This is a genomic window from Rhizobium sp. ERR 1071 (assembly GCF_007828675.1).
GTDB lineage: Bacteria > Pseudomonadota > Alphaproteobacteria > Rhizobiales > Rhizobiaceae > Rhizobium > Rhizobium dioscoreae.
The window spans coordinates 1-457001 of sequence record NZ_VITM01000001.1; the positions used below are offsets into that span (position 1 = coordinate 1).

The following is a 457001-nucleotide window of genomic DNA, read 5'->3' on the forward strand; positions in this document are numbered from 1 at the left end:
CATCCCCATTCCGCGCTCAAGATGGCTTCCCCACGGCAGTTCATCAGGGCTAAATCAAACTAGCCGACATGTCCGGTGAAACGGGGAGCACTCCATATGCCAAACAAGAAATTAAGCCGGACGATTGGGGTGATGAAAACGATGAATACGGTGAGGCAATTTCATGACCAGTGCGGAATGGCAAAGTTTGGCACCTGAGATATGTGCTCTGTTAGAAAAACATCAGCAGTCCATACCAGTTAAGCTGGGTGAATTGGCACATGACTTAGGACTTACCGTAAAAGCTGCAACGCTGGACGTTGGAATTTCAGGTGAGATAGCTCCCGATCCCGATGTCGCTGGTGCTTTCAAAATTCGTATAAACAGGCATGAGGTGAAGACGAGGCAAAGATTTACGCTAGCTCATGAGATCGCTCATTTTTTGCTCCACAGGGATCGCATAGGTAATGGAATAATGGACAACATTCTCTATCGCTCGACGCTTTCGGATAAGTATGAGGCAGAGGCAAATAGGCTTGCTGCTGATATTTTAATGCCGGAGGCGGTCATCTCAGAATGGCGAAGGGAAAAAAAAGGTCTGGCAAAGCGAGAATGGGTTCATCCTTTAGCGGAGCTCTTCGGCGTTTCCGAAGATGCGATGTCGATTAGGCTCGGGCTTAAATAGATGCTGATAAGTCCTGGGGAACTAACGTATGTTCCTATTTTAACGGTGCGCCCCGCCGAGATGGTAGCTTTACGTGAGCTTCCTGACTTGGCCAAAGATCGTATCCTTCCACACATTATTCTGCGGCCGTGGCTTAATTCAAATGAGCTTAAAAAATCTATTGACAAGATCCGGCACGCGTACAGCAAGCGGCCTTGGATAATCGAGCTAGATGATGACATTGACCATGCGAGCGAAAGTCCCGCTTGGCAAGAGATGCGATCGCTTCAGGACCCAAGTAAAGGATTCGCGAACTGGATAAGGTTTGTTTCGCGAATAGATGACGTTGCTATTCCCGCCTTACAGGTAAGCGGAGACAGCACAGCAGTCGAAAAACAGATAGTAGCGGTGAAAGAGCTCGGTCGAGGTGCCGTGGTTCGGTTTCCGGTGCATGCATTTCACGCAATACCTATGTTTGTCGACTTTCTTTATCAATCAAATTACGATGAAGTGCTGTTTATCCTTGATTTCGGCCAAACGGACAGTAGAATACTAACGCAATACATAACGGCCAAAGCTCAATGCGATGCTATAACTGCTCGTTTTCCAGAAGCATCAATTGTAATTTCAGCAACAACCTTTCCATTTGAATTTGCTGAGGTGAACAAGCAAGCTATTTTTGAGCGTGAATTTTTTTCTGAGATGGTCAGGCAGAATCCTTCGGCAAAGCTAATTTATAGTGATCGCGGAAGCGCTCGCGCCGAGAGGCTTGGTGGCGGCGGAACTCCGATGCCGAGGATTGATCTCCCTAGTTCGACTGCTTGGAGTTTCTTCCGCGAAGAGGTGGGGCAAATTGTTTTTGGTAAGCGTAAAGTAACGGCCGAACAAAGGGAAGCTGGTTATCAATCAGCGGCGGAGCGAGCAATTGCTGATGCAGTTTGGGACCCAAAACTCAATATTTGGGGTACACAACTAATTAAGTTAACTCAGATCGGCGCAAGCTATGCAATAAATGCACCTGTCAGAGCAACGGCAGCTAGGATAAATATTCATTTATTTCGCCAAGCTTTTTTTGGTTATGATGGCGATATCAATAAACTGACAGAGGATGATTGGTCTGACGACTTGTGACATCTTTCGCAAAAAGATTCCATTTATTTTCTCTTAGTTCCGACAGCCTTCTTTTTTCTGCTCTATCTACAAAATGCGGGTTCAAAAGAAGTAATTCATTGCGTTCTATTTTTTTTCTCTCGAAAATTTTTCTCGTAAGATCATAGTTGCCATGATATCTACGGTCTATAATTTCATTTAGTATATTTCTTGCATTTTCTTTGATGTTGTCTGTATTCAAGCTTGAAGGAATCATGTTGTTTTTAATAAAATTATTGGATATGCGTATGGTTTTTCCTTTTATTATAGTTGTAATTCTGTTTTCTTTGTAACGAAGCAACGTTGCTTGATTGGCTTCGCAAATTTCTATTGCATTGTTGATGTGTATCTCGTCTGCAACAATAATCACATGATCGAAGTACTTTTTGTATATTTCTATTTGTTTGCCTATTCGACGAAGTGAATCGCGAGCACTTTTAATTTCGAAGGCATACAACAGGTTGTTGCTACGTAGCGCTATATCTGCACGAGCCCCGCATTTTCCATTGCTAAACTCATGTATAAGGATTGTATCGGCTAAAAGGCGATGCCTTCTCGTAATGTAATTTATGGTTGAGGTTTTGAGCTCAGATTCAACCGATGCCATCTCATTTATCTCTGTAGAATCGATGTTATGCTGGGGGATTATCCTTGCAGTCTCTTATCAGCAAATAAAAATCCGCTTACATTCCCGATAAGCGCGCTTCCCCCTTCTGGTCATGTGTGCGCGGATTCTTATCTACAATATTCTTAGAGAACGCGATATCGGCTTTACCCCGAAATAGGTCGTTCAGTAACTTAGGCGGTCAACTTTCCGCATCGCTAACGGTGCTCTTGCCGAGGATAACATTTTATCCGAAGCTTACTTGTCCGCCAGCGTAAACACCGTGCAAAGTTCGGCAATCCCGCGTAATTCATAGTCTCCCAAGGCCAGCAGCGGCATCGTCGTCTCGGCTGCGACCGACCCCGAAACGAGGATATTGTGTCCGAGCGGCTTGCAGAGGCCCTCCAGCCGGCTGACGAGGTTGACGGCGGGGCCGATCGCGGTGAAGTCCAGCCGGTCGGCGGCGCCGATGTTGCCCCAGAGCATGTCGCCGAAATGCAGCGCGACACCAAACGGAAGTGGCGGCAGGCCCTGGCTCGCCCGCGTCGCGTCGAGATGGGCCATGCCGGCGCGTATGGCGGTGGCGGCGCGCAAGGCCGCTTCACAGGCTTCCTTCGGGGTCCCGCTCACGGGGAAGATCGCCAGTACGCCATCGCCCATGAATTTCAGCACTTCGCCGCCGAAGGCATGCACGGCGCCGGCGACGCGGTCGAACCAGGCATCGAGTGCCGCGATCATGACGCTCGGTTCCGTCGCTTCGGAAAGGGCGGTGAAATCCCGCAGATCGGCGCAGAGCAGGGCGGCTCGGATGGTCTCGCCGCTATTGCGGCTGAGTGCACCGGCCTGCACCCGCGCCGCACTTCGGCGGCCAAGATAGGCTTCGAGCAGGGTCGATAAAGTGGCGCGAGCGGCCAACCCCGCCAAGGGGGCAGCGGCAAAGCGGGCGATCTCGCGCAGGTTTTCCGCCTCGAAGGCGGTGAAGGGCCGGGTGCCGGCCCAGGCAAGCACAGAATTGCCGGGCGCAATCCCGATCGTTTCCTCGCATATCGGGCCGAGATCGCCCAGCCAATCGCGGCCGGCCTGTCCGAGCGTCGTGCCAGCGAAGCCGAGAGCTTCAGTCACCGCGCCGGTTTCGGCGCGCCAGAGCCATGTATGCTGCGTGATGATCGGATGTGGTGCGGCAAGCGTCAGGGCACTGCCGGCAAGCGGGAGACCGGCAGCCAACAGGTGTCCACCCAGATCGGCCAGGAAGCGTTCGGGGCTGGGCGAGGTGCCGGCTTCGTCGACCAGCCAGGCAAGGGAGGCGGGCAAATCCATGCGGCGATCATGCCATGGCGCTTGTCGGCTGTCATCCGTGCCGGTGCGGCTATGCCGATCGCGTTGAAAAGCAAAACGACACAGGCGATCGCTGTCGCCGGTCGGTGATATTGCTGCCATCGAGCATCTAGCCCGATGACGCCGCGTCCAAAGTCGCGTCAGCTCCTGCCATCATGACCGCGCATGACATCGGGGCCGGGATCGCGCCCTGCGGCTACCGTGGCCATGCGGTCAAGATAATGCGCCCAACCCTTTGCGTGCGCTTCGCATTGTTCAACCGTTGGCAGGCCGGTATGGGTGAGACGCACCAGCGTTCCATCCGGCTGCTCTATCAGGTCGATCTCCACGAGGGTCGATTCGGGAGGCACTTCCTCGCTGCCTTCCCAGCCGAAGCTATAGGCGAGGCGGTGCACCGGCACGACCTCGCGGAAGGAGCCGCGCGCGACGCGGGCGCCGGTGACGTTGACGAGATAGATGCCGCCGGGCTGCGGCTCCGTCCGCGCTTCCGTGCCCATCCAGCGCAGGATCTTTTCGGGATCGGTCAGCAATGCGAATATGGCTGCAGGCGGCGCCGAGACATGGGTCTCGCGACGGACGATCAAAGGCTCGGACATCAGTCTTTCTCCCCAGGTTTGCTATCGCTTCCCACCGGCCCGATATGCGCTCAAGCGCCTTCCGTCTCCCCCGTGGGCCTCTTCAGATGATGGCATGTAGCGGCCGCGGCCTCGTCAGCAAGGCATTGCCATGTTCGCAGGCCTCTCAGCCTTCGCAAATCGGCAGCGTCGGGCGCAGATATCCGATAATCTAGGTCGCTTTATCGCCCCGGTCGCCCCGTCTTGCCTTTTGTCCGTCCTTTGCGCTGCTTCTCGTCCACCCGATCCTCATAGGAGCCGACCCCCGGCTTTGCCCGGGTGATCGGCTTGTCCGGTACCTTGCCCGTGACGGGCTTTTCGGTGCGGCCGACGGTCATTTCGTCCAGCGTATTCTTGCGGAAGAGCGGCGTGCCGGCATCGCCGCCCGGACCCATTTCGTCGAGGTTAGGCTTGGCGAAGTAGGATCGGGAATCCGGCGCTGGCGCACGCTTGCCCGTTGCGGAACCGCGGCTTTCGAGGCTCTTCGCCTCCTCGCGGGCCAGCGGATCGTCCATGGCGGCGAGCTCGACGGCTTTGAGGCGCTTGATCTCGTCGCGCAGCCTTGCCGCCTTTTCGAAGTCCAGGTCGGCGGCGGCATCGCGCATGGATTTTTCCAGCGCGTTGAGATGGGCCTGCAGATTGTTGCCGACGAGATGGCCGCCATCGGCAAAGCCCTTGCCGGAGGCACCGCCGATATCGGCGCGGACATGGTCCTTCTCGTAGACGCTGTCGAGGATGTCGGAAATCTTCGCCTTGACCGATTCCGGCGTGATGCCGTGTTCCTTGTTGTAGGCCATCTGCTTTTCGCGCCGGCGATTGGTCTCGTCCATCGCCCGCTGCATCGAGCCGGTAATGTTGTCGGCGTAAAGGATGACCTTGCCGTCGACGTTACGCGCGGCGCGGCCGATCGTTTGAATCAGCGACGTCTCCGAGCGAAGGAAGCCTTCCTTGTCGGCATCGAGAATGGCGACGAAGCCGCATTCGGGAATATCCAGACCCTCGCGCAGCAGGTTGATGCCGACGAGCACGTCGAAGGCGCCGAGGCGAAGATCGCGGATGATCTCGATGCGCTCCAGCGTGTCGATGTCGGAGTGCATGTAGCGCACACGCACGCCCTGTTCGTGCAGATATTCCGTCAGATCCTCGGCCATGCGCTTGGTTAGCACGGTGCAGAGCGTGCGATAGCCCTTGGCAGCCGTTTCGCGGATTTCGCCAAGCACGTCGTCAACCTGCGTGCGGGCCGAACGGACCTCGACAGGCGGGTCGATGAGGCCGGTCGGGCGGATGACCTGTTCGGCGAAGACACCGCCGGATTGCTCCATCTCCCACCCGCCAGGTGTTGCCGATACCGCGATCGTGTCCGGGCGCATGGCGTCCCATTCCTCGAAGCGCAGCGGACGGTTATCCATGCAAGAGGGCAGGCGGAAGCCGTATTCGGCCAGCGTCGCCTTGCGGCGGAAGTCGCCTCGGTACATGCCGCCGATCTGCGGCACAGTGACGTGGCTTTCATCGATGAAGATGATGGCGTTGTCGGGAATGTATTCGAACAGCGTCGGCGGCGGCTCGCCGGGATTGCGACCGGTAAGGTAACGTGAATAGTTTTCGATGCCCTGGCAGGAGCCGGTGGCCTCCAGCATCTCGACGTCATAGCGGGTACGCTGCTCCAGGCGCTGTGCTTCCAGCAGGCGGCCAGCCTTTTCCAGCTCGGCAAGGCGCAGTTTCAGCTCTTCCTTGATCGCCTTGATGGCGCCGTTCAGCGTCGGGCGCGGTGTTACATAGTGCGAATTGGCGTAGATCTTCACCGATTTCAGGTCACCGGTCTTTTGGCCGGTGAGGGGGTCGAATTCGGTGATGGCGTCGATCTCGTCGCCGAACATGGAAATGCGCCAGGCGGCATCCTCCAGGTGGGCCGGAAAGATTTCGATCGTGTCGCCGCGTACACGGAAGGAGCCGCGCGTGAAGTCGATATCGCGGCGCTTGTATTGCTGCGCCACGAGGTCGGCCAGCAGCTGCCGCTGATCGAGCCGGTCGCCGACATTCATCTGGAAGGTCATGGCGGTGTAGGTCTCGACCGAGCCGATACCGTAGATGCACGAGACCGAGGCGACGATGATACAGTCGTCACGTTCCAGAAGTGAACGCGTCGCCGAGTGGCGCATGCGGTCGATCTGCTCGTTGATCGAGCTCTCCTTCTCGATATAGGTGTCCGAGCGCGGCACATAGGCTTCCGGCTGGTAGTAATCGTAGTAGGAGACGAAATACTCGACCGCGTTGTCCGGGAAGAAGTTCTTGAATTCGGAATAAAGCTGGGCCGCCAGCGTCTTGTTCGGCGCGAGGATGACGGCCGGGCGCTGCGTCGCCTCGATCACCTTGGCCATGGTGAAGGTCTTGCCGGAGCCGGTGACGCCGAGCAGCACCTGATTTCGGTCGCCGTTTTGCAGCCCTTCGACGAGATCGCGGATCGCCGTCGGCTGGTCGCCAGCCGGCTGGTATTCCGAGGCCATGCGGATCTCGATGCCGCCTTCGGATTTTTCCGGGCGGGCAGGGCGGTGCGGAGTCCAGATCTTGCCGTTCTTATGCAGCGGGTTGCCGCTCTCGATCAGCTTGGAAAGGGCTTCTACCGTCGCCGTTACGCCGCTCGTCGAAATCTTGTCGGCATCTTCGAGCGCGATATCGAGGCCGGAGACTGGATTGAGGCCTGCGGCGGCGCGCGTTTTGGGGTCGGTCGACCCACCCATGGAGACGCCACGCGCGGTCTTGCCGGCGGTGATCTCCACCTTCTTGCGGTGCTTGCCGGCTTTCGAGGCAATCTCGCGCTGGGTTTCGACGCTCGATGCTTCCGCATCGGCTTCGAGCTGCTTCACCCAGTCGGCAACGCTGCCGCTGAGCGGCGCGCCTTCAAACGGTGCCTGCGGCGCCTCTTCGAAACCGGTCGGGGCGGGGGATTTTTTCGATGATTTGGCCATGGGGCGAATATGGCGACAGATCGCGCGGATGTGAAGGGGTAAAGAGTACAAAAGGGAAACAAAATAGCGGATTTTTCCATTCGCCGGCGATGTCAAATATGTTACAACCCAAGGGCGGCCGATGCGTTATCGCTGATCCAAAGTCCGCATAGCGCGATCCTCGCAGGCGCCAAGGGAGGAGCCAGCCGCAACGTCGACATGCCCGGCCAGTGCCGGGTTCCCCCAGCTTCGACGGCATCCGGTATTGCCCGCCTCGCCGCCGCCATCCGGTCGGAGGATCATGATGACCGCATTGGATAGCTTACGTTCCTTGTCCCCCCAGCAACGAAACACCGTGATCGCGGCCTATCTGGGCTGGACATTGGACGCTTTCGATTTCTTCATTTTGGTTTTCGTTCTCAAGCATATAGCCGAGGAATTTCACACGGATGTCCCCGCGGTTGCCGTGGCGATCTTCCTCACCCTAGCCATGCGGCCGGTGGGCGCCCTGATCTTCGGGCTCGCAGCGGACCGCTTCGGGCGGCGCACGACCCTGATGGTCGACGTGCTGCTTTATTCCGTCTTCGAATTCCTGACCGGCTTTTCGACCGGCTTGACGATGTTCCTCGTGCTGCGCGCGCTCTTCGGCGTCGCCATGGGCGGGGAGTGGGGTGTGGGTGCGTCGCTCGTGATGGAAACCATACCCGAGGACTCGCGCGGCCTTGTGTCCGGTATCCTGCAGGCTGGTTATCCCTCGGGCTATCTGCTCGCCTCGATCGTCTTCTTTCTGCTGTTCCCGATCATCGGCTGGCGCGGCATGTTCTTCGTCGGCGCGGTGCCGGCGCTGCTGGTGCTCTATATCAGGCGCAATGTGGAGGAATCTCCGGCTTTCCTTCAGCGGCAGGCCAAGCCGCAACGGCCGTTCCTCACCGTCCTGCGTGAGAATATTCCGCTGTTCATCTGGGCAGTGCTTTTGATGACTGCGTTCAATTTCTTCAGTCACGGCACCCAGGACCTCTATCCGACCTTCCTGGAAACCCAGCGGCAATATGATTCCTATACGGTCGGCGCCATCGCCATCGTCTACAATATCGGTGCGATTGTCGGCGGCCTGACCTTCGGTTCCCTGTCGCAGCGTTGGGGCAGGCGGCGGACGATCGTTATCGCGGCATTGCTGGCCATACCCGTCGCTCCGCTCTGGGTCTGGGGTCAGGGGCCGGTCATGCTCGCAATCGGCGCCTTCCTGATGCAGCTGTTCGTCCAGGGCGCCTGGGGCATCATTCCCGTGCATCTCAACGAATTGTCGCCGGATGAGGTGCGCGGCACCTTCCCCGGATTTGCCTATCAGCTCGGCAATCTGCTGGCTTCGGGCAATGCCTCGATCCAGGCGGGGCTGGCCAAGCAATGGAACGGCGACTATGCGCTGGCGCTGTTGATCGTGGCCTGCATCGTCGCCGTGGTCGTTGCTGTTTTCGCCGGCTTTGGCTTCGAGAAGAAGGGTATTCGGTTCGGCGGGAAGGATGAAGGCCAAGCGGATAGCGCCATAAGGGCCTGAACAGACTCGCCATCAAGGTCGCGAGGGCCGGCTGATATCGCCGGCCCTTTCGTTTATTTTCCGCAAATTTCCGAGATCTTGGCCTGGGCGAAGCCGCGGGCGAGCTCCTGCAGCCCGCCGACCGAGGATATCAGTTCGCCGATCGGGCCGTTGATGCCGAGATGCAGGTCGGTGATGTGGCATGCGCCGACATCGACCGTCATGGAGGCATCGAGTTCACCCTTGATCGTCGTCTTCAATACGCCATGCGATTTGCAGGCCATCTCGGCATGAGCATTGATCTGCACGCCACCGTTCGGGCCGTCGCAGACATCGAGCGACTTCACCTCGAACTTGTCCTTGTGATCGACGCCGGGCAGTTTCTTGCAGGGATCGGCCTCGTTCACCGACTTCTCGATCTGCGGCCCAAATTTGCTCTGCAGCAGCGACCAGCACGAGCCTGGCGCGGCCTCTGCCGGTGTCGCCGCTATCGGAAGCGGAGAGAGCGGCAACACGACCGCCGAGGCCAGCAAAACCATGCGAAGTGGCGGCAGAAGCGAAAAGGAGGGCATGAGATATTTCAGGTTCACGGCGATCTATCCTCTGAAAAGAAGAAGCAGCAAATCAGGCCTGGCGCGGCGACAGTCTTCCATCTCTTCGTCCGTCAAGGCAATCCCCCCGATTTTGATGGTTACGCCTTGATGACGATGGTGTCACAGAAGCGGTCGTAGAAAGTCTGGCCGCGCCACACGATGAATGGGAAGGCCCACCAGATGAGCGCGAATACGAACAGAAGCGGCGCCAACGCTCCCGTCAAGGCGAAGAAGCCGATGGCACTGAGAAGGTTGGTATCGCGCGCCTGCTGAATTAGCTGATCGATCGGAGGCTGATATGAGGGCAGCAGAAACAGGCCGACCAGATTGACTGTGGCGACCAGCATCAATGGCAGAAACTTGAATATTTCCCGTTTGGCGGCAAGCCCGAAGGGCAGGGTGTCGCCTTCCACCGTTGTCACGCGCAGCGAGGTCAATCGCTTGCCTGGCGTCCGCTTGCCGCCGATGGAGCAAAGGGCGAAGGCGAAGGGAAGGAACAGCAGAACGACGCTCGAGGTCGGCCTTGCGGCGATATTCGGATCGACCGGATTGCCGTTGCCGTCGACGGGTATGGAAAAGGCGCGCTTCAATGTGGCCGATCCCTGCTGCGATGCGACGATTGAAAGGAAGACCGTGTATCCATTGCTGCCCAGCCAGGAGATGCGGCAAAGCTGGTTGCTCCTCACTTCGCCTGGCTGCAGCGGCCATTCGGCCTCCACTTTCGCAACGAGAGGCGCCGAAGTTGCTTCTTCGCATTGTTGCTTCTGAAGAAGCGGCAAGGTCAAGTCCCACGGCGTGGCCGCCGACAGCACGAGAAACAGCAGGGTAAAAGCGACCTGGAAAATGACGATATCGACCGTGTAGGCGCCGAGCCGCCGCCAAAAATGGCGACGCGGCAGAGAGCTTATTTGATGATCGGAAGCAGCAAAACTCATAGTTCCCCCCGGCTTAGCGCGTGTCACGACGCCCACCACGTCGCATCACTCACTTCAAGTTGAGCGCATTAGCATGTTTTGCTGCGATTCGCTGGGAGCGAAGGCAGGCGACGGATAGGCCCCAGCGATACCGATCGTCCATCGCATTCATTCATATCGGAATGGTTTGCTCGCCGGATGGCTCATCCTGTTCGCCGTCCGCGTTGCCGTCATAGCCCAGGCGCTTTGCCTTGCGGAACCATTCGGCCGCCTTGCCCGCATCCGCAGCGACGCCATCGCCGTCACGGTACATCATGGCTAGATTGTAGGCGGCATCGGCATAGCGATGTTCGGCTGCCCGCTCGAACCAGTAGATCGCCTTCGGACCGTTCTTGGTGACGCCTTCACCATCGCGGAACATGACGCCGAGATTGTATTCGGCTTCGACATCATTCTGCGCCGCTGCTTTCAGAAACCATACGATTGCTTGAGCATCATCCTGCCTGATCCCGTCGCCATCGGCATACATTGCACCGATATTGAACTGCGCGCTCGCATCGCCCTGTTCGGCGGCCTTCTTGAACCAGGAGAAGGCCGCAGCGCCATCCTTGGCGACGCCTTCGCCGTCGCGATACATGATGCCCAGATTGTATTGCGCCTCGACTTTTCCCTGCTCGGCCGCCTTGCGATACCAGGTGACGGCCTTGCTCTTGTCCTTGTCCGTGCCTTCGCCCTGGTCGTACATGGTGCCGACATTGAACTGCGCATCGGCATCGCCCTGTTCGGCGGCCTTGCTGTACCAGGCAAAGGCCTGCGGCTTATCCTGCGCTACGCCTTGGCCCGTGTCGTAGACGACACCGAGATTATATTGTGCATTGAGGTATCCCTGTGCCGCAGCCTTCTTGTACCAGACAATGGCTTGGCTCTTGTCGGCGGTGACGCCTTCGCCCTGGTCGTACATGGTGCCGACGTTGAACTGCGCTTCGGCATTGCCCTGATCGGCGGCCTTCTTGTACCAGCTGAAGGCGAGCGTAAGATTCTTTTCGACGCCGTTGCCGTCCTCGTACATTTGTCCGAGCTTCAGCTGTGCGGCAACGTTGCCCTTGTTTGCCAGGGGGCGCCAGTAATCCAAGCCCGATTTGATATCGCCGCGATCGTAGCTGTTTCGTCCGACATCGGCTTGTGCCGTTCCCATGGACGCCAGTGCGAAGAGCAAACCTGCTGCCCCCTTCTTCCAATTCACGACTTACCCCTCAATCGAAATTCGTTGAATAAGATGCCGAGCTCTAAGGCACGAGCACCATCAGCAAATGAAACAAGAGCCAGCCCGTGCTGACGCCCGAGCCCTTTTTGCCGGCGGCCCCTTGTCCAAGCGGTCCAAGATCCTTGATCGGACCGTCGCCATTGGCTTCCATGTAGCTGAGTCCATGCTGCGCTTCCGGCAATCCCTTAGCCGCCGCCTTGTTGAACCAGTCCGCACCAATCTTGGAGTCCTTAGGCACGCCATAGCCGTTATAATACAGATATCCAAGACCGTATTCCGCCCGGGCGTCGCCGTGATCGGCTGCTTTGCGAAAGAGAGCGACCGTTTGGCCATAGTCCTTGGGAACGCCGGCGCCCTGATAATAGAGGTAGGCGAGGGCATATTCGCCCTGTGAATTGTTCTGGTCGGCCGCCTTGCGGTACCAGCTTGCGGCGGCCGATTTGTCAGCTGTCGTCCCCTGACCGTTTTCATACATGTAGCCAAGTGCGTATTGGGCGTCAGCATGACCCTGGCTGGCGGCTTTCTGGAACCAGTCAAAGGCCTTGCCATAGTCCCTGCCAATGCCGCGGCCGGCCGCATACATGTAGGCGAGGGCATATTGACCCTGTGCGTCGCCTTGTTCGGCGGCCTTGCGATACCATCTCGCCGCGCTGTCATCGTCGGTCTTCACGCCCTGGCCGTTGGCATAGAGGTAGCCGATGGCATATTGGGCGTCGGGGCGGCCCTGATCGGCAGCTTTGCGATACCATTGCAGTGCCTGCCTGTAGTCCCTGGCGACGCCTATCCCGTTTGCAAGACTGTAGCCGACGGCGTATTGCGCGTCAGCGCGTCCTTTTATCGCTGCCTTCATATACCAGGAATAGGCTTCGGCATCGTTCCGTTCGACACCCTTGCCATTGGCATAGGCATAGCCGACCGCATACAGGCCTTGCGCGCTTCCTTGGTCGCCGGCCTTTTTATACCAGGCGACGGCCTGCTCCTGGTTTTCTTCCGTGCCTTGGCCGTTATCGTACATATAGCCGATGGCGTACTGGGCATCGGGCCGGCCTTGGTCGGCCGCTTTGCGATACCAGCCGAGTGCGATCGCCTCGTCCTGATGCACGCCGAGGCCATTGGCATACATGTAGCCGAGCGCATATTGCGCCTGCGCCTGTCCCTGAGCGGCGGATTTCTGGTACCAGGTGACGGCGTTTTCATTACTGACAGCCATACCGCGGCCATTGGCATAGGAATAGCCGATGGCATATTGAGCATCGGCATTGCCGTTTTGCGCCGCCTTCAAATACCAGTCATTTGCCTGTTTCAGATCGGTGTCGACGCCCCGGCCGCTGGCATACATGTAGGCCAATGCATATTGGGCCTGCGCATTGCCTTGGTCCGCCGATTTTCGATACCAATCGACGGCCTCAGCATCATCCTGCTCTACGCCCTCACCATTGGCGTAGCGATAGCCGAGACCATATTGGGCCGCCGCGTTGCCCTGTTTTGCGAATTCCACCCAGTATTTCAGGTCGATCTTCGTATTGGCGGGGCCAGGGGCGGGATCCTCGGCGTGAGCAAGCCAGGGTAGCGAAAGAGCGAGCGCCAACCCCAATGCGTAGCTCTTTGTCTTCAAGGCTTCAGTCTCCCACCTGCGTCCCAGACCGTAATCGATCTGAACAATATGGCGATGTCTTGGTCAAGGGATCGCAGGAACCCAAATAGCAGTGGATTTAATGCCCCCGGACGATGGGATCGCTATACCGGAAGCACGTCGTAGAGGCGGAAGATCCATGTGATCTGATAGATCAGCCCGACGATCACGAATGCCGCCTGGAAGCGCCGGTTGGCGGTGATCGAGGCAATGATGCACAGGATGACATAAACGACATTGCGTATTGGATATTCCCAGCCGAGAGAACGAAAATAGGCCTCTCCCTTCAGCAATGTGTCGATGAGATCGACGGCGTAGGTGACGGCGAGCAGGCCGAAGAACCAATGGCGGCGGGAGATGAAATATTCCTCGAAGCCGCCATAGTCCTCGACCGAGGGCGGATTGAGCAATACGCAGAGGAAATAGAAGAGGCAGCAGAAGCAGATGAGAAAGAGGTAGACGCCGAAATTGATCTGCGCGACGGATTGCAGCCGATACTCCCACCACCAGAAATGGATGATGAAGAGGAACATGGACAATACCCAGCCGATATGGACGAGATAGATCTTGTTCTTGCCCGGCGCCTGCACGAATCCGGCAAGCCGGGTCAGAAGCTGGGCGAGCGAAAGGCCGATCACCATGCTCATGACCGTCCTGATATAGACATAGACTTCCGGTGTGTGCGCGGAATCCATCGCGTCAGCTCTCCTCTGGTACAGCCTTCGGCAAGCCGCTTTCATCGAGCGCGACCATGATAAAGGTCGCAGCCGTGACTTTCTCCAGGCTGTTATAACGGGCGCGGTGTGCCCATGCTTCGACGCTCAGCGTGATCGAGGTACGGCCGACGCGTTCGATATCGGTGAAGACGCTCAACGTATCGCCGATCTTGACCGGCAGTTCGAAGGCCATCTCCTTGACCGCTGCCGTGACCACGCGTCCACGCGCCCGCTCGGCTGCGCGGATGCCGCTTGCCAAGTCCATCTGCGCCATGACCCAGCCGCCGAAAATATCGCCGGCAGGATTGGCGTCGGCGGGCATGGCGAGCGTGCGCAATGTCAGCTCGCCTCTCGGTTTGACGCTGTCATTCATTCTTCTGCTCCTGTTCACGGTCGATTCCGACAATCAGCCTATGCAATCCTGCCGCGATGGAAAAGCCATGTTGGCACTTCCATGGAGGACTCCTGTGGGTCACGCGCTTTGCTTCAGGCGATTCCATGCTCACGCGGTACCGTTGTAAAACAGCGGGACCCCTACGGTAAGCTTTCGTTCACCCTTCCCATTTAGGATTTGTAATCGTTACCGACCGTGGCTGGGGCAGCGGATCAGGACTATGGCCATTTTACCCATTCTACGGCGGGTCGCGCTGCCATTGCTGTTGTCGTCGGCGCTGGTCGCCTGTACGGCAGATAGCCTCGTGCCGCCTTCTGGCATCGACAGCTCCTCGCGCGTCGGCTCGATCAAGCCGCATCGCAGCGTGCCGCAAAGGCAATTCGCCTACCAAGGGGTACAGGATCCCGTCGTTTCCGCGTCGAGCAATTACAAAAGCGGCGGTCCCGTTCGTTCCAGCGGAACGGGTGAGGCGGTGACCACGACGGATGTCGAAGCCGGCTTAGCGCAGCAGTCGGATATTCCCTCCCAGGGCGTCCACATGGACGCCGAGCTTGGCGTCGGTCCAAGTGAGGAGGCGCAATCCGCCTCGGTGGTCGGATTGGCGCAGGAGGAGCAGCAGAACATTGCCGAAGGTCAGTCCGACCAGCCCATGGTCGACGGCATCGGCACCGATGGGCCGGTACAGACCAACCGTTCGGTCGTGCAGCGCCCGGCCGCGCAGGCCGAGCTCAATCAGTCGCGGATACCGAGGCAGTTGCCGGGAACGCAGGTTGCGATGCTGCCCCGTGTCGAAAATCCGATACCGCGTCTCGATCAGCAGTTCGAAGCGCCGCAATCAACGCCGGGGATGATGCCGCCTTCGGAAATCGCCTGCCGCCAGGAATTGCAGCGCATGGGCGTCGTCTATACCGACAAGCCGGCGATCTCGAACGGTCCTGCATGTCAGGTTCCCTATCCGGTTTCGCTGAGCGGCCTTTCCGGCAATATCGCCGTCCGACCGGCGGTGACTTTGAATTGCCAGGTGACGCTTGCCTTCGCCAAATGGGTGAAGAACGAACTCGCTCCAGCCGCACGCACGCGCTACTGGACCGGCATCGGCACGATCGTACCGCTCGGCGGCTATTCCTGCCGGCGGATGAACAATAGCCGGCAACGCTATAATCCGATGTCGGAACATGCGCATGGCAATGCGATCGATGTCGGCACCTTCATCCTGAAGAATGGCCATGTGATCGACGTGCGGAAGAAGGGTTTGTTTTCCTTCCGGGAAGGGCGGTTGCTCAAGGCGGTACGCAGCGACAGCTGCCGCTATTTCGATACCGTGCTTGGTCCGGGCAGCAATCCGGAGCACTGGAACCACTTTCATTTCGACCTCAGGGACCGAAAGGGCGGCCGGCGCTATTGCAGCCTTTGATTGGCCCTTTGCCGGAACAGCATCTACACTTGTCAAACGGGAAAGCTGATTTACCTTTCGACGGAATCGCGCTCAATTGCGCGCATTGAGTGCCAGAGAGGGGTCCATGGAAGACGTACCAAGACGAAAGAAAAGCCTGGGAAGGGCGCTCCTTGCTGCACTGATTGCCATCATTATCGTTATCGGCGGCCGCTGGTACGCTTATGTCGCCTATGCCGACGATCCGTTCGATGAAGTCGGCATCGGTCTCAACTCCATGATGCCCGGACCCATTCGCGACAAGGGTTGTGCGATGCTGAAAGCACGCTTCGAGCACAAGACGCTGCCGCCGGCGGGCTGCGGCGTCAATGGCAACTGGTAGCGGTCGTTTTCCAGATCGTAAGCTGGCAAAAAGAAAAAAGCCGGCTGAGCCGGCTTGAGCGGAGCATGGCAACGACGGGGAATCCTCGCCGGCTCCAGAAAAGAACTTCATGTTGCAATGATGATGCACGCAATATGAATGCGAAGGCAATAAATCGGCCAATACAACAGGCGCTGACGGTGTCGCCAAGAGGCGTTGGGCGGAGTTGCGACAAACGTTGCTCACCTAAGGAGCTATATGCCCGACGAAGGTCACGATTTGATGACAGCTTATTCCGCTTAGACGAACGCTGTGTTTCACTACCGTGGGGTGGTAAAAGCCCAAGACCGGCTATATAGCGGGCAAACGCCGCGAAATTCATCACAAAAGCCGGACTTTGCCTGACTATGGCTGCGATCATTTCCATACGCAATCTTACGAAAACCTATGCCAACGGATTCCAGGCGCTGAAGGGCATTGATCTCGATATCGAGCGGGGCGAAATCCTGGCGCTGCTGGGGCCGAATGGCGCGGGCAAGACGACGCTGATTTCCATCGTCTGCGGGATTGCCAATCCAAGCGGTGGGTCTGTGACCGTGGGCGGTTATGACGTCGTGCGCGATTTCCGCGCCACGCGCAGCCTCATCGGTCTCGTGCCGCAGGAGTTGACCACCGATCAGTTCGAAACCGTCTGGAATACGGTAAGTTTCTCGCGCGGGCTTCATGGCAAGAAGCCGAACCCCGAATATATCGAGAGGATCTTGCGCGATCTCTCGCTCTGGGAGAAGAAAGACAACATGCTTCGCCAGCTTTCCGGCGGCATGAAGCGGCGCGTGCTCATCGCCAAGGCGCTGTCGCATGAGCCGGAGATCCTCTTCCTCGACGAGCCGACGGCCGGTGTCGACGTGACGTTGCGCAAGGACATGTGGCATGTAGTCGAGCGCCTGCGCGCATCCGGCGTGACCATCATTTTGACGACGCATTACATCGAAGAGGCCGAGGAGGCTGCCGATCGCGTCGGCGTCATCAATGGCGGCGAGCTGCTGCTTGTGGAGAAGAAGAAGGCACTGATGGCCAAGCTGGGCCGCAAGCAGCTCATTCTCGATCTGAACGAGCCGCTCCACGCCGTACCGCAGTCCCTCGACGGCAACGGGCTTTCGCTAGGGCCGAACGGCCTGACGCTCATTTATGATTTCGATGCACAGCACGAGCAGTCGAGCATCGCGGCTCTGCTGTCGAAACTCGCTGCCGAGGGAATTCACTTCAAGGATCTTTCGACGCGCCAGAGTTCGCTCGAGGATATTTTCGTATCGCTGGTGGAGACAGGCAAATGAACTTCGAAGCGATCAAGTCTATCTATTCGTTCGAAATGGCCCGCACGCGCCGCACTCTGCTGCAGAGCGTCGTCTCACCAGTCATTTCCACATCGCTCTATTTCATCGTCTTCGGTGCCGCGATCGGTTCGCGCATCAATCTGGTCGAGGGCGTTTCCTATGGGGCGTTCATCACGCCCGGCCTGATCATGCTGACCTTGCTTGGGCAGTGCATCAGCAACGGTTCCTTCGGCATCTACTTCCCGAAGTTCACCGGTACCATCTACGAGGTGCTATCGGCGCCTGTCGCCATGACCGAGATCGTGCTCGGTTATGTGGGCGCGGCGGCGACCAAGGGGATGCTGATTGGCCTGATCATTCTCGCCACGGCAAGTTTCTTCGTCGAGATCAGGATTGAGCATCCGTTCATGATGATCCTGTTCTTCGTGCTGACGGCAGTCACCTTCAGCCTGTTCGGCTTCATGATCGGCATCTGGGCCGGAAATTTCGAGCAGCTGAACCTCATCCCGATGCTGGTCGTGCCGCCGCTGACCTTCCTCGGCGGCAGCTTCTATTCGATCAATATGCTGCCGCCCTTCTGGCAGGCGGTCAGCCATCTCAATCCGGTCCTATATCTGGTCAGTGGTTTCCGCTGGAGCTTCTACGGCATCGCAGATGTCAATCCTGGCTTGAGCCTTGCCATGATCACGCTTTTCCTCGTCGTCTGTCTGGTCATCCTGGGATGGATTTTCCGCACAGGATATCGTTTGAGAAATTGATGGCGGTGCTAGCCTGGCGAGCTTAAGAAGGCCCGTGGCTTTTGCAGCCGCAACAAAATGGTCCAGGAAAGCATCCAATGTCGCAGGCTCATCTCAATCCCTCGCTGCCCCAAGCACTCTCCCGGCTCGACCAGCTGACCAACTGGGAGCGCAAGCCGCGCGGGGAGATGCGGGTCGGTCTTGAGCCGATGCTCGACCTCATGCGGCGCCTGGGCAATCCGCATCGCAGCTTTCGCGCCATCCACGTTGCCGGCACCAAGGGCAAGGGATCGGTTTCAGCGCTCCTCGAAGCGGGATTACTGCGGGCCGGCTGGCGCGTCGGTCGCTACGCATCACCGCATGTCGACCGGGTGAACGAGCGTGTCAGTATTCTTGGCCAGGAAGTCGAGGATGATGCGCTGGCGACGGCGATCATGCAGGTTCTGGATGGCTACGAGGGCGCAAAGCAGGCCGCGACGGCGGGTGAAGATGCGACCTGGTTCGATGTGATTACGGCCGCTGCATTCCTCGTGTTCAAAGAGGTCGGCTTGGACTGGGCCGTCATCGAGGTCGGCCTTGGCGGCAGGTTGGATTCCACCAATGTCGTCTTCGGCAAAGTTGCCATCGTCACGAATATCGGGCTGGAGCACACGGAAATTCTTGGGGTCACGCGCGAGGTGATCGCGGGTGAGAAGGTCGGCATATTGAAGTCCGGCGCGACGCTTGCCACCACGCTTGCTATCGACGATGCCGCGGGAAAGGTCTTGCAGCAGCGTGCCGATGAGCTTGGCTGCCAGGTCCTGCGAACCGATCTTCCCGAAGATGCGACGATTGCTGAGACGAATATCTCGCTGGCCGGCCTTGTGTTCGATCATCTGGGACGACAAGGCGAGAGCGTGCAGACAGCGAGCAAAAAAGGGCAGCCGGTCGGCGCGTGGCTGCTCGAACCGGCCGTTATCGACAAGGCGCGGCTGCCGGGACGGATGGAGCGCTTCAACCTTGCCCTACCACCCACGCTTCGAAGCGGGCGACAGAGCTTGCCCGTCATCATGGATGGCGCGCATGTGCCATTCAATATCGAAGCAGTCCTGAGCGATATCACGCGCTCGTCCAGCGTCAGCGGCGATTGCATCGCGGTTGTCGCACTCGCATCCGACAAGGATGCTGCCGGCTTCTTGAATGTGCTCTCGCGATATGTGGCCCATGCGGTCTTTACAGAAGCGTCCGGATCGGGGCGCGCCCATGCGGCGAGCGAGCTGGAGGCATTGGCGATCTCGATGGGTATGGCCTGCGAAGCCGAGCCCAACCCGCAGAAAGCGCTTCATCATGCCGTCGCGAAAGCTGCGGAGGCGGGCGGCTGGATTCTGGTGACGGGCTCGCTCTATCTTGTCGGCGCTCTGCGCGGCACTGTCCGGGGGAGTGCAGGGTGACGATGGAAATTACGATCAGGCCTGCTCTTGCCAATGATGTCGCCGAGATGGCGAGGCTGCATCGCGCGATCTGGTGCGACACCTATCGCGACCTAGTGTCTGCTGAGATTTATCAGGCTCTCGACGAGGATTTCCGCCGTGTGCGGTGGGCGGATATACTCGCAAATCCCCGTAGGGATCAGCGCGTGCTTTTGGCCGAGCAGGGCGGGCGACTTGTCGGTATCGGTGCGATCAACGCGCCGTCCGATGCCATATTCGAGGGGCGAGGCGAGATTAAGTCGCTCTATATCGATGCTTCCATCAAACGCCAGGGACTTGGCCGTCGTCTGATGCGAGAATTGGCGCGGGAACTTTTATCCATGGGCTATTCGGGTGCGGCGCTAGGTGTGGTCGTCGGCAATGAATCGGCGATTGCCTTTTATCGTGCGCTCGGAGGGCAATTGATCGGTCGGTACACGGATCCGGGTCCGGTCTGGCGTTCCGACAATTTCATTTTTGCATGGGACGACTTGTCCGTTCTGATCTGATTGTCCCATGCAAGCCGATGAACGGGGATTTCACCCGGCTGCGATCCACTTGCGTGGGGCGATGCTCATGGCCATGACGCCAGCCACGACACAGACAATACCTATGGCTGCGGTCGGAGACAGAGGTTCTCCAAGGAAGACGACGCCGATGGTGACGCCGATCGGGACGCGCAGATAGGCTTGTGCCGTCGTGCCGACCGAGCCGAGGGTCTGGATAAGCCGGAAATAGATGCTGAAGGCAAGCGCGGTGGAGACGACCGACAGGCCGAGCAGGGCCAGGATTGAGGCTGTCGACGGCGCAATCTGCCAGGGATGTTCGACAATCAGGCTCGCCGGGATCAGGAGAGCGGCACCGCAAAGCAGAGAGCCGGCTGCCGGCATCATCGGGTCCAGCCCCTTGAAATTTCGGCCGAACAGTGCGGCACAGGCATAGCAGATCGATGCCGCGACGACGGCAAGCTGTGGCAGCAGCTGGCGGCCCATTCCATGCAGCGCATCGAGGCCGATGATCAGGCAGATACCGGCCATGCCAGTAATCACGCCGAAAAGCTTGCGGCCCGTCAACGGTTCGCTGCGCAACAGGAAGGCGGCAATCAGAAAGGCGAAAATCGGCGTCGTGGAATTCAATATGGTCGCAAGGCCGGCATCGACAGTCTGTTCCGCCCAGGCGATCAGCGTGAAAGGGATGGCGCTGTTGAGGCAGGATTGAATGAGGAAGCGCTTCCAGGTGGCGGCGTCGCGCGGCAGGTTCAGACCACGCCAGCGAATGATCGCAAGCAGAACAAGGCCGGCGATCAAGGTGCGGGCGGCGATCAGCGTGACCGGCGGGATGGTTGCTACGCCGATGCGGATGAAGGTGTAGGAGGCACCCCAGCAGGTGGCGAGGGCGAGGAGGAGAAGCAGTTCGGTCGTCAGGTTAGGTCTTGCCGGCGTCATAGGGGGCACTCTTGTAAGATTTGGACATGCCGTCTTATAGAGCGAAGAGATCGGCGAATGCTTCGCTCCCAATCGAACTATCGCGTTCGGTTCATCAATCACGCAGCCGAAGCTCGTCGGTTTGCATCTGCATCGACCCCAGGGTTTCGAGAAAGCTCATCCCGAGCAGGCTCTGATCGAGCTTGCCCGCTTCCGCCACGCTCGCCTCGACATCCCTGCGCTTGATCGGGCCGATTGCCACGGAGCCAAGTTCCACGGGAGCCGCCCTGGCGCGGCCGTTGGCGGTCAACACTGTCTGCGAATAGGTGAGGTTTTCCGGAATGATGCCGACGCGCTCGGCGTCCTCTTGCGATAAGGCGATGGTGCTGGCGCCGGTGTCGATCAGCATGTCGACCGGCTGGCCATTGATCGTGACCCGTGCTTCGAAATGCCCGTTCGAGCGCTTGTGAAGGATGACTTCCTGACCGCCTTCGCTCGTCGTGACGACAACGGCATGGCCGGGCATAAGGCCGGCGAAGACGCGATTGCCGACCTGTTGGGCATCGTAGCGATAGATATAAGCGGTCGCGAGCGCCATGATGATGACGAACCAGATCAGCAGATTGCGGATCGACTGGCTGACCGTATGCCGGCTCGCCCACACCGCGGCGCTCATCATCAGAGCGATCGGCAGGAGATAGACGACACGCGCGAAGTCGTCGTTGCGCATGCCGAAGGTGGAGCCGGTGTTATTGTTGAAGATGAGCAGTGCGAGGCCGATGCCGAGAATGGCGAGAACGATGTTCAGGCGGTTCATACGGCGCTGCGCTCCCGTGCCATCCTTTGGCGGCGCGTCTCCCGGCGCGGCTTGCGCTCGACCTTGGTCAGGCGCTCCGGAAGCACTTCCATGATCTGACGGCGCTCGTCGTCGCTATAGCTCATCCACGCGCCGATTTCGGCCGATGTGCGGCCGCAGCCGAAGCAATAGCCGGTATTCTGGTCGATGGAACAGACGAGGATGCAAGGTGTCAGCATAGGATCATATATCGATGCTTCAAATGCACATGGCAAGGGTACAGAGGGAAGCGATCTCGCAAATCTGCTGAGTCGCGCCGATCGTATCGCCCGTATGGCCGGTCACTTTCTGACGGACATATCTTGTGGCAAGAAATGTCGCGACGCTCGTCGTGAGAAGGCAGCCAACTAACGCCGGAACGCCCACGGTGGGACCGACGAGCAGTATCGCGAGGCCCAATGTCGCAATCAGCGCCAGCTGCATGGCATCGCCATCCGGCTTGCCTGCCGATGCCGCGATCCCATCCGGTTTCGCGGATGGCAGGGCGTACCAGTGCCAGACCATGGCACCGCGGCTCAAGGTGGCCGCGGCGAGAATTGCGACAGCGGCGTCCTCAGGCGGCAGATGCCGGGCGATGGCTGCAAGTGCCGCCGCCCGCAATCCGAACGACAGTATCAACGCTGCCGCCCCATAAGTGCCGATGCGGCTATCCTTCATGATTTCGAGCGCGCGCTCGCGATCCTTGCCGCCGCCCAATCCGTCCGCCGTGTCGCTGAGCCCGTCTTCATGGAGGGCGCCGGTCAGGATCGTCTGCACGGCAAGCGCCAGCAATGCGGCCATCAACGGATCGGCGCTGAGGGCGAGTAGCACGCTGAACGTCAGCGCCGAGGGCAGGGCGATCAGCAGGCCAGCAACGGGAAAAGCGCGTGAAACGCGCGAGAGCTTGCCGTCATGGCCTTCGAAGAAGGACGACGGCACGGGAACGCGGCTCAAGAAAGCGACGGCGCGCGCGATGTCACGCATATATTCCCGCATTTCTTCCTCTCCCCGCCATACGCGCGACAGCATCGGGCGCTTTTGGAGTTGTTCACGCCGATTCCCAGGACTAATAGAGTCGCACGCAAAGAACCCGATTTGAGACCAAAAGACAAGGAACGCATTCATGAGCGTCAGCGGCCTCCCATTCGACGATTTCCGCGCATTGCTGCGCGACCTTCCAGGCCCGGATGCCCGGGCGCTCGTGGCCGCGCGCGAACGTGATGCGCAGCTCACCAAGCCGCCGGGCGCGCTTGGAAGGCTGGAGGAGATCGCTTTCTGGCTGGCCGCCTGGACCGGTCGTGCGCCGGCCGTAACCCGGCCGCTGGTGGCGATCTTTGCCGGCAATCACGGCGTCACCAAGCAGGGAATTACGCCGTTTCCGCCTTCCGTAACCCAGCAGATGGTGGAAAACTTCGCAGCCGGCGGAGCCGCGATCAACCAGATCTGCGTTGCCTACGATCTCGGCCTCAAGGTCTTCGACCTCGCCCTCGATTTCCCGACGGGCGATATCACCGAAGAACCGGCATTGAGCGAGCGCGACTGTGCCGCGACCATGGCCTTTGGCATGGAGGCGATTGCCGGCGGTACCGACCTGCTCTGCATCGGCGAAATGGGCATCGGCAACACCACGATCGCCGCGGCCATTCATTACGCGCTCTATGGCGGCAAGGCCGAAGACTGGGTTGGCCCAGGCACCGGCTCGGAAGGTGAGATGCTGAAGCGCAAGATCGCTGCCGTCGAGAAGGCGGTGGCGCTGCATCGCGATCATCTCAACGATCCGCTGGAAATCCTGCGCCGCCTCGGCGGCCGCGAGATCGCGGCGATGGCCGGCGCCATTCTCGCCGCACGCATGGAACGGATCCCTGTTATCATCGACGGTTATGTCGCGACGGCTGCCGCTTCCATTCTCAAGGCCGCCAATCCCTCTGCGCTCGACCATTGCCTGATCGGGCACGTCTCCGCCGAGCCGGGTCATCTCCGCTCCATCGAGAAGCTTGGAAAGACACCGCTTCTGGCGCTCGGCATGCGGCTTGGCGAAGGTACGGGGGCTGCACTGGCGGCCGGCATCGTCAAGGCTGCGGCAGCCTGCCATTCGGGCATGGCGACGTTCGAAAGCGCCGGGGTTACGAACAAGCACTGAAAACTTGGCGGCGAGACGTTGAAATAAGCGTTTCGCCGCCTCAATTTCCTGTAGATGATCGGTTTCTCGTCATAAATCTGCAATGAATTTTGAAGGCGGCGAGCGGCGTCGCCTTGCTTCGCCCACGGCGAGGCGGTATTCGCAAGGCATCCAGATTGCAACCGGGACACTACGGGCGGAGCGCGAATGGCTGAGTTTTCAAAATCTGCGGTCAACAAGGAGACTGGAATTCGGCATTTTTTCGCCGCTGCAGGCTACTCCTGGGGCGGATTTCAGCGGCTGCTGCAGGAATCGGCCTTTCGCCAGGAACTGCTTTTCGCCGGGGTGGGACTGATCCTGTTGATTGCGGTCGGTGCGACCATCGGCGAGATCGTCATCGCGATGGTGCTGTTCCTCGCCGTCTTCGCAGTTGAGGCCATGAATACGGCGGTGGAAGAGGTGATCGACCGGATCTCGCCGGAGATTTCCAACGTCGGCAAACATGCCAAGGACCTCGGCTCGTTTGCCGTTCTCTGCATGCTGGTCGCGTCCGGCATCTACCTTCTTTATGTCATCGGCAGCCATCTGCTGTTTCGCTAAAGCAATTCCAGGAAAAGTGCGTAGCGGTCTTCCGTCCGGAATTGCGAGACAACAAAGAGATAGTGCGGTTCAGAGATTCCGTGAAAAGCTGGCGCGTCTAGCGATCATCACCCGAGCTGAGTTTAAGCGAAGCTCTTCTTGCGCCGTTCGGCGAGCGGCGCGTCCTCGACCGCCGGCAGACTTTGCAGCACGCGCTTGGGCGGCAATATGGCAATGACCTCCGTGCCTTCCCGCAGCTTTGATTTCAGCATGAACTGACCGTCATGCTTGGCAAGAATGGCCTGTACGATCGGCAGACCGAGGCCAGTGCCTTGTTCGGCGCTCTTGATGGCGATGGAGCCCTGACCAAAGGCGGACAGGACGATCGGGATCTCCTCTTCGGGAATGCCCGGACCGTTATCCTTGATCGCGACATATTCGCCGCCGCCGGCGGTCCAGCCGACCTTGACGCTGATCTCGCCGCCCTGCGGCGTGAATTTCACCGCATTCGACAGGAGATTAAGGATCACCTGGCGCATCGATTTCTCATCGGCCCAGACCGAGGGCAGCTGCGCTTCGAATTGCGATGAGATCGAAATGTTTTTCGCGCGGGCGCGCAGCTGCACCATGCCGATGCAATCCTCAGCAATATCGAGGAGGGAAATCGCTTCCTCGTTCAGCTCGTATTTGCCGGCCTCGATGCGCGAGAGATCGAGGATTTCGTTGATCAGGTTGAGCAGGTGCTGGCCGGATCGATGAATATCACTGGTGTATTCGCGATAGGTCGGATTGTTGAGCGGCCCCATGACCTCCGCCGACATGACCTCGGAAAAGCCGAGGATCGCATTCAGCGGCGTTCTAAGCTCATGCGACATGGAAGCAAGAAAGCGCGATTTGGCAAGGTTTGCTTCCTCGGCACGCCGGCGCGCTTCATCCGACATCGACTTCGCGACTTCCAGCTCGGCAATCAGATCGTCCTTCTCCGATTGGAAGGAGAGGATCTTCAGGTTCGATTGATACATGCGGTTGGTGATGAAGCTGAAGAATATCACGGCAACCGAAATGGCCGCAGTGAGGGCGATATCGGAGGGTCTTCGCGTGAGGATCGCGGCCACGGCCAGTGCGACGGTCGCCGGTGCGAAGGAAAATGGAACAGCCCGCGGCAACATGAAGCTGGACATGGCCGTGATGCAGATCGCCGCAAGCAGCGTCGTCCCTTTGTAGAAGGCGAAACTGTCGCCACCGCAGGTCGCACAATTTTGCATCGTGAAGAGCGCCCAGCAGAAGCCGACGAGCAATTGCCCCAGCAAGAGCAGCTGTCGCCACTTTCTGGCGCTTTCGGCCGACATTTCCTGCTTCTTGGCGCGCCGTCCGATCAGCATGTTGATGGCATGGGCCGTCAGGATCGGAATGGTCCAGAAGAGAATGCCGGCATCATGTGTGAGGTAGACGCCGAGAACGGCGACCACGATAACGAAGATCGGCACGACGGCAGCACTCTGCCGTAAGGTGTCGATGTGCATCATCATCAGTTCGCGGTCGAAATTGCGGCTATGGCCGCTTTGCAGGCGTTCGCGCGTTTGCCGCACGGCCTTCGACACAGCCCGGTTACGGTGACTGCGCGATCGGTCGACAATGTTTTTATCTGTCGATGTGCTGACGCCGGTGCTCATGGTTACATTGAAACTTGGCCTGCCTGAGGCTACACACTAGCCTTCAAATCTTAAGAAGATGCTGCGCCGAAATGATTTGTTTGCCATCTTCGCCAAGGATTTGTTCTTAAAGGAGGCAACAACGTGATGCGGTCGCGCCGCCTGTTTCGTGACGGCGTGGTCACTTTCGCGCTGCTTGTCATTCTTGCATTATTCGCGTTGAAGATGAACAATCGACCGGAAATCGTTCAAGACGGCAAGTTTTATGTCGTCGATGGCGACACGCTTTCCGCCAACGGCGAACGCTTGAGGCTGAAAGGCATCGATGCTCCCGAATATCGGCAGCACTGCCAGCGCAGTGGCGCGGATTGGGCCTGCGGCGAAGAAGCACGCAAGGCGCTTGCCACAATGATTAAGACCGGAGCGCCCGAATGCCGGGGATGGGAGAGGGATCGCTATGGTCGCCTGCTGGTGACATGCGTCACCGGCGATCTCGATATCAACGCCGCGATGGTTCGCAGCGGCATGGCGGTTTCCTATGGTGCCTATGCGAGCGAGGAACGGAGCGCACGGCAGGCGAAAGCCGGGCTTTGGGCCAGTGATTTCGAGAGGCCGAGCGACTATCGGCGCGAGGAGCGTATGGCTGGTGACAACGATCCGATTGCCGGATTGTTCGGCTATTTACGCCAGCTTGTCGGATGGAGCAGCCCATGAAGCAGGAGAGCAAATTGCAGATCCTGCGTTCCGCGATTGCGGCCTGTCGTCTCTGTCGGGACACACCGGCGAAAGGCGAGGCGGATCGCCTGCCACATGAGCCACGTCCGGTTGCGACACTATCGTCGACTGCGCGGATACTCATCGCAGGGCAGGCGCCGGGATTGCGCGTTCACGAGAGCGGCCTGCCATTCAACGATGCCTCGGGTGACCGTTTGCGTCAGTGGCTCGCCGTGGATCGCGAGAGTTTCTACAATCCGGACCATTTCGCCATAATGGGCATGGGCTTCTGCTTTCCGGGCTATGACAAGGCGGGAAGCGATCTGCCGCCGCGCAAGGAGTGTGCGCCGTTGTGGCGGCAGCGGGCAATGGATGCGATGCCGCAGATCGAATTGATCCTGACGATCGGTCAATATGCTCAGGCTTGGCATCTTGGGGCGGAGCGCATGGGGTCGATGACCGAGACGGTCGCGCAGTGGCGGCGTTACCTTCTAACCAACCGGTCGCCGTCCGTCCTGCCATTGCCGCATCCAAGTTGGCGCAACAGCGGCTGGCTGAAACGAAGCCCATGGTTCGAGGCCGAGTTGCTTCCCGTTTTGCAACAACGTGTGAAAAGCCTGCTTCCTTGAGAAAAAGTTTCTTTTCTATCGCTAAAAATAAGCTATAGAGAGAATATAATTCGAAGGGATGCTTAAATGGACCGTCTTGACCGCAAAATCCTGCGCCTTTTGCAGGAGGATTCCACTCTGGCCGTAGCCGATCTTGCCAAGAAGGTCGGTCTCTCGACGACGCCCTGCTGGCGCCGCATCCAGAAGATGGAAGAGGATGGCGTCATTCGCCGTCGCGTGGCCTTGCTCGATCCGGAAAAGGTCAACACGAAGGTCACGGTTTTCGTGTCCATCCGCACCAACAGCCACTCCATCGAATGGCTGAAGCGCTTTTCGGAAGTGATCGCTGATTTCCCGGAAGTGGTGGAATTCTATCGCATGAGCGGCGATGTCGACTATCTTCTGCGCGTCGTCGTTCCGGATATCGCTGCCTATGACGCTTTCTACAAGCGCATGATCGCCAAGATCGAAATCCGAGACGTCTCCTCGGCTTTCGCGATGGAGCAGATCAAGTACTCGACGGAACTGCCGCTCGATTACATGCTGCTGGAAAATGCCAAGTCCAACGAGGACTGACATGAACTGAGCGCCGTTTTGAAGAGGCGCTCAGCAGAAGTCGCTGATTTCGCGGCGGCCCTTTACTTCCTGTCCAGGCGCGCGAGCAGCGAGGAGGTATCCCAGCGATTGCCTCCCATCGCCTGGACGTCGCCGTAGAACTGATCGACGAGGGCCGTGAGCGGCAGCTTGGCTTTGTTGCGGCGGGCTTCCTCGAGCACGATGCTGAGATCCTTGCGCATCCAGTCCACTGCGAAGCCGAAATCATATTTGCCTGAAATCATGGTCTTGTGTCGGTTCTCCATCTGCCAGGAGCCGGCTGCACCCTTGGAAATGACCTCAACGACCTTCTCGATATCGAGGCCGGCCTGCTTGCCGAAGTGAATGCCTTCTGCCAGACCCTGAACGATGCCTGCGATGCAGATCTGGTTAATCATCTTGGTCAGTTGTCCCGCGCCGACAGGTCCCATCAGGCCGACCATGCGCGCATAGGCGTCGATGACGGGGCGGGCCTTTTCGAACACGGCTTCATCACCGCCGCACATGACGGTCAGCACGCCGTTTTCCGCGCCTGCCTGTCCGCCGGAAACCGGGGCGTCGATGAAATCGACACCTTTTTCCTTGGCGGCTGCGTAGAGTTCGCGGGCGACTTCGGCGCTTGCGGTGGTGTTGTCGATGAGAATCGAACCCGCCTTCATGGTTGAAAGGACGCCGTTCTCGCCTGTCGTCACCGAGCGCAGGTCGTCGTCATTGCCGACGCAGGTGAAGACGAAATCGGCACCTTCAGCGGCCTGAGCTGGGGTAGGGGCAAACTTGCCGTCATATTGTTTGGCCCATGCCTCGGCCTTGGCGGTGGTGCGGTTATAGACGGTGACGTCATGCCCACCCTTGACCTTCAAATGTCCGGCCATGGGATAGCCCATGACGCCCATGCCGATGAATGAGACCTTTGCCATTTCATAACTCCGTGACCGAATTTGTTTCGAAGGCTTAGCCGAAAGGCCAGAGAGACTAAAGACCGATTTGTCGGGCAACTTGTCACCATGGCATATGATTTGAAATCTCATTTCCAATTTTTTCATTTATTGGAATGAAATTTCGCTCTCATTGCGAATTTTCATAATTTCCTTTGTCGATATAATCTATGGATTTGCGATCTTAAGCCATCGACAACGAGCCGATGGCCGCGGAAGCGCCGAGGCCTCATGAAAAGGGATCTTCGATGATTTCGCGCAGACAGACACTCGGCCTTCTCGGTGCGACGGCGGCAGCTTTCGCTTTACCTTCCGTTCGACAGTCACGTGCGGCCGCAGCCACGACGCTTCGGATCGGCTGGCAGAAGAACAGCGTATTGGCATTGGCGAAGCGCGAAGGGGCGCTGGAAAAGCGACTTTCCGATCGCGGCATATCCGTGGAATGGTCGGAATTCACATCCGGTCCGCCGCTACTTGAAGCTCTCGGCGCCGGTGCTCTCGATTTCGGTGCCACGGGCGATGTGCCGCCGCTGTTTGCGCAGGCTGCCAATGGTAATCTGCTCTATGTCGGCATTTACACCGGCAGCCCCGAAAGCTCCGCCATTCTCGTGCGCAAGGATTCGCCGATCCAGACGCTTGCCGATCTCAAGGGAAAGAAGCTTGCCTTCAAGCGCGGCTCTAGCGCCCACAACGTCGCCGTTAAGGCGCTTCGCAAAGGTGGGCTTGGTATCAACGATGTCCAGCCGCTCGATCTCGCGCCGCCGGATGCGTCCGCTGCGTTCAAGACGGGCGCGATCGACGCCTGGTCGATCTGGGATCCCTATCTCGCCATTGCAGAGGCTGATCCGGATACACGCATCCTCGCGACTGCGCGGGGCATCGTCGATTCCTTCAGCTATTTCCTGGCGAACGGCGATTTCACCAAGGATAATCCGCAGGTGATTATCGACGTCATCGACGAACTGGCCAAGGTGGGGGCGGCGGCGCAATCGGATTTGGACAACACCGTTAAGGCCATGTCCGAAATCACCGGCGTGCCGGCCGAGGTGACGCGGGTGGTGCTGACGCGTCCGGGTGCGAATCTTGGCGGCGTCTCAACCATTACAGATGCGGCGATCGCCTATCAGCAGGGGCTGGCTGACGAGTTCTACAATCTTGGCATCGTTCCGAAGAAGCTCAACGTCACGGACATCGTCTGGCGGCCGAAGGCGAGCTGAGGCTGACAAGATACGCGGATATCGCCTGCGCCCCAAACACTACGGGCGTAGGCTTTATCAGCAAAAATATTTCGTCAGATACAGGCGATTAGAAAATCCATATTGTCGATATAATCCCTGGTCTATGCCACTATCCGGATCGAACATCGGGAGGTGGCTCCCGACCACGCGCATCCAGAAAGCAGGAAAGCTTCATGACCGCGACCGCAAAACCCATCGATTTCCTCTGGTTCATTCCGACCTCCGGTGACGGCACCTATCTGGGCACGGCCGATCTCAACCGCGGCCCGGAGATCGGCTATCTCCAGCAGATCGCGCAGGCGGTCGACCGGCTGGGCTATACGGGCGTACTTTTGCCGACTGGTGTTTCCTGCGAAGAATCTTTCGTTACCGCTGCAGCTCTTTCGGCACATACGCAAAAGCTGAAGTTTCTGGTCGCGATCCGCCCGGGTACGGCGTCGCCCGCCTATTATGCCCGTCTCGCCTCGACGCTCGATCGTGTCTCGAATGGCCGAGTGCTGCTCAACATCGTCGTAGGCGGCAGCCCGGCGGAGCTGGCCGGTGACGGCATTCATCTGGAACACGATGAGCGCTACGCCCATGCCGATGAGTTCTTCCATGTCTGGGAAGAGCTTCTGGAGACGGGCTCGTCCACTTTCGAGGGCAAGTATATCAAGGCCACCAATGCAAGGCTCGGCCTACCGCCGGTGCAGACGCCGCGCCCGCCGCTCTATTTCGGCGGTTCTTCCGATGCCGGCATCGAATTCTCAGTCGGTCGCGTCGACAAGTATCTGACCTGGGGCGAGCCGCCGGCACAGGTCGCCGAGAAAATTGCAAAGGTGCGGGCGGCCGCTGCCAAGCGGGGACGCGAAGTCAGCTTCGGCATCCGTCTGCATTTCATCGTTCGCGAGACGGACGAAGAAGCATGGGCTGCGGCCGACAAGCTGATTTCCAAGCTTGACGACGAGACGATCCGCGAAGCGCAGGAGCAATTCGTCAACCAGTCCGATTCCGTTGGCCAGAAGCGCATGGCCGCGCTGCATGGCGGCCGTCGCGACAAGCTCGAAGTGTCGCCCAACCTCTGGGCCGGCGTCGGGCTGGTTCGCGCCGGTGCGGGTACGGCGCTTGTGGGCTCGCCGAAGACGGTTGCCGCGAGGCTGCGGGAATATCAGGAGCTCGGTATCGAAACCGTGATCGGCTCGGGTTATCCGCATCTGGAGGAAGCCTATCGTGTTGCAGAGCTTCTCTTCCCTGAACTGGGATTGAAGCGTGACGAGCAGCGTGCCGGGTTCCGCAACGAATTCGGCGCCAAGCAGATTTTCGCCGGCGGCAGCCATGGCGGCAATCTCAAGGTCGTTTCCGGCTCGTAACGCCAGCTCAAAAGGGAGATTCCCATGTCGGCATTCGACACGTCCTTCGTCCGCGTGGCCTCGGAACGGCGCGCGCGCCAGGCCAGGGTCGCGCGGCAAGGCATCTCGTTCCAGAGATTTCTGCCGTTCCTGCTGCCGATCGTCGTCATCGCGGGATGGCAGCTGGGCTCGTCGCTTGGATGGATCTCCACCCGTATCATGCCGTCGCCGGCGGCGGTTGTGATCGCCTTCTGGCAAACCACGATCTCCGGGCAGCTGCCGAACAATATCCTCGTCAGCGCCGGCCGCGCTTTCGCCGGCCTGCTGGTCGGCGGCTCGATAGGCTTTCTGCTCGGTATCGCCAATGGTGTCTCGCGGCTGTCTGAACAGCTGACCGATACGACGCTGCAGATGCTGCGCACCATTCCGCACCTTGCCATGGTGCCGCTCGTCATCCTCTGGTTCGGGATCGGCGAAGAATCCAAGCTCTTCCTGACGGCGCTCGGCGTGCTGTTCCCGATCTACCTCAACACCTATCACGGCGTGCGCAATGTCGATCGCGGGCTGATCGAGATGGGCCGGGTCTATGGCATGAGCAGCTGGACGTTGTTCCGGAAGGTCATCTTTCCCGGCGCGCTTCCGTCCATTCTCGTCGGCTTGCGTTTCGCCCTCGGCATCATGTGGCTGACGCTGATTGTGGCTGAATCGATCGCGGCATCATCGGGCATCGGCTACATGGCCAACAATGCCCGCGAGTTTGGCATGACAGATGTCGTGGTGCTGACGCTGGTCATCTACGCCATCCTCGGCAAGCTCGCCGATGTCGTCGCCCGGACGATCGAGCGCAGGGCCTTGCGCTGGAACCCGGCCTACCAGAATTGAGGAGCTTCCCATGAGCGTCAACACACTCGATCGCCCGCGGGCGGAAGCCAAAAATGTCGCCTCCCAAGTTACGGGCGCCGCAGCCATCCATATCAAGGGTCTGGAGAAGAGTTTCGGCAACAACCGCGTCCTGCGTGGCATCGATCTCGATATTCCCGCCGGCCAGTTCGTCGCCGTCATCGGCAAGAGCGGCTGCGGCAAGAGCACGCTGCTGCGCATCCTTATGGGGCTGGAAGAGCCGAGTGCGGGCCATTTGCGCTTTGAGGCAGCCGACCGCAGTGACGCGCAACCGAATACGCGCATCGTGTTTCAGGAGCCGCGTTTGCTGCCTTGGCTTTCTGTCGCCGACAATGTTGCGGTAGGTCTGGGCGAGGGCGTCCCGCAGGATATTTCACGCAAGGAAACGGCCGCCGTTCTTTCCGAGGTGCAGCTGGCCGAGAAGGCCGGCGAATGGCCGTCCAGCCTTTCCGGCGGACAGAAGCAGCGCGTGGCGCTGGCCCGTGCGCTTGTCAGCAAGCCCGGTATCCTCGCGCTCGATGAACCGCTCGGTGCGCTGGATGCTTTGACCCGCATCAGCATGCAGGAATTGCTGAACCGCGTCTGGCGTGAATTGGGCTTTACCGCCGTGCTTGTTACCCACGACGTCAGCGAAGCCGTGCATCTGGCCGATCGCGTCGTGGTGCTGGACGAGGGCAGGATCGTGCTCGATCTTGCCATTCCCTATCCGCATCCGCGCCGCCATGGCAATCCGGCGCTGGCAGAGCTCGAAGGGCAGCTGCTGGCGGCGATCCTTGGTGACGCACGGGGTTAATTCGGCCTGCTATCGTTCCCCTCGACGTAGAGCCTGAGATTGTCAAAGCCGATTTCCGTGCCCATGAGGCGCGAGCCATTGTCGCTATAGCCGTCGAGGAAAACGACCTGCTCGACGAAGGTCATTTTCGTGCCGCCGGGTTCTGAGGCAAAATTGACAGTTGCGAGCGACACGGAAATCCTGACGTCGTCGAGCATCATGTCAAAGGCATAGATGAAGCGCTCGTTCTGGACGACGTCGATATAGTGCGCCTGATAGGCATGCACGACGCCATCGGTGGAGGCAGTACGGTTGCTTTCGCTGCCGCCGGTGCGGAAATCGAGCTGGAAATCCAGCTGCTTCCATTCGCCATGACAGGCAAACCATCGCTGCTTCTGTTCGGGGATTGCCCAGGCATTGAAAACCTTCGGCAGGGGCGCCTTGAAATAACGCTCTATGGTGATGGTCGTATGGTCTGTCGATCTGATGCTCATTCGTCCGTCGTCTCCGTCGATGTATCAGCGAGAAAGAGGTCAAGCCGGTCGAAGGTCCTGTTCCAGGACGCCTTGCGCTCGGCAATCCAGCGCTCGACAGCTGCCAGCGCTTCCTTGCGCAGGTGATAGGTGCGCACCCGACCGGTCTTTTCAGATAGTACCAGTCCGCTCGTCTCCAGCACCTGCAGATGTTTCATCACGGTTGGCAGCGCCATGTCGAGCGGCTGTGCCAGTTCCGTGACCGAGGCCGGTCCACGTCCGAGCCTGTCGATCATGCCGCGCCGGCTCTGGTCGGACAGGGCTTGGAACATCCGGTCGAGTGCCTGTGTTTCCTCAAGCATTCGGCTTTTCCGGCCGGAACTGCGCCGGCAGCTTGTCACTATAGGGGTACATGTGGAAATAAGGCATTGCTTCCTGCAGCACGCGGGCGAAAGACGGGCGCTCGATAAGGCGTTGATAATATGCTCTCAGCCGACCATGCTCTTTGGCGAAGGGAACGAGCGTTTCGGCGTAGAACAGGGCTGGCGCGGCGGCGCAATCCGCCACGGTCACATTGTCTCCGGTGATCCAGGTTTTTCCGTCCAACTGCTTTTCGATCATGCCGTAGGCGGTGCGCAGTAAGGTCTCGGCGTCGGCGACGCTTTGCGGGCTGCGATTCTCGTCTGTGCGGCGGACGTCCGCGACGATCGCTTGCATCGGCTCCTGCACATAGAGATCGAAGAAGCGATCCCAGAGCCTGACGCACAGGGCATCCGAAAGTTCGGTCGGCAACAGCTGCGTTGCGCCGGGATAATGCCGGTCGAGATATTCGATGATGATACTGGTCTCCGGAACGGTGCTGTCGAGTGCTTCATCGCGCAGGACTGGAAACTTGGCGAGAGGCCAGAGGCGCACCAGCGAGGCACGCGATTCCGCATTGCCGAGATCGATGATGCGGCTTTCGAAGGGTGTTCCGTTCTCATAAAGCGCCATCAAGACCTTGTGGCAGAACGAGGCGAGCGGATGCTGATAGAGAATAAGGGACATGCGACAACCTTCCGAGCTGATACTTATCTGAATGGCTAAGTATCAGGTTGCTGGTCGCCGCGCAAGGAAATAGTTATCCAAATGGATAACTATTTTCGGCGTGATGTATTTCGCTTCAATCGGCGAGACGACGGGCAATGACCAGATGGCCGGGCGTTGGCTGGCCATCTTCCATGCGGACGTTGATGTCGGTGATTTCGACGAGTTCGAAACCCGTCGCAGTCAGCCGCTCGCGTACATAGGCTTCCGAATGGGCGAAGCGCTGATGCGGGCCGACCATATAGGGACGTCCAGCCATGGTCGCCTCAGGCAGGGTCTCCGAAGAGAAGATGAAGAGGCCGCCTGGCGTCATGTTTTCGGCTGCGCCAAAAAAGAGCGGTTCCAGGGCGCCGAGATAGGGTAGGACATCCGTCGCGGTGATGAGATCGAAGGCATCCTCATCGTTGTCGTCAAGGAAATCCTCGACCTCAGCGACGAAGAGCGTCTCGTAGATGTCCTTCTCATGGGCGACTTCGACCATGTTCTCGGAAATGTCGATGCCGGTGATATCCTCGACGATATCGCGCAACGTGCCACCCGTCAGGCCCGTGCCGCAGCCGAGATCGAGCATGCGCTTGAAGGGGCCGAGACCAAGCGCCTGCAGGCGCTGGCGCACGAGAACCGGGACGTGGTAGCCGAGCTGCTCCACCAGCACATCCTCGAAAACCTCAGCATGCTGATCGAAGAGCGTCTCGACATAGGCATCAGGCGCCTTGACCGGCGTTTCGCCGCGTCCCATCGAGGCGATGCGCACGGCTGCGCCGCCATGATCCTCCGGGTCGAGAGCCAGAACATGCTCGTAGGCCTGCACCGCAGCGTCGATATCGCCGGCCTTCTCCAGCGCCAATGCCCGGTTATAGGCTTCCGCCAGAGCGTCTTCGTCGATCTTCTTCTTTGCCATGGTTACAGGCCCTTCCTTTTGTCACGCAGGCATTAAGATGCCTGATCGGCTTTTGCAATGCCTGCCGTGCAGGCGCAGAATATGACCTTCGGCATAGGCGGCTTGGGGAGGGCGCTATCCGGACAAAAATAAGGGAGGAACCACCATGGACAATGAACTCACCGCACCGAACCCGACAAGCGGCCCGGCGGAGCGCGGCCGCCCCTCCTTGCCGTCGACGTCGGCTGAAGTCACCAATACGCTGACCCATTATTATCGGGGTGAATTGGGGAGGATGACGAGTTGGCGCGATCGCATCGACCGGACATCGAACTGGGCGATCACGGTGGTTGCGGCTCTACTGTCCGTGTCGCTGTCGACACCGACATCGCATCACGGTGTTTTGCTATTCGGCATGATGCTGATCACCCTGCTGCTGATGATCGAGGCGCGGCGATATCGCTTCTTCGATGTCTACCGCTCGCGGGTGCGGCAATTGGAGCGGCACTATTTCGCCCAGATTCTGGCGCCGCAGGCCGAACTCAGTTCCGATTGGGCGCTGCCGATCGCGGCCAGCCTTCGGTCTCCGCGGCTTTTACTCAGCTATGCAGAGGCGGCGCAGCGGCGGTTAAGGCGCAATTACTGCTGGATGTATGGAATCCTGCTCCTTGCTTGGATATTGAAGATTTCAACACCGAGACTCCAGACGAATGGTGGCGTGCAAGAGATGCCGCACTCGTGGAGCTATATTATCGAGAATGCGGCACTCGAACCGATGCCCGGCGAAGTGGTCATCATCCTCGTCGCGGTATTCTATGCCTTCGTCCTCTACGGTGCGGTCCGTCGCGGGCCGGACGACGGGGATTTCATCCATGGCGAGGCGCATGTCTGACGGCGGCACAGCCGATCGCGACGTCGTCCAGGCGATCCGGCTGCTTAGTGCAGGATGAATTCTCCTTTTAGCGCCCGCCATTCGGTTGCTGAAATCAGCTTGCGATGGACATAGCGCACGGAATGCAGCGGGCCATCCAGCGTTTCCTGCCAGAATTTCAGGAAGCCGCGCATTTCCGGGAAGTTCGGGGCGAGATCATAGTCCTGCCAGATATAGGTCTGCAGGAATTGCGGATGATCGGGCAGGCGGTAGAAGATCTGCGCCGTGGTCAACCCATAACCCTGCAACTGCTTTTGCATGTCGTTATGCATGAGCTTTCTCTTTCCGTTCCCATTTTTTCGTGACTCATGGTCACTCAAATATGGAAACAGCAGATGGTAAACTCAAGCTTTACAAAAATGTCATGAACTAAATTTATTCACAGAAATCAATGTGTTAGCAGCATCTATGTGGGAGTGCTGCCAAGGTTGCGCCTGGGCGCAGCCTTGGCGAGATCAGCGCTTGAGATGCCGCGTCAGCCGGCCTTCCATCCGTGCCCAGCCATTCCGCATGAGTTCGACGATCACGAGGTAGAAAATCGCTGCCCAGAGATAGATCTGGTAATCATAGGTGCGTGAGAAGGCATAGCGGGTCTCGCCCATCAGGTCGTAGACGGTGATGATGGAGACGGTGGCCGAGCTCTTGATCAGCAGGATGATCTCATTGCCGTAAGGGCGGAGCGCCACGATGAGCGCCTGGGGAATGATAATCTTGCGGAAGGCGATCCAGGTATGGATACCAAGCGCGCTGGCGGCTTCCCGCTGGCCCCTCGGCACGCTCTGAATGGCGCCTCGGACGATTTCCGTCTGATAGGCGGCCGTGTTCAGTGTCATGGCGAAGACGCCGCAATAGAAGGGATCCTTGAAGAACCACCAGAGACCCATGTCCTCGAGCAACCAGCGGAAGCTCGGGAAACCGTAGTAGACCATGAAAATCTGGGCCAGCAGCGGCGTGCCGCGAAACAGATAGACATAGCAATAGGTCAGCGTGCTCAGAAATTTATTGCTCGACATACGGGCGAAAGCGAGCGGTATCGAGAGGATGGCGCCGAGGATGAAGGATGTGGCGACCAGTTTGATCGTAATGCCCAGGCCATGCAGAAGCCTCGGGCCGTAGGTTTCGAGCTTGTCGACGTCCCAGCCGAGGACGATCATCGCCAGCAGCGAAATACCGAGAATGGCCCAGAGGGTCAAAAAGAAATAACCGGCAATGCGCGCTTTGGACAGTTTCCTGACCGTCTCCGGCGGTGCCGGTCGCGCGGCGATCAGAACTTCGGCATGGCTCATCGATGGACCTCCGCGCGTTTAGCCCATCGATCGAGATAGAAGAGGCCGACGGAAGAGATGACGGCCAGTGTCAGATAAAACAGGCAAGCGATGGAATAGAAGGTGAAAGGTGCCTTGGTGGCACGAACGGCAATCCCCGTCTGCCTGATGATGTCGGCAAGGCCGATGATGGACACGTAAGACGTATCCTTCAGCAGGTTCATCCAGAGGTTCCCGAGATTTGGCAAGGAAATACGTACGAGTTGCGGCACGATGATAAGCCGCATGGTTCGCGCCCGATGAAATCCAAGGGCATCACCTGCCTCATACTGACCTTTGGGAATGGCTTTGAAGGCAGAGAGGAGGACTTCCGAGCAATAGGCGGAAAAGACGATCGCCAGTGCTACCATGCCGGCCGCGAATGCATTGATCTCGACGGGGCCATTGTAGCCGAACTTGGCGAGTAGCGATTGCAGAAGGATCTGCATGCCGTAGTAGATGATGAAAAGCGTCAACAGTTCCGGCAGGCCACGGAAAATCGTCGTGAAGACACCTGCCGCAAGCCGCAACGGCCTTTCCTCGGATTGCTGCGCGAGCGCGACGAAGAAGCCGATGATGACGCCAAGCGGCAGCGTCAGGACCGAGACGGCTATGGTTATCTTCAATCCGCCGGCCAGTTCGTCGCCCCAGCCCGTATCGCCGCAAGCGAGCATGGTATCCGGTCGGAACATGCTGAACACGGTGAACAGTCCCGCAGGACCGCACAATGGATCAAAAATCGTACTCAACCAGGTCCACAAGGAACCAAGGGCGGAAAACAATCCGCTCATGCTATATTTCCCCTAGCGGCTTTTGCCGCGTTTCTGCTTATATTCTTCTCGTTGTCAAACAAAAACGGCGGAAGGGCAAGCTTCCGCCGTCGTCTTTTCCCAGGGAATCGACGGGCGATCAGTCGCCGTAGACGTCGAAATCGAAATATTTGTCCTGGATTTTCTTATAGGTGCCGTCAGCGCGGATCGCAGCGATCGCGGCGTTCAGCTTGTCCTTGAGAGCCGTATCGCCCTTGCGGACGGCGATGCCTGCACCCGCACCGTTGATGACCGGATCGATTTTCAGCGTGCCGAGCATCTTGCAGCAATTGCCTGCATCGGACTTTACCCATTCCGACAGCACGACCACGTCGTCGATGGCGGCGTCGATGCGGCCATTGCTGAGGTCGAGCTTGTATTCGTCGGCCGACGGATAAAGCTTCAGCTCGGCATCCTTCAGGTGCGCCGAGGCGTAGTTCGCATGCGTCGTGGACGACTGCGCACCAATCGTCTTGCCCTTCAGGGCTTCGTCGGTGGCTTCCTTGAGGGTGGAGTCCTTCGGAACGGCGATCGCCGGCGGCGTGTTGTAGTACTTGTTGGTGAAGTCGACGATCTTCTCACGTTCGGGCGTGATCGACATCGAGGAAACGATCGCGTCGAACTTCTTGGCCTGCAGAGCCGGAATGATGCCGTCGAAATCCTGGTTCACGAAGGTGCACTTGACCTTCATCTGATCGCAAAGCGCATTGGCTATATCGATGTCAAAGCCGACGAACTTGCCACCTGCATCGAGTGATTCGAACGGCGGATAGGTCGCGTCGGTGCCGATGACGAGCGTGTCGCCGTCGGCAAGCGCCGCGCCGGCGACAAGCGACATCGCGGCAAAGGACGCGGCGGCAAGAAGACGAGTGGAGATGCGCATATTGACCCTCTCTGTTGGTGGCCGGCAGCCCATTATTGTTTTTGGCAGACGGCTCGAGTGGAGCGGGCCGGTAGCCCGCCTTGCGGCGATATTCGTACTTTTTTTCTGGAAAATGCAACTGGAATTACGAAGGCAACCTGCCTTTGCGCAATGCAAGCCCGCCAAAGGGAAATCTGAACGAAACCCATCCGCTGCGTTCAGCCAGGGTTAATTGCGGCAACCTAATAGTGCGGGAACTTATAGCGGCTTGCCGCGATTCAGCCTCACGAGAACCGAAAATTGGCCGGGATCTTGAGGCAATCGCCTTGCCGCTGAGATTCGCAATTCGGCGGACAAAGATCATAAGAGGAGACCCCTATGGGAAAGCGATCCAGACTATTTGCCAGCGCCGCGTTTCCGCTGCTTTCGCTATCGCTCGCCTTCGAGCCGGCAGCAGCGGCGGCACTTCGTGAACAGCCCATAGCACCGCTGAACAATGGCATCGGTGATGTGGCCGCGATGGCCCCCGACACCAGTTTCGAGGTGGCGCAGCAGGAAGCGCCGGCAGCTCAGCCCGATGAGGAGCAGCTCAAGCACAAGAAGCCTGCCGAAGGCGGAGAGGGTCAGAAGCATCAGGGTGGCGGCGAGCAGCAGCACCAGATGAAGCAGGCTGAGCCTGAGGGCGAGCCGCAGCAGAAGGCGCCGAAGCAGCAGCAGCCGGAAGCCCAGCTGCCGAAGGCCGAACATCAGCAGCCTGCGGAGCAGGAGCAGCCGAAGCCGCAGAAGCAGCAGCCGGCCGCGGAGGCTCCACCCGAGCCGAAGAAGCAGCGCCAGCAGCCGGTTGAAGAGCAGCCTCAGGCACAGCCCGAAGCCAAACCGCAGCCCAAGGCTGTCGCTCCCGAGGCAGAGCCACAAGCCCCGCAGCCGAAGCAGAAGGCCAAGCAGCCGGAAGCGAAACAGCCTGCGGAGCAAGAGCAACCGAAGCCGCAAAAGCAGCAGCCGGCCGAAGCGCCGCAGCCGAAGGTAGAGCAGCAGCCTGCTACGGAAGCGCAGCCGGAAGCCCAGCCGCCGAAGGCCAAGCCTGGTGCGAAGGCACAGCAGCCAGCGCCGGCGGAGAAGCAGGCTCCTGCCGCCAGCGAACAGCCGAATCAGGAGGCTCAGCCTGGAAAGCAGGCGCAGCCCGAACAGAACGCCCATCCCAAGCCGCAAGGTCAGACCGAGGCTCCGGCAAAGCAGCCCGCGGAGCAACAGCCGGCACCGGCCGGCGAGCCTGCCCAGGGACATAAGGCACAGCCGGGAACGCAGGCTCAGCCCCAGACGCAGGCGCAGCCCGAGGCCCAGCCCGGGACACCAGCGACACCTGGCGCCCAGCAGGGCCAGAAGCAGGGTAGCGATAAAACTCACGGCAAGCAGCCGCAGAACCAGCAGCAGGGCGAGCAGCCCGCAGCCAATCCGCAGCAGCCGGCCCAGCAGGGCATGCCGCAAGGACAACCCGCTCAGGCTGGCAACCCGGCGACGCCGCAGCCCGCCAATGGCGCCGCGACGCCGGCCCAAGGTAGTGCAACGGCTCCCGCCGCAAACGGCAATGGCCAGCAGGCTGGCGAAATCCAGGTGCCTCCGGCCGAGCAGGTCTCGCCGCAGGAACTGGAGCGCCGCAAGAAGATCGCGGAGAACCCAGCCTCTGCCAATGGTCCCGTCATCCTGCCGGTCGAAAACGGAAGCGCGGTTCTGGACAGCCAGAAGGATGCGGTTCGTCGAGGCGAGCATCGGAACAACGGACAGAACCCCGCTGCTCCGGGCGCCCAGGGTGGTGGTGGACAGGCGGGTCAGGCTCAGCAGAGCGGACAGGCTCAGAATGCTCCGGCCCAGCAGCCGCCACCGGCCTACACCAAGCCGCCGACCTCCGATGCCGAGGCGCAGCGCGCGGCAGCCGGCGCCCAGCCGCAACCGCCGGTCAAGATGGAAGCCGTGACCAGCGAGCAGGGCCGCCGCATCGATCGCCGGCCGGACTTTGCCCCGCCGCAGGGAACGACGGTCCAGACCATCATCAATCAGGACAACCGGACCATCGTGAATGTCGACAACACCTATGTCGTTCGTCACGACGACAGCGAGCGCTTCATCCGGGGCGGCGAGCGGCCGGTCTACGAACAATTGCCGCGCGACCGCTATCGTGAAACGATCGATCAGCCCGATGGCGATCGCGTCGTGACGATCCGCAACCGCTATGGCGACATCATCCAGCGCTCGCGCATCGACGCCAGCGGCCGTGAATATGTGCTGTTCTATTCGCCGGAACTGGAAGATCGTCCAGACAATGACGACTACTTCCGCGATCCGGGCGACAGCCTGCCGCCGATGCGACTGCTCATTCCGCTGAGCCAGTACATCATCGACACGGCATCGAACCGCAACGCCGACTATTACGACTTCCTGCGTGAGCCTCCGGTCGAGCCGGTCGAGCGCATCTATTCGGTCAACGAAGTCCGCTATTCGGCTCGTATCCGAGACAAGATCCGCCGCATCGACCTCGACACGATCACCTTCGCAACGGGCAGCGCCGAGATTCCGATGTCGCAGGCGAGCACCCTTCGCGGTGTCGCCGATGGCATGTTGAAGATCATCAAGCGCGATCCGACAGAAACCTTCCTGATCGAGGGCCATACGGATGCGGTGGGTTCGGCCCAGAGCAATCTGATCCTGTCGGATCAACGTGCGGAATCGGTTGCCAACGTACTGACGGATGTCTACGGCATTCCTGCCGAAAACCTGGTTACTCAGGGCTATGGCGAGCAGTATCTCAAGGTGAATACGCTCGGTCCGTCGCAGGAAAACCGCCGCGTCACCATCCGCCGCATTACGCCGCTGGTGCGCCCGGTCGCATCGAACCGGTAAGGATCAGCTTACAGCTGAACGGCAAGGCCGCCGGGAAACCGGCGGCCCTTCTATTTCGTCGGGTTGCCGAGGCCCACTTTTGCAGCGATGAAATCGGCGATGGCGATCGTGTCGTCGAGGTCGAAAACGACGAGCGAACCGGCGTCTTCAACCGGATGATCCGCGGCGATGGCCACGATGTGAGGGTCTTGCGGGGCGAGCGGTTCGCGCTTTGCCGCTTCCAGCCGGCGCGCCTCGATCTTCGGAATCGGTTCGCGCTTGTAACCTTCGATCAAAACGAGGTCGCAGGGGGCGAGACGCGCCAGTATTTCTTCGAAGCTCGGTTCGGGCGCGCCGCGCAATTCGTGCATGATGGCATAGCGCGTGCCTGAAACGATGGTGACTTCATGCGCGCCAGCCTCGCGATGACGAAAACTATCGGCGCCGACCTTGTCGATATCGAAATCATGATGCGCATGCTTGATGGTCGAGATGTGATAGCCACGCCGGGTGAACTCGGTGACCAGCCGTACGGCGAGCCCCGTCTTGCCGGAATTCTTCCAGCCGGCGATGCCGAAGATTTTGGGCCGAGATTTCGTCATGACGTGCGTTCCAAAGCTACCAGCCACGTCTCCGCTTCGGCGAGATCGGCTGGCGTGTTGATATTGAAGAAGGGGTCGAGGGCGCCGATTGCCGTTTGGATCGCCGGAAACTCCACCCGCCGCACTTTATGCCGGGCGAGGAAATCTCTCACGCGCCGTTTGTCATCCGAGACGATCCATCGCTCCAGATCGTCGGCGGCGGATACGGGCCAGAGACCGAAAACAGGATGATCCTGACCAAGGGATGCGGCAATGGCAATCTCGTCAGAGCCTTGAATGACCTCGGCGAGCCGGGCGATAAGATCGGCTGGAAAAAAGGGGCTGTCTATGGGGAGGGTGGCGATATGCGAGGCCTCTAGGTAACGCGACCGCGCGTCCTGCAACGCAGCGAGCACACCTGTGAGCGGCCCCAATTTACCGGGAATTGTGTCCGGTATGAGCAGCATCCCCATAGCGTCCGGCCAATCGGCATCCGCATTCAGTGCGGTAGGCTTGTGTTGCCGTTGCCCAATCTTGTAGACGATGCGAGCTAGCAGGCTTTCGCCGGCGAGCGGTGCGAAGGCCTTGTTTGCGCCCATGCGGCTGGAACGGCCGCCCGCAAGCAGAACGACGGGAATATCTTCGGGATTGGCGATGAAGTCGGACATGGTTGCGACCTCAGGCGGGAACGCGGGGTTCTGATTCCTGCGCGACGACCTCGGCCGCCCGCCGTTTGCTTTCGCGATAGAAAGTATAGATGCCGGAGGCGATGACAACGGCAGCGCCGAAAACAGACCATCCGTCCGGCACCTCGCCAAAGGCGATCAGGCCGAGCAGGGCCGACCAGATGAGACTGAGATAACGGAACGGCGCGACGAAAGAGATTTCGCCCGTGCGCATGGCCAAGATGACGCTCTGGTAGCCGATCAGCACCAGCACGGAGGCCAGCAGGATCTGCAGGAGCGATGTCGTGCTCACTGGCTGCCAGCCGCCGAAGGGGACGATGCACAATGCTCCGAAGATCGATATGGAAATTGCAGTGCAGAGCGTGACCATTAGCGACGGCACGGACTTGTCGATGCAGCGTGTTGCCAGATCGCGGGCGGCGGTCGCAAACATGCAGGCGATGGCAAGGAGGGCTGCTGTTGTGAACCCGTCTCGGCCGGGCCTGATGATGATCAGCACGCCGACGAAGCCGACGACAATGGCCGTCCATCGCCTCCATCCCACAGGCTCCTTCAGGAAAATCATCGCGCCAAGCGTCACGGCAAGCGGTACTGCCTGTTGGATGGCGGAGGCATTGGCGATCGGCATCATCCCAAGAGCGGTGATATAGGTTGCTGCCGCTAGAGCTTCGCAGGCGATGCGCAGCGCAATCATCGGCTGCAGGATGACGCGCCAATTGCGCAGGGCGCCCATTCTGCGGGCGAGCAGATAGACGAAAAAACTCGTGAACAGGCCGCGGATGAAGATGATTTCGCCAGCATTCATCGTGGCGATGACCGTCTTGGACAGCGCATCGCTGCAGGAGAAGCCGGCCATGGCAGCCGCCATGAAGAGCGCACCCTGCGTATTCTTGGTCAGTCGCATAAGAGATGAGTCCCCGATATACCCATCTGGATTAGCGCCGTTTTCGGCAAATTGGAATCGGCTGTGCTTTGGGTGCAGTTGAATTCGATTGTGCAGTGCGGCGAAATTGCTGCGAAAGAAAGGTTGTTTTTCGCGTAATGGTCGCGAAATGATACGGCGGTTGTAATTTTTTTGCCAATGCGAAGAGTTTCGGGCAGGCGATTAATCCTTATTCAATCTTATTTCCCGAGGCTCACAGCGGTTTTGCATGAGGCAGAAGCACCTACCGCAGCGCAGCAGGAATGACGATCCCGCCTCCGCTGGAGATTTTTAATAATCCAGTTGAGGCGCCGCATGTTTTTCATTGATCGTCTTTTGCAAGGTCGCAGGATTGTCACCAAGGTTCTAATTTTCGTGGTGCCGCTGGTGGTTCTCATCGCCGGTGTCGGCCTCGTCGGTTATCACACCGCCAATATTCTGAATGGTCACATGACCGTGACGCGCGCCACGATCGAAAATATCAGCGATTTCGAGAACCTGCAGGCCGCCCTGCAGGAATTCACCGGATCGCCTTCGGAAGAGACGCGCCAGGCACTGGCCGACAAGATCGATGCGCAGGAACAGGGTGTCCGTCGATTGAGCGGGCTGCTCAGCGACGATCAGCGCGCCAAAATCGTTCCGGTCACCGAGCTCGCCGCCAAGATGCGCACGCAGGAAGCCACGCTCTGGTCTATCAAACAGAAGCAGGACAGCGACGTCGAAGCCATCCGGAAGGCGGTGCAAAATGTCGAGGCGACCGCCAAGGCGGCCGGCAAGCAAATCGACATCATCCGCAAGGATTTCAGCGACAAGGAGACCTTTGCCAAGGAACTGCTTTACGATGCTGCGGCCTATAAGGGCCTTTCGGAGAAGATGAGCAATCTGCGCATTCAAGTCCAAATGGCAGCCGACTCCACGGAAGAAATTTCAGATGCACGCACCTACGCCGATGCCATCTTGAAGCAGGTGACGGTTTCAAAGGCGCTGGTTTCAAAGCGCGGTGCGGGCCTGGTCGCGAATGCCTCCGATGCTGCCGACAAGCTCGACGCGGTACTGAAGGGTTCCGGCACGCCCGATCAGAAGGTCGAGGCCATGGGGCCGATCCTGCAGAGCTTCGTGAAGATCGAAGGCGAGATGACGCTGCAATCGGCCAAGAACAGCGATACCGCCGCCGATCGTTTCGTCAGCCTCGACAAGATCATCGATGGCCAGAAAGAGCTTCTGGATCACGTGGATCAGGCACTCGGTCTCGTCGATCGCCTGACCCTGCATGCCTCGCGTATGGAAAATGTCCGCGATGCTGCATCGCGCGAGCCAGTACTTGCGGACCTGAAGGATTTGCAAAGCGTTGCTGCCAGGATTTCGGAACTTGGCCAGACCAACGCCACCATGCGTGATTTTTCCACTCACATGAAGCCGCTGATCGACGGCCTGACCAGTGGATCGGCCGATCTGCTTCAGACGGCTGCCGACTGGAAGACGACGCGCGTTCAGTCCAATACCCTGCTGGCCGATGCGATGACCTCGCTGCGTGGCTTTGTCGCCCAGGCGCAGGAACTCGGCAAGGAAGACAGCGAGCGCTCGGCCAATGTCTCGGTCATCGCCATGATCGTCGGCACGCTGCTTGCCATCATCGGCGGCCTCATGCTGGTGGAAACCCTGCGTGGACCGCTGAAGCGCGTCACCGACGTCATGACACGCCTTGCAAGCGGTGACCTGGAAGTCGCAATCGATGGCCGCAATCGCGGCGACGAGATCGGCGACATGGTGCGCTCCGTCAGCGTCTTCCGCGATGCCGCGCTCGAAAATGTCCGACTGGAGCGCGAGGCCGAAAACGCCCGTGCGCTCTCCGCCGAAGAGGCTGCCCGCCGCGCCGCCGAGCGCGCCCGCATCGAAGCCGAGCAGAAGCAGGCGCTCAATGCACTGGCCGATGTTCTCGCCAAGCTCGCCGACGGCAATCTGGAGGAGGGCATGCGCGAGGATCTTTCCGCCGATTTCGTGGAAATGGCCTTCACCTATAATCATGCGGTCGAAGCTCTGCGCGAAACCCTGACGGACGTTCGCTATACGGCCGAGGAAATCAAGGGCGGCACTGGCAATCTTGCCATGTCAGCCGATGATCTCGCCCGGCGCACCGAGCAGCAGGCTGCGGCTCTTGAGGAAAGCTCGCGGGCGCTGCATCGCCTCAGCGACGTCGTGCGTTCGACCGCCGATCGTGCACGGCAGACCGCAAGCTCCGTCAATGAGACGCAGGCTTATGCGACGCAATCGGGCGAAGTGGTTGCCAAGGCTGTGGGCGCCATGAGCGAGATCAACCGTTCTTCCGAGAAAATCGCCACGATCATCGGCGTCATCGACGAGATCGCCTTCCAGACCAACCTCTTAGCGCTAAATGCAGGGGTCGAGGCAGCCCGTGCCGGCGAAGCGGGCCGCGGCTTTGCCGTCGTCGCCCAGGAGGTGCGTGAACTGGCGCAGCGCTGTGCCAATGCGGCGAAGGAGATCAAGGGCCTGATTTCGGCAAGTTCTGCCCAAGTGCAGAATGGCGTACATCTGGTCGAGCAGACCGGCGCGGCACTGGCTGAGATCATCAACCATGTCACCGGCGTCCAGAGGCTGGTTGCCGATATTTCGTCTGCCACCACCGAGCAGTCGACCGGTATTGAGGAAGTGACCCGCGCCGTCTCTGAAGTCGAGCTGATCACGCAGCGCAATGCGGCCATGGTCGAGGAGAACAATGCAGAGATCCACGGCCTTCGCCAACGGGTCGACATGCTGTCGGAAAAGATTGATCGCTTCCGCACCGGCGATGGCGAGGTGGAATATGCGAGCTACAGCACTCCGGATGCGCGGTATCGCGCCGCATAAAGCAGTGCTTTAGATAAGGCTAATAACCGATTGATACGCCGGGCTAATGGTCCGGCGCATTTTGGTTGAAGTTTACTCTCGCGATCACGGCGCCGTGGACGAATTACTGGCCGAGATTCAGCGTTTCACCATCGGCGGGGATTAACAGGTGTGACGGATCGAGACCAGCTGCCTCTGCGGTTTGGCGAAGATCCTGGCGTGTGACGGTCGCGTGATCGAGTGCTTCCATATGGGTTGCGACGATAGTCGCTTGCGGAGCGAGGCGGCTGACTTCGAGCGTCTGTTTGTCGTCCATGACGATCAGGTCGCCGTCCCAACGGGCGCCGCAGGAATGGGTGACGATAATATCGGGCGAGAATTCACGGATCGTTTCGGCGACTGGAGGGTAAAGCACGGTATCGCCAGCCCAATAGACGGTGGGTTCGCCATCGGCCTCCAGCGTGAATCCGATGACCGGACCCATTTTTTCCACTACTGGCCCGACACCGTGGCTGCCCTGCCGGGGTGTGATTGTCAGCCCTTGCCAAGTGACCGATTGCGCGAGCGGAATGACATTTGTGAAGCCGGCGTCGCGGATACGTCCTTCGTCACCGGGTTGGCAAAGGATCGGCAATGTTTTCGGCACGCGCTCCTTGGCCACAGCATCGAAATGATCGGTATGCAGATGCGATACAATCACCAGCTCGACGCCCTGGAGAATGTCGTCGATCGAACGTGGCAGTTCCGTCATCGGATTGGGAGAGCGGCCAGTGAAGGACGGAAGACTATGGCGCGGTGCAAAGTAAGGGTCGATCAGCAGCACATGGCCGCCATAGCTGATCTTCAGCGTCGCGTTGCGAATAAGCTCAAGCTGCATGTAGATTGTCTCGATTAATTTAGCCGCCGGTAACGCTCATATGGCGAGCAACCGCCGGGCGGTTGTGCGTGCGGTCGATGATGAAGTCATGACCTTTGGGCTTGCGGGTAATGGCTTCATCGATTGCGGCGTGGAGCAGGGCGTCATCCTCGCTTGCGCGCAGCGCTGTGCGCAGGTCGGCCGCATCGTTCTGCCCCAGGCACATGTAAAGCGTGCCCGTGCAGGTGAGCCGCACGCGATTGCAGCTCTCGCAGAAATTATGAGTCATCGGCGTGATGAAGCCGAGGCGGCCGCCGGTCTCTGTAACTTGGACATAGCGGGCAGGACCACCCGTCTGGTAGGGGATATCAGTCAGCGTGAACTGACGTTCGAGATCGGTGCGCAATTGGGAGAGCGGCAGATATTGGTCGGTGCGATCCTCGTCGATCTCGCCCATGGGCATGGTCTCGATGATAGTCAGATCCATGCTACGGCCGTGCGCGAACCGCAGCAGATCGGGAATTTCGGTATCGTTGAAGCCTTTGAGCGCGACGGCATTCAGCTTGATCTTCAAGCCGGCCTTCTGCGCTGCGTCGATGCCTTCCATCACCTTGGAGAAATCTCCCCATCGGGTGATCGTGCGGAATTTATCGGGATCCAGAGTATCGAGCGACACGTTGATGCGCCGCACGCCGCTATCGTAAAGTTCTTCGGCGTGGCGCGTGAGCTGAGAACCGTTGGTCGTCAGGGTCAATTCGTCGAGTGCGCCATTTTTCACGCTCTCGCCGAGTTTGCGGACCAGAAACATGATATTCTTGCGCACCAGAGGTTCGCCGCCAGTGAGCCTGATCTTGCGCACGCCCTTGGCGATGAAGGCGGAACAGAGGCGGTCGAGTTCTTCGAGCGTCAGCAGATCCTTCTTGGGCAGGAAGGTCATGTGTTCGGCCATGCAGTAGGTGCAGCGGAAATCGCAGCGATCGGTGACTGAAACGCGCAAATAGGTCACCGCGCGCCCGAAAGGGTCAATCATCGGGCTTCTATCCGCTGCCAGCGGCGAGGCGCCGCCTATCGTACCGACAATGCTGTTCACTCAAATCTCCATCACGCTGCTAATGTGTGCATAGGCGATTGTTGCGTCAAGGAAAATGACTTTCAATTATACTTGCGCGTGGAGCTGTGGCGGCATAATTCTCGAAAACACACTGAAAGGCATGGGAAAATCGATGAGTGACGTTTGGCCGACCGAATTGCGGGTTTCGAAGGATCGCCGTCACCTCATGGTGACGTTCGATAACGGCGCGAGCTTCGACTTGCCGGCCGAGATGCTGCGGGTGCTGTCCCCCTCCGCCGAGGTCCAGGGACATGGGCCGGGGCAGAAGGTTACCGTCCCGGGCAAGCGCAATGTCGGGATCATGTCGATGACGCCAACCGGCAACTATGCTGTTCGCATCGGGTTCGACGACATGCACGATACCGGCATTTTCACATGGTCCTATCTGCGCGAGCTTGGAGAAAAGGGTCAGGAGCTTTTCGCGGCCTACGAGGCTGAGCTGAAGGAAAAGGGTCTGAGCCGGGACCCGGTTGGAAAGCCGCACTAGAAAATCTCCAGTAACGGACAGGGGACGCAAGCATGATCCTTGGGGGTAGGGAAAACTGGCTTCGCGCCAAGGGCAGCAAGAACGAGAGCAAGGTTTCATTCGTCGAGCTGTTTTTCGATCTGGTCTTCGTTTTCTCGATCTCGCAGCTTGCGCATGCGCTGGCCGAGCATTTCACCCCACTGGGGGCGCTCGAAGCCATCATGCTGATCTTTGCCGTATGGTGGGTCTGGGTTTTCACCGCGTGGGTGACGAACTGGCTCGATCCCGACCGTATGCCGGTGCGTATCATGCTGTTTACGCTGATGTTTGCGGGACTTATCCTCTCCGCCGCCATACCCGAGGCTTTTGGCGAGAAAGCGATTTTCTTTGGCGGCGCCTACGTCTTCATGCAGGTCGGGCGCTCGCTGTTTACCGTCTATGCCCTCAAGAATGCCAGCGCGGCTAACCATCGCAATTTCCTGCGGATCACCTGCTGGCTCGTCCTGTCCGGCATTTTCTGGATTTTGGGCGCGCTGATCGAAGGCGAGGCCCGTATTGTGCTTTGGCTGATCGCTCTCGTCATCGAATATTCGGCCCCTGCGCTCGGCTTCCGGGTGCCTGGGCTTGGCAAATCGACGCCGGCGGACTGGAACGTATCGGGCGCCCATCTGGCCGAACGTTGCGCGCTGTTCATCATCATTTGTCTCGGCGAGGCCGTTCTGCAGGCGGGCAAGACCTTTGCAGAGCAGCCGGTCACGCCGTTGATCGTGGCGGTGTTCATCACCGCCTTCGTCGGCACGGTTGCGCTGTGGTGGATTTACTTTCAGTTTGGTCATGAAAGGGCGGCCCATCGCATCGAGCATGACGACACGCCCGGCAGCCTCGCGCGGCAGGCATTCACCTACGCGCATATTCCGATCTTAGCCGGTATTATACTGAGCGTCGTCGGAGACGAATTTCTCTTTGCTCATCCCCATGATGCAGCCGACATGCATGCCGCAGCTGCGCTACTCGGCGGACCGGCGGTCTTCCTGCTTGGAAATCTCTGGTTCAAAGGAGTAACCACCGGCAGGCCGCCGCTATCGCATATGGCGGGGCTTGTTGGCTTGGCGCTGTTGCTGCTTACTTTGCCGATGGTCGTGGTCTATCAGCTCGGCATTCTCGCCACGGCCGTGCTCGTCGTCGTCGCGATCTGGGAATTCGCCTCGTTGAACCGGGTTGTTCCTTCGGCGCGCTCGGCTGGCGATCATTGATCGCCAGCGAGCTCCAGCGGTTCACGCTCTTCCTGTAGCAGGAGGCTGACGACGCGCTCCATATGCAGGGTGATCGATTCGCACTCTTCGATCGGCGCATCCGAGAGCATCCGGTCGATGAGCGCGGTCTGGATGGTCATGGCTTCCTCAGTTACACGGCGCCCTTCCTCCGTCAGGTAGAGGCGGAGTACCCGCTTGTCGAGACGGTCGCCACGGCGTTCGATCAGCCCGCGCTTTTCCATCTGCGGCAACAGCATGCTCATGTTGGAACGGCCGACCAATAGCTTGCGGGCGAGTTCCTGCTGGGAAATGCCTTCAAAGCGAAACAGGTTGACGAGAATGTCGAGGTGCGGCGGCTTGATGTCGAGATGCGCCAATGCTCGTCCGAGTGATTGTTGCATCAGCTGGCAGGCGCGCGCCACGGCGATCCAGCTTCGAAAACGCGGATGGTCCCAGGGGAGGGATTGATTTTTGTTCATCGTTGTACTTTATTGTTCATAGTTGAACATTTTCGGATTCCCACTATGCCATCCTTTGCGCTCAAGGTCACCCGGTCGGGTCTCGCCGGTCTCGAAAGGCTGTCTCCGCGGCTGGCCGGCAAGGCGGCTTTCCGGCTTTTCTGTCTGACGCCATCGCGTCGTCCCCGCGGCTCGAAGGCCAAGGCGGCGTATATGGAGGGCAGGCGGCGTCTTCTTGCGGCAGAGCAGGTGATGCTGTCGTTTCCTGGCGGCCGTGCCATGGCTTACCGCTTCAACGGCGGAGCCAAAGGGCCGCGTAAGCGCTATCTCGTAGTCCATGGCTGGGGTTCCAGCAGTGAATACATGTCCGAACTGGCTGCATCCCTCGCCGACGACGGAGCAGAAGTGATCTCGCTCGATCTTCCCGGCCATGGGCGATCGGCCGGTCGATTCCTCAATGTGCGTTTGGCCGTCTCCGCTATCGCGGCAGCGTCGGCCCGTTTCGGAGCCTTTGATGCCGCCATCGGACACTCCTTCGGCGGTGCATCTCTCGCACTGGCGTCCGCGGGTTTTCTGCCTGATATCGAGCCGCTTCGGTCGGGCAGGCTGGTGCTGATCGGTGCGCCGAGTGCCATGGGCTGGCTCTTCAAAGATTTCGGCCGTCTAATGCGGCTTGGGCCGGCAACTCAGGCGGCCCTCGAAGACGAGGTTCGTCTGGTAACGGGCAGGACGCTTGCTTCTTATGACCAAAAGCGCGGCCGACTCGATCCGAGCCGGCCGGTCCTCGTCATCCATGCCGAGGACGACAAGGAAGTGAGCGCCGATCACGCGCGCGGCTATGCCGCTGAGGGCGCGCATGTCCGCCTCTTCTGGGCCAACGGTTTCGGGCACCGGCGCATTGTGAGTGCAGCACCCGTGCTTGACGCAATCAAGAACTTCCTTGCCGAAGACCTCGAAGAGGAAAATCCGCTCGAAAATCGTGACGGGACGGTGCTATCGTTTTACCGAACCCCACTGCGTCGCTCGTCATAGCACTACCAGCGCCGCGCAGGCTTCGGGGTCGATCGCCACAAGGAGACGCGAGCAGCATGCGTATTGTTACCTCGGTCGAGGAACTGGAAGAGCTCTATGGTGATGTCGGCGAGGCGTCGATCACCAAAGTAACGAGCGTTCTGACACCGCTCTATCGCCGGATGATTGAAGCATCGCCCTTCATGGCATTGGCAACCGTCGGGCCTGAAGGGCTCGATTGCTCACCGCGTGGTGATCTGGGCGGCGTGGTGCGGGTGGAAGATGAGAAGACCCTGCATCTGCCGGATTGGCGCGGCAACAACCGCGTCGACTCGCTTGCGAATATCGTGCGCGATCCGCGCATAGCGCTGATGTTTCTCATCCCGGGATCGAATACGACTATGCGGCTCAATGGACGGGCGGTCGTCTCGATCGAGCCGGCTTTGCTCGACAGTTTCGAGATGGACGGGAAGCATCCGCGCTGCGTTGTCGTCATCACGATCGAGGAAGTCTATTTCCAGTGCGCACGGGCGGTGATGCGGGCCGAGCTGTGGAATGCGGAACGGTTCGTCGATCCGGCAAGCCTGCCGTCGCCGGGTATGATGCTCAAGGCGGCGAAGCCCGATTTCGATCAGGAGACCTATGACCGCGAGGCGCCGGCGCGGGCCGCCAAGACGCTTTGGTAAACAAGCCGCCGGCATGCCTGGGAAAGCAGCGCCGGCGGTTGGTTGGCTTCGCTTCTAATTCTTGTAGATGAGCCAACTTTTGGTGAAATCCTTCTGCATGCCGTCCTGATAGACGCTGCTGCAATTGCGGCCGGCATTCTTGGCGCAGTAAAGCGCAAGATCGGCCTTGTTATACAGCTCTCCCGAATCGGCTGCTTCCGAAGCCATGCAGATGCCGAGGGAGAGGGTGATCGGACCATAATCGACCCTGGTGCGCGAATTCTTGAACGGCGTCGCTTCCAAGGTGCGACGTACCCGTTCGCAGACCGTCGTAACATCTTCGATGCTGGTGGCTTCCAGAATGAGAGCGAATTCCTCGCCGCCGACGCGGGCGACAAAAACATCGCGCCGGACATTGGTGCGGATGATGGAGGCGACGGTGGCGAGAATCTTGTCGCCGACCGGATGGCCGAAAGTGTCGTTGATCCGCTTGAAATGATCGATATCGGCAAGCACCAGAGCGGTCGTCGGCCTGGTCAGCTGATTGTCGAAGATCGAGACCAGCCGGTCTTCGAAGGCGCGACGATTGGAAAGCCGGGTCAGTGCGTCGGTATTGGCGATGCGCTTATATTCGTCCAGTTCCTTGCGAACCAGCTCCATTTCCTGGCTCCGCTGGACGACGTTCTCGACCGTCTTTTCACCATGAGCCATGGTGTCGCCTGTCGCTGCGGCGAGCATGTCGATGGCGCCGCGCAGCAGTTCGGCGCTGTTGTGGCTCCTCGAACTTATGCTCTCACAGGTCTCGCCAAGCAGGCGATTGTAGCTTTGGAGCGTCGTCTGTTCCTGGCGCAGGGCGCGCAGGACGACATCGAGTTCGGTGGTCAGACGGGTATGCGCATCGTCGAAGACACGACCCGCGTGATGCGGAAAATATTTGGCTCCGATGTCGTCCAGCTCTTCCTGGGTGGCGCTCTTGCCGAGGGCTGCCAGTTCACGGGTGAGAGCGAGATTGGAGCCTATATAAGCTTCATAGAAAAGTTCGTAATTGCGCGGAATAGGTGCGATCCCCATGGATCGCATGGCGTATGTAATCTGCCCTGCCACGTCGGGAATTTGCGCCTTGGGCGCAATCGCCGTACTCATCGTGAGCTCCGTAACATGTATTGGTTAAATCCCTTCTTTATCTATGCAAAGATTCTTTGAGAAAATATTAAGGACGTGATTGTGAAAAATCCTCGGTGATTACGGTTTTATTCGGAAATAATTACAATTGAAGGATGGTTTTACAGAAGGAGCGCTGATGCGCCCCTTTCGATATGTTCGATCGCAAGTGGTTTTTTCTATCCGAGATTGAGTTCCTGGAAGAAATCGTTGCCCTTGTCGTCAATGACAATGAAGGCAGGAAAATCCTCTACTTCGATCTTCCAGACGGCTTCCATGCCGAGTTCCGGATATTCGAGAACCTCTACCTTCTTGATGCAATCCTGAGCAAGGCGCGCTGCCGGACCGCCGATGGAGCCCAAGTAGAAGCCGCCGTATGTCTTGCAGGCTTCGCGCACGGCGCGTGAACGATTGCCCTTGGCAAGCATGATCATGGAGCCGCCGAATGACTGGAACTGGTCGACATAGCTGTCCATGCGGCCCGCGGTTGTCGGGCCGAAGGAACCGGAAGCATAGCCGGCCGGTGTCTTTGCCGGGCCGGCGTAATAAACCGGATGGTTTTTCAGGTATTCCGGCATGCCTTCGCCTTTTTCCAGGCGTTCGCGGATTTTGGCATGCGCCAGGTCGCGTGCCACGATGATCGTGCCGGTGAGCGACAGCCGTGTCTTGACGGGATGTGCGGATAGTTCTGCCAGGATATCCGCCATCGGCCGGTTGAGATCGATGCGGACCATGGATTCCGAGAGCTTGGCTTCATCGATCTCGGGCATGTACTTGGACGGATCGGTTTCGAGCTGCTCGATGAAGATGCCGTCGCGCGTGATCTTGCCCTTGGCCTGGCGATCGGCAGAACAGGAGACGCCCAGGCCGATCGGCAGCGATGCGCCATGACGGGGCAGGCGGATGACGCGGACATCATGGCAGAAATACTTGCCGCCGAACTGGGCACCGACGCCGAGGCTCTGCGTGAGCTTGTGGATTTCCTTCTCCATTTCGATATCCCGGAAGGCATGTCCGCTTTCGGAGCCTTCCGTGGGAAGACAGTCGAGATACCGTGTCGAGGCGAGCTTGACCGTCTTTAAGTTCATCTCGGCAGACGTGCCGCCGATGACGATGGCGAGATGATAAGGCGGGCAGGCGGCCGTACCGAGCGTCAGGATTTTCTCCTTCAGAAAATCCAGCATGCGGTCATGCGTCAGAAGCGACGGAGTGCCCTGATAGAGGAAGGTCTTATTGGCCGAGCCGCCGCCCTTGGCGACAAAGAGGAATTCATAGGCGTCGGTGCCTTCCTCATAGATATCGATCTGGGCGGGCAGATTGTTTTTGGTGTTCTTTTCCTCGAACATCTTGATCGGTGCGAGCTGCGAGTAGCGCAGGTTCTTCTTCTCATAGGCGTCGAGTACGCCCTTTGCCAGCGCGCTGCTGTCGCCGCCCTCGGTCCAGACGCGGCGGCCTTTCTTGGCCATGATAATGGCGGTGCCGGTGTCCTGGCACATGGGAAGCACGCCGCCAGCGGCGATATTGGCATTCTTCAGCAGATCGTAGGCGACGAAGCGGTCGTTATCGGTGGCTTCCGGGTCTTCCAGGATCGAGGCGAGCTGCTTCAGGTGGCCGGGGCGCAGCAGGTGGTTGATATCGGCGAAAGCCGTCTCGGCGAGCAGGCGGATGCCCTCGGGTTCGACGGTCAGGATTTCCTGGCCCTTGAAGGTGTCGACGGAGATGTAATCGCCCGAAATCTTGCGGTAGGGGGTCGTGTCGTCGCCGAGAGGAAACAGATCGTCAGCCATTTGGGAAACCTTTCAAGCCGGATGGCGGGGAAGATGTTTGGAAACGATCTAAATCCGGCTTGAGGCAAAAGCAATTGTTTGGCTGTCGGTCGACATTTCAAAATGGGAGATTGTCGACGGGTATGCGCAGGACGGGGTGAGTCTTTTTTGATGCTGAGGCCCTGTGCCCGGCCCCTCACCCTAACCCTCTCCCGCTTGCGAGGAGAGGGACTTGTTCCGCATTTGCAGCACCGACTGAAGCTGCTGATCTTGCACGATAAACTCGCTCTCCCCGCAGGAGCGGGGAGAGGAGCCATGCACACGGCTTTGGCATTGGAGGACTATGCCTGGCAATCGCTGAAGGAGGAACTTACTTCGGACCGATCATCGTTTCCGGCCGGACGATGGCATCGTATTCTTCCGATGATACCAATCCACTCGCCAGAGCTTCTTCCTTCAGGGTCGTGCCGTTCTTGTGAGCGGTCTTGGCGATCTTGGCGGCATTGTCGTAGCCGATCTTCGGCGCGAGTGCCGTCACCAGCATCAGCGAACGTTCGAGGCCGGCCTTGATATTGTCCTCGCGGGCTTCGATGCCGACGATGCAGTTGTCGGTGAAGGAGACGGCGGCGTCGCCGAGCAACTGCACCGACTGCAGGAAGTTGTAGGCCATCATCGGATTGTAGACGTTGAGCTCGAAATGGCCCTGGCTGCCGGCAAAGGTGAGGGCGGCATTGTTGCCGAAGATGTGAATGCAGACCTGCGTCAGCGCTTCGCATTGTGTCGGATTGACCTTGCCCGGCATGATCGACGAGCCCGGCTCGTTTTCCGGCAGTGCCAGTTCGCCGAGACCGGATCGCGGGCCGGAGCCGAGCAGGCGGATGTCGTTGGCGATCTTGAAGAGTGCGGCTGCCGCGGCATTGATGGCGCCATGGCTGAAGACCATCGAATCATGGGCGGCCAGCGCCTCAAACTTGTTCGGCGCGGTAACAAAGGGCAGGCCGGTGATCTTGGCGATCTCGTCAGCGACCTTCTCTGCAAAGCCGATCGGCGCATTGAGGCCGGTTCCGACCGCGGTGCCACCCTGGGCGAGTTCGCAAAGGCCCGGCAGGGTCAGCTCGATGCGTTTGATCGACGAGGCGACCTGGGCGGCATAGCCTGAGAATTCCTGGCCGAGCGTCAGTGGCGTTGCATCCTGCGTGTGAGTGCGGCCGATCTTGATGATATGGGCGAAGTCGGCGACCTTCTTTTCCAGGGCCGCATGCAGGTGCCTGAGCGCCGGCAGCAAGTGATGGACGATCTGCTCGGCGCAGGCGATGTGCATGGCAGTCGGATAGGTATCGTTCGACGACTGGCTCATGTTAACGTGGTCGTTCGGATGCACGGGCTTTTTCGAACCCATAACGCCGCCGAGCATCTCGATTGCGCGATTGGAGATCACTTCGTTGGCATTCATGTTCGACTGCGTGCCCGAGCCGGTCTGCCAGACGACAAGCGGGAAATGATCGTTAAGCTTGCCATCTATGACTTCCTGTGACGCATCGACGATTGCCTTGCCGAGCGCCGGATCCAACTGGCCGAGCTCCATATTGGCGCGCGCAGCCGCCTGTTTGACGATGCCGAGGGCGCGGACGACCGAGAGCGGCTGCTTTTCCCAGCCGATCTTGAAATTGCCGAGCGAGCGCTGCGCCTGCGCGCCCCAATAGCGGTCGCTGGCGACTTCGATCGGGCCGAAGGTATCGGTTTCGGTGCGGGTGGACGTCATCTTCGTGGTCCTGCTTTCCATTGAGACAGATAGCAGCCATATAGGTGCGAACCGTGCTCATGAAAACATCAAAGCGCCATTCATGATTATAAAAATCATGTTTTCAATGCGGTCGTCGGGCGTGCCCTTTTTAACACGCCTGGCATATATTCGCGGAGGCGCATTTTACGCCCCTCAAAAAGCCAGGGAAATTTCAATAAAAGATTAACCAATAATTTCATAATTCGGTGTGGACTAAGCGCGGAAGACGCCACTGCTTCGTCACGTGAAGTTGAGGCATTGAACGAAAGGCGGGGTCTCGTCGTTTTCAGTGTAGTGGGTGTATGATGTCTGAGACATCGCGGCCGAGTTGAAAACAGCACCGTCGAGCTCGAAGTTACCGTACGATACAGGGACTGATTAGAGAATGAAACTTGCCATCAAAGCCACAGCATCCGTCCTGGCTCTTTCCTGCTGCCTTTCCTCGATTGGCGCAACCTCCGCAAGTGCTATGACCCTCATGGATTTTATCCGTGGCGGTCAGGGCCGTCAGCAGAGCACGCAGGTTTCGGCTCCGGTTCCCGTCAACCCGGCGCAGACGCTGAACTCCGTTGAGCCTCCGCGGGCAAAGCAGCCGCTGCCGACCGTCGATGCGCCGAAATACTATACTTACAAGGCCGACCAGATGCGGCTGGTGTCGACAGTGCATTTCGCCGATCCGGTTGTGACCGGCGCCGTTGCAGATGCCTCTCCCACGCCGGTTGCTATTGATGCCGAAGTCTCGCAGCGCCGCTATCTGGCGGATGCCCGTGTCATGGCGACCAACGATATCGCCAAGGCGATCGAAACCTATTATGCCGATCAGAGCAAGCCGCTTCTCTGGGTTGCAGATCATGCCGTCAGCGACAAGGCGAAGGCCGCGATGGCGGTCCTTGCCGATGCTGGTTCCGTCGGCCTCGATCCTGCCGACTATGCGGTAACACTGCCCGGCGACAATGCCGCAAATGCCGACCCCGTGCTGCGTGATCGGGCTCTCATGCAATTTGAGCTCACGCTCTCCAGCAAGGTGCTGATGTTCGTCCAGGATACGGTTCGCGGTCGTCTCGACCCGAACAAGATCTCCGGCTATCACGACTTCAAGCGCAAGGACGTCAATCTGACGGCTATGCTCGATGTATTGCGCGCCAGCCCCGATGCTGCCGCCTATCTCAACAGCCGCAGCCCGTCCAACCCGCAATTCATGGAATTGAAGGCGGAGCTTGCGAAGCTGCGTTCCGAGGCCGGAACGGACGGCAGTCACATTTCCATTTCGCTCGCCGGTACGCTGAAGCCGGGTGATAGCTCGCCGGAAATGGCCAATATCGTCAAGGCGATAGAGCATCGCGGCTCGAATGCACTGAAAACGGCTCACGCCGATCTTTTCTCCGCTTATCTGGGCACGCCGAGCTACACGCCCGAGCTCGTGTCGCTGGTCGAGGACTTTCAGCGCGAAAAGGGTCTGACGGCCGACGGCGTGATCGGCCCGTCCTCCGTTCGCGCGATGGTCGGCGAGAACAACGATGTGAAGATCCAGAAGCTGGTCATCGCCATGGAGCAGCTGCGCTGGCTGCCGGACGAACTAGGCCCGCGTTACGTCTTCATCAATCAGCCGGCCTTCATGGTCTATTACTACAATAACAATCAGGAGCAGCTGTCGATGCGCGTCGTCGTCGGCAGCAAGCAGCACCAGACCTTCTTCTTCGAAAATCAGGTGCAGACGGTCGAATTCAACCCATTCTGGGGCGTTCCGCAGTCGATCATCATCAACGAGATGCTGCCGAAGCTGCGTTCCGATCCGAACTATCTCGATCGCATGGGCTATCAGGTCGAAGTGGGCGGCCGCGCCGTCGCTTCGTCCAGCGTCGACTGGTATGGCTCGACGAAGAGCATTTCGGTTCGCCAGCCGCCGAGCAGCGACAACGCACTCGGTGAACTGAAGATCCTCTTCCCGAACTCGCACGCCATCTACATGCACGACACGCCGCAGAAGAGCTTCTTCAAGAAGGATATGCGCGCACTCAGCCACGGCTGTGTCCGTCTTGCCGATCCGCGCGCGATGGCCGCCGCCGTACTGAACACCACGGTTGATGACGTCGCCAAGCAGATCGCTACCGGCCAGAACAAGGCTGTGGCCGTGCCGCAGAAGTTCCCGATCTACATCGCCTATTTCACCGCCTGGCCGAACAAGGACGGCGTAATCCAGTATTTCAACGATGTCTACGATCGCGATGCTGCCACACAGAAGGCGCTCGATGCGACCTCAAAGGCGCGGACTGCTCAGATCTAAAGTCTGTTCAGTGGCGAAAACAAAAATGGCGGCCATGTGCCGCCGTTTTTTGTTGCCTGTCGTATGAGAATATCACGCAGCGTCAGCGGGCGTTTCAGTTCAATTCTTCGCCTCGATCCGCCATTCCCTGCTGCCGAAGGTAACGTCGAAGCGGGAGAGGAAGGAACGACCGAGTAGTCCGTCGACTTCGGCGCCAAGTGCCGCGGTGTCGTCGAGAACCACGGCCGTGATATCGCTAGCTTGGACATGACCGACCTTCACGGTGGTCGCCGTTGTGCGTGTGGCTTGAGAAACGCCGTTTGCCGTTTGAAGAGATATTCCGTTGTTGCCGTCGACCGGCAGCTTGGCTCGTGCGGCGAAAGCTTTGCTCACCGCGACGAAGCTTGCACCGGTGTCGACGATGAACACGCCGTCTGTGCCATTGATCGAGACCTTGGCAAGGATGACGTTCTTGCCCTGCGTCGGAAATCGATCGCTGCCTGTCGCGTAAGTCGAGGCGCATTTGCCCATTGTTTCATAGAGTTTAATGATCCCACGCACGACCGCTGTGTCGTTTCTATCGGGGTTAGTTGAAACCCAGAGTTGCAGCGGTCCGATCGCCTCGCAATATTCACCAAGCTCGCGGTAGCTGGCGGAGATTCCCTCAAATACGGCACTATTCAGTATCGCGATATTGTCGGTAAGGCCGATGACCGAATAGTAGTCGTCAATGGCGTCCCGATATTTCTTGGCATTTTGGCGAATTCGCGCTCGCTGGAAATAGAAATCGGGCATCCCCGGGGACATTGCTATCACTTGGTTAGAGACTTTCAGCGCTTCGTCGAAGTCGCTGAGATCGTCAAGAATTTGTGCCACTGAGCTCAAGGCGATGTTCGACGGCTTGCACTTGTCGGAGAAGGCAATGAAGACTTTGGCCGCTTCGCGGCGATAGCCCTGCTTCGTTAGCTCATCTGCGAATTTGTAGACCGCGTTCCAATCACAATGCTCTCGCCGTAACATATCGAGATCGGCTGCCATCGCGGGTCTGCCTGCAACAATATTCGGCAAAGGTGCGATGTCGAAATGCTTATAGACCGCGGTCAGAGCGGCATCGGGTTTGGCTCCAGCTCCGGTTTCCGTCTCGACGTACCCTATAATGCGGTCGCCGTAGATGTAGAACCAAATACCTGCGCATAGTGCACCACAGATAATCGATGTTCGGACAATAGGAGCAAACCACCCCCTGCGGCTTGGCAATCTACCGGCGTTACGGTCTTCAGGATCTGCTACGAGGAAGGGGGAGCGCTCCGCTATCGAGTGATCGTCCCACCTCGGCAACATCGCGCAGCGGGCCTTTCGCTTGCGCGGTTATGACGCTGATAGCAGAACGTCGATAAGTTGTGGCTGAAGCGCGTGAATCGCGCAAGACCCGTTACAACCGCGCCGTTCGAACCAACAGGGATTTTAGTATTCTCAGGCCGCCAGCAGTCCCTCGACCAGTTCAGGCGTCAGCTCGTCATAGTGATAGATGATGCGGTTCGGTCCAAGCGTTTCGATGCCGACATCGGAGTAGCCGAAGGGGACCGCGATGGAGGGGACGCCGGCATTGCGGGCGACAAGGATGTCGTTGATGCTGTCACCGATCATGATCGTCCGGGCGATGTCGCCGCCCGCGCGCTCGATGGTGCCGATCAGGTGTTCGGCATTCGGCTTGCGGACAGTGAAGGTGTCGCCGCCGGTAATGGCCTCGAAATATTGGGTCAGTTCGAGCCGGTCGAGAAGTGTGCGCGCGAGCGATTCCATCTTGTTGGTGCAGACGGCCAGCTTGTAGCCTTTGTTCCGCAGTGTTGTAAGCGCGGCCAGGAGCCCGGGGTAGGGCTGCGTGACGCCGGGCATCGTCTCGGAATAATGGGTTATGAAGCGCTGTAGCAGAGCCGGTAATTCTTCCGATGTCAGCGTATAGCCATGCAGCTTGCAGGCCCGCTCGATCATCACCTGCGCGCCGTTGCCAACGAGATGCGTCACGTCGTCGTAAGTGACCGGCGGAAGCTTGAGTGCGGCGATCGTATGGTTCAGGCTGACGATCAGGTCCGCATGCGTGTCCAGCAGCGTGCCGTCGAGATCGAATACGACAAGGGGAGATTTCACGAGGAATCGGCCTTTGCATAGAAAAGAGTGCGTCTTCCGGAGTTAAAAGATCGCGCGGGCAATTGCAACCGAAGCGCCGGAAAGCCTAGGCGGGAAGGCCTCGGGGATTTCTATATCATGCCGTTATTTTGGCTTTCGTTTGGCTGGAGAGCCGTGTAAACAGCAGACCAACGTAACAATGGGAGCAGGTGGCGCATGGACGCCCGCCAGATGAAAATCGAGGCTGCGAGAGCCGCGCTCGCTCACGTCGAAAGCGGCATGCGGCTCGGGATCGGCACCGGCAGCACGGCGGAGGAATTCGTTCGCCTGCTCGCCGAAAAGGTCGCCGCCGGCCTCTCGATTGAGGGCGTTCCCACATCTGAAAGAACGGCCAAGCTCTGCAACGAACTCGGCGTGCCGTTGAAGTCGCTCGACGATCTTCCGGAACTTGACCTGACCATCGACGGAGCCGACGAGCTGGATGGTGCGCTGACGTTGATCAAGGGCGGCGGCGGCGCGCTGCTGCGCGAGAAGATCGTTGCTGCTTCCTCAGCCCGCATGATCGTGATCGCGGATCAGAGCAAGGTCGTTGAGACCCTCGGAGCCTTTCCGCTACCGATCGAGGTCAATCCCTTCGGTCTCGTTTCCACTCGCATCCTCATCGAGAAGGCGGCCTCGCGTCTTGGGCTTTCCGGCGCGCTCAACATGCGCCGCGCGGGCGACAGCCTCTTTGTCACCGATGGGGGGCATTATATCGTCGATGCATCTTTCGGCCGTATTCCTGATGCAGAGGCGCTGTCGAGCGAGCTCTATTCGATTCCCGGCGTTGTCGAACACGGGCTCTTTATCCATATGGCGACACAAGCGATCATTGCCGGCCCCGCCGGTGCGCGCACGTTGCAGGCGAACAATACATAGGAGCACTCATCTCATGATCAAATTTGCGGGTCTTGGCCGTCTTGCCGCTGCAACCATCCTTCTTTCCGGCATTGCTTTCGGTTCCGTAAGCGCTCAAGAGGTTTCCGAGGATCAGATCAAGGCTGCCCGCGCCGCGATCAATGCTCTCGGCATCACCAACCAGTTCGACAACATCTTGCCGAACCTCGCCGAGCAGCTGAAGAGCACGATGATCCAGGCAAACCCGAATTTCGGCGATGCGATCAACTCGACCGTCGACGCCACCGCGCTCGCGCTCGCACCGCGCCGTGCCGATCTGGAGCGTGAAGCGGCCATCACCTATGCCAAGGCCTTCTCTGCCGACGAACTGAAGGCGATTGCAGATTTCTACAATTCGGCGGCAGGCAAGAAGCTTCTCAAGGACGGTCCGCTCGCCACCCGCGAACTCTACAAGGCGGCCGATATCTGGAGCCAGGGCATTTCGCGCGATCTCGCAAAGCAGAGCAACGATGCCCTGCAGAAGGTCGTCAAGCAGCCGGTCGTTACGCCGGATGCCGGTGCGGCCGCTCAGCCGGCGCCGAAGCAGTAATCAACGGTTCGCCGCCGCAGCGGTTTCGACAGCTAGGTTTGTAGTTTTCGGTATCTGCGGCAAGCAGTTACAAATTCGAAGCCCGGATCGATTCCGGGCTTTTCTTTTTGGGTCTCGGCTCCCTATATGAGTGCCGACCCCCAATGGCGCTTCGCGCGCAACTTGATGTCTACAGGAGCGATCCATGCCTTCGTTTGATTTCGACCTTTTCGTGATTGGCGGCGGCTCGGGCGGTGTGCGCAGCGCGCGCGTGGCCGCATCGCTTGGCAAGAAGGTCGGGATCGCCGAGGAATATCGCTATGGCGGCACCTGCGTCATTCGCGGCTGCGTGCCGAAAAAATTGTTCGTCTACGCTTCGCAATATAGCGAGCATTTCGAGGATGCGGCCGGTTTCGGCTGGACGGTCGGCGACAGCAGCTTCGACTGGAAGAAACTGATCGAGGCGAAAGACAAGGAAATCGCCCGACTGGAGGGCCTCTATCGCAAGGGGCTCGACAATGCCAAGGCGGAGATCTTCGATACCCGCGCCGAGCTGGTCGATGCCCACACGATCAAGCTGCTGAAGACCGGCCAGACCGTGACCGCCGAGACCATCGTCGTTGCGACTGGCAGTCGGCCGAATCTGCACACGGCACTGCCGGGTCACGAGCTTTGCATCTCCTCGAACGAAGCGTTCCATCTGAAGGAACTGCCGAAATCGATCCTCATTGCCGGCGGCGGCTACATCGCCGTCGAGTTCGCCAACATCTTTCATGGTCTGGGCGTCGAGACGACGCTGATCTATCGCGGCGCCGAGATACTCTCGCGCTTCGATCAGGACCTGCGCAAAGGCCTTCACGAGGCCATGGAGGAGAAGGGCATCCGTATTCTCTGCCATGACATCATTGAGAATGTCGAGAAGGTAGAGGGCAGGCTCAGTGTTCGGACGAAGAACGATAAGCTCCTGACGGTCGATACCGTCATGCTGGCGCTCGGCCGTACGCCGAATACCGAAAATCTCGGGCTTGAGGCTGCCGGCGTCGCAATCAACGACCAGGGCGCTATTATCGTCGACGAATATTCGCGCACTTCCGTTGCGAACATCTACGCACTCGGCGACGTCACCGACCGGGTACAGCTGACACCGGTGGCGATCCACGAGGCCATGTGTTTCATCGAGACGGTCTACAAGGACAATCCGACCCGGCCGGATCACGAACTCATCCCGACGGCCGTTTTCTCGCAGCCGGAGATCGGTACGGTCGGCCTGACCGAGGAAGACGCTGCCAAGCGTTATCCGGAGCTCGAAGTTTACCGGGCGCAGTTCCGGCCGATGAAGGCGACGCTTTCGGGTCGAGCCGAGAAGATGATCATGAAGCTGATCGTCAACGCCGCGGACCGCAAGGTCATCGGCGCGCATATTCTCGGCCACGATGCCGGCGAGATGGCGCAGCTTCTCGGCATCACACTGAAGGCCGGTTGCACCAAGGACGATTTCGACCGCACCATGGCGGTGCATCCGACGGCGGCGGAAGAATTGGTAACGATGTATTCGCCGAGCTATCGCATTCGCAACGGCGAGCGCGTGTAACGCGCTCGTTTTGGCTCTGAGATCGACTGCACCATAAAAGATTCGCACAGTAGTTTGCCCGCCTTTGCAAGCGGGCGGCAAAGGTTTATAAGCGCGCGTTATTTACGACGACGGGCCGCCCGACCGAGATCGGGCGTACAAGCAGGTGAGTGAGATGGCACAGAATTGGACCCCGAGCAGTTGGCGGCAGAAACCGATCCAACAGGTGCCGGATTTTCCGGACAAGGTAGCGCTGGCAGAGACCGAAGCGCAGCTTGCAAGCTATCCGCCACTCGTTTTTGCCGGTGAAGCCCGTCGCCTGAAGGCGCATCTCGCCAATGTCGCAGAGGGCAACGGTTTCCTGCTTCAGGGCGGCGATTGCGCCGAAAGCTTTGCAGAACACGGTGCCGATACGATCCGTGACTTCTTCCGCGCCTTCCTGCAGATGGCGGTCGTGCTGACCTTCGGTGCGCAGCTGCCGGTCGTCAAGGTTGGCCGCATTGCTGGTCAGTTCGCCAAGCCGCGCTCGTCGAACATCGAAACGCAGAATGGCATCTCGCTGCCGAGCTATCGCGGCGACATCATCAACGGTATCGAGTTTACCGAGGAAGCACGCATTCCCAATCCCGACCGTCAGATGATGGCCTACCGTCAGTCTGCCGCGACGCTGAACCTGCTGCGCGCCTTCGCCATGGGCGGCTATGCCAACCTGGAAAACGTCCAGAAGTGGATGCTCGGCTTCGTCAAGGACAGCCCGCAGGGCGAGCGCTACCGCAAGCTTGCCGATCGTATCGGCGAGACCATGGATTTCATGCGTGCGATCGGCATCACCGCCGAGAGCAACGCAAGCCTGCGCGAAACCGATTTCTTCACCAGCCACGAAGCGCTGCTGCTTGGCTATGAAGAAGCCTTTACCCGCGTCGATTCCACGACCGGCGACTGGTACGCCACCTCCGGCCACATGCTCTGGATCGGCGACCGTACGCGCCAGGCCGACCACGCCCATGTCGAATATTTCCGCGGCATCAAGAACCCGATTGGTCTGAAGTGCGGTCCTTCGCTGCAGGCGGACGATCTGCTTAATCTGATCGACATCCTGAACCCGCAGAACGAAGCTGGCCGCCTGACGCTGATCTGTCGTTTCGGTCACGACAAGGTTGCCGACAACCTGCCGCGCCTCATTCGCGCCGTTGAGAAGGAAGGCCGCAAGGTCGTCTGGTCTTGCGACCCGATGCACGGCAATACGATCACGCTCAACAATTACAAGACGCGTCCGTTCGAACGCATCCTGTCGGAAGTGGAAAGCTTCTTCCAGATCCATCGCGCCGAGGGCACGCATCCGGGCGGCATCCATATCGAGATGACCGGCAAGGATGTGACCGAATGCACGGGCGGCGCCCGCGCGGTCGGCGCCGAGGATCTCCAGGATCGCTATCACACACATTGCGACCCGCGTCTCAATGCCGACCAGGCGCTGGAACTTGCCTTCCTGCTCGCTGAGCGGATGAAGGGCGGTCGGGACGAGAAGCGTATGCGCGCACACGGCTGAGCGAAGCCGCATTCATGATCTCTCGAACGGGCCGGCGAAAACCGGCCCGTTCGCTTTTGGGCTAGGAGCGATCAGCTTGGCTGAAAGACGCTTCAGTTCTTTGAAATTGACCCAACTTCCGTTCTCGGCAAGGCTGCCTCAAAATAAGGGGAGCGATGATGAGCCACGAACACACGGGAGCCTGCCTCTGCGGCAGTGTAAGTTTCAGGACGCACGGAAAACTGCGCGAAGTGGTCGCCTGCCATTGTTCGCAGTGCCGCAAACAGACCGGGCTCTATTATGCCGCGACCAATGTCGCACGCGAAAATCTTGTCATCGAGGGAGAAGAGGCGATCACCTGGTATCGTGCCAGCACATTCGCTCACCGCGGCTTTTGCAGGATCTGCGGCTCGGCTCTGTTTTGGGTGGCCGATGGCGCCGATGAAATATCGATTATGGCCGGTCTGTTCGATCAGCCGAGCGGCCTTGAGATGGGCTATCATATCTATTGCGCCGACAAGGGCGATTATTACGAGATCAGCGACGGACTGCCGCAATATCGGCAGGGGCGACCGGGGCTGTTGACGGCCGGCCCCTCCGATTGACCCTCAGATACTGCCTTTTTCGGTAACGAGCTTGCTCAGTTTGGCGAGTTCTTCACGCACCACCGCAAGCTCGGTCAACACCTGCATATCGATCTTCTGATGCAGGGACAGCACTTCCAGCTCGGACTTGAGATTGACTTCATAATCCTTGGCTGCCTCGAAACGATCCCGCTCGGCCTGCCGGTTCTGTGACATCATGATGATCGGCGCCTGAATCGCGGCGAGCATGGAGAGAACGAGATTCAGGAAGATGAAGGGGTAGGGGTCGAAGGCGTTCGTGGTGAGGAGGATCGTGTTGATGACGCACCAGAAGGCCAGAAACAGCAGGAAGGCGATAATGAAGGACCATGAGCCGCCGACACGGGCGATGCTGTCTGCGAGACGCCGCCCCCGGGAGGATTCCGCCGAGATGGCGGCGTTGATATCGGTGGAGATGATTTTCCGCTCGTGCGCCTTTTTAAGAACGCGCTTTTCGATATCGCCGAGCTGATCGGCTGTCTTGTCAAAATGCAGATGAACGAAGTTGGGAAGATTATGCATTGGGAGGGCTCCAAGGTCCTTGTGGCATTGAATGCAACTATTCGACCAATGGGGAAAAATGCAACGAGGGAAGGGTTTCAAACTCGATTGCGCATGGAGCTGCTGCGCGTACTGTTATCGCAAAAAAACACCCGCACTAACTCTTGTTTATAATGGGCTAGCTGTCTTCCTGGCCCATTAGCTCCGCATGAGACGGGAAGAAGCGCTCCAAACCATATTGGTGGCCGAACATCATGTCGTGCTGCAGATAACGATAGTCACGCACGGTCGGGTCAAGCTCCGGCTCCTTGCGGCCCCAATCGGGGAAGGTCTGGCTGTCGCGGGTTGCCAGCTGATAGCGGTCGACGATGTTGTATTTCTTCTGCACGCGGCCGAGAAAGCCCGTATAGAAAGGATGCTCATAGCCTGCCGTTTTCAGCAGGTGATAAGGCAGCTGCGAGGGGCTGATGGTACCGATGTCCTTGCGAACGCCCTTCTTGCTCGACCAGACGACGAGCGGCGTTTCGTGCTCCTTCTTCATGACGTCGAGCGGCGCCTTGCGGGTTGCCACCTGCTGCGGCATGTAGCCGGTGTTCGGATAGACGCTGCCGAGCGGCGGCAGATGATCGCCCCAGAGGACGATAATGGTTTCCCGGTCGCGCTTTTCGGCCCAATCCGTCAGCATCTTCAGGCTGTCATCGGCTTCGCGAACGCCCTGTGCATAGGTAGCGAGCGCCGCACGGTCATCGTCGTTCAAATTGCCCGCGATATCGACGGTATTCTCAGAATAGCGGTCGGCTTCGTAAGGCCCATGTCCCTGAAGAGTGACCGCGAAGAAGAAGAAGGGACGCTCGGCGGCGTCTCCTTCGCTCATGATTTCCTTCATAAGGGAGTCGTCGGCTGCGAACATGCCGCGTTTATCCATGGGCGGCAAAGTCTCCTGGGTATGAAATTCTTCGAAGCCGAAAGCCCTGTAGACCTCGTTACGGTTCCAGAACCAGCCGCTGAAGGGATGCAGTGCGCGCGCCGTATAGCCTTCGCCGCGGAAGAAAGTGGCAAGCGACGGCAGCGGGCGGCGCACATATTGCTGATAGGGAATGCTGCCATAAGGGAGAAAGGCGTTGGAAAAGCCCGTCAGTGCCTCGAACTCGACATTGGCGGTCATGCCGCCGAATTCCGGCGAGAAGACATTGCCCGATTGTCTGGCGCGGATCGTCGGCATCGGATCCGGTGTGAAGGCGATGCTGGAAAGCCGCGTCGGATCCCAGAGGGATTCGCTCATCAGCATGATAATGTCGGGCTTTTGGCGCGGACCGGAGAGATAGCCATAATTTCTTGCGGGCATGGCGTCGATGGCGCCAGGGCCGTATCCGGCCGGTGACTTGATGTCGGCCATGGGCAGGTTCAGCGCGAAGGCGACGATGAAGCCGTTGTGGTTGTAATTTTCCGTCTGGTCCCAGACGATCGGTATGATCCCCAGCTTCTCGCGAACATAGGAATATTGTGTGGGGTCCATCTGTGAGGCGAAAAGTGCTGCCAGCGGCAGGCAGATCGAAAGCCGGGCAAGGCGCTCGTTTCGCGAAAGTGCGAACGTGTGGCTCCGGATATAGCGCCAGAACAGGATCATGGCGCCGGTGCCGGCGATGATGCCGATTGCCAGGGCAATCGCCGTCCAAGGGCGATCACGTACCATGACCGGCATCAGCTCCATGATCTGCCGCCCAAACAGGAAGTCCGAAGGGTAGAGCGGATCGGAGAGAAAATTCTGCTTCTGGCTGGAAATGAAGGCCGGTATGAGCAGCACTGGAGCGACGATCAAAGCGGATAGATGCGCGCGACCGATCAAGGCATCCAGCGTCAGCATGGTCAGCATGACAACGCCGATGGTGGCAAAGCCCGGACGGGACGGGGAAAGGAGATAGGTCCAAGCGGAGGCGAATTCGCCGCGTGCAACCCATTCGACCGTCATAACGATGGACAGGGAGAAAAGGAGGGTCAGCGTGAGGCTCAGAAGCAGGCGCAGAGCGGCAGACTTCTGTTTTGCCGCGCCGATCTTCTGGAAAAGGGCAAGCTTGCCCGCCAAGGCGGACTCGATGACCGATGCGACCAATGCTTTCTCCAAAAGCTACAAAATATTCATATAAGTGTCACGCTTCTGTCATGAATTCTTCATGAACCGCAAGGCTGGCCTGGTATTTTTTGGGGCAAAAATACCTCCTCTGCGCGTAGTGCGATCTTTGATGCGTGTGCGGGAAGGAAGGCGGTTGCGGAAGAAAGATGGCATCGCTAAATGTATGGCATGACAGAGCAAAGCCAGATTACCCACACCATCCGCATCGCCGTCGCGCAGCTCAATCCGACGGTCGGCGACGTCTCCGGCAATCTCGCCAAAGCGCGTGAGGCCCGCGCCGAAGCAGCGCGCGAAGGCGCGCAGCTCCTACTGCTGACGGAGTTGTTCATTTCCGGCTATCCGCCGGAAGATCTCGTGCTGAAGCCGGCCTTCATTCGCGCTTGCTGGAAAGCAGTGGAAGCTCTGGCTGCCGATACGGCCGATGGCGGCCCTGGTGTGATCATCGGCTTTCCCCGGCAGGACGAGACGGGCCGCTACAATTCGATTGCCGTGCTCGATGGCGGCAAGGTGATTGCGGTCCGTGACAAGGTAGACCTACCGAACTACGGCGAGTTCGACGAGAAGCGCGTGTTCGATCAGGGCGCCATGCCCGGTCCGGTCAATTTCCGCGGCGTGCGACTGGGTATCCCGATCTGCGAGGACATCTGGGGTGAGCTCGGCGTCTGCGAGACGCTGGCTGAGAGCGGTGCGGAAATCCTTCTGTCGCCGAACGGTTCGCCCTATTATCGCGGCAAGGTCGACGTGCGCCATCAGGTCGTGCTGAAGCAGGTCATCGAGACAGGGCTGCCGATGATCTATGCCGCCCAGCTCGGCGGCCAGGACGAACTGGTTTTCGATGGCGCCAGCTTCGGTTTCAATGCAGACAAGACCCTGGCCTTCCAGATGAGCCAGTTCGAGACCGCGCTTGCAGTGACGACCTGGAAGAAGAACGGCGACGGCTGGCACTGCGCTGAAGGTCCGATGGCTTACATTCCGGAAGGCGAGGAGGCAGATTATCGCGCCTGCCTGCTGGGCTTCCGCGACTATGTCAACAAGAATGGCTTCAAGTCGGTCGTGCTTGGCCTGTCCGGCGGTATCGACTCTGCGATCTGCGCGGCGATTGCCGTCGATGCGCTTGGCGAAGAGCGTGTGCGCACCGTCATGCTGCCCTATCGCTATACCTCGCAGGATTCGCTGAAGGATGCGGCCGATTGCGCCAAGGCGCTCGGATGCCGCTACGATATCGTGCCGATTGAGGATCCCGTTACCGGCTTCAGTTCGGCTCTGTCCGATCTTTTCGAAGGCACGGAAAGCGGCATCACCGAGGAAAACCTGCAGAGCCGCGCCCGCGGCACCATCCTGATGGCGATCTCCAACAAGTTCGGTTCGATGGTGGTGACGACGGGCAACAAGTCGGAAATGTCTGTCGGATACGCCACGCTTTATGGCGACATGAACGGCGGCTTCAACCCGATCAAGGATCTCTACAAGATGCAGGTCTATGCGCTGTCGCGCTGGCGCAACCTGCACGTGCCGCCGGGCGCGCTCGGCCCTTCGGGCGAGGTCATTCCCCATAATATCATCGACAAGGCGCCTTCGGCGGAACTAAGGCCGAACCAGACGGACCAGGATTCGCTGCCGCCCTATCCGGTGCTCGACGATATCCTTGAATGCCTGGTGGAAAAGGAAATGTCGGTCGAGGAGATCGTGGCCCGAGGCCATGATGTTGCGACCGTGCATCGCGTTGAACATCTGCTCTATCTTGCCGAGTACAAGCGCCGCCAGTCGGCGCCGGGTGTGAAGATCACTAAGAAGAATTTCGGTCGCGATCGCCGCTATCCGATCACCAACCGGTTCCGCGATCGTTGATCGCAGCATCCAACGGCGAGGGAGAGGAAGAATGCGCAGCTCGGTCGAGATCTATAATATCCGCACGGGTGCAAACCGGATCGTCTGGCAAACGGACCAGCTGATCGAGGCGCCGAACTATTCGCCTGACGGCCGCTATCTGCTGCTGAATGGCGACGGGCTGCTCTATCGGCTGCCGCTGGATGGCAGTGGGATCGTCCAGATCGATACCGGCTTTGCGACCCTGTGCAACAACGATCACGGCATCTCGCCGGACGGTTCACTGATTGCCATTTCCGACAAGACGCAGCATGGCAAATCCTGCATCTATGTTCTGCCGGCAGAGGGCGGCACGCCAAGGCAGGTGACGACCAATCTGCCCTCTTACTGGCATGGCTGGTCGCCGGACGGAAAGCGCTTCTCCTACTGCGGCATCCGCAACGACGTTTTCGATATCTATACGATCTCGATCGATGGCGGCGAAGAGACCCGCCTGACGCATGGCGAGGGCCGCAATGACGGACCTGACTATTCGGCCGACGGGCAATGGATCTATTTCAATTCGAGCCGCACCGGCCTTATGCAGATCTGGCGCATCCATCCTGACGGCACTGGCCTCGAGCAACTGACCGACGACAATTACGGCAATTGGTTCGCGCATCCATCTCCGAAGAACGACAAGGTGGTCCTGATCTCCTATGATCCTGACGTCTTTGATCATCCGCGCGATCTCAATGTGCGGATGCGGCTGATGGATATGGATGGCGGCAACCTGACGACGCTGTTCGAGCTCTTTGGCGGGCAGGGATCGATCAATGTGCCGAACTGGTCACCGGATGGGGACGAGTTCGCCTATGTCCGCTATGAGCCTGCCTGAGCTCTGGACAGAGCGCAACCGGCGCGATAGATCTGGATGCGTTCTCAGGGCGCATCCGATCCGCGGGAAGGGCTAGGCCCACCTGATGCATTTAAAGTGAGACTGCCACACCTCTTTTCAGTCTGTGGGCGCGGATACCGGACGTAAATGGAAGGAGGTCTACCGTGACCACGCGCTCTTTGGCTGTCGACGCCACTCTCGATTCCCTGAAAAAGCAAGCCAAATCTTTCCTCAAGGCCGTTCAAGCCGGCGATACTTCGGCGCGCAGCCGCGTTGCGCCCTATTTTGCCGATATCGACAGCGTTGGACTGCAGGACATTCAGCTCGTTCTTGCCCGCGAATTTGGCTTCTCCAGCTGGACGAAGCTTAAGGCACATCTGGAAAGCGGCGATCGCAAGCATATCCCACAGGATCAGCTCGCCAACCGTTTCCTGTCGCTGGCGACGGTTTCGTATTTTGCCAATATTCCCGCCGATCCCGCGCGCTTCGATGAGGCGCTAATGCTGCTGAAGGCCAATCCGGAGATTGCCGACGAAAGCATCCATGTCGCCGCCGCGCTTGGCGACGCCGACCGGGTAGGTCGCTGGCTTGATCGACAGCCACAGCTTCTCGATCGCAGGGGCGGGCCGCATGAACTAACTCCGCTGATGTACGCAGCCTATGCTCGCGTGCCGGGTCGTTCCAGCCTGCCGGCAGCCCGTGAGCTGGTTCGGCGCGGGGCCGATGTCAACGCCTTCTTTCTCGATGCCGGTCAGTATCGCTTCACCGTTTTGACCGGCGTCTTCGGGCAAGGCGAGGCGGGAAAGGATCGTCAGCCGCCGCATCCGGAATGCGAGGCATTCGCGCGGCTGCTGCTCGATGCGGGCGCTGAAGCCAATGATAGTCAGGCGCTCTACAACCGCATGTTCGAACGGGACGATACATGCCTGAAATTGCTGATCGAATATGGCTTGTCCGCTAGGGATAAGAACAATTGGCTCGTGCGCGAAGACGGGAAGTTTGTCGAGAACACGCAGACTGTGTTCGACTATCAGCTTGCCTGGGCGCTGGAACATCGCATGGGCGAGCGAGTGCGCCTGCTGGTGGAGCATGGGGCGGATGTTCACAAGGTCGTCAATGGCAGAACGCCGTATGAGTGGGCGCGGTTAGGGAACGACAAGGATCTGGCGTTGTATCTCGTTCAGCAGGGAGCAGTGGCGGTTCGCCTTAAGCCCGAGGATTCGGTCTATATCCAGATTCAGCAAGGGGCCAGGAATGAGGCAGCGGGTCCGGCAATAGTCGTCGAACACATAAAGAGAATTGCGAGGGAATTCGATATTCCTGAGGCGATGCGCCAGGCTCATCCCGACATGCTGCACGAGGCTGTTGGCGAAAATGATCTGCGCGCCGTGGGTCTCATGTTGGCGCTGGATTTTGACGTCAATGCCATGACAAGCCGAACACCGCTGCATGAAGCCGCGCTGCATGGCCATATGGAGATGGCGAAGCTGCTGATCGAGCATGGAGCGGACACCACCGTTCGTGATCCCAATTTTCATGCGCCGCCGATCGGTTGGGCCGAATATAACGGCAAGGATGAGATGGTCGAGTTTCTGAAGGCCTATCCGCTCGATATTTTCGCGGCGGCCACTTTCGGTCAGGTCGATCAGCTGGCTGCTATTCTCGATAGGCATCCGGAACAGGTGAATATCCGCTTCGGAGACTTCCGCCCTCATGGGCAGGCCACCGATCGCGATTGGATGACGCCGCTTGGCTTTGCCATTGTCAATCGCTGCGGCGAGGCGGTGCGCATCCTGCTGGCGAAGGGTGCGGATCGCTCGGTCAGGGATGTTTCCGGACAGTCCTATCGCGATCTCGCGAGAGAGACGGGCGATGAGGCCATCATCTCCTTGTTGCGCCAGCCTTGAACGACATGAAATCAACGCAGTCGGCGGATGGGCGACATCCCCCTACGCATTATTGCGTCGGCTGCGGCCCGGCCTCTTTCGGATGTTTGAGGTCGATGCTGCCCTGGTCGGTCGCGAGAAATTGCGGGCCGACCTGGCGAACCTTATGGGCCGAGGGATCATAGGGGCGATCCGGCGGAAATTGCTGCGGCTGCGCCTGTGTTACCTTGGGCGCCGCCGTCGGTGGTGCCTGCTTTTGTTCGAGGCTGGAATTCTTCTGGAGCCTTGGCGTCTCGATAACGGTAATGGAGCTTTCGGGCTTGGCCAGGGACTGCCCCTGCGGCGCATAGGCATCCATTTTCGTATGGGTATCGATGACAATATCCGGCGTTGCCGAAGCCGGCAGGCTGCAGCCGTTGCGCTGCATCGTGTCCAGCAACTGCCGGCGCTGCATGGCAACGGCATCGACGCGGCCAACGCTCTGCTCGCGCTGATCCATCAGCAGGGAGAGATCGTGCCGCATCTGATCGATCGATTGCCGCATGTCGTCGCAGACGCCTTGATTGTCCTGCCCGCTAAATACGCCATCGTCGCCTTCGACGCAGCCCTGGTTGCGCAGATCGCTCATCGTCCGGCGGATCATCAGGTTCTGCTGCACGATGGCGCGCGAGAGCTGGCGTGTTTCCTGGCTGGCGCCGATCACTTCGCTGATGTCGACATAGCGGCCGCGCAGTTCGTCGCAGAGATCGACCTGTGCGAGGGCCGCCGATGTGGCCGTCAGCAGGGAAAAGAAGGCAATGGAAGCTTGTTTTATGCCGCGGTTCACGGTTCTGCTCTCGAAAGCGGTTTTAAGTCGCTGAAGATTACACGCAGCAGCTTAACAACGTATCCATGAAAAAGCACGGATTTCGAGAGGATTTTCGTGAAATTGCAGGTCGCAGCCGCCGATAGCCAGGGGATAGGCGACACCGCGAATGCATGAAACGCGGTGTCATTCTGGCTGTGGCTGCTAGACGTGATATCAGGCGATCTGCGAGGCTTCGACGACGGCGAGCGCCGCCATGTTGACCACGCCGCGCGAAGTGACAGACGGCGAGAGAATGTGGGCCGGGAGCGCCGTCCCGAGCAGAATCGGGCCGACATGCAGACCATCGGTCATGGTCTTGACCACGCCGAGCGTGATATTGGCCGCATCGAGATTGGGGAAGACCAGTAGATTGGCTTCGCCGGAGAGCGCGCTGTCCGGCATTACGTGCCGGCGCAGGCTCTCGGAAATGGCACTGTCGCCATGCATTTCGCCGTCGACCTCCAGATCCGGCGCTGCCTCGCGAATGAGAGCCAGCGCTTCGCGCATCTTGGTAGCGCTTTCCGACTCCCGTGAGCCGAAGTTGGAATGGGAGACGAGAGCGGCGCGGGGCTCGATACCGAAGCGCTTGATCTCCTCGGCTGCCAGCCAGGTGGATTCCGCGATTTCCTCGGCGGACGGATTAAACGTCACATAGGTATCGGTATAGAAGGTGGCGCCGCGCTGCGAAATGAGCAGGCTCAATGCCGAGAAATCCCGAACATCAGGCCGCTTGCCGATGACCTGGCGGACGATGCGCAAATGACGCTCATAACGGCCTTCGAGACCGCAGATGAGCGCATCAGCTTCGCCGCGCTTGAGGGCAAGCGCGCCGATAACGGTTGTGTTGGTACGGACGATCGTGCGGGCTGCTTCTGGGATAACACCCGCGCGGCCGACCAGCGAGAAATAAAGTTCGACATACTCGCGGAAGCGCGGATCGTCTTCGGGATTGATGACAGCGAAATCCGTATGAGGGCGAATCTTCAGGCCGTAGCGCTTGAGGCGCGTCTCGATGACGGAAGGACGACCGATTAGGATCGGGACGGCGGTGCCTTCCTCGAGCAGGACCTGGGCGGCGCGCAGCACGCGCTCATCTTCGCCTTCGGAGAAGACGACGCGTTTGCGCTCGGCAATCTTCGCAGCCGCAAAGATCGGCTTCATCACGAAGCCCGAACGGAAGACGAAGCGGTTAAGCTCGTCCATATAGGCATCGAAATCCTTGATCGGGCGCAGAGCGACGCCGCTTTCCGCAGCTGCCTTCGCCACAGCCGGCGCAATGCGCAGGATCAGGCGCGGGTCGAAGGGCGAGGGGATCAGGTAATTGGGCCCGAAGACCGGCGTTTCGCCTGTATAGGCGCGGGCGGCGACGTCGGAAGGTTCCTCGCGGGCAAGCGCGGCAATGGCGCGCACCGCAGCCATCTTCATCTCTTCGTTGATCGTCTTGGCGCCGCAATCGAGCGCTCCGCGGAAAATATAGGGGAAGCAGAGGACGTTGTTGACCTGGTTCGGGAAGTCCGAGCGGCCAGTGCAGATCATTGCATCGGGACGGGCGGCACGGGCGAGATCCGGCATGATTTCCGGCGTTGGGTTGGCGAGCGCCATGATCAGCGGCTTTTCGGCCATCTGCGCCAGCAATTCGGGTTTCAGCACGCCGGCAGCCGACAGGCCGAGGAAGACGTCGGCGCCCGGAATGGATTCGGCGAGCACGCGCTTGTCGCTATCTTGAGCGTAGACGGATTTCCACTCGTCCATGAGGACGTTGCGATCCTTGTAGACCAGACCCTCGATATCGTGGACCCAGATGTTCTCGCGCCTGGCGCCGAGGATGACGAGCAGGTTGAGGCAGGCCAGCGCCGCCGCACCGGCGCCGGAGGCAACGATCTTGACGTCTTCAATCTTTTTGCCGGCCAGTTCCAGTCCGTTGAGGATGGCGGCGGCGACGATGATGGCGGTGCCGTGCTGATCGTCGTGAAAGACCGGAATTTCCATTTTCTCGCGCAGGCGGCGCTCGACGTCAAAGCATTCCGGCGCCTTGATGTCTTCGAGATTGATACCGCCGAAGGTCGGCTCGAGCGCGGAGACGGTGTTAACCATCTCATCGACCGTCGGTGCTGCGATTTCGATGTCGAAGACGTCGATGCCGGCGAATTTCTTGAAGAGAACGGCCTTGCCTTCCATGACGGGTTTCGAGGCCAGCGGGCCGATATTGCCGAGCCCGAGCACGGCGGAACCGTTGGAAATCACCGCTACGAGATTGGCGCGGGACGTATAGTCAGCTGCCGTTTCCGGGTTGTCGCGGATGGCGATGCAGGGGGCAGCGACGCCGGGGGAATAGGCAAGTGCCAGATCGCGCTGATTGCCCAGCGGCTTGGTCGCTTGAATTTCGAGCTTGCCGGGACGGGGATAACGATGGAAATAAAGCGCCTGCTCGTCGAAATTTCCGCTCGCCATGTTCTTGGCTGCTTTCGAAGTGTCGTTCGTATCCAACTTGCGTCTCCATTCCTGCCTGCGCTTTGAGTCTTCTGCATACATCAATCGCTTCGCCTTCACAGTATGGAATTGAGGTCACGAGGCGTTTTTGTCGTGGCAAAACTGAATTGCCTTTTCCGCAATGATCGCAGATCGCGCGATGTCCTTTCCGCAAGTCGAAGGCTGCGAACGCGTCATCTTGGAAAGAATGGCGTGAAAGTGCACAGATGGGCGGCTCATCCAAGCGAGGCGGCGCGGGCCATGTTTCGCCTTGGTATCGCCAGCTTTACAAGCAATCGTCCTGACCTCGCAGTTGCCGCGAAACTTGGTTGAACGCCGCCGCTGGGCCGCCAAGCACAGGGTTTGTCATCTTCCTGAAACACGAGTCTGGTTTTGGAATAGCCAACGTAGGATAGGGCACGGACATAAAGTTCGTGAATGAAAACATGGACCCCCGGCATTTCCGAACGCTATTCATTTCTGACGTGCATCTCGGCTCGAAGGCCGCCAAGGCGGATTACCTGCTCGATTTTCTCCGTTATCACGAGGCCGATACCATCTTCCTGGTTGGAGACATCGTTGATGGCTGGAGACTGAAGCGAAACTGGTACTGGCCCCAGGATTGCAACGACGTCGTACAGAAGCTTCTGCGCAAGGCGCGCAAGGGCACGCGCATCGTTTATATCCCCGGCAATCACGACGAATTCCTGCGTGACTTCCCCGGAATGCACTTCGGCGGTATCGAGGTGGCGCAGCGCGCCATGCATGAAACGGCCGACGGGAAGAAATATCTCATCCTGCACGGCGACGAATTCGATGTCGTTGTCCGCAATGCCCGCCTGCTCGCCTATCTCGGGGACTGGGCTTACGACATGGCCATCTTGATCAATATCGGACTTGCGGCGGTGCGCCGACGCCTGAACATGCCCTATTGGTCCTTTTCGGCCTGGGCAAAGCTGCAGGTGAAGCACGCCGTCAATTTCATCGGCGAGTTTCAGCGTGTCGTGGCCGAAGAGGCCAAGCGCAATGATGCAGATGGCGTCATCTGCGGTCATATCCACCATGCCGTGATCGAGGATCTCGATGGGATCCGTTACATCAACACGGGCGACTGGGTGGAAAGCTGCACGGCGATTGCCGAACACGAAGACGGCACGTTCGAGCTGATCACGTGGCAGAATATTCTCGAAACGCAGCCAGTCGGCTCGCAGGTTGGAGAAATACCGCAGGCCCTCGGCGCACAGGCGGCCTGATTTCTGGCTCTTCACAGGCTTGATAATGGCTTGTCATAATTATTGATCGCCGCCAGACAGCCCTGGCTTCGGATTTTTCCGAAACGTTACGGTTTTGGCTATTTCTCGCCATAGTCGTATTCTCGATAGCATGATAGGGACAAGTAAGTTCCCCTTCAGGTCTGTCATGATTCCCGCGATCAAGTCCTTCCAGGGCGAGGGTGCGCCTCCATATTTCCGCTTGCGCGCCGCCTTGTCCTATTGCGCTCCGTTGTTCGTCAACGGCATTGCCGTACCCTTCTTTCCCGTCTGGTTGGCGGGGCTGAATTTCAACGATCACGAGATTGGCCTGGTGATCGCCATTCCCATGGTCGTGCGCGTCCTCGTGACACCCATCATCGCGGTACTCGCCGATCACATGAGAGAGCGGGCCGATGTATTGTTGTGGTCGGGTGCCTTGTCGCTGCTGACGGCAATCGCGCTTTACTGGACCAGCAACTTCTGGCCGGTGCTTCTGGTCTACGGCATTCAGGGCGCTACTTATGCGCCTTACGTACCGGTGGTCGAATCGATTGCCATGTCGGGTGTGCGCCGCTGGGGCTTCGATTACGGTTCCATGCGGGTCTGGGGATCGATCACCTTTATCCTGTCGACCCTTCTCGGCGGCCAGCTGATCGGCATGTGGGGCGGCACGACAGTATTGCCCGTGATGGTGGCGGGGTTCATTCTGACGACGATGATGGGCTTTTTCGCGCCACGTATCGGGCCGACGCGCCGGCGCAACCAACCGATCAATCTGCAATCGCCGACCGGAAATCTGCGCTCGCCGCAATTGCTTATAACCATGATCGGCGTATCGATACAGCAATCGAGCCATGCGATGCTCTATACATTTGCGTCGATCTACTGGCATAAGCTCGGCTTTTCCGGCGCCGAGATAGCCGTGCTGTGGAGCATTGGCGTCACGGCCGAGGTGATGGTGTTTTTCCTGTCGAGAAAACTGAGCAGGAGGTTCAGCGCCTGGACGCTCATCTTCTTCGGTTCGACCATGTGCATTCTGCGCTGGGTCCTGTTTCCGAGCAATTTCGGCTTCATCGGCTATTTTGTGCTGCAATGTTTTCATTCATGCACCTATGCCTGCGTCCATACCGGCGTTCAGCGTCGTATCGTGGCGTCCGTCCATGAGACGCAGGAATCATCGGCTCAGGGCGCCTATTATTTCTACAATGGCATGTTCCTGGGATTGATGACGCTTGCATCCGGCTATCTCTACGCCTGGCTCGACCTGACGAGTTACTATGTCATGGCCGGCATCGCCGCCTTTGGGCTCGCCATGGTCGTTTTTGCCTATGGGCTGCAGGCGAGAAAGCCGGCAATCGGCGGAGGCGCTCACGGCGTATCCTGACGCGGTGCAACAAATTCATTTGGATATCAAAAAGCCGTGACATATGTTGGCGCCGGCGCGAGATGGAAATTCCATGCATAGTCGGTGTATTAAGCACTGACCATGCGGACTCACCGAGTCGGCGTATGTTGTGCCAGATTTGAAAGACGCATGAGTTTGAAAGCAGCCGAGCAAAGGTCCGATGCACCGAAGATCGATGATGCGCCCGAGGGCGCAGGCCATCGCTATCGGCTGCAAGGCAATTGGCGCAGCGCCAATGTGCACGGTGTGCTGCGGCAGATCGAGCAGCTGTCCAAGCGCAGTTCCGGCGGCGACGTGGTGATCGATCTTTCCGGTCTTTCGGATGTGGATACGGCGGGTGCGCTGCTGATCCGCCGACTGAAGGAAAGTCAGGAAGCGCACAAGGCCCATGTCACGATCGAGGGTTCCAATCCGCATATCGATGAATTGCTGACCGCGTTCGATGCGCATCCGGACGATGAGGCGGCGGCTGCAAAGCCGAGGACATCATTGGCGGAGCGCATATTGGCGCCCATCGGCAAAACCGTCTACGAGATCTGGGGCAATCTCGTTGCCGCCATGTACATTCTGGGTTCCGCCGTGCGCGGCGCGCAGCTCAAATTCGGCCGCGGCAGTGGCGTTTCGCCGGCCTCGATCATCAATCAGATCGACCACATGGCAGTGCGCGCCGTTCCAATCATCCTGCTGATGTCGTCGCTGATCGGTGCGATCATCGCTCAGCAGGGCGCTTTCCAGCTGCGCTATTTCGGCGCGGAAATCTTTGTGGTCGATCTCGTCGGAATCCTGCAATTGCGCGAAATCGGCGTGCTTCTGACCGCGATCATGATCGCCGGCCGTTCCGGCAGCGCAATTACGGCCGAAATCGGCTCCATGAAAATGCGCGAGGAAGTGGATGCGCTGAAGGTCATGGGTCTCAATCCCATTGGTGTTTTGATTTTCCCACGGCTGGTGGCGCTGACGGTTGCTCTGCCGCTGCTGACCGTCATTGCCAACTTCGCTGCGCTTTTTGGTGCCGCTCTGGTGTCCTGGGCATATTCCGGCATTACCTTTGCAACCTTCATCTCGCGACTGCATGAGGCCGTCAGCCTTTCGACGGTCATTTCGGGCATGATCAAGGCGCCGTTCATGGCGCTCGTTATCGGCATCGTCGCGGCGGTCGAGGGATTGAAGGTGGGAGGCAGTGCCGAGTCTCTTGGTCAGCACGTGACGTCATCGGTGGTGAAGTCGATCTTCGTCGTTATCCTCATGGACGGGCTCTTCGCCATGTTCTACGCAGCAATCGATTTCTGAGGGACGATAACGATGAGCGCGCTTCACTCGGAAATCCCGTTGGAAAAGGATGAGCAGGGCAGGGACATCGTGCTGTCGGCACGGGATGTCACCGTTGGCTTCGGATCGAAAATCGTCCTCGACAAACTGAACCTCAACATCTATCGCGGCGAGATTCTCGGTTTCGTCGGCGCTTCCGGGGCGGGTAAGTCCGTGCTGCTGCGAACGGTGCTGCGGCTATTGCCGCGCCGCTCGGGCAAGATTGAGATTCTCGGCGAAGATTACGACAAGCTCGACGAGCAGGACCGCAACCGCCTCGACATGCGGCTCGGCGTTCTCTTCCAGCAAGGCGCACTGTTTTCCTCACTGACGGTCAAGGAAAACATCCAGGTGCCGATGCGGGAATATCTGGACCTGCCCAAGGAGATGATGGACGAGTTGGCGCTGATGAAGATCCGCATGGTGGGTCTGGCCGCTGATGCCGCCGACAAATATCCTTCCGAACTTTCCGGCGGCATGATCAAGCGCGCGGCGCTTGCCAGAGCCCTGGCGCTCGACCCTGATCTCGTTTTCCTCGATGAGCCGACATCGGGTCTCGATCCGATTGGTGCGTCGGAATTCGATGAACTGATCGCCAAGCTGCGCGACACGCTCGGCCTGACCGTTTATATGGTGACTCACGACCTCGACAGCCTGTTTTCCGTCTGTGACCGTATTGCTGTCCTCGGACAGAAGCGGGTATTGGTGGAAGGTACGGTTGAGGACATGCTCGCCTGTGATGATCCCTGGGTGCAATCCTACTTCAGGGGCAAACGCGCACGTTCGATCGTGCCGCGCGAGGACATCAAGGGGCACAACGACGACAAAGGCGCAAGCGCCCACAGCCGCGAGAAGTGACTGGAGACTATGGAAACCAAAGCCAATTATACGATCGTTGGGTTCTTCACGCTGCTCGTCATCGCGGCCGCCTTCGGTTTCGTCTACTGGATGGCCGAGTATGGCCGCGGCGGCCCGATGGTCGAGCTCGTCGTGCGCATTCCCGGTTCGGCAAATGGTTTGAGCGTCGGCTCGCCGGTTCGCTTCAACGGTATTCAGGTGGGCTCGGTGCAGGGACTGTCGATCGATGCCGACGATCCGAACTATTCGCTTGCCTTCACGCAGGTGCGTGCAGATGCGCCCGTCTATACCTCGACCAAGGCCATTCTTGAGATCCAGGGTCTGACGGGCGCCGCCTATATCGAGCTTTCGGGCGGACGCAATGGCGACGAGAATATTTTGAAGCGTTCGATCGATACGGGTAAGCGGGCGGTGTTGCTTGCGGATCAATCGAGCGTCACCAATCTCTTGACGACGGCCGATAAGATCCTGAACCGCGCCAATGATACGATTGGCGACATTCAGGGCTTCGTCTCGGATTCGCGTGGGCCGTTGACGGATACCGTGCGCAATGCGCAGAAATTCTCGAAGGCCATCGCCGACAATTCCGACAATATTGACAAGTTCCTGGCGAGCGTCGGGCAGCTTTCCGATACCTTCAAGACGGTTTCGGTCCGCGTGGATTCGACATTGGATGCGATCGAGAAGCTGGTGCGTGCAGTGGATGCCCAGAAGGTCAACGACGTCATCGCCAATGCCGACAAGATCACGGCCAATGTTGCCGACGCGACGACTGACTTGAAGGCGACGATTGCGAGCTTCAAGCAGACGGCCGACACCTATACGACGTTCGGTCAGAATGCACAAAAGACGCTGGACCGGGTCGATGCGATCGTCGCACAGATCGATCCGGCCAAGATCAAGGGATCGGTTGACGATATTGCCGACGTGACGAAACAGGCGCGCACGGCGGTCGCATCGATCCGCGACGTCGCCAATTCCGTTGCCGCGCATCAGCAGGATATCGACCAGACAATCGCCAATGCCCGCGACATCTCCACCAAACTCAACGCGGCGTCCGGCAAGGTCGACGGTATCCTGACCAAAGTCAATTCCCTGCTCGGCGACGACAGTACGAAATCGCTGTTCGCAGAAGCCAAGGACACGCTCGAATCCTTCAAGAAGATGGCGGACAATCTCAATTCCCGCATCGGCCCGATCGCCGACAATCTGCAGAAATTTTCGAGCGGCGGCTTGCGCGATGCCCAGACCCTCATCAACGACATGCGGGGCACGGTTGACAACCTGAATAGTACAATCACTAATTTCGACCGCAATCCGCAGCGACTGATTTTCGGCGGGGATACGGTCAAGACTTATGACGGCCGCGCGCGGCATTGATGAAGAGCGATATCTGGTCTCCAGGGGATAAGCGAAATATGGTCGGTTGCGTGTCGAGTGAGCGTCATCAGGTGTGGAAAGCTGTGATCGCGTTGCCGTTGCTTGCAGCTTTGCTGGGGGGCTGTGGAACTTCCTCCAACAACGATACCTACGATCTTTCCGCGTCGGCGAAGGCGAATGGACCTTCGGTCAAAAGCCGCCAGATCCTCATCCCGCCGCCAACCGCGCTCCAGGCGCTGGACAGCAATCAGATCGTCATTCGCGTCTCGCCCTCGGAAATTCAATACCTCGGCAAATCGCAATGGAGCGACAAGCTGAGCAAGATGGTGCAATCGAAACTGGTCGAGGCCTTCGAAAACACCGGCAAGCTCGGCGGCGTCGGCGTGCCAGGGCAGGGGCTTGCGATCGACTATCAGATCGTCACCGATATCCGCTCCTTCGAAATCAATGCGTCTGGCGGCCAGAAGACGGCAATCGTCGAGATCTCCGAAAAGATCCTGAACGATCGCACCGGCACGGTGAAGGCCCAGAACGTGTTCCGGAAGGTCGTGCCGGTCAGTGGTGGCAGCAATCCCGATTTCGTCCGCGCGCTCGACGCTGCATTTGCCGGCGTGACCGGCGAACTCGTCGACTGGACATTGCGCTCGCTGTAAGGGCGATCAGCGCTCCATCAACTCTTTGAGTGTCTTCAGATCGCGCATGACATGCGCGGCATCGGCTGCGAATTGTGCTTCCTCCATGCCTGGTAGCTGGAGCACGGTGAACATGATCTCGCAGCCGTCGCCGTTCGGTACGACGCGCAAGGCATTGTAGACCTGCAAATCGGACTCCAGCGTTACCCAATGATCGATGACGCCGAAGTCATTGCGAGGCGCGAAGCGCACGCGTGCAGTCCCGAGCATGCCTTCGGCGATCCAGTCGTCCCCATCCTGCGTCAGCCCTGATGCCAGGCCAGAGGCCCAGAAAGGCATGTTTTCCGGGCGGCTGGCGTAGTCGTAGACCTCCCTCCAGTCGCGAGCGATGGAGATATGTACGATCTTCGCGCTCATGGTCGACATGATGGTTTCCTCCTCTATATCACCCTCATAGGACTGCGATCGGCAGAAAAAACGTTAGTTCGGAAACGGATGAATCGCGAATTCCGCAACATTGTTGCACAGTCCTGCAAAGAGAACGATTCACGGCTTTCGAAGACTTGCCGTTTTCCGTCCGGAGTGCAACAACAGCCCCAACGCAGGGCTGTCGCCGGTCGCGTCGAGCGTCGGTGGCATTGCGTCATATCGGATGTTGCTGTGTCTTCCGGGTCTTCAGGGTAGGGCCGGGCGCAGTCAACGGCTCATTGGAGGATTGTCGTGGAAAAGGCAGAAATCGGGCTGATCGGTCTTGCTGTGATGGGATCGAATCTGGCGCTCAACATCGCCGAGAAAGGCAACAAGATCGCGGTGTTCAACCGTACACCTCAGGTAACGGATGAATTCTATGCGAATGCGGGCGCACTCAAGGACAAGATCATTCCCTGCAAGACGATCGAGGAATTCGTCGAGGCGATCCGCCCGCCACGGCCGATCATCATCATGATCAAGGCTGGTGAGCCGGTCGACCAGCAGATGGCGGCGCTGCAGCCCTATCTCGACAAGGGCGACATCATGATCGATGCCGGCAATGCCAATTTCCGCGATACGATCGCTCGCTTCGATCGTCTGAAAGATACCGGCCTGACCTTCATCGGCATGGGCGTATCCGGTGGCGAGGAAGGGGCGCGTCATGGTCCGTCGATCATGGTCGGCGGCACGGAAGAGTCCTACAAGCGCGTCGAGAAGGTGCTGACCTCGATCGCTGCGAAATACAACAACGATCCATGCGTTGCCTGGCTCGGCAATGATGGCGCCGGTCACTTCGTCAAGACCATCCACAACGGCATCGAATATGCCGATATGCAGATGATCGCCGAAATCTACGGCATCCTGCGTGACGGTCTCGGCAAGAGCGCGGCCGAGATCAGCTCGATCTTCGGCGACTGGAACAAGGGTCGCCTCAACTCCTACCTCATCGAGATCACCGAGAAGGTTCTGGCTGCGAAGGACCCGGCAACCGGCAGCGCCATGCCCGATGTCATCCTCGACAAGGCCGGCCAAAAGGGTACCGGCAAGTGGTCTGCTATCGAAGCCCAGAACATGGGCATTCCCGCGACGGCGATCGAGGCTGCCGTTGCCGCCCGCAGCCTCTCGGCGATCAAGAGCCAGCGCGAAGCAGCCGAGAAGATTTTTGGCACGCCCGACTACAAGTTCCCGATCGCCTTCGGTCCCGACTTACTGAAGGACCTGGAGCTGGCACTCTTCGCTGCCAAGATCGGCGCCTATGCCCAGGGCTTTGCCGTCATGGCCGAGGCCTCGAAGGAGTTCAACTGGTCGCTGCCGATGCCTGTCATCGCTAAGATCTGGCGTGCCGGCTGCATCATCCGTTCGCAGTTCCTCGACGAGATCACCAGCGCTTTCACCAAGACCCCGGATGCGGCGAACCTGATCGTCACCCCGGCCTTTGCCGAGATGGTCAAGGAATCGATCCCGTCGCTGCGTCGCATCGTTTCGGCTGCGACCGCATCCGGCCTGCCGGTTCCAGCCCTTGCTTCGGCGCTGACCTATTTCGATGCCTATCGCCAGGCGCGCGGCACCGCCAACCTGATCCAGGCCCAGCGTGACTTTTTCGGCGCACACGGCTTCGACCGCGTCGACGGCAAGGACATTCACCACGGCCCATGGGGCAGCGGGGCTCAGGGCTGAGAAAACAGTCGGATGGGATTATGAAAGAGCCCGCCGGAGGAATCCGGCGGGCTTTTCGCTGTCAGCTCGTCGGCCAGACGGGTGGGCTGATGCTTTGCAGCAGTTCCGGTTCTACACCGTCGATACGGGCGATGACCGCCTTGGCAAGTTCGCGGCCGGCATGGCGGAAATCCTCCGATACCGTAATGATCTCGGGCCTGATCCAGCTCAGCACGTCTGTCGATTGTTTGGCGACCATGTCGATATCGCGGCCCAGGCGGAAGCCGGCCGCCTCGATGCCGGCATTGACGGCAATCGCACCGCCGCTGCTGGAGCAGACGATCCCGTCAGGCGCATGCGGTGAGCGCATCAGCGCCTCGACCGTGTCCTTGATATCGGCCAGCGCGTTGTCGGTCGTAATCCTCAAGGGGATTTCTTCGGCGCCATATTGATGCAAGCCCGTCTGGAAGCCGATGCGGGTGTGCGAATAATAGGTCAGCTTGCTGGAGGGCTGCAGCAAGGCCAGGCGGCGCCGACCTCTTGCGACCAGTGCCCGCACGGCCTCATGCGCGAAGGCCTCGTTGTCGAAGTCATGGAAGGGGTGGATGATGCCCATATCCGTCCGCCCATGCGTCGAGAAAGGCATGCCGCGCTCATGCATGAGCTCGACGCGCGGATCATCCGGCTCCGTACGCGATATGATGACGCCATCGGCCGAGCCGGTGTCGAGAATGTAGCGCACCGGCACCAGTGGATCCTTGCTGTGCGAATGCGGCGTGATGACCAAGTGATATTGCGTGCCGGCGAGAACTTCGGAAATGCCGAAGACGATGTGGCTGGTGAAGCCCATGATTTCTTCATCGATGCTCAGCACCAGGGCAATCACATTGGTCTTGCCGGTTCTCAGGCGCACGCCCGCGCGGTTCGGTTGATAACCCAATTGTCGGGCGACCATGCGCACCCGCTCCTTGGTCTCTGCTCCGATATCAGGGGCATCCTTCAATGCGCGAGAAACGGTGGTGATCCCTAACCCCGTCATGAAGGCGATTGTTTTCAATGTCGGCCGTTCGGGAGTGGCTGGCGCGCCGCTCCCTGACATTTTTTTATTGTCCATTTCGCTCACGCTTGCCTCCCGGCCGCCTCCCGCAGCCAATCCGCTTATATTGCCCACATGGCCACCGCAAGCATAGACGCCATACGGCTTCGCCAATGCAATGAGAAAAACTGTAACGATACAGTTGAAAAGTCGAGCCTTATTTTTACGCCGATTTTCATGCCTATTCTCATGGTTGTATTCGTGACTCCTGTCTCGAAAATTGAGCGGGCCAGGATTATGCAAGAGGGCCGCATGAATGCGTCCCTGAAATAAAATATTTAATATCAGCTATTTGTAGAGAGTTTTCAGATTTTTTGGCGACCAATATCACGATGGAATGAAGTTATCTTCCACAGGTAAAATGTAATCAATGATTGTATATTCACGCAGTCATGAAAAATTTATGGTCAGGCGGTTGCGCGTTGAAAATGATTCGAATACGTTTTTCCGGCAACGTTTCAGTGAGGGAGGAGAACTCATGAATATTCGTTTGATGGCTGCCGCTTTGCTTGCATCTGTCGCGATTCCCGCTTTCTCAGCAAATGCGACCGATCTTGAGGTAACGCATTGGTGGACATCGGGCGGCGAAGCAGCTGCCGTGAAGGTTCTGGCTGAGCAATACAACGCCTTGGGCGACAATCACTGGGTCGACGGCGCGATCGCCGGATCCGGTTCGACCGCAACGCCTCTTATCGTCAGCCGTATCCTGGGCGGCAATCCCATGGGTGCAACGCAGCTCAACACGGGCCGCGACGCCGAAGAGTTGGTTAAGGCCGGCCTGATGACCGATCTGACCGACCTTGCCGAGAAGGAACACTGGAAGGACATCATTCGTCCGGCCAGCCTGCTCAACTCCTGCACCTATGAGGGCCGTGTCTATTGCGTGCCGCTCAACATCCACTCCTGGCAGTGGATGTGGGTCAACCGTCACGTCTTCGAAGACAACGGCATGAAGGTCCCGGCCAACTGGGATGAATTCGTTGCCGACGCGCCGAAGCTGCGCGAGAAGGGCATCACCCCACTTGCGACCGGCGCCCCGTGGCAGGTTGACGGCATGCGCAGCGTCATGCAGATCGGCATCGGCGGCAAGGAGACCTATCTGGCGATCTACCAGAAGAAAGACGCAGACGCTGTGAAGAGCCCCGAAAACCGCAAGGTCTGGGATGCTTTCGCGCAGGCGCGCGATCTGGTTGATGAGAGCTATTCCGGCCGCGACTGGAATGTCGCCACCAACATGGTCATCACAGGCAAGGCCGCCGCACAGATCATGGGCGACTGGGCGCAGGGCGAGTTTGGCGTTGCCAAGCAGGTTGCCGGCAAGGACTATGATTGCCTTCCGGGTCTAGGCTTCCATGGCCTGCTCGATACCGGCGGTGATAGCTTCTACTTCCCGAAGAACAGCAATCCTGACATTACCAAGGCGCAGCTCGAGCTTGCCAGCATGCTGGTTTCCAAGGAAACCCAGGTCAAGTTCAACCTCGCCAAGGGCTCCCTGCCGGTGCGTGGCGATATCGATCTGAGCGCGGCCAGCAGCTGCATGAAGAAGGGTCTGGAAATCCTCAAGAATCCGGACAACGTGGTGCCGGGTGTCACTCAGCTGATCGACCCGGATACGCGCGGTCAGATGACCGATCTCGGACTGCAATTCTTCTCGTCGAAGATGACCGTGGACGAGGCGATCGAAAAGCAGGCCGCCATCTTCAAGCAGGCGCAATAAGCAAGACGACCATCTATCAATCGCGATGGCCGGCATCGGGGCGGGCGAGGGATCTCGCCTGTCCTGAGGCAGGTCACCAACGGAGGTATCGATGGCTAACGCTGTCCGGCCACTGGGTCTGTTCCGTAACCTGAATGCGAAGATCGCCGCCATTCCTATGGTGCTGACGGTGATCGTCGTCTTCGTCGGTTGCACGCTCTGGACCGTCATCTATTCGTTCACAGATTCAAGGCTGCTGCCGAGCTCCAATTTTGTCGGTCTGGCGCAATATCAGCGTCTATGGGGTACCGATCGCTGGAACATCTCGATCGGCAATCTTGCGACATACGGCATTCTCAGCCTGGTTTTCGCTTTCGTCGTCGGCTTCTTTCTGGCCGTGCTGATGGATCAGAAAATCCGCTTCGAGAATACGTTCCGAACCATTTTCCTTTATCCTTTCGCTCTGTCCTTCATTGTGACCGGCCTCGTCTGGCAGTGGATCCTCGATCCTGCGCTCGGGCTGCCGAAGCTGATGCAGGATATGGGCTTTACAAGTTTCAACTTCGCTCTGCTCGGCAATCAGAAGACCGTGCTTTATGCGCTCGTCATTGCCGGTCTCTGGCAGGGCACCGGCCTTGTCATGGTGCTGATGCTGGCGGGCCTGAGGGGGATTGACGGCGAGATCTGGAAGGCGTCGCGCGTTGACGGCATTCCAGCCTGGCGGACCTATATCTTCGTCGTCATTCCAATGATGCGAGGCGTCTTCGTCACCACGCTCGTCATCGTCGCTTCAGGCATCGTGCGTGTCTATGATCTCGTCGTCGCCATGACATCAGGCGGGCCGGGCTTCGCGTCCGAAATGCCGGCTAAATATGTCTACGACTTCATGTTCCAGCGCTCCAATCTCGGTCAGGCGCTTTCCGCCTCCACCGTCATGCTGGTGACCGTGTTCATCTTCGTCGTGCCGTGGGCTCTCATCGAGTTCCGCCAGAAGCGCCGGTAAGGGAGGAAACCATGGCACTTGCCGCTACCATCGAACCTTCGGGCACCAAGCCCAGGCGCCGCTTTGCCCCGCGCACGATCATGCTCTATGGCATACTCGGGCTGGCCGCGCTCTACTATCTCCTGCCGCTCTATGTGATGGTCGTCACTTCGCTCAAGGGCATGCCGGAAATCCGCATGGGCAATATCTTTGCTCCGCCCATGGAGATTACTTTCGAGCCCTGGGTGAAAGCCTGGTCGCAAGCCTGCACCGGCCTTTACTGCCACGGCATCCAGGTCGGCTTTTGGAATTCGGTGAAGATCCTCGTTCCGAGCGTCATCGTCTCGATCGCCATTGCGTCGGTCAACGGCTATGCGCTCGCCAACTGGCGATTCAAGGGATCGGAAATCTTCTTCACCATCCTGCTGTTCGGCGCCTTCATTCCCTATCAGGTCATGCTTTATCCGCTCGTCATGGTGCTGCGCGAACTTGGGCTGTTTTCGACGCTCGGCGGCATCGTCCTCGTGCACACCATCTTCGGCATGCCGATCAACACGCTGTTGTTCCGCAACTACTTCGCCTCGCTTCCGCCTGAACTCTTCAAGGCGGCACGCGTCGACGGTGCGGGCTTCTGGCAGATCTTCCTGCGCATCATGCTGCCCATGTCGCTGCCGATCTTCGTCGTCGGCATGATCATCCAGATCACCGGCATCTGGAACGACTTCCTGTTCGGCGTCATTTTCGCCGGCACGCAAAACTATCCGATGACCGTGCAGCTGAACAACGTCGTCAACGCCGTGCAGGGTGTCAAGGAATACAACGTTAACATGGCCGCAACGCTGCTGACGGGCGCGGTGCCGCTTATCGTCTATTTCGTGTCCGGGCGGCTCTTCGTCCGCGGCATCGCCGCCGGCGCAGTGAAGGGGTAATTCATGAACAGTAGCGTTTCCATCAAAGACCTTTCGCTGAATTTCGGTGCGGTCAACGTTCTGAAAAATCTCAATCTCGAGATCAATGACGGCGAGTTCCTGGTGCTTCTCGGCTCATCGGGATGCGGCAAGTCGACCTTGCTCAACTGCATCGCCGGCCTGCTCGATATCAGCGAGGGACAGATCTTCATCAAGGGCAAGAATGTCACCTGGGAAGAGCCCAAGGATCGCGGCATCGGCATGGTGTTCCAGTCCTATGCGCTCTATCCGCAGATGTCGGTCGAGAAGAACCTCTCCTTCGGCCTGCGCGTTGCCAAGGTGCCGCAGGACGAGATCAACAAGCGCATTGCGCGCGCTGCCGAAATCCTGCAGATCGAGCCGCTGCTGAAGCGCAAGCCGGCCGAGCTTTCGGGCGGTCAGCGCCAGCGCGTCGCGATCGGCCGTGCCCTGGTGCGTGATGTCGACGTTTTCCTTTTCGATGAGCCGCTATCGAACCTCGACGCCAAGCTGCGTTCGGAGCTGCGCGTGGAAATCAAGCGGCTGCACCAGTCGCTGAAGAACACGATGATCTACGTCACCCATGATCAGATCGAGGCGCTGACGCTCGCCGACCGCATCGCGATCATGAAGAACGGCGTCATCATGCAGCTCGATGACCCGACGACGATCTATAACGCGCCGCGCAATCTCTTCGTCGCCGGCTTCATCGGATCGCCCTCGATGAACTTCCTCAAGGGCGAGCTGGTCAACCGCGAAGGCAAGGTCGTGTTCGCGACCAACGACGTGCTGTTTTCGCTCGATGGCTACAAGGCTGGCGAGGCTCTTCAAGGGGGGCGCAAGGTCGTGCTCGGTGTTCGCCCGGAGCACATCAAGGTCAATGAAGCGACCGCTCTCGGTGCGGAGGTTCACGATGCCACGGTGGATATCGAGGAGCCGATGGGTGCCGATAACTTGCTGTGGCTGAAGCATGCCGGACATACGATGTCGGTTCGCGTCAACGGTGCCCGGCGCTTTGGCCCCGGTTCAGCCGTAAAGCTTAGCTTTGATATGTCGCTCGCATCGCTCTTTGATGCGCAGACAGAACTCAGAATATAATCCCATGCCCGGAGGCGGTCTGACCGCCTCCTTCTCTACAGCGGTCCGGGGAGGTCCGATGTCGTCTTCGATCAATGATAATCTTGCCATCGATCTCGTCGGTTCGTGGAGGCTGACCTCTCCCGACAGCGATCATTCCCTCTCCATGTCGCTGCCCGGTGATATTCATTCCGCGCTACATGCGGAAGGGCTTATTCCCGATCCCTATTTCGCGCGCAACGAAGAAGTCGTGCAGTGGGTTGCCCAGCAGGATTGGGAGCTGACACGCAGCTTCACGCTCGATGATGCCGGCGGCGACTGGTATCTCGATATCGACTATCTCGACACCGTCGCCAGCGTCTATGTCAACGATACGCTCGTGCTGGAGGCCAACAACTGCTTCCAGCGGTATCGCCCCGATGTCTCGAAGGCGCTGAAGGCGGGCGAAAATACCATTCGCATCGTCCTGCATTCGAGCATTTCCGCTGGTGCTGCCCTTCAGGCGAAACAGCCTTTCTATATCCCCTACAGCACTGGCAATTCGCCGATCCCGAATGGCAACATGCTGCGCAAGCCGCAATGCCATTTCGGTTGGGATTGGAACATTGCGATCGCGCCGCTCGGTCTCTATGGCACCATCGCGCTGAAGAAGCTCGAGATCGCCCGTATCGAGAATGTCGTCACCCAGCAGGTTCACAATGATGACGGTTCGGTCGACCTCAAGGTGACGGTGGCGCTGTTTGCCAAGGGAACGGGGATTGCGCAGCTCTATTTCTCGCTCGACGACGAGCGCGTGCGCCTCGATGTCGGCGTCAATGCCGGCGAAACGTCGATCACCCACTTCTTCCATATCGACAAGCCCAGGCTCTGGTGGCCGGCCGGCAATGGCGAGCAGGCGCTCTATGCGCTTTCGGTGGAGACCAATTTCGAAACTGTCACGCGGCAGATCGGCTTGCGCACGGTCGAGTTGATCACCACCGAGGATGAAGCTGGCAGCCGTTTTGCCTTGAAGGTCAATGGCCGCGAGATCTTTGCCCGTGGCGCGAACTGGATTCCGGCCGACGCGCTGTTTTCACGTTCCAATCCGGCCGCGACCGAGGATCTGCTGCAATCGGCCGTCGATGCCAATATGAATGCGATCCGCGTCTGGGGCGGTGGCTTTTACGAGCATGACTGGTTCTATGTCACTTGCGACCGCTTGGGGTTGATGGTGTGGCAGGACTTCATGTTCGCCTGCAATCTCTATCCCTCGACGGGTGATTTCCTCGAGAATGTCGAGGAGGAGGTTGGCTATCAGGTTCGCCGGCTTGCGACGCATCCCTCCATCGTTCTCTGGTGTGGTGATAATGAGCTGGTGGGCGCGCTTACCTGGTTCGAGGAGTCCCGCAAAGATCGGGATCGCTATCTCGTCTCCTATGACCGCCTGAACAGGACGATCGAGACGGCGATGAAGAAGGCTCTGCCGGATGCGATCTGGTGGCCCTCGAGCCCGGCTTCGGGCTATCTCAACTTCGGCGACGCTTGGCATGCCGATGGTTCCGGCGACATGCATTACTGGTCGGTGTGGCATGAGAACAAGTCTTTCGACAATTACCGCTCCGTCCGCCCGCGCTTCTGCTCGGAATTCGGCTTCCAGTCCTATACCTCGCTGCCCGTCATCAAGACCTATGCCGAGGCGAAGGATATGAATATCGCCTCTCCAGTCATGGAGCTGCACCAGAAGAATGCCGGCGGCAACGAGCGCATCGCCGGCACGATGTTCCGCTATTTCCGCTTCCCGAAGGATTTCCCGAATTTCGTCTATCTGAGCCAGGTCCAGCAGGGTCTCGCCATCAAGACGGCGGTGGAATATTGGCGGTCGCTGAAGCCGCATTGCATGGGTACGATCTATTGGCAGCTCAACGACACCTGGCCGGTGGCCTCGTGGTCGAGCCTGGATTACGGCGGCCGGTGGAAAGTGATGCATTATCTGGTGCGGCGCTTCTTCCAGCCCGTATCGGTTGCGGCCATTCCCTCCGAAGACAACAAGACGATCCGCTTCTCCCTGGTCAACGATACCAATGCCGACATCATGGCCGATATTTCGGTATCGCTGCTGAAGCTCGACGGTGAGCGCGTGCCGCTGACGACGGCGCACGCCGTCTGCACGCCGGATGCGGCCGTAACGGCATTGTCGATCGACGCGGATCAGGTGCCGGCCGATTGCCTGCTGGCGTGGCGCTTCACCGCATCGAACGGCATGGGCGGCGAGGGGCATTATGTTCACGGCACCTACAAGGCGCTCGAGCTTCAGCCCGCCGGCCTGACGGTGTTGAGGGAGGAGAAAGAGGAAGATGGGACGATCGAACTCGTCGTCACCGCAAAGGGACTTGCGCTGTTCGTGATGATCGAGAGCGAGACGGACGGACGCTATTCCGACAACGCCTTCGATCTCGCTGCCGGTGAGAGCCGCCGCATCGTCTTCACGCCGGCCAAGCCGCTCACAAGCGGCGTGCCCGAATTCCGCATCTATGATCTGCAATCCAGCCAGTCGGTGCACAGCTAGCCGGTGGCCAGCAACCGACGGATTGAGCTATCGCGCCGTTAAGGCGGCGCTTTCGGGGCCACAAGCCCAAGACAGACGGCCGGGAGGCCATTGGAGGACTATCGATGACGAAACTTGGATTTCAGCTTTATAGCGCCCGCAATTTCCAGCCCTATTCAGAGATCTTCGCCAAGCTCGGCAAGGCCGGCTATGCCGAAGTCGAGGGCTTTGGCGGCATCTATGCCGATCTCGACGAGACCTGCCTCAAGAACCTGCGCGCCGAACTCGACAAGAACGGCCTGCGGATGGCAAGCGGCCATTTCAGCCCGGATTTCCTAGATGGCGAAGTGCAGAAGTCGCTCACCATTGCCAAGACCCTCGGCATGGATTCGATTTATGCGCCGCATATCGGCGCCGACCAGCGCCCGAAGGATGCGGCCGGCTGGCGTGCCTTCGGCAAGCGCCTGCATGAGATGAGCAAGCCCTACAAGGATGCAGGCTTCGAATTCGGCTGGCACAACCACGACTTCGAATTCGTCAAGCAGGCCGACGGCTCGCTGCCGATCGAGCAGATCTTCGAAGGCGCTCCGGATATTTCCTGGGAAGCCGATATCGCCTGGGTCATCCGCGGCGGCGGCGATCCCTTTGCCTGGATCGAAAAGCTCGGTCCGCGCATCACGGCCGTTCACGTCAAGGACATCGCGCCGGCTGGCGAGAACAAGAATGAAGACGGCTGGGCCGATGTCGGTCATGGCACGGTTCCGTGGGCAAAGCTGCTCAAGGCGCTCGCCGGCACCAAGGCCAAGCACTTCGTCGTCGAACACGACAATCCGAGCGATGTCGATCGCCTGATCACCCGCTCCATCGCATCCTTCAAGAGCTTTTGAGGCATTTCCACATGGCTAAGGAACTTGGCGTCGGCATCATCGGATGCGGCAACATCTCAACCACCTATTTCTCGCTCGCGCCGCTCTTCAAAGGCCTGAAGGTGCTGGCCTGCGCAGATATCAACATGGAAGCGGCGCGGGCGCGCGCCGAAGAATACAAGGTCAAGGCCCAGACCATCGACGAACTGCTCGCCAATGACGAGCTCGATGTCATCGTCAACCTGACCATCCCGGACGCGCATTTCCCGGTTTCGAAGCGCATCCTCGAAGCCGGCAAGCACGTCTATTCCGAAAAGCCGCTGGTATTGACGCTGGAGCAGGGCGAAGAGCTGCGTCGCATCGCCAAGGAAAAGGGGTTGGCCGTCGGCTGCGCTCCGGACACCTTCCTCGGCGGCGCCCACCAGCTTGCCCGCAAATTCATCGATGACGGCGGTATCGGCCGCGTCACTTCGGGTGCATGCTATGTCATGAGCCCGGGCATGGAAATGTGGCATCCGAACCCGGACTTCTTCTTCCTGCCCGGCGGCGGCCCGATCCTCGATCTCGGCCCCTATTATGTCGCCAACCTCATCAACCTGATCGGTCCCGTGAAGCGTGTCGGTGCGATGACCTCGATGGCATCGCCGACCCGCACGATCACCAGCCAGCCGCGCAACGGCGAGATCATCCCGGTGAAGACGCCGACGACCATCCAGGCGCTGCTCGAATTCGTCAGCGGCGCGCGGATCACGCTGACGGCAAGCTGGGATGTCTGGTCACACCGCCATGCCAATATGGAGCTTTACGGCACCGAGGGCTCGCTCTATGTGCCCGATCCGAACTTCTTCGGCGGCACCGTCGAGGCGAGCGGCCGCGACAAGGACATCAAGCCGCTGGAAAACTGGGCGCATCCTTTCGGTATCGTCAATCAGGAAAGCCCGAACGGCTCCCGGGCCAACTATCGCACGGCCGGGCTTGCCGACATGGCGGCCTCACTGATCGACGGCCGCGATGCACGTTGCTCGCTCGACCGCACGCTGCATGGCGTCGACGTCATGACTTCGATCCTGAAGTCTGGCGAGGAAGGCCGCTTCATCGATCTGACGACAACCTGCACGCAGCCGGCAGCCCTCGGCATCGAAGAGGCACAAGCGCTCTTGAAGTAAGCGCCGGAAGAGCTAGTTTGCGCGCGGGTGACTAACCCGCGCGCTTTTCATCTCGAAGGAATTCCATCATGGCCTGGCAACCGGCATCCGATCGCTATTCAAAAATGAAATACAACACGACCGGCCGTTCCGGTCTCAAGCTGCCGGCGGTCTCGCTGGGGCTCTGGCACAATTTCGGCGGCGATACGCCGCATGACCGCAAGGTCGACATGTGCCGCACGGCCTTCGACCTCGGCATTACCCATTTCGATCTCGCCAACAATTACGGACCGCCTCCCGGCAGCGCGGAAACCGCGTTCGGCGAGATCCTGCGTACCGATTTCGCCGGCTTGCGCGACGAGCTTATTATCTCCTCCAAGGCGGGCTACGACATGTGGCCGGGTCCCTATGGCGAATGGGGCAGCCGCAAGTATCTGATCGCCTCCTGCGACCAGAGCCTGAAGCGCATGGGCCTCGACTATGTCGACATCTTCTATTCGCACCGCTTCGACCCGGACACGCCGCTCGAGGAGACCTGCGGCGCGCTCGACCATATCGTCCGCTCGGGCAGGGCGCTCTATGTCGGCATTTCCTCCTATAACTCGCAGCGCACGCGCGAGGCTGCGGCCATCCTTAGGGAACTCGGCACGCCATGCCTGATCCATCAGCCGAGCTACTCCATGCTCAACCGCTGGATCGAGGACGACGGTCTGGTGGATACGCTTGAAGATCTCGGCATCGGCTCGATCGTCTTCTCGCCGTTGGCTCAGGGCATGCTCTCGACCAAGTATCTCGGCGGTATTCCGGAAGACAGCCGTGCCGCGCAAAACCACTTCCTGAAGCGCGACTTCATCCGTCCGTCGATCATCGACAATATCAGAAAGCTCAACGAGATCGCCGAGAAGCGCGGCCAGACGCTGGCGCAGATGGCGATCGCCTGGGTTCTGCGCGGCGGCCGTATCACCTCTGCCCTGATCGGCGCGAGCCGTTCGTCGCAGATCGTCGATTGTGTCAAGGCGCTCGATAATCTCGACTTCACCGCCGAAGAGCTGAAGCAGATCGATGTCTATGCCAAGGAAGCTGACATCAATCTCTGGGCCAAATCGGCCGAACGCGATTGAACGTTCTGAAACGCCCGGAACTGGTTTCCGGGCGTTTTACCTTTACCGCTTGCCATGGTCTCCGGAGGAGAGAGTTCATGATCCGCAATCCGATCCTGCCGGGGTTCAATCCGGATCCGTCCATCTGCCGCGTCGGCGAGGACTACTACATCGCGACCTCGACATTCGAATGGTATCCGGGCGTGCAGATCCATCATTCGCGCGACCTCGTGAACTGGACCCTGGTGAGGCGGCCGTTGGAGCGTGCGTCGCAGCTCGACATGCGCGGCGAACCCGACAGCTGCGGCATCTGGGCACCTTGCCTCTCCTATGCGGATGGTCTGTTCTGGCTCGTCTATACCGACGTCAAGCGCTATGACGGCAACTTCAAGGATGCCCATAACTACATCGTGACCTCGCCGACGATTGAAGGCGAATGGTCCGAGCCGGTCTATGTCAACTCCTCCGGTTTTGATCCGTCTCTGTTCCATGACGATGACGGACGCAAGTGGTTCGTCAACATGCAATGGAACCACCGCACGGAGAGCTATGGCGGCTCGCCGAAGACGCCGGCCTTCGACGGTATTCTGCTGCAGGAATGGGATCCAGCGACGAAATCCTTGAAAGGGCCGATCAGGAACATCTTTGCCGGCACGGAGCTGGGACTGGTCGAGGGGCCGCATCTCTTCAAGCGCAACGGCTGGTATTATCTGACCACGGCAGAAGGCGGCACTGGTTACGATCATGCCGTGACCATGGCGCGCTCCCGCGACATTGCCGGGCCGTACGAACTACATCCCAACAAATACCTGATCACCTCGAAGGATCATCCGGAAGCGGCATTACAGCGGGCCGGCCACGGACAATATGTCGAGACGCATGACGGACAGTTCTATCATACGCATCTTTGCGGGCGGCCTCTGCCGCCGCATCGCCGCTGCACGCTCGGCCGCGAGACCGCTCTGCAGAAATGCGTCTGGAAAGAGGATGGCTGGCTCTATCTCGAAAACGGCACCAGCGTTCCCGATGTCAATGTGGCCGGCCTGAACGGTGCGGTGCCGATCGAGAGGCCGCGCCGTAGCGGTTACAATTTCGATCAGGCCAGACTGCCAACGGATTTTCAGTGGCTGCGCACGCCGCAGCCGGAACGCATTTTTAGCCTGACGGACCGCCCCGGCCATTTGCGGCTTTTCGCACGCGAAAGCATCGGTTCCTGGTTCGAGCAGGCGCTCGTCGCCCGTCGCCAGGAGCATCACAGTTTCCGCGCCGAAACGGTCGTCGATTTCCAGCCCGACACCTACCAGCAGGCTGCCGGCCTGACCCATTACTACAATCGCTTCAAACTGCATGCCATCGCCGTGACCCTACATGAGAAGCTCGGCCGCTGCGTTACCATCATGACCTGCGCCGGAGACTATCCGAACGGCCGCCTGAGTTTTCCGATCGACGGTGGCGTCGCAGTGCCCGATGGGCGGATCCAGCTTGCCATGGAGGTGCGGGACAACGATCTGCAGTTCTTCTGGCAGGCCGAGGGCATGGGCGCATGGCAGGCGATCGGGCCTGTGCTGGATGCTGGCGTCATCTCGGATGAGGGCGGGCGCGGCGAGCATGGCTCCTTCACCGGTGCTTTCGTGGGCATGTTTGCTTTTGACACGTCCGGCCGGGCAAAGACGGCGGATTTCGACTGGTTCAACTATGATGAGCTATGAGACTCCAGTGGAGCAGGCGCCTGGCCGAACCAATCGCGCCCATTACGGAATTGTAATTCGACTGTCAGACTCGTTTCATGTCTGTCACGATAAGTTCGCGTGCAGATTCTGAAATGAGGAAACAACCAATGAGAAAAATCTTCACTGTTCTTCTTGCGGCGTCCATCGTCGGAATGCCGCTGGCTGCGACTGCGCAAGTCAAGGCTGCGCCCGCTGGCAAGCAGGCCGTCGTCCAGAAGGAAGTGGTGAAGAAGAAGGTCGTCATCCGCAAGGGCGGTTGGGTCAAGGGACGCCGCCTATCGGTCTCCGACCGCCGCCGCGCAACGGAAATCGACTATCGCGCCTACCAGCTTTCCATGCCTCCGCGCGGCTATCACTGGGTTCGCCTGAAGAACAACTTTCTCCTCGTCGGCATTACCAGCGGTTTGATTTCGAAGGTGCACGAGGCCCGGTAAACCCGGACGGGGCTACTGCCAAGCAAAGCAAGGGCGGGCGAGAACCGCCCTTTTCCGTGCCCTGAAACTTTGGAGCAGCCTGAAACAGAAATCCCCGGCATCTCTGCCGGGGATCGCTTATTCGTTCTTTGTCTATCTCAGCTCAGGCGACCCGCTGCGTGGGCCAGCATGGTGTAGACCTTGCCGGTATCCGATGTGAGATAGGATTGCGTTATTGTCTTGTCGCGATCGGTGCGAGCAACGTCGGTGAGCAGCTTTTCGAAATCGGCGATGTAGCGATCGACTGCGGTGCGGAATTCCGGCTCGCGGTCGTATTTGCGCTTGATCTCATCAAAGGTCTGCTGGCCCTTGAGCGTATAGAGGCGGCGTGTAAACACGTCGCGTTCGCCACGCTGGTAACGGCGCCACAGATCGACCGAGGCGTCATGATCGATCGCGCGGGCGATATCGACCGAAAGCGAGTTCAGCGATTCCACGACATGGCGCGGGTTGCGTGCAGCAGGAGCAGGAGGCTGTTCAGCCGGCGCTTTCGGTGCCGGTTGACGGGCTGGCTGGAGACCGGCGTTTTCATCGCGCGATGCGCCACGCAGCAGATCGCTGATCCAGCCGCCGCCGGCTGCTTCCTGACGGACAGGAGCTGCTGTTTCCGCCGGACGCTGCGGCTGTGCCGCCGGGCGCTCGGCCGGGATCGACCCGCGCAAGCCGAGTGACTCGATCGAGGGCGGCTGCGGCTGCGGTGCCGGGCGCTGTGCGGGCTGCTGGGCGACCGGCGGCGGTTGCACCGGTTGCTGCGGAGCAGGTTGTTGCTGCCGCGGAGCTGCAGCTGCCGGGGCAGGTGCGGCGGGCTGCGGCCGTGGAGCAGGCTGTGCTTCGGCCAGCGCGCGAGCGGTCGGCTCGGAAATCTCCAGCTGCTGCGTCGAGCGGCCAACAATTTGCGAGATGTCCTGCAGGGCCTTGATCTGTTCAGCAACGGCGCGACGCATGGCGGCGGCGCTCTCCTTCGCTTCTTCCGGAAGGTCGAAGGCACCCCGCTTCAGTTCGCTGCGGGTGAGGTCAAGCTCGCGGCGAATATCACCGGCCGAGCGGCGGATCTCATCCGTCGCACCGGCGAAGCGGCCGATTGCGTCATCGACCGCAACGCGCAGGGTTTCGCGCAGCTGCTGGGCGGCCGTCTCGGAGGTCTTGCCGGCGTCGGCGAGCATTTGCTCGACCTCTGACAGCGAGGCCGTGAGACCGCCGCGCAGGCGATTGGTGAGATCGCTGGAGCGGCGCTCGGCATTGGCGAATGTGTTTTCGACAGCCTGGTTCGCTTCCTCGCCGGCCTTCTGCAAGGCGGCGCGCATGTTGTCCGCCGCATCTTCGGCGCGTTTCTCGGCGTCGGAAAGAACGCGGCCGATATCGCCGAAGGAAGACTGCACGTTCTGGCGAAGGTTGCCGGTCACCTGGTTCGACCGCTGCTCCGCCCGATCGAAAGCTGTTTCGACCATCGAGCCGAGGGCGCGCATGGTGTTTTCGATCTCCTCCGAGCGCTGAACGAGGCCGACGGCCAGATTCTGCAGTGCCGTTTCGCGCTCTTCCAGCGTCGATACGAGGTTTGACTGGGCGGCGCCCAGGAGCTGGGATGCCTGCGTCAGCACCTTGGAGTGATCGTCGAAACGACCGACGATGCTGCCGACCTGCGACAGGGTCTGGCCGGTTATCTCCGACAGCTTGTCGACCTTGCCTTCGAGGAGACGGCTGGAGGCGGAAACCATCTCGCCGGCCTTCGCGGCAGATTCGGCGAAGCGCGACGAGGTTGCGGTGAGGCGATCGTCGACGTTTGCGAATTCGGTGGCCGCATTGGACAACAGGCCGGCAATCGCCGAGTTGTTGTCCGCCAAGCGCGCAATGATGCCGTTGACGCTTGCAAGCAGGTTGTTTTCGAGCGCGCTGACCGTGTTGACCGCATGCTCTGTGCGCGATGAGATCGCGTTGATGAGAGCGGCGTTTTCAGCGCGCAGGCGCTCCGTGCTTTCCTGAGCTGCTGCAGAGATAAGAGCTGCAGCTTCCTGACCCGTTGCCGCGTAGCGATCAACGATCGGGCGAGCCTTTTCGTCGATGAGGCGCGACAGCTCGGTAGAACGTCCGGCAAGCATCGAATTCAGCTCGCGGGTACGCTCGTCAAGCGAGGTGCGGATGGATGTGCCACGGGCTTCCAGCGCCTTGTCGACATCGGCAAGCGTCGAGCCGATTTCACGGGCTCGCTCTTCCAGAGAGCTGCGGATCGCGGTGCTGCGCTCGTCGAGTGCGCGCTCGACCTGGGCCATGGAGGCAGCAATCTGCTCGCTGCCGCCGGCAAGCGTGTTGCGAATAGCTGCGCCGCGGGCTTCCAGCGATTGTTCCGCGGAAGACAGGGCCTGGGAGATCGTATTGACCTGATTGCTGACGAGCCCCTCGGCTTCGGCGACCTTGTTGACGATCGCATTACCGGCTTCCGAGAAGGTCTGGGCGACGGCCGCAGCCTGGCTTGCCAACCGGTTCTGCGTTTCCGAGACACGGTTGACGAGGTCGTTGGAGCGCTCGGTCATGGCGCGGGCGAAGGCATCACTGTGGTTGCCGAGGTTTTCGGCGAATTGCTGGCCGGTGTTGGCGAGCAGCTCGGCCGTGCGCGTCGCCTCCGTGTCCATGCCTTGCGCGGCGTCGGCGACGGCCGTGCGCAGCGTGGTGGCCAGATTGGCGGCCTTGCCTTCGATCGTGCGATTGACGGCTTCGAGGCCGACATTGAGGGCACGGTCCATGGTTGAGAGGCGCTCTTCGATGCGGGCGGATGCCTGGCTGCCGCTGTCGTCGATCTTCGCCGCGCCACTCGCCAGCGTATCGGAGAGGCGGTTGCCGGCAGCGTCGACCTGAGCGGCAACGCCTGTAACACCTTCATTGATGCGGTTTTCAAGAGCTGACAGGCTAGCCTCGACCCGCGAGCCGGTCTCGGCAAAGCGGTTCGTCATGCCGTCGATCGACTGGTTGAGGTTGGACGAGAAGGTTTCGGCCGAGCGCGCGATGTCGCCTGCGGCCTGCTGGATACGGCCGGCAATGTCGCCCGCGCCGCTATTCAGCCGCTCTTCCAACATCCTTGCGCTCGCGTCGATGGTCTGACGCAGAGAAGCCTCGCGATCTTCCAGCGACATTTCCAGCATGCTGGCGCTGGTAGCGATCGAGGTGCCGATAGCAGTCGTCTGCTCCATCAGCGTATTGTCGATCTGCGCATGGGCGTCACGCAGGGCGAGATTGATCGCATTGCTGCGATCTTCCAGCGTGGAGCGCATACGCTCGTAGGCCGAGGCCAGGTTCTGATCCATCTGCGACAGACCGGCACCGAGGGTGTTTTCGAGCTGACGGGTGGTGGTGCCGAGAACGGTCTCGACGCGATCGCTGTTGCTGCCAAGCATTTCGGAGAGGGCGCTCGTATGGGCAGCGAGCGAGCGGTCCAGGCGATCCTGGTTTTCGCTATAGGCGGCACGAATGGCATCCGCCTTGTCGCCAAAGGCGCCGGCGACGCGGGACTCTGCGCCGGAGACGCTGTCCAGGAGTGCGTTGGCGCGGTCTTCCAGGGCGCTTTCGAAACGGTTCTGGTTTTCGGCGAGCGAGATCGCGAAGGCCATGCTCTTGTCATCGAGCGTGTTGGTCAGTGCCTCATGACCGCTGGTGACGGTATGGGCAATGGCCTTGGCGCTGTTGGAAAGAGTGTCTTCGAGCTTCGCGTGGCCTTCCGAAAGGGCGATAGCCAGGGCCATCGTCCGGTCGTCGAGGCTGTTGACGATCCTGTCGTGAGTGCCGGCAACCGTTTCGGAAAGGGCGTCGAGACGGCTCGATACCGCATCCTCGAGGCGTGACTGGGTGTCGGAGAGCGAAATGGCAAGCGCCATCGCCTTGTCGTCCAGTGCGTCGGCCAGCGCGTTGTGGTTGCTGCTGAATGCGTTGGTGATCGCCTCGGCGCGGTTGGCAAGCGTTGCTTCAAGGCGCGACTGGCCGGAGGTCAGCGCATCGGAGAGTGCCCGTGTCTTGCCTTCGAGCGTATCGGCAACGCGTTCGGCGTGGCCTGAGACGGTGTCTTCGAGACGGGCCTGAGCCTCCGACAGCGCGATGGCGAGTGCCATCGTCTTGTCGTCCAGCGTGGCGCCGACGCTTTCCGCATGGCCGGAAACGGCGTTTTCAAGGCGGGCCTGGCTTTCGGAGAGGGCAACGGCCAATGCTATCGTCTTGTCATCCAAAGTGCTTGCAACGCTTTCCGCGTGTCCGGCTATGGTGCTTTCCAGGCGGGATTGGCTTTCACTCAGCGCGATGGCGAGCGCCATCGTTCTGTCGTCCAGCGCCTCGGTCAAAGCATTGTGGTTGCCTGCAAATGCCTTGATGATCGCCTCGGCGCGGTTGGCGAGGGTTTCTTCGAGACGAGATTGGCCGGAGGTCAGAGCGGCCGCGAGCGCACTGGTCTTGCCTTCGAACGTGTCGGCGACGCGATCGGCGTGACCGGCAACGGTTTCCTCCAGCCGGGCCTGGCTCTCGGAAAGCGCGATAGCGAGCGCCATCGTCCTGTCGTCGAGGGCATTGGTGACGCTTTCGGCGTGACCGGAGACCGTGCTTTCGAGACGAGCCTGACCCTCGGCGAGCGCACGCGCAAGGTCCTTGGTCTTCGCATCCAGGGTACCGGCAACGTGTTCCGCATGACCGGAAACGGTGTCTTCCAGGCGGGATTGGCCCTCGGAAAGCGCAATAGCAAGCGCCATCGTCTTGTCGTCGAGCGTGTCGGCCAGCTTGCTATGGGTGTCGGCCATGGCACTGTTGATGGCATCGGCGCGGCTCGCCAGCGTGTTTTCGAGGCGCAACTGGCTTTCGGCCAGCGAAATGGCCAGCATCGAGGTGCGTTCGTCGAGCGCGGCGGTCAGATGCTCGTGGGAACCGCTGACGGCATTGGTGATCGCTTCCGAACGTTCGGCAAGCGTCTGTTCGAAACGAGACTGGTTGTCTGCCAGGGCGCCGAAAAGCGCGTTGCTGCGAGCGGCCATCACGGCGTCGACGCGCTCATGGGCGGAACTCAAAGCCTGCGTGATCTCGCTGGTGCGGGCAGAGAGGGTATTGTTGATGTCATTGGCGCGACCGGTGAAGGCCGAGGTCAGTTCTTCCGTGCCACTTTGTAGAGCGGCGGAGACGTCGCGCGTAACACCCTGCACGGCGGAGGTGAAGGCGCCGGCATGCGACGCGAGCGTGGTGTTGAGTTCGCTCGTGCCCGAGGTGAGGGCCGAGGAAATGCCCGTCGTGGCGTTCTGCAACGCCGACGTGATCTCGTTCGCCTTGGAACCGATGGCGCTTTCGAGCACTTCCTGTCCGGTTGCCAGCGTCGTTGCCAGTGCGAGGGACTGATCGGTGAGATGCGAACCCAGGCGCTCGATGCTGGAGGTCAGGATGCCTTCCAGCGCATCGGAATTGCTGCCGAGCGACTGATTGATGCGGGCGAGGCTTTCCGTGAGCTTGGTGTCCAGGGTGCCGGCGCGCTTGTCGAAGGCCGAGGTGAATTCCGATACACGCTCGTCGAACGCCGTCGAAAGCTGCGCGATGGTCGACTGGAAGCGCTCGTCGAAGAAGCCGGAGCGCAGATCGATGTCCATGATGGCATCATCTGCGGTCGACTGCAGGCTTTGACGGAAGCTCGCGCCCTTTTCGTCGAGGGCCGTGTTGAGGCGGGACAGAACAGTGTCGAGCGTGTCGGTAATGGAGCGCTCGCCCCCGGTGAGGCTCTCGCTGATTTCCCGGGTGCGGGCAACCAGCGTCTCGTTGAGCTGGCGCGCACGTTCGTTCAGTGCAGAGTTCAGCTTTTCGGTGTTGGCATCGAGCGTCGACGCGCGCGTTTCGAACTGGCCGAGCAGCGCGTTGCCGCGTTCGGCAAGGGTCGAGGACAGAGATTCCAGGCGGGTGTCGAATTCGTGGCTGAGAGCGAGGCCCGAAGCGTTGAGGTTCTGAAGCAGGCTGTCTGTCTTGGCGGAAAGCAGGGTACCGAGGGCCTGGACGGCGGAATCCGACTTCTCCATCAGCGCGGCGGCGCGCGTATCGATCATCGATGCGAAGGCTTCGCCCGAAGTCGAGAGACGCACGGCGATTTCCTCGGTCGCCAGCGACAGGTCTTCCTTGATCTGATCGTGCACGCCAGAGATTGACGAGCGGATCCGCTCGGCGTGATTGACGATGGCGTCACGCTCGGTACCCAGCTCGTGGACCAGGCTGCGCACGCGCAATTCGTTGTCGGCGTAGCTGCGCTCCAGCGCATTGACCTCGGTATGGACGAGGGTTTCGAGCTCCGTGGCGCGCGCAATGGTGCGTTCGATGCCTTCGTTCATGGCCGAGACTTCGCGGCGCACGGCCTGACCGACCGTCATGATACGCTCGGATGCAACGGTTTCCGGCTCGACGAGACGCAGAGCGACTTCCGCCATGGAGCGGGCGGCATTGCGCATGTCGTGCGCACGCGAAATCATCATGCCGAAAGCATAGAAGAGCAGCACCGGAACGATGATGCCGACTATGCAGGCGATGACGCCTGGAAGGGCTGCGAGATCCGCGATCGAATGGATGTTTCGGATCTGCGTGCCATAGAGCATGAAGGCGAGGCCGGCGCCGCCGATGATCCAGAACAGCGAGAAGATCGTGGCGTTTCGCACCGCGTGGCTCTGCGAGGCTCCGTCGAGCGCTCTCAATATGCTAGCGGAACTCGCCCGGCTGCCGTCATTGGCGGCTGCAAGGTTCGGGTTCTTCGGCGCCTCGGCGGGGCGGGGCGGGGTAGAAGGGGCGGCGGTGCTGCGTGCGCCGCCATTCTTGCGGGCGGCATCATCCCTGGTCTGCTTTATCGGCTGTTTCGGCGGCTCAGACACATTTCGCTCCGGGACATCGGGCGTAGTGCCGCTGCGGGACTCCAAGCTCTCGTCACTGAAATCGATCTGCAGCGCTTCGTCCAATGCCTGAAAGGCCTTGTCCTCGACCGACTCGATGTACTTTTTGTTCGCCATGCGGTTACGCCTCGTTACAACTCACTCGGGCTTGCCGTGTCTTTTCCGGTAATTCCGCCGCGTCCGGAAAAGACGAACCCTGCCTCCCGCGGGTCTTCCGCCTTCGATCAACATCGAATTTGGATTTCCCATTACATTCAGAGTGGATAACTGGTTTTTCAAACGGGTGTTATGAAAACATTACCATCATCCACTTCCGGGGCAAAGGCATGTGCCATCTACCCAATTTACTAGTATCGTAGTGACACATTCCCCCAGTCATGACAATTAATTCCACCTTAAAGCCAGTGGATCGTTAAGGTGACATTAACCTTGTTTATCTGTTCAATGCCATGAAAACCCAAGATTTTGAGCATGTTTAACGCACGTTAACCATGTCTGGAGTTTTCGGCCCTCAATGTGCCAAAATTTAACTGGATGGCCATGCCCGAGCCGCAACTATGCGGCAGGTCCCTAAAACAGTCATAGATAAATGACGGGAGCATTGGCACATGGCAGCTTTGAACATCGCATTTGAATCTCCTGATAATTCGCGGGGCGCGGCTCCGTCGCGGGAGCGGGCGATCGATCTCGTCCATCTCGGCAAGCAGACGATGGGCGACAAGGCACTTGAGGTCGAGGTGCTGCAGATGTTTGCAAGGCAGGCCCGTTCCTGTCTGCAGGAGATCGGCAGCGGCGATCCCAAGCGAGTGGAGGCCGCATCGCACAAGCTGAAGGGCGCTGCCAGCGCCGTCGGTGCCTTCCGCGTGGCGGATGCGGCTGGAGCGCTCGAAAGCAATGTCGGCGACGCCGCTCACATGGCAGCGGTCACAACCAGCGTCATCGAGGCCGAAAACTTCATTTTGAAGCTTTCGCGCTGAGCCGATCCGCTTGCCGATCAATGATGTGCACCCTTGCGCCGCCGGACGGGACAAACCGTTTCGGCGGCGCAAATGTTGACTGCCCCATCGATTTGTTGGAAGTAAAATTCCGATCACCCTTCATTCACGAAATATCGGAATTCACCCACATGACCAAATTGACCATCGTCGCCTTCGACGGGACGCGCTTTGACCTCAATGTCGACGAGGGCTCCACCGTGATGGAAAATGCCGTACGCAACTCCGTTCCAGGCATCGAAGCGGAATGCGGCGGTGCGTGCGCTTGTGCCACCTGTCATGTCTATGTCGATGAGGAATGGACCGAGAAGGTCGGCGGCCCGGAAGCCATGGAAGAAGACATGCTCGACTTCGCCTTCGACGTTCGTCCAAACTCGCGGCTCTCCTGTCAGATCAAGATGAAGAGTGCGCTGGACGGCCTTGTCGTCCACGTGCCGGAGCGGCAGGCCTAACACCTGACCTCTGGCACGTCCCGCTCGATCGGTTGCGATAATCCTGCTGAGGGTCGAATGCCCAAAAAAGATGCCCCGCTCAGCTGGTGCAGCGAGCGAGGCGAGGCGGGCGCATCACCGCAGGCAAGGGAGGAAACACCTGCGGCTTCAGGACGCGCCAGGAGAACACTTAGCGCATGCTTTAAGAAACAAACCCGACTGCGCCGAAGAGCGAAGAAACCCGCCAACGCAGGTACTCAAAATCGATCCTTTTGCGACATCCGCCCGGTCTTCTTCGAATCAACCAGTGCGTTTGTCTCTGTAATTGATAGGAAAAACCTATTTCAGATTCTCGTAAAGTTCAAAGAGCGACGAGATCACACGATTCACAGGATATAGTGACTGATTTCCCACAGTTGGCGCTTCTGATCGCCTTTTGCACCGAAGGTAGTTTTTGAAAGGCTACTGCCGGGCACCTTGGCGGCTGCGATAGTGGAGCAGCCTCTGCATCCGGCTCGTAAAATTGATCGCTTCGATGCGGTCGAAGCGCGCCTGATCGGCATCGTGCCGGTCGGTTTCCCGCGACGTCACCTCATTCGCCTTTTCCTGAAGCGCATCACAATTGCCGGCTGACGGCAGAGATAGGATCTGCCTTTCCATCTGCCGCGCATGTTGACGGGCGATTTCGACATGCCGGTCCTCATGGCGCCGGATATCGGCGGCCAATGTATCCCAGATCATGGAAAGCTGCTTGGAGGCATGCCGCCGGTCACGCCAGCGCGGCAGAATGATTTCCGTATCGACCGTAACCTTGACGCCGGAAATATAGCAGCGGCCGTTTGCTTCGCTGTAGGTCGCATTGCCGCCGAAGCGGATTCTCGTCGCACCGGGATGGTGACTGCTGGAGCCGATCGCCAGCGGTCCGCGTTGGTTCAGAGCGGCATCGAGCTCGTCGGCGGTGCTGCCCATGATGTCGAAATAGGAAATGGATTTGCGGGCGATGACTTCCGCGCCGGCTACATTGGGTATGCAGAACGCGAGCAGCAAAGCACACGAAAGACTGAACTTATGGGATGCAAGCGGCATTCGTGTCGCTACCATGTTGAACTTCGGCGAACCTTGCGGCATAGCCACTGTGAGCGCAATATCAAGCGCGAGGTTTTTTCCTTTTCAATGGGATGGACGGTTCGTGACGGAGCTTCGCAGCCAAACCTGGCATGTCGCGCATGGCCGCAGTATCGATGTCGGCGGACAAAGCGTCATCATGGCTATCGTCAATGTGACGCCGGATTCCTTTTCCGACGGCGGGCATTATGAGGCCGTCGATGCGGCCGTTGCCCATGCGCTGGCCTGTGTCGAGGACGGGGCCGGCATCATCGATATCGGCGGCGAATCGACCAAACCGGGTGCCGCCGCCGTCAATGCCAGCGAGGAGCAGGGGCGGGTACTGCCCGTCATCGAAGCCTTGCGCGGCAGGACCGATGCGCTGATTTCCGTCGATACGTATCGCGCCGATACGGCGCGATTGGCGATCGGCGCCGGCGCGCATATCGTCAACGATGTGTTCGGTCTGCAGCGCGAGCCAGATATTGCTACCGTGGCGGCGCAAACGGGTGCTGGTCTCTGCATTATGCATACGGGGCGTGAGCGGCAGAAGCTGCCTGATGTGATCGATGACCAGCTTTTCTTTCTCAATCGCTCGCTGGAGATTGCCGCTGCGGCCGGCGTCGACAGGCAGACGATCGTGCTCGATCCGGGCTTTGGCTTCGCCAAGGAGGATGCCGAGGAAAATCTCGAGCTGATGACGCGTTTCAATGCTCTGCTGCGCTTCGAGCTGCCCCTGTTGGTCGGCACCTCGCGCAAGCGGTTCGTCGGCACTATAACGGGTCGCGACGCAGCCGATCGGGACGTCGGCACTGCCGCAACCAGCGCGATCCTGCGGTTGCAGGGGGCTGCGATATTCCGCGTGCACAATGTCGCAATCAACAGGGACGCGCTGGCGGTTGCGGATGCTATTCTCAGGACGCGCGCGAGACTTAAAGCATAATGCTCGAATGCAGGGAGCGGTTTTCGGACCCGATCGCGCCTGTTCGAAACGGAGAGACGCCATGAGCGCTGTGACATACACCATTACTTTGCAGAATTGCGCCTTCTTTGCCCGGCACGGCGTCCATGATGAGGAGGAATTCCTTGGCCAGCGCTTCTTCGTCGATGCCGAACTCGATGTCGAAGCCGGCGATGCGCTGGAGCGTGATTCGATCGATGACACTGTCAATTACGGCATCGCATTCAGCGTCATCGAGGAAATCGTGACCGGGCGCCGACGCTATCTGATCGAGGCGCTGGCGCTCGATGTGGCGAAGGAACTATGCCGTCGTTTTCCGGGTATCCGCCGCGCCAAAATCACGGTACGCAAGCCCAATGCCCCGGTTCCGGGCGTTCTCGATTATGTGCAGGTGAGCATTGAGCATTTTGCCTGAAGGTGTAGCCGTGCGGACGACGCTCGGTTTGGGTGGCAATCTGGACAACCCGGTCCGCGCCATGGCGCTCGCCTTGCGCATCCTGGATGCGCGTGCCGATTGTCAGGTGATTTCGGTGTCGCGGCTTTATCGTACGCCGCCCTGGGGCAAGACGGACCAATCCTTCTTCTACAATTCCTGTGCTGCGGTCGATACGACCCTCACGCCGGAAGCCTTGCTGGACGTGTGCCTCGACATAGAGCGGCAGATGAAGCGGGTGCGGATCGAGCGCTGGGGGCCGCGAACGATCGATATCGATGTGCTGACCTATGGAGATCTGGAACAGGTCGAGCCGCTGCTCACCATTCCGCATCCGCGAATGGTCGAGCGCGGTTTCGTGCTGATGCCGCTTGCCGATTTCGCCGCGGATCTTGTGGTCAATGGGAGGGCAATCGCCGATTGGCTGCGGGATGTTGATGTCGAAGGTATCGAGGTCGCGGACGAAAACCGTGACTGGTGGCGAACGGCCTGAGCTGGACCATATGACTATAAAGAGAAAGGCCGGCAAAATTGCCGGCCTTTCTCTTTGTGAGTTGTTGTCGGACGCTTACTGGATCGATCCAACCGCGATCTGGTCGACGTCGGCGCGCTTCAGCGTGACGCCGATGACTGGCACCATCTGTTCGCCGACCTTCACCGAAATGGTGACGTTCATCGACTTGCTGTCCGGAACGCGGGCGATCATGGCACCGTTCAGCTTCTGACGGTTCAGTCCGAGAACGACGGTATTGTCGTTGACTGTGCCGGAGGTGACATCGAGGCCCTTGCCGGCCGCACCATCCAGGAATTTTCCGCTATAGGAGCCGCCGCTCTGCGTGATCTCGGCCGACATCGGCTGCTGGAAGACGCCGACGCGGCAGGTGCCGTCGAGCTTGACGCCGGCGCTGCTGCCATCGGATGGCTTGCCCGTGAGATTGCAGGTGAACTTCGTGCCTTTGTACTTGCCGGCAACGATCTCGCCGGGGCCGCTCCATGTGCCCGAGATCGACTGGAAGAACGCCTTGTCGCGGGGAGCCGCTTCGGCTGATTGCGTCCAGACGCCGGTGGAGATGGCTGCGGCGGCAAGGCTGCTTACAAGAAGAAATCGACGCGAAAACATGGACATTCCCTAGCGAGGCGAAACCGTGAAACTGGTTGTCACTTTTGCCCGAGAATGGTTAATGCTTGGTTTCCGAAGGTGCTGAAGTCCCTAATTTGCAGGTCATCACGCCGGGTTGCGGCCGGTGACATTCGGCGTGAGGTCGCCGGCGAAATCGGTAATGCCCGGACGTTTGAGCGCCTTGAAGGGAAGCGGTCGGCAAAGGTCCATGGCGGCGATGCCGATTCTCGCGGTCATCATGCCATTGACGACGCCCTCGCCGAGGCGTGCGGAGAGTTTCGACGCCAAGCCATGACCGATCAGTTGCTGGACAATGCTGTCGCCGACAGCGATGGAGCCGGTGACGGCGAGGTGGGCAATCACATCGCGCATCAGCCTGACCATGCCGAGCGTTCCGGGTCTGCCGCCGTAGAGTTCGGCCATGGCGCGGACCAGTTTGGCCGCTTCATAGAGAACGTAGAGAATATCGACGAGGGCACGCGGGCTGACGGCTGTTACCACCGACACGCGTTTCGACGCGCCGAGAATCAGCGCCCGGGCGCGGCGGTCGAGTGGGCCGAGCAGCTCGCGTTCGGCAAGATCAATGAGCTGAGGCGCATCGATGATGTCGTCTTCTGCCGCCTTCAGGGTCGCGCGGCCTCTCGCCGTGTCTGGATTGGCTTCGAGTAGAGTGCAGAGTCGCTTGACCAATGCTTTGGCGCGCGCCGGTCGGGTTTCGACGATGGCAGCTTCCGCCTCCGCCTTGATGGTCTGCACGGCGGCGAGCCGCATCACTCCGATAGTTTCGCGGATGACGATGGCGAACACGGCCAGAATGCCGATGGCGACGACCGCAAGGGCGGTATAGCCGAGCCAGTCGGCCCGGCTGAACAGGTCGCGGATGAGCTGATCCGTCCAGAGCCCGAAGGCGAGTGACACCAGAATGCCGAGCGCACCGAGTGCCACCTTGCCGAAGGAGAATCCCTTGCGGCGGGGCTTGGCGATGGCAGTCGCATCCGAATCGGCGCCGAGGGCCGGATTGATGAACGGATCTTCCGCGTCGGGCGTCAGCACGATGTCGGTATCGAAGCTTTGCGGCTTGCGAACCGCTGGTGGTGTCGCTTCTGTTCTGGAGGTTTCAGGTTCCACCGTGAAAGCGCCGGGACGACGATTGCCGTTCGGCTCGTTTTCGGTCGATTTCGTCATGCGAGACGGTCTCCGAACAGGAACTGCATGGCGCGGTCGAGGCGGATATGCGGCACCGAAAGCTTGATGCCTTCACCGGTTTCATCGAGCTCCGGCGGGCGAAACCGGACAACGTTCACCTCGGGCAGATGGACCTTCGCCCCATCCGATTCAAGGGCTTGGAACAGCCAGCGCGGATTTTCCGGCAGATCGCCAGGGAAGATCGCCGTCTTGCGATTGCCGTCGAAAGCCTCGCCAGCGATAGTTTCCTTGTCCATCGGCGTGCCGACGATGACGGGAAGCGTCTGGCCGTCGCGGGTCACGGTTGCCTCGCGGGTTGCGCGCACCGAGGCTATGGCCATGACCTCTATGCCGGCACCCGCCATGCCGATGCGGTCGATCGCCCGCTCGACGAGCCGGCGGGTGAGAGCCTCCAGACGGTCGTGGCTTTCATGATGGAGGTGGTCGGCTTTGGTCGCGGCCACTAGCACACGGTCAATCCGACGGCCGAGCAGCGAGGAAATGAGCGAATTCGTGCCGGGTCGGAAGCAGGCCAGTACGTCCGTCAGCGCCCGTTCCAGATCCTGCACGGCTTCCGGGCCGCGATTGATGGCCTGCAGGGCATCGACAAGGACGATCTGCCGGTCGAGGCGTGCGAAATGTTCGCGAAAGAAGGGTTTGACGACAACGGACTTATAAGCCTCGTAGCGGCGTTCCATCATCGCCCAGAGTGAGCCCTTCGGCGCGCTACCTTCGGGGGGCAGTTTCAGCGGCGCGAAGGTGAGGGCCGGCGAGCCGTCAAGATCGCCAGGCAGCAGGAAACGGCCGGGCGGCAATGTCGAGAGTGAGCGCTCATCGGATTTGCAGGCTTTGAGATAGTCCGCAAAGGCGGTGGCGAGGTCGCGTGCTTTCATTTCATCCGCCGATGCTGCGATGTCTGCCGCCTCCGTCAGGGCAAGCCAATGACGTGAAAGCTCGGCGCGAATGCCGGTGTTTGCCAGAGCCAGCGTTTCCTCGCTGAAGGTACGGAAATCCTTGGCGAGCAGCGGCAGGTCGAGCAACCATTCGCCGGGATAGTCGACGATATCGATGGAGAGGCGACCGGGGGAGAACAGGCGGTTCCAGCCGCTGGCGCTTTGATAATCCAGCGTGATACGCAGCTCGGAGATGGCACGCGTCGAATCCGGCCAGATGCGGTCTTTGACCAGGGCACGGATGTGGTCCTCGTATTGAAAGCGCGGCACGGCATCGTCCGGCTGCGGCTCGAGGCGGACGGCGGAGACGCGACCGGATTGCACCGGCTCGAACAGCGGCAGACGTCCGCCATTCAGGAGATTATGCACCAATGAGGAGATGAAAACGGTCTTGCCCGAACGGGAGAGGCCTGTAACACCCAGACGGATCGTCGGATTGACGAGGCCGGCGGCGCGATCGGCCAGATTGTCAAAGGCAATGAGGGCGTCGTCGGTAAAAGAGGTCAGGCTTGGGGGCAAGGCGGGATCCCTGGATGACAGCGTGGCCGTGAATATAGGGATCGAAACTCGCGCCGAAAAGGTGAGCAGATATGGCCCTGCAATCACTCGCGAGCGGGATTGCGGCTCATATTGGTAAGTCCCTACTCGGTGACAAAATCCGTCAGAGTCCAGCCTGACGATGTCGCATCGATTACAGCAAGGCCGGCTGTCGGAAAACCACGTGGGAGGGCATCGGCGAAGGCCTCATGTCCGATCAGCGCGGCGAGCGTCAGCTCGATGATCGGATTGTGCGCGACCAGCATGACGGATTCCTGGTCGGTCTGCGCCGAAATGAGCGACAGATAAATATCCGGCGTGCCGTTATAGAGCGCATCGACAAAGCGGAATTCCGTTGAGGGCGTGACGGCGCGGCGCATGGCTGCGGCCGTCTGGCGACAGCGCAGGGCGGTGGAGGAAATGACGAGGTCCGGCTTATAGCCTTTGCCGACCGCTTTCTCCGCGACGATCTCGGCCGCCGCATAGCCATTGTCGCTCAAGGGGCGATCGAAATCCTTCTGTCCGGGCGTAGCCTGCCGGGCCTCGGCATGGCGTAGAAGATAGATCCTGGACGGCGGCGGCGAAATTCTGGTCATGGCGAAATTCCGGGGCTCGATTTCCCCAATGAGGTAGCGTCTGTTCGCATGCGCCGTCAACTGCGAGGCGATCCGCGAGAGGGCGAAATGCCTCGTCTTCACGGGAAGGTTACGAGCGCGGAGAATCGGGGCTGGCGAGAAGAAGTGATGAAAAAATAGACCCTTAGCCGAATTTTATGACAAATTTAAAAATCAGTTGACAGCATCTATTTGGCTTGAATCGGTACTATTGGTTGGGATATACACCCCAGCCATATGAGATGTTCTTCAGGAGAATCGCGTTGAGTGAGAAGATCGATCTTAGCAACTATGTGCCCTCGGAAGACGAGGAGTTCATGAATCTGAACCAGCGAGCTTATTTTCGAGCGAAGCTGATAGCATGGAAAAACGACATCCTCAGAGAAGCGCGCGAAACCCTGGATCATCTTGCAGAAGAAAGCGCAAATCATCCCGATCTTGCTGATCGGGCTTCCTCGGAAACCGACAGGGCCATCGAACTTCGGGCTCGCGACCGCCAGCGCAAACTCATTTCCAAGATCGATGCCGCCTTGCAGCGTATCGAAGATGGTACTTACGGCTATTGCGAAGAAACCGGCGAGCCGATCGGCTTGAAGCGTCTGGACGCTCGTCCCATTGCCACCTTGTCGATCGAAGCACAGGAACGCCACGAGCGCCGCGAAAAGGTTTATCGCGACGAGTGAATGACGCTTCGGTTTCGACCGGGCTTATGGAACAAAGGCACGACGGGGATATCCGTCGTGCCTTTTTCCATCCCGGCGGTTGAGAGGACGCGGCCTATTTGTCGCGGCTGACGCTCATTTCCCCGAAGATGCGAGCGACTTCTTTCTGAAGGGCGCTGTCGGCTCCGGTCAGCGGTGCAAGTTCGGGTTCGACGCGTTTTGCGGGGCTTGAGACGGGGGATGGCGCGGCATTTGGCTGCTGCTGCACCTGCCGTGGTGCCGGCGCGTTCGGAATGATCCGTTCGGCGGTCAAGTTCTTCGACATTTCCGCTTCGAGGATGCGCTGGAAATCGTTGCCGGGCTCGGCAGCAGGCGTCGGCGCCGATGCGACGGTGGGTTCGACTGCCGCCTGGCGCGCGGGAGCAGGCTGCTGCTGCGGCAGGACAACGTGGCGAGCGGCATCCAGTATGTCGGCTGCCTCAGCCTCGCTGATTGCCGGAGCGGGTTGTTGGGCGGGTTGCGGCGGCTTGACAGGGGCGGCTTGTGGGTGCTCGGCAACCTGCGGCACTGAAGCGGGTTCCGTTGCAGGCGCAAGGCGGGGTTCGTTGCGCAAATAGGCTTCGATCTTGTCTTCGGCGGATTGCTGGCGCTGCGGAAGCGCTGCGGGAGGAGCTTCCACCGCAGTCGCCTTCTGCAGCTGCGACTGCCTCTCTTCAAATGCCATGGGAATCTCGACCGGCGTCGCGGCGGTTCCAGCCCGGGTGGCATCGGAAATGCCCGATTCGATGACGATGTCCGTTGGGCCGCCGATCATGATCAGATGTTCGATCCCATCGCGTCGCACGAGCACGAGACGGCGGCGGGCATCGACGGCGGCGGCATCCAGCACCTGCAGGCGAGGCTGACGGTTCTTGCCGCCGCGCACGAAGGGAGAAGGCGCTCGGTTGCGCATGATCCACAGAATGCCAATGAGTACGAGCAGGGCAATGCCAACTCCACCGGCTGCGAGAAAGAAGCGGCTGCCATAGGCTCCGGCGATATCGTCCAACATATCGAGATACTCCGTAATTGTCCCCGATGTCGCGGTTTACAGCGCAGCGCGCCAGATGTGACGCGCAAAGGTCGCTGTAGTACTTTAAATCCACTGCATAATTTTACCCTTAAATCGAATCCTATTTAAGGAATTATGCAGTAGGCGCAACTGTTGCGGGTAATGCTTTGACCGTGACCCTTCTATATCGCGATCATATGAACAGGATTGCGCCGGAGACAAGATGCGATTGCAGGCTGTTGTATTCTATTGCTTGTGAATTCAAGTCTTTCTGGTCCGGCAAAGCTTTTTGCGGATGACGCAAATTGATAAAGAAGATTCGAAAGGTCCGGCTCCGGCGACCCCAAGGTGTATGACATGTCGCGAGGAGAACGGCCGGTACGAGGGGTTTATGACGAAGCAGCGTCCGTCCGACGAGTATAGCGTGCCGCTGGTGGATCGCGGAGTTCGTTCTGGAACCGTGCTGCGCATCATCCTGCTCGCGCTCGTTCTCGTGGCCGCCGCGGCGGCCTTTGTCGTCTTCAAGAACCAGCTCGACAATGAAGCGGTTCTCGGCGGTCTCGGCATTCTTGCCATGGTCGGCATCTTCTTCCTGGTCTCCTCGATCATCGGTTTCGTCGAGGTCATGCCGCAGCCGCAGTCCGACAGTTTGGCGCGGTCCTTCCTCAATAGCCATCCCGACGGGACACTGATCACCGACGAGAAGGGCCGCATCGTCTACGCGAATGCCGCCTACGGCCGCCTGACCGGTGCGACGAAGGCGACGGAAGTGCAGTCGCTGGAAATGCTGCTGTCGCGAAATCGCGAATCCAACGAGGCTCTCTATCGTCTTGCTAATGGCCTGCGCGATGGCAATGAGGGATCGGAAGAGTTTCGCCTGCTGAAGCCGCTCGGCCCGGTTGACGGAAGCGGCAATAGTGCACATTGGTACCGGCTGAAAGCGCGGGTGCTGCCGCCGGAGCAGGGCAGCAGCAAGGTACTGCATATCTGGCAGGTCACCGACATCACCTCCGAGCGTGACGACCAGGAACGTTTCTTCAAGGAATTGCAGAACGCGATCGACTATCTCGATCACGCGCCGGCCGGCTTTTTCTCCGCCGGACGCAAGGGTGAAATCTTCTATCTCAATGCAACGCTCGCCGAATGGCTGGGCTTCGATCTGACCAAGTTCGTACCGGGCTCGATGACCATAGGCGATCTCGTCGCCGGCGAGGGGCTGGCGCTGATCCAATCGGTGCAGGCGGAACCGGGTCTCAAGAAGACGGTGACGCTCGATCTCGATCTGCGCCGGTCTAATGGCCAGAGCCTGCCCGTACAGATCGTCCACAGTGTCACGTCGATGCGCGACGGCGCGCCCGGTGAGAGCCGCACCATCGTCCTGACTCGCCAGAACGGTGGGGATACCGAGCAATCGGCCTCCGCCGCCGCGATGCGCTTCAGCCGCTTCTTCAACAATACGCCGATGGCGATCGCGTCCGTCGATGGCAACGGCCGCATTCTGCGAACGAATGCGCCTTTCCTGAAGCTCTTCTCGGATCTGGTCTCGCGCGATGATATCGAGCGCGGTGCCGCCCTTGAGAGCGTCGTCAACGAAAGTGATCGGCCGCAGCTGCAGCAGGCGCTGGCGGCCGCCAAAGACCGGCAGGGCGATATTCCGCCGATCGACTCCCGCAATCCGAAAGACGAGACGCGGCATTTCCGCTTCTACGTGAATGCCGTCATCGACCAGACCGACGAGGCGCCCGAAGAGGCTGCCATCGTCTATGCGGTCGAGGTGACCGAGCAGAAGGCGCTCGAAACACAGATGGCGCAGACGCAAAAGCTCAATGCCGTCGGCACGCTTGCAGGCGGCATCGCGCATGACTTCAACAACGTTCTAACGGCGATCCTGCTTTCATCAGACCATCTGCTGCTTCAGGCGCGACCCTCCGATGCCAGCTTTGCGGATCTGATGGAAATCAAGCGCAATGCCAATCGCGCGGCCGTGCTGGTTCGGCAGCTGCTCGCCTTCTCGCGCAAGCAGACGATGCGGCCAACGGTTCTCAATCTGACCGATGTGATCGGCGATCTCCGCATGCTGGTGGACCGGCTGCTGTCGGGTACGCATGTCAAGCTCGACGTGGATTACGGCCGCGATCTCTGGCCCGTCAAAACCGACCTGTCGCAGTTCGAGCAGGTGCTGATCAACCTCTGCGTCAATGCCCGCGATGCCATGCCGGGCGGCGGCACGCTGACGCTGCGCACCCGTAATCTGCTTGCGGCCGATGTCAGCGCCTTCAACTATCCCTATCTTCCGCATGAGGACATGGTGCTCGTCGAGGTCAGCGATACCGGCACCGGCATCGCGCCCGAAATCATGGACAAGATCTTCGAGCCCTTCTTCACGACCAAGGAAGTCGGGAAGGGCACCGGCCTCGGCCTTGCGATGGTCTATGGCATCATCAAGCAGTCCGGCGGCTATATCCAGCCGGAATCGGAAGTGGGCAAGGGAACGACCTTCCGCATCTTCCTGCCGCGGCACATCGTCGAAATGCCCGCGGTGACCGAGACGAAAGTGTCGGAAAGCCGCGATGTCGCGGCCATGGACCAGAGTGTCGGTATAGCCACCTCTGCAGAAGAGCCGGCCGATCTCACCGGCAAGTCCGCAGTCGTTCTGCTTGTCGAGGACGAGGAGGCGGTGCGTCGCGGCGGCAAGCGTATGCTCGAGACGCGCGGCTATACCGTCCACGAGGCCGGGTCCGGCGTCGAGGCGCTGGATATCATGGACGAGCTCGACGGTCAGGTCGATGTCGTTGTCTCCGATGTCGTCATGCCCGAGATGGACGGGCCGTCGCTCCTGCGCGAACTGCGCAAGAAGTATCCGGACCTGAAATTCATCTTCGTTTCGGGCTACGCCGAGGATGCCTTTGCCCGCAATCTGCCAGCGGATGCGCAATTCGGCTTCCTGCCGAAGCCGTTCTCGCTGAAGCAGCTTGCCGTCGTCGTGCGCGAGACGCTGGACAAGAACTAACTGAGGGGCGTTCGCGCCTCTCTATGTTGCCGATTGCGGTGCAACGGTGTAATCAACCGCCCATGATCGACCTTGCCAAGCCCATTTGCCAAATGTGGTGGCGCTCCTTCTAGGAGCGGCAGTCGTCATGTCTTGAAATCGACCCTGCCGCCGTGATCCGGCAGGCATGGTCCATTCCGTTTTTCCTTCCCGATTGCGGCGGCTCCTTTTGCGGAGCAACGAAATGCAATCTCTTATCAATACCCGTCCCGTCATTCTGACAGGCGACCGAACAACAGGTCCACTCCATCTCGGCCATTATGTCGGGTCGCTGAACAGCCGCGTTGCGCTTCAGCAAAGCCACGAGCAATTCCTGCTGCTGGCGGATACGCAGGCGTTGACAGACAATGCCCATGATCCCGAAAAGGTCCGGCGCAACGTTCTCGAGGTCGCAACCGATTATCTTGCCGTCGGCATCGATCCGGCGCTGACGACGATCTGCGTGCAATCCGCCTTGCCGGCGCTGGCGGAGCTGACACTGCTCTATCTGAATTTCGTCACGGTCAGCCGCCTGGAGAGAAATCCGACGATCAAGACGGAGATCCAGCTGCGCGGTTTCGAACGCGATGTCCCGGCCGGCTTTCTCTGCTATCCGGTCGCCCAAGCCGCCGATATCACGGCCTTCAAGTCGACGGTCGTTCCCGTCGGCGAAGATCAGGCGCCATTGATCGAGCAGACAAACGAGATCGTTCGCCGTCTCAATCGGCAGATCGGGCGAGACATTCTCGTCGAGGCTGCAGCCATGGTGCCAAAAGTCGGGCGCCTTCCGGGTGTCGACGGCAGGGCGAAGATGAGCAAATCGCAGGGCAATGCGATCCCGCTCTCGGCATCGCCGGATGAAATAAGCGATGCGGTGCGACGCATGTACACCGATCCGGATCACCTGCGTGTCAGCGATCCCGGCAAGATCGAAGGAAATGTCGTCTTCACCTATCTCGATGCCTTCTGCGAGGATCGGCAACTGGTCGAAGAGCTGAAGGTGCATTATCGCCGCGGCGGGCTTGGCGACATCACCTTGAAGAGACATCTTGAGGGTGTCCTGCAAGCGCTGCTCGCGCCGATCCGCGAACGGCGCGCGCGTTTCGCCGCCGAGCCGGGCTATGTCCTTGATATAGTGCGCGAGGGAACGCGAAAGGCGAGGGAGAGGACGGAGGCGACGCTTGCCGAATTGCGCGACGCCTTGGGCCTGTTCACGCTTACCTGAAACAAAGGGCCGGGCGATCTTCTGACGCGCCCGGCCGCTCTCGTAGCTGCTGTCTGATTATTCTGCGAGCGCGACGGCGATCTCGGCGGCCAGGCGCGCATTGTTTTCGACAAGCGCGATGTTGGTCTTGAGGCTGCGGCCTTCGGTAATGTCGAAGATCGTGCTCAGCAGATAGGGCGTAACCGCCTTGCCGCTGATCTCATCCCGTTCCGCGCTGTCGAGGGCGCGCTCGATGTAGATTTCCATCTCCTCACGCGGGATCTCGTCGGCTTCCGGAACCGGATTGGCGATCAGCATGCCGCCATCGATACCGAGCTGTTCGCGTGTCGTCTGGAAGTTGGCGATCGCAGCAGGGCTATTCAGCGTCAGCGGGCTCGTCAGGCCAGACGAGCGCGACCAGAAGGCCGGAAATTCCGTGCTGTCGTAGGTGACGACCGGAACACCGCGGGTTTCCAGCACTTCGAGCGTTTTCGGAATATCGAGGATCGCCTTGGCGCCGGCGCAAACGACGATGACGCCGGTGCGGGAAAGCTCTTCAAGATCGGCCGAAATATCGAAGCTCTCTTCCGCACCGCGATGCACGCCGCCGATACCGCCGGTGGCGAAAACCTTGATGCCGGCGCGGGCGGCGGCGATCATCGTGGCGGCAACAGTGGTCGCGCCGGTGCGGCGCTCAGCGATCGCAAAGGCGATGTCGGCGCGCGAAACCTTCATCGCACCTTCCGTCTTCGCCAATGCTTCCAGCTCTTCCGGCTCAAGACCGATATGCAGCGTACCGTGAATGACGGCGATAGTCGCCGGAACAGCGCCTTCCTGCCGGATGATCGCCTCAACGCTGCGGGCCATCTCGATATTGCCCGGATAGGGCATGCCGTGGGTGATGATCGTCGATTCCAGGGCGACGATCGGTGCACCGCGCAGCTTGGCGGCAGCGACTTCCTTCGAATAGGAGATCGGAAGCAGGGGCGAGATAGGCTGGGTCATTGTCGTTTCCAATTCACTGAAACAGTATACGCGTCTTGAGCAGGCTTCATGACAGAATTTCGGCCTCGGGAACAAGGGCCAAAGCTGCCTTTAGCAGCTCTGGAGAGAGATTTTCTGCCGTCGCATAGGGGGACTGGACGGTGATTGCCGCCGCCGCTGCCCCATGACGGACGGCTTCTGCGAGATCGTGGCCGGCCAGCAATGCCGAAAGAACGCCTGACGCCAGCGAATCTCCCGCTCCGGTGACATCGGCAACATCCTCGACAATGGGCGGCTGCAGGCTGACGATGGCATCACGCGAGAATGCGATCAGGGGGCGTTTCCCGCGGGTGACCACGCCATTGCGCAGGCCGAGCGCACGCAAAGCATTTACCCATTCGCGCGGATCCTCCGGACGGATTTCGGTCAGCGCCGCGGCTTCGGCCTCGTTGAGGAACAGGTGATCGATGCCGGCAAGGCTCGGTTTCAGCCGCACGACTTTGGCCGGCGAGATGGCGATAGCAGCGACCGGCTTGCCGCAAAAGACGGCCCTTGCCGCAATTGCGCCTAAGGTTTCCTCAGGCAGATTGGCATCGCAGAGAATGAGGTCGGTTTCTTCGAAGGCGTCTCGAACGGCGCGAATCGCCAGGCGTCTTGGCACGAAGAGCTTGTAGAGCTCCATGTCGGCAAGCGCGATGACGAGATTGCCATCATTCTCAAGGATCGCCGTATAGCTCGGCGTCTTGCGATCGAGGAAAACGAAGGGCTTGTCGTCGATGCCGGCATGGCTTGCGGCTTCCGCCACCATTTCACCGGAGGGATCGCCGCCGCGCGGCGAGATCAGCTTTACGTCGAAGCCGAGGCGGGCAAGATTTCGCGCCGCATTGAAGCCGCCGCCGCCGGGCTCCTCGAACCATGCGCCGGGATTGCTGGCGCCGGGCGCCGTCTCCCCGAAGATGCGGCCGCGCCGGTCGATATGGGCACCGCCAAGAACGAGAATCTTTTTCGCCATAGGGTTATCCTCAGCAGTCGAAAAGGCGAATCGAGCGAGCCGCAAACATCTCGCAATTCACCGTTTCTGGCATGTAAGTGCCTGGGAAGAAAGAAGAAAACAAAAATAGAACGAAATTCATTTTACCTTTTTCTTTCAATCGCTTGTTGTGCCCTTGCGATATGAGAACAAATCGAGTACACAATTCTCATCGGCGGCGACATTGCTAGAGCGGCTTCAATAACCTAAAGGTGGATCGAATGTCTCAGAATTCTTTGCGGCTTGTAGAGGACAAATCGGTGGATAAAAGCAAGGCACTTGAAGCGGCACTTTCTCAAATTGAGCGGTCGTTCGGCAAGGGCTCGATCATGAAACTCGGCTCGAACGAGAACGCGGTCGAAATCGAAACGGTTTCCACCGGCTCTCTGAGCCTCGATATCGCTCTCGGCATTGGCGGCTTGCCGAAGGGGCGCATCATCGAAATCTATGGGCCGGAAAGCTCGGGTAAGACGACGCTGGCGCTGCAGACCATCGCAGAGGCCCAGAAGAAGGGCGGCATTTGCGCCTTTGTGGACGCGGAACATGCGCTCGATCCGGTCTATGCCCGCAAGCTCGGCGTCGACCTGCAAAACCTTCTGATTTCGCAGCCCGATACCGGCGAACAGGCGCTTGAAATCACCGATACGCTGGTGCGCTCCGGGGCCATCGACGTTCTCGTCGTCGACTCCGTTGCGGCATTGACGCCGCGCGCCGAAATCGAAGGCGAGATGGGCGACAGCCTGCCGGGCCTGCAGGCTCGTCTGATGAGCCAGGCGCTGCGCAAGCTCACGGCTTCGATCTCCAAGTCCAACTGCATGGTGATCTTCATCAACCAGATCCGTATGAAGATCGGCGTCATGTTCGGTTCGCCGGAAACGACGACGGGCGGCAACGCGCTGAAGTTCTACGCCTCGGTTCGCCTCGATATTCGCCGTATCGGTGCCGTCAAGGAGCGCGAAGAGGTGATCGGCAACCAGACCCGAGTCAAGGTCGTCAAGAACAAGATGGCGCCGCCCTTCAAGCAGGTCGAGTTCGACATCATGTATGGCGAAGGTGTTTCCAAGACCGGCGAACTGGTCGATCTCGGCGTCAAGGCCGGTATCGTCGAAAAGTCCGGCGCCTGGTTCTCCTATAATAGCCAGCGCCTCGGCCAGGGCCGCGAAAACGCGAAACTCTTCCTGCGCGACAACCCGGATCTCGCCCGTGAAATCGAGTTGTCGCTCCGCCAGAATGCCGGTCTCATCGCCGATCGCTTCCTGCAGAATGGCGGTCCCGATGCCGATGATGGCGACGCCTCCGGCGAATAAGGATTTTCGGGAGCAGTTCCCGACCAGAGACCGAGATTAAGAATTGGAACCGGCCGCATTGTCCAAGGGATGTGCGGCCGGTTTTGTTCGTGCGGCTGGACAGCGCCCGGAGCGGACGATAAAAGCCACTGACTTTGATGCAAGTTGCTGAGCGCAGGACTGAAGGGCCTCATATGAGCGGTGTGAATGAAATCCGGTCGACCTTCCTCGACTATTTTAAGAAAAACGGCCACGAGATCGTGCCGTCGAGCCCGCTGGTGCCGCGCAACGATCCGACATTGATGTTTACCAATGCCGGCATGGTGCAGTTCAAGAACGTGTTCACCGGTCTGGAGCAGCGTCCCTATACGACGGCTTCGACGGCGCAGAAATGCGTTCGCGCCGGCGGCAAGCACAACGACCTCGATAATGTCGGCTATACCGCGCGCCATCACACCTTCTTCGAGATGCTCGGCAACTTCTCCTTTGGCGACTATTTCAAGGAACGCGCCATCGAGCTTGCCTGGAACCTGATCACCAAGGAATTCGGCCTCGATGCCAAGCGCTTGCTTGTCACGGTCTATCATACCGATGACGACGCCTTTAACCTGTGGAAGAAGATCGCCGGCCTTTCCGACGACCGGATCATCCGCATCGCCACCAGCGACAATTTCTGGGCAATGGGCGATACCGGTCCTTGCGGTCCCTGTTCGGAAATCTTCTACGATCATGGCGATCATATCTGGGGCGGCCCTCCTGGCTCTCCGGAAGAAGACGGCGACCGCTTCATCGAGATCTGGAACCTCGTCTTCATGCAGTTCGAGCAGATCACCAAGGAGCAGCGCGTCGACTTGCCACGCCCGTCGATCGACACCGGCATGGGTCTCGAGCGCGTTGCCGCCGTGCTGCAGGGTAAGCATGACAATTACGACATCGACCTGTTCCGCGCGCTGATCGAAGCCTCGGAAGAGGCAACGGGCGTCAAGGCTGAAGGCGAGCATCGCGCCAGCCATCGCGTCATCGCCGATCATCTGCGTTCCTCCGCCTTCCTGATTGCCGATGGCGTGCTGCCGTCGAACGAAGGCCGCGGCTACGTGCTTCGCCGCATCATGCGCCGCGCCATGCGCCACGCGCAGCTGCTGGGTGCCAAGGAGCCGCTGATGTGGAAGCTGCTGCCGGCGCTGATCCAACAGATGGGCCGCGCCTATCCCGAGCTGGTTCGCGCCGAGGCGCTCACCTCCGAGACGCTGAAGCTCGAAGAAACCCGTTTCCGCAAGACGCTGGAACGTGGCCTGTCGCTGCTCAACGATGCCACTTCGGACCTGCATAAGGGCGACAGCCTGGACGGCGAGACTGCCTTCAAGCTCTACGACACCTATGGCTTCCCGCTCGACCTGACGCAGGACGCGCTGCGTGCCCGCGGCATCGGCGTCGATATTTCCAGCTTCACGGATGCGATGGAGCGCCAGAAGGCTGAAGCGCGCTCGCATTGGGCAGGCTCCGGCGACAAGGCGACCGAGACCATCTGGTTCGAGCTCAAGGAAAAGAATGGTGCCACTGAATTCCTGGGTTACGATACGGAATCTGCTGAAGGCGTGATCCAGGCGATCGTCAAGGGCGGTGTTGCAGTCGATAGCGCCTCTGCCGGCGACAAGGTGCAGATCGTCGTCAACCAGACGCCATTCTATGGCGAATCCGGCGGCCAGATGGGCGATACCGGCGTGATATCAAGCGACCACGGCAAGCTCGCCGTCAACGACACCCAGAAGAAGGGCGAGGGCCTTTTCGTTCACAGTTCGGAAGTGTCGGAAGGCAAGATCAAGGTCGGCGATGCCGTCGTCCTGACGGTCGATCATAACAGGCGCTCGCGCCTGCGCGCCAATCACTCTGCCACCCATTTGCTGCACGAAGCACTTCGCGAAGTGCTCGGCACCCACGTGGCGCAGAGGGGCTCGCTGGTCGCGCCAGAGCGTCTGCGTTTCGACGTTTCGCATCCCAAGCCGATGTCGGCTGAGGAGTTGAAGGTCGTCGAGGATATGGCCAACGAGATCGTTCTGCAGAACTCGCCGGTTACGACCCGCCTGATGAGCGTCGACGATGCGATCGCGGAAGGTGCGATGGCATTGTTCGGCGAGAAGTATGGCGACGAGGTGCGCGTCGTATCGATGGGGCAGGGCGTGCGTGGGGCCAAGGCCGGCAAGCCCTACTCGGTCGAGCTTTGCGGCGGTACGCATGTCTCGGCCACCGGCCAGATCGGTCTCGTGCGTATTCTCGGCGAAAGCGCAGTTGGTGCCGGCGTACGCCGCATTGAAGCCGTCACCGGTGAATCCGCGCGCGATTATCTCGCCGAGCAGGACGATCGCATGAAGATCCTCGCCTCGGCGCTGAAGGTCCAGCCGGCCGATGTCGTTTCTCGCGTCGAAGCCCTGATGGACGAACGCCGCAAGCTGGAACGCGAATTGGCCGATGCCAAGCGCAAGCTTGCCATGGGCGGCGGCCAGGGCGGTTCGGCCGATGCGGTACGGGACGTCAACGGTGTCAAGTTCCTGGGCAAGCCGGTTTCCGGCGTCGACCCCAAGGATCTCAAGGGCCTGGCGGATGAAGCCAAGGCAGGTCTCGGTTCTGGCGTCGTTGCGCTGATCGGCGTTTCGGATGACGGCAAGGCCAGCGCCGTCGTCGCTGTCACTGAAGATCTGGTCGGTCGCTTCAGCGCCGTCGATCTCGTACGCGTCGCTTCGGCTGCGCTCGGCGGCAAGGGCGGTGGCGGCCGTCCCGACATGGCGCAGGCCGGCGGCCCAGATGGCGCCAAAGCTGATGAAGCTGTTGAGGCGATTGCGGCGGCGCTTGCCGGCTAAGACGCTAATCTCCGATGGATAAACAAGGATGGCGGATGCTTAGGTGTCCGCCATTTTTCTTTGTCCGGACAACTCCGCAGGATTTGTCAAATCGGGTTATGCTCTTGTCGGGCCGATCGAATTTGCAAGAGGTTTGATATGAGTGGCGGCACGGCGTGGACGCTTTACGAGACCCGGCTGCGGCGGGTTTCGGCCTATATACATGAGCATCTGGATGATGAGCTCGATATGGAAAAGCTCGCCGAGATCGCCTGCATGTCCAGCTATCACTGGCACAGGATCTATCGGGCGATCTATGGCGAGACGGCAGCAGCGACCGTCAAGCGGCTGCGGCTGCATCGCGCCGCCGGCGATCTCGTCAACACCCGTCTATCCGTCAGCGATATTGCAAAGCGGTCGGGCTATCCCAACCTCCAATCGTTCAACCGCATCTTCAGATCCGTCTACGGCATGCCGCCGGCGCGATATCGGAATGAGGGAAGCCATACGATCTTCGAACCCAGTACCCAAGGAAGGATCACGGTTATGTTCGACGTTACGCTTCGCACGATTTCCCGGATGTCACTGATCGGTGTCGCCCATCGCGGCTCCTATATGCAGATCGGTCAGGCATTCGAAACACTCTTCGGCACCATCTTTGCTCGCGGCCTTGCCGCGCCTGACATGCGCATGGTCGGCATCTATCTCGATGATCCCGATGCCGTGGAGGCAGAGAAGCTGCGGTCGTACGCCTGTGTCACCGCCGGTGAAAGCGTAACAGTCGAGGCGCCGCTGGAGCGCCGCTCTCTCGATGGTGGCGAATATGCCGTGCTGCGCCACAAAGGGCCTTACGCAAACATGCATAGGGCATATCAGTGGCTCTATGCACAATGGCTGCCGGCCTCCGGGCGACAGCTGCGCGATACCGTCATGTTTGAAGAATATATCAACAATCCGCGCGACGTGCCGTCGACGGAGCTTCTGACCGATATCTATATGCCGCTACAATAGCGGCTATGACTTCGATCGAAGATTTCCTCTTAATGCCTTGTATTGTCAGGCATTGGCCGGCTTCGGCATAGCAGCATTGTCGATATCGTTGCCTCGGCGGTAGGCGTCGCGATCGCTGACCCTGGCCCAATAATCGATGAAGGCTTGGCGCTTCTCAATGGTGCCGAAATTGAGACCCCAGCCGACATGCGAACCGACATAGACGTCGGCGGCCGTAAAGCGGTCGCCGGCTATGAAGGGCGAGGCTGTGACCGCCTGTTCCAATGTATCGACAACATGGTCCAGACTGCCGCAGCCCGCCATGCGCAGGCGTTCCGTCGGAATTTCAAAGCCGAGGGCGCGGTTGGTCACCGCCATCTCCATCGGGCCGGCGGCAAAGAACATCCAGCGGAAGTAGCGGCCGCGCTCGGCTGCTGTCGGGGCAAGACCTGCCTGCGGGAAGGTTTCCGCCAGATAGGCACAGATGGCCGCACCCTCGGTGACGACCGTATCGCCATGCTTGATGGCGGGAACCTTTCCCATGGGATTTACGGCCAGATACTCAGGGGCCTTCATCGTCGTGCCAAAGTCGAGATATTCGGTGCGATAGGGCTGGCCGATCTCCTCGAGCATCCAGCGGGCGATGCGTCCGCGCGACATCGGGTTGGTATAGAAAACGAGTTCTTCGGCCATCTGCCTCTCCCTTTTGCTGCAAGCATTTTTGTCACCGGTTCGCCCGGGCGGCAAGGTTCAGGGCAAAAGAAAACCCGGCGTTGGGCCGGGTTCCCGTATCTGCTTTGTCGGTGAGGCTTAGGCAGCCATGGCCTTCTTGAGGTTCTCGTCGATCTTGTCGAGGAAAGCGGTGGTCGAAAGCCAAGGCTGGTCGGGACCGATCAGCAGTGCCAGGTCCTTGGTCATGTAGCCGGCTTCAACCGTGTCGACGCAAACCTTTTCGAGCGTGGAAGCGAATTTCGCGAGTTCGGCATTGTCGTCGAGCTTGGCGCGATGAGCGAGGCCGCGGGTCCAGGCGAAGATCGAGGCGATCGAGTTCGTCGAGGTTTCCTGGCCCTTCTGATGCTGGCGGTAGTGACGTGTCACCGTGCCGTGTGCGGCTTCGGCTTCGACCGTCTTGCCATCGGGCGTCAGCAGGACCGAGGTCATCAGGCCGAGCGAACCGAAGCCCTGGGCAACGGTGTCGGACTGGACGTCGCCGTCATAGTTCTTGCAGGCCCAGACGTAGCCGCCGGACCACTTCAGAGCGGAGGCAACCATGTCGTCGATCAGGCGGTGTTCGTAGGTGATGCCGGCTTCGTCGAACTGAGCCTTGAACTCGTTCTGGTAGACTTCTTCGAAGATGTCCTTGAAGCGGCCGTCATAGGCCTTGAGGATGGTATTCTTGGTCGAGAGGTAGACCGGCCACTTGCGCATCAGGCCGTACATCATCGAGGCGCGGGCGAATTCGCGGATCGACTCGTCGAGGTTGTACATGGCCATGGCAACGCCGGCGCCGGGAGCGTTGAAGACTTCCTTCTCGATGACCGTGCCGTCTTCGCCGACGAACTTGATGGTCAGCTTGCCCTTGCCGGGGAACTTGAAGTCGGTGGCGCGATACTGGTCGCCGAAAGCGTGACGGCCAACGACGATCGGCTGCGTCCAGCCCGGAACCAGGCGCGGAACGTTCTTGCAGATGATCGGCTCGCGGAAGATGACGCCGCCGAGAATGTTGCGGATCGTGCCGTTCGGGCTCTTCCACATTTCCTTGAGGTTGAATTCCTTCACGCGGGCTTCGTCCGGCGTGATCGTGGCGCACTTGATGCCGACGCCATACTTCTTGATGGCGTTGGCTGCGTCGACGGTCACCTGGTCGTTGGTGGCGTCGCGGTTTTCGACCGAGAGGTCGTAATAATCGATATCGATGTCGAGGTAGGGGAAGATCAGTTTTTCTTTGATGAGCTGCCAGATGATGCGAGTCATTTCGTCGCCATCGAGATCGGCAACGGGATTTGCGACCTTGATCTTCTTCATACTTCTGCCTCGTTTAAGCTGATGGGACCCGATGGTCCTGTGGGTAATAGGAAATCCCGAGGGCTATAGCACCGCAAGTGCAGAACGCAAAGCCGATAGAGCCTTCGGCATCGCGTTTTTGATCATTCGTGACATCACCCGCTTTTTGCAGTCCGGCCATTGCCAAAGCGATCCATGGGTCTAATGTCGCGCATGTTTTGCCTGCTGCCACGAATCAAATCATGCAGAAATTTGCCGCCTCCGCACTCGCCTTCACGCTTTTTCAGTTCTCGCTTGGCGCGCATATGGCGCTTGCGGCCGATGCGACGACGCCGGTCAAGGCCATCATGGACGCGACCGTCTCCAACTGGGCGGGCGGCGACAGCGATTGGCAGGATATTTTCGGCGAGGACAAACTCAAGGATATCTATAGCAAGGATTTTGGAGCGAAATACCAGGCGGCGGCGCAATTTCCCGCCGCCGACGAGGATGGTATCTCGCCATTCGACTACGATGTCATCGTCAATGCGCAGGATGCGTGCCCGCTGGAGGACGTGAAGATTGCCACGCAGCCGCCGAAGAACAATGTGACGGAGGTGCTGGCGACCTTCAAGAAATCGACCTGTATGGGCTCCGACGCCGATTATCAGAAGGTGACCACGGTTCGTTTCGAGGTCATCGAAGAGGGTGGCAGGCCCATGGTGGACGATATTGTCACCAACGACGACAACGGCAATCCGAGCTCGCTCAAGAGCGTGATGGTGGATCTTGTCAAACAGCAGCAGCAACAGCCGGCAGACCAGACGCAGCAGCCGTCGGATCAGAAGAAGCCCGTCAATCCGGAATAATCGGGCGGGATTCGTTCTGCCATTCAAGCGCAAAAACCTTGCCGATCGGCTGGCGTCTCGCTATTGCGACACCGGAATCAGGACATTGAGCATGATGTCGCCCGAAAACCGCTGACACTTTTCGGCATCATGCTCGAATTAGCGCGATTGGTTTCGCGCGCGGAGATTTAGGCATCATGGCAGGCACGAACAGCGAGCGTCAACTTCTGGCCGAAGGGCCGGCCATTATTCTGGTCGAGCCGCAGATGGGCGAAAATATCGGTATGGTGGCGCGCGCCATGGCGAATTTCGGCCTTGCCGAGTTGCGCCTCGTCAATCCTCGCGACGGGTGGCCGAACGAGAGGGCACAGGCGACTGCCTCCAAGGCGGATCATATTATCGAGGCGACAAAGGTCTACGAGACGCTGGAGCAGGCGATCGCTGATCTCAATTTCGTCTATGCGACAACCGCGCGGGAGCGGGACGGTTACAAGCCGGTGCGCTCGCCTGTCATTGCGGCCGAAACGCTCCGTACCAAATTCAAGGCGGGCGAGGGGACGGGCATTCTTTTCGGCAGGGAGCGCTGGGGCCTGACGAACGAGGAAGTGGCGCTGGCCGACGAGATCGTGACCTTTCCCGTCAATCCCGCCTTCGCTTCTTTGAACATCGCGCAGGCCGTGCTGTTGATGTCCTATGAATGGATGAAATCGGGCATGGATGATCTCGGCGATGTGCCTTTCCAGGCTATCGAACAGCGGCCTTCGACGAAGGAGCAGCTTTTCGGTCTGTTCGACCAGCTCGAAGAAGCGCTGGATGCGCGCAATTATTTCCATCCTGCCGGGAAAAAGCCGAAAATGGTCGACAATCTCCGGGCCGTCCTCTCGCGCCGGGCCTTCACTGAACAGGAAATCAGCGTCTTGCGCGGGGTGATCTCGTCTCTCGACCGCTTCTCGCGGAAGTCTCCGCGCGGCAGTGGCTCGCATCCCCGATCCTCGAAAGCACCGAAGGAAGCCCCAAGCGATGACAGCAGCGGCGAATGAGCTGAAACCGGTACTCGTTTTCGATTCAGGGATTGGCGGTTTGACGGTGCTGCGCGAAGCACGCGTGCTGATGCCGGAGCGGGGTTTCATCTATATCGCCGACGATGCCGCATTTCCCTATGGCAGTTGGGAAGAAGCGGCACTGAAGGAGCGCATTGTCGGTCTCTTCGCAAAGCTGCTTGCGCAATATGATCCGGAAGTCTGCATCATCGCCTGCAACACGGCGTTCACGCTGGCCGGTGCCGCTCTTCGTGCCGCCTTCCCGCAGATGACCTTCGTCGGTACCGTGCCGGCGATCAAGCCAGCTGCAGAGCGCACACGTTCAGGCCTCGTTTCGGTGCTGGCGACACCGGGCACCGTCAAGCGCGCCTATACACGCGACCTGATCCAGTCTTTCGCCACGCAATGTCATGTCCGGCTTGTCGGATCGGAAAATCTGGCACGCCTGGCGGAAGCCTATATTCGTGGCGATGTCGTCAGCGACGAGGCCGTCATGGCAGAGATCGAGCAGTGCTTCGTCGAAATGGATGACCGCAAGACCGATATCGTGGTGCTTGCCTGCACGCATTATCCTTTCATGGCGAATATTTTCCGTCGCCTTGCGCCCTGGCCGGTCGATTGGCTCGATCCGGCTGAAGCTATCGCAAGGCGTACCCGCAGCCTAGTGCCGCAGGTGGCCGATGCTGTGCATCCCGACAATTTCGACTTCGCGGTGTTTACCTCTGGGGCACCCGATTTCCCCACCCGCCGGCTTATGCAGGGCTTTGGACTCAAGGCTTGATGATGAAAGACAAGGTTTCGCTGCGAAAACTCGATCTCGCGGATATGCCGACGGCTGCCGCTGTCCATCGCGCTTCCTTCAACGAAAGGCTGCCGACGCTTGCGGGGCTTCATACGCCCGAAGAAGATGTTGGCTTCTGGAGTGCTGTCGTTTTCAAAGATTGCCAAATCTGGGGTGCGGAAGAGGGCGGTCGTCTCGTCGGCGTCATCGCCTTCCTCGAGGATTGGATCGACCAACTCTACGTGTTGCCTGAGGCGCAAGGGCGCGGCATCGGCAGCCGGCTTCTCGATATCGCCAAGTCGGCCTATCCGCAGCTCTCGCTCTGGACGTTCCAGAGAAATGAGCCGGCGCGCCGCTTTTACGAGAAGCACGGCTTCTTCGTGGTTGACGAGTCGGATGGGGCAGGCAATGAGGAAAAGGAGCCGGATGTGCTTTGCAAGTGGGAGGCACGCTTGCACCGGTTGTAATACAGGATTGGGCTGAGTGGCGGAATATTGGGAGGGCGATATTTGATGTCTTTTGAGATTGATTGCAGTGTTGTCGGGGCAAGCTATGCGTCTGCGTGAGTGCCATAACTTCCATGATTTTCGCCTTCTCGCGAAGAAGCGTCTTCCCGGTCCGATCTTCAACTATATCGATGGTGCTGCCGACGACGAAGTGACGCTCCGGCGGAACACGACGAGCTTCGAAAGCTGCGATCTCGTGCCCAACGTTCTCCGCGGGGTCAGCGAGATCGACATGTCTGTCACCGTCATGGGACAAAAGCTTGCGACGCCCTTCTATTGCTCTCCGACGGCGCTGCAGCGGCTCTTCCATCATCAGGGCGAGAATGCGGTTGCAGCCGCCGCCTCTTCGCTCGGCACCATGTTCGGCGTCTCCTCGCTCGGCACCGTCAGTCTTGAGGAAATCCGCAAGAAGCATGCGGGACCGCAGGTCTACCAGTTCTATTTCCACAGAGATCGTGGCCTGAATCGGGCAATGATGGAGCGGGCGAAGGAAGCCGGCGTCAACGTGATGATGCTGACTGTCGACAGCATTACCGGCGGCAATCGCGAGCGCGATCTTCGCACTGGGTTTTCCATTCCTTTCAAGCTCAATCTGGCCGGGATCACCCAATTCGCCATCAAGCCCGCTTGGGCGCTGAACTACGTCACCCACGAGAAGTTCCGCCTGCCGCAACTCGACGAGCATGTCGATATGAGCGGCGGCGCCATGTCTATCGGCAAGTATTTCACCGAGATGCTCGATCCGTCGATGAACTGGAACGACGTCGCTGAGATGGTGATGCATTGGAACGGACAGTTCTGCCTGAAGGGCATCATGTCGGTCGAGGACGCCAAGCGTGCGGTCGATATCGGATGTACCGGCATCGTGCTGTCGAACCATGGCGGCCGGCAGCTGGATGGCTCGCGCTCGGCATTCGACCAGCTGGCGGAGATCGTCGATGCCGTCGGCCATCGCATCGATGTGATGATGGATGGCGGCGTGCAGCGCGGCACGCATGTGCTGAAGGCTCTGTCGCTCGGCGCCAAGGCCGTTGGCCTCGGCCGCTTCTATCTCTATCCGCTGGCCGCTGCCGGTCAGGCGGGCGTGGAGCGGGCGCTCAGGCATCTGCGCACGGAAGTCGAGCGCGACATGAAGCTGATGGGCTGCACGTCGGTCAGCCAGCTTTCGCGCGCGAACCTGCGCTTCAGGTAGGTCTCGCAATCGCCTGTGGGTTTTTTCAATCCACTGGCGCGAAGCCTGGAAATCTTTGCTAGACGGAGGCGCGTCCTTTCAGAAAGATGGGACGCATCCACATTTGATTCTTGCTCATAGGGGAAGTGCATTGCAGGTCGGCATCGACATGGGAACGGCGTCCGGCGGGACCAGCGCCCAGCTCGATATCGAGGAGCTGCTGGCGACGCGTCTTCTGGTGCAGGGCAATTCCGGCTCCGGAAAATCGCACCTGTTGCGGCGGCTGCTGGAGCAATCCGCACAATGGGTGCAGCAGGTCATCATCGATCCCGAGGGTGATTTCGTCACGCTGGCCGATAAATTCGGCCATGTCGTCGTCGATGGAGAGCGTACGGAAGCCGAACTTGCCGGTATCGCCAACCGCATCCGCCAGCATCGCGTTTCCTGCGTTTTGACGCTGGAGGGGCTCGATATCGAGCAGCAGATGCGCGCTGCCGCAGCCTTCCTGAATGGCATGTTCGATGCCGATCGCGAATTCTGGTATCCGGTGCTTGTTGTGGTCGACGAAGCCCAGATGTTTGCGCCTTCGGTCGGCGGCGATGTTTCGGAAGATGCGCGCAAGATGTCGCTCGGCGCCATGACCAATCTGATGTGCCGCGGCCGAAAGCGCGGCCTTGCCGGCGTCATCGCGACGCAGCGGCTTGCGAAGCTTGCCAAGAACGTTGCAGCGGAAGCCTCCAACTTCCTGATGGGCCGTACTTTCCTCGATATCGACATGGCTCGCGCGGCCGACCTTCTCGGCATGGATCGCAGGCAAGCGGAAATGTTCCGCGACCTTAAGCGCGGCAATTTCGTCGCCCTCGGACCGGCACTTTCCCGTCGGCCGCTGCCGATCACCATCGGCGCGGTGGAAACCTCGGCACGTTCTTCCAGCCCCAAGCTGATGCCGCTGCCGGATGCACCGCAGGATGTCGAAGATCTGATCTTCACGCCGGATCCGGAAGAGTTCACTCGCCCCGTTGTCCGCCGTACCACACCGGCACCGCGTCCAACGACCGATATTCTGGCAGAGCTTTCCCGCTCCGTGCCGGCGGCAAGCCCGGCGCCTTCCGAGCCGAAGATCAGCCAGCCGGAACTATCGAGCGAGGATCGCGAGGCGAGGGTGAGCGCCGTACTCTCCGAAATCCTCGACGACCCTGCCTCCGGCTTCCGCACGGATTCGGTGCTCTATCAGGAGTTTCTCGTTCGTTTGCGCATGCGCCGCGTTCCCGGCGCGCCGATGAGCCTGTCGGAGTTCCGTCGGCGCGTGGCGATCGTCCGTTCCGGTGCGGACGAAGAGGTCATGGCGACGGACCAATGGGCGACCGCGCTCTCGCTCTCCTCCAGCGTCACCGATGACTTGCAGGGCGTGTTCCTGATGCTAGCGAAAGCCGCCATCAGCGGCGAGCCATGCCCGTCCGACGCCCGCATCGCCCGCGCCTACGGCACCCATTCTGCACGGCGTGCACGGCGACTGCTGAGCTATTTCGAAGAACAGGGCAGCGTCGTCGTCCATACGGATTTCTCGGGCAAGCGTATCGTCGCCTTTCCGGACATGGGCTCGCAGACCGCGCCGGGCGATGCCAATGCGCCCGATCTGGACGGTGGCGAGCAGGCGGCGGCGGAATAGCTACCGGGTTACGCGTTGCTGCTGATGATATGGAGTGCGGCTTTGCCGTCTTTAACGGCTGAAGTCGATAGGCGCCGGTCGAGCGTTGCCAGTTGGCCTCCATGGAATTTCGCCAATGCCAACAGATAAGTGTCGGTGATCTGTCCAGGAGTCAGAATGCGCGTCGAATCCACCAAAGTATCGTCCAGCAGACTGATATCGTCGGCCCAGAACTGGTGACCGGGCAAACGGCGAAGCTGGGCAACAAGAAGCGCGGCCGTCGACGGTGGACCGGGCGAGTTGGGATAGCTTGGCTGACTGAGAATTCGGACAACGCCATTTTCCGTTAACGGGCACGTTGCCCAACTGTCGCCGCCTAGGGAGTGAAACCACTCATGGGCGACATCATGCGATACATGGCTCGGATCGAATAAAGCGATCAGAACATTGACGTCCAACAGAAATGTCACGGAAGCTCGTCACGAAGTTTGTTGACAAGATCGAGCGTAACAGGGGGATTGCCTGTCTTGGGCGTGAGCAACGGAATACCATTCCGCTCCTTTGCCGGCTGTGAGCGGTTTAGCGATCGGCGAGCAAGGTCGGAAATGACATCACCGATGCTGCGGTGCTGCTGCTCTGCCATCGCCTTTGCCGCGGCAAGTACGTCGTCATCAATTGCAAGGGTTGTTCGCATCATTGCACCTTGATCGAGCATCAGTCATCACGCATCAAATATAGCATTTGTTGCTTCATTCTCAACAGCAACCGCGCGGGCTGTTGACATTTTCATGACGACCCCTTACAGACCGCGCCAACGCCGGGCAGAAATGTCCGGTGTTTCATTTGACATGTCCCGTGGCCTCGTCCGTTCGCTAACGTGAGAGGCCTGTCAGAGCTCGAAAACGGAGTTCAGAGGAGGGCGTGTTTCCTTCGCGGTTCGGCAACGGGCCGCCATAACACTTGAAAGGAAATGCGATGAGCAAGCGCGAATCGTCCAAGTATAAAATTGACCGCCGTATGGGCGAGAACATCTGGGGCCGTCCGAAGTCCCCGGTAAACCGCCGCGAATACGGCCCGGGCCAGCACGGCCAGCGCCGCAAGGGCAAGCTTTCGGACTTCGGCGTGCAGCTGCGCGCCAAGCAGAAGCTGAAGGGCTACTACGGCGACCTGCGTGAAAAGCAGTTCCGTGCCATCTTCGACGAAGCCAACCGCCGCAAGGGCGACACTTCGGAAAACCTGATCGGCCTGCTCGAATCGCGCCTGGACGCGATCGTCTACCGCGCCAAGTTCGTTCCGACAGTCTTTGCTGCCCGTCAGTTCGTCAACCACGGCCACGTCACCGTTAACGGCGTTCGCGTCAACATCGGTTCCTACCGCTGCAAGGCCGGCGACGTTATCGAAGTTCGCGAAAAGTCCAAGCAGCTCGTAACCGTTCTCGAATCGGTTGCTCTGGCTGAGCGCGACGTTCCAGACTACATCGAAGTCGATCACAACAAGATGGTTGCGACCTTTGCTCGCGTTCCGGCTCTCGGCGACGTACCGTACGCCGTCGTCATGGAACCGCATCTGGTCGTCGAATTCTATTCGCGTTAATAAGCGGATAACTTTCTTGATGAATGAAAAGCCGCTCGGTTCGAGCGGCTTTTTTGTCTTTGGAGCGCCTCATGACGGATTTGCAGGCCATTCTCGACGGCATTCATGCGGAGCTTTCGCCGCGCATCGGCGAAGGCAAGGTCGCCGATTACATTCCCGAGCTGGCAAAGGTCGACCCGAAGCAGTTCGGGATGGCAATCGCGACGGTCGACGGCAAAGTCTACAGCATCGGTGATGCCGGCGTTCCTTTCTCCATCCAGAGTATCTCCAAGGTCTTTATGCTGACCCTGGCGCTGGGCAAGGTCGGCGAGAGCTTGTGGAATCGGGTAGGGCGCGAACCGTCCGGCACGGCTTTCAACTCTATCGTCCAGCTGGAGCGGGAAGAGGGTATTCCCCGCAATCCCTTCGTCAATGCGGGGGCCATCGCCGTCAGCGATGTCGTGCTGGCCGGCCACGAACCGCGCGAGGCCATCGGCGAGCTGCTGCGCTTCGTCCGCTATGTGGCTGACGACGAGACGATCAGCATCGATGACAAGGTCGCGCGTTCGGAAACCCAGACTGGGTATCGCAATTTTGCTCTTGCCAATTTCATGCGGGCCTACGGCAATATACACCATCCGGTCGAGCATGTGCTCGGCGTCTATTTCCATCAATGCGCGCTGTCGATGAGCTGCCAGCAGCTTGCCAAGGCGGGGCTCTATCTCGCCGCGCGCGGCAGCAATCCGATCACCCGGCATTCCGTCGTTTCGCCGAAGCGGGCGCGGCGTATCAATGCGCTGATGCTGACCTGCGGCCATTATGACGGTTCCGGCGATTTTGCCTATCATGTCGGCCTGCCGGGCAAGAGCGGCGTCGGCGGCGGCATTCTGGCGGTCGCGCCGGGTATCGGCTCGATCGCTGTCTGGTCGCCGGGCCTGAACAAGGTCGGCAATTCACAGCTTGGCGCCGTGGCATTGGAAATGCTGGCGGTGCGCACCGGCTGGTCGGTGTTCGGCGATTGATACGGTGTCTTCTCGTTCCGCTTTCTGCTATCAGCGTGGCGAGCCGCAAGGAATGACGGAATGAATATCGCAACCACGGTGAAAGACGACATCGATATCGAGGCTGAAGATGGCGGCTCTGCCGTTCATCCGATGTTTTTCGAGGCGCCGCGTTCGGTCTCTTTCAACAAGCTTCGCAAGCGCCTGTTGCGGCAGGTGCGCCAGGCTATGGAAGATTTCCAGATGCTGAAGGGCCAGAAGCGCTGGCTGGTTGGCCTTTCCGGCGGCAAGGATTCCTACGGTTTGCTGGCGCTGCTCCTTGATCTGAAATGGCGAGGCTTGCTGCCGGTGGAGCTCATTGCCTGTAATCTCGACCAGGGCCAGCCGAATTTCCCGAAGCATGTGCTGCCGGAATATCTGACGAAGATCGGCGTTGCGCATCGCATTGAATATCGCGACACTTATTCCATCGTGAAGGAGAAGGTGCCGGAGGGGGCAACCTATTGCTCGCTCTGTTCCCGCCTGCGCCGCGGCAATCTTTATCGCATCGCCCGCGAGGAAGGTTGCGATGCGCTGGTGCTTGGCCATCACCGCGAGGATATTCTCGAGACCTTCTTCATGAACTTCTTCCATGGCGGTCGCTTGGCTTCGATGCCGGCAAAGCTGCTCAACGACGAAGGCGACCTCATGCTGCTGCGCCCGCTCGCCTATGCGGCAGAGGACGATCTCGCCAAGTTTGCTGCGGCCATGCAATTTCCGATCATTCCCTGCGATCTCTGCGGCTCGCAGGACGGGCTGCAGCGCAATGCCATGAAGGACATGCTCGCGGATATCGAGCGGCGGATGCCGGGCCGCAAGGACACGATGCTGCGCGCTCTGGCCCATGTGAACCCGTCGCACCTGCTCGATCCCAAGCTGTTCGATTTTGCAGGGTTGATGACGCAGGGCTCTTCGAGCGATCCGGCGTAAATTCGGCGCTTTTGCCACACCGATGTCATCGAATCGGGCATAAGAGGAAGCCCTTTCAAAACAGAGGCTTCCGATGACCTTCTCCGATACGGATTTCGACTATGTGATGACGACCGTTGCCGCAGCGGCGGCAAAGGAGATCATGCCGCGCTTCCGCAATCTAGATGCCGGCGACATATCGGAGAAAACCTCGGCTATCGATCTTGTAACCGAGGCCGACCTTCTGGCCGAACGCCATATTACCACGGCGCTGAAGGCAAGGTTTCCAAGCGCTTTGATCGTTGGCGAAGAGGCCTATGAGGCGGATAAGTCCGTCGTGCCGGCGCTGGCGCATGCGGAATTGGCTTTTACAATCGATCCGGTGGATGGCACCTTCAATTTCGCGGCCGGACTGCCGGTCTTCGGAACGATCGTCGCCGTCATTGCCAATGGCGAGACGATCGGCAGCATTATCCACGATCCCGTGCTGGGTGACACCGTGACTGCCATGAAGGGCGGCGGCACTTTCCTGCGCCGGCAAACCGGGGAGGCGAGGCGGCTCACCGTTGCCGCACCTGCCCCTTTGAGTGCTATGACCGGCGCTATATCCTGGGGGCATATGGATGAGCCCGACCGGTCGCGGATCAGCGCCAATCTATCGAAGACCCGCATGGCTTTCTCAGTGAATTGCTCAGCTTACGAATATTGGATGGTGGCGTCTGGCAAGTGGCATTTCATCGGCCATTCCAAATTGATGCCCTGGGATCATCTGGCCGGCGTGCTGGCGCATCAGGAGGCGGGCGGCTATACCGCCAAATTCGATGGTACGCCCTACAGGCCCGGCGAAACGATCGGCGGCATCATTTCTGCGCCTGACGAGGAAAGCTGGCGGATGATCCGCCGCGAGATCATCGGCGCCTGACGCGAAAGGAAAAAGCATGACATCGCTCGTTGACGTTACCACGCTCGCTCATGTGCTGCGCCGCGCGGCGCAGACGGAGATACTGCCGCGCTTTCGCAGGCTCGGCAGCGATGATGTCCGCGCCAAGAGCGAGGCGACGGATCTGGTGACGGAAGCCGACGAACGGGCTGAGCGCATGATCAAGGCAGAAGTTGCCCGGCTCTGGCCCGAAGCTTTGTTCATCGGCGAGGAATCGGTTGCGGCCGACCCGTCGCTACTGAAGAAGCTGCAGGATGCCGATCTCGCAATCATTGTCGATCCCGTCGATGGCACGTTCAATTTTGCCGCCGGCATTCCGGCTTTCGGCGTCATGGCCTCGGTCGTGTCGAAGGGCGAGACCGTTGCCGGTATCATCTTCGATCCGATGGGTGATGACTGGGTGCTTGCGGAGCGCGGCAGCGGCGCATGGCTACGCCGTCCGGATGGCGAGACGCTGCGTCTCAACGTTGCTCCTTCCGTCCCGCTGGAAGAGCTGGTCGGCATGGCGGCTACCGGCTTCCTGCCGAAGGAAAAGCGCGCCGAAATCATGGGCAATCTTGCCAAGGTGCGCTACACGACCTGCTATCGCTGTGCTGCGCATGAGTACCGCACGCTCGCTGGCGGCTATGTGCACTATCTCATGTACAACAAGCTGATGCCTTGGGATCATCTGGCGGGATCGCTGATCTCGGCCGAATCCGGCGCATATGTCCGCCGTTTCGATGGTTCGCCCTATCTGCCGCATCACCTCGATGGCGGGCTGCTGGTCGCGGCGGACAAGGATACCTGGGAACTGCTGCGGCGCGAGGTCTTCACTCTTTAAGGTGAGTCACGCGCGAGGATAGTCCGCGAGGCCCTTGGAAAGTCATTGCGGCGGGGCTATCTTTGCTTCAACAGGCAAGAGCCTTGGTCGGCGCTTGCCGCGGGGATGAGACAGATGTCCGAGACGAGCCGCAAGCTGACCACCATTTTCTGCGCCGACGTGCAGGATTATACGCGCCTCATGGGGAAGGATGAGGAGGGGACGTTATCCACTCTTCGTCGTTACCGCGATGCGATGAAACGGCTGATCGAAGCGCATGGCGGCCGGGTCATCAATACCTGGGGCGATGGCGTCTTTGCCGAGTTTCCAAGTGTCGTCGAAGCCGTGCGCGCTGCAATCGATACGCAAAACGAACTTGCCGGTTACAATGCTGTGGCCGACCCCGACAAGCAGATGCTGTTCCGCATCGGGCTCAATCTCGGCGATGTGATCGCCGATGGTGATGACCTTTATGGCGACGGCGTCAATATTGCCGCCCGGCTGCAGTCGCGCGCCGCTCCGGGTGGAATAGTCATTTCCAATACGGTTTACGATCAGGTCCGCAACAAGGTGGCGGTCGGTTTCGATTTTCTTGGGCAGCTCGAGGTCAAGAACATCGAAGGCGGCGTACCGAGTTATGCTGTGCGCATCGGCGGCGTGCGGGTCGTCGATACCACGTCCGATTATCAATCGGTTCCGGAGCCCACTCCCGCGCGGGCACCCGAGCCGGCGATGCGGGAACCCCTTCCGCAAGACTGGCGGCGGAGTTATGGTGGCGTCGTCATCATCTGCGTCGCTCTCGCCATCATCAATGGGCTGACCTGGCAGGGCGAATTCTGGGCGAAATGGCCCATACTCGCGATTCTATGGGGTGCGGCGTTCCGCTACGTCCGCAGCAACAGACAGATCGATATGGCGATTGCCAGCCTTGTGATTACCGGCATCGGGATCGTTGCCATCAACCTTTTCACCTGGCATGGAACACCTTGGGCGATGTGGCCGCTTTTCGGGCTTGCGATCGCCGCTGCGTTGCGCTGGGTCAGTCGGCCGCGCAGCGGCGCCTAGGGAAGGGAGGCACGTCGCGCTCAAACGTGCCCCATGCCCGGTTCCAGCGCCGGCGCATCGCCGGGATGGGTGAAGAGCTTGCCGCGTTCCGCCCATAGCGTCGCGACGATCGACAGCGCGCCAAACACCGTGAAGCCGGCAAGCAGCGGCTGTGCCGTGCCGTCGAACATCTGGCCGACGATGCCGCCGAGCAGGACGCCGACCGTCGTGGAGATCGAGCTGGTGATGGCGGCCGCCGTACCCGCCAGGTGTCCCATCGGCTCGAGGCTTATCGCCATGCAATTGGTGGTGATCACTGCAAACATCATTAGCATCACCGAGATCAGTACATAGATGAAGGTGAAGCTCGGCTGGCCGAACATGCCGACGATGTAGCCGATGGCGCCTAAAACGGTGAAAAGGATCATGGCAGCGTGGGAAATGCGGCGCATGCCGAAGCTGCGGACGAAATAGCCATTAGCGAACTGTGCGACGGCGGTGCCGGCTGCCGTTGCCGCAAAGGCGATTGGAAACGTGTCTCCAAGCCCGTAAACTTCGCCGAAGACCTGCTGCACCGAAACGACGTAGGCGCATATGATGCCGGTGTAGAGCGTCAGGCCGATCATGTAGCCGCAGGTGATGCGGTTGGTCAGCACTGTCTTGAAACCGGACAGTACGGAGGTGACCGAGAGCGGCAGGCGCTCTTCAGCGGGCAGCGTCTCCTTCATGCGGAAGAAGGCAACCAAGAAAAGGCCGGCGCTGACGATGCCGAGCAGAATGAAAATCCACTGCCAGTTCGAATAGGCGACAATCATCTGGCCGACGAAGGGCGCAACCATCGGCATAATCATGAAGACGATCATGATATAGGACATCACGCGGGCCATTTCGCGACCGCCGAAGCAATCGCGGACGATGGCAAGCGTGGTGATGCGCACGGCCGCGGCGCCGACGCCCTGCGCAAAACGCATTGCCAGCAAGGCAAACAGGCTGCCACTCCAGGCTGCGGCAAACAGGGTCACCGTATAGAAGGCCAGACCGCCGAGCAGGATGTACCGCCGGCCATAGGTGTCCGACAGGCTGCCGAAGAAAAGCTGACAGATGCCGAAACCGAGGAAATAGACGCCGATAACGAGCTGGGTGTCATTCGGGTTGGCGACATGAAGCGACTGGCCGATATTCGGCAGTGCCGGCAGCATGCTGTCGATGCCCATCGAAATGCTGGCCGTCATCAGGGCGATCGTGAGGATGAATTCCACGATGCCGAGGCCGATGCGGCTGGAGCCGGACTGGGCCGGCTGCTGAGACTGAGGCGGGGTTGTCATTCGAATATGCCTGTCAATGTAAAGCGAGAGACTGGTCGGCCGGAGGCGGCGCATTGTGCGGGCGGAACAGCTTTCCCTTTTCGGCAATCAGCACGAAGACGACGCCGATGAGGGAAACGGTGAAATAGCCAATGACCATCGGTGTCGCCGTGCCGTTATAGAACTGCCCGATGCAGGCGCCGATCGATGCGCCGCCGACCGTGCTCATAAAGCCGAGAACGGAGGATGCCGTGCCGGCGACGTGGCCGAGGGGTTCCATCGCCAGAGAGTTGAAGTTGGAACCGATCCAGCCGAATTGGAACATGGCCAGTGCGAAAAAGACCATGAACAGAGGGAACGGCATCGGTGATGGCCCGTAAAGCTGCACCAGCAGCCAACAGAAGGTGATGGCGACAAAGCCGAGCAAGGCCGTGTGCGACAGCCGGCGCATGCCGAACCGGCCGACGAACTGGGAGTTGACGAAAGACGACAGGGCCATGAACGCCGCCACGCCGCCGAATGCCAGCGGCGTATAGACGCCAAGGCCGTAGATGTTGTTGTAGATCTGCTGGGCGGAATTGATGAAGCCGAACAGCGCGCCGAACAGGAACGTGCTCGCCAAGGTGTAACAGAGTGCTACCCGGTCCGTCAGAACGATCTTGAAGCCGGCGGCAACCGATCTGACGGTCAGGGGGCGGATATTTTCAGGCTTAAGCGTCTCCGGAAGCCGGAAATACATCCAGAGACCGACGAGGGTTGCCATGGCGCCGATGAAGACGAAGATCATGTGCCAGGTGCTGACCAGCAGGATGATCTGGCCGCTTCCCGGCGCGATGACCGGAACGATCATGAAAACCATCATGATGAGCGACATCACCTCGGCCATCAGGCGGCCGCCGAACACGTCGCGGACGATGGAGACGGTGATGACGCGGGTGGCTGCCGAGCCGAGGCCCTGAATGAAGCGGAGCGCCAGCAGACCGGCGAAAGACGGGATGAGGGCGATGCCGAACGCCGAAATCACGTAGATGGTGATGCCGATCAAGAGTGGCATGCGGCGGCCGAAGCGATCCGACAAGGGGCCATAGATAAGCTGGGCCGAGCCGAAGCCGATCAAATAGGCTGTTACCACATATTGCCGATGGTTTTCGTTCATCACGCCGAGGCTGGAACCGATCTGCTGCAGCGCGGGAAGCATGATGTCGATTGCGAGTGAGTTAATCGCCATCAGGAAGGCCGCGAGTGCGATGAACTCACGTTTGCCCATGGGCAGTTGCCCATGGGACATGGCCTGGGATGAAGTCGTCACGGTTTTATTCCCATAAACATATCAAGGGCGCCGCCCGGCGGCAGCGCCTTATCGATCAAATTGAACTATGGAAACCGGACGGGGAGCCCGGTGCCCGGTCAGGCGGCGCCGCGAACGCTGATGCCGTGTTCCTGAAGGTGGTGCTGCAATTCGCCCGCCTGGAACATTTCGCGCACGATGTCACAACCGCCGATGAATTCGCCCTTTACGTAAAGCTGCGGAATGGTTGGCCAGTTGGAATAGTCCTTGATGCCCTGACGGATTTCAGCGTCGGCTAGGACATTGATGCCCTTATAATCGACGCCGATATAGTCGAGAATCTGGACCACCTGGCCGGAGAAACCACACTGCGGGAACTGGGGGGTGCCTTTCATGAAGAGAACGACGTCGTTGTTCTTAACTTCGTTGGCGATGAATTCCTGAATGCCGCTCATTGTCCAGTTCCTTTCACATGCGGGGTCAAGGTCCGCAGCGTTACATCTGTCCCTTAAATAGCAAGCGCCCGGCTTGATTTCCAGCGGCAAAACGTAGGTGCCGTCTTTTTCATCGCATGAATAGATTTCCGGCATCAGTCGTTAACAGGAACGTTCAAAAGGTGTCGATTGACTGCCTTTTTTGAACAGTGCGTTTTGAAATCACCCCTTCAACTCCAGCCCTGAACAACACACATGAATTTGAAATCAAGGGACGATGAATATTAGTATGCTACCTAATTTACAAACCATCGGTATGTTTGTTAGAGTTTGCCGATTGATGCGATTTGGCGCGTATCGGTCCCTGTCGGCATTGCATTCGCATATTTCTTGAGGGAGCGGACTCCATGAGCCACCATCACTATTCCGAAGGGCAGGTTGGTGAAGAGCGAGAATTTTATAGCTCTGAAGATACGAGCGAAGGCGAGCGGGAATATTACGAGCATGTGCGCACACCACGAGCATCGATTCTGAACAGTACCGTGACCGTCAGTGCCATCGTGCTCATTCTGAGCATCGCTTTCGGTTACCGGGCCTCGACCGCACCGACGCCGCAATCGACCACGCCGCCGGTCGCCGAGAAAGTAATAACTGCGCCGTCGCTGGACTCCTGTGCCGATATCTCTCCATATCCGCGCCGGGAATGCTGATATGCCGGAATTCGGATTTTACCCTCGGCATGGCGAAAAAGCCGGCTGAGGACGATTGTGCATCCGTCATGCGGGCTGACGCGATTATAAGCGTTTGACCCTATCTTTTTGTTTTTGGACGATTTGTTGCGGTCTGCCATGAAAAAGCCAGCAGGCCATGGTCTTGGCTGATTTTCAGATTTCATCAGTGCTACTGGCGCCCCGGGGACAGACTACAATATGAATTCTATCAGGAAGAGGGTGGTTCTCCACTTCCCTGGCTTCGAGCCGCTGAATGCTGCCGCACATCGGGCTCGTTATGAGCGTTCCGCCCGGCAGAGCGCCGCCACCTGGGATTTTTCCGCCTCGGTGGGAGAATTGAAGAATTTTGGCAGGGCACCGTATTTTGATGTCACGGCGACGGCTGCGGATTGGCATACCCAAAGCCGCATTCATATCGTCGATCATAACGATCTGGTTGCCGTCCTGAACGGCAGGCCGTTCTTTACGCGGCTCATCCAGGGCTATCTCGCTGCCGCAAGGGTTGCCATTTTGGGCGGCATGGCCGGCTATTTCCGTCATGCATGGCGCTTCGGCCTGTTCTTCATCTTTCCCTTTCTGCTGATGCTCGCAGGCCTTGTTCTCAGCCTGTCGATTGCGTTTACGCCAATCCTGTTCGGACTGCCGGCCTGGAGCCATATCGGCAGTATCGCGCTCGCGGTCGCCTTCTTCGTCTATGTCTTCCTGCCGCAGGCCGAGAAGTTGCATACTCTGCATCTTTTCTCCGACTGGGAAATGGCAGTCGCGATGGCGGGGCTGAACGGCATAGGCGCAGAACAATGGCTGGAAGCGAGCGCCGTCAGCGTCCGGCAAGCCTTGGATGAGCCCGACGTCGAAGAATTCGTCATCTCCTCGCATAGCATGGGCTCGTCCGTGGCAGCTCACGTGGTCGGCCTGTTGCTTGAGCGCGAGCCGGAGCTGCTGCTGGGCAAGCGCGTGGTATTTGCGACGCTTGGCAGTGCCATCCTGCAATGCGCCCTCATGCGGCCGGCAAAGGTGCTGCGCTCACGCGTGGGATTGATCGCACGCTGCAAGGACATCTTCTGGCTCGACGTTCACTGTCTGACCGATGCGATCCATTTTTATAAGACAAAGGTTGCCGCCGTTTGCGGGCACGAGGATGCCCGGCAGGCTTCGATCCTGTTCATACGTTTCAAGCAGATGCTGTCGGAGACGCATTACAAGAAGATCAAGCGCGATTTCCTGCGGGTTCACCGGCAATATGTGCTCGGCCCCGATGTGAGGGCGTTTTTCGATTTCACGCTGATGACGGCCGGTCCGCTGCCGGCCTCGGATTTCGCTGAATTCTCACCGAAGAGATTGCCGGAGCTGAGCTTCAACTCCGGCGAAGAGGCGCAAGCGCTCTCAGTCGGGCGCTGACGTCTGCAGCGCAAGGGCGTGCAGCACGCCGCCCATATTGCCTTTCAGGGCATCATAGACCATCTGGTGCTGCTGCACGCGGCTCTTGCCGCGGAAGGCTTCCGCGACAACTTCCGCAGCATAGTGATCGCCATCCCCGGCCAGGTCGCGAATCGTCACCTTGGCGCCGGGAATGCCGGCCTTGATCATGTCTTCGATATCGCCGGGGTTCATGGGCATGAGTGGTACCTCGATTTATTCCGCGGCAGCGAGCGCGCTGCCGTCCATGAAAGCAGGAAACCACGATTCATGCGCCTCGCGCAACTGTTCAACCGGAAGCGTTAACAGGCCATCGACGACGAGTGCGTCACCGCCAACCGTACCAAGGCGACGGAAGGGTACGCCGGCGCTTTCCGCGTTGATGCAGACGAAATCGGCGACATCGGCCGGAACGGCGATGACGTAACGGGCCTGATCTTCCCCAAAAAGTGCTGCATGCGGCAGCGTCCGGACTTCGCCGAGATCGATCCGCAGGCCCTTGCCGGATGCCATCGCCATTTCCGCCAGAGCGAGCGCCAGACCGCCGGACGAGATGTCGTGACAGGCGGTGACCTGACCGTTGCGGATGGCGGAGCGCACAAAATCGCCGTTGCGGCGTTCGGCAAAGAGATCGACTTCCGGAGCAGGACCATCCGTCGAGCCGACGATATCGCGAAGATAGATCGACGAGCCGAGATGGCTGCCGTCGAGGCCGATCATCAGCACGCGGTCGCCTTCGGAGGCTGAGCCGATGCGGGCCATCGCTTTCCAGTCCGGAAGGAGACCGACGCCGGCGATGGTCGGGGTCGGCAGGATCGCGACGCCATTGGTTTCGTTGTAAAGCGAGACATTGCCGGAGACGATCGGGAAATCCAGCGCGCGGCAGGCTTCGCCGATGCCTTTGATGGCGCCGACGAACTGGCCCATGATCTCAGGCTTTTCCGGATTGCCGAAGTTCAGGTTGTCGGTCGCAGCCAGCGGCTCGGCGCCGGTTGCCGTAATGTTGCGCCAGCATTCGGCGACGGCCTGCTTGCCGCCTTCGAACGGATCGGCTTCGACATAACGCGGTGTGACGTCGGACGAGAAAGCGAGAGCCTTGGTCGGATGGCCTTCGACGCGGACGACGCCGGCGTCGCCGCCGGGAAGCTGCAGAGAGTTACCCTGGATCAGCGTATCGTACTGCTCGTAGACCCAGCGGCGGCTGGACTGGTTGGCGGAGCCAACGAGTTTCAGCAGAGCCTGCGCGTAGTCTTCCGGCGCGGCAACGAGGTCGGCCGGTAGGGCGGCGCGCTTGTCTGACTCGCGCCACGGCCGATCATATTCCGGGGCCTGGTCGCCGAGATCCTTGATCGGCAGGTTGGCGACTTCCTCGCCCTGATGGATGACCCGGAAGCGCAGGTCGTCCGTCGTCTTGCCGACGATCGCGAAATCCAGGCCCCACTTGACGAAGATCGCCTTGGCGATGGCTTCCTTTTCCGGCTGCAGCACCATGAGCATGCGCTCCTGGCTTTCCGACAGCATCATTTCATAGGCCGTCATCCGCTCTTCGCGCACCGGCACCTTGTCGAGATCGAGCTCGATGCCAAGGTCGCCCTTGGCGCCCATTTCGACGGCGGAGCAGGTGAGGCCGGCGGCACCCATGTCCTGGATGGCGATGACGGCGCCCGTCTGCATCAGTTCCAGGCAGGCTTCCAGCAGGCACTTTTCGGTGAAGGGATCGCCGACCTGAACGGTCGGACGCTTTTCTTCGATCGATTCGTCGAATTCAGCCGACGCCATGGTCGCGCCGCCGACGCCATCGCGACCGGTCTTGGCGCCGAGATAGACGACCGGCAGGCCGACGCCCTTGGCTTCAGACAGGAAGATGGCATTCGACTTGGCGAGGCCCGCCGCGAAGGCGTTGACCAGGATATTGCCGTTATAGCGCGCATCGAACTCGACTTCGCCGCCGACAGTGGGAACACCAAAGGAATTACCGTAGCCGCCAACGCCGGCAACGACGCCGGAGACGAGGTGGCGGGTCTTCGGATGATCCGGCTCGCCGAAGCGCAGGGCGTTCATGGCAGCAACCGGCCGGGCGCCCATGGTGAAGACGTCGCGCAGAATGCCGCCGACGCCGGTCGCAGCGCCCTGATACGGCTCGATGTAGGAGGGGTGATTGTGGCTCTCCATCTTGAAGACGACGCAATCGCCATCGTCGATGTCGACCACGCCGGCATTCTCGCCCGGGCCCTGGATGACGCGCGGTCCCTTGGTCGGCAGGGTACGGAGCCACTTCTTGGAGGATTTGTACGAGCAGTGCTCGTTCCACATGGCCGAAAAAATGCCGAGCTCGGTGAACGTGGGCTCGCGGCCGATCAGATCCAGAATGCGCTGATATTCATCCGGCTTGAGGCCGTGGGCGGCAATCAGTTCGGGGGTGATCTGGATCGAATTGGAAATGGTCATGGGCGCTCGAGTGTCCTTGCCTGTAAAGGATTTGAAGACCGGTCAGGGATCGGGGTCTCTTTAGCGCAAGTCTCCCTGTCGTGCGACAGGAAAATCACCGGCGTTCACAACACGCCGGCGTAGATGCAACGAAAATCAAGCGCGCGGCCATAGGAGACCGCCTCGCGCGGTTAGAATTTATAGCCAACCATGATACCGGCGCGCGTCATGCCGCCATTAGGCCCATCGCAAAGATTGGCATGCGAGGAGTGCGCGATCTGCGCCATTACGTTCCAATGGCTGTCGAAATTATAACCGAGGCCGGCATATTCGTGGAAGAGCAGACGGCAGCCGAGCATCGGACCATGCTCTCGCCAGTCGTCCAGGTTACCCGTGTGCACCGTGCCGCCGAAGCCGAGTTCGGTGAAGATGCCGTTGCTATGGGTTAGCGTCCAGGAAAGGCCACCATAGACCTGCGTCGCGGAGCCTGACGTGCCGATCGATGTGCCTACGTGGATACGCGGATGCGTCAGCTGATCCTTCCAATCTGCTGTCGGATTATAGCCGAACGGATTGAAAAGTACCTGGACATCCGGGAAGACACCGCTTTCATGCTCGTTGCCGTTCTGGATGGAGCCGCTCGCGCCGAAACGCAATTCGTCGAAAATCTTGACTGGAGCGGCGGGAGTAGCTGCCACCGTATCTGCAGCGGTTGCGGCCGATTGACCTGCAACAAATACCGAACTGATTACCAGAAAACTCGAAACTAAACGCTTGCTGAAAAAGCTTGCAATAGCCATGCACTCCCCCTGGTGTGGCGGGCGAATCCTCATTTTTCATTGATAGAATGGTAGCGTGCTAAGAGTCGAGACGGCGAAATCGCATTTGCGCAAGATGTACGTCGATAAATTGATAAGGCTTGCTTAAATGTGACTATCGTATCCCGATGAGCCGTTTTCCAACAACCTGCGTAATGTCATGAAGCCGGCCGCAACATCTTCTCGCTGTGGGGGCGACGAAAAGGCGACACGGACCCTGTGGAAAACCCGTTCGATTCGCGCCGCCTTGAACTCGTCTTCGTCATCTATCAACACACCCTCGGTCAGGGCGGCGTTCTTGAAGGTGCCTGACAGCCAGGGTTCGGGCAGCTTCAGCCACAGGAAGGGCAGATGCGGATGCGAATTGAATTCAAAGCCCGCCAATGCCACGCGCGCCAGCTGTTCGCGGGCCTTGATTTCTTCGACCGCCTTGCGACGCAATTCCAATGCGTGACCACCAAGGACGAGCCGCGCGCAGGTTTCGGCAAGAATGAAGGGCAGGCCGCCGGTCGTCATCTTATGGGTGACTTTGATGCGTTGGGCGAAATGCGGCGGGCAGGCGACCCAGCCACCGCGCACGCCAGCGGTCACCGATTTCGAAAGGCTGCTGACGACAAAAGTTCGCTCCGGCGCAATGGTGGCCATAAGCGGGTTCTGGTCGCCGGTCATGCCGCCATAGAGATCGTCCTCGATCAGCCAGACACTATGTCGGCGCGCAATGGCGGCAATCGCGCGGCGTCTTGCCTCGGGCATTGTCACCAGGGTGGGATTATGGGCTGTCGGCATCAGGAAGGCGAGGCGAGGATGCTGCTGCTGACACAGGCGCTCGAAATCCTCGGGGATCATGCCATGCTCGTCCGAATCCACCAGGATCGTGCGGCGTCCGAGCAGGCGTGCGGCGCGGCTGATCTGCGTATAGGTGAGATTCTCGAAGACGATCTTGTCCCCCGGGGAGGTAACGGCCGAAATGACGGCAATGGCGCCGGCATGGGCGCCGAGCGTCGGCACGATTGTCTCGATTGCCGGCTGCCAGCCGTTGCGGGCAAGCCAGATCTGTCCTGCCTCAAACCAGCTCGCCGGGAAGTTCCTTGAATAGGAGGAGATCTCCGTCTGGTGCTCACTGCTGATGTCGGCGAAGAGCTTGCCGATGATTACACCCTGGCCGATATCGGGAGCGGCGGTGGTATCGAAGCGGATCTTGGCATCCGGCGTGTTCAGACCGCGCGTGCCGGCAAGCGCCTGCGTGATCGGATCCACGAGTTCGATCTGCTTGCCGTTCGAGCGCTCCAGCACATAGGTGCCACGGCCGACTTCGCCGGCGACCAGACCGCGTTCATGCACAAGGGCATAGGCCCTGCTCACAGTGCCGATGGTCACGCCGATATCATAGGCGAGATTGCGCTGCGGCGGCAGCTTGGTGCCGGGCGGCAAGACGCCATGGGTAATCGCGTGTTCGATGGCGTCGGCGACGCGGATATAGACCGGGCCGGTTCCGCTGGAAATGTCAGGAAGCCAATTTGTCATAATGACAATTTCTTAGATTGTCCCTGTCGTCGAGTCAAGAGTATGAGTCAATTTGCATCGTTTGGCTCGATGCATCGAAATTGTCACCATCATGTGGAAATGAAGATGAGTACAATGGCTACAATCTGTTCGACCGAAGCGGGAGCCCCCTGCGCGGCGGGCGTGGGAATTAGAGCGGCGCAGCCAAGGCCGCATATGTTGCGCCGGCTCTGGACGTCCTATTGGGATTGGCTGGAGAAGCGCGAGGGACGGCGGGTTTTAAGAGATCTGACCGATGATCAGTTATACGACATCGGCCTGACGCGTCGCGAGGCGGCAAAGGAAGTCAGTAAGTCATTCTTCTGGGATTGAGTGGGCTGAGCCGCATATCAGGCCAATGTGCCTGTTATTCGGCCCATTTCCAATCCTTGACATCGACTAGCTTGTGAACGAGTTTGCAGTGGCTGCGCGACTGGCGGATTGTGATGGAGAACCATCGTGGAACGCAGCCCTGAATGCCGACCGCCTGGGCCCTATAAGGAAACGCAATGGGGGCTCATATGCGCTTGGATATCGATCGAATCGAAACTGCTGCCACAACCATACACTGGGTCTTTCGGCATACACCGCAATACGTCTGCGAAAGTTTGAGCCGGGCGCTGGGCTGCCGGATTGTCCTCAAGGTCGAAACGATGAATCCTGTGCGCTGCTTCAAGGGGCGTGGCACCGAGATGGTTTTGGCTAGGCTCCAGTCACAAGGCGATACGAAATCCGTCGTCTGCGCTAGCGCGGGCAATCTGGGCCAGGCACTCGCCTATGGCGGCCGACTGAGAAGCTTTGACGTCACGGTAACGGCGTCCGTCGCCGCCAATGCCCTCAAAGTGGAAAAGATGCGGCTATTCGGAGCAAATGTGGTGTTGGTCGAAGGGGAGATCGAAGCCGCGCTCCAAGCAGCCTCCGATCTCGCCGAGGAAACGGGTGCCTTCCTCGTGGAGGACAGCAAGAACCTCGATACTTGTGAAGGTGCCGCGACCATCGGGCTCGAGCTTTCCGAATTTCCTCAAGCGCTGGATGCCGTCTTGGTTTCTCTGGGCGCCGGGGCGATGGCTACCGGTATCGGCTATGTCCTGAAGTGCCGACAGCCAAGTGTGGAGATCATCACAGTCCAGCCCCGAAATGCACCGGCTATGACTCTTTCCTTCAAGGCCAAGCGGATCGTGGACGCGGGCGCCCCGAACACCATCGCCGATGGCGTGGCCGGGCGCTATGTGATCCCGGAAGTTCTCGATGATCTATTGGCCGTCGCTGACGACGCTCTTTTGGTCAGCGAGGACAGCATCAAGGAGGGAATGCGACTCCTATACCTGCATTCCGGACTTATCGTGGAGCCCGCCGCCGCGCTGGGTGTTGCCGCCATTCTTGAGAATCCACAGCGTTTCGCCAGAAAGACCGTGGCAACCGTTCTCTGCGGCGGCAATGTGGAACCCAAAGCGTTCGAAGCGTGGATTGGAAAGCCGTAAAGGTGAGCTTGTTTCGCGCCGAGCGCTACCCTATTCGCTGGCAACAGAAAGGCGGCGGCGGAACCGTTATTGGCAGCCCTTCGCGCCCCCAGCCCAACGGTTGACGTCGCCCGTGATGCGGCCGCCTGACGCACCTGACATCATCGGACCGAAGGCCTGCAATTGCGCGGGATTGCCTTCCGCTTGCACAACGAGCGATGGCCGGCCGGTCGGATGCTTCTTGTCGACCACGAGGATGCGTGGGCGACCGGTGAAGGAGTTGAGCTCCGGAGCGAGCTGATAACTCGCGAAAGCCGGGTCCGAAGACTTGAACCAGCAGGTATTGGCATTGAGCATGATGCGCTCCATCGTCGACAGGGCGCTGTGATCGGTCGCAGTGATGCTCGGCGGACGCGGGCCGCAAGAGGTGACCAACAGCCCAAGCATCGCAATGGCAGCGGCGGAATAAAGTCCTGTCAGGAGGCGAGGGCGCATCAATCTCTTTCCAATGAAGCGGTTAGGGCTGGTCTGCTAATGTGTACCGGGCCGCTTTCCGGCGCCCTGCTGTTCTATGCAAAGACGCCGATTTTATGGTTCCGATAGTGGATCGGCCGTTATCAGGCTGCGACCACCCCAAGCGCGGAGGCGAAGAGGCCGCGGCCATCGCTGCCGCCATGGGCTGCCTCGATCAGGTTCTCCGGATGTGGCATCATACCGAGCACATTGGCCTTGGCGTTCATGACGCCGGCAATGTCATTGACGGAGCCGTTGGGGTTCGTGCCTTCGGCGTAGCGGAAGACCACCTGGCCGTTGTCCTCGATCGCCTTCAGCGTCTCAGCATCGGCGAAATAATTGCCGTCGTGATGTGCGACCGGGCTGCGGATGACCTGGCCCTTGGCATAGGCGGCGGTGAAGTCCGTCTCGGCATTGACGACTTCCAGCTTTACTTCGCGGCAGACGAATTTCAGCGAAGCGTTGCGCATCAGCGCGCCCGGCAGCATGCCGGCTTCGAGCAGGATCTGGAAACCATTGCAGACCCCCAAGACCTTGACGCCCTTGTCGGCCTTGTCCTTGATCGCTTGCATGATCGGCATGCGGGCGGCGATCGCGCCGCAGCGCAGATAATCGCCGTAAGAGAAGCCGCCGGGAATGACGATCAGGTCGACATCCGGAATCTCGGTCTCCGTCTGCCAGACCGTTACGGGCGCATGGCCGGAAATCTTGGTCAGCGCCGCGATCATGTCGCGATCGCGATTGAGGCCTGGAAGTTGGACGACTGCTGATTTCATGATGCTGGTCCCGCAATAGGCAAAGGGATAATCGCTGGAAGTGCTTCGTGAGCCATACTCCATTGCCTCAGACAAAGGAAGAATGGCTCGCGAAAGAGGACAATCAGTCGATCGAAATGCTGAAGTTCTCGATGACCGTATTGGCGAGAAGCTTTTCGCACATGGCCTTGAGATCGGCTTCCGCCTTGTTCTTGTCGGTGCCTTCAAGCTCGAGATCGAAGACCTTGCCCTGGCGGACCTGATGGACGCCGTCAAAGCCGAGTGCGCCGAGCGCGCCTTCGATTGCCTTGCCCTGCGGATCGAGAACGCCGTTCTTCAGCGTGACGGTTACACGAGCCTTGATCACGATTGTCCTTTCTGAACTTACTTGACGAGAACCGGGCCCGTGCCGCGCACGGGTTCGTTTTCATTGATGATGCCGAGGCGGCGAGCCACTTCGGAATAGGCTTCGAGCAGGCCGCCCATGTCGCGACGGAAGCGATCCTTGTCCATCTTTTCTCGGGTTTCGATATCCCAGAGACGGCAAGAGTCCGGCGAGATTTCGTCGGCGAGGATGATGCGCATCATGTCGCCTTCGAACAGGCGGCCGCATTCGATCTTGAAATCGACGAGCTGGATGCCGACGCCGAGGAAAAGACCGGTCATGAAGTCGTTGACGCGGATGGCAAGCGCCATGATGTCATCCAGCTCGGCCGGGTTGGCCCAGCCGAAGGCGGTGATGTGCTCTTCGGAAACCATAGGGTCTTCGAGCGCGTCGGACTTATAGTAGAACTCGATGATCGAACGCGGCAGAACCACGCCTTCCTCGATGCCGAGGCGCTTGGCGAGCGAGCCGGCGGCAACGTTGCGCACGACGATCTCGAGCGGAATCATCTCCACTTCCTTGATCAGCTGCTCGCGCATGTTGAGGCGGCGGATGAAATGGGTGGGAATGCCGATCTTGTTCAGATGGCTGAAGATATACTCGCAGATGCGATTGTTCAGTACGCCCTTGCCATCGATGACTTCATGCTTCTTTTTGTTGAAGGCGGTGGCGTCGTCCTTGAAGAACTGGATCAGCGTGCCCGGCTCAGGCCCCTCGTAAAGGATCTTGGCCTTGCCCTCGTAAATACGGCGGCGACGGTTCATTGGTATTGTTCTCTGTCTTTGGCGCTCATGGGACAGCGCAAGTGGATCGTATGTGGGCGTCCCCATAACGGATAAGAAGCGAATTCACAATCCGCCTGCGCCTCCTTCCTCGGAATTCCGGCCTTGGCGGGGTGCCAACGCAAGATTCGGGGTCCAGTCATGGCCTGTTTTACAGGCTTTTATCTGTCGATGGAATGAAAGTGCCAGGTACTTCACAGGCTAGTGAGGCGAGGCACGCCTCCATCCATCATCGTTTATGAATAATACTACGGCTTCAGCTGGCTGAGAAACTTCGAAAAGACCATAGTGCCCTCCGGCCAGGGCCCATGACCGGATTCGGTATTGATATGGCCGGATTCGCCGGCATCGATCAGCAGCGAGCCCCAGCTGTTGGCAATATCATCCGCATGTTCGTAGCTGCCGAAGGGATCATTGCGGCTTGCGATCGTGATCGACGGAAATGGTAGGGGGTCTCGCGGATAGGGGCCGAACGTCATCAGATGTTTCGGCCGGATGGCCGGATTGGCGACATCGGGCGGCGCGACGAAGAAGGCGCCAGCGACCTTGTTGCGGAAATGCGGGATCGCATGGATCACCGAGGGAACACCGAGCGAATGCGCGACGAGGACGACGGGCTTGTCCGAGGCATTCACTTCCTCGGCAATGCGGGCCACCCAATCGTCGCGCACGGGCTTCGACCATTCCGCCTGTTCCACGCGCCGTGCGGTCGAGAGCTTCTGCTCCCAGCGCGTCTGCCAGTGGTCGGGGCCGGAATTCGTATAGCCGGGGATGATGAGGATGTTTGCGTCGGAGGCTTTCATGATTTCGCCGATGTGGAAAAGGGGAGGCCAACTGTCAAGGGAAAAAGGCGACAATTGCGGCAAAATTTGCTAGGATTGCCGCTGCCGGTAGCGAATGACGATGTCGGCGCCCCGTTTGCCGCCATCTTGAACCGCCAGCCGAGTACCACGGTTGAGGAGGAGAGCATTATGACGGCCTTTCACGTCATGGCTGGAGCAGACCACACTTTTACGCGCCCCGCCATCCGTAAGATCGGTGTCGCCGATCTCGTCGACGCCCTGAAGATGGGGCTGGACGATTTCAGCGAGAAGCCATCGCATTATGTTTTTCTGTGCCTGATGTATCCGATTGCCGGCATTGCGCTGGCGATCTGGAGCACCGACCAGAATCTGCTGCCATTGCTGTTTCCGCTGATGTCCGGTTTCGCTCTGCTCGGGCCGCTGGCCGCAATCGGCCTCTACGAGATCAGCAGGCGGCGGGAAAAGGGGCTGGATACGTCATGGAGCCATGCGTTCGACGTGCGCTTCTCATCGGCCTTGCCGTCGATCATCGTTGCCGGCCTCATGCTGTTCGGTCTGTTCATCGTCTGGCTCTTCGTGGCGCAGAGCATCTACTTCATCTACTTCGGCGACGGTGTTCCTCCGACGCTTTCATCCTTCGTGTCGAGCGTGCTGACGACGCGCGAGGGCATGGCGATGATGCTTTGGGGCGATCTGATCGGCTTCCTCTTTGCTCTCGTCGCGCTGGTGACAACGGTCGTGACGTTCCAACTGCTGCTGGATCGCGACGTCGGTGTCGTCGCCGCGGTGGATGCGAGCATCCGGGCGACGCTGACCAATCCGGTACCGATCGCGGTCTGGGGCTTGATCGTGACGGCGCTGCTCGTCATCGGCACCATCCCGATCTTTGCCGGGCTGGCGGTCGTCATGCCTGTTCTCGGTCACGCATCCTGGCATCTCTATCGCAAGCTGATTGTGACCGGGAACTAGACGAGGCCGGCATTGGCCGAAGCCGTCATCATTGGAACCGCGGGGCGGTTTCTTACGTTGATCCGCATCATCAGGAGATGCGGATCATGACGCGACTTACGCATATTTTCACTCGGTTCGCGGTTGTCGTTTCGGAATGGACCGGCAAACCGGCCATCTTCGTGCTTGCCCTGTTCTCCGTCGTTCTCTGGGGCGCGACCGGGCCGATCTTCGGCTACTCGGACACATGGCAGCTGGTCATCAATACCAGCACAACGATCGTCACCTTCCTGATGGTTTTTCTGCTCCAGAATGCGCAGACGCGCGATACGCGGGCCATCCAGGCCAAGCTCAACGAACTCATCCTGACGAGCGCGGCCGAGAACCGCTTTGTCGGGATCGAGAATCTTGACGAAGAGGATCTGAAGCACCTCGACCGGCTGGTCGAAAAGGCGGCAAAGCGCGAACCTGGACAAAGTCAGGGCAAGGCTGGCGAGAGCATCGAGTATGACCGCGCTATCGCGGCCAAATCCGCCGACAAAGGAAAGAGGCGGCGCGTCAGCCGCACCGCCTCAAGCAAAGCGCAATCGAAAGCGGGAAATTCTAGCCGAAAACCCGCTTGAAGATCGTGTCGACATGCTTGGTGTGATAGCCGAGGTCGAACTTTTCGCGGATATCTGCTTCCGAAAGGGCGGCGCGCACTTCCTGGTCGGCCAGCAGTTCCTCGAGGAAGTCCTTGCCTTCTTCCCAGACCTTCATGGCATTGCGCTGGACGAGGCGATAGGAATCCTCGCGGGATACGCCGGCCTGGGTCAGCGCCAGCAGCACGCGCTGCGAATGAACAAGCCCGCGGAACTTGTTCAAGTTCTTCATCATATTGTCCGGGTAGACCAGAAGCTTGTCGACGACGCTGGTGATGCGGGCCAGCGCGAAATCGAGCGTGACGGTCGCGTCAGGGCCGATCATGCGTTCGACGGAGGAGTGCGAGATATCGCGCTCGTGCCATAGAGCGACGTTCTCCATGGCCGGGATGGAATAGGAGCGGACCATGCGGGCGAGGCCCGTCAGATTTTCCGTCAGCACCGGATTGCGCTTATGCGGCATAGCGGAAGAACCCTTCTGGCCCGGCGAGAAATATTCCTCGGCTTCCAGAACTTCGGTGCGCTGCAGATGGCGGATTTCGGTGGCGAGACGCTCGATCGAGGAGGCGACGACGCCGAGCGTGGCGAAGAACATCGCATGGCGGTCGCGCGGGATGACCTGGGTGGAGACCGGCTCCGGCTTCAGGCCGAGGGCGGCGGCGACATGTTCCTCGACGCGCGGATCGATGTTGGCAAAGGTGCCGACGGCGCCGGAGATGGCGCAGGTGGCGACTTCCTCGCGAGCCGCGATCAGGCGCTGCTTGCAGCGCTCGAATTCGGCATAGGCGAGCGCCAGTTTCACGCCGAAGGTGGTGGGCTCGGCATGGATGCCATGCGAACGGCCGATGGTGACGGTGTCCTTGTGCTCGAAAGCGCGACGCTTCAGGGCCTCCAGCAGCTTGTTGATATCGGCGATGAGCAGGTCGCTGGCGCGCACGAGCTGGACATTGAAGCAGGTGTCGAGCACGTCCGAGGAGGTCATGCCCTGATGCACGAAGCGGGCGTCGGGACCGACGATTTCGGCCAAGTGCGTCAGGAAGGCGATGACGTCGTGCTTGGTGACGGCTTCGATCTCGTCGATGCGGGCGACGTCGAACGTGGCCTTGCCGCCCTTTTCCCAGATCGTATCCGCTGCCGACTTTGGAATGACGCCGAGCGCGGCCAGCGCGTCACAGGCATGGGCCTCGATCTCGAACCAGATGCGGAACTTGGTTTCGGGAGACCAGATGGCGACCATTTCCGGTCGGGAGTAGCGCGGGATCATAGGCTCAAAGCTTTCTTGGCTAACGGGACAAGGAGAACTCGGCGCCCCCATAACAAAGACGGGCGGCAATCACAATGTTTCATGGGCACAATGTTTAGCGGGACTTCAACGCGCCCGTCGCGCAAGATAGGCCGAAACAGCTGTCAGGCATAGCAGGCCGAATGGCAGAAACAGGGTGAGGCCGAGGACGGCGAACTGGTAGACGGCACTGGCGCCGGTGAACAGGAACTGGAAGATCCAGATAAGCGAGCCGAATGGCGCATGCCAGCGCGAATAGAACCAGCGGTAGTCCATGGCGAAGAGGAAGGCCGTTATGGCCGCGGTGCCGATGGAGAGGGCCAGAAAGAAGGCGGCAAAGCGTGCGCCGGTCGGCCGCCGACGGGCAAAACGTTGGGTGAGCGGCACGAGGATGAGCCAGGAGAGGGCGCCGCCGAAGAAATAGACGAGGGTAAGGGCGGCAATGTGGCTGGTCAGCAATCCGTTGCGCAAATAGAGCGCCGTAATCGCCGAGGTGGACATGGCCGCACCCCAGCAGAGAGCACCACCCAGAACTTCCAGGCAATGCGAGGCGACGGTCCGTACTCGGCCCGTCGCGATAAAGACATCGGTCGGATTAATTTGATCCAACGCGGCCTCGTTCGGCGGCAGCCCGGAGATCGCCGACCGTCTGACGATAGGCGTCGACCGATTCGCCCTTGAAGATCGCCGAACCGGCAACGAGGACATTGGCGCCGGAAGCGGTGATCAGAGGGGCTGTTTCAACGGAGACGCCGCCATCGACTTCCAGTTCAATCGGACGGTCGCCGATCAGGGACTTGGCATTGCGGATTTTATCAGCCATGGCCGGAATGAACTTCTGGCCACCGAAGCCCGGATTGACCGACATGATCAAAATCAGGTCGATATCATCGAGCACGTTTTCCAGCACGGAAAGGGGCGTTGCCGGGTTGAGGGTGACGCCGACCTTCTTGCCGAGATGGCGGATCGTCTGCAGCGAACGATGCAGATGCACGCCGGCTTCGGCATGAACCGTGATGCGGTCGCAGCCGGCCTTGGCGAAGGCTTCCAGATAGGGATCGGCCGGCGAAATCATCAAGTGGCAATCGAAGGTCGCGGTCGTATAGGGGCGCAGTGCCTTGATGACATCGGCGCCGAAGGAGATGTTCGGCACAAAATGGCCGTCCATGACGTCGAGATGGATCCAGTCGGCACCGGCTTCGGTCACATCCTTGACTTCCTGCCCGAGCTTGGCGAAGTCGGCGGCGAGAATGGAGGGGGCAATACGGATCGGTAAGGTCATGGGTAGCTGAGCTCCAACTGATTATTTCGCGCCTGGATTAGCACCGCTATCGCGGGCAAACAACCGCCAGAACTGCTTACCATCAGTTCGATGGCGTCACCGGCACGAAGGTATTGCCCCGCCACTCCAGCAGGCGATAGGGATTTTCGGTCAATTCGTGGTTCTGCCCGAAGGAGATCGGACCGATCGCTGTTTGGAAAACTGTTCCCACGAGCTTTTCGGCGATGGGTTTATTGTCCGCCTTGGCGCTGTCCGCTGCCTGGCTGGCAATCTGAGCCGCTGCCGCGGCCGGCAGAGCATAGCCGTCAGGTTCGGTACCGGCCGCACGCATTGCCTGTACCGTGGGCTGAGCTGCCGGCAGGCTGGCATAGTCGGGCAGAGCGATTGCCTGCACACCCTCCAGCAAGGGAAGAGGCTGATCTGCGGCACGCATGGCATCGCCGCCCATCAGGGCCAGCGGAATATTCTCGCTCTTAGCGTCGCGTGCGATCACGGCAACATCGCTGCGGTCGCCGCCGATGAAGACGCGTGTCGCACCCGCCTTTTTCAGTCGTCGCACGAGGGCGATCTGTTGATCCTGACCGGGGCGATAGGTATCGGTGAAGACCGTTTTTAGCCCCTTTTCCTCGAGCGCGTTGCGGATCGCGCCGACCAGTTCGCGACCGTGTATCGTACCGTCATCGATCAGCGCCATCGGTTCCGCGGCCCAATTTTTCAAAATGGTGTCGATCGCCACGGCCGCCTCGGCGCTATCGACCGGCGCGAGGCGAAAGAGCGGCCAGCCATTCTTCAGCGCGTCTTCCATGAGAATGTGCGAGCGTACGGAAACGGTGATGACAGGAATGCCGGCATCCTTGAGGCGCGGCAGTGCGCCTTCCAAGGTCTCCGTGCACAGAAAGCCGATCGCGACTTGTGCTTTGGCGGCTACCAGCGCTTCAGCTGCGGCTCGGCCGCCATCCTCCGTGCAGGGCTCGTTGACAACGGTTGCCGTATCCTTTTGGGCCTGGATCGTGAAATTTGCGCCAGCGGTTATCTCTGCCCCGAGCGTTGCGAAATTACCGTCCTGCGGTGCCACGACGCCGATATGAATTCCTGCGGCATAGCTGCTGCCGGCCGCCAAAAGCAGCGCAAGCAGGAGCGGAAGGCGACGCAGAACGTTCATCGATGGAGTATCCCGGACAATTTTCCTGCCCTATTTATCCGTCTGCAGGGCATCGTCAAAGAAAAAGCAGCAAAATCGCTCTGTTTTCAATAATGCTATTGTAGAAAAGCTAACACCTGACCGTCATATTGAATGTTAGGCAAGCACGACTCAACAAAGGAGACGGTGGTGCTAGACAGGCAACGTATGGACCCGGCGCTTTATCGCGATGCCATGAGCCGCTATGCCGGCCATGTGCAACTGGTGACGACGGCGCTCGGTGCTGAGCGGCGCGGCGTGACGATCACGGCGGCCTGCTCGGTATCGGACAGCCCGGCGACGGTTCTGATCTGCCTCAACAACAGCAACGCCAAGAACGAGATCTTCTTCAAAAGCGGCATTTTCGCCCTAAACTCGCTCGGCGCAGATCATCAAGCCTTGGCCGACGCCTTTTCCGGCAAGACGCAACTGACCGTCGATGAGCGCTTCGCTGCCGGCAAATTCGAGACGCTGGTGACGGGTGCGCCAGTGCTTGCCGATGCTCTTGCCGCCTTCGATTGCCGCGTGATCGAGATCAAGCAGGCCTCCACACACAATATCATCTTAGGCGAGGTGATGGCTCTACGCTATAGCGAACCAAAGCCGGCACTCCTCTATATGAACCGGGGCTATCACGCGCTATAACCCCTGCAAGGGAGTTATCATGGCGGATCAGACAATACTTTCGCTGCCGAGTTCCATCGATGAGACGATGGCGTTGCTCGGTGCCCATGACTATCTGGCCGGTCGCGCGCTCGGCACCGTTTTGTTTCTCGCATTGAAGATGAAGCGGCCGCTCTTTCTGGAGGGCGAAGCCGGTGTCGGCAAGACGGAGATTGCCAAGGTCTTGGCGAAGGCGCTTGACCGGCCGTTGATCCGCCTCCAATGCTATGAAGGTCTGGATGTTTCCTCGGCCGTCTACGAATGGAACTATCCGGCGCAGATGCTGGAAATCCGCCTCGCGGAAGCATCCGGCCTCACCGACCGCGACCGCATCGAGGCCGATATTTTTTCCGAGCGCTATCTGATCCGCCGGCCGGTATTGCAGGCACTGTCCGGTGTCGGCGGGCGTGCACCTGTTTTCCTGATCGACGAGCTTGATCGCACCGACGAGGCTTTCGAGGCATTCCTGCTGGAAGTGCTGTCGGATTTTCAGGTGACTGTGCCGGAACTCGGGACGATCCGGGCAGCAGAGCCGCCTGTCGTCATCATCACCACCAACCGGACGCGCGAAGTGCATGACGCCTTGAAACGACGCTGTCTCTATCATTGGGTCGATTATCCTGAGGCCGAACAGGAGCTTGAGATCATCCGCCGCAAGGTGCCTGGCTGCAATGAAGTGCTCTCGCGCCAGATCGTCGCTTACGTCCAGAAGCTGCGTACGCTCGATCTCTTCAAGAATCCGGGAGTCGCCGAGACGATCGACTGGGCGACCGCTTTAACGGAGCTCGATCGGCTGGCTCTCGATCCGGAGACCGTTTCGGATACGCTCGGCACCTTGCTGAAATATCAGGACGATATCGCCCGCATTCAGGGCGCCGAAGGCAAGCGTGTGTTGGACGAAGTCAAATCCGAACTGCTGGCGGCGGGATGAGCCATGGAGCCGAGTGCAGACGATGGCATCATCGTTGCGCCGTCACCGCCCGGTGACGGGCGCCTCGCTGACAATATCGTGCTATTTGGCCGGGTGCTCCGCAGGGCCGGCCTGAAGATCGGTCCTGGGGCGATTGCCGACGCCATAGAAGCGGTCGAGGCCATCGGCATCGGTTCCCGCGAGGAGTTTCATGCTGCCCTCTGTTCCGTTTTCGTCAAGCGGCATGAAGATCTGGTCGTCTTCGACGAGGCGTTCCGGCTGTTCTGGCGCTCGCGCGATCTCGTTGCGAAAATGATCGCAATGATGTCGCCGGTCGCACCTGACCATCGCGAGAGGGAGAAGCCGAAACCGGGCGAGAGTCGGGCAAGCGATGCATTATTGAGCGATCGGAGCGACCGGAGCCCGCAGCGCGAGACGCCCGATATCAAGATAGATGCGCGATTTACAAGCTCCGGCAGCGAGGTACTGCGCCATCTGGATTTCGCGCAGATGTCAGCGGCAGAGATTGTTGTTGCCAAGAAGGAGCTGGAGAAGCTGCAGCTGCCGCTGGATCGTGTGCGCACGCGCCGTTTCGCACCATCTCGCACAGCGGCCAAGGTCGATCCGCGCGCGACAATGCGGTCCGCGTTGCGCACCGGAGGAGCGCTGATCCTGCCGCGCTTCCGGAAGCCGAAGGAAATCCAGCCGCCACTTGTGGTACTTGCGGATATCTCAGGCTCGATGAGCCAATATACGCGCATCTTCCTGCATTTCCTGCATGTGCTGACCGAACGGCGGCGACGCGTGCATACGTTTCTGTTTGGAACGCGCCTGACCAATGTCACCAGAGCGATGCGCCACAAGGACCCGGATCAGGCGCTGGACGAATGCGCGGCAGCTGTGCGCGACTGGTCGGGCGGAACGCGGATCGGCGAGACGCTGAAGGAGTTCAACAGATTATGGGCGCGCCGCGTGCTGGGGCAGGGCGCAATCGTGCTCTTGATCACCGACGGGCTGGAGCGCGAGGGCGTGGAATTGCTTAGCGTGGAAATGGATCGGCTGCATCGCTCCTGCCGGCGGCTCATCTGGCTCAATCCGCTCTTGCGCTTTGCGGGTTTCGAGGCCCGAGCGCGCGGTGTAAAAGCAATGCTGCCGCATGTTGACGAATTCCGTCCCGTTCACAATCTATTATCTCTAGCCGATCTCGTATCGGCGCTCACCGCCGGCCGCGCGGATACCTATGCTCCGCGACGGTTTCTCGGCAAGCAATGAGGCTCCGATGTCAGATATATCCGAAAGTCTGGATCCGCTCGTGATTGCGGAGGAATGGGTGTCGGCGGGACGCAGCGTGGCCATGGCGACCGTTGTCGATACCTGGGGTTCCGCGCCGCGCCCGTCGGGCAGTCATCTCGTGATCGATGGCGAGGGTAATTTTCACGGATCGGTTTCCGGCGGTTGCGTCGAAGGTGCCGTCATTACCGAGGCACTGGACGTCATCGAAACGGGCAAGTCGCGCATGCTGGAATTCGGTGTCGCCGATGAAACGGCCTGGCGCGTGGGTCTCTCCTGCGGCGGCCGCATCCGCGTCTATGTCGAAAGGCTCGCCTGATGGATCGGCAGATACTGGCGCGGCTGAATGAGATGCGGCGCAGGCGACAGGCGGCGATCCTCGTCACCGATCTCTCAGGAGGACCGGAACGGCTCATCGTCGAAGGCGATGCGCTGGAAGGCGCGCTCAGCGATGCCGCTGCAGCGGCGTTCCGTTCGGGGAAGTCCGCAGCCCTTGATATCGACGGGCAGAGCCTGTTCTTCAACGTGCATCTGCCACCGCCGCGCCTTGTTATCATCGGCGCCGTGCACATCAGCCAAATTCTCGCGCGAATGGCGGCCCTAGCGGATTTCGATGTGACGATCATCGATCCGCGCACCGCCTTTGCAACGCCGGAGCGCTTCGAAGGCATAGACCTGATCGCCGACTGGCCCGTGGATGCGCTGAAAGAGCGGCCGCTCGACAGCTATATGGCGCTGGTCGCCGTGACCCATGATCCCAAGATCGACGACGAGCCGATCATTCAGGCGTTGAAGACGGGCTGTTTTTATGTCGGCGCGCTCGGCAGCCGCAAGACGCATGCCAGCCGGCTGGAACGCTTGAAGCGGGAAGGCGTGGGCGAAGCCGAGCTTGGCCGCATCCATGCGCCGATCGGGCTCCCTATCGGTGCTGCAAGTCCGGCCGAGATCGCCGTCGCCATCCTGGCTGAAATCATCGGCTCGCTTCGCGGGCGGGATGTCTCGTCGCCAAAAGGCGGCCATCCATGATCTTCGGCGAATTTTTGACAATGGAGGCGGAGGGGGCGGTTCTCGCGCATTCCGTTCGGCTGGCGGACGGCGGCTTTTCCAAGGGGCATAAGCTCACCGGCGGAGACATCGAGCGGCTCGCTGCGGCCGGAATTGACCGCGTTATCGCCGCGCGCATCGAACCGGGCGACCTCATGGAAGACGAGGCGGCTGAGCAGCTGGCGCGGGCAGTTGCCCCCGATCATCTGACTTTTTCTGAAGCCGCAACGGGACGGGTGAATGTCCATAGCACCGTCGACGGCCTGTTTGTTGTAAATCGTATAGCGGTCGATCGCGTCAACAATCTCGATCCGGCGATCACTCTTGCCTGCCTTGCAGACCATGTACCTGTTCGAGCAGGCGACATGGTGGCGACCTTCAAGATCATTCCGCTCGCCGTTTCCGGAGTCAAAATCGCTTCAGGTGTCGAAATTTTGCGGCGGATGCCGGTTTTCGAGGTCAAGCCCTTCATGCCGCACGCCATATCGCTTGTCGCCACGGAGCTGCCGTCGCTGAAGGCTTCGGTGATGGACAAGACGGCGCGGATATTATCGCAGCGACTGCAGCCTTCGGGCAGTGTGTTGCAGCGGGAAGAGCGGGTTGCCCATAGAGCAGCCGATGTTGCCGGCGCGATCCGTCGCGCTCTTGCTGCGCAGGACCGGCTGGCGAAACTGGTGATCGTTTTCGGAGCGTCGGCTGTCATCGATGCCGGTGATGTCATTCCGGAGGCGATCCGGCTTGCCGGCGGCGAGGTCATTCAGGTCGGCATGCCGGTCGATCCGGGTAATCTGCTGGTGCTTGGCAGGGTGGACGACATTTATGTCGTCGGGGCGCCGGGATGCGCGCGCAGTCCGAAGGAGAATGGCTTCGACTGGGTGCTGGATCGCATATTAGCCGGCGAACGACCGACTCCGGAGGATATCAGTGCCATGGGCGTTGGAGGGCTGCTCATGGAAATTCAATCACGCCCGCGGCCGCGCGACATAGTCAACAAACCGCCGTCGGAGATCTCGGTTGCCATCGTCCTGCTGGCTGCGGGAAAGGCGAGCCGCATGGGCGAGGGGGGCTCGCACAAGCTTTTGGCGGAATTCGATGGCGTGCCGCTGGTACGCCGGTCGACATCTATCGCCATTGCAAGCGGCATATCGGATATCGTCGTCGTCACGGGGCACCGGCGCAATGAGATCGAAACCGCACTCAATGGTCTCACCGTCGAGGCGGTATTCAATCCGGATTATGGCTCGGGCATGGCCAGTTCGCTGGTTGCAGGTGTCGGCACACGGGCAGCACGTAGGGCCGATGGTGTTCTTGTTATGCTGGCCGATATGCCCGGCGTCACCAGCGATGATCTGAAAGCCCTGATGGCCGCCTTCCGGGAGGCGAACGGCAAGGCGATCGTGCGGGCGGTATCGAGCGGCAAGCGCGGCAATCCCGTCATCCTGCCGCGCTCGGTCTTGAACGCCGTGATGCGGCTGGAGGGCGATGTGGGCGCCCGGCATATCATCGAAACATCGGGGCTTCCGGTCATTGATGTCGAGATCGGCGAGGCGGCACATCTCGATGTCGATACGCCTGAGGCCGTTGTTGCGGCCGGTGGGACTTTGAAGGGGTAGAGTAGGGAATGGACAATATCGATATCGAGGAGATGTTTCAGTCGCTCGGGCCGATCACCATCAAACGGATGTTCGGCGGGAAGGGAATTTATCATATGGGGCGAATATTGGCACTCGAGGTCGATGACGAGATTCTCCTGAAAGCGGACGATGCCAGTGCCTCCCAATTTGAGGCCGCCGGCGCGCGACGCTGGGCCTACGAAGGCAAGAAAGGCAAGGCCGTCAACATGCCCTATTGGTCGATACCCGACGACGCGTTCGACGATCCGGATGAAATGGCGCGTTGGGTGCGGCTGGCGTATGAGGCTGCGCTTCGCTCGGATAAATAGGCGTCAGCGGAAATCTGCTTCGCTCAAATGGGCGATCGTTGCCTTGGCGAACTCGGAAAGCTGAGCCGGCAGCTCGCCGCGGCCGAACCAGCCGAAATCGGAGAGCTTGTCCGGCTCCATCAGGCGCGGTTCGCCGGAAAAATCCTTGCAGACGTAGATCAGCGAGATCCAGTGCTGCCGCTCGGCCTCGATGATGACTTCTTGCGTGCAAAGATAGTCGATCCTGCCGATGGAGAGGCCGCTTTCCTCTTCCGCTTCGCGAATTGCGGCCTTGGTGGCAGGCTCCATATGATCGACCTTACCGCCGACGATGCTCCAGCATCCGGCTTCCGGTGCCTTGAGGCGGCGATAGAGCAAAAGCTTGCCGTCCTGCAAGATTGCGAGACCGGTTCCCAGTCCTGGGAAATCGATGCCCGGCTTGCCCAATATTCAAATCCCGAGATTGGACGCAACATCCGGCAAGCCGATCTGCTGCGTGTCTGAGCGGAATCTATCAGGCCTTGGCGTTTGCCACGATGAGCATGAAAGCCGGGATATCATCGCCGAAGCCGACTGGCGTCGGACCGTCATCCTGATCGCGATAACGGTTGCGGCGCTCGCGGTGATCGTCATTGGCAGCAGGAAAGGGCCGGTGGTTGTTGCGAGAACCGTTATGGGATCTGTTATTGTTGTTCTCAGACTTGCGCTCGTTCTTCACGCTTTCGGCCTTTGCTGGTGCTGCTTCGATCGCTACGACGTCATTATCCTCGACGTCGATATCAGATTTATGACTCGAGGCGTTGCGGCCTCCACGGCTGCGATCTCGATCGCGGCCCTTGCCCTTCTGGTCACGGCGGCGAGACGAACGGTTGTCGTCGCTGCTCTCGTCTGCCGGTGGCAGAGCCGAAAGATCGCCGTTCAGCCACTGAACGTCTTCACCAATGAGCTTCTCGATGGCGTCGACATGCTTGGTGTCGCGCTTCGTGACGATGGTGAAGGCGGCGCCGGAGCGGCCGGCGCGACCGGTGCGGCCGATGCGGTGAACGTAGTCTTCCGAATGGATCGGAACATCGAAATTGAAGACGTGGCTGACATCGGGGATGTCGAGGCCGCGAGCAGCAACGTCGGAGGCGACGAGCAGCTGCAGATTCCCGTCCTTGAAATTCTGAAGCATGGTCATGCGCGAGCGCTGGTCCATGTCACCATGCAGTGCGCCGGCGGAAAAGCCGTGGCGGTCCAGGGAGCGGAAGAGGTCAGAAACGTCCTTCTTGCGATTGCAAAAGATGATCGCGTTCTTCAAATCCGTCTGGGCGCGGATGAGATCGCGCAGCGTAGCGCGCTTCTCGTAATCCTTGCCATGCGAGGCAACGAAGCGCTGCGTCACGGTCTTGGCGGTCGATGCCGGCTTTGCGACTTCAACGCGTTCCGGGTTCTGCAGGAAGCGATCGGCTAGCTTCTGGATTTCCGGCGGCATCGTTGCCGAGAAGAACAGCGTCTGGCGCGTAAAGGGGATAAGCTTGGCAATGCGCTCGATATCCGGGATGAAGCCCATGTCGAGCATACGGTCGGCTTCGTCGATGACGAAGATCTCGACGGCGCTCATCAGCAGCTTGCCGCGTTCGAAATGGTCCAGCAGGCGGCCGGGCGTGCAGATCAGCACATCGGCGCCACGCTCAAGCTTGCGATCCTGCTCTTCGAAGGAAACGCCGCCGATCAGAAGGGCAATGTTCAGGCGATGGTTCTTGCCGTATTTTTCGAAGTTTTCGGCGACCTGCGCTGCGAGTTCGCGCGTCGGCTCCAGAATAAGCGTCCGCGGCATGCGAGCGCGGGCGCGACCCTTTTCCAGCAGCGTCAGCATCGGCAGCACGAAGGAGGCCGTCTTGCCGGTTCCGGTTTGGGCAATGCCGCAGATGTCACGGCGCTGAAGCGCAAAGGGGATTGCACCGGCCTGGATCGGAGTCGGTGTGGTGTAGCCCGCGTCAGTTACCGCGGAAAGGACTTTTTGGCTCAGGCCAAGGTCAGCAAATGTTGTCAAAGGGAAATCTAATTCCGTCTTGGTTCAGTCGAACACCATGAGTCGACACGCAGGAGCGTGCCGCAATGCAGCGCGACATAGAACCAAATACCCGGGAAGTCAAGGAAAGCAGGCGCTTCAACAGCCTCGAAGTTCATTCATAACGCAATTTTTGGATTAGTGCCATCTTTGTTGCGCGTTTGTCACAATTCCGGCAGCTAAATTGCGCCCAATCCGCTGATGTAACTTGCTAGTTTCGTGCCGGCGCCGATGAAATACATCGGGTCTGTGGGATGTCCGTTCTCGCGCACTTCATAATGCAGATGTGTTCCTGTCGAGCGCCCCGTACTGCCGGCAAGACCGATCGCATCGCCGGCGCCGACCTTGTCGCCGACTTTGACGAGCACCTGTTCCATATGCCCATAGCGAGTGGAGATGCCGTCGCCGTGGTCGATCTCCACCATGTTGCCGTAGCCGCCGGTCCATCCAGCCGAAACCACCTTGCCAGGGGCGGTCGCTTTGATCTTTTCACCAGGGCTGAAATGGAAATCCGTGCCGGTGTGAAGTGCCAGCGTGCCGAAGAAGGGATCCTTGCGATTGCCAAAAGGGCTGGTGACGAGCTTGCCCGGTGCAGGATTGCGGAAGGGCAGTCTTTCGGCCGCCCCCCGAACGGTTTCCAGATGTGTCAGGGCGGTGTCGAGTTCCGCCATGGATCGTTCGAACTGGTCGACATTTTCCGGAGGTGCGTATGGACCGCCCACACCGTCATCCGCATCGTCACGCGCAATGCCGGCGACCTCGTTCGGCACCTTAATGCCGACATTCTGCATGATCGATTGGATCGAAGTGGCAGTTTCCGACGCATCGGCGGTGAGATTGTGGATGCGGGACAACTGATCCTGCTCGATATGCTTCAGCGACAGCGTCACTTTGGAGAAGACCCGATCGGCACGGTCGGCCACGGTTTCGGGGGCAGGGACGTAGGCAAGCGTTGAGTTGTCGGGTGTGGCGTCGGCCGGCTTGCCGCTCATGAGAAGCTTTTCGATTGCCTTGGGCGACGTCAGCTGGGCATGTTCGTTCTTTGGCGCGGCAGCGTCGGCGTCGGAATGCGCGCCCTTGCCGGTCAGGCCGGAGTTCTCTGCCCGGTCGAGCAGGGTGCTGAGCTTACCGTTGCGTGATGAGAGTTGCTGCTGCTGTTCGATCAGCTTGTCGACCTTTTCCTCCACCACCTGCTGATCCAGAAGCTGGCGAGAGGTGACGCGATCGACCTGGGCGCGCAGGGCGGCGATACGGTCTTCATAGTCATATTGCATGCGCGCCTGGCGGGCCATCGTCGCGCCGATCAGATCGTCACGCAGAACAAGATAGGACGTAGCAAGGAGATAGCCGATCGAAAAAATTCCGACCATGCAGACGGCAATAGCCGCCATCCATGGGCGCACGGTCATGTGGCGCACCGTATCGCCGCTGGCGAGGATGATAGTGTGATGTCGCCTTTGCTTGCCGAAAACCCGGTTCTGAGGCTTTGCTGTCACCGAGACTCTCCCAATCGGTGCCCTTTGGCACCCGATGGAAGTACACGGCATTATGGTTAATGAATGCTTTCTATGGCAGTATTAAATACCGGAAAAAGCCATTTTACGTTAGTATATCAAGCATTGCTTGTAGATGTCAGTGAACGGTAGAAAGAGGGTGTCAGTCCGGCTTCCGCCCGGGCGATATCGTTGAACGGTGCCTTCAGCGAGCCCCGAAAATTAGCGCGCACCAGCTCCTGGAAGGTTCGGGCCGGATCGCGCTTTTCCCGCGCGCACAGGAAGCGAAACCATTTCGCACCGACGGCAACATGGCCCTTCTCGTCATTATAGATGACGTCGAGTATGGCGGCGCTTTCGAGATCGCCGGTTTCGCGCATCTTTGCCTGAAGGGCCGGCGTCACGTCCAAACCTCTCGCTTCGAGGATCAGAGGCACGACTGCCAGGCGCGCGGTCAGATCGGTGCGGGTCGCATGGGCCGCCTGCCACAGCCCGTCGTGGGCCGGCAGATCGCCATAATCGGCACCCAACTCGCGCAGGCGCGCCCGCACCATGCGAAAATGCTTGGCTTCCTCGAAGGCAACCTGCATCCAGCCATCAAAGAAGGAATTGGGGACCGGTCCCGTCGCAAAACGCGCGACAATGTCCAATGCGAGATCGACGGCATTCAGCTCAATATGGGCGATGGCATGCAGGAGCGCGATGCGGCCTTTCAGCGTATGCAGCGAGCGCTTCTCCATGTTTTTCGGTGGCACAAGCTCCGGCTTTTCGGGCCGACCGGGCCGATCGGCGAGCGGCGGGTCGAGCGGCGAACGCAGCGACAGGGTGCGGGCAAACCAACGTGTCGCCGATTCCTGGGCGAGCTCGGTCTTTATATCGAGATCGGCCGAACGGATGGCGGCGATGGCGCCGCCGCGCAGCGACGTGATGGTTTCGGGACTGCCGGACATGCCTTCAAAGTTCCTTGGCCGCAGCCAGAACGGCTTCGGCGTGTCCGGCGACCTTGACCTTGTCCCATATTGCAGCGATGCGCCCATCGGCGCCGATCAGGAAGGTCGAGCGCACCACACCCATATAGGTGCGGCCATACATGCTTTTTTCCCGCCAGACGCCATAGGCCATCGCCATGGTCTTTTCCTCGTCGGAGGCGAGCGGAACGGAAAGCGCGTGCTTCTTGACGAATTTGTCATGGCTTTTCACAGAATCCGGAGAGACGCCGAGGAGGGCGACACCGAGCTTTGCGAAATCGGCTGACAGTGCCGTGAAGGTAATCGATTCCGTCGTGCAGGCGGTGGTGTCATCCTTGGGATAGAAATAGATCACCAACGGCTTGCCGGCAAAATCGGCAAGGTGAACGCGATCGCCGCCATCGCGCGGAAGATCGAAATCCGGCGCCTTGTCACCGATGTTCAGTTGAATCGGAAAAACTTCCGCCACGGGAAAACCTTTCTTTTGCCGGTTTTTTAGATGACACTTGAGGTAAGGCATATATACTGCTCGCGTGTGCCGTCCAATGGGACGCAGCGTCACCAACAAAATTGTATAAGTGAAAGGCACGCGCAGGAGTGATCCGAGGCGAAAAGGTAACATTCCGCAAAAAGGATCTCGTGTCGCTCGACCATCTGCCGTCCGCTCAGGTCGAAGATCCGTTGATCGTGCACGTGCCGGAGCGCCGTCGACGCAGGCGATCGCATGTTTGGCATGTCTGCCGCATAACGCTGGTTTTCTTTGCGTTTCTCGCCATCATTCTCGGTGCCGTCATCGCGACCATCGAAGGCGGTATCTTCGATGCGCCGCTGTCACAGAAAGCGCAGACGGCTCTCGATCAGGCCATCGGCCCGCGTTACAAGGCAGAGGTCGGCGCGACCGTGATCCGATTTACCTCCGACCTGCGCCTGGCACTGGAGGCACGCGACGTCAATGTCGTCGATCAGGAGAGCGGCAAGCATCTGTCGACGATGTCAGCCGTCAACATGGAGCTGGACCCCTTGGCCCTCATCGAGGGCAGGGTGGAAGTGGCAAGTGTAGCGGCAGAGGGGATCGCGCTCGATACCTCACTGCTGCCGCAAGGCGACCCGGTGGATTTGACCGCCTTGCGCGTCGATGCCTTGCCCAAGGCCTTGAATGCGGCCTTCGACAATCTCGATTTTCTCGAACACTTCGTCCAGCGCGGCGGCACGAATTCCGTGCGCATTTCCGGCTTCTCGATGAAGCTGGCGCGACAGGAGGGGGATCCGATCTCCCTCGTCGTCGACAACCTCACATTTGAGCGGGCGGCACCGAATTCTCTGCATTTATATGGCCAAGTCGCGCTCAACGGGTCCGTGGCGCTTCTGGATGTGAGGGCGGATCAAAACGAGACCGGTCACAGCTCGTCGCTGGCGGCGAGGATATCGAATCTCGATCTCAAGCCACTCACGATGACCTATGACCCGAACGGGACGCCGCGACAGGGTTTGACGACCTTCGGGGACATCACGCTTTCGGCCGTCAAGGGCGAGGCAGGCATCGATCCGAAGCTGAGCGCCACCATCAATGTCCAGCCCGGCGTCCTCTATATGGACCATGATATGCAGGAGTTGACGCAGGCCAATATCAACCTCGCCTACAACTTCGATCACCAGACTTTGGAGATTGCGCCGTCAAAAGCGCAGTTCCTTCGGACGATCGCGCCCTTTTCCGGCGCGGTCATCGATCTCGATCGTGTCGACGCCAGTGCAGGCAAGGGTTTCGGCATCGATTTCGTGATCAAGGACGGTGTTGCCGCTTCGTCCCTCTCGGGGGAAAAGCCTATCAGCTTCGATGGCCGCGCCACAGGGCGGTTTTTTTCCGCAACGAAGGAATTCCAGTTCGACAATCTCGGCATATCGACGCCGCAAGGCGCCCTTTTCGGCTCTCTGCATATGAAACTCGGCGACAGCTCGCCGGAAATCAGTTTCGGCGGCCGGGCGGACAAACTCGACACAACTGTTGTCAAGCAGCTTTGGCCTTTCTGGATGGCTTCGAAACCCCGGGTCTGGGTCGAGGGCAATCTTTTCGGTGGCTCGGTGACCAATGCCGCCATATCGGTCTTCATTCCGGCCGGACGACTGCGAGAGGCATCGCAGACCGGCAAGCTGCAGCTTGGCAAAAACGAGCTGCATATCGCCTTCGACATAGATGGCGCACGGATGAACGTTCCCGGCGAAATTCCGCCGTTGCGCGATACCAAGGCCCATTTCGATCTGACCGGTCCGAATATGGTCGTCGATATCGCCACGGCCACCTCCTATTTTCCAACGGGGCGTACGATCACGCTGAGTGACAGCAGCTTCTCGATCCCGGCGACCTACGACAAGCCGCTGATGGCCGATCTTGATTTGACGATTTCAGGCTCCGGCGATGCGATCGGCGAACTTCTGACCTACAAACCTCTGGAGGTGCTGCAGCGGACCGAGTTCAAGCCGGAGGATTTCAACGGCAAGATCGTCGCCAAGGTCGATGCCAGGATAGGGCTCATCAAGGATCAGCAGCCGCCCCCGCCGGAGTGGCAGGCGAAGCTCAATCTCGACAATGTCGACCTGCTGAAGCCGATGAACAATCGCAAGATCGACAATCTGACCGGGGTGATCTCGGCCGATCCGCAATCCGTGCATCTGCAAGCCCAGGCCCAGATCGACAGTATTCCGGCCCAGATCGACATGGTGGAGCCGACCGACAGCAAATCGCCGGTCAAGCGCGCCCGCGTGATCACAGCAACGCTGACCGATGCGCAGCGCAACACCGTTCTACCCGGACTTCGGGATATAGTTGATGGGTCCGTCAAAGTGGAGTTGACGCGCATCGACGACGACCGCCAGGGTGTCAAGGTCGATCTCGGCAAAGCGGCTCTGACCGTGCCGTGGGTCGGCTGGTCGAAGGGCAGCGGCATTGCGGCGACCGCGCAGTTCGAGGCTTCCGGTCCGGACAGCCAGACGACGCTCAAGAATTTCACGCTCAAGGGCGATGGGTTCGGCGCCAGCGGCGATCTTCTGATCAGCAAGGGGAGCCTCACCTCGGCAAGCTTCGACAGCGTGAAGCTCTCGGCGCTCGATGATTTTGCCCTCTCGCTGAAGCGGGGCAAGGGTGGCGGCTACGACGTGGCGATATCGGGCAATTCCGCCGACATACGTCCGATCCTCGCGCGCCTGAAGGCGTCCACATCGGGCGGTCAGCAGAGTTCGGACGGAGACGCTTCGGCGAGCGCGACCGTTCGCGCCAATCTCGACAAGGTCATCGGCTTCAACGATGAGACCATCGGCAATGTCAAGGGCGTCTATTCGATCGCCGGCGGCAAGACGACGGCTGCGGACTTTTCCGGCGTGACCCGTAGCGGCGAAGCGCTCGTTACCCAGATGAGCAAAGGCGCCAACGGCGTCATCCGTATCACGAGCGGCGATGCCGGTGCCGTTGCGCGTTTCACCGATCTCTACAGGCATCTGCAAGGTGGATTGCTCAATCTGTCGCTGCGCTCGATCGGGCAGGATGACTGGGACGGTTCGCTCGACATCCGCAACTTCTCCATCATCGACGACAAGAAACTCTCGACCATCGTATCGACGCCGAGCGGAAAGAACGGCAAGAGCCTGAATTCGGCCGTGAAGCAGAATATCGATACGCGTTCGCAGAATTTCGAGCGCGGCTTTGCGCGGCTGGTGATGCGCGATGGGGTGCTCTCCGTCGAAAACGGCGTGGTGCGCGGCGTACAGGTCGGGGCGACGTTCCAGGGCGTGCTGAAGGACGCCGATGGCAAGATGGACATGACGGGAACCTTCATGCCCGCCTATGGCCTGAACCGGCTGTTCGCGGAAGTTCCGATCGTCGGCTTCATCCTGGGCAATGGCAGCGATCGCGGCCTGATCGGCATTACCTTCAGATTGACCGGTACGATCGAGAAATCGAACCTGCAGATCAACCCTCTCTCGATCATCGCGCCAGGTGTTTTCAGGCAGATATTTGAGTACTGAAGCGGCGCGAAGCTGAGGCTGCCGCCTTTCGATAGCAGAGGCAGGGCAGATTATTTCTCTTCCGCCAGTCGCTCTCGTATGCGTTCCGGCCCGCCGTTCATGCGCCGTGCGAATGGTCGATCGGGGTCCACGATGCGCCAAAACGGAGCCGTGCCGTTTTGACTGATCTGCACCAAATGTCGCTGAACGGTGACAGGGCAGCAGGCATCGGCACCATATTGCCTGGCAAGCGCCTGTCTTACTCCCGCAATATCGGACAACCGACCCGGTGGCGCTGCCCAGAGGGCGCGGGCGAGCATCTCCTCGCTCGGAATCAACATGCTTTGCGTAAGGTTTCGGCCTTTGCGCCTCGTTTTGATCACCGGCACTTCATCCATAAGTCACCTCCGAGCGTGCGATCTGGACTGAGGACGAATAGGCGGGCCGTAATCCGACATCGGGATGAAAAAATCATCCGGCCAGCGGTGATAATGTTCTGCATCTGCACCGGCACAAATGATAAAGCCGGCGCGAGGGCGCCGGCTCTGTTTGTTCTCTTTCTATTCGGACGCTCAAGCGGCCGGACGGATCAGGATGTGCTTCTTCTTGCCCAGAGAGAGCTTGATGACACCATCGGCTGTGACTTCGCCGGTGCCAATCACCTTGCGCTCGTCGCTGATGGCCTGATCGTTGATGCGTACTGCGCCGCCCTGAACATGGCGGCGAGCTTCGCCATTCGAACTGGCAAGACCGGCGCGCACGATCAGAGCCAGCAGGCCGATGCCAGCTTCGAGTTCGGAGGAGGGAACATCGATCGACGGAAGGTTTTCGGACAGGCCACCTTCCTCGAAGGTCTTGCGTGCAGTTTCTGCTGCCTGCTCGGCTGCCGCGCGGCCGTGAAGGATCGCCGTGACTTCGGTCGCGAGGATCTTCTTGACTTCGTTGATCTCTGAACCGGCAAGCGCGGAGAGGCGAGCGATTTCATCCATCGGCAGCGTCGTATAGAGCTTCAGGAAGCGGAAAACGTCCGCATCCTCGGTATTGCGCCAGTATTGCCAGAAATCATAGGCCGACAGCAGGTCAGCGTTCAGCCAGACTGCGCCGGTAGCAGACTTGCCCATCTTGGCGCCGGACGCCGTGGTCAGCAGCGGTGAGGTCAAGGCAAAGAGCTGCTTGGTCCCCATGCGGTGACCGAGATCGATGCCGTTGACGATATTGCCCCACTGATCCGAGCCGCCCATCTGCAGGCGGCAATCATAACGCTTGGCCAGTTCGACGAAGTCGTAGGCTTGCAGGATCATGTAGTTGAATTCGAGGAACGACAGCGACTGTTCGCGGTCAAGTCTCGTCTTCACGCTATCGAAGGACAGCATGCGGTTGACCGAGAAATGGCGGCCGACATCGCGCAGGAATTCCAGATAATTCAGCGAGCGCAGCCACTCGGCGTTGTTGATCATCAACGCGTCCTTCGGGCCTTCACCATAGGTGAGGTAGTTCGAGAAGCAGCGCTTGATCGAAGCGATATTGTCCTCGATCATGTCGATGGTCATCAATTTGCGGGCTTCCTCCTTGAAGGAGGGATCGCCGACCATGCCGGTGCCGCCGCCCATCAGCGAAATGGGCCGATGGCCGGTCGCCTGCATCCAGTACAGCATCATGATCTGGATCAACGAGCCCGCATGCAGGCTCGATGCCGTCGGATCGAAGCCGATATAGGCCGTCACGGTTTCCTTGGCGAAGAGGTCGTCGAGGCCGGCTTCATCGGAAATCTGATGAATGAAGCCGCGCTCTTGCAGGGTTCGCAGGAAATCGGATTTGAACTCAGCCATGATCTTGGTCTCTCGATGCCGCAACTCTGGAAGGCGCGGCGAAGTCGCTATTGTTTGATGTCGCGGGGCGCGTTTATCACCGATTTACCGGCGCGTCACCATTTTGGTGGGGAGGACGACAAGTTTCGGCGCCAGCGGGATGTGTAAACGAGCGTTTCCGAACGTCAATAGATCGTAACATCGCCGCGAAGCCGCCGGGAATAAGTCGCGCATTCGCCCGAATCAAATCCTAATGATTTCCTGTTGATCCCGTACGCACCTCATGTTTCGTGAAAGAAACCGGTATGTCGCCTCTGCTTTCGAAGATGGGATTGTCATCCAAAAAGACGATCTGGGCTTTTTTTGCCATGATGTTGGTTTTGGCCGGTATCGCTGCTGCGAATCCGGCCGAAGCTCAAGGTTCCCCTGAAAAGAGAATAGCGCTTGTCGTGGGTAACGCCGCCTACACGGTGGGTGCGCTTCCGACGCCGGCCAACGATGCCGGCCTGATCGCGCAGACGCTGCAGGCTGCGGGCTTCGATGTGATCGGCGCGCGCGACCTCGACCAGAACGGGTTGCGCGACGCGATGCGCGACTTTCTGACGAAAGCCAACGCGTCAGGTCCCAATACCGTCGTCTTCGTCTACCTGGCAGGCTATGGTGTGCAATATCAGGGCGACAATTATTTCGTGCCTGTCGATGCACAGATCGCCAATGCCACGGATGTCCCCGTCCAGGCAGTCCGCGTAAGCGACTTCACCAAATCGCTGTCCGCCATTAACAATCGTGGCAGCATCGTCGTGCTGGATGCGGCGAGGGCCAATCCGTTCGTGCAGTCCAATCAGCCGCTGGCCGGCGGTCTGGCGCTGGTCGATCCCGACGTCAACCAGCTGATTGCCTTCAATGCGGCGCCTGGCACGGTCGCACCGCAGGAGGCCGGTCCGTATGGTTCCTATGCGCATGCGCTGGCGGAGATGATCCGTGTTGGCGGCCTTTCGCTTGATGACGTCTTCGATCGCACACGGTTGCGGGTCGGCGACTTGACCAAGGGCGCCGAGATTTCCTGGGACGCCTCCAGGTTCAAGAACGCCTTTACCTTCTTCGATCGCGGTCCGAATGCACCGGCTGCTGCAGTGTCGAGCACCGAGGATGTGGCAAATCGGACGAAGCCCATTCGCGATTTCGACGAGCGTGATGCCTATTTCGCCGCGCTCGATCGCGACACGCTGCAGGGCTATGAGGATTTTCTGGCCGCCTATCCGAACGACTCCATGGCAAGGCGTGTCCGCGCCATTGTCGCCGCCCGCCGCGAGGCTATCACCTGGCGCGAGACCTGGATTGCCGATACGCCTGAGGCCTATTGGTCTTATCTGAGGCGTTATCCGCGCGGTCCCCATGTGTGGGATGCCCGCCGCCGTCTCGAGCATTTCGAGGCAGCACTCGAGCCGCCGCCATCCTTCACCGTCATCGAGTATGATGTGCCGCCACCGCCACCGCCGGAAGTGGTCTATGTCGACCGTCCCGTGCTTTATTTTGATGATGCCGATTTCGGTTATGCCCCGCCGCCGCCCGTCGTTTTCCTTGCGCCACCGCCGCCGGATTTCGTCGTGCTGCCGCCGCCGCAGCCCGCGGTCGATCTCTACGTGTTGCCGGCGCCGGTCTTCGTTCCGGTCCCTCAATGGGTCGAACCGCCACGCGATATCGCGCCGCCGGAAAACAACATCATCTTCAACAACATCCACAATACCGTCGTGAACAATACGACGGTCATCAACAACAATACCACCGTTAACGAGAATGGCGCTGCATCTGCCCCCCCTGGGCTGACAGCGGGCCAGAAACTCGCCGGTGCGGCCGTCATCGCCGGAGCAGGGGCTGCAGCACTGCATGTTGCCCTGCCGCCATCGGTACAGAAGAAGGCGGCAGTTCTGCAAAAGCAGAATCCTGCCGCGGCTGCCAAGACGGTGCCTGGAGCCGCTCCGGCGGTCACGCCTTCAGCCCAGCCACAAGGCGGAAATGCTGCTGCCCATGTGCTTCCCGGCACCAATGGCCAGCCGCTGCCGGCTGGCGGCAAGCTGCCTGTCAATCCGGGAGCCGCTCAGACGAAGCCGGGGCAATCGCCACAAGCTGCGCCGAATGCGGTGCATAATCCGGCTGTTGCGACTCAACCTGCCCAGCAGGGCACAAATGCCAATGCGCACGCGCTTCCCGGCGCGAATGGTCAGCCTTTGCCAGCCACGGGCAAGCCAGCCAACCCTGGCGCGGCTCAGACGAAACAGGCTCAACAGCCTCAGGCCATGCCGAACGCTAACGCCCATGCGCTTCCCGGCGCGAAGGGACAACCGCTGCCGGCGGTTGGCAATGCACTTGCCGTGAAGGGGCAAAACCAGATTGCCAAGACCCCGGCGCCTCAAGCAGCGCCGAGCGGCAAACCAAATCCGGTTGCCGCTGCACCGAAGCCCAATGCGCATGCCCCGGCAGCGCCGGCCGTCGCCGCCAGAACGCCGGCGAAGCCCAAGGCGGTCCCCAGCAACCAAGCTCGGGTCAACAGTCAGCCTCATGTCGCTGCCGCCCCGCCCCGGCAAGCCAATCCGGCTCCTGCACAGCCCAAACCCGCGCCCCATGTGGTGGCACAGGCACCCAAGCCACAGGCTCAACCGAAGCCGCAACCGCAGCCGAAGGTCGTGCAGCAGCAGGTGAAGAGACCACCTCCGCCTCCGCCGCAGAAGCCTCCGGAAAAGAAGAAGTGCGGCGCACCCGGCCTGCCGGCATGTCGCTGATCGATAATACCAAGCGGTAATCTGGAGGCCCGCTTCGGCGGGCCTTCGCATGCAATATCGTCGCTTGACCGGCTTGTTGAAATCAGGCCGAGCGGTTAGCACTGAGCCGCCGGTTGTCAATCGGCGCTGGCATGCACGTTATGGCAGGCTGCAGATCCATCACGAAAACAGGCAGGCAGATGAGTGACACCATCATACTCGAAACCCCGCGCCTCGTTCTGACGATGTGGGACAAGGGTGATGCCGAAGTGATTCGGCAATTGCATTCGACCATCGAGACCACGCGCTATCTCTCGGGTGCGGCGCCTTGGACGCTGGAAAAGGCCGAGGAACGGATGAAAAGCTGGTTCGATGAACAAGCGCGAGATGGCACGACCAAATACAAGATGCTGCGGCGTGAAGACGGCCGCTTTATCGGCCGCGCCGGCTTCTCACGTTTTTATCGGGAAAGCGGTAGGGGCGAGTTCGAGCTCGGCTATTCCATTCAGAAGGATGCCTGGGGCAACGGCTATGCGACGGAAATTGCCGGCGCATTGGCGCAATGGTTCTTCAAGCGTGGTTTTGCCCGGCAATTCATCGCTTTCACGCATCCGCAGAACGTCGCATCGCAGCGTGTTTTGCGGAAGATCGGCATGCAGGAGCACCCGTCGATGACGATCGACGGGATCGCTTGCCCGACGTTCAGAATGGCTCGACAAGGGCCGCGTCTTTATCGGATACGCTTGGCGGCCGGTTCCGGCACCAATTCGCCGTTCAGGCGACGATCGAGATAGTCCTCGCATTCGCCGAGCAGCGTTTCGACCTGGCCGTTGAAGAAGTGGTTGGCGCCCGGCACGACCTTGTGCGTGATCAGGATGCCCTTCTGTGTCTTCAGCTTCTCGACGAGGCCGTTGACGTCCTTTTCCGGGGCAACCTTGTCCGCATCGCCGTTGATGATCAGGCCGGACGACGGGCAGGGTGCGAGGAAGGAGAAATCGTAGATATTCGGCTGCGGCGCGATCGACATGAAACCTTCTATCTCGGGGCGACGCATCAGCAACTGCATGCCGATCCACGCACCGAATGAGTAACCGGCAACCCAACAGCTCTTCGAATCGGGATGGAGGCTCTGCACCCAGTCGAGTGCAGAGGCTGCATCGGAAAGCTCACCGGCGCCGTGGTCGAATTCGCCCTGGCTGCGGCCGATACCGCGGAAATTGAAGCGGAGCGTGGTGAAGCCGCGCTTCTGGAACATATAGAAGAGCTGGTAGACCACCTGATTGTTCATCGTGCCGCCGAACTGCGGATGGGGATGAAGGATAATCGCGATCGGGGCGCTCTTTTCCTTGGAGGGCTGATAGCGGCCTTCAAGGCGACCAGCGGGGCCGTTGAAAATTACTTCGGGCATCGATACTCCGGCTCTTCTTTTTCTGCGTTCAAACCTTACGGCACGCAGCAAGTTGACTTGACGAATGCGCTCATCTTTTCTAGAACGCAGTTTAGAACAATTCGAAACTTGATGCGGTGGTCCGCGCGTTGTTTGCGCAACGGTTTGTGGAACGTGTCATAAGGCATGCCCGGCTGAAATTTCAAGGAAAATGAACCGGGCGCAGCAAAGCAAAGTCGCGCAGGAAGAAGATTATGGCGGCAACACGCCTCTATCTCGACTGGAATGCTACCGCACCGCTCCATCCGGCGGCGCGCGATGCGATGTTGCGTGCGATGGATATTCAAGGCAACCCCAATTCCGTTCACGGTGAAGGTAGGGCAGCTCGTGCAGCTGTCGAGACTGCACGTCGCCAGGTTGCAAGATTGACCGGCGCCGAATCCGCCCATGTCGTTTTTACGAGCGGCGCCACCGAGGCGGCCAATATGGTGCTGACGCCGGAATTCCGCATGGGGCGCACGCCGCTTCTCGTCAGCCATCTTTATATATCGGCCGTCGAGCATCCAGCCGTGCGCGAAGGCGGACGATTTACCAGGGATAATGTCAGCGAAATACCGGTAACGTCGGACGGTACGGTCGATCTTTTCGCGCTGGAGGCCATGCTCGCTGCCCACGACAAGGCCAGCGGCTTGCCGATGGTTGCCATCATGCTCGCGAATAACGAGACCGGGATTCTCCAGCCTGTCGGCGAAGCGGCAAGGCTCGTTCAGGCCGCGGGCGGCCTCTTCGTGGTGGATGCCGTTCAGGCAGCCGGCCGGGTGCCGCTCGATATCAATGCGATCGGCGCGGATTTCCTGATCGTCTCCTCGCACAAGATCGGCGGCCCCAAGGGTGCCGGCGCGCTCGTCTCTCGCGGCGAGGTGCTGATGCCGAAGCCGTTGATCCATGGCGGCGGACAGGAAAAGGGCCATCGCTCGGGTACGGAAAACACGCTTGCCATCATCGGCTTCGGTGCTGCTGCCGAGGCTGCTGCTGCAGACTTCGAGGTTCGCAATGCCGCGATCGGTTCCTTGCGCGACCGGCTGGAAGCGGGCATGGAACTGGCGGCACCCGATGTCATCATTCATGGCAAAGGCGGTGCGCGCGTTCCGAACACCAGCTTCTTCACACTGCCGGGACTGAAATCCGAAACCGGCCAGATCGCCTTCGACCTCGAAGGTGTGGCGATTTCTGCCGGGTCCGCTTGTTCGTCCGGCAAGGTCGGTGAGAGCCATGTGCTCGTGGCGATGGGATGCGATCCCAAGCTCGGCGCGCTCCGTATTTCGCTGGGTCCGACCACGACCGAAGCGGATATCGATCGCGCTATCGCCGCGTTTGCCCGCATCGCGGGAAGGCGGAAGCTGGCAGGTGCGGCGGCCTAACGGCCACAATTTTGCGGAAACCGAAATTTCCGCTTGCCAAGCGGGGTGAAAAGTCCCTTTTGGCCGACTACATAGAGGGCAGACATAAGTCTGCCGCAACGTTGACAAGCTGCCGGACCTTGGATCCGGCGAGATTGGAGAACGAAATGCCTGCAGTCCAGGAAACGGTCGATCAGGTTCGCCAGATCGACGTGGACCAGTATAAGTATGGTTTCGAGACCACGATCGAGGTGGAAAAGGCTCCCAAGGGTCTTTCCGAGGATATTATCCGCTTCATCTCCGCCAAGAAGCAAGAGCCGGATTGGATGCTCGAATGGCGCCTCGAGGCCTATCGCCGCTGGTTGACCCTTGAAGAGCCCACATGGGCCCGTGTCGACTACCCGAAGATCGACTTCAACGACATTCATTATTATGCCGCCCCGAAGAAATTCGCCGGTCCGAAGTCGCTCGATGATGTCGACCCGGAACTGTTGAAGACTTATGAGAAGCTCGGCATTCCGCTGCGCGAGCAGGAGATTCTTGCCGGCGTCGAGAAGTCGAAGATTGCCGTTGACGCGGTGTTCGATTCCGTCTCGGTCGTCACCACCTTCAAGGAAGAGCTGAAGAAGGCCGGCGTGATCTTCATGTCGATTTCGGAAGCTATCCGAGAGCATCCGGATCTGGTGCGCAAGTACCTTGGCTCCGTCGTGCCGACCTCGGACAATTTCTATGCGACGTTGAATTCCGCGGTCTTTACTGACGGCTCGTTCGTCTTCGTGCCGAAGGGCGTTCGTTGCCCGATGGAACTGTCGACCTACTTCCGCATCAACGAGAAGAACACCGGCCAGTTCGAGCGCACGCTGATCATCGCCGAAGAGGGAGCCTATGTCTCCTATCTCGAAGGCTGCACGGCGCCGCAGCGCGATGAAAACCAGCTGCACGCTGCCGTCGTCGAACTAGTTGCGCTCGATGACGCTGAAATCAAATATTCGACGGTGCAGAACTGGTATCCGGGCGACAAGCACGGCAAGGGCGGCATCTACAATTTCGTCACCAAGCGTGGAGATTGCCGCGGCCATCGCTCCAAGATCTCCTGGACGCAGGTCGAAACCGGCTCCGCGATCACCTGGAAATATCCGTCCTGCATCCTGCGCGGCGACGACAGCCGTGGCGAGTTCTATTCGATCGCGGTTTCGAACGGCCATCAGCAGGTCGACAGCGGCACCAAGATGATCCATCTCGGCAAGAACACGTCGAGCCGCATCATCTCGAAGGGTATTGCCGCCGGCGTCTCGCAGAATACCTATCGCGGCCAGGTTTCGGCGCATCGCCGCGCGACCAATGCCCGAAACTTCACGCAGTGCGACTCGCTGCTGATCGGCGACAAGTGCGGCGCGCACACTGTGCCCTACATCGAGGCGAAGAACTCGTCCGCGCAGTTCGAGCATGAAGCCACAACCTCGAAGATTTCCGAAGATCAGCTGTTCTACTGCCTGCAGCGTGGCATTCCCGAGGAAGCGGCGATCGCACTGATCGTCAACGGCTTCGTCAAGGAAGTGCTGCAGGAACTGCCGATGGAATTTGCCGTCGAAGCGCAGAAGCTGATCGGCATTTCGCTCGAGGGCAGCGTCGGCTGACGCACACGAAACAGAATTAGCTTTGGCGCGCCGCGCGCGCCGCACCTTCATTCCTGCGATAGGATACTCAAATGCTTGAAATCAAGAACCTGCACGCCCGTATCGCCGAAGACGGCACCGAGATCATCCGTGGCCTGAACCTGACCGTGAAGGCCGGTGAAGTCGCCGCCATCATGGGCCCGAACGGCTCCGGCAAGTCGACGCTTTCCTATATCCTCGCCGGTCGCGAGGACTATGAAGTCACCGAGGGTGACATCCTTTATAACGGCGAGAGCATTCTGGAGCTCGATGCCGCCGAGCGTGCCGCCAAGGGCATCTTCCTGGCGTTCCAGTATCCGGTCGAAATCCCCGGCGTTGCCACCATGCAGTTCCTCAAGGTTGCCCTGAACGAACAGCGCAAGGCACGCGGCGAAGACGAGCTGACGACGCCGGATTTCCTGCGCCGCGTTAAGGATGCTGCGGCCAAGCTGCAGATCAACATGGACATGCTGAAGCGCCCGCTGAACGTCGGCTTCTCCGGCGGTGAAAAGAAGCGTGCCGAAATCCTGCAGATGGCGCTCCTGGAGCCGCAGCTTTGCGTGCTCGACGAAACCGATTCCGGCCTCGATATCGACGCGCTGAAGATCGTCGCCGACGGCGTCAACGCGCTGCGTTCTCCGGATCGCGCCGTGATCGTCATCACCCACTATCAGCGCCTGCTCGACTATATCGTTCCGGACACCGTTCACGTCCTCTACAAGGGCCAAGTGATCAAGTCCGGCGACAAGACGCTGGCGCATGAGCTGGAAGCCAACGGCTACGCCGACATCATCGGAGCTGCAGCCTGATCGAGGCGGAAAGGACACGTCGATGAACATTCAGACGACGAACCGCCTCACCGCCGCGGAGACGGCGCTGATCGAGGCGTATAACGACCAGATGGGCGATCTGCCTGGCGATGGCGAAGTTTTCGCCGTCCGCGATCGCCTTCTGGACGAGCTCAAGACCGCCGGTCTGCCAACGCGCAGGATCGAGGCATGGCACTATACCGATTTCAAGAACCTGCTGCGCCTGGTTCCGAGCGATATCGGCAAGGGCCTCGTCGAGGCGCTGCCGCCGACGGTCGAAGGATCGCCTGTCATTACCGTCCTTCAGGGCAAGGCAAGCGAGAAGGCATCGGTCAAGAACCTGACCGTTGCGCGCTACGCCGATAGCCTGATCAACGGCACGGCTGCTGCCGGTCTCGAAGCGCTCGGCAGGGATGACGCCATCGGGCGTATCAATGCGAGCTTCGTGCGCGATGGCTATGTCATCGATTTCCCCGATGGCGCAGAACTCGATGCGCCGCTCGAAGTGCAGTTCATCCATGCTGGCGGCCAGATCCACAGCCGTCTGCCGGTTACTTTCGGTGCCGACGTCAAGGCGACCTTTATCGAGCGTCATCAGGCGGTCGAAGGCGCTGCCGCGCTGGTTTCTTCGGTCAGCGAAGTCAGGATCGGCAAGGGATCTGAGATCACCTGGATCATCCTGCAGGAGCAGGGTAGCGAAGACACCCATCTCGGCCAGCTTCGCATCGAGCTCGGAGAAGATGCCAAGCTGAAGCTGTTTGTCATCAACGCTGGCGGCAAGCTGGTGCGTCAGGAACTGTATATCAAGGTCGTGGGCGAGGGCGCCGATCTGACGCTGCGCGGCATCAACCTGCTCGGCGGCGATACGCATACCGATGTGACGATGGTGCTTGGCCATGACGTTCCGAACACAGGTTCCACGGAAGTTATCCGTAATGTGGTGTTCGACCGCGCCCGCGGCGTCTTCCAGGGCATGATCCGGGTCGCACCGGATGCGCAGAAGACCGACGCCAAGATGGCCTGCAACACGCTGCTGATGTCCGACGATGCCGAGTTCTCGGTGAAGCCGGAGCTTGAAATCTTCGCCGATGACGTACAGTGCGGCCATGGTGCCACTGTCGCCGATATCGACGGCAACCATCTCTATTACCTGATGGCGCGCGGCATCCCGGAGAAGAAGGCACGGGCCATGCTGGTCAACGCCTTCGTGGCCGAGATCGTCGAGGAACTGGAAGACGAAGCCCTGGTCGAGGCGCTGGAAGGCGTCATCTCCGGCTGGCTGGAAAAGCACGCCTGATTGGAGGCAAAGCTCGTGGACAAGATCGTGCCGGCAACGGCCTATGACGTCGAAGCCATTCGCCGGGATTTCCCGATCCTGACGAAGACGGTGCATGGCAAGCCGCTGGTCTATCTCGACAACGGCGCTTCCGCGCAGAAGCCGCAGGTCGTCATCGATGCCATCTCGCATGCCTATTCGAATGAGTATGCGAATGTGCATCGTGGCCTGCACTTCCTGTCCAACGCTGCAACGGAAGCCTATGAAGCGGCTCGCGAAAAGGTGCGCCGCTTCCTGAATGCGCCATCGGTCGACGACATCGTCTTTACCAAGAACTCGACGGAAGCGATCAACACGGTCGCCTACGGTTGGGGCATGCCTGAGATCGGCGAGGGCGACGAGATCGTCGTTTCCATCATGGAGCATCATTCCAACATCGTTCCCTGGCATTTCATTCGCGAGCGTCAGGGCGCCAAACTCGTTTGGGTACCTGTCGATGACGAGGGCGCGTTCCATATCGAGGATTTCGAAAAGAGCCTCACGGAACGCACGAAGCTCGTCGCCATCACCCATATGTCGAACGCGCTTGGAACCGTCGTTCCGGTGAAGGAAGTGTGCCGCATCGCGCATGAGCGTGGCATTCCGGTTCTGATCGACGGCTCGCAGGGTGCCGTGCACATGCCAGTCGACGTCCAGGATATCGATTGCGACTGGTATGTCATGACCGGTCACAAGCTTTACGGTCCGTCGGGCATCGGCGTTCTCTACGGCAAGAAGGAGCGGCTCGCCGAGATGCGGCCATTCCAGGGTGGCGGCGAGATGATCTTCGATGTCACCGAGGAAAACGTCACCTACAACGATCCGCCGCATCGTTTCGAAGCGGGAACGCCGCCGATCGTGCAGGCGATCGGCCTTGGCTATGCGCTCGACTATATGGACAGCATCGGCCGGGAAGCGATTGCGCGCCACGAAGCCGATCTTGCCGCCTATGCGGCGGAAAGGCTGCGCGATATCAATTCGCTGCGTGTCATCGGTACGGCGCCAGGCAAGGGCGGCATCTTCTCCTTCGAGCTGGCGGGTATCCATTCCCACGACGTCTCGATGGTGATTGACCGGCAGGGTGTTGCCGTTCGTGCCGGCACGCATTGCGCCCAGCCGCTCTTGAAACGCTTCGGCGTCACCTCCACATGCCGTGCATCGTTCGGCATGTACAATACCCGCGCCGAGGTGGACGCCTTGGCCGATGCACTGGAATATGCACGGAAATTCTTTGCCTGAGGAGGCAAGCGATGTCACTCGACGAAAGCGAACAGAAGATCGACGCGCGCGAAGGGATCGTGCATTCCAGCATCCCCGCAGATGAGCTGGCGCGCCTCAGCGACGATATTATTTCCGCGCTGAAAACGGTCTACGATCCTGAAATTCCCGCCGATATATTCGAGCTCGGTCTGGTTTATAAAATCGATATCGAAGACGATCGCATGGTGAAGATCGTCATGACGCTGACGGCGCCTGGTTGTCCGGTTGCCGGTGAAATGCCGGGCTGGGTGGAAAATGCCGTCGGCGCCGTTGAGGGCGTTTCCGGCGTCGACGTCTCGATGACGTTCGATCCCCCTTGGACGCCGGATCGCATGTCCGAAGAAGCGCAGGTTGCCGTGGGCTGGTATTGAAGCTTTAAGCCGCCGGCTTTACATTAAGACTCGAAGCACCGGATCTTGACCCCGGATGTGGAAGGAGAATGAGCCCATGGGCTTTGCAGTCATGAGCATGACGGATGCGGCAGCAGCTCGCGTCAAGGCGATCGTCGAGAATTCCGGCCCTGATGCCAAGGGCGTTCGCGTCGGCATCAAAAAGGGCGGCTGCGCCGGCATGGAATATACCATCGACCTAGTAACCGAGCCGAACGCGAAGGACGATCTGATCGAGCGCGATGGCGCCAAGGTCTGGGTCGAGCCGTCTGCCGTGCTTTATCTGCTTGGTACGGAAATGGGCTTCGAGACGACGACACTGCGTTCGGGTTTCATCTTCACCAATCCGAACCAAACGTCGGCTTGCGGCTGCGGCGAGTCCGTCGAGCTAAAGCCCGCCGATCTCGCTGCGCTGGCGGCTCAGCGACAGGTCGCGGGCGCGATATGAGGGATCGACGATATTCGCTACTTCGGACTGTCGGATGATCACACGACGCGCCGTACTGATTCTGCCAGTAGGTCTTTTGGTGTCGGCACAGAATCGCATCGAAATCTCTGTTCCTTCTGCTGATGATTTTCCCGTACCTCTCGCTTTCAGAGTTGCTCTCCAACCTCACGGCTCGGATACTGAAACACTCATACTGATGGCTACCTACGGCAGCGGTGAGGATGAAACGAAGTTTATCGTTGAAATTCAAGGGCCGGATAATACGGAGGGTGGCTCCGACCGAGGCGCTGACGTCGGTGGTCCGATAAGTTTTTCGCGTGGCGCCTTCCATCATGTTCCCGGTTCTCGCCCGACACGATTTTTTCAGCAATTGGCCAAAGCCTTGACGGCAAAAGTAAGCAGCTTTTCAAACGCCAAGCTCGAAACGCTGCCATTCGGCATAACATTTCTCGGAGCAGCGACTAGACGCCTTCCCGAGGGCGGCTTCGGCGGCGGTCCGGGAGACTGGTACGCCACAAAGCTCTTCCTCGGAGAGGAGGCGGCCGAAGTCTATTTTAATTTCAATCTGAAGTCAGGTGACGCGGAATTCAGCATGAAGGACTCGGATTACGGCAATCCGGTTATTTCCGAATTGTCTAAAGTGATCTGGTGATTGTCGGTAGCCGCGTTACCGGGTAGTCCAGGGTAAATATCGCCATATTTCCCGTCGCAGCATTTCATGTTTTGATCGATGCATGCCGTCTTTGCCGTCTCCTTGGCTAAACCGCTGAGCCGGATAAGGTCGATATGGCGAGCAACGGGAGAACTTCATGGCGGCTGCAGCGTGGCTTACACACTGATTCCGGCGGCTGTCGCCATTGCGGGTGCCGCCGTCGCCGTCAATACACGGCCAAGCCCAGCGGTGACGGCCATGTTCTTTGCGGGCTTTCTGATGCTGCTTCTGCTCGAAGAAGCGATCGGTTAGCGACGCTCGGCCTAGAATTGGCAATCTTTGGTAAGCGCCGGAACCGGCGTTAACTTGAGGCCGAGCGCCCTGACGACCTTCAGGATCGTCGCGAATTCCGGATTGCCGTCGCCGCTCAGCGCACGATAGAGTGCCGAGCGGTTCATGCCGACATCCTTGGCGAGCTTGCTCATGTTGCGTGTGCGGGCAACTTCGCCCAAAGCCTTGGCGATCGAAGCAGGATCGTCCGTGGCGAATGCGGCGGCGATGTAGTTGTCGGGATTGTCCACGTCGAATCGTTCCGGCATAAAACTGAATTCCAAGGCCCCACTGTGGCGTCATCAAAAACGCCGCGCATCCTTTCGGACACGCGGCGTTTTCATAGACAAGTTTCACGATAGATTTATGTCTATTTCCAGCGAAGCGACTGAACCGCTTCGCTTTTTTGCAAAAAATCCTATTCTGCGGCCTCCGCGTAGGATTCCAGCGGCGGGCAGGTGCAGATCAGGTTGCGATCGCCATAGACGTTGTCGATGCGATTGACCGGAGACCAGTATTTGTCCACGCGGAAGGCACCGGGCGGGAAGCAGGCCTGTTCGCGGGAATAGGGGCGATCCCACTCGCCGACCAAGTCTTCCACCGTGTGCGGTGCATTCTTCAGCGGATTGTTGGTCTTGTCCATCCGGCCATCTTCGATGGCGCGGGCTTCCTCGCGGATGGCCAACATCGCCTCGCAGAATCGGTCGAGCTCGGCCTTCGTTTCCGATTCGGTCGGCTCGATCATCAGCGTGCCGGCCACCGGCCAGCTCATAGTCGGCGCATGGAAGCCGCAATCGATCAGACGCTTGGCGACATCGTCGACCGTCACGCCGGCGCTTGCGGCCAATGGGCGGGTGTCGATGATGCATTCATGCGCCACGCGTCCGGCCTTGGACTTGTAGAGCACGTCATAGGCACCCTTGAGGCGGGCAGCGATGTAGTTGGCGTTGAGGATCGCCACCTTGGTCGCCTGGGTCAGGCCTTCGCCGCCCATCATCAGGCAATAGCTCCAGGAGATCGGCAGGATCGAGGCCGAACCGAAGGCTGCTGCCGAAACCGCACCGCTGCGGCCATCTGTTTCCGGATGGCCGGGCAGGTGAGGCGCCAGATGCGCCTTTACGCCGATCGGGCCCATGCCGGGACCGCCGCCGCCATGCGGGATGCAGAAGGTCTTGTGCAGGTTCAAGTGGCTGACATCGGAGCCGATATCGCCGGGACGCGAGAGGCCGACCATGGCGTTCATATTGGCGCCATCGAGATAGACCTGACCGCCATGCTTGTGCACGAGATCGCAAATCTCCTTCACCGTCTCCTCGAACACGCCGTGCGTCGAAGGGTAGGTGATCATGCAGCAGGAGAGATTGTCGGCATATTGCTCGGTCTTGGCGCGGAAATCGGCCATGTCGATATCGCCATCGTCGCTGACCTTGACAACCACGACCTTCATGCCCGCCATCTGCGCCGAGGCGGGGTTGGTGCCGTGGGCGGAGGTCGGAATGAGGCAGATATCGCGATGACCCTGACCATTGGCAATGTGGTAGTTGCGGATGGTCAGTAGGCCGGCATATTCGCCCTGCGCGCCGGAATTCGGCTGCATGGAGAAGGCGTCATAGCCTGTTACGGCGCAGAGCTTTTCCGTCAGGTCGTCGATCATCTCGCGGTAGCCGAGTGCCTGATCGGCCGGGACGAACGGATGGATATCCGAAAATTCCGGCCAGGTGATCGGCAGCATTTCCGCAGTCGCGTTCAGCTTCATGGTGCAGGAGCCGAGCGGGATCATCGAGCGGTCGAGCGCCAAATCGCGGTCGGAGAGACGGCGGATGTAGCGCGTCATCTCGCTTTCGGCGCGGTTCATGTGGAAGATCGGATGCGAGAGGTATTCGCTGGTGCGCAGCAGGGTCTTCGGCAGACGATAGGACGGCTCGAAATCGGCGATGCGGAAATCGCCGCCGAATGCGCGCCAGACGGCTTCCACCGTTGCCGGACGCGTACGCTCGTCCAGGCTGATGCCAATCTTGGTTTCACCGACCTTGCGCAGGTTGACGCCCTCGGCGACGGCTGCGCGCAGGATGAGGCCTTGCATGTGGCCGACTTCGACAGTGATCGTATCGAAGAAGGTCTCCGGCTCGACTGAGTAGCCTAGCTTTTCCAGCCCCTTGGCCATCAGCACGGCCTTCTGGTGGACCTGTTGTGCAATCGCTTTCAGGCCCTGCGGACCGTGGAAGACCGCATACATGGAGGCCATGACGGCGAGCAGCACCTGCGCGGTGCAGATGTTCGACGTCGCTTTTTCGCGGCGAATGTGCTGTTCGCGGGTCTGCAGCGACAGGCGATAGGCGCGATTGCCGCGCGCATCGATGGAAACGCCGACGAGACGGCCCGGCATAGAGCGCTTGTAATCGTCCTTCACGGCCATAAATGCGGCGTGCGGCCCGCCATAGCCGACGGGAACGCCGAAGCGCTGCGAAGAGCCGATGGCGATATCTGCGCCCATTTCACCCGGGGATTTCAGCAGGGTCAATGCCAGAAGATCGGTCGCCATGATAGCGATAGCGCCGGTCTGATGCAGGCGAGCAATCAGGCCGGAGAAATCGTTGATGTGGCCGTGCGTGCCCGGATACTGGAAAATCGCGCCGAAAACATCGACCGGATCGAGGTCGGTGAAGGGATTACCGACGATAACGGTCCAGCCGAGTGGCTCGGCGCGCGTCCTGATCAGCGCGATGGTCTGGGGATGGCATTCGGCATCGACGAAGAAGGCTTTTGCCTTCGATTTTGCGACGCGTTCCGCCATCGCCATGCCTTCGGCCGCGGCCGTCGCTTCATCGAGCAGCGAGGCGTTGGCGACATCAAGACCGGTGAGATCGCTGATCATCGTCTGGTAGTTCAGCAGCGCCTCAAGGCGGCCCTGGCTAATCTCGGGCTGATAGGGCGTGTAGGCCGTGTACCAGGCAGGGTTTTCCAGAATGTTGCGCTGGATGACCGGTGGCGTGATCGTGCCGTAATAGCCCTGACCGATAAGCGAGACGAGAACCTTGTTCTTGTTGGCGGTCTCGCGCAGCCTGTCGAGCGCCTCGCGCTCCGTCATGGCCGCACCCCAGGCGAGCGGCGCCTTCTGGCGGATGGTCGGTGGCAACGTCGCGTCGATCAGACCGTCGAGGCTCTTATAGCCGATCACCTTGAGCATATCGGCCATCTCAGAGGGAGACGGGCCGATATGGCGGCGATTGGCGAAATCGTATGGCTGGTAATCGGTGAAGGTGAACTCAGTCGGCGTCGTCATTATCCGATCAGCTCCTTGTAACCGGATTCATCAAGAAGACCATCGAGATCGCCGACGTTCTTCAGCTTCAGCTTGAAGAACCAGCCGGCACCCATCGGATCGGAGTTGACGAGGGCCGGATCGGCAGTGATGGCTTCGTTGATTTCGGTGATTTCTCCGTCGAGCGGACAATAGACTTCGGAAGCCGCCTTGACGGATTCGACGGTTGCCGCGTCGGCTCCCTTCGAGAAGCTGGCGCCGACCTCGGGCAACTCAACGAAAACGAGATCGCCGAGCTGCTCGGCGGCATGGGCCGTAATGCCCACGATTGCGACATCGCCTTCGACCTTCAGCCACTCATGTTCTTCGGTGAATTTCAGCATGGATAATCCTCTCTGGAAAAGACGTTCAACGTTTGTAGGTAGGTTTGATGAAAGGCAGTGTGCTGACGGCAACTGGCAGATATTTGCCGCGCACTTCAGCGTATATGGTGGTGCCGGGAGCGGTGAATTCTGTCGGCACATAGCCCATAGCAACCGGGGATTCGACGCTCGGACCAAAACCACCCGAGGTGACTTCGCCGATCTCCGTCTTGCCCTCGGCGTCGGCGTAAAGTTTGGAGTGGCCGCGTACCGGCGCCTTGCCCTCCGGCTTCAGGCCGACGCGGCGGCGCGAGGTGCCGTGATCGAGTTCACCGAGAATGCGGGATGCTCCCGGAAAGCCGCCGGTGCGGGCGCCGCCGGTCTTGCGGGCCTTCTGGATAGCCCATTCGAGTGCGCCTTCAACCGGCGTTGTCGTCTGGTCGATATCGTTGCCGTAGAGGCAGAGGCCCGCCTCGAGACGCAGGGAGTCACGGGCGCCAAGGCCGATCGGCTGGACGTCCGGATGCTCCAGCAGCCGCTTGGCGATATCCTCGGCCTTGTCGGCCGGAACCGAGATTTCGAAACCGTCTTCGCCGCTATACCCGGAGCGCGATACGAGGCAGGAGACATCGTGGAGGCGACAATGGCGCACATCCATGAATTTCATATGGGCGATGTCGGCCCAGAGCTCGGCAAGCACGTCGACCGCGCGCGGTCCCTGCAGAGCAATGAGGGCGCGATCGAGTAATGTAACTTCGCAGCTATCGCCGATATGATCTTGAAGATGCTTGAAATCTTGCTCTTTGCAGGCAGCGTTGACGACGACGAAAAGATAGTCGTCCATATGGGTGATCATCAGATCATCGAGGATGCCGCCCTTGTCGTCGGTGAAGAAACCATAGCGCTGGCGATTTTCAGCAAGGCCGAGAATATCGACCGGCACCAGGCTTTCCAATGCCAATGCCGCATCCTCATATTTGCCGGAACGGGCGCGGATCGTCACCTGACCCATATGCGACACATCGAACAGGCCAGCGGAGGATCGAGTCCAAAGATGTTCCTTCAGCACGCCGGGCGCATATTGTACGGGCATATCGTAGCCTGCAAATGGCACCATGCGGGCACCGAGGGACACATGCAGGGCATGAAGTGGGGTGGTCTTGAGGGCAGCGGTCTCGTCCAAATGACGCCTCCGGGTTTTGCGCTCGTTTAGAAGCGCAGAGCTCACACTTTCGGCGCGGTAGCGCCTGACGATGAGCCCCCTCTGTCTGTTTGCCTGAGATTGTTATCCCTTCGGCGAACGCTTGCGCGCTTCTCTCCAGAGTTCCGTCTGCCCCTTGCTGGTCCTTTGGCCTGAGAGTTTCCGGGGCGGTTGCTCCTTCGGCACCGGCTTGCGCCGGATTCTCCCAACAGGGTTGAAAGCCATTATCCGGTCCCGGACAGAGATGGCAAGGGGCAAATGTCGCCGCTGAACAAATTTTTGTCGCGCCGATCAATCCTGCGTTTCGCAATGATTACGGGCCTTTGCAACAGGGATGGGAGAGGCTATCCCTTTTTATCGATTGAGGAGCCGGGCAGGAGACAGAGATGAATCGCAACCACGCCGTCGCATTGCTGATTTCGATTGGCACATTTTCGCTTCCCCTCGGTGGAGCGATGGCCGAGGATAGCGGTGCGATGAAATCCATGGCCGGGATGCACATGGATGCAGGTGCAGCGCCTTCCGGCTCGGCGACTGCCAAGCTTGGCGATCTCGATATCAGTGGCGGTTATGTTCGCGCCATGCTTCCCGGCCAGCCGGTCGGTGGCGGCTATATTACCATCCACAATACCGGCAAGACCGACGACAAGCTCACCTCCGTGACCTCTTCATCCGCCGGCAAGGTGGAGCTTCACGAGATGAAGATGGAAGGCGAGATCATGAAGATGCGCGAGGTGAAAGGCGGCATCGCCATTCCCGCCGGCGCGACCGTGACGCTCGCGCCGAATACGATGCACATGATGTTCAAGCAGGTAAAGACGCCGTTCAAGCAGGGCGGCACGGTGCCCGTGATGCTGATGTTCGACAAAGCAGGCATGGTCAACATCAATCTGCCGGTCGTCTCGGCTAAGGGAAGCTGAGCCAGAAAATTATCCTGCCATATAATTCCGGTTTCCACTTTTCCTCGAAATGCTCTAAAGCCACGTCAAAAGGCCGGAAATCTCCGGCTGCGGGGCTGATCGTCCCGTTGTTTGAATTTGCATGATCCCGCCGAACGCGGTTTGGCAATGTCCGGAACATGCTGCGTTTTTGAAAGAAGAAGAATGGCCGGGATTGAGCATATTAAGGTCGAGCCTGACGAGGCCGGCATGCGCCTCGACCGCTGGTTCAAGGTGCATTTTCCAGGGCTCGGCTTCGGGCAATTGCAGAAACTGATGCGCTCCGGCCAGGTGCGCGTCGATGGCGGCCGCGTCAAGACAGATGCCCGCGTGCAGCCGGGGCAGATGGTGCGGGTGCCGCCGCTCGACGTCGATGCCAAGGCTACGAAGAGCGGCCCGATCGCCGGCAAGGAATTGAAGCATTCCGGCGATGCCGAGCTCTTGGCACGCATGCTGTTGCACGAAGACGACAAGGTCTATGTGTTGAACAAGCCGGCGGGTCTGGCTGTGCAGGGTGGCTCCGGCGTCAGCCGCCACATCGACAAGATGCTGGAGGCGTGGACGAACCAGAAGGGCGAAAAACCGCGCCTGGTGCACCGCCTCGATCGCGATACATCAGGCGTTCTCGTCATCGCCCGCACGCGCGGCGCGGCGCAGAAGCTGACGGCAGCCTTCCGCGAGCGCGACACCAAGAAGACCTATTGGTCGCTGGTGAAAGGCGTGCCACGTAAGCATGAAGACAAGATATCCACCTGGCTGGTGAAGGAAGCGACGCCGGATGGCGATCGCATGCGCATCGCCAAGCATGGAGAGGAAGGCGCCGATCACGCCGTGTCCTACTATCGCGTCGTCGAAACGGCAGCCCAGCGGCTCGCTTGGCTTGAAATGGAACCCTACACCGGGCGTACTCACCAGCTGCGCGTCCATGCGCTGCATATCGGCCATCCGATCATCGGCGATCCCAAATATTTCGAGGACGATCCGAACTGGGATTTTCCGGGGGGTGTCCAGAAGCGCCTGCATCTGCACGCGCGCCACATCGATATCCCGCATCCGAGCGGCGGACGCCTGCGCATCACCGCTCCTCTGCCGCCGCATATGGTGCAGACATGGAATCTCCTCGGTTTCGACGAGGCATCGGCAGGGGAGCCGGACGACGAATGAAGCTGGTACTTTTCGATTGCGACGGCACGCTGGTCGACAGCGCGCGGCTGATCCATGAGGTCATGGCGCGCACCTTCGTGGCCTTCGGCTATAAGCGGCCCGATGTTTCCGCGACGAAATCGATCATCGGTCTGACGCTCGATATCGCCATCGCCCGCCTGCAGGGCAAGCCCCATGTCGACGACGAAGCGATTGCCATGACGGCGCATTATAAGTCGATCTTTCCGGAGGTGCGAGACGAGGCGGACATGCAGACACCGCTTTTCGACGGCATCAAGCCGCTCATCGAGACGCTTGCCGCCCGCGACGAACTGCTGATCGGCGCGGTGACGGGTAAATCCCGCCGCGGTTTGACCCATATTCTTGAGGTCAACGAGTTCACGCCCTATTTCATAGTCTCGCGCACTGCTGATGATTGCCCGTCGAAGCCGCATCCGGCGATGGTGACGGAGTGCTGTGACGAGACTGGCATGGATCCCCACGACACGATCGTGATCGGCGATGCCATCTACGACATGCAGATGGCGAAGGCGGCAGGTGCGACTGCCATCGGCGTTTCATGGGGCTACGCCTCCGTTGAGGAATTGCTGGCGGCTGGGGCAGATGCCATAGCCCACCATCCGAACGACTTGTTGAGCCATATTCTCTGAGGTGACGCCATGCGCGACCTGTTGAACGATCTTTCCGAAGGTCTCAGCCATGCCGATCCGATCCGCCGTGCGCAGATCCAGATGAAGAAGCCGTTGCCGAAACGCTTCTACAAGGATGTGACAATCAGCAAGGATGAGAGCGGACACGCCATCGCCCTCGATGGCAAGGTGGTGAAGACGCCGGCGCGGCACTCCCTGGCCCTGCCGACGGAAGCGCTTGCCAGACTGGTGGCTGCCGAATGGGCACGCCAAGTCGATGTGATCGATCCCGCCACCATGCCGGTAACGCGTCTCGTCAACACGGCCATCGATGGCGTTGCGACGGAAAGCAAGGCTGTATTCGACGAAATTGTCCGTTTCTCCGGCAGCGATCTGCTCTGCTATCGCGCCGAGGGGCCGGAACGGCTCGTCGAGCGCCAGTCGGAACGCTGGAATCCGGTGATCGAATGGGCAGCGCGCGATCTCGGCGCCCGCTTCATTCTGGCGGAAGGCGTCATGCATCAGGATCAGCCTGTCGAAGCCATCGCGGCCTTCTCCGCCGCTTTGCGCAAGTTCGACACACCGATGGAGCTTGCGAGTCTGCACACGATCACGACGCTGACCGGTTCGGCAATCCTTGCGCTGGCCTTCGCCAAAGGTTCCCTGCCGCTCGCCGATGTCTGGTCGCTCGCTCATCTCGACGAGGATTGGACGATCGAGCACTGGGGCAGCGATGAAGAAGCCGAACAGCGTCGTGCACAACGTTTTGAAGAGTTTCGGGCCGCAACTGACGTTTTTTCTGCGCTGCGCAGTTGAATATTGTTGATTTCCAGTCCTTTATATTGATCTGCATATCTTGCAAATTCGAAGGTCGGGGCAGGGATCATGTTGTTGTTGAGGACGAGAGCCGTACCGGCGCTCGTGGGATGTCTGGCACTGGCCGCATGTTCGAGCTGGTCCGTCGATCCTCCGCCTCCAACCTATGCGGTGCGCAGCGCAACCGTTATAGCCGATCAGGCTTTGCCACCGGTGTCGCCAGCGCTGGTTGCAGCCGTCAATGATCGCGTCAACGCCGCGATTGCTGCAACAAGCTTCAGCCCGCAATTGCCACAGGTTGCCATCACCGTCCGACTGAGCGACGTCCGCAAAGCGCGCGGCTTCAATCGGGACCGCAGCAGCGCCAAGATCAATATCGATGCCGCGGCGGCCGATGGTGGCTCTGTGGTTGCCATGGCATCGTTCGAGATCAGAACAGTCGCACCTGATCCTGCCACCGCAGATGAGCTGATGGCGGAAGATATTGCCGCGCGGGTTCGTTCCATCTTTTCGCTGAACACGCCACGGCTCGCAAACTGAGCCAACCAGCTTCAAACAAGGCTCGCGCCATGCTAAGCCCGAGCGATGAGGGAGAGAGGGCCGCATGAAGGAAATCCTGCAGGAGCTGGAACGCCGTCGTGAGATCGCGAGGCTTGGCGGTGGGCAGGTGCGCATCGACGCGCAGCATGCCCGCGGCAAGCTGACGGCGCGTGAGCGTATCGATATCTTCCTTGACGAGGGCTCCTTCGAAGAGTTCGACATGTTCGTCGAGCATCGCTCGACCGATTTCGGCATGGACAAGAGCAAGATTGCCGGCGATGGCGTGGTGACCGGCTGGGGCACGGTCAACGGCCGCACCGTCTTCATTTTTGCCAAGGATTTCACAGTCTTCGGTGGGTCTCTTTCAGAAGCACATGCAGAAAAGATCACCAAAGTACAGGATATGGCGCTGAAGAACCGGGCGCCGATCATCGGGATCTATGACGCCGGCGGCGCCCGCATTCAGGAAGGCGTAGCCGCGCTTGGCGGTTATGCCGAGGTATTCCAGCGCAATGTGCTGGCCTCCGGCGTCATCCCGCAAATCTCGATTATCATGGGGCCTTGTGCCGGCGGCGATGTCTATTCTCCGGCCATGACCGATTTCATCTTCATGGTGCGGGACACCTCCTACATGTTCGTCACCGGGCCGGATGTGGTGAAGACCGTCACCAACGAGACGGTGACCTCGGAACAGCTCGGCGGCGCTTCGGTGCACACGACGAAATCCTCGATCGCCGACGCAGCCTACGACAATGATGTCGATACGCTCTTGCAGGTGCGCCGTCTCATCGATTTCCTGCCGCAGTCTAATACCGCTGACGTGCCCGAGATCGAGTGCTATCAGTCGGTGACCGAGCCGGATAACTCGCTCGATACGCTGATTCCGGCCAACGCCAACAAGCCCTACGACATCAAGGAGCTGATCCTGAAGGTAGCGGACGAGGGCGACTTCTTCGAAATCCAGGAGAGCTTCGCCAAGAACATCGTCTGTGGTTTCGGCCGCATCGAGGGTGCCACCGTCGGCTTCGTCGCCAATCAGCCGATGGTGCTTGCCGGCGTTCTTGACAGCGACGCCTCACGCAAGGCGGCGCGCTTCGTGCGCTTCTGTGATTGCTTCAATATCCCGATCGTCACCTTCGTCGACGTGCCGGGCTTCCTGCCGGGTACAGCCCAAGAATATGGCGGGCTGATCAAGCACGGCGCCAAGCTGCTCTTTGCTTATGCCGAAGCGACTGTGCCGAAACTGACGGTCATCACCCGCAAGGCTTTCGGCGGCGCCTATGACGTCATGGCCTCCAAGCACCTGCGTGGCGATCTCAACTATGCCTGGCCGACGGCGCAGATTGCCGTCATGGGCGCCAAGGGCGCTGTCGAGATCATCTTCCGCAAGGATATCGCCGATCCTGAGAAGATCGCGGCTCACACCAAGATGTATGAGGACCGCTTTCTGTCGCCCTTCGTTGCAGCAGAGCGCGGCTACATCGACGAAGTGATCATGCCGCGCTCGACCCGGCGCCGGCTGGCACAGGGGCTTAGGATGTTGCGCAACAAGGATCTGACCAATCCCTGGAAGAAGCACGACAACATCCCGTTGTGAGCATGTGACAACAAGTCACGGATTTCACACGGAAAATTGATTGAGCGTCAGAATCCGTGTTTTCACGTTCGCGCCCGTGCGCTCTATTGCTTCCTCGTGGGGGAGTTAAAACTGGAGTTTAACATGGCGCTTTCCGATCGGCTGAATCAATATCAGCCCTATGCTCTTACCGTGCTGCGTATCGTCACCGGTGTCTTGTTCATCGAACATGGTCTGCAGAAGCTTGTTGGCTTTCCGGCCGGCGGTCAATTTCCAAGCCCGCTGCCGACCCTGCTTCTGGTTCAGGGCATCATCGAAATCGTTGGCGGATTGGCGACGATCGTCGGCTTCTTTACCCGTCCGGTCGCGTTCATTCTGTGCGGCAACATGGCTGTCGCCTATTTCATGGCGCATTATCCGAAGAATTTCTTCCCGGCCAACAACGGCGGTGACGCAGCGATTCTCTATTGCTTCATCTTCCTGTTCCTGATCTTCGCAGGTCCGGGCCTGCTGGCCATCGACAACAGCAAGAAGTAACCAGCCTTTTCGTCGGGCTCGGCTGATCGTCGGGTCCGGCGAATAAATTCGTCTCTCGCGTGTTCATTCCGTTGTCAGCGAAGCGAGAGCACTTTTGACGGGATCTCCTTCGCATCCCCTATCGAACGGAGATCCTCATGTCATTTCCCGAGCGCTTGTTGCGCTATCAGCCTGCTGCCCTTGCTATTTTGCGAATCGTGACCGCGTTGCTGTTCATCGAGCACGGCACGCAAAAGGTCTTCGGCTTTCCGCCGGCGCCTTACGAGATCACGACGCTGTTCTTCGTGGCTGGGATCATAGAGCTCATAGGCAGTGCCTTGATCCTGCTCGGGCTTTTCACCCGACCGATCGCCTTTCTCCTGAGCGGCGAAATGGCAATCGCCTATTTCATGGTCCACATGCCGATCGATTTCTTTCCGGCCAACAATCAGGGAGACGGAGCGATCCTGTTCTGCTTCATTTTCCTGTTTCTGGTGTTTGCCGGACCGGGAAGCTGGGCGCTGGACAATCGCCAGCGCCGATGACCGCCGCGATCTCAAGCAGCAAGCTTCAGGCCGGCTATACCAGCCACGATGAGGCCAATGCAGAATAGCCGAATCAAGGTCGCGGGATCACCGAGCAGCCATATGCCGAGCAGAACCGTACCGACGGTGCCGATGCCGGTCCAAACCGCATAGGCCGTACCCATCGGCAAGGTTTTTACAGCCAGACCAAGCAGCACGACGCTGATGACCATGGAGATGACGGTGAGAACTGTCGGCATCGGCCGCGTGAACCCATCGGTATATTTCAGCCCGACGGCCCAGCCAATTTCGAACAAGCCTGCGAGGAAAAGCAGGAACCAAGCCATTTTACGCTCCTTTGTTAAGAGCGAGGCCGTCCCCGCGATGTCTACGGCCGGTTTGGTTGCCGGCCGCCGCAGTCGTCTGCGCATTTCCTATATGCATTTGTCGGCTGCTTATTTCAAGGCGATGGTACTACCTTTACTTCTTCAGCCGTTCGGCATGCCACTTCAGGTGATCGTCCATGAAGGTTGAGATAAAGTAGTAGGAGTGGTCGTAACGCTCGTGCATGCGCAGGGTTAGGCCGATGCCGGTTCCCTTGATCGCATCTTCGAACAGCCAGGGGCGCAGTCCGTTTTCGAGGAAGCTGTCGGCCTTGCCTTGATCAATCAGGAATTCGGGGAAGCGGGCGCCGTCTTCGACGAGCGCGCAGGCGTCATAGCGGCGCCATGCAGCCTGATCGCTTCCCAAATATTTTTCCAGTGCAGGTGCGGACCAATCGGCCGTCGACGGCTGCACGATCGGCGCGAAGGCGGAGCAGCTCTTGAAGCGCTCCGGATTCTTCAATGCGATCGTCATGGCGCCGTGGCCGCCCATGGAATGGCCGAAGATGCCCTGGCGGCTCATATCGGCGCGGAATTGCTTCGATATGATCGCAGGCAGTTCCTCGGTGATGTAGCTGTACATCTGATAGTTTTCGGCCCAGGGCGTCTCGGTGGCATCGAGATAGAAGCCGGCGCCTTTGCCCATCTGCCAATTGGTCAATTCGTCCGGCACGTCGTTGCCGCGCGGGCTGGTGTCCGGGCAGACGATGATCAGGCCGAGCTCGGCGGCCATGCGGCGATATTCGCCCTTTTCCATGACATTGGCATGAGTGCAGGTGAGGCCGGAAAGATACCAGAGGACCGGGCGTGGCTCCTTGATCGCCTGCGGCGGCACGAAGACGGCAAAGGTCATGTCGCATTTGCAGGCGTCCGACTCGTGCGAAAAGACACCCTGCATGCCGCCGAAGGCCGTGTTCTGGGAAATGATGTTCAAGACTGGTCTCCAGGCGATGATTGATGTGCTTTGGCACGCCGGCAAAGCCGGTCGAAGGTTTCGAGGAAGGCGGAGCGGTCGCGCGGCGAGAAGGCGGCATTATAGCCCTTGCTTTCCCCGGTTTCGCGAAGATGTGCGCCGAGATCGCGCATGGCCGTTGCCATGCCGATATTGGTCTTGTCGAAGATGCGGCCGGTCGGTCCCGTCACGAGTGCTCCGGTCGCAACGCAGCGGCCGGCAAGCGGTACATCCGCAGTGACGACGATATCGCCGGCGCCAGCATGCTCAGCGATCCAATTGTCGGCCGCGTCAAAGGCGTTGGAGACGATGACGTTGTGCACCATCGGGTCCCGCGACGGCCGCAATCCCGAATTGGCGACAAAGGTCACCTCCATGCCGTGGCGTTCGGCAACCTTCAGGATCTCCGGCTTGACCGGACAAGCGTCGGCATCGACATAAATCATGATATCAAATCTTTTCAACTCTATGCGGCGCTTTTCTCATGCGCCGCATACGTTCAGTCGAGTGGCTTTCTGCCTCAGTAGAGCACGACGCTGCGGATGCTTTCACCCGAATGCATGAGTTCAAAACCCTTGTTGATGTCGTCGAGCGGCATGGTGTGGGTGATCATCGGATCGATCTCGATCTTGCCCTCCATGTACCAGTCGACGATCTTCGGCACATCGGTGCGGCCACGCGCGCCGCCGAAGGCCGTGCCCATCCACGAGCGGCCCGTCACCAGCTGGAACGGACGCGTCGAGATCTCCTGGCCGGCGCCGGCCACGCCGATGACGACGGACTTGCCCCAGCCGCGATGGCTTGCTTCCAGCGCCTGGCGCATGACCTTGGTGTTGCCGGTGCAGTCGAAGGTATAGTCGGCCCCGCCGATCTGGTCGGCCCCGCGCTTCGTCATGTTGACGAGGTAGGGCACGATGTCGTCGCCGACCTCCTTCGGATTGACGAAATGCGTCATGCCGAAGCGCTCGCCCCAGGCCTTCTTGTCGTTGTTGAGATCGACGCCGATGATCATGTCGGCACCGGCTAGCCGTAAGCCCTGAATGACATTGAGGCCGATGCCGCCGAGACCGAAGACGATGGCCGTTGCACCCATCTCCACCTTGGCGGTGTTGATGACCGCACCGATGCCGGTCGTCACACCGCAGCCGATATAGCAGATCTTGTCGAAGGGAGCGTCGGGATTGACCTTGGCGACGGCAATCTCCGGCAGCACGGTATAATTGGCAAAGGTCGAGCAGCCCATATAGTGATGGATCTTGTCCTTGCCGATCGAGAAGCGCGAGGTGCCGTCCGGCATTAGGCCCTGGCCCTGGGTCGAGCGGATCGCGGTGCAGAGATTGGTCTTGCGCGAGAGGCACGACGGGCATTCGCGGCATTCGGGCGTATAGAGCGGAATGACGTGATCGCCCTTCTTCACCGAAGTCACTCCCGGGCCGACATCGACGACGATGCCGGCACCCTCATGGCCGAGGATTGCCGGAAACAGGCCTTCCGGATCGGCACCGGACAGGGTGAAATCATCGGTATGGCAGATGCCGGTCGCCTTGACCTCGATCAGCACTTCGCCGGCCTTCGGCCCCTCAAGCTGAACCGTCATCACCTCAAGCGGCTTGCCAGCCGCAACAGCGACTGCTGCTCTTACGTCCATGATCTCATCCCTTCCTGCTTATGATTTGGTCCGCGCGACATTGGCATGGGCGCACGGGGCGGCTCAAGCCAAAATCAGACACTTAGCGTCGCAATTATCATGTTTTGGCCGAGCAATCGCCACGCAAGCTTTTCCATATGGCCGCGATGGCGAAGCTTCTCGATCAGGCGAATTCCATGATCACGGCGTCAACGGCGAGGCTTTCGCCCGGCTTGGCGTTGATCTTGCCGATGACCAGATCGCGTTCAGCGCGCAGGACATTTTCCATCTTCATTGCTTCGACGATGGCCAGCGTTTCGCCCGCCTTAACTTCCTGTCCCTCGGCAACGGCAATCGCCACGACCAGGCCCGGCATGGGGCAGAGCAGCAGCTTCGACGTATCCGGCGGCAATTTGACGGGCATCAGTTTGTTGAGCTCGGCCTGGCGCGGCGTGAACACCCTGGCCCGGACGGAAATACCTTGCCAATCGATGCGCAGACCGTTGAGGACGGTGCGGATCTGGGCCGTCAGCTTGCGGCCGTCGATGGTGCCGACCCATACCGAGTCGCCGGGACGCCAGTCGGTTGCGACAGTTACGGTTTGGGCGCCGATCTGCATGTCCATCTCGAAGGGAATGGTCACCACGCCTTCAAGCAATGTCACAGGCAGATAGTCGGCACCGAGCTTGACGACCCAGCTCTCCCGCAGCGGCGCGGCGGTCGGACGCAGCCGGTCGCCATAGCGTTCACGGCGGTTGGATTCGATGAGGCTGCAGGAAAGGGCGATTGCCGACAGCAAAGCGGTTTGGTCCTCGTCCGGCGTCGCCGGCGCGAAGCCATCGGGATATTCCTCGGCAATGAAGCCCGTGGAGAGGCGGCCTTCGCGCCAACGCGGATGTTTCATCAATGCGGATAGGAACGGCATATTGTGCTCGATGCCATCGACGACAAACCCATCCAGGGCTTCACCCATCGCTTCGATCGCCTCCAGCCGCGTCGGAGCCCAGGTGCAGAGCTTGGCGATCATCGGATCGTAATACATGGAGATTTCGGCGCCTTCGAAGACGCCGGTATCGTTGCGCACGACCGATTTCTCCGTCTTACCCTCGCGCGGCGGACGATAGCGCGTCAGACGGCCGATCGAGGGCAGGAAGTTACGATAAGGATCTTCCGCATACAAGCGGCTTTCGATCGCCCAGCCGTTGAGCTTGATATCCGATTGCTTGAACGGCAATTTTTCGCCGGCCGCAACGCGGATCATCTGCTCGACGAGATCGACGCCGGTTACCAGCTCCGTTACCGGATGCTCTACCTGCAGGCGGGTATTCATTTCGAGGAAATAGAAGTTCCTGTCGCGATCGACGATGAATTCGACCGTGCCCGCGCTTTGATAATCGACGGCCTTGGCAAGCGCCACGGATTGCTCGCCCATGGCCTTGCGTGTTGCTTCATCAAGGAACGGCGAGGGTGCTTCTTCGACGACCTTCTGGTTTCGGCGCTGGATGGAGCATTCGCGCTCGCCAAGATAAACAACGTTGCCATGGGCATCGGCCAGCACCTGGATCTCGATGTGCCGGGGGTCGACCACGAATTTCTCGATGAAGACGCGGTCGTCGCCGAACGAGCTTTTCGCCTCCGAACGGGCGCGCTCGAAACCATCGCGCACCTCGTCCTTGCTCCAGGCGATGCGCATGCCCTTACCGCCGCCGCCGGCGGACGCCTTGATCATCACGGGATAGCCGATCTCGGCAGCGATCCTTTCTGCGTGATCGGCATCATCAATGATGCCGAGATAGCCCGGAACCGTGGAGACCTTGGCGGCATTGGCGAATTTCTTCGATTCGATCTTGTCGCCCATGGCTTCGATCGCCTTTGGCTTCGGGCCGATGAAGACGATGCCTTCCTTCTCCAGCGCCGCGCAGAAGGAGGCGCGCTCGGAGAGAAAACCGTAGCCTGGATGAACCGCTTCCGCGCCTGTCTGCTTGCAGGCAGCAATGATCTTCTCAGCGATGAGATAGCTTTCGGCTGCGGGAGCTGGGCCGATATGCACGGATTCATCGGCCATTTCGACATGCAATGCGTCCCGATCGGCATCCGAATAGACGGCGACCGTGAGGATGCCCATTCGTCGCGCGGTCTTGATGACGCGGCAGGCAATCTCGCCGCGATTGGCGATCAGGATTTTCTTGAACATGCAATCTCCGCCCAAATACCCTATTCAGTCAGTGTTTTAGCCATAAATTGCGCGCCCGGTCCATGCGCAAGATGTCTGCGCTCACGCGGTTTTTTCCAATCTCGATTGAACGCGTTCCCGCCAGATGATGAAAAGGCCGGAGCTGACGATGATTGATATGCCGATCCATTTGGAAAGATTGGGGAAATCGTCGAAGATCGCGTAGCCGAGGACGGTGGCGGAGATGATCTCGAAATATTGAAATGGAGCGAGTAGGGACAAGGGCGCCAGCCGGAAGGCTCTGACGACAAGCATATGCGCGTAGCCCGATATCGACCCGAGAATCAGCAGGAGCGCCAGTCCAAGCGTCGAGCCGGGCAGGGACGGCTCAAAATCTGCAATACCGGCTGAGGAGCCGGCAAGCAGAGCCAGGGCCATGAAGACGGTGCCGCCGAGACCCGCCATGATCTGCATCGTCAGCGGCGAATCCGCCTCACCGACGGCACGGTTCATGAAGAGATACAGCGCATAGAGAAAAGCGCAGGCGACCGGCAGCAGCGCCTTCAGTCCAAAGATCGCAAAACTCGGCTGAATCACGATCATTGCGCCGCCGAAGCCGATAACGATCGCCAGCCATCGCCGCCAGCCGACCTTATCGCCAAGAAACAGAGCAGAAAGCGCCGTCAGTATAAAAGGCTCGACGAAATAGATCGCGAAGACATCGGCAAGCGGCATGTATTTGACCGCGGCGAAGAAGAGCAGGCTCGCAGCGCCATGGAGCGCGCCGCGCAGCAGATTCATCCAGGGGCGTTTTGCCGAAAAGGCTGACCGTCCGGTTGCGGTCGCGAGCAGCGGCAGCATGCACACAAGCTGAAAGAAGAAGCGATAGAAGGTCACCTGGCCCGGCGACATGCCTTCGAAGCTCGCCATGTATTTGGCGATCGCATCCATCGTCGGCAACAGGATCATGGCGCTTGCCATGATCGCCATGCCTCTAAGCGGATTTTGCTGCGTGGAAACGGCGGGAGAGATGGACATGCACGAACATCAAACACAGGAAAAGCATGCAATCAAGGCGCGATCAGGAGCGAGCTGCAAGTCTCGCGGACAGCCAGCGAAAAGTGTCAGACTTTTCCAATTGGGACAGATCGCCATGGCGAGATGACGCCCTTAGACCTATCTGGAGCTTTGGAAACAGCTAAAACATGAATGCGCGGCACAAAACTGCCGGCGCAACCAGGAAAGGGATCGCACCGATGTTCAAACCAGAACAAGAGACGACCGTTTTTTCGGATGAAGGCGGTGATACGCTTGGAGGGCGCTTGTCCATGGCGCGGGATGCGGCGGGAATCAGTCTCAAGACGCTCGCTGGGCAGCTTGGCGTCAGCGAGGAGACGATGCTTGCCTGGGAATCCGATCGGGCTGAACCCAATCCCTCCGCTCTGGCGAAGATGTCGGCGCTTTTCGATGTTTCTCCGGCATGGTTGATGACGGGATCTGGTGATGGGCCGGGAGAAGACAGCGACGAACGCGCGCTGGAAGCTGTCAGGAACGAGCTTTCGCGGCTTCGGACGGCCTATCAGGAGATCGGCCGGCTGATCGAGGCGACGACAAACCAGCTTGAACGCCTCGACCATCAGATCAGGCTACGCAATCTCAGCAAGGATGTGGCGCATTGAGCGTGGCGACCTTTAACATTCATGGCGCTGCGCTGAACTTCTCTTGAGAGGCTCAGCTTTTCATGGAATCCCCGAACCGCTCTATCTTTTTGTTTTCTTTCAATTCGGGACGGAAAAACGCTACGCACTTTTCCTGGAATTGCTCTAACTGAGACGGGCAATCGTATCGTCGAGATTATCGATCGCGAGCTGTTCGCGGGCGATCATGCCGTCGAGATCGATATCCTGGCCAGCCCCTTTGGTATTTGCGCCCTGCATCTTCATCGCCAGCAGTTCGTTGCGATGGGCGATCTTTTCGCCTCTGATTTTAATAAGCTTCAAGCGAAAATCATCATTCATCTCCAATCCCTCCGTTGGAATGAGTTATCCGCTGTTTCGAGCTGTCATTCGTTCTCCGGGCTCGTATCCCTCAATCTCAGTCGTGTCCGCGGCCGCGATAAGTGGTTGGAACGCCGGCTTTCTCATGGCATTGCGCTAGAGTTTCCAGCCATTCCGCCAACCCTTCCGGGACTTTGGCATTTCCAGCTTCCAGCGCCTCCACCCATGACAGGTCGCATTGCAGAGCGCTCGCCAGATTGATGGGCGTCCAGCGTATATGCAAAAGGCATTCTGAAAAGCGTTCCGGCGTCATTCATCTTCCCCATATCTGAAGAAGTTCACGGTGCCAGAGAGGAGCCCGAAGTCAAGTGACCATGGAAATACGACGGCTGTTCCGGCCCATCAGAGTAGGTGAATTACCTCTTGGCATAAATTTCGTGAGCAATTTGTTTGGGTAACGGGGCGGCACCGCAATATCCCCGACGCTTTGATCGGTTCGCGTGTCGTCCGCGGGCGGACGATGGCATGTCAGATAATGTCACGCTGAAACAAGAGCTGGCTAGGTATTGTTTCAAAAACAAAAAACCCGGCCAAAGCCGGGTTCTTGGTGCGGTCGAGAAGACTCGAACTTCCACGGGTTGCCCCACAGCGACCTCAACGCTGCGCGTCTACCAATTCCGCCACGACCGCATCGTGGTAGGCCAGATTGCTCCGGCGCGGCTGCATGTAGCAAAAGCATTCGGGGGGCACAAGAGCGATATGTCAGTTTTTTTAAATTCCTTCACAGCTCGCCCGATCGAGCTGGTCCGGATGCGGCGGAAACGCCTTACATGTTTGAATTCCCGCCCGAATAGCGCCATATGTGGACAACCCGTCGGCACGCAAGTTTTCCACATATGCGGCCGGCGCGGCGCGCAAAGGACTGCCATATGCTTCGCACCGAACTTTCTCACCAAATGTTTCCCGTTCAAGGCACGCCGCCCGTCCGCTGGCGGATCAGCGACGGCCTCGTGCCATATGAGGAGGCCGTAGCCACGATGGAGGCGGAAGTGGCCGCGATTGCCGAGGGACGGGCGCCGGAGCTCGTTTGGCTGGTCGAGCATCCGCCACTCTATACCGCAGGCACCAGCGCCAATGCCGCCGATCTGATCGAACCGGATCGTTTCCCGGTCTTTGCGACCGGACGCGGCGGAGAATATACCTATCACGGGCCAGGTCAGCGAGTGGCCTATGTCATGCTGGACCTGAAGTGTCGGCGGCAGGATATCCGCGCCTTCGTCGGCGCGCTCGAGGAGGTCATCATTCGCACGCTTGATTCGATGAATGTACGTGGCGAGCGGCGAGAAGATCGGGTCGGCGTATGGGTCAGGCGCCCGGAGAAGCCGATTCTTGCAGACGGTACCTTGGCGGAGGACAAAATTGCAGCCCTCGGTATCCGTGTGCGCAAATGGGTGACATTTCACGGCCTTTCGCTGAACGTCGACCCCGATCTCGGGCACTTCACTGGCATCATTCCTTGCGGAATCTCGGCTTATGGCGTCACCAGCCTCGTCGATCTTGGCCTGCCGGTCATGATGGCGGATGTCGATATCCGTCTCCGCGAGGCGTTTGAACAAGTCTTCGGCGAAACGATCAATGACGCGTGAAGCCAATCGGTGATCGCCGGAAGGCGATCCAGGATGCTGCGCGGAATTCCAGCGCTAAGCAGGACAGGTCAAACGACCTGTCCGATCTACTGCGAAAAAGCCGCCATACCTCACAAGGAAAGCTGTTCGGCATCCTCTGGCACGGGCACTTCCCATTCATCCAAAGCGCGCCGTTTCGATTTTTCCAAAAGATCTATTTTGTCTTCTGCCCTGAGAAGATCATGCAGTTTCTGATCGCTCAAGATATTGTCGTGATTATCATGCGAGGTCATGCGGGTAACTCCTTGACCTCTGCAGGCGAGAGCGCGTCGTCTCTCTCAGCCGATGGCGCCTACGGGTTCGGTAGCCAACGGTGGGGACAGCTTACGCCCATTTGGGAGCCGTTGCGAATCATTTGGTGCGATGGTCCGTTTTCACCGCATGCCCGGCTCGACAAGAAAAGTGCCACAAAAGAAAAATGCCCTGGAAGGGAGAGCATCCAGGGCACAGAGAGGGGAACTGCACTAATGAAATTAGGGCGATGCGTCTGCACTTCAAGGTCCAAGTTTCAGGATAGGTTGTATCCCTCCCACAATCGCTCCTATTCTTCGCGAAACCGTGATCGCCGTCAGCCTTTGATAGGGTCCTAACGACTTTTTCCCTCCGCGCGGTGGTGATATCGTCGGCAAGGGGTCGGACGTAAGCCACAGGGGTTTTCCCAACCATTGTGCCGAGACGCGGCACCGGCGACGTTCCGTTCATCTCATGGCTGAAAATTGCGGGCAGAAAGGTTTAGCAACAGACGGAGAAACGGAAGAAACATTCCGAAATTAGAGTTCATTCCCAAACAAAACTGCAGAATGGAGTAAGGACAATGAGAGCCGTTTTTGGCGTGACCCGTTATTGGAAGACAGGCTTCAAGGCGCTACTCCTCCTTACCGTGTCCGTCTTGCCGGTCATGGCGCAGACCGCCGGCGGTAACCAGAATGCCCAGAATTCGGCTTCAAGCTTCAGCTATCGGCGCGCGGATCTTGGCAGCGGCTATTCCACCTCGAGCATTCTGAAGATGCCGAACAATTCATCCTATTTCGTAACGTGCAATTGCGACGACCGGACATTGCAGGACATGACGTGCCCGACCCAATCTTACGCATGCACCTGCGTTCCGCACGCTTATCTGATGTGCCAGTAGGAAAGGTGGGCGCGAGATATGGCCAAATCGTCGTCAAGGCTATTGCTTGCCATCTTCGGTGTGCTCTGCCTTCCATTGATGGCGTGGGGTCAGCAGAATAACTCGCCGCCGCAAAGCGCAGCTTCGACCTATTCCTTCAGCGTCGGGTCTCGTCCGGCCGATATCGGCACCGGCTTTTCGATCTACAGCGCGACATCCGCAACGGCAGATCAACAGTTTCACGTCCAATGCAATTGCCAGGATTTCAGCCTCGCGACCGCAACCTGCCCGGCTCCCCGTTATGAGTGCTATTGCAGCCCAAGCGCATCGCTGACCTGCGAATAGCAGAATCATGCCGATCAATGTGCCAGATCGGGGTTGCGGTCTCTTTCTACCTCCAGCTGCACTCAGCGCGCCGGCGAACCGCCATCAAGGATTGTCAGCCCAGCCAAGCCACTCTTTTCGATGGCTATTTTTGTACAGTTTGCGTTCATGTTCGTCCGCATATGGTGTCTTCCGTCGCCCCCAGATCGCGCGTCGATTGACAATCGATATGGACGATACGATTAATAGTTTCGACATTCGTCATAGAGCGGAGGATATGCCAATGACAAGTCGTGCCATCCTGTTGATGTCTCTTGCGTCTCTCACAGTTGTAGGCTCGATGGGCCTCGCTTCTTCGGCTTCTGCGCTAACCATGAAAGAGTGCAGCGCCAAATACCAGGCGGCCAAGACCGCTGGTACCTTGAATGGCCAGAAGTGGAATGACTTCCGCGCAACGCAGTGCAGTGCGGACGCCAGCGCCACTACGACTACCGCTCCCGCAGCCACCGCACCAGCGGCTACGACGCCTGCCAAGCCGGCGAAGACCACTGCGGCTGCCAAGGTCGATGCCAGCGAGCCCGACGCGACGAAGCCGCCGGCAGCCGAACCGGCAAAGCCGACGACGGCTGCGCCAGCTGGCGTAACCTTCCCGGCAAAGGTCGACCCCAAATATGCTACCGAGACGCCCGGCAAAGCCCGCTTCCACACCTGCGTCGATGCATACAACGCCGCCAAGACCAGCAATTCGCTCGGCGGTCTGAAGTGGATTCAGAAGGGCGGCGGCTACTACAGCCTCTGCAATTCCAAGCTCAAGGGCTGATTGCGAAGCCAAGCGATTACGGAGCGGGCGCCTTTGGGCGCCCGTTTCCTTTTATGGACATCAAGCCCGCATCTTTTCCCATTTTTTGACAAGCCGATCGCGCTTGAGCTTGGAAAGCCGCTGCAGCCAGAAAATGCCGTCCAGCTGGTCGATCTCGTGCTGGATGCAAATAGCCAGAAAGTCGTCCGCCTCCGCTTCATGGGCCTCGCCGGCGACATCCCGATAGCGAAAGCGGATCGATTTCGCCCTGACGATCTCTTCCGTCACTCCGGGCATGGAAACGCTGCCCTCCGTATGCCGCATGGTTTCCGGCGACGACCATAGGATTTCCGGATTGATATAGGTGCGCACGCCATCCTCGCGGCTGAGTTCAATCACGACGACTCGCTTGAGGACGCCGATATGCGGGCCGGTGATGCCAACGCCGGGCGCAGCCCGCATCGTATCCAGCAGGTCGGTGACGAGCGCTTGCAGATCGTCGTCGAAGGCGGTGACAGCAGCGCAGGCGGTTCGTAGTAGCGGATCGGGAAAGCGGATGATGGGGCGAGGCGACATGGTGCTCTCTACGGATGGAAGACATAGGTAGGAGGCTGCCAGAATAAGGGGAAGGTGGTTGCAATGCCACCGTCCCGATGGCTGCGCTTTCCCTATGAGCTTTTTCCATCATCCACTTGTTTTACATCGATTTCAATCGAGCCGGAGGCCTTCTAGCCGAATGACGTCTGCCATTGCTGAAGATGCAATCACCGCATTCCGCCATTCGAACCTCCATCGCATGATTCGTGCATCGAATGGCTGAGGCGTCCTCTGCTTTTATGACCGTTCCCATCGAATTTACGAGGAATTTTGCCCTCTCGGGGCTTGCGAGCCTGTGGTTTTGGGCGGCACTGGTGGGTCGGGAGCTGACTGCAACCCGCGAAAATTGACTATTACGTAAAAGTCAATATTATCATGGACAGCAGATAGGGGCGGATTCTTGGTCGACGGATACTATAGCATAACGGAGCTTACTCGGGAATTCGGGGTTTCGACTCGGACCTTGAGGTTCTATGAGGACGAGGGTCTCATCCACCCTGAGCGCAGGGGCCGTACGCGCCTGTTCCGTCCGGCTGACCGGCGTCTGATCATGGAAATCCTGCGCGGCCGCCGCATCGGCTTCACCATTGCCGAGATTCGCGAGATCATTCAGGTCTATAAAGAGCCTCCGGGTGAAATCGGTCAGCTCAAGCTGCTGATGAAGCGCGTCGATGAGAAGCGCGATGAGCTGCGCCAGAAGCGCAAGGATATCGACGATACGCTGAGCGAACTCGACAATGTCGAAGAAGCTTGCCTTGGACGTCTCGCCGAAATTGGCGTCGGGACGTGATCGCGACCAGGCCTTCAGCTTGTCAAAGCCAGCGGCGCGTCCGCTTGCAATAGAATTCGAACTCACAGCCGAATCGCGAGAGGAGATGCATCTCTTCGCAACGGATGACGAGTAATGTCGTCAAGGCAGCCGCCACGGCTGCCATCGCCAGGAACCAGAGATTGCCGATCAGCAGGCCGAGGCCCGCGGTCAGCAAGGTATAGCCGAGATAGGTCGGGTTGCGGGTGAAGCGAAAGGGGCCAGTCGTCACCAGATGCGCCGTACAGCGCTGCGTCAGAACGGTCGTGCGGCGCTCTAGGAGCGTCTTGACGGCCCAGACGTTCAGCGTCACGGCGAAGGCGGTCAGAAGCGCGCCAAACATCCAAGAAACAAGCGCCCAGACAAAGGGCAACGGCAAGGGATACACCCGCTGCAGATACAGCGCTGCCATGACGGCGAGGCTATAGAGCAGCGGCGGCCACGGAAAACTCAGCGACTTCGAACGATAGGCATTCATAGAATAACCCTGTCATTGCGCTTCATCCGTACATTGTATCGCGATTCGGCTTACACGTTCATCGCTATCTGCTTTGATCGCGCCGGATTCCAATGGTTTGAAAAGATTCTGGGCTTGTAATTTATCGAGTGTGCATTGGCAGAAGCTGCGGCACATGGATTCGCTGCCCGACCGGGTGCAGGAGGCCACGCATTGCCTGATATAGCCGACGGTCGCGTCCTGAGGCGGAGCCGGTGCGACCAGTGACAAAAGGTAGACGAGGCCGAACAGCACCGGCTGGTGCAGCAGATAGAAGATCAGACTGTGCCGACCGGCCCGGGCAATGAGATTGCGGCCGGGGCCGAATTTTGCCAACCATTTAAGCCAGCCAAGAGATGTCGCCAATTGCGCCACGCCGACGCCGAACAGGAATGGCGTCAGCCATGGGAAAAGCGGCACATAGTCATTCGAGCGCCGGATGTTTTCCGAAAGCCCCACCCACCAGAGCCAGGGCACGTCGAAAAATGTCGAATGCAGCGATAGAGGCGCAATGACATTGTCGACGACAATACCGACGGCAAGCACGATTGCGACGAGAAGCGTGGCAAGTGCCGGCAGACGCAAGAATAGGAGCCCAATGAGACTTGCCGCCGCGATGCTGTGCAGGATGCCGAAGAATATCCACTCCTCGCGCATGCCGATTAAGGTGACGAGAGAGATCGCAGCGGCCGCCGCGACAATCATGCCCAGCCGCCGCCAATAAGACCGCCAGCGAATCTCCGGCGTATTCGCAAGCACGAGGCTGAATCCTGCCAGAAACAGGAAGGTGCTGGCGATCGCGCGGGCATAAAGCTTCAGCCAGCCTGTTTCCGCCGTGCCGGAATCGAGATAGCCGAAGAACTCGAAATCCCAGGTGCAGTGATAGCTTGCCATGGCCAGGAGTGCGACGCCGCGCGCCGTGTCCAGAATGCCGATGCGGGGCGTCTTTTGCGGTGCATCGGCACTCTCGGCGATAGCGACCATTGGCGGGTCCTTCCAGGCATGAACTCAGATCACGAGCGCCGCTTGAGACGGCGCGAGCATGTCATGGCACATCGCTATCCATAATGGCCAGACGGGCATCGGAAAAAAACTGCCGGCGGACCAGCACGATGATGATGAACATGGTCGTGACCATGAAAACGTAAGGGCTCAGAAACCAGCCGAGATAGCCAATCGACAGGAAAATGGCTCGCAGGCCCGAGTTGAAATTCCGGGCCGCGATGATGTTCATGCGGATGACCCGCTCGGCGGCGCGTTCGGCATGCACGGGATCACGAATGGCATCTTCCAGCATCGGCAGGGAGCCGAAGAGAATGGTGCAGTAATTGAATAGGCGATAGGCCCAGCCGAACTTGAAAAAGGCATAGCCAAAGAGACAAGCAAGCCCGGCCACCTTGATTTCGAAAGCTGTCCGGCCGCCGTTGAAGATGAAGGGCATGTCGGAGAAGAAGGCATTGATCTTGTCGGTGGCGCCGAGCAACGCAAAGCAGCTGCCGATGGCGAAGATCGAGGTGGAGGCGAAGAAGCCGGTGCCGTTCTGCAGGCCTGAGAGGATCTGCGTGTCGATCATCTTCAGGTCGCGACGAAGGGAGTTGTAGATCCATTCGCGGCGACGCTCGTTCATCGCCAGCGTCAGGCTTGTACGATTGAAGAAGCTGGCGCTGCTGACGATCCAGTTCAGCGCGACCCAGAGAAGGATGAAGAGGGCGAGGGCGACATAGTCGGCAGTCGTCATAAAGGGAGATTCTCCAGATCAATCCGATGTGGACTGTAGCGCAGCGCGGGCCGCGTGCAATGGCCTTCTGTTTGCTTCCCCGAATGCCTATATGTAATGTCGCTGCCATGAAATCCGATGTCGGCCAATCGCCGTGCAAGCTTGCCCCGATAGCGTAGCCTTGCCGAAAATCGATTTGCCTGGAGGCACCAAAGGTCCATGTTTCTCTCAGTTTTCGATGTGTTCAAGATCGGTGTGGGACCGTCCAGCTCGCACACGATGGGGCCGATGTCGGCCGCGAATCGCTTCCTCGACCTCGTTCTTTCGAACGAATGGCCGCGTCCGTCTTCGAATGTGCATGTCGAGTCGATCAAGGTCAGCCTGCATGGCTCGCTCGCCCACACGGGCATTGGCCACGGCACGGGCAGGGCGGTTATTCTCGGCCTGATGGGCGAGAAGCCTGATAGCGTCGATCCCGATCATATGGATGCCATTATCGACGAAGTGGAGCGCAGCGGGCGCATCACGCCGCCAGGCCATCCGGCCTATCGATTCCAGCCCAAGACAGATCTCATCTTCGACAAGAAGATGCCGCTGCCCGGTCATGCCAACGGCATGAGCTTCTCCGCCTTCGACAAGGACGAGCGCCTACTGGTCAAGCGCATTTATTATTCCGTCGGCGGCGGCTTCGTCGTCACCGATACAGAATTGGAGCAGATGAAGGCCGACCGGAAAAAGCCTGCCCCAGCCGGCGAGCGTGTTCCGTTCCCCTTCGCCAGTGCCAAGCAGATGCTCGAAATGTCCGAGCGTTCCGGCCTTTCGATTGCGCAGATGAAGCGCGCCAATGAAGAGACGCATATGAGCGCCGAAGAGCTGGATGCCGGCCTCGACCGCATCTGGGCGGCCATGAGCAGCTGCATCGATCGTGGCCTCAAGGTCGATGGCATCATGCCTGGTGGCCTGAAGGTGCGCCGGCGTGCGCGTGCCATCCATGATAAATTGCAGGAAGAATGGCGCAGCAACCGCATCAATCCGCTGCTCGCCAATGACTGGCTCAGCGTCTACGCCATGGCCGTCAATGAAGAGAATGCGGCCGGCGGCCGCGTGGTCACCGCGCCGACCAACGGAGCGGCCGGCGTCATTCCGGCAACGATCCGCTATTATCAGCATTTCCACGAGGATTGGGATCAGGACGGCATTCGCAACTATCTTCTGACCGCCGCCGCCGTCGGCGGCATCATCAAGCACAACGCCTCGATCTCAGGCGCCGAAGTCGGCTGTCAGGGCGAGGTGGGCTCGGCGGCCGCGATGGCGGCTGCGGGACTTGCCGCTGTCATGGGGGCGACGCCGGAGCAGATCGAGAATGCCGCGGAAATCGCGCTCGAACACCATCTCGGCATGACCTGCGACCCAATCGCCGGCCTGGTGCAGGTGCCTTGCATCGAGCGTAACGCGCTTGGTGCGGTCAAGGCGGTCACTGCCGCTTCACTTGCGATCAAGGGAGACGGCCAGCATTTCGTACCACTCGACGCCTGCATCGAAACCATGCGCCAGACGGGTCACGACATGAGCGAGAAATACAAGGAAACTTCGACTGGCGGCCTCGCCGTCAATGTCGTGGAATGCTGATGTGGCCCAAGGTCGAAGCGCGATCTTGGGAGCAGATCATTTGCTTATAGGCGTGGTGAGTGGGATGCCGGCCACGCGGCTTCCCAAAAGCATGGTTTGCAATTGCTCGATTTGAGCGCTGCTCGGCCCATTATTGGTGTCGCTTACTCTGTGAACCAGGACCGTCGCTAAGTCCGGAAACACCATGAGATATTGGTTTCCCATGCCGGATGCCCAGTAGAATGGCTTGTCTTTGACAACTTCGCCGTCGGATGCGGTTAGCGGCTGCAATGCGTATCGCCCGATCCACCAGCTATAGCCGAAACCTGCACCTCGCCCGAGATCCGTATAAGGCGCGATGCTTCTGCTGATCCATTCCGCCGGAATGATTTGCGCACCACGCCATTGGCCCTTATTCGCCAGAAGCACGCCCAGCCGTGCCAGGTCACGCGCGGACATTCTGATCTTATAAGCAGGATGTATCGATTGAGGAATCGTCTTGAAATAGAAGTGTTCCGGCCGCAAATCCTGCATCTGAAGCGGGATCGCAATACGACGGAAAAAATCCTCGGCAATCGGAACGCCACTCAGTTGCTGGAGGATGACGCCCAGGACATTGAAGCTCCAATTATTGTAAAACCATTGCTCTCCGACAGCATGGATACCTCGGGCAGGCAAAAGGGCCGGGTCCTGATCGGCGGCAGCATGATAAACACCCGACCTCGACATCAGAAGATCAGCGATCGTCGCCTGCTTCTCTTTCGGTGTCAGCGCTGGTTCGCAATCATCGATATCCAGTTCGGCCAGAGTCATTGCCAAATCGATCGTGCCCTCGATCTCATGCGTGCCAATCAATACACTCAACAGGCTTTTGCGCATGGAGGCGATGCCGGTCACGTCGGCAATCTTACCCCACGAGCTCATAATCAAGCCATCTTGCACGATCATGATCGCGGACGATCCGATCGACTGCGCATAACGGTAGGCGTTCGCGAGCGCAGTACTGGACCAGCCGAACTGGCCTGGATCATCCACTGTTGTCCACTCATTGGCCGGGTAATCCGATGCACCGCCCATAATCGCCTCCGAGAATCACCTCTTGCGCTTTCAGGTGATGTTACCCACTCTGTGGATGTCCGCAGTGAAAAGCTTGACGCTGCCGGTCAAAAGGACTTCAACGGCATTATGGCTTTGCATCTCATTAAATTGTGCGTGGGCGCGGATTCGCTGGATGATCTGCGCGAATGGGTTTCCGAGCGGGCAATGAACGCCATTGCTGCTGGGCTCGAGCCGCATACAACCCACACGACGCGTATGGTGCCGAAACGGGTAGACGAGCTGTTGGACGGCGGTTCGCTTTATTGGGTGATCAAAGGGCAGGTGCAGGCGCGGCAGAAATTGCTTGGCATCGAGACCTTCACCGACGCGGACGGCATTCAGCGCTGCCGGCTTATTCTCGACCCGAGCGTTGTCGAGACGACAGGGCAGCCGAAGCGGCCATTTCAGGGCTGGCGGTATCTGCCGCAGGACGACGTGCCGCGCGATCTCGACAGTCTCGGCGCGGCAGCCGAATTGCCCGCCGATCTGCGGCGGGAACTTTCCGAACTCGGATTGCTTTAACGCAGTCGCATCATGATCGGCGCACGGCCGGTCGGGGCGGTGATGTGCAGATGAATATGCGCTTTCGGCTGCGAATAACGCCAGGCGCGTGCGCCATGGCAAAGCAGGATGCCGATCAGGTCTTTCGTCTTGTTGCGCGAAGGCGAACGGCTGAGACCTAGGTCCGCTAGCCGCATCGCCGCCTCATGCAGCGGATGAAGAGCAAAGCCCTTCGGTTTCATCTTGCCCCCGCCGTCGAGCGAGAAACCGGGAAAGTTCTCGTTCATTGCCATTTCAAAACCCCGTACACGTTACAAACTCAGGGCCGGCCCGTTTGACATTCGGAACCGGAAGATCGGGCGCAACAGAAGGCCCGACCAATCTTCAGATCATGCGGCGCGAAAACACCGGCCACATTCCTATTCCGTGCTCGCCCAGCACTTGACGCCGGCTCGCTTGAGCGCCTTGCAGGCATTCACCGCTTCGCTCTGATCTTCGAAACCACCAAAACGGGCGCGGTAACCGCCATCGAAGGCGACTGTATAGGGCTTTGCCGAACGCAACGCCTTGCCACCCTTGGTCTTAGCCGTATCAAGCAGGTCGGTTGCGCCATCCTTACTGGAGGAAATGCCGATCTGCACGACCCAGCCAGTCGGCCCGCGCTCGCCTTTGGCTGCTTTTCCAACCTTCTCTGTCTTTTCGGTCCGCTGCAGCTTCGCGAGATTCGTATCGCTCTTGGAGGTTGATGCGGTCGTTACGGTATCGATCTCATCCTCATCGGCATCGTCCGACGATCCGGCGGAGGCCGTTTCGTCATAGGCTGGCCGCTTCACGGGCTCCGGTTTCGCCGAAAGCAGTGGATTGGAGGAGGAAGACTGCGGCGTTACCGCCGCGAAGGCCGCCGCACTGGAAGGGTTGGAATCGGCGACTTCGGTCGTTCCGCCATTCTTGATCTTTGCGCGGCTGATATCCGCCATGCGTGCGCTGGCTGCCTGCACATTGGGCGTTGCGGCCGGGACCTGTGCGATTACATTGGAATCAATATGCTTTGTCGATGCTTTAGGCAGATAGTCAGCGATCAGCTTGCGCATCTGGTTGTCACGAGCCGGCGTCGAAGCGCCGCCAAGGACGACACCAACGATGGAGCGACCATCGACTTTCACGGAGGTTGCGAGATTATAGCCGGCGGCACGCGTGTAACCAGTCTTGATGCCGTCGACGCCGCGCACGGAGCCAACCAGGCGATTGTGACCGAGGATCGTGCGATTACCCAGCCGGAAGCTCGTTTCGGAGAAGAAACCGTAATATTCCGGGAAATGCTCGCGCAGGGCGATGCCAAGGCGGGCCTGATCGCGCGCCGTCGTCATCTGCGCCGTGTTCGGCAGGCCGTTCGGGTTGCGATAGGTCGTGCGCGTCATGCCGAGCGCCCGCGCCTTATCGTTCATCATCCGGGCAAAGCCTTCCTCCGAACCGCCAAGCATTTCGCCAAGCGCCATTGCGGCATCATTGGCAGATTTGGTGACGATGCCGAGGATCGCCTCGCGAACAGTCACGGAGCGGCCGGCTCCAATACCGAGCTTGGTCGGCGCCTGTGCTGCAGCGTTCTTCGAAAACACGACGGGGGTATCGAGGGTGATGCGGCCGGCTTCGAGCGCTTCGAAGGTTAGATAGACCGTCATCATCTTGGTCAGCGAGGCCGGGTAGTGCAGCGTGTCGGCGTTTTCACTGTAGAGAACGTTGCCGGTATTGGCATCGATGACGATACCGGCATATTTCGGACCGGCCGCGCTCGCGTCAATGACAGTCACCATGACTGTCGCCGTTGCGATCGAAAAACCAAGAAGCGCTCTCGCCAGAATCTTACCGGTTTGAGACGACGAAACGGAAAGAATGGATCTGGACACTAAATCACTCTCTGCTTGCATTTACATTCTCGATTATCCGGCCGCCGCCTCCATGAACGGCCATTCCATTCGACAGTAGAGGCTTAGCGTTACCAATCGGTTTATGATGAACAGTTGGTTTCAGGTTTCTGCGCCATTTTAGCGGCCGCCCACAGCTGTCGTCGCAGGTACGGCATTATCCACAAGACGCGTTTTGACGAAGTTCCGGACAGCGGCATCCATGGCGCGCCAGTCACCCAGCTGATTGCTGGAAAAGCGGTAGAGAACGCTCAAATCCTTACCGACCTTGATGTCTCTCTGGCAATCGCCGCTGGTTGCCAGCGTGGGCGAGGCGGGCAGGAGACAGCGCACGACATAATCGGTCTCGTCAGGCCGCGGCGCCGTCAGAAGGATTTCGTCGTTGTAGCCGGCATCCGCACGAAGCCGATGTGCGGTCAGGCCGAAGGGGCCGGCATAGGCCGCCCCATCCATCAGTTGCGAATAGATCGGACCGAGCCGGCCGGACATGTCATGGGACATCGTGCTCTGGCTGATTTGCAGGAAGATCAGTGAGGACGATTGCGAGATATCGTCGAAACGCATGCGATCGGCTTCGCTATAGCCCTGCATCTGCGGCCAGGTCAGATAGAGATCGACACGTTCGGCCATACCGTCCGAACGCTCGCTCGGAAAGCGAATGGTGTTTGCAGCCAGACGCATTGTGTCGTCGCCGATCGTGACAGAGATGGGCTTGGTATCCGTCGTATGCCCTGCCAGCGAAATTTTCTCACCAAGCCAGTGTCCACCAACGGATATGGCTACGGTCAAGGCTGCCAGAACGGCGACACCGGCCGTGAGCCCATAGACAAAGCCGCTCGATATCAGCGGTCTTTCTTCGATCATTGCGGCGGATGACAGAGGAGGAGCCATACTCTTGCCTTCATTTCCTTCCGCTCAGGTCGCCATCATCGACGGCAAAGCCTCGCGGCGCCTGACTTTTTTGAGTCTCGTTGGAAATGATGATTGGCGCCACGATGGTTAACCGACGGTTAAATATGTGTCGCAAGCCATGCTAATGGCGCACTTAAATTCTTCGGGTATTTTCAGCCTTAGCTTTAGGCCCACTCATTAAACGAAAAAGAGCCGTTCCCTGGGACAGTGGGAACGGCTCAGAGGCACCGGCCTGGACAGAAATCAGGGGACGAGACCGGGCCTCTGACTTTGACCATCGACGCTAGGTCGCCGATGATCCTGTGAAGAACGCTTATTTCAAGCTGCCGACTGCGACGGCGCGGCCATCCTGGATCTTGACCCAGCGAGCCGGGTGGTCGGCGGACTGGCGCTTGAGGAAGGTATACTCGGTTTCGGACCAGAGCTTCACCTTGTTGCGCATGTTATCGAGAATGAAATCGCCGCGATCCGTGCGGACGGTTAAAACGGCATGGCCTTCACCGTTCGGCTGCAGCACGACGGTCATGAGCAGATCGGAAGGCGAGAAGCCGGCATCGATGAGCTGCTTGCGCTTCAGGAGCGCGAAATCCTCGCAGTCACCGGCGGTGGTCGGGATCGCCCACTTTTCCTCAACGCCGTAAAGCTCCATATCGGTCATCGGCTTGATGGTGGTATTGACCGTGTAATTGACCTTCAGGATCGTCTTCCAGCTATCCTCATTGAGGATCATCGGCCCTGCATCGCCACCGGAATAGGTGCATTCCCGCGGATTTTCCTTGCAGAATTCGTAATGGCCGATCGGAGGAGCAGCGTCGCCTGTTATCGTCATGTTGGCGGGTGCCGCCTGGGCCGCACCGAAGAAGCCAAGAGCGGAAAGCGCCAGAGCGGCAAGGCCGCGAAGTGCGATTTGAAAGTTCATGTCCCTGTCCCTGTTTTATTGGGATCAGAATGACACGCGTGATTTTATCTGACGCAAAATTGCGCAGTTAAATTAATGGCTTAGTTGAATCAAATCTGGAGAAAATTCTCATAAAACACGCAGAAAACTTGATTCAAGTTTGCGGCAAATTCGATTAAAATTTGAGGAATTTTGGTATGAAGTGCAGCAAAGCGAGAGTTTGATATCCGGCTGTTTCGGAACGGTTTTCAACAATGAGGATCGTTAACGTCCGGGTGCAGATTTGGGCAGCAACCGTGTTGTATTGATACAGAGCCCACCTCGCGATAGGCCTGCCGAGTGCCGGAAATGACCGCAAGAACCTCGATCTGTCCCATTTTGGGAAAGCCGGCTCAAAAAATATTTTTGATTTTTATTGTCGGCCGTTGGGGCGAAGCCCGTCGGTTGTGCGAATGATCGCGGCAGCCATCTCCGCGACGGCCGGCGAGTGGGCCGCGTTCGCAACGATCACCAGTTCCGCCTCTGGCCATGCTTGCGACAATTCCCAGGCGGTTACCAGCGGCGCCTCGAGATCCATACGGCCCTGAATCATCGTGCAGGGGATACCGGCGAGCCGATGGATGTCGCGCAGGATCTGCCGTTCCTCGAGCCAGCCCAGATGGTGGAAGTAGTGGGTGATGATCCGGGCACGGGCCGTCAGATAGCGAGCATCGGACCACCGAGATGGGAGGGTCTCGCGTGGATCGATCAGGATCGAGGCGCCCTCCCATTCGTGCCAGTCTCTTGCAGCTCTCACGTGGATTGCGGGATCTGGGTTAAGCAGGAGGCGATAATAGGCAGCGACGAGATCACCGTCGCGATCCTCTTCGGGCACGGCAGCGCGAAAGCGTGCCCATTGCTCCGGAAAGAACCGGCCAAGACCTTGATAGAGCCAATCGATTTCCGATTGTCTCGTCATGGTAATGCCGACGAGGAGCAAGCTTTCCACCCGTTGCGCATGGGTTTCGGCATAGACGAGCGCAAGCGTGCAGCCCCAGGAATTGCCGAATAGGATCCAGCTTTCAACGCCGAGACGCAACCGCAATTGCTCGATATCGGCAATCGTATGCCATGTCGTGTTGGCCGAGAGATCGATCGCCGGTTCCGACGCATGCGGAAGGCTGTCACCGCAGCCGCGCTGGTCGAACTGAATGATTCGATAGTAATGCGGGTCAAAATAACGTCGCGTTCCGGCCGAACTTCCTGAACCCGGACCGCCGTGCAGGATAAGGACAGGCCTTCCTTGCCGGTTGCCTGATTGCGTCCAATGAATCCGCTGGCCGTCACCGACCTCAAGCAGGCCTTCGTCAAAAGGAATTGTATCCGGGTAAAGCATTTGCCGTCACGCGTTGAGAAGAAGACAGGCATCGCTGTTTCGCGACGCCGCGTGACAGGAGGATGACAATATCAGAGAAATTCGCGCAAGGTCTCGCGCGACTGCAGCGAAAGGAATTCGATCGCCACGCCCTCCATGAAATGGCGAACGACGCGGCCACGCATATTGCCGAGGCGCACCGGCGTCCCGATCGTGGGGCGTATCTCGACATCGACCGCGGCACCCGAGAGCGAGAGGTCCATGATGCGGCAGACATATTGAGTACCGTCGTCGAGCGTAAGCTCGCAGCGGGTGTTGCGCGGCGTCAGGCGATCATGGCGGCGATCTTCCGGCAGGCCAAGTTCGTGCTTGTTGGCAAGCCAGGTCAATTGGGCGGCAAGCTTTTCGCGTTTCCGCTCGGTCGCATTGATCGACATGGTGAAACCGCGGCCATCGACGGCAACGACATTGCCTTCAACGCGGCCAAGGTGATCGATATAGGCGACAACGCGCTCGTCGGCGCGCGGACGTCCCAGGCAGGTGACATGAAGGTCGCCCGGCGACATCTCGGTGACCAGGCACTCGAACTCCTCGTAATTAGCCAGCATCAGGCGACCCTGCATATTGATCGGAACCCGTTGAAAGGTCCGCTGATCATTGCGAACAGCATTGCCTGTCATTTGGTTGGGCCGCGTCGCATGGGCCGGTTGGAATGAGTGCATGAAGCGTCTTGAACCCTATTGCGTCTCTTCCAACTATTAGCCGCAACTCCTTAAAGTAAGGTTGTCTTTCCCAAGGCATGGCTTAGAGATGATCGTCGATTTTGTTCCGAGCTGGGTCAATTCCAGCTCTCTCGCGCCCATTTTTTGCTTGAATTAACTTTCGGCGCATCCATTCGCCCAGGCTGGTGCTTCGCTGATGCGGCAGAAGATCTGTCGGATCGGGATGCGGCGGCGCATTCACGAGCCGGACGGGGCGGTCGCGAAGCAGGCGGCTGCGGTCCAGCGCCAGAAATTCCAGGCGCTCATTGCCGAGCCATGTCGTGTAAACGGTGGGCGTGAGGCAGCCGAGCAGTCTGTCGCAAGTGTCGCTCGATGTTCGAACCGGCAGCAATATCAGCTCGAAGGTCATGCTGCGGCCACTGATGCAATATCCCGTTGCATGGATCGATGCGGGAACCACGTGCCTCATCACGCCGGCGGCGATGTGCACCGGATCGTCCTGCTGGCTGCCAGCCCAGAGCGCCGCGAAATTCTCGCCGCGAATCTCGCGCCCCATGAGGTTGCAGATCGCCGTACCGGCCAGACGGAAGCGGGGATTGTCGTCGGCGGTGTTTTCCAGGATGAACAGCTCGGGAAGAATATGTCCGATCGCCGATGGCTGTATCAAATTGCGCAAGGGGGCATCAGCGTTGCCGCGTATATGCTCCCAATAGGTAAATATATCGATGCTCGTCTTCTGGCGCATAATGCGTCCGTGTCCCATTTCATTTCAAATACAAAGGCATTCATTGCCCTCGACTCCACCGTTGCGAATTCCATGCCAGAACCGGGCCATTAGGGTTAACAAGGGGTTTCGCTTGCTCCGCCCGATGGTCGGTGTAAGGCTTTGTTCATCACTTCACCAAGTGACCTTCAGCACGAATTTCCCGGGCGCCGGACGGACCAGCGTGGTCCAATCCGGAGAGGAGCATCCCGGCGCGCCGCCCCATACTGCGGGCGGCTTTTTTTTTGATTTTTGCTGCGGTATGTGTCGAAGACCTCTATTGATAAGCCGAGCAAGACATGGACAATGAACAGCTGCCGCGCCCAGAGCCGGAAAATCCGCGGCCGCAGCAGCATGTGCCCGCCTTCAATCTGCCTCCCGCGATTCTGGCGAGTCTTGCTGTTCTGATCGTCATCTTCGCGGTCATGAACCTGCCCTCGTGGTCGGACGATACGTTGAACTGGATTTATTTCGCATTCAGCTTCATCCCGGCCCGCTATGCCTTTCCCTTGTCGCAGCAGGGGCTGGAATGGCTTTGGACGCCGGTCACCTATTCGCTGCTGCATGGCGGGATCGAGCATATCGTCTTCAACAGTCTCTGGCTGATGGTCTTTGCTGCGCCCGTGGCGCGACGCATCGGCGCGCTGCGCTATGTGATTTTCTGGATTTTTTCGTCCGCCGCTTCCGCCTTCCTGCATGCAGCGCTTTATTGGGGAGACCAGACGCTTTTGATCGGTGCATCCGGAGTCGTCTCGGCGCTGATGGGGGCAGCTTGCCGCTTTGCGTTTCCGGCCATGGACGGTCGCAGAGTTTCCATGCGGCAGGCGCATCTCAATCCGCGCCTCAGCATCTTGGAGTCGCTTCGAAGCCGTACCGTCGTCGCCTATACCGTCATGTGGGTCGCCGGTAATGCACTCGTCGCCTTTGGCATCAATCTTGCGGGCGACAGTTCGCAGCCGGTGGCCTGGGATGCTCACATTGGCGGATTTCTGTTCGGATTCCTGCTTTTTGCACCCTTCGACCGGCAGCCGCCCGTGGAAGCTCAGGAAGCTTTACCACTCGATGAATGAGCTGTTGCTTTCTTACTGACACAGGCGCACCATTGCTATCCGTCGGTCGTGGGATGAGGAGATCGACCGACCGACGGGCGAGGCGCCGGTTTGAGCTCCGGGGGTAATTTCGGAACATATCGGACGCTTCAGGTGTTCATCATGCTTTCGAGATGGGAGGATCGAATGTCAGTTTCCGTAAAGGCCATACTTGAAGCCAAGGGCCGCGACGTCGTGACGACGGGCGGTAATACGACCGTTGCCGAGGCCGCGAAGATTCTCAATGAGAATCGCATCGGCGCCATCGTGGTCGTCGGACCGGGCGGCAAGATTTCCGGCATCTTCACCGAGCGGGATGTGGTCAATGCTGTTGCCAAGCAGGGGCAGGAATGCCTCGACAAGCCGATCGCATCGATGATGACGCCCAAGGTGCATCGCTGCAAGGAAGATACGACGACCGACGAATTGATGGAACTGATGACGATGCGCCGCTTCCGTCACGTTCCCGTTGAGGAGAAAGGCAAGCTTTCCGGCATCATCTCCATAGGCGACGTCGTCAAATGGCGCATCCGTGAGATCGAACTCGAGGCCGAGCAGATCAAGGCCTATATTGCCGGGTAAGAAGCGGTTCGGCGTGACCGAGGCAATCGGCGCGGTGGATCGCCTGCAGTAAGCAACGGCCTGAATTCCCAGCAAAGCGCCGATTGCGCAGCGTTAGCGGAGCGTCTCCCCGGCGGAGAGATTTACTGCGTTTTTCAAGGCTTAACGCGCGTAGGCTTCCTGCATGCGCCGGATTTCGGTCAATCTTGCCGATGCTTCCTCATAGCCGCGTTCTATTGCTTCGCCAGCACGATGAAATTCCGAAAGGCCGATATCGCTGAGGCGCGGATGCAACGCCAGATCGGGCGGATCACCGGCAAGGCGCGCACGCGCAATTCTGTCCTGTATTATGTTGAAAGCCTGCACCATGACACCCGTCATGCCAAGTTTCATGGCGGGCGCATCCTCGCGGCGCAGCAGATCGCCGTTGGGCGAGCCGACATTGTGCTTGACCACTGCGGACCGACCATAGAGATCATAGTGAAGGTTTACCGCAACCACCAACGTCTGTTCATAAGTTCGGCAGACCGAAACCGGCACCGGATTGACCAGGGCGCCATCGACCAGCGTGCGACCGTTGGAGCGCACCGGCTCGAAGATGCCGGGCAGGGCATATGATGCTCTGAGTGCAGTGATGAGAGAGCCGTTGGCAATCCAAACTTCATGGCCTGTGTTCAACTCCGACGCGACGGCGACGAAGGGACGGTCGAGATCTTCGATAGAAAATCCTTCCAGATGTTCCTGCATGCGCTTGGTGAGCCGCATGCCGCCGAACAATCCGCTTCCGCCGATGGTGAGGTCGAGCAGGCTGGCGATGCGCCGCATGGTCAGCGAACGCGCGAAGGCCTCAAGTTCGTCAAGCTTGCCCGCAAGATAACAGCCACCGACGAGGGCGCCGATCGATGTGCCGGCAATCATGCCGACTGCAATGCCGGCTTCGTCGAGTGCACGCAAAACACCGATATGCGCCCAGCCACGCGCAGCACCACCGCCAAGCGCCAAGGCAATCTTTACTTTTTTTGGAGGGGCGGGAGGGAGAAGCGGGGTAGACGTATCCTGCGTAAGGCCTGAACCGGTCGAGCTCTGTCCGCCGATGTGACGATTCAACCCCCAATTCAGCATTTTTACGCCTCCTCCGAGGCTCCGTTTGCCTCGGCTAAAATACTGTCCCTTTTTCGTTTCCAAATCGTATACTGGTTGTGGCTTGTTGAAACACCATCACCGATAGGTCTACTGCTTGTAGACTTCTTCCGGATTGAAATGCAGGTGATCGTCGACCACGCTCAGCACCGGCTTCCCATCTTCGAGCTCAACTGTTCGGTAGAAGCAGGAACGGCGGCCAGTATGGCACGTCGCATCATGTCCGGCGACCTCCACTTTCAGCCAGATTGCATCCTGATCGCAATCCGTTCGGATTTCCTTCACCGTCTGAAGGTTTCCGGAGGTTTCACCTTTTTTCCAGATCTTACCGCGCGAGCGGCTGAAATAATGCGCCGTGCCGGTCTTGATCGTCAGCGCGAGCGCCTCGGCATTCATGTGCGCGACCATCAGCAATTCGCCATCATGCGCATCCGTCACGATCGCGGTGATCAGGCCGCGATCGTCGAAACGGGGCGTGAAATCGCCTGCATCCTCCAACTCGGATTTATCTTCGGAAGGAGCATTGAAAATCAGGTTCATTTCCGGCTCTTTCGTTGAAGCCCGGTCAGCGACCCCGGACCAAGGACATGAAACGAGCCTGCTCGGCCGGATCGGCCTTGAAGGCACCCGTGAAGGTCATCGTCAGCGTCGAGGAACCCTGCTTCTTTATGCCGCGCATGGACATGCACATATGTTCGGCGTCGATCATCACGGCGACGCCGCGCGGACGCAGGGACTCGTCGATCGCATTGGCGATCTGGGCCGTCATGGCTTCCTGCGTCTGCAGGCGACGCGCAAAAATATCGACGACACGGGCGATTTTCGACAGGCCGAGGACACGACCGCTCGGCAGATAGGCGACGTGCGCCTTGCCGATGATCGGCACCATATGATGTTCGCAATGCGAATAGAACGGGATGTCCCGCTCAAGAACGATATCGTCGTAGCCCGAGACTTCTTCAAAAGTGCGGCCGAGCACATCCTCGGGATTCAGCTCGTAGCCGCCGAACAGCTCGCGATAGGCCTTGGCAACGCGCGCAGGCGTATCGAGCAGGCCTTCGCGACGCGGATCATCACCGGCCCAGCGAAGGAGAACGCGGATTGCGTCTTCAGCTTCCTGCTGCGACGGGCGTTCGGAATCAGTGACTTGCGGAAAATTCTTTACAATGGCGTCCATTACCTGTGGTTCTCCTGATCCGCTGTGCGGATATCATCTTGTCGGACTCGCCACTGGCATTCCCCGAGGTACGGAGATTTTGTACCTTTGGCGGGCTCCGGGGCGTTCTGGCTGGCGGACAAGCCTGCCGTCCTGCACGGTTTCCCATCAAACTTACAGAAGACCATTGCATTTCGATGGTCTTCGAACGACATACATATAGTATGGCATTGTCCCTGTGAAAGTGTCCTAAACGGACACGCTGTGTTTTTTGTTACGAAACACGAACAGGTGCATCGGAGCAAAATCTGTGATGGACGACATCTACAACAGCAAAATCCTAGAGTTTGCCGGCAATATCGGCCGCATCGGCAGTCTTCCTGACGCCGATGCCAGTGCCCAGGCCCATTCCAGACTGTGCGGTTCTCGCGTAAAAATCTGGCTGAAAATGGACGGCGATGTGGTGACCGATTTTGCCCATGACGTCAAGGCCTGTGCGCTCGGCCAGGCGTCATCTTCGATCATGGCGCGCCATGTGGTCGGCGCTACTGTAGATGAAGTACGCAAGGCCCGCGAGGATATGCTCGCCATGCTCAAGGCCGACGGCGAAGGGCCTGAGGGGCGTTTCGAAGACATGCGCTATCTAAAGCCGGTCAGGGATTACAAGGCCCGTCACGCTTCGACCATGCTGACATTCGATGCCGTTGTGGACGCGATCGGGCAGATCGAGGCGGCGCGTCAAGGCGGAAATGCCAAAACGGCTGAAGCCGTCTGAGCGGGCGCTGACCATGTGCCAATTCTGTCTCATGCAGGACGACGATGAAGACGAGGGCGGTGCTGCACCCTCCAAGCGCGCGCGGCGCGATGCATCACTAGGCGGCGAGATGGCGATGAAGTCGCGCAATTATGCCGGACCTTTCCGCAAAACACCGGACCGGCTCCTCGGCATGGGCCTCATTCGCCTTTATCAACTGACGCTTTCCGGCTTCATTGGCAACTCCTGCCGCCACATCCCGACCTGCTCGGAATATGGCTATGAGGCGGTAGCGCGCCACGGACTTTGGGCTGGCGGCTGGATGACGTTGTTTCGCGTCTCCCGCTGCGGACCGGGTGGGACGAGCGGGCTCGATCCGGTGCCCGGCGAGCTGGAGCGCCGCTATCATTGGTGGACGCCCTGGCGCTATTTCCGCCTTGGGCAAAAGGCTGCCTGACCGTTGGCAGTCTATGTCGCGCTGCTCTACAGCATAGTCCTTGGCCCAGGCCGCAGAGTTATCATGTCCGATCTCAAGGCCATGGCGGAGAGTTTGGGCTTTCGCAATGCCCGAACGCTTGTTGCGACCGGCAATCTTGTTTTCGAAGCCGAGCCGCAGCCAATCGCATCGGTCGAGGCACAGCTTGAGGCAGGTTTTGCTACGGCTTTCGGCAAGCATGTCGATATCATCGTCCGCGATGCCGATAGATGGCTGAGGCTCGCCGACGGCAATCCCTTTCTCGACGGGATCGGCAGCGAGGTCATCGTTCGGGTGATGCGGCAGCCACTCGAACCCGAAATTCTCGATGTGCTTGCGAAATACCGGCAGGACGAACCCATGGCCGTTGTCGATGGCGATTTATGGATCGATTTCGGCCTCAAGGCCAGCGAGACGAAAATGCTACCGGCTTTGACGACAAAACGGCTCGGCATCGGAACGATGCGAAACTGGAACACCGTGCGCGGTTTGGCCGAGATGATCCGGGCCTAGCGCCGCTTTTCCTTTACTAGATCGCGAAATACAGCTATCAGGCGCGCGGACTTAAGTTACGCATTTACTTGGTCCCTATCTTTCGAAACCACCCGCATTCGTTGGCGGGACTGGACAAGGAGAATATCGATGTCCCAATCCGTTTCCCTGACATTTCCCGATGGTTCCGTGCGCAGCTTCGCTGCCGGCACGACCGGTCGCGATGTCGCCGAATCTATTTCCAAGTCGCTTGCCAAGAAAGCTGTCGCCATCGCGCTTGACGGTACCGTCCGCGATCTTTCCGATCCGGTGACCGACGGCAAGATCGAGATCATCACCCGCTCGGATGATCGCGCGTTGGAGCTCATCCGCCACGACACCGCGCACGTGCTTGCCGAAGCCGTACAGGAGCTTTGGCCGGGAACGCAAGTGACCATCGGTCCGGTCATCGAAAACGGCTTTTACTACGATTTCGCCAAGAACGAGCCCTTCACACCCGATGATCTTCCTGTCATCGAGAAGCGGATGCGCGAGATCATCCAGCGCAACAAGCCGTTCACCAAGGAGATCTGGTCACGCGAGAAGGCGAGGGAAGTCTTTGCCGCCAAGGGCGAGCGCTACAAGGTGGAACTGGTCGATGCCATTCCGGAAGGTCAGGATCTGAAGATCTATTACCAGGGTGACTGGTTCGACCTGTGCCGCGGTCCGCACATGGCTTCGACGGGCCAGATCGGCAATGCCTTCAAGCTGATGAAGGTCGCCGGCGCCTATTGGCGTGGGGACAGCAACAACCCGATGCTGACCCGCATCTATGGCACGGCATTCGCTGAACAGGCGGATCTCGACAACTATCTGCACATCCTCGCCGAAGCCGAAAAACGCGATCACCGCCGTCTCGGCCGCGAAATGGACCTGTTCCATTTCCAGGAAGAAGGCCCCGGCGTCGTCTTCTGGCACGGCAAGGGCTGGCGCATGTTCCAGACGCTGGTGTCCTATATGCGCCGGCGGCTGCAGGGCGATTATCAGGAAGTCAACGCGCCGCAGGTGCTCGACAAGTCGCTTTGGGAGACCTCGGGTCACTGGGGCTGGTATCGCGACAACATGTTCAAGGTCACCGTTGCCGGCGACGACACCGATGATGACCGCGTCTTTGCGCTGAAGCCGATGAACTGCCCCGGCCACATCCAGATCTTCAAGCATGGCTTGAAGTCTTATCGCGAACTGCCGATCCGCCTTGCGGAATTCGGGGCCGTGCATCGCTACGAGCCTTCGGGCGCGCTCCATGGTTTGATGCGCGTGCGCGGCTTCACGCAGGACGATGCACACATCTTCTGCACCGACGAGCAGATGGCGGCTGAGTGCCTGAAGATCAACGATCTTATCCTGTCGGTCTATGAGGACTTCGGCTTCAAGGAGATCGTCGTCAAGCTTTCGACTCGCCCCGACAAGCGCGTCGGTTCGGACGAGCTCTGGGATCGCGCCGAGAGCGTGATGATGGACGTGCTGAAAACGATCGAGGCGCAGTCCGAAGGCCGCATCAAGACCGGCATTCTGCCGGGCGAGGGCGCTTTCTACGGCCCGAAGTTCGAATATACGCTCAAGGATGCCATCGGCCGTGAATGGCAATGCGGCACGACGCAGGTCGACTTCAACCTGCCGGAGCGCTTCGGCGCGTTCTACATCGACCAGCACTCCGAAAAGACGCAGCCGGTGATGATCCACCGCGCCATCTGCGGCTCGATGGAGCGCTTCCTCGGCATCCTGATCGAGAACTTTGCCGGCCATATGCCGCTCTGGGTCTCGCCGCTGCAGGTCGTCGTGGCGACGATTACCTCGGAAGCCGATGCCTACGGCGAAGAAGTAGCGGAAGCGCTGCGCGACGCCGGCCTCGATGTCGAGACCGACTTCCGCAACGAGAAGATCAATTACAAGATCCGCGAGCATTCGGTGACGAAGGTTCCGGTGATCATCGTCTGCGGCAAGAAGGAAGCCGAAGAGCGTTCGGTCAACATCCGCCGCCTCGGCAGCCAGTCGCAGACCTCGATGTCGCTGGACGAAGCGATCGCATCGCTTTCGCTGGAAGCAACGCCGCCGGACATTCTGCGCAAGCGCGAAGCAAGGCGGGCCAAGGCCGCCTGACGGCCGACCGATATCTGGCGGCACCTTCAGGGTGCCGTCAGAGAACTGACATACGACTTTCATATAATTGATGAATCAACGCGTTGCTGTGGCTGCAACATGTGACGCAACTGAGACCATAGGAGCGGGGCAGCCCCGTCGCGCACTTGGAATTCAAAGAATTATCCTACGCAAACGAACGGGACACGCGGATCAAGCGCTGGTTCATCCGCTCCATCGAAGGCCTTTCCGGCCGAGACCGTTATGCCCGGCTCTACGATATCTGGCGCACCGATATCGTCGGCAAGAGCGAGCGGGTTTTCGGCAAGATGCTTGATCTCATCGATGTGCGCCTGCTCATCAAAGGCGAGTGGCCGCCGAACCAGATCCCCGAGGCGCCGATCGTCATTGTGGCCAATCACCCCTATGGCATCGGCGACGGCATTGCGGTGCTGGCGCTTGCCGAGCAACTGGGGCGGCCCTTCAAGGTTCTGATCAATAACGAATTGCTGAAGGTGCCTGAGATGCACGACTATTCGCTGCCGGTCTCCTTCGAGGAGACCAAGGAAGCGATGGCGATCAATATGAAGACCCGGCATGAGGCTGTTCGCCTCTTAAAGGAAGGCACAACGATCATCGTCTTTCCTGCCGGTGGCGTTGCAACCGCCAAGAAGGGTTTCGGCCGGGCAGAGGATCTGCCTTGGAAGATATTCCCGGCAAAACTCATCCAGGCCGCGCGTGCGAGCGTCATTCCCATCTATTTCGAAGGACAGAACGGCAGGCTGTTCCATCTGGCGAGCCGCATCTCGATGACTTTGCGCATCTCGCTGCTGATCCGTGAATTCCGGCGTCTCTCCGGCAGCACCATAACAGCGCATATCGGTGCTCCCAGGAGCTGGGAGGCCCTCAGCGAGGGCAGTGACCGCAAGGACCTGCTGACGAAGCTCTATGGAGCGGTCTTCTCCATGGCACCCCCTAGAAAGATGCTGCGGCGTAAGGCCGGGTGAGCGGAAAGGGTTTCGAGCTTCTCATCACCGAGCGATGACTGCATTGATAGCGCCAGCCGGTGATTAAACGCGGGGCTCCGCTGTCAATCCATGCTATCGCCGTCGTCGCCACCAGCGGCAGGCGCCAATTGTTCATAGGTGGGCAGCGGTTGCTGGTTGGTCGTGGCCGGCGGCGTCTGGCTCTGGCGCATCGGCGGCATCTGGATCGGCAGCTGCCGGGCCGACTGTTCGGTATCGGCATCCTGCGGCTGCTGCTGCTTCATCAGCACTTCCACATCCGTATTCATACCGGCGGCGACCGTGAAATCGCGCTGATAGATCTTGTCCTTGTTGCGGGCAACGGCGGTGTAGCGGCCTTCCGCAAGCACCATGGTCGGAAATGCACTGACGCTTTCGCCAACGATATCGCCCGCTGCCGTCAGGATCGACCAGGCCGTATCGGCGATCGCCTCGCCGCCGGCATCCGAGACCAGCTTGAACGTGAGCTTTGCCGCCCTGTGTTGAATGGTCGCCTCGGTCACCTTGCCGGCTTCCACCTGGATATCGGCGCGGATGACGGCATTGACCTCGCCATATTCGGAAACGACGTGATAGGTGCCGGCACTGAGGCCAACCAGCGTGTTCGGCTTGACGTCGTCCATGACGAGGCCGCGTTCGCCGTCCTCCTTGGTTTCGCTCGAATAGATCGAGAAGCTCAGTTCGTTCGGAGGAATACGGACATCGGGGCCGGATACGGCATTCAAGACCATGCCGCCGGCGTCGAGAACCATCGTCTGCTTCTGGGCCTCGCCGCTTTCAGGCACGCTCAACCGCTTGGTGACACCGGCGCGGCCGAAGGAGACATTGACGAAGTAATCGCCCGGCAAAAGGTGAAAGGAAGCCGAGCCTCCGCGCGAGCTGGCAACCAGCGGCAGTTTGCCGTCTGCTCCCGCTATCGGGCTGAAAACGTACCAGGCAAGGCCCTGCTGCTGGGGGCCGCTCTGGGGCGTGAGTTTGGCTTCGAGGGAAACGTCGCGCAATGTGCGCGCAGGCGAATTCTCGCCATTCGGGGCCACGAAAGCATTGAGCTTCGGCATCTTGACGCTGCCGTCGAGCTGCTTGAATTCCTTGAAGGCATCCTGTGCCGAGGCGGCGGCACTCATGCTCGCAAGCATTGCGAAAGCCGCGCTCAATCGGCGAGCGGATGAAATGCCTGACATGGATACCAACCGATTGACTTCCGATAAAACACACGCCACTTCAAAACCAATGCGGTGGCAAATTCAAGACCTCATCATACCACAAGCCAAAATGAAGGCAGTTCCTCAATGAAAACCGATATCAAGCTGGTCGACTATCTCGCGGTGCGCCGATCCATCCCTGCGTTCCAGATGTCGGAGCCGGGACCGGACAAGCCTGAGATCGAGGAGATTCTCCGGTTGGCCTCGCGTGTGCCGGACCACGGCAAGCTCGCACCGTGGCGCTTTATCGTCTATCGCGGCGAGGAACGCGCTCGCATCGGTGAAGAGCTATTGAAGCTTGCACTGGAAGCTAAGCCTGACCTATCGGAGGAGATGATTCAGGTCGAACGCACTCGTTTCACCCGTGCCCCTGTGGTCATCGCGGTCGTCAGCAAGGCGGCGCCGCATTTTAAGATCCCGGAATGGGAACAGCTGATGTCGGCCGGCGCGCTTTGCATGAACCTGCTGATTGCGGCCAATGCCCATGGCTGGGTCTCCAACTGGCTGACCGAATGGTTTGCCTTTGACGAGCGCGCCTATCCGTTGCTCGGTGTCCAGCCTGGCGAAAAGGTCGCCGGCTTCATCCATATCGGTTCGACAAGCTTTCCGCCGGTCGAACGCCCACGCCCGGAATTATCGGAAACGGTAACATGGGTCGGCGGCGAGGACGCGTGATGTTTTATACGACGGATACCAATCGTCATGGGCTGGCGCATGATCCGTTCAAGGCGATCGTGGCGCCGCGGCCGATCGGCTGGATCGGCAGCAAGGGCAGGGATGGTTCGCTGAACCTCTCGCCCTATTCCTTCTTCAACGCCGTCAGCGATCGGCCGAAGTTGGTGATGTTTTCTTCCGCCGGTCGAAAGGACAGCGTGCGCAATGTCGAGGAAACCGGCGTCTTTACGGCCAACCTCGTCAGTCGCCATATCGTGGAGAAGATGAACCATTCTTCCGTTGCCGTTCCCTATGGCGTCAATGAATTCGAACTTGCCGGACTAACCGCAAAACCTGGCGAGCTGATCGATGCCCCCTATGTTGCCGAGGCCTTTGCCGTGCTCGAATGCCGGGTAACTGAAACCCTGCAGCCCAAGGGTCTCAATGGCGAGGTATCGGAAAATATCATGGTCATCGGCCAGGTCGTCGGTATCCATATCGACGAGACGATCATTCGCGACGGCAGGCTGGACATGGCGCTGGTGCGTCCCATCGCGCGCATGGGCTACATGGATTATAGCGAGGGCAGTGACGTCTTCGAGATGATCAGGCCAAAGGCGCCCTGATGGGCGCCACTCGTGCTGGTAGGCGAAAGGTTAATAAGCAAGGTAAACGTCCCGTAAACCTTTGCCCGATAACGTGAAGCATATGAATTTGCGGGGCAAGAATCGCCCCGTTGATATCGGGGCGTTACGTGATCATAGAAGCATTCCTTCGCTGGGCTGAGACCGCCAAGGCAGAAAGCAGGACGCGGGCGGCCAATGCACTCGGCAGGGCCTATCTGCAGTCGGAGATGCCGAAGGACGAGCGCGCGGCTGCCGAGATGGCAATGACCTATCTGCTCGACGACCCGTCTCCCCGCGTGCGGCTGGCGCTTGCTGAGGCGGTCGCGCATTCGGCCACCGCCCCGCGGAACGTCATCCTGTCTTTAGCCGAGGATCAGCCTGAAATCGCCGGGCAGATCATCCTATTTTCGCCCGTGTTCACCGATGCCGACCTCGTCGATCTCGCATTGCGGGGTAGCGATGTGACGCGGGTGTTGATCGCGTCTCGCGGCGAGGTGCCACGTGCGGTCTGCGCTGCACTTGCCGAGATCGGCGGCGAGGCTGAAATTCTGTGTCTGCTCGAGAATGATGGTGCCTTGCTTTCGCAGGCCTCGCTCAAACGCATCGCCGAGCGCATGGGTGACTGCGCCGACATACGCGGACTGCTGCTTTCACGAGACATCTTGTCCTCAGATATCAGGCACCTGCTGATGCGCCAGGTCAGCAACGCGCTTTTGGAATCGGCGCTCGTCCAGAGCTTCGTCGGCAGCTCCAGGCTGCAACAGGTAACGCGTGAAGCGACCGAATCCGCAACTGTCACGATCGCGGGAACGGCACAGCACGAGCAATTGCCCGATTTGGTCGAGCATCTCAGGCAGGGCGGCTGGCTGACGCCGGCGTTCCTGATGCATGCGCTATGTTCCGGCAAGGTCGATTTCTTTGCCTGCGCGATCACCAATCTTTCCGGATGCGATGAACGGCGCGTGCGCTCGATCGTTTCCAGGGGGCGCGCCCATGCCCTGCGGGCGCTTTACGAAAGCGCCGGACTGCCTCGGGATATCAGCACGATCTTCGTCGAAGCGACGATGATATGGCGCGAATCCTCCCGCAAGAACGGCAGTGCGATGCTGGAAGATGTGTCTTCGCGATTGATGCGCAAGTTCCACCTTGCGGAGCCAGCCCCCGCCGCGGCAACGCAGTTGCTCGACATGGTCGAGAAGCTTGCCAATGCCGAGAAACGGCAAACTGCGCGGAGCTTTGCCGCACTGGCGACGCTCGCCGCCGCGTGATATCCAGCGGGCATTCTATCCCTCAGAGGTTCATCTTGTCACTGACGATTGCTATCGAATCCCCGCGTCAGGAGGGGGTTATCCGCCTTCTCGACATGTCGAGCGCCTATGCGGAATCGCTCTATCCGGCGGAGAGCAACCATATGCTCGATCTGTCTTCGCTGGAGAAGGCCGAGGTGACCTTCTGGGTTGCCAGGGTAGAGGGCGCGATCGTCGGATGTTGCGCCTTGGTGGAAGCCGGCGACGGTACAGCGGAGATCAAGCGCATGTTCGTCGATCCGATCGCCAGAGGCCGCAGTGTCGCGCGCAAGCTCATGGAGACGCTCGAAGCGGCAGCGCTCGAAAAAGGCCTTTCCGCGGTGCGGCTTGAAACTGGCATATATCAGCCGGAAGCGATCGGCTTATACCGGAAATTCGGATATCTCGAAATTCCCGCATTCGGCAGCTATCAGCCCGACCCGCTCAGCCTGTTCATGGAAAAACGGCTGGAACAAACCAGCTGAGCAATCAGCCTTCGGCAGCGTCCCGAACATGCAGCTGCAGTTCGGGTTCCTGCGCGTGCTGTTCCTCGGTCAATTCGGCTTCGCGAATCCACTCGCGCCAGATGGCAACGATGATGGCCATCAGCACCGGACCGATGAAGAGCCCGAGGAAGCCCATGGTCTTTACGCCTCCCACCAGACCGAAGAAGGTGGGGAGGAACGGCAGCTTGATCGGACCGCCGACAAGCTTGGGACGAAGCGTTTTATCGACAATGAAAAGCTCGATCGTGCCCCAGAGAAAGAGGGCGATACCCGCCCAAAGCGAGCCGCTGGCCACGAGATAGATCGAAACGAGCGACATCGAGAGTGGAGCACCGCCCGGTACCAAAGCCATGACGCCCGTCAGTACGCCCAGCGTGATGGCCGAAGGAGCGCCGGCAATCCAATAAGCCACACCGAGAACGATACCTTCGCCGATGGCGATCAGCGTCATGCCCATCACGGTCGAGCTGATCGTCGCCGGCACGACTCGGGAGATCCGTTCCCAGCGATTGGGAAGAATACGTTCGCCGAGAAGATCGACCTGACGAACGAAGGTCGCACCGTCGCGATAGATGAAGAATAATGCAATCAGCATGAAGAGCAAGGTCAAGACGACGTGGAAGGCGCCACCGCCTGCTGCGAGCACTGCCCTGTAGATATTGCCGATATGGGCGCCGCTGACGAGCTGCGCCAGCTCACCGAGCGAGCCCGGGCTGCCAACATATTGCGTCCATTGCTCGCCGAGCCACGCACCGACGACCGGCAAAGCCAGAATCCATTGCGGTGGCGGCGCACCGTCACGGTTTACATGGATTGCCCAGCCGAACCAGTCGCGTACTTCTCCAGCCATATAGAGGGCGGAAAGAACGATCGGGAGAACCAGAAAGGTCACGATGAATGCAATAGCGATGGTGGCGGCAACTGTCGTATTCCCGCCCGTTCGCCGCACGATATCGCTATAGAGCGGCCAAGTGGCGAAGCCGATCACCGCTGCGGCCAGAACCGGAACGAGAAAGCCATAAAAGAAATAAATGCCGGCAATGGCAATCAGAATCAGCAACCAGCGTGCCGCGGAAATGGATGGGATCAAAGGCATGCGCGCATGCGCGCTCGGCCCTAGCCACCGGTGTTCCTTTGGCTTATGACGTTCAAATACACCCACCGGTCTTACTTCGCCCCTATTTACTAGATCATCCGGTTATGGGGTATGATCTAGGCCGTTTCAAGAGCAACGGCTTCAAGCTTCTTATTCAGCCGTCATGACAATAGCACGACTGTTCTACACGCCGTAAGTAAGGCCACGGAGCATCTTGAACGCAAAACACCGAGTTTTCTGCGTCGAATTGAAACCGTTATCGGTGGGCAGATCAACAAATCCGCTCTGCGGTTGGTTCACCGTCAGATATCGAGATCCTCGGCGAAGGCGGCCCGCTCCTGAATGAAGCGGAAGCGAGCATCGGCCTTGGTTCCCATCAGATTGTCGACGGCGTCGCGCGTTCCCTCGAAATCGACTTCATCGATCTCGACGCGCAGCAGCGTGCGCTTGGCCGGATCCATCGTGGTCTCCTTGAGTTGGGCCGGCAACATTTCGCCCAGACCTTTGAAGCGGCTGATCTCAACCTTGCCTTTGCCCTTGAACTCCGTCGCCATCAGCTCCTGCCGGTGGGCGTCGTCGCGGGCATAAATGGATTTCGAGCCCTGCGTGATCTTGTAGAGCGGCGGGACGGCCAGGAAGAGGTGGCCCTGACGGATCAGCTCCGGCATCTCCTGATAGAAGAAGGTGATGAGCAACGAAGCTATGTGAGCGCCGTCGACGTCGGCATCGGTCATCACGACGATGCGCTGATAGCGAAGGTCTTCCTCGCGATATTTCGTGCGGGTGCCGCAGCCGAGCGCCTGGACGAGATCGGTGATCTGCTGGTTGGCCGACAGTTTCTCCCGGCCGGCGCTGGCGACGTTCAGAATCTTGCCGCGTAGCGGCAGGATTGCCTGGTTGGTGCGGTTTCGTGCCTGCTTGGCCGAGCCGCCTGCCGAATCGCCCTCCACGAGGAAAAGTTCGGCACCTTCCGCTGCGCTCTGCGAGCAATCCGCCAGCTTGCCCGGAAGGCGCAGCTTGCGCACGGCCGTCTTGCGGTTGACTTCCTTTTCCTTGCGCCGCCGCAGGCGCTCCTCGGAGCGCTCGATCACCCATTCCAGCAGCTTTTCAGCTTCGGCCGGATTGTCGGCAAGATAGTGATCGAAAGGGTCGCGCAGTGCGTTTTCGACGATGCGCTGGGCTTCGACCGTCGCGAGCTTGTCCTTCGTCTGGCCGACGAATTCCGGCTCGCGGATGAAGATCGACAGCATGCCGACGCCGGAAATCATCACGTCATCCGTCGTGATATTGGCCGCACGCTTGTTTTGGGTGAGATCGGCGTAGCTCTTCAGGCCCTTGGTCAAGGCGATGCGGAGGCCCGCCTCGTGCGTGCCGCCTTCAGGAGTCGGAATCGTATTGCAATAGGAATGGATCTGCGGGTCGCCGCCATACCATGTGATCGCCCATTCGAGCGAGCCGTGGCCGCTTTCCTTTTCCGACTTGCCGGCAAAGATCTCGCGGGTGACAGTGAACTCGTTGCCCATCGTCGCCTTAAGATAATCCTTAAGACCGCCCGGGAAATGGAAGACCGCCTTTTCCGGAACATCGGCGTCTTCCGGCGCAAGCTCGGGATCGCAGCCCCAGCGGATTTCGACGCCGCCGAACAGATAGGCCTTGGAACGGGCCATGCGGAAAACGCGGGCCGGATCGAAGCGGGCGTGATCGCCGAAGATCTGCGGATCGGGATGGAAGCGGACGCGCGTGCCGCGGCGATTATGCACGTCACCCAGTTCTTCCAAACCGCCAATCGGCAGGCCGCGCGAGAAGCGCTGGCGATAGAGCTTGCGGTTGCGGGCGACTTCGACTTCCAGATCATCCGACAGCGCATTGACGACGGACACGCCGACGCCATGCAGACCGCCCGAGGTCTCATAGGCCTTGCCGTCGAATTTGCCGCCGGCATGCAGCTTGGTCATGATGACTTCGAGCGTCGACTTGCCAGGCACCTGCGGATGGTTTTCCACGGGGATACCACGCCCGTTATCCGTGACGGTCAGATAACCTTCCCGATCGAGATAGACCTCGATGAAATTGGCGTGGCCGGCCACCGCCTCGTCCATGGAATTGTCGATGACTTCGGCGAAAAGGTGGTGCAATGCCTTCTCGTCCGTGCCGCCGATATACATGCCGGGACGCATGCGGACGGGCTCGAGCCCCTCGAGAACACGGATTGAGCTTGCGCCATATTCCTCTGACGACGAAGTCGTCGGAGCCGGGCGCTGTGCTGGCGCGGCGGCTGGTTTTTCCGGCTTTGCGGCCGGCTTTTCCGCTGCTTCCGGTTTCGGCGAGCGGGGGAGGCCGGAGAAGAGATCGTTGCTGTTATCCATAGAACTTCGAGCTACTAGATTTGTCCTGGAGGGGCCAAACCCCTTTAATATCGCATTTGTCGCCGCTATTCGCGAATCATCGTGATTCTGCCAGAAACGGCGCACAAGAGCGATGGCGCCCCGTGACGGGGAAGATTCATGAATGAGATTTGCGTTGCCGAGTGACGAATGGCAACCCCGATGGCTGATTTGAGGAAGTATCCGCATGCGAATGTCCACAGCTCATTTGCCTATCCTGCCCGCAATCTCGGCCATTTTGCTTCTGGCGACGGGGCAGACCGCCTCTGCAGATATGTTGAAGCCGTTCAAGGACGAGCTGTTTTCCAATCAGACGGTCATCGAAAGCCACGACAACGGCGCGTTCCAGACGATCGATTACCAGGAAATGCGAGATATCAACGGCCGCGACCAGATTCCGGAAAAGCGCGTCAAGCCGGCCTATGTCGATACCGGCGTGCGCTGGAAAGCCCAGGAAGACGAGACGCTTGAGATCGGCGACCGCAAGGTTGATGTCACCCGCATAGGTCCGGCATCGCAACAGGCATTTACCGTGATCTTTATCCATGGCCGCGGCGGCGACCGCCGGCTCGGCTCCAACGACTATACGTTCGGCGGCAATTTCAACCGGCTGAAGAACCTGGCCTATCGCAACGGCGGCACGTATTACGCACCGAGCGTCAGAGGTTTCGACAGCAACGGAGTTGCCGATATCGCCGCGCTCATCCGCTACTCTTACCAGCAATCCGCCGGCAAGCCCGTCATCCTCACCTGCGCTTCCATGGGCAGCTTCATTTGCTGGGGCATTACCCGCGATGCCGAGAGCGTCAAGCGCCTGAAGGGCATGGCGATCCTGAGCGGCGTTACCGATCCGGATTTCACCAAGAGCGCCTTCTACAAGGCAAAGCTGCCGCTCTGGTTCACGCATGGCAGCAAGGATCCGGTCTATGCGGCTGCGGATCAGCAGGCCCTGTTTGAGAAGCTTTTCAAAGCGCATTATCCGACACGCTTCACGCTTTTCGAGACCGGCAATCATGGGACGCCCGTCCGCATGACCGATTGGCGCAAAGTTCTCAACTGGATCGTTGATCCGCAAGCGTCATAAACGCTCGCGCAATCCGACTTATTTTCCGGGTAAGCATTTTTCAAACGATTTGAGCTGGTTTCGACAGCATTCGATAACTTTCCTTTCCCTTTCCTTTTTGTTAGTCCGAAGCTGGATCAAGGGGGAGAATATCGGAATGACGAAGACCATACGGCCGCTTCTAGCCGGAAACTGGAAGATGAACGGCACACGCGCGAGCCTGGATCAGATCAAGGCGATCGCGGATGGCGTCAAGGCGCCGCTGTCGGAGAAGATCGATACGCTGCTCTGCCCCCCGGCCACCTTGCTCTATGTCGCGACCGCGCTTTGCGACGACAGCCCGCTCGCCATCGGCGCCCAGGATTGCCACCAGCAGGTCAGCGGCGCGCATACCGGCGATATCTCAGCCGAAATGATCGCCGACTGCTTCGGGACCCACGTCATCGTCGGCCATTCAGAGCGCCGCAGGAATCATGCCGAAAGCGACATGCTGGTGCGCGCAAAGGCGCAGGCAGCGCATGATGCCGGGCTGATCGCCATCATCTGCATCGGCGAAACGGCTTACGAGCGCAATAGTGGCCAAACGCTCGAGGTGCTGAAGCGGGAGCTCGTGGGCTCCATTCCGGATGGCTCCACGGCACAGACGACCGTGATCGCTTACGAGCCAGTCTGGGCGATCGGCACCGGCGTGGTTCCAACCCAGGAAAACGTCGAGGAGGCACATGCCTTCATCCGCGCCGAACTCATCGAGCGCTTCGGCAAGGAGGGGGCGAATATGCGAATCCTCTATGGCGGATCGGTCAGCGGCTCCAATGCGCGCGACCTTCTGGATGTTCCGCATGTCAACGGTGTGCTTGTCGGCGGACAGAGCTTGAAAGCGGTCGACTTCCTCGCCATTTATGCCGCATTCGAACGGCAGTTCGCCTGAAGCAACCACTTGCCCGGAATTCCAGCCTTAAAAGGGCTTGGAATAGGCGAGAGCCTCATGTAAAGAGCCGCGAGCTTTTATTTTTGATGCCCGCACCGGGCAGGACTGGATCTATGCAAACCGTACTGCTTGTCATCTATCTCATGGTTGTCGTCGCCCTTATCGGCGTGGTGCTGATTCAGCGCTCCGAAGGTGGCGGCCTTGGCATCGGGGGCGGCTCGGGCTTCATGTCTGCGCGCGGTACGGCCAATGCGCTGACGCGCACAACGGCCATTCTGGCAACGCTGTTCTTCGCGCTTGCCCTCGGCATGAACGTGCTGTCCCGCTTCGAGGCTCGCCCGACCGACATTCTCAACCGCATTCCGAGCACGGCGGGTCAGGGCAACGGCATTCTCGATTCGCTTGGCGGCCAGAAGGGTGCTGCTCCGGCAAACACCCAGCCGAAGCCCGCCGATAATAGCGGTGTTCCGAACAGCGGCGCCGTCGCTCCGCAGTCGCAGGCAACACCGCCTGCCACGACGAATCAGGCAGCTCCTGCCCAGCAGGCTCCGGCCGCGACCGGTCAACAGACCGCGCCGGCGACGACCACTCCCGCGCCAGCCGACAACGGCGGCGTACCGACCGGTAAGTAATTCCGGTCGTCGAAGATCATCCCCGGCAGGTCCTCGGATCTGCCGGTTTTGTTTTGTCCATATTCCGCGTTCTGTAGCCAAAATTCCGGAAACGAATTTTAGGGCTAGCGGAATCATTTGTGAAAAGGTATCCGGTGACTCCCATGGCGCGATATGTATTCATCACTGGCGGCGTGGTTTCTTCCCTCGGAAAAGGAATTGCGGCTGCGGCTCTCGGAGCGTTGTTGCAGGCTCGTGGTTATCGAGTCCGCCTGCGCAAACTCGACCCCTATCTGAACGTGGATCCGGGCACTATGAGCCCGACCCAGCACGGCGAGGTCTTCGTCACCGACGACGGTGCGGAAACCGACCTCGATCTCGGCCACTATGAGCGCTTCACCGGCCGCTCGGCCACCAAGACCGATAACATCACCACCGGTCGCATCTACAAGAACATCATCGACAAGGAACGCCGCGGCGACTATCTCGGCGCGACCGTTCAGGTCATTCCGCACGTTACCAACGAGATCAAGGATTTCGTCACCGAAGGCAATGACGACTATGATTTCGTCATCTGCGAGATCGGCGGCACGGTCGGCGATATCGAAGCCATGCCTTTCATGGAAGCGATCCGCCAGCTCGGCAACGATCTGCCGCGCGGTACGGCTGTTTACGTCCATCTGACGCTGATGCCCTATATCCCCGCTGCCGGCGAGCTGAAGACCAAGCCGACGCAGCATTCGGTCAAGGAACTGCAGGCACTCGGCATTCATCCTGACATTCTGCTGGTTCGTGCCGATCGGGAAATCCCCGAAGCCGAGCGTCGGAAGCTTTCGCTGTTCTGCAACGTGCGGGAATCTGCCGTCATTCAGGCGCTCGATGTCGCCAACATCTATGACGTGCCGATGGCCTACCACAAGGAAGGCCTCGACAATGAGGTTCTCGCTGCTTTCGGTATCGAGCCGGCTCCGAAGCCGCGCCTGGAGCAGTGGGAAGAGGTCTGCAATCGCATCCGCACGCCGGAAGGCGAGGTGACGATTGCCATCGTCGGCAAATACACCGGGCTCAAGGATGCGTATAAGTCGCTAATCGAGGCACTGCATCATGGCGGCATCGCCAACCGGGTCAAGGTCAAGCTCGAATGGATCGAATCCGAGGTCTTCGAAAAGGAAGATCCGGCGCCGTATCTTGAGAAAGTTCACGGCATTCTCGTTCCCGGCGGCTTTGGCGAGCGCGGTTCGGAGGGCAAGATCCTGGCAGCCCGCTTCGCACGCGAACGCAAGGTTCCGTATTTCGGCATCTGCTTCGGCATGCAGATGGCCGTCATCGAAGCGGCCCGCAATCTGGCCGGTGTCGAACATGCCTCGTCGACCGAGTTCGGCCCGACCAAGGAACCTGTCGTTGGCCTGATGACCGAATGGCTGAAGGGCAATGAGCTGCAGAAGCGCACGGCATCCGGCGATCTCGGCGGCACGATGCGCCTCGGCGCCTACAAGGCGGCCCTGAAGAAGGGCACGAAGATTTCCGAGATCTACGGCTCCACAGATATTTCGGAGCGTCATCGCCATCGCTACGAGGTCAATGTCGACTACAAGGACAGGCTGGAAGATTGCGGCTTGACCTTCTCCGGCATGTCACCGGACGGCGTTCTGCCTGAAACGATCGAATATGCGGATCATCCGTGGTTCATCGGCGTCCAGTATCATCCGGAACTGAAGTCCCGTCCGCTGGAGCCGCATCCGCTGTTCTCGAGCTTTATCGAAGCGGCGACGGAACAGAGCCGGCTGGTTTAAGATTTGCAAATCGCTTGCGGTAGTCGCTCGGGCTCACCGCAAGCCTCTCCCGAAAATGATGGCGCATGGTGGCGAGCGATCCAAACCCGCTCGCCGCGGCTACATCGTCCAATGAAATGGCCGTTTGCTTTTCAAGCAGATCGCGGGCGCGCCGCAGCCGCTCGCTGAGCAGCCATTCCCCCGGCGTCATGCCGGTGGTCGCCTCGAAACGGCGCTGGAAGGTCCGCACACTCATGCCGGCCCGCGCTGCAAGTGCCGCAATGGGCTGATCTTCCTGCAAACGCTCGCGCATCCATTCAAGCAGCGGGCCTAAACGAGCTCCCTCACGCTGTCTCAAAACCGGCGTTTCGATATATTGCGCCTGGCCGCCCTCGCGATGGGGTGGAACCACAAGACGGCGGGCGACGCTGTTGGCAATATCCGGTCCGTAATCGCGGCGCACGACATGCAGACAGAGATCGATGGCGGCGGCACTGCCGGCGGCGGTCAGCACCTTGTCTTCATCGACATAGAGAACATCGGCATCGACTAATATATCCGGATAGCGCGTAGCAATGGAATCGACGTAGCGCCAATGTGTGGTCGCCCTGCGGCCGGCGAGTAGACTGGCCGCGGCAAGGACTGCGACGCCAGAGCAGAGGGACATGATGCGGACACCACGGCGGCTGGCCGCTTGGAGTTCGGCAATCAGCAGGGCAGGGACCGGCGTTCCGATACCGCGCCAGCCGGGCACGATGATGAGGTCGGCATCGGCAAGGACTTCAAGACCGTGGTCGACCTGTACCGTCAACCCGCCCGCGGCGCGCAGAGGGCCATCCTCGATCGCGCAGGCGGAAAAGCGATACCAGTCCTTGCCCATTTCCGGGCGCGACAGGCCAAAGATCTCATAGGCGACGCCGAATTCGAAGGTGCACAGCCCGTCATAGACGAGGGTGACGACATGGGGGCCGCGGAGATTGGGGTGATCTAAGTTTGGCATGATTTTGACGCTATATGGCATTTCGGCCAATTTCAACCATGGGATCGCTCAGGCATGAATGCACCGAACCAAATAAGGAGCGTTCCATGTCCCTCGTCAGTGAAATTCCTGCTGCAGATCCCAGTCTCGTCGCTGAGCACTATGCCAAGAGACTTGGCTTCGAAACCGATTGCTCCGACGTCTACCAATCCATGACATCGGGCAATGTCGATTTCGTCTTGTTCGATGTCCGCGGCCCGGCCATGTTCCAGGAGAAGCATATCCCGGGTGCGATCAACCTGCCGCATGGCAAGATGACCGCGAGGAAGATGGCGGAATGGCCAGACGATACACTCTTCGTCGTCTATTGCGCCGGACCGCATTGCAACGGCACCGACAAGGCGGCCTGGCGTCTGGGCACACTCGGTAAGCGCGTGAAGGTCATGATCGGCGGCATGACCGGCTGGGCCGATGAGGGGTATCCGTTCGAGAAGGACTGAGCGCCAGGGGCAGAACCGGCATAGACGGGTCTGCCCATTTTTACGACACTGCGAAAAACTTCGGCATCTACGTCATTCGACTGTCGCGCTGCTTTCGTTTCCGTGACATTGTGCGAGTAAGCATAACGGGAACAAAAGTATGATTCTCAATCCATTTGATGATCGCGCGGAAAGGCCGCGGGCGAAGATCGCCTTCACCTTCGCGCTGCTGATCGTTTTCAATATTGCCGCCTGGATCTGGGCTTGGGTCGCTTTTGCAGACCGTCCGTCTTTGCTTGGTATTGCCCTTCTTGCCTATATGTTCGGCCTGCGCCACGCCTTCGATGCCGATCACATCGCCGCGATCGACAATGTCGTGCGCAAGCTCATTCAGGAAAAGAAGCAGCCTTATGCCGTCGGCTTCTTCTTCTCGCTCGGTCATTCCTCGATCGTCGTGATCGCCTCGATCCTGATTGCCGCAACGGCGGCTGCCATGCAGAGCCAGCTCGATTCCTTCCACGATATCGGCGGCGTCATAGGTACGACGGTTTCGGCGGTCTTTCTGCTGCTGATCGGCGTTGCCAATCTCTTCGTCCTTAAAGGCGTCTGGTCCGCTTTCAGAAGGGCGCAGAGGGGTGAGCGGATCGCAGAGGAAGACCTCGACACGCTGCTTGCCGGCGGCGGTTTTCTGGCACGCATCTTCCGTCCGATGTTCAAGGTCGTCACCCGCTCCTGGCACATGTATCCGATCGGCTTCCTTTTCGGCCTCGGCTTCGATACCGCAACGGAGATCGGGCTTCTCGGCATTTCGGCCGCTCAAGCCGCACAGGGCATGTCCTTCTGGACCATCCTCGTCTTCCCGGCGCTGTTCACCGCCGGCATGTCGCTGATGGATACGCTGGATAGTACGCTGATGACGGGAGCGTATGGCTGGGCCTTCGTCAAGCCGGTGCGCAAGCTCTGGTACAATCTGACCATCACTGCGGCTTCAGTTGTCGTCGCCGTCTTCATCGGTGGTATCGAGGCTTTGGGGCTCATCGCCGACAAACTCGGCCTCGAAGGCAGCTTCTGGAGCTTCGTCGGCGAACTCAACGACAACCTTGCCAATTTCGGCTTCGCCGTCGTCGGCATCTTCTTGCTGAGCTGGCTGGTTTCGACCGTGCTCTACAAAGCCAGAGGCTACGACAACTTGCAGATCAATCGCTCATGACGCATCATCGCCCCAGGGATCGGGCATACCGTGACTGGAGATCGCCGTCCGCGGCTCCAGTCGCATGCGATGAGGGGCCACAATCATGATCCACGCAAGCAATGTTCGCAGCCTAGTGCTGGCAGCAGGCAGTCTATGCATCGTCAGCGCCGGCACGGCTTCTGCACAAGCCGTCGCAAATTGCCCATTGCAGCCTGCCGTCAGCACGACGCGCCAGGTCTTGAATTGCGAAGCTGGGCTTAGCGTCACCGTCGAGCGTGGCGCTCACTACCGGTTTGCAGACCGAAACCATGATGGTCGGACGGATGCTGTCGTACTCGACAGCAAGGCAGCACTGGTTGATGTCGATCGCAACCGTGTTAAGGGCGGATTCGAAGTGGTGACGCCGCAGGCGATCGCCGCCGTGCGCGGCACGCGCTGGGCCGTCGACGTGAAACGGGGCTATACCTCCGTGCTTGTCCTGCGCGGCCGGGTCGCGGTCAATAAGGTATCGACCGGGCAGGGGGTTACGCTAGGCCAAGGACAAGGCGTCGACGCCGACCGGGGGCGCGCCGCATTGCGTGTCACCCAATGGGGACAGCCGCGCATAAATGCTTTGATGGCGCGCCTCGGCCAGTGAGATTCCGACATCATGCGCAGACCGCCGCTGCAGACGCTGATTGCGCTTTTCTTGACTGCCGTCTGGGGGATGGGCCTGGGCGTCGCGCATCTGCGCGGTGACATTCCCTTTGTCGACGGCGCCGAAGCGACGCTCACGAACCTCCGCAATACGCTCGGCGGCAGCTTCCAGCCACCCGATCTCGTCACGATCATTGCCATAGACGATGAGACGTCGCGTATGGCGGGACACTATCCTTTGCCGCGCGCCACGCTCGCCAAAGTGATCGATGTCATCGCCGCATTGGGGCCGAAAGCCGTCGCGCTCGATCTGCTTCTGGTCGATGCCGGCGACGAGGCCAACGATGCAGCATTGGAACAATCGCTCAAACGGACCAAGGTTGTGCTGGCCGCAGCCGGCATCTTTCCCGAAAGCCGCCAGCGCGTCACAGAAGATAGCAAGGAACCTCTCGCTCGCGTGCCCAGTGCGCTGCAATTCCTCGAACCGCAGCAGCGGTTCGCCGACGTCGCAAGCTATGGTATCGTCAATGTGCAGACCGACAAGGCGGGCACGCCGCGTTTCGTGCCTTTGCTGTTTCGCAGCGGCGAGCGGATCGAACCATCCTTTTCGCTGCGTGTCGTTTCCACCGCAACCAACGAGCAGACAACCGTCATCTCCGATCATATCAAGATCGGTGACAGGTCCATCCAGACCGATACCGGCTATCTCATGCCGCTCTCGTTCTACGGTCCGCGCGGAACGATCCGCACCGTCAGCGCCGGTGCTGCGCTCAACGGGCACTTGCCGGAGGCTGCGATCAGGGATCATATCGTCGTTATCGGCGCGACCGTTACCGGCGGCGGCGATGTCTTTCCAACACCCTTCGATCCCGTTCTACCTGGGGTCGAGGTTATCGCGACCTCGATCACGCATCTGATTGCCGGAGACGGGCTGGTACGCGACCGCAACGTCCGTTTTATCGACCTTTATTTCGCCGTCGGCCTGCCGCTGCTCGTCATTGCCCTTCTCTCCTGGCGGCGCAGTGCCATCGGCCCGATAACAATACTCGGCGTCATGCTTGTCTGGTTCGCAGTCAACGTCAGCGCATTCAAGCATGGAATATGGCTGAGCGCAGCACTGCCGATTGCTGCGACCGTACCACCAATGCTGCTATTTGGCGCTGCGCAGCTTTGGCTCGACCGCAGGCGAGCGACGCGATTTGCCGAGCAAAGCGAGCTCCTGCAGCGCATCGAGGCGCCCGGTCTTGCCGAGCATCTTGCGCGCGATCCCGATTTTCTCGCAAGCCCTGTGCAACAGGAAGCGGCCGTCGTCTTCATCGACATCAACGGCTTCACAGGTCTTAGCGAGGCCATTGGCCCAGCAGCTGTTCGGGAACTGCTGAACGGCTTCTACAATCTCGTCGATGAAGAGGTAACCGCATCCGGCGGCGCCATCACCAGCTTCATGGGTGACGGAGCTATGATCCTTTTCGGCCTGCCGCAGCCGAAGCCGAGCGATCCCGCCAATGCGGCGCGCTGCTGCATTCGTCTCGCCGCGCGGATGAAGGGCTGGCTCTCAGCACTGCCGGAGACAGTCGCTTCCCGCATCGGTTTCAAGATCGGTGCGCATTGCGGCACCATCGTCGCCTCCCGGCTGGGTGGTGAAGGACGACAGCAGATCACCGCAACCGGCGACACCGTTAACGTCGCAAGCCGGCTGATGGAGGTCGCCGCCAGCAATCGCGCCGAAATCGCCATCAGCCATGAGCTTTTGCTTTCCGCCGGTCAGGACAGCGCGCCTTTCAATGAGGGCAGCCTCGATGGCCCGATCGAAACAGGCTTGCGTGGTCGCGCCGGGACCTTGACCATATGGCTTTGGCGCAGCCGGCCGTGATCAAACCAGCCTCCATCTGCCTGGTTTCATTCTCCCCACATCGGAATGATTGAAATCACCAGGAGGCACGCAAGAGAGATATTGACCGCGCGCCACTGCCATGCCGCTTTCAGCAGACGTCCGAGCATCTGCCCGAGAAGGCACCATACGGCGAGCGAGAAGGCTGCGATAAGGCAGAAAGTCACACCGAGCAATATACCAAGTCTGACGGGACTTTCTGCCAACGCAGCGAAAGAAGCAGCAGCCCCCATCGTCATGGCCCAGCCCTTGGGATTGTGCCAGAGCATCCATACGCCGGCGAGGAAGCCTGTCGGTCTCGCCATCTGCCCCACCTCGCGCGGCTGGCCGCTTCTGCCGATCCGAACGGCGAGCCAGAGCAGATAGAGGGACCCCAGCGTCTTCATGGCGATCTGCAGCATCGGCAGGGCCATCAACACGCTGCCGAGCCCCGCAGCCGCAGCGCAGGCCATGGAGCCCAAGCCGAAGGCAAAACCGCCCATGACGGGTATGGAGCGACGGAAGCCGAAATGCGCGCCGGACGCAGTCGCGAGCGTGGTCGCACCGCCCGGCGTTATGGTGGAAACCAATGCGAAGAGTATCAGCGGCAGCAGAGGTTCGATTGTCATATCCAGCCCTTCTCTAATTGAAAAAGGCATAGGCGCAGCTCTGGCATCATGAAATCGAATATTGAAGGATCAAGGCATTAGTAATTATAATGCTTAGATGATCCGAAACTTCGATATTACCCTCATCAGAACCTTCGCCACCGTTGCCGACCAGGGCAGCATGACAATTGCCGCCAATATGCTGCATATGACCCAGGGCGCCGTCAGCCAGCAGATCAAGCGGCTGGAGGATATGCTCGGCTGCGCTCTGTTCGAACGGGACAGGCGCGGATTGCGGCTGACGGAGGCCGGTGAACGCCTGCGCGGCAATGCCCGCCGCCTATTGGCGTTGAATGACGAGATCTGGGACGACATGACGGAAAGCACTGTTCGCGGTGGCGTCCGCCTCGGCGTTCCCTATGATCTTGTCGGAGCGACGCTGGCGCCCGTGCTGAAATCCTATGCCCAGCGCCATCCTCAGGTGGAGATTTCTCTGATCTGCGCATCGTCTCCGGAGCTGCTGGATGAGTTGGGGAAGGGAACCGTCGACCTCTGTGTGGCGGAGGAACCATACGGCACGTCGCAGGGCGAATGCCTTGCTGTGGAGCGGCTCGTCTGGGTTGGAGCGAAGGCAGGCAATGCCCATCGCAAGGTACCGCTGCCGATTTCGATGGTTGCCGATACCTGTGCCTTCCGATCATCGGTCTTTGCCGCACTCAGCAAGGATGGGTTGCGCTGGCGGACGGTCTTTGAGAATGGCAATATCGAAGCGACCACGGCGACGGTGCGCACGGATCTGGCTATCACCGCCTGGCTCGCTTCGACCGTTCCAACCGATCTCGATATCCTCACCGGCGAGCAGGGTCTGCCCGAGCTGCCGGTCTTCTCAATCAACCTGCATTTGCCGAAGGGCGGCGCAACACCGCAGGCGCTGGAGCTTGCCCGCCATATCCGCGAGGGCATGACGCGGCCGCCTAAATTCCGTCTCCTTGATAAAACCGCCTATGCCGCCTTCGGCAGCGGACCGACATAGCGCGACTGCGGCCGGATCAGACGCCCATCGAGCGTCTGCTCGCGGGCATGGGCGATCCAGCCGACCGTGCGGCCGATCGCGAAGACGCCGGTAAACGAACTGCGAGGAAAGCCGAGAGCATCGAGCAGCAGGGCGGTGTAGTATTCGACGTTGACGTCCAAGGGCCGATCCGGTTTGCGCTCCTTCAGCAACGCCAGCGCCGCCGCCTCAATGGCTTCCGCCAGCGCGATACGTCCAGCATCTGCCTGGCCGCTCGCAAAGATCGGCTTTAATGCAGTCTTCAGCGCATCGGCGCGCGGATCGCGGACGCGATAGATGCGGTGACCGAAACCCATCAGCCGCTCGCCACGATCGAGCGCGTCAGACAACCATGCCCGGGCATTTTCCGGTTTGCCGACGCCGTCAAACATGTCGAGGACAGGGCCGGGGGCGCCGCCATGCAACGGACCTTTAAGGGCGCTGATTGCGGCGAGCACAGAGGAGGTCAGACCGGCATGAGTCGAGGCGATGACGCGGGAGGCGAATGTGGACGCATTCAAGCCGTGATCGGAAATCGTCACCAGATAGGCATCGAGGCCTGCGGTCTGCTCTGCGGTCGGGCTTCGACCCGTCAGCATGCGCAGGATATCACCGGATTGGGACAAGGATGCATCCGGCTTTATCGGTGCTTCGCCTTTCTGCAATCGCAAGATGGCCGGCAGGAAAACGGCCGGTGCCGCCATCAGGCGGATCGCGGTGGCGAAATCCTCACCGTCGGCCACGCGCGCCAGCAAGGCCCGCACAGCATCCACGGGTGGTAGCGCGAGCAGAGCGGCATCGGCGGCCTTCACATGCGTGAAAAGCGCAACGCGTGCCGCGCCGAGCTGAGTTCGGAGGGAAGCTGCGTCGATATGTTCGTCAAACAGGCCATCCAGCAGCAGCGCCGCAACATCCTCGAAGCGGCTGGTTGCCACCAGATCATCAAGCGACACGCCGCGGATGATCAAGCGACCGGCAGCGCCGTCGACGTCGGACAGCTTGGTTTCTGCGGCAATGACATCTTCAAGACCACTTTTCATTACGGTTCTCCTTTGACTATCCGATTAGATCGGATCTATTCCTATTGACGTCAATCTTGACGCAATTGATCAATATGAGGACCGATGAGCTGGCTGACGGCAGAGCAGGCGCTGAACCTGCTGGGAACGAAATCACAGACGCTCTACGCCAATGTCAGCCGCGGGCGCATTCGTGCGAAAGCCGATCCCACGGATACGCGGCGCAGCCTCTATTTTGCCGATGACGTCAAGCGATTGGCCACCCGCCACGCCGGACGGCGCAAGACCGAGACGGTGGCCGCCGAGGCCATTCAATGGGGCGATCCGGTATTGCCATCGGCACTGTCGACGGTTTCGAACGGAAGGCTTTTCTATCGCGGCAAGGACGTGGCGATGCTTGCCGAAAGCGCAAGCCTCGAAGATATCGCGCGGCTGCTTTGGGACATGAAGCGGCCGTTGCGATTCGATCCAAGCGAGGCGTGGCGGAAGCCGCCTTCCTTGGATAGTGCTTTCTCCGCGCTTGCCGAGCGCATAACAAGCGATCTGCCATCACTCGGGCGTTCGCTTCCGGCACTGCAAAATGAAGCCGAAAGCGTGTTTGGTACGGTGGCTGAGGCCCTGGCCCCGGGCGCGTGGGATCAACCACTGCATCGCCGTCTCACGACTGCCTGGGACCGCCCTGATGCCGCCGATATGATCCGCCGCAGTTTCGTCTTGCTTGCCGATCACGAGCTGAACGCTTCGACCTTCACCGCAAGGATCACGGCATCCGCAGGCGCCACGCTATCCGCCGCCACTCTATCCGGCCTCTCCACACTGACAGGTCCGCTGCATGGCGGTGCATGGCAGAGCGTGCGTACGCTGATCGCGCGGGCAGCCACGACGGGGGTGGATGAGGCGGTCCGCAGCTATCTCGCGGAAGGACGGCCATTGCCGGCTTTTGGCCATCAGCTTTATCCTGATGCCGATATCCGGGGAGAGGCGTTGCTTGGCTGCTTCACGCTGCCGCCGCTCTTCGCCAGAGTTCGCGATGTCGGCGAGCAGCTGGTCGGAGAACGCGTCAATGTTGACTTCGCCCTGACGGCGATGACCCACGCCTATCATCTCCCGGAGAATGCGCCGCTAATCATCTTCGCGCTGGCACGGACGGTCGGATGGCTTGCGCATGCCATGGAGCAGGCGACCAGCGGTAGGCTCATTCGGCCGCGCGCGCGTTATGTCGGTCTGCCGGTACCATGATCTCATCCTTACCGGACGTAGGGCGCTTTTTGCTCAACTCACCGGCAGGTGACAAACAGCTTCGATATTGTGGCCATCAGGATCGAGAATGAAAGCGCCATAGTAGTTCGGATGATAATGAGGGCGCAGACCTGGGGCACCGTTATCGGTGCCGCCGGCGATTATCCCGACCCGATGGAAGTCATCGACGAGCTCCCTGTTTGGGGCGGCAAAGGCGATATGGGTGCCTGTTTGCAAAGCATCGCGCTGACCGATCCAGAAGAAAGCCTTCTGGCCAATGCCGTAACCCGCAAATCTTTCGCCTTCGGCATAAAGGCGTTCTATGCCTATGGAGCGCAGTAGTGTGTCGTAGAAGATCTTCGATCGCTCGATATCGCGAACCCCGATCGTCACATGATCAAGCACATCACCCTCCAAAAGTGCGATTGAACTCTATTAACGCTGACCAACGGCGCCAACGTCGCGGTCGGCAAGCTCGACCCAACCAATGACAAGTTTGCGGTTGGCAATCAGCCAGATCGTTGCCAGCGCGACCAAACCGACGACGATATTGGCAGCGACGAAGAGAATGGGAGCAAGTTGCGTCACTGGACCGACATCGCCACGTTCGACAAGGCGCATGGGGGCGGTTGCCAGTGCGGTCGCGCCGAAGGTGAAGGCCCAATAAGCGGGGCTGAAGCCTTCTTTCATGATCCAGGGCAGGAGGCGCAACATGATCAGGGCCTGCAGCAAGCCGTAGCCGATCATTGCGTGGACGAGCATGTCGGGAGGGCTTTGTGTGGCGCTGATATAGGCTAACGCACCGACAGCCGGCGGAGCCAGTTGAATTCCGAGGGTTGGTCGCAGCGGCGCGGCCAACGCCGGCCCCGTCAGCAGGCGATGCAGCAGGGCGGATTCGATAGCAAGCCAGGCGAAGAAGCCGGCGCCGAAGAAAAGCTGCGCCCATTGCGGAAAGCCGAGTGCGGCGCCGACAATAGCAGTCACGAAACTGCCGGCGACGTTTGGCAGATAGAGCACGGCTGTCGTCGTGGCAATATCGCGTTCGCCCTGCCAGAGCCCTCCGGTTCGCCAGACGGAGAACGCCAGGGTATAGACGGCGCCGATCAGGAATATTGTTTCGGCGCCGATACGCGAATAGGGCAGCAGGCCACCGGCCACCAGCATGGTTGCGACACCGACAAGGCCGATAAAGCAGCATTGGACAGGGTGCGCCACTTCCTTGAATGCCTCCTCGCGCGCCACCATCCACTTCAAAGCGTAGAGCACGATCAGCACCAGCCAGACGGCCAGCGCAATAAAGGTCAGAAATTCACCGATCAGTACTGGCAGATGCTAGATGCGGGCACCCACGCGCCAGGCATTGGCTAGACCGGAAAGCCCAAGAACCATGCCGAAAAACGAAGCTGGAACCAGCGGTAGTTTCAAAGACGCAGCCATATGCCCCCTTTGACGCTCTATGTGAGCGCCACCCTAAAGAGAATGATGCAAAGAACCCGAGATCGATGCTAAATCCATCAACATGAATGAAGCGCAAAATACAGCTTTCCTCGAAACCGGCAAAGCGCGATCATGGCGAAAAGCGGGAGGTCAGACCAGGCGACATCACAGATGCGTGAACGGGCGAATTTTCCTTCGCTGACCGGCTTATGCATAGCTCGCCCGTCATTTGTTCATTGGAAAATGCTGCGAAATGTCTCTATTGAACATTCAAACGATTAAAACCGTCCTAGGAGACTGACATATGCAAATCGGAATGATTGGCCTTGGCCGTATGGGCAACAACATGGTGCAGCGCCTGATGAGAGGCGGTCACAGTGCGGTTGTTTTCGATGCGCGTCCGGAAAGCATCGCCGGGCTTGAGCAGCTCGGCGCCACCGGCAGCAAGTCTCTCGCGGATTTCGTATCGAAGCTCGCTAAGCCGCGCGTTGTCTGGCTGATGTTGCCGGCGGCAATCGTCGATCAGGAATTGGCGGCGATCGTCCCGCTGCTGGAAGAGGGCGACATCGTCATCGATGGCGGCAATTCCTATTATCACGACGATATCCGCCGTGCCGAAGAGCTGAAGCCGAAGGGCATCCATTACGTCGACGTCGGCACCAGCGGTGGCGTTTTCGGTCTGGAGCGCGGCTATTGCCTGATGATCGGCGGCGAAAAGGAAACCGTCCAGCATCTATCGCCGATCTTCGCGACACTTGCCCCCGGTGTCGGTGACGTCGCTCCGTCGGCAATGCGCTCGGAAGAGGCTGCCAAGAACAGCACGGCGGAGCAGGGCTATCTGCATTGCGGCCCATCCGGCGCCGGCCATTTCGTCAAGATGGTCCATAACGGCATCGAATATGGCCTGATGGCTGCCTATGCCGAAGGCTTCAACGTTCTGCGCCATGCCAATATCGGCAAGCAAGACGCGGAGAAGGACGCCGAAACCGCGCCGCTCTCCCACCCGCAGTATTACCAGTATGATCTCGACATCGCCGAAATCTCGGAAGTCTGGCGCCGCGGCAGCGTGATCACCTCTTGGCTGCTCGACCTCACGGCCGATGCCCTGCACGGCGATGCAGCGCTTTCGCAATATGCCGGCCGCGTTTCCGACTCCGGCGAAGGCCGCTGGACGATCTCGGCCGCGATCGACGAAGGCGTTCCAACGCCGGTGCTGAGCGCTGCGCTTTACGGCCGTTTCGCTTCGCGCGGCAATGACGACTACGCCAACAAGGTTCTCTCTGCCATGCGCGCCGGCTTCGGCGGCCACCATGAGAAGCCGGCGAAGTAATTGGTTGGTCTATCGATCTGATGATAGCGAGCCGGGTGGGTCAAACCTCCCGGCTTTTTCTTGTCCGCTTTTATTATCCCGATACGTCGAGCCGGAAACCGCCTTGCACTTTTCCTGGGGGACCTTCAGCCCAGCAGATCGGGCCGCAGGAATATGACCGGAGTGGGCGAACCGACTTCCAGCTGCGAGGCATGTGGCGGGCGGACGACCAGGCAATCGGCACGCGAAAAGACTTTCATCATCGACGAATCCTGCTTCGAGAAGGGCTCGGCGAGCCAGCCGCCGTCGGCAGCTTTCGTCAGCGTTGCGCGGACGTAATCCTGTCGCTGATCGTTCGCCGCAAAGGACATGGCGGCGCGTGCAAAGCCTTCGCGCTTTATCGGCGGCAGGGATGCGAGCTTTCTTATCAATGGCTCGAGAAAGAGCAGGCCGCAGACAAGGCTGGAGACGGGATTGCCGGGGAGGCCGAGGACATGCATGTCGCCGAGGCTGCCGACCATCAGCGGCTTGCCGGGGCGCATGGCAATGCGCCAGAAATCCAGCTTCATTCCTGCAGCCACCATTGTCGCCTGCACCAGATCGTGATCACCGACAGAAGCGCCGCCGAGCGTGACGATGATGTCGGCCTTGGCCACCTGCGCACGGCCGATGGCGGCGGTGATATCGTCGCTGTCGTCGGCGACGATGCCGAGATCAAGCACATGCGCGCCTGCATTGCGGGCCAGTGCAGCGATGCCGAACGTGTTGGACGCGATGATCTGCGAGGGACCCGGTTCATTGCCGGGAGCCACGAGTTCATCGCCGGTCGCGAGAATCGCCACCAGCGGCCTCCGGTAGACATCCAAGGCCGGATGGTTCATGGCCGCGGCGACGGTGAGCCGCGAAAAATCCATCACCGTGCCGGCGGGAAGCACCGATTCGCCTTCCAGGAAATCCTGTCCGCGCGGGCGAATATGCTGCCCCTTGCGCAAGGGATAGGTCGTACGGATGCGATCTCCCTCCAGGCGCTCGGCGTCCTCCTGCAAAAGTACCGAATCGGCACCGGCCGGAACCGGCGCACCGGTGAAAATGCGAACCGCTTCGCCCTTGCTGACGGTTCCGTCGAAAGCATGGCCGGCAGCCGAGGCGCCGATGACCTGCAGCTCAGAACCCGGCAGTGCCGCATCATCGAAGCGCAGCGCGTAACCGTCCATCGCCGAGGCATCGAAAGGCGGTTGGGTCAGGCGGGCGGCAAGATCCTTGGCCAGAACCCTGCCTTCGGCCATATCGAGCGGAACGCTTTCAACACGGTGGATCGGCGCGGCACTGTCCAACAAGCGCGCTTGCGCTTCGACAACGGGTAGCAGGCTCATATATCAGGCCCTCGGATGGCGGAAATCCCCCGATTTGCCGCCGGATTTCTCCAATAGAGTGATTCCGCCGATTTCCATGCCGCGATCGGCGGCCTTGGCCATGTCGTAGATCGTCAGGCAGGCGACGGAAACCGCCGTCAGCGCTTCCATCTCGACGCCGGTGCGGCCGGTCAGCTTTGTCGTCGCGGTGACCCGGAGACCGGGTAGGGCGGCATCCTCTGCGATATCGACGGAAACCTTCGTCAACATGAGGGGATGGCAGAGCGGGATGAGATTGCTGGTCTGCTTCGCTGCCATGATGCCGGCAAGCCGCGCCGTGCCGATCACATCGCCCTTCTTAGCGTTGCCGTCGCGAATCAGCGCCAAAGTCTCGGGTTTCATCTTGACGTAACCGGCCGCGGTGGCGCTGCGGGCCGTCTCGGCCTTATCGCCGACATCGACCATGTTGGCTTCGCCCGAAGCGTCGATATGCGTGAGAGCAGCCTTCTCGGTGCTCATCTCACTCGGCCGCCAGAATGCCGGTTTCGCCGTTCAGCAGCAGTTTGGTTGCCGCCGTCACATCGTCCTTGCGCATGAGGCTTTCGCCGACGAGGAAGGTGCTGATACCGACGGCCTCGAGACGCTTGCAGTCGGCGTGTGTGAAGACGCCGCTTTCGCCGACCAGCAGCCGGTCCTTCGGTACCATGGGCGCCAGCTTCTCGCTGACCGTCAAGCTTACTTCGAACGTGCGCAGATTGCGGTTGTTGATGCCGACCAGCGGCGAGGACAGTTTTAGTGCACGATCCATCTCTTCGGCGTCGTGGACCTCCACCAGCACATCCATGCCGAGGCCGAAGGCCTCGTCCTGAAGACGCTCGGCGTCATCGTCCGAAAGCGATGCCATGATCAGCAAGATGCAGTCTGCACCCCAGGCACGGGCTTCCTGGACCTGGTACGTGTCGAACATGAAATCCTTGCGCAGTGCCGGCAGCGAGCAGGCCGCGCGGGCAGCCGTCAGGAATTCCGGAGCACCCTGGAAACTCGGTGTATCCGTCAGCACCGAAAGGCAAGCCGCACCGCCGGCCTCGTAGGCCTTGGCGAGGGCAGGCGGGTCGAAATCGGGGCGTATCAGGCCCTTGGACGGGCTTGCCTTCTTGATTTCGGCAATCAGGCCGAACACACCGGATTCCTGCCTGGCAAGCAGCGCCTTGTGAAAGCCGCGCGGTGCGGACTGGTCAGCCTGCATGGCCTTGAGATCGGAAAGGGAAAGCTTGGCCTTGGCAGCGGCGATTTCCTCGCGCTTGTAGGCCTCGATCTTTCTAAGGATATCGCTCATGATGTCCTAGTCCTGTCCTTCTTCATTGGAAACGGCAATGAGCTTTTCCAGTGCAACGGCGGTGGCGCCGCTATCGAGCGAATGAGCCGCGAGCTTCATGCCATCATGCAGCGTTTCCGCCTTGCCGGCAATGACCAGCGAGGCCGCCGCATTGGCAAGGGCGATGTCGCGATAGGCGTTCTTTTCGCCGGCGAGCACTGCGCGAAGGGCTGCGGCGTTCGCAACGCCGTCACCACCCTTGAGATCGGCAAGGTCAGCATGTTGCAGGCCGAAATCGGCCGGTGTCAGTTCGAAGCTACGAATCCTGCCGTTTTCCAGGGCCGCTACGGAGGTCTTGCCCGTCGTGGTGATCTCGTCCAAGCCGTCGCCGTGCACGACCCAGACGCTCTCTGCGTTGAGATCCCTCAGCACCTCGGCCAGCGGCAATACCCATTGTGGCGCGAAGACGCCCAGCAGCTGACGACGAGCGCCGGCAGGATTGGACAACGGACCAAGGAGATTGAAAATCGTGCGCGTGCCGAGTTCGACACGCGAGGGGCCGACATGGCGCATGGAAGAATGATGCAGCTGCGCGAACATGAAGCCGATACCGGCTTCCCGAATGCAGCGAGCAATCGTCTCAGGTCCGATATCGAGCTTGATACCCAATACGGATTGCGTGTCGGCGGTGCCGGCCTTGGAGCTTTGGGCACGATTGCCGTGCTTGGCGACGGGCACACCCGCGCCGGCGACGATGAATGCCGCCAGCGTCGAGATATTGTATGTGCCAAAGCCATCGCCGCCGGTGCCGACGATATCGATCGCATCGGCAGGCGCTTCCACCGGCAGCATCTTGGCGCGCATGGTCGTCACGGCGCCGACGATTTCATCCACCGTCTCGCCGCGAACGCGCAGCGCCATGAGAAATGCACCGATCTGCGACGGCGTGGCCTCGCCCGACATCAGGATTTCGAATGCCTGCCGGGCTTCGTCCCGCGTCAGCGCCTCACGATTGGCCACCTTGGCGAGGAAAGGCTTCAATTCTGTCATTGATGATCCATCCTCCCGTATGGGTCTAGCGGGACATCGCCTGTTCGGCGAGGCTCTGGTTGACCGTTACGGCGTATTTGGACTGCAGCTGGCCGACTATCTGGTCGAGGATGTCGTCGCCGGCAGCATTGGCGATCTGGGCCACCTGCTGATCGTCGTTGCTCAGCGCATCGGTCGTCGGATTGTCGTTGACATCGGTGACTTTGAGCAGGATCTGCGTCGTGTCATCGGCGCCGACAGCGTTGGCGGCCGTATCGACCGGACCGGAGAAGGCGGCAGCGATACCGCCGCGACCCAGAACCGGATCATCCGTCGAGCGCGTGATGCCGGTCTTGCTTTCAACAGCGATGCCAAGCGGCGCGGCGATATCGGCGAGCGACTTGCCTTTCTGCGCTTCCTGCTTCAGCTCGGCGGCCTTGGCGGCAAGCGCGACCTTCTGCTGCTCGGCGGTCCAGTCGGCAACTGCCTTTTCACGGACTTCGGAAAGCGGGCGATCATGATCGGGCGTGACGTTCATGACATCATACCAGATGTAGCCATCATTGCCGACCGTCAGGGGAGCAGGGTTGCCACCCTGATCGGCCTTGAAGACCTCCGAGATCAGCTGCTGGCGGGCCGGCAGATCCTTGATCTCATTGCCATTCTGATCGAGGCCGGTCTGGTCGATCGCATCGATGGTAACGAGCTTCAGCTTGAGTTGCGATGCCGCATCCTGCAGCGATGCGCCGGAGCCGCGCAGGTCTTCGAACTTGTCGTGGACGCTGGTGATTTCATTGGCAGCGTTGCCGAGCGCAATCTGCTTGCGGATATCTTCCTTGACGTCGTCGAAATTCTTGGCCGTTTCGTTCTTCACATTGGTTACACGCAGGATGACCGGACCGAATGAACCGTCCACGACGGGCGTGGTGCCACCTTCCTTGGAGACGGCAAACGCCGCTTCGGCAACGGTCTTGTCCGGAACCTGATCCTTGGTGAAGGTGCCGAGCAGCACGTCGGACGGCTTCTTGCCCTGATCGGAGACGAGCTGATCGAAGGTGGTTCCCGTCTTCAGCGCATCGGCTGCGGCATTGGCGAGATCCTTGTTGGCGAAGGTCAGCTGCTCGATGGTGCGCGTTGCCGGCGTGGTGAAGCTGTCCTTGCGCTTGTCGAACTGCGCCCGCACTTCGTCATCCGTGACACTTGCCACATCGGCAATATCCTCGGCCTGCAACTTCACATAGGCGAACTTGCGGTATTCAGGCGCACGATATTTCGACTTCACGCCATCGAACCATTTCTGCAACACGTCGTCGGCCGGCGCCTTGACGGGATCGATATTGGCATTGGTCAGCAACAGATAATCGATGCTGCGGGTCTCGTCGTGATACTGCTTGACCGCATCGGCAAGAACCGCCGGTGCGACAAAGCCGTTGGACACAGCTTCGACGATTTGGCTGCGGATCGCGACTTTGCTGCGCTCCTTGATATAATCATCGGGCGATATGTTGCTGTTGCGCAGAAGCATATCGAACTTTTGGCGGTCAAAGGCACCGTTCGCAGCCTTGAAGGCCGGATCGTCGCCGATGAGCTTGGCAAGGCGGTCTTGCGAGAGGCCGAGGTTCATGTCAGCGGCGAGCTGATCGAGCGAAGCGCCGGCGACGAGCTGCGCCACCGTCTGTTGCCCGATGCCGAAGGCGCGAGCCTGCTCCGGTGTGATCTGCATGCGCAGCTGCTGGCTGATCGCCTGGATCTGGCGGCGATAGGCAAGGCGGAACTCATTGGTATCGATGTGCTGATCGCCGACTGTGACAACGGTATTGCTGCCACCGCCCGTGATAAGGGACCGCTCGACGCCCCACACGCCGAAGGCCGCCGCAAGAAGAAGCAACAAACCTTTGGCAACCCAGGTCTGGGCGATTTTTCTCAGCACGTCGAACATCGGAAAGCAAACCTCGTCATCATCAAGTCTTCGCCCGCAGGCGAAACAATCGGAGTTCCTTAGAACAATCCGAACCGGAATTGAAGAGCCAGTGGGGAAATCGCCTGATGAGGTGCAGCCATGCCGGAACCTTTGAGAAGCGGCAGCGTTCTAGCAATGCGGAAACATAAGGAGCACACGATGGCAGAGACCAAATCAGCCTCTACTCAGTCGTCTTCGGCGCGAGCACAAACGGAAACGGCAATGGAGGATCTTGCCGCCCAGGTCGCAGCCTTACGCGAAGATCTGGCAAAGCTGTCACAAAGCGTGGCGGCTGTGGGGCAGGGAGCGAAATCTGTCGTCGCGGAGGAAGCCCAGGAGATCACGGAGCAGTTGCGCGAGAGAGTTCGAGAAGAGCCGATTTTCATGGTCGCTGCCGCAGCAGGCATCGGTTATCTGATCGGCCTTCTGAGCCGACGCTAGTCAAGACGAGCTCTCGACGGGTGGACCAGCCACTCCGAACGACCGCAGCTGCGAAACTGCCGAAAAAGGCGCGGACGATTCGTTCGCGCCTTTTCAATTGGTAACTGCAAGCGCCCCGTATGCAAGAATTGCAGAATATATGCATTGCACCACAACCGAAGCCTGCTGCGACATCTTTGTGACACTCCCTGCGGCATGTTGACCATCGCCATTTGTTGAACGCGCACCCTCTTGTATCACGTGGGCGCTTACTATACGTAACAACAATTATAAGGTTGCTTATGAATAGCAGGCTCCCCATACAATGATTTCGACCCCCACCGTTGGTTTTCTCCTCCATGATGTTGCGCGACTGCTTCGGAAGAGATTCGAGCAGCGCGCGAAGGATTTGGGCCTGACGCGCTCGCAGTGGCAAACCCTTGCCTACCTTGCAAACAATGAAGGTATCCATCAGGCCGGACTGGCCGAAATTCTCGAAATCGAGCCGATCACGCTGGTGCGTATTCTGGACAAGCTCAGCGAACGGGGGCTGGTGGAGCGCCGGCAGCATCCGAATGATCGGCGCAGCTGGCTCCTCTATATGCGCGAAGAGGCCCGGCCGTTGATGGACGCCATGCGCAGCATTGGCGAACAGTCGCGCAAGGAAGCGCTCGAAGGCGCCTCTCAGGAAGATCAAGAGCGCCTCTATGAATTGCTTACCCTTATGAAATCGAACCTGGTTAGCGCCTGCCGTTCAAAAGCAGTCGATAAAGAGTTACAACATGGCTGAAGCATCCTCCCCACTTCGCGTACCCGCGAACGCAAACTCCTCCGAACAAAATCAAGCTCCCATCGCCGAGGCTCCATCCTCCAACCCGGCGCCCCAGCCTTCCACGACCGCGCCGGCCGCACCGGCAGCGCCCCCGGAGGCGCCGCGCAAACGCCGTGGCATGACGCGACCAGTCCTGTTTGCGCTGCTTCCGGTCGCGCTTGTCATCGGTGGCTACTACTACGTCACCGGCGGGCAGATCATGTCCACGGACAATGCCTACATTCAGGCCGATATGGTCGGTGTTTCCACCGACGTTTCCGGCACGGTAATCTCGGTCGACGTGCATGAAAACGAGGTGGTGAAGAAAGGACAGGTGCTTTTCCGCCTGAAGCCCGATTCGTTCCGGATCGCGCTTGAAGGTGCGAAAGCGCAACTCGGCAATGCTAGGAACCAGATCCTGAACCTGCAGGCGAGCTACAAGCAATCCCTGTCGGAAATTGCGCAGGCGCAGGCCGACATCCCGTACTATCAGACGGAATTCGACCGCCAGCAGAACCTGATCACCAATTCGGTCGCTTCCAAGGCGGCTCTCGACCAGGCCAGACACAACCTCGAAGCCGCGCAGCAGAAGGTATTGGTCGCAAAGGCCACAGCCGCCGCGACTCTCGCCCAGTTGGGCGGCGAAGGCACTGCCGATCTGCCTCCGGAGCAGAACCCGCTCTATCTGCAGGCGAAGGCTGCGGTTGACAATGCGCAACGCGAACTTGACGACACCGTCGTCAAAGCCCCCTTCGACGGCGTGACCGCAAACGTACCCTCGCTGCAGGTCGGCGCCTATCTGACGGCTTCCCAGCCAGGATTTTCGCTGGTTTCCACCACACATCTATGGATCAACGCCAGCCCGAAGGAAACCGAACTCACCTATGTCCGGCCCGGCCAGAAGGTCGATATCTCGGTCGACGCCTATCCGGGTGTGACCTGGAAGGGCACGGTTGCCAGCATAGCGCCGGCATCCGGTTCCAGCTTCTCGCTTCTGCCGGCGCAGAACACGACCGGCAACTGGGTGAAGGTCGTCCAACGCATACCGATGATCATCAATATCGACGACACGGCGGGCAAGCCTCCGCTGCGCGTCGGAATGAGCGTCGTCGCCGATGTCGACACCGGCCATGCCCGCGGCCTGCCTGATTTCGTCACCAACCTGCTGGGTCATTCCCGCGGTCAGGATCATGAGTAATACCGCCACCGCTTCTCCCGCGGCGCCCGTTGCCAATCGTGGTGCGATCACCGCCTGCGTCATCCTGTCCGTCATCATGCAGGCGCTGGATACCACCATCGCCAATGTCGCCCTGCCGCATATCCAGGGCGACGTTTCCGCCAGCGCCGACCAGATCAACTGGGTCCTGACGTCCTACATCGTCGCTGCGGCGATCATGACGCCGCCCTCCGGCTTCCTCTCGGCAAAATTCGGCCGCAAGCGGGTCTTGCTGGTGGCAATCGCCGGCTTTGTCGTTGCCTCGGTGCTGTGCGGCCTGTCGGAATCGCTGATACAGATTGTGGGCTTCCGCCTGCTGCAGGGCCTGTTCGGCGCTTCGCTCGTACCGCTGTCACAGGGCATCCTGCTCGATATCTACAATGTCGAGGAGCGCGGCCGTGCCATGGCGCTGTTCGGGGTCTCGGTCATGGTCGGGCCGGTTCTGGGTCCCGTCATCGGCGGCTGGCTGACCGACAATATCAGCTGGCGCTGGGTATTCTACATCAACGTGCCGATCGGTGCGCTCGCCTTCTTCGGCATCGTCGTCTACGTGACGGAAACCAAGCTCGATGCACTCGCCAAGCTCGACTGGTTCGGCTTCGGCATGCTTTCGATCGCGATCGCCGGTTTGCAGCTGTTCCTCGATCGCGGCGAGCAGCTCGACTGGTTCTATTCGAGCGAGATCATCGTCGAGGCGCTCGTCTGCGTCAGCGCCTTCTATCTCTTTCTGGTGCACATGTTCACGGCCGAGCGAAGCTTCGTCAATCCGCGGCTCTTCATGGACCAGAACTTTGCCGTCAGCATCCTGTTCATCTTCATCGTCGGCGTAACCTATCTGGCTTCGCTGGCGCTAATGACGCCTTATCTGCAGACGCTGATGGGCTATCCGGTCGTCACTGCCGGTATCGTCATGGGGCCACGCGGCCTCGGCACCATGTTCTGCATGTTTCTGGTTGGGCGGCTGATCGGCAAGGTCGACACCCGCTGGCTATTGTTCATCGGCCTCGCGCTGACGGCCTGGGCCATGTACGACATGACAGGCTGGACGCCGGATGTTTCGCAATGGACGCTGATTTCGGTCGGCTTCGTCCAGGGTGCCGGCCTCGGCTTCCTCTTCGTGCCGCTGACAACCATTGCCTTCGCGACGCTACCTGCGCAGATGCGCGGCGAAGGGACCGGCCTCTACAACCTCTCGCGTAATATCGGCTCCAGCGTCGGCATTTCGGTCGTCTCGATGCTGATTACCGAGAATACGCAGGTCAACCATGCTAATATCGCCGCCTATGTCACGCCATTCAATCGGTATTTCGGCCTCGCGGCCGCACAGGGCGTGAGCCCGATGACGGCAGTCGGTCGTGCGACGCTCGATGGGATGATCACGACGCAGGCGACCATCATCGCCTATATGGACGATTTCAAGCTGCTGATGCTGATGTCGATCTTCGCCATGCCGCTGCTGGTGCTCTTGCGCAAGCCGAAGGCACCGCCGGCGGTCGATCACAGCGTCGCGATGGAATAGCTACGCAGCCTTTCCAGTTTCACTGCGTGGCTCAGCGGCTGCCGGGCACCACCCCGGCGGCCGTTTTTGTTCGATCATGGAAAACGGCGGCTGACAAAGCGTGAGCCGGCGGCACCGAAACGCCAAAGGGGATCGATGTTCTTCGTGATGCCGATGCGCTTGCCGGAAACGACCGGCACCGGTTCCGCAAGCGAAAGCGAAAACGGCGCCGCATCCAATGAACGGCCATTGAGATCGATATCGACGGCCAGGGCCTGCGAGAGCTTACCCGGCCCGTTGCAAAGCGAGACGATGTCGGCCAGCCCCCGCCGCTGGATCATGTGCGCGATGCCGTTTTCCGGCTCGAGCGCCCGGATGAGCACGGCGCTCCCCTTGGTGCAAACGAAATTCAGACACCAGTAAATGCCGTAGGAGCGGTAGACATAGACATGGCCGGCCGGTCCGAACATGGCCGCATTGCGCGACGTCGGCCCGTTATAGGCGTGAGATGCCGCATCATCCGGTCGATAGGCCTCCGTTTCGACGATTCGACCGCCCACCTCCGCAACAGTGAAGCGCATCCCGATCAGATCGGATGCGACCACGACGGCGTCCCGGCTGAAAAAAGCGGTGAGGGCAGGGCCGGCGAGGGGGGTGATACCAAGAGACAGGGAATGATCGTCAGAAGCCATGGAAGGAAACTATCCCGGATAGCCGAAGCCATCAACATGGCGGCGATCATCAAGTGCTTGGTCCGGCGTACTGATAATTGACAAAAGATAAGTATCACTTATTAATAGCTTGCTTCAGTCAGATTTGACCCCTGACCTGGCGAAGGTGGCCCGGCCATTTCAGCGGCCGGGCCACCTTATTTTTAGCGCGCTGACGATATGAAGTTCCCGCAGCGCCACCCGGCTCGATGAATATTCCTCAATCGCCGTTCCAGCCGACATCGAGAATGCGAAGGAGCTAGGCGGAACAAGTTGACGCGGCGACCAAAGCTGCTAAAAAGCCAGCCGTCGAGTGATTGGGCAGAAAACCGGTAGCCACACCCGGTTTCGAAAAATCAGCACTATGTGGATTTTTCAGGCCTTTTCAGTTGCTTGGAAGAGTGTCCGAGTGGTTTAAGGAACCGGTCTTGAAAACCGGCGTGCGGGAAACCGTACCGTGGGTTCGAATCCCACCTCTTCCGCCAACAGGCTTTCCCAAACTTGTCCATACATCACCAAGATCGCTTGATTTCCAAGCAATTTTGCGGCTTTCTTTTGCCGAGCCTTCCCATCCCTAACCGCCCATTTCCGAGAAAAAGCGGGTACTAAAGCGGGTATGCCGGACGGGGAAGGCGGGTATTTTGGTTTGGGGACCGCAATGCTGACAGATGTGCAAATTCGAAAAGCGAAGGCGCAGGAGAAGGATTATAAGCTGACTGATTCGGGAGGGCTTGTTCTCTTCGTCAGCAAAGCAGGCGGCAAGCTCTGGCGATATCGCTATAAAATTAACGGCAAAGAGAAGCTGCTATCGCTGGGACAATATCCCGAGATGTCCTTGGTCGATGCTCGCTCCGAGCGCGATCGGCAAAAGCAGTTGCTAAAAAGCGGCCGAGATCCAAGCGCCGTCAAAAAGATCGAAAAGATTTCCACTAAGAGCTCTCAGGCTGACACCTTCGAAGTTATGGCGAAGGAGTGGCATGAGCTGCAGAAGCCACAATGGGTGGAGCGCCACGCAAAGGACGTGCTCGACAGTCTTGAAGAGGACGTGTTTCCGTTCATCGGCGCACTCGCAATGAACGACATAACCCCGGCCAACGTCCTCTCGGTAATCCGCTTGATCGAGGCGAGGGATGCCAAAGAAACGGCGGCGCGCGTTCGTCAGAGAATATCGGCGGTGTTTGTTTACGCCATAAGCAGCGGCAAGGCTAACACTGACCCGGCAGCTATGATCCAGAAGGCATTGGCACCCCGCAGGCGCGGGAAGCAACCGGCTATCGTCAAGCTCGATGCCGCGCGAAAAATGCTGGAAGACGTCGAGAACACGCCGGCGCATCCCATCACCAAACTTGCTCATCGGCTCTTGGCGATCACGGCCGCCCGGCCGGGCACCCTCGCCACCACGCCATGGCATGAGTTCGACACTCTGCAGCACAATCGTCCTATCTGGGAAATCCCAGCCGCCCGGATGAAGCTGCGCAAAGAGTACAAGGATGATCCGGACCGCGATCACCTGATCCCGCTACCATGGCAGGCCGTCGAGCTCATCAACACCATCCGGTTGATCACCGGCAAGGGACCCTTCGTGTTTCCGAATGCCAGGCACGCGCACAAGCCGATGTCGGAAAACGCGATGGGTTACATGCTAAATCGGGCCGGATACCATTATCGTCACGTGCCGCACGGGTGGCGATCGACCTTCAGCACGGTGATGAATACGCTCTATCGCCAGGACCATGCTATCATTGAGTTGATGCTCGCGCATAGGCCGGAGAACAAGGTGAAGGCGGCCTACGATCGCGCCGAGCATCTGGAACGACGTATAGAACTTGCCCAGATATGGGCCGATCTCATCTTGAAGGATGCGCCGTCGCCTAAGGAACTGATTGGTCGGCCGCGGAAGGTTTTGGCGAAGGCGAAGTAAGTTACTTATTCGACGGCGCGCATGGCTGTTCGATGCATTGGTCAAGACGAACGACACCGATATCCGGATGATCGACAGCACAACCGCCAAGGCCCATCGCTCGGCGGCCGGCGTCAGATCAATTCTGCCAGAACAATGACGTGCACATCATCGCCAGGGCAGGGCCATGTATTGATGCTGCCATCGGAGCCACTGCGCACTAGTACCTTGTTGCCCGGTACGGGCGTCAGAGCCGGATTCACCCATAACGTTCGCCCATCGACACGAACGGCGTAACATCCATCGATTTGTGGTTTCGCCCAACCAAAAGGGAACTCATCGATGACTATGTGGGCTCCCGAACCGCGTCCGAGCAGCGGAGCACCCATTGCCGGAAGTTTGGTGTTGCCATCGCTCTCGCGAGCTTCTTCGAGCAGCGCGACAAGATCGCCTTGGCTGATATTCAGAAAGTCGCCGATGCGCAGATAGAATTGCTGGCGCGGAATACCGCCCTTCAGCCAGGTGTTGAAGGCTTGCTGCGACCAGCCGAACTCTCGAGCGACTTCGCGCTCGGATTGGCCGCGGCGCTTGAGCTCGGCATCGAGCATCTGAGAAAACCTGGACATTCTTGGCATACCCTTGATGACCATCTTGACAAATTTGTTATTTTGGTATATATCTTCGAGAAGAATGTCAACGGAGGTTTCATGGATATTACAAATGATAACGTTCCCGATCGGCTGCTGAACCTAGCCGCCGTCAAGCAAATTACCTCGCTGGGCACCTCGACGATATATCGTCGTATGGGAGCTGGCACCTTCCCGAAGCCGCTTCAATTGTCTGAAGCGTGCGTTCGCTGGCGAGAGTCTGAAATTGCAAATTGGATCAACAGTTTGCCCATAGCAGCGTGACATTAAGCGCAAATTTCGATGCCGCTTTCCTTGGCGGCGATCGCAAGCAAAGTCTCGCCGGCTTGAATGTTGGTCGCGCATTCATAACACGCCCCACGGTCCGCTTTTTGGACGTTCAGCTGGCCACTGCCCATAATACCTTATGCCCAAAAACAACATCGGCCAATTTTGTCCACCGGCCAGACGCCGGGAGAGGAGATATGTGATTAAGAACTTAGCGTCGATCGACTGGGATGAGTTCGATGATGGAAATGAAACATTCCGATCCATCTCCACTCATCTGACGGCACATGCTTCGCAGAGTGCACCGCGCCACAAGTACTGGAAGATTCCTGGCTGGATTGGCAGCGGCGATCTAACTGCAATCTTTGGTTCCAGCGAAGCTGGCAAGTCGGTGTTTTCCGTCGATCTTGCCTGCCGTCTCGCTGCGGGTTGGGATTTCGGAGATAGGAAAGACGGACCACAGCACAACGTTCTGTACATTGCGGCTGAGCGCGGCAATCAGGTCAAACGCCGCGTCGATGCCTTTGTGAAGCACCACGGCGGCGAACCTTTCAGTAACTTGCTGATTTACGACGGTCCCATCGATCTTTGCGAGGAGAACTTCCTACGCGCAGTGATACGGGCGGCTTCTTATCACTTCCCTGATGAGTACGGTGCGGAAGTCGTGATCGTCGACACACTCGCCGCGGCAATGAGCGCCTCTGACAGCAACCCTGACGCCATGCACCGGGCGGTAAACAGCCTCACGGACGCCGTTCGCCATGGCAACCCTGAAGGGCTGTGCTCGGTCGTGGTGGTGCACCACTCGCCTATTAGCGGCGAAGCGCGCATGCGCGGCGCCGGACAGCTGCAGGGCGCCGCTGACATGACTATCCACGTCACGCGCAAGCGTGACGTCTCGGTTGCAAAGGTAGCCAAAAACAACGAAAGCCCTGATCGACCTACGCGCACTTATCGAATGGAGACGGTCAGTCTCGGTCGAGATCATCAGGAAGATCCGGAAACCACGGCGCCGGTTCTGGTTGAAGAAGCCGCCGCGACAAGCGTTACAGGCGAGCGTGACATGTCACGCGTTCGAAGCTACGCGAAGGCGATGGAAACGCTGCAGCAGGCGATTGCAGCAAACGAGGGCAAGCCGGTGACGGAAGGTCAGTGGCGATCAGCGGTATATCAGGCCGCTGAAGGGATATCGGAAGCAGGAAAACGTAAGCGATTTGAGAGGGACAAGAGGACCTTAGGGTCCAGCGTCTCAGTCATCAATGGACTGTTTAGCGTGACAGAACGTGACGCTGCGTGACGTTTGTCACGGTAGAAAATCTTGTCACAACACGGGCGTCAACGTGACACACCGGCGTGACAATACCTACCCCTTTAGGGGTAGGATGTCTCGCGTTGTCACGGTGTCACGCCCCGCAGTGATGGCCCACTAGATCCTGGAGGTTGAAATGCTTCGATCACGACTCGAGAACATCGGGGGTCCATTCCCTGGTATCGGCGCCGCCCCGGAGATGAACCACGATTTCGTTCTGCCACGCGACAAGCGCGCGGCGTTCGAGAAACTCAATGATGCCGCGGCACGGCGGCCAACAGCGATCGATTTCGGCTCGCTGGTTCCGGCGAACGATAACAAGCCGCAGCAACAGGCAACAAAGAAGGTCTCTGGATGAAGGCAAAGTTCAAATCATTTGCTGAGGCGCTTTCCGCCGAACATGCTCCTATGGTCGCGGCCAACGACAATAAGCCGGCGAAGGAGCCTCAGCCGCGCTATCGCGGCACGCTTCCGGCGCTACGGTGGTTGTTTGACAATCATCCAGAGCTTGCGGCGGCGATGGCAGCAGCAATGCCGAAATCCGAAAGCAGCTGGGATACGGAGATCTCGGAAAACCGCCAAGAGATCCGCCCCACGATCGGCGAGCTCATGACCGCCTCAGCCGGCTCCAGCCTGGCTTTTCAGCGAGGCGAGAAGGGTTACGAGCGCATCACCTTAGGTTCGCTCAAGTTTCGCAACGGCGAACTTTTGGAGTGGGGAGAAACCAAAAAAGGACACAAGTTGCGCCCGGTCGATCGGGTGTCAACGGTGCGCTCTGACAAGGCTCCAGCGAGAGATAACGATCGCTATCTGAAAACAAAGCCGACAACGAGGTCACCATTGGAAGCCATGCCGCTGCCCCGAAATATATCAAGCCGTCCCGTTCTGCCACCGATGCTTGACCCGTTACCAGGCCGAACGGAAGCTCGACGACTGTTGCAAAGCTTTGGCGTGGACGGGAGCGTGCCCTTCGAACAGCTGTCATTTCCCGCAACCCGGTGCGACGACGCGATTGCCAAAGGAGCCGGTTTCATCGGTGGCGTTTCTAACCTGAAGGGGAATACGTCGGGAGGTGCCCAAGCTTGGGAAGCACCGGAGCCTAGGAAGGGCGAAGCAGCCGCGGTGATCGAAGAAGTTGCCGCTCGCGGTACACTGAAGTCAATTGGCCTAAAGCTTGGCTATTCTGACGACTATGCCGATCGCGCGGGGAAGGCGGCGCTTGTCGAGGCGGCGAGGGTGCTTTCAGCGGCTAACGACAACAAAGTTACAGACGATGTGCCTAAACGTGCCGCGAAGTGACGTATCATAGTGAAGAGATGGGCTGCCGCTTTGGGCGGCCCCTTCTGTTTGAGGCGTCACCGGTCCGCGGACGTTCACACTCGCGTTGATCGCTGGGTCGGCCTCATTCCAATCACCTGGCGCTTTCTCCTCGGCGACGGGCGATCCTGCGGCAGCTCCACCGTTCGGCGGTGTCGAGCTGCCGCTTTTGGTTTTTCAGCATTCCGCAAGGAACTCATCATGTCCAAATTCATCGCTTGGCTGAAAAGCCTATTCGCAAAAGGAAAATCCGAAATGGACGTTGTCGCACAGGTTGCCCCCGTCATTGCCCAGGCCGGCGCCGTTGTTGCGCCAGTCGTAGCCACCGTCGAAGCCGCCGCAACTCAGGTCGCCGGCGTTGTTGCTGCTGATGCATCCGCACTCGTCGACGACGTCAAAGACGAGGTCAAGGCAGTTGTCAGCGAGTTCGAAAGCGCTGCTGCCAAGATCAAGGCCGTCTATGACAAGCTCGGCATCGATCTCCATGCATGGGATGAAATCGTCGCGCTCGCAAAGGCGCTGTAACGTTTACTGGGTGTAGCGCAGACTGGTAGCGCACGTGATTTGGGATCACGGGGTCGCAGGTTCGAACCCTGCCACCTAGACCAATTGCCGACATGGCGTAACGGTAGCGTCACCGCATTGTAGGCGGTGGGTGCATGTTCAAATCATGCTGTCGGCTCCAATATTGCAGGGTAGAGCAGCTCGGTAGCTCGTCAGGCTCATAACCTGAAGGTCGTCAGTTCAAATCTGACCCCTGCAACCAATATTGAGGTAATGGCGGAATGGTTACGCAGCGGATTGCAAATCCGTTCAATGCTGGTTCGATTCCAGTTTACCTCTCCATCTCCTCTCATTCCTCGTGGTTGTGCTCTTATGGCGGATCTGGTCAAAATCGACACGTCTGCTTTTGAAAGAGCCGCCAGCCGACTTAGCGCCACGCCGAAACAGATGGCGTTCGGTATCAGCAAGGCGCTCAATCAGTCCGCCTTTGCAACTCGCGAAGTTCTGATCAACCAGACGTGGCCGCAGCATGTGACCATGCGAAATAAGAGCTTCATCAAATGGGCTCTTGGCGTCGAGACTTCCACGAAGACAGATCTCAGCATTGCCATAACCGACAAGCGTGCCAATGGACGCGGCAACATCTCGTTGCATGCCGATGGCGGCAACAAGTCGGTTGAGCGCGGCGCTGTTGCCGTGCCAGTCGCCGGGCAACGTATTGGCTCTCGTGGTGTCGTTGCCTCGCAGCGCCCACGCAATGTCAAAGGCGCCTTTCGCAAAGGCGATGCGGTCTATGCTCCTGTCGGCAAAGGCAAGCGACGACACCTCAAGCTTCTCTATGTGCTCAAGGCCAGCGTCAAAATCCCCAAGGCAGTTCCGATGCACGAGGATTTCAAACGCGTCATGACAGAGCAGATGCAGATGCGAACGCAGGCCGCGATGCTGGACGCCATCAAAGGCGCCATTCGGAAGTGAGGCGAGGAGGGCACACCTCCGAAAAATCGGCGGGTCCTTCCCGCCAAAACCACCCTCAGGTATCGCGCCATCGCAGAGCTTTTCTAGGTACAGACGAAAAAATGGAGGGGGGCCATCATGTTTCCGCTCCAGCGCAACGGAGCGTTGAGACGATGGCCACCATTGCGGAAGTTGCCGACCACATCGACGTGAACACGCGCACCGCCGCCGATCTCGTGGCCCGCGGCGTGATCACGAAGTCGACGCGCAGTTCCTACGATCTCAACGTGGCGCGTGTCGAATACATCCGCCACCTGCGAGAAGTTGCCGCCGGCCGCGAAGCCGCGCAGGCCGTTCCGCCCGGCAAGATCGACGGCGAGCAGGAGCGCGCACGCAAGGACAAGGAAGCAGCCGACAGGCTGGAACTTCAGAACGCCGTGACGCGCGGCGAACTCGCGCCGCTGGCTGAAATGGTTTCGGCCGTCACGTCGGCCTTTGCTCGTGTCAGGGCGAAGATTCTGACCATTCCATCAAAGGTCGCGCCACTGATCGTGGGGGAGACGTCAACGGTCGTTGTACGCGACGTGGTGAAGAATGAAGTCCACAACGCTCTTGAAGAACTCGCCGGCACCCGCCTCCGAGACTGGACATTCAGCCCACCGGGCGATTCAGGCGAATTGCTGGACGGTGCTGACACCACCGCCCAACCTGACAATCAGCGAGTGGGCCGACAAAGAAAGACGCCTCAGTCCAGAGGCGTCGGCCGAACCCGGAAGATGGGTAACGGCAAGAGCTGAGTATCAGCGCGGTATCATGGACGCCATGGCCGACCCCGAGGTGACCAAGGTCGTCATCTCCAAGGGTAGCCAGGTCGGATATACCGAGATTTTGAACAACACCATCGGCTACTATATCGATCAGGACCCTTCGACGGTCCTGATTATGCAGCCGACACTCGAGATGGCGCAGGCGTGGTCGAAGGACCGCTTGGCGCCGATGGTCCGAGACACGCCGGCCTTAACGGCCAAGGTGTCCGACAGCAAGGCGCGCGACAGCGGCAACACGATGCTGCACAAGTCGTTTCCAGGCGGCCAGGTCACCATCGTCGGTGCCAATTCGCCGGCAAGCCTTGCATCTCGACCTATTCGTATCGTGCTCGCCGACGAGGTAGATCGCTACCCGGTTTCGGCCGGCGACGAAGGTGACCCGCTGAAGCTGGCGCAGAAACGTCAGTTGACGTTCTGGAACCGGAAGACGCTCGTCGGCTCCACCCCTACAATCAAGGGGGAAAGCGTCATTGATCGCGAGTTTCAGAACAGCGATCAGCGGCGATATTTCATTCCTTGCCCGGAATGCGGTGAAGGCCAGTATCTCAAGTGGTCTCAGGTCCATTGGAACTCGCATGAGGGGCACAAGCCGGAAACGGCGCATTATGTCTGCGAGGAGTGCGGAGCGCTCTGGAACGATGCGCAGCGCTGGGCCGCCATCCGACAGGGTGAGTGGCGGGCGACAGCAGAATTCAAAGGCACTGCCGGCTTCCACATTCCAGGCTTGTTGTCACCGTGGGTGAAGCTGGAAGAGATCGTCACGGAATTTCTTGAGGCAAAGGATCATCCGGAGCTTCTAAAGGTCTGGACGAACACAGTTCTTGGCGAAACCTGGGAAGAGCGAGGCGAAACCGTCTCGGCAGGCCCGCTGCTTTCGCGCATCGAGACCTATGACAGGGATTCTCTGCCGGACGCCGTTCGTGTTGCTACTGCTGGCGTTGACGTTCAGGGCGACCGTCTTGAGGTTCAAACCGTTGTCTGGGGCGCCGGCGAAGAGGCCTGGGTTGCTGACTACATGGTGTTGCACGGTGATCCGTCGCAGCAAGACACATGGAAGCGCCTGGACGAGTATCTGCTGACGCCGTTGCATACGGAGGCCGGCCGCTCGCTCCGCATACATTCGGTTGCCATCGACACTGGCGGCCATCACGCGGCGATGGTTCTTGCCTTCTGCAAGAGCCGAAAGGCTCGGCGTGTCTGGCCTATCAAGGGTGCTCCGGGCGCAAAGCCGGTTTGGCCGACGCGCGCGTCGAAAACCAAGACCAACGAGAACCTGTTCATCGTCGGCGTGGATACGGCAAAGGATGCCATTTACGGCCGCCTGCGCATCCCAGCAGCAGCACCGGGCTATATCCATTTCCCGCAAGCCGATGCGGTCGATGCTGATTACTTCTTTCAGCTGACCGCGGAGCAGGCCGTTACGCGCTATCGCGATGGCCGACCGTACCGAGTTTGGGTTTGCGGAACCGGCAAGCGAAACGAGGCGCTCGACACGTTCGTCTATGCCTACGCCGCTCTGAAGTCGTTGCGCACCCGGCTTGATGTCGTGCGCCGGCCAAAAGCTGAGCAACAGCCGGTCGAGGAACCACTAGCACCGGCTAACGACAACGTCGCTGCCAGCTTGCCGGAAACACCGCCAGAGCCACAGCCGCGCCCGGCACCAGTTGCCGCGCCGGCCGTAGCGCAGGTGCCGCGGAGACGCGGCCCGGTTCGGCGCATTAGCCGGTCGAGCTATATCTAGGATTTTCGATGTCCACATACACACAGGCCCAATACACGGCGCTTTGCGCCGCGATTGCGGCTGGCGCGACGAGCGTCAGCTACCAGGGCAAGTCGGTGCAATATCGAGACTTGCAGCAGATGCTCGAGCTCAAGGCACTGATGGAAGCCGACCTGAACGGCACGAAGATCAAGCGCCAGTTCCGTCCGATCACATGCAAGCGACTTTGAGGGCGAAGCATTGGCATTTTCTCTTCTGAAGTCGTTCGGCTTTGGTCAAAAGACCAAAGCGGCCAAGGCATACTATACCGGCATGGGTTTCGAGGGCGCACAAATGCGCCGCCGGCTGTCGACGTGGCAGCCGACCCGCGCCAGCATGACGCAGCTTGTGTCAGCAGACGGCGAGCAGTTGCGGGCACGGTCCCGCGATCTTCTGCGGAACAATCCCTATGTGGCGTCCGCCGCGGAATCCTTCGTTGCCAATCTCGTTGGCGCCGGCATCAAGCCGTCACCGCTGCTCGACGATGCATCCATGAAGGATGAGCTGCAGCTGCTGTGGCGCGAGTGGACCGACCAGGCGGACTTTACCGGGCAGACGGATTTCTATGGTCTGCAGGCGCTTGTAGCCCGCGCACTGTTTGAGGCCGGTGAATGCTTCATTCGCTTTCGATCCGGCAGCAACAACATGCCTGGCGTGCCGCTACAACTGCAGCTGCTCGAAAGCGAGATGCTCGCGTACAACAAGAACCACATGGCCGACGATGGCAACCAGATCATCAACGGCATCGAGCTTGACGGCAACGATCGCCGGGTAGCCTATTGGTTCTATTCGGTTTATCCCGGAGACCCTTACTACCGCGTCCACCCGCTGACCTATGTCAGGGTGCCGGCCGACGAGGTCTTGCACATCTATCGACCGCTTCGACCTGGGCAGATGCGCGGCGTTCCGTGGATCACACCATCGATCGTGAAGCTGTTCCTCGTCGACCAGTACGACGACGCAGAGCTCGAGCGCAAAAAGCTTGCCGCGATGTATGCTGGCTTCGTCACGAGCGCGGCGCCGGACGCCATGTTCGACTATGATGACGATGACGACACCACGCCGAGCGCGGACAATGGGCCGTTTCCGGTCCTGGAGCCAGGCACGATCCAGAGCCTATTGCCAGGCGAGGACATCAAGTTCAGCGATCCGGCCGAAGCCGGCAACTCATACGAGCCGTTTCAGTATCGAAATCTTCTGGCAGCTTCGACGGGTATGGGCGTGCCCTATACGTCAACGACCGGTGACAACGCTAAGACGAACTACTCGTCGTCCCGGCAAGCTCTTGTCGAGTTCCGCAATCGACTGACGCAGCTTCAACATAGCTGCATGGTGTTTCAGATGTGTCGCCCGGTTTGGGCGAGGTGGCTGACGGACGCCGTGATCAGCGGCGAAATCGATATTCCGGACTTTCTGGCGAAGCGCCGGAAATACCTGAAGGTCAAATGGATTCCGCCGCGGTTCGATTGGATAGACCCACTGAAGGACGGCCAGGCAGAAAAGCTTCTTGTCGATAACGGTTTCAAGGCTCGCAGCGATGTGATCGAGGAGCTCGGTTACGATCCTGAGGAAACCGATCGCCGCATTGCAGCCGATCAGAAGCGCGTTCGCGATCTCGAGATCCTGCTGACCGATAGCCCGCTTGGACAGTCCTTGTCCAAGACGCCGCCGGCAGACGACAGCGATCCGGACGCGGCCGAATCCAGACAAGAACAACTCGAAGGGCAGGCTACCAGATGACCCGACACAAGAGGGTGATGGCCATGGCGCCGTCGCCCGCTGAGATCTGCCTGTTCAGCGGCATCGGCGCCGATGAGACCGGGGAGGGTATCACCGCCCAATGGTTCGACGCCGAATTCAAAGCTCTCGGCAATCCTGCCGAGGTGCTCGTCAGGATCAATTCGCCGGGCGGTGACGTGTTCACGGCCGAGGCGATTTTTACGATCCTGTCGATGTCCCAGGCGCAGATCACGGCGCGCATTGAAGGTCTGGCAGCAAGTGCTGCCACGCTCATTGCGATGGCTGCGGATCGCGTCGAGATCGCCAGCAACGGTTTCATGTTGATTCATGAGCCGTACAGCGCCGGCGCAGGCGGGACGGCGGATGAACTCAGGATTGCTTCGGAAGATCTGCAAAGGCTGACCGATCGCTACGTTGAGGCATACGCAAGGAAAACCGGGCAATCCGAGGAAGATGTTCTCGCTCTTATGAAAGAGAACCGCCTCTTGAGTGCCCAGGAAGCCGTTGAATTCGGCCTATGCGACGAGGTCATCGATCCCTCGCAGGCGTCGATCAACCTCAAACTCGTTCCACAACATTTACGCGCGGCAGTTGAAACTGCCATGCATAAAGGAATTGCTATGGCTGTAACGCCAAGAAAGAACAAGACCGAAGCGGCGATTGCCGCTCTGTCGGCAAAGCTTGATGCGCTCTCTGCCATCCTGGCGAAGGCCGAAGACGATGGTTACGCCGAAGACGGCGACGAAAACGACGACAAGCCGTCCGATGCCCGCCGCGCTCGCAAAGCACGCAAGGCCCGCGCGGACGACGACAACGATCTCAGCGCCGACGACGATGACGACGACATGAAGGCCGACGTCGACGATGACGACGACAAGCGCGCCGATGCCGACGAGGACGACGACAACAAGGAAGATGACGACGAGCCGACCGCCCGCAAGGCGCGAGCCAGCGCCAAGGGTCTGTCCTATGCTCGCCGCGTTGCCGATCTGTGTGCGCTCGCCGGGCGCGACGACCTGACTGCCGGCTTCCTCACCAAGGCCGTCCCGCTGGCAGATGTGCGCCGCCGCCTTCTCAAGGCGCGAGCAGAGAATGAAGGCCGCACGAGCAACGCTCGCGGTGCCGTCGTTCGAACCAAGGCCGAAGACGTCGCCAAGGGCTGGGATGCCGCCGTTGCAAAGCTCAGCAAGCGCTAAGGAATTTCAGACATGACCACTTTTACCCAGCAGCCATGGAGCCTTGAGTTCCTGGTTACCGAAGCGCCGGGCTATATCTCGCGCGACGTTATCGTGATCGCTTCCGGCGCCGGCGTTGTTCAGCCGGGCACCGTTGTCGGCAAGGTCACGGCCACCGGCAAGTACCTGCCTTCAGCCGCCACGGCAACTGACGGCTCGCAGATCGCGGCTGCCATCACCGGCTATCGCGTCGATGCGACAAGTGCCGACGAACCGGTGACCGCCTTCACCCGCACCTGCGAAGTGAACGGGAAGCACCTCACGCGCGATCCTTCGGTCAACACTCCGACGCTGATTGCCGCCCAGAACGCGGAACTCGCAGCCCTCGGCATTTCCGTTCGCTAAAGGAATACTTTATCTAATGGCAAGCATGGACATTTTTAACAGCGATGCGTTTCACACCGTATCGCTGACCACTGCGCTTGAAAAAATCCCTTACAAGCCGCAGTTCCTGAACGAGCTCAATATTTTCGAGCCCGTTCCGACCAACACCCGAAGCATCGCGATCGAAAAGCGCGACGGCTTCATGCAGCTGATCCCGACGTCGCAGATCGGTGCGCCGCCGACGCAGCTGCAGGATGACAAGCGCGATATCCGCAATTTCAGCACCCGGCGATGGGCGAAGTCCTTTACGCTCTATGCTGAGCAGCTGAACGGCATCCGTCAATTCGGTACGGAAACGGAGCTGATGCAGGTTCAGGCCGAAGCGGCCCGCCGTCTGTCGCGTCTCAAGGACGACTTCGACATCACGGCCGAATATGCACGCCTCGGTGCGCTGCAGGGCAAGTGGCTGGATTCGGACGGTAGCGTACTCATCGACTGGTTTGCCGAGTGGGGCATCTCGCCGAATACGCCCGTTGCCTTCGCCTTCTCCGATGCGACCATCAACGTGAACGACCTTTGTAAGAAGATCGCTCGCGGCATGGCGCGCGCATCGAAGGGCGGCTTCACCAAGAGCACGACGGTGCATGCGCTTGTCGGCGATGCGTTCTTTGACGCCCTGGTCAAGCATCCGTCAGTCGAGCTGACCTACAAGAACTGGCAGGCAGCAGAAGGTCTGCGCGCGACGCAGGCGAGCGTGTTCGATGCCTTCTATTTCGGCGGCATCTACTTCCACAACTACCGCGGCACCGACGACAAGTCGACGATCGCGGTTGGCGACAACGCTGCGATCTTCTTCCCGGTCGGTGTGCGTGACCTGTTCCAGGTTGCCTATGGCCCGGCGGAATTCGAACCGTGGATCAACACGTTCGGCCAGGAGCAGTACGCTCTGACGATTCCGGATCGTGACCGCAATGCCTGGACGAAGTTCGAGATCTACAGCTACCCGCTGTTCATCTGCACGCGTCCGGAAGTCCTGTACACGGGCACCGCAAGCTAAGCAGTCAGGCCGCCATGGATTTTGACAACCTTGTCTTGTCGCCATGCATGGCGGCTTTCGGCGTGACTGTTACAGTCACGCCTCTCAAATCCCAGCCGAGCGCTCAGCCATATGCCGCCACCGGTGTCTATGACCGGTCTGAGGCAATCGTAATGATGGCTGACGGCTCGGAGATGGCATCGACGAATGTGACGCTCGGAATTCGCCTGAGCGAATTCACGGTGCCGCCTCGCGAGGGTGACAAGATCGCTCTCAACGGCAAGACCTACAAAGTCGACGCATCATTCCCTGATGGGCAGGGCGGTGCGGAGCTGAGGTTGAAAGAGGTCCGATGACCAGCCATACAACGGCTATCAGAGAGGCGATCTACGACCGCCTGTCAACGCTGACTGGTTACACGACGATCCGCAAGCAAGGCACGCCGACGCTATCGGTCGATGATCTGCCGGCGCTTTCGATTTTCATTGCCGATGAGCGCCTCGATCCGGATGGCGATGCAAACACCGGGCCGCCGAAATTCGGTGTTACCGCGACAATCATTGTCGCCGTCTCGCGCGGCTTTGACGATCCGTCCGTGATTGACGGAATGATTGATTCTGACATCGACGCGATCGAAACGACGCTTTTGACCGACCCGACATTTGTTGGTTTTGGCACAGACGAGAGCTTTCGTTTTGAATCGATCAATGGCATGCGCCGCCGCCGTATCTACGAGAAGGACGGCGAGTCCTACTTTCTCGAGCTGCAGCTTGAGTTCCAGTTCTTCTACCGCTGGATTTATGATCCGGTCATTCCCGACAATTTCGCGACACTGAGCGTCACGGCGAAGCCGAACAATGACGATACGGCGGACACGTTCAACAGGACGTGGACTATCCCAGCGTCCTAACGAAGAAGATCACCAACCACATGAGCAAAACGGTTTTTGTCGTTCCCGCACAGCCGGGTGCGAAGCTGAGCCATCCTGTCTCCGGCAGCCTCCCCGATGGCGGCGCCGAATGGCTCGCAGACCAATTCACGTTCCGCCTGATCAGGGATGGAGCAATCGCAAAGAACGTGCCGGCGCCTAGCAAGACGTCGAGCAGCAGCGCGAAAACGGATAATTCTTAATGTCTGTTTCTTTCAATTCATTCCCTTCCTCCTGGAATGTCCCTCTGTTCTATGCAGAGGTCGATTCTTCGCAGGCCGGCACCGGTAGCACCACCACTCATCCGGCAATTTTCATCGGACAGAAGCTTGCCGCCGGCAATGCCGTGTCGAACAAGGTCTATGCCATCGGCTCGGTTGCCGTTGCGAAAAGACTCTTTGGTGAAGGCTCTATGCTTGAGCGCATGGTTTATCGCCTTTTCAAGGTCTATCCTGCGGCGCTTCTCTATTGCATGGCGGTTGATGATCCCACGGGCGGTGTTGCGGCATCGCAGACGACGACTGTCACTGGCACAGCAACGGAATCTGGCGTTATCTCGCTCTATGTTGCCGGCCAGCTTGTCAACGTCGGTGTGAAGGCTGGCGATGCTGCCGCTGCGATCGCAACGAATATCGCTGCGGCTGTCAATGCCATGACGACTCTTCCGTCGACCGCTGCGGCTGTATCCGGCGTTGTGACCTACACGTGCCAATGGAAGGGTGCCACCGGCAACGATATTGTCATCACTGACACCTATCTCGGTTCAAATGGCGGCCAGGCGCTCCCCGCCGGCATCACGCTTGTTCATACCGTTGCCACCAACGGCGCCGGCGTTCCGAATTTCGAAGATGCGATTATTGCCCTCGGCGAAACGCAATATGACTTCGTTGGTCTGCCTTATACCGATTCTGGCACGCTCGATCTGTTCGACATCGAATATGGCTTTGGCGACACTGGACGCTGGGGATGGATGCGAGAGCTTTACGGCGCCGTCTGGAGCGCTCGCCGCGACACCTATAGCAATCTGATGACGTGGGGTCCAACGGGCAATTCGGCCGTCGAAAGCGTTCTGGCCGTTGAGCCTGCCTCGCCGTCGCCGGTTTGGGATTGGACTGCGGCCTATACGTCTGCGGCTATCCGCGGCTTGGCAAACGATCCGGCACGTCCTCTGCAGACGCTCGAAATGACCGGTGTGCTGCCGGCGCCATCCGAGCAGCGATTTACCGTTGCCCAGATGAATAATCTGGTTTCGGTTGGCATTGCAATTCAGAAGGTCAATCCGAACGGCTATCCGGCGATCATACGCGAGGCCATGCGGTATCAGCAGAACAGCTACGGCCAGGCCGACAATGCTTATGCGCTTGCAACGACGCTTTACACTCTGGCGGAGATATTCCGCCGACTGAAGGGTGCAATCACGTCAAAGTACCCGCGCCATAAGCTGGCGAACGACGGCACTGTCTTTGCGTCCGGTCAAGCGATCATCACACCGAAGATCATCAAAGCCGAGCTCGTGTCGGAATATTCTGACATGGAGTACGACGGCCTGGTGGAAAACCTGGACGCATTCGCTTCCAATCTCGTGGTGGAACGCAACAGCACCAATCCGGATCGCGTCGACGTTCTCTATCCGCCGGACATCATCAATGGCCTGCGAATCTTCGCAGTGCTCGCGCAGTTCAGGCTGCAATATTCCAGCGCTTCCTAAAGGACTATAAAAGATGGCACTTAGAGCCGCAGGCACCGCCTACGTCAAAGTAGACGGCAAGCAATACCCGTTGCGCGGGAATATGGTGATCATGCCGTCCTCGGTAACGAGGACGGGCATCGCCGGCCAGGATTACGTGCACGGCTATTCCGAAATGCCAGTCGTTCCTTACATCGAGGGCGATTTCACCCTAACCGATGACTGGCGGGTTTCAGACGTCAAGGGGATCACTGCAGCAACCGTCACGGCCGAGATCGCCAACGGTCGCACCTACACGCTGAAAAACGCGTGGCAGGCTGGTGATCTTCCGATGGAAACGGTCGATGGCAAAGTGAAGATCCGCTTTGAAGGCGTTTCCTGCGTAGAAGGGACGTAATGAATGGCTGGTTGGGAAAACGGAAAACTCAAATTCCCCTTCGATTATGAGATCGAGGCGCACGGCGAGCAGGTAAAGGAATTCACGCTCCGAGAGCCGACCGGCGCAGATGTCATCGCAGTCGGGAATCCTGTTCAGTTCGACCCCATCAGCGATCCCCCGCGCGTCTTGATCGATGACGCGCGCATGGCATCAATGATCAGTCGCCTTGCAGGCGTGCCGCCATCTGCGGTGGCAAAGCTCAAGCCGAAGGATCTGATTAGCCTCGGGTGGCAACTGACGGGTTTTTTCATGCCGGTGTAGCCGACGATTCCGTCAACATGGCTATCGATCTGGCAATGACGTTCCACGTCAACCCGTTCGATTTTTTGGCTCGCCCGCACCATGAGTTGGCGGAATTGCACAGCTACACCTTGAAATATCTGGAGAGTACACGCGATGACTGAGCCCTTGATACTTCCGGCAAAGGTCATCGACGGCTTTTCCACGCCTCTGAAGAACCTCGTGAGCCGCCTGAAGGACGTCAAAGCTCCAGACGGCATGAAGCAGGTCGGTAAGCAGCTAGAAAGCTTGCGCAAAGAGGCCGATGCCCTGGGTAAAGCGGTCACGAATGGCTTTGGCGGCTTGACGTCTGGCCTTGGGCTGGGCGCCATTGGCGCCGGAGCATTCACCGCTGCCGGTGCTCTGGCAGCGGTCGGAACTGCCGTTCGCTCGTTCGCTGATAATGCCGTGCGCATGCGGAAGTTCTCGCATGAGACAGGCATTGCTGTCACCACGCTGCAGAAAATGCAGCAGGTTTCAGACGGCCTTGCGATCGATCCTGACTCCATTGCATCGGGATTGTCGTTCGCCGCGCGCAATGCCGATGACATGCGTCTTCGACAGGGGAACTACGGTGCCATCGCCGGCCTTCGCGGTGGTAAAAGCATCGCCGAGGATTTGGCGAATACAAAGTCGAATGATGAGGTGGTTCAGAAGGAGCTGAATTACCTCGCCATGCAGAAAAATGCGCAGCAGCGGCGCGCATTGTCTGGACTGTTTTTTGGTACTGAGGAGTTTGCCGAGTTCGGCGCGAACGGCATTGAGTCGCTCAAAAAGCGCATGGATTCCGCAGGCAAGAATACCTATGTGCCTTCAGAGGAGGATACGAAGAAGGCTGAGGCTTTCCAGGATGCTATTTCGCATCTGAGCGCCACATTCGAGAATTTGAAGAACTCGGTCGGCGGCGAACTCGCGCCTCAAATTATCGCGGCGGCCGACGCTTTTAAGGACTTCTCCGATGCGCATGTCGGCGACGTTAAGATTTTTTTCCATGATGTCGTTGACATTGTAAAGCAGATCGACTGGGCCGGAACCGCCAAGAATTTTCATGATCTGTTCGATGACATCAAAAGCATAGCAGATTGGGCTAGCGGGTTCAAAAACCCGTTCGGCGACACCGGTGAATCTAGCAACGGCATTGTGAAGGGCAGTCCAGCTGACAAGCTGCTCCAATGGTGGAATTCTGGTTATGAATCTGGTTCCGGCCAACCTGGATCGGGTAAATCTGGGTCTGATCAGGATGTTCCCTTCTGGGCGCCATTGCCTGGCTCCAAGAAATCCAGCGTCGATGGCTCCGGCGACGCGGTTCAGCCAAATCGAGGCATGGACCGAAAATCCGATCAGCCAATCCAAAGTATCGCCCCGAAGGTGGTTCGGCCAGATCAAGGTGTCGACCTAAAGCCGGATCAACCAATTCAAAGAGCGGAACCCAAGCCGGATCAGACGACTCGAGACCCTTCGCTAGTTCGTGAGCGCAATGGGCTTTATCATCCAGCGGCCTATCATCCAGGCATGCAAGCCGCCCTCATTGGGGCTTCTGCGGCTCGGAACAATGAGACGATCGCAACTCTTGCCAAGGGCGTCGAGCTCGGCATGATTGCCTTTACCCAGAGCTATCTGGGAAATAGTGCTAGCACTGGCAAGGGCGGAACAAACGGTGTCCAGAACGTTTCGTGGGGCGGCGGTGGAAGCTATGGAGGGGGTGGTAAGGCTGTTTTCGGCGGCGGCGGCAAAGGTGGAAGCCTTGATGTCAGCGGCGCAGGAATTGGGCCAATACCCACTGGAAGTAAGGCGCAGCGCGCAAAAGACATCGTCGATAGCCTCAAGGCGGCCGGCATGCCTCATGAGAACGCCGTTGTATGGGCTGGCGCCACGATGGGCGCGGAATCTGGGTACGGTAGCGCTCAGCGCGGCGACTTCATCGGCGGCCGAGCGACTGCATTTGGATCTGTGCAATGGCATATGCCGCGGGTGAAGGACATCTTCAAAGGCACCGGCATTGATGTAAGAAGCGCCGGCATGGCAGACCAGACCAAGGCCATGATCTGGGAAATGAAGAAAATGGGCATCTGGGATAGGGTCGTAAAGGCCAAAAATCCTCAGGAAGTCCTTCGTGTTGCCATTAAAGAATATGAGCGCCCACTAGATCAAGGCCCACGTCAGTTCAACAACCGTGCCGCGATTGCGAACGCGCTTCGCAAAGCCTTGGAAAGTCAGCGGGAGCCTGAACGCAAATCTGCATCGAAAGCAGCAGTGAAAGCTGGTCTGCAGGGCGCCGCGGCGCCGAGTTCGCCACCGCAAAACGGCAAAGTCGATATTCACGTCCACAGCAAGGATCACCCGGTCACCGTCAAGCGCAGTGACAGTGATCTATTTCAGGATCTGAAGATCGACCGCGGCAAGTCTGTTTCGATGTGAGATCCAGCCACGTAAGGAAACAATATGGCTTCTCCACTCTGGAAGCAGTTGCTGCTTCCGGCGTCGTTCCGTGGCGCTCCGTTCCATGTGGAGGGAGGCTCCAAGGCCGGTGGGCGTCGCGCTGTAACGCATGAATATGCCAAGCGCGATGACCCATACACCGAAGACATGGGGCGTCGCGCGCGGAAGTTTTCAATCTCGGCTTATGTCATTGGTGATGATTATTTCATCTTCCGTGACTTGCTCAGCGAAGCCCTGGATACCGAGGGCGGCGGCACGCTCATTCATCCGACCATGGGTACGATGAATGTTGTTTGTGAGGGATATAGCGTTTCGGAAAGCCGCGAAGAGGGCGGCATGGCCCGCTTCGAAATCCTGTTGGTCGAGGCTGGAAAAAGCCCTTATACGCCAGCAGCCGCAGATACCCAATCAGCCACCTCTAACGCGGCCGACAGCGCTGGAAATGCCGCAGCGACTGCCGCAGATAGTGCGATAGTAGCGTGACGCGAACCGAATTAAACGAAGCCGTTTCGATATTGCAGGCCACGGCGGCCAACCTGTCGTCACTGGCATCCGGCACAACGGAAGAAGGCGCGGCTCTCGATAGGGCGTGCACAACGCTGAGTATGGATGCGAAGTCGCTGCTACAGGCCGGATCGATCGGCTCGACGGCGCTTGCTTGCTTTACAGCCGCAACGGCAGCCGGTGTCACGGCAGATCAGTTCTACGGAATCCGATCGACCATATCGGCCCTCACGCCGAGCTATGCTGCTGGCATTACCATGCGCCAGATGCTGCTCAGGATGTGCATTGCGGAAGAGAGTAGGGCGGTCTCGAATGCCGTCCTGACCAGCCGAAGCGAGGCTGAGGCAATCCTTGCCCGCATGGTCGATGACCTTGAGGCAATCGAAGACTACGCCGCCGACAATCTCGAATCCGCCGTCTACCAGGCTTTTCTCGCGCTGCACGGCGCCGTTGCCTATGACCTTTCGCAGCGTGCCAGCCAGCTTCCGAAACTGGCCACCTATACATTCGGCAAGCGCCGCACGGCGCTGACCCTGGCGAACGTCTTGTACGGCGACGCCGCCCGCGCCGACGAAATCATCAATGAAAACAGCCCAGTCCATCCGGCATTCATGCCGGCCAGCATCAGGGCTCTCACGGAGTAATCCGTTTTGCCCAAAATCGAAGAGACGTGCGAAGTCACGATCAATGGGAAGATTTTCCGTGATTGGGACTCAGTGACGGCGACCGCCAGCAGCAACCCAGTCGTGCGCATGGTTACCATCAGCGTGACCGAAAACGTTGGCGCCAACGGGGCTGTCGGGCAGTCGCTGCAGATCAAGCCCGGCGACGCCGCAACGGTTAAGCTCGCTGGTCAGCTATTCGCCTCCGGTCACATTCATGAGCGACAGGTTGCCTATGACGCCAACAACCATTCAGTGCGACTGACATTTGCATCGCAGGTACAGAGGGCGGTCAGGCAATCCATCCCTCTCAAGGACGGCGAGTTCAAGAACTACAGCTTCCAGGCGATCGCGAACAAGGTACTGGCACCCGTTGACGTAGTCTTGAAGGCGATCAAACCACCGGCAGGATGGGACAAGCCGTTTAGGCAAGTTAATATCGAGCCGGATGAAACGCCTTTCACGCTCTTGTCCCGGTTGTCGAAATATAGGGGCATTTGGCTTCGCGACGACAAAAATGGGAATCTGGTTGCACAGGGTGCCGCTGATAAAGAGCCGGCTGCTGAATTCGTGGAGGGGCGTAATATTCTTGCCGCCAGCTGTTTGGCTCACAACCCACCAGATACAACCGTAGAGGTTGTGGGACAACAGCGCGGTAGCGACAACAGCACGCCTGCACAGAACCGCGGCGCTTACTATGGCAAGGCTGATGCCAAGGGCCCGAATTTCACCACATACAAGCGCATGAGGGCCGACATTCCGGCGGACAACGACGACCTGAAGCAGGCTGCCGGCTATAGCCAGCTGCTCTCCTTAAGCCAGCAGGTCACCGTCCGCATTGTCTATCAAGGATGGCTATTGTCCTCAGGGAGCCTGCCAGAGGTATTCGACTTCATATCTATCGATTCTCCGATGCTGATGCTGAAGACTTCCGATTTGCAGATCGCCGAGGTGACTTTCACGCAAGACCAAGGCGGGACGCGCACAACGCTTATTGCTCAAAAGTGGCTTACGGCGCCTGGCAGCGTGGAAAATTCCAAGCCAGAGCAGACCGACGCGCAAAAGGCAACCTCGACGCCAATTACCCCGACGCCGCCCACGACAGATGGTCCAAAGGGACAGGAAGTCATATTTTAGCGCACACGCGAGAATTTCATGACAATTGCACGCGGAAGCATCAAATCCACCAAGGACGGTGGAAAGTTGCGCACGCTCGACATCGTGGGTCTACAAGAGGAAAGCCTTTCAGATGTCGAGCATTTCGAAAGTTATGGCCTCACTGCAGTGCCGGCGGCAAGCGGTAGCGACGGCAGCGCGGAGGCCATCATTGGCTTTGTCGGCGGCAGCAGGTCGCACCCAGTCGTTTTGGCTTTTGGCGATCGCCGCACGCGACCCAAAGGCCGCCCGGCCGGGGATGTGACTCTCTACCACTTCAATGGTTCCGAAGTTCACCTTTCTGCCTCTGGCATCAACATAAACACCGCCGGAAACCCACTCACGATAACAGCCGGGGGTGTCACCATGACGATCTCCCCAGCCGGCGTGGCGATCCAGGGCGGCACCGTTACCCATGACGGCAAAAACATCGGCGTCGATCACGTTCATACCGGTGTCACATCTGGCGGAAGCAATACGGGGGCGCCGGCGTGAGCAATATTCGACTTGCCACCGGCCAGGGGGCGGAAGCCATTTCTCTCGATTGGCTAACCACTGATCAAAACACGCTCGACAGCACTCACGATCTTGTTTCAGCTGTTCTCATGGCCATTGGCACAGATCGCCGCGCCAATGCCGATGACGAGTTGCCAGTTGATGGCGACACGGACTTGAGAGGGTGGTGGGGAGATACCGACGCCGAAGAGATATGGGCTGGGTGGCCAGTTGGTAGCCGCCTGTGGTTGCTGGCTCGTGCGAAGATCACCGACGAAAATTACAAGTACGGCGCAACGGTAGCTCGCGCTAAGACATATCTCACAGAGTGCTTGCAGCCGTTTCTCGATCGAAAAATAGCAACGAAATTGGAAGTAGATGTACAGCGCTACGACGATACAAGCATCGCTGCTTCGATCGTGCTGTATAGGGGCAATAAATCCCTAGTCTCTTTGCAATTCCAAGATTTATGGGATGACATATCTTGACTTGGTCTACCCCTGATCTGGCGACCCTGCGAAAGCGCGGTCGCGACCAGATGATTTCGGCAACTCAGCTCGGCTCGATCATCCCGAATAGTCCGCTCCGTATCATGACGGACGGCAATAGCGCCATGGCGCACCTGACGCTGCAGTATCTCGACTGGCTTTCAAAACAGCTCTTGCCGGACACAGCAGAAAAAGAATGGCTCGATCGGCATGCGGCTATCTGGCTGAAGAACGGCCGGAAGCAGGCAACATATTCCAGTGGCACGGCAACTTTTACCGGCACGGCCGGAACAACGATTGCCGCCGGAACGGAACTCAGCAATGGTGCAACGACGTTTCAAACGACTGCCGACATTACGCTCGGCGCTGGCACCACGGCAGGGAATATTGAGGCCCAGACAGCCGGCACCAACGGAAATCTCGATGCGGGCACGTCATTGTCGATCACGACAGCCCTTTCCGGTGTCGACGGCACAGCAACTGTGGTTTCGCTGACCGGGGGCACAGACGCGGAAAGCAACAGTTCCCTCAGAAATCGCATTCTGGATAGAATTCAGAAGCCGCCGCAGGGCGGCGATGCTGACGACTATGTGGCCTGGACGCTCGAGGTGCCCGGCGTCACACGTGCATGGTGCTCGCCGCTCGAGATGGGCGATGGCACGATCACCGTGCGATTCATGATGGATGATCTGCGCTCGTCGAATAACGGTTTGCCGACCTCAGACGACATCGCAACGGTAAAAGCATATCTCGATACGGTGCGGCCAGTTACCACGAAGGATCTCTTCGTCCTGGCGCCGACGCTCTATCCCATCAATTTCACCATCACGAACCTGGAGCAGGATAGCACCTCCACCCGCGCAGCAATCGCGAATGCAGTCACGGTCATGCTGGCTGACAGAGCGAAGCCGGCCTGCTCGCTAAATGGCGTTTCGCAGCCGGCGCAGACAATCTATGCGGCCTGGGTGTCAGACGCGATTCTTGGTGCGTCGGAGGTGGACAGCTTCACGTTGACCATGACCGACCAGGCCATGCCGAACAACGGGTGCATGGCGGTACTGGGAACGATAACCTATGCCTGATGTAATCGCAGCGGACACCCACGTCAGGCGCACACAGTCCGACTATCAGCAGGCAATGGCGGATAATCTGCCAACGGGTCCGGCATGGCCACGTGAACCTGATGCCATGCTGATGAAAGTCTTGAGCGGTCTTGCCAGCAATTGGGCCTATGTCGACGGAAGGGCCGCTGATCTTTTGGAGATCGAAAGCGACCCGCGCACGACCACTGAAATGCTCGACTCGTGGGAAACGGCGTGGGGGCTTCCAGATCCATGCGTCGCTGAAGCCATAACACTGTCTGACAGAAGAAACGCCCTCGTTCAGAAAATGACGGCGGCCGGCGGACAGTCGATACCGTATTTTACCCAAGTGGCCCAAAGCTTGGGATACACGGTCACAATTCAAGAATACTCCCCTTACATGACCGGGGTCAGCCGGTGCGGCGACACGCGCACTGGTGAGATATATAGCGATTACCGCTGGATGCTCGGGCCGACAGATATTCGGTATCAGTGGACCGTAAACATCACGATCAATCGAGAATCGTGGTTCCGAACTGGTCTTGGCGGCGGCGAGGTCGGCGTTGATCACATGTTGACCATAGCGCTTTCCACGGACCTGGAGTGTGTCATTCGGCGCTGGAAACCAGCGCAGACCGAAGTCACGTTCAATTATTCCCTTATTTCGATTCTCACCGACAGCAACGGCACGATCCTCACAGACAGCGACGGAAACTATCTCGTCGGAACCATGTAGGGCCGCCGCATCTCGCAGGAAAGGCCGGCTCATCTGAATGCGCCGCCATCCAGCGATCACGCCATCTCTTTCCAACAAAAGGCTCCTCCGTGGGCCTTTTTTATTGGGTATTTTTTGATGCAATATGTTCAGCCCTACGATCAACCATCGAACCCGAACGCGCCCTATGTAAACGGCAATCCCTCGGCTGGTATTCAGGGTTCTATCATCCCGGCCGGAGCGGTCGAAAATCCACAACGTGAAATCGTTTCGGTTATTACGCTTGCTGGCCTGACGCCTAACGGCAGCGACTTGACGCAAGTTGCGCAGGCCATTCAGGCCGGTCAGTTTAATTTCGCTGTTGCCGGGGGCACGGCAAATGCGCTCACGGCGACACTGACGCCTGCGCCAGTCGCGTTGATGGTCGGAATGGAGGTAGACCTCCAAATAGCGACGGCCAACACTGGTTCTGTCACTCTTAATCTTAACGGTTTTGGTGCGCTTCCGATCAAGACTCTGCGTGGCGGCGCTTTATCAAAAGGCGATTTGCCTCCGGGTTCAATTATTAAGCTTAAATATGCCGGCACTGCGTGGCTCTTTGTCGGGATCGCCTATAGCGAAGTTCCGCTTTTTCCTGCTGCGGGAACCACAATCTACGTGCGTCCCGATGGAAATGATTCGAACGACGGCAGCGCGAACGATGCTGGACACGCCTTCGTAACGATCTCGGGTGCGATCAACTACATCAAACAGAAATATGTGCTTTCGAGCGGTGGCGTTGGCATCAAGCTCGGCGTGCCCGGAACCTATGCATCTCCAGGTATCGTGACTGGATACGCCGGTACGATCAACATAGTGGGTGACGCAAGTGCTCAAGCGAACTACGTAATCTCAGGCGCCGGTGCCGGTGCGATGATCGGTGGTGCCGGTGGCGCATCATTGGGATTCTCCGGAGTCACACTCCTAAACAACAATACGTCGGCACACACAACCTCATTCACTTCTGGATCTGTCGGCAGCTTCGGTTTTGTCACATTCCAGGCGAGTGGTTCGAATACCACGCAGTCGCACGTCTTCGTATCGTCTGGCGCGACAGCCAATATCGGCACGGGCATCGTTATCGCAAGTGGATGTGGCTTCTGCTGGCAGGCTACGAGTGGCAGCATCGTCTTCAGTACCGGAACGATCACTTTCAACGGCACACCGTCTTTTGCGCAGGCCGTCGCCTACGCAACGATGGGCGGCACGATCACTTGCCAGCCGACGACAGCCATGTCTGGTTCTGCCACTGGGGCACGCTACACCGCTACGCTCAACGGTATCATCAACTCATCAGGGCAGGGGGCGAATTATTTCCCTGGATCTGTTGCCGGGACGACCTCTACGGGAGGCCAGTATGCGTAAACTCTCCATTGCATTGTCTGTTGTCGTGGCCATCTTTGCGATGGCCACCGGCGCCCATGCGCAGTCGACAGTCGCAATCGATCAATTGCCTGTTCGGACGCTTTCGCATGTGCTCGGTCACGACAGTACCGGGCACGCGGGACGCGAGCCGGTCACTGACTTTATCAAGCCCGGTTCGCCGTCGCCGACAGCAGGTAATATTGTCTGCTGGGGCACGACAGCCAATCTGATCAACGATTGCGGGACGCTCGGCACTGCCGCCACCCAGAATACTGGCACGAGCGGGCATAACCTTCCGTTTTTGGATGGATTTAATACTTGGTCCAACGGACAGACGATCAATAGCAATAGTGGCGGTGGATGGGCACAGCTTGTCCTCAATGCACTAAATACTTCTGTTGCTGGTCAAATTGTCGGACAACGAAATGGCGTTGCGCGTTGGGATATAATCATGCCCAATGCCGGGAGCGAAGCCGGAAGCAATGTGGGTGGTGATTTTGTCATTGACCGCTATGCGGACAACGGGACTTGGATCGATATCCCTTTCAAGATTAACCGCTCGACCGGCGTTGTTTCCCTCTCTCAACCACTTCCAGTGACCTCCGGCGGTACCGGCCAAACCTCTGTCGGCACGGCAATTTCGGCCAACACCGGCACCTCAGGCCATGTGCTCGGTTTCCTTGATGGGGCGAATATTTGGTCGGCGGACCAAACAATCTTGAATACAGCAGGCAATGCTCAGCTGTATTTAAATGCTGCCAACGGTGCTTCTAGCATCTTGCGGGGGCAAAAGAGCGGTTCTCTGCGCTGGCAGATTCTTCTTGGAGATAATTCTTCAGAAAGCGGCTCTAATGCAGGTTCAAACTTTGTTATCACTAGGTTTGGTGACACAGGTTCATCAATTGATAGTCCACTAAACATCAATCGCGCCACCGGCTTAACCAGCATCAATGACGGGCTCTCCGTGACTGGCGCAACCAGCCTCGGCGCCACAACCGCAACATCCGTCAACAAACTCGCAATCACCGCCCCAGCGACGGCCTCGACATTCACGCCGGCCAATAATTCGACCCTGACGACCACTTCTTCCACCTCGATCGGGCAGGGGCAGTATCTTGCCACCGCAACCAATGACAATGCGGCTGCGGGGAATATCGGGGAGTACGTTTTTAACCAGTCAACCGGTTCGTCTTTGACGTCGAACACCGGTGCTAACGCCACGAGCACTTCGCTGGCGGCTGGCGATTGGGACGTTCAATGTATTGTAAGATTCAATCCGGCCGGCAGCACTACGGTGTCATCAATCCAAGCTGCAGTGACGACAGCGTCTGCGACCTATCCGGGCTATCCGCAGGCGACGGTGCTGAATAACAACTTCCCAACGGGTTCGCAGCAGATCATCAGTACGCCAGTCACTCGGATCAGCCTTTCGACAACCACCACGACGTATTGTTTCGCTCTGTCAATCTTCGGCACTTCGACGATGACGGCCGATGGTTCGATAAGGGCAAGGCGCGTCCGCTAAGTTTAACGACAAAAAATGATTGGGAAAAACGATGTCCACAGCATCGAGCAACGGCGATTGCCCGATTTTCAACGGCAATTTCGATAAATGGCAGCGCGGAACGTCGCAGACAGGCTCTGGATATGGATCTGACGACGCGTGGCTGAACGACAATAACGGCTCGACGAAGACGCACAGTCAGCAGATGTATCCAGCGGGTCAGGCCGGCGTACCTGGGAATCCCCGATATTACTCCCTGACGACGTTCAACAGTCTCAGCGGGGCGATGAACTTTGTGCGGAAATCATTCCGTATCGAGAACGTGCGGAATTTTCAGGGCCAGCAGGCGACGCTGACTTTCTATGCCCAAGCAGACATCCAGCGGCCAATTGCAGTTGAACTCGTTCAGAACTTTGGAACCGGCGGCAGTCCTGACGTCACCGTGACCGGAATTGGCGCGCAGAAGGTTTCGATCGCTCCAGGCGGCATGAATCGCTATGACGTGCTCTTTAGCGTGCCATCCATCGCTGGAAAGTATCTCGGCACGAATGAGGACAGTTTTCTCGAAGTGCTGTTCTGGTTTGATGCGGGCACGAATTTCAACCTCAGGACAGCCAACCTTGGGCAACAGAGCGGTTCGATCTCGCTTGGCAGGGTTTCCCTTTCCGCAGGAGATCAGACGGCAAATCCTGATCCGTTCAATCCGCTGGCTCCCGGCGTTCTCGATCTCGAATGCCGGCGCCGGTATCTGGTGATGAATAGCCTTTGGCTTGAGGGCTACGGTCTGGCCGGCAGCTATATCGGGAATTCGTTCACCATCCCGGTTTTGATGCGAGCTGCGCCGATTGTGACCACAACGGCCGATTTCTTCAATAACTCGTCGTCGCTCTATATCGGCAACCTTGCCATTCCGCAGCAACCTTTGCGGCTTCAGGTAACGGTCACGGCGACGGGATTTGCCGCAGCCCAATTCAATGCATTTCTGAGCGCGGATCTCTGATCATGGCCGCATGGGCTGAGACGCTCGCGGTCACGAATGCGGGAGCGACCGTTTCCGCCCTCACGCCGACACAGACGACTATCTATGCGCCGGTGTCAGCGGCTTGGGGATATTCGCACGCGCCCTTCGTGACCCGATTTGCCAACAACTTCTTCGTCATGTTCGCGAATGGACCCAACGGGGAAGCCTATCCAGGGCAGCGGGTCTATATCCGCAAGAGCGCAGATTTCGCCAACTGGTCCGATGCAGTCATGATCGGGCCGCAAAACGGATACTTCACGCAGAAGGTTTTGATCTCGGCCGGGTTCAGGCAGGTCGGATCGACGCTCTACGCGCTCTGTTCGGTCTTCGAATATGATCCTCGTGTCCTGACCAATGGGGCGCCGCCGGCTGGCGATGTCGGATATCTCTATGTCAAGACCTACTGGATATCGACCACGGACGGCATTTCATGGACTGCGCCGGTCGAGCTCGGCCCGAACATGCAGCCCAACCGGCAGCCGAAACAGTTGGCGAGCGGTCGGCTGGTGATGGCGGGGCATGCGACGTTCCCGTGGACCGATCAAAGCGACGGTCTTAGCGGCTGGCAGATCGCCGGTATTTGCCCATCAATACCGAGCGATGATGCATCCACTATCCTTGAGGCGCAGGCGATCAAGGCTTGGGATCAGACGCTTTGCGAGGGGGATTTCTACCAGCTTCCCTCCGGCGAAATTCGGATGCTTCTCCGCTCGACGGAAAACTATCTCTGGATGACACGGAGCTTCGATAACGGCCTCACATGGTCGCAGCCCGGCCGCACGAACTTCGGACACGGCACATCGAAATTCGACGCCGGAAGACTGGCGGACGGCCGGTATTATGTGCTGGGAAATCCGCCGATCGGCAACCGCGACTATCTCTCGCTCTGGCTTTCTACAGACGGGGCGAGCTTCAGCAAGCGCTATGACGTGGCGACGGCACCATATGCCGTCATCTATCCCGGCAGGTCGAAATACGGCGCCTACGGCTATCCAAGCCTGCTGCAATACAACGGAACGCTCTATGCCGTCGCATCGCGCGGCAAGGAAGCCATAGCGGGCTATTCGTTCCCGGTTCCGGCCTAATAACTGCAAGGCTGTTTAGGCCGCCTTTTTCCATTGGAGTCTATAATGGACCACGCGAAATTCTTCGCGGCGGTGCGCACGTCGTTGTTCGGCGGGCGGCTGTCGACGAACCAGGTCAACGGCATGGAGGCCATCATTGATGCCTGGCAGGCCAAGCCGTTCGATACGCGCTGGCTCGCCTATATGCTGGCGACAGTTTTCCACGAGGCGGACAACACCATGTGCCCGATCTCGGAAAATCTCAACTATTCAGCATCCGGCCTGCGCGCCACGTTCCCGAAATATTTCACCGCCTATCAAGCGGTGGCTTACGCACGGCAGCCGCAGCGCATCGCAAACCGCGCCTACGCAAACCGCATGGGCAACGGCAACGAGGCCAGTGGTGACGGCTGGAAATATCGAGGCCGCGGCCTTGTGCAGATCACCGGACACGACAACTACGCCAAATACGGCATTGGCGACAATCCAGATCAGGCGCTCGATCCTACCAAGGCTGTCGAGATCCTCTTTGACGGCATGACCAACGGCCGATTCACCGGCAAGAAGCTGTCCGACTTCTTCAATGCCACCGTGACTGACTGGCTCGGCGCACGTCAGATCATCAATGGCACTGACCGTGCGGCCGACATTGCCGGCTACGCAAAGAAATTTCTTGCGGCAATCGAAGGAGCGCAATGATGGCAGGGCCTGGAATGATCTCCAAGTTCTTCATGGACCACAAGGCGTCCGGTGATTGGGCGGCCCGACGTCGAATCATCTTTATCTCGCTGATCTGGTCCGGCCTTGCCATGAGCGCGATCATCGGATGGGCCATGTTCCATGTCCAGACAAATCCGCTGCTCGATACCGCCTTCATCAATTTGAACGGCCTTATCGGCCTGATCTTTGCCTCCTACGTCTTCGGCTCAATCGCAGACGACAAGAACAAGGCAAAGCAGCCCTCGGCCCCGGATACTGCAGGCCAGCCGAACCCAACGGGGCAGCCAACATGATCGCAATTCTTGCAACACCAATCGGCCGCTGGCTTGCCGGCGCGCTCGTGGCCGTTCTGGCGCTCACCGGCGTCTATTTCGTCGCCGATCACCGCGGTTATCAGCGCGCCGCCATGACCTACACTGCTCAGATTGAGCAGATGAAGGCTGAAGCGGCCACGGCGCGCGCCGCAGAGATCGAGCGCCAGAACGCCGCCAACAACGCCGCAAAACAGGCAGAAGCCCAGCGCATCGCGCAGATGCAGGCCGACGCCGACGCACTTCAAACTCAGATAGAGGAGCTCCAGCGTGAAGCTCATCAAGACCCTGACGCTGGCAAGCCTGCTATTGGCGCTTCCGGCGTGCAGCGCATCAACAAGGTACGTTAGCCCGCCACCGGCGCCGCAGTTGGCGAAGCCCGATTCGGCACTCACGAAGGATTGCGACGCCCCGGTCAACATCGGCTCTGGCGCATTGACGCAGGAACAGGCGGAAACATTTTGGATCAAGGACAGACAGTCCCTGATCACCTGCAGGAAGGGCAAAGCCGCTCTGCGGGATTTTTATGCTGAAAGAGATAGCAGACTGGCAGGGCAGAAATGACGACGGAGCTACTGACCAATATTGGGCAGATCGTGGCGCTTCTGGGTTTTATCCTTATGGTCTGGTGGAAGGTCGAAGGCAAGATCGACGCTGCAAAAAAGAAGGCTGAAGGGGTCGAGCGTGAGCTCGCCGCCCACAAGCTGCACACCGCCGAAACCTACATCACCAAGCAGGGACTGCGTGAGACGACGGACCAAATCATGGGCGCAATCGGCGACGTGAAGGCGGCCGTCGAGAATATGACGCTCCGTGTCGATCGCATCGTCGAGAACCAGAGTAAGCCGGCACGCGTGCCCCGCTCGAGCTGACACCAGCCCCTATCCTTCGCCGGGTAGGGGCTTTTTTTGTTTAGAAACTTGGCGTTTCTTAAGCGCGTTGCCCTTCGCTCAGCCGAACAGACATAGACAAGTTGTTACATCACCCCTTGGTGACAAACTCGACGAGCGGGCAGCAGCTGCGTTTTGGATTTGGAAGTCGCCAAACAGAAAAAATTGCCTCCAATGCGAGGCAGACCGATGTGACTACGCTGTCGCTGGACGAGAAGTCCTACCGATTTTGATGCGCTGATTATTTTCGATATGCTTATAGCTTATATGTGCAGCAAAAAGTGCCGCGGCCAATGTGGCAGCGAATGCTATTGCGAACACCACAGATGACTGCGAACTTACGGATCGCTCTCCCGCAACTCGGAAGGATACCTCACGAACAACGATGATAATCGGCAAATGGCAGAGGTAAAGAGAATAGGATCTGTTTCCTACCCATTGCAGAAGCGATCCGATACGCCCTTCGGATATTCCTCTGTCAGGTAGTGAAACAGAAACCGCTGTAGCGGACGCGATCGCCAATATAGGGACTGACCATTTGAGGTCCATCTGTGCGGAGAGTACGCAAATTAGCGTGATTGCGAGTACGCAAATCAAAATCCGGATCGACTTGGAGAGCTGCGCGATGAGGACGCCCACGCGGTCGTGGTGGATTGCCAATAGCACTCCGATGATCAAGCCTTGAGGGCGCAGAGCCCAGGCAAGCGAAAATGCACCATCAATAAGAAAATAATTTGCGGAAATGGAAAAAAGTAGAAAAATTAGGAAAATCCTCGATAGGCGCCAATACGCAAAAAAGAATGAAAGTATCGCAAACAGGAAGTAGAATTGCTCTTCTAGAGATAAGCTCCAGAATACACCGTTGAAATCCGGATTCATGCAGGCGGTTCCGACTTTATGCGCAACAATACAACTTGACCAGTACAAGTTTGAGGTGGCCGTCAGGGCCGTCGCGGCACTGATGATTGCTGTCCCAAGTGTGCCGGCATACGACATGCTTACCGTGCTCAATGATAGTATGGTTGAAAATGCGATCCAGAACCATGCCGCTGGCGCCAGCCTGTTGAAGCGCCGGACAAAAAAGTCCTTCAGTGACGAGCGGGATAATTTTCGGCCCGGACCCCAGTCGCCTCGGTTAATGAGCGACCGAGCAATTACAAAGCCGGATATGACGAAAAACAAATCAACGCCACCCCAGAAGCCCGCATAGCTAAATATGCCATGATACCACTCTGGGGTCGGGAGTCGGCTGCGATAGTGCTGCAGAAATACCATTAGCACTGCAATGCCTCGCAGCGCTTGAATATCTCTGTTTTTTCCCATTTATCAGCTCCGGATCTAAGTGTCAGATTTACTCCTTCCGGAGGATCGCGCAATCGAAAATTGCCGATCCTTCATCCGCTACGGCGTGCGTGGAGCAGAGCATCGACGAGGTGAGGGCGCTCCAGAAAATCGACGCGGATAACCACGAGGAAGTCGAGCCAGCCCTTTTTAGTTGCGCCGGATCAAACTTCTCGGTGCCGGGGTTGGCGGCCTCTTTGTTCTGTTCAGGAGATCTGCTGGATCACTTATCGTCTGGGCGAGCGGCCTGCCTCCGCAATCGTAAGTCACTGGCTGAAGCTTTGGGGATGGCGCCATGGTCAGCCAATGGGACGGTGACCATATCGCGGCTGACGATACTCCAACCAACGGTGCTCATAGCAAAACCATTTCGTCTTGCCTTCCCCGATGTCAAAACCGAAGCTGCCCCAAGCCTTGCAGCCAGAATGCTCGCACCAGTGGTTGACATGGACGGTATCCATCGGGCGTTCGAGTTCTTCATTAGGCATTGGAAGCTCTAGCCCTTGTTAGATCTGAAGCCGTTCCAAATGAACAGGAAAAGTCTGTAGGGAGCTATATATCTGTTAGATGCACGGAGCTTTACATGCGGGTCGGCGATGAACTCGTTAAAAGCTCCAAGCAGGCAAAGCACAAAAATGATGCCAAAGATTTTTATTGTCACTGTCCAAATCGCCAGTGAGACGACGCAGATCGATACTAGGAATACCCTGTAGACCGCGAGACCCGTCGAGGTCGGCAGGAATTTCGTCGGGCGGTCGGGCTCTTCGCTCATGTCAATTCAACTCCTCTTTCGGTGCCTTCTCCATGGCGCCCAACAAGGAATCCGAGAAATACCCCAACGTCTTCAGCGCATCAGCGAAGCGCTGCGCATCCGGTGTTCCGAGCGCGCGCATCCCATTGTCGCGAAGATCAAGCCCGACCTGCTGTATCACGGCGTTCGTAAAGCCGCGCAGGCCCGCCGTTGTCGACCCCATTCTGCCAAGCAGATGCGCAATGAGAAAATCATGCATCAGGCAACGAGCATCTAGCTCTATGATCGTCTGTTCCATCTTCTTGACGCGGCTCTCGATCATTTTTCATCTCCCGTAGTTTTCCTCGCCGGCAACAGCACCAGCTTATCATCTGGCAACGGCCGCTGAAGCGCCTTCGCTTCCGCCCACGGCGCCGTAAGCCAGGTCTCGACCTCATCCTGATTGCGAAGAATGGCGGGCATCGCCTTCTGATGGATAGGCGCGACGACCCCGTTCGGTTCGGTCGTCAGGAAGCCATAGAGGTCGACCGTGATCTCTCCCTCCTTTACCTTCCGCACCGATCGCCATTGCGGCACCCATAGGCCCGCAAAGAACATCAGCGGCTCATCCACGCTGCCTGCAAACCAAGCATTCGGCGTCCGTCCTCCTTCGACCTTGCTTGCTGGATCTGGTTCGGCAAATCGCGTGAACGGCACAAGACAGCGGTTCTCGACGCCAAGCCATCTAGCCCAATGCTTGCTGGAGGTGTTGCGGACGTTCGTCGTTCCACCGTCCGGCTCCATTCTCAGCAGCTCGTCAAAGTTCACTTCCTTACCCTTGGCGCGAAGCTTGTCCGCGCGCTTCGTGGCAGCGTCCAATTGCGCTTTCTGTGAGGATGGCAATCCCCAGCGAACCTTGACCAGCTCGCGGCCGGCCGGCGTGTTTCGGACAATCGGCCCCATCTGATCTGGATAGAGATCAAGCTCCGGCTCAAGGTTGCCGATGCTGTCGATCATCGCGCGGGTAAAATGTCGTATCGCTTCCTGATTGGTCGTAACGTTGTAGAGATTGCACATTTGATCCTCTGCCGTTCCATTCGCCGGACCTGGAAAAATCGCTTGGGTGCACGATCCGGCCGCCTATCAGCCGTTGCACATCACACATTGTCGCCTCTTCCTTGAAGCAAAGCACTTGATAGGAGGCGCCGCAATACCGCGCATGCTTCGTCTTGTAGGAAGGGTCAATCTGGCGGACGGTATCGTGAAGGGGGCCGAGTTCGCGAAAGGTCATGTCTTCGGTGAAAACCATGAGCTGATACGGCCATCCTTTGTCCAGCCTGGCTCTCGTCAACCTCATCCTGCGATCCATCGATCCACCTCAGAGTTTTATATCTTTCCAAATCGGCTTGCGAATAATCCTGATCTCGGTAAGCCGACGGACATTCATGCCGACGCGCTCCGCTGCAGAAGGGTTCACCAGGTCGACGGTCAAGTAATCCTTCCGCTCGCACTTCTCGCACCGGAACTGCTTTGCGATTTGCCGAACCGAAATGTTTCCGCACAGCTGCAGCAGATCCACCGGTTCATAGAAGCGCTTTACCCGGCAAAACTCACAGGTGATTTTGACGAAGTGCGAGCCGTTCGCGTATTCGCGCAGCGTGGGCGCCGAAAGCACGTCCATTCGGCTCGGGGCCTTCTCGGGCATTTACGCGGCAGAAGGCTCGTCATCGTCGCTGCCATAGGTTTCGGTCCAGGGAACCACAAATTCGTTGCACCACTGATCGATAGCCTCTGACGGCGTTCTGCCATCGAACCATTGCACTCGGGATGGAATGCCTTCGCCGTTGTAAAGAATGCCAGCAAGGCCGGCTGCCTCGCACCAGGCGACTTCGAGCCAATTTTTCGACGGGCCAGTGTTGACGACGCCGTTGAACATCTCTTCTCCCATGTAGAAATATTCAAACTTGTTGGCGGACTGTAGCCGGAACACTTCCTGTCGCAGAAGCGGAAGCGCTTCTTCTTCTGTTTGCGGGCGCAGGATAGTAAAGTAGCCGTCGCACAGATCGACGGTCGGCCACGCTTCGATTTCGCGGAAATATCTCTCTCGCAAATACATGCTCTAATCCTCCAAATGCCGCGGGCATGACGCCAAGCGGTTTGTCAGGTTCAGGTTGGTTCGTGATGGGGCATTGGCTCGTAAGCCGGCCTGAAGCCTCGGGTAAAGCCGTGGCACATGGCCGCTTCCGTCAAGGCCAATTGAGCACGGACGAATTGCAGCATCTCCAGAGCGGCGGCGATCGTTGCACGGGCATCGCCATCATAGAGGGCAAGCGCCGCCTCGACGGGATCGAGTTCGGCTTCTTCAATGGCGATCGGCTGGGCATTCATAGTCACACGTCCTCATTCCGCCACATCACTGCGGCGGTTCAACATTGAAAATATCGGTCTATCTCAGGCGGCGTTCAGGTCGGCGACTTCGCCGTGCTTCGCCAGCAGGCGGGGAGACGACATGTCGCCAGTCTCCTCGTCCACCATGACCGCATAAGCGGCAACGCCAACAAATCGGGAAGCCATGGAGGCCGCGATCTTCTCTGCGGAGGGAATGCTGGTCGCCTGGCGCATCTCGCCGGGCACAAGGTTGCCACGGTTCTTGCGATACGGCAGGACAATGAATTTCTCGGCGGTACTCATGGCGTCTTCCTCAATTTGTTCTATAAATGTTCTCATTTTGGGAAAGAGTCAAGCGCTCGCCTTGGCGCCGGCCTGCGGTAGGGAAGCCCTGGGACTGCACTTCTGGATTCGCTGCGAAAGCGTGTTATCGTGAGGTATGAGAGAACGCTATGCCTTGGTCGAAGATTACGATGGCACTTTCGCCATCATAGACGCACGCGTCAAACAGGATAATCATGCGGGTAATGAACATCAGCCGCATGACCGAGAGAAGGGCCCTGAACCCTATAGACCTCTAAGTTTCGAAGAGCGCGCCAGCGGCGATGATTGTTTCACGACCGTGATGTTTATGACGTGCTCTGAGTGATCGAAGGTTCGAACGGTGACCCTGTCGGTTCCGACGAAGCCCGGATCGGATCGGTAAATTACGGCAACGCCTCTCGTCGTTTTGCCAGCGCAGACATAGGAGGTATCTTTTTTGAAATGGCCGTTAGCCAATTTGTAGCTAACTTGGCCGTGGGCGGGATAGCCCGGGGTCTCCGGATAAATAAAGGTGGCTGTTGCTGATGTGCAGCTTTTATCGATGGCCATAGCCATGCCGATGAGAGTTCTTTCACCGGATCTGGCGGTGACCGAATCTGCAGCCGCCGCGCATCCAGAGAATAACACTCCGATGCCTGTGAATAGTGCTGCCCAAATTCCTATGTCCCAGTACTTGCGCTTTGCTGGATGTGTCATTGTTGTCACGAAGCCCTCATCTCCTACCGTTCCAGTGAGGGCATCTTGTACGGCTGCACGCAAAAGTCGAGCGGAGTGTGCTGGAGTTTCACCTCTTTCCACACCGGTCTGCGAATAATCCTCATCTCGGTAAGCCGGCGCACGCTCATGCCGACGAGTTCTCACTATTGAGGGCTCACGAGGTTGGCTGTTATGCTGGGGTTACTGAATGGGATGCTTCTTCACGGGCAGAAATGACACCGCCTTGTCTGCTAGCTTTTCGAGCTTTTCCCATTCTGGCAGGTTCTCCTCGGTCAAGCGCTCCTGGATTGCCGCCAACATCCATCCCATTGCGGCAAAATCTTCCTTAGCCTTAAGGGCGGCAAATTTCTTGAGGCATGCCTCGACGGCCGGGCGAGCTCTGTGCTCTTCGCGATAGTCCGTAGCGATCAGCTGTTTCGCATCCAGAAAACCTTGGGCGATCCGCTGCCGATGTTCCTCATTGTCGAGGATCATTTTGAAGGTGAACAGTAGCGTTTCCAGCAAATGTTTGGCTTCATCGTCAGGGCCATACATGCGTGTCTCCCCGTCAGTTTGCTCCCATAGGTATATGCCCCTATAGGCTGGTCGGGAATCCTCGAAATTGAGGGGACGAGTGAAATGTCCCGGTATGCTATGGAAAAGAGATGAGAATCATCGTCGCCACGACTGCCGCCCTTGTGTTCATAAGCCCGGTTTATGCCGGCCAACCGGTTGGGGCGAAAATCTCCGTCTGCTTCACGCCCGGCGAACAGTGTGAGGGCAAGATCATCGAGGCGATCGACCGAGCCCGTTCATCTATCCGCGTTCAGGCCTATGGCTTCACGTCACTTCCGATCATCCACGCGCTGCAGCGCGCCGCGGGCAGGGGCGTTGAAGTTCTGGCGATCCTCGACAAGACTAATGAGCGGAAATATTCGGGCGCGACGCTGCTCGAGGCGGCTGGCGTGCCGGTCTGGATCGATTTCGAGCCGGCGATCGCCCATAACAAGATCATTGTCATCGACGGCCATCTGACCGTCGGCGGCTCATACAACTACACCGCTGCGGCGCAGAAGCGGAATGCGGAGAACGTGACATTCACGGATAGTGCTGAGATTGCCCGTCAGTTCATTGCGAATTGGGATAGTCGGCTGAAGGTGTCGAGAGCTTTCGAGGGCATACCGTCCGACTGATCGATTTTGGGAGGCGGTTGCACCGTCGTGCCATTTTCGTTTACCGCGACAACCCTTCTTTGTCACTCGGACGCTTTACGCGGTGCCATAGTGCTTGCAAGACAGCCAAAACCGGTGCCGCGAAAGCCATCATCCCGAAGTATGCCGCGTAGTAGATGTTTGAAAAGGGTCCATGGACTCCCATTACGACTTCGCCATCCATGCACCTGCGAACGTCTGTCGCTATGGTGAGATCCTTGCACCCCGTCCGGAGAAAAATAAGCGTTAGACCATCCCATAAAACCAGAGCCGGCAGAGCGTGCCGCAGCCATTGGCGGCCCGCTTCCAGGTTAAGGGTCAGAGAACGAATTTCCATGTGGCGTAGCGGATCCGCGCCAATTTGAAGCCTCCGTAAGGTAAAAGCCAACACGATGAAGATGATTGTCGCTATGACTTGCGAGGCCAACAGCGTGAATAAAAACGCTATTGAAGGCGCCAGTAAGTATACCGCGCCGGCAACGATGAAGGCCGCGAGAGCCATGCAACTGCCTGCAGATCCTAAGGTTAGCCCCTTGCGAGTAACCAAAGACCAAAGGAAAGAGATCATGGCCACAATTGTCACCAGCCAGGCAATTGGGCCGACGACCCAGGGAAAATGGGCCCAAGGTCTAGGGATAAGGAACTCTATAGTCGCTGGAATGGCAATGACCGCAGCGAAGTAGATCCACGTCGGGGGTGTTAGGCGAGAGGCGTTCTTTTTACGAGGCTTTCTTCGCGTCCTTATCGCCGGCCGCTGCGGCTTCCGCATTGCAAGCTCTCCATGCTCGAAATCATTTTTTGGTGGATTCGGCGCGAATGTCGATGGCGATAACTCGCCTTGTGACTACAGACGCTTAAACTCGACACCTAATGACGCCTGTGTCCGTAATGATATGGGTAGCGATAGGTCCCGCCGGGGTGCTTCGCGTAACAGCTGGCACGCTTGCAGTGGCCCGTGGCAAAGCCATTATATGGCCGGCGATCATATCTGGCTTCGGCGGTTGTCGAAAAGGCCATTACCGCCAAGGCGGCGATAGCAATCAAACGTTTCATGCCTGTCTCCATTATATTAGAAAATGTCGATAAATCATTGTGTCGGCGATCATTTTCGAGCCTTACCATCCTCGGCCACGACTTGAATGCGGCCATTCATGCTGAGTGAGTAGAAAAATGCAGCCGTGCCGCTGAGGCTCTTTGCTCGTTGCGGGCTGCTCACATACCAGTCGAAATCGCCCGTTACCCGGCAAAGATCAGCGTCGCATGCGGTCACGAGGCTTTCCGGCCTCAGCCGGTACATTCTGCTCGGCCAGCGCTCGAAGAACTTGCGCTTGTCATCAAGTATTTCGTCTAAGCTTCTCTGTTTGCCGTAAAAGCGGACTTCGCCGGCATAGACATTCGAGGCAAAGGCAATTGCCTGATTGGCCGGCAGGCTCCCGGAATTCACCAGTTCGGCAACAAAGTTTCTGGCCTGCGCCTCTTCGTCCCGCATGCCGCTTATCGATGTGGGGGCGGATTGGATCGTCGGCGTGGTGGCAGGTGTCGATGAAATCTGGCTGCCTTGCGAATCCGGTGAGAGATGCTCAATCCCGAATTGCTTGATCTCATCAGTGCTGAAAAAATGGATGTCATCGGGCGCCGTGCGGAACATGATCGGGAATATGCGCTGATCGACGCCGTATTTGTTCAACGTGTCGAGAATATCGGAGATATTTAACTGCGCATCACCGAGACCGACGTTGCCGCTGATCTGGTGCACGCCGAGCCTACCTTGCACGATGCGGTTACGGCCGGCAAAAAAGACGTAGGCGCAAGCCGAGGCACATGCGGAATCAGCGGGAATGACAGTGCTCATGCCCTTCGTATAGACATCGTCCGCAATCAGCAGTCCGTTCTGGACATCGCCGCCTGGGCTGTTCAGAACCAGGATTTTTAGGCTCGGGTTGGCTGCCAGCACTCGTCGAAACGTGAGGGCCGAGCGGCCATCGATCGGGCCGTCCAAGCGGATTGCTAGCGGCCAAACAGGCGACACCGAAAATGGCGCGATGCTGTCTTCTGCTCGCGCATTCACCGCCCAAAGAAGAAAGGCCATTCCGATTAGGAACACTCGAATACTAAACACGGCTTAAGTCCTCAATTCGGCGATCATTACCGAACAGAGGGCGAATGTCGAGCGTAAGAATTCGCCCAATAGCTGCAGAGCCATATTTGAATTAAGACATCGAACGGCAGCAGATTTGGGATGAAACGAATAGTGGCAAAAAGTTTCTCACTAAGGCGAGGGATGCCTCAGCAACGTGCCGAGGCCACACAGAACCCAAGACGCCACACGAACTCACCCTTCCTTCATTGGAATATGGGCTTCATTGACCGCATCGATGAACGCCCGGCGAGCATCCTCGGGGCTTCGCTTGCCGCTGATCACATCGGCGCACACGGACAAGGCTCGATCCAATGCGGGCGCCTCCTCAAGCGGCCAATCCTCGATAAGTGCCCAACTGGCGGCTTGGGTCGTATCGATAACAACCCACTCGTCGGGGCTCTCAAGAGCGATCGTGACCGCCTGGCTCCATTTTCTATGCGGCACGGGGAAACCTCCATGCGGATGAAAATCCGCGACTTTGGATAACTTGCACTTTGGCATTGCGCCACTAGTTTTCTTGTAGCAGGGTAACTTTACCGCGATGAAGGGGAGTAGCGGTAACTACTCCCCTTCCGGCGGGTATAGCGCCAACAGCCAGGAGCGACATTGAAGCGTTGTCAGCGCGTCGTTTCCTTGGCTGTTTGGACAATATGGCGAATATCGGTTGGAAAAGCGCGCTTGAGCGACGTCTGAGTTCAGTTCATCCACAAAGAAATCGCTAGCGCTATTTTGTTCTTTCTTTGTTCCGGCGTTGGCGTCTTATTGCTCTGCTGAAAAGCGGTGAGATTGTCGTAGGAGGAGCCAGAAGAGTTCACCAAGAAACGTGCTGCTCAAGCTTCAAGATTGCCTGTTCTGCCAGTTCTATTTTGCCGCCGAGGTAATGAGCGTCCAAAATCTGCTCTACATCTTTAAGACTATGTCCCGATATCGAAGCGATCTGTGCCGTGCTGCATCCGGACAAAGCCAGTCTAGTTACTGCCGTTCCGCGCAGATCATGAAAAGTCAGGCCGGTAATCCCGGCAGTATCGCACGCCTTTCCCCACGACGTCCTGAAACCATCGCTAGTCCACGGCTTTCCGCGAGTGTTGGTCAGTATGGTAATTGCCTTCTTGGGCATCGAGGCTAGCATCGTTCGAACTGCGGCCGCTATGGGTACAGCCACGCGTGCGCCTGTCTTGCCTTGGCGGACACGCAGTGCCTGGCCGTCGTAATTCGTCCACTCAGCTTTCAGCAGGTCGCTTTGGCGTTGGCCAGTCCACAACGCAAAAACAACAGCCGCCTTAATCTCAGCTGGAGCGACCGAAAAAAGCTTCTCCAGCTGCTCGTCTCTCCAGATTTTATCTGTACGATCGGCGGAATAGAGCCTACCGCCGCGCTCACATACATTGACTGTGACACGGCCACGGTCCTTTGCGAAAGACAGAACGCGAGCCAGTGTTGTCCAGGCATAATCGGCGGTGCGTGGACGGTCGGCCATCGTGTCACGCCAATCCTTGAAGTCTCTACGAGCTTCCTTGTCCTGCAGTGCTGCAAACGACATGGTGCCGAACTCTTCGCGGATCATGTCGAGATACCGGTCATATTCTCGACGTGTCTTCTCGACTTTTCCGAGGAAATCAGACGACGCTCGGTATTCTGTAATCAGCTTGGCCATCGTCTCTGAAGGATCTATGTGTCGGTCCTTGGTAGCATCAGCAAATGCCCGAGCTAGGAGAGGGTCGCCAGGCTGAATAGGCGAGCCGTTCTTATGTTTGAGAAGCGGGCCGCCCCGCCAAGCATAGCAGTAGTAGATCGTCCTGCCTGTGGCTAAGGCCTTCTTGACCTTAGCCAGCCCTTTGAGCTTTGCGCGCGTCACGCTCGCGCCTCCATTTCTGCAGATCTGTCTCCACTGATATGTTATTCACGCCAAGTCCGCTAATTTCGTCAAGCTTCGCATCGATTGCCCTGCGATCCCACTTGCGAGTTCCGGGGATGCACTGAGGCATCTTGTGTGTCGCCACCCAGAGAGAGAACGTCGATTCGGCAATGCCGCAGTAAGCTGCGGCATCCCTGCGCCCAATGAGGCGAGGGGAGTTACCGTCTGTCATTTTCTTTTCCTCGCCTTCGCCTCGGCCAGCCGCGCGGGGAACTGAGTCAAAAAATTACCCTCCTTGGCAGTCGCCCGCTCGATTGACAGCTGCAGCTTCGTTTTACGGGTCGATTGCCGCGCGGTAGACGGTCCGCTCGAGGTGAAATCTCGTTTGGAGTGGCGCTTTAGGAAGCTCTCTATTTCTTCGGGCGCGATCGCCACATGATTTCGTTCTGTGCCTCGTCCAACTTTCACATAAACAAGTTCACCATGGCGGATCAGATCGCGGATCGTCGAAACGGAGGTTGCCAGAAGCTCGGCGACTTCGTCGATAGTGAGTAGCCGGCGAATAGGTTGTTCACGAGCTCCAGCCATGAACGCCAATTGCACGTCCTCACGGCACCAGCCGCGATCGGGATCGAGCGGCTCAGTGAAGCGGACATAGTATTGCGCCGACTTTTGAATCCAGGCTTCGTTTTTCATAGCGACTTCCCATGGTGCCAGAACTCGATGCGCTTCGCTTCTTCGATGCCGGCGTCTGTAACCGACCAGACGATATCACCGCCGCCATCTTTCTTCCCGGCAACTATGGCGCCTTTTTCGGCCAGCCTGTTCATTGTGGTTATGCCTGCGTCAGGGATGGCAACATGAGTTCGAGCGTCTGGATGAGCGATCATGTACAAAAGGATTTTTTGGCTCCTGCCGTCCAAGCCCAATTGGGGCTTTCGATCATTGGATCTGCGACTTCCGCGCTTCCACACGCCCAAGTTTTCTTCTCCATCTGGCGCTACTGCGGCAAAGCCGGCGGTGATTCCGAAATATCCATCATAGAATTTCCTGATCAGCGGAACCGGGCGGCCATCATGGAGCGGATCGATCCGCGGAAATCCCTTGCGCTCCAGCTGAGGGATGACAGCCTTTATAAACATGGCGGCTCGTTCCTTGCCGACGATGGCAATTGCGATTTCCCGGTCCGTGGCGAACATGGGGAGCTTTGAAAGCGGGTCGGTCATCTATTTCGCCCCCCACTTTACATGTTGCCGACTGTGGGCCAGCGGATCGGTCCACCATGGCAGCGCGCGCCACGTGTCGGGCACCGGCAGCTTGTTGATGGCCTCGATAAGCGGCGCTTGCGGCACGTTGGTATAGTGACGGGACATGCTATCCACGGCGTGCCCGAGGATCTGATCCTTGATATGCGGATGAACGCCAGCGATGACAAGCTCCGTCGAGCAGGAATGGCGGCCGGTATACGGAGACACGTCGGTTATATCGACTCCCTTCCGAGCGAGGCGCTTTCGCGCTCCAACTATTCCATTGCTGAGTTGACCGCCCCATTCCGCAGAGATCGTATAGGCCTGCCCTTTGAAGGTCCGAAACACCTGCTGCATACGATCTTTCCGAGCCAAGAGGGACTCGAATAACGGAGCGATAAACTCATGCATGGGCACGCCCCGAGGTTCGCCGGATTTGCTGTTGCGGATAACGATCCATCGTCCGGCGACATCGACGTCTTTCATTTCCAACGTGAAGAGTTCGATCGGCCGCATACCGGTGTAAAACAGCGCGGTCATAGCCATTGCCGGGGCAGGCGACATGGCAGCGACGAACTGTGCTGCTCGATCATAGGGCACCGGGCGAGTGCCGCTCCGGGTCTCTTCTCGGTGACGTGCCGTTCCTTTCGGTTTGCGGGGTCGCGACCATTGCCGAACGTCAGCCCAGCCATTCCTCACGGCATGGTTCCATACCGCAATGAACGGCGTGTAACACTGACGGTTGCGTGTCTCTGGCCGTGCTGTTGGAAAAATCTTGTGTGCCGCATCATCGAGGTCGTTTTGGCGGATTTTGCGAAGATGCTTCTTGCCGAGTTGTTTACTGAGAAGCGATAGGAACCTGGTCGATCCACCGCCCTTTAGGTAAGATTCTGCCGCCTGATCAAACGTGGCGTTGACCTTCCGTCCGAATATGCTCTCGTCGAGCACCTCTTTGCTTCGAACGGTGAGGATAAGTTCGGCGGTCTCCCGATCGGCAATTCGGGTGTTTTCGCAGACAGAAATGCCCCGTATGGTTCCGCGGAGCCACCAGTTCGGTGAGTCTTTTCTTTTGATAAGCTTGAGGACCACCAAACACCTCCGATACCAGAAAAAACAATCGCCGGCCGGCACGAATGCCGGAAAGCGATTCGAATCCTCTTTCGTGGTGGTGGGCGGGAAACCCAGGCGCGGATTGGTGGGCCGCATCTGGAAGGTATGTCGAAAAGCGGGCGCGTCAAGAGGTATACGATGACAGAGTGAGAGGACGGCCACGTGATCTCGTGGCAGCAGCGTGACGTCAATCGGCCACCCGACCCCGTTCTAAACTAACGGCAGTCGCGTCCTTCGCTGGTCTGTATAGTATCGGCGATTACAATCAAGTCCGACTGATCAATGAGAAAAGATTGCCTTCAGCTTCTCAATGTCGACTTGCCTTATATTGGTCGGCACTTCGCTTGCTGGATCAGCTATGAACCATTCCCGCGCTATCCGCAAACGATCGCCATATCGCGCTGGTTAGATGCCCAGACGCAAGATCCACTCGCGCACGGTCTCTCGCTATATGAGACCCCTTTCGTATCGGTCGCAGACGGTTTTTTCTGATGCTATCAGATGGTTGATTTTCGACATGTCGGCGGCTCTCGCGTGTCATCCGCCCGCGCCGGGCGGCGCGTCGTTCTCCAGGTTTTCGCGATATTGAACGAGTTCGCTGTCGTCCACGTCGATAGCTCCACCATTCGGCTTATGCAGCGACACGCCGGGGCCGCTTGCGATGCCGCCGGCCTCGAGGAACGTCACGCCAGCGTTTTCGAGGGCGGCACGAATATCACGCAGCGTCCGGACATATGGCGTGCTTTTTTCGAGTTCGAAGTTAGCCAACGTCGCGCGGCCCACGTCGGCGGCCGCACAAAGATCACCCTGAGACCAAGCCAGGAGCGCGCGAGCGGCTCGGCATTGTGCGGCAGAAATGGACATTTTTTATAATCCGATGCAAAAGTTATTGACTTATGGTCAACTCGATGTATTTTATATCGTGTTGTAACAAATGACTGTCACGAACGCAACGAGGAGCGATACCGTGGATACGCATACGCATACAGAAAGAACCCTATTGCCGCGCGGACTGATCGGCAGACGACGCCGCGTCTACATCGCTGATTGGACATATAAATTAAATAGTTTTGTAGAATACCGTGGCGAGCGCGCACTCGTGATCGACCGCCACCGCACGATAATGGGCGTAGAAATTTACACCATCATTCCTGTGACCGCTGCACCGGAGCGGCGGTACGTATTAGGTCGGTCTCTCAAGCATATTCATTGATTTCTTTTTTTGCGGCGCGTGATCCGTACGCCCGCATCCTTTGCGCCTTGCCCTGGGCGCCGGCCCGTCGCTATCGCCGCATGTCGGCGGCGGGCCACCAATTACCCCCGCCACCACAAAGCGCGCCGCCGGTCTCACCAGCCGGCGGTTTTTTCGTCGACGTGTGTTACCGTTGCGAAATGAAGACGGTTTTGAAACGACGCTATTTGCTCACGCTCTTCGCAAAGCAGGAAGGAAAATGCTGCTATTGCGACCGGCATGTCATTCTTTCCTATCGCTGGCGTGATCAGCAGAGACCTGACGCTGCCACGATCGAGCACTTGCGGCGCCGCGCGGATGGTGGATCTAACCACCCCGATAATCTAGCCATGGCATGCAAGGCGTGTAATGACGGCCGGGGCGAAGTTGACTGGTTGACCTACCGCTCTTTCAAGCGGGGCGAGATCAACGAGTTCGCAAAATGTTTCGCGCCGCAGCCGGCGTCTGGTGCACCCCGCCAGTCGCGTCACCACCAGCGAGAATCATTTGTCGCCGCATCGCGGCCCATGACGTAGCCAATAGCGAAAGCGATGGCGCCGATCGTTAGAACAATGCCGGTCGCGGTGTGCGGATGCTCAGCAGCGCCTGCGGCGACGGCGGTGCTCTCACGCACAACGGCGTCCTTGGCATCCTTTGCGACCTTCCGCGCGCCAGTGGGCGGATCTGCGGGTGTCCCTGTGAAGCCTGCACTTAGTTCGTCGGTCATGATATTCCTCCTTCTTGTGAGGAAGGAGAACACGCGTGGGGGAGGGATGTTCCAGCAGAATAGATGGCAGGCGAGTGCGGACGCATTGGCTCATGCTAACCGATTAGGCGAACGCCGCCGGTGCCTCCTCGAGCCAGCGGCTGGCGCGTGCCTGAGGGGGGGCATCACCGTGGGACAGCATGGTATGAACAACCTCGAATCAGCTATTCATCAAGCGGGGAGATCGCTTTGCATATCTTCATCGACGAATCCGGTACATTCGCTGGCGTTGGCTCGGGCAAACCTGCGGTTTCGGCCATTGGTGCTCTTATCCTCACCTCATATAGCTTGCCAAAGCTATTCAATAGATATCAGCAATTGCGAACCAACTTCCCAAAGCGCAACGGCGAGGTGAAGGGAAGCCTTCTCAATGAAATGCAGGTCGCTGCCGTAGTGGAATTACTGCGCAAGAATGACGCGATTTTCTGTGCTTCGATGATTGATCTGGGAGTCCATAACGCCGATGACATTACCGCTCATAGGGATGGCCGCAGCGCAAGCCTATCAGCGAATCTTACGAACGGACACACGCAGGAACTGCGCGACGGAGTTGCTGCCTTGCAAGCGCGAATGGCCGGCTTCCCTGATCAGCTATATGTGCAGTCTGTGGTAATGACTGACCTGCTGTTTCGGGTCATGCAGGAGATGATCCTCTATCACTGTCAACGATTCCCAAAAGAGCTTGCCGAGTTTCATTGGGTAGTGGACGCAAAGCACCCAGCTGCGGTGACTGATTGGGAAGACTGGTGGTACAAAACCCTTATGGTCTGGCTTCAGGCGATGTCGATTGAGAGACCGGCCGACCTGTTGCCTGGTGGCGACTATCGGCATTTCGAGCGCTTTTTCATTGCTGAAGTACCAGAGTATCTTCGCGATAAAGTCCCACCCGGAGATCGCACACGAGGTGCTGGTGTCAATCTTCAGTTGATGTACGGAGAGAGCTTCCGATTCTCCAGCGACCCAGAGGCTGGGTTGGAATTGGTGGATATTGCCACTAATGCCTTGCGGCGCGCTCTGGTCGGCAATTTAGGCCAGTCTGGTTGGCTTCCGCTACGCAGGCTTATGATCCATCGTAGCGACCTGTACGTTAAGCCGGTCGGGCTCATGCGTGACGAAGATCGCAAGCTTGCGCCAGAGCTCGCCAAGGTAATGAACAAATTCCGAGAGGGCGGACGTATCATGGCCATCCGCAATCTTCAGTGGCCAGAGAAAAGCTAGCAGGCGGTTCTGCACGCAAGTCGCCAACATCATAACCGACACATTCAGCGACTGTTTCCTCGACTTTCGGAAAGCAAATGACGTGGTAGCCGTCAAAACTTTAGCCCATTCATGGTTGATTTATCCGGATCAGATGGCGCAATATATACGTGCATCAGAAAAAAGGGGGCTTGATGTTTCGTATTCTTTCGCTGGCCGCAGCTGCAATTCTTACAACAACGTTCCCAAGCCAGGCGGGTTTTCAAAGCTGGTCCGTGGATAAGGAATCTGACCCGTTCTCGGGCGGTGAAAGTGTCTCGGTGAACTTTATGACCACGTTTCGGTCTGGCGTTCTCGTTCTATGCGATAGCGCCACGAAAGGGGTGAGAGTTCGCGCAATTCCTGGATTTGCTTACGATAAGCGCCTGAAAGACTTTAAGCCTACACTAAAATTTGCATTTGACGGGAAGCTTCTATTCACTGCCGAGGGTGATACCGGATCGGTCGGCGACAATCTGGCTGCATCCGAAGTGACCTTGGAAGGCGACCAGGCGAAGCAATTCGTTGATGCGTTCGCTTCAGCGAAAAAGCAGATTGCAATTGATGACGGCATTGCGGACAAGCCTCATCTTCTAACCGCCAAAGGCTCGACTACATCAGGCGCTGCGATTGTTTCATGCGTCGCAAAACAGGGTAGCTCGTCGTGATCAGCAACATATCCAACGCGTAGGTCCGCGGAAAACTGAGTGGTTGCCTCAACAGAGCTATCCAAATGGGCTTCAGTATACTCCGTATAGGATCGCAATCTGCGCGCTCGAAGCTCTGCGGGCAACCGAAAACTTACAGCCGCGACCGTAGGAGACACTATCGCTTCACGTCGTTGGTCAGGGCTGCGTTTTAATCCCGCCTGGGGCGGCGCAGAGTGAAGCTTTCGAAGGGCGCGATCTGACCATCGGGGCCGACCACGTCGTAGTATGTCACGGTGATCGTCGTGAAGTCACCCGGATGCGCGCCGGGGTCGAGGTCGAACGCAGCGAAGCCGTAGGAATGGGCGGCATTTCGCACAGCCGACCACGGCGCCTCTTCGACGACATAGACTGGCGGACGCTTGTGGGTGGCGGGGTTTAGATCGCCGACCCGCATGATGACGCGACAGCAGGGCGGGTTGAAGAAGAGCTCATTCGAAGGCACCGAGGTGCCGCCACCACCGATCACCATATGCACCGTGCCCTTGGTGGTATCGATCACGTCGGTAGCGGTTCCCACTGGGATTGGTGTCAGCGTGTCGTTATTTTGCTGGCCTCGGATGGGGTGAGAGCGTTCGTAATGGTGCTCATGACCGCACACCACCAGGTCCACGCCATATTTGTCGAACAGCGGCAGCCATTCCTGGCGAATGCCGAGATCAGCGCCGTTAAACTTGTCGGCGGTGGAGATCGCAACCTGATGCATGCATACCACCACCCAATCGATCGACTTGTCGGCGCGGGCGGCGGCGAGCTCCTTCTCCAGCCATGCCTTCTGGGCGCCGTTGGAATAGCCGCGGACATAGGAATCGCCACCATCCTGATAGACGACGTCATCATTGGCGATGGCAACCACCCGCACCGAGCCGGCGGTGAAGCTGTACCAAAGCCCATGTGTCACATCAGTCTGGCCATCGGCGGCTGGCAGGGAGAAATACGTCTGGTAAGCCCTGTAGCCGATCGGGCCGTTTCCGAGCTCGTTCTCGTGATTGCCAGGGGACGGCATCCAGGGGCGGTTGCGGGCGCTGCGGGTGTTGTTGTTCCAAAAATCCCACCATGTACGCACGCGGTCATGGGCGAGATTGGCGTAGCACAAGTCCCCATTGAAGAGGTGAAAGAGTGGACGCAGCCGCTCGACGCCTAGCGTGGTGTCACCAGCCGCGGGCGAGCCGAGATTGTCGTTGATGTAGGTGGTGCCCTGCAGCGTCACACCGGCCGGTGGGTCAAATATCCTCCCAAGGGTGGGGTGCCCTGATCGCCGAAACTGGTAAAGCGGAGGGGCTGGCGCCCGCGCGGAGATGTGCGGAACGTACCGAATTGCGGCTCTGCACCTTCATGGAGCGCCGCATAAAGATAGGAGGCATCTGCATCCAACCCGCCGACCTTGGCATGATAGGCATAGACGGTCTGGTTGGACTTGGCGTCGACATAGTTTACTTCGTCCGCAGCCACCGTCTGCTCAAGCTTGCCGTCTAGACGGCCGATGAGCACGCGCGGCCGCTTCACCGGTTGCAGCGTGTGCCAGGACACCACCATTTCAGCAGAAGCGTCGGCGCCGAACTGAAGATGGAGCCCCGCCACGGGTGGCGTCATCACCGGCTTCGTCAAGCCAATTGCGGTCGGTGCCGGCGCAATCTCCTCAGCACTGGCAAACGAGGCTGTCAGCAGCACGCCGGTGCCGATCCCGGCAGCGGCAAGGAGCCTACGGCGGCTGATGTCAAAATTCTTATCGCTGTCCGGTGTTGTCATGGCGGGGCGCTCCGGCGAGAGGGGTTCCTTTTGCTAGCGCGAGACTGTGAATTTGGCGCGACAATCTGGGCGCGGCCACACCCGCCTCGTATGCCGGGAAGGGGGCCCGAGCAACTAGTGGGGCCGCTTGTTCCAGCTCTTGAAAGATGGCGTGCTCGTTGAGCGGGAGGGTAGAGATCCTGTCAGGCGAGAGATGACGGTATTTATTCGCGCAGCGTGATGAGAGGCGGCCTATTGGTCGCCTTTTTTATTGTCCAGCAAAGAATGCGCATCGCTGATCAGACCAGCGATCCCTGTCGGCAGCATAGATGCATCACTATAGGCGACGGCAAGCTCTATCAGCGCCCATCTCGCCGCATTGGCATGGATTTTCCGAAACTCCGACTGTCCGGATTCGATCTTCTCATATGTGCTAAGTGGTATCCCCATATGCATCGCCATGACAGGTTTTGTCACTTTGGCAAGCTGCCTATACTGCAGGAGCGTCATCGGATTCATTGAACTACCCCTTTCGATTTGATATATTGGGAACCGGAAGGAGTTGCAGCTCCTCCCGGCCCCCAGTTATCGGCCTATGGAGATTGTCACTCTCCACTTGCCGAACCGGACTTGAAGGGTGAGCTTAACGCTCATGGTAGCCTCCAGTCTGGTTGCCGAAGCAGGATTGCTTCGGTGAATTCTGTATACCGCCATTTTGGCGGCATGACAAGCAAAAACCGCCATTTTGGCGGTTTTATTTTGAGGCCGTCACGTTGCGAGCGTGGCGGCTTTTGCTTTGGTGGATACAACCATTTCCATTTGTATTTGCAACTTTTGATACTGCACGGATGCACACTTGATTATCCGTGCATTATCCGTGCACATACGTGCGGTGACACCTGCACAGCGCTGCCCGGTTAGCCCCTCACTCACATCCTATGAGGACGCAGCGGAGAAAATGGGTAAAAATTAAGCGGGGGAAAAAGACACGAAAAAGCGGGTACTTTAGCGGGTATCTTACGAAACGTCCCCGATACGTTACAAATTAATCTCAAGTATTTAGAGCGTGCAATTCTACGGACACCTCTTCCGCCATATCCATATGAAATCATTAGATTTTATGGCCGATGGCTCTCCCATCCCATACACACCATATTAGCCATTCTTGATATTCTTAGTCACGCAGATTGCCATCGAAAATGAAGCGCGACGTGTCACATTAAGAATCCTTGCCTTGTCATGCCCTTCACAACACCAATTTCGAAGGAGATGACAATGATCCGGCAGAGCATCGCAATCGTGTATCATAGCGGCTACGGACATACCGGCCGACAAGCCGAGGCCGTCAGGGCGGGGGTCGAAGAGGTTGATGGCGCGGAGGCTATGCTGTTGACCGTAGATGGGGTGGAGCGCCACTGGAGTGATCTCAATGCGGCGCACGCGATCATCTTTGGCTCCCCGACCTATATGGGCGCAGTTTCTGCACCATTCAAAGCGTTTCAGGAGGCGACGTCGAAGACAGTTCTTGCGAGGGGCTATTTGTGGAGGGACAAGATTGCAGCCGGTTTCACTACCTCTGGGTCACGATCCGGTGACAAGCTTTCGACGCTGATGCAGATGGTGATCTTCGCAGCCCAGCACGGAATGCATTGGGTCGGTCTCGATCTGCCGCCGGCCAACTGCTCTTCGACAGGTTCGGAAGAAGACATGAACCGCCTCGGCTTCTGGCTTGGTGCAGCGGCGCAGGCCAATACAGACGAAGGCCCGGAGACGGCGCCACCGGCATCCGATCTCGCGACCGCACGCCATCTTGGCCGTCGGGTAGCGCTGACGGCGCTGCAGTTCGCTCGTGGCCGCGAGGTCAATCCATTTGCGCGCGAGTTCGCAGCCAATGAATGAGGCGCCGTCCGATCCGATCTTCGCTGAGCTGCGTCCGCGCCTTGTCAGGCTCGCCTACAGAATGCTCGGATCGGTCACGGATGCCGAGGATATCGTGCAGGATAGCTGGCTGCGCTGGCTGGCGACCGATCGCGCTTCCATTCGCGAACCGGCGGCATTCCTGCGGACAGTCGTCACCCGGCTTTGTCTGAACGAGCTGAAATCGGCCCGTCGTCGCCGGGAGTCCTATGTGGGTTCCTGGCTGCCCGAGCCGATTTTCGATCCGGAAGACGGCGATGCCGCTGACGATATAACCATGCCGCTGATGCTGGCCTTGGAGCGTCTTTCGCCGCTGGAGCGAGCCGCCTTTCTTCTGCATGACGTGTTCGGCATGAGTTTCGATGAGATCTCGTCGGCAATTGGTCGTGAGGCGGCCGCCTGTCGCAAGCTTGCCAGCCGGGCGAGGGCACATGTCACCGAGGCCCGGCCGCGTTTTGCGGTCGGGAAGGAAGAAGGGCTCAAGCTTGCCGAGGCTTTCTTCACGGCGTCGAGAACGGGAGACATGGCCTCCCTTCAGGCTCTGCTTTCAGAGGATGTCGTTGTCTATGCCGACGGCGGCGGCAAGGTGCCGACATCGCAGCGACCACACATCGGGCTTTCTGCCACCATGCGGCTTCATGAGCGACTGGCGCGAATTTTCCGCGCACATCCCTCGCAACTGATCCACTATGCCGTCATCGATGGCTTGCCGGGCTTCGTGACAATAGAAGGCGACAGTGTCGTACAGACCACCGCGCTGCAGGTCGAACGGGAAAAAATCGTCGCCATCTATTGCACCCGCAACCCGGACAAACTGCAGCACATTATCGGCGCGTTAGAATCGGCGACATCTATCACGACAAACTATTGATGCATCTTGATACAGCAGCCTGAGAAAACTGCGCCAAATCTCTCCTTCGCAATCCCAGCACAATGACAAACCGAGTGCATCTGTTGCAGTCCGGCACGACTGGTGGCGTTCAGAAAGCAGACCGTTACCGTCGCGGGATGGATGTGATCGACACGACTTGCGGCCGGTAGCGCTTTACTGAGCGTTAACCATGATCTTCGGAAATTCTTCGGTGCGCTCAATTTGCATCGCAAAATGGACAAAGTGCAATCATGATTAAAGCACCGTTAGGTGATTGGAGCGTAGCAGGATACCGGAGCGAGGGATTACCGGTAGCAGACCTCCGTCAAAGTAATGAGTAGCGGCTTGGGACAGATGACATTCGAAAATCGGGCGGTGACATACACAACGGCCATGCGTTGGTTTGCTCTCTCACTGATGTGCGCAACCATTACGGCCTGCGGGACGTCTCAGAAGGTTGCTTCGACACGCAAGCACGGCAAGGAATATTTCTCCGAGAAGGAATATGGCGTGAAGGCGAGCCCTCGCGTCGTGAATAGCGGACCGGTGCCGAAGGGCGGCGGCCGCTTCATGGTCGGCAATCCCTATCAGGTGAAGGGCAAGTGGTATTACCCCAAGGAAGATTTCGGCTATAACAAGGTCGGCATCGCTTCATGGTACGGCTCGGCTTTTCACGGTCGTCTCACCGCCAACGGTGAAGTCTACGATCAGCAGTCGCTGACTGCCGCCCATCCGACTTTCCCGCTGCCAAGCTATGCCCGCGTCACCAACGTCGAGACCGGCTCCTCCATCATCGTTCGCGTCAACGATCGCGGCCCATACCATCCCGGCCGCATCATCGATCTTTCGAACAAGACGGCACAGATGCTCGATCTTCAGCATAGCGGCACGGGCAATGTGCGCGTGCAATATGTCGGCCGCGCCCGCATGGACGGTCATGACGAACCCTATCTCATGGCTTCCTATATTCCGAAGGGTTCGCGTCTGCCGGGCATCAACCCAGGCGGCCAGATCGCAACCGGCGTGATGGTGGCCTCTGCCGGCCGGATGACTGCCGATCAGCTGCCGGATTCATATACCCCAACACCGACGCGCGCCAGCCGCGAGGTGCGCAGCTTTGATGCCGCGCCGGCGATTGCACCCGTCCCGCGCCAGTCGCCCTATTCAGCAACGGCCTTCGCCGACTCCACCCCGGATGGCGGTTACAACGCCACCAAGCGCAACGACCCGCCGCCGATGACGTGGAATGGCGGAGCGATGCCTGCGGCGGAAGCGGCGGACCCGATCATGATCGTGCTTCCGCGGATCGGCCCGATCCCCCGCGAGCGGCCGGATTTCTCTCCGCGTCTGGCAAGCCAGAAGGACCAGTCCCTTGGCTCCATGGCTGCCGGATATCAGGAAGCGCCGGTTAAAACAGTTTATGTCGACCTCGCTTTCGATGCCGTCATGGTTCGCAACGACGGCCTCACGCAGGAATCGATTCTCTCGTCCTATCGCCGCCAGCATCAGGGTACGACGCAGGTCGATTGATCGGCGTCATTGCCTGAATCTTAACCCGTCACTAAAATAATCGTGCCGATGGTCGGATGAAGGGGACGATATGCCAAAGCGCTTGATTCTTTTGTTCCTTTTTCTCCTCGGTTTCGCGAATGTCACGGCCGTCGCGCAGCCGGCCGCACCGGGCGCTTTCGACACGAAAGCCGCGCAGGCATTCATGATTGAAGCCTCGACCGGCACTATCCTGCTTGCCAAGAACGAGGATCAGCTGATTTCGCCGGCGTCGCTTGCGAAACTGATGACGCTGGATGTCGTTTTCGACGCGATCGGGCGAGGGGAGATCAACCTCGACACGGAATATCCCGTCTCGGAAAATGCCTGGCGCACCGGCGGCGCTCCCTCGCGTGCATCGACAATGTTCGCAGCCCTGAAATCGCGTATCCGCGTCGGCGATCTGATCCAGGGTATAGCCGTACAGCAGGCGAACGACGCCTGCATCGTTCTGGCCGAGGGTATGTCGATTAACGAACGCGAATTCGCGCGGCGCATGACGGCGCGTGCCCGCGAGATCGGCATGTCGCGGTCGACCTTTACCAATTCGACCGGACTGCCCGATGCCAACGACCCCAATGGCGGCGGCAGGGTTTCCGCGCGGGAGATGGTCATGCTGGCGCAGGACCTGCAGGAGAAGCACCCGGATCTTTACAAATATTTCGGGCAGGCCGACTTCACCTGGAATAAGATCTACCAGCGCAACAAGAACCCGATGCTTCTGCTCAATATCGGTGTAGATGGCCTGGGGCTCGGCTTTGCCGAAAGCGAAGGCTTTTCAATCGTCGCCTCCATTCAGCGGGATGGACGCCGCTTGTTTCTGGCGCTTGGCGGGCTGAAGAGCGACAAGGAACGCATCGAGGAGACGCGACGCGTCCTCGAATGGGGGCTCAGCAATTTCAAGAGCCAACGCATCTTTGCCGATGGCGAAGTGATCGGCGATGCCAGCGTCTATGGCGGTGCCGCATCGACCGTCGGCCTGCGAACTAAGATACCCGTCGATGTCTACGTCCCTGTGGACACGCCGGATCGATTATCCGCCCGCATCGTCTATCGCTGGCCGCTGACGGCGCCGGTTGCTGCGGGTTACGAAGCCGGCACCCTTCGCGTGTTCCTGGGTGCGCGTTTGGTGCGGGAGCTGCCACTCTACACGAAAGAATCGGTCGGGCAGGGCACATTGGGTCGCCGCGCCTTCGATGCCCTCATGGAACTGACGGAATCACTGCTGTTCTCCTGGCTGTGGGACAAGCCTTTGCCGACCTGAGTGGGCCGCAAGGCTCGCGAAATCTCTGTTCACACCCCATATAGAGTGGCGGAGACCGGGACGTGCACGGTTCCACCTGGACATGTCTTGGGTTAAACAGGATGCGTATCGCACGCCGCACGAATGGCACGCGAAAAGTGCAGGACATGATCATTGGCTGATGCAAACGGATTATTCGTAAGCTTCGAAGGCGGCGAGGGGGCCGGCAAGTCCACCCAGATTCGCCGCCTGGCTGAACGGTTGCGCGAGCGTGGCCATGAGGTTCTGGTAACGCGCGAACCCGGGGGCTCGCCCGGAGCGGAAGCGGTGCGGCATGTGCTGCTTTCAGGTGCTGCGGAAATGTTCGGTACGCGCATGGAGGCGATTCTGTTCGCTGCTGCCCGCAACGATCATGTCGAGGACGTCATTCGCCCGGCACTTTCGCGCGGCACCATCGTCCTTTGCGATCGGTTCATGGATTCCTCGCGCGTCTATCAGGGCGTAACGGGTAATCTCGAGCCTGACTATATCGAGGCTCTGCAGAGGGTTGCCGTCAACGGCGTCATTCCGCATTGCACGCTGATTCTCGACATTCCCGCCGAAGTCGGTCTGGCGCGCGCGCGCAAGCGCGCCTCCGCCGTAACCGCACCCGATCGCTTCGAGAAGGAAGAGATGCAGACCCACGAGAAGCGCCGCGAGGCGTTCCTCGATATCGCCGCCCGCGAGCCCGAGCGTTGTCACGTCATCGATGCTCAGAGGTCGGAAGATGAGATCGCCGCTGAAATCGCCGAGATCGTCGACAAGCGGCTCGGTGCAGTGAATATCGCCGCAGGATCGGAAGCGGCGCAATGAGCGATGAACGTCCGGGCGTCCTCGACGGCGCCATTCCTCCGCAGGACAATGTGAAACTCTTTGGCCATGAGCAGGCGGAGGCCTTCCTCGCCCAATCCTATCGATCCGGCAAGGGCCACCACGCCTTGCTGATCGAGGGGCCCGAGGGTATCGGCAAGGCGACGCTCGCCTTCCGTTTCGCCAATCACGTCCTCTCTCATCCCGATCCGGCATCCGCGCCGGAGACGATCGGCGATCCCGATCCGGGATCGGTCGTCTCCAGGCAGATTTCCGGCGGAGCATCGCACAATCTGCTGCATTTGAGCCGGCCGGTCGACGACAAGACCGGCAAGATGAAATCCGCGATCACCGTCGACGAAGTGCGCCGCGCCGGAAAGTTCTTTTCGCAAACCTCGGGCACCGGCAACTGGCGTATCGTCATCATTGATCCGGCTGACGATCTCAACCGCAGTGCGGCCAACGCCATCCTGAAAATCCTCGAGGAACCGCCGAAGCGTGCTTTGTTCCTCGTGCTTTCGCATGCACCGGGCCGGCTTCTGCCGACGATCCGCTCACGCTGCCTGCCTTTGAAACTTGCGCCGCTCGGCAATGATGCCTTGCGCAAGGCACTCGAAAATCTTGGCGTGCCGGCCGGGCAGGGGAGTGAATTGCTCTCCGCTGCCAAGGGTAGCGTCAGCGAAGCGCTCAAGCTCCTGAACTACGGCGGCGGCGAGATCATCGAGGCCTATCGGCAGGTGCTTTCGGCCGATGGGCCGGCGGCTCGCAAGGCGATGCACCGCCTCGCCGATGCGCTTTCCGGAAAGGACAGCGACACGATCTTTGGCTTCTTCCTGTCGCATATCGGCGATGACATCATCGATCGGGCTCGCGCTGCCGCGCTTGGCGGCTCCATTTCCACGGCCGAGAGGCTGGCTCGGCTGCACTCCGAGACCACTGAGCGGCTCAACGTGTCGCAGGCTTACAACCTCGATCGCAAGCAGACGCTGATCACGATCCTCGGTGAGCTCAAGCAGCAGCTCTCGGCATAGATCGATTACGCAATTCCCGACGGAAAACCGTGAAACGCTGAACCGCCCTAGTCTGAAAGTCCGACCTGATCCAGGCCACCCCGAAACAGCTCGCGCTGCTGCTCGCTCTCCACTACGATCCCATGAGCCAGAAAATCGCTTACCGTGAAATCAGGATGGATGGCCAAAAGGTCCCTCGCTTCGGCGACTGCATCGTTTAGCCGTCCCGCCTTGTTGAGGCAGGCGACAACCCGCGCTCGGGTAAATTTTCCAGGGTTCGGAAGCCGACGGAATGCCGCCAGCGCTTCGTCATAGTCACCTTTGAGATAAAGTGCGTTTCCGAGGACCGCATAGTACCAATGCGGAGGAAAGGGATTCAGCCGCATTCCTTCCTCTATCCATTGCATCGCCTCGTCGATCCGGTTCCGTCTCGCCAGCAGTCCGCCCAGTTGGACGATCGCGTTCGCATCACTTGGGTTGAGCATGCATGCGCGTCGAAGCTCACGCTCGGCTCCTTCGAAATCCTTTGAATAGAAATAAGCCAAGGCCAATGCTCGATGACACCCCGCCTCTCCTTCATCCAAAGAGATCGCCTTTCTCGCGAGCGCGTTGCATTCCTGGAGCACCGAGACGGGAGCCTTGGCATATCCGTGTGTGGCAAGCCGGGAAAAAGCGAGGTGGGCGTGAGCGAGGGCAAAGCCCTGATCACGCGCCAGCGCAGCCTCGAACATTTCACATGCCTTGATGTTATCGTCGGGTTCATACCCCCTGAGGTAGACGAGGCCGCGCAGATAGAATTCGTAGGCGGCGAGATTGTCGGGAGGCTTACGAAATGATTGTTGATAGTCCGCCGTATCGATCTGCCCTACGAGATTGGAGGCGATCATTCGCACGATTTCGTCCTGGACTTCAAAAATATCAGTATCACGCCGGTCGTATTTTTCCGACCATATGAGCCTCCCGGTTGACGTTTCTATCAGTTGGATCCTGGCTCTTAATGCGCGCTCCGAACGTCTCAGATCGCCCGTCACAACATAGCTCGCCCCCAGCTTGCCGCCGATCTCGGCCGGGTTCGCCAACAGATCACGAAAGGCAAAAGAAGATGACGCCGCAATCACCGACAAGCGCCGAAACCTGGCCAGACTTCCGATGATGTCCTCGGTGAAGCCGTCGCAGAAGAATGATTGCTCGGCTCCTCCTTCCATGTTTCGAAAAGGCAATACGGCGACTGCCGTCTTGTCGGCCACTATCGGCGCCGGCGCTTCGGGCCAGTACCAGGCCCTGACAAGCTTGGTGATATTCTTGAGCCGAACCTCGCCACCGTTTTTGAAAAGAGCCCGAGTGCTTGGTTTCAGATGGACGTAGGCCGCATCGCCAAGGCAGATGCCGCCTGGTGGTGCCTGGCGCTCGAGACGCGCGGCCACGTTCACACCGTCGCCGAAAATGTCGTCATCGGTCACGACGACTTCCGCAAGGTTGATTCCGATCCTCAAGCGAATCCGCTCATCACCGACTTTCGGCGCCACGTCGGTTCCGAGACAATGCTGGATTTCCAGCGCACACGAGGCCACGTCGTTCGCGCCATCAAAGACGGAAAGGAGACCGTCGCCCATAAACTTGATCACACGCCCGCCATGCTTGCGGATTTGAGGACCGAGGATCACATCGTGCAACCGCCGCAAGCTCGCAAGCGTCTGTTCCTCATCAGCTTCCATCAGCCGGGAGTATCCGACGATGTCCGTCGCCATGATCGCTGTCAGACGTCTTCTAAGAGGTTCAGCCATCGGCACCGCCATTCACCCATTGCCGGGATACGTACCGGCATCTCGTCATGTGGAATTCTATAGCATGGCTGAACGTCAGTAAAAAAAGTCCTCGCCGGCGCCAGCCGTCGAACGTGCCCCCAAACCCTATTGCGCATTTATTTTCAAATGTCTCAGGGAAAGATCAGCTTCCAGGCGACGATCGCCAGCGTGACGGCAAGGATGATGCGCACGGACCGCTCATGCAGGCGCGGCGCCAGCAGACTGCCTGCGACGATGCCCGGGATCGACCCTATCAGAAGGGCGAACAGCATCGTCCAGTTGATCTCGCCGATAAGCCAATATCCCATGCCGCCGATCAGGGTCAGCGGCACTGCGTGGACGATATCGGAGCCGACGATTTCGCGCACGTCCGTCTGGGGATAGAGCACCAGCAGGACTGTGACACCGAGCGCACCCGCGCCGACCGAGGTCATGGTGACGAGAATGCCAAGTATAAGGCCGAGTATGACGGTCAACAGAGCGATATTGCGTGGTGATATCGTTCCGCGTTCGCCGCGCCATTTGCGGATGGCCTCAATGATCTGGCTACGAAAAATCAGCATCAGAGCCGTCAAAAGCAGCAGGCAGCCCAAGGACAGCGTGATGGTATGAGCAACGGCGGGGCTCTCGCGGTTGACGCCGGCCATGATCCAGAGCATGGCGAGCGCCGCCGGCACGCTGCCTGACGCCAGAAGGCTCACGACCTTCCAATTGACCCGCCCATGCATGCCGTGCACGGCCGTTCCCGCGGTCTTGGTGATTGCGGCATAGAGCAGATCCGTGCCAACGGCCGTTGCCGGATGGACGCCGAAGAGAAGCACGAGCAGGGGGGTCATCAGCGAACCGCCGCCGACCCCTGTAATGCCTACAAGCATGCCGACGAAAAAGCCGGAAAAGGAATAGAGCGGCTGAAAGGAATCAATCAAACTCAATATCACGGCCTCTTGAAGCCGTTAGGCAGACCAATACATAAAATGATGAAATCCACGGCCACTTCTGTCCTGCGCTCCACTCTTCGGAAGGGGTAAAGGCGAGGCGGAGCCGAGTCAAGCAAGGCACCATCCCGAAGTTCCGAATGCTGCGGGCGCGAAACTTGGTGTTTCGCTCATGACAAACATGCGCTAAAGCGAGCGGAGCAAGAATAACAGCGACGTAACAGTAAAAGCGGGCCATTGCCTCACATGACCGAAAAAACTCCGTTCTACATCACCACCGCGATCGCCTATCCCAACGGCAAGCCACATATCGGCCATGCCTATGAGCTGATCGCCACCGACGCGCTGGCGCGATTCCAGCGCCTCGATGGCCGCGACGTCTTCTTCCTGACGGGTACGGACGAACATGGCCAGAAGATGCAGCAGACGGCGCGGGCCGAAGGCATGGACCCGCAGCAGCTCGCCAACCGCAATTCCGATGAATTCCAGGCGATGGGGAAGCTGCTGAACGCGTCGAATGACGACTTCATTCGCACGACGCAGCCGCGCCACCATGAGACCTCGCAGAACATCTGGAACCTGATGGCCGATGCCGGCGACATCTACAAGGATTCCTATGCCGGCTGGTATTCGGTGCGCGACGAAGCCTATTACCAGGAAAACGAAACCGAACTGCGCGCCGACGGCGTGCGCTACGGACCGCAGGGCACGCCAGTCGAGTGGGTGGAGGAGGCAAGCTACTTCTTCAAGCTCTCCGAATACCAGGACCGGCTGCTGAAGCACTACGAGGAAAATCCGGATTTCATCGGTCCGTCCGAGCGCCGCAACGAAGTCATTTCCTTCGTCAAATCCGGCCTCAAGGATCTGTCGATCTCGCGCACGACCTTCGACTGGGGCATCAAGGTGCCGAACGACCCGTCGCATGTCATGTATGTCTGGGTCGACGCTCTGACGAACTACATCACAGCGACCGGCTACATCGAAGATCGGAACAATCCGCGGGCGAAATACTGGCCGGCCGACCTGCATGTCATCGGCAAGGACATCATTCGCTTCCACGCGGTCTACTGGCCGGCCTTCCTGATGTCGGCGAAGCTGCCCCTGCCGAAGCGCGTCTATGCCCACGGCTTCCTGCTCAACAAGGGCGAGAAGATGTCGAAGTCGCTCGGTAACGTCGTCGATCCGGTCAATCTCGTGAACCATTTCGGCCTCGACCAGGTGCGCTACTTCTTCCTGCGCGAAGTCTCCTTCGGCCAGGACGGCAGCTATAGCGAAGAGGCGATCGGCACGCGCATCAATTCCGATCTCGCCAACGGCATCGGCAACCTCGCCAGCCGTTCTCTGTCGATGATCGTCAAGAACTGCGACGGCAAGATCCCGGAATGTGGACCGCTGACGGACGAGGACAAGGCGCTGCTCGCACAGGCCGACGCCTTGCTCGCTTCGACCCGCGAAGACATGGGCAAGCAGCTCATTCATCGTGCTCTTGCGTCCATCATCGCTGTCGTTTCCGAGACGGACCGCTATTTCGCGAGCCAGGAGCCCTGGGCGCTGAAGAAGACCGATCCTGCCCGCATGGCGACCGTGCTCTACGTCACGGCCGACGTCGTGCGCCAGATCAGCATTCTGCTGCAACCCTTCATGCCGGAATCCTCGGGCAAGCTCCTGGATCTTATTGCCATCCCATCCGACAAGCGTGATTTCGCGGCGCTCGGCGAGGCGGGCCGCCTCGTTGCCGGAACGCCGCTGGAAGCCCCGAAGCCGGTCTTCCCGCGCTATGTCGCGCCGACCGCCGAATAAGGTTCTCCATGCTGATCGATACGCATTGCCATCTGGATTTTGCCGATTTCGAAGAGGAGCGCGACGCGATCGTCGCCCGCGCTCACGAGGTAGGCGTCAAGCAGATGGTCACCATTTCGACAAAGGTCAGGAAGCTCGACGGATTGCTTGCGCTCACCGAGCGTTATCCGTCGGTTTTTTGCTCCGTCGGCACCCATCCGAACAGCGCCGACCAGGAGTTGGACATCCAGACGGAAGACCTCGTGCGGCTAGCAAATCAGCACGAGAAGATCGTCGCGATCGGCGAGGCGGGTCTCGATTACTTCTACGATACCGTCAAGCCGGAAGACCAGAAGACCGGCTTCCTGCGCCATATCGCTGCCGCTCGCGAAACACAGCTGCCGCTCGTCATTCACAGCCGCAGCGCCGATGAGGACATGGCCGCGATCCTGACGGAGGAAACAGGGAAGGGGGCTTTCCCCTTTATCCTCCACTGCTTCTCCGCCGGCCCTGCCCTTGCCCAGACCGGCGTGGAGCTTGGCGGCTATATCTCCTTCTCCGGCATCCTGACCTTCCCGAAATCGGAAGAGTTGCGCGAGATTGCCAAAACGATCCCGCACGACCGGCTGCTGGTCGAGACCGACGCGCCTTATCTCGCGCCGAAGCGCTGGCGCGGCAAGCGTAATGAACCGTCCTATGTCGTCAACACGGCCGAGGTGCTGGCCGACACGATCGGCGTCAGCATGGCTGATATCGCCGAAATCACCACAGCGAACGCCTTCCGCTGCTTCTCCAAAATGACGAGGGTCTGACGTCGTGACATACCGGCGGCGCTTCACCATTTTGGGCTGTTCATCGTCGCCGGGCGTTCCGCGTATTACCGGCGACTGGGGTGCCTGCGATCCGAAAAATGCAAAGAATCGACGGACACGTGCCGCCTTTCTCATCGAGCAGATCGCGCCGGATGGCGGCATCACCACGGTCGTCATCGATACCGGTCCGGATTTCCGAGAGCAGATGATCCATGCCGGCGTCAGCTTCATCGACGCCGTGCTCTATACCCACGCCCATGCCGACCATATTCACGGCATCGACGATCTGCGCGGCTACTTCCATATTTCAAACGAGCGCATCCCGATCTATGCCGATCCGCCGACCATGGATCGCATTCGCGAAGGCTTTCGCTACTGCCTGGAAACACCACCCGGCAGCAGCTATCCGCCGATCGTGCGGCCGGTGCTGATCGAAAATCTCGAGAAAAGTTTCGTGATCGATGGGGCAGGCGGTCCGATCCGCTTCTGGCCGCACAAGCAGATACATGGTGATATCCATTCGCTGGGCTTCCGTATCGGTAAACTCGCTTATTGCAGCGATATCAGTGATTTCCCGCCGGAATCGATAGAAAAGGTTCAAAACCTAGACATCCTGATCATCGACGCGTTGCAGTATCGGCCTCATCCAAGTCATCTGTCGTTGGAACAGTCGCTCGAATGGATCGAACGCCTGGCGCCGAAACATGCCATCTTGACCCACATGCATACGCCGCTCGATTATGAAACCGTGCTGGCTGAAACGCCCGATCATGTCGAGCCGGCCTACGATCAAATGCAGATCGAACTCGACGTGGAGGATGACGAGCTATGAGCGAAGATATCAAGAAGCTTTCCAGCCTGGAGCGCGTCGAACTTGCGGCGCGCGCGCTGGGGCTCGACATCTCGATCAAGCGCATGGAGCAATCGACACGAACCGCCGAAGAGGCTGCCAAGGCTGCAGGATGCGCCGTTGGCCAGATTGTCAAATCGCTGGTCTTCGTCAATGCCGATACGCACGCGCTGACGCTGCTTCTGGTTTCAGGCGCCCATAACGCCGATACGGCATATATTGCAACAGCTTATGGAATTCGATTGAAGCGTGCCGATATCGATCGCGTGCGCGATGAGACCGGTTTCGCCATCGGCGGCGTTGCGCCAATCGGCCATCTGGTCGATCTGCCTGTTTTCATCGATGAAAGCCTTTTGGCTTACGATCAGGTCTGGTGCGCAGCCGGGCGCCCGGACAGCATTTTCTCCTGCAATCCAACGACGCTGGCCGAAAAGATTGCGGCCAAGGTGATCCGCATCAAGGCGAGCTAAGAATAGCGAATGCAGCCGGCGCCGGCAGAGATTGCATGGGATCGCTGCGGTGCGACGGGGAGGATGCGATGAGCAAGGCTTCAGACAGCAGAAGGATCGATACGGCTTCCCGGATAATTCGCTCGACGCCACACGCGATCTTCAAAGCATTCCTCGATCCCGAAGCATTGGCCTCATGGCTTCCGCCGAAAGGCATGACATGCAGCATCCACGTCTTCGAACCGCATAAAGGCGGCCGTTATCGAATGGCGCTATCCTATGACGCACTGGATCATCCAACGCCTGGAAAATCTTCTGAGCATACCGACATTGTTTCCGGTCGATTCCTCGAGATCATGGCGGATGAACGCATCGTTCAGGCGGTAGATTTCGAATCCGATGACGCCGCATTCGGCGGAACGATGACCATGACCTGGTCCTTGACAGAGGTTCCAACCGGCACAAGGGTCACCATAATTTGTGAGGACGTGCCGCACGGCATTCGCAGAGAAGATCATGACGAGGGATTGAAATCGACGCTCGAAAATCTGGCCAACCATCTGGAATAAAAGCCAAAAGCGTCTGCACCATCGCCATATCGATACCCGCTTTAGTTCCATAATCTATCTTATCTGATGTTTGCTTGTAGCCGGGGTGGGTTCAAGGATGAAGTGCGACTTGCGAATGATACCAATGGGTTGTCACTCGCAAGGAAGACGTGAGAGCATACCCGCCCCCACGTCGATGTGGATAACAGCGCTTATCCTTCAGCGTCGGCCCGATGCATCTCGGTAGCTTCCTCGCCATTATGGCTGGCTGAACTTCAATGGCCCGGCAGGCCCGTCATGCTTCCAAAGCCATGACGACGATCCAGGCTTGCCATCTGACACCCGGGATTTTCAGCAGCAGATTATCGATCCGCTTGCCGGTGCCCCGAACCGCGGCGCCGAACGGGCTCTTGCGAAACGGAATGGACGCGAGTGCAGCGAGCCCGAAGAATTCCAGATCGCACTTCGAGAAATATTTGCGCACGACCTCGAAGTCCGATTTCAAAAGCGGATGCTCATCGACAGTACGAGCCTCTGGCGTCCGGTTGCGATAGAGATTGATCACGGGATTGTGGCCGAGCGGCTCGAAGAAGAAAGCTTTGCCGTCGGGTCGCAGCACGCGCCGGATCTCGCTCAGCGATTTATCCAGGACGAGGTGGTGGAGGATGCCGCTGCCGAAAACGACGTCAAAGCTCGCTGACGGCAAATTCATATCCTCTGCATTATCGACCTGGAACGTCACGTTCTCGATCCCACGGAGAGCCGCCGTGTTCGTGGCCTGCTGAATGGCGACATCCGAAATGTCGATCCCGGTAATCCACCTGGCGGAGTGTGCAAGACCAATGCTGCTCATGCCGTTTGAGCATCCGTATTCGAGCACGTCCTGTTCGGGACAGGCCGCCCTCACCAGCCGCCAATAGGCATCCACGGCGGGCTTTACCGCGAAATAGAACGAGTCCTCCTTGCGCTCCTCCACTGCACCGAAGCGTTCATTATGAAAGTCGCGCTCACGCGCCAAACGTGCATCATACGTCATCCCGGTCCTCCCAACTTGACCTAATGCGTTGAAATGTTTGCGAAATCTATATTGCAAGGAGCATCAGACCGGTCGCGGCCCATGATGGATCCTTCATTTACGGAGAATAACAAACTGAAACCAGATATCTCCGCCTACGCGAATTCGCAGTTCGGCGCTGTTTCCTACCAGAACATGATAAGCGCAGCGAACGAGCAACTTCCGCTGTAGACATAGGGCAGCCCGCCAGTTCGGCAATCGCTACTTGATTATTCGCCACGAGAGAGCCCTCTCAGCGAGTAGTAGTCGGGATTTTCATCGCACGTTTGCACGAAGAAACGCGATCCCTGCCCTCCGCGACAGGCGCGATGCGGCAGGATCGGCTTCTCAGCGGAGCCACCCTCTTGGTGGCCACCCAAAGATGAATGGCTGGCTGGATTCTGAAATCAGGCCGAACTCAGTTGGCAGAGCTTTGCTTGGGAGTTCCGGTCGACACCGTGGCTGTTGTCGCCACAGGGGCCAGATACGTATCCAGAAGGCTTGCCATCTTGTTGTCGCGAATTTCAGCGGTCTTCTCACCCATTACCACGCCGACAACACGGCGGCCGTTCTTCGCCGCCGAGGTCACGAGATTGTAGCCGGAGGCATCGGTATAGCCGGTCTTGATGCCGTCGGCTCCAGCGTAGCGATACATGAGGTTGTTGTGGCCGCGCAGCTTCATGCCGCGGAATTTGATGCCGCGCATTGAGAAGAGCTTGAACTCTTCCGGGAACTCACGCATCAGCGCAACGCCGAGGGTTGCCATGTCACGGGCCGTCGTGACCTGCTCCGGGTCCGGCAGGCCCGAAGGATTCTTGAACACCGTATTGCTCATGCCGAGCTGATGCGCCTTTGCAGTCATCATCTTGCCGAAATTATCCTCGGAACCGCCAAGCTGCTCGCCGATCGCAACCGCTGCATCGTTGGCGGACAGCACGATGATGCCCTCGACAGCTTCGCGTACAGTGACCTTGCGACCTGCGCCAATGGCGAATTTGAACGGTTCCTTGCTCTCGGCATTCTCCGACATGGTCAATTTCTGATCCCATTTCAGATGACCGGCATGCAGTGCTTCAAAAGTGAGATAGAGCGTCATCATCTTGGTGAGCGATGCCGGGAAATTCAGCTCGTTCTCGTTCGATGCCTCCAGTACCTGGCCGCTATGCACATCCACCACATAACTCGCCTGCCCGGCCTGCGCCAACGAAGCTGCGCCGAGGAGCGACGCGGTCGAAATTGCTGCGGCGAGCAACATGGAGGTCTTCTTGAGCATGGTTTGTCTGCGTTTCCTGTGAGTGAAATCTGTGACGGGGCGCGGGCGATCGAAAATGAATATTCGCCGTTTTTCGAAGGCGATGGATCGGGCAAATCTATGGCGGAAAAAAGAACGGCGCCATGAAAAAAGGGTTAGGCAGCAATACCCCCCTGCTCTTTTCAATATTGGTTGGCTTTCAATATTGGTTGGCCGGATCACAAGCGGTTGATTGCGCCGGAATGAGTTACGATTTCGCGCCGCGAATAAGGATTATGCCGGCCTGATTGCAGCGATGAACGTGCCAAACACAGTGAGAATCGCGACGCTATTTAAGGCGTTCGGCCCGATGGCTCGCGCGCTTTGAGCGACTTGCCTCATCCCCAAAACCAGGACTTATTGACCTCGGCACGCGCTTCGGCGCGCGTCATGCCGATATCGCGAAGCTGATCGTCAGTAAGATCACGCAGGTCCCACCTCGTTTCACGCTTTTCGAGATAGACCAGAAACTTCGCCAGCGCCCTTCGCAAAATTCCACGCCTTCGCGGACCACGACCTGCGCCTGTCGCTGCAGGCATCGAGCTATCGACGTCGGTGGTCATTTTCATGCTCCTCGGGGCTCGTATCAACATGGCCTCAGGATGCACTGGCGTAAGCAATGAATGAAGCTTATGGTATTTATACAATCCATAAGGAATTTTTCTATTGCTCAATCTGGATCAGCTGGCCGCCTTTGTCAGTGTCGTCGATCTCGGCAGTTTCACGGCTGCCGCCGATAAGGTCGGGCTGACGCAACCAGCCGTCAGCCTGCAGGTGAAGCTGCTGGAACAACGGCTCGGCGTGAAGTTGATCGAGCGCGTGGGACGACGGGCGCAGCCCTCGCCGGCCGGACTTGATCTGCTGCCGCATGCGCGGCGCATCATCGAAGCCTGCTCTGTGGCGGAGGAGGCGATGACGCCCTTTCGTGAGGGATCGATCGGCCGTGTGCGGATCGGTAGCGGCGGCACGGCCTCAATTCATCTCTTGCCGCGCGCCATCGCCATGGCAAAGAAACGCATGCCTGATCTCGAGATCATCGTACGCATCGGTAATATCGACGAGATTCTGCGGGATCTCGAAGCCAATGCGCTGGATCTCGCAGTGGTGGCCCTGCCCGCCGTCGGCCGTTCTCTCGAGGTCGAAGCATTCCATGAGGACGAGCTTTTGGCCGTCGCCCCCAAAGGAAGCCCAATGCCGGATGGCGGGCCGGATGTGGAATTCATGAAAGACAGGACTCTGTTGCTCTACGAAGGCGGCAACACACGTCGCGCGACGAACGAATGGTTCGAGGCAGGCGGCGTCCGCCCGGAACCGGCCATGGAGTTCGGTAGCGTCGAAGCCATCAAAGAGCTGGTCGCCGCGGGTCTCGGATGGTCCATCCTCCCGGACATGGCGCTGAGACGCGACAAGTCCGATCTTCTGGTGACGTCACCGCTCAGGCCGAGACTGGTACGGCAGCTCGGGATAGTCCTGCGCCGGGACAAGCATCTCACCAAGGGCCTTCGCGAGATCATGAAATCGCTGCGTGAAATTCAGGCAATGGAACACATGGTATGACTGCGGCTGGGCGCTCGTCGAACACCTAGCCGCGGCCAGGTCGATTATTGGAGCCGCTTGCGGCGCTCGATCTCCTCTTCGGACGGATTCGGCCCGACGAAGGAGCCGGTCTTTACCGGACCATCCGGCTGATAGGTCGCAAAGATGACGCCGTTAGAGGAAGACTGGGTGCGCAACAGTTTCATTGCGGCAGGAACCGCTCCGCCGGCGAACAGCTTCTTGCCGCCGCCCAGCACGACCGGAAAGATTACCAGCTTGAATTCGTCGATCAGCCTGTGACGCAGTAGGGTCTGAATAAGGTCGCCACTGCCCTGAATGAGAAGATCCGGTCCCTCGCCTGCTTTCAACCCCTTGATCGCCGCCACGACATCCTTGCCGAGCGACTGGCTCTTGTTCCATTTCAGCTCGGCATCGCCACGCGTTGCGACGTATTTGACAACGCTGTTGAATCGCTGGCCGATTGGATCGTCGTCGCCGACATAGGGCCAAAAGGCCGAGAAGATATCGTAGGTCTTGCGTCCGAGCAGCAGATCGAACGGCTTTTCGAACAGTTCGAAGAGCGCCTTACCAGTTTCCTCGTCGGCGTGAGGGAATACCCAGCCACCATACTCAAAACCGCCGGTCGGATCCTCGTCCGGACCGCCGGGTGCCTGCATGACGCCGTCGAGACTGATGAATGTTGCCGCTATAACTTTGCGCATGATATCCTCCTTTTCTGGCACGGTGCCCAGAGGACGTCTCATCGGTTTCGATCCCGACATGTGATCGATTATTTTTTAAACACGCAATCTAACGCTCGCGTTGGACTTGTGACCGATTGACTCTTGAACGCCGCCACGGAATCGGCAAAATTCATCCTATCAATATTTTCCTTGAGATACGAACCCGTCTGCGGGCCCGCCTCGTTTAATTATGCCTGGATAAAAGCGTGAGCAGCGATTCATCAAGAAGCGCCGCGAAGCCACTGGTTTCGCGTGCGCATGTCAATGCGGTCGGTTGGGGCCAAGGCCTGTCGACGATCGTCCGGATCACCCACATGACGCTGCGCCATCCCTGGCAGACAAGCTTCGCCATTGGGGCGACTTTTGTGGCTGCAACGTTGCAGCTGACGATCCCCCGCCTCTTGGGCCGTGCCGTCGATCAGACGCAGACGGCGGTTGCCGGCGGTGCCGCCGGCCAGATCGCAGAAAATGCACTGCTGACGACTGCGTTGCTGCTGCTGGTCATCAGCATTCTGCGCGGCCTGTTCACGATGGTGCAGAACTACTATAGCGAAGCCGTCGGCCACCATATGGGCTATGAGCTTCGGCTCGCCTGCTATGAGAAGATCCAGCAGCTCTCCTTCAGCTTCCACGACAAGGCCCATTCTGGCGATCTCATCACAGTCGGCCTGCTCGATCTCGAAGGCGTGCGCATGTATTTCTCGACCGCCCTGGTGCGCATGGTGCTACTGACCATGCTGATCGGCGTCGGCGCCTATATGCTGCTATCGACCGATGTCGCGCTCGGTCTCCTGGCCCTGAGCTTCGTGCCTTTCGTGGCGTGGCGCTCTTCCGTCACGCAGTTGCGGTTGCGTTCGACGTGGCTCGATCTGCAGGAGCGCCTCTCGGTGCTGACGCGCGTGATGGAGGAAAATCTCGGTGGCATCCGCGTGGTGCGCGCCTTCGCCGCGCAGGCACACGAACTCATGAAGTTCGACCGGGCCTCGCACAATGCGCTTTCACTTGCCCACAAGCGCGTCGGCATCCGCGTCGTCAATACCAGCGCCATGAATCTCTCCTTCTTCGTGTCCATGGGTCTGGTGCTTTGGCTCGGCGGCCTGAAGGTCATCAATGGGGAGATCAGCGTGGGCACGCTGGCTTCCTTCCTGACCTTCATGACCATCCTGCAGATGCCGGTGCGCCAGCTCGGCCTGATGGTGAATGCTTTCGCACGTGCCTCGACCTGCGGTTCGCGCCTGTTTGAGCTCCTCGATCTCGATATTCCCATCAAAGATGCGCCGGACGCCAAGCCGCTCGTCGTGACCGAAGGCACGCTCCGTTTTGAGAATGTCGACTTCAGCTATCCAGGTTCGGAAATGCGGCCGGTGCTGAAGAATATCTGTTTCGAGGCAAAGCGCGGGGAGACGGTCGGCATTGTTGGTCCGCCCGGCAGCGGCAAGTCCACCATTGCCCATCTCATTCCACGCTTTTACGACGTCACGGCCGGGCGGATCACGCTTGACGGCCAGGATATCCGCAAGGCGACGTTGCAATCGCTGCGGCAGAACGTTGCCGTCGTACAGCAGGATTCCTTCCTGTTCACGACCAGCATCGAGAACAACATCGCCTATGGCGACCCCTGGGCGAAGGAAACCCGCATAGAGCGCGCCGCAGAGTCGGCGCAGTTGCACAATTACATCCTCGGCCTGCCAGCCGGCTACACGACAATCGTTGGCGAGCGCGGCGTGTCGCTGTCCGGCGGGCAACGTCAGCGCCTGACGATCGCCCGGACATTGATGCTGAAGCCGGCCGTGATGGTCTTCGACGATTCCACCGCCGCGATTGACGCCGCAACGGAGCAGCGCATCCGCAGCGCCATGAAGCGTTTCGCCCGGGACCGAGTAACACTGATCGTCGCGCACAGGCTGAGTTCGCTGATGCATGCCGACCAGATCCTGTTCATCGAGGATGGCGCGATTGTCGAGCGCGGCACGCACGAGCAGCTCCTGGCCGCAGGTGGGCGGTACAAGGCGCTCTACGATCTGCAGGTTCGCCCTGAGGATGATGTCGTCAAGACGTCGGGCGGCACGCTCGAAAGGGCGAAAAGGGAGGTATGACAATGTCGGAAACCATCGAAACCGAGCGCAACGATGTGCGCGAGGATGGTCGTCGCCCTCCCCGTGCCGTGGTCGGGTCCCATCGCGTCGAAGAGGAGATATTCGGCAAGGTCTTCGACAGCAAGATCATCCGCCGCATCTGGGCCTTCGTCAGCCCCTATCGGCGGCAGATCTACATCTCCGTTGCGGCCGTTCTGCTCTTCACCGCATCGCAAATCGTCATACCGCTCGTCATCCGCCATGCGATCGACAGTGCGATGGCGCCCGGAGCCATAGATTATTCCGCACTCTGGTTGTCTCTGGGAGTTTTCACGGCGGCCATCCTCGTCAATTACGGAGCAAGCTATGTGCAGGAAACCTATGTCGGCCAGGTCGCCGAGGAAGTGCTGTTCGACATTCGCCGGGCGATGTTTGCGCATCTGCAGCGGGTCTCGCTATCCTTCATGGATAAAACGGAAGTCGGTCGCCTGATGTCGCGCCTGCAGGGCGACGTTAACTCCATGCAGGAATTCCTTGAAACTTCAGTGCTTTCCGTCGGTGACATTGCCCTGCTCTTCGGCATCGTCATCGTCATGCTGTCGCTGGATTTCCGGCTCGGCCTGCTGACGCTTTCCGTCATGCCGATCCTTTTCATCGTGCGGCTGTTCTGGCTGCCGAAGGCGCGTGTCGCCTTCATGAACGCGCATGAGACCAACTCCGTTACCAATGGCGCACTGGCGGAAGCGATCCATGGGGTGCGCGCCGTCCAGGGCATGCATCGGCAGAGCGTGAACTTCTCGCTTTTCGACGACAAGGCCCATGCGAACCTTCAGACGCACCTGACGGCGGCCCGCTATGCCCAGGTCATGGTGCCGATCGTCGACACGCTGACTGGCATGGCCATGGCGATCGTCATCATCGTCGGCGGCTCGATGGTGCTGAACCACAAGCTCGATGTCGGCATCATGGTCGCCTTCCTGTTCTACATTCAGCGCTTCTTCGACCCGATCCGTTCGCTGACCATGCAATATTCGGTCATGCAGCGCGCCATGGCGTCCGGCCAGCGGCTGACCGAGGTGCTCGATGTTCCAGTCGACATCAAGGATGCGCCCGATGCGATCGAGCTGTCGCCGGATATGGACGGCTCGGTGGAATTCCGCGATGTGATCTTCGGCTATAATCCCAAGCATCCCGTGCTGAAGAATGTGAGCTTCAGGGTTAATCCGGGAGAAACAGTAGCGCTGATCGGGCCAACGGGCTCGGGCAAGTCGAGCTCGATGGCGCTCATCCATCGCTTCTATGATGTGCAGCATGGTCAGGTATTGGTCGGTGGCCATGACGTGCGCTCCCTTACACAGGATTCGCTCGGACGCCAGATCGCCATGGTGCTACAGGAGCCGTTCCTCTTCACCGGTACGGTGCTGGAGAACATCCGCTACAACAAGACGGAGGCGACACGCGAAGAGGTCATCGAGGCCGCTAAAGCGGTCGGCGCGCATGAGTTCATCATGCGCCTTCCGGATGGCTACGACTCCGTTCTCGGCGAGCGCGGCGGCGGTCTTTCACTCGGCCAGCGCCAGCTCGTCAGCTTCGCCCGTGCCCTTGTTGCCGACGCCAAGATCCTCGTGCTCGACGAAGCGACGGCGAATATCGACAGCTACACCGAAATGCTGATCCAGAAAGCGTTGGTGAAGCTGCTCGAAGGCCGCACCGGTCTCGTCATCGCCCATCGTCTGGCCACCATCCGCGAGGCCGACCGCATTATCGTGTTGCAAAACGGCCAGTTGCTTGAAAGCGGCAACCACAATCAGCTGATGGCAAACGGCAAGCTTTACTCGAAGCTCTATAACCTCAATTATGCGTCCTTCGACGATATTCCGGAGGAGGAAGTCTCCGCTTCGGTACCGGTGGAGTCGCGAACCTAAAGCAATTCCCGGAAAAGTGCGTAGCGATTTTCGTCAAGAATTGCGTGGAAACAATGAGGTAGAGCAGTTCAAAGACTCCATAAAGAGCTGAACCGCTCCAGACATGCCGCACAAGACTGTGAGGACATAATCAATAATGGCCGACAGTATTCTGGTTCTCTACGGTTCCTACCGCTCGGATCGCGTCGGCATCCGGCTCGCGAATTTTATCGTAGCGGGCCTGATTGAGCGTGGAAACGACGTGGAGCTCATCGATGCGCAGGCGGTTGGACTGCCGATGCTCGATCGAATGTATAAGGAATATCCCAAAGGATCTGCTCCTCCGGCAATGGAGAGGCTTGCCGCAAAAATTCGAGCCGCCGATGCCTTCGTTTTCGTCACCGGCGAATACAATTGGGGTATGCAGCCCGGCCTGAAGAACCTGACCGATCATTATCTGGAAGAATGGTTCTGGCGCCCGGCGGCGATTGCCAGCTACTCCGGCGGCCGCCTCTCCGGCGCACATGCGGCGCCTGCCTGGCATGGCACTCTTTCAGAGATGGGAATGGTCGTCATCTCAAGCACGCTTGCCGTCGCCAACATATCGGCAGCATTGGACGCTGACGGCAGACCCACCGGGAGCGGAGGCGATGCGCTGGCAAGAGCTTTTCCCCGTTTTGCCGACGACCTCACCTGGTGGACCGAGGCAGCAAAACAGCAGCGCGCCCGTAAGGCACCTCCGTACTGAAAACCCGCGGCCTGGCCACAGCCAGGCGCATTTCGCTCATTCCCATCTAGCTTCGCGCGCCAGCAGATTGAGTTCCTGCTTCGAGCAAATCTAGCTTCGCGATAGTAACTTGCATCATGATAGTTACTCATGCTATCTGCCTCGCCCATGCAGAGAACCAGCTTCAGCAATTTCAAATGCCCCGCCGCCCGTGCGCTTGAAAGCGTAGGCGACTGGTGGAGCATCCTGATCCTGCGTGATGCGCTGCAGGGATTGCGCCGGTTCGACGAATTCCAGAAAAATCTCGGCGTTGCACCGAACATCCTGACGCGGCGCCTCAAGCATCTCACAGACGAAGGTCTGTTCGAGCGGCGACTCTATCAAGAGCGGCCGCCGCGCTACGAATATGTGCTGACCGAGAAGGGCCGGGATTTCTTCCCCGTGCTGATGGCGCTCTTCACCTGGGGCAATCGGCACTTGCCTACCGAAGAAGTCGCAATGCGCCTCGTCGACGCCAATACCGGTGAGGATCGCGACCCGCTTCTCATCGACCGCGTCACCGGCCGCACCTTCCAGCCCGAAGACACGATGCTTGTGCCCGGGCCTGCGGCCGATGACACCGTTCATGAACGCATAGCCCAGATGAAAGCATGGTTTCTGGGCTTCGACGCCTGACAGAATAGGAGCAAGACATGGATCGTATCGTCGTCACCGGCATGGGACTGGTTTCTCCCCTGGGCGTGGGTGTCAATGCAAGCTGGAAGCGGCTGGTCGAGGGGCGTTCCGGCCTCAGGCTGCTGCCTGAGGAAATGGTAGGTGATCTCACCGCCAAGATCGGTGGTGTTGTTCCCGATATATCGGAGGACCTCGAAGCCGGCTTCGACGCCGACCGCTATGTGCCGGTCAAAGACCAGAAAAAGATGGACCGGTTCATCCAATTTGCCATGGCGGCCGCCGAAGAGGCAATCCTGCAGGCCGGCTGGCAACCGACTGACGTCGGCGCTCTGGAACGGACGGCCACGATCATTGCATCGGGCGTCGGTGGCTTTCCCGCCATCGCTGATGCGGTTCGCACGGCGGAAACGAAAGGCGTGCGGCGTTTGTCACCCTTCACCATCCCCTCCTTCCTCGTCAACCTCGCCGCTGGCCAGGTGAGTATCCGCTATGGCTTCAAGGGGCCGCTCGGTGCGCCAGTCACCGCCTGTGCGGCCAGCGTGCAGGCGATCGGCGATGCCGCGCGGCTGATCCGCTCCGGAGAGGCCGATGTCGCCATCTGCGGCGGTGCCGAAGCCTGCATCGACAAAGTGAGCCTTGGCGGCTTCGCTGCAGCGCGTGCTCTCTCGACCGGCTTCAGCAACCGCCCGGAAGAAGCCTCCCGCCCATTCGACAGCGGGCGTGACGGCTTCGTCATGGGTGAAGGTGCCGGCATGCTTGTCATCGAGACCTTGGAGCACGCCCTTGCGCGTGGCGCCACGCCGCTGGCCGAGCTTGTCGGTTATGGCACTGCCGCCGATGCCTATCACATGACGGCAGGGCCGGAAGATGGCGATGGTGCGCGCCGGGCCATGCTTGCGGCACTTTCCCAGGCTCGCATTTCGCCGGCGGAGGTCAAGCATCTGAATGCGCATGCGACATCGACCCAGGTCGGCGACCGAGGCGAGATGGAAGCCATCAAAACCGTCTTCGGCCGTGACGGTGCGGTTGCCGTCAGCGGTACGAAGGCGGCGACCGGCCATCTTCTGGGCGCCGCTGGCGGCATGGAAGCGATCTTCACGATTATGGCTCTGCGAGACCAGATAGCGCCGCCGACCCGTAATCTACAGGATCCGGATCCGGCGGCGGAAGGCATCGACATCGTCGGTAGCACCGCGCGACCGATGGCCATGGACTATGCGATCTCCAATGGTTTCGGCTTTGGCGGCGTCAACGCCAGCGCCCTCTTCCGCCGCTGGCAGTAATCGCTTCTGCTTGAGATCAAAGCGCGCTAAGCTCTTCTCACATGGCTGAGGATGCACATGCGCGCTTTTTCTTTCGCCGTTTTTCTCTGCTGCTTTGCCTTTATGCCGGTCGCTTACGCGGAAGATCCGGTGCAAACGGCACAGAGCCTCATTGAGCAACAAATCGAGGCTTTTCTGCAGGATGATGCGGCGACCGCCTATTCCTTCGCCGCACCCGGCATCAAGGCGCTCTTCCCGGATAAGGACAGCTTCTTCGCCATGGTGAGGAAGAACTATCTGCCGGTCTACCACCCGGGCAACTACGCCTTCGGCAAGAGCCGAGCGATCGACAACGGTGCCGTCGTCTATCAGGAGGTGCTGATCACCGGCACCGATGACAAGGACTGGACAGCGATCTATCAAATCACCCGCCAGCCCGACGGCAGCTATAAGATCAACGGCGTGCAAATTCTTGCCAAAACGGCGAGCGAGGGTATCTGAGGCATATTGCTCACCCCCCAAACGCAAACAGCGCGTCTCAAAGGAGAGACGCGCTGTCATAGGGCTTAGGCCGGATCTTATTAACCGCGAATTCTAAGCGGATTTCCTGCAGACGTATTGCCGTCGAATTCCGGCCGTGGCTGCGGGATGACGACCGTTGAAGCCGGCATAGGCGTATTCGTGTACGTGGTCTCGCCGTTCGGAAGTGGTCCTGAAATTGCCATGTCCGTAGGCGCGGGCGTCGGGATCGGAACTGCAGTTGGGATAACGATGGCGCTCTGCGGCATGGTCACCATCGGGTTCGAGACCGGCGTAAATGCCGCAACGGCAGACGTCGTGGACGCCGGCTGCGTTTCCGGCAGCACAAACGGAGATTGCGGCGCGCCCTGCGTGGGCACATAATTCATCGCAACCTCGTAAGCCGGAAGCGGCGCAGGCGTCTGCAATTCGCCATCGCGACCACGCTTCTCATAGAACGCGTTACCGCCGGCATAAGCGACGTAGTGCATATTGTCGTACGGGAATCTCAGGCCCTCAGTATGAAAGAACATCGCGTCCTTCACCTGGGGATGCCGTTCGCCGCGCAGGATCTTCGAGGCAGCAACTTCGAGATCTGGCTTTGCCTGATCCTTGACTTCCCTGGTCATCACGCCTGGCGCGAACTGCTTTTCCTGGGCAACTACGCCGCAGATCGTGGGCGGATAGGCCCCGGAGGTCAGCCTGTTCATCACGACCGTACCGACTGCCATGTAACCACTCGGGTCGGACCGCTCCGATTCGAAGTACATTGCACGTTCGAGACAGTCCTTGTCCTTCATCGTGTAATTATAGGTAACCTTCGCGCCACGAATGGGCTTGGTGGTATTGCTGGGGGTAGCTGTTGTCTTCTGCGTCGTCGTGCAGCTGGTAGCGGCTAGGCCGACAACCAATAGTCCCGAAAGACATGCCCCGAATTTGCGTTGCGCCCTCAACGGCAAGTGCCTCCTATTTTCGGTAGTACAGCCCTTATCGATTAAGAGAATGCGTTTTAGCCGGATTTTTTCAAAATTCCAAGCAGCCACGCAATCAAATCAGCCAATGACGTTTTTCAAAGGCGGATGGACCGTTTATTCCGATTCGCTATTTTTCCCAATGCTTTATTGTCGTCGAGCTCACTTTGAAACATGGCCGGAAACGGAAATTGCCCAAAGCAAGCCCGTTCCAGCCGGCTCAAAATGATGTTTGTTAAGGATAGCAATCAATCGATAATAAATGATTTACCAACAGAGCAAGCTCCATGCGCCAGCCGACCTCGACGAGGATTCGCCCCGGCGCGAAACAATAAAACGACCAATTGCCACGTATGGCCGAAGGTGGTTTCCAGATCTCGCAGCCGCTCGATTTCGCCCGTTCGAACAACAGATCGACGGCTTCTCGAGAGGGCTGCATGAAGCCGATATGATAGGTATTGCAACCGACGGAAACGCCATCGGCGCCGCCGAACTTCTCGACAGGCCGACTGATGACAAGTTCAAGCCCGGCATCATCGCGAAGGATGGCAAGGCCATTTGCGCCTCGCGTTTCCACCTCCCTCAGGCCAAAAACGGAAATAAAGAAATCCCGCGTCGCGGCGACATCGGGAACATACAGATCCAGGTGGTTCAGTCTCATGACAGCTCCAAAAGGCTTTCCCGCGGAGACATGTCGGTCGATCCGGCCCACGCCAACGCGGGACACTCGACCACAATGGTCAAGTTCCGCGTCGCGGGCTCTCATCACCAATGGCAAGGAGCAGTGCTTCCAGGCTGGAAGGGGTTGGGCCTACCGAAACCAACCCTGCCTTTTTCGACAGGCTTCTGTTAGCGCGAAATCGCCAGAGGAGCAAGATCGCGTAGCGTATCCTCAGCGTAGCTGGATCACGCCGGTTCGAGATCGCCCCTCGCCCAGTTCTCCATCGTTTCAGCCATGAAATCGGCAAAGCGGCCTTCGGCGATGGACTGGCGGATGCCCTGCATCAGTTCCTGATAGTAGGCAAGATTGTGCCAGGAGAGCAGCATGCCGCCGAGCGCTTCGTTGGCGCGGACAAGATGGTGCAGGTAGGCGCGGGAATAATCCCGCGAGGCCGGGCAGTTCGACTGCTCGTCGAGCGGGCGCATGTCTTCGGCATGGCGGGCATTGCGGATATTGACCTTGCCGCGACGGGTAAAGGCCAGTCCGTGACGGCCCGAGCGGGTCGGCATCACGCAATCGAACATATCGATGCCGCGAGCGACGGATTTGAGGATGTCGTCCGGTGTGCCGACACCCATCAGATAGCGCGGTTTATCTACCGGCAGTTCCGGAAGCGTGATCTCAAGCATGCGCAGCATGACTTCCTGCGGCTCGCCGACGGCAAGGCCACCGACCGCATAGCCCTTCAGATCCATGCCGCTCAGCGCCTGAGCCGACCGGACGCGAAGCTCCGGCACATCGCCGCCCTGGACGATGCCGAACATCGCTTTGCCGGGCTGGTTGCCGAAGGCGACCTTGCAGCGCTCCGCCCAGCGCAGCGACATTTCCATGGCACGCTCGATCTCCTTCGGCGTTGCCGGCAGAGCGACGCATTCGTCGAGCTGCATCTGGATATCGGAATCGAGCAGGCCTTGGATCTCGATCGACCGCTCGGGCGACATATGATGCAGGCTGCCGTCGACATGCGACTTGAAGGTAACGCCCTGCTCATCCAGCTTGCGCAGGCCCGAAAGCGACATCACCTGGAATCCGCCGGAATCGGTGAGGATCGGATGTGGCCAGCGGATCAGCTGATGCAAGCCGCCGAGGCGGGCGACGCGCTCGGCAGTCGGGCGCAGCATCAGATGATAGGTATTGCCGAGGATGATATCGGCGCCGCTTTCGCGCACCTGGTCGAGATACATCGCCTTGACGGTGCCGACCGTGCCGACGGGCATGAATGCCGGCGTGCGGATCGTGCCGCGCGGCATGGAAACTTCGCCGAGGCGCGCGCCGCCATCGGTCTTCTTCAATTGAAACTGAAAGCTCTCGCTCATTTCGTCCTAGTCTTTCCGGTGGAGCAGGCTGCCATCGCCGTAGGAATAGAAGCGATAGCCCGTCTCGATAGCATGTGTATAGGCCGCGCGCATCGTATCGAGGCCGGCAAAGGCCGATACGAGCATGAACAAGGTCGAGCGCGGCAGGTGGAAATTGGTCATCAGCATGTCGACGGCTTTGAAGCGATAGCCGGGCGTGATGAATATGCCCGTAGCACCCTGCCAGGGCTGGATGGCGCCGTCGTCTGCGGCGGCACTTTCGATCAATCGCAGCGACGTGGTTCCGACACAGACGATGCGCCCGCCCCTCGCCTTGACGGCATTGAGCCTTGCGGCAGTGGCGGCATCGACATAGCCGATCTCGAAATGCATCTTGTGATCGTCGGTATCGTCGGCTTTGACGGGCAGGAAGGTACCGGCTCCGACATGCAGCGTCACGAAATGCCGCTCGACATCAATGGCATCGAGTGCAGCAAACAGGGATGGCGTGAAATGCAGGCCAGCGGTAGGTGCCGCGACGGCGCCTTCTTCACGCGCGTAAATCGTCTGGTAATCGGCGCGATCGCGCTCGTCTTCGGGACGCTTCGCTGCGATATAAGGTGGCAGGGGAATATGCCCGACCGCGGCGATCGCTTCGTCCAACGCTGGGCCGGATAGATCGAACCGCAGAGTAATTTCGCCGCCCTCGCCCTTCTCCTCGACAGTCGCATCGAGCGAGCCCAGAACGCAGACATTTTCGCCATGACCGAACTGGATGCGGTCACCGATCTTGATGCGCTTTCCGGGCCTGGCAAAGGCCTTCCAGCAATCCGGCGCGGCACGCATGTGCAAGGTGGCCGAGACCTGCTGGCCAGGGGCGCCTTCGCGATGACGAATGCCTTCCAGCTGCGCCGGTATCACCTTTGTATCGTTAAAGACCATGGCATCGCCGGGGCGCAGGAAAGATGGCAAATCCCGCACCTGATGGTCGCTCAGCGTGTTGGCACCATCGTTTGGATCGACGACGAGCAGGCGCGCGCTATCGCGCGGCTCGGCGGGCCTGAGCGCGATACGCTCCTCCGGCAGATCGAAATCGAAAAGGTCAACACGCATTCAATTGGTCCAGGCAGTTCATTCAGGCAAAGCGAAACCCGCCCCTCACGCTAGCGGCGCAAGAGGCGGGTTTCAGGAATAATCACGATCAGACGTCGGCGGCAACCCGCGCGGATACGATCGAATCCGGATCCTTTACCGGCTCACCGCGCTTGATCTGGTCGACGAATTCCATGCCGGAGATGACCTGACCCCAGACGGAGTACTGCTTGTTCAGCCAGGGAGCATCCGCGAAGCAGATGAAGAACTGGGAATTGGCCGAGTTCGGGTTCTGCGAACGGGCCATTGAGCAGGTGCCGCGAATATGCGACGTCGCGGAGAACTCGGCCTTCAAATCCGGCTTGGAAGAGCCGCCCATGCCGGCACGGCCGGGATTGAAGGTTTCGCTGCCCTGCTTGCCGAACTGCACGTCGCCGGTCTGGGCCATGAAGCCATCGATGACACGATGGAAGACGACGCCATCATACGCCTTTTCGCGCGCAAGTTCCTTGATGCGGGCGACATGCTCGGGAGCAACCTGCGGCAGAAGCTGAATGACAACCTGGCCCTTGGTGGTTTCCAGGATGAGGGTGTTTTCTGGATCCTTGATCTCAGCCATGTTCGTTTCCTTGTTCTCTCTGTTTGCGCATGATCATAACTGGATCATGCAGCTTGCCTTGGCGCGATCTCGTCCAAAAGCCGCGCCGCGCCTTTTGGAATCACGCCCGTGAAATCACTTCTTGGTGACAGTAACCTTGATCATCTTGTCGGGGTTGCTCACTTCGCCGTTCTGGCCTTCGCCGCGCTTGATCTTGTCGACGAGCTCCATGCCCGAGATGACTTTGCCGACGACCGTGTACTGGCCGTTCAGGAAATCGCCATTGGCGAACATGATGAAGAACTGCGAATTGGCAGAATTCGGGTCCTGGGCGCGCGCCATGCCGACGGTGCCGCGCGTGAACGGAACCTTGGAGAATTCTGCCGGAAGGTTCGGCAGATCGGAACCGCCGGTGCCGGCCTTGTTCGGATCATACCCCTTGGAGGCATTGCCATACTGCACGTCGCCCGTCTGGGCCATGAAGCCATCGATGACGCGATGGAATACGACGTTGTCGTAGGCACCCTTCTTCGCCAGCGCTTCGATCTGCGCGACATGCTTCGGAGCAACTTCCGGCATCAACTGGATGACCACCGGGCCGTCCTTGAGCTGGATGGTCAAAAGATCTGCGGCTGCGGCCGAGAACGCGCTGCCTGCGAAGGCGGCAAGGCTCAGGAATCCTGCCAATGCAATATGAAAGAGTTTCATGGATGCTCCGTTCGGGATTGTATTTCGGCTCAGCTGTTGCCGCTGGCCTTATTTTTGAGTTTGCCGTTCAGCGCTTCCAGAACCGCTGACGGCACGAAGGCGCTGACATCGCCACCCATGGATGCGATCTGCCGCACCAATGTGGCGGTTATAGGCCGAGAGGCCGTACCGGCTGGCAGAAACAGCGTCTGGATATCCGGCGCCATCTGCCTGTTCATGCCAGCCATCTGCATTTCATAATCGAGATCGGTGCCATCGCGCAGGCCACGCACCAGCAAGGTCGCGCCATGGGCGCGGGCGGCATCGACGACCAGATTGTCGAAAGCGACGACGGAAATATCGCCCGCCTTTTGCGACAGAGCCTCACCGAGCGATCTGCGGATGAGCTCCGCCCGCTCCTCGAAGGAGAAAAGCGGCTTCTTGCCGGGGTGAATGCCAATCGCGACGATCACCTTGGCGGCGACGTTCAACGCCTGCACGAGGACATCCAGATGTCCGTTGGTCATCGGGTCGAAGGACCCAGGATAGAAGGCTGTCGTCATTACCAAGCCGGCTCGTTGTTTCGACGCCTTTTGTCATGGATGAGGCCGTATCGCAAGTGATTTGCAACCCAGCGGCCGCCTCTGAACTGCAGATGAACGCGCCGTTCAAGCCCGTTTCAGCTCGACAATGCTTTACTGACATCAACATCGAAACGGGCCTGCTTCAATGGCTCGCCAATCTCGATTTCAGGGACATCATGCCATGCTCGTCTTCATCATCGCAGGCGCCATCATCGGTTCATTTTTCGTCGAATACCTCGTTCATCTTTTCGCCGATAATTATGAGATCGAATGGGATTCCGCCTCGGAAAGCGGCAAGGACATCGATTTTGCCCAAGAAATCGCCACTGCTATGCGCAGGACGCATCGCGAATCTGAACGCCAGATGAACAAGGCATTCAAGGTCGCTTCAGACGCGCATTGCTAGATAGCTCTCAATATCGGCGGAACCATTTGGGAAACGCCGCGTTAACAGACCGAAACTCAGATCGCATATTGCGGCAAGAAGGAAGAAGAGTATGCCCGACAAGATCACCCTCATTAACGTTGTTTGGATGGCCATGATTTCGGGAATGCTCGCAGCAACCGTTGCGCTTTACGATCAGAAACCCGACCAGTCGAAGATCTACGGTCCCTTTGCTTCGGCTCGTCCCTTCGTTGCCTCGAGCCAGTACTAAGGGATCTGAACGCTAGTCCCACCAAAGGAGGGAGCGATCATGTTCACAATTTTGACGCTGCTTACACTTTTCATCAGCATCATGTTTGTCGTGTCAGTCGCATCCACCATTTCGGCGCTTCATCGCGAAAGCGAAGAGAGCAAGAGGCTGCATAAGCGTCACAAGACGCTCTGATCTCCGCGTACCGAGCATCTCTCCCCGCCATATGCTCGGATGGACCCTGAACCGGACGCTTTCCCCGCCAGCGTCCGGTTTTTTATTACCATTATGGTCCCGGCGCTTTCCCTTCAGGCCCTGCCGCAAAGACGCAAAATCGTGATTTTGCAAGGGAAAGAGCGCCAGCCGCTTCAATCATGCTATGATGATCGCGGTTCATCGAGGGATCGAGATGCGCGTTGTTCTGACAGGCAGCTCCGGGCGACTTGGCCGGGCGATCTTTAATGCGCTGGCGCCAAGCCATAGGGTGATTGGCATCGATCGTTCACCGTTTTCGACGACGCATCTCCTCGGAGATTTTGCCGATGCGGCGTTGCTGCGCCAGGCGCTGACGGGTGCGGATGCAGTCATCCATTGCGCGGCCCTGCATGCCCCTCATGTCGGCGCGGTTTCCGACGATGAATTTCGCCGCATCAATGTGGACGGAACACGGCAGCTTGCGGAAGCGGCACTGGCTGCCGGCGTTAAGAGACTGGTATTTACCAGCACGACCGCACTTTATGGTCGCGCCGTTGCTCCCGGTCATTGCACATGGGTCGATGAAGACACCGTACCGCAACCGAAAAGCATCTATCACCGCACGAAACTGGAAGCCGAGCAGATCCTTAAAGGGATGACTGGCCCGGATTTGCAGGTCCGCGTTTTACGCATGTCTCGAAGTTTTCCAGAAACAGCCAATGTAATGGCTATTCATCGCCTGCATCGCGGTGTCGATATCCGCGATGTCGCGGATGCCCATGTCGCGGCGCTGACGAATGGCGGCAAAGATTTTCAACGACATATTGTTTCCGCCGGCACGTTGTTCAAACCGGAAGATTGCGAGGCGCTCGCGGTGGACGCCGCCTCCATCATCCAGCTGCGCGCGCCTGGCCTTGCCGCCAAATTTGCACAGCGAAACTGGTTGCTGCCTGACAGAATTGATCGCATCTACGCGTCGAAATCTGCGGGCGCGGTCCTCGGCTGGCATTTCCGCTTTGGCTATGATGAGGTTTTCGGGCAGCTGGATCGGGAGAGCCTCGAGGTTCTGCCGCCTTTTTCGCAAAACTACGAACGCCCGGAATAACGGGTTGGGAAATGGCCGCCAGATCCGGGCAGGCCATGCTCCAAATGACAATCGCATGAGCCAGCTGCCAAGCTCATGCGATTGAAAATCTTCAGCTCCCAGATGGTCCTGCCGAACCCTTTCCGAGTAGGCACAGCGAAGACTATTCTTCGCTGCCACCCTCGCTACCGGCACCTCCTGCTTCACCGGCAGCGGCGTCATCCTCGGCTGCCGAAGCATCGTCCTCATCGCCTTCCGGCTCGCTGATACGCTCGACAGAGACGACCTTCTCATCCTTGGCGGTCGAGAAGATGGTGACGCCCTTGGTGGCGCGGCTGGCGATGCGGATGCCGCCGACGGGCACGCGGATCAGCTGACCGCCATCCGAGACAAGCATGATCTGATCGCCGTCCTCGACCGGGAAGGCAGCAACAAGCTCGCCAATCTCGCCCGTCTTCGACGTGTCGGTGGCGCGGATACCCTTGCCGCCGCGGCCGGAGATACGGAAATCGTAGGAAGACGAACGCTTGCCGAAACCCTTCTCCGAAACGGTCAGAACAAACTGCTCGAGCGCCTTGAGCTCCTCGTAGCGCTCATCGCTGAGCTGTCCCTCTTCGGTGACTTCTTCGCCGACCAGCGCAATCTCCTCGTCATCGCCCGTTGCGGAGCGGCGCTCGCTGACGGAGCGTTTGAGATAGGCCGCGCGCTCCCACGGCTCGGCATCCACGTGGCGGACGATCGTCATCGAGATGATGCGATCGCCGGATGCAAGGCTGATGCCGCGAACGCCGATGGAGTTGCGGCCGGCAAAGACGCGCACATCCGAAACCGAGAAGCGGATGCACTGGCCGAGCGCCGTCGTCATCAGCACGTCGTCGTGTTCGGTGCAGGTCTCGACGGAGAGGATTTCATCACCCTCTTCCTCGAGCTTCATGGCGATTTTGCCGTTGCGATTGACCTGCACGAAATCCGACAGCTTGTTGCGGCGCACGGTTCCGCGCGTCGTCGTGAACATGACGTCGAGATTGTCCCAGCTATCCTCATCTTCCGGCAGAGGCATGATCGTGGTGATGCGTTCGCCGGGTTCCAGCGGCAGCATGTTGATCAGTGCCTTGCCGCGCGATGTCGGCGTGCCGATCGGCAGACGCCAGACCTTTTCCTTGTAGACGATACCGCGGGACGAGAAGAACAGAACCGGCGTATGTGTATTGAGAACGAATAGCCGGGTAACGAAATCCTCGTCGCGGGTGGTCATTCCGGAGCGGCCCTTGCCGCCACGCCGCTGCGCACGATAGGTGGTCAGCGGCACGCGCTTGATATAGCCGAGATGGGACACGGTGACGACCATGTCCTCGCGGGCGATCAGATCCTCGTCGTCCATCTCGAGGCCGCCATCGACGATCTCGGTGCGGCGCGGCGTCCCAAATTCGTCGCGAACCGCAGCAAGCTCTTCTTTTACAATGGTTTGGATGCGGGCACGCGACGAGAGAATATCAAGGTAGTCCTTGATCTCGGCACCAATCTGATTGAGTTCCTCATCGATCTCGTCACGGCCGAGAGCGGTCAGGCGTGCCAGACGCAGCTCGAGAATGGCGCGGGCCTGCTCTTCCGAGAGGTTGTAGGTGCCGTCCTCATTAATGCGGTGACGCGGGTCATCGATTAGCCGGATAAGCGATTCGACGTCCGCTGCATTCCAGCGGCGCGTCATCAGCTCTTCACGGGCCGATTGCGGATCGGGCGCTTGCCGAATGACGCGGATGACTTCGTCGATATTAGCGACGGCAATGGCCAGACCTACCAAGACGTGGGCGCGATCGCGCGCCTTGCGCAGCAGATACTTGGTGCGGCGGCTGATGACTTCCTCACGGAACGCCACGAAAGCGCGCAGCATGTCCATCAGGTTCATCTGCTCCGGCTTGCCGCCGTTCAGCGCCACCATGTTGCAGCCAAAGGAGGTCTGCAGCGGCGTGTAGCGATAAAGCTGGTTCAGGATGACATCGGCATTGGCGTCGCGCTTCAGCTCGACGACAACGCGATAACCCTGGCGGTCGGATTCGTCGCGCAGATCCGAGATGCCTTCGATGCGCTTCTCGCGCACGAGTTCGGCCATCTTCTCGATCATCGACGCCTTGTTCACCTGATAGGGAATCTCGGTGATGATGATCTGCTCGCGATCGCCGCGCATCGGCTCAATGGTCGCGACACCGCGCATGACAACCGAGCCGCGGCCCGTCTCATAGGCGGAGCGGATGCCGGCGCGGCCGAGGATCTTCGCACCGGTCGGGAAATCCGGACCGGGGATGATCTCCATCATCTCAGGCAGCTCGATTGCCGGATTATCGATCAGCGCGATACAGCCATTGATGACTTCGGAGAGGTTGTGCGGCGGAATGTTCGTCGCCATGCCGACGGCGATGCCGCCCGAGCCGTTGACCAGCAGGTTCGGGAAGCGTGCCGGCAGAACCTTCGGCTCTTCCGTCGTCGCATCGTAATTTTCCTGGAAATCGACCGTTTCCTTGTCGATATCCTCAAGAAGTTCGTGGGCGACCTTCGTCAGGCGCGATTCCGTATAACGCATCGCCGCCGGCGGATCGCCGTCGATCGAGCCGAAATTGCCCTGCCCGTCGATGAGCGGCACCCGCATCGACCAGTCCTGCGCCATGCGGACCAAGGCGTCGTAGATCGAGGCGTCGCCGTGCGGGTGGTAGCTACCCATGACGTCAGCGACGGGACGGGCCGACTTCACATATTTGCGGTTCCAGTGATAGCCGCTCTGATGCGCCGCATAAAGGATGCGCCGATGAACGGGCTTCAGACCATCACGGACGTCGGGAAGCGCGCGGCTGACGATCACGCTCATGGCGTAATCGAGATAGGACCGCTGCATTTCCTCCATGATGGAAATCGGCTCGATGCCTGGCGGGAGCTTCCCGCCGCCGGGTGGTGTTTGCTCAGTCAAAACAGATCACGATCTCTTTTAGAATCACTGCGAAATTTATAGCCGAAAGGCCTGGCGAGCGCCAATTTGGGCCGGTGTTTTTGAACAGGTTTTGCCCCTTTAAGCCATGGAATCGAACATTTCCATGGCGAAATCCATCGACGCGGATGCATGGCCCTTTGCGAAAGCCCATTCCTCGCATAACAATGCCCGTTAACAACGACAGAATAAGCTCTGGGGACTATATGGCGAGCGCGGATACGCTGATCAATGCCTTCACGACTCTGCTTGTCACTGTCGATCCGCCGGGGCTCGCACCGCTTTTCATCGGACTTACGGCCGGCATGAACCGTTCAGAGCGCAAGCAAGTGGCGCTGCGTGGCTCGCTGATCGCCTTCTTCATTCTGGCAGCCTTTGCGCTCTTCGGTGCGAGTGTTCTTGGCGTCCTTGGCATCTCCATCGGCGCTTTTCGTATTGCCGGCGGGCTACTGCTCTTCTGGATCGCCTTCGAGATGGTGTTCGAGCGGCGGCAGGACAGGAAAGAGAAGACGACGGAAGTCGCCATTACCAAGGATCATATCCGCAATATCGCGGTTTTCCCCCTCGCCTTGCCCTTGATCGCCGGTCCCGGCGCCATCTCGGCGACAATCCTTTTGGCAGGATCGCTGCAAACCACGCTCGACCGCGCGCAACTGATCGGCGTCATCGCCGTCAATCTGGCCCTGGTCTTTGCGGCCCTTGCCATTTCCGACAGGCTCGACCGAATGCTGGGCGCCACCGGCCGCGCCATTCTGACCCGCCTGCTCGGGGTTATCCTTGCGGCGCTTGCCGCGCAGTTCGTCGTAGATGGGGCAAAAGCGGCGCTACAAGCAGGTTAAAGCTTTTATCGCTATCACCCGCGCTACACAGAACATCGTGTTTCGGTGTGCATTGAATAAGGATCGGCAATGTTTTTCAAAAACATAATCCGTGGATTCTTCAAGAAATATGGATATACTTTTATAAAGACGGAGTACTTGGTAGATGAAAAAGACACTGAATATGCGTCCATCAACATCGTTACAGAAGATAATCTACAGAAAAAGATTCTTTTTATTTATCTCGCTGACGAAGTATCCAGAACTCACATTTTAACGAAGGAGAACATCAAGGATACCATAGTGAGCTGCCAATTAATCCTAGAAGAATTAAACAATCAATCGGAAGGCTCGAATCCGCTCGATAGGTGAGCCTTCTGTCTGGCCGCGCTGTGCGTAAAATAGCTCACCTGAAGGTGAGCTATTGGATAGTTTAGCTGGCAAGCATATCGATCAGAACGGGATATCATCATCCAAATCGCGCGAGAAGTTACCGCCGCCCTGGCTGCTGCCACCACGGTTGCCGCCACTGCCGCGGGAAGAGCCCTGCGACGAGGACTGGCCGTAATCGTCGCCACCGTAGTCGCCGCCGTAACCACCGCCAAAGTCACCGCCGCCGCGGCCGCCACGGCTGCCGCCTTCCATGGAACCGCCGCCTTCGCCACGGCCATCAAGCATGGTCAGGGTCGAATTGAAGCCCTGCAGCACGACTTCCGTGGAGTAGCGGTCCTGACCGTTCTGATCCTGCCATTTGCGGGTTTGCAGCGCACCTTCGATGTAGACCTTGGCGCCTTTCTTCAAATACTGCTCGGCAACCTTGCAGAGGCCTTCATTGAAGATGACGACGCGGTGCCATTCGGTCTTTTCCTTGCGCTCGCCGGAATTGCGGTCGCGCCAGGTTTCCGAGGTAGCAATGTTGAGGTTGGCGATCGGGCGGCCGTCCTGCGTGCGGCGGATTTCCGGGTCCGCCCCGAGATTTCCAATCAGAATTACCTTGTTCACACTACCGGCCATGACATCACCCTGCTTGCCGCCCATCGACGGCTTTGAAATTCTATCTGCGCACCTTAACCCATAGCGGCTGTCAGGTGCTATTTATGCGGCCTTCCCAGTTCCGTTCATCCACAAAGAAATCGCCGCAATAATTTTGTTCTTTATTTGTTCTAATTTATCCCTATGATGATGTCAACGGAATCGAAAACCCGGCTCTACCCTTCATTTCAGCCTCGACTCGCGGGCTGACATCACTAAATAAAGGCAGACTCCAAGGGACCTGCATACGACGATGAGCGAACTGAAGACTATTTCCATACGTGGTGCGCGCGAGCACAATCTCAAGGGCATCGATCTTGACCTGCCACGCAACAAGCTGATCGTCATGACCGGCCTTTCCGGCTCCGGGAAATCGTCGCTCGCCTTCGACACCATCTATGCCGAGGGCCAGCGCCGCTATGTCGAAAGCCTTTCGGCATACGCACGCCAGTTCCTCGAAATGATGCAGAAGCCGGATGTCGACCAGATCGACGGCCTCTCGCCGGCGATTTCGATCGAGCAGAAGACGACCTCGCGCAATCCGCGCTCGACGGTCGGCACGGTCACTGAAATCTACGACTATATGCGTCTGCTGTTTGCCCGCGTCGGCGTTCCCTATTCGCCGGTCACTGGCCTGCCGATCGAGAGCCAGACGGTCAGCCAGATGGTCGATCGCGTTCTCGCTTATGAGGAAGGTACGAGGCTTTATATTCTCGCGCCGCTCGTGCGCGGGCGTAAGGGCGAATATAAGAAGGAACTGGCGGAGCTCATGAAAAAGGGCTTCCAGCGCGTCAAGGTCGACGGCCAGTTCTACGAGATCGCCGATGTGCCGGCGCTCGACAAGAAATACAAGCACGACATTGATGTGGTCGTCGACCGTATCGTCGTACGTCCGGACATGGCGGCGCGTCTCGCTGACAGCTTCGAGACCTCTTTGCGGCTTGCCGACGGTCTTGCCGTCGCGGAATTCGCCGACAAGCCGTTGCCGCCGGAGGAGACCGCTGCCGGCGGCTCCGCCAACAAGTCGCTGAACGAAACACATGAGCGCGTGCTTTTCTCGGAGAAATTTGCCTGCCCGGTTTCCGGCTTCACCATTCCGGAAATCGAGCCGCGTCTGTTCTCGTTCAACAATCCCTTCGGCGCCTGCCCGTCCTGTGACGGTTTGGGCTCGCAGCAGAAAATCGATCCGGAACTGATCGTGCCGGAACCCGAACGCACGCTGCGCGATGGCGCGATCGCGCCCTGGGCCAAGTCGACCTCGCCCTATTACAATCAGACGCTGGAGGGGCTCGGCAAGCACTACGGCTTCAAGCTCGGCAATCGCTGGAATGAGCTGTCCGACAAGGCCAAGGATGTCATTCTGAACGGCACGGAAGACAAGATAGAATTCCACTATGCCGATGGCGCGCGCTCCTACACCACGCACAAGAATTTCGAAGGCATCGTGCCGAACCTCGAGCGCCGCTGGAAGGAAACGGATTCCGCCTGGGCGCGCGAGGAGATCGAACGCTTCATGTCGGCCGCCCCCTGCCCGGCCTGCAACGGCTATCGCCTGAAACCGGAAGCCCTGGCGGTCAAGATCGACAAGCTGCACATCAGCCAGGTGGCGGAGATGTCGATCCGCGTTGCCCGCGACTGGTTTGACGCGCTGCCGGGAACATTCACTGACAAGCAGAACGAGATTGCTGTCCGCATCCTCAAGGAAATCCGCGATCGCCTGCGCTTCCTCAATGATGTCGGCCTCGAATATCTGAGCTTGTCGCGTAATTCGGGCACGCTGTCCGGCGGTGAGAGCCAGCGCATCCGGCTGGCATCGCAGATCGGTTCGGGATTGACGGGCGTTCTCTACGTTCTCGACGAGCCCTCCATTGGGCTGCATCAGCGCGACAACGCCCGCCTGCTGGAGACGCTGAAGCATCTGCGCGATATCGGCAACACCGTCATCGTCGTTGAGCACGACGAGGATGCGATCCTGACGGCCGACGATGTCGTCGATATCGGTCCCGCAGCCGGCGTGCATGGCGGCCAGGTGGTGGCGCATGGCACACCGCAGGATATCATGGCGAACCCGAAGTCACTGACCGGTAAATATCTGTCCGGCGAGCTCGGCGTGCCGGTTCCGGATGAACGCCGCAAGCCCAAAAAGGGCAAGGAAATCAAGGTTGTCGGCGCGCGCGGCAACAACCTGAAGAACGTCACGGCATCCATCCCGCTCGGCGTGTTTACGGCGGTCACAGGCGTTTCCGGCGGTGGTAAGTCCACCTTCCTGATCGAGACGCTTTACAAGTCGGCGGCACGCCGCGTCATGGGTGCCCGCGAGATTCCTGCCGATCATGACCGTATCGACGGTTTCGAGCATATCGACAAGGTCATCGATATCGATCAGTCACCGATCGGCCGCACGCCGCGCTCGAATCCGGCGACCTATACCGGCGCCTTCACTCCGATCCGCGACTGGTTCGCCGGATTGCCGGAAGCCAAGGCGCGCGGCTATCAGCCCGGCCGTTTCTCCTTCAACGTCAAGGGCGGCCGCTGCGAGGCTTGCCAGGGCGACGGCGTCATCAAGATCGAGATGCACTTCCTGCCCGATGTTTACGTCACTTGCGACGTCTGCCACGGCAAGCGCTACAATCGCGAGACCCTAGACGTCACCTTCAAGACCAAGTCGATCGCCGATGTGCTCGACATGACGGTCGAGGAAGGCGTCGATTTCTTCGCGGCCGTTCCCGCCGTGCGCGACAAGCTGCAGAGCCTGAAGGACGTCGGCCTGGGCTATATCAAGGTCGGGCAGCAGGCCAATACGCTTTCGGGTGGCGAGGCGCAGCGCGTCAAACTAGCCAAGGAGCTGTCGAAGCGATCGACCGGCCGCACGCTCTACATCCTCGACGAGCCCACAACCGGGCTGCACTTCCACGATGTCGCCAAGCTTCTGGAGATGCTGCACGAACTGGTCAATCAAGGAAATTCGGTTGTCGTCATCGAACACAATCTCGAAGTCATCAAGACTGCCGACTGGATCCTCGATTTCGGTCCGGAGGGCGGTGATGGCGGCGGCGAGATCGTGGCTGTCGGCACGCCGGAGACGATTGTCAAGGAAAAGCGCTCCTATACGGGGCAGTTCCTGAAGGAGTTGCTGGAGCGGCGCCCGGTGAAGAAGGTTGCGGCGGCGGAGTGAGATTGACCGGCCGAATGGCCAAGGAGGAGAGAATGACCAAAGCGGGCGAAATCCGCACAGGCATAGGCGGCTGGACCTTCGAACCTTGGCGCGGGACCTTCTATCCCGACACGCTGAAGCAGAAAGACGAGCTGAATTATGCCAGCCGCCAGCTGAAAGTGATCGAGGTCAACGGCACCTATTACAGCACGCAAAAGCCTGAAGTGTTTGCCAAATGGGCGGCCGATGTTCCCGATGGCTTCATCTTCTCCCTGAAGGCGACACGTTTCGTCACCAACCGGCGGGTTCTTTCCGAAGCCGGTGAATCGATGCAGAAGTTCCTGGAATCCGGCATCAGCGAGCTCGGCGATCACCTCGGCCCGCTGCTCTGGCAGTTCGCACCGACGAAGAAATTCGATCCGGATGATTTCGAGGCTTTCCTCAAGCTGCTACCGGCGAAGCAGGATGGTCTTGCGCTGAGACACGTCGTCGAGGTCCGGCACGATTCCTTCAAAGTGCCGGAGTTCGTCGCGCTGCTCGAAAAATACAATGTCGCGCCCGTTTGCGCCGAGCATTTCGAGTATCCGATGATTGCGGATGTCACGGCAGACTTCGTCTATGCCCGCCTGCAGAAGGGATCGGACGATATCAAGACCTGCTATCCGCCGAAGGATCTGAAAGCCTGGGCGGATCGCTTGAAAAGCTGGGCCGCCGGAAGGGTACCGGACGATCTGCCGCTGATCGATGCAAAGCGTAAGGTCAAGGAGGAGCCGCGCGATGTCTTCGCCTTCATGATCCATGAAGGCAAGGTAAATGCGCCGCCCGGTGCGATCGCCCTGCAGCAGGAAGTTGCGAAATAGCGCTATAGCGGTTTAACGGCTGCGACGAGGTCTTCGGCGGTCAGCCCCTTCCCGGCATGTTGACCGGCAAGCCCATGCAGCCAGACGCCGGCGGCGGCCGCCTCGAAGGCCGGCGCCCCCTGCGCCATCAGGCCGCCGACAATGCCGGCAAGTACGTCGCCGGAGCCGGCGGTCGCAAGCCAGGGTGGCGCATTGGCGTTGATCAGTGCTCTGCCGTCCGGAGCGGCGATGACGCTATCGGCACCCTTGTAGATGATGGCGGCGTGAGCTCTGGCTGCCGCCGCCCTCGCCTTGTCGACCTTGCTCAAGCTTTCGTCCGCAGCGATATCGGGAAAGAGCCGGCCGAACTCTCCCTCATGGGGTGTCAGCACCAAGCGTGTCGGTCCTTCGGCAAAGGCATCGAACAGCCGTTGCGGCTCGTCGCGAAATGAGGTGATGCCGTCGGCATCCAGCACCAGGTGGCGATCCGCGAGCGCGAAGCAGAATTGCCGCGCCTTTTCGCCGGCGCCGAAGCCAGGCCCAAGAATGAAGCTCGAAAGGCGTTTATCGGCAAGCCATTCGAGCAATGAGGCTTCATCCGCGATGGAATGCAGCATGATTGCCGTCAGCAGGCCGGCATTGACATCAAGCGCTTCTGGCGGCGAGGCGATGGTGACGAGCCCTGCCCCCGCCTTCAACCCGGCCATGGCGGACATGCGCGCGGCACCTGTCGCGTTCGGCCCGCCCGAGAAGACGACGAGATGGCCGCGCTTGTATTTGTGCGTATCGACGCCCGCCGAAGGTATGGCCGCCTGCCATTGTGCCGGCTTGTTTTCGGCGAGCGAGCGATCGGCGTGCGCGCGGACGATGCGGTCGGGAATGCCGATGTCGAAAACCTCCAGCTCGCCGCACAGATCGCGACCGGGCAAGAGAAGATGGCCCGGCTTGCGCGTCATGAAGGTCACCGTGTGCGCGGCGTGGAAGGCTGCACCGAGAACCTGACCGCTACGACCATCGAGACCCGACGGAAGATCGACTGAAATCACGGGAATATCAGCAGCCGCGACGCGAGCGATAACGGCGGCCACGTCATCCGGAACCGGCCGCGACAGGCCCGCGCCGAAGATCGCATCGATCACGACGTCGCCAGCCAGTGGAATAAAGCCCTCGATCGTCTCGCCCGCGACCGGGCAATCAGCAAAAGCACTGATAGCATCGCCCTTGAGCCGCTGGGGATCGCCAAGACGGAAAAGCCGCACGTCGGCCCCGGCCTGTTTCAGCGCGCGCGCTGCCACATAGCCGTCGCCGCCATTGTTTCCCGGTCCACAGAGAACGGCATATCGGACGGCTCCGGGAAAGTGCCGGAGCGCGACGGCAGCAACCGCCTGCCCTGCCTTCTCCATAAGCCCGTAGGAATCGATGCCGGATGCGGCTGCGGCGCGGTCGACGGCAGACATGGCGTCGGGGGTGAGGAGCAGATCGGTGAGCGGCAACATCATGGCGGATATTATAGATGCGAAATCTGCCTCAAAAACAACCGCTATTCCGGTGGCCATTTTGGTCGATAAATATGCATTTGCATAAAAATTAAACAATAACATTCAAGGCCTTGCCGAAGCACAAACCTGCGGCGCGTGGCTCTTTTTTGCGAAATTTTGCTTATCCCACGCATTTCCGCGCGAAATCGCTTCCATTTTTCCGAAAAATCCTCATCAATTCATCGTCTCGGTGCGAATTCGCCGAGATTTTTTACAGCGGTCCGTCCTCAATTGGCATGGTACGTGCATTACGTTGGCCGAGCGGGGAGTAGTCCTGCTGTATCAGGAGAAGCGGAGAGACATTTTCTCATGAAAAAGATCGAAGCGATCATTAAGCCCTTCAAGCTCGACGAAGTGAAGGAAGCCCTTCAGGAAGTCGGCCTGCAGGGTATCACCGTCACGGAAGCGAAGGGCTTCGGTCGTCAGAAGGGCCATACGGAACTTTACCGTGGCGCCGAATACGTCGTCGACTTCCTGCCGAAGGTGAAGGTCGAAGTTGTATTGGCGGACGAAAATGCGGAAGCGGTGATCGAGGCCATACGCAAGGCTGCGCAAACAGGCCGTATCGGCGACGGAAAGATTTTCGTTTCCAACGTGGAAGAAGTCATTCGAATCCGCACCGGCGAAACGGGCATCGACGCCATTTAATCTGCCCGGCCTATTCTCGGCCGCGGCTCGTTTAATCGTCATCTAAGTCAAGGGAAGTAATTTAATGACGACCGCAAGCGAAATTTTGAAACAAATCAAGGATAACGACGTCAAGTTCGTCGACCTGCGCTTTACGGATCCGAAGGGCAAGCTCCAGCACCTGACCATGGATGTGATCTGTGTCGACGAAGACATGTTCGCCGACGGCGTCATGTTCGACGGCTCCTCGATTGCCGGCTGGAAGGCCATCAACGAATCCGACATGGTGCTGATGCCCGATCCGGATACGGTCCACATGGATCCGTTCTTCGCGCAGTCCACCATGGTCATCCTTTGCGACATCCTCGATCCGGTCTCCGGCGAAGCCTATAACCGCGATCCGCGCGGCACCGCCAAAAAGGCTGAAGCCTATCTCAAGGCCTCCGGCATCGGCGATACCGCTTTCTTCGGCCCGGAAGCCGAATTCTTCGTCTTCGACGACGTCAAGTACAAGGCCGATCCATACAATACCGGCTTCAAGCTCGATTCCAGCGAACTGCCGTCCAACGACGACACCGATTACGAAACGGGCAACCTCGGCCACCGTCCGCGTATCAAGGGCGGCTACTTCCCGGTCCCGCCGATCGATAGCTGCCAGGACATGCGCTCGGAAATGCTGACGGTTCTCGCCGAAATGGGCGTCGTCGTCGAAAAGCATCACCACGAAGTCGCAGCCGCCCAGCACGAGCTCGGCATCAAGTTCGACACGCTGGTACGCAACGCCGACAAGATGCAGATCTACAAATATGTCGTGCATCAGGTCGCCAATGCCTATGGCAAGACGGCAACCTTCATGCCGAAGCCGATCTTCGGCGACAACGGCTCGGGCATGCACGTTCATCAGTCGATCTGGAAAGGCGGCAAGCCGACCTTCGCCGGCGACGAATATGCAGGCCTGTCCGAAAGCTGCCTCTATTACATCGGCGGCATCATCAAGCATGCCAAGGCCATCAATGCCTTCACCAACCCGTCGACGAACTCCTACAAGCGTCTCGTCCCGGGCTATGAAGCTCCGGTTCTGCTCGCCTATTCCGCGCGCAACCGCTCCGCTTCCTGCCGCATTCCGTTCGGCTCGAACCCGAAGGCAAAGCGCGTCGAAGTCCGCTTCCCTGACCCGACCGCCAACCCCTATCTCGGCTTCGCAGCCATGCTGATGGCCGGCCTCGACGGCATCAAGAACAAGATCCATCCCGGCAAGGCCATGGACAAGGATCTCTACGATCTGCCGCCGAAGGAGCTGAAGAAGATCCCGACAGTGTGCGGCTCGCTGCGCGAAGCGCTGGAAAGCCTGGACAAGGACCGCAAGTTCCTGACCGCTGGCGGCGTTTTCGACGACGACCAGATCGATGCCTTCATCGAACTGAAGATGCAGGAAGTCATGCGTTTCGAAATGACCCCGCATCCGGTCGAATACGACATGTACTACTCGGTCTGATATCGGACACGAAAGCCCCGGCCTGCCGGGGCTTTCTCCATGATCGGGAAGCCGGTGGCAGGTCTCCCGCCCGATGGCGTCTTCGCATTGAGCGATCACATGCTGCTCGACCAAATAACTCGGGCCGAATGTGACAGTTCGATGAAGGAATGGGGGCAAAATCCTTGATATCAGTGGTGAAAGTCACCACATGATCGCTTGAAAGGAAGTCGTGCCATGAAACAACGAAACGCAAAATTCAATATTGGCGACGTGGTTCGACACCGGATGTTCCCCTTCCGCGGTGTCATCTTCGATGTCGATCCGGAATTCGCAAATACAGAGGAATGGTGGAATTCCATTCCCGCGGAAGTGCGTCCCGATAAGGACCAGCCCTTCTATCACCTTCTCGCCGAAAACGACGAGACGGAATATGTCGCATACGTGTCGGAGCAGAACCTCATTAACGATGAGAGCGGCGTTCCCTTACGCAATCCGCAGGTCGCTCAGATCTTCGACCAGGCCCCGACCGGGCAGCTCAAGCCCAAGATGAGCTTCGCCCATTAAACACGTGTAAAACCTATCCTATTCGAAAGGGAAGGCGCTCCCAACGCCTTCCCTTTTTATTTGGCTTCCGAGCATCGGATATGGCCATTAGAGCAAAGAAAAAGCCCGGATCACTCCGGGCTTTTTCTCATGAAACGAGACTATCGTCAGCTTACTGCTGCTTGGCAGCCTTCTGCGCATCTTCGAGCTTCTTGCGTGCTTCTTCAGCCTTCTTCTGCATGCTGTCCTGCAGGCTCTTCTGGCTTTCGGCAAGCTTCGAATCGGAGATCGCCGGACCGTCATAAGCGGCGCCGAAACCGGTCAGCGAGATCTTGATCGGGTTCGGAGCGCGGCGGAAGTTCACAGAGGTGAAGGTGACGTCGGTGCCCTTCTTCAATGAAGCGACCATCGCGTCCGTCACGGGAACTTCCGCGGTGCACTTGTCCGGAAGGCAGACGGCATAGTCGAGCTTCTGGCCCTTGCCGCCATCGACCTGCATGGTGATGCCGGGCGGGATCAGGCGGGCGGTCGGAACCGAGATCTGCAGGATCTTGCGGTTGACCTTGCCATCGACGGAGATGAGGCCGACAGCCGTCACAAGCTGGCCGTTGTTTGCCATGATCAGATTCTGCACGATGCAGATATCGGCATCGTCCTGCTTGGTGCAGGTCTTATACCAGCCCAGACGCGGCTGGTTGGGATCACTGCCGCCATCAGCGGGAGCTGCGTTGGACGCGTCCTGCGCGAAAGCGGCAGCCGGCATGGCCGCGCCAATCATGAGAGCCAGAGCAGAGAGACCTGCCCGCATTTTGTTGTCAGTCTTGAACATCATAGCGAAACCGCCTCCTGAAATCCGCTTCGGGACGACAGCACGCCGTCCCATGCAATTCGGGTCAAACCGTCGTCCACCTGTCGAATGAATAAGGCAAATACATGACCCGAGAAACCCGGCACCCCTGTTACATCGCACTGGCACGGATATCCAGCTTTTCTTTGGCCTTTTCTGCCAAGTCCTAAGATTTCCGCAGTCGCGTGTTGAATTCGGCACGCTCATGATAATGTTCGGCCGAATCGTACCCTTCCCGGAAAGGATGCCATGCAAGCGCTCCGGATCGCTGCCCTCCTGTTCTTCGCAACCTTGTGCAACGCCGCGGCGGCTCAGCCGCTTTACGGCATCGCCATGCACGGAGATCCGGCACTGCCGGCGGACTTCAAGCATTTCCCCTATGTCAATCCGGATGTCAAAAAGGGCGGCCGCGTCAGCTATGGCGTCGTCGGCACCTTCGACAATCTCAATCCCTTCATTCTGAAAAGCATGCGCACGACCGCACGCGGCATGTGGGACCCGGAATATGGCAATCTCGTTTACGAGTCTCTTATGCAACGCTCAAGCGACGAGCCCTTCACCCTTTACGGATTGTTGGCGCAGACGGTCGAATGGGACGACAATCGCAGCTTCATCCAGTTCAACCTCAATCCGAAGGCCCGATGGTCGGACGGGCAGCCAGTGACGCCGGAAGATGTAATCTTCACTTTCCAGCTTCTGCGAGACAAGGGGCGCCCCAACCTTTCATCTCCGCTGAAAGGAGTCGGTGGGATGGAGAAGGTCAACGAACATAGCGTGCGGATCCATTTCAATGAGGCGGCGAATCGCGAAACGCCGCTAATCATTGCCATGTTGCCGATCCTGCCGAAACACGTCATCGATGTGGATAATTTCGATCGAACAACGCTCGCCATTCCCGTCGGCTCTGGACCCTATAAAATCAAGAGCATCGATCCGGGCCAGCGTATCATCTATCAGCGCGATCCCAGCTATTGGGGCAAGGACATTCCCACAAAAATCGGTATCGACAACTACGACGAGATATCCGTCACCTATTTTCTGCAAGAAACCAGCCTATTCGAAGCTTTCAAGAAGGGCGATATCGACGTTTATCCCGACGGCAGCCCAAGTCATTGGCAGCGAGCCTATGATTTCCCGGCCGTAAGTTCCGGTGCGGTCGTGAAGGAGACATTTAAGCCGAAGTTGCCGAGCGGCATGATGGGCTTTGTTTTCAATACGCGTCGGCCGATCTTTGCCGACAAGAATGTGCGTAAAGGCCTGACGCTTGTCTTCGATTTCGAATGGTTCAACCGCAATCTTGCCTCCAGCGCCTATACGCGCACCGAGAGCTACTGGCAGAACTCAGACCTCTCCTCCTTCGGTGTACCGGCCGATGTCAATGAGCTAGCCATGCTCGGCCCTATCAAGGACCACATCGACCCCGACGTGCTCGACGGTACTTATAAGCTTCCCGTCAGCGACGGTTCCGGGCGCGACCGAAAGATCCTGCGCAAGGCCGTCAATTTCCTCAAGCAGGGCGGCTACACGATCAAGGGCGAGCGTATGGTCGACGGCACCGGTCGCCAGCTCAGTTTCGAGATCATGACGCAGAATGCAGATCAAGAGCGTATCGCCATCGCTTATCAACGTTCCCTAGCGCTTCTTGGCATATCCGTCACGATCCGCACGGTCGACGATTCCCAATATCAGCTGCGGACAGGAAACTACGATTACGACATGATCCTGAAAGCCTATCCCTCATCGCTATCGCCCGGCACTGAGCAGCTTGGGCGATGGGGATCGGCAGCCGCCAAGGCGGCAGGCAGCTTCAATTACGCCGGTGTTGCCAGTCCCGATGTCGACACACTGATGGAACATTTTCTGACGGCCCATTCAGCCGAGGATTTCCGCGACGCGGTGCGCTCCTTCGACCGTATCCTGATCTCCGGTTATTACATGGTGCCGCTCTACCATATCGGCCAGCAATGGGTAGCGCGGCGGAGCCACATCGCCCGTCCAGACGTGCTACCGCTTTACGGCTATCAATTGTCGACCTGGTGGGACGCCTCGGCGCAATAGGGTCGCAATGGTTCCCTTTCGGTAACCGGTTGAAGCCATCGGTGCAAAGGCCTAGATGGAGGGGAACAGCCCAAAAACCGAAAGGATGAAACCATGGAACGCATCACGATTGACATCGTCTCGGACGTCGTCTGCCCATGGTGCTATCTCGGCAAGGCCCGTCTGGAGCTGGCGATTGCCGAGGTACAGGACGAAGTAGGCGTCGATCTCAACTGGCGGCCCTATCGACTCAATCCCGACTATCCGCCAGAGGGCGTTGACCAGAAAAAGGCGCTCGAGCAAAAGCTCGGCGGCGCGGAACGCGTCGCGCAGGGCCACAAGATGCTGACCGAGCTCGGCCGCGAAGTGGGCATCAAGTTCGATTTCGATGCCATCAAGATCGGCCCGAACACGCTCGACGCCCATCGCCTCATCCATTGGTCCGTCACCGAAAGCCGCGAAAAGCAGGACAAGGTGGTGGATGCTCTCTTCAAGGCGAATTTCGAGCAAGGTCGCAATGTTGGCGACCACGCGGTGCTGCTCGACATTGCAGAAGAAGCCGGGCTTGACCGTTCGGTCATATCAACGCTGCTTGCCTCCGATGCGGACCGCGATCTCATCATCAGCGAAATCGACGCCGCCCAGAAGATCGGGGTCAACGGCGTGCCCTTCTTCATCTTCGACCAGCAATATGCCGTCAGCGGCGCCCAGACGCCGGACGTGCTTGCCGGTGCGCTACGCGATATCGCCAAGATGAAGGCGGAAGCGCGCGCGGGGATGAATTGATCAAGATCCGCAGAGGCGCCATTCTGGAGGGAATGGCGTCGGTCAGGCGTTTTTCGCGTTTTTGCTGAAACGATTTCAAAACGGCTAGCCCCGCCGCTGCAAAAACCCGAAAACCAATGCCGCGTTCATCCGGATACTCTCGAGGCCTAAAAATCCACGGCCGTCAGATCGTTATATTCGCCGTCCGCGATTCCATGAGGAGCCAATTCGCAAAATCCTGGATCGGACCGTCGCTCAATCGGATCGGCTCCGGCAGGATGAGACAGAAGGTCTTGGAGATCGACTGACCATCGGGCCATGGCGCAACGAGGCGACCTTCTGCCAACTCCGTCTCGACATAGAGACGTGGCACCAGGGCGACGCCCAGTCCAGCGAGCGCAGCTTCAATCAGCATGACGTGAAGATCGTAACGCGGGCCAATCGCAGGATTGGTCAGCACAATCCCGGCCTCCTGCGCATAGCGTTGCCAGGCGTCCGGATTCTGGCGTCGGTGAAGGCGCGGCAGTTCATCGAGAGTTGGTGGCACTTTAGCGCTACCGAGAAGCGTCGGATGGCAAACCGGAACCAACGTCTCCTGCAACAGCCGATGCGTTCTCATTCCAGTCCAGGCAGGGTGATCGAAATGGATCGCGGCATCAAACCCACTTCCAGCAAGGACAAAAGGCTCCATCCGTTCGGCGAGATGCACGATAATATTCGGGTGCTTTTCGCGGAACCGCCCAAGACGGGGAATAAGCCAGCGCGCGGCGAAGGTCGGGATGGTGGCGATATCGATATTCGCGCCGCCATTGGGCTCTGCCCCATCAGATATTGACTGTCGCGCTCCAGCCGATCCAGTGACTCACGAACCTGTAGGGCATAGCGCTCTCCATTCGGCAAGAGCCGAACACGATTACCGACCCGCTCAAACAGCGTGACACCGAGAAAGGCTTCGAGCCGGCTTATCTGGCGGCTGATCGCTCCTTCGGTCAGGGCCAACTCGTCGGCAGCGCGAGCGAAGCTTCCATGGCGAGCCGACGCCTCGAACGCCAGGAGCGCAGAATTGCTTGGAATTTTGCGGCGCATGGGCGGCTCCCAATGTGATGGTTTGGCACTCGAACGGCTGCGACCTTGATATTTGATCACTAAAGCATGAGCCGATGTCGATATCCAGCGACGAATGGCAGTCTATCTTGATCAAATATCAATGAGAAACAAGGCCGAAAGCCGGTCCCTGCAACTAAAGGTGATACGATGATTTACACGGTGGAATGCAGCTTTGCCGATCCAGCCAGCGAAGCGGAGTGGAACGACTTCTATAGCCTGGATAAGCTCCCAGCCCTGATTTCGGTGAGTGGCTTTCACACCTCGCAGCGCTTGAAGGCAATCAGCCGCAATTGCCCGGTTTATCTTGCCATGCATTCGATCGATGGCCTCGATGTTCTGACGGGTGAGGAATATCGCCAAAAGGGTGGTGGAAATTTTGCGCGTTGGCAGCAGCACATCACCGATTGGCACCGAAACCTTTATGATGGCATCGAGCGAGCGCCGGCAATCGATGAAGACGAATATCTGGTGTTAAGCGCCCATGGCCCCGAGCCCCTCACCCGCCTAGACCTCACCCCGTCCGCAATGCATGCGGTGGCAATGGAGAAGCTCCCGGAGCACCGTTGGCTCGCCAAGGTGAAGCGCTCCGCGATTGCAGACATTCGGCATCTTCCCGGGGATGTTCATGTCTACGAACCGATGACGACACAATTGACGAGTGGCAAGAATGCCGCCTCCGAGACAGCGCGGTAGGTTCTGATGCCGAACGTCACAATCTTCATCCCCGCAGAAAGCATGCCGGGCGACGAAGCACTTGCCGATCTCACGGAGCAATGCACCGAACTTTGCACGGGCATCCTTCGAGCTGCATTGGCCAACGTGCATGTCATCTATGTCGCTGTCCGCTCCGGCCGAGGGCATCAGGTCTTTGCAGACATCCGATATCGCCTTGAACCCTTTCGCACGCCGGCGGTCATGGATCGCTTCATGCAAGGCCTGGATGACGCCATCAAATATAAGCTCGCCCTCACCGCGCGCATCCGTTGCTTCGGCTATGGAGCCGCATGCCTCTACGCGCGAAACTGAGCGGCTGGTTGGAGATAACAATGACTAATCCAGCGTTTCCCAGCCAGCAGGTTGGCGACTTAACAATTACCGCCATCAGCGACGGCTACCTTGCTGCCAGCCTCGACCTTCTCTCGAATATCGACCCGACAGATGCTTCTCGAATGCAGGCGAAGACGAGGATCGAGGATCCCGCCTCGATTCATATCAACTGCTACATGGTGCGTAGTGGCGGCCGCACGGCCCTGATCGACGCGGGAGCGGGCGGTTTCAAACAATGGGGTGGCCGGCTGGAAACCAATCTCGCTCTGGCCGGCATCCAGCCTCTGGATATCGACACGATCCTGCTGACACATGCCCATCCGGATCACATCGGAGGGCTGATGAACGCTTGCGGAGAGGCCACCTTCCCGAACGCCGAGCTTGTCGTCCACAATCGCGAAATCGCCTTCTGGCAGGACGACGGCAATTTGAACCGAGCGCCGGAGCGCGCCCGCGGCAACTTTATCCTCGCGCGTCGAGCGTTCGACGGCTATCGCGGCAGGCTGCGCTCTTTCGATGCCGGTGAGGTGCTTCCCGGCATCACTGCGATGCCACTTCCCGGCCATACCCCAGGGCACACGGGCTATCGTCTCAATTCCGGCGGCAAGAATCTGTTGGTCTGGGGAGATATCGTCCACTTTCCCGCGATCCAGATTGCACGACCGGATGTATCGATCGCCTTTGACCAGGATCCACATCTGGCAGCATCGACGCGATCAAGGCTATTGGATCTCGTCAGCTCGGAGCGGCTGTTGATCGCCGGTATGCACCTGGGCGAACTCGGTTTTGCGCATATCGAGCGAACGACCGGAGCCTACGGCGTGACTTATGCGGGACCTCATCGTCAGCAAAATTGAGGCCGCTCAAAAGATCAGCAATATGCCGTCAGCGGTGCCAAGACGCCGGACATGCCTGCCGGTGCGCTGCGCGATCTCGCCAAGATGGAGGCTGAAGCGCGTGCGGGGATGAACTAAGCGGGCTTCCGCTTTTTCGATCAGAGCCGCAGGGGCTTCCGCGAATCGCCGATCGCGGAAGCAGCTGAGCCATAACCGGCATCAGGTCTTTGCCAGCAGTCCCGAAGCCATCGTCCGGAAGGCCTCTATCGCCTTGGGCAGCACCTCCGTCGGATTATCGCTGGCAGCAACCCAGAGAGCGGCATTCAGCGCTGCGCCGGAAATGAGCCGGGCTGCCGCCTCGGCATCGACCGGTTTGACCACCTCTTGTTCCAGAAGCTTTGACACCGTCTGCCGGGTCCCCGCGAGGCAGCTATTCTGACTTGGCCATTTCGAGGGATCGCCCAAAACAGCCGGCCCGTCGAGCAGGACGATGCGCTGGACCTCCGGATCGAGCGCCATCTTGATGTAGGCCTCGCCTTCCGCAAGCAGTCCTTGCCAGTCACCGTCCGCCTGTGCGCCGATCTCCTTCGCCCGCAGCGCCATCTCATTGTCGATCTGATCGACGACTGCGGCGAGTAATCCGCGCTTGTCGCCGAAATTGTGGTAGAGCGCGCCCCTCGTCAGACCGACATCCGCCGTCAACTCATCCATTGAAGCCGCCGCAAACCCTTTCTCCGCGAAAGCTTTCCGCGCAGCGGCAATCAGCTTGGTGCGATTTTCTTCCATTGTTTCCAGGCGCTTTGCCATATCACTCTCAAATTTCATATACGTTTCGTATGTGAAATATTGACATACGTCGCGCATATCAATATTTCACATACGCACCGTATATCAAACGAGACGGCGGTTTGGAAGCCTCGCGCGAGCTTGCGTCCTTCCCATCTTTTCAGATCAACGCGAATGAGAGCCGACACCATGACGACACGCAATGCAATTTTCCCGAAGAACAGACATGCGCTTTATGAGGAGCACGGCTATTCCGCCGCAATCCGTTCCGGCGACCTGCTGTTCGTCTCCGGTCAAGTCGGTAGCCGTGCGGATGGAAGCCCAGAGCCGGATTTCGAAAAACAGGTCGAACTCGCCTTCGACAATCTGAGAGCAACCTTGGAAGCCGCAGGCTGCACCTTCGACGACATCATCGATGTCACCACGTTTCACACCGATCCGGAGCGGCAGTTCGGCGCTATCATGACCGTCAAGAACCGGATCTTCACCGAAAAGCCCTATCCGAACTGGACGGCGGTTGGCGTCAACTGGCTGGCGGGCTTCGATTTTGAGATCAAGGTCATCGCGCGCATTCCAGATGCTGGGGAGAAGCGTAAGCCGCAGGCGGCTTGAGGGTATGGTCGGATTTCGGCCCGCAGCGGAAAATAGCCGTCGCGGGCCGGACGTGGCCTCAAAGCTAGATTGACGCAGCCGCACTTCCAGCCGTTGCGAGATGTGGGGAAGTCGCTATTTTTCTTCGTCGATGAAACCGCGGATTTCGATGATGAACGTTTCCACCCGCCCCGATCTGAGCGATATAACACTGGGAGACTGGGTGGACCGCCGTTTGCCCGCGGCGTTGAGACCCTACACGCGACTTGCGCGGCTGGACCGGCCCGTTGGCATTTGGCTCACGCTTTTTCCCTGCTGGGCAGCGCTCATCCAAGCATCACACGGTTTTCCAGAACTCAGACAGCTGGCCATCTTCTCGTTGGGCGCATTGTTGATGAGAAGCGCAGGCTCGACCGTCAATGACATTGCCGATCGAAAGTTTGATGGGCATGTCGAGCGCACACGCTTTCGGCCATTGGCGAGCGGCCAGATCGGCGTGCCCCAGGCACTCATATTCCTGGCGGTGGAACTCGCATTGGCCGCTTCGCTCCTCCTCTTCCTGACACCCTACACACGCGTTATCGCCATCTGCGTTCTACCGCTTGTCTTTGTCTATCCGCTCTGCAAGCGCTTCACTTATTGGCCCCAGGCTATTCTCGGCGCGGCATTCAACTGGGGGATGCTGATGGCCTGGTCGGAAGTCACAGGCACAATTCCGGTCGGGGCCGTTCTGATGTGGCTGGGGGCTATCGCCTGGCAGATCGGCTACGATACCGTCTACGCCTATGTCGACGTTCGCGATGATACGCAACTGGGCTTGAAATCGACTGCGATCCTGTTTGGCGCGCGCGGCAAGACCTTCATCGGCCTGTTCTACGCCATAGCCGTCGCAGCTTGGTCTGTTGGCGGATGGATGGCAGGCATGTCATTGCCCTATGTGGTCGGAATGCTCGTCATAGCCGTGCATCTCGGCTGGCAGACCTGGCGCCTCGATCTTTCACGCCCCGAGGTCAATTACCGGCTGTTTCTGGCGAATATTCTTACAGGCATACTATTGGCCGCAACATCCTTTGCTGGATCGCTGTAAGCGAACCAACCATAAAGAGAATTGGCCTTCGATATTTCTCCATTGCGGGATAGCATCGCAACCAGCCAATAGCGGAAGAGAGGCGAAAACTGGCATTCTTCAATCCAGATCGAAAGGCATCCGGGCATGTCGTCGATAAACTCCGTCAACGAAAAGCAGTATGCGGACAGCAAGAAGCTCGCTGCACGCGCGCGGCTCAACAACGAATATACGATCGCCGAAATCGGATGGTTTCCATGGGTGGCGCGGCAGCTTCCGTTGAAATCCGGCGATCGCATTCTTGATATCGGCTGCGGCCCCGGCTGGTTCTGGGCGGCAACGGCGGCGTCACTGCCGGAAAATCTCGACCTGACTCTTGCCGATCTTTCTCCGGGCATGGTTCAGGAAGCCGTCGAGCGATGCGAGACATTGCCGCTTGGCAGCCTCGCCGGCGAGCGCGCCGATGCTGCTTCCCTGCCCTTTACGGACGGCTCCTTCGATGCCGTCATCGCGATGCATATGTTCTATCACCTACAGGATCCGTTCAAGGCCATCGCGGAAATGCATCGTGTGCTCAAACCCGGTGGCTTCCTTGCCGTGACGACGAATGGCGCCAGCAACATGCGCAAGATGTACGAGCTGACCACGGTATTCGGCAGCCCGCCTTACGACCCTGCCGGCGCGGCCTTCGGCTATGATACCGCCGAGCGACTGATGCAGACCCAGTTTGGAAATGTCAGGATGACCGAACATCCGGCCCGCCTGCGCGTGACGGAGCCGGAAGACGTGTACCTCGCCCTCACTTCCTATCCTCCCGGCGACGGAGCCGACGAGGCGCAGCTTGCCGAATTTCGCAAGACGATCGCCGAAGCGTTCGAGGCTGGCAACGGCGTGCTTGAGACCGAGAAGGAAACCGGGTTTTTCATCAGCCGTAAATAAGGCTGAGAACATTACCGTACTCCGCCTTTTCAGTCCGCTACTAGCTCTATGTGCTTCGCAATCATTCGAAGCGCTTAGAGCTTGGGATTAGCGATCCTGCTTCTTATTTGATTTTGGCCATGCAGAACGAAATGTTGGCCAAAACTCCCGAAGAGCGATGATCAATGATACGTCCCAGGGACGCCAAACAACTCTCAACATTTCGTAGTCAGAGGTTTTAGGCGGGTTTTTCTCGCGCGGCACTTCATCTTGCATAAGCCTCTCCAACACCACAGACCACCGCGCCTTCTTCAACCAAAGACGGCGTCCGGATAAACTGCGAACCGATCAATATACTCCCTACTTCGCCAGCTCCGCCAGCTGCGTCATGACCACAGCCGCGCCCTGCAGTCGCTTCTCCGGTGTCGGCAGATCGCGGGTCAGGAAGACGCTCTGATCGGGGCGGATCTTGGCCATTGTGCCCTGCTTGGCGATGTAGCCGACGAGGTTGGCGGGGTTGGGGAATTCCTTGTTGCGGAACTGAACGACGACGCCTTTCGGGCCGGCGTCGAGCTTCTCGACATTGGCGATGCGGCAGAGCGACTTGATGTAGACGATCTTGAGGAGATGCTGCACCTCCATCGGCAAGGGGCCGAAACGGTCGATCATTTCGGCGCCGAAACTGTCGATTTCCTTCAGCTCGGTGATCTCGCCGAGACGGCGGTAGAGCGCCATGCGCAGATGCAGATCGGGCACATAATCGTCGGGAATCATGACCGGCGTGCCGACGGAGATCTGCGGCGACCAGCCAGTATCCTGGATCTCGTCGATGCCCTTGACCTCGGCGACAGCCTCTTCGAGCATCTGCTGGTAGAGCTCGAAACCCACTTCCTTGATATGGCCTGACTGTTCCTCGCCGAGCAGATTGCCGGCACCGCGGATATCGAGGTCGTGGCTCGCAAGCTGGAAGCCGGCGCCGAGCGTATCCAGCGACTGCAGCACCTTGAGCCGGCGCTCCGCAGTCGTGGTCAGGACTTTGTTGACCGGCAGCGTGAAGAGCGCAAAGGCGCGGACCTTGGAGCGACCGACGCGGCCGCGCAGCTGATAGAGCTGGGCAAGGCCGAACATATCGGCGCGGTGGACGATCAGCGTATTGGCCGTCGGCACGTCGAGACCGGATTCGACGATGGTCGTCGACAGCAGCACATCGTAACGGCCTTCGTAGAAGGCGTTCATGATGTCTTCCAGCTCGCCGGCCGGCATCTGGCCATGCGCGACCGCCACCTTCAGCTCAGGCACATCCGACTGCAGGAAGGCGTGGATATCGGCGAGATCAGCGAGACGCGGACAGACATAGAAGCTCTGGCCGCCGCGATAATGCTCGCGCATCAGCGTTTCGCGGATCACGAGGGAATCGAAGGGCGAGATGAAGGTGCGCACCGCCATGCGGTCGACCGGCGGCGTGGTGATGAGCGACAGCTCGCGCACACCCGTCATCGCCAACTGCAGCGTGCGCGGGATCGGCGTCGCCGACAGCGTCAGCACATGCACGTCGCTCTTCAGTTCCTTCAGACGCTCTTTGTGCTTCACTCCGAAATGCTGCTCTTCATCGATAATGAGCAGGCCGAGATTGGCAAACTGGATGCCGGCGCCGAGCAGTGCATGCGTGCCGACGACGATATCGGTCTTGCCTTCCGCCACTTCCTTCTTGGTCAGCGCCAGCTCCTTGGCGCCCACCAGGCGGGATGCCTGCTGCACGCGGATCGGCAGGCCGCGGAAACGCTCGGAGAAGGTCTTGAAATGCTGCCGGGCAAGCAGGGTCGTCGGCACGACGACAGCGACCTGCACGCCGTTCATGGCAGCGACGAAGGCTGCGCGAAGCGCCACTTCCGTCTTGCCGAAACCGACGTCGCCGCAGACGAGGCGGTCCATCGGCCGGCCGGCGCCGAGATCCTCGCGCACTGCCTCGATGGCGTTCATCTGATCGTCGGTCTCATCATAGGGGAAGCGCGCGGCGAATTCGTCGTAGAGCCCTTCGGGAGAGGTCAGCACCGGCGCATGGCGCGTCAGGCGCTCGGCTGCGACACGGATCAAGTCGCCAGCGATATCCAGAAGGCGCTTCTTGAGCTTCGCCTTGCGCATCTGCCAAGCGCCGCCGCCGAGCTTGTCGAGCTGTGCCTCAGTGCCCTCACCGCCAAAGCGCGAGAGCAGATCGATATTTTCAACCGGCAGGAACAGTTTGGCATCGTCGGCATATTGCAGCTCAAGGCAGGCATGCGGTGCGCCGGCGGCCTCGATGGTCCTCAGCCCAACGAAACGGCCAATGCCATGCTCGGCGTGAACGACGATCGAGCCTTCGTCCAAGCCTGCCACTTCCGAGATGAAGTCAGCGGCGCGCTTACGGCGCTTGGAACGGCGCACCATGCGGTCGCCGAGAATATCCTGCTCGCCGATGACGATGAGATCGCCAGCCTCGAAACCGGCTTCGAGGCTGAGTACGGCGCCAGCCGCCTCGCCCTTCGCCAGGCCGCTGAGATCCTTGAAGGCCTCGATGGTCTTGACGCGCGCCAGCCCGTGTTCGGAAAGCACCTGCAGCAGGCGATCGAGCGAACCTTCGGTCCAGGCGGATATGAGCACCTTGCCGCCTGCCGCCCGCTTGTCGGCAATATGCTTGACGACCGCGTCAAAGACGTTGATGCGCTCGCTGTCGGCGCCATCGGTGGCGGAGCGCGCCCAGCGCGGCCCTTGGCGGGCATCAAGCTCGATGACGCGACGCGCCTCACCCTCATGTTCGTTGAAGGGCGAGATGCGGATGGCGCCGAAGGCGTCGAGCGCATTGCCGAAGGCCTTGCCGTCGAGATAGAGCTGACCCGGCGTGACCGGTTTATAGGGCGTGCCCTGCGCCATCTGTCCCTTGGTCTGCTGGCCGGAATTCAGGCGGGCATCGTAATAATCGAAGACGAGCTTGGAGCGCTCCTCGGCCGCCTCGCGCACGGTGTGATCCGTGACCAAGCGGAAGCCCTTGAGATAGTCGAAAACCGTCTCAAGCTTCTCATAGAAGAGCGGCAGCCAATGTTCCATACCGGCGTATCGCCGACCTTCGGATACGGCGAGATAGAGCGCATCATCGCGCGTAGCGGCGCCAAAGGCGGAGAGATAGCTCTTGCGGAAGCGGCTGATCGTATCCGGCGTCAGCGTCACTTCGCTCATCGGATTGAGATCGAGCGAACGCACCTGCCCAGTTGTACGCTGGTTTGCCGGATCGAAGCTACGGATACTTTCCAACGTATCGCCGAAGAAATCCAGGCGCACCGGCTCTTCCGTGCCGGGAACGAAGACGTCGAGAATGCCGCCGCGCACCGCATATTCACCGACCTCACGTACCGTTGCGACGCGATCGAAACCGTTGCGCTCCAGGCGGGCCGCGATGTCGTCCATCCGGACCTGATTGCCGGGACGGGCCGAGAACGCCAGGCTCTCGATAATATCTTGCGGTGCCACCTTCTGCAGCATGGCGTTGACGGTCACCAGCACGATGGCTGCATGCGGCTTGCGATGATGCGCGATCAGGCCGGACAAAGCCGCCAAGCGCCGCGCCGAGGTGTCGGAGCTTGGGGAAACGCGGTCGTAGGGAAGGCAATCCCAGGCCGGCAGGGTGAGTACCGGGATTTCGGGCGCGATGAAGCCGAGCATCTGTTCGACATCGGCCATGTGCTGGCCGTCAGACATGACATAGGCAATCGGTTGGCCGGCCTTTGCCATTTCGGCAATCAGGAACGGCTCCAGGCCAGCCGGAACATGACCGATCGTCATCGGCTCGCTGGCGGCGAGCAGCTTCTTCGCGTCGAAACCGGGGATCATTTCGTCAATCCGAACCTTTCGGCGATCTCTTCGAAATCGGGCTTGTAGGAGGCCAAGCGCTCAAAGAGAGGCGTCTGCAAATGCTGCGGCGTCGGCTGGCTGCCGAGAATCCATTTGAGGAGATCGTTGTCCTCTTCAGCCATGATGCGCTCAAGCTCGTCGAGATCGGCCTCGGAAAGGCCTGGCAGCTCATTATCGGCAAACTGGCCGAAGACCAGATCCATCTCGCGGATGCCGCGATGCCAGCAACGGAAAAGGATGCGCCGACGGCGAGGATCGAGATCGGCACTGCTGAGGGTCAGCCCAGTCATCAAAAACACCTTTATGTTGATGCGTCTCTATAAAACCAGCGCTCACAGGTGGGAACCGGTTTTTAAGAAAAAAGCACCTGCGATGCAATTTTCCGGGGAGTGTCGGGCTCAAAGGGATCGAGTTCTCCGCTGCCCCTTGCCAAATGCGCCCTGCCCGTCGCATTTTGCCGGCCATGCGTCCCGCTATCCTCGACCCGCTGTTTGCCTCCATCTCTTCGCTGCCCGGCGTCGGGCCGAAGGTATCCGAGCTGCTGGTGAAGCTGCTCGACCGCGAAACGATCGACGATTGCCGTGTCATCGACCTCATTTTCCACGCACCACATTCGATCATCGACCGACGCGAGCAGCCCGGTATCGCGCGGGCGCCGCAGGGCGCCATCGTCACCATTACCGGCCGTGTCGACCGACACCAGCCGCCGCCGAATGCGCGTAGCAACGTTCCCTATCGCGTCTATCTGCACGACGAGACCGGAGAATTGGCGCTGGTCTTCTTCCGGGGCAAGGCACAATGGCTCGAAAAGCAGCTGCCGATCGATGAAACCGTCACCGTCAGCGGCAAGGTCGACTGGTTCAACGGCCGCCCGTCCATGGTGCATCCGGATTACATCATGCGCGAGAGTGAAGCGGAAAACCTGCCGCTGGTCGAACCGGTCTATCCGCTAACCGCCGGCCTCACGCCGAAGTTCCTGCGCAAGACCATCGAGGCGGCGCTGCCGCGCATTCCGCAGTTGCCTGAGTGGGATGATATAGCCCTTACTCAAAAGCAGGGCTTTCCCTCGATCTCCGATAGCTTCCACATGCTGCATGCGCCGAGAGATGCGGCCGATATCGATCCGCAATCTCCCGCGCGCCGCCGGCTTGCCTATGATGAATTCCTGGCGGGGCAATTGTCGCTCTCTCTCGTGCGCCAAAGGCTGCGCAAGGTTGTGGGACAACCGGTGCATGCAACTGGAGAAATCAGCCGCAAAATACTGGAATCCCTGCCCTTCTCGATGACGAACAGCCAGCGTGATGCGGTTGCCGATATTCTGAAGGATATGGCCGGCACCGAGCGCATGCTTCGGCTGCTGCAAGGCGATGTCGGTGCGGGAAAGACGCTAGTGGCACTGATGGCGATTGCCGCCGTGATCGAAAGCGGCGGCCAGGCCGTGTTGATGGCACCGACCGAAATCCTGGCGCGTCAGCATCATGCAACGATTTCAAAATTCGCAGCGAGTGCAAACCTTTCCGTCGAAGTTCTCACAGGCCGCACAAAGGGACGCGAGCGGGATGCGATCCTCGAGCGCATTGCTTCCGGGGAAGCACAGATCATCATCGGCACGCATGCTCTCTTCCAGGACAGCGTCGCCTATGCCAACCTCATGCTGGCTGTGGTCGACGAGCAGCACCGCTTCGGCGTTCACCAACGCCTGCGCCTGACCGCGAAGGGCATCTCGCCGCATATGCTCGTGATGACCGCGACGCCCATACCGCGAACGCTTGTGCTCGCCGCCTTCGGCGATATGGACGTTTCGAAGCTCACCGAGAAGCCGGCGGGACGCAAGCCGATCCAAACGATCACCATTCCGAATGAACGAACCGGCGATATCGTCGCGCGCCTGAGAAGCGCGCTATCTGAGGGTAAAAAAGCCTATTGGATATGCCCACTTGTGGAAGAATCTGAAGAATCCGATTTAATGTCGGTCGAAGAGCGTTACGAGACGCTGACGAGAGCGCTCGGGCCTGGCATTGGCCTCATCCATGGCCGGATGAGCGGCCCGGAAAAAGACGCCGTGATGATGGCCTTCAAGAATGGCGAGATCCGCCTGCTTGTGGCCACGACCGTCGTCGAAGTGGGTGTCGACGTGCCGGACGCGACCATCATGGTCATCGAACATGCCGAGCGCTTTGGCCTAGCGCAGCTTCACCAATTGCGCGGACGTGTCGGTCGCGGTGCCGAAGCCTCGACCTGTATCCTGCTCTACAAAGGCCCCCTTGGTGAAACTGGGCATGCGCGGCTGTCGATCATGCGCGAGACGGAAGACGGCTTCCGCATTGCCGAGGAGGATTTGAAGCTGCGCGGCGAAGGCGAGCTTCTCGGCACGCGCCAGTCCGGAACACCAGGCTTCCGCATCGCCAGCCTGGAAGCCCATGCCGATCTTCTGGAAATTGCCCGCAAGGATGCCGCCTATCTCATTGAGCGCGATCCGGAGCTCACCAGCGAGCGTGGCAGTGCGGTACGCACCCTGCTCTATCTCTTCCGTCGCGACGAGGCGATCCGGTTCCTGCGAGCGGGGTGAGCGGATGGACGCGTTAGCCGCGTCCATCCCTGTCTCTCACGACATTACTTTGCGGCGAGGCCGGGAATGGTGACCTGGAACACCTGGAACATGGTGTCGACATCGGCACCGCTTTCATCCTTGTAGGCGGCTCCGACCTGGAAACCGTCCTGGGTGATGAAGTCGTTATCATTGGCAACGAACAGGAAGTAGTCGTCGGGCAGCTTCGGATCCTGAACGCTGACGATCGACATGGCCTCCCACTTTTCCGAGAGGTTGTTACGGTCGTTCGGCGCGCCATTGTGCAGACCGAAGCGCGCAAGATCGGCGCTGTCGTTGATGTCGATGAACTGGCTGACGACAGCCGGCTTGACGGAGGGATCAAGAACGCCCTTTGGCGCGACAGCCGTGTCGCCGTCGAACTTGCCGCCGGCAATATCGGTGGCAGCGGACACATCGACGGCAACGATGCTACGATAGAGCGACTTATCGCCCTTCTGGCCATAACCATTGTTGCTGTCGCGCGCCAGCATCAGGAAGCTTGTCGGTGAGAGTGCCACGATTTCGCTTTGCGCGGCGACGGCCGTCTTGCCCTTTTCATTGGTAAAGACAGGCAAAGGCACGACATATTCGTGCACCAGTTTCAGATGGTCGAGATCGGCGGCATCATAGACCAGGGCGCGTGTATTCTGCCTGGTAGAGCTGGAATCGCCACCGTCCTGGCGGGTCGCGGACTGAAGCACGACAATCAGGAACTTGCCGTCCGGCGTCAGGGACATCCCCTCGAAGCCCTGATTATTTTGGCGCCCGCTGGTCGGATCCTTCGGATCGGGCGCGGCTTCACCGGGACCGGGATTGTTCGAGGAAAAATTCACGGCGCCGTGGCGCATTGGCAGATACGCGGCCGGCGGTGCCGTGGCCGAGATCATGCGCCCGTCTGCCGAGAAGCGATAGATGTAAGGACCGTATTCGTCACTGATGAACATCGAACCGTCGGGCAGCCGAGCAATAGCTTCGTTATCGAGCGAGATCTTGCCGTTCGGTGCCTGCGGCAAAAGCGGCATACCGCTTTCTGCCTGGCGAACGCCGTTGGCGGGGTCGAGGCCGGTGGTTTCGTTGCCCTTGTTGTCTTTCAAAAGCAGAGTATCCGCGAGCTTGGCCTCGACGCCCGACTGTTCCTGGCCGGCCGGCGGCGTCGCGCCGGGAGCGACCGGAGTCAGCTTGATATCGATGGTGTTGAGACGTCCGCGATAATCGGTGGTGCCGGCGACATTATAGCCGCGGTCCGGCAGCAGCCAGAGCGAACCCTTATAGGTGCCGTCGGCATTGCGGACCCAGCTCTTGGTGTCGATCGACATTCCCGAACCGGAACCGAAGGTCTCGCCGAACTTGTCGCGCAGATTGGCGGGGATACGACCGACCGCGACACGTCCCTTGTTGACGAGCGTCACGCCCTGGACTGCGATGGAATTATCAGCAAGCGCCGCGACTGGTGCGGAAAAAACAAATGCTGCCAGCGCGGCCGACAACAGCGGCAAGCTCTTCGAATGCATATATTTCAAGACAATATCCTCCAGTGAAAATATGTATGGAGACAATGAGATCCATCTCCGACCCGCTCTCAAGCCGCGTCGAAAAACAACAGCCGGGGTCGAAACTCCGAATGTTCGATGATGAGATGCATCCGATTGCCTGTCCCGTAGGACGATCTAAGGCGTCAATATGATAGAGACATGACAGCTCGCGTGATACGCGAGGCCAGGCAACCTACGACAGGAACGGGAGCGTTTCTAAGTCAGCGATTTTATCGGAACGGGCCTGGGCAGCCCCTTCGCCGCGATGAGCTCTTCCTTGTATTCGGGCGATACAAGTCCGCCCGAGATCAGCAGTTTGGCGCCATCCTCCGGGCTCATGTCGAGCACCGTGATCTTTTCGCGTGGAACGAAAACCAGAAAGCCGGCCGTGGGCACAGGTGTCGGCGGCAGAAAGACCGCCACCATGTCCTGACCCATGGCATTGAATTTCGAAGCAATCTCACCCTTGGCATCGGTCGATATGAATACCATGGACCAGAGGCCTGGGCTTGGATATTCGATCAGCCCGACCTTCTTGAAGGATGTGCCCTGCTCTTTCAACACAGTCTCGAAGATCTGTTTGACGCTCTTATAGATGGTCCGCACCAGCGGCACGCGGTTGACGATCGACTCCCCGAAGCGGACGATGCTCTGGCCAATCAGGTTCTTGGCGAGGAAACCAACGATCGTGATGAAGATCATCGCGATCACCAGGCCGGTCCCCGGAACGGCGAAGTTCAGATAGCTTTCAGGATCGTAGCGCGCGGGAATATAGGGGCGAACCCAGCTATCGGCCCAATGAACGACGGACCAGGTCAGCCACAGGGTAATGGCGATCGGGGCGCAGATAATCAGGCCGGCCAGGAAATTGTTTCTGATCCGCGTGGTTACGGACATTTTGATGAGTTTTTCAGTCATTCGCCGCTCGAAAACTCCGTTCCGCCGCCTACTGCTACCCGGCAAATCCTCCCCACCATCTCAGAATGGGAATCGTGCCAGAAATCAGTGCGGCATACAACCCGCCAGCTGCGTCCGCGAGCCGAACAAACGTCCGGCTCACGATGACGTGACGGCAAATGCGGGACGGAAGTTGTCCTATTCCACGGTGACCGATTTAGCGAGATTGCGCGGCTGATCGACGTCCGTGCCCATGAAGACGGCCGTATGATAGGCAAGCAATTGAATCGGCAGCGAGAATATGATCGGGGCGATGATCTCGTCGACGACGGGCAAGGTGATGGTCGCCATGGTCGGCAATGTCGAGGCTGCCGCACCAAGCTCATCCGTGATGAAGATGATTCGGCCGCCGCGTGCTGCCACTTCCTGCATGTTGGAAACGGTCTTGTCAAAGAAGCGGTCATGCGGAGCAATGACGATGACGGGCATATTCTCGTCGATCAGCGCGATCGGCCCGTGCTTCAATTCGCCGGCCGCATAGCCCTCTGCGTGGATATAAGAGATTTCCTTCAGCTTCAGCGCGCCTTCCATGGCGAGCGGGAAGCTGGTGCCGCGACCGAGATAGAGCACATCCTTGAACTTCGAGATTTCGCGCGACAGGCTTTCCATCTGCGGCTGGATGATATTCAGCACATTCGCCATGATACGCGGCATCTCGACGAGATGGCGCACCATTTCCTGTTCATCCTTGGCGCTGACCGTGCCGCGAGCAACGCCCGCTCCGATCGCGAGCGATGCGAGAACCGCAAGCTGGCAGGTGAAAGCCTTCGTCGAGGCGACGCCGATCTCGGGACCAGCCAGGATCGGAAACACCGCGTCGGACTCACGCGCGATGGTCGATTCCCTGACGTTGACCACGGCGCCGATCTTCAGGCCGTTGTCCCGGCAATAGCGCAGCGAAGCCAAGGTATCCGCGGTCTCGCCGGATTGGGAAATGAACAGCGCCGCTTGCGACGGCGACAACGGCATTTCGCGATAGCGGAATTCTGAGGCCACATCGATTTCGACCGGAAGACGCGCATAGCGCTCGAACCAGTATTTGCCGATCAGGCCGGCAAGATAGGCGGTGCCGCAAGCCGAAATTGCAAGGCCGGACACGCCGCCGAAATCTATGGCCGAGACATCCGGGCGCACGCGATGGCTGGCGAAATCGATATAGTGGCTGAGCGCATGGGAAATGACTTCCGGCTGCTCGTAGATTTCCTTTTCCATGAAGTGGCGATGATTGCCCTTATCGACCACATAGGCGGTCGCTTGGGAAATCTGCCGCGGCCGGCTCACTTCCTTGCCGCTGAAATCGAGAATGGTCGCGCCGGCATGGCTAACGATGGCGCAGTCACCATCGACGAGATAGGTGATTTCGTTGGTGAAAGGCGCAAGTGCGATGGCATCCGAGCCGAGGAACATCTCGCCCTTGCCGTAGCCGACCGCAAGTGGCGGGCCAGAACGCGCCGCCATCAGCGTGCCGGGATCGTTTTGAAACATCACGGCCAATGCATAGGCGCCCGTCACACGGTTCAGCATTTTCAGCATGGCCGAACGTGCGTCCAGGCCTTCGCGAACGTATTTCGCCAATAGATGAGCGACAACTTCCGTATCCGTTTGCGAGGCAAATTCCTGGCCTTCGGCCTTCAGTTCTTCGCGCAGCTCGGAGAAGTTCTCGATAATGCCATTGTGGACGACAGCAACACCTTCGACGAAATGCGGATGGGCATTGGTTTCATTCGGAACGCCGTGGGTTGCCCAACGCGTATGTGCAATGCCGGTCGTGCCGGGCAAAGGATCCGACTCGAGGCGCTTTTCCAGATTGAACAGCTTTCCCTCCGCGCGGCGGCGATCCATCACGCCGTCGTGGATCGTCGCAACTCCCGCCGAATCATAGCCGCGGTACTCGAGCCGCCGCAGCGCGTCCACCAAGCGCTCCGCCACAGGCTTCGTTCCGACGATCCCCACAATACCGCACATACAGCTCTCCGTCTGGCCTCAGATATGAGGGCAAGTCCTAATCATTCCTGCGATTTTCTCAATTGCCGTCACGGTCACTTTCGATTTCTGACCGTTACGTCGACACGCGAGTTTTAGTGGCCGCCCTTCTTCGCTGCCTTGATGGCAAGAGCTCGCTCGCGGATTGCCTTGGCTCGCTCTGGCTTTACTTCCTGGCGAGCCCGGCCAAAAGCCAGCGCGTCGGCCGGAACATCATCGGTGATGACACTGCCGGAAGCAATATATGCGCCGTCGCCGATGCGGATGGGCGCGACCAGCGATGAGTTGGAACCGACGAAAGCATTGGCGCCAATATGCGTCTCATGTTTGTTGACCCCATCATAGTTGCAGGTAATCGTGCCAGCGCCGATATTGCTGCCGGCGCCGATCGTCGCATCGCCGATGTAGGTCAGGTGATTGACCTTGGCACCCTCGCCGATCTTGCCGTTCTTGACCTCGCAGAAATTGCCGACCTTGGCACCGCCGGCGAGATCCGCGCCCGGACGCAGCCGCGCAAAGGGCCCAACCGTCGCGCCGGCGCTGACATGGGCGCCCTCAATATGCGAGAAGGCATGGATGACCGCGCCGCCGTCGATCACCGCACCGGGACCGAAGACGACATTCGGTTCGATCAACGCATCCTGGCCGATCACGGTGTCATAGGCGAGGAACACGGTTTCTGGCGCCACCATGGTCACGCCCGACAGCATAAGCTCCTGCCGGCGCCGCTCCTGCCAGAGGCGCTCGATAAAGGCGAGCTCGGCCCGGTTGTTGCAGCCGGTCATTTCAACCTCGGGCGCATCGACCGCAACGGCGCGGCCGCCCAGCGAGCGGGCGATCTCGACGAGATCGGTGAGATAATATTCGCCCTTGGCATTGTTGTTGTCGATGCGGTCAAGAAGCTCCAGCGCCTTGCGGCCATTGATCGCCATCAGCCCGCTATTGCACCACTTTATCGCCAGTTCGGCATCGGTGGCGTCCTTGGCTTCTCGAATGGCGATCAGTTCGCCATCCTTGACCAGCAAGCGGCCATAGACGTTAGGATGCTCCGTATGAAAGCCGATGACGACGATGTCATTGCCATCGGCCAGTCCCTGGCGGGCCGCACGAAGCGGCACATCGGTCAGCAGAGGGACGTCTCCATAGGCAACGATAATATCATCATATCCGCGGGCAATCGCCTCGCGCGCCGCCAACACGGCATGGCCCGTGCCGAGCCGCTCCTTCTGCAGATAGGATTCGACGGCAATATCGCCAATCGATGCTGCCGCGCTGACCTCATCCGCATCGCGCCCGACCACCAGAGCCGCCGCTGAAATCCCGGTCCTGGCGATCGCCTCCATGACATGAGCGATCATCGGACGCCCAGCAATCGGGTGCAGGACCTTCGACATCGACGACTTCATGCGGGTACTGTCGCCGGCGGCGAGGATGATGGCGAGGCAGCTGCGTTCCATTTCAAGCTCCGAGATATACGGTCAAGCGCCGCCCGGGGGCCGGGCGACTCCCCTCATATCAACAAGTCGAGCGATGAACCACGGCGAAATTGAAGGCGACCTTCAGGCTTCGGCAAGGGCCTCGAAAGCTTCGAGAACATGTTGGCGCCCATCGATGATCACAAATTCCATCGCCTTATGGGCCGAAAGGCCGTCACGCGCCGCTATCGCGTCCACTATGGCCATATGCGTATCCGCAATATTGGCGAAGCCATTGGTTGAAGGCGGTGCGCTCATGCGGAACATGCCGACGAGTGCGGCTTCGATAAGTCCGCCCAGCGATCGCATGAATGGGTTCTGCGAAGCCTCCGTAATTGCCAGGTGGAAATGCAGATCGGCGACCGCGAGGCTATCGGAGGTATGATGCGGCGCTGCCATGGCAGCGGCAAGACTGCGGAGCAGTTCGATGTCCTCTCGACTGGCCCTTTCCGCCACGAGGCTTGCGGCAAAAGGCTCGAATGCCATGCGTATATCGTAAAGATGGAGAAGGAACTCCTTGTTGACGCCGCTTTCGAAATGCCAGTTGAGCACCTCGTTGTCGAACATGTTCCAATGGATCTTCTCGGTGACGCGCGTGCCGACGCGCGCACGCGGCACCACAAGCCCCTTTGCGGCCAAAGTCTTCATACTCTCACGCAGGACCGTGCGCGATACCTTGAATCGTTGCAGAAGCTCGCTGTCGCCAGGAAGAATGCTTCCGATCGGAAACGCGCCGGAGACGATCGCCTTGCCCAGCTCATCGACCACCTGAGCGTGGCTCGTGCGCGATTTTCCCTCTGATTTTCCGGTCTCAAGCAATCGGTCGCGCAAGCGCTCTGTCCCTCCCTCAGGCATATCGTCGATTCAAGCGGGAAAGCAGCAGGAGACCCTTCTGCATCAGAATAAAGGCAAACAGCAACAAGCCGATCAATATCTTCGTCCACCAGCTGGAAAGCGTTCCATCGAAGGTGATGTAGGTCTGAATCAAGCCCTGTATGAGAATTCCGATGAGTGTTCCTCCGACGAACCCCGCTCCTCCCGTCAGCAGTGTTCCGCCTATAACCACGGCAGCGATCGCATCGAGTTCGACGCCGACTGTAGCAAGCGAATATCCCGCCGAGGTATAAATGGAAAAAACGATTCCGGATAGACCGGCGAGAAAGCCGGACAGAGCGTAGATCTGGATCGTCGTTCTTCCCACGGGCACGCCCATCAGTTCCGCGGTCTGCGCCCCCCCACCCAGCGCGTAGACATTGGCACCGAAACGGGTGCGATGCGCCAGCACGATGCCGCCGGCAAAGACGAGTAGCATGAGACTGCCGATCAAGGTCAGCCGGCCGCCGCCGGGCATCAGCCAATAGAGATCGTTGAGCTGAGAGTAGAAATCATGCTCTATCGGAATGCTGTCGATCGACATCACGAAGGCGATGCCCCGCGCCAGGAACATGCCGGCCAGCGTCACGATAAAGGGCGGCATGCTGAGATAGTGGATGATGGCGCCCATGCCGGCGCCAAAAATTGTCGTGATCACGAGGACCAGAGCGAAAGCGATCAAGGGATGGATCGTGGTATCGCGAAGGACGATCGCCAGGAACACGCCGGTAAAGGCAATGACCGATCCGATGGACAGATCAATTCCGCCGGAGATGATGACGAATGTCATGCCGACAGCTGCGATACCGAGAAAGGCATTATCGGTCAAAAGGTTGCCGATCACGCGTGTCGACAGCATGTTGGGATACTGTGTCACGCAGCCGGCATAAGCCAGAATGAAGATGACGATGGTCGCAAGCAGCGGGAGATATTTCGAATTCACTTTGCCTGCTCCTTTTGCACCATCTGCCCCTCGGCGCGCCGGCGCCAGAAGAATGCAGTTGCAGACTGCATGGCGGGGGATTGGATGACCAGAATGACGATGACGATGATCGCCTTGATCACCAGATTGAACTCCGGCGGAAAGCCGGAGAGCAGGATGCCCGTATTGACCGATTGAATGATCATCGCGCCGATCAGCGAACCGACGATGCTGAAACGGCCGCCAAGCAGCGAATTGCCACCAACCACGACCGCAAGGATCGCATCCAGCTCAAGCCACAGACCGGCATTGTTGGCGTCCGCACCCTTGATATCGGCCGTGACGATGATGCCGGCGATGGAGGCACAAAGGCCGCTCAATGCGTAAACAGCGATGAGCAGGACCGGGGTCCGGATACCGGACAAGGTGCTTGCCCGGCGATTGATGCCAATGGCTTCGACCAGCATTCCGAGAGCTGTGCGCCGCACCAGAGCAATCACCAGAAGCGCAGCGACAAGCCAGATCACGACAGGCATCGGCAGGGCGGCGAAGGAGCCGCTGCCAAGGAAGATCAGCCCGTCATTGTTGAAGGTGAGGATCGCGCCTTCAGTGATCAATTGCGCGATGCCGCGGCCCGCCACCATCAGCACCAGCGTCGCGATGATGGGCTGGATATCGAGTACAGCGACGAGGAATCCGTTCCAGAGGCCACATGCCAGACCGATGCCGATCGTCAAGAGCAGCGTATAGGAAAGCGAGTAGCCGGCAACAATCGAGGAAGCCGCGACAGCGCCGCAAATCGCGATGACCGCCCCGACGGACAGATCGATCCCTTTCGTGGCGATGACCAGCGTCATGCCGATGGCGAGCAGCGCTACCGGCGCACCACGATTGAGTACGTCTACCAAGCTCCCGTAGAGTCTTCCGTTCTGAACTTCCAGATGAAAGAAATGCGGGAACATGATGAAATTCAACAGAAGAATAACCGCGAGTGCAATGAACTGAGGCATCAGCCGAAGCAAGGAGGTTTTGATTGGCGAGCTCATGCGTCCTCCCGCGTCTTTTGAGCCGTGGCGATAGCCTCGACGATATTTCCGGCCGTTATCTCACTGCCGGTCAACTCAGCAATATGTTCGCGGTCGCGCAGGACGATGACTCGCGAACTATAGGCGACAAGCTCCTCGAGTTCGGATGAAATGACCACCAGGGACATTCCCTGCCGGCAAAGATCCTCGATCAATCGGATGATTTCCGCATGGGCACCGACATCGATGCCGCGCGTCGGTTCATCCAGGATGAGGAAGCTCGGATTGGTTGCCAGCCAGCGGGCAAGTATGGCTTTCTGCTGGTTACCGCCTGAAAGGAGCCTGATCGGCTTTTCCCGGTCGGTCGTGCGGATATCCAACGCCTTGATATAGCGATCGGCGATGGCGTTCTGCTCGCTGCGCGGCAATGGCCTTGCCCAGCCCCGCCTTGCCTGCAGCGCCATGACGATATTCTCGCGAATGGAGAGATCACCGATAATCCCATCGGTCTTGCGATCTTCCGGGCAAAAGCCGAAGCCGCTCTTGATCGCGGCGCGCGGACTGGAAAGTGCAATGGGCTTGCCTTCGATCTTCGCCTCGCCGCTGTCGGCGCGCTCAACGCCGAAGAGCACTTCGGCGGTCTCCGTCCGCCCCGAGCCGAGCAGGCCGGCAATGCCGACCACTTCGCCGACGCGCACCTCCATGTCGAACGGCTTGATCTTGCCGCGCTTGCCGAAATTCGTGAAGTGATATTTGATCGGGCCGCTTTCCGTCTCGCTCTGCTTGATCGTGCTTTCAGTCTCGGCGAGTTCGCGGCCAAGCATCATGGCGATCAGGGTCTGCCGCGGAAGACCGTCCGCCTCGCGCGTGCCGACCAGCCGGCCGTTGCGGAGAACGGTGATGCGATCGCAGATTTCGTAAACCTGCTCCAGGAAATGCGTAATGAAGACAATTCCGAGCCCGCGCTGTTTCAATCGCCTGACGACACCGAACAGCATCTCGACTTCATGCGTATCCAGGCTCGCAGTGGGCTCATCGAGAATGAGCACCTTGCCAGAGAGATCGACCGCGCGGGCGATAGCGATCACCTGCTGTATGGCAACCGAAAAGCGATCGAGCTGGCGGCTGACATCGATATCCAAGCCATATTGTGACAGCAGATCTCTCGCCATCTTGTTCAGGACGCGGCTGGTGACCATACCGAACCGCCGCGGCTGACGACCCAGAAACAGATTTTCCGCCACGCTCAGATTGGGCAGCAGGTTCACTTCCTGGTAGACCGTTCCAATACCGAGCTTCTGAGCGGCAAGCGTATCATGCGGATCGATCTCGGCCCCGTCGAGAACCAGAGTGCCCGCATCGCGGCGATAGGCGCCGGTCATGCATTTGATCAAGGTCGATTTTCCGGCACCGTTTTCGCCGAGAAGCGCATGGACCTCGCCACGCATCAATGTGAAATCGACATGATCGAGAGCGGTCGAACCAGGGAAATATTTACAAAAACCTGTCGCCGTCAGAAGTCGCTCTACGTCGTGAGCCATGAAGCGCGAATTTCCTTGGAATGAATCAAATTGCGAAAGCGATAGCCGGCGCATTCTACGGGTGCGCCGGCATCTTGCACACGATATCGCACCGGCGCGGCATTGCCGATTCGGTGCGATGGGCTTTCGTCTTAGTAGCCGAGGTCCTTCTTCTGCTCGTAGACCTTCTGCGGATCATCGGCCTGCGTGTAGAGCTTGGATTCCGTCTGGATCCACTTCGGCGGCTCTTTCTTGGTCTTCAGGTAGGCATCGAGTGCATCGAAGGCCGGACCAGCCATGTTCGGCGTCAGCTCCACGGTTGCGTTGGCTTCACCGGCAGCCATGGCCTTGAAGAGATCCGGAACCGAATCGATCGACACGGTCAGGATGTCCTTGCCCGGCTTCAGGCCGGCTTCCTTGATCGCCTGAATGGCGCCGACGGCCATATCGTCGTTGTGAGCGTAGAGCGCGCAGATATCCTTGCCGCCGTTTTCAGCCTTCAGGAAGCTTTCCATGACTTCCTTGCCCTTGGCGCGGGTGAAGTCGCCGGTCTGGCTGCGAACGATCTTCAGGTTATCGTGGCCCTTGATGGCTTCCTCGAAGCCCTTCTTACGGGCGATGGCCGGCGAGGAACCGGTCGTGCCCTGCAACTCGACGATGTTGCACTTCTTGTCGCCGACTGTCTTCACGAGCCAGTCGCCGGCAACCTTGCCTTCATGAACCAGGTCAGACGTGACAGCCGTCAGATAAAGGTCCTTCGGCGCGGCGACCGTGCGGTCAAGCAGAATGACCGGGATCTTTGCTTCCTTGGCTTCCTTCAGAACGGCATCCCAGCCGGTTTCGACGACGGGCGCCAGCAGGATCGCATCGACACCCTGTGCGATGAACGAACGGATCGCCTTGATCTGGTTTTCCTGCTTCTGCTGCGCGTCAGCGAATTTCAGGTCGATGCCGCGCTTCTTGGCTTCCTGTTTGGTCAACGTGGTCTCAGCCGCGCGCCAGCCAGACTCCGAACCAATTTGCGAGAAGCCGACAACCAGGTCTTTAGCCGACGCCGACGTAAACATGCAGGCAGCGAGAATCGTAGCACTAACGAGTGCGGTCTTAAACTTCATGATTATCTCCCAAAGGCCATCTCCTCAGGCCCGCCGTCAAAAAATCATATAGTAATACTTTTGTAAATCGACATTCGATGATGCAGCGCAACAAAAAAGGGCGCCTGAGGCACCCTTTTCTCAACTTTAACTATTCGATGGAGCTTACTTCGAAGCCGGCAGCTTGTCGTCCACGCCTTCGATGTAGAAATTCATGCCGAGCAGCGTGCCGTCGTCAGCCTTTTCGCCGGCCTTGAGCCAGGGCGTGCCGTCCTGCTTGTTGATCGGACCGGTGAAGGGAGCCAGCTCGCCGGACTTGATCTTGGCTTCGGTTTCCTGGGCCATCTTCTTCACGTCGTCGGGCATGTTCGTATAGTCGGCCATCTTCAGGATACCGTCCTTGAGGCCGTCCCAGCTCTGTTCGGACTTCCAGGTGCCGTCGAGCAGTGCGTGAACGCGCTTGGAGTAGTAGTTGCCCCAGGTGTCGACAATCGCCGTCAGCTGTGCCTTCGGGCCAGCCTTGATCATGTCGGAGGCCTGGCCGAAAGCATGGATGCCGCGCTCTTCAGCCACCTGCATCGGCGCCGTCGTATCGGTGTGCTGCGTCAGGATATCGACGCCCTGGTCGACCATGGCCTTGGCGGCGTCAGCTTCCTTGCCCGGGTCGAACCAGGTGTTGACCCATACGACCTTCAGCTTGAAGCTCGGGTCGATCGAGCGGGCGCCCTGTTCGAAGGAGTTGATGCCCATCACGACTTCCGGAATCGGGAAGGACGCGATGTAGGCGGCACCATGGTTCTTCGACATCTTGGCGGCGATCTGACCGAGGATATAGCGGCCTTCATAGAAGCGCGAGTTGTAGGTCGCGAGATTCGGACCGCTCTTGAAGCCGGTCGCATGCTCGAACTTCACTTTCGGGAACTTGGCGGCAACCTTGACGGTCGCATCCATGAAGCCGAACGAGGTGGAGAAGATCAGCGAGCAGCCGGAGCGGGCGAGACGCTCGATGGCGCGCTCGGCGTCCGGGCCTTCCGGTACGTTTTCGAGATAAGGCGTCTCGATCTTGTTGCCGAATTCCTTCTGGATCTGCTGACGGCCGAGATCATGCGCCTGCGAATAGCCGCCGTCCGTGTGCGAACCGACATAGACGAAGCAGACCTTGGTCGGTGCTGCTTCTGCAGCGGCAGCGAAACCAACGATGGCTGCCGCTGTCGTTGTGAGGGCGAGTGCTAGTTTTTTCATGGTTACCCCTACTGGTTTGACATGTTTTGCAGAAATCGGTCCGGCCGTTGCAATCAACGCTCCGGAACGAAGGCCTTGCCGAGCGACGCTGGCGTGTTGATCAAGGTCGCGCGGCGATTTTGAGAGATGATGACGAGAACCACAATAGTCGACGCATAGGGCAGCATCGACAGGAATTGCGAGGGAATGCCGACGCCGAAGCCCTGCGCATGGAACTGCAGGATCGTTACGGCGCCGAAGAGATAACCGCCGGCCAGAACACGCATCGGCCGCCAGGAGGCGAAGACGACGAGCGCCAGCGTCACCCAACCGCGGCCGGCCGACATGTTCTCCACCCATTGCGGCGTATAGACGAGCGAGAGCTGCGCGCCGGCAAGCCCGGCGCAGGCACCGCCGAACATGACAGCGAGATAGCGCGTGCGGATGACGTCGATCCCGAGCGCATGGGCGGAGCCATGGCTGTCGCCGACGGCACGCAGTTTCAGGCCGGCGCGACTGCGGAAGAGGAACCAATTCACGCCGATCAGAAGCGCGATTGAGAGGTAGAAGGTCAGATCCTGCTTGAACAGCACCGAGCCGATCAGCGGAATATCCGACAGGAACGGGAAGACGATCTCGTGCAGCTGGACGCCAGGCACGCTGACATAGCCTTCACCGATCATGCCGGAAAGGCCGAGCCCCAGGATGGTCAGCGCCAGACCGGTCGCCACCTGGTTCGTCACCAGCGTCAGAGTGAGGAAGCCGAACAGCAGCGAGAAGAGCGCACCGGCAATGATACCGGTCAGCAGGCCGACATAGGGCGATCCGCTCATCTGCGCGCCGACAAAAGCGGCGACGGCGCCGATAATCATCATGCCTTCGACGCCGAGGTTGAGGACGCCCGAGCGCTCCACCACCAATTCGCCGAGGCCAGCGATAACGAGCGGCGTCGATGCGGTGATGATCGTCAGGAGGATTGCTTCGAAAACGCTCATGCCGCACCTCCACGGACCCGCGACCAGATCACACGGATTTTGTAATAGATCAACGTGTCGCAGGAGAGCACGAAAAATAGCAAGAGGCCCTGGAAAACGCTGGCCGCCTTGGCTGATATCCCCGGCGATAATTGCGCGGCTTCACCACCGAGATAGGTCAGCGCCAGCACCAGACCGGAAAGGATGGCTCCGAGCGGATTGAGGCGCGCAAGAAAGGCGACGATGATGGCGGTGAAACCGTAACCCGGCGAGATCGCCGGTTGCAGATGGCCGATGGAACCGGAAACTTCGGATATGCCGGCCAATCCCGAGAGCGCCCCCGAAACGAGAAAGGCGAACCAAACCATTTTCCGCGAGGAAAAGCCGGCAAAGCGCCCTGCCCGCGCCGACTGGCCGAGCACGCTTATCTCAAAGCCTTTCAGCGTATATTTCATAACGAACCAGGCAAGGATCGCCGCGATAACGGCAAAGACGATGCCCCAATGCGCGCGCCCGGAATCCTCCCAGATTGCCGGCAGGACGGCTTCCGGCGGAAAATCGATGCTCTGCGGGAAATTATGGCCCTGCGGATCGCGCCACGGCCCGCGCGACAACCAATCGAGGAACAGTTGCGCAATATAGACAAGCATCAGGCTCGTCAGGATCTCATTGGTATTGAAATGCGCCTTCAGAAGCGCCGGAATGGCGGCATAGAGCGCGCCACCGATGGCGCCGGCGATCAGCATCAAAGGCAGGATCATCGGCGAATGCCAATCAGTGAAGACGATCGGGATGAAGGAGCCGGCGATCGCGCCCATCGTGAACTGGCCTTCGGCACCGATATTCCAATTGTTGGAACGGTAGCAGAGGCAAAGGCCGACGGCGATCAGGATCAGCGGCCCGGCCTTGATCGCCAATTCGTGCAGCGACCACACTTCCAGCAGAGGCTCGACAAAGAAAGCATCGAGCGCCTCGACGGGATCCTTGCCCATGACGGCGAACATGATGGTGCCGGCGATCAGCGCCAATGCGAGGGCAAGCAGAGGTGAAAGCAAACCGAACAGTTTCGAGACCTGCGGGCGCTTTTCAAGTTCAATGCGCATGTGCAGGCTCCGAATGCGTTTTCGATTCATGCAGCCCGCCCATCAGCAGGCCAATCTTTTCGCGCGTCAACTCGCCGGCGGGATAGGACGGTGACAGCCGCCCTTCCGAAATGACGGCAATATCGGTCGCGACTTCGAAAATCTCATCCAGATCCTGGCTGATGACGAGCACGGCCGAGCCATCGCGAGCGAGATCGACCAGCGCCTGGCGGATGCGGCTTGCGGCGCCGGCATCGACACCCCAAGTCGGCTGGTTGACGACGAGCACGCTCGGCTGACGATCCAATTCGCGGCCGACGATGAACTTCTGCAGATTGCCGCCGGACAGCGCGCCGGCAGCCGGATCCTCGCCGCTCTTGCGCACATCCATAGCCTCGCAGATGCGCTTCGTCGCCTGCTTGACCGCGCCGTGCCTGATGACGTTGAAGAAGCCACCACCCAGAAACGACTTGCGGTCCGACTGATGCCTGGCGAGCACGAGGTTATCCGACAGCTTCAATGCGGATACCGCAGCATGGCCGTGGCGTTCCTCCGGCACGAAACCGGCGCCGATCAGTCGGCGCGCATTAATGCCCTTGGTGCCGACGGACTTGCCGCGCAATTGGACGAGATCGTCCGCTGCGACCGTGTATTCGCCGGAAATGACATCGAACAATTCGCCCTGGCCGTTGCCGGCAACCCCGGCAATCGCCAGGATCTCGCCGGCGCGCACACGCAGGGAAACGTCCTTCAGTGCCATGGCAAACGGGGTTCGTGCCGGTGCCGAAAGACCGGCAATCTCCAGGAGAATATCTCCCTTCGCACCGAGGCCCTCGTGCTGCACGCTGGCGACATCGTTGCCGACCATCATACGAGCGAGCGAACCGGTCGTTTCCTGCCGCGGATCGCAGGCGCCCGTAACTTTGCCGTGGCGCAGGACAGTAGCGCGCGAACAGATGCGCTGCACCTCCTCCAGCCGATGGCTGATGTAGAGCACCGAGCGTCCCTCGTCTCTCAACTTAAACAGGGTCTCGAAGAGACGATCGGCTTCCTGCGGTGTCAAAACGGAAGTGGGCTCGTCAAGAATGATCAGTTTGGGATTTTGCAGAAGCGCCCGCACAATCTCGATGCGCTGGCGTTCGCCAACCGAAAGATCGGCGACATGCGCATTCGGATCGAGCGGCAATCCATAAGCGTGAGAGAGCTTTGCGGCTTCCTCGGAAATTCTTGCAAGCGGGATATTGCTGTCGAGCGAGAGCGCTATATTTTCGGCGACAGTCAGCGCTTCGAACAAAGAAAAATGCTGGAATACCATGCCGATGCCGAGCTTGCGCGCAGTGCCCGGCGCGTCTATCGACACAGGTTGCCCTTGCCAGACGATCTGTCCATGCGACGGTTCGAGCACGCCGAACAGCATCTTGACAAGCGTGGATTTGCCGGCGCCGTTTTCGCCTAAAAGGGCGTGAATTTCGCCTGGCTGGATTTCAAGATCGATTTCGTTGCAAGCAGTAAAACTGCCGAACAGTTTCGTCAGTTTGCGAACCGACAATAGTGCACCGGTTGCCGGCGCATCGGATGACGACACGTTCCCCTCATTTCCTTCCCACCGTCCTGCCCTTTACGGATCTATGGGATCAGTAGTGTAGTTCCACTCGTTTTCCTGGCTTCCAAATCCGCATGCGCGCGCCCTGCATCAACAAGCGGATAAGTTTGATGAATATTGATACGCACTTTGCTGCTTTGCACAACAGCAAATAACGCCTTTGCACTGGCTCTCAACTCCTCAGCTGTGCCGACATAGGCAAAAAGGCTTGGCCGCGTGGCAAAGAGCGAGCCTTTCTGATTGAGGATGGCAAGATTGAAATTCTCGATCGGGCCGGAAGACTGGCCGAAGGTGACCCACATCCCGCGCGGCTTCAGACAATCGAGTGACCGCGGGAAAGTATCCTTGCCCACCGAGTCATAGACGACATCGACACCCTTGCCTCCGGTAATCTCGCGGACACGCTCGGCAAAATTCTCTTCGCTGTAGTCGATGACGTGGTCGTAGCCGTGCGCCAGCGCTAATTCGACCTTTTCGGCGGAACCGGCAGTGCCGATGACGGTTTCGGCGCCGAGGGCCTTAGCCCATTGGCCGGCAATCAGGCCTACACCGCCTGCAGCCGCATGAAACAACAGCGTCGTTCCAGGACCAACCTTGAAGGTGCGGTTCAGCAGATACTCGGCCGTCATGCCCTTCAGCATCATCGATGCCGCGGTTTCAAGCGGAATATCATCGGGCACTTTGACCAGATGCCGGGTCTCGATGTTGCGTTCGATGCTGTAGGCGCCATCGCTGCCGGCATAGGCAACGCGATCGCCGACGGCAAAATCGGTTACCCCAGGCCCGACTTCGGTGATCGTCCCCGCAGCTTCCTTACCGAGCGGCAACGGAAATTGAGGTGCCTTATAGAGGCCGGAGCGAAAGTAGACATCGATGAAGTTGAGGCCGATCGCAGCGTGACGAAGCTGCACCTCACCCGCGCCGGGAGGTGGCAAATCCACCTCCTCCAGCTTCATGACCTCCGGACCGCCATTTTCATGAATACGGATAGCCTTGGTCTTCTTCATGATGCACAATCCTTACTGACGTCCGAGGGACGGGAAAAACTGCAGCACGGCACCGATGCAATAAAGATAAGTCCCGCTGACGATGAACAGGACAACCGCCCATTGCGGCATGACGAAATGCATCAGCAGCGAATAGATGCCAAGCGCCGACCAGAAGAGAAATATGCCAAGGTTCAGCGGCCGCAAGCGCTTGACGCGCACCGGATGCAGAAAATTGATCGGCAGGAAGGTCAGGACGACGGAAACACCGACGAGGATCATGGCTGTCGTTGCACTGGCGCCGATGACGAAAAGGGTGAAGATCACCATGTTCCAGACCACCGGAAAGCCGGAGAAGAAATATTCGTCCGTCTTCATGCCCGTATCGGCGTAATAAATGGCGCTGGAAACGACGATCATGCCAGCGGCGACGAACGACCAAGGCTCGCCGATCATGCCGCTCTCATAGAGCGCGAAGGCAGGCAGGAGCACGTAGGTCACGTAATCGATGATATTGTCTAGTGTGTCGCCGGACCAGTTGGGTAGCACCTCCTTGACGCGGACCTTGCGCGCAATCGGTCCGTCTATGCCATCGACCAGCAGCGCCAGGCCAAGCCACCAGAACATATCGACGAAGCGATGTTCCGACGCCGCGACGACACCGAGAAAGGCGAGAAACGATCCGGATGCCGTCAGTATATGAACGGAGAACGCACGCATCTCCGCATAAGGCACCCGCTTGTAATTGAAGATTTTCATCCGCCCCACGACTCGTCAGCTTATTCACCTGCCCCGGCAGGCGGTTTTTCTTGCTAATATGCATCCTTTGGTCGGCATCGCCAGCGCAAAAGCGTTCATTGCGGCACGCTAGCGCGACTTACTGTCATTTTCACCCGTTGCGATGTTTCATCCCATGGATTTCAACAGGCTAAGCGCTTATTTTCAGAACCAAAGGCAATTGAGGCATCGATATGAAGCAGATTGAAGTGGCCGTTATCGGCGGTGGACTCGCCGGCATGATCACGGCTTTCGCGCTGGCACGCGGCGGAAGATCCGTCGCCCTTGTCGCGGCGCCGCACAACAAGGCCGACAAGCGGACGACGGCGCTGATGGATCAGTCGATCCGCTTTCTGGAACGCCTGACGCTGTGGGACAGGATCGCACCCTCAGCCGCGCCGCTGACGACGATGCGCATCATAGACGGCACATCGCGACTGTTGCGGGCGCCGACCGTCTCGTTCCGATCGTCCGAAATCGGCCTGGATGCCTTCGGCTACAATATTCCGAATGCCGTGTTGCTCGACAATCTCAGCCAAGCCATCGAAGCGGAAGGCAATGTCAGCCGCATCGAGGCCACGGCTTCCGAGACCACCTTCGGCGATGATGGCGTATCGATCACCCTCGACAATGGCGATTCGATCGATGCGGCATTCGTCGTCGGCGCGGACGGCCGCAATTCGATGGTGCGAGAGACGCTCGGAATCAAGACCAAGGGCTGGTCCTATCCGCAATCGGCAATGGTTCTGAATTTTTCGCATAGCCTGTCGCATCAGAACATCTCCACGGAATTCCATACCGAAAGCGGTCCGTTTACGCAGGTGCCTCTGCCCGGCCGGCGCTCCAGCCTCGTCTGGGTTCAGAAGCCGGCCGAAGCGGCAGCCAACGCAGAGAAGTCGCTCGAAGAACTCGGCCGGCTGGTCGAGGAGCGGATGCAATCGATGCTCGGCCAGGTCACGATCGAGGACAGCGTGCAGGTCTGGCCCCTTTCAGGCATGACAGCCTATCGCTTCGGCAAGGGCCGCGTAGCGCTGATCGGCGAAGCAGCCCACGTCTTCCCCCCAATCGGCGCGCAAGGCCTCAATCTCAGCCTTCGCGATATCCTGGCGCTGACAGATATTCTCTGCACGCGGGGGGACCAGCCGATCCCGGCCACATCGGGCGATAGTTTCGACCGCAAGAGACGTGCTGACATCATCAGCCGCACGGCAAGCGTCGATCTTCTCAATCGTTCGCTGCTGTCGGACTTCCTGCCGGTACAGATGCTGCGCGCGGCAGGCCTGCATGTGCTTTCGGCCATTGCTCCGCTGCGCAACATCGTCATGCGCGAGGGTATCGAACCGGGTGGCGGCCTGCGCAACTTTTCGTCGGCATTACGGGAAAAGCTGCGCCGGTAAGGTGCCGGACTTTATCAGATAGAGCACCAGCGAAACCGTCACCACGGAACAGGCCGTGGTGATCAGGATGGTAGCGGAGGCCCGCTCCTGCCAGACACCATATTGCTGGCCGATGACGAAGACGTTCGTTGCCGTCGGCAACGCCGCCAGCAATACGGCCGCCTCGATCCAGATCGGATCGAAGCCGCCGACAGCTTGCAGGACGACATAGACGACCAATGGATGCAGGATGAGCTTTGCCGGCACGATATAGCCGATCTCGACTGGAACCCGCTTCAGCGGACGCAGCGCGAGCGTTACCCCCATGGCAAATAGTGCACAAGGTGCAGCCGCTTGTGCGAGATAATTGACAAATCGCTCGAAGGCGATCGGTTGGTGCAGCGATAACGCAGCCACGACAAAACCCAGCGCTGTCGACAGGATGAAAGGGTGCAGCAGTACCTTCCGGGCGATATCGGCAGCAACGCGCCATGGCGATCGCTTGTCGCCGCCTTCCAGCGCCATCAGGGCAGGCGCGACAATGAAATGCAGTGCGTTTTCAAAGCACACGATCAGCGCTACCGGAACCGCGGCCCGTTCGCCGAGCGCCAGTAGCGCAAGCCCCGGCCCCATGTAGCCGATATTGCCATAGGCGCCGGCAAAGGCCTGGATAGTGCTGTCGGCAAGCGAATTGCGGCGCAGGAAGTGGCCGATCAGGAACAGCAGCAGGAAAATCGAGTAAGTCGCGGCGATATCGGTGGCGATGAAGTCGATCCGAGTCAGCTGTTCGATCGGCGTCTGCGAAACGAGCCTGAAGAACAGCGCCGGCAATGCTGCGTAGATAATGAACGTGTTCAGCCAGCCGAGCGCTTCTGCCGGCTGCTTCGTAATGCGCGCGGCAACGTAACCGATCAGGATCAAGCCGAAGAAGGGCAGCAGCAGACCAACAATATCAGCCATGGGTGTCAGCCATCGAGCATGTTCCACTTGCCGGGAAAAAGGCGGAAGGTATCGCCCGACTTAGCCGATTTGCATCAGGATTGGAAAGGTCTGCTGAAACCAGATCGCCATGTCGCTCACATAGCCGAAGATGAAAGCCAGACCTGTCAGCACCAGAAGCCCGCCCATGATCTTTTCGACCGTGCCGAGATGGCGGCGGAAGCGGGAGAGAAAGCGCATGAAGGCGCCGGAAAAGCCGGCGGCGATCCAGAAGGGGATGGCAAGCCCGAGCGAATAGACGGCAAGCAGGCCCGCACCGGCTCCCACCGTTTCACGCGAGGCGGCAATGCCGAGGATCGCACCAAGCACCGGGCCGATGCAAGGCGTCCAGCCGAAAGCAAAGGCGAGGCCCATGATATAGGCGCCCGTCAGTGTCGCCGGCTTGCCGCCGCTCTGGAAGCGCGCCTCCCGGGCCAGAAGGCCGATGCGGAAGATGCCGAGGAAGTTCAGCCCCATGATGACGATGATCAAACCGCCGATCTTGGCGAGAACATCGAGGTGCTGGCGCAAAAGCATGCCGATCGAGGACGCACCGGCGCCGAGCGCGACAAATACGGTGGCAAATCCCAAGGTGAAGAACAGTGCCGACATCAGCACATTGCCGCGAACGCTCGGGCCAGGAACACTCGGGCTTCCCGCTACCGCTGCACCGCCTCCGCGAAACTGCTCGACCGAAATTCCCGCCATGTAGCAGAGATAAGGCGGCACCAGCGGCAGCACGCAAGGTGAAAGAAACGAAAGCGCTCCGGCGAGCAAGGCACTCAGAAGCGAGATATCGGCAAGCGACACGATGGACTCCGGCTATGTCATTCCGATTCTTTCCTAATGGCGCGGGTAGCGGAAAGCCAATCACCTTTTCGAGCGGGCTTGGCATCTTGCCTTAAAGTTGACGGAATTGAGCTACGCATAGCCATGCGCAAGATCGCGGTTTTCCCCGAATTTTCCGGGCGTGACCAAGGGTCGCGGAGCCGGCTGATGAACGAATTGCTTTTGTAAAAATATTGGTTCAAGCTGTTGATGTTCGTCGAACAACGTACATTCCACCCCAGCTACTCAGCGGAGGAAAAGCCCCCATGCGTATTGCTACTATGTTCACGACTGCAGCCTTTGTCGCACTCTTCAGCGTAAGTGCCATGGCACAAACGGCGACCACCCCTAGCACGACCACAACAACCCCGAGCGCAACGACGTCGACCCCGTCGACGACAAATACGATGAAGCCGAAGGCAACGAAGCCTGCCCAAACCGCCGTTTCAAAGGCATGTTCGGCTCAGGCTGACGCCAAGGGTCTGCATGGAAAGGCACGTGCCAAGTTCCGAAGCGATTGCAAGAAGAACGGCGGCAAGGCCTAAAACTCGTTTCATTCTCGAATCGTGGTCAACTTTGCCGTCCAGCTGGCGGTAGAGTTGACCACTACGGCGCTCCCATCAAATAATCCCGACGGAAAGACCGAGCTGCGGCGTCTGAACGCTGTTTGCTTGCGACGATCGCTTGTGCTGCGATCCTTTAGTCGGACATATCCTGTTGTTCTCGCCGAATTCCGGACGGAAAACCGTTGTCGCCTTTTCTAAGATGACCTTGCAGGCTAGTGCCATTGATGCCGGCCGGCGTGAGTGTGCGTTATCCGGCTATCACCCGCTCATTGTCGACTTCGATTGCGGGCTTGGCTCTCTCGCAGCCATAGCAACGTTCTGCAATAAACGAGACAAACCCGGGAAACCGACTGACATTACAGTCCATCCCTATCCGGTCAAATCAATAGACGGAGCAGGAAGTTGAGACCCGCCATAAACCCTCCCCCTTCGGAAGCAGCATCGCAGACTAACTATCTGACAGCCTGTCTTTTCGCCCTGGAACCCTCCATCGAGAGCCTGGTTGCTGCGGCGATGAAATCCGGCTGGAAGCGCGAATATGTTCTTCTTGCCATCATGGACATCGCGCTGAACGACGGCGGCACAAACCCATCGTCACCTAAGTCGTTGCATTCATGAATGATGGAGAATGAAGTCGGCGACGCAAACAGCAACGTCACTGCAGAAACGATGATCGCATCGCGATCGTCGCTGCGCTACTTTTGCCGGACTGCGCGATTATCTTTCCATGAGAAACGGCGCATGACGCGCGCGAGCAGCCATCCGACATCGGTGTATCGCTCAGACGTCCCTGGGGCTCATGCGTCCCTAGGCTTACGCTCTTTTGTCACCGGATCGACTTTACCCTCGGCAAGCCTGTTGCGGGGATCGGCAACGAGCGAAGCCTCGTCTTTTTCTTTATTCAGCCGGTCGTCCTTACGGATCTCGCTATGCTGTATCTTCGCCAGGGCTTGCTTCTTCTCACGTCCACCATGCGATTCACTTTGTCGATCCTGTGCCAAGATGCGCCTCCTGTCTTTTCAAAAGGGAACTCACTTGATGCGATTAGGTTCCGATGGAAATAACGACACCATCATAGTCGGCGATCTCTCATCCGACTGCCGAGCGAATTTCGGAGGATTTTCGTCTTTGGAAGCGGCAAAGCGCCACCTCACTGTACTTTTAGCGACAGATAATATAATAATGCGACGATAGACGTGAAACGAATCATGAATTTCATGCGTTTAAGCTTCACTGCCATGTGAGGAAGCTAATCATGACGTCGGTCGAACGGAAGAAGCTCGCACGGCTTGTTATGTTGAAACTGCTACCGATCTTCGGTGGCCTCACCGCGGTTGCGGTCGTCGCACTTTCCACAATCGCATAATCCCGCAATCGCACTCATAGTCCCGCAATCCTATAGGCATTGGCCACGGAACATGCGTCGACGTTGCTCGACCGTAAGCGATCGCCGATCTTGAATCAGGGTGCTCTTAATATTTCGCCTGTCCAAAGGTCAGGAGCAGTCGGTGCTGTCGACTGAAAATGAATAATCCCTACCCTTCAGCTGATAGATGTAATTCGCCAGAGATGCTTCGCCGGAACTGAACTTCGGCAACAGGAAGTCGCAGAGGTCAGTGAGCTGTGCGGATTTGACGAGAGGCGGATCGAAATCGTCATCATCGTCGTCAAGATCGTAGAAATAGCTATAGATATGATCGGTGAGATCTATCTTTGTCAGCGTGGTCTTTTGATCGATCTTCTTAGGTAAATCCTTGTTGGCAAAGATCACCGGATAGCGCTCCGAAAGGAAGGGAACCACTAACCGCTCGGTCACCGGTGTGGTCATCGCGATTCCTAAAAGCGGCAGCAGCCTCAAGGCTATCGGAAGCCTCCTGCCCGCGATCAATCCGGCCAAAAGTCCCAAGGATACCAGCAACCCACAAACGGTTGCATAAATCTCCCATAGTGACAGCTCTGCCACGAATTCCATCATTCGCCTGTCGTCTTCACCAACAATCTTATTGATGAAGCTATGGTACTACCAAATCGAGATTCGTCACCAGCCAATTCCGGCCAAATCTCATCAACAACCTGTGCGTTATGCCTGGAAAACGAAAGCACGTCGCGAGCCGAGGCCAACAATCCATGAGATTTGGCAATGCAGAAACGACTGCGAAGGCTGCCGGGCCGTGCAGCCTTCGGCTCGCCTGATGAGCGATCTAATGAACCAGCTTTGCGACCTCGGGGACCGTTTGGATCGCGCTCTCGTGCCGTCCGGAAGTCAACCCGATGATTACAGCAACTGCGGCGACCATTATGTAAATAATCGTCCCTTTCGGCTTTCGATCCGATAAACAACGCCTCGTCGACTCTAATGAACGCGGATGGTCAGACATCTTGATCCTTTGGTATTAAGAGCGCTCATTTAGTAGATCAGCGGCGCCGGATAAATATCTCGATTCGCGCATCTCCCCTGCAGGCAGCGAATACCGGGCTATTCTTGCGTCTGGATTGCACGGCAAAATTGACTGTTCCTGTCTGTGTGCCACATCTGGCCAGGTGCTTTATCCGCGTAACGTCGATATCACTGAAAAATCGAGTAATACAAAAGCCCGCGACCTTCGTCCTAGGGACGTTCGGTTACCTATCTCTTCGGGCTGGACAAAAAGGCGATGGTGAGAGCGATGGGATTCGAACCCATGACCTACTGATTAAAAGTCAGTTGCTCTACCGACTGAGCTACGCTCTCCCTCTCCGCTGGCAGAAGCTGCCCCGGTTGGAAGTGCGCGGAACATATGCAGACGCCCTATTGCGGTCAACCCATAAAATTGCGGTTGTCAGTGGCCGAGGATGCTTTTCCTCACCTCACTACCCCTGAACGACGGCATCGAGCCGAGGAAGTTGCCTATTATTAAGGAAAATCAGAAATCCGGCACCGTACGCGGATGAGCTCCAACAAGGCAAACGCTTCTCAAAGACCCAAACAACCGTAACAATTTCCCATAATAATCAGGGTTGCAATGAACGGATCGATCGGCTCGCCATCCGCAACAGTTGGGGTGCGAATCGTTTTTGGTGTATATCAGTTATTGTTAACAACCTGTCGGGCCCTCAGGAGGTTCTTTTATGGAAGACGCAAACGTCGGTTGGATTGCAGCAATTATCATCGGCGGCCTAGCTGGCTGGTTCGCCGAGATGATCATGAAAAGCAACACGGGCATAATCATGAACATCATCCTCGGCATTGTCGGCGCGCTCGTTGCCAGCTGGCTTTTCCGTACGCTCGGCATCGTCCTGCCGTTCCATGTATGGCTGAACTACCTGATTACAGGTTTCATCGGCGCCTGCATCCTGATTTTCGTCGGCCGACTGATCAGACGTTAGCAGCGCATCGGGCTGCGAAAACCCGAATTGGGAAGAGGAAAAAAGGGAAGGCGGGCCAAACCGCCTTCCCTTTTTTGTTGCGCTCACCCGGTGAGACGCAAGACAGCGAAAATGCGCCGAGGCTTTTGAGGCCTTTCCAAGCGCGACCTCGACGCTATCTACCAAAAGGGAACCGAAAGGAGGTTGGAAACATGACGGAAAACGCCAATCGGACAACCACCCGCAAAGTCATCCGCGGCCGCCCCTACAGCATTGCCGAGTTTGCACGGAAATATCGCCTCGATGATGCGGAGGCAAAACGCCTCTTCTACAAGTTCGGCCCGTCGTCCACCGAACTGGACCTGCTCATGGCTGCCAAACGAAGGCCGCCCAGCCTTGCAACCGCAATCGGTCGATAACGCACGGCTTTCCCAGCCAGGCTTGCGAAATGCCCCCGAGATCGGCGACTGCAAAGCGACGAGCCCGCAGACACGATAGTCAGCGGCACGGCCATGACGCATGGCTTTGCAATATACTGATATATCACATCCGATTGCCTTCGGAGATGCTAAATGACACTGTGTGCCACTCAAGCATAAGCCGGACGCAGCCTCGAATGCAGAATTCGCTTAGCCATCTTGCCTATCTCGCGTTGGAATACGCGATCGTGACGCTTGCGTTGAAGCCAGGCGCCCTCGTCACCGAAAAGCAGCTGATCGAAGTGGCCGAGCATGGGCGAACACCGGTGCGCGAGGCAATCCAGAAACTTGCATGGCAGGGATTGATCCATGTGCGGCCGCGCGTCGGCCTGCAAATCGCGGAGATTCGCCCCGAAGACCATCAATATGTCATGCAGGTGAGACGTGAATTGGAGCCAATTGCGGCCGCGCTCGCCGCCACCCATGCCGATCAGCAGCAGCGCGAGCAGTTGGAGGAATGCGCCCGCCTGATGACGGAGTGTGCCGTTACCGGCGACCTTCCCGGCTTTTTCGCTGCCGATAAGGCCTTCGACGAAATTCTCGAAGCCGCCTGCCCCAACAACTTCATCACAGCGGCGCTCGCAACCGTGCAGACGCACGCACGCCGTCTGTGGTATTCCACTGGAACGCATGATCGCATGGGCCTGGCGATCGCCATGCATGTTCAGGCCATCGAAGCCATTCGAGGCGGTGATGCCAAGGCGGCCGAGACTGCAATGGCATCACTCATTGATTACCTCAGCGGCACATGAAAAAAGGCGGCCCCGTTACCAAAGCCGCCTTTCATTCCGGATTTAGGGGCCGATCAGCCGACGAAAGCTCGCTCGATGACGAACTCGGCCGGATTGTTGTTAGCACCCTCGTTCAGGCCAGCCTTCTCGAGCAGCGACTTGGTGTCCTTCAGCATGGCGGAGGAGCCGCAGATCATGCCGCGATCGATCGCGGGATCCAGCGGCGGCACGCCGAGATCGCTGAAAAGCTTGCCGTTCTCGATGAGATCGGTAATGCGGCCCTTGAAGGGGAATTCCTCGCGGGTCACGGTGGCATAATGACGTAGCTTGTCGCCGACGACTTCGCTCAACAGCTCGTCGTTGCGGATTTCCTCGACGAGATCGAAGCCGTATTTCAGCTCAGCAACATCGCGCGTGGTATGGGTGAGGATGACCTCCTCATACTTCTCATAGGTCTCCGGGTCGCGGATGAGGCTCGCAAATGGTGCAATGCCGGTGCCGGTGGAGAACATGTAGAGACGGCGGCCAGGGGTCAGCGCGTCCAGAACCAGCGTACCGGTCGGCTTCTTGCGCATCAGCACTTCATCGCCAGGCTTGATGTTCTGCAGGTGCGAGGTCAGCGGACCGTCCGGCACCTTGATGGAAAAGAATTCAAGCTCATCGGCCCAGGCAGGGCTCGCGATCGAATAGGCGCGATACAGCGGCTTGCCCTCGACCATTAGGCCGATCATGGCGAACTCGCCTGAACGGAAGCGGAAGCCTTGCGGCCGGGTCATGGTGAAACGAAAGAGCCGGTCGGTATAATGCGTGACGCTCAGCACCTTCTCGGCGAAGACGCCTGCGGGTACTGCTGAAGCAAATTCATCTGTCTTTGCGGGGGCGTTCATTCTGTCTCGGATCCCGTATTAGTCTTACGCGTTTTCCTGGGCACGTTTTTCCCGGCAGGCTCATTTCGCGACGCTGATATAATAATATAGCCGGTTTTGAAAGGCATTCCATTCCAACCGGCAGTACAGGACTGAAATATGCATTTTTCAGTCAAGTTTCCAGATTGCCGACATTATATCCTTCGAGAGGCTTGAATACGGCAATCCGACACTGTCAAATTGCCGCAACAGTGAGCCTTTCCACATCAGGCCGACTTTGCCGGCAATCGCCGCCAGCTATAGGCCTGTCCGCCTTCGGCACGCCGAGCGGTCGGCTGATAATAGTGCGGAATGCCCGGAAGGCGATTTTCCGACAGGCGCTTCAGCGCTGTTGCGTTGGTGACCGCGAAACTATCGATACCCACGCGCAGCATCAGCGGAATCTGATCGATCAGCACGTCGCCAACCGCACGCAGCTCATTGGCATAGCCGAGGCGCTGACGCAGCAGCGAGGCATGGCTGAAGGCGCGGCCATCGTTGAATGCCGGAAACGCGACCGCGACGATATCGAGACGGTCGAGATAGGGCTGCAGCCGGGTCACGTCATCGGCGGGCTTGATGAGAACGCCGAGGCCTGCCTCATTGCTCTCTTCCGCCTTCGCGATCAACGCATCGAGGCCGAGTAGCGGCTTCTGCGCCTCGGTCGCCTTGACCTCATCGGTCTCGATGACCCACGAATCATTGTCCACGAAACCTGTTTCACGCCAAATCTTGGTCATGGTCGATCTCCTTACGCGGCTTCCGCTGCCGACGAGGACGCGCCGTAGAGCGCGGTCTTGAACGGCTGCGGGCCGACACGACGGTAGGCGGCGAGGAAGGTTTCGGAAGGATCAAGACGAAGGCCGAGATAGGTATCGACAATGGTCTCGATGGCGTCGGTCACTTTGTCGGGCTCGAAGCCGCGGCCGATGATCTCGCCGATCGAGGTATTTTCGTCGCCGGAGCCGCCAAGCGTGATCTGATAGAGTTCCGCACCCTTCTTCTCGACCCCAAGCAGGCCGATATGACCGACATGGTGATGGCCACAGGCATTGATGCAGCCGGAAATCTTGATCTTCAGCTCGCCGATCTCCGCTTGGCGCTCGGGCGAACCGAAACGCGTGGAGATTTCCTGCGCAACCGGAATGGAACGCGCGTTGGCAAGCGCGCAATAATCGAGACCGGGACAGGCGATAATATCAGTGATCAGGCCCGCATTCGCCGTTTCCAGGCCGTTGGCCACCAGAGCGCGATAGACGGCTTCGAGATCGGCCAGCGCCACATGCGGCAGGATAAGGTTCTGCTCATGGCTGACGCGGATCTCGTCAAAGGCATATTCCTCGGCGATATCGGCTACGGCGTCCATCTGCGCGTCCGAGGCGTCGCCCGGAATGCCGCCGATCGGCTTCAGCGAGATTGTCACCATGCCGTAATCGGGGTTCTTGTGCGGCTGCACATTCTGCTGCACCCAGCGCGCAAAAGCCGGATCGGCCTTCTTCCAGCGTGCCAGGCTTTCCCAGCCTTCGGGGCGCTCAGGCAGCGTCGGCGGTGCGAAATAGGCTGAGATCGCCTGAACGTCAGCTTCCGGCAGCTTCAGTTCGGTGTCTCGCAGCTTGTCGAACTCGGCCTCGACCTGACGCGCCAGTTCCTCGGCGCCGGTTTCATGCACGAGGATTTTGATACGGGCCTTATACTTGTTGTCGCGGCGCCCATGCAGATTGTAAACGCGCATGATCGCCGTCGTATAGGACAGGAGATCCTCTTCCGGCAGGAAGTCACGGATCAGCTTGGCAACCAGCGGCGTGCGCCCCTGCCCGCCGCCGACGTAAACGGCAAAGCCGATCTCGCCCTTGTCGTTCTTCTTCAGATGAAGGCCGATATCATGCACCTGGATCGCAGCGCGGTCACGCTCGGCGCCGGTGACGGCGATCTTAAACTTGCGCGGCAGGAAGGAAAATTCCGGATGAACCGACGACCACTGGCGCAGGATTTCGGCATAGGGCCTGGGATCGGCGACTTCGTCAGCCGCAGCGCCGGCGAAATGATCGGCAGTCACGTTGCGAATGCAATTGCCGGAAGTCTGGATCGCATGCATCTCGACGGAGGCTAAATCAGCCAGCGCATCGGGCATTTCGGAGAGCTTCGGCCAGTTGAACTGCAGGTTCTGGCGCGTGGTGAAATGGCCATAGCCGCGGTCATAGGTGCGGGCGACATGGGCGAGCATGCGCATCTGGCGCGAACTCAGCGTGCCGTAGGGAATGGCAATGCGCAGCATATAGGCATGCAGCTGCAGATAAACGCCGTTCATCAAGCGCAGCGGCTTGAAGGCGTCTTCCGAAAGCTCCCCCGAGAGGCGTCGCTCCACCTGATCGCGGAACTGGGCAACCCGTTCCGCAACAAAGGCGTGGTCGAATTCATCGTAACGATACATGACTTCCTCGGGACTTCTCAGACTGCAATGAAATCGGGATCGGCCGGGGCATAGCCCGGCGCATATTCCATGGTGGGGCCTTCGGCGCGGATGCGCTCGCGCAGGCGCAGCGGCCAAAGCTTGCCGCCGGTTTCCTGCACGTCGATCAGATTGACGTCGACGACCTTGTTGTCAGCATAGGCTTGCTTGCCGATCGCTTCCAGTGCAGCTTCCGCTTCGGAATGACGAGCGACCAGCGCCTCCTGCAGCGATGTCACCCACTCACCGTTAGCGTTCAGCCAGACGGCGACGCCATCGGTGAGCCGGTTTGCGGTCAGAACCTTGTCGACCATCAATCAGTTCCTTGCATAGTCTTGAGCAGCGGTCTCGCGACGGACCAGCGGCTTGGATTGTTCAAAATTCGCACCAGCGACGGCATCGCCGATAATGACCATGACCGGCCCGCCCAGCTCATCGCGGTGCTCGAGATCGGGCAGATCCCGCAGGATGCCGTGCATCAGGCGGCGATCGCGCCGGCTCGCATTCTCGATGATGGCAACGGTCGTCTCGGGCGGCAGGCCGGCTTGCATCAGGCGGCCGGCAACGGAAGCGGCAACCGTGCGTCCCATATACACCGCAATCGTGGCGCCGGATACGGCCAAGCTCGCCCAATCGGGCAGCACATCGCCCGTGAGATCGTGACCGGTCGTAAAGACCAGCGACGAGGCGACACCACGCAGCGTCAGCGGCAATTCGAAATCGGCAGCAGCGGCAAAGGCCGAGGTGATGCCGGGAACAATCTCATAGCCGATACCGGCGGCGCGCAGAGCCGCCATTTCCTCGCCGGCACGGCCGTAAACCAGCGGATCACCCGATTTCAGGCGCACGACACGCTTGCCTTCGCGGCCAAGCTGCACCAGCAGATCGTTGATCTCTTCCTGCGACTTGCTATGGCATCCCTTGCGCTTGCCGACCGACAAGCGCTCGGCGTCGCGACGTCCCATATCGATGATCGCCTGCGGCACCAGCGCGTCATAGACGATGACATCGGCCTCCATCATCACGCGCTGTGCGCGCAATGTCAGCAGATCTTCGGCGCCGGGACCGGCGCCGACGAGCCAGATACGGCCCTCGACCTTACGCGACGACCGCAGCAGCTCATCGGCCGCCCGCTCCGCCTGCGCGACATGGCCGGCATTGACGGCATCGGCGACCGGTCCGGAAAAGAACTGCCGCCAGAAGACGCGGCGAGCAACGCCACGCGGCACGAAGCGCTCGACCGGCTTACGGAAGCGCGTCGCGAGCTCCGCCAGTTTGCCGAGCGACGGCGACAGCATCTGGTCGATCTGCGCGCGGATCATCTGCGCGAGGACAGGGCCGGCGCCTTCCGTGCCAATGGCAACGGCCACGGGCGCGCGGTTGACCAGGGCGGGCGTATAGAAATCGCAATAGTCGGGCTGGTCGACGGCGTTTGCCGGGATACGCTCAGCGCGGGCAGCATCGACGATACCGCGATCAGCCTCGGCATCACCGGTGGCGGCAAAAACGAGCGTCGCGCCCTTGACCTGATCGGATGAAAAATCGCCGCGTATGGTTTCGATGCGGTTGGCGATGAGGAAAGCGTGATAATCAGCCTCCGGCGCCTGCGCAAAGGCAACGACTTTCGCCTGCGTGTTCAAAAGCAGCCGCACCTTGGCGAAAGCTTCATCGCCATTGCCGAAGACAGCCGCTACCCTTCCTTCCACACGGAAGAAAGCGGGGAACACCGAAAGCTGTTCAGTCCTGGGAGGCATCACTATTCCACTTCGAGATTTGGCGAATATCGCCCCTGCGGCCAAGAGATTGAAGAAACAGAAATTCTAATGCCCATGCATGCGCGTATTCTTTTGCTCGACTTGACAAGGATTTGAGCAAAACTCACCAGGCGAGCAGATTGCAATAAGCCTATAAAATCTATAGATTTTTACGACTCGACCCCGTTGTCGAGCTGCTTTATTGCTTGTGGCAAACACAGTTTTTAAGTTATTTACGCATACCGCCGCATTTGCAACCCCTATAGACTGCAGCGAAAATCGTTGGAGAAAGCCCTTGTCTGACAATAGCATCGCTGCACGCCTCCTCAACGTCGTCGAGCATGACATCCTGCCCCTGACCCGCAGAGGCGTCGCTGCCGGCAACAAGGTTTTCGGCGCGGCTATCCTGCGCAAGTCCGATCTCTCGCTCGTCATCGGGGAAACCAACAATGAACTGGAAAATCCGCTCTGGCATGGCGAGATTCACACCCTCAAGCGCTTCTACGAACTCGGCGAGAAGCCCGCGACCAAGGATTTGATCTTCCTGTCGACTCATGAGCCCTGCACCATGTGCATGTCGGCGATCACCTGGGCGGGCTTCGATAATTTCTACTATTTCTTCAGCCACGAGGACTCACGGGATGCCTTTGCGATCCCGCACGATCTCAAGATCCTGAAGGAAGTCTTCGGCTTGGAACCAGGCGGCTATCGCCGCCAAAACGCATTCTGGAACAGCTTTGCAATCTCCGACCTCGTGGAGACGGAAGCCGATCCGCGCAAGGGCGAGTTGAAGGAGCAGACCGCGCGCATCAAGCAAGCCTATGCCGATCTCTCCGAGAACTACCAAGCCTCTAAGAACGGCAACGACATTCCTTTGAACTGACAGAGCAAAACCCGAGGCAACGATGGAAGCATCGCGAGACATTTCCCGTCTGATCGACATCATGGCGGCGCTGCGAAACCCGGAGAGCGGTTGCCCTTGGGACATCGTCCAGACCTTCGAGACCATCAAGCCCTATACGATCGAAGAGGCCTACGAGGTCGCGGATGCGATCGAGCGCAAGGATAACGACGATCTCTGCGACGAACTCGGCGATCTCTTGCTACAGGTCGTTTTCCATTCCCGGATCGCCGAGGAGGCAGGCGCGTTTTCCTTTGGCGATGTGGTGCACGCCATCACCCGCAAGATGATCCGCCGCCATCCGCATGTCTTTGCCGTCTCCGATGCCAAGACCGAAGACGCGGTGACGCTGCAATGGGACCGGATCAAGGCCGAGGAGAAGCGGGAACGCGCCGAACGCCGCGCCACGAGCGGCATCACCGAAGATTTCAAGGCCGGTTTCCTGGGTTCGGTGCAGCGGACTTTCCCTGCTCTGACCGAAGCCTTGAAACTGCAGGAGCGCGCCGCCAAGGTCGGCTTCGATTGGTCGGCGCCGGAGCCGATCCTCGACAAGATCGAGGAGGAGATCGGCGAATTGCGGGCAGCGCTTGCAAGCGGCGACAAGGCCAAGGTCAGCGACGAACTCGGCGATCTGATCTTCGCCGTCGTCAATATCGGCCGGCATGTGAACACGGATCCGGAGCAAGCCCTGCGCGGCACGAACACCAAGTTCCGCCGCCGCTTCCATCACATCGAAACGACGCTGGAAGCTGAAGGCGAGACGCTGGAGGGCGCCTCGCTGGAGCGGATGGAAGAAATCTGGCAGTCAGCAAAAGCCATCGAGCGGCAGCTGGCAGGCGTCAAGTCGGCGTAAAGCCCACCTATTCCCAGTCTTCGCGTTGCGGCTTCGGGCCGTTGCCCATGCGCCGCTCCAATTCAGCCGCCTCGGTCTCGGTCAGGCGAACATCGAGCGTCACCGTCCCGTCCTCATTATCCTCGCGGTTGTCGACGACAGCATGATTGTAAAGCCAGGGCAGCAGTGCCAGCTTTTCCACCGGCAGTGTAATCGTCGTTTCCGTCAACACGCCGGAAAGACGTCGGCTGATTTCGTCCATCAAACGATCGACGCCCTCGCCTGATATCGCCGAGACGGCAATGACGTTTTCTGTTGTCGAAGCCTTCTGGACGATGGCGTCATGCGCTTCCGGCTCCAGGCGGTCGATCTTGTTCCAGACCTCGAGGATGCGCTTGGCGCCTTCAGCTTCGCCGATGCCGAGATCGCCGAGAATGCGCATGACGTCAGCGCTCTGGGCCTGATTGTCGTCATCGGAGAGATCGCGGACATGCAGGATCAGGTCGGCTTCCAGCACCTCTTCCAGCGTCGCGCGGAAGGCGGCCACCAGGTGAGTCGGAAGGTCAGAAATGAAACCGACGGTATCTGAGAGGATAACGGTGCGGCCATGCGGCAGCTTCATGCGACGCAACGTCGGATCGAGCGTCGCAAAGAGCATGTCTTCCGCCAGAACGCCGGCGCCGGTGATGCGGTTGAACAGCGTCGATTTACCGGCATTGGTGTAGCCAACGAGAGCCACGATCGGATGTGGAACCTTTTTTCGCTTGGCGCGATGAAGCTGGCGGGTGCGAACCACCTGCTCCAGTTCCCGCTCCAGCCGGATGATCCGCTCCTGCAGCATGCGCCGGTCGGCTTCGATCTGGGTTTCACCCGGGCCGCCCATGAAACCGGCACCGCCGCGCTGGCGTTCAAGGTGGGTCCAGCTTCGAACCAGCCGGCCTTTCTGATAGTTCAGATGTGCCAGCTCGACCTGCAGCGTGCCTTCCTTGGTGGAGGCGCGGCGGCCGAAGATTTCCAGGATGAGGCCGGTACGGTCGATGACCTTGGCGTTCCATGCCTTTTCAAGATTGCGCTGCTGCACCGGCGTCAGAGGATGATCGACGATGACGAGCCCAGCATTGAACTCGTCGAGCAGCGCGCGAATCTCTTCGATTTTGCCGGTCCCAAGCAGGGTTGCCGGCCGCGGATCATTGATCGGAACGATAGAGCCGTTGACGACATCGAGGTCGATGGCGAGCGCAAGGCCCTTGGCCTCTTCCAGCCGGCTTTCGGGCGGTCGAGTGACAGAGATGGCATTGTCGGCTTGAGCTGTCCGTGTTGCACGCGCCTGTTTGAGCACAGGGACGACGACAACAGCGCGCATATCATCCCGGTGTTTTACGGTTTCCGGGATGAGGGAATCATTTTTGGTATCGCGTGTCGTGATAACGGCAAGTCCCAGTTAGGATGCGGCTTCTTCGCTCTCGAACATCTGCATGGGCTGACCCGGCATGATCGTCGAGATCGCATGCTTGTACACGAGCTGCGAATGGCCATCGCGGCGGAGCAAGACACAGAAATTGTCGAATGAAGTTACGACACCTGTGAGCTTCACGCCGTTAATCAAGAAAATTGTGAGTGAAATCTTTTGCTTGCGAACAGTATTGAGAAACAAGTCCTGCAAGTTCTGAGAACGTTCCGCCATCGCGCCGCTTCTTTCTTTTTTGCCGACCTGAGCCGGTTGAATGTCATGGTATACAGAGGTCCCGGACGGGAGATACCCTCATTCTCTCCCCCCAGCGAATGTTGGTATCAAATCGCAGTCTTTTCCGCAACGTCGAAAAAGGCTTCACGAATTTTCTGTGACATGCTGCCCGGATGACCGTTCGCTATCGTCTCTCCATCGATAGAAACGACCGGAAAACAGATACTTGTCGCCGCGGTGATGAAGACTTCGCGGGCCTTCATCATCTCCTCGACCGAGAAGAATCGCTCGACGATCGTCACATCGAGCTTGGCTGCGACGTCCATTAGCGTCGTCCGGGTGATGCCGCGCAGGATGCCGTGCTCGGCGGGGCGAGTAACGAGATTTCCGTCATGATCGACGATCCAGACGTTGGTGGCCGCACCTTCCTTCACCATGCCATTGTGGTCGATATAAATCGCCTCCTGGGCGCCGGCCTCCTTGGCCTGCTGGCGGGCCATGGCGTTCGGGAGTAGGCCGACCGACTTGATATCCACCCGATCCCAGCGATTGTCGCGAACGGTGATCGCCTTGATGCCGTTGGCGTTCTTCATGGCGATGACGGACTGATCGGTGCTCTTGGCAGTGACGACGATCGAGGACGGCGTGCCGGCCGGCGGAAAGACGTGATCGCGGCGGGCGACGCCACGCGTGACCTGCAGGTAGAACAGGCCATTGCGGACATGGTTGCGGCGCAGCGTCTCGCGAATCACCAGCACCAATGCCTGACGCGTCATCGGCCAGGCGATTCGTAGCTCGCTCAGCGAACGGTTTAGGCGATCGAGATGGCGCGTCAGGTCGACAATCACGCCATGGCGGACCTCGCAAACCTCGTAGACCCCATCGGCGAACTGATAGCCGCGGTCCTCAATATGCACCATGGCATCGCTGTGCTTGACGTAGCGACCGTTGACATAAGCTATTCTCGGCATGGAAGCCCCTGATCCGAATTCTGTGATGTTTGAAATGTCGGGCGGCTGATCAGACGCCCAACGACTTCAGCTTGCGATGCAGCGCCGAGCGCTCCATGCCGACAAATTCTGCCGTGCGCGAGATATTGCCCCCGAAGCGGTTGATCTGAGCGATGAGATAATCGCGCTCGAACATTTCGCGGGCTTCGCGCAGCGGTAATGTCATGATGTGATAATCGTTCTTGGCGGAGACCTTCGGCAGCATATCGCCAAGGTCGGTCGGCAGCATTTCCGCCGTGATCGGCGTTTCCGCCCCATCGGAGCGGGCCAGGATCATCAGCCGCTCGATATTGTTGCGAAGCTGGCGGATATTGCCTGGCCAGTCGTGCGCCTGCAGCACGGCCATGGCATCATCACCGATGCGGCGCGGACGGATGCCCGCCTGTTCCGAAATCTGACGCATCAGCTGATCGACGAGGAAGGGGATATCTTCGCGGCGCTCGGCAAGAGCCGGCACGCGCACAGGCACGACGGCGAGGCGATGATAGAGATCTTCGCGGAACAGCCCCTCGGCAATGCGGCTCTCGAGGTTATAGGCGGTAGACGAGATGATGCGCACATCCACCTTGACGCGCTTGGAACCGCCGACGCGCTCGAACTGCTGGTCGACGAGGACGCGCAGGATCTTATTCTGCGTCTCGCGCGGCATTTCACCCACTTCGTCGAGATAAAGAATGCCGCGATGAGCCTCCTCCAAGGCACCGATCTTGCGCGCCTGGCCCGGCGAGCCTTCGGTGCCGAACAGGGCGATTTCCATGCGCTCCGGCGTAATGGTGGCGGCATTCAGCGCCACGAACGGACCATTGGCACGCGCCGACTTCTTGTGGATCATGCGGGCCACGAGCTCCTTGCCGGAGCCTGACGGGCCGAAGATCATGATGCGGCTGTTGGTCGGCGATACCTTGTCGATCGTCTGGCGCAGCTGCGAAACGGCGACCGAGGTGCCGATCAGTTCCACAGCGTCGCCGGTGCGGCGCTTCAACTCGGAAACCTCACGCTTCAGCTTGGAATTTTCGAGCGCGCGCTCGGCGATCAGGATCAGGCGATCGGCCTTGAACGGCTTTTCGATGAAATCGAAAGCGCCGCGCTTGATGGCGGAGACGGCCGTCTCGATATTGCCGTGACCGGAGATCATGACGACTGGCAGCTCGGGATGGCGCGCCTTGATCTCGTCCAATAGTGCCAGACCATCGAGCTTGCTGCCCTGCATCCATATATCGAGGAAGATGAGCCGCGGCGCACGATCGGAAATCGCGGCGAGCGCGCTGTCGCTGTCATGCGCAGTGCGGGTTTCGTGACCCTCATCCGAAAGAATTCCCGAAACGATTTCGCGAATGTCTTCCTCGTCATCCACTACGAGAATGTCAGATGCCATAGACGCTTTCCTTGTCACTTGCTGTCGGGGCGACGGCGGCTTGCTCACGGCGCGGCAGATGCACGCGGATCATGGCCCCCCTGCCCTGGTCGAAATCGGCCGGCGCGTCGTGGAGTTCGATCTGCCCGCCATGGTCTTCAATGATCTTCTTGACGATGGCGAGGCCGAGGCCGGTGCCCTTCTCGCGCATCGTCATGTAGGGTTCGAGAATGCTGTGCCGGTTCTCGACCGGCAGACCGCGGCCATTGTCGATGACATCGACCGTGAAGCGGTCGCGATCCGGGTCCAGAGACGAACGCACCAGGATTTTCGGCTGTTCGCGCGCTTGGTCGCTCGGCACGCCTTCGATTGCCTCGACGGCATTCTTGATGAGATTGCCGAAGGCCTGGCCGAGCATACGCGCATCGAACATGCCCTCGAGCCGTTCGTCGCCCAGCTCGCGCTCGAATTTGACGTGAGTATTACCCATTTCGCGCAGGAACACGGCGTCGCGCAGAATATCGCGCAGATCGGTCGGCTCCATTGTCGGCTTCGGCATGCGGGCGAAGGAGGAGAACTCGTCGACCATGCGGCCGATATCGCCCACCTGCCGGATAATCGTATCCGTGCATTGGTCGAAAACGGGACGGTCGGCGTCGGCGATATTCTTGCCGAAACGGCGGCGGATGCGCTCGGCCGACAGCTGAATGGGCGTCAGCGGGTTTTTGATCTCATGGGCAATGCGACGCGCTACATCAGCCCAGGCGGTCGAACGCTGCGCTATGACAAGATCGGTAATGTCATCGAGTGTGATGACATAGGATTCATTGGCGTCACGCGATTCCTCGCGCGTCACCTGAACACTAAGCGTGCGTACCGTTCCGCCGCGAACAAGACTGATCTGCTTGCGGAAATCGCTGCGATGGCGCGTTGTCGCCTCGGTAACGACCTGCTCGACCTCGGGGGCGATCTCCGACAAGTTCTTGCCGATTAGTTCGTCGCTTTTGAGCGTCAGCAGATCTTCGGCGGAGGTGTTGACGATGGTGATACGCCGATCATGCTCGACGCCGATCACCGCTGCCGTCACACCCGAAAGCACGGCTTCAATGAAGCGGCGGCGATCGTCGACTTCATCCTTCGCTTCCAGAATCTCATCGCGCTGGGTACGAATTTCGGAAATCATCTTGTTGAAGGTGCGCGAGAGACTGCCGACATCGCCATCGGCCGAGCGTACCGGCACCAGCACGTTCATGTTGCCCGAGGCAACATTGTCTGCGGCGCTGATGAGAAGGCGGATCGGCCGCACAATGCGGTCAGCGATCGCAATCGCGGTCCAGATTGCCGCCAAAAGCACGATCAGAGCAAAGCCGATATAGAGGACGGCGAAGGCAATCTGAAGCGACATGCGGCCGGCTTCCATCGCCTTGTATTCGACGGTGTTGTCTTCAACCATACGCATGGCATTCATGACGCGTGGGTCGACAGCGCGCACGGTGTAGAGGAACGAACCCGGAAGCTCGTCCAGCTTGATGACCGCGCCGACGAGGTTGGTCACACCGGGCGGGATGAGCGTCGGCTGGCCATTGGCTGAAGAGTCCAACGCATCCTTCGGGATGGCCGGCAGTGGGCGTTCGGTCTTGATATCGGCCTGGACGATAGCGGTGCCATCGCGCCGCACCAGAAAGGCGCCCAGCAAGCCGCGTCCCCGCGCCTGCCGGGTCATCAGATCGGCAAAACCGGTGCGATCGAGGTTGAAGAGCGAGCGATTCCGTTCCAGATCGTTCGCCATCGAGACGGTCTGGCCCTGAAGATAGCTCGCATTCTCCATCAAATAGGCCTGCGCGACGTTCTGCGAGGAGCTGATGATCTGCTGCGTGCGCACGCCGAACCAGCGATCCAGACCGACATTGAGCGTCAGGCTGGCAACGATGGCGACGAGGATCGCCGGCGTGATCGCGACGATCGAGAAAAGAACGACGATGCGTATATGCAGGCGGGCTGCCGCACGGCCACGGCTGCGCGCCTTCATCAGCCGCGCCACTTCACGAGCGATCAGAGCAATCAGCCCCAGCACGAACAGGCCGTTAATGACGACAGAGGTGAAGACGACCGAGGAGGTCGGGGCAATCGGGGTCAACCCGAGAAGCATCAACAAGGTCGCGATAGCGCACAAAAGCGCACCGCCGGCCAAGATCAGACCAGGTAGGGCAAAGGAAGCACGACGGTCCGTCACCTTAACAACCGTCTCGTCGCTCGCCGCCGGCGACACCGCGTCCTGCATCATTCCCATCAATCTCCACGCCCGAGCGACGGTCGGCGCCCTGGTCGAATCGCACAGCGCTATGGCACGGGTGCGAGAGACAGGCAGAGGCGGAAACTGTCGTTCGGTTTCGCGCTGAAGCGAAACCTTTATTTCACGTCACTTCTGCAACATGTTGAAAAACCAGACGAACTCCTGTTCCTACAAGAGCGGCCAGATGAATCGCCACCGCAAAAACGACGAATCTGCTGCGTGACCTTTAAGCAACGCATTGTGGCGAAAATGCAACGCATGGGATTGCATTGTCAAGCCGTGCGGGAGCTTCTGTAAACCGAAACACCCAGTTCTCTGATCTTTTTGCGCAGCGTATTGCGGTTGAGGCCCAAAAGATCGGCCGCCTTGATCTGATTGCCGCGTGTGGCGGTCAAGGCGGCGAGAATCAACGGGTATTCCATTTCGGTCAATACGCGGTCGTAGAGGCCCGGCGGCGGCAGGTTCTCACCGAAACTGGCGAAATAGGTCCGCATGTTCTCCTCCACCGCCTGCGCAATGGTCATGGAGCCGGTGCGGACCGGGCCTTTCTCGATCGGGCTGTCGGGCACGTCGGCACGCAGCTCCGCTTCGATGATCTCCTTGGTAATGACATCCTGCGGATAAAGCGCCATCAGCCGGCGGATAAGATTTTCCAGCTCGCGGACGTTGCCAGGCCAGGGATAGGCCTTCATGAGTTCGAGCGCTTCCTGATCGAAACGCTTGGAACCAAGCCCCTCTTTCTCAGCCTGCTGGATGAAATGACGCACCAGATCGGGAATATCCTCGGCACGATCGCGCAGCGGCGGCAGACGTAGCGGCACGACGTTGAGGCGGTAATAGAGATCCTCGCGGAAGAGGCCCTGGTTGATCGCCTGCTTCAGGTCCTTGTTGGTGGCGGCAACGATGCGGACGTCAGTGCGGATCGGGGTGCGACCGCCGACGGTGGTATATTCGCCCTGCTGCAGCACGCGCAGCAGGCGCGTTTGCGCATCCATCGGCATATCGCCGATTTCGTCGAGGAACAGCGTGCCGCCTTCTGCCTGCTCGAAGCGGCCCGTCGAGCGGGTCTGCGCGCCGGTGAAGGCACCCTTCTCGTGGCCGAACAGTTCGGATTCGATCAGGTCGCGCGGGATGGCCGCCATGTTGATGGCCACAAAGGGACCGTTACGGCGCTTGCCGTAATCATGCAGGGCACGCGCTACCAGTTCCTTACCGGTACCGGATTCGCCGGTGATCATCAGCGTCAAATCGGTCTGCATCAGGCGTGCGAGCACGCGGTAGATTTCCTGCATCGCGGCGGATCGGCCGACGAGCGGCATACCGTCCTGCATGTCGTCATCGATTTTTGCCGGCTTGCGCTTCGGCTCCGACAGCGCGCGACCGACGATCGCGATCAGCTCGGTCAGGTCGAAGGGCTTCGGAAGATAGTCGTAGGCGCCCTTCTCCGATGCCTTGATGGCCGTCATGAAGGTGTTCTGCGCACTCATGACCAGAACAGGCAAATCCGGCCTCGCCTTTTTGATGCGCGGCAGCAGATCGAATGCGTTTTCGTCGGGCATGACGACGTCGGTTACGACAAGGTCGCCTTCGCCGGCGGAGACCCAACGCCAGAGCGTGGCGGCGTTCGATGTGATGCGTACATCGTAACCCGCGCGGCTCAAAGCCTGGTTGAGCACGGTGCGGATGGCCGCATCGTCATCGGCGACAAGGATCGTGGCTGTCATCGAGTAGTCCCTGTAGAGTTCGGAAGTGGGGCATCTTCTGAGGTGATGCCCTTGGAGGCAGGCATCAAAACACGGAAAGTGGTGCGATGGTTCTGGCTGTCGCATTCGACGATGCCGCCGTGGTCGCCGATGATCTTGGCAACCAGCGCAAGGCCGAGACCGGTTCCGTTCGTCTTGGTGGTGATGAACGGATCGAAAAGATGCGGCACGAGATCGGCCGGTACACCCGGGCCATTGTCGATGACGCAGAATTCCAGCGGCAGCGAGATCTTCTCGCGCGTGCCAGCAACCGAAAGCCGAATGCCGGGGCGATAGGCCGTCGTCAGCATGATCTCGCCATCCTGACGGTCGCCCACCGCTTCAGCGGCGTTCTTCACCAGATTGAGGAAGACCTGCACGAGCTGATCCCGGTTTGCGAAAACCGCCGGCAGAGAGGGGTCGTAATTCTCCGAAATCTTGATATTTCGGGCAAAGCCGGCCTTGGCGACGGCCTTCACATGATCGAGCACGGAATGGATATTGACGGGAACGCGATCGACGGGCCGTTCATCGGAGAAAACCTCCATACGGTCGACCAGCGAGACGATGCGGTCCGTCTCGTCGCAAATGAGGCGCGTTAGCGCGCGATCGTCGTCCTCGACCGATTGTTCGAGCAACTGCGCGGCGCCGCGAATACCTGACAGCGGGTTCTTGATCTCATGCGCCAGCATGGAGGCAAGGCCCGTGACCGAGCGGGCTGCGGCACGATGTGTCAATTGCCGGTCGATCTTGTCGGCCATGGAGCGCTCCTGGAACACCACCACCACAGAGCCGGGGTCGCTGGAAACCGGCGCAACATAGAGATCGACCAGCTTGTCCTGTCCGAGACGTGGCGAGCTCAGATCGACGCGATATTCATTCACTGGTGCGCGGCGTTCGCGCACCTGATCGATCAGCGCCAGCAAAGGGCTGCCGAAGGGAATGAAGCTGGAGATCTTGTAGCGCGACAGATGCGATGCGCTGGCGCCGAAGAAGGCTTCCGCCTCCCAGTTGGCAAAGGCAATGAGGCCGGCCTCGTCGACCATGACGACGGGGTTCTGGATCGCATTGAGAACGGCCATGGCCACGGAGTTGGCCGGGCTATCACCGGCACCGGAGCTGGATTTCGAAGTCATGCAGCCTCCTGAATGCGGTGAGCGAGATCAGCGCCTGCCTGCAGCGCGGCTCGGAAGGATACAGCAACCTCGCCGCTCTCTTTCGACGTCATGATCTTTGCCTTGTCGGCGCCCATTGTCGCCGGCGCATAGCGGTCGAGATACCAGGCGAGATGCTTGCGGGCATGGCGAATGCCGACCGCCTCGCCATAGAACTCCAGCATCATGCGATAATGTTCGAGCGCGATCTCGACGATCTCATCGCGGCTGGGCTCGCGATGCCCTGCCAGCACACCCGCATGCCATGGACGGCCCTGGCAGCCACGGCCGATCATGACGGCGTCAGCGCCGGAGCGACGTAGGATTTCCTGCGCGTCCTCAACCGTTTCGACATCGCCATTGGCGACAAGCGGAATGGAGATCGCGTCGCGCACGGCGCGGATCGCATCCCAATCCGCCCTGCCCTCGTAGAACTGCATGCGCGTGCGGCCATGAATGGTGACGAGTTGAACACCGGCCTCTTCGGCGCGCCGCGCGATATAAGGCGCATTGATGGAATTCTCGTCCCAGCCGAGCCGCATCTTCAGCGTCACGGGGATGTCCACCGCACTTACGGTCGCTTCGATCAATGTCAGCGCATGGTCCGGGTCACGCATCAGTGCCGAGCCGGAATAGCCGCCAATCACCTTCTTGGCCGGACATCCCATATTGATATCGATGATATCGGCGCCATTATCCGCGGCGATCTTTGCAGCCTCGGCCATCCAACGCGCTTCACGGCCCGCGAGCTGCACCATATGCGGCTTCAAGCCGGCGCTCTTCAAACGCGCCCAGGATTCGGCAGTATCCTGAACTAGCTCACGACTAGCGACCATTTCCGTGACGACCAGGCCGGCGCCATAGCGTAAAGCCAGCTGCCGGAAAGGAAGATCGGTCACGCCCGACATCGGCGCCAGGATCACGCGATTCCGGATGGATACGGAGCCGATGGAAAATGGAGCTGCAAGCTTGGAAGAAAGCAAATGATTATCTTTCGGGCACACCATACATCTGCACTATTTTTAGACACGCTTTGAAAGTTTGCCAAGGGGTTTCGAAGAATCCCGATATTTTTTGGGCAGATGCTGGAAAATAATCGGTCGAGGCGATAGACCCTGCTGGAGCAGGATCCCGTTTTGGCGATCTATTTAGCATGTGCTTATTCAAAAGCTCTACGCTTTTCAAAGCCATGCCGCAGACGGAGCCTTTCATCCTTCGGGGGTTTATGACGCAAATGCATTCAAAGCAACCGCTGTCGGTGGGAATCGTGATCGTTGCCGCCGGGCGCGGCGAGCGGGCTGGCTCTCCGGAAGAAGGCCCCAAGCAATATCGCCCGATCGGCGGCAGAGCGGTTATTGCGCATACGCTTGAAAAATTCGTGACATGGCCGCAGGCATCAAAGATCGTCGTCGTCATCCACCGCGATGATGAGGGGCTGCTGGGCGCGGCGCTGAAGCAGGTTTCAGGCCTGCCTGAGATCAAGATCGCCTTCGGTGGGGCGACTCGCCAGCAATCCGTGCTTGCCGGGCTGCGCGCGTTGAGAGATAGCGATGTCACACACGTGATGATCCACGATGCCGTGCGCCCGTTCTTCGATCATGATCTGCTCGACCGAGTGGCCGTAGTGCTCGCGGGTGGCGCGCCAGCGGTGCTGCCGGCCATGCCTGTCACCGACACGCTGAAGCGCGGCAATGCCGATGGACTGGTCGTCGACACCGTGCCTCGCGCCGGGCTTCATGCCGCCCAAACGCCGCAATCCTTCCGCTTGGCCGATATTCTTGCCGCGCATGAAAAGGCCGAAGCCGACGGCAAGATTGATTTCACCGACGATGCGGCAATCGCGGAATGGTGTAACCTACCGGTGACATTGGTAATCGGCAGCGCCGACAATGTGAAGCTGACAATCAAGAGGGATATTGCCATGGCCGATGAAAAGCTCAGTGCCGCGCTGCTGCCGGACGTGCGCACCGGCAACGGCTATGATGTCCATCAACTGGGGCCTGGCGATGGCGTTACCCTCTGTGGCGTGTTCATTCCGCATGACCAGAAGCTGAAGGGGCATTCGGACGCTGATGTTGCCCTGCACGCGCTGACGGACGCGCTTCTTGCCACCTGCGGCGCCGGCGATATTGGCGATCATTTTCCGCCCTCCGATCCGCAATGGAAGGGTGCACCGTCGCGCATCTTCATCGAGCACGCGGCAAAGATCGTGCGCGAACGCGGCGGCACTATCATGAATGCGGATGTCTCGCTGATCGCCGAGGCGCCGAAGCTCGGGCCGCATCGTGACGTCATGCGCGCCAAGCTTTCCGAATTCCTCGGCATCAGCATCGATCGGTGTTCGGTCAAGGCAACGACAAACGAGAAGATCGGCTTCGTCGGCCGCCGCGAAGGCATCGCCGCCATTGCGACAGCCACCGTCGTCTATCGCGGAGGCAAGGCATAATGCACTTTCCCGATGAGATTATCGCGCTTGCGCAAAAGATCGTGGCTGACTTCACCGCAAAAGGCTGGATGGTCGCGACGGCAGAATCCTGCACCGGCGGGTTAATTGCTGGCGCTCTCACCGAGATTCCAGGTTCGTCCGCCGTGGTCGATCGCGGCTTCGTCACATACACCAATACCGCCAAGATGGAGATGCTCGGCGTTCAGGAGCAGACGCTGGCGCAATTCGGTGCGGTGTCGAAGGAAACGGCGCTGCAGATGGTGCATGGCGCCCTCTTCCGCTCTCGAGCCGATTTTGCCGTGGCGGTCACGGGTATCGCCGGTCCCGGCGGCGGCTCCGCGGAAAAGCCCGTCGGGCTCGTTCATCTGGCCGCCAAGGGGCGAAGCGGCAGGATCATCCATCGTGAAATGCGCTACAGCGACATCGGCCGCGACAAGGTTCGGCTCGCCACGTTACGGACGGCATTGGAGATGCTTGTCACGCTCGCTCAATGAGCGGGAGCGGCTTCAAGCATAGATTTTGTTCGCGCGCGTCTCAAAGGCATCCGTGAACATGCGGAAGGCCCGATCGAACATCGATCCCATCAAAGCACCGAGAATACGGCTCTTGAACTCGTAGTCGATGAAGAAGTCGATGACGCTGCCGCCATTCTCCGCCGGCTGAAAGCGCCAGCGATTGTCGAGATACTTGAACGGTCCATCGATGTATTTCACGTCGATCGCGCGATCCGCTTTGTTCAGCAGCACCTGTGTGGTGAACGTCTCGCGGATGGCCTTATACCCGACCGTCATATCGGCAACGAGCAAGGTCTTACCGTCCCGTTCCTTGCGGCTGCGAACCGTGAGCGCGTCACAAAGCGGCAGGAATTCCGGATAACGCTCCACATCGGCGACGAGGTCGAACATCTGGTCGGGCGAATGCGGAACGGGGCGATGGGTTTCGAACTGAGGCATGAGCCGCAATTAAGCAGGACGACAGAGAAGATCAAGAAGCTGACGCATTTCACCACGGGATTTCAGCTGTAAAACCGGCACATTGGGGCCGTGCTCGGCAAGCCCGGCAAGGACTCTAGGCGTGAATTTTTCCTCAAATGTCCAAATAAAGCGCAGAAACTCCCAATCGACTTTCTCGATGCAGCCCGGTGCCATTTCCGGGCGCGTGCGGCCCATCCACTTGATCCAGCGAGAAATAGCACCCCAGATGCATAGTAAGCGAGGCATCCGCACCCATATGACCAAATCAGTACGCGGCAGGCGTATGTCGAATGTCGAGGGATTGGTCCCGTCCATGATCCATCGCTCGCCCTGCACCTTGGTGACGATGATGGCGCGCTGCTCGTCCCTGTCGCGCTGAACCCAGCCCGGCAGCCACAAAACGTCGCGATCGATCGACACATAAGTAAGACCGAACCGAGTGGCTATCTGCTGCGAGAGGGTCGACTTTCCTCCGCCGGAGCAGCCCATGACAAGGATCCGGTTCGCCCTGCGGATATGATCGGCTGCTTCAGCGAGATCGTACACTTCGCTACGCAACGCAGGATTCATCACTTGATCCATCACACAGCCTCTCAGATCTTGCTTCGAAAGCGTGACAGCAATTCCTCACCGTCGCTGTAGGATTTCAACGTCACAACAGGCACATGGCTGCCGTACCGTGCCAGCATCTCCTGAAACTGCGGTGCTTCTTCTCGCTCGAACGTCCGGATATAACGAAGGAATTTCCAATCCAGCCGCTCGGGGCATCCGGGCGCCATTTCGGGCCGAGACCGTCCGTGGTAGCGCAGCCAGCGCGAAATGACTCCGCGGAGTGCCATGTATCGCGGTGGGCGTCGCCATATGACGAGGTCGGTGCGCGGCAGCCGCAAGGGCAAGGTTCCGGGGCTGTTGCCGTCCATGATCCAGCGCGGTCCGGCAACCGCCTGTTCGATCAGCGTGATGGCTTCCGGGCGCGGGCGCGATTTCCAGCCGGGCAGCCAGAAGATATCGCGATCCATCGAAACATAGGTCAACCCACGCAGCGACGCGATGGCCTGCGCGAGCGTGCTCTTGCCTGTGCCGGAACACCCTATGATGAGAATACGATCTGCTTTTTCGAAGATGCGTGCCGCCTCATCGATATCGACGGCACGGACGAGCGCATGCGGCGCGACGATCTGCTCCACGGTCCAGCTCCATAATCGAATCGAAAGTGCCAATACCGGTAACAAACGGCGGCGTGTTCCCTAGGTCGCGTCGATGACAAATAAATGACGGAACAACGAAAAACCGCGGCGCACTCGCCGCGGCTCGATCAAAGGCAAATTCATCCGGCCGGGCTTATTCGGCGGCCAGCAGCAGCTTCTTTTCGCGAGCAGCGCGCAGCCGCTCGAAATCATCGCCGGCATGATGGGACGAGCGCGTCAGCGGGCTGGAAGCGACCATCAGGAAGCCCTTGCTGTAGGCCACCGTCTCATAGGACTTGAACTCTTCCGGCGTGACGAAGCTCATGACCTGATGATGCTTGCGCGTCGGCTGCAGATACTGGCCGATGGTCAGGAAGTCAACGTCAGCGGTGCGCAGATCGTCCATCAGCTGCAGCACTTCATTCCGCTCCTCGCCGAGACCGACCATGATGCCGGACTTGGTGAACATGGTGGGGTCCAGTTCCTTGACCCGCTGCAGCAGGCGGACGGAATGGAAGTAACGAGCACCAGGGCGAACCGTCAGGTAGTTGCCGGGCACAGTTTCTAGATTGTGGTTGAAGACGTCCGGCTTGGCGGCGACGACGCGCTCCAAAGCGCCCGGCTTCTTCAAAAAGTCCGGCGTCAGGATCTCGATCGTGGTCGAAGGCGAAGCGGCGCGGATCGCCCAGATGACTTTCTCGAAGTGCTCGGCGCCGCCGTCTTCCAGATCGTCGCGGTCGACGGAGGTGATGACCACGTGGCTAAGGCCCATCTGCTTGACGGCCTTGGCGACGTTTTCCGGCTCGGCCATATCGAGCGCATTCGGCTTGCCGGTCGCGACATTGCAGAAGGCGCAGGCACGTGTGCAGATCTCACCCATGATCATGAAGGTGGCGTGCTTCTTATCCCAGCACTCGCCGATATTCGGGCAGCCGGCCTCTTCGCACACCGTGACGAGCTTGTGCTCCTTCACGATCGAGCGGGTTTCGGCATAGCCCTTCGATGTCGGCGCCTTCACGCGGATCCAGTCCGGCTTGCGCATGACTTCCGTATCCGGCCGATGCGCCTTTTCCGGGTGTCGCACGCGCTTTGCGTCCGGGTTGATCGTGTCGAGAATCGTGACCATGGAACGTCTACTTTCCGCCGCTTGAAATGCGGCCCTTCATCGCCGAGCGAATTTGGCGAGGAATATCAGAATGCATGCACCGATGAAACCGGTGATGAAAAAGCCGAGCCGGCCGCCGGGAACGCCGACATGCAGGGCCACCATCAGCGCCGCAGCCACGACCGAACCGGCAATGCCGAGAATGATGTTCAGGATGATGCCATAACGCGCATCCATCAGCTTGCCCGCGAGCCAGCCCGCAAGACCGCCGATGATGATCAGACCCAGCCAACCTACGCTTTCCATCAAACCCTCGTTCGGGCGCCCTTCAGGACAGTTCCGTCGGGCATCGCCTTGCGTCTTAATGATGATGCTCTAGGCGATCAATCTCGCCAAGAGCACCACGATGATTGCGCCGACCGTGGCATGGATGATCTCCACCACAAGCGCATTTTCAATGCCGAGCGATATCCCGAAATAATGGAACAGGAAACCGCCCACGAAAGCGCCGATCACGCCGCTCACCAGACAACTGATGAGCCCGCCTCCTCCAACGATCAGGCTCGCGAGAAAACCCGCGACCAGGCCGATGAGAAGAAAGACGATCCAACCTTCCGCCGTGATAGACATGTTGATTTCCCTTCCTGTTTTCCACCCCTTGGATAAAGGGCATGGCAGGAAATTATCAAGCGTTCAGCACCCGGCCGTAGGCGTCCAGTACGGCTTCCTTCATCGTTTCCGAAACGGTCGGATGCGGGAAGATCGTGTGCATCAGCTCTTCTTCCGTCGTCTCGAGGTTCATGGCGACCACGAAGCCTTGAATGAGTTCGGTCACTTCTGCACCGACCATATGCGCACCAAGCAGTTCGCCGGTCTTCCTGTCGAAGATGACCTTGCAGAGGCCCTGATCTTCACCAAGCGCGATCGCCTTGCCGTTGGCAACGAAGGAGAAGCGGCCGACGCGGATATCGCGGCCGAGTTCCTTGGCCTTGGCTTCGGTCAGGCCGACGGAAGCAACCTGCGGCTGGCAATAGGTGCAGCCCGGAACCTTGCCCTTGTCGGTCGGATGAACATTCGGCAGACCGGCGATCTTCTCAATGCAGACGACACCCTCGTGCTCGGCCTTGTGGGCGAGCATCGGCGGGCCGGCAACGTCGCCGATGGCATAGATGCCGGGAACGTTGGTCTGGCCGTAGCCGTCGATGACGACGCAGCCGCGATCGGTCTTCACGCCGAGCGCCTCGAGGCCGAGGTTCTCGATATTGCCCTGAACGCCAACCGCGGAGATCATGCGATCGGCGACGATCTGCTGCACCTTGCCGTCTTCGGTTTCGACATGGGCGGTGATGCTGTTGGCCGCCTTATCAACTTTCGTGACCTTCGCCTTGGTGAAGATCTTCAGGCCGCGCTTTTCGAGCTGCTTGCGAGCGATGCCGGAGATTTCGGCATCTTCAACCGGCATGATCGTCGGCATGACTTCGACGACGGTAACGTCGACGCCCATGGAGCGATAGAAGCTCGCGAATTCGATGCCGATCGCGCCCGAGCCCATGACGAGCAGCGACTTGGGCAGGAAATCCGGTTTCAGCGCTTCGAAATAGGTCCAGATCAGCTTGCCGTCCGGCTCGATGCCGGGCAGCGCACGCGGACGGGCACCGGTCGCAACGATGATGTGCTTGGCGGTATAGGTGCCTTCGCCCTTGACGTTCTTCGGCACTGGATGCTGCGGCTCGACGACCGGCTTGGTCGACTTGCTGACGACGATTTCGCCGGGCTTGGTGATCTTGGCTTCGCCCCAGATCACGTCGACCTTGTTCTTCTTCATGAGGAAACCGACGCCGGTGTTCAAACGGGCAGAGACGCCGCGCGAACGCGCAACCACGGCCTTCACATCCGCGCTCACCTTGCCTTCGAGAACAAGGCCGTAGTCCTTCAGATGGTTGGAATGGTCGAGAATTTCAGCCGAACGGAGCAGCGCCTTTGTGGGTATGCAGCCCCAGTTGAGGCAGATACCGCCCAGGTGCTCGCGCTCGACGATCGCGGTCTTCAGGCCAAGCTGGCCGGCGCGCACGGCGGCGACATAACCGCCCGGACCGGAGCCGATGATAATGACGTCGTAATTCTCAGCCATGTGTTTCCTGCCTTAATCGTGGCGGCGGATCGGAGCCGGCGCCTTAAATCTATTAGAGACCGAGCATCATCCGCACGATCGGCTCGAGGCCGCGACCGAGCGCCCGGGTGTTTTCCGCATCGAGATGGACGCCATCGAGCGGCGTGGTGACGGCGACCGTATTGGCATCGAAAAAGCCACAGCCCAGTTCGTCTGCCAGATCGCTGTAGAGCGTCGGCAGCTTGCTGGATTCCTTGACCGCGCCCAGAAAACTGGCCGCAAAAGCGGCATTGGCTGTCTCGGTGATTGCCGGCGGGGCGACGATGAGGATATCGGGCACCTCGTAGTCGAACCCCCAGGCATGATTGCGCACGAGCTGGACCAAGCGGCTGATGCCCTGCAGAGCGGCAAAGGCCGAACCGGCGACAACCGACTTCATGTCGTTGGTGCCGAGCATGATGATGACGAGATCGAGCGGATTGTGGGTCTGCAGGATCGTCGGCAGGATTCTCGCGCCATTGCGGTCGCAATCGGCGAGATGATCGTCGAACGCCGTCGTGCGGCCGTTCAATCCTTCCGGGATCACGCGCACTTGGTTGCCGAGCGCCTTTTGCAAGACACTCGGCCACCGATCTTCATAGGCATGACGGCCAACCGTTTCGGCACTGTAGCCCCATGTCAGCGAGTCGCCGTAACACAGAACAGTCTTGGTCATTCATGCCTCCGTGTCACAACAAGGCTCAGACGAGCATCCCCATCGGATTTTCGATGTAGCCCTTGAAGGCTGCCAGAAGCTCGGCACCGAGCGCACCGTCGACGGCGCGGTGGTCGGTCGACAGCGTGACGGTCATCACGTTGGCAATTACCATTTCGCCCTTCTTGACGATGACGCGCTGCTCGCCAGCGCCGACAGCCAGAATGGTCGCATGCGGCGGGTTGACGACGGCGGCGAAGTTCTTGACGCCCATCATTCCCATGTTCGACACCGCAGTCGTACCGCCCTGATACTCCTCGGGCTTCAGCTTGCGCTCCTTGGCGCGCTTGCCGTAGTCCTTCATCTCGTTGGAGATGGTGGAGAGCGTCTTCTGCTCGGCGCTGCGAATGATCGGCGTGATCAGGCCGCCCGGAATGGAGACGGCTACGCCGACATCGGCATGCTTGTGCTTAACCATGGCGCTGTCGGTCCAGGAGACGTTGGCATCCGGAACGTCGCGCAGTGCCAGCGCCAGTGCCTTGATGACCATGTCGTTGACCGAGAGCTTGTAGGCCGGCACGCCGTCCTTCGACTTCGGAGCGGAATCATTGAGCTGCGTACGGAGCGCCAACAGCGCGTCGAGTTCGCAATCGACCGAGACATAGAAGTGCGGGATCGTCTGCTTGGATTCCTGCAAGCGCTTGGCGATCGTCTTGCGCATGCCGTCATGCGGCACGAGCTCGTAGGAGCCCTGCTCGAACAGCTTGAGCACAGCATCGTCGGACATGCCCTTCGCAGCGGCCGGAGCAGCAGCGGCCGGCTGTGCAGCCGGTGCGGCAGCAGGAGCAGCCTTTGCCGTGCCGCCGGAAACGGCAGCTTCGATATCCTTCTTGACCACACGACCATGCGGGCCGGTGCCGGAAACTGCGGTCACATCGATGCCGGCTTCCTTGGCAAGACGGCGAGCGAGCGGCGAAGCGAAGGTGCGATGACCGTCGTTCGCTGCCGCAGCCGATGCAGCGGGAGCCGGGGCGGGTGCGGCAGGAGCAGAAACGCTTGCCGAAGCCGGGGCCGCAGCAGGTGCTGCTTCCGCCTTCGGAGCTTCCTTCGCAGCCGGAGCAGCAGCGGCGCCAGCGCCAGACGCAGCAGCGGCGACATCCTCGCCATCGGCGGCCAGCACGGCGATCAGGGCATTGACCTTGACGCCTTCGGTGCCGGCAGGAACGACGATCTTGGCGACGGTGCCCTCATCGACAGCCTCGACTTCCATCGTTGCCTTGTCAGTCTCGATCTCGGCGATGACATCGCCGGACTTGATCTTGTCGCCTTCCTTGACCAGCCACTTGGCGAGGTTGCCCTCTTCCATGGTCGGCGAGAGGGCAGGCATGGTGATGTTGATAGGCATCGATGAGCCCTCCCCTTATTTGTAGCAAACGGCCTTCACCGCATCGACCACTTCGGCGACGCTCGGAAGCGCCAGCTTTTCGAGGTTGGCGGCGTATGGCATGGGTACGTCCTTGCCAGCGATCGTCAGGATCGGCGCATCGAGATAATCGAAAGCCTGCTGCATGACGCGGGTGGCGATTTCCGTGCCGACGGAGGACTGCGGATAGCCTTCCTCGACGGTGACCAGGCGGCCGGTCTTCTTGACCGATTCGATGATCGTCGGAAGATCCATCGGGCGTATGGTGCGCAGATCGATGAGTTCGACATCGATGCCCTGGGCTTCCAGCTCGGCGACGGCCTTGGTGGCATAGGTCATGCCGATGCCGAAGGAGACGACGGTAACATCCTTGCCCGGACGGTGGATGCGGGCCTTGCCGATCGGCAGTACGAAATTATCCAGCTTCGGCACATCGAAATGCTGACCGTAGAGAATTTCGTTTTCAAGGAAGATGACCGGGTTCGGATCGCGGATGGCAGCCTTGAGCAGGCCTTTGGCGTCGGCTGCCGTGTAGGGCATGACGACCTTAAGGCCCGGAATGTGGCTATACCAAGCGGCATAATCCTGGCTGTGCTGAGCGCCGACGCGGGCAGCAGCACCGTTCGGACCGCGGAAGACGATCGGGGCGCCCATCTGGCCACCGGACATGTAGAGCGTCTTGGCGGCGGAGTTGATGATCTGGTCGATCGCCTGCATGGCGAAGTTGAAGGTCATGAACTCGACGATCGGGCGGAGGCCGGCCATCGCAGCACCGACACCGATACCGGCAAAGCCGTGCTCGGTGATCGGGGTGTCGATCACACGGCGTGCGCCGAATTCCTGAAGCAGACCCTGGGTCACCTTGTAGGCGCCCTGATATTCGGCGACTTCTTCACCCATGACGAAGACGTCCGGGTTGGCGCGCATTTCTTCGGCCATGGCATCGCGCAGCGCTTCACGCACCGTCATCGACACCATTTCGGTGCCGGCCGGAATTTCCGGGTCAGCAGGAGCAGCGGTCTTCGGCTGAGCCGGAACCGGTGCAGCAGGTGCCGGAGCAGCAGCGGCAGGCGCCTCGGTCTTTGCCGGTTCGGCGGCAGGTGCAGCCTTGGCGGACGAAATGGCGTCAGCGGATTCGCCGTCCTGCAAGAGGATGGCGATCTTGGTGTTGACCTTGACGCCTTCGGTGCCGGCGTCGATCAGCAGCTTGCCGATCGTGCCTTCGTCGACGGCTTCCACTTCCATGGTGGCCTTGTCGGTTTCGATTTCGGCAATGACGTCACCGGAAACGACCTTATCGCCTTCCTTCTTGAGCCATTTCGAAAGGGTACCCTCTTCCATCGTCGGAGAAAGGGCGGGCATGAGAATGTCGATGGGCATAGTGTCCCTCCCCGATTTAGAGCAGAATGTCGGTGTAGAGCTCGGATGCATCCGGCTCTGGATCGTTCTGGGCGAAATCGGCGCTGTCGGCGACGATGTCGCGGACATCCTTGTCGATATCCTTCAGATCGTCTTCGGTTGCCCAGCCCTTTTCGAGCAGGCGGATACGGACCTGCTCGATCGGGTCGTGCTCGGAGCGCATTTTCTGCACTTCATCCTTGGAACGGTACTTCGCCGGGTCGGACATGGAGTGACCGCGGTAGCGGTAGGTCAGCATTTCCAGAATGATCGGGCCCTTGCCGGAGCGGCAATGCGCAACGGCTTCGTCAGCCGCAGCCTTGACGGCGCGAACATCCATGCCGTCGACCTGGATGCCGGGAATGCCAAAGGACGCACCGCGCTTGGAGAAATCGGCCTGCGCGGTGGCGCGAGCCGTCGAGGTGCCCATGGCGTAGCGGTTGTTTTCGATCACGAAGATCACGGGCAGCTTCCAGAGCTGCGCCATGTTGAAGCTTTCGTAGACCTGGCCCTGGTTGGCGGCGCCGTCACCGAAATAGGCGACGCTGACATTGTCATTGCCGCGGTACCAATTGGCAAAGCCGAGACCGGTGCCAAGCGAAACCTGGGCGCCGACGATGCCGTGGCCGCCGTAGAAATTCTTTTCCTTGGAGAACATGTGCATGGAGCCGCCCTTCCCTCGGGAATAGCCGCCCTGGCGTCCGGTGAGCTCGGCCATGACGCCACGGGCGCTCATGCCGGTCGCCAGCATATGGCCGTGGTCGCGATAGCCGGTGATGACCTGATCGCCATCCTTCAGCGCCATCTGCATGCCGACGACGACAGCTTCCTGGCCGATGTAAAGGTGACAGAAGCCGCCGATGAAGCCCATGCCGTAAAGCTGGCCGGCCTTCTCTTCAAAGCGGCGGATCAGGAGCATCTCACGATAAGCCTTGAGCTCCGCATCACGATCGAAATCTGCGATCGGGCCGCCATTGGTTTCCTTGGCAGGCCTTGATGCTGTCTTACGGCTGGAAACGGTCGCGTTTTTTCGCGGCGCCATTCAACCCTCCCTGTGTGAGTAGCCTCGTTTTATGGTGAGGCGTAACATAGGGAAGATTGCCCGCCACAGCAATGCTATAATTGCATGGCTCATATTCTTCGCAAGTCATTGATATAACTTACAAAAACGCGATTAACCGAAATTCGGTTAATTATGGCTATTTGTTGAAGATGACGATCTCGTTCGCTTTGGAATAGGTCAACTGATAGCGTGCATACTGATCGAGCATATCCTTATCCAGAGAGCCGTCACTCAACAGCGCGACCTCCTTTTCAAGGTGTTCGCGCTTGGCGACGAGATCAGCCAATTCCTTGGCGCGGTCGAGGCGGCGCTGCTCGAAAACTTCGGTCGCCTTCAGGCCGTAATCACCATGAATGCAATGATAACCGAAGTAGCTCACGAAAGCGATGGTGATGGCGGGAAGGATGAGACGGCCGAACCTTCTCTTCTTATGATACTTTGTCCACATACTCGCTCGTCACGCTCTGGCTTTACGCGATCTCCCCAAAGCCAATGCGCTTCGAACAAGATCACATCAAATCAAATACCTAGAGCTAATTTAACCCGTAGAGATTAACCGTCCGTTGACTCTAACAGTCGGGACCAACAAAAAACCGCGCCCGAAGGCGCGGTTCAATCCAAGTAATAATTTTGCCGTGGATCCGGATGGATCCTACAGGTCAGATATCAGCCACGAAGGATGGAGCGGCCGGCATATTTTGCCTGTGGGCCGAGCGCTTCCTCGATGCGGATGAGCTGGTTGTACTTGGCAAGACGGTCGGAACGCGACAGCGAGCCGGTCTTGATCTGGCCGCAGTTGGTGGCAACGGCGAGATCGGCGATCGTGGAATCTTCCGTTTCGCCCGAGCGGTGCGACATGACGGCGGTGTAGTTGGCCTTGTGTGCGGTTTCGACGGCGTCGAGAGTTTCGGTCAGCGAGCCGATCTGGTTGACCTTGACGAGGATCGAGTTGGCAACGCCCATGCGGATACCGTCGCGCAGGCGAGCGGAGTTGGTGACGAACAGGTCGTCGCCGACGAGCTGGGTCTTCTTGCCGATCAGGTCAGTCAGGGTCTTCCAGCCTTCCCAGTCGTCTTCAGCCATGCCGTCTTCGATCGATACGATCGGGTACTTGGCTGCGAGTTCTGCGAGGTATTCAGCCATGGCGCCGGATTCCAGCGTGCGGCCTTCGCCTTCGAGAACGTACTTACCGTCCTTGAAGAATTCGGTCGAGGCGCAATCGAGGCCGAGAGCGATTTCGTCGCCCGGCTTATAGCCCGCCTTTTCGATTGATTTCATGATGAAGTCGAGAGCTGCCGGCGCGCTGGAAAGGCCGGGTGCGAAACCGCCTTCGTCACCGACGTTGGTGTTATGGCCCTGCGATGCCAGTTCCTTCTTCAGAACGTGGAAGACTTCCGAACCCATACGGACGGCTTCGCGGATCGAATCTGCACCGATCGGCAGGATCATGAATTCCTGGAAGTCGATCGGGTTATCGGCGTGAGCACCGCCGTTGATGATGTTCATCATCGGGACCGGCAGCAGACGGGCGTGAGCGCCGCCGACATAGCGGTAGAGCGGCAGGTTGGCGCTCTGGGCAGCAGCCTTGGCGACGGCCAGCGAGACGCCGAGGATAGCGTTTGCACCAAGGCGCGACTTGTTCGGCGTGCCGTCAAGCTCGATCATGATGTTGTCGAGCTGGATCTGGTTTTCGGCGTCCATGCCGCCGATGGCGTCGAAGATTTCCGAATTGACGGCTTCGACGGCCTTCTCGACACCCTTGCCATGGTAGCGCTTGCCGCCGTCGCGAAGCTCGACGGCTTCATGCGCGCCGGTCGATGCGCCCGACGGAACCGCCGCGCGGCCCAAGCTGCCATCTTCGAGGTAGACATCGACTTCGACAGTCGGATTGCCACGGCTGTCGAGTATCTCGCGGGCGATAATGTCGGTGATTGCGGTCATGATAGCTTCCTGCTCGCTGGTTTATAAATCGATTTAAATCGTCTTAATCGAAGGCGCGGAAATTACAATGGCGATCCGCGCCGCGATTTGGCACTCCTGCAGGCCCGTAACGTAAATTCATGTCAGCCTGTTGAATGCCGGCTACGTTTCAAGCCTTGGCAATGGCGTCGAAGGCCAGCAGCTTCTCCAGAAGCCGTGGCATATCCTTCAAATAGACCATGTTTGGGCCGTCGGACGGTGCATTGTCGGGATCCTCATGCGTCTCCACGAAGAGACCGGCAACGCCGACAGCGACGGCCGCGCGCGCCAGCGTCTCGACGAAGCGGCGGTCGCCGCCGGTCGAGCCGCCCTGCCCGCCAGGCTGCTGCACGGAATGGGTCGCATCGAAGATGACGGGCGCGCCCATCGCCGCCATGATCGGCAGCGAGCGCATATCCGAGACCAGCGTGTTGTAGCCGAAGGAGGCACCGCGCTCGCAGAGAAGAATATTCGGGTTGCCGCTGTCGTTCAGCTTGGCAAGCACGTTCTTCATGTCCCACGGCGCCAAGAACTGGCCTTTCTTGACGTTGACCACGCGGCCGGTCTTGGCGGCTGCAACCAAAAGATCGGTCTGGCGCGACAGAAAAGCAGGGATCTGCAGGATATCGACCGTCTTGGAAACGATGGCGCACTGCTCTTCCGTATGGATATCGGTCAGAACCGGAAAGCCATATTCCTTCTTCAGGTCTTCAAAGACTTCCAGCGCCTTTTCCAGGCCGATGCCACGCTTGCCTGACAGCGATGTGCGGTTCGCCTTGTCGAAGGAGGACTTGTAGACAAGGCCGATGCCCAGCTTGCCGCAGAGTTCCTTCAGGACGCCGGCAACCATGAACGCATGGTCGCGGCTTTCCATCTGGCAGGGGCCGGCAATCAGCGACAGCTTTGCAGTATTGGAAAAGAGGACCTTGGAGGCACCCTCGCCGACGGTGACTTCCGAATTCGTGCTCATATTATCTCCTCAAAGGCGAACAATGCGCCCTGACCGGGTGCCAACCTCGCCAATAGACGATTGTTCTTACGCGTATAGGTGACGCCGTTAGCAGTGAAATGCGACGATGTCACGGAAAGATCGCGCGTTTTGAAAAGGATTGCACGTGCTCTGAGCCCCGGATCATTCGTGCGAACAGGTAGATCATAGAATGCCTCCATTCCTTCCGGCGTCAAAATCTCCAGATCGGCATTGGCAGCCTTGATCGTCAGGCCAAAGGAATGCTCCATAATGCGCGGGCCACCGACAAGCTCCTCGAAGAAGCCGCGATAGGCCGCCGGCTTCGGCGCGCAAAGCGCTACCCGCGCGATACCAGTCACGCCGTTTTCGTGACGCTCGAGCACACTGCGGTCAGCCGGCAGCGGATTGATGCGCTGACAGCAGAAAGCGAGAAAATCCGGCGCGCGCAGATCGGCGGCGAAGGCAAGACGAAAACCGGCCGTGGTTTCCGTTCCATCCGGCATCTTCATCGGACGGGAGAAATCCAGCATTCGCCCCGCCGAAATCGCAGCCGCTTTGAAACGCTTATCATCCGCCACCGCATCATCCGTACCGAACACCACTGCCGAAAAGCCATTTTCGCCCACCCGGAAGCGATAGGCTTGATCGCGGGCAACAAAAACATTGCCATCCATGATGCTCTTCTCGCACTGCTCCGCAGACGCGACGCCCAGAGGTTCGAGATAGGTTTTATCGGCAAGGAAGACGCAGGCATTCTGCGTGCCAAAGGGATGGCGCGCATCTGGAGCCACTGTAAAACCGAGCTTGCCGAGGCGCTCGCGTGCCAAAGCGATATCGACGGTCGGCAGCACGAGATGATCCAGCGGATGCGGAGACGAAATCATGGCTTCTCCTGTTTGCTTGCCGAAGCAGATTTGCGCCCATCCCCCGCGCAATTCAAGATGGAAGCATGGAACACCCGGAGCACACGACATGGATCGAAGGCAATCTCGCAAACGTGATTGCTGATTCTCTGCCATGGCTGGCTCATGCAGCCGCGCGGCACGTTCATCCAAATGCTCGGCGCACGGGCTGAACGACAAAGTCGCGGAAGCGAGTAGAGCGGCATTTTTCTTATTTTTCCGTAAGTTAACGGAGACATAGCGCGCCGATGTTCCGAGCCGATCCATTCGCAAATGGCAATTATTTAACTGACCTCACAAGGCTTTACCGAAATTTAAGTACTTGCGGAACACATATGGAACATATAGTGTCCGTTCTGGATTTGTTTCGCAGCTTTTCTTGATTCTGGGGTTCCAAGACGATGTTGACGCGCAAGCAGCAGGAACTGCTTCTCTTCATTCACGAACGCATGAAGGAATCCGGTGTTCCACCATCCTTCGACGAGATGAAGGATGCATTGGATCTGGCATCGAAATCCGGTATTCATCGCCTGATCACGGCGCTGGAGGAGCGGGGCTTTATCCGCCGGCTGCCGAACCGGGCCAGAGCGCTCGAAGTCATCAAGCTTCCCGACGCCTATAATCCGAGCCTGCAGCAGCGCCGCGGCTTTTCTCCGAGCGTTATCGAAGGCAGCCTCGGAAAGCCGCAGCCCGTTGCCCCGCCCGCTCCGTCGAAGGTGGCAAATGACGATCACAATGGCTCGGCGTCGGTGCCCGTAATGGGCCGGATCGCTGCCGGTGTTCCGATTTCTGCCATCCAGAACAATACGCACGACATCACTGTTCCCGCCGACATGCTCGGCTCCGGCGAACATTATGCGCTTGAAGTTCGTGGGGATTCGATGATCGATGCCGGCATCTTCGACGGCGATACGGTCATCATCCGCAATTCGACGACGGCCAATCCCGGCGACATCGTCGTGGCGCTGGTCGATGACGAAGAGGCGACACTGAAGCGCTTCCGTCGCAAGGGTGCTTCCATCGCGCTTGAGGCTGCAAACCCGGCATACGAAACCCGCATCTTCGGACCGGATCGCGTGAAGGTCCAAGGCAAGCTCGTTGGCCTTATTCGCCGCTATCACTGACCGGTGAATTGTCGATGGCGGGTGACGTGGGCGCAATTGGCGCGTCGAATTTGCCGGTGCGCCAATCGTAGGTTCGATGCCTGGTCCAGGGACGCTGCGGGTTCTCGAATGCGGTTGAGAGGATGGGCTTGTCTCCGGTAAGCACCATTTCGATGGAGCCGGTTTTGCGCAATGTCGCACCGGTTATGAGCATCGCTCCGGAACGGCAATGGTCGAGCCGTAGCCGGATTGGCGTCACGATAATGTTCCCCGTGTCGCAAGCCGCAGGCAGGTAGGCCGCGTTTTCGATAGTGACCAATATCGCGCCGTTTTCAAGCATGGCCGCGCACCATGCTCCTTTCTGGCAGGCGAAACTGCCTTGCATGGTGCGGTCCAAGGCTTCTTCCATTGCGATACGGACCGCCTTCTGTTCTTCACTGTTCAATCGCTTATAACGATCTGCCTTGCCGATTTGTGGAAGTCGGCTGTCAGCCGGGAGCATGGTCGGAGGCTGATGGTCCGCCGCAACCAGTGCCTTTTGCCATTGTTCGAAAATGAAGGCCTGCGGTCTCTCGCGATTGGTCGCGAGTATATCGTCCTGGCGCAATGCGACCAGGACGCCATCTTCGGAGATCATCAGGTCGGGTTTCGGTACGCCAGATCCGAATGCCGCCAAGCCCATGGACAAGAGCGATAATAGCAGGCCCAGATGGCGAAGCCGGGTCCGCAATATGCTCATGATCAGGAAGCCGATAATGAATGTGGGCATCAGCCAGGCCGGCTGGCGACCGAAGGTAATGTCACCTCCCCAACCAGCTACGGTTCTTGCGATCATGATAACGAGTTCCAGTCCCTCTCCGGTGACTTTCCAGAAAGGCCCGTCGAGACCGAGCGGCATGAGCAGCATCGCCATCATCCCGAACGGCATAACGATGAAAGAAACGACGGGCATTGCCGCAAGGTTGGCGGCGAGCCCATATGTCGCCAACCGGTGAAAATGCTCGATCGAGAAGATAGCGGTCGATGCGCCACCGATGAACGAGGTCGACGTCACGCCTGCGAAGAAACGTGTGACGAACAATAGCGGACTTAGTACACGAAGGCGCGGCAGGATGTTTTCACGATGCCGCCGCCGTTTCCAGAGCGAATAGCCCGACACCAGCGCCAGCGTTGCGGCATAGGACATCTGGAAGCTCGGGCCGAGCACTTGCGACGGCGACAGTACAAGAATGACAATGGCAGAAAGTGCGACGTTGCGCAGACTGATCGATGGCCGATCGAAAAGCACGGCCACGAGCATGATCGCCATCATGATGAAGGCACGCTCGGCGGATACGCCGAAGCCGGAGATGAGATAATAGGCCGTTACAGTGAGAAGCGCGCCGAGGGCTGCGAACTTCTTGGTCGGCCAGGCCTGCGCGACACCGGGAAACAGGCTGAACAAGTAGCGTAGGCCGATGTAGAAAATGCCGGCCGACAACGCCATGTTCAGACCGGAAATTGCAATGATATGGGTCAGACCGGCAATTCTCAGCGCTTCGGTCGTATCCTTGGAGATTGCGCGTCTCTCATCGGTGACAAGCGCTGCGGCAAAGGCGCCGGTATCTCCCGGCAAGGTTTGCCTGATCCTGTCGCCTATGCTGTTGCGCAGGCCAGCGAGCCAGATATCGGCCGCATCCAATAAGGAGCCGGCCGCGTTATCACCGGATGGCGACAGTAATTCCGGTGTTCCGTAGGCAAAGCCGTTCGCACCGATACCGTTGAAATAAGAACTGAAGGCGAAATCATTGAGACCGGTCAATGCTGGTCCTGCCGGAGGAGTCAGGCGCGCCCTACCCCGGATCCGATCACCTAAATCGAACGGTTCCGCCTGCTTGCGCACGAAGATCGTAACCCGCTGCGGCGCGCGGCGAATGGAAGGTTTTTCCGTTGCCTCGACGCGGATGACATAGCGCCAGCGTCCATTGTCATAGGATTCCCGTCGTTCGATCTGACCGGTCACGGTCGTGGTCACGGCCGAATCGAGCATGACGGTAGAAACCCGCCAGCTCTCGCATTGCGCCAGCGCCATGCCCAGGCAAAGGAGCATGCCTGCCAAAAGAAGATGGCGAAACAGCCTGCCTGCCTCCTGCATGAGCGCGAAGCCGCTGGTGAAGACCAACAGGCCTACAAGAACAGCCTGTGGAGGCGGATCGCTGCCAGCCTTGAACCAGAAAATTGCACCAAGGCCCATATAGATCGGCGCAAGCAGGACCGCGCGACCATGGGCCGCCTCCTCTTCGATCAATCCGAAGGTGCCAAGCCGAATGCGGCTTGATACCCGCAATAGCCGGGATGTCAGCCGCGTCTGGTCCTGCGTCCGTTCCCGTCGCGGCACTTCGGCGGGCAAGATATTCGTGGCAACAACAGGGCGAGGCTGCGAGAGCGCAGCAACGTCCCCACCCTCTTTCCGCTGCTCGGATGCCTCCAAATTAGGCACTCGCCGCCGTCCCCACGCAAAACTACAGCTTTTGCGCGATTTTTGCCGTTAGCAGGCGATGAATTCAACCAAAATCGACGCAAACAGGGCTCAATTGGGCCGGTTTCGCCGCCTAGCATAATTAGAGGCGCTTCTGCAGTGCCCAAAAGTTGATACTGCATTGCACAATTCAGCGTTAGGATAACTTGGCATTAGGCTCGGGATCATATAGCTAGTCGGTAGTCGCTTAACCTTTTGGCGCTTTTTATGGCGTCAATCCCGCCAAATCTTGGAGGATCAGCATGACGGAACAAAGCGCGAAACTAACTTGGGGTGAAAAGACGGTGGACCTGCCGGTCAAGACCGGAACCATCGGCCCGAGTGTCATTGATATTGGTGCCCTTTATAAGAACACCTCCACTTTCACTTACGATCCTGGTTTCACCTCCACCGCGTCGTGCGAGTCGAGCATTACCTACATCGATGGCGACGAAGGCGTTCTGCTGCACCGCGGCTATCCGATCGATCAGCTGGCCGAACACGGCGATTTCCTCGAAGTTTGCTACCTCCTTCTCTACGGTGAACTGCCGACGGCAGCGCAGAAGAAGGACTTCGACTATCGCGTAACCCACCATACGATGGTGCACGAGCAGATGTCGCGCTTCTTCACCGGCTTCCGCCGCGACGCACATCCGATGGCCGTCATGTGCGGCTGCGTTGGCGCGCTTTCCGCCTTTTATCACGACTCGACCGACATTACGGATCCGCACCAGCGCATGGTCGCAAGCCTGCGCATGATCGCCAAGATGCCGACGCTCGCCGCCATGGCGTACAAGTACCATATCGGCCAGCCCTTTGTTTACCCGAAGAACGACCTCGACTACGCGTCGAACTTCCTGCGTATGTGCTTTGCGGTTCCTTGCGAAGAATACGTCGTCAATCCGGTGCTTGCCCGCGCCATGGACCGCATCTTCATTCTGCATGCCGATCACGAGCAGAATGCTTCGACGTCGACGGTTCGTCTGGCAGGCTCTTCCGGCGCCAATCCGTTTGCCTGTATCGCTGCAGGCATTGCCTGCCTCTGGGGACCGGCTCACGGCGGCGCCAACGAAGCTGCGTTGAACATGCTGAACGAAATCGGCACGGTCGACCGCATTCCGGAATTCATCGCCCGCGCCAAGGACAAGAACGATCCGTTCCGCCTGATGGGTTTCGGCCACCGCGTCTACAAGAACTACGACCCGCGCGCCAAGATCATGCAGAAGACGGCGCACGAGGTTCTCGGCGAGCTCGGCATCAAGGACGATCCGCTGCTCGATATCGCGATTGAACTGGAGCGTATCGCTCTGACCGATGAATATTTCATCGAAAAGAAGCTGTATCCGAACGTCGACTTCTATTCCGGCATCACGCTGAAGGCTCTCGGCTTCCCCACGACCATGTTCACCGTTCTGTTCGCTCTTGCCCGCACCGTCGGCTGGATCGCTCAGTGGAACGAAATGATCGAGGATCCGCATCAGCGCATCGGCCGTCCGCGCCAGCTCTACACCGGCGCTCCGCTGCGCGAATATGTGCCTGTTTCCAAGCGCTAAGCTTCGGTATTGAAACAAAAAAACCGGTCAGAGATGACCGGTTTTTTTATGGGCTAGAACGTCCAGAACAATCTGCGCAGCCTTGTCGCCAGGCGGCTCCTTCGTCTGCATCCGTTCCCAGACCAGATCGTAGCCAGCAAGCATCGCCGCACGCTCCGGCGTATCGCTCGACAGGCGCTCCATATAACGAGCCAGCATGCCCGGCCGCAGAACATCGTTGATGAGCTCAGGCAGAACGGCATAGTCGGCGATGAGGTTCGGCAAGGCGGCCGTCCAGATCTTGATGCGCGACAGCACGAATTTCGCCAGCCATTCAGTCTTATAGGTCGAGACTACGGGAACGCCCGCAAGCCCCAGCTCCAGGATCACCGTGCCAGAGGCTGCCATGGCGGCATCCGCCTTGGCAAAGGCACTCCATTTGGCATCCTGGCCGACGAGTATATCCGGCTTGACCTGCCAATTAGCCGTCAAAGAGCGAACCACCGCCTCCTGCCGCGGCACGGTCGGCAGCAGAAAACGAACATTATCATTTCTCCGGCTAAGTTCTTCGGTAGCCCGCTCAAAAACCGGAAGGAGTTGCCTGATCTCCGATGCACGCGATCCGGGTAAAAGCAGGATCGTCTTCGCCACATCGGCGCCGGCCAGACCGCGCAAGGCGCGCTGACGTCGCGTCTCCACAAGATTGGCATCGACCGTCAGGCGGTGGCCGACATAAGTGGTTACCGGACCGCCCAGGCGCTTCATGGCAGCAGGCTCGAACGGCAAGACGGCCAGCACGTGGTCGACATAGGCAAGCATCTGCTGTGCGCGATATTCTTTCCACGCCCAGACGCTGGGGCAGACGTAATCGATAACAGGCAGATCGGGTAACGCCTTGCGCACCCGCTTGGCAACGCGATGCGTGAAATCGGGGCTGTCGATGATCACGAGCACGTCCGGCTTTGCAGCAATAATCGCATCCGCCGTCTGCCGGATGCGGGCCAGCAGCTTCGGCAATCGCTTGATGACCTGGATGAAACCCATGATCGAGAGTTCGGAATAATCGAAGAGCGAGCGCAGACCTTGCGCCTCCAGCGCCTCGCCGCCGACGCCCATCAGCTCTACCGGACCGTCGCAGCGCCGCTTCAGGGCCGCGACGAGATCGCCACCCAGCAGATCGCCGGAGACTTCGCCAGCAACGACGGCAAGCTTCAAGGGCGCTGCGCTCACATGAAGCCCTCCGCGGTCAGGCCACGATCGATGCCGCAGACGAAAATACCGGCCTCGTCCGCGGCGGCGATCACCGCTTGCCGGTCGAGGATCAGGGCCCTGCCGGCTTCGACTGCGACGCCGGCTAGGCCAGCCTTCTTGGCATTCGATACCGTAGAAACGCCGATCGATGGCAAATCGGCCCGAATATCCTGCTGCGGCTTGCAGAGCTTGACGAGCACGCCGCGCCGGCGCGTCGAGATGCGTCCTGCTGCGCGCAGTTCGGCAACTCGCTCGATCATCTTATCGGTACCCTCGGCGCCTTCGAGCGCAACAACGCGGCCGCCGACGCTGACCGCGCCCTGCCCCACATCCAGAAAGCCCAGCGCATCGGCCGCCTTCGCACCCTGTGCAATATCGCGCAGATCCTCTTCCGCTGGCGAGAATTTTCCAAGCGGCCCGGTCGTCGCCAAAAGGTCGGGCGCGATTTCATGCGCGCCAACGACGCGAACGCCACCGGCTTCGATCAGGCGAATGACCATCTGCAGGACGGCATTGTCACCGCCCGAAAGAAGCGTGCGAATGGTCGAGGGCAATTCCTTGATGACGCGCCAAGTGGGATGCACCTGCCGCCACGAAGGGCGTCGTGCGACACCGCCCGACATGACGACACGATCGACGCCATGTCGGCGGAACATCGCCTCGAGGCCAGCAAAATTGCCGACGCCGAGATTGGCATGATCGAAGGCGGACCAATCGCGGTCCGCCTCGTCAGTCAAAGCGATGATGACGGGGTTTTCACCGGCCTGCCGAGCGGCGTCGGCGACGTAAACCGGCAAAAGCCCGCTGCCTGCGATGATCGCCAGTCTACCCTTGCCGTTTTCGCTGGTCGAAACCACCCTCAGCTCTTGCCGCGATTCGGCGATGAAAGCGCGCGATCGCTATCGGCAGCAATGAAATCGAGAATTTCCATCACTTCCTTGCAATCGGCATATTCCTCGCGGATAGCCGCTGCATTGTCGCGGATGGAACCTTCGCCTTCGAAGATGCTCTTGTAGGCGCGGCGAACGCGGTGGATGACGGCACGATCAATCCCTGCGCGGCTCATCCCGACGACATTCAATCCTGACAACACGCCTGGATTGCCGTTCAACATGCCGTAAGGGATGACATCGTAGCTGGCGGCCGTAAGACCACCAATGAAGGCCTGGCGGCCGATACGGGTGAACTGGTGCACCGCGCAGCCGCCGCCAAGAATGGCGCGATCTTCGATGGTGACATGTCCGGCCAACATGACGTTATTCGACATGATGACATTGTTTCCGACGCGGCAGTCGTGAGCGACATGCGAGTTGGCAAGGAACAGGTTGTTGTTGCCGACAATCGTCCTGCCGCCGTAATCGGCCGTACCGGTATTGATCGTCACGCCTTCGCGGATCGTGCAGTTCTCGCCGACATCAAGCGTCGTTTCCTCGCCGTGATGATGGACGCTCTGCGGATCGCCACCGACAACAGCCATCGGAAAGATCTTCGTTCCCTTGCCGATTGTCGTACGACCGGTCACAACGGCATTATTGAGCAACTGAATATCGTCATGCAGCACGACCTTGGGACCGACATAGCAGAACGGGCCGACAACAACATTCTCGCCGATGACCGCGCCGTCTTCGACAACCGCCAGCTTATGAATGCGGGCGCTCTTTGCGATGCTGCTCATGCCTGTTCCTGATCCTTCCGTACGATCATCGCACCGATATCGGCCTCGGCGACCAGAGAACCGTCGACCTTGGCATCGCAATGGAACTTCCAGATGGTCCCACGCTGCTTCTGCTTGACGACGTGGAATTCGACACGGTCGCCCGGAACGACCGGCCTGCGGAAGCGGGCGTTGTCGATCGTCATGAAGTAAACGAGGTTACCGCCGATGCCGTCCTTGCGGGCGCAGATCGCGCCGGCTGTCTGCGCCATTCCCTCGATGAGCAACACGCCCGGCATGATCGGCGATTCCGGGAAATGTCCGGTGAATTGCGGCTCGTTCGCCGTCACGTTCTTGATGCCGATCGCGGAATTATCGCTATCGATCTCGATGATCTTGTCGACCATCAAGAAGGGGTAGCGATGCGGCAAAAGCTTCATAATTTCAATGATGTCAGCCGACGACAGCGACGTCTTGGCTTCCTCAGTCATGCTCCGCACTCCCGTCTTTCTTGTCTCTGGCTCCTGACCGCTTCGCGATCTCCGCCGATTCCCTTAGAAAATCCCATAGCGGCCGCGCAGGTAGACCCGCATAGCGCTCGCCCGCCGGGATGCTGTTCATCACGCCGCTCTTGGCACCGATCTGCACGCCGTCGCCAATGTGGATATGCCCGTTGAGGCCCGCCTGCCCGCCGATCTGCACGCCATCGCCGATCACCGTGCTGCCGGCAATGCCGACCTGGCTGACGATAGCACAATGGCGACCGATGCGGACGTTATGTCCGATCTGGACCTGATTGTCGATCTTCGTACCTTCGCCGATCACGGTATCATCCATGGTGCCGCGATCGATCGTTGTATTGGCGCCGATCTCGACATTGTCCTGGATGATCACGCGGCCGATCTGCACGATCTTGACCATGCCGCGCGGTCCCGGCGCATAGCCAAAACCGTCCTGGCCGATGCGCGTGCCATTGTGGATGATGACGCCATTGCCGAGATAGGCACAGAGCACACTCGCACCGCCGCCGATGCTGCAATTACGCCCAATCTTGACACCCGGCCCGATGAGGGCATTAGGGCCGATATAGGTCCCCTCGCCGATCTCCGCACCAGGGCCGACGATCGCACCGGGCTCGATGCCGATATTGGCCTCTAGCTTAGCGGTCGCATCGATGGTCGCAGCGGGGGAAATCACGAGCGGATTCGCCGTGAACGTAACCGGCCGCATGGCTTGAGGATGCAGCAGCGCACCGGCAATGGCGAAATCCGTATGCGGCTTCTTCGACAGAAGTACCGGGATGTGATCGGGAACGAAAGACTTCAGCGCCGGAAGGCAAATGATGGCTGAAGCCTTGCAAGTCTCCAGCTCGGCGCGATTCTTTCGGGAAAGGATATAACAAACGTCACCCTCGCCTGCCCGATAGACGGGAGCGATAGATCTGATGACGACCTCCGAAGAGGTCGTATCAGCCAGTTCCGCCCCAAGATGCTCAGCCAGTTGTTTCAAGCTGACGCCACCATGGGGCGGGAAAAAACCAGTATGTTCCATAAGCACCAGCTCCAGAACGGTGTTCAAGCCCGCAGTTCTGGACTGCCGATATCAGAACTGGTTGGCGATGCCAAACCGGAAATTCTCGGTCTTGTCGTAATCTTCCTTCAAGACCGGCACGGCGTAGTCAACACGGATGACACCGAACGGCGAAGACCAGATCAGACCGGCACCGAGCGATGCACGGATCGAGCTGTCGTTATGAAGCGTATCGCCAAAGAGATTCGCCTTGTTGCCGTAGAGCGTGCCTGCATCAGCGAAGGCTGCGATACGCAGGCCGATATCCTGGGGAACGCCCGGCATCGGCATGCTCGCTTCAGCCGAAGCGGTGAAGTAGGTCGTACCACCGAGCGGATCGCCATGCGACGAACGCGGACCGATACCAGCATTCTCGAAGCCGCGGATTTCACGGCCGCCGAGCGTAAACTGATCGAAGACGTTCAGCTTGCCATTCGTCGGCATCACGTAGCCGGCACCCACCGTCAGCGAGCCGATGATATCGGCTTCGTCGCTGATCATCTGGTAGTAACGAGCCTTACCGCTCAACTTGTAGAAGTCAGAATCGCCGCCGAGGCCCGCAAATTCGTGCGTGAACTTGGCGATGATACCTTCACGCGGAAGGTTCTGATCATCAAGCGTGTTGTAGGTGAAGGTCTGCGAAACCGTCGACTGCACCCACGGGCCGTTCTCAACGAGGTTGAGATACGGAGCCGAAAGGTTGTTCTGCCAATCGTTCGTGCCGTCGTAAGTCAAGCGCTTGTAGTTGTAGCGCAGGGTCGTTGCCAGGTTCTCGGTAATCGGCGCGGTGACGCGCAGCGAGAAGCCTTCTTCCGAATAGTCGTAGTAATCGTCGCTCGACGTCTGGTTCTTGAAGATATCGAAACCGGCAGCCAGACGATAACCGAGGAAATAAGGCTCAGTGAACGAGATGTTGTAGGTACGATTACCTTCCGTACCGGCACCTGCGGCGAGGCGGATATACTGACCGCGACCGAGGAAGTTCTTTTCTTCAACTGAAGCTTCCAGAAGCAAGCCGCCATTGTTGCCAACGGCGTAACCGGCGCCGATACCGAAGGAGCCCGTCGGCTGGTCTTCGACGTTGACGATGACGACGACGCGGTCCGGAGCACTGCCCTGAGCCGTCGAGATATCGACCTTGGTGAAATAGCCGAGCGCGTCGAGGCGACGCTTCGCACGCGTGATCATTTCCTGGTTGAAGGCATCGCCTTCGTTCAGGTCGAACTCGCGGCGGATGACGTAGTCACGCGTGCGGGTGTTGCCACGGATTTCGATACGCTCGACATAGGCGCGCTCGCCCTGGTCGACCAGATATTCGATGCCGATGGTGTGGCCGGACAGATCGCGGTTACCGCGCGGCGTGATGCGGGCGAACGGATAGCCGGCAGCCGCGACGCGCTTGGAAATGTTCTCGATCGAAGTCTGGATATCCTTGGCGCTGTAGACATCGCCCTTGTGGGTGATGACAAGGCCTTTCAGCTCGTCGGCATTGATACCTTCGACGGTCGAGATGACGTTGATATCGCCGTAAGTATAACGCGGACCTTCGTCGACGTTGAAATTCAGCGTGTATTCGTTGCTCTGCTCGTTCAGCGTCGCATCGGCACTGACGACACGGAAGTCGGCATAACCGTGATTGTAGTAGAACTGACGCAGCTGATCCTGGTCGGCCTGCAGACGTTCGGGGCTGTAGACGTCCTTGCGCGTCAGGAACGACAGGAAGTTGCTCTTTTTCGTGCCGATGACCGAAGCAAGGCGACCGCTGCCATAGGCCTGGTTGCCCGAGAAATTGATTTTGTCGATCTTGGTACGCTCGCCCTCGTTGATGACGAAAGCCACGTTCAGACGACCCGGCGCGACTTCGGCGGTCTGCGTCGTCACCTGCACATCGTTACGACCAATGGATGCATAGGCATCCTTGATGGTCTTGACATCAGCCTGAATGGTCGCCTCGTTATACGGGCCGGCAGCATGTGTCTGGACGATGCCCTGAAGCTTGTCGTCCTTGATCTTGCGGTTGCCGTTGAAGACCACGGCGTTGATGAGCTTGTTTTCGCTGACCGATACAACCAGCGTGCTACCCGAAACGGTAATGTGGACATCAGAGAAATATCCGGTGGCATAGAGCTGCTTCACCGAAGCATCAATGTCACTGGCGGAGAAGCTCTTGCCGGGCTTGATCGTGATATTATCGCGAACGGCTGTCTCGCCGACGCGTCCAGCACCGCGAACGTCAACCCGCTGAATAACAGCTGCTTCAGCGACAGAAGCAGAGGCAAGGGTGATCACACCAGCGCCCGACGCAACAACACCTGCAGACAGCGCTACCGCCGACACTGCGTTCAAAAATTTTGAACCAGCCTTCATTTCACTTCTTACCTTTTTTCAATCGTCCCCAGCCCCGAGCGAACCCGATTCCGGCCACGTGTGTCGTTTTACCCGCTTTTGACATACAAGCAAGGGAGCACGTTAATTTCTGTTTACTTCATTTCAAAGCGTGGCTCATTCGCCACTACGGCTTTGAAACATCGTAAATAAATCGTAATTTTCCTCTCGTCGCCCCACTAGCCTATTCTGGAACTAATATCGTTCCAGGTTGCAAACACCATGAGTGAGAGCACCATCGCAAATCCAATCCGGAAAGCGATATCCTGCGCTCGTGCACCCAGAGGTTTTCCCCTTACGGCTTCAATCGCATAGAACATCAGATGGCCGCCATCAAGTACCGGGACGGGCATCAAATTTAATAACCCTATTGAAACAGAAAGTATGGCGGCGAATTGGAGCACCGCGGCAAAACCCAGAGTTGCCATTTGCCCGGAGAGTTGTGCAACCCGGATCGGCCCGCCGAGCTGATCGGCCTTCATATATCCGCCGATGACGTTGCCGAGATATTCGAAAGTGCCGGAAACGATACTGCCAGTCTGCTTCACACCTTCGGTAAGCGCCTGCAGCGGCCCATAAGCCTCGTAACGCAGCCTGATCGGCTTCTGACCATCGCTGATGCCGATCGTGGCAATCTCCGTCCGTGCGCCGAAGACATCGGTCTCCTCCGACTTTCTCGGCGTCACCGATACGTCACGGGTCTGGCCATTACGCTCGATCGACAGTGCCATGGGCTTGTCGGCATGGGCAGCCGCATAACGCTGCACTTCGCCGACAGAGCCGATCTCCCGTCCATCCACAGAAAGAATGCGGTCACCAAGTTCCAAGCCCGCCGTCTGAGCCGGACTGTCAGCCCCAATCGACGCGATCAACGGATCGATCGGGGCGATGCCGATACTGCCGACATCCTTCTTGTTTCCGGATGCGTCCGTATCCGTCAATGTTGCGGTCACGATCGGCAAATCGCGGATCACGCCATCGCGCTGGATGGTCAGCACGATGCTCTTGCCGGGGCGCTCGGCGATATAACGGCCGATATCGTAATAAGTAGCGGCATTATTGCCATCGACAGCAATCAGACGGTCTCCCGCCTGCACACCGGCCTTTGCCGCGGGTCCGGCCGGTTCCACCGCAGTCACCACCGGATCGACGAGCGCGATACCGATACGACCCATTTCCATCTTGTTGCCGAACTGATCGGTGTCCTCGACCAGTTTCGGAACGATCCGGAAATCGCGATTCTGGCCGTCGCGGTCGACGGTCAGTACTATAGTGCGGCCCGGGCGCAGGCCGACATAGCGCTGCACTTCATCGAAAGTCGTCACCTTGTTGCCATCGACGGCGATCAGGCGGTCGCCTGGCTCGATGCCAGCCTCCGCGGCAGCACCGT

At 59.0% G+C, this 457001-nt stretch carries 448 protein-coding genes, 7 tRNA genes, 3 pseudogenes and 2 riboswitches (1 of these 460 running past the window's edge); of the genes and pseudogenes, 236 read left to right on the forward strand and 222 right to left on the reverse strand.

The features are described from left to right. Nucleotides 1–163 precede the first annotated feature (163 nt). A complete protein-coding gene (locus tag FBZ99_RS00005; RefSeq protein WP_113354572.1) occupies nt 164–664 on the forward strand; it encodes an ImmA/IrrE family metallo-endopeptidase in 501 nt (166 codons plus the stop codon). After that, nucleotides 665–1774 (forward strand): beta family protein, encoded by a 1110-nt coding sequence (locus FBZ99_RS00010; protein ID WP_113354573.1) that lies wholly within the window; start codon nt 665–667, stop codon nt 1772–1774. Here FBZ99_RS00010 and FBZ99_RS00015 read toward each other — a convergent pair. From FBZ99_RS00015 to uvrB, 4 genes are all read right to left on the reverse strand, one after another. Beyond that, complete coding sequence (locus tag FBZ99_RS00015; protein ID WP_145630947.1) at nt 1734–2399, reverse strand: sce7726 family protein; 666 nt, start codon at nt 2397–2399, stop codon at nt 1734–1736. The genes FBZ99_RS00010 and FBZ99_RS00015 overlap by 41 nt on opposite strands. Before the next feature lie 255 nt (nt 2400–2654). Then, a complete protein-coding gene (locus tag FBZ99_RS00020) occupies nt 2655–3713 on the reverse strand; it encodes an adenylate/guanylate cyclase domain-containing protein (RefSeq protein ID WP_113354574.1) in 1059 nt (352 codons plus the stop codon). Nucleotides 3714–3871: 158 nt separating this feature from the next. Beyond that, a complete protein-coding gene (locus FBZ99_RS00025) occupies nt 3872–4327 on the reverse strand; it encodes an SRPBCC family protein (RefSeq protein WP_113354575.1) in 456 nt (151 codons plus the stop codon). Nucleotides 4328–4527: 200 nt separating this feature from the next. After that, nucleotides 4528–7311 carry an excinuclease ABC subunit UvrB gene (gene uvrB / locus FBZ99_RS00030; protein ID WP_113354576.1) on the reverse strand — a complete coding sequence of 928 codons (2784 nt, stop codon included), beginning with the start codon at nt 7309–7311 and terminating at the stop codon, nt 4528–4530. Between the two features lie 283 nt (nt 7312–7594). Here uvrB and FBZ99_RS00035 point away from each other — a divergent pair, with 283 nt between their 5' ends. Beyond that, entirely contained in the window at nt 7595–8845 is a 1251-nt protein-coding gene (locus tag FBZ99_RS00035) for an MFS transporter (protein WP_113354577.1), read from the forward strand. Between the two features lie 53 nt (nt 8846–8898). Here the strand turns inward: FBZ99_RS00035 and FBZ99_RS00040 are convergent, their stop codons facing one another. From FBZ99_RS00040 to FBZ99_RS00065, 6 genes are all read right to left on the reverse strand, one after another. After that, nucleotides 8899–9414, reverse strand: a complete 516-nt coding sequence (locus FBZ99_RS00040) for a hypothetical protein (RefSeq protein WP_145630949.1) — start codon at nt 9412–9414, stop codon at nt 8899–8901. Nucleotides 9415–9515: 101 nt separating this feature from the next. After that, the gene (locus tag FBZ99_RS00045; protein ID WP_145630951.1) at nt 9516–10352 is read right to left on the reverse strand and encodes an RDD family protein; all 837 of its coding nucleotides are present in this window, start codon (nt 10350–10352) and stop codon (nt 9516–9518) included. Between the two features lie 151 nt (nt 10353–10503). Further along, nucleotides 10504–11574, reverse strand: a complete 1071-nt coding sequence (locus tag FBZ99_RS00050) for an SEL1-like repeat protein (RefSeq protein ID WP_145630953.1) — start codon at nt 11572–11574, stop codon at nt 10504–10506. A 43-nt stretch (nt 11575–11617) separates the two neighbouring features. Further along, complete coding sequence (locus FBZ99_RS00055; RefSeq protein WP_145630955.1) at nt 11618–13210, reverse strand: SEL1-like repeat protein; 1593 nt, start codon at nt 13208–13210, stop codon at nt 11618–11620. Between the two features lie 122 nt (nt 13211–13332). Continuing rightward, entirely contained in the window at nt 13333–13923 is a 591-nt protein-coding gene (locus FBZ99_RS00060) for a hypothetical protein (RefSeq protein ID WP_113249267.1), read from the reverse strand. Between the two features lie 4 nt (nt 13924–13927). Next, complete coding sequence (locus FBZ99_RS00065; protein ID WP_069613114.1) at nt 13928–14317, reverse strand: acyl-CoA thioesterase; 390 nt, start codon at nt 14315–14317, stop codon at nt 13928–13930. 241 nt (nt 14318–14558) lie between these two features. On the opposite strand from FBZ99_RS00065, the gene FBZ99_RS00070 reads away from it, so the two are divergent. The 6 genes from FBZ99_RS00070 to FBZ99_RS00095 all read left to right on the forward strand — a co-directional run bounded on the left by FBZ99_RS00070 (nt 14559) and on the right by FBZ99_RS00095 (nt 20120). Next, entirely contained in the window at nt 14559–15752 is a 1194-nt protein-coding gene (locus FBZ99_RS00070) for an extensin-like domain-containing protein (RefSeq protein ID WP_145630956.1), read from the forward strand. Between the two features lie 106 nt (nt 15753–15858). Further along, the gene (locus FBZ99_RS00075; protein ID WP_069613112.1) at nt 15859–16113 is read left to right on the forward strand and encodes a hypothetical protein; all 255 of its coding nucleotides are present in this window, start codon (nt 15859–15861) and stop codon (nt 16111–16113) included. Between the two features lie 386 nt (nt 16114–16499). Next, entirely contained in the window at nt 16500–17426 is a 927-nt protein-coding gene (locus FBZ99_RS00080) for an ABC transporter ATP-binding protein (protein ID WP_145630957.1), read from the forward strand. Then, a complete protein-coding gene (locus FBZ99_RS00085; protein ID WP_113333066.1) occupies nt 17423–18184 on the forward strand; it encodes an ABC transporter permease in 762 nt (253 codons plus the stop codon). The genes FBZ99_RS00080 and FBZ99_RS00085 overlap by 4 nt, the downstream gene beginning before the upstream one ends. Before the next feature lie 77 nt (nt 18185–18261). After that, a complete protein-coding gene (locus FBZ99_RS00090; protein ID WP_145630958.1) occupies nt 18262–19593 on the forward strand; it encodes a bifunctional folylpolyglutamate synthase/dihydrofolate synthase in 1332 nt (443 codons plus the stop codon). 2 nt (nt 19594–19595) lie between these two features. After that, nucleotides 19596–20120, forward strand: a complete 525-nt coding sequence (locus FBZ99_RS00095; protein ID WP_113333068.1) for a GNAT family N-acetyltransferase — start codon at nt 19596–19598, stop codon at nt 20118–20120. Between the two features lie 30 nt (nt 20121–20150). Here FBZ99_RS00095 and FBZ99_RS00100 read toward each other — a convergent pair whose 3' ends face one another. The 4 genes from FBZ99_RS00100 to FBZ99_RS00115 all read right to left on the reverse strand — a co-directional run bounded on the left by FBZ99_RS00100 (nt 20151) and on the right by FBZ99_RS00115 (nt 22866). Then, nucleotides 20151–21056 carry a DMT family transporter gene (locus FBZ99_RS00100; RefSeq protein ID WP_145630959.1) on the reverse strand — a complete coding sequence of 302 codons (906 nt, stop codon included), beginning with the start codon at nt 21054–21056 and terminating at the stop codon, nt 20151–20153. Between the two features lie 94 nt (nt 21057–21150). Further along, a complete protein-coding gene (locus FBZ99_RS00105; RefSeq protein WP_145630960.1) occupies nt 21151–21852 on the reverse strand; it encodes a retropepsin-like aspartic protease family protein in 702 nt (233 codons plus the stop codon). After that, nucleotides 21849–22070, reverse strand: coding sequence for a DUF1289 domain-containing protein (locus FBZ99_RS00110; RefSeq protein ID WP_113354587.1), 222 nt, complete (start codon nt 22068–22070; stop codon nt 21849–21851). Before FBZ99_RS00110 ends, FBZ99_RS00105 begins: the two co-directional genes overlap by 4 nt. Before the next feature lie 19 nt (nt 22071–22089). Continuing rightward, entirely contained in the window at nt 22090–22866 is a 777-nt protein-coding gene (locus FBZ99_RS00115) for an adenosylcobinamide-GDP ribazoletransferase (RefSeq protein ID WP_145630962.1), read from the reverse strand. Nucleotides 22867–22993: 127 nt separating this feature from the next. On the opposite strand from FBZ99_RS00115, the gene cobT reads away from it, so the two are divergent. Both cobT and FBZ99_RS00125 read left to right on the forward strand, forming a co-directional pair. After that, the gene (cobT, locus tag FBZ99_RS00120) at nt 22994–24010 is read left to right on the forward strand and encodes a nicotinate-nucleotide--dimethylbenzimidazole phosphoribosyltransferase (RefSeq protein WP_095435100.1); all 1017 of its coding nucleotides are present in this window, start codon (nt 22994–22996) and stop codon (nt 24008–24010) included. A gap of 186 nt (nt 24011–24196) precedes the next feature. Further along, complete coding sequence (locus tag FBZ99_RS00125; protein WP_092716218.1) at nt 24197–24589, forward strand: diacylglycerol kinase; 393 nt, start codon at nt 24197–24199, stop codon at nt 24587–24589. Nucleotides 24590–24711: 122 nt separating this feature from the next. On the opposite strand, the gene FBZ99_RS00130 is transcribed toward FBZ99_RS00125, so the two are convergent. Next, nucleotides 24712–26241 (reverse strand): sensor histidine kinase, encoded by a 1530-nt coding sequence (locus tag FBZ99_RS00130; protein WP_113354589.1) that lies wholly within the window; start codon nt 26239–26241, stop codon nt 24712–24714. A 123-nt stretch (nt 26242–26364) separates the two neighbouring features. On the opposite strand from FBZ99_RS00130, the gene FBZ99_RS00135 reads away from it, so the two are divergent. The 3 genes from FBZ99_RS00135 (at nt 26365) to FBZ99_RS00145 (ending at nt 28118) form a co-directional block, all read left to right on the forward strand. Further along, a complete protein-coding gene (locus FBZ99_RS00135; RefSeq protein WP_145630963.1) occupies nt 26365–26934 on the forward strand; it encodes a thermonuclease family protein in 570 nt (189 codons plus the stop codon). Beyond that, nucleotides 26931–27563, forward strand: coding sequence for a uracil-DNA glycosylase family protein (locus FBZ99_RS00140; protein ID WP_145630964.1), 633 nt, complete (start codon nt 26931–26933; stop codon nt 27561–27563). Before FBZ99_RS00135 ends, FBZ99_RS00140 begins: the two co-directional genes overlap by 4 nt. A gap of 66 nt (nt 27564–27629) precedes the next feature. Next, nucleotides 27630–28118 (forward strand): Lrp/AsnC family transcriptional regulator, encoded by a 489-nt coding sequence (locus tag FBZ99_RS00145; RefSeq protein WP_069613098.1) that lies wholly within the window; start codon nt 27630–27632, stop codon nt 28116–28118. Between the two features lie 62 nt (nt 28119–28180). On the opposite strand, the gene FBZ99_RS00150 is transcribed toward FBZ99_RS00145, so the two are convergent. Next, nucleotides 28181–29179 carry an NAD(P)-dependent oxidoreductase gene (locus FBZ99_RS00150; protein WP_333783684.1) on the reverse strand — a complete coding sequence of 333 codons (999 nt, stop codon included), beginning with the start codon at nt 29177–29179 and terminating at the stop codon, nt 28181–28183. A 140-nt stretch (nt 29180–29319) separates the two neighbouring features. Between FBZ99_RS00150 and FBZ99_RS00155 the strand changes: the two genes are divergently transcribed. From FBZ99_RS00155 to FBZ99_RS00170, 4 genes are all read left to right on the forward strand, one after another. Further along, entirely contained in the window at nt 29320–30288 is a 969-nt protein-coding gene (locus FBZ99_RS00155) for an aliphatic sulfonate ABC transporter substrate-binding protein (RefSeq protein ID WP_113354593.1), read from the forward strand. A 194-nt stretch (nt 30289–30482) separates the two neighbouring features. Continuing rightward, entirely contained in the window at nt 30483–31658 is a 1176-nt protein-coding gene (ssuD, locus tag FBZ99_RS00160; protein ID WP_145630966.1) for an FMNH2-dependent alkanesulfonate monooxygenase, read from the forward strand. A 24-nt stretch (nt 31659–31682) separates the two neighbouring features. Beyond that, nucleotides 31683–32519, forward strand: a complete 837-nt coding sequence (gene ssuC / locus FBZ99_RS00165) for an aliphatic sulfonate ABC transporter permease SsuC (RefSeq protein ID WP_145317114.1) — start codon at nt 31683–31685, stop codon at nt 32517–32519. 10 nt (nt 32520–32529) lie between these two features. After that, nucleotides 32530–33330: an ABC transporter ATP-binding protein gene (locus FBZ99_RS00170; RefSeq protein ID WP_145317116.1), complete on the forward strand. Its 801-nt coding sequence runs from the start codon at nt 32530–32532 to the stop codon at nt 33328–33330. On the opposite strand, the gene FBZ99_RS00175 is transcribed toward FBZ99_RS00170, so the two are convergent. The 4 genes from FBZ99_RS00175 to FBZ99_RS00190 form a co-directional block, all read right to left on the reverse strand. Beyond that, entirely contained in the window at nt 33327–33803 is a 477-nt protein-coding gene (locus tag FBZ99_RS00175; RefSeq protein WP_145630967.1) for an SRPBCC family protein, read from the reverse strand. The two genes, FBZ99_RS00170 and FBZ99_RS00175, sit on opposite strands and share 4 nt — an antisense overlap. After that, nucleotides 33800–34144: an ArsR/SmtB family transcription factor gene (locus FBZ99_RS00180; protein WP_069613092.1), complete on the reverse strand. Its 345-nt coding sequence runs from the start codon at nt 34142–34144 to the stop codon at nt 33800–33802. Before FBZ99_RS00180 ends, FBZ99_RS00175 begins: the two co-directional genes overlap by 4 nt. Further along, a complete protein-coding gene (locus tag FBZ99_RS00185; protein WP_145630969.1) occupies nt 34137–34829 on the reverse strand; it encodes a glutathione S-transferase family protein in 693 nt (230 codons plus the stop codon). The genes FBZ99_RS00180 and FBZ99_RS00185 overlap by 8 nt, the downstream gene beginning before the upstream one ends. 115 nt (nt 34830–34944) lie before the next feature. After that, nucleotides 34945–35769 (reverse strand): methyltransferase domain-containing protein, encoded by an 825-nt coding sequence (locus FBZ99_RS00190; RefSeq protein WP_145317122.1) that lies wholly within the window; start codon nt 35767–35769, stop codon nt 34945–34947. A gap of 145 nt (nt 35770–35914) precedes the next feature. On the opposite strand from FBZ99_RS00190, the gene FBZ99_RS00195 reads away from it, so the two are divergent. After that, nucleotides 35915–36640: a DUF2270 domain-containing protein gene (locus FBZ99_RS00195; protein WP_145630970.1), complete on the forward strand. Its 726-nt coding sequence runs from the start codon at nt 35915–35917 to the stop codon at nt 36638–36640. 44 nt (nt 36641–36684) lie between these two features. On the opposite strand, the gene FBZ99_RS00200 is transcribed toward FBZ99_RS00195, so the two are convergent. From FBZ99_RS00200 to FBZ99_RS00215, 4 genes are all read right to left on the reverse strand, one after another. Then, nucleotides 36685–36951 (reverse strand): usg protein, encoded by a 267-nt coding sequence (locus FBZ99_RS00200; RefSeq protein WP_015340141.1) that lies wholly within the window; start codon nt 36949–36951, stop codon nt 36685–36687. 183 nt (nt 36952–37134) lie between these two features. After that, entirely contained in the window at nt 37135–37965 is an 831-nt protein-coding gene (locus FBZ99_RS00205) for an ABC transporter permease (RefSeq protein WP_145630971.1), read from the reverse strand. After that, nucleotides 37962–38774 (reverse strand): ABC transporter permease, encoded by an 813-nt coding sequence (locus tag FBZ99_RS00210; protein ID WP_113354599.1) that lies wholly within the window; start codon nt 38772–38774, stop codon nt 37962–37964. The genes FBZ99_RS00205 and FBZ99_RS00210 overlap by 4 nt, the downstream gene beginning before the upstream one ends. Before the next feature lie 118 nt (nt 38775–38892). Then, complete coding sequence (locus FBZ99_RS00215) at nt 38893–39675, reverse strand: ABC transporter substrate-binding protein (protein ID WP_113354600.1); 783 nt, start codon at nt 39673–39675, stop codon at nt 38893–38895. Between the two features lie 357 nt (nt 39676–40032). Between FBZ99_RS00215 and FBZ99_RS00220 the strand changes: the two genes are divergently transcribed. After that, entirely contained in the window at nt 40033–42549 is a 2517-nt protein-coding gene (locus FBZ99_RS00220; protein ID WP_145630972.1) for an OmpA family protein, read from the forward strand. A gap of 50 nt (nt 42550–42599) precedes the next feature. Here the strand turns inward: FBZ99_RS00220 and mobB are convergent, their stop codons facing one another. Genes mobB through FBZ99_RS00235 form a run of 3 tightly spaced genes read right to left on the reverse strand, consistent with a single transcriptional unit; the run spans nt 42600 to nt 44699 of the window. Next, nucleotides 42600–43130: a molybdopterin-guanine dinucleotide biosynthesis protein B gene (gene mobB / locus FBZ99_RS00225; protein ID WP_145630973.1), complete on the reverse strand. Its 531-nt coding sequence runs from the start codon at nt 43128–43130 to the stop codon at nt 42600–42602. Next, on the reverse strand, nt 43127–43777 hold the full coding sequence (gene mobA / locus FBZ99_RS00230) for a molybdenum cofactor guanylyltransferase MobA (RefSeq protein ID WP_145630974.1): 651 nt from the start codon (nt 43775–43777) through the stop codon (nt 43127–43129). The genes mobB and mobA overlap by 4 nt, the downstream gene beginning before the upstream one ends. Before the next feature lie 10 nt (nt 43778–43787). Continuing rightward, nucleotides 43788–44699 carry a DMT family transporter gene (locus FBZ99_RS00235; RefSeq protein WP_145630976.1) on the reverse strand — a complete coding sequence of 304 codons (912 nt, stop codon included), beginning with the start codon at nt 44697–44699 and terminating at the stop codon, nt 43788–43790. A gap of 333 nt (nt 44700–45032) precedes the next feature. Between FBZ99_RS00235 and FBZ99_RS00240 the strand changes: the two genes are divergently transcribed. Further along, nucleotides 45033–47582, forward strand: a complete 2550-nt coding sequence (locus tag FBZ99_RS00240) for a methyl-accepting chemotaxis protein (RefSeq protein WP_145630977.1) — start codon at nt 45033–45035, stop codon at nt 47580–47582. Nucleotides 47583–47685: 103 nt separating this feature from the next. Here FBZ99_RS00240 and FBZ99_RS00245 read toward each other — a convergent pair whose 3' ends face one another. Both FBZ99_RS00245 and moaA read right to left on the reverse strand, forming a co-directional pair. Further along, entirely contained in the window at nt 47686–48438 is a 753-nt protein-coding gene (locus FBZ99_RS00245; RefSeq protein WP_145630978.1) for an MBL fold metallo-hydrolase, read from the reverse strand. A gap of 19 nt (nt 48439–48457) precedes the next feature. Then, nucleotides 48458–49507, reverse strand: coding sequence for a GTP 3',8-cyclase MoaA (moaA, locus tag FBZ99_RS00250; protein ID WP_145630979.1), 1050 nt, complete (start codon nt 49505–49507; stop codon nt 48458–48460). A 133-nt stretch (nt 49508–49640) separates the two neighbouring features. Between moaA and FBZ99_RS00255 the strand changes: the two genes are divergently transcribed. Both FBZ99_RS00255 and FBZ99_RS00260 read left to right on the forward strand, forming a co-directional pair. After that, nucleotides 49641–50015 (forward strand): gamma-butyrobetaine hydroxylase-like domain-containing protein, encoded by a 375-nt coding sequence (locus FBZ99_RS00255; RefSeq protein ID WP_112334830.1) that lies wholly within the window; start codon nt 49641–49643, stop codon nt 50013–50015. A gap of 32 nt (nt 50016–50047) precedes the next feature. Beyond that, the gene (locus FBZ99_RS00260; RefSeq protein WP_145630980.1) at nt 50048–51247 is read left to right on the forward strand and encodes a low temperature requirement protein A; all 1200 of its coding nucleotides are present in this window, start codon (nt 50048–50050) and stop codon (nt 51245–51247) included. Here FBZ99_RS00260 and FBZ99_RS00265 read toward each other — a convergent pair. Further along, complete coding sequence (locus FBZ99_RS00265) at nt 51241–51726, reverse strand: MarR family winged helix-turn-helix transcriptional regulator (RefSeq protein ID WP_145630981.1); 486 nt, start codon at nt 51724–51726, stop codon at nt 51241–51243. The genes FBZ99_RS00260 and FBZ99_RS00265 overlap by 7 nt on opposite strands. A 45-nt stretch (nt 51727–51771) precedes the next feature. Between FBZ99_RS00265 and FBZ99_RS00270 the strand changes: the two genes are divergently transcribed. Then, the gene (locus FBZ99_RS00270) at nt 51772–52737 is read left to right on the forward strand and encodes an alpha/beta hydrolase (protein ID WP_145630982.1); all 966 of its coding nucleotides are present in this window, start codon (nt 51772–51774) and stop codon (nt 52735–52737) included. Between the two features lie 56 nt (nt 52738–52793). Then, entirely contained in the window at nt 52794–53402 is a 609-nt protein-coding gene (locus tag FBZ99_RS00275; protein ID WP_145630984.1) for a pyridoxamine 5'-phosphate oxidase family protein, read from the forward strand. Nucleotides 53403–53456: 54 nt separating this feature from the next. Here the strand turns inward: FBZ99_RS00275 and FBZ99_RS00280 are convergent, their stop codons facing one another. From FBZ99_RS00280 to fumC, 3 genes are all read right to left on the reverse strand, one after another. After that, nucleotides 53457–54524 (reverse strand): GGDEF domain-containing protein, encoded by a 1068-nt coding sequence (locus tag FBZ99_RS00280; RefSeq protein ID WP_145630985.1) that lies wholly within the window; start codon nt 54522–54524, stop codon nt 53457–53459. A gap of 197 nt (nt 54525–54721) precedes the next feature. Further along, nucleotides 54722–56329, reverse strand: coding sequence for a fumarate hydratase (locus FBZ99_RS00285; protein WP_113333100.1), 1608 nt, complete (start codon nt 56327–56329; stop codon nt 54722–54724). 349 nt (nt 56330–56678) lie between these two features. Further along, nucleotides 56679–58070 (reverse strand): class II fumarate hydratase, encoded by a 1392-nt coding sequence (gene fumC / locus FBZ99_RS00290; protein WP_113333101.1) that lies wholly within the window; start codon nt 58068–58070, stop codon nt 56679–56681. 406 nt (nt 58071–58476) lie between these two features. On the opposite strand from fumC, the gene FBZ99_RS00295 reads away from it, so the two are divergent. Beyond that, complete coding sequence (locus FBZ99_RS00295) at nt 58477–60375, forward strand: L,D-transpeptidase family protein (RefSeq protein ID WP_113333102.1); 1899 nt, start codon at nt 58477–58479, stop codon at nt 60373–60375. A 99-nt stretch (nt 60376–60474) separates the two neighbouring features. Here the strand turns inward: FBZ99_RS00295 and FBZ99_RS00300 are convergent, their stop codons facing one another. Together FBZ99_RS00300 and FBZ99_RS00305 are read right to left on the reverse strand one after the other, a co-directional pair. Then, nucleotides 60475–61392, reverse strand: coding sequence for a TIGR02281 family clan AA aspartic protease (locus tag FBZ99_RS00300; RefSeq protein WP_186450264.1), 918 nt, complete (start codon nt 61390–61392; stop codon nt 60475–60477). Between the two features lie 435 nt (nt 61393–61827). Next, on the reverse strand, nt 61828–62502 hold the full coding sequence (locus FBZ99_RS00305; RefSeq protein WP_113333104.1) for an HAD family hydrolase: 675 nt from the start codon (nt 62500–62502) through the stop codon (nt 61828–61830). Nucleotides 62503–62697: 195 nt separating this feature from the next. Here FBZ99_RS00305 and rpiA point away from each other — a divergent pair, with 195 nt between their 5' ends. The 5 genes from rpiA to FBZ99_RS00330 all read left to right on the forward strand — a co-directional run bounded on the left by rpiA (nt 62698) and on the right by FBZ99_RS00330 (nt 67649). Then, a complete protein-coding gene (gene rpiA / locus FBZ99_RS00310; RefSeq protein WP_113333105.1) occupies nt 62698–63399 on the forward strand; it encodes a ribose-5-phosphate isomerase RpiA in 702 nt (233 codons plus the stop codon). 13 nt (nt 63400–63412) lie between these two features. Next, on the forward strand, nt 63413–63967 hold the full coding sequence (locus FBZ99_RS00315; protein WP_069613069.1) for a DUF2059 domain-containing protein: 555 nt from the start codon (nt 63413–63415) through the stop codon (nt 63965–63967). A 184-nt stretch (nt 63968–64151) separates the two neighbouring features. Beyond that, nucleotides 64152–65537, forward strand: a complete 1386-nt coding sequence (gene gor, locus FBZ99_RS00320; RefSeq protein WP_145630987.1) for a glutathione-disulfide reductase — start codon at nt 64152–64154, stop codon at nt 65535–65537. A 154-nt stretch (nt 65538–65691) separates the two neighbouring features. Continuing rightward, nucleotides 65692–67065 (forward strand): class II 3-deoxy-7-phosphoheptulonate synthase, encoded by a 1374-nt coding sequence (locus FBZ99_RS00325; RefSeq protein WP_113355255.1) that lies wholly within the window; start codon nt 65692–65694, stop codon nt 67063–67065. Between the two features lie 158 nt (nt 67066–67223). After that, nucleotides 67224–67649 carry a GFA family protein gene (locus FBZ99_RS00330; protein WP_113333144.1) on the forward strand — a complete coding sequence of 142 codons (426 nt, stop codon included), beginning with the start codon at nt 67224–67226 and terminating at the stop codon, nt 67647–67649. Nucleotides 67650–67652: 3 nt separating this feature from the next. On the opposite strand, the gene FBZ99_RS00335 is transcribed toward FBZ99_RS00330, so the two are convergent. Both FBZ99_RS00335 and FBZ99_RS00340 read right to left on the reverse strand, forming a co-directional pair. Beyond that, nucleotides 67653–68189 carry a DUF1003 domain-containing protein gene (locus FBZ99_RS00335; protein ID WP_145630988.1) on the reverse strand — a complete coding sequence of 179 codons (537 nt, stop codon included), beginning with the start codon at nt 68187–68189 and terminating at the stop codon, nt 67653–67655. Between the two features lie 157 nt (nt 68190–68346). Then, nucleotides 68347–70221 (reverse strand): LTA synthase family protein, encoded by a 1875-nt coding sequence (locus FBZ99_RS00340; RefSeq protein WP_246661074.1) that lies wholly within the window; start codon nt 70219–70221, stop codon nt 68347–68349. Nucleotides 70222–70467: 246 nt separating this feature from the next. Here FBZ99_RS00340 and FBZ99_RS00345 point away from each other — a divergent pair, with 246 nt between their 5' ends. From FBZ99_RS00345 to FBZ99_RS00355, 3 genes are all read left to right on the forward strand, one after another. After that, nucleotides 70468–72147 (forward strand): NAD+ synthase, encoded by a 1680-nt coding sequence (locus tag FBZ99_RS00345; protein ID WP_145630991.1) that lies wholly within the window; start codon nt 70468–70470, stop codon nt 72145–72147. 31 nt (nt 72148–72178) lie between these two features. Then, nucleotides 72179–73003, forward strand: coding sequence for a TolB family protein (locus tag FBZ99_RS00350; RefSeq protein ID WP_145630992.1), 825 nt, complete (start codon nt 72179–72181; stop codon nt 73001–73003). Nucleotides 73004–73167: 164 nt separating this feature from the next. Next, nucleotides 73168–74910 carry an ankyrin repeat domain-containing protein gene (locus FBZ99_RS00355; RefSeq protein ID WP_145630993.1) on the forward strand — a complete coding sequence of 581 codons (1743 nt, stop codon included), beginning with the start codon at nt 73168–73170 and terminating at the stop codon, nt 74908–74910. Between the two features lie 49 nt (nt 74911–74959). On the opposite strand, the gene FBZ99_RS00360 is transcribed toward FBZ99_RS00355, so the two are convergent. Continuing rightward, the gene (locus tag FBZ99_RS00360) at nt 74960–75715 is read right to left on the reverse strand and encodes a hypothetical protein (RefSeq protein WP_145630994.1); all 756 of its coding nucleotides are present in this window, start codon (nt 75713–75715) and stop codon (nt 74960–74962) included. 195 nt (nt 75716–75910) lie between these two features. Then, nucleotides 75911–78187, reverse strand: coding sequence for an NADP-dependent malic enzyme (locus tag FBZ99_RS00365; protein ID WP_113390994.1), 2277 nt, complete (start codon nt 78185–78187; stop codon nt 75911–75913). Between the two features lie 464 nt (nt 78188–78651). On the opposite strand from FBZ99_RS00365, the gene FBZ99_RS00370 reads away from it, so the two are divergent. From FBZ99_RS00370 to FBZ99_RS00395, 6 genes are all read left to right on the forward strand, one after another. Continuing rightward, nucleotides 78652–79458, forward strand: a complete 807-nt coding sequence (locus tag FBZ99_RS00370; protein ID WP_069613061.1) for a UDP-2,3-diacylglucosamine diphosphatase — start codon at nt 78652–78654, stop codon at nt 79456–79458. A gap of 166 nt (nt 79459–79624) precedes the next feature. Further along, on the forward strand, nt 79625–80842 hold the full coding sequence (locus FBZ99_RS00375) for an MFS transporter (RefSeq protein WP_145630995.1): 1218 nt from the start codon (nt 79625–79627) through the stop codon (nt 80840–80842). Between the two features lie 150 nt (nt 80843–80992). Further along, the gene (locus FBZ99_RS00380) at nt 80993–82153 is read left to right on the forward strand and encodes an ABC transporter permease (RefSeq protein ID WP_145630997.1); all 1161 of its coding nucleotides are present in this window, start codon (nt 80993–80995) and stop codon (nt 82151–82153) included. 12 nt (nt 82154–82165) lie between these two features. Then, nucleotides 82166–83029 (forward strand): ABC transporter ATP-binding protein, encoded by an 864-nt coding sequence (locus FBZ99_RS00385; protein WP_113333113.1) that lies wholly within the window; start codon nt 82166–82168, stop codon nt 83027–83029. 9 nt (nt 83030–83038) lie between these two features. Next, on the forward strand, nt 83039–84409 hold the full coding sequence (locus tag FBZ99_RS00390) for an MlaD family protein (RefSeq protein WP_075850685.1): 1371 nt from the start codon (nt 83039–83041) through the stop codon (nt 84407–84409). 38 nt (nt 84410–84447) lie between these two features. Further along, nucleotides 84448–85062 carry an ABC-type transport auxiliary lipoprotein family protein gene (locus FBZ99_RS00395; RefSeq protein WP_112721200.1) on the forward strand — a complete coding sequence of 205 codons (615 nt, stop codon included), beginning with the start codon at nt 84448–84450 and terminating at the stop codon, nt 85060–85062. Nucleotides 85063–85068: 6 nt separating this feature from the next. Here the strand turns inward: FBZ99_RS00395 and FBZ99_RS00400 are convergent, their stop codons facing one another. Next, nucleotides 85069–85467, reverse strand: a complete 399-nt coding sequence (locus FBZ99_RS00400) for an SRPBCC family protein (RefSeq protein ID WP_145630998.1) — start codon at nt 85465–85467, stop codon at nt 85069–85071. A gap of 294 nt (nt 85468–85761) precedes the next feature. Between FBZ99_RS00400 and gndA the strand changes: the two genes are divergently transcribed. Continuing rightward, complete coding sequence (gene gndA, locus FBZ99_RS00405; RefSeq protein WP_145317179.1) at nt 85762–87189, forward strand: NADP-dependent phosphogluconate dehydrogenase; 1428 nt, start codon at nt 85762–85764, stop codon at nt 87187–87189. 61 nt (nt 87190–87250) lie between these two features. On the opposite strand, the gene FBZ99_RS00410 is transcribed toward gndA, so the two are convergent. Continuing rightward, the gene (locus FBZ99_RS00410) at nt 87251–88282 is read right to left on the reverse strand and encodes a LacI family transcriptional regulator (RefSeq protein WP_113333115.1); all 1032 of its coding nucleotides are present in this window, start codon (nt 88280–88282) and stop codon (nt 87251–87253) included. Between the two features lie 460 nt (nt 88283–88742). On the opposite strand from FBZ99_RS00410, the gene FBZ99_RS00415 reads away from it, so the two are divergent. From FBZ99_RS00415 to FBZ99_RS00460, 10 genes are all read left to right on the forward strand, one after another. Continuing rightward, nucleotides 88743–89981, forward strand: a complete 1239-nt coding sequence (locus FBZ99_RS00415) for an ABC transporter substrate-binding protein (RefSeq protein WP_113333116.1) — start codon at nt 88743–88745, stop codon at nt 89979–89981. Between the two features lie 91 nt (nt 89982–90072). After that, nucleotides 90073–90963: a carbohydrate ABC transporter permease gene (locus tag FBZ99_RS00420; RefSeq protein ID WP_113333117.1), complete on the forward strand. Its 891-nt coding sequence runs from the start codon at nt 90073–90075 to the stop codon at nt 90961–90963. 11 nt (nt 90964–90974) lie between these two features. After that, a complete protein-coding gene (locus tag FBZ99_RS00425) occupies nt 90975–91871 on the forward strand; it encodes a carbohydrate ABC transporter permease (protein WP_069613050.1) in 897 nt (298 codons plus the stop codon). Between the two features lie 3 nt (nt 91872–91874). Next, on the forward strand, nt 91875–92966 hold the full coding sequence (locus tag FBZ99_RS00430; protein ID WP_113355285.1) for an ABC transporter ATP-binding protein: 1092 nt from the start codon (nt 91875–91877) through the stop codon (nt 92964–92966). A 58-nt stretch (nt 92967–93024) separates the two neighbouring features. After that, nucleotides 93025–95490: a beta-mannosidase gene (locus FBZ99_RS00435; RefSeq protein WP_145630999.1), complete on the forward strand. Its 2466-nt coding sequence runs from the start codon at nt 93025–93027 to the stop codon at nt 95488–95490. A 104-nt stretch (nt 95491–95594) separates the two neighbouring features. Beyond that, complete coding sequence (locus FBZ99_RS00440) at nt 95595–96356, forward strand: sugar phosphate isomerase/epimerase family protein (RefSeq protein WP_145631000.1); 762 nt, start codon at nt 95595–95597, stop codon at nt 96354–96356. Nucleotides 96357–96367: 11 nt separating this feature from the next. Beyond that, a complete protein-coding gene (locus FBZ99_RS00445; protein WP_113390928.1) occupies nt 96368–97501 on the forward strand; it encodes a Gfo/Idh/MocA family protein in 1134 nt (377 codons plus the stop codon). Nucleotides 97502–97569: 68 nt separating this feature from the next. Beyond that, nucleotides 97570–98601 (forward strand): L-glyceraldehyde 3-phosphate reductase, encoded by a 1032-nt coding sequence (mgrA, locus tag FBZ99_RS00450; RefSeq protein WP_145631001.1) that lies wholly within the window; start codon nt 97570–97572, stop codon nt 98599–98601. Nucleotides 98602–98678: 77 nt separating this feature from the next. Further along, nucleotides 98679–100289, forward strand: a complete 1611-nt coding sequence (locus FBZ99_RS00455) for a glycoside hydrolase family 43 protein (RefSeq protein ID WP_145631002.1) — start codon at nt 98679–98681, stop codon at nt 100287–100289. A 128-nt stretch (nt 100290–100417) separates the two neighbouring features. After that, entirely contained in the window at nt 100418–100744 is a 327-nt protein-coding gene (locus FBZ99_RS00460; protein WP_145631004.1) for an RcnB family protein, read from the forward strand. 137 nt (nt 100745–100881) lie between these two features. Here FBZ99_RS00460 and FBZ99_RS00465 read toward each other — a convergent pair whose 3' ends face one another. Continuing rightward, nucleotides 100882–107775 (reverse strand): hypothetical protein, encoded by a 6894-nt coding sequence (locus FBZ99_RS00465; protein WP_145631005.1) that lies wholly within the window; start codon nt 107773–107775, stop codon nt 100882–100884. 491 nt (nt 107776–108266) lie between these two features. On the opposite strand from FBZ99_RS00465, the gene FBZ99_RS00470 reads away from it, so the two are divergent. Further along, entirely contained in the window at nt 108267–108635 is a 369-nt protein-coding gene (locus FBZ99_RS00470; protein WP_113389954.1) for an Hpt domain-containing protein, read from the forward strand. 149 nt (nt 108636–108784) lie between these two features. Next, nucleotides 108785–109105, forward strand: a complete 321-nt coding sequence (locus tag FBZ99_RS00475) for a 2Fe-2S iron-sulfur cluster-binding protein (protein WP_015340086.1) — start codon at nt 108785–108787, stop codon at nt 109103–109105. A gap of 441 nt (nt 109106–109546) precedes the next feature. On the opposite strand, the gene FBZ99_RS00480 is transcribed toward FBZ99_RS00475, so the two are convergent. Next, nucleotides 109547–110170: a DUF922 domain-containing Zn-dependent protease gene (locus FBZ99_RS00480; RefSeq protein WP_145631778.1), complete on the reverse strand. Its 624-nt coding sequence runs from the start codon at nt 110168–110170 to the stop codon at nt 109547–109549. Nucleotides 110171–110273: 103 nt separating this feature from the next. Here FBZ99_RS00480 and folP point away from each other — a divergent pair, with 103 nt between their 5' ends. The 3 genes from folP to folK all read left to right on the forward strand — a co-directional run bounded on the left by folP (nt 110274) and on the right by folK (nt 112075). Beyond that, nucleotides 110274–111131, forward strand: coding sequence for a dihydropteroate synthase (gene folP, locus FBZ99_RS00485; RefSeq protein ID WP_145631006.1), 858 nt, complete (start codon nt 110274–110276; stop codon nt 111129–111131). Nucleotides 111132–111192: 61 nt separating this feature from the next. After that, a complete protein-coding gene (folB, locus tag FBZ99_RS00490) occupies nt 111193–111564 on the forward strand; it encodes a dihydroneopterin aldolase (protein WP_069613040.1) in 372 nt (123 codons plus the stop codon). Continuing rightward, nucleotides 111548–112075 (forward strand): 2-amino-4-hydroxy-6-hydroxymethyldihydropteridine diphosphokinase, encoded by a 528-nt coding sequence (gene folK / locus FBZ99_RS00495; protein ID WP_442966420.1) that lies wholly within the window; start codon nt 111548–111550, stop codon nt 112073–112075. Before folB ends, folK begins: the two co-directional genes overlap by 17 nt. 75 nt (nt 112076–112150) lie before the next feature. Here the strand turns inward: folK and FBZ99_RS00500 are convergent, their stop codons facing one another. The 4 genes from FBZ99_RS00500 to FBZ99_RS00515 form a co-directional block, all read right to left on the reverse strand. Beyond that, nucleotides 112151–112702: a hypothetical protein gene (locus FBZ99_RS00500; RefSeq protein WP_145631007.1), complete on the reverse strand. Its 552-nt coding sequence runs from the start codon at nt 112700–112702 to the stop codon at nt 112151–112153. Nucleotides 112703–112807: 105 nt separating this feature from the next. Continuing rightward, nucleotides 112808–113887, reverse strand: a complete 1080-nt coding sequence (locus tag FBZ99_RS00505; protein WP_145631008.1) for a YcjF family protein — start codon at nt 113885–113887, stop codon at nt 112808–112810. Then, nucleotides 113884–115359: a YcjX family protein gene (locus FBZ99_RS00510; protein ID WP_145631009.1), complete on the reverse strand. Its 1476-nt coding sequence runs from the start codon at nt 115357–115359 to the stop codon at nt 113884–113886. Before FBZ99_RS00510 ends, FBZ99_RS00505 begins: the two co-directional genes overlap by 4 nt. 122 nt (nt 115360–115481) lie before the next feature. Next, the gene (locus tag FBZ99_RS00515) at nt 115482–115973 is read right to left on the reverse strand and encodes a SixA phosphatase family protein (protein WP_069613203.1); all 492 of its coding nucleotides are present in this window, start codon (nt 115971–115973) and stop codon (nt 115482–115484) included. Between the two features lie 281 nt (nt 115974–116254). On the opposite strand from FBZ99_RS00515, the gene dksA reads away from it, so the two are divergent. Further along, nucleotides 116255–116674: an RNA polymerase-binding protein DksA gene (gene dksA / locus FBZ99_RS00520; RefSeq protein WP_004109001.1), complete on the forward strand. Its 420-nt coding sequence runs from the start codon at nt 116255–116257 to the stop codon at nt 116672–116674. Between the two features lie 94 nt (nt 116675–116768). Here dksA and FBZ99_RS00525 read toward each other — a convergent pair whose 3' ends face one another. After that, a complete protein-coding gene (locus FBZ99_RS00525) occupies nt 116769–117704 on the reverse strand; it encodes a flagellar biosynthetic protein FliO (protein WP_145631010.1) in 936 nt (311 codons plus the stop codon). A gap of 391 nt (nt 117705–118095) precedes the next feature. Here FBZ99_RS00525 and cckA point away from each other — a divergent pair, with 391 nt between their 5' ends. Continuing rightward, nucleotides 118096–120714 (forward strand): cell cycle histidine kinase CckA, encoded by a 2619-nt coding sequence (gene cckA / locus FBZ99_RS00530; protein WP_145317198.1) that lies wholly within the window; start codon nt 118096–118098, stop codon nt 120712–120714. Nucleotides 120715–120937: 223 nt separating this feature from the next. Then, nucleotides 120938–121957, forward strand: a complete 1020-nt coding sequence (gene trpS / locus FBZ99_RS00535) for a tryptophan--tRNA ligase (RefSeq protein WP_145631012.1) — start codon at nt 120938–120940, stop codon at nt 121955–121957. 57 nt (nt 121958–122014) lie between these two features. Here the strand turns inward: trpS and FBZ99_RS00540 are convergent, their stop codons facing one another. Together FBZ99_RS00540 and FBZ99_RS00545 are read right to left on the reverse strand one after the other, a co-directional pair. Continuing rightward, entirely contained in the window at nt 122015–122941 is a 927-nt protein-coding gene (locus FBZ99_RS00540) for a pseudouridine-5'-phosphate glycosidase (RefSeq protein ID WP_095435030.1), read from the reverse strand. 46 nt (nt 122942–122987) lie between these two features. Continuing rightward, nucleotides 122988–123932, reverse strand: coding sequence for a carbohydrate kinase family protein (locus tag FBZ99_RS00545; protein WP_145631013.1), 945 nt, complete (start codon nt 123930–123932; stop codon nt 122988–122990). A 239-nt stretch (nt 123933–124171) separates the two neighbouring features. Between FBZ99_RS00545 and recA the strand changes: the two genes are divergently transcribed. The 3 genes from recA (at nt 124172) to FBZ99_RS00560 (ending at nt 129081) form a co-directional block, all read left to right on the forward strand. Next, nucleotides 124172–125257: a recombinase RecA gene (recA, locus tag FBZ99_RS00550; RefSeq protein WP_069613031.1), complete on the forward strand. Its 1086-nt coding sequence runs from the start codon at nt 124172–124174 to the stop codon at nt 125255–125257. A 173-nt stretch (nt 125258–125430) separates the two neighbouring features. Beyond that, nucleotides 125431–128091, forward strand: a complete 2661-nt coding sequence (gene alaS / locus FBZ99_RS00555; protein WP_145631014.1) for an alanine--tRNA ligase — start codon at nt 125431–125433, stop codon at nt 128089–128091. A 138-nt stretch (nt 128092–128229) separates the two neighbouring features. Beyond that, nucleotides 128230–129081, forward strand: a complete 852-nt coding sequence (locus FBZ99_RS00560; RefSeq protein WP_145631015.1) for an AraC family transcriptional regulator — start codon at nt 128230–128232, stop codon at nt 129079–129081. 45 nt (nt 129082–129126) lie between these two features. Here the strand turns inward: FBZ99_RS00560 and FBZ99_RS00565 are convergent, their stop codons facing one another. Both FBZ99_RS00565 and FBZ99_RS00570 read right to left on the reverse strand, forming a co-directional pair. Beyond that, nucleotides 129127–129753, reverse strand: coding sequence for a glutathione S-transferase family protein (locus tag FBZ99_RS00565; protein WP_145631016.1), 627 nt, complete (start codon nt 129751–129753; stop codon nt 129127–129129). Nucleotides 129754–129870: 117 nt separating this feature from the next. Beyond that, nucleotides 129871–131085 (reverse strand): NADP-dependent isocitrate dehydrogenase, encoded by a 1215-nt coding sequence (locus FBZ99_RS00570; protein ID WP_004108975.1) that lies wholly within the window; start codon nt 131083–131085, stop codon nt 129871–129873. Nucleotides 131086–131306: 221 nt separating this feature from the next. Here FBZ99_RS00570 and FBZ99_RS00575 point away from each other — a divergent pair, with 221 nt between their 5' ends. The 6 genes from FBZ99_RS00575 (at nt 131307) to FBZ99_RS00600 (ending at nt 137058) form a co-directional block, all read left to right on the forward strand. Further along, on the forward strand, nt 131307–131912 hold the full coding sequence (locus FBZ99_RS00575; RefSeq protein ID WP_186450265.1) for a hypothetical protein: 606 nt from the start codon (nt 131307–131309) through the stop codon (nt 131910–131912). 176 nt (nt 131913–132088) lie between these two features. After that, a complete protein-coding gene (locus FBZ99_RS00580; RefSeq protein WP_145631017.1) occupies nt 132089–132931 on the forward strand; it encodes an RNA methyltransferase in 843 nt (280 codons plus the stop codon). Further along, nucleotides 132912–133712 carry a glutamate racemase gene (murI, locus tag FBZ99_RS00585; RefSeq protein ID WP_145631019.1) on the forward strand — a complete coding sequence of 267 codons (801 nt, stop codon included), beginning with the start codon at nt 132912–132914 and terminating at the stop codon, nt 133710–133712. Before FBZ99_RS00580 ends, murI begins: the two co-directional genes overlap by 20 nt. 2 nt (nt 133713–133714) lie before the next feature. Continuing rightward, on the forward strand, nt 133715–134179 hold the full coding sequence (locus tag FBZ99_RS00590) for a GNAT family N-acetyltransferase (protein ID WP_145631783.1): 465 nt from the start codon (nt 133715–133717) through the stop codon (nt 134177–134179). Between the two features lie 85 nt (nt 134180–134264). After that, nucleotides 134265–135410, forward strand: a complete 1146-nt coding sequence (locus FBZ99_RS00595) for an alpha-hydroxy acid oxidase (RefSeq protein ID WP_113389967.1) — start codon at nt 134265–134267, stop codon at nt 135408–135410. A 130-nt stretch (nt 135411–135540) separates the two neighbouring features. Beyond that, complete coding sequence (locus tag FBZ99_RS00600; protein WP_113389968.1) at nt 135541–137058, forward strand: ATP-binding protein; 1518 nt, start codon at nt 135541–135543, stop codon at nt 137056–137058. An 8-nt stretch (nt 137059–137066) separates the two neighbouring features. Here the strand turns inward: FBZ99_RS00600 and FBZ99_RS00605 are convergent, their stop codons facing one another. Together FBZ99_RS00605 and FBZ99_RS00610 are read right to left on the reverse strand one after the other, a co-directional pair. Beyond that, the gene (locus tag FBZ99_RS00605) at nt 137067–137507 is read right to left on the reverse strand and encodes a TA system VapC family ribonuclease toxin (protein ID WP_113332593.1); all 441 of its coding nucleotides are present in this window, start codon (nt 137505–137507) and stop codon (nt 137067–137069) included. Next, a complete protein-coding gene (locus FBZ99_RS00610) occupies nt 137504–137731 on the reverse strand; it encodes a CopG family transcriptional regulator (protein WP_069613201.1) in 228 nt (75 codons plus the stop codon). Before FBZ99_RS00610 ends, FBZ99_RS00605 begins: the two co-directional genes overlap by 4 nt. 281 nt (nt 137732–138012) lie before the next feature. Here FBZ99_RS00610 and rpsD point away from each other — a divergent pair, with 281 nt between their 5' ends. The 6 genes from rpsD (at nt 138013) to FBZ99_RS00640 (ending at nt 143365) form a co-directional block, all read left to right on the forward strand. Then, on the forward strand, nt 138013–138630 hold the full coding sequence (gene rpsD, locus FBZ99_RS00615; RefSeq protein ID WP_069613020.1) for a 30S ribosomal protein S4: 618 nt from the start codon (nt 138013–138015) through the stop codon (nt 138628–138630). A 71-nt stretch (nt 138631–138701) separates the two neighbouring features. Beyond that, nucleotides 138702–139631 carry a glutaminase gene (locus FBZ99_RS00620; RefSeq protein ID WP_145631020.1) on the forward strand — a complete coding sequence of 310 codons (930 nt, stop codon included), beginning with the start codon at nt 138702–138704 and terminating at the stop codon, nt 139629–139631. Between the two features lie 60 nt (nt 139632–139691). After that, entirely contained in the window at nt 139692–140579 is an 888-nt protein-coding gene (ttcA, locus tag FBZ99_RS00625) for a tRNA 2-thiocytidine(32) synthetase TtcA (protein ID WP_113355514.1), read from the forward strand. 73 nt (nt 140580–140652) lie between these two features. Continuing rightward, on the forward strand, nt 140653–141480 hold the full coding sequence (locus FBZ99_RS00630) for an inositol monophosphatase family protein (protein WP_113355516.1): 828 nt from the start codon (nt 140653–140655) through the stop codon (nt 141478–141480). Between the two features lie 16 nt (nt 141481–141496). Beyond that, nucleotides 141497–142321: an inositol monophosphatase family protein gene (locus FBZ99_RS00635; RefSeq protein WP_113332590.1), complete on the forward strand. Its 825-nt coding sequence runs from the start codon at nt 141497–141499 to the stop codon at nt 142319–142321. A gap of 114 nt (nt 142322–142435) precedes the next feature. Continuing rightward, nucleotides 142436–143365, forward strand: a complete 930-nt coding sequence (locus FBZ99_RS00640) for an adenylate/guanylate cyclase domain-containing protein (RefSeq protein ID WP_145631021.1) — start codon at nt 142436–142438, stop codon at nt 143363–143365. A 20-nt stretch (nt 143366–143385) separates the two neighbouring features. Here the strand turns inward: FBZ99_RS00640 and FBZ99_RS00645 are convergent, their stop codons facing one another. From FBZ99_RS00645 to grxD, 3 genes are all read right to left on the reverse strand, one after another. Further along, nucleotides 143386–144669 (reverse strand): multidrug effflux MFS transporter, encoded by a 1284-nt coding sequence (locus tag FBZ99_RS00645; RefSeq protein ID WP_113332588.1) that lies wholly within the window; start codon nt 144667–144669, stop codon nt 143386–143388. Between the two features lie 13 nt (nt 144670–144682). Then, a complete protein-coding gene (locus tag FBZ99_RS00650) occupies nt 144683–145915 on the reverse strand; it encodes a multidrug effflux MFS transporter (RefSeq protein ID WP_113332587.1) in 1233 nt (410 codons plus the stop codon). A gap of 140 nt (nt 145916–146055) precedes the next feature. Beyond that, nucleotides 146056–146391, reverse strand: coding sequence for a Grx4 family monothiol glutaredoxin (gene grxD / locus FBZ99_RS00655; RefSeq protein WP_113332586.1), 336 nt, complete (start codon nt 146389–146391; stop codon nt 146056–146058). Between the two features lie 386 nt (nt 146392–146777). Between grxD and FBZ99_RS00660 the strand changes: the two genes are divergently transcribed. Together FBZ99_RS00660 and FBZ99_RS00665 are read left to right on the forward strand one after the other, a co-directional pair. Beyond that, nucleotides 146778–147080 (forward strand): hypothetical protein, encoded by a 303-nt coding sequence (locus FBZ99_RS00660; RefSeq protein WP_113332585.1) that lies wholly within the window; start codon nt 146778–146780, stop codon nt 147078–147080. Nucleotides 147081–147299: 219 nt separating this feature from the next. Beyond that, nucleotides 147300–148499, forward strand: a complete 1200-nt coding sequence (locus tag FBZ99_RS00665) for a hypothetical protein (protein ID WP_145631022.1) — start codon at nt 147300–147302, stop codon at nt 148497–148499. Here FBZ99_RS00665 and FBZ99_RS00670 read toward each other — a convergent pair. The 4 genes from FBZ99_RS00670 to FBZ99_RS00685 all read right to left on the reverse strand — a co-directional run bounded on the left by FBZ99_RS00670 (nt 148485) and on the right by FBZ99_RS00685 (nt 153286). After that, a complete protein-coding gene (locus FBZ99_RS00670) occupies nt 148485–148718 on the reverse strand; it encodes a BolA family protein (RefSeq protein WP_004108912.1) in 234 nt (77 codons plus the stop codon). The two genes, FBZ99_RS00665 and FBZ99_RS00670, sit on opposite strands and share 15 nt — an antisense overlap. 15 nt (nt 148719–148733) lie before the next feature. Further along, nucleotides 148734–150965, reverse strand: a complete 2232-nt coding sequence (gene purL / locus FBZ99_RS00675; protein WP_113332583.1) for a phosphoribosylformylglycinamidine synthase subunit PurL — start codon at nt 150963–150965, stop codon at nt 148734–148736. A gap of 170 nt (nt 150966–151135) precedes the next feature. After that, the gene (locus tag FBZ99_RS00680; RefSeq protein WP_233789759.1) at nt 151136–151642 is read right to left on the reverse strand and encodes an acyloxyacyl hydrolase; all 507 of its coding nucleotides are present in this window, start codon (nt 151640–151642) and stop codon (nt 151136–151138) included. A 225-nt stretch (nt 151643–151867) separates the two neighbouring features. Then, complete coding sequence (locus FBZ99_RS00685; protein WP_113332582.1) at nt 151868–153286, reverse strand: aminotransferase-like domain-containing protein; 1419 nt, start codon at nt 153284–153286, stop codon at nt 151868–151870. Between the two features lie 105 nt (nt 153287–153391). Between FBZ99_RS00685 and FBZ99_RS00690 the strand changes: the two genes are divergently transcribed. Together FBZ99_RS00690 and FBZ99_RS00695 are read left to right on the forward strand one after the other, a co-directional pair. Beyond that, the gene (locus tag FBZ99_RS00690) at nt 153392–153637 is read left to right on the forward strand and encodes a DUF1127 domain-containing protein (protein WP_113389974.1); all 246 of its coding nucleotides are present in this window, start codon (nt 153392–153394) and stop codon (nt 153635–153637) included. Between the two features lie 86 nt (nt 153638–153723). Next, nucleotides 153724–153804: riboswitch (ZMP/ZTP riboswitch) on the forward strand. Between the two features lie 21 nt (nt 153805–153825). After that, entirely contained in the window at nt 153826–154785 is a 960-nt protein-coding gene (locus FBZ99_RS00695) for a threonine ammonia-lyase (RefSeq protein WP_145631023.1), read from the forward strand. A gap of 66 nt (nt 154786–154851) precedes the next feature. Here the strand turns inward: FBZ99_RS00695 and FBZ99_RS00700 are convergent, their stop codons facing one another. The 5 genes from FBZ99_RS00700 to FBZ99_RS00720 all read right to left on the reverse strand — a co-directional run bounded on the left by FBZ99_RS00700 (nt 154852) and on the right by FBZ99_RS00720 (nt 158002). Further along, entirely contained in the window at nt 154852–155259 is a 408-nt protein-coding gene (locus FBZ99_RS00700; RefSeq protein ID WP_145631024.1) for a hypothetical protein, read from the reverse strand. A gap of 122 nt (nt 155260–155381) precedes the next feature. After that, on the reverse strand, nt 155382–156053 hold the full coding sequence (purQ, locus tag FBZ99_RS00705) for a phosphoribosylformylglycinamidine synthase subunit PurQ (protein ID WP_145631026.1): 672 nt from the start codon (nt 156051–156053) through the stop codon (nt 155382–155384). A 103-nt stretch (nt 156054–156156) separates the two neighbouring features. After that, on the reverse strand, nt 156157–156399 hold the full coding sequence (purS, locus tag FBZ99_RS00710) for a phosphoribosylformylglycinamidine synthase subunit PurS (protein WP_069613006.1): 243 nt from the start codon (nt 156397–156399) through the stop codon (nt 156157–156159). Between the two features lie 17 nt (nt 156400–156416). Next, nucleotides 156417–157181, reverse strand: coding sequence for a phosphoribosylaminoimidazolesuccinocarboxamide synthase (gene purC / locus FBZ99_RS00715; protein WP_069613005.1), 765 nt, complete (start codon nt 157179–157181; stop codon nt 156417–156419). Nucleotides 157182–157447: 266 nt separating this feature from the next. After that, nucleotides 157448–158002 carry an RBBP9/YdeN family alpha/beta hydrolase gene (locus tag FBZ99_RS00720; protein ID WP_069613004.1) on the reverse strand — a complete coding sequence of 185 codons (555 nt, stop codon included), beginning with the start codon at nt 158000–158002 and terminating at the stop codon, nt 157448–157450. Nucleotides 158003–158170: 168 nt separating this feature from the next. Here FBZ99_RS00720 and FBZ99_RS00725 point away from each other — a divergent pair, with 168 nt between their 5' ends. Beyond that, nucleotides 158171–158971: a DUF2189 domain-containing protein gene (locus tag FBZ99_RS00725; RefSeq protein ID WP_145317236.1), complete on the forward strand. Its 801-nt coding sequence runs from the start codon at nt 158171–158173 to the stop codon at nt 158969–158971. 86 nt (nt 158972–159057) lie between these two features. Beyond that, nucleotides 159058–159573 carry a low affinity iron permease family protein gene (locus tag FBZ99_RS00730; RefSeq protein WP_145631027.1) on the forward strand — a complete coding sequence of 172 codons (516 nt, stop codon included), beginning with the start codon at nt 159058–159060 and terminating at the stop codon, nt 159571–159573. Here the strand turns inward: FBZ99_RS00730 and purB are convergent. The 4 genes from purB to FBZ99_RS00750 all read right to left on the reverse strand — a co-directional run bounded on the left by purB (nt 159554) and on the right by FBZ99_RS00750 (nt 163317). Continuing rightward, on the reverse strand, nt 159554–160855 hold the full coding sequence (gene purB, locus FBZ99_RS00735; protein WP_145631028.1) for an adenylosuccinate lyase: 1302 nt from the start codon (nt 160853–160855) through the stop codon (nt 159554–159556). The genes FBZ99_RS00730 and purB overlap by 20 nt on opposite strands. 105 nt (nt 160856–160960) lie before the next feature. Then, nucleotides 160961–161452 carry a hypothetical protein gene (locus FBZ99_RS00740; protein WP_371864915.1) on the reverse strand — a complete coding sequence of 164 codons (492 nt, stop codon included), beginning with the start codon at nt 161450–161452 and terminating at the stop codon, nt 160961–160963. A 16-nt stretch (nt 161453–161468) separates the two neighbouring features. Beyond that, entirely contained in the window at nt 161469–162155 is a 687-nt protein-coding gene (rpe, locus tag FBZ99_RS00745) for a ribulose-phosphate 3-epimerase (RefSeq protein ID WP_113355534.1), read from the reverse strand. An 82-nt stretch (nt 162156–162237) separates the two neighbouring features. Continuing rightward, nucleotides 162238–163317: an ABC transporter substrate-binding protein gene (locus FBZ99_RS00750; RefSeq protein WP_145631029.1), complete on the reverse strand. Its 1080-nt coding sequence runs from the start codon at nt 163315–163317 to the stop codon at nt 162238–162240. A 168-nt stretch (nt 163318–163485) separates the two neighbouring features. Here FBZ99_RS00750 and FBZ99_RS00755 point away from each other — a divergent pair, with 168 nt between their 5' ends. From FBZ99_RS00755 to FBZ99_RS00785, 7 genes are read left to right on the forward strand one after another with little or no spacing between them, the layout of a single operon-like run. Then, the gene (locus FBZ99_RS00755; RefSeq protein WP_113355538.1) at nt 163486–163980 is read left to right on the forward strand and encodes a flavin reductase family protein; all 495 of its coding nucleotides are present in this window, start codon (nt 163486–163488) and stop codon (nt 163978–163980) included. A 19-nt stretch (nt 163981–163999) separates the two neighbouring features. Then, nucleotides 164000–164929: an AAA family ATPase gene (locus FBZ99_RS00760; RefSeq protein ID WP_113355540.1), complete on the forward strand. Its 930-nt coding sequence runs from the start codon at nt 164000–164002 to the stop codon at nt 164927–164929. Between the two features lie 3 nt (nt 164930–164932). Further along, entirely contained in the window at nt 164933–166180 is a 1248-nt protein-coding gene (locus FBZ99_RS00765) for a vWA domain-containing protein (protein ID WP_113389975.1), read from the forward strand. Nucleotides 166181–166187: 7 nt separating this feature from the next. Further along, nucleotides 166188–166517, forward strand: coding sequence for an XdhC family protein (locus tag FBZ99_RS00770; protein ID WP_069613195.1), 330 nt, complete (start codon nt 166188–166190; stop codon nt 166515–166517). After that, entirely contained in the window at nt 166517–167224 is a 708-nt protein-coding gene (locus FBZ99_RS00775; protein WP_145631030.1) for an XdhC family protein, read from the forward strand. Before FBZ99_RS00770 ends, FBZ99_RS00775 begins: the two co-directional genes overlap by 1 nt. Beyond that, nucleotides 167221–168855 (forward strand): NTP transferase domain-containing protein, encoded by a 1635-nt coding sequence (locus FBZ99_RS00780; RefSeq protein WP_113355550.1) that lies wholly within the window; start codon nt 167221–167223, stop codon nt 168853–168855. Before FBZ99_RS00775 ends, FBZ99_RS00780 begins: the two co-directional genes overlap by 4 nt. An 8-nt stretch (nt 168856–168863) precedes the next feature. Beyond that, nucleotides 168864–169184 (forward strand): TfoX/Sxy family protein, encoded by a 321-nt coding sequence (locus FBZ99_RS00785; RefSeq protein ID WP_069612994.1) that lies wholly within the window; start codon nt 168864–168866, stop codon nt 169182–169184. A 3-nt stretch (nt 169185–169187) separates the two neighbouring features. On the opposite strand, the gene FBZ99_RS00790 is transcribed toward FBZ99_RS00785, so the two are convergent. The 5 genes from FBZ99_RS00790 to FBZ99_RS00810 all read right to left on the reverse strand — a co-directional run bounded on the left by FBZ99_RS00790 (nt 169188) and on the right by FBZ99_RS00810 (nt 174146). Then, on the reverse strand, nt 169188–169610 hold the full coding sequence (locus FBZ99_RS00790) for an NUDIX domain-containing protein (RefSeq protein WP_113355552.1): 423 nt from the start codon (nt 169608–169610) through the stop codon (nt 169188–169190). Between the two features lie 67 nt (nt 169611–169677). After that, a complete protein-coding gene (locus FBZ99_RS00795) occupies nt 169678–171198 on the reverse strand; it encodes a DEAD/DEAH box helicase (RefSeq protein ID WP_095434991.1) in 1521 nt (506 codons plus the stop codon). A gap of 197 nt (nt 171199–171395) precedes the next feature. Further along, the gene (locus tag FBZ99_RS00800; protein ID WP_145631031.1) at nt 171396–172712 is read right to left on the reverse strand and encodes a M23 family metallopeptidase; all 1317 of its coding nucleotides are present in this window, start codon (nt 172710–172712) and stop codon (nt 171396–171398) included. A gap of 116 nt (nt 172713–172828) precedes the next feature. Beyond that, the gene (locus FBZ99_RS00805; RefSeq protein WP_145631033.1) at nt 172829–173659 is read right to left on the reverse strand and encodes a ferritin-like domain-containing protein; all 831 of its coding nucleotides are present in this window, start codon (nt 173657–173659) and stop codon (nt 172829–172831) included. A gap of 4 nt (nt 173660–173663) precedes the next feature. After that, on the reverse strand, nt 173664–174146 hold the full coding sequence (locus FBZ99_RS00810; protein WP_145631034.1) for a peroxiredoxin: 483 nt from the start codon (nt 174144–174146) through the stop codon (nt 173664–173666). Between the two features lie 128 nt (nt 174147–174274). Between FBZ99_RS00810 and FBZ99_RS00815 the strand changes: the two genes are divergently transcribed. Beyond that, the gene (locus FBZ99_RS00815) at nt 174275–177694 is read left to right on the forward strand and encodes a YhdP family protein (RefSeq protein ID WP_145631036.1); all 3420 of its coding nucleotides are present in this window, start codon (nt 174275–174277) and stop codon (nt 177692–177694) included. 50 nt (nt 177695–177744) lie between these two features. Here FBZ99_RS00815 and FBZ99_RS00820 read toward each other — a convergent pair whose 3' ends face one another. Both FBZ99_RS00820 and tyrS read right to left on the reverse strand, forming a co-directional pair. Beyond that, the gene (locus tag FBZ99_RS00820; RefSeq protein WP_145317272.1) at nt 177745–178071 is read right to left on the reverse strand and encodes a hypothetical protein; all 327 of its coding nucleotides are present in this window, start codon (nt 178069–178071) and stop codon (nt 177745–177747) included. A 174-nt stretch (nt 178072–178245) separates the two neighbouring features. Continuing rightward, nucleotides 178246–179502, reverse strand: coding sequence for a tyrosine--tRNA ligase (gene tyrS, locus FBZ99_RS00825; protein WP_145631038.1), 1257 nt, complete (start codon nt 179500–179502; stop codon nt 178246–178248). Between the two features lie 284 nt (nt 179503–179786). Between tyrS and FBZ99_RS00830 the strand changes: the two genes are divergently transcribed. Beyond that, complete coding sequence (locus FBZ99_RS00830) at nt 179787–182261, forward strand: caspase family protein (protein WP_145631040.1); 2475 nt, start codon at nt 179787–179789, stop codon at nt 182259–182261. 179 nt (nt 182262–182440) lie between these two features. Then, nucleotides 182441–183034, forward strand: a complete 594-nt coding sequence (locus tag FBZ99_RS00835; protein ID WP_145631042.1) for a GNAT family N-acetyltransferase — start codon at nt 182441–182443, stop codon at nt 183032–183034. Here the strand turns inward: FBZ99_RS00835 and FBZ99_RS00840 are convergent. Further along, nucleotides 182971–183648, reverse strand: a complete 678-nt coding sequence (locus FBZ99_RS00840) for an alpha/beta hydrolase (RefSeq protein ID WP_004108794.1) — start codon at nt 183646–183648, stop codon at nt 182971–182973. The genes FBZ99_RS00835 and FBZ99_RS00840 overlap by 64 nt on opposite strands. 233 nt (nt 183649–183881) lie before the next feature. On the opposite strand from FBZ99_RS00840, the gene FBZ99_RS00845 reads away from it, so the two are divergent. From FBZ99_RS00845 to FBZ99_RS32990, 9 genes are all read left to right on the forward strand, one after another. Continuing rightward, on the forward strand, nt 183882–185048 hold the full coding sequence (locus FBZ99_RS00845; RefSeq protein WP_145631045.1) for a cysteine desulfurase family protein: 1167 nt from the start codon (nt 183882–183884) through the stop codon (nt 185046–185048). A 146-nt stretch (nt 185049–185194) separates the two neighbouring features. Further along, nucleotides 185195–186664 carry a Fe-S cluster assembly protein SufB gene (gene sufB, locus FBZ99_RS00850; protein ID WP_069612982.1) on the forward strand — a complete coding sequence of 490 codons (1470 nt, stop codon included), beginning with the start codon at nt 185195–185197 and terminating at the stop codon, nt 186662–186664. A 71-nt stretch (nt 186665–186735) separates the two neighbouring features. Then, nucleotides 186736–187491 carry a Fe-S cluster assembly ATPase SufC gene (gene sufC, locus FBZ99_RS00855; RefSeq protein ID WP_092716448.1) on the forward strand — a complete coding sequence of 252 codons (756 nt, stop codon included), beginning with the start codon at nt 186736–186738 and terminating at the stop codon, nt 187489–187491. 22 nt (nt 187492–187513) lie between these two features. Continuing rightward, nucleotides 187514–188788, forward strand: coding sequence for a Fe-S cluster assembly protein SufD (gene sufD / locus FBZ99_RS00860; protein ID WP_145631047.1), 1275 nt, complete (start codon nt 187514–187516; stop codon nt 188786–188788). Nucleotides 188789–188803: 15 nt separating this feature from the next. Next, nucleotides 188804–190045 carry a cysteine desulfurase gene (locus FBZ99_RS00865; RefSeq protein ID WP_145631049.1) on the forward strand — a complete coding sequence of 414 codons (1242 nt, stop codon included), beginning with the start codon at nt 188804–188806 and terminating at the stop codon, nt 190043–190045. 11 nt (nt 190046–190056) lie between these two features. Then, entirely contained in the window at nt 190057–190437 is a 381-nt protein-coding gene (locus FBZ99_RS00870; RefSeq protein WP_069612273.1) for an SUF system Fe-S cluster assembly protein, read from the forward strand. 76 nt (nt 190438–190513) lie between these two features. Next, on the forward strand, nt 190514–190903 hold the full coding sequence (gene sufA, locus FBZ99_RS00875; RefSeq protein WP_145631051.1) for a Fe-S cluster assembly scaffold SufA: 390 nt from the start codon (nt 190514–190516) through the stop codon (nt 190901–190903). Between the two features lie 34 nt (nt 190904–190937). Beyond that, nucleotides 190938–191555 carry a hypothetical protein gene (locus tag FBZ99_RS00880; RefSeq protein WP_113355575.1) on the forward strand — a complete coding sequence of 206 codons (618 nt, stop codon included), beginning with the start codon at nt 190938–190940 and terminating at the stop codon, nt 191553–191555. 171 nt (nt 191556–191726) lie between these two features. Then, entirely contained in the window at nt 191727–191867 is a 141-nt protein-coding gene (locus FBZ99_RS32990; protein WP_186450266.1) for a hypothetical protein, read from the forward strand. Nucleotides 191868–191878: 11 nt separating this feature from the next. On the opposite strand, the gene FBZ99_RS00890 is transcribed toward FBZ99_RS32990, so the two are convergent. The 4 genes from FBZ99_RS00890 to gcvT all read right to left on the reverse strand — a co-directional run bounded on the left by FBZ99_RS00890 (nt 191879) and on the right by gcvT (nt 196692). Then, nucleotides 191879–192154, reverse strand: coding sequence for an addiction module antidote protein (locus FBZ99_RS00890; RefSeq protein ID WP_145317296.1), 276 nt, complete (start codon nt 192152–192154; stop codon nt 191879–191881). A gap of 149 nt (nt 192155–192303) precedes the next feature. After that, complete coding sequence (gene gcvP / locus FBZ99_RS00895; protein WP_145631053.1) at nt 192304–195168, reverse strand: aminomethyl-transferring glycine dehydrogenase; 2865 nt, start codon at nt 195166–195168, stop codon at nt 192304–192306. Further along, the gene (gcvH, locus tag FBZ99_RS00900) at nt 195168–195530 is read right to left on the reverse strand and encodes a glycine cleavage system protein GcvH (RefSeq protein ID WP_112334775.1); all 363 of its coding nucleotides are present in this window, start codon (nt 195528–195530) and stop codon (nt 195168–195170) included. The genes gcvP and gcvH overlap by 1 nt, the downstream gene beginning before the upstream one ends. Before the next feature lie 25 nt (nt 195531–195555). After that, entirely contained in the window at nt 195556–196692 is a 1137-nt protein-coding gene (gcvT, locus tag FBZ99_RS00905) for a glycine cleavage system aminomethyltransferase GcvT (protein WP_145631056.1), read from the reverse strand. A gap of 148 nt (nt 196693–196840) precedes the next feature. Beyond that, nucleotides 196841–196928, reverse strand: a riboswitch (glycine riboswitch). 168 nt (nt 196929–197096) lie between these two features. Between gcvT and FBZ99_RS00910 the strand changes: the two genes are divergently transcribed. The 8 genes from FBZ99_RS00910 (at nt 197097) to FBZ99_RS00945 (ending at nt 203434) form a co-directional block, all read left to right on the forward strand. Continuing rightward, a complete protein-coding gene (locus FBZ99_RS00910; protein ID WP_113332549.1) occupies nt 197097–197630 on the forward strand; it encodes a copper chaperone PCu(A)C in 534 nt (177 codons plus the stop codon). 183 nt (nt 197631–197813) lie between these two features. Beyond that, a complete protein-coding gene (locus FBZ99_RS00915) occupies nt 197814–198812 on the forward strand; it encodes an RluA family pseudouridine synthase (RefSeq protein WP_113332548.1) in 999 nt (332 codons plus the stop codon). Beyond that, nucleotides 198809–199462: an HAD-IA family hydrolase gene (locus FBZ99_RS00920; RefSeq protein ID WP_145631058.1), complete on the forward strand. Its 654-nt coding sequence runs from the start codon at nt 198809–198811 to the stop codon at nt 199460–199462. The genes FBZ99_RS00915 and FBZ99_RS00920 overlap by 4 nt, the downstream gene beginning before the upstream one ends. A gap of 9 nt (nt 199463–199471) precedes the next feature. Further along, nucleotides 199472–200257 (forward strand): ATP12 family chaperone protein, encoded by a 786-nt coding sequence (locus FBZ99_RS00925; RefSeq protein ID WP_145631060.1) that lies wholly within the window; start codon nt 199472–199474, stop codon nt 200255–200257. A 69-nt stretch (nt 200258–200326) separates the two neighbouring features. Beyond that, nucleotides 200327–200797 carry a hypothetical protein gene (locus FBZ99_RS00930; protein ID WP_113332545.1) on the forward strand — a complete coding sequence of 157 codons (471 nt, stop codon included), beginning with the start codon at nt 200327–200329 and terminating at the stop codon, nt 200795–200797. A 64-nt stretch (nt 200798–200861) separates the two neighbouring features. Continuing rightward, nucleotides 200862–202394, forward strand: coding sequence for an acyl-CoA carboxylase subunit beta (locus FBZ99_RS00935; RefSeq protein WP_145317312.1), 1533 nt, complete (start codon nt 200862–200864; stop codon nt 202392–202394). A gap of 123 nt (nt 202395–202517) precedes the next feature. Next, nucleotides 202518–202910, forward strand: a complete 393-nt coding sequence (locus FBZ99_RS00940) for a DoxX family protein (RefSeq protein WP_069612260.1) — start codon at nt 202518–202520, stop codon at nt 202908–202910. Nucleotides 202911–203047: 137 nt separating this feature from the next. Further along, entirely contained in the window at nt 203048–203434 is a 387-nt protein-coding gene (locus FBZ99_RS00945) for a DoxX family protein (RefSeq protein ID WP_113355590.1), read from the forward strand. A gap of 11 nt (nt 203435–203445) precedes the next feature. Here FBZ99_RS00945 and sugE read toward each other — a convergent pair whose 3' ends face one another. The 6 genes from sugE to FBZ99_RS00975 all read right to left on the reverse strand — a co-directional run bounded on the left by sugE (nt 203446) and on the right by FBZ99_RS00975 (nt 209586). Continuing rightward, nucleotides 203446–203760 carry a quaternary ammonium compound efflux SMR transporter SugE gene (sugE, locus tag FBZ99_RS00950; RefSeq protein WP_113355592.1) on the reverse strand — a complete coding sequence of 105 codons (315 nt, stop codon included), beginning with the start codon at nt 203758–203760 and terminating at the stop codon, nt 203446–203448. Between the two features lie 133 nt (nt 203761–203893). Next, complete coding sequence (fghA, locus tag FBZ99_RS00955) at nt 203894–204730, reverse strand: S-formylglutathione hydrolase (RefSeq protein WP_145631062.1); 837 nt, start codon at nt 204728–204730, stop codon at nt 203894–203896. Then, nucleotides 204727–205194: a YaiI/YqxD family protein gene (locus FBZ99_RS00960; protein ID WP_145317321.1), complete on the reverse strand. Its 468-nt coding sequence runs from the start codon at nt 205192–205194 to the stop codon at nt 204727–204729. The genes fghA and FBZ99_RS00960 overlap by 4 nt, the downstream gene beginning before the upstream one ends. Before the next feature lie 74 nt (nt 205195–205268). Continuing rightward, nucleotides 205269–206396, reverse strand: coding sequence for an S-(hydroxymethyl)glutathione dehydrogenase/class III alcohol dehydrogenase (locus FBZ99_RS00965; protein WP_069612255.1), 1128 nt, complete (start codon nt 206394–206396; stop codon nt 205269–205271). 163 nt (nt 206397–206559) lie between these two features. Continuing rightward, the gene (locus FBZ99_RS00970) at nt 206560–208569 is read right to left on the reverse strand and encodes an acetyl-CoA carboxylase biotin carboxylase subunit (RefSeq protein ID WP_145631064.1); all 2010 of its coding nucleotides are present in this window, start codon (nt 208567–208569) and stop codon (nt 206560–206562) included. 81 nt (nt 208570–208650) lie between these two features. Continuing rightward, nucleotides 208651–209586, reverse strand: coding sequence for a DMT family transporter (locus FBZ99_RS00975; protein WP_145631066.1), 936 nt, complete (start codon nt 209584–209586; stop codon nt 208651–208653). A 218-nt stretch (nt 209587–209804) separates the two neighbouring features. On the opposite strand from FBZ99_RS00975, the gene FBZ99_RS00980 reads away from it, so the two are divergent. Next, nucleotides 209805–210227, forward strand: coding sequence for a helix-turn-helix domain-containing protein (locus tag FBZ99_RS00980; protein WP_113333832.1), 423 nt, complete (start codon nt 209805–209807; stop codon nt 210225–210227). A gap of 144 nt (nt 210228–210371) precedes the next feature. Here the strand turns inward: FBZ99_RS00980 and FBZ99_RS00985 are convergent, their stop codons facing one another. The 3 genes from FBZ99_RS00985 to FBZ99_RS00995 form a co-directional block, all read right to left on the reverse strand. Continuing rightward, nucleotides 210372–210566 (reverse strand): hypothetical protein, encoded by a 195-nt coding sequence (locus FBZ99_RS00985; protein ID WP_113333833.1) that lies wholly within the window; start codon nt 210564–210566, stop codon nt 210372–210374. A gap of 76 nt (nt 210567–210642) precedes the next feature. Beyond that, nucleotides 210643–210858: a hypothetical protein gene (locus FBZ99_RS00990; RefSeq protein ID WP_015339986.1), complete on the reverse strand. Its 216-nt coding sequence runs from the start codon at nt 210856–210858 to the stop codon at nt 210643–210645. Nucleotides 210859–211150: 292 nt separating this feature from the next. After that, nucleotides 211151–211235: transfer RNA gene (locus FBZ99_RS00995), tRNA-Leu, on the reverse strand. A gap of 239 nt (nt 211236–211474) precedes the next feature. Between FBZ99_RS00995 and lipB the strand changes: the two genes are divergently transcribed. Beyond that, nucleotides 211475–212191, forward strand: a complete 717-nt coding sequence (lipB, locus tag FBZ99_RS01000) for a lipoyl(octanoyl) transferase LipB (protein ID WP_113355707.1) — start codon at nt 211475–211477, stop codon at nt 212189–212191. A gap of 110 nt (nt 212192–212301) precedes the next feature. Here the strand turns inward: lipB and FBZ99_RS33740 are convergent, their stop codons facing one another. Further along, entirely contained in the window at nt 212302–212433 is a 132-nt protein-coding gene (locus FBZ99_RS33740; protein ID WP_281408369.1) for a hypothetical protein, read from the reverse strand. 611 nt (nt 212434–213044) lie between these two features. Between FBZ99_RS33740 and FBZ99_RS01005 the strand changes: the two genes are divergently transcribed. The 3 genes from FBZ99_RS01005 (at nt 213045) to FBZ99_RS01015 (ending at nt 214485) form a co-directional block, all read left to right on the forward strand. Beyond that, on the forward strand, nt 213045–213362 hold the full coding sequence (locus tag FBZ99_RS01005) for a hypothetical protein (RefSeq protein WP_113333835.1): 318 nt from the start codon (nt 213045–213047) through the stop codon (nt 213360–213362). Between the two features lie 18 nt (nt 213363–213380). Further along, nucleotides 213381–213686, forward strand: coding sequence for a hypothetical protein (locus tag FBZ99_RS01010; RefSeq protein WP_113355704.1), 306 nt, complete (start codon nt 213381–213383; stop codon nt 213684–213686). A 262-nt stretch (nt 213687–213948) separates the two neighbouring features. Next, a complete protein-coding gene (locus FBZ99_RS01015; RefSeq protein ID WP_083258154.1) occupies nt 213949–214485 on the forward strand; it encodes a hypothetical protein in 537 nt (178 codons plus the stop codon). 60 nt (nt 214486–214545) lie between these two features. Here FBZ99_RS01015 and FBZ99_RS01020 read toward each other — a convergent pair whose 3' ends face one another. Continuing rightward, complete coding sequence (locus tag FBZ99_RS01020) at nt 214546–215040, reverse strand: peptide deformylase (RefSeq protein ID WP_113355703.1); 495 nt, start codon at nt 215038–215040, stop codon at nt 214546–214548. A 421-nt stretch (nt 215041–215461) separates the two neighbouring features. Between FBZ99_RS01020 and FBZ99_RS01025 the strand changes: the two genes are divergently transcribed. Beyond that, entirely contained in the window at nt 215462–215851 is a 390-nt protein-coding gene (locus tag FBZ99_RS01025; protein WP_069612249.1) for a MerR family transcriptional regulator, read from the forward strand. Nucleotides 215852–215873: 22 nt separating this feature from the next. Here FBZ99_RS01025 and FBZ99_RS01030 read toward each other — a convergent pair whose 3' ends face one another. The 3 genes from FBZ99_RS01030 to FBZ99_RS01040 form a co-directional block, all read right to left on the reverse strand. Further along, nucleotides 215874–216347, reverse strand: coding sequence for a methyltransferase family protein (locus tag FBZ99_RS01030; protein ID WP_145631069.1), 474 nt, complete (start codon nt 216345–216347; stop codon nt 215874–215876). A 12-nt stretch (nt 216348–216359) separates the two neighbouring features. Further along, nucleotides 216360–217349 (reverse strand): DUF1624 domain-containing protein, encoded by a 990-nt coding sequence (locus FBZ99_RS01035; RefSeq protein ID WP_145631071.1) that lies wholly within the window; start codon nt 217347–217349, stop codon nt 216360–216362. Nucleotides 217350–217410: 61 nt separating this feature from the next. Continuing rightward, nucleotides 217411–218103, reverse strand: a complete 693-nt coding sequence (locus FBZ99_RS01040) for a DUF599 domain-containing protein (RefSeq protein ID WP_113333840.1) — start codon at nt 218101–218103, stop codon at nt 217411–217413. 198 nt (nt 218104–218301) lie between these two features. Here FBZ99_RS01040 and FBZ99_RS01045 point away from each other — a divergent pair, with 198 nt between their 5' ends. Continuing rightward, nucleotides 218302–219711 (forward strand): L-serine ammonia-lyase, encoded by a 1410-nt coding sequence (locus FBZ99_RS01045; protein WP_145631073.1) that lies wholly within the window; start codon nt 218302–218304, stop codon nt 219709–219711. 36 nt (nt 219712–219747) lie between these two features. Here FBZ99_RS01045 and FBZ99_RS01050 read toward each other — a convergent pair whose 3' ends face one another. Next, nucleotides 219748–220767: a serine hydrolase domain-containing protein gene (locus tag FBZ99_RS01050; protein WP_145631075.1), complete on the reverse strand. Its 1020-nt coding sequence runs from the start codon at nt 220765–220767 to the stop codon at nt 219748–219750. A 108-nt stretch (nt 220768–220875) separates the two neighbouring features. On the opposite strand from FBZ99_RS01050, the gene FBZ99_RS01055 reads away from it, so the two are divergent. Beyond that, nucleotides 220876–221310, forward strand: coding sequence for a DUF1489 family protein (locus FBZ99_RS01055; protein WP_092715857.1), 435 nt, complete (start codon nt 220876–220878; stop codon nt 221308–221310). On the opposite strand, the gene FBZ99_RS01060 is transcribed toward FBZ99_RS01055, so the two are convergent. From FBZ99_RS01060 to FBZ99_RS01090, 7 genes are all read right to left on the reverse strand, one after another. Further along, nucleotides 221307–221582, reverse strand: coding sequence for a hypothetical protein (locus FBZ99_RS01060; RefSeq protein ID WP_145631077.1), 276 nt, complete (start codon nt 221580–221582; stop codon nt 221307–221309). The genes FBZ99_RS01055 and FBZ99_RS01060 overlap by 4 nt on opposite strands. Nucleotides 221583–221708: 126 nt before the next feature. Continuing rightward, nucleotides 221709–223214, reverse strand: a complete 1506-nt coding sequence (locus FBZ99_RS01065) for an SPOR domain-containing protein (protein ID WP_145631079.1) — start codon at nt 223212–223214, stop codon at nt 221709–221711. A gap of 117 nt (nt 223215–223331) precedes the next feature. Then, nucleotides 223332–224102 (reverse strand): hypothetical protein, encoded by a 771-nt coding sequence (locus tag FBZ99_RS01070; protein WP_145631080.1) that lies wholly within the window; start codon nt 224100–224102, stop codon nt 223332–223334. Nucleotides 224103–224436: 334 nt separating this feature from the next. Continuing rightward, nucleotides 224437–225042: a transglutaminase-like cysteine peptidase gene (locus tag FBZ99_RS01075; protein WP_145317356.1), complete on the reverse strand. Its 606-nt coding sequence runs from the start codon at nt 225040–225042 to the stop codon at nt 224437–224439. 391 nt (nt 225043–225433) lie between these two features. Next, nucleotides 225434–226396, reverse strand: coding sequence for a prolyl aminopeptidase (gene pip, locus FBZ99_RS01080; protein WP_113355698.1), 963 nt, complete (start codon nt 226394–226396; stop codon nt 225434–225436). Between the two features lie 71 nt (nt 226397–226467). Next, nucleotides 226468–227097 carry a PilZ domain-containing protein gene (locus tag FBZ99_RS01085; protein ID WP_095434944.1) on the reverse strand — a complete coding sequence of 210 codons (630 nt, stop codon included), beginning with the start codon at nt 227095–227097 and terminating at the stop codon, nt 226468–226470. Nucleotides 227098–227179: 82 nt separating this feature from the next. Continuing rightward, nucleotides 227180–227842 carry a PAS domain-containing protein gene (locus tag FBZ99_RS01090; protein WP_233788708.1) on the reverse strand — a complete coding sequence of 221 codons (663 nt, stop codon included), beginning with the start codon at nt 227840–227842 and terminating at the stop codon, nt 227180–227182. Between the two features lie 317 nt (nt 227843–228159). On the opposite strand from FBZ99_RS01090, the gene FBZ99_RS01095 reads away from it, so the two are divergent. Together FBZ99_RS01095 and FBZ99_RS01100 are read left to right on the forward strand one after the other, a co-directional pair. After that, on the forward strand, nt 228160–228930 hold the full coding sequence (locus FBZ99_RS01095; RefSeq protein ID WP_113333848.1) for a rhomboid family intramembrane serine protease: 771 nt from the start codon (nt 228160–228162) through the stop codon (nt 228928–228930). Between the two features lie 165 nt (nt 228931–229095). Continuing rightward, entirely contained in the window at nt 229096–229530 is a 435-nt protein-coding gene (locus FBZ99_RS01100; protein WP_145631083.1) for a CBS domain-containing protein, read from the forward strand. A 141-nt stretch (nt 229531–229671) separates the two neighbouring features. On the opposite strand, the gene FBZ99_RS01105 is transcribed toward FBZ99_RS01100, so the two are convergent. The 3 genes from FBZ99_RS01105 to folE form a co-directional block, all read right to left on the reverse strand. Beyond that, complete coding sequence (locus tag FBZ99_RS01105) at nt 229672–230631, reverse strand: patatin-like phospholipase family protein (RefSeq protein ID WP_145317366.1); 960 nt, start codon at nt 230629–230631, stop codon at nt 229672–229674. 108 nt (nt 230632–230739) lie between these two features. Next, nucleotides 230740–231189: a phosphoribosyl-AMP cyclohydrolase gene (gene hisI, locus FBZ99_RS01110; protein WP_112721279.1), complete on the reverse strand. Its 450-nt coding sequence runs from the start codon at nt 231187–231189 to the stop codon at nt 230740–230742. Between the two features lie 25 nt (nt 231190–231214). Continuing rightward, nucleotides 231215–231826, reverse strand: a complete 612-nt coding sequence (gene folE, locus FBZ99_RS01115; protein ID WP_145317369.1) for a GTP cyclohydrolase I FolE — start codon at nt 231824–231826, stop codon at nt 231215–231217. A gap of 292 nt (nt 231827–232118) precedes the next feature. On the opposite strand from folE, the gene FBZ99_RS01120 reads away from it, so the two are divergent. From FBZ99_RS01120 to FBZ99_RS01140, 5 genes are all read left to right on the forward strand, one after another. Continuing rightward, the gene (locus FBZ99_RS01120) at nt 232119–232580 is read left to right on the forward strand and encodes an iron-sulfur cluster assembly scaffold protein (protein WP_186450267.1); all 462 of its coding nucleotides are present in this window, start codon (nt 232119–232121) and stop codon (nt 232578–232580) included. Nucleotides 232581–232593: 13 nt separating this feature from the next. After that, nucleotides 232594–233016, forward strand: coding sequence for a membrane protein insertion efficiency factor YidD (yidD, locus tag FBZ99_RS01125; RefSeq protein WP_145631088.1), 423 nt, complete (start codon nt 232594–232596; stop codon nt 233014–233016). Between the two features lie 3 nt (nt 233017–233019). Further along, complete coding sequence (locus FBZ99_RS01130; RefSeq protein WP_145631090.1) at nt 233020–233547, forward strand: DUF1697 domain-containing protein; 528 nt, start codon at nt 233020–233022, stop codon at nt 233545–233547. Nucleotides 233548–233676: 129 nt separating this feature from the next. Continuing rightward, a complete protein-coding gene (gene thrS / locus FBZ99_RS01135) occupies nt 233677–235665 on the forward strand; it encodes a threonine--tRNA ligase (RefSeq protein ID WP_145631092.1) in 1989 nt (662 codons plus the stop codon). Nucleotides 235666–235811: 146 nt separating this feature from the next. Beyond that, nucleotides 235812–236651 (forward strand): lysophospholipid acyltransferase family protein, encoded by an 840-nt coding sequence (locus FBZ99_RS01140; protein ID WP_069612228.1) that lies wholly within the window; start codon nt 235812–235814, stop codon nt 236649–236651. Nucleotides 236652–236734: 83 nt separating this feature from the next. On the opposite strand, the gene FBZ99_RS01145 is transcribed toward FBZ99_RS01140, so the two are convergent. Continuing rightward, the gene (locus tag FBZ99_RS01145; protein WP_186450268.1) at nt 236735–237850 is read right to left on the reverse strand and encodes a hypothetical protein; all 1116 of its coding nucleotides are present in this window, start codon (nt 237848–237850) and stop codon (nt 236735–236737) included. A 108-nt stretch (nt 237851–237958) separates the two neighbouring features. On the opposite strand from FBZ99_RS01145, the gene FBZ99_RS01150 reads away from it, so the two are divergent. From FBZ99_RS01150 to FBZ99_RS01165, 4 genes are all read left to right on the forward strand, one after another. Further along, nucleotides 237959–238546, forward strand: a complete 588-nt coding sequence (locus FBZ99_RS01150; RefSeq protein ID WP_145631094.1) for a nitroreductase family protein — start codon at nt 237959–237961, stop codon at nt 238544–238546. Beyond that, nucleotides 238546–239151, forward strand: a complete 606-nt coding sequence (locus FBZ99_RS01155; protein ID WP_113330657.1) for a flavin reductase family protein — start codon at nt 238546–238548, stop codon at nt 239149–239151. Before FBZ99_RS01150 ends, FBZ99_RS01155 begins: the two co-directional genes overlap by 1 nt. A gap of 113 nt (nt 239152–239264) precedes the next feature. Then, entirely contained in the window at nt 239265–240419 is a 1155-nt protein-coding gene (locus FBZ99_RS01160; protein WP_145631787.1) for a DUF2336 domain-containing protein, read from the forward strand. Nucleotides 240420–240454: 35 nt separating this feature from the next. After that, nucleotides 240455–240922: a GNAT family N-acetyltransferase gene (locus tag FBZ99_RS01165; protein ID WP_173002447.1), complete on the forward strand. Its 468-nt coding sequence runs from the start codon at nt 240455–240457 to the stop codon at nt 240920–240922. A 4-nt stretch (nt 240923–240926) separates the two neighbouring features. Here the strand turns inward: FBZ99_RS01165 and FBZ99_RS01170 are convergent, their stop codons facing one another. Together FBZ99_RS01170 and parE are read right to left on the reverse strand one after the other, a co-directional pair. Further along, a complete protein-coding gene (locus FBZ99_RS01170; RefSeq protein WP_145631097.1) occupies nt 240927–242105 on the reverse strand; it encodes an AI-2E family transporter in 1179 nt (392 codons plus the stop codon). 236 nt (nt 242106–242341) lie between these two features. Next, a complete protein-coding gene (gene parE, locus FBZ99_RS01175) occupies nt 242342–244405 on the reverse strand; it encodes a DNA topoisomerase IV subunit B (RefSeq protein WP_145631099.1) in 2064 nt (687 codons plus the stop codon). A gap of 205 nt (nt 244406–244610) precedes the next feature. Here parE and FBZ99_RS01180 point away from each other — a divergent pair, with 205 nt between their 5' ends. From FBZ99_RS01180 to FBZ99_RS01195, 4 genes are all read left to right on the forward strand, one after another. Further along, entirely contained in the window at nt 244611–245507 is an 897-nt protein-coding gene (locus FBZ99_RS01180) for an alpha/beta fold hydrolase (protein ID WP_145631102.1), read from the forward strand. 136 nt (nt 245508–245643) lie between these two features. Next, on the forward strand, nt 245644–246414 hold the full coding sequence (gene tpiA / locus FBZ99_RS01185) for a triose-phosphate isomerase (RefSeq protein ID WP_145631104.1): 771 nt from the start codon (nt 245644–245646) through the stop codon (nt 246412–246414). Nucleotides 246415–246527: 113 nt separating this feature from the next. Next, nucleotides 246528–247046: a preprotein translocase subunit SecG gene (gene secG / locus FBZ99_RS01190; RefSeq protein WP_113330663.1), complete on the forward strand. Its 519-nt coding sequence runs from the start codon at nt 246528–246530 to the stop codon at nt 247044–247046. Nucleotides 247047–247189: 143 nt separating this feature from the next. Beyond that, nucleotides 247190–248818 carry a CTP synthase gene (locus tag FBZ99_RS01195; RefSeq protein ID WP_069612218.1) on the forward strand — a complete coding sequence of 543 codons (1629 nt, stop codon included), beginning with the start codon at nt 247190–247192 and terminating at the stop codon, nt 248816–248818. Here the strand turns inward: FBZ99_RS01195 and ftrA are convergent. Then, nucleotides 248781–249818 (reverse strand): transcriptional regulator FtrA, encoded by a 1038-nt coding sequence (gene ftrA, locus FBZ99_RS01200; protein ID WP_145631107.1) that lies wholly within the window; start codon nt 249816–249818, stop codon nt 248781–248783. The genes FBZ99_RS01195 and ftrA overlap by 38 nt on opposite strands. A gap of 65 nt (nt 249819–249883) precedes the next feature. On the opposite strand from ftrA, the gene FBZ99_RS01205 reads away from it, so the two are divergent. The 4 genes from FBZ99_RS01205 to FBZ99_RS01220 all read left to right on the forward strand — a co-directional run bounded on the left by FBZ99_RS01205 (nt 249884) and on the right by FBZ99_RS01220 (nt 253956). Further along, entirely contained in the window at nt 249884–250276 is a 393-nt protein-coding gene (locus tag FBZ99_RS01205) for a rhodanese-like domain-containing protein (protein WP_113330666.1), read from the forward strand. Nucleotides 250277–250415: 139 nt separating this feature from the next. After that, nucleotides 250416–251465 carry a HoxN/HupN/NixA family nickel/cobalt transporter gene (locus FBZ99_RS01210; protein ID WP_113330667.1) on the forward strand — a complete coding sequence of 350 codons (1050 nt, stop codon included), beginning with the start codon at nt 250416–250418 and terminating at the stop codon, nt 251463–251465. Nucleotides 251466–251550: 85 nt separating this feature from the next. Further along, entirely contained in the window at nt 251551–252084 is a 534-nt protein-coding gene (locus FBZ99_RS01215; protein WP_113352508.1) for a FecR domain-containing protein, read from the forward strand. A 12-nt stretch (nt 252085–252096) separates the two neighbouring features. Then, nucleotides 252097–253956: a CHASE2 domain-containing protein gene (locus FBZ99_RS01220; RefSeq protein WP_113352509.1), complete on the forward strand. Its 1860-nt coding sequence runs from the start codon at nt 252097–252099 to the stop codon at nt 253954–253956. 26 nt (nt 253957–253982) lie between these two features. Here FBZ99_RS01220 and FBZ99_RS01225 read toward each other — a convergent pair whose 3' ends face one another. Next, nucleotides 253983–254582: a LysE family translocator gene (locus FBZ99_RS01225; RefSeq protein WP_113352510.1), complete on the reverse strand. Its 600-nt coding sequence runs from the start codon at nt 254580–254582 to the stop codon at nt 253983–253985. Between the two features lie 97 nt (nt 254583–254679). Here FBZ99_RS01225 and FBZ99_RS01230 point away from each other — a divergent pair, with 97 nt between their 5' ends. After that, nucleotides 254680–255594 carry a LysR family transcriptional regulator gene (locus FBZ99_RS01230; RefSeq protein WP_145631109.1) on the forward strand — a complete coding sequence of 305 codons (915 nt, stop codon included), beginning with the start codon at nt 254680–254682 and terminating at the stop codon, nt 255592–255594. On the opposite strand, the gene FBZ99_RS01235 is transcribed toward FBZ99_RS01230, so the two are convergent. Then, complete coding sequence (locus tag FBZ99_RS01235; RefSeq protein WP_145631111.1) at nt 255564–256652, reverse strand: citrate synthase/methylcitrate synthase; 1089 nt, start codon at nt 256650–256652, stop codon at nt 255564–255566. The two genes, FBZ99_RS01230 and FBZ99_RS01235, sit on opposite strands and share 31 nt — an antisense overlap. 84 nt (nt 256653–256736) lie before the next feature. Between FBZ99_RS01235 and FBZ99_RS01240 the strand changes: the two genes are divergently transcribed. After that, nucleotides 256737–257870: a citrate synthase gene (locus FBZ99_RS01240; RefSeq protein WP_145631113.1), complete on the forward strand. Its 1134-nt coding sequence runs from the start codon at nt 256737–256739 to the stop codon at nt 257868–257870. Nucleotides 257871–257903: 33 nt separating this feature from the next. Here FBZ99_RS01240 and FBZ99_RS01245 read toward each other — a convergent pair whose 3' ends face one another. Together FBZ99_RS01245 and tehA are read right to left on the reverse strand one after the other, a co-directional pair. Further along, complete coding sequence (locus FBZ99_RS01245; RefSeq protein ID WP_113352514.1) at nt 257904–258275, reverse strand: VOC family protein; 372 nt, start codon at nt 258273–258275, stop codon at nt 257904–257906. A 30-nt stretch (nt 258276–258305) separates the two neighbouring features. Further along, nucleotides 258306–259307 (reverse strand): annotated as a pseudogene (tehA, locus tag FBZ99_RS01250) (dicarboxylate transporter/tellurite-resistance protein TehA). Between the two features lie 304 nt (nt 259308–259611). Between tehA and gnd the strand changes: the two are divergent. Then, nucleotides 259612–260637: a phosphogluconate dehydrogenase (NAD(+)-dependent, decarboxylating) gene (gene gnd, locus FBZ99_RS01255; protein WP_069612206.1), complete on the forward strand. Its 1026-nt coding sequence runs from the start codon at nt 259612–259614 to the stop codon at nt 260635–260637. A gap of 125 nt (nt 260638–260762) precedes the next feature. Here the strand turns inward: gnd and FBZ99_RS01260 are convergent, their stop codons facing one another. The 5 genes from FBZ99_RS01260 to FBZ99_RS01280 are packed head-to-tail and all read right to left on the reverse strand — an operon-like array spanning nt 260763 to nt 266251. Then, nucleotides 260763–261989 carry a molybdopterin molybdotransferase MoeA gene (locus FBZ99_RS01260; RefSeq protein ID WP_113352516.1) on the reverse strand — a complete coding sequence of 409 codons (1227 nt, stop codon included), beginning with the start codon at nt 261987–261989 and terminating at the stop codon, nt 260763–260765. A gap of 3 nt (nt 261990–261992) precedes the next feature. After that, on the reverse strand, nt 261993–262487 hold the full coding sequence (moaC, locus tag FBZ99_RS01265) for a cyclic pyranopterin monophosphate synthase MoaC (protein ID WP_113330677.1): 495 nt from the start codon (nt 262485–262487) through the stop codon (nt 261993–261995). 1 nt (nt 262488) lies between these two features. After that, nucleotides 262489–263304 carry an indole-3-glycerol phosphate synthase TrpC gene (gene trpC / locus FBZ99_RS01270; protein ID WP_113330678.1) on the reverse strand — a complete coding sequence of 272 codons (816 nt, stop codon included), beginning with the start codon at nt 263302–263304 and terminating at the stop codon, nt 262489–262491. A gap of 6 nt (nt 263305–263310) precedes the next feature. Continuing rightward, nucleotides 263311–264333, reverse strand: coding sequence for an anthranilate phosphoribosyltransferase (gene trpD / locus FBZ99_RS01275; RefSeq protein WP_113330679.1), 1023 nt, complete (start codon nt 264331–264333; stop codon nt 263311–263313). Nucleotides 264334–264358: 25 nt separating this feature from the next. After that, a complete protein-coding gene (locus tag FBZ99_RS01280; RefSeq protein ID WP_113352517.1) occupies nt 264359–266251 on the reverse strand; it encodes a peptidylprolyl isomerase in 1893 nt (630 codons plus the stop codon). A gap of 180 nt (nt 266252–266431) precedes the next feature. On the opposite strand from FBZ99_RS01280, the gene FBZ99_RS01285 reads away from it, so the two are divergent. From FBZ99_RS01285 to FBZ99_RS01300, 4 genes are all read left to right on the forward strand, one after another. Beyond that, nucleotides 266432–266713 (forward strand): hypothetical protein, encoded by a 282-nt coding sequence (locus FBZ99_RS01285; RefSeq protein WP_069612302.1) that lies wholly within the window; start codon nt 266432–266434, stop codon nt 266711–266713. A gap of 304 nt (nt 266714–267017) precedes the next feature. Beyond that, complete coding sequence (locus FBZ99_RS01290) at nt 267018–267482, forward strand: MarR family winged helix-turn-helix transcriptional regulator (RefSeq protein WP_069612200.1); 465 nt, start codon at nt 267018–267020, stop codon at nt 267480–267482. Next, nucleotides 267475–268701, forward strand: a complete 1227-nt coding sequence (locus FBZ99_RS01295) for an HlyD family secretion protein (RefSeq protein WP_145631115.1) — start codon at nt 267475–267477, stop codon at nt 268699–268701. Before FBZ99_RS01290 ends, FBZ99_RS01295 begins: the two co-directional genes overlap by 8 nt. Beyond that, nucleotides 268694–270238: a DHA2 family efflux MFS transporter permease subunit gene (locus FBZ99_RS01300; RefSeq protein ID WP_113330682.1), complete on the forward strand. Its 1545-nt coding sequence runs from the start codon at nt 268694–268696 to the stop codon at nt 270236–270238. Before FBZ99_RS01295 ends, FBZ99_RS01300 begins: the two co-directional genes overlap by 8 nt. Before the next feature lie 74 nt (nt 270239–270312). On the opposite strand, the gene FBZ99_RS01305 is transcribed toward FBZ99_RS01300, so the two are convergent. Continuing rightward, a complete protein-coding gene (locus FBZ99_RS01305; protein WP_145631117.1) occupies nt 270313–270909 on the reverse strand; it encodes a DNA-3-methyladenine glycosylase in 597 nt (198 codons plus the stop codon). A gap of 413 nt (nt 270910–271322) precedes the next feature. Between FBZ99_RS01305 and FBZ99_RS01310 the strand changes: the two genes are divergently transcribed. Next, nucleotides 271323–271412, forward strand: a tRNA-Ser gene (locus tag FBZ99_RS01310). Nucleotides 271413–271585: 173 nt separating this feature from the next. After that, entirely contained in the window at nt 271586–272848 is a 1263-nt protein-coding gene (locus FBZ99_RS01315; protein WP_145631120.1) for a tyrosine-type recombinase/integrase, read from the forward strand. 113 nt (nt 272849–272961) lie between these two features. Here the strand turns inward: FBZ99_RS01315 and FBZ99_RS01320 are convergent, their stop codons facing one another. After that, the gene (locus FBZ99_RS01320; protein ID WP_145631122.1) at nt 272962–273453 is read right to left on the reverse strand and encodes a helix-turn-helix domain-containing protein; all 492 of its coding nucleotides are present in this window, start codon (nt 273451–273453) and stop codon (nt 272962–272964) included. A gap of 81 nt (nt 273454–273534) precedes the next feature. Here FBZ99_RS01320 and FBZ99_RS01325 point away from each other — a divergent pair, with 81 nt between their 5' ends. The 39 genes from FBZ99_RS01325 to FBZ99_RS01515 all read left to right on the forward strand — a co-directional run bounded on the left by FBZ99_RS01325 (nt 273535) and on the right by FBZ99_RS01515 (nt 302515). Beyond that, complete coding sequence (locus FBZ99_RS01325; protein ID WP_145631124.1) at nt 273535–273738, forward strand: helix-turn-helix transcriptional regulator; 204 nt, start codon at nt 273535–273537, stop codon at nt 273736–273738. Nucleotides 273739–273940: 202 nt separating this feature from the next. Further along, nucleotides 273941–275038 carry an AAA family ATPase gene (locus tag FBZ99_RS01330; protein ID WP_186450269.1) on the forward strand — a complete coding sequence of 366 codons (1098 nt, stop codon included), beginning with the start codon at nt 273941–273943 and terminating at the stop codon, nt 275036–275038. 148 nt (nt 275039–275186) lie between these two features. Beyond that, a complete protein-coding gene (locus FBZ99_RS01335; protein WP_145631128.1) occupies nt 275187–275408 on the forward strand; it encodes a hypothetical protein in 222 nt (73 codons plus the stop codon). Further along, nucleotides 275405–276349, forward strand: coding sequence for a hypothetical protein (locus FBZ99_RS01340; RefSeq protein ID WP_145631130.1), 945 nt, complete (start codon nt 275405–275407; stop codon nt 276347–276349). The genes FBZ99_RS01335 and FBZ99_RS01340 overlap by 4 nt, the downstream gene beginning before the upstream one ends. A gap of 219 nt (nt 276350–276568) precedes the next feature. After that, complete coding sequence (locus FBZ99_RS01345; RefSeq protein ID WP_145631132.1) at nt 276569–276892, forward strand: hypothetical protein; 324 nt, start codon at nt 276569–276571, stop codon at nt 276890–276892. 6 nt (nt 276893–276898) lie between these two features. Further along, nucleotides 276899–276975, forward strand: a tRNA-Pro gene (locus tag FBZ99_RS01350). Nucleotides 276976–276978: 3 nt separating this feature from the next. Then, nucleotides 276979–277052 (forward strand) — tRNA-Thr (locus FBZ99_RS01355). Nucleotides 277053–277056: 4 nt separating this feature from the next. Beyond that, nucleotides 277057–277133: transfer RNA gene (locus FBZ99_RS01360), tRNA-Met, on the forward strand. Between the two features lie 5 nt (nt 277134–277138). Continuing rightward, nucleotides 277139–277213: transfer RNA gene (locus FBZ99_RS01365), tRNA-Cys, on the forward strand. Then, nucleotides 277184–277846 carry a hypothetical protein gene (locus FBZ99_RS01370; protein ID WP_145631134.1) on the forward strand — a complete coding sequence of 221 codons (663 nt, stop codon included), beginning with the start codon at nt 277184–277186 and terminating at the stop codon, nt 277844–277846. Before FBZ99_RS01365 ends, FBZ99_RS01370 begins: the two co-directional genes overlap by 30 nt. 152 nt (nt 277847–277998) lie before the next feature. Continuing rightward, nucleotides 277999–278622 carry a terminase small subunit gene (locus tag FBZ99_RS32995; protein ID WP_186450270.1) on the forward strand — a complete coding sequence of 208 codons (624 nt, stop codon included), beginning with the start codon at nt 277999–278001 and terminating at the stop codon, nt 278620–278622. Nucleotides 278623–278638: 16 nt separating this feature from the next. Then, complete coding sequence (locus tag FBZ99_RS01375; RefSeq protein ID WP_333783685.1) at nt 278639–280393, forward strand: phage terminase large subunit family protein; 1755 nt, start codon at nt 278639–278641, stop codon at nt 280391–280393. An 8-nt stretch (nt 280394–280401) separates the two neighbouring features. Next, nucleotides 280402–280602 (forward strand): phage head-tail joining protein, encoded by a 201-nt coding sequence (locus tag FBZ99_RS01380; protein ID WP_145631138.1) that lies wholly within the window; start codon nt 280402–280404, stop codon nt 280600–280602. 10 nt (nt 280603–280612) lie between these two features. Next, the gene (locus FBZ99_RS01385; protein WP_145631140.1) at nt 280613–282151 is read left to right on the forward strand and encodes a phage portal protein; all 1539 of its coding nucleotides are present in this window, start codon (nt 280613–280615) and stop codon (nt 282149–282151) included. After that, on the forward strand, nt 282148–283347 hold the full coding sequence (locus FBZ99_RS01390) for a head maturation protease, ClpP-related (RefSeq protein ID WP_145631142.1): 1200 nt from the start codon (nt 282148–282150) through the stop codon (nt 283345–283347). Before FBZ99_RS01385 ends, FBZ99_RS01390 begins: the two co-directional genes overlap by 4 nt. Before the next feature lie 12 nt (nt 283348–283359). After that, nucleotides 283360–283731 (forward strand): head decoration protein, encoded by a 372-nt coding sequence (locus tag FBZ99_RS01395; protein WP_145631144.1) that lies wholly within the window; start codon nt 283360–283362, stop codon nt 283729–283731. Nucleotides 283732–283747: 16 nt separating this feature from the next. Then, nucleotides 283748–284767 carry a major capsid protein gene (locus tag FBZ99_RS01400; RefSeq protein WP_113216181.1) on the forward strand — a complete coding sequence of 340 codons (1020 nt, stop codon included), beginning with the start codon at nt 283748–283750 and terminating at the stop codon, nt 284765–284767. A gap of 14 nt (nt 284768–284781) precedes the next feature. After that, complete coding sequence (locus tag FBZ99_RS01405; protein ID WP_145631146.1) at nt 284782–285102, forward strand: head-tail joining protein; 321 nt, start codon at nt 284782–284784, stop codon at nt 285100–285102. After that, nucleotides 285099–285656 carry a hypothetical protein gene (locus FBZ99_RS01410; protein ID WP_145631149.1) on the forward strand — a complete coding sequence of 186 codons (558 nt, stop codon included), beginning with the start codon at nt 285099–285101 and terminating at the stop codon, nt 285654–285656. The genes FBZ99_RS01405 and FBZ99_RS01410 overlap by 4 nt, the downstream gene beginning before the upstream one ends. A gap of 220 nt (nt 285657–285876) precedes the next feature. After that, a complete protein-coding gene (locus tag FBZ99_RS01420; RefSeq protein WP_145631153.1) occupies nt 285877–287382 on the forward strand; it encodes a phage tail sheath C-terminal domain-containing protein in 1506 nt (501 codons plus the stop codon). A 13-nt stretch (nt 287383–287395) separates the two neighbouring features. Further along, complete coding sequence (locus FBZ99_RS01425; RefSeq protein ID WP_145631155.1) at nt 287396–287758, forward strand: phage tail tube protein; 363 nt, start codon at nt 287396–287398, stop codon at nt 287756–287758. Between the two features lie 3 nt (nt 287759–287761). Next, a complete protein-coding gene (locus tag FBZ99_RS01430) occupies nt 287762–288061 on the forward strand; it encodes a phage tail assembly protein (RefSeq protein WP_145631158.1) in 300 nt (99 codons plus the stop codon). 17 nt (nt 288062–288078) lie between these two features. Beyond that, nucleotides 288079–288204 (forward strand): hypothetical protein, encoded by a 126-nt coding sequence (locus FBZ99_RS33745; RefSeq protein WP_281408370.1) that lies wholly within the window; start codon nt 288079–288081, stop codon nt 288202–288204. Beyond that, nucleotides 288197–290497, forward strand: a complete 2301-nt coding sequence (locus FBZ99_RS01435; protein WP_145631160.1) for a phage tail tip lysozyme — start codon at nt 288197–288199, stop codon at nt 290495–290497. The genes FBZ99_RS33745 and FBZ99_RS01435 overlap by 8 nt, the downstream gene beginning before the upstream one ends. Nucleotides 290498–290521: 24 nt before the next feature. After that, the gene (locus tag FBZ99_RS01440; RefSeq protein WP_145631162.1) at nt 290522–291001 is read left to right on the forward strand and encodes a DNA circularization N-terminal domain-containing protein; all 480 of its coding nucleotides are present in this window, start codon (nt 290522–290524) and stop codon (nt 290999–291001) included. Beyond that, complete coding sequence (locus FBZ99_RS01445) at nt 290998–291666, forward strand: hypothetical protein (protein WP_145631164.1); 669 nt, start codon at nt 290998–291000, stop codon at nt 291664–291666. Before FBZ99_RS01440 ends, FBZ99_RS01445 begins: the two co-directional genes overlap by 4 nt. A gap of 6 nt (nt 291667–291672) precedes the next feature. Then, nucleotides 291673–292821 (forward strand): phage baseplate assembly protein, encoded by a 1149-nt coding sequence (locus FBZ99_RS01450; protein WP_145631166.1) that lies wholly within the window; start codon nt 291673–291675, stop codon nt 292819–292821. Between the two features lie 18 nt (nt 292822–292839). Next, entirely contained in the window at nt 292840–293334 is a 495-nt protein-coding gene (locus FBZ99_RS01455) for a phage baseplate assembly protein domain-containing protein (RefSeq protein ID WP_145631169.1), read from the forward strand. Further along, entirely contained in the window at nt 293331–293822 is a 492-nt protein-coding gene (locus tag FBZ99_RS01460) for a phage GP46 family protein (protein WP_145631171.1), read from the forward strand. Before FBZ99_RS01455 ends, FBZ99_RS01460 begins: the two co-directional genes overlap by 4 nt. Further along, nucleotides 293819–294904 (forward strand): baseplate J/gp47 family protein, encoded by a 1086-nt coding sequence (locus FBZ99_RS01465; protein WP_145631174.1) that lies wholly within the window; start codon nt 293819–293821, stop codon nt 294902–294904. Before FBZ99_RS01460 ends, FBZ99_RS01465 begins: the two co-directional genes overlap by 4 nt. Beyond that, nucleotides 294897–295640, forward strand: coding sequence for a YmfQ family protein (locus tag FBZ99_RS01470; RefSeq protein ID WP_145631177.1), 744 nt, complete (start codon nt 294897–294899; stop codon nt 295638–295640). Before FBZ99_RS01465 ends, FBZ99_RS01470 begins: the two co-directional genes overlap by 8 nt. A gap of 117 nt (nt 295641–295757) precedes the next feature. Continuing rightward, nucleotides 295758–297023, forward strand: a complete 1266-nt coding sequence (locus FBZ99_RS33000) for a hypothetical protein (RefSeq protein ID WP_186450272.1) — start codon at nt 295758–295760, stop codon at nt 297021–297023. Then, nucleotides 297016–298548: a hypothetical protein gene (locus tag FBZ99_RS01480; RefSeq protein ID WP_145631179.1), complete on the forward strand. Its 1533-nt coding sequence runs from the start codon at nt 297016–297018 to the stop codon at nt 298546–298548. The genes FBZ99_RS33000 and FBZ99_RS01480 overlap by 8 nt, the downstream gene beginning before the upstream one ends. Nucleotides 298549–298579: 31 nt before the next feature. Further along, on the forward strand, nt 298580–299527 hold the full coding sequence (locus FBZ99_RS01485) for a hypothetical protein (protein WP_145631182.1): 948 nt from the start codon (nt 298580–298582) through the stop codon (nt 299525–299527). A 2-nt stretch (nt 299528–299529) separates the two neighbouring features. Continuing rightward, the gene (locus tag FBZ99_RS01490) at nt 299530–300633 is read left to right on the forward strand and encodes an exo-alpha-sialidase (protein ID WP_145631184.1); all 1104 of its coding nucleotides are present in this window, start codon (nt 299530–299532) and stop codon (nt 300631–300633) included. A 45-nt stretch (nt 300634–300678) separates the two neighbouring features. After that, nucleotides 300679–301311, forward strand: coding sequence for a hypothetical protein (locus FBZ99_RS01495; protein ID WP_145631186.1), 633 nt, complete (start codon nt 300679–300681; stop codon nt 301309–301311). Nucleotides 301312–301325: 14 nt separating this feature from the next. After that, nucleotides 301326–301625, forward strand: a complete 300-nt coding sequence (locus FBZ99_RS01500) for a hypothetical protein (protein ID WP_145631188.1) — start codon at nt 301326–301328, stop codon at nt 301623–301625. Continuing rightward, a complete protein-coding gene (locus FBZ99_RS01505; RefSeq protein WP_145631190.1) occupies nt 301622–301993 on the forward strand; it encodes a hypothetical protein in 372 nt (123 codons plus the stop codon). Before FBZ99_RS01500 ends, FBZ99_RS01505 begins: the two co-directional genes overlap by 4 nt. Nucleotides 301994–302203: 210 nt before the next feature. Further along, nucleotides 302204–302515: a hypothetical protein gene (locus FBZ99_RS01515; protein WP_145631194.1), complete on the forward strand. Its 312-nt coding sequence runs from the start codon at nt 302204–302206 to the stop codon at nt 302513–302515. A gap of 213 nt (nt 302516–302728) precedes the next feature. Here the strand turns inward: FBZ99_RS01515 and FBZ99_RS01520 are convergent, their stop codons facing one another. The 10 genes from FBZ99_RS01520 to FBZ99_RS01565 form a co-directional block, all read right to left on the reverse strand. Beyond that, the gene (locus FBZ99_RS01520) at nt 302729–303856 is read right to left on the reverse strand and encodes an acyltransferase family protein (protein ID WP_145631197.1); all 1128 of its coding nucleotides are present in this window, start codon (nt 303854–303856) and stop codon (nt 302729–302731) included. 514 nt (nt 303857–304370) lie between these two features. After that, on the reverse strand, nt 304371–304646 hold the full coding sequence (locus FBZ99_RS33320) for a hypothetical protein (protein WP_210248371.1): 276 nt from the start codon (nt 304644–304646) through the stop codon (nt 304371–304373). Nucleotide 304647: 1 nt separating this feature from the next. Further along, the gene (locus tag FBZ99_RS01530; RefSeq protein ID WP_145631201.1) at nt 304648–304947 is read right to left on the reverse strand and encodes a hypothetical protein; all 300 of its coding nucleotides are present in this window, start codon (nt 304945–304947) and stop codon (nt 304648–304650) included. Further along, nucleotides 304944–305681, reverse strand: coding sequence for an SOS response-associated peptidase (locus tag FBZ99_RS01535; RefSeq protein WP_145631203.1), 738 nt, complete (start codon nt 305679–305681; stop codon nt 304944–304946). The genes FBZ99_RS01530 and FBZ99_RS01535 overlap by 4 nt, the downstream gene beginning before the upstream one ends. Nucleotides 305682–305982: 301 nt before the next feature. Then, nucleotides 305983–306285, reverse strand: a complete 303-nt coding sequence (locus FBZ99_RS01540) for a hypothetical protein (protein ID WP_145631205.1) — start codon at nt 306283–306285, stop codon at nt 305983–305985. 24 nt (nt 306286–306309) lie between these two features. Then, on the reverse strand, nt 306310–306720 hold the full coding sequence (locus tag FBZ99_RS01545) for a hypothetical protein (protein WP_145631207.1): 411 nt from the start codon (nt 306718–306720) through the stop codon (nt 306310–306312). Between the two features lie 50 nt (nt 306721–306770). Further along, entirely contained in the window at nt 306771–306998 is a 228-nt protein-coding gene (locus FBZ99_RS01550; RefSeq protein ID WP_442966425.1) for a hypothetical protein, read from the reverse strand. 57 nt (nt 306999–307055) lie between these two features. Continuing rightward, nucleotides 307056–307295 (reverse strand): hypothetical protein, encoded by a 240-nt coding sequence (locus FBZ99_RS01555; protein ID WP_145631210.1) that lies wholly within the window; start codon nt 307293–307295, stop codon nt 307056–307058. A gap of 264 nt (nt 307296–307559) precedes the next feature. Beyond that, nucleotides 307560–308021: a hypothetical protein gene (locus FBZ99_RS01560; protein WP_145631212.1), complete on the reverse strand. Its 462-nt coding sequence runs from the start codon at nt 308019–308021 to the stop codon at nt 307560–307562. A 192-nt stretch (nt 308022–308213) separates the two neighbouring features. Beyond that, entirely contained in the window at nt 308214–308567 is a 354-nt protein-coding gene (locus FBZ99_RS01565) for a hypothetical protein (protein WP_145631214.1), read from the reverse strand. A 110-nt stretch (nt 308568–308677) separates the two neighbouring features. On the opposite strand from FBZ99_RS01565, the gene FBZ99_RS01570 reads away from it, so the two are divergent. Next, complete coding sequence (locus tag FBZ99_RS01570) at nt 308678–309205, forward strand: phospholipase D family nuclease (RefSeq protein WP_145631216.1); 528 nt, start codon at nt 308678–308680, stop codon at nt 309203–309205. Nucleotides 309206–309245: 40 nt separating this feature from the next. Here FBZ99_RS01570 and FBZ99_RS01575 read toward each other — a convergent pair whose 3' ends face one another. The 8 genes from FBZ99_RS01575 to FBZ99_RS01615 all read right to left on the reverse strand — a co-directional run bounded on the left by FBZ99_RS01575 (nt 309246) and on the right by FBZ99_RS01615 (nt 316439). Further along, nucleotides 309246–309725, reverse strand: a complete 480-nt coding sequence (locus FBZ99_RS01575) for a hypothetical protein (protein WP_145631218.1) — start codon at nt 309723–309725, stop codon at nt 309246–309248. 600 nt (nt 309726–310325) lie between these two features. Then, nucleotides 310326–311312: a hypothetical protein gene (locus tag FBZ99_RS01580; protein WP_145631220.1), complete on the reverse strand. Its 987-nt coding sequence runs from the start codon at nt 311310–311312 to the stop codon at nt 310326–310328. 243 nt (nt 311313–311555) lie between these two features. Further along, nucleotides 311556–311807: a DUF982 domain-containing protein gene (locus tag FBZ99_RS01585; protein WP_145631223.1), complete on the reverse strand. Its 252-nt coding sequence runs from the start codon at nt 311805–311807 to the stop codon at nt 311556–311558. A gap of 367 nt (nt 311808–312174) precedes the next feature. Next, entirely contained in the window at nt 312175–313017 is an 843-nt protein-coding gene (locus FBZ99_RS01590) for a tyrosine-type recombinase/integrase (protein WP_246661057.1), read from the reverse strand. Nucleotides 313018–313446: 429 nt separating this feature from the next. Next, nucleotides 313447–313914, reverse strand: a complete 468-nt coding sequence (locus FBZ99_RS01600) for a helix-turn-helix domain-containing protein (protein WP_145631229.1) — start codon at nt 313912–313914, stop codon at nt 313447–313449. Further along, nucleotides 313911–314444 (reverse strand): hypothetical protein, encoded by a 534-nt coding sequence (locus FBZ99_RS33390; protein ID WP_246661058.1) that lies wholly within the window; start codon nt 314442–314444, stop codon nt 313911–313913. The genes FBZ99_RS01600 and FBZ99_RS33390 overlap by 4 nt, the downstream gene beginning before the upstream one ends. Continuing rightward, nucleotides 314445–315671, reverse strand: a complete 1227-nt coding sequence (locus tag FBZ99_RS01610; RefSeq protein WP_333783686.1) for a tyrosine-type recombinase/integrase — start codon at nt 315669–315671, stop codon at nt 314445–314447. 441 nt (nt 315672–316112) lie between these two features. Next, a complete protein-coding gene (locus FBZ99_RS01615) occupies nt 316113–316439 on the reverse strand; it encodes a helix-turn-helix domain-containing protein (protein ID WP_145631231.1) in 327 nt (108 codons plus the stop codon). A 103-nt stretch (nt 316440–316542) separates the two neighbouring features. Here FBZ99_RS01615 and FBZ99_RS01620 point away from each other — a divergent pair, with 103 nt between their 5' ends. Together FBZ99_RS01620 and FBZ99_RS01625 are read left to right on the forward strand one after the other, a co-directional pair. Next, entirely contained in the window at nt 316543–316788 is a 246-nt protein-coding gene (locus tag FBZ99_RS01620; RefSeq protein ID WP_145631233.1) for a hypothetical protein, read from the forward strand. 179 nt (nt 316789–316967) lie between these two features. Further along, nucleotides 316968–317342 (forward strand): HNH endonuclease, encoded by a 375-nt coding sequence (locus FBZ99_RS01625; protein WP_145631794.1) that lies wholly within the window; start codon nt 316968–316970, stop codon nt 317340–317342. Here the strand turns inward: FBZ99_RS01625 and FBZ99_RS01630 are convergent. Next, nucleotides 317294–317536, reverse strand: coding sequence for a hypothetical protein (locus FBZ99_RS01630; protein ID WP_442966435.1), 243 nt, complete (start codon nt 317534–317536; stop codon nt 317294–317296). The genes FBZ99_RS01625 and FBZ99_RS01630 overlap by 49 nt on opposite strands. A 225-nt stretch (nt 317537–317761) precedes the next feature. Between FBZ99_RS01630 and FBZ99_RS01635 the strand changes: the two genes are divergently transcribed. Both FBZ99_RS01635 and FBZ99_RS01640 read left to right on the forward strand, forming a co-directional pair. Continuing rightward, nucleotides 317762–318790, forward strand: coding sequence for a hypothetical protein (locus FBZ99_RS01635; RefSeq protein WP_145631239.1), 1029 nt, complete (start codon nt 317762–317764; stop codon nt 318788–318790). Between the two features lie 173 nt (nt 318791–318963). Further along, a complete protein-coding gene (locus FBZ99_RS01640) occupies nt 318964–319476 on the forward strand; it encodes a hypothetical protein (protein WP_145631241.1) in 513 nt (170 codons plus the stop codon). Nucleotides 319477–319666: 190 nt separating this feature from the next. Here FBZ99_RS01640 and FBZ99_RS33325 read toward each other — a convergent pair whose 3' ends face one another. The 3 genes from FBZ99_RS33325 to FBZ99_RS01655 all read right to left on the reverse strand — a co-directional run bounded on the left by FBZ99_RS33325 (nt 319667) and on the right by FBZ99_RS01655 (nt 321762). Further along, the gene (locus FBZ99_RS33325; RefSeq protein WP_281408371.1) at nt 319667–320725 is read right to left on the reverse strand and encodes a metallophosphoesterase; all 1059 of its coding nucleotides are present in this window, start codon (nt 320723–320725) and stop codon (nt 319667–319669) included. Continuing rightward, nucleotides 320722–321264: a fibronectin type III domain-containing protein gene (locus FBZ99_RS33330; protein WP_210248373.1), complete on the reverse strand. Its 543-nt coding sequence runs from the start codon at nt 321262–321264 to the stop codon at nt 320722–320724. Before FBZ99_RS33330 ends, FBZ99_RS33325 begins: the two co-directional genes overlap by 4 nt. 231 nt (nt 321265–321495) lie before the next feature. Continuing rightward, nucleotides 321496–321762 (reverse strand): XRE family transcriptional regulator, encoded by a 267-nt coding sequence (locus tag FBZ99_RS01655; RefSeq protein WP_145631243.1) that lies wholly within the window; start codon nt 321760–321762, stop codon nt 321496–321498. A gap of 756 nt (nt 321763–322518) precedes the next feature. On the opposite strand from FBZ99_RS01655, the gene FBZ99_RS01660 reads away from it, so the two are divergent. From FBZ99_RS01660 to FBZ99_RS01685, 6 genes are all read left to right on the forward strand, one after another. Continuing rightward, nucleotides 322519–323142, forward strand: coding sequence for a flavodoxin family protein (locus tag FBZ99_RS01660; protein ID WP_113352520.1), 624 nt, complete (start codon nt 322519–322521; stop codon nt 323140–323142). After that, complete coding sequence (locus tag FBZ99_RS01665; protein WP_113352521.1) at nt 323135–324031, forward strand: sigma-70 family RNA polymerase sigma factor; 897 nt, start codon at nt 323135–323137, stop codon at nt 324029–324031. Before FBZ99_RS01660 ends, FBZ99_RS01665 begins: the two co-directional genes overlap by 8 nt. Nucleotides 324032–324385: 354 nt before the next feature. Further along, nucleotides 324386–325561 (forward strand): septal ring lytic transglycosylase RlpA family protein, encoded by a 1176-nt coding sequence (locus FBZ99_RS01670; RefSeq protein WP_113352522.1) that lies wholly within the window; start codon nt 324386–324388, stop codon nt 325559–325561. Between the two features lie 70 nt (nt 325562–325631). After that, nucleotides 325632–326843: a D-alanyl-D-alanine carboxypeptidase family protein gene (locus tag FBZ99_RS01675; protein WP_113352523.1), complete on the forward strand. Its 1212-nt coding sequence runs from the start codon at nt 325632–325634 to the stop codon at nt 326841–326843. A gap of 153 nt (nt 326844–326996) precedes the next feature. Beyond that, a complete protein-coding gene (tmk, locus tag FBZ99_RS01680) occupies nt 326997–327674 on the forward strand; it encodes a dTMP kinase (protein WP_113352524.1) in 678 nt (225 codons plus the stop codon). Continuing rightward, entirely contained in the window at nt 327671–328702 is a 1032-nt protein-coding gene (locus tag FBZ99_RS01685) for a DNA polymerase III subunit delta' (RefSeq protein WP_113352525.1), read from the forward strand. Before tmk ends, FBZ99_RS01685 begins: the two co-directional genes overlap by 4 nt. Before the next feature lie 47 nt (nt 328703–328749). On the opposite strand, the gene FBZ99_RS01690 is transcribed toward FBZ99_RS01685, so the two are convergent. Then, entirely contained in the window at nt 328750–330465 is a 1716-nt protein-coding gene (locus FBZ99_RS01690) for a tetratricopeptide repeat protein (protein WP_145631245.1), read from the reverse strand. 152 nt (nt 330466–330617) lie between these two features. Then, nucleotides 330618–331361 (reverse strand): sulfite exporter TauE/SafE family protein, encoded by a 744-nt coding sequence (locus tag FBZ99_RS01695; RefSeq protein ID WP_442966436.1) that lies wholly within the window; start codon nt 331359–331361, stop codon nt 330618–330620. Nucleotides 331362–331667: 306 nt separating this feature from the next. Here FBZ99_RS01695 and metG point away from each other — a divergent pair, with 306 nt between their 5' ends. The 5 genes from metG to FBZ99_RS01720 are packed head-to-tail and all read left to right on the forward strand — an operon-like array spanning nt 331668 to nt 335880. After that, the gene (metG, locus tag FBZ99_RS01700; RefSeq protein WP_113389622.1) at nt 331668–333221 is read left to right on the forward strand and encodes a methionine--tRNA ligase; all 1554 of its coding nucleotides are present in this window, start codon (nt 331668–331670) and stop codon (nt 333219–333221) included. 8 nt (nt 333222–333229) lie between these two features. Next, nucleotides 333230–334012, forward strand: coding sequence for a TatD family hydrolase (locus FBZ99_RS01705; protein WP_112340749.1), 783 nt, complete (start codon nt 333230–333232; stop codon nt 334010–334012). A 4-nt stretch (nt 334013–334016) separates the two neighbouring features. Then, on the forward strand, nt 334017–334844 hold the full coding sequence (locus FBZ99_RS01710) for an MBL fold metallo-hydrolase (protein ID WP_113330691.1): 828 nt from the start codon (nt 334017–334019) through the stop codon (nt 334842–334844). Beyond that, the gene (locus FBZ99_RS01715; RefSeq protein ID WP_113330692.1) at nt 334841–335332 is read left to right on the forward strand and encodes a YbaK/EbsC family protein; all 492 of its coding nucleotides are present in this window, start codon (nt 334841–334843) and stop codon (nt 335330–335332) included. The genes FBZ99_RS01710 and FBZ99_RS01715 overlap by 4 nt, the downstream gene beginning before the upstream one ends. 35 nt (nt 335333–335367) lie before the next feature. Then, complete coding sequence (locus tag FBZ99_RS01720; RefSeq protein ID WP_246661059.1) at nt 335368–335880, forward strand: SRPBCC family protein; 513 nt, start codon at nt 335368–335370, stop codon at nt 335878–335880. A gap of 274 nt (nt 335881–336154) precedes the next feature. Here FBZ99_RS01720 and FBZ99_RS01725 read toward each other — a convergent pair whose 3' ends face one another. The 3 genes from FBZ99_RS01725 to FBZ99_RS01735 form a co-directional block, all read right to left on the reverse strand. Then, a complete protein-coding gene (locus tag FBZ99_RS01725) occupies nt 336155–336895 on the reverse strand; it encodes a class I SAM-dependent methyltransferase (RefSeq protein WP_113352529.1) in 741 nt (246 codons plus the stop codon). A gap of 436 nt (nt 336896–337331) precedes the next feature. After that, the gene (locus FBZ99_RS01730) at nt 337332–338186 is read right to left on the reverse strand and encodes a D-alanyl-D-alanine carboxypeptidase family protein (RefSeq protein ID WP_145631251.1); all 855 of its coding nucleotides are present in this window, start codon (nt 338184–338186) and stop codon (nt 337332–337334) included. Between the two features lie 356 nt (nt 338187–338542). Beyond that, nucleotides 338543–338767: a DUF1127 domain-containing protein gene (locus tag FBZ99_RS01735; protein ID WP_113352531.1), complete on the reverse strand. Its 225-nt coding sequence runs from the start codon at nt 338765–338767 to the stop codon at nt 338543–338545. A 103-nt stretch (nt 338768–338870) separates the two neighbouring features. On the opposite strand from FBZ99_RS01735, the gene FBZ99_RS01740 reads away from it, so the two are divergent. Then, nucleotides 338871–339761 (forward strand): LysR family transcriptional regulator, encoded by an 891-nt coding sequence (locus tag FBZ99_RS01740; RefSeq protein WP_113352532.1) that lies wholly within the window; start codon nt 338871–338873, stop codon nt 339759–339761. A 44-nt stretch (nt 339762–339805) separates the two neighbouring features. On the opposite strand, the gene FBZ99_RS01745 is transcribed toward FBZ99_RS01740, so the two are convergent. Then, nucleotides 339806–340462, reverse strand: a complete 657-nt coding sequence (locus tag FBZ99_RS01745; RefSeq protein ID WP_113389634.1) for a dihydrofolate reductase family protein — start codon at nt 340460–340462, stop codon at nt 339806–339808. Between the two features lie 227 nt (nt 340463–340689). Here FBZ99_RS01745 and FBZ99_RS01750 point away from each other — a divergent pair, with 227 nt between their 5' ends. From FBZ99_RS01750 to FBZ99_RS01775, 6 genes are all read left to right on the forward strand, one after another. Further along, entirely contained in the window at nt 340690–342579 is a 1890-nt protein-coding gene (locus tag FBZ99_RS01750) for an ABC transporter ATP-binding protein (RefSeq protein WP_113352533.1), read from the forward strand. Between the two features lie 2 nt (nt 342580–342581). Further along, nucleotides 342582–344483: an ABC transporter ATP-binding protein gene (locus FBZ99_RS01755; protein WP_113333787.1), complete on the forward strand. Its 1902-nt coding sequence runs from the start codon at nt 342582–342584 to the stop codon at nt 344481–344483. A 136-nt stretch (nt 344484–344619) separates the two neighbouring features. Then, a complete protein-coding gene (locus FBZ99_RS01760; protein WP_113352534.1) occupies nt 344620–345210 on the forward strand; it encodes an NADPH-dependent FMN reductase in 591 nt (196 codons plus the stop codon). Between the two features lie 147 nt (nt 345211–345357). Continuing rightward, the gene (locus FBZ99_RS01765) at nt 345358–345864 is read left to right on the forward strand and encodes a winged helix-turn-helix transcriptional regulator (RefSeq protein WP_113352677.1); all 507 of its coding nucleotides are present in this window, start codon (nt 345358–345360) and stop codon (nt 345862–345864) included. Between the two features lie 17 nt (nt 345865–345881). Then, the gene (fabF, locus tag FBZ99_RS01770) at nt 345882–347147 is read left to right on the forward strand and encodes a beta-ketoacyl-ACP synthase II (protein WP_113352535.1); all 1266 of its coding nucleotides are present in this window, start codon (nt 345882–345884) and stop codon (nt 347145–347147) included. Between the two features lie 57 nt (nt 347148–347204). Beyond that, a complete protein-coding gene (locus tag FBZ99_RS01775; protein ID WP_113333784.1) occupies nt 347205–347627 on the forward strand; it encodes a DUF4864 domain-containing protein in 423 nt (140 codons plus the stop codon). Between the two features lie 80 nt (nt 347628–347707). On the opposite strand, the gene FBZ99_RS01780 is transcribed toward FBZ99_RS01775, so the two are convergent. The 7 genes from FBZ99_RS01780 to coaD all read right to left on the reverse strand — a co-directional run bounded on the left by FBZ99_RS01780 (nt 347708) and on the right by coaD (nt 353572). Further along, nucleotides 347708–348598, reverse strand: a complete 891-nt coding sequence (locus FBZ99_RS01780; protein WP_113352536.1) for a cell wall hydrolase — start codon at nt 348596–348598, stop codon at nt 347708–347710. A gap of 253 nt (nt 348599–348851) precedes the next feature. Then, the gene (locus tag FBZ99_RS01785; protein ID WP_113352537.1) at nt 348852–349277 is read right to left on the reverse strand and encodes a VOC family protein; all 426 of its coding nucleotides are present in this window, start codon (nt 349275–349277) and stop codon (nt 348852–348854) included. A gap of 245 nt (nt 349278–349522) precedes the next feature. Beyond that, nucleotides 349523–350653, reverse strand: a complete 1131-nt coding sequence (tgt, locus tag FBZ99_RS01790; RefSeq protein WP_113352538.1) for a tRNA guanosine(34) transglycosylase Tgt — start codon at nt 350651–350653, stop codon at nt 349523–349525. Between the two features lie 6 nt (nt 350654–350659). Beyond that, the gene (queA, locus tag FBZ99_RS01795) at nt 350660–351745 is read right to left on the reverse strand and encodes a tRNA preQ1(34) S-adenosylmethionine ribosyltransferase-isomerase QueA (protein ID WP_113352539.1); all 1086 of its coding nucleotides are present in this window, start codon (nt 351743–351745) and stop codon (nt 350660–350662) included. Between the two features lie 88 nt (nt 351746–351833). Continuing rightward, on the reverse strand, nt 351834–352343 hold the full coding sequence (locus FBZ99_RS01800; protein WP_092715425.1) for a peptidylprolyl isomerase: 510 nt from the start codon (nt 352341–352343) through the stop codon (nt 351834–351836). 114 nt (nt 352344–352457) lie between these two features. Next, on the reverse strand, nt 352458–353030 hold the full coding sequence (locus FBZ99_RS01805; RefSeq protein WP_112421537.1) for a peptidylprolyl isomerase: 573 nt from the start codon (nt 353028–353030) through the stop codon (nt 352458–352460). A 29-nt stretch (nt 353031–353059) separates the two neighbouring features. Then, nucleotides 353060–353572, reverse strand: coding sequence for a pantetheine-phosphate adenylyltransferase (coaD, locus tag FBZ99_RS01810; RefSeq protein WP_113352540.1), 513 nt, complete (start codon nt 353570–353572; stop codon nt 353060–353062). A 202-nt stretch (nt 353573–353774) separates the two neighbouring features. Between coaD and FBZ99_RS01815 the strand changes: the two genes are divergently transcribed. The 4 genes from FBZ99_RS01815 to FBZ99_RS01820 all read left to right on the forward strand — a co-directional run bounded on the left by FBZ99_RS01815 (nt 353775) and on the right by FBZ99_RS01820 (nt 355528). After that, complete coding sequence (locus tag FBZ99_RS01815) at nt 353775–353999, forward strand: hypothetical protein (protein WP_233788709.1); 225 nt, start codon at nt 353775–353777, stop codon at nt 353997–353999. Nucleotides 354000–354090: 91 nt separating this feature from the next. Further along, a complete protein-coding gene (locus FBZ99_RS33005; RefSeq protein ID WP_015339886.1) occupies nt 354091–354249 on the forward strand; it encodes a hypothetical protein in 159 nt (52 codons plus the stop codon). 39 nt (nt 354250–354288) lie between these two features. After that, the gene (locus FBZ99_RS33750) at nt 354289–354423 is read left to right on the forward strand and encodes a hypothetical protein (protein WP_257713997.1); all 135 of its coding nucleotides are present in this window, start codon (nt 354289–354291) and stop codon (nt 354421–354423) included. Between the two features lie 214 nt (nt 354424–354637). After that, on the forward strand, nt 354638–355528 hold the full coding sequence (locus FBZ99_RS01820; protein ID WP_145631253.1) for an NAD-dependent epimerase/dehydratase family protein: 891 nt from the start codon (nt 354638–354640) through the stop codon (nt 355526–355528). Nucleotides 355529–355670: 142 nt separating this feature from the next. Here the strand turns inward: FBZ99_RS01820 and gyrA are convergent, their stop codons facing one another. Continuing rightward, nucleotides 355671–358466, reverse strand: coding sequence for a DNA gyrase subunit A (gene gyrA, locus FBZ99_RS01825; RefSeq protein WP_069612165.1), 2796 nt, complete (start codon nt 358464–358466; stop codon nt 355671–355673). Between the two features lie 224 nt (nt 358467–358690). Between gyrA and FBZ99_RS01830 the strand changes: the two genes are divergently transcribed. Continuing rightward, nucleotides 358691–359323, forward strand: a complete 633-nt coding sequence (locus FBZ99_RS01830) for a MarC family protein (protein WP_113389621.1) — start codon at nt 358691–358693, stop codon at nt 359321–359323. 432 nt (nt 359324–359755) lie between these two features. On the opposite strand, the gene FBZ99_RS01835 is transcribed toward FBZ99_RS01830, so the two are convergent. Then, nucleotides 359756–360316 (reverse strand): single-stranded DNA-binding protein, encoded by a 561-nt coding sequence (locus FBZ99_RS01835; RefSeq protein ID WP_113389633.1) that lies wholly within the window; start codon nt 360314–360316, stop codon nt 359756–359758. Between the two features lie 271 nt (nt 360317–360587). On the opposite strand from FBZ99_RS01835, the gene uvrA reads away from it, so the two are divergent. Together uvrA and FBZ99_RS01845 are read left to right on the forward strand one after the other, a co-directional pair. Further along, the gene (gene uvrA, locus FBZ99_RS01840; protein ID WP_145631255.1) at nt 360588–363509 is read left to right on the forward strand and encodes an excinuclease ABC subunit UvrA; all 2922 of its coding nucleotides are present in this window, start codon (nt 360588–360590) and stop codon (nt 363507–363509) included. A gap of 32 nt (nt 363510–363541) precedes the next feature. Beyond that, nucleotides 363542–364348, forward strand: a complete 807-nt coding sequence (locus FBZ99_RS01845; protein WP_113333773.1) for a DUF72 domain-containing protein — start codon at nt 363542–363544, stop codon at nt 364346–364348. Between the two features lie 2 nt (nt 364349–364350). Here FBZ99_RS01845 and FBZ99_RS01850 read toward each other — a convergent pair whose 3' ends face one another. Continuing rightward, nucleotides 364351–365826, reverse strand: coding sequence for an NAD(P)H-hydrate dehydratase (locus FBZ99_RS01850; RefSeq protein WP_113389618.1), 1476 nt, complete (start codon nt 365824–365826; stop codon nt 364351–364353). Between the two features lie 348 nt (nt 365827–366174). Between FBZ99_RS01850 and FBZ99_RS01855 the strand changes: the two genes are divergently transcribed. The 3 genes from FBZ99_RS01855 (at nt 366175) to hspQ (ending at nt 368533) form a co-directional block, all read left to right on the forward strand. After that, on the forward strand, nt 366175–366513 hold the full coding sequence (locus FBZ99_RS01855; protein ID WP_015339877.1) for a P-II family nitrogen regulator: 339 nt from the start codon (nt 366175–366177) through the stop codon (nt 366511–366513). A 64-nt stretch (nt 366514–366577) separates the two neighbouring features. Then, a complete protein-coding gene (gene glnA / locus FBZ99_RS01860) occupies nt 366578–367987 on the forward strand; it encodes a type I glutamate--ammonia ligase (RefSeq protein WP_113333771.1) in 1410 nt (469 codons plus the stop codon). 216 nt (nt 367988–368203) lie between these two features. After that, nucleotides 368204–368533 (forward strand): heat shock protein HspQ, encoded by a 330-nt coding sequence (gene hspQ / locus FBZ99_RS01865; RefSeq protein WP_069612159.1) that lies wholly within the window; start codon nt 368204–368206, stop codon nt 368531–368533. A 151-nt stretch (nt 368534–368684) separates the two neighbouring features. Here hspQ and FBZ99_RS01870 read toward each other — a convergent pair whose 3' ends face one another. Next, on the reverse strand, nt 368685–369344 hold the full coding sequence (locus tag FBZ99_RS01870; RefSeq protein ID WP_113352544.1) for an invasion associated locus B family protein: 660 nt from the start codon (nt 369342–369344) through the stop codon (nt 368685–368687). A gap of 264 nt (nt 369345–369608) precedes the next feature. Between FBZ99_RS01870 and FBZ99_RS01875 the strand changes: the two genes are divergently transcribed. After that, the gene (locus FBZ99_RS01875; RefSeq protein WP_113333770.1) at nt 369609–371417 is read left to right on the forward strand and encodes an extracellular solute-binding protein; all 1809 of its coding nucleotides are present in this window, start codon (nt 369609–369611) and stop codon (nt 371415–371417) included. Nucleotides 371418–371510: 93 nt separating this feature from the next. Then, entirely contained in the window at nt 371511–372182 is a 672-nt protein-coding gene (locus tag FBZ99_RS01880; RefSeq protein ID WP_069612156.1) for a DsbA family oxidoreductase, read from the forward strand. 163 nt (nt 372183–372345) lie between these two features. On the opposite strand, the gene FBZ99_RS33395 is transcribed toward FBZ99_RS01880, so the two are convergent. Beyond that, nucleotides 372346–372993, reverse strand: coding sequence for a LysR substrate-binding domain-containing protein (locus tag FBZ99_RS33395; protein WP_333783687.1), 648 nt, complete (start codon nt 372991–372993; stop codon nt 372346–372348). Between the two features lie 113 nt (nt 372994–373106). Then, nucleotides 373107–373247: pseudogene (locus FBZ99_RS33400) on the reverse strand (LysR family transcriptional regulator); the annotation flags it as partial. A 168-nt stretch (nt 373248–373415) separates the two neighbouring features. Between FBZ99_RS33400 and FBZ99_RS01890 the strand changes: the two are divergent. The 4 genes and pseudogenes from FBZ99_RS01890 to FBZ99_RS01905 form a co-directional block, all read left to right on the forward strand. Beyond that, nucleotides 373416–373961 (forward strand): sugar ABC transporter, encoded by a 546-nt coding sequence (locus tag FBZ99_RS01890; protein ID WP_113395992.1) that lies wholly within the window; start codon nt 373416–373418, stop codon nt 373959–373961. Between the two features lie 6 nt (nt 373962–373967). Further along, entirely contained in the window at nt 373968–374294 is a 327-nt protein-coding gene (locus tag FBZ99_RS01895; protein WP_113352547.1) for a hypothetical protein, read from the forward strand. 20 nt (nt 374295–374314) lie between these two features. Next, the gene (locus FBZ99_RS01900) at nt 374315–375172 is read left to right on the forward strand and encodes an MBL fold metallo-hydrolase (protein WP_113352548.1); all 858 of its coding nucleotides are present in this window, start codon (nt 374315–374317) and stop codon (nt 375170–375172) included. A 12-nt stretch (nt 375173–375184) separates the two neighbouring features. Further along, nucleotides 375185–375289: pseudogene (locus tag FBZ99_RS01905) on the forward strand (disulfide bond formation protein DsbA); the annotation flags it as partial. Nucleotides 375290–375370: 81 nt separating this feature from the next. On the opposite strand, the gene FBZ99_RS01910 reads toward FBZ99_RS01905, so the two are convergent. Continuing rightward, a complete protein-coding gene (locus FBZ99_RS01910; protein ID WP_113333764.1) occupies nt 375371–375958 on the reverse strand; it encodes a TetR/AcrR family transcriptional regulator in 588 nt (195 codons plus the stop codon). Nucleotides 375959–376126: 168 nt separating this feature from the next. On the opposite strand from FBZ99_RS01910, the gene FBZ99_RS01915 reads away from it, so the two are divergent. From FBZ99_RS01915 to FBZ99_RS01925, 3 genes are all read left to right on the forward strand, one after another. After that, nucleotides 376127–376549: a RidA family protein gene (locus tag FBZ99_RS01915; protein ID WP_113352679.1), complete on the forward strand. Its 423-nt coding sequence runs from the start codon at nt 376127–376129 to the stop codon at nt 376547–376549. A gap of 151 nt (nt 376550–376700) precedes the next feature. Then, complete coding sequence (ubiA, locus tag FBZ99_RS01920) at nt 376701–377615, forward strand: 4-hydroxybenzoate octaprenyltransferase (RefSeq protein WP_113352680.1); 915 nt, start codon at nt 376701–376703, stop codon at nt 377613–377615. A gap of 126 nt (nt 377616–377741) precedes the next feature. Beyond that, the gene (locus FBZ99_RS01925; protein ID WP_113352550.1) at nt 377742–378533 is read left to right on the forward strand and encodes a class I SAM-dependent methyltransferase; all 792 of its coding nucleotides are present in this window, start codon (nt 377742–377744) and stop codon (nt 378531–378533) included. Nucleotides 378534–378872: 339 nt separating this feature from the next. On the opposite strand, the gene mfd is transcribed toward FBZ99_RS01925, so the two are convergent. Beyond that, entirely contained in the window at nt 378873–382373 is a 3501-nt protein-coding gene (gene mfd / locus FBZ99_RS01930) for a transcription-repair coupling factor (protein ID WP_113352551.1), read from the reverse strand. Beyond that, nucleotides 382370–382684 (reverse strand): FAD assembly factor SdhE, encoded by a 315-nt coding sequence (locus FBZ99_RS01935; protein WP_113333761.1) that lies wholly within the window; start codon nt 382682–382684, stop codon nt 382370–382372. The genes mfd and FBZ99_RS01935 overlap by 4 nt, the downstream gene beginning before the upstream one ends. Nucleotides 382685–382857: 173 nt before the next feature. Between FBZ99_RS01935 and recG the strand changes: the two genes are divergently transcribed. Then, nucleotides 382858–384963 (forward strand): ATP-dependent DNA helicase RecG, encoded by a 2106-nt coding sequence (recG, locus tag FBZ99_RS01940; RefSeq protein WP_113352681.1) that lies wholly within the window; start codon nt 382858–382860, stop codon nt 384961–384963. A 44-nt stretch (nt 384964–385007) separates the two neighbouring features. On the opposite strand, the gene FBZ99_RS01945 is transcribed toward recG, so the two are convergent. The 15 genes from FBZ99_RS01945 to pcsA all read right to left on the reverse strand — a co-directional run bounded on the left by FBZ99_RS01945 (nt 385008) and on the right by pcsA (nt 402990). After that, nucleotides 385008–386495: an esterase-like activity of phytase family protein gene (locus FBZ99_RS01945; protein WP_233788714.1), complete on the reverse strand. Its 1488-nt coding sequence runs from the start codon at nt 386493–386495 to the stop codon at nt 385008–385010. A gap of 237 nt (nt 386496–386732) precedes the next feature. Then, on the reverse strand, nt 386733–387434 hold the full coding sequence (locus FBZ99_RS01950; protein ID WP_113333759.1) for a DUF502 domain-containing protein: 702 nt from the start codon (nt 387432–387434) through the stop codon (nt 386733–386735). A gap of 177 nt (nt 387435–387611) precedes the next feature. Then, on the reverse strand, nt 387612–389438 hold the full coding sequence (gene glmS / locus FBZ99_RS01955) for a glutamine--fructose-6-phosphate transaminase (isomerizing) (RefSeq protein WP_113352553.1): 1827 nt from the start codon (nt 389436–389438) through the stop codon (nt 387612–387614). A 113-nt stretch (nt 389439–389551) separates the two neighbouring features. Beyond that, a complete protein-coding gene (gene glmU / locus FBZ99_RS01960) occupies nt 389552–390913 on the reverse strand; it encodes a bifunctional UDP-N-acetylglucosamine diphosphorylase/glucosamine-1-phosphate N-acetyltransferase GlmU (protein ID WP_113389611.1) in 1362 nt (453 codons plus the stop codon). Between the two features lie 102 nt (nt 390914–391015). Next, a complete protein-coding gene (locus FBZ99_RS01965; RefSeq protein ID WP_069612144.1) occupies nt 391016–391762 on the reverse strand; it encodes a FadR/GntR family transcriptional regulator in 747 nt (248 codons plus the stop codon). 16 nt (nt 391763–391778) lie between these two features. Further along, complete coding sequence (gene yjfF, locus FBZ99_RS01970; protein ID WP_145631257.1) at nt 391779–392747, reverse strand: galactofuranose ABC transporter, permease protein YjfF; 969 nt, start codon at nt 392745–392747, stop codon at nt 391779–391781. Continuing rightward, nucleotides 392744–393772, reverse strand: coding sequence for an ABC transporter permease (locus FBZ99_RS01975; protein WP_113389610.1), 1029 nt, complete (start codon nt 393770–393772; stop codon nt 392744–392746). The genes yjfF and FBZ99_RS01975 overlap by 4 nt, the downstream gene beginning before the upstream one ends. Further along, nucleotides 393769–395292 carry a galactofuranose ABC transporter, ATP-binding protein YtfR gene (gene ytfR / locus FBZ99_RS01980; protein ID WP_113352557.1) on the reverse strand — a complete coding sequence of 508 codons (1524 nt, stop codon included), beginning with the start codon at nt 395290–395292 and terminating at the stop codon, nt 393769–393771. The genes FBZ99_RS01975 and ytfR overlap by 4 nt, the downstream gene beginning before the upstream one ends. Nucleotides 395293–395423: 131 nt before the next feature. Next, nucleotides 395424–396386, reverse strand: coding sequence for a galactofuranose ABC transporter, galactofuranose-binding protein YtfQ (gene ytfQ, locus FBZ99_RS01985; protein ID WP_069612140.1), 963 nt, complete (start codon nt 396384–396386; stop codon nt 395424–395426). Nucleotides 396387–396530: 144 nt separating this feature from the next. Next, nucleotides 396531–397607 (reverse strand): BMP family ABC transporter substrate-binding protein, encoded by a 1077-nt coding sequence (locus FBZ99_RS01990; RefSeq protein WP_069612139.1) that lies wholly within the window; start codon nt 397605–397607, stop codon nt 396531–396533. A gap of 53 nt (nt 397608–397660) precedes the next feature. After that, complete coding sequence (locus FBZ99_RS01995) at nt 397661–398581, reverse strand: ABC transporter permease (RefSeq protein ID WP_113352558.1); 921 nt, start codon at nt 398579–398581, stop codon at nt 397661–397663. Then, nucleotides 398578–399663: an ABC transporter permease gene (locus FBZ99_RS02000; protein WP_069612137.1), complete on the reverse strand. Its 1086-nt coding sequence runs from the start codon at nt 399661–399663 to the stop codon at nt 398578–398580. Before FBZ99_RS02000 ends, FBZ99_RS01995 begins: the two co-directional genes overlap by 4 nt. After that, nucleotides 399653–401227, reverse strand: coding sequence for an ABC transporter ATP-binding protein (locus FBZ99_RS02005; RefSeq protein ID WP_113333753.1), 1575 nt, complete (start codon nt 401225–401227; stop codon nt 399653–399655). Before FBZ99_RS02005 ends, FBZ99_RS02000 begins: the two co-directional genes overlap by 11 nt. A gap of 41 nt (nt 401228–401268) precedes the next feature. Then, a complete protein-coding gene (locus tag FBZ99_RS02010) occupies nt 401269–402252 on the reverse strand; it encodes a quinone oxidoreductase family protein (RefSeq protein ID WP_113352559.1) in 984 nt (327 codons plus the stop codon). Between the two features lie 12 nt (nt 402253–402264). Further along, nucleotides 402265–402990: a phosphatidylcholine synthase gene (pcsA, locus tag FBZ99_RS02015; protein WP_113352560.1), complete on the reverse strand. Its 726-nt coding sequence runs from the start codon at nt 402988–402990 to the stop codon at nt 402265–402267. 212 nt (nt 402991–403202) lie between these two features. Here pcsA and FBZ99_RS02020 point away from each other — a divergent pair, with 212 nt between their 5' ends. Beyond that, nucleotides 403203–404405 (forward strand): UbiH/UbiF family hydroxylase, encoded by a 1203-nt coding sequence (locus FBZ99_RS02020; protein WP_113352561.1) that lies wholly within the window; start codon nt 403203–403205, stop codon nt 404403–404405. Here the strand turns inward: FBZ99_RS02020 and FBZ99_RS02025 are convergent. Further along, nucleotides 404382–405344, reverse strand: a complete 963-nt coding sequence (locus FBZ99_RS02025) for an AEC family transporter (protein ID WP_113352562.1) — start codon at nt 405342–405344, stop codon at nt 404382–404384. The two genes, FBZ99_RS02020 and FBZ99_RS02025, sit on opposite strands and share 24 nt — an antisense overlap. 60 nt (nt 405345–405404) lie before the next feature. Then, complete coding sequence (locus FBZ99_RS02030) at nt 405405–406172, reverse strand: cytochrome c biogenesis CcdA family protein (protein WP_113352563.1); 768 nt, start codon at nt 406170–406172, stop codon at nt 405405–405407. 284 nt (nt 406173–406456) lie between these two features. Here FBZ99_RS02030 and FBZ99_RS02035 point away from each other — a divergent pair, with 284 nt between their 5' ends. After that, nucleotides 406457–406735 (forward strand): PsiF family protein, encoded by a 279-nt coding sequence (locus FBZ99_RS02035; RefSeq protein WP_113333747.1) that lies wholly within the window; start codon nt 406457–406459, stop codon nt 406733–406735. 818 nt (nt 406736–407553) lie between these two features. Here FBZ99_RS02035 and FBZ99_RS02040 read toward each other — a convergent pair. The 3 genes from FBZ99_RS02040 to FBZ99_RS02050 form a co-directional block, all read right to left on the reverse strand. After that, nucleotides 407554–407757, reverse strand: coding sequence for a hypothetical protein (locus tag FBZ99_RS02040; protein WP_113333746.1), 204 nt, complete (start codon nt 407755–407757; stop codon nt 407554–407556). Nucleotides 407758–408251: 494 nt separating this feature from the next. Further along, nucleotides 408252–408731, reverse strand: coding sequence for a hypothetical protein (locus tag FBZ99_RS02045; protein ID WP_113352565.1), 480 nt, complete (start codon nt 408729–408731; stop codon nt 408252–408254). 680 nt (nt 408732–409411) lie between these two features. Beyond that, a tRNA-Lys gene (locus FBZ99_RS02050) sits at nt 409412–409487 on the reverse strand. A gap of 377 nt (nt 409488–409864) precedes the next feature. Here FBZ99_RS02050 and FBZ99_RS02055 point away from each other — a divergent pair. From FBZ99_RS02055 to FBZ99_RS02065, 3 genes are all read left to right on the forward strand, one after another. Then, complete coding sequence (locus FBZ99_RS02055; protein WP_095434844.1) at nt 409865–410122, forward strand: GlsB/YeaQ/YmgE family stress response membrane protein; 258 nt, start codon at nt 409865–409867, stop codon at nt 410120–410122. A gap of 191 nt (nt 410123–410313) precedes the next feature. Then, complete coding sequence (locus FBZ99_RS02060) at nt 410314–410520, forward strand: hypothetical protein (protein ID WP_095434843.1); 207 nt, start codon at nt 410314–410316, stop codon at nt 410518–410520. A 197-nt stretch (nt 410521–410717) separates the two neighbouring features. Then, nucleotides 410718–411332, forward strand: coding sequence for a GntR family transcriptional regulator (locus tag FBZ99_RS02065; RefSeq protein WP_113352566.1), 615 nt, complete (start codon nt 410718–410720; stop codon nt 411330–411332). 53 nt (nt 411333–411385) lie between these two features. On the opposite strand, the gene FBZ99_RS02070 is transcribed toward FBZ99_RS02065, so the two are convergent. The 5 genes from FBZ99_RS02070 to cysG form a co-directional block, all read right to left on the reverse strand. After that, nucleotides 411386–412198 carry a ferredoxin--NADP reductase gene (locus tag FBZ99_RS02070; protein ID WP_069612125.1) on the reverse strand — a complete coding sequence of 271 codons (813 nt, stop codon included), beginning with the start codon at nt 412196–412198 and terminating at the stop codon, nt 411386–411388. Between the two features lie 245 nt (nt 412199–412443). Next, nucleotides 412444–412956, reverse strand: coding sequence for a DUF934 domain-containing protein (locus FBZ99_RS02075; protein WP_095434840.1), 513 nt, complete (start codon nt 412954–412956; stop codon nt 412444–412446). An 11-nt stretch (nt 412957–412967) separates the two neighbouring features. Further along, nucleotides 412968–414647 carry a nitrite/sulfite reductase gene (locus tag FBZ99_RS02080; protein ID WP_095434839.1) on the reverse strand — a complete coding sequence of 560 codons (1680 nt, stop codon included), beginning with the start codon at nt 414645–414647 and terminating at the stop codon, nt 412968–412970. A gap of 17 nt (nt 414648–414664) precedes the next feature. After that, entirely contained in the window at nt 414665–414979 is a 315-nt protein-coding gene (locus FBZ99_RS02085) for a DUF2849 domain-containing protein (RefSeq protein ID WP_095434838.1), read from the reverse strand. Between the two features lie 3 nt (nt 414980–414982). Next, nucleotides 414983–416419 (reverse strand): siroheme synthase CysG, encoded by a 1437-nt coding sequence (cysG, locus tag FBZ99_RS02090; protein ID WP_145631260.1) that lies wholly within the window; start codon nt 416417–416419, stop codon nt 414983–414985. A 295-nt stretch (nt 416420–416714) separates the two neighbouring features. Between cysG and FBZ99_RS02095 the strand changes: the two genes are divergently transcribed. Both FBZ99_RS02095 and mazG read left to right on the forward strand, forming a co-directional pair. Next, on the forward strand, nt 416715–417302 hold the full coding sequence (locus tag FBZ99_RS02095; RefSeq protein ID WP_145631262.1) for a deaminase: 588 nt from the start codon (nt 416715–416717) through the stop codon (nt 417300–417302). 22 nt (nt 417303–417324) lie between these two features. Continuing rightward, nucleotides 417325–418173 carry a nucleoside triphosphate pyrophosphohydrolase gene (gene mazG / locus FBZ99_RS02100; RefSeq protein ID WP_145631264.1) on the forward strand — a complete coding sequence of 283 codons (849 nt, stop codon included), beginning with the start codon at nt 417325–417327 and terminating at the stop codon, nt 418171–418173. A gap of 7 nt (nt 418174–418180) precedes the next feature. Here mazG and hflX read toward each other — a convergent pair whose 3' ends face one another. From hflX to dusB, 8 genes are all read right to left on the reverse strand, one after another. Continuing rightward, entirely contained in the window at nt 418181–419515 is a 1335-nt protein-coding gene (hflX, locus tag FBZ99_RS02105) for a GTPase HflX (protein ID WP_145631266.1), read from the reverse strand. Between the two features lie 78 nt (nt 419516–419593). Next, entirely contained in the window at nt 419594–419836 is a 243-nt protein-coding gene (gene hfq, locus FBZ99_RS02110; protein WP_003539403.1) for an RNA chaperone Hfq, read from the reverse strand. A gap of 107 nt (nt 419837–419943) precedes the next feature. Further along, nucleotides 419944–420807 (reverse strand): D-amino-acid transaminase, encoded by an 864-nt coding sequence (locus tag FBZ99_RS02115; RefSeq protein WP_113352572.1) that lies wholly within the window; start codon nt 420805–420807, stop codon nt 419944–419946. A 49-nt stretch (nt 420808–420856) separates the two neighbouring features. Then, nucleotides 420857–422221: a nitrogen assimilation response regulator NtrX gene (gene ntrX, locus FBZ99_RS02120; RefSeq protein ID WP_113352573.1), complete on the reverse strand. Its 1365-nt coding sequence runs from the start codon at nt 422219–422221 to the stop codon at nt 420857–420859. Continuing rightward, on the reverse strand, nt 422211–424484 hold the full coding sequence (locus FBZ99_RS02125) for a sensor histidine kinase NtrY-like (protein WP_113352574.1): 2274 nt from the start codon (nt 424482–424484) through the stop codon (nt 422211–422213). The genes ntrX and FBZ99_RS02125 overlap by 11 nt, the downstream gene beginning before the upstream one ends. Nucleotides 424485–424765: 281 nt before the next feature. Next, nucleotides 424766–426217: a nitrogen regulation protein NR(I) gene (gene ntrC / locus FBZ99_RS02130; protein WP_113352575.1), complete on the reverse strand. Its 1452-nt coding sequence runs from the start codon at nt 426215–426217 to the stop codon at nt 424766–424768. Beyond that, entirely contained in the window at nt 426214–427371 is a 1158-nt protein-coding gene (locus tag FBZ99_RS02135; protein ID WP_113352576.1) for a two-component system sensor histidine kinase NtrB, read from the reverse strand. The genes ntrC and FBZ99_RS02135 overlap by 4 nt, the downstream gene beginning before the upstream one ends. Then, nucleotides 427368–428396: a tRNA dihydrouridine synthase DusB gene (gene dusB, locus FBZ99_RS02140; RefSeq protein WP_113352577.1), complete on the reverse strand. Its 1029-nt coding sequence runs from the start codon at nt 428394–428396 to the stop codon at nt 427368–427370. The genes FBZ99_RS02135 and dusB overlap by 4 nt, the downstream gene beginning before the upstream one ends. A gap of 218 nt (nt 428397–428614) precedes the next feature. On the opposite strand from dusB, the gene FBZ99_RS02145 reads away from it, so the two are divergent. Both FBZ99_RS02145 and FBZ99_RS02150 read left to right on the forward strand, forming a co-directional pair. Then, the gene (locus FBZ99_RS02145; protein WP_113352682.1) at nt 428615–429835 is read left to right on the forward strand and encodes a bifunctional 2-C-methyl-D-erythritol 4-phosphate cytidylyltransferase/2-C-methyl-D-erythritol 2,4-cyclodiphosphate synthase; all 1221 of its coding nucleotides are present in this window, start codon (nt 428615–428617) and stop codon (nt 429833–429835) included. Further along, nucleotides 429835–430329, forward strand: a complete 495-nt coding sequence (locus FBZ99_RS02150) for a CinA family protein (RefSeq protein ID WP_371864919.1) — start codon at nt 429835–429837, stop codon at nt 430327–430329. The genes FBZ99_RS02145 and FBZ99_RS02150 overlap by 1 nt, the downstream gene beginning before the upstream one ends. A 12-nt stretch (nt 430330–430341) precedes the next feature. Here the strand turns inward: FBZ99_RS02150 and FBZ99_RS02155 are convergent, their stop codons facing one another. The 15 genes from FBZ99_RS02155 to FBZ99_RS02225 all read right to left on the reverse strand — a co-directional run bounded on the left by FBZ99_RS02155 (nt 430342) and on the right by FBZ99_RS02225 (nt 443602). After that, entirely contained in the window at nt 430342–430788 is a 447-nt protein-coding gene (locus FBZ99_RS02155) for a type II toxin-antitoxin system RatA family toxin (protein WP_113333733.1), read from the reverse strand. Nucleotides 430789–430797: 9 nt separating this feature from the next. Then, the gene (locus FBZ99_RS02160; protein WP_442966437.1) at nt 430798–431379 is read right to left on the reverse strand and encodes an AAA family ATPase; all 582 of its coding nucleotides are present in this window, start codon (nt 431377–431379) and stop codon (nt 430798–430800) included. Between the two features lie 23 nt (nt 431380–431402). After that, nucleotides 431403–431996, reverse strand: coding sequence for an AAA family ATPase (locus tag FBZ99_RS02165; RefSeq protein WP_145631270.1), 594 nt, complete (start codon nt 431994–431996; stop codon nt 431403–431405). A gap of 154 nt (nt 431997–432150) precedes the next feature. Next, the gene (gene lipA, locus FBZ99_RS02170; protein ID WP_113333730.1) at nt 432151–433122 is read right to left on the reverse strand and encodes a lipoyl synthase; all 972 of its coding nucleotides are present in this window, start codon (nt 433120–433122) and stop codon (nt 432151–432153) included. 36 nt (nt 433123–433158) lie between these two features. Then, nucleotides 433159–433407 (reverse strand): GlsB/YeaQ/YmgE family stress response membrane protein, encoded by a 249-nt coding sequence (locus FBZ99_RS02175; RefSeq protein ID WP_037201967.1) that lies wholly within the window; start codon nt 433405–433407, stop codon nt 433159–433161. Nucleotides 433408–433476: 69 nt separating this feature from the next. Then, a complete protein-coding gene (locus FBZ99_RS02180; protein WP_069612110.1) occupies nt 433477–433731 on the reverse strand; it encodes a GlsB/YeaQ/YmgE family stress response membrane protein in 255 nt (84 codons plus the stop codon). A 55-nt stretch (nt 433732–433786) separates the two neighbouring features. Further along, nucleotides 433787–435232: a dihydrolipoyl dehydrogenase gene (lpdA, locus tag FBZ99_RS02185; protein WP_145631273.1), complete on the reverse strand. Its 1446-nt coding sequence runs from the start codon at nt 435230–435232 to the stop codon at nt 433787–433789. Nucleotides 435233–435284: 52 nt separating this feature from the next. After that, nucleotides 435285–435926 (reverse strand): SGNH/GDSL hydrolase family protein, encoded by a 642-nt coding sequence (locus FBZ99_RS02190; protein ID WP_145631275.1) that lies wholly within the window; start codon nt 435924–435926, stop codon nt 435285–435287. 25 nt (nt 435927–435951) lie between these two features. Beyond that, nucleotides 435952–437310 carry a pyruvate dehydrogenase complex dihydrolipoamide acetyltransferase gene (locus tag FBZ99_RS02195; RefSeq protein ID WP_145631277.1) on the reverse strand — a complete coding sequence of 453 codons (1359 nt, stop codon included), beginning with the start codon at nt 437308–437310 and terminating at the stop codon, nt 435952–435954. A 15-nt stretch (nt 437311–437325) separates the two neighbouring features. Then, nucleotides 437326–438708, reverse strand: coding sequence for a pyruvate dehydrogenase complex E1 component subunit beta (locus tag FBZ99_RS02200; RefSeq protein ID WP_113333725.1), 1383 nt, complete (start codon nt 438706–438708; stop codon nt 437326–437328). Between the two features lie 16 nt (nt 438709–438724). Continuing rightward, nucleotides 438725–439768 carry a pyruvate dehydrogenase (acetyl-transferring) E1 component subunit alpha gene (gene pdhA, locus FBZ99_RS02205; protein ID WP_113333724.1) on the reverse strand — a complete coding sequence of 348 codons (1044 nt, stop codon included), beginning with the start codon at nt 439766–439768 and terminating at the stop codon, nt 438725–438727. A 157-nt stretch (nt 439769–439925) separates the two neighbouring features. Further along, on the reverse strand, nt 439926–440237 hold the full coding sequence (locus FBZ99_RS02210) for an FtsB family cell division protein (protein WP_113333723.1): 312 nt from the start codon (nt 440235–440237) through the stop codon (nt 439926–439928). 218 nt (nt 440238–440455) lie between these two features. Further along, entirely contained in the window at nt 440456–441730 is a 1275-nt protein-coding gene (gene eno / locus FBZ99_RS02215) for a phosphopyruvate hydratase (RefSeq protein ID WP_095434816.1), read from the reverse strand. A 148-nt stretch (nt 441731–441878) separates the two neighbouring features. Further along, nucleotides 441879–442718, reverse strand: a complete 840-nt coding sequence (gene kdsA, locus FBZ99_RS02220; protein ID WP_113352583.1) for a 3-deoxy-8-phosphooctulonate synthase — start codon at nt 442716–442718, stop codon at nt 441879–441881. After that, on the reverse strand, nt 442715–443602 hold the full coding sequence (locus FBZ99_RS02225) for a VOC family protein (protein WP_145631279.1): 888 nt from the start codon (nt 443600–443602) through the stop codon (nt 442715–442717). The genes kdsA and FBZ99_RS02225 overlap by 4 nt, the downstream gene beginning before the upstream one ends. A gap of 419 nt (nt 443603–444021) precedes the next feature. Between FBZ99_RS02225 and lexA the strand changes: the two genes are divergently transcribed. Further along, on the forward strand, nt 444022–444744 hold the full coding sequence (lexA, locus tag FBZ99_RS02230) for a transcriptional repressor LexA (RefSeq protein WP_112338327.1): 723 nt from the start codon (nt 444022–444024) through the stop codon (nt 444742–444744). Here lexA and FBZ99_RS02235 read toward each other — a convergent pair. Beyond that, complete coding sequence (locus FBZ99_RS02235) at nt 444725–447202, reverse strand: ComEC/Rec2 family competence protein (RefSeq protein WP_442966427.1); 2478 nt, start codon at nt 447200–447202, stop codon at nt 444725–444727. The genes lexA and FBZ99_RS02235 overlap by 20 nt on opposite strands. Nucleotides 447203–447483: 281 nt before the next feature. Here FBZ99_RS02235 and gltA point away from each other — a divergent pair, with 281 nt between their 5' ends. Further along, the gene (gene gltA, locus FBZ99_RS02240; protein WP_015339806.1) at nt 447484–448773 is read left to right on the forward strand and encodes a citrate synthase; all 1290 of its coding nucleotides are present in this window, start codon (nt 447484–447486) and stop codon (nt 448771–448773) included. 27 nt (nt 448774–448800) lie between these two features. Here the strand turns inward: gltA and lpxB are convergent, their stop codons facing one another. From lpxB to rseP, 7 genes are all read right to left on the reverse strand, one after another. Next, the gene (lpxB, locus tag FBZ99_RS02245; RefSeq protein ID WP_145631281.1) at nt 448801–449982 is read right to left on the reverse strand and encodes a lipid-A-disaccharide synthase; all 1182 of its coding nucleotides are present in this window, start codon (nt 449980–449982) and stop codon (nt 448801–448803) included. Beyond that, a complete protein-coding gene (locus tag FBZ99_RS02250; protein ID WP_145631283.1) occupies nt 449979–450860 on the reverse strand; it encodes an LpxI family protein in 882 nt (293 codons plus the stop codon). The genes lpxB and FBZ99_RS02250 overlap by 4 nt, the downstream gene beginning before the upstream one ends. A gap of 2 nt (nt 450861–450862) precedes the next feature. Then, nucleotides 450863–451678 carry an acyl-ACP--UDP-N-acetylglucosamine O-acyltransferase gene (gene lpxA, locus FBZ99_RS02255; protein ID WP_113352589.1) on the reverse strand — a complete coding sequence of 272 codons (816 nt, stop codon included), beginning with the start codon at nt 451676–451678 and terminating at the stop codon, nt 450863–450865. Beyond that, nucleotides 451675–452148, reverse strand: a complete 474-nt coding sequence (gene fabZ, locus FBZ99_RS02260) for a 3-hydroxyacyl-ACP dehydratase FabZ (protein ID WP_069612095.1) — start codon at nt 452146–452148, stop codon at nt 451675–451677. Before fabZ ends, lpxA begins: the two co-directional genes overlap by 4 nt. Beyond that, nucleotides 452141–453208, reverse strand: coding sequence for a UDP-3-O-(3-hydroxymyristoyl)glucosamine N-acyltransferase (lpxD, locus tag FBZ99_RS02265; protein WP_113352590.1), 1068 nt, complete (start codon nt 453206–453208; stop codon nt 452141–452143). The genes fabZ and lpxD overlap by 8 nt, the downstream gene beginning before the upstream one ends. Nucleotides 453209–453259: 51 nt before the next feature. Beyond that, on the reverse strand, nt 453260–455593 hold the full coding sequence (gene bamA, locus FBZ99_RS02270) for an outer membrane protein assembly factor BamA (protein ID WP_113352591.1): 2334 nt from the start codon (nt 455591–455593) through the stop codon (nt 453260–453262). 197 nt (nt 455594–455790) lie between these two features. Next, nucleotides 455791–457001: the 3' portion of an RIP metalloprotease RseP gene (rseP, locus tag FBZ99_RS02275; protein ID WP_113352592.1), read on the reverse strand. It continues 463 nt past the right edge of the window; 1211 of the gene's 1674 nt are visible here — the last part of the coding sequence; its start codon lies off the right edge, out of view — the gene reads right to left on this strand; the stop codon is at nt 455791–455793.

Bases quoted from the DNA above. Each gene is read 5' to 3' on its own strand.
- FBZ99_RS01835 (WP_113389633.1), bottom strand. From the start codon at position 360,316: ATGGCCGGTAGTGTGAACAAGGTAATTCTGATTGGAAATCTCGGGGCG.
- FBZ99_RS00475 (WP_015340086.1), top strand. From the start codon at position 108,785: ATGACCAAATTGACCATCGTCGCCTTCGACGGGACGCGCTTTGACCTC.
- FBZ99_RS02225 (WP_145631279.1), bottom strand. From the start codon at position 443,602: ATGATTTCGTCTCCGCATCCGCTGGATCATCTCGTGCTGCCGACCGTC.
- FBZ99_RS00575 (WP_186450265.1), top strand. From the start codon at position 131,307: ATGCAGAAATTTGCCGCCTCCGCACTCGCCTTCACGCTTTTTCAGTTC.
- FBZ99_RS01565 (WP_145631214.1), bottom strand. From the start codon at position 308,567: ATGTATGGCCCTGACGATGAAGCCAAACATTTGCTGGAAACGCTACTG.
- FBZ99_RS00015 (WP_145630947.1), bottom strand. From the start codon at position 2,399: ATGGCATCGGTTGAATCTGAGCTCAAAACCTCAACCATAAATTACATT.
- FBZ99_RS01020 (WP_113355703.1), bottom strand. From the start codon at position 215,040: ATGTCGCCTCGCCCCATCATCCGCTTTCCCGATCCGCTACTACGAACC.
- FBZ99_RS00080 (WP_145630957.1), top strand. From the start codon at position 16,500: ATGGCTGCGATCATTTCCATACGCAATCTTACGAAAACCTATGCCAAC.
- mobA (WP_145630974.1), bottom strand. From the start codon at position 43,777: ATGTCCGACTTCATCGCCAATCCCGAAGATATTCCCGTCGTTCTGCTT.
- FBZ99_RS00185 (WP_145630969.1), bottom strand. From the start codon at position 34,829: ATGTCCCTTATTCTCTATCAGCATCCGCTCGCCTCGTTCTGCCACAAG.
- ssuD (WP_145630966.1), top strand. From the start codon at position 30,483: ATGACCGCGACCGCAAAACCCATCGATTTCCTCTGGTTCATTCCGACC.
- FBZ99_RS00580 (WP_145631017.1), top strand. From the start codon at position 132,089: ATGGCAGGCACGAACAGCGAGCGTCAACTTCTGGCCGAAGGGCCGGCC.
- gnd (WP_069612206.1), top strand. From the start codon at position 259,612: ATGCAAATCGGAATGATTGGCCTTGGCCGTATGGGCAACAACATGGTG.
- FBZ99_RS01055 (WP_092715857.1), top strand. From the start codon at position 220,876: ATGGCTTTGCATCTCATTAAATTGTGCGTGGGCGCGGATTCGCTGGAT.
- FBZ99_RS00215 (WP_113354600.1), bottom strand. From the start codon at position 39,675: ATGCGCATCTCCACTCGTCTTCTTGCCGCCGCGTCCTTTGCCGCGATG.
- FBZ99_RS00840 (WP_004108794.1), bottom strand. From the start codon at position 183,648: ATGCCCGAAGTAATTTTCAACGGCCCCGCTGGTCGCCTTGAAGGCCGC.
- FBZ99_RS00220 (WP_145630972.1), top strand. From the start codon at position 40,033: ATGGGAAAGCGATCCAGACTATTTGCCAGCGCCGCGTTTCCGCTGCTT.
- gltA (WP_015339806.1), top strand. From the start codon at position 447,484: ATGACGGAACAAAGCGCGAAACTAACTTGGGGTGAAAAGACGGTGGAC.
- FBZ99_RS01995 (WP_113352558.1), bottom strand. From the start codon at position 398,581: ATGAGCGTTTTCGAAGCAATCCTCCTGACGATCATCACCGCATCGACG.
- FBZ99_RS01345 (WP_145631132.1), top strand. From the start codon at position 276,569: ATGTCCAAATTCATCGCTTGGCTGAAAAGCCTATTCGCAAAAGGAAAA.
- FBZ99_RS01285 (WP_069612302.1), top strand. From the start codon at position 266,432: ATGGCAGAGACCAAATCAGCCTCTACTCAGTCGTCTTCGGCGCGAGCA.
- FBZ99_RS01640 (WP_145631241.1), top strand. From the start codon at position 318,964: ATGTTTCGTATTCTTTCGCTGGCCGCAGCTGCAATTCTTACAACAACG.
- FBZ99_RS00065 (WP_069613114.1), bottom strand. From the start codon at position 14,317: ATGAATGACAGCGTCAAACCGAGAGGCGAGCTGACATTGCGCACGCTC.
- FBZ99_RS01505 (WP_145631190.1), top strand. From the start codon at position 301,622: ATGATCGCAATTCTTGCAACACCAATCGGCCGCTGGCTTGCCGGCGCG.
- FBZ99_RS00195 (WP_145630970.1), top strand. From the start codon at position 35,915: ATGGACAATGAACTCACCGCACCGAACCCGACAAGCGGCCCGGCGGAG.
- FBZ99_RS00545 (WP_145631013.1), bottom strand. From the start codon at position 123,932: ATGGCGAAAAAGATTCTCGTTCTTGGCGGTGCCCATATCGACCGGCGC.
- FBZ99_RS01610 (WP_333783686.1), bottom strand. From the start codon at position 315,671: ATGCGGCCCACCAATCCGCGCCTGGGTTTCCCGCCCACCACCACGAAA.
- ntrC (WP_113352575.1), bottom strand. From the start codon at position 426,217: ATGACAGCCACGATCCTTGTCGCCGATGACGATGCGGCCATCCGCACC.
- FBZ99_RS01850 (WP_113389618.1), bottom strand. From the start codon at position 365,826: ATGATGTTGCCGCTCACCGATCTGCTCCTCACCCCCGACGCCATGTCT.
- FBZ99_RS02025 (WP_113352562.1), bottom strand. From the start codon at position 405,344: ATGGCTGATATTGTTGGTCTGCTGCTGCCCTTCTTCGGCTTGATCCTG.
- FBZ99_RS01070 (WP_145631080.1), bottom strand. From the start codon at position 224,102: ATGGCTCCTCCTCTGTCATCCGCCGCAATGATCGAAGAAAGACCGCTG.
- mazG (WP_145631264.1), top strand. From the start codon at position 417,325: ATGGAAGCATCGCGAGACATTTCCCGTCTGATCGACATCATGGCGGCG.
- hflX (WP_145631266.1), bottom strand. From the start codon at position 419,515: ATGCGCGCTGTTGTCGTCGTCCCTGTGCTCAAACAGGCGCGTGCAACA.
- pip (WP_113355698.1), bottom strand. From the start codon at position 226,396: ATGCTTTACCCGGATACAATTCCTTTTGACGAAGGCCTGCTTGAGGTC.
- purQ (WP_145631026.1), bottom strand. From the start codon at position 156,053: ATGAAATCAGCAGTCGTCCAACTTCCAGGCCTCAATCGCGATCGCGAC.
- FBZ99_RS00445 (WP_113390928.1), top strand. From the start codon at position 96,368: ATGGCTAAGGAACTTGGCGTCGGCATCATCGGATGCGGCAACATCTCA.
- FBZ99_RS01010 (WP_113355704.1), top strand. From the start codon at position 213,381: ATGGCCAAATCGTCGTCAAGGCTATTGCTTGCCATCTTCGGTGTGCTC.
- recG (WP_113352681.1), top strand. From the start codon at position 382,858: ATGCGTCCCGCTATCCTCGACCCGCTGTTTGCCTCCATCTCTTCGCTG.
- FBZ99_RS01410 (WP_145631149.1), top strand. From the start codon at position 285,099: ATGACCAGCCATACAACGGCTATCAGAGAGGCGATCTACGACCGCCTG.
- FBZ99_RS01085 (WP_095434944.1), bottom strand. From the start codon at position 227,097: ATGCACTCATTCCAACCGGCCCATGCGACGCGGCCCAACCAAATGACA.
- FBZ99_RS00465 (WP_145631005.1), bottom strand. From the start codon at position 107,775: ATGGCGAACAAAAAGTACATCGAGTCGGTCGAGGACAAGGCCTTTCAG.
- FBZ99_RS02085 (WP_095434838.1), bottom strand. From the start codon at position 414,979: ATGGTCGACAAGGTTCTGACCGCAAACCGGCTCACCGATGGCGTCGCC.
- fabZ (WP_069612095.1), bottom strand. From the start codon at position 452,148: ATGACTGAGGAAGCCAAGACGTCGCTGTCGTCGGCTGACATCATTGAA.
- FBZ99_RS01725 (WP_113352529.1), bottom strand. From the start codon at position 336,895: ATGACGTATGATGCACGTTTGGCGCGTGAGCGCGACTTTCATAATGAA.
- FBZ99_RS00460 (WP_145631004.1), top strand. From the start codon at position 100,418: ATGAGAAAAATCTTCACTGTTCTTCTTGCGGCGTCCATCGTCGGAATG.
- FBZ99_RS01615 (WP_145631231.1), bottom strand. From the start codon at position 316,439: ATGTCCATTTCTGCCGCACAATGCCGAGCCGCTCGCGCGCTCCTGGCT.
- FBZ99_RS01935 (WP_113333761.1), bottom strand. From the start codon at position 382,684: ATGACTGGGCTGACCCTCAGCAGTGCCGATCTCGATCCTCGCCGTCGG.
- FBZ99_RS01435 (WP_145631160.1), top strand. From the start codon at position 288,197: ATGACTGAGCCCTTGATACTTCCGGCAAAGGTCATCGACGGCTTTTCC.
- FBZ99_RS00620 (WP_145631020.1), top strand. From the start codon at position 138,702: ATGACGGATTTGCAGGCCATTCTCGACGGCATTCATGCGGAGCTTTCG.
- FBZ99_RS00690 (WP_113389974.1), top strand. From the start codon at position 153,392: ATGAGTACAATGGCTACAATCTGTTCGACCGAAGCGGGAGCCCCCTGC.
- FBZ99_RS01775 (WP_113333784.1), top strand. From the start codon at position 347,205: ATGCGCGCTTTTTCTTTCGCCGTTTTTCTCTGCTGCTTTGCCTTTATG.
- FBZ99_RS00420 (WP_113333117.1), top strand. From the start codon at position 90,073: ATGGCTAACGCTGTCCGGCCACTGGGTCTGTTCCGTAACCTGAATGCG.
- FBZ99_RS01950 (WP_113333759.1), bottom strand. From the start codon at position 387,434: ATGACTGAAAAACTCATCAAAATGTCCGTAACCACGCGGATCAGAAAC.
- FBZ99_RS00845 (WP_145631045.1), top strand. From the start codon at position 183,882: ATGGCGGCAACACGCCTCTATCTCGACTGGAATGCTACCGCACCGCTC.
- FBZ99_RS00145 (WP_069613098.1), top strand. From the start codon at position 27,630: ATGGACCGTCTTGACCGCAAAATCCTGCGCCTTTTGCAGGAGGATTCC.
- FBZ99_RS02045 (WP_113352565.1), bottom strand. From the start codon at position 408,731: ATGATGGAATTCGTGGCAGAGCTGTCACTATGGGAGATTTATGCAACC.
- FBZ99_RS01665 (WP_113352521.1), top strand. From the start codon at position 323,135: ATGAATGAGGCGCCGTCCGATCCGATCTTCGCTGAGCTGCGTCCGCGC.
- FBZ99_RS01845 (WP_113333773.1), top strand. From the start codon at position 363,542: ATGACCAAAGCGGGCGAAATCCGCACAGGCATAGGCGGCTGGACCTTC.
- FBZ99_RS00570 (WP_004108975.1), bottom strand. From the start codon at position 131,085: ATGAAGAAGATCAAGGTCGCAAATCCCGTTGCCGATCTCGATGGCGAC.
- FBZ99_RS01675 (WP_113352523.1), top strand. From the start codon at position 325,632: ATGCCAAAGCGCTTGATTCTTTTGTTCCTTTTTCTCCTCGGTTTCGCG.
- ytfQ (WP_069612140.1), bottom strand. From the start codon at position 396,386: ATGAAGTTTAAGACCGCACTCGTTAGTGCTACGATTCTCGCTGCCTGC.
- FBZ99_RS00325 (WP_113355255.1), top strand. From the start codon at position 65,692: ATGGCACAGAATTGGACCCCGAGCAGTTGGCGGCAGAAACCGATCCAA.
- FBZ99_RS01820 (WP_145631253.1), top strand. From the start codon at position 354,638: ATGCGCGTTGTTCTGACAGGCAGCTCCGGGCGACTTGGCCGGGCGATC.
- FBZ99_RS01715 (WP_113330692.1), top strand. From the start codon at position 334,841: ATGAGCGAAGATATCAAGAAGCTTTCCAGCCTGGAGCGCGTCGAACTT.
- FBZ99_RS02150 (WP_371864919.1), top strand. From the start codon at position 429,835: ATGCACTTTCCCGATGAGATTATCGCGCTTGCGCAAAAGATCGTGGCT.
- FBZ99_RS00685 (WP_113332582.1), bottom strand. From the start codon at position 153,286: ATGACAAATTGGCTTCCTGACATTTCCAGCGGAACCGGCCCGGTCTAT.
- FBZ99_RS01730 (WP_145631251.1), bottom strand. From the start codon at position 338,186: ATGCTCAAGAAGACCTCCATGTTGCTCGCCGCAGCAATTTCGACCGCG.
- FBZ99_RS00925 (WP_145631060.1), top strand. From the start codon at position 199,472: ATGCGCGACCTGTTGAACGATCTTTCCGAAGGTCTCAGCCATGCCGAT.
- FBZ99_RS00010 (WP_113354573.1), top strand. From the start codon at position 665: ATGCTGATAAGTCCTGGGGAACTAACGTATGTTCCTATTTTAACGGTG.
- moaC (WP_113330677.1), bottom strand. From the start codon at position 262,487: ATGAGCACCGAGAAGGCTGCTCTCACGCATATCGACGCTTCGGGCGAA.
- purL (WP_113332583.1), bottom strand. From the start codon at position 150,965: ATGACCATTTCCAATTCGATCCAGATCACCCCCGAACTGATTGCCGCC.
- FBZ99_RS00390 (WP_075850685.1), top strand. From the start codon at position 83,039: ATGGAAACCAAAGCCAATTATACGATCGTTGGGTTCTTCACGCTGCTC.
- ssuC (WP_145317114.1), top strand. From the start codon at position 31,683: ATGTCGGCATTCGACACGTCCTTCGTCCGCGTGGCCTCGGAACGGCGC.
- lipA (WP_113333730.1), bottom strand. From the start codon at position 433,122: ATGGTCACGATTCTCGACACGATCAACCCGGACGCAAAGCGCGTGCGA.
- FBZ99_RS00155 (WP_113354593.1), top strand. From the start codon at position 29,320: ATGATTTCGCGCAGACAGACACTCGGCCTTCTCGGTGCGACGGCGGCA.
- FBZ99_RS01575 (WP_145631218.1), bottom strand. From the start codon at position 309,725: ATGGCTCTCGCGGCCTTCATCGTTGCCGGCGCGGTATACTTACTGGCG.
- FBZ99_RS01120 (WP_186450267.1), top strand. From the start codon at position 232,119: ATGGACGACATCTACAACAGCAAAATCCTAGAGTTTGCCGGCAATATC.
- FBZ99_RS01065 (WP_145631079.1), bottom strand. From the start codon at position 223,214: ATGCAAGCAGAGAGTGATTTAGTGTCCAGATCCATTCTTTCCGTTTCG.
- FBZ99_RS02065 (WP_113352566.1), top strand. From the start codon at position 410,718: ATGCAGAATTCGCTTAGCCATCTTGCCTATCTCGCGTTGGAATACGCG.
- FBZ99_RS01100 (WP_145631083.1), top strand. From the start codon at position 229,096: ATGTCAGTTTCCGTAAAGGCCATACTTGAAGCCAAGGGCCGCGACGTC.
- FBZ99_RS00300 (WP_186450264.1), bottom strand. From the start codon at position 61,392: ATGGCAGCCGATCTCGATATGTTACGGCGAGAGCATTGTGATTGGAAC.
- FBZ99_RS00975 (WP_145631066.1), bottom strand. From the start codon at position 209,586: ATGTCCATCTCTCCCGCCGTTTCCACGCAGCAAAATCCGCTTAGAGGC.
- FBZ99_RS00115 (WP_145630962.1), bottom strand. From the start codon at position 22,866: ATGCGGGAATATATGCGTGACATCGCGCGCGCCGTCGCTTTCTTGAGC.
- gor (WP_145630987.1), top strand. From the start codon at position 64,152: ATGCCTTCGTTTGATTTCGACCTTTTCGTGATTGGCGGCGGCTCGGGC.
- FBZ99_RS00180 (WP_069613092.1), bottom strand. From the start codon at position 34,144: ATGCTTGAGGAAACACAGGCACTCGACCGGATGTTCCAAGCCCTGTCC.
- FBZ99_RS01235 (WP_145631111.1), bottom strand. From the start codon at position 256,652: ATGAAAAGTGGTCTTGAAGATGTCATTGCCGCAGAAACCAAGCTGTCC.
- FBZ99_RS01760 (WP_113352534.1), top strand. From the start codon at position 344,620: ATGGCCGACAGTATTCTGGTTCTCTACGGTTCCTACCGCTCGGATCGC.
- FBZ99_RS00425 (WP_069613050.1), top strand. From the start codon at position 90,975: ATGGCACTTGCCGCTACCATCGAACCTTCGGGCACCAAGCCCAGGCGC.
- FBZ99_RS01225 (WP_113352510.1), bottom strand. From the start codon at position 254,582: ATGACAATCGAACCTCTGCTGCCGCTGATACTCTTCGCATTGGTTTCC.
- recA (WP_069613031.1), top strand. From the start codon at position 124,172: ATGTCTCAGAATTCTTTGCGGCTTGTAGAGGACAAATCGGTGGATAAA.
- FBZ99_RS01590 (WP_246661057.1), bottom strand. From the start codon at position 313,017: ATGGCCAAGCTGATTACAGAATACCGAGCGTCGTCTGATTTCCTCGGA.
- folB (WP_069613040.1), top strand. From the start codon at position 111,193: ATGAGCGCTGTGACATACACCATTACTTTGCAGAATTGCGCCTTCTTT.
- FBZ99_RS33750 (WP_257713997.1), top strand. From the start codon at position 354,289: ATGTTCACAATTTTGACGCTGCTTACACTTTTCATCAGCATCATGTTT.
- FBZ99_RS00660 (WP_113332585.1), top strand. From the start codon at position 146,778: ATGAGCCACCATCACTATTCCGAAGGGCAGGTTGGTGAAGAGCGAGAA.
- FBZ99_RS01300 (WP_113330682.1), top strand. From the start codon at position 268,694: ATGAGTAATACCGCCACCGCTTCTCCCGCGGCGCCCGTTGCCAATCGT.
- FBZ99_RS00315 (WP_069613069.1), top strand. From the start codon at position 63,413: ATGATCAAATTTGCGGGTCTTGGCCGTCTTGCCGCTGCAACCATCCTT.
- FBZ99_RS00650 (WP_113332587.1), bottom strand. From the start codon at position 145,915: ATGGGCAAACGTGAGTTCATCGCACTCGCGGCCTTCCTGATGGCGATT.
- FBZ99_RS02125 (WP_113352574.1), bottom strand. From the start codon at position 424,484: ATGATGCAGGACGCGGTGTCGCCGGCGGCGAGCGACGAGACGGTTGTT.
- FBZ99_RS00835 (WP_145631042.1), top strand. From the start codon at position 182,441: ATGAGTGACACCATCATACTCGAAACCCCGCGCCTCGTTCTGACGATG.
- FBZ99_RS00990 (WP_015339986.1), bottom strand. From the start codon at position 210,858: ATGACGCCGGAACGCTTTTCAGAATGCCTTTTGCATATACGCTGGACG.
- lipB (WP_113355707.1), top strand. From the start codon at position 211,475: ATGCTTCGCACCGAACTTTCTCACCAAATGTTTCCCGTTCAAGGCACG.
- glnA (WP_113333771.1), top strand. From the start codon at position 366,578: ATGACGACCGCAAGCGAAATTTTGAAACAAATCAAGGATAACGACGTC.
- metG (WP_113389622.1), top strand. From the start codon at position 331,668: ATGACCGAAAAAACTCCGTTCTACATCACCACCGCGATCGCCTATCCC.
- FBZ99_RS01870 (WP_113352544.1), bottom strand. From the start codon at position 369,344: ATGATGTTCAAGACTGACAACAAAATGCGGGCAGGTCTCTCTGCTCTG.
- FBZ99_RS00275 (WP_145630984.1), top strand. From the start codon at position 52,794: ATGCGTATTGTTACCTCGGTCGAGGAACTGGAAGAGCTCTATGGTGAT.
- FBZ99_RS00880 (WP_113355575.1), top strand. From the start codon at position 190,938: ATGATCACACGACGCGCCGTACTGATTCTGCCAGTAGGTCTTTTGGTG.
- FBZ99_RS00640 (WP_145631021.1), top strand. From the start codon at position 142,436: ATGTCCGAGACGAGCCGCAAGCTGACCACCATTTTCTGCGCCGACGTG.
- FBZ99_RS01580 (WP_145631220.1), bottom strand. From the start codon at position 311,312: ATGGCCTTTCTTCTTTGGGCGGTGAATGCGCGAGCAGAAGACAGCATC.
- FBZ99_RS00560 (WP_145631015.1), top strand. From the start codon at position 128,230: ATGAGTGGCGGCACGGCGTGGACGCTTTACGAGACCCGGCTGCGGCGG.
- sufA (WP_145631051.1), top strand. From the start codon at position 190,514: ATGGGCTTTGCAGTCATGAGCATGACGGATGCGGCAGCAGCTCGCGTC.
- FBZ99_RS01815 (WP_233788709.1), top strand. From the start codon at position 353,775: ATGCTCGTCTTCATCATCGCAGGCGCCATCATCGGTTCATTTTTCGTC.
- sufB (WP_069612982.1), top strand. From the start codon at position 185,195: ATGCCTGCAGTCCAGGAAACGGTCGATCAGGTTCGCCAGATCGACGTG.
- FBZ99_RS00260 (WP_145630980.1), top strand. From the start codon at position 50,048: ATGATCCTTGGGGGTAGGGAAAACTGGCTTCGCGCCAAGGGCAGCAAG.
- FBZ99_RS01335 (WP_145631128.1), top strand. From the start codon at position 275,187: ATGCTTCGATCACGACTCGAGAACATCGGGGGTCCATTCCCTGGTATC.
- FBZ99_RS00345 (WP_145630991.1), top strand. From the start codon at position 70,468: ATGACAGAGCAAAGCCAGATTACCCACACCATCCGCATCGCCGTCGCG.
- FBZ99_RS00610 (WP_069613201.1), bottom strand. From the start codon at position 137,731: ATGCGAACAACCCTTGCAATTGATGACGACGTACTTGCCGCGGCAAAG.
- FBZ99_RS01230 (WP_145631109.1), top strand. From the start codon at position 254,680: ATGATCCGAAACTTCGATATTACCCTCATCAGAACCTTCGCCACCGTT.
- FBZ99_RS01045 (WP_145631073.1), top strand. From the start codon at position 218,302: ATGTTTCTCTCAGTTTTCGATGTGTTCAAGATCGGTGTGGGACCGTCC.
- FBZ99_RS02200 (WP_113333725.1), bottom strand. From the start codon at position 438,708: ATGCCCATCGACATTCTCATGCCCGCCCTTTCTCCGACGATGGAAGAG.
- FBZ99_RS00595 (WP_113389967.1), top strand. From the start codon at position 134,265: ATGCGTCTGCGTGAGTGCCATAACTTCCATGATTTTCGCCTTCTCGCG.
- FBZ99_RS00820 (WP_145317272.1), bottom strand. From the start codon at position 178,071: ATGGATGAAGTGCCGGTGATCAAAACGAGGCGCAAAGGCCGAAACCTT.
- FBZ99_RS00070 (WP_145630956.1), top strand. From the start codon at position 14,559: ATGGCCATTTTACCCATTCTACGGCGGGTCGCGCTGCCATTGCTGTTG.
- FBZ99_RS00110 (WP_113354587.1), bottom strand. From the start codon at position 22,070: ATGCTGACACCTTGCATCCTCGTCTGTTCCATCGACCAGAATACCGGC.
- FBZ99_RS00370 (WP_069613061.1), top strand. From the start codon at position 78,652: ATGGACCCCCGGCATTTCCGAACGCTATTCATTTCTGACGTGCATCTC.
- FBZ99_RS33390 (WP_246661058.1), bottom strand. From the start codon at position 314,444: ATGACCGACCCGCTTTCAAAGCTCCCCATGTTCGCCACGGACCGGGAA.
- FBZ99_RS00265 (WP_145630981.1), bottom strand. From the start codon at position 51,726: ATGAACAAAAATCAATCCCTCCCCTGGGACCATCCGCGTTTTCGAAGC.
- mgrA (WP_145631001.1), top strand. From the start codon at position 97,570: ATGGCCTGGCAACCGGCATCCGATCGCTATTCAAAAATGAAATACAAC.
- FBZ99_RS01875 (WP_113333770.1), top strand. From the start codon at position 369,609: ATGCAAGCGCTCCGGATCGCTGCCCTCCTGTTCTTCGCAACCTTGTGC.
- FBZ99_RS01320 (WP_145631122.1), bottom strand. From the start codon at position 273,453: ATGTCCAGGTTTTCTCAGATGCTCGATGCCGAGCTCAAGCGCCGCGGC.
- FBZ99_RS00205 (WP_145630971.1), bottom strand. From the start codon at position 37,965: ATGAGCCATGCCGAAGTTCTGATCGCCGCGCGACCGGCACCGCCGGAG.
- FBZ99_RS02020 (WP_113352561.1), top strand. From the start codon at position 403,203: ATGAAGCAGATTGAAGTGGCCGTTATCGGCGGTGGACTCGCCGGCATG.
- FBZ99_RS00525 (WP_145631010.1), bottom strand. From the start codon at position 117,704: ATGTTGGACGATATCGCCGGAGCCTATGGCAGCCGCTTCTTTCTCGCA.
- sufD (WP_145631047.1), top strand. From the start codon at position 187,514: ATGAACATTCAGACGACGAACCGCCTCACCGCCGCGGAGACGGCGCTG.
- FBZ99_RS00725 (WP_145317236.1), top strand. From the start codon at position 158,171: ATGACGGCCTTTCACGTCATGGCTGGAGCAGACCACACTTTTACGCGC.
- FBZ99_RS01400 (WP_113216181.1), top strand. From the start codon at position 283,748: ATGGCAAGCATGGACATTTTTAACAGCGATGCGTTTCACACCGTATCG.
- FBZ99_RS02160 (WP_442966437.1), bottom strand. From the start codon at position 431,379: ATGAATCCTGCGTTGCGTAGCGAAGTGTACGATCTCGCTGAAGCAGCC.
- FBZ99_RS02190 (WP_145631275.1), bottom strand. From the start codon at position 435,926: ATGACCAAGACTGTTCTGTGTTACGGCGACTCGCTGACATGGGGCTAC.
- folE (WP_145317369.1), bottom strand. From the start codon at position 231,826: ATGGACGCCATTGTAAAGAATTTTCCGCAAGTCACTGATTCCGAACGC.
- FBZ99_RS02155 (WP_113333733.1), bottom strand. From the start codon at position 430,788: ATGCCTCAGTTCGAAACCCATCGCCCCGTTCCGCATTCGCCCGACCAG.
- eno (WP_095434816.1), bottom strand. From the start codon at position 441,730: ATGACCGCAATCACCGACATTATCGCCCGCGAGATACTCGACAGCCGT.
- FBZ99_RS01260 (WP_113352516.1), bottom strand. From the start codon at position 261,989: ATGAGCCTGCTACCCGTTGTCGAAGCGCAAGCGCGCTTGTTGGACAGT.
- FBZ99_RS32995 (WP_186450270.1), top strand. From the start codon at position 277,999: ATGGCCACCATTGCGGAAGTTGCCGACCACATCGACGTGAACACGCGC.
- FBZ99_RS01500 (WP_145631188.1), top strand. From the start codon at position 301,326: ATGATCTCCAAGTTCTTCATGGACCACAAGGCGTCCGGTGATTGGGCG.
- FBZ99_RS00830 (WP_145631040.1), top strand. From the start codon at position 179,787: ATGTCGCCTCTGCTTTCGAAGATGGGATTGTCATCCAAAAAGACGATC.
- FBZ99_RS01600 (WP_145631229.1), bottom strand. From the start codon at position 313,914: ATGAAAAACGAAGCCTGGATTCAAAAGTCGGCGCAATACTATGTCCGC.
- FBZ99_RS00505 (WP_145631008.1), bottom strand. From the start codon at position 113,887: ATGACGAAATCGACCGAAAACGAGCCGAACGGCAATCGTCGTCCCGGC.
- FBZ99_RS00980 (WP_113333832.1), top strand. From the start codon at position 209,805: ATGTTCAAACCAGAACAAGAGACGACCGTTTTTTCGGATGAAGGCGGT.
- FBZ99_RS00045 (WP_145630951.1), bottom strand. From the start codon at position 10,352: ATGAGTTTTGCTGCTTCCGATCATCAAATAAGCTCTCTGCCGCGTCGC.
- FBZ99_RS01685 (WP_113352525.1), top strand. From the start codon at position 327,671: ATGAGCGATGAACGTCCGGGCGTCCTCGACGGCGCCATTCCTCCGCAG.
- FBZ99_RS02145 (WP_113352682.1), top strand. From the start codon at position 428,615: ATGACGCAAATGCATTCAAAGCAACCGCTGTCGGTGGGAATCGTGATC.
- ftrA (WP_145631107.1), bottom strand. From the start codon at position 249,818: ATGCCATATAGCGTCAAAATCATGCCAAACTTAGATCACCCCAATCTC.
- FBZ99_RS01095 (WP_113333848.1), top strand. From the start codon at position 228,160: ATGGACAATGAACAGCTGCCGCGCCCAGAGCCGGAAAATCCGCGGCCG.
- FBZ99_RS01735 (WP_113352531.1), bottom strand. From the start codon at position 338,767: ATGACCACCGACGTCGATAGCTCGATGCCTGCAGCGACAGGCGCAGGT.
- FBZ99_RS02210 (WP_113333723.1), bottom strand. From the start codon at position 440,237: ATGTGGACAAAGTATCATAAGAAGAGAAGGTTCGGCCGTCTCATCCTT.
- cobT (WP_095435100.1), top strand. From the start codon at position 22,994: ATGAGCGTCAGCGGCCTCCCATTCGACGATTTCCGCGCATTGCTGCGC.
- FBZ99_RS01520 (WP_145631197.1), bottom strand. From the start codon at position 303,856: ATGGGAAAAAACAGAGATATTCAAGCGCTGCGAGGCATTGCAGTGCTA.
- glmU (WP_113389611.1), bottom strand. From the start codon at position 390,913: ATGGAACGCAGCTGCCTCGCCATCATCCTCGCCGCCGGCGACAGTACC.
- FBZ99_RS00125 (WP_092716218.1), top strand. From the start codon at position 24,197: ATGGCTGAGTTTTCAAAATCTGCGGTCAACAAGGAGACTGGAATTCGG.
- FBZ99_RS00435 (WP_145630999.1), top strand. From the start codon at position 93,025: ATGTCGTCTTCGATCAATGATAATCTTGCCATCGATCTCGTCGGTTCG.
- FBZ99_RS01800 (WP_092715425.1), bottom strand. From the start codon at position 352,343: ATGGCTGAGATCAAGGATCCAGAAAACACCCTCATCCTGGAAACCACC.
- FBZ99_RS00960 (WP_145317321.1), bottom strand. From the start codon at position 205,194: ATGATTTATGTCGATGCCGACGCTTGTCCGGTCAAGCCGGAGATCCTG.
- FBZ99_RS01370 (WP_145631134.1), top strand. From the start codon at position 277,184: ATGCTGGTTCGATTCCAGTTTACCTCTCCATCTCCTCTCATTCCTCGT.
- FBZ99_RS00150 (WP_333783684.1), bottom strand. From the start codon at position 29,179: ATGAAAAAATTGGAAATGAGATTTCAAATCATATGCCATGGTGACAAG.
- FBZ99_RS01325 (WP_145631124.1), top strand. From the start codon at position 273,535: ATGGATATTACAAATGATAACGTTCCCGATCGGCTGCTGAACCTAGCC.
- FBZ99_RS01880 (WP_069612156.1), top strand. From the start codon at position 371,511: ATGGAACGCATCACGATTGACATCGTCTCGGACGTCGTCTGCCCATGG.
- FBZ99_RS01755 (WP_113333787.1), top strand. From the start codon at position 342,582: ATGTCGGAAACCATCGAAACCGAGCGCAACGATGTGCGCGAGGATGGT.
- FBZ99_RS01915 (WP_113352679.1), top strand. From the start codon at position 376,127: ATGACGACACGCAATGCAATTTTCCCGAAGAACAGACATGCGCTTTAT.
- thrS (WP_145631092.1), top strand. From the start codon at position 233,677: ATGTCCCAATCCGTTTCCCTGACATTTCCCGATGGTTCCGTGCGCAGC.
- FBZ99_RS33000 (WP_186450272.1), top strand. From the start codon at position 295,758: ATGCAATATGTTCAGCCCTACGATCAACCATCGAACCCGAACGCGCCC.
- fumC (WP_113333101.1), bottom strand. From the start codon at position 58,070: ATGACGTCCACCCGCACCGAAACCGATACCTTCGGCCCGATCGAAGTC.
- FBZ99_RS01855 (WP_015339877.1), top strand. From the start codon at position 366,175: ATGAAAAAGATCGAAGCGATCATTAAGCCCTTCAAGCTCGACGAAGTG.
- FBZ99_RS00870 (WP_069612273.1), top strand. From the start codon at position 190,057: ATGTCACTCGACGAAAGCGAACAGAAGATCGACGCGCGCGAAGGGATC.
- rpsD (WP_069613020.1), top strand. From the start codon at position 138,013: ATGAGCAAGCGCGAATCGTCCAAGTATAAAATTGACCGCCGTATGGGC.
- FBZ99_RS00565 (WP_145631016.1), bottom strand. From the start codon at position 129,753: ATGGCCGAAGAACTCGTTTTCTATACCAACCCGATGTCGCGCGGACGC.
- FBZ99_RS01490 (WP_145631184.1), top strand. From the start codon at position 299,530: ATGGCCGCATGGGCTGAGACGCTCGCGGTCACGAATGCGGGAGCGACC.
- coaD (WP_113352540.1), bottom strand. From the start codon at position 353,572: ATGACGACAGCCTTCTATCCTGGGTCCTTCGACCCGATGACCAACGGA.
- FBZ99_RS01040 (WP_113333840.1), bottom strand. From the start codon at position 218,103: ATGACGACTGCCGACTATGTCGCCCTCGCCCTCTTCATCCTTCTCTGG.
- FBZ99_RS00480 (WP_145631778.1), bottom strand. From the start codon at position 110,170: ATGCCGCTTGCATCCCATAAGTTCAGTCTTTCGTGTGCTTTGCTGCTC.
- uvrB (WP_113354576.1), bottom strand. From the start codon at position 7,311: ATGGCCAAATCATCGAAAAAATCCCCCGCCCCGACCGGTTTCGAAGAG.
- hspQ (WP_069612159.1), top strand. From the start codon at position 368,204: ATGAAACAACGAAACGCAAAATTCAATATTGGCGACGTGGTTCGACAC.
- FBZ99_RS00375 (WP_145630995.1), top strand. From the start codon at position 79,625: ATGATTCCCGCGATCAAGTCCTTCCAGGGCGAGGGTGCGCCTCCATAT.
- FBZ99_RS00210 (WP_113354599.1), bottom strand. From the start codon at position 38,774: ATGAGCGGATTGTTTTCCGCCCTTGGTTCCTTGTGGACCTGGTTGAGT.
- FBZ99_RS01380 (WP_145631138.1), top strand. From the start codon at position 280,402: ATGTCCACATACACACAGGCCCAATACACGGCGCTTTGCGCCGCGATT.
- FBZ99_RS01555 (WP_145631210.1), bottom strand. From the start codon at position 307,295: ATGAGTACCGCCGAGAAATTCATTGTCCTGCCGTATCGCAAGAACCGT.
- ttcA (WP_113355514.1), top strand. From the start codon at position 139,692: ATGAATATCGCAACCACGGTGAAAGACGACATCGATATCGAGGCTGAA.
- FBZ99_RS00765 (WP_113389975.1), top strand. From the start codon at position 164,933: ATGGAGCCGAGTGCAGACGATGGCATCATCGTTGCGCCGTCACCGCCC.
- trpD (WP_113330679.1), bottom strand. From the start codon at position 264,333: ATGACAGAATTGAAGCCTTTCCTCGCCAAGGTGGCCAATCGTGAGGCG.
- FBZ99_RS01220 (WP_113352509.1), top strand. From the start codon at position 252,097: ATGCGCAGACCGCCGCTGCAGACGCTGATTGCGCTTTTCTTGACTGCC.
- FBZ99_RS01655 (WP_145631243.1), bottom strand. From the start codon at position 321,762: ATGAATCCGATGACGCTCCTGCAGTATAGGCAGCTTGCCAAAGTGACA.
- FBZ99_RS01495 (WP_145631186.1), top strand. From the start codon at position 300,679: ATGGACCACGCGAAATTCTTCGCGGCGGTGCGCACGTCGTTGTTCGGC.
- FBZ99_RS01280 (WP_113352517.1), bottom strand. From the start codon at position 266,251: ATGTTCGACGTGCTGAGAAAAATCGCCCAGACCTGGGTTGCCAAAGGT.
- FBZ99_RS00695 (WP_145631023.1), top strand. From the start codon at position 153,826: ATGCGCTTGGATATCGATCGAATCGAAACTGCTGCCACAACCATACAC.
- FBZ99_RS00750 (WP_145631029.1), bottom strand. From the start codon at position 163,317: ATGAACGTTCTGCGTCGCCTTCCGCTCCTGCTTGCGCTGCTTTTGGCG.
- trpC (WP_113330678.1), bottom strand. From the start codon at position 263,304: ATGAGCGATATCCTTAGAAAGATCGAGGCCTACAAGCGCGAGGAAATC.
- FBZ99_RS00770 (WP_069613195.1), top strand. From the start codon at position 166,188: ATGTCAGATATATCCGAAAGTCTGGATCCGCTCGTGATTGCGGAGGAA.
- FBZ99_RS01015 (WP_083258154.1), top strand. From the start codon at position 213,949: ATGACAAGTCGTGCCATCCTGTTGATGTCTCTTGCGTCTCTCACAGTT.
- FBZ99_RS00430 (WP_113355285.1), top strand. From the start codon at position 91,875: ATGAACAGTAGCGTTTCCATCAAAGACCTTTCGCTGAATTTCGGTGCG.
- FBZ99_RS01050 (WP_145631075.1), bottom strand. From the start codon at position 220,767: ATGGGCGGTGCATCGGATTACCCGGCCAATGAGTGGACAACAGTGGAT.
- FBZ99_RS01180 (WP_145631102.1), top strand. From the start codon at position 244,611: ATGCGAATGTCCACAGCTCATTTGCCTATCCTGCCCGCAATCTCGGCC.
- FBZ99_RS00100 (WP_145630959.1), bottom strand. From the start codon at position 21,056: ATGACGCCGGCAAGACCTAACCTGACGACCGAACTGCTTCTCCTCCTC.
- FBZ99_RS00415 (WP_113333116.1), top strand. From the start codon at position 88,743: ATGAATATTCGTTTGATGGCTGCCGCTTTGCTTGCATCTGTCGCGATT.
- FBZ99_RS01670 (WP_113352522.1), top strand. From the start codon at position 324,386: ATGACATTCGAAAATCGGGCGGTGACATACACAACGGCCATGCGTTGG.
- FBZ99_RS01075 (WP_145317356.1), bottom strand. From the start codon at position 225,042: ATGAACTTTCAAATCGCACTTCGCGGCCTTGCCGCTCTGGCGCTTTCC.
- FBZ99_RS02080 (WP_095434839.1), bottom strand. From the start codon at position 414,647: ATGTATCGTTACGATGAATTCGACCACGCCTTTGTTGCGGAACGGGTT.
- FBZ99_RS02195 (WP_145631277.1), bottom strand. From the start codon at position 437,310: ATGCCTATCAACATCACCATGCCTGCCCTCTCGCCGACCATGGAAGAG.
- FBZ99_RS01375 (WP_333783685.1), top strand. From the start codon at position 278,639: ATGGACGCCATGGCCGACCCCGAGGTGACCAAGGTCGTCATCTCCAAG.
- FBZ99_RS00270 (WP_145630982.1), top strand. From the start codon at position 51,772: ATGCCATCCTTTGCGCTCAAGGTCACCCGGTCGGGTCTCGCCGGTCTC.
- FBZ99_RS01425 (WP_145631155.1), top strand. From the start codon at position 287,396: ATGGCACTTAGAGCCGCAGGCACCGCCTACGTCAAAGTAGACGGCAAG.
- trpS (WP_145631012.1), top strand. From the start codon at position 120,938: ATGCAATCTCTTATCAATACCCGTCCCGTCATTCTGACAGGCGACCGA.
- uvrA (WP_145631255.1), top strand. From the start codon at position 360,588: ATGAGCGAACTGAAGACTATTTCCATACGTGGTGCGCGCGAGCACAAT.
- hfq (WP_003539403.1), bottom strand. From the start codon at position 419,836: ATGGCGGAACGTTCTCAGAACTTGCAGGACTTGTTTCTCAATACTGTT.
- FBZ99_RS02070 (WP_069612125.1), bottom strand. From the start codon at position 412,198: ATGAACGCCCCCGCAAAGACAGATGAATTTGCTTCAGCAGTACCCGCA.
- FBZ99_RS01910 (WP_113333764.1), bottom strand. From the start codon at position 375,958: ATGGCAAAGCGCCTGGAAACAATGGAAGAAAATCGCACCAAGCTGATT.
- FBZ99_RS01515 (WP_145631194.1), top strand. From the start codon at position 302,204: ATGACGACGGAGCTACTGACCAATATTGGGCAGATCGTGGCGCTTCTG.
- FBZ99_RS00140 (WP_145630964.1), top strand. From the start codon at position 26,931: ATGAAGCAGGAGAGCAAATTGCAGATCCTGCGTTCCGCGATTGCGGCC.
- FBZ99_RS00090 (WP_145630958.1), top strand. From the start codon at position 18,262: ATGTCGCAGGCTCATCTCAATCCCTCGCTGCCCCAAGCACTCTCCCGG.
- rpiA (WP_113333105.1), top strand. From the start codon at position 62,698: ATGGACGCCCGCCAGATGAAAATCGAGGCTGCGAGAGCCGCGCTCGCT.
- FBZ99_RS01830 (WP_113389621.1), top strand. From the start codon at position 358,691: ATGGCGAGCGCGGATACGCTGATCAATGCCTTCACGACTCTGCTTGTC.
- FBZ99_RS01155 (WP_113330657.1), top strand. From the start codon at position 238,546: ATGTTTTATACGACGGATACCAATCGTCATGGGCTGGCGCATGATCCG.
- FBZ99_RS02180 (WP_069612110.1), bottom strand. From the start codon at position 433,731: ATGTCTATCACGGCGGAAGGTTGGATCGTCTTTCTTCTCATCGGCCTG.
- FBZ99_RS01290 (WP_069612200.1), top strand. From the start codon at position 267,018: ATGATTTCGACCCCCACCGTTGGTTTTCTCCTCCATGATGTTGCGCGA.
- FBZ99_RS01340 (WP_145631130.1), top strand. From the start codon at position 275,405: ATGAAGGCAAAGTTCAAATCATTTGCTGAGGCGCTTTCCGCCGAACAT.
- FBZ99_RS01900 (WP_113352548.1), top strand. From the start codon at position 374,315: ATGACTAATCCAGCGTTTCCCAGCCAGCAGGTTGGCGACTTAACAATT.
- FBZ99_RS01530 (WP_145631201.1), bottom strand. From the start codon at position 304,947: ATGATCGAGAGCCGCGTCAAGAAGATGGAACAGACGATCATAGAGCTA.
- FBZ99_RS00890 (WP_145317296.1), bottom strand. From the start codon at position 192,154: ATGCCGGAACGATTCGACGTGGACAATCCCGACAACTACATCGCCGCC.
- FBZ99_RS01440 (WP_145631162.1), top strand. From the start codon at position 290,522: ATGGCTTCTCCACTCTGGAAGCAGTTGCTGCTTCCGGCGTCGTTCCGT.
- FBZ99_RS00670 (WP_004108912.1), bottom strand. From the start codon at position 148,718: ATGCCCATGAACCCCGGCGATATCGAAGACATGATCAAGGCCGGCATT.
- FBZ99_RS00400 (WP_145630998.1), bottom strand. From the start codon at position 85,467: ATGTCGACCATGAGCGCGAAGATCGTACATATCTCCATCGCTCGCGAC.
- secG (WP_113330663.1), top strand. From the start codon at position 246,528: ATGCAAACCGTACTGCTTGTCATCTATCTCATGGTTGTCGTCGCCCTT.
- FBZ99_RS00085 (WP_113333066.1), top strand. From the start codon at position 17,423: ATGAACTTCGAAGCGATCAAGTCTATCTATTCGTTCGAAATGGCCCGC.
- FBZ99_RS01455 (WP_145631169.1), top strand. From the start codon at position 292,840: ATGACAATTGCACGCGGAAGCATCAAATCCACCAAGGACGGTGGAAAG.
- FBZ99_RS00175 (WP_145630967.1), bottom strand. From the start codon at position 33,803: ATGAGCATCAGATCGACAGACCATACGACCATCACCATAGAGCGTTAT.
- FBZ99_RS01975 (WP_113389610.1), bottom strand. From the start codon at position 393,772: ATGAGCTCGCCAATCAAAACCTCCTTGCTTCGGCTGATGCCTCAGTTC.
- FBZ99_RS01925 (WP_113352550.1), top strand. From the start codon at position 377,742: ATGTCGTCGATAAACTCCGTCAACGAAAAGCAGTATGCGGACAGCAAG.
- gcvH (WP_112334775.1), bottom strand. From the start codon at position 195,530: ATGCTGAAATTCACCGAAGAACATGAGTGGCTGAAGGTCGAAGGCGAT.
- FBZ99_RS00190 (WP_145317122.1), bottom strand. From the start codon at position 35,769: ATGGCAAAGAAGAAGATCGACGAAGACGCTCTGGCGGAAGCCTATAAC.
- FBZ99_RS01570 (WP_145631216.1), top strand. From the start codon at position 308,678: ATGAGAATCATCGTCGCCACGACTGCCGCCCTTGTGTTCATAAGCCCG.
- parE (WP_145631099.1), bottom strand. From the start codon at position 244,405: ATGGATAACAGCAACGATCTCTTCTCCGGCCTCCCCCGCTCGCCGAAA.
- FBZ99_RS01060 (WP_145631077.1), bottom strand. From the start codon at position 221,582: ATGGCAATGAACGAGAACTTTCCCGGTTTCTCGCTCGACGGCGGGGGC.
- FBZ99_RS00020 (WP_113354574.1), bottom strand. From the start codon at position 3,713: ATGGATTTGCCCGCCTCCCTTGCCTGGCTGGTCGACGAAGCCGGCACC.
- cysG (WP_145631260.1), bottom strand. From the start codon at position 416,419: ATGCCTCCCAGGACTGAACAGCTTTCGGTGTTCCCCGCTTTCTTCCGT.
- pdhA (WP_113333724.1), bottom strand. From the start codon at position 439,768: ATGGCGCCGCGAAAAAACGCGACCGTTTCCAGCCGTAAGACAGCATCA.
- FBZ99_RS00330 (WP_113333144.1), top strand. From the start codon at position 67,224: ATGAGCCACGAACACACGGGAGCCTGCCTCTGCGGCAGTGTAAGTTTC.
- sugE (WP_113355592.1), bottom strand. From the start codon at position 203,760: ATGGCTTGGTTCCTGCTTTTCCTCGCAGGCTTGTTCGAAATTGGCTGG.
- murI (WP_145631019.1), top strand. From the start codon at position 132,912: ATGACAGCAGCGGCGAATGAGCTGAAACCGGTACTCGTTTTCGATTCA.
- ntrX (WP_113352573.1), bottom strand. From the start codon at position 422,221: ATGGCATCTGACATTCTCGTAGTGGATGACGAGGAAGACATTCGCGAA.
- lpxD (WP_113352590.1), bottom strand. From the start codon at position 453,208: ATGGAACATACTGGTTTTTTCCCGCCCCATGGTGGCGTCAGCTTGAAA.
- FBZ99_RS00500 (WP_145631007.1), bottom strand. From the start codon at position 112,702: ATGTTTTCGCGTCGATTTCTTCTTGTAAGCAGCCTTGCCGCCGCAGCC.
- FBZ99_RS01805 (WP_112421537.1), bottom strand. From the start codon at position 353,030: ATGAAACTCTTTCATATTGCATTGGCAGGATTCCTGAGCCTTGCCGCC.
- FBZ99_RS00025 (WP_113354575.1), bottom strand. From the start codon at position 4,327: ATGTCCGAGCCTTTGATCGTCCGTCGCGAGACCCATGTCTCGGCGCCG.
- FBZ99_RS00280 (WP_145630985.1), bottom strand. From the start codon at position 54,524: ATGAGTACGGCGATTGCGCCCAAGGCGCAAATTCCCGACGTGGCAGGG.
- FBZ99_RS01005 (WP_113333835.1), top strand. From the start codon at position 213,045: ATGAGAGCCGTTTTTGGCGTGACCCGTTATTGGAAGACAGGCTTCAAG.
- FBZ99_RS00295 (WP_113333102.1), top strand. From the start codon at position 58,477: ATGAAACTTGCCATCAAAGCCACAGCATCCGTCCTGGCTCTTTCCTGC.
- FBZ99_RS00245 (WP_145630978.1), bottom strand. From the start codon at position 48,438: ATGCAGCTTGAGCTTATTCGCAACGCGACGCTGAAGATCAGCTATGGC.
- FBZ99_RS00035 (WP_113354577.1), top strand. From the start codon at position 7,595: ATGACCGCATTGGATAGCTTACGTTCCTTGTCCCCCCAGCAACGAAAC.
- tyrS (WP_145631038.1), bottom strand. From the start codon at position 179,502: ATGGCTGAGTTCAAATCCGATTTCCTGCGAACCCTGCAAGAGCGCGGC.
- FBZ99_RS00775 (WP_145631030.1), top strand. From the start codon at position 166,517: ATGGATCGGCAGATACTGGCGCGGCTGAATGAGATGCGGCGCAGGCGA.
- grxD (WP_113332586.1), bottom strand. From the start codon at position 146,391: ATGAGCGGCATTCAGGAATTCATCGCCAACGAAGTTAAGAACAACGAC.
- FBZ99_RS00700 (WP_145631024.1), bottom strand. From the start codon at position 155,259: ATGCGCCCTCGCCTCCTGACAGGACTTTATTCCGCCGCTGCCATTGCG.
- FBZ99_RS00540 (WP_095435030.1), bottom strand. From the start codon at position 122,941: ATGACCCAGCCTATCTCGCCCCTGCTTCCGATCTCCTATTCGAAGGAA.
- FBZ99_RS00945 (WP_113355590.1), top strand. From the start codon at position 203,048: ATGTCATTTCCCGAGCGCTTGTTGCGCTATCAGCCTGCTGCCCTTGCT.
- FBZ99_RS00940 (WP_069612260.1), top strand. From the start codon at position 202,518: ATGGCGCTTTCCGATCGGCTGAATCAATATCAGCCCTATGCTCTTACC.
- FBZ99_RS00200 (WP_015340141.1), bottom strand. From the start codon at position 36,951: ATGCATAACGACATGCAAAAGCAGTTGCAGGGTTATGGGTTGACCACG.
- FBZ99_RS01105 (WP_145317366.1), bottom strand. From the start codon at position 230,631: ATGCTGAATTGGGGGTTGAATCGTCACATCGGCGGACAGAGCTCGACC.
- queA (WP_113352539.1), bottom strand. From the start codon at position 351,745: ATGCGTGTTGACCTTTTCGATTTCGATCTGCCGGAGGAGCGTATCGCG.
- FBZ99_RS01215 (WP_113352508.1), top strand. From the start codon at position 251,551: ATGATCCACGCAAGCAATGTTCGCAGCCTAGTGCTGGCAGCAGGCAGT.
- FBZ99_RS00350 (WP_145630992.1), top strand. From the start codon at position 72,179: ATGCGCAGCTCGGTCGAGATCTATAATATCCGCACGGGTGCAAACCGG.
- lexA (WP_112338327.1), top strand. From the start codon at position 444,022: ATGTTGACGCGCAAGCAGCAGGAACTGCTTCTCTTCATTCACGAACGC.
- gcvP (WP_145631053.1), bottom strand. From the start codon at position 195,168: ATGACGACGCCGACTGAGTTCACCTTCACCGATTACCAGCCATACGAT.
- FBZ99_RS00365 (WP_113390994.1), bottom strand. From the start codon at position 78,187: ATGGCGAGCGGAAATTTCGACGAGCAGGCGCTTTATTTCCATCGTTAT.
- FBZ99_RS00720 (WP_069613004.1), bottom strand. From the start codon at position 158,002: ATGAAAGCCTCCGACGCAAACATCCTCATCATCCCCGGCTATACGAAT.
- yidD (WP_145631088.1), top strand. From the start codon at position 232,594: ATGTGCCAATTCTGTCTCATGCAGGACGACGATGAAGACGAGGGCGGT.
- lpxA (WP_113352589.1), bottom strand. From the start codon at position 451,678: ATGAGCAGCATCGCAAAGAGCGCCCGCATTCATAAGCTGGCGGTTGTC.
- FBZ99_RS00965 (WP_069612255.1), bottom strand. From the start codon at position 206,396: ATGGACGTAAGAGCAGCAGTCGCTGTTGCGGCTGGCAAGCCGCTTGAG.
- purB (WP_145631028.1), bottom strand. From the start codon at position 160,855: ATGATCCCGCGCTACTCCCGACCGGAAATGGTCGCCATCTGGTCTCCC.
- FBZ99_RS01625 (WP_145631794.1), top strand. From the start codon at position 316,968: ATGAAGACGGTTTTGAAACGACGCTATTTGCTCACGCTCTTCGCAAAG.
- FBZ99_RS00170 (WP_145317116.1), top strand. From the start codon at position 32,530: ATGAGCGTCAACACACTCGATCGCCCGCGGGCGGAAGCCAAAAATGTC.
- FBZ99_RS02175 (WP_037201967.1), bottom strand. From the start codon at position 433,407: ATGGAAAGCGTAGGTTGGCTGGGTCTGATCATCATCGGCGGTCTTGCG.
- FBZ99_RS01405 (WP_145631146.1), top strand. From the start codon at position 284,782: ATGGATTTTGACAACCTTGTCTTGTCGCCATGCATGGCGGCTTTCGGC.
- FBZ99_RS01785 (WP_113352537.1), bottom strand. From the start codon at position 349,277: ATGAGACTGAACCACCTGGATCTGTATGTTCCCGATGTCGCCGCGACG.
- FBZ99_RS33320 (WP_210248371.1), bottom strand. From the start codon at position 304,646: ATGAGCGAAGAGCCCGACCGCCCGACGAAATTCCTGCCGACCTCGACG.
- FBZ99_RS01720 (WP_246661059.1), top strand. From the start codon at position 335,368: ATGGGATCGCTGCGGTGCGACGGGGAGGATGCGATGAGCAAGGCTTCA.
- FBZ99_RS02060 (WP_095434843.1), top strand. From the start codon at position 410,314: ATGACGGAAAACGCCAATCGGACAACCACCCGCAAAGTCATCCGCGGC.
- FBZ99_RS01195 (WP_069612218.1), top strand. From the start codon at position 247,190: ATGGCGCGATATGTATTCATCACTGGCGGCGTGGTTTCTTCCCTCGGA.
- FBZ99_RS01305 (WP_145631117.1), bottom strand. From the start codon at position 270,909: ATGGCTTCTGACGATCATTCCCTGTCTCTTGGTATCACCCCCCTCGCC.
- FBZ99_RS00805 (WP_145631033.1), bottom strand. From the start codon at position 173,659: ATGTCCGGCAGTCCCGAAACCATCACGTCGCTGCGCGGCGGCGCCATC.
- hisI (WP_112721279.1), bottom strand. From the start codon at position 231,189: ATGAACCTGATTTTCAATGCTCCTTCCGAAGATAAATCCGAGTTGGAG.
- FBZ99_RS02035 (WP_113333747.1), top strand. From the start codon at position 406,457: ATGCGTATTGCTACTATGTTCACGACTGCAGCCTTTGTCGCACTCTTC.
- FBZ99_RS01895 (WP_113352547.1), top strand. From the start codon at position 373,968: ATGCCGAACGTCACAATCTTCATCCCCGCAGAAAGCATGCCGGGCGAC.
- FBZ99_RS33005 (WP_015339886.1), top strand. From the start codon at position 354,091: ATGCCCGACAAGATCACCCTCATTAACGTTGTTTGGATGGCCATGATT.
- FBZ99_RS02075 (WP_095434840.1), bottom strand. From the start codon at position 412,956: ATGACCAAGATTTGGCGTGAAACAGGTTTCGTGGACAATGATTCGTGG.
- FBZ99_RS01145 (WP_186450268.1), bottom strand. From the start codon at position 237,850: ATGTCAGGCATTTCATCCGCTCGCCGATTGAGCGCGGCTTTCGCAATG.
- alaS (WP_145631014.1), top strand. From the start codon at position 125,431: ATGAGCGGTGTGAATGAAATCCGGTCGACCTTCCTCGACTATTTTAAG.
- FBZ99_RS01035 (WP_145631071.1), bottom strand. From the start codon at position 217,349: ATGGTCGCTATCGCCGAGAGTGCCGATGCACCGCAAAAGACGCCCCGC.
- tgt (WP_113352538.1), bottom strand. From the start codon at position 350,653: ATGAGCGAGAGCTTTCAGTTTCAATTGAAGAAGACCGATGGCGGCGCG.
- FBZ99_RS02010 (WP_113352559.1), bottom strand. From the start codon at position 402,252: ATGAAGAAGACCAAGGCTATCCGTATTCATGAAAATGGCGGTCCGGAG.
- FBZ99_RS00780 (WP_113355550.1), top strand. From the start codon at position 167,221: ATGATCTTCGGCGAATTTTTGACAATGGAGGCGGAGGGGGCGGTTCTC.
- rpe (WP_113355534.1), bottom strand. From the start codon at position 162,155: ATGACCTTACCGATCCGTATTGCCCCCTCCATTCTCGCCGCCGACTTC.
- FBZ99_RS00385 (WP_113333113.1), top strand. From the start codon at position 82,166: ATGAGCGCGCTTCACTCGGAAATCCCGTTGGAAAAGGATGAGCAGGGC.
- FBZ99_RS00970 (WP_145631064.1), bottom strand. From the start codon at position 208,569: ATGTTCAAGAAAATCCTGATCGCCAATCGCGGCGAGATTGCCTGCCGC.
- mfd (WP_113352551.1), bottom strand. From the start codon at position 382,373: ATGATCCCCGGTTTCGACGCGAAGAAGCTGCTCGCCGCCAGCGAGCCG.
- FBZ99_RS00240 (WP_145630977.1), top strand. From the start codon at position 45,033: ATGTTTTTCATTGATCGTCTTTTGCAAGGTCGCAGGATTGTCACCAAG.
- FBZ99_RS01150 (WP_145631094.1), top strand. From the start codon at position 237,959: ATGAAAACCGATATCAAGCTGGTCGACTATCTCGCGGTGCGCCGATCC.
- FBZ99_RS00985 (WP_113333833.1), bottom strand. From the start codon at position 210,566: ATGAATGATGATTTTCGCTTGAAGCTTATTAAAATCAGAGGCGAAAAG.
- FBZ99_RS01990 (WP_069612139.1), bottom strand. From the start codon at position 397,607: ATGAAAAAACTAGCACTCGCCCTCACAACGACAGCGGCAGCCATCGTT.
- FBZ99_RS00105 (WP_145630960.1), bottom strand. From the start codon at position 21,852: ATGAACCGCCTGAACATCGTTCTCGCCATTCTCGGCATCGGCCTCGCA.
- FBZ99_RS00255 (WP_112334830.1), top strand. From the start codon at position 49,641: ATGAGTGACGTTTGGCCGACCGAATTGCGGGTTTCGAAGGATCGCCGT.
- FBZ99_RS00930 (WP_113332545.1), top strand. From the start codon at position 200,327: ATGTTGTTGTTGAGGACGAGAGCCGTACCGGCGCTCGTGGGATGTCTG.
- bamA (WP_113352591.1), bottom strand. From the start codon at position 455,593: ATGAAGGCTGGTTCAAAATTTTTGAACGCAGTGTCGGCGGTAGCGCTG.
- FBZ99_RS00470 (WP_113389954.1), top strand. From the start codon at position 108,267: ATGGCAGCTTTGAACATCGCATTTGAATCTCCTGATAATTCGCGGGGC.
- FBZ99_RS00920 (WP_145631058.1), top strand. From the start codon at position 198,809: ATGAAGCTGGTACTTTTCGATTGCGACGGCACGCTGGTCGACAGCGCG.
- FBZ99_RS00285 (WP_113333100.1), bottom strand. From the start codon at position 56,329: ATGGCTGACGATCTGTTTCCTCTCGGCGACGACACGACCCCCTACCGC.
- ytfR (WP_113352557.1), bottom strand. From the start codon at position 395,292: ATGGCTCACGACGTAGAGCGACTTCTGACGGCGACAGGTTTTTGTAAA.
- FBZ99_RS02135 (WP_113352576.1), bottom strand. From the start codon at position 427,371: ATGACTTCGAAATCCAGCTCCGGTGCCGGTGATAGCCCGGCCAACTCC.
- sufC (WP_092716448.1), top strand. From the start codon at position 186,736: ATGCTTGAAATCAAGAACCTGCACGCCCGTATCGCCGAAGACGGCACC.
- FBZ99_RS00910 (WP_113332549.1), top strand. From the start codon at position 197,097: ATGAATCGCAACCACGCCGTCGCATTGCTGATTTCGATTGGCACATTT.
- fabF (WP_113352535.1), top strand. From the start codon at position 345,882: ATGGATCGTATCGTCGTCACCGGCATGGGACTGGTTTCTCCCCTGGGC.
- tpiA (WP_145631104.1), top strand. From the start codon at position 245,644: ATGACGAAGACCATACGGCCGCTTCTAGCCGGAAACTGGAAGATGAAC.
- FBZ99_RS00590 (WP_145631783.1), top strand. From the start codon at position 133,715: ATGAAAGACAAGGTTTCGCTGCGAAAACTCGATCTCGCGGATATGCCG.
- FBZ99_RS33330 (WP_210248373.1), bottom strand. From the start codon at position 321,264: ATGACAACACCGGACAGCGATAAGAATTTTGACATCAGCCGCCGTAGG.
- FBZ99_RS01745 (WP_113389634.1), bottom strand. From the start codon at position 340,462: ATGCGCAAAGTTATAGCGGCAACATTCATCAGTCTCGACGGCGTCATG.
- FBZ99_RS00455 (WP_145631002.1), top strand. From the start codon at position 98,679: ATGATCCGCAATCCGATCCTGCCGGGGTTCAATCCGGATCCGTCCATC.
- FBZ99_RS00130 (WP_113354589.1), bottom strand. From the start codon at position 26,241: ATGAGCACCGGCGTCAGCACATCGACAGATAAAAACATTGTCGACCGA.
- FBZ99_RS01765 (WP_113352677.1), top strand. From the start codon at position 345,358: ATGCAGAGAACCAGCTTCAGCAATTTCAAATGCCCCGCCGCCCGTGCG.
- FBZ99_RS02055 (WP_095434844.1), top strand. From the start codon at position 409,865: ATGGAAGACGCAAACGTCGGTTGGATTGCAGCAATTATCATCGGCGGC.
- FBZ99_RS01485 (WP_145631182.1), top strand. From the start codon at position 298,580: ATGTCCACAGCATCGAGCAACGGCGATTGCCCGATTTTCAACGGCAAT.
- FBZ99_RS01545 (WP_145631207.1), bottom strand. From the start codon at position 306,720: ATGTATTTGCGAGAGAGATATTTCCGCGAAATCGAAGCGTGGCCGACC.
- FBZ99_RS00440 (WP_145631000.1), top strand. From the start codon at position 95,595: ATGACGAAACTTGGATTTCAGCTTTATAGCGCCCGCAATTTCCAGCCC.
- glmS (WP_113352553.1), bottom strand. From the start codon at position 389,438: ATGTGCGGTATTGTGGGGATCGTCGGAACGAAGCCTGTGGCGGAGCGC.
- FBZ99_RS01430 (WP_145631158.1), top strand. From the start codon at position 287,762: ATGGCTGGTTGGGAAAACGGAAAACTCAAATTCCCCTTCGATTATGAG.
- FBZ99_RS00095 (WP_113333068.1), top strand. From the start codon at position 19,596: ATGGAAATTACGATCAGGCCTGCTCTTGCCAATGATGTCGCCGAGATG.
- FBZ99_RS00515 (WP_069613203.1), bottom strand. From the start codon at position 115,973: ATGACCAGAATTTCGCCGCCGCCGTCCAGGATCTATCTTCTACGCCAT.
- FBZ99_RS00235 (WP_145630976.1), bottom strand. From the start codon at position 44,699: ATGCGACTGACCAAGAATACGCAGGGTGCGCTCTTCATGGCGGCTGCC.
- FBZ99_RS00645 (WP_113332588.1), bottom strand. From the start codon at position 144,669: ATGACAACCCCGCCTCAGTCTCAGCAGCCGGCCCAGTCCGGCTCCAGC.
- FBZ99_RS01690 (WP_145631245.1), bottom strand. From the start codon at position 330,465: ATGGCTGAACCTCTTAGAAGACGTCTGACAGCGATCATGGCGACGGAC.
- FBZ99_RS01240 (WP_145631113.1), top strand. From the start codon at position 256,737: ATGAGCTGGCTGACGGCAGAGCAGGCGCTGAACCTGCTGGGAACGAAA.
- mobB (WP_145630973.1), bottom strand. From the start codon at position 43,130: ATGACGAAATCTCGGCCCAAAATCTTCGGCATCGCCGGCTGGAAGAAT.
- FBZ99_RS00410 (WP_113333115.1), bottom strand. From the start codon at position 88,282: ATGGACAATAAAAAAATGTCAGGGAGCGGCGCGCCAGCCACTCCCGAA.
- FBZ99_RS01540 (WP_145631205.1), bottom strand. From the start codon at position 306,285: ATGGACGTGCTTTCGGCGCCCACGCTGCGCGAATACGCGAACGGCTCG.
- FBZ99_RS00635 (WP_113332590.1), top strand. From the start codon at position 141,497: ATGACATCGCTCGTTGACGTTACCACGCTCGCTCATGTGCTGCGCCGC.
- pcsA (WP_113352560.1), bottom strand. From the start codon at position 402,990: ATGAAAATCTTCAATTACAAGCGGGTGCCTTATGCGGAGATGCGTGCG.
- FBZ99_RS00915 (WP_113332548.1), top strand. From the start codon at position 197,814: ATGGCCGGGATTGAGCATATTAAGGTCGAGCCTGACGAGGCCGGCATG.
- FBZ99_RS01395 (WP_145631144.1), top strand. From the start codon at position 283,360: ATGACCACTTTTACCCAGCAGCCATGGAGCCTTGAGTTCCTGGTTACC.
- FBZ99_RS01295 (WP_145631115.1), top strand. From the start codon at position 267,475: ATGGCTGAAGCATCCTCCCCACTTCGCGTACCCGCGAACGCAAACTCC.
- FBZ99_RS00665 (WP_145631022.1), top strand. From the start codon at position 147,300: ATGAATTCTATCAGGAAGAGGGTGGTTCTCCACTTCCCTGGCTTCGAG.
- FBZ99_RS01315 (WP_145631120.1), top strand. From the start codon at position 271,586: ATGCTGACAGATGTGCAAATTCGAAAAGCGAAGGCGCAGGAGAAGGAT.
- FBZ99_RS02115 (WP_113352572.1), bottom strand. From the start codon at position 420,807: ATGCCGAGAATAGCTTATGTCAACGGTCGCTACGTCAAGCACAGCGAT.
- FBZ99_RS00060 (WP_113249267.1), bottom strand. From the start codon at position 13,923: ATGGATTCCGCGCACACACCGGAAGTCTATGTCTATATCAGGACGGTC.
- kdsA (WP_113352583.1), bottom strand. From the start codon at position 442,718: ATGAGCACGAATTCGGAAGTCACCGTCGGCGAGGGTGCCTCCAAGGTC.
- ubiA (WP_113352680.1), top strand. From the start codon at position 376,701: ATGAACGTTTCCACCCGCCCCGATCTGAGCGATATAACACTGGGAGAC.
- purC (WP_069613005.1), bottom strand. From the start codon at position 157,181: ATGAACCGTCGCCGCCGTATTTACGAGGGCAAGGCCAAGATCCTTTAC.
- FBZ99_RS00395 (WP_112721200.1), top strand. From the start codon at position 84,448: ATGGTCGGTTGCGTGTCGAGTGAGCGTCATCAGGTGTGGAAAGCTGTG.
- FBZ99_RS01420 (WP_145631153.1), top strand. From the start codon at position 285,877: ATGTCTGTTTCTTTCAATTCATTCCCTTCCTCCTGGAATGTCCCTCTG.
- FBZ99_RS00075 (WP_069613112.1), top strand. From the start codon at position 15,859: ATGGAAGACGTACCAAGACGAAAGAAAAGCCTGGGAAGGGCGCTCCTT.
- FBZ99_RS02000 (WP_069612137.1), bottom strand. From the start codon at position 399,663: ATGCGCATTGAACTTGAAAAGCGCCCGCAGGTCTCGAAACTGTTCGGT.
- FBZ99_RS00335 (WP_145630988.1), bottom strand. From the start codon at position 68,189: ATGCATAATCTTCCCAACTTCGTTCATCTGCATTTTGACAAGACAGCC.
- lpdA (WP_145631273.1), bottom strand. From the start codon at position 435,232: ATGGCTGAGAATTACGACGTCATTATCATCGGCTCCGGTCCGGGCGGT.
- FBZ99_RS00005 (WP_113354572.1), top strand. From the start codon at position 164: ATGACCAGTGCGGAATGGCAAAGTTTGGCACCTGAGATATGTGCTCTG.
- FBZ99_RS01535 (WP_145631203.1), bottom strand. From the start codon at position 305,681: ATGTGCAATCTCTACAACGTTACGACCAATCAGGAAGCGATACGACAT.
- FBZ99_RS01210 (WP_113330667.1), top strand. From the start codon at position 250,416: ATGATTCTCAATCCATTTGATGATCGCGCGGAAAGGCCGCGGGCGAAG.
- FBZ99_RS33745 (WP_281408370.1), top strand. From the start codon at position 288,079: ATGGCTATCGATCTGGCAATGACGTTCCACGTCAACCCGTTCGATTTT.
- FBZ99_RS00630 (WP_113355516.1), top strand. From the start codon at position 140,653: ATGACCTTCTCCGATACGGATTTCGACTATGTGATGACGACCGTTGCC.
- FBZ99_RS01695 (WP_442966436.1), bottom strand. From the start codon at position 331,361: ATGCTTGTAGGCATTACAGGGGTCGGCGGCGGTTCGCTGATGACCCCC.
- FBZ99_RS01030 (WP_145631069.1), bottom strand. From the start codon at position 216,347: ATGAATGCCTATCGTTCGAAGTCGCTGAGTTTTCCGTGGCCGCCGCTG.
- FBZ99_RS00760 (WP_113355540.1), top strand. From the start codon at position 164,000: ATGGCGGATCAGACAATACTTTCGCTGCCGAGTTCCATCGATGAGACG.
- FBZ99_RS00380 (WP_145630997.1), top strand. From the start codon at position 80,993: ATGAGTTTGAAAGCAGCCGAGCAAAGGTCCGATGCACCGAAGATCGAT.
- FBZ99_RS00730 (WP_145631027.1), top strand. From the start codon at position 159,058: ATGACGCGACTTACGCATATTTTCACTCGGTTCGCGGTTGTCGTTTCG.
- FBZ99_RS01090 (WP_233788708.1), bottom strand. From the start codon at position 227,842: ATGCGCCAGAAGACGAGCATCGATATATTTACCTATTGGGAGCATATA.
- FBZ99_RS01705 (WP_112340749.1), top strand. From the start codon at position 333,230: ATGCTGATCGATACGCATTGCCATCTGGATTTTGCCGATTTCGAAGAG.
- FBZ99_RS01890 (WP_113395992.1), top strand. From the start codon at position 373,416: ATGATTTACACGGTGGAATGCAGCTTTGCCGATCCAGCCAGCGAAGCG.
- FBZ99_RS01390 (WP_145631142.1), top strand. From the start codon at position 282,148: ATGACCCGACACAAGAGGGTGATGGCCATGGCGCCGTCGCCCGCTGAG.
- FBZ99_RS00935 (WP_145317312.1), top strand. From the start codon at position 200,862: ATGAAGGAAATCCTGCAGGAGCTGGAACGCCGTCGTGAGATCGCGAGG.
- FBZ99_RS00785 (WP_069612994.1), top strand. From the start codon at position 168,864: ATGGACAATATCGATATCGAGGAGATGTTTCAGTCGCTCGGGCCGATC.
- FBZ99_RS01660 (WP_113352520.1), top strand. From the start codon at position 322,519: ATGATCCGGCAGAGCATCGCAATCGTGTATCATAGCGGCTACGGACAT.
- FBZ99_RS01470 (WP_145631177.1), top strand. From the start codon at position 294,897: ATGCCTGATGTAATCGCAGCGGACACCCACGTCAGGCGCACACAGTCC.
- cckA (WP_145317198.1), top strand. From the start codon at position 118,096: ATGACGAAGCAGCGTCCGTCCGACGAGTATAGCGTGCCGCTGGTGGAT.
- FBZ99_RS01945 (WP_233788714.1), bottom strand. From the start codon at position 386,495: ATGCATTCGAAGAGCTTGCCGCTGTTGTCGGCCGCGCTGGCAGCATTT.
- dusB (WP_113352577.1), bottom strand. From the start codon at position 428,396: ATGGTGTGCCCGAAAGATAATCATTTGCTTTCTTCCAAGCTTGCAGCT.
- FBZ99_RS01480 (WP_145631179.1), top strand. From the start codon at position 297,016: ATGCGTAAACTCTCCATTGCATTGTCTGTTGTCGTGGCCATCTTTGCG.
- FBZ99_RS01205 (WP_113330666.1), top strand. From the start codon at position 249,884: ATGTCCCTCGTCAGTGAAATTCCTGCTGCAGATCCCAGTCTCGTCGCT.